The following is a 457595-nucleotide window of genomic DNA, read 5'->3' on the forward strand; positions in this document are numbered from 1 at the left end:
GCCTCTAGGGCGGCCTGCGGGTCGTCCCGCTCGCTGCAGCCGGTGAGCAGAGTCAAAAGTGCCAGGAAAGCCAGGGCAAATCGCCGTATCGGCATGCCGAACTCCTTTTTCATGGTTATGATGCGGGGCAGAGCGGGACCCGGCAGCATAGCGCCCCGAGGACGCGAAGCGCTCTCGTCGACGCCTGGAACGCACCGTACGCATACATTCAGGAGCATGCCATGCAGACTTTGTATCCGGAGATCAAACCCCACGCCCGCCACGAGTTGGCGGTGGACGAGCCGCACGTGCTCTACGTGGACGAGAGCGGCTCGCCGGACGGTCTGCCGGTGGTGTTCATCCACGGCGGTCCCGGCGCCGGTTGTGATGCCATGAGCCGGCGCTTCTTCGATCCCAACCTGTACCGCATCGTCACCTTCGACCAGCGTGGCTGCGGGCGCTCAACGCCCCATGCGAGCCTGGAGAAGAACACCACCTGGGACCTGGTCGCCGACATGGAACGCATCCGCGAGCACCTGGGCATCGACAAGTGGGTGCTGTTCGGCGGCTCCTGGGGCTCGACCCTGGCCCTGGCCTACGCCCAGACCCATCCCGAGCGCGTGCATGCGCTGATCCTGCGCGGCATCTTCCTGTGTCGTCCCCAGGAATTCCACTGGTTCTACCAGGAGGGCGCCAGCCGCCTGTTTCCCGACTACTGGCAGGACTACCTGGCGCCGATTCCGGTCGAGGAGCGTGGCAACCTGATGCAGGCGTTCTACAAGCGCCTGACCGGCTCCGACCAGATCGCCCAGATGCACGCGGCCAAGGCCTGGTCGAGCTGGGAGGGGCGCACCGCCACCCTGCGGCCCAACCCGCAGGTGGTCGAGCGCTTCAGCGAGGCGCACCGCGCCCTGTCGATCGCCCGCATCGAGTGCCACTACTTCGTCAACAACGCCTTCCTCGAGGCCGACCAGTTGATCCGCGACATGCCGAAGATTGCCCACCTGCCGGGGGTCATCGTGCATGGCCGCTACGACGTGATCTGCCCCCTGGACAACGCCTGGGAGCTGCACCAGGCCTGGCCCAACAGCGAGCTGCAGATCATCCGCGACGCCGGCCACTCGGCGGCCGAGGTCGGTATCACCGACGCCCTGGTGCGGGCGGCCAACCAGATTGCCCGGCGCCTGCTCAACCTGTCGCCGGACGAAGCATGAAGGCGCTGATCCAGCGGGTGCGCGGCGCCCGTGTCGAGGTCGCCGGCGAGGTGGTCGGGGCCATCGACCAGGGCTTGCTGGCGCTGGTCGGCGTGGAGCCCCAGGACAACCCCGAAAGCGTCGCCAAGCTGCTGCACAAGCTGCTCAACTACCGGGTGTTCAGCGATGCCGAGGGCAAGATGAACCTGTCCCTCGGCGACGTCGGCGGCGGCCTGCTGCTGGTCTCGCAGTTCACCCTGGCCGCCGATACTAGGAGCGGCCTGCGGCCGAGCTTCTCCAGCGCCGCACCGCCGGCCCAGGGCGCCGCCCTGTTCGAGTTGCTGGTCGAACAGGCTCGTGCCAGGCACCCGCAGGTGGCCACCGGGCGTTTCGGCGCCGAGATGCAGGTGCACCTGGTCAATGATGGGCCGGTGACCTTCCTCCTCGAGGTCTGAGCTCATCGATGGGCGCATGTGCGGCCCGCTCCAGGCCGTTGTCCTGCAGCCACTCCAGTGCCAGCTCGCGAACCTGCTGGGCCTGAAAGGCCAGCCAGGCGTCGCGCACCCGCGGCAGCGCTTCCAGCTGGTAGTCGAAGGTACGCAATGGCTTGCGCCCGGCCAGGGCGTGGCGCAGCAGGGTATGTGCGTGCGGGTCGTGCAGGCCGAACAGGAAGGCTTCGCGCAGGGCCAGGGCCTGGCCGTGGGGCAGGGGCTCGATGGCCAGGTAGCGATCCGGCTGCACGTCGTACTTCTCGTCGGCGCCCGGAGGCGGGTCGCCGGGGATGATGCTCAGCACGCTGCCGGTGGCCAGGTCGAGGTAGTGCTCGAGTTCGGCCTGGCTCAGCAGGGCCTGTTCGATACGTGCTAGGTCGAGGGTCAGGGGGCGCATGGTGGTGTGCTCCGAGTCGGGTCCTGCCCCGACAATAGCCTCGCGAGCGGGGCGCTGTCATGCCGTTCGGCGCCTATTGCCGCCGCCGGGCGGCAATAGGCGCGTGCCGCTGACGGGTCAGCCGCGCGCCAGCGCTTCGGCGACGAAGTCCAGGCGATCCTGGCCGAAGTACAGGGTGTCGCCGACGAAGAAGCTCGGTGCGCCGAACACGCCGCGCTCGACCGCCTCCTCGGTATTGGCCTTGAGCCGCTGCTTGACCGAATCCTCACCGATCAAACGGGCGAACTCGGCGCTGTCGAAACCGGCCGCTTCGAGCACCTCGGCCAGTACCTCGGGCTTGTCGAGGTGCTTCTTCTGCTGCCAGACCGCCTCGAAGATTGCGCTCATGTAGGCGTCGAAGCGGGGCGTGTCGAGATAAGCGACGGCGCCGCGCATCAGCGGCAGGGAGTTGAGCGGAAAGTGCGGGTTGAACACCAGCGGCACCCCGTAACGCGCGGCGAAGCGGTTGAGGTCCTGGAGCATGTAGCGGCCCTTGGTCGGCACACTTATCGGCGGCATGTTGCCGGTGGCCTTGAACACCGCGCCGAGCAGCATGGGCCGCCAATGGATCTGCGCATCGGCCTGTTCGGCAATTCGCGGCAGCTGGGTCCAGGCCAGGTAACTGGCGGGGCTGCCGAAGTCGAAGAAGAACTCAAACGATTTGCTCATGGTGATCCTCGTGGCGTCTTGGGTTGGGGTGGTGGAGGGGCTTTGCTGTGCGGCGCTGGTATCAAGGCGGCTGCCACTAGAAATTTTCCGTCCAGGGGCGCAGGTCCAGTTCGTGGACCCAGCAATCGCGCGGCTGACAGTGGATCTGCCAGTAGGTATCGGCAATGTGCTCGGGTTCGAGGATGCCGTCCTGTTCCTTGCGTTGGTACAGCTCGGGAAAGTTGTCGCGGATGAAGGCTGTGTCGATGGCGCCGTCGATGATCGGATGGGCGACATGGATGCCCTGGGGGCCGAGTTCCCGGGCCATGCTCTGGGCCAGGGCGCGCAGGGCGAACTTGGCGCCGGCGAAGGCGGCGAAGTTGGCGCGGCCGCGCAAGGAGGCGGTGGCACCGGTGAACAGGATGGTCCCGCGAGCCCGCGGCAGCATGACCCTGGCCGCCTCGCGGCCGGTGAGGAAGCCGGCCAGGGCAGCCATCTCCCAGACCTTGCGGTAGACCCGCTCGGTGGTATCGGTGATGGAAAACTGCACGTTGGCGCCGATGTTGAACACCACCACCGTCAGCGGCGCGACCTCGCGCTCGATGGTGGCGAACAGCTCGAGCACCTGCGCCTCCTCCCGGGCATCGCAGGCGAAGGCGCGGGCCTGGCCGCCCTCGGCCTCGATAGCGTCGACCAGCGGCTGCAACTGCTCGCCTTGACGGCGGGCGACGCAGGCGATGTAGCCCTCGCGGGCGAAGCGCCTGGCGATGGCACCGCCTGTGGCGTCGCCGGCGCCCATGACCAGGATTGCCTTGCGTTCGCTCATGCCTGTTCTCCTTGGTTCTTTTTTGGAACTGACAGGCATAGTCAATTCCATTTTGGAACCTGTCAAGCTATGGTGAGCCATTCTTTGCTGGAGACCCGTGCATGCGCTGGGAAGAACTCGATCAACAATCCTGCTCGCTGGCCCGCGCCCTGTCGGTGATTGGCGACCGCTGGACGTTGCTGGTGCTGCGCGAGTGCTTTCTCGGCATACGCCGCTTCGACGGCTTCGAGCAGCGCCTGGGGATTACCCGGCACGTGCTGGCGGACCGCCTGAAGAAGCTGGTGGAGGCGGGGCTGCTGAGCAAGGAGGCCTACCAGCAGCGGCCGTTGCGCGAGGAGTATCGGCTGACCGCCAAGGGCCTGGACCTGTATCCGGTGATGCTGGCGCTGGCCAACTGGGGCGACCGGCATATGAGTGGCACCGAGGGGCCGCCACTACGGCATGTGCACCGCGGCTGCGGTCGGCAGATGCACGGTGTGCTGGTCTGCTCGGAATGCGGCGAGGCCTTGGCGCCGGGCGCTGTGCGCCTGGAGGAGGCGCCGGGGCTGGAGGGCCAGGTGCTGCCGGCGCATTGGCAGCAAGCGCGCGGCGGCGAATCGACCTAGGGCGGCGCGGCCCCCGCGCCGGGCCTTCAGAACAGGCGGGCGAGCAGGGCGCTGACCGCCGTTTCCACGCGCAGGATGCGTTCGCCGAGCTGCACCGGCTGCAAGCCGGCCTGTTGCAGCTTTTCCACCTCGTAGGGAATCCAGCCACCTTCCGGGCCGATGGCCAGGGTCACGGCCTCGCTCACGGCTCGCGGGCAGGCCGGATAGGGCCCGGGGTGGCCGACCAGGCCGAGGCTGCCGGCGGCCAGCTGCGGCAGGCGGTCCTCGACGAAGGGTTTGAAGCGTTTCTCGATGATCACCTCGGGCAGCACGCTGTCGCGTGCCTGCTCCAGGCCGAGGATCAGCTGCTCGCGGATGGCCGCAGGCTCGAGGAAGGGGGTCTGCCAGAAGCTCTTCTCGACCCGGTAGCTGTTCAGCAGGATCAGTCGCGGTACGCCCATGGCGCTGACCGTCTGCAGCACCCGGCGCAGCATCTTCGGTCGCGGCAGGGCCAGCAGCAGGGTCAGGGGCAGCTTGGCCGGCGGAGCCTGATCGAGCTCGACCTGCAGTTCGGCGGCATCGGCGCTGAGGCTGAGCAACTGCCCACGGCCCATCAGGCCGTCCAGGCGACCGACTCGCAGGCTGTCGCCGGCTTCGGCGCGGTGCACCTCATGCAGATGCTTGAGGCGCCGGCCGCTGAGGCGCACGCGATCGGCGGCGACGAAGTCGCCGTCTTCCAGCAGCAGCAGGTTCACGGTTGCGGCGCGGGCGGCTGGTCTTCGGATTTCGCCGCTGCCTCGGCGTTGTCCTCGGTTTCCGCGTCGTGCTCGGCGCGGCGCTTGACCAGGCTGCCGAAGAATACCCCGGCCTCGAACAGCAGCCACATCGGCAGCGCCAGCAGGGTCTGGGAGAAGATGTCCGGCGGGGTCAGCACCATGCCCACGGCGAAGCAGCCGACGATGACGTAGGGGCGGCTCTTGCGCAGGCTGTCGACCTCGACGATGCCGACCCAGATCAGCAGGAAGGTCGCCACTGGGATCTCGAAAGCCACGCCGAAGGCGAAGAACAGGGTCAGGACGAAGTCCAGGTACTGGCCGATATCGGTCATCATCGCCACCCCTTCCGGGGTCACGCTGGCGAAGAAGCCGAACATGATCGGGAACACCACGAAATAGGCGAAGGCCATGCCGCCGTAGAACAGCAGGATGCTGGAAATCAGCAAGGGCACGGCGATGCGCTTCTCGTGCTTGTACAGCCCCGGCGCGATAAAGCCCCAGATCTGATGCAGGATGATCGGCATCGACAGGAACAGGGCGACCATCATGGTCAGCTTGAAGGGGGTCAGGAAGGGCGAGGCGACGCCGGTGGCGATCATCGTCGCGCCTTCCGGCAGGTAGGCCCGCAACGGTGCGGCGACCAGGGCGTAGATGTCCTGGGAGAAATAGAACAGCCCGGCAAAGAGCGCCAGAACGGCGACGACGCTGCGCAGCAGGCGCGTGCGCAGCTCGGTCAGGTGCGAGACCAGGGGCATCTCCTGGTCGCCTTCCGTTAGTCGGCTCATGGTTGTGCGGATTTATCCTGGCTGGGTTCTTTCGGGGCGCTGGCGGCGGGCTCAGCGGTCGCAGCGGGCTGCTCGGCCTTGGCCGGAGCTTCGGAGCCGGCGGGGGCCTCGCTCTTGGTCGCCGCGCCGGGGGAGAGCAGGTCCTGCTTCATCGCCTTCATTTCCCGCTCCAGCTCGAGGATCTGCTCGTTGTGCAGCTGGCGGCGGATCTCGTCGGCGCCGATCTCGCGTTCGACCTCGGCCTTGATCGCGCTGAAGCTGCGCTTGATCCGGCCGATCCACAGGCCGGCCGTGCGCACGGCGCCGGGCAGGCGCTCGGGGCCGAGCACCAGCAGGGCCACCAGGCCAATCAGCAGCAGCTCGCTAAAACCTATGTCGAACATGATGGTCGGCTCTTAGTCTTTCTTCGCCGGCTCTTCGACCTTGCGCGCCTGGGCGTCGATGGTCTGTCCCTTGTGCTCGTCCACCGCCGGCTTGTCTTCCTCGGTGTTGCCCATCGACTTGCGGAAGCCCTTGATCGCGTCGCCGATGTCGGAGCCCATGCCCTTGAGGCGCTTGGTGCCGAACAGCATGACCACGATCAGCAGGATGATCAGGAGTTGCCAAATGCTAATGCCACCGAATCCCATGATGCGTACTCCGTAATAAGTGGGGTGATCAGGTTTGCGGGCGCGCGGCTTTTTCCGCGTGCCCGGACAGGCCGAAGCGCCGGTCCAGTTCGTCCAGCACGGCCTGCGGATGCTGGCCGAGGGCGGCGAGCATGACCAGGGTGTGGAACCACAGGTCGGCGGTCTCGTAGATCAGTTCGCTGCAGTCGCCGCTGGCGGCCGCGTCCTTGGCGGCGAGAATGGTTTCCACCGATTCCTCGCCGACCTTCTCGAGAATCTTGTTCAGGCCCTTGTGGTAGAGGCTGGCGACATAGGACGAGTCGGCCGCGGCGCCCTTGCGCGCCTCCAGCACTTCGGCCAGGCGGCTGAGGGTGTCAGTCATGGCGGTGTCCTGCGCTGTAGATGGCATGCGGGTCTTTGAGCACCGCATCGACGGTTTTCCAGGCGCCGTTGTCGAACACCCGGTAGAAGCAGCTCTCGCGGCCGGTGTGGCAGGCGATGCCGCCCAACTGTTCGACCTTGAGGATGATCACGTCGGCGTCGCAGTCCAGGCGCAGCTCATGCAGCTTCTGCACATGGCCGGACTCTTCGCCCTTGCGCCACAGCTTGCCGCGCGAACGTGACCAGTAGATGGCGCGCTGCTCACTGGCGGTCAGGGCCAGGGCCTCGCGGTTCATCCAGGCCATCATCAGCACGCGGCCGGTCTGGTGGTCCTGGGCGATCGCCGGCACCAGGCCATCGCTGTTCCAGTTGATCTCGTCGAGCCAATCGTTCATCGCTACTTCCGCCCGTTTCGGGCCTGTTGGATAGAGGTCTAGTGTGCCAGTGCGGCTCGGGCCTGGCTATCGGCGCAGTACCAGGAACAGCCCGCCGGCGAGCATGGCCCAGCTCGGCCAGGCCGGCAGGCTGAGCGCCAGGCCCTGGGCGGCGGCGCCGGCCACCAGCAGGGCGCCGAGCAGGCGCGCGGGCCACTGGCGGTGGTCGGGCGCTTCGACCTGGACCAGCGGCTGCTGCTGATTGAGCCGTTCCAGGGTGTCGCGGGCCATCTGTGACAGGTGCGGCACCTGCTCGACCTGCTGTTGCAGGTTGCGCAGTAGATGGCGCGGGCTGATGCGTTCGCGCATCCAGCGCTCGAGGAAGGGCTGGGCGGTGCTCCACAGGTCCAGGTCCGGGTACAGCTGGCGGCCCAGGCCCTCGATGTTGAGCAGGGTCTTCTGCAGCAGCACCAGTTGCGGCTGCACCTCCATGTTGAAGCGTCGCGCGGTCTGGAACAGGCGCAGCAGCAGCTGGCCGAAGGAAATGTCCTTCAGCGGCCGCTCGAAAATCGGCTCGCAGACGGTGCGGATGGCCGCCTCGAAGTCGTTGACCCGGGTGGTGGCCGGCACCCAGCCGGAATCGATGTGCAGCTGGGCGACGCGGCGGTAGTCGCGCTTGAAGAAGGCGATCAGGTTGCGCGCCAGGTAGTCCTGGTCCTCGGGCGTGAGGCTGCCGATGATGCCGCAGTCGATGGCGATGTATTGCGGGTTCCACGGCTGGTGGGTGCTGACGAAGATGTTGCCGGGGTGCATGTCGGCGTGGAAGAAGCTGTCGCGGAACACCTGGGTGAAGAAGATCTCCACGCCGCGCTCGGCCAGCAGCTTCATGTCGGTGCGCTGGTCGGCGAGGCTGGCCAGGTCGGTCACCGGCAGGCCGTAAATGCGCTCCATCACCAGCACCTTGGGCCGGCACAGGTCCCAGTACACCTGGGGCACGTAGAGCAGCGGCGAGCCCTCGAAGTTGCGCCTCAGCTGGCTGGCGTTGGCCGCCTCGCGCAGCAGGTCGAGCTCGTCGTAGATGGTCTTCTCGTAATCGCCGACCACTTCCACCGGGCGCAGGCGGCGGGCATCCGGCGAGGCCTTCTCGGCCAGCTTGGCGAGCAGGAACAGCCAGGCCAGGTCCTGGCGGATCACCGGCTTGAGGCCGGGGCGGATCACCTTGACCACCACTTCCTCGCCGCTCTTGAGCTGCGCCGCATGCACCTGGGCGACCGAGGCGGAGGCCAGCGGCTTGGTGTCGAAGCGGGCGAACACCTCGCCGACCTTGGCCCCCAGCTGGGCCTCGATCAGGGCCAGGGAGTGGGCCGGGTCGAAGGGCGGCACCTGGTCCTGCAGCTTGGCCAGCTCGTCGGCCACGTCCGGGGGCAACAGGTCGCGGCGGGTGGACAGCAGCTGGCCGAACTTGATGAAGATCGGCCCCAGTTCCTCCAGGGCCAGGCGCAGGCGGGCGCCGCGCGACAGCGCATGCACGCGGCGCGGCAGCCAGTGCCAGGGCAGCGCATAGCGCAGGGCACGCAGCCACAGCGGCAACGGCAGGTCGAACAGCAGATCGTCCAGCTGATAGCGGATGATCACGCGCTGAATGCGCAACAGGCGGCGAACGGCGAGCAGCTTCATGGGGTGGGCTTATGGCGTTGGGCGATGCGTTCGATACGCGCATCGAGACGATCGAGGGCGAGCTTGAGGCCGTCCAGCTCGGCGAAGCGCGCATCGGCTTCGCGGCGGCCGACCAGGCTGCGCGACTCCTCGCTGAGGTAGTCGGCGAGGTTCAGGCGCAGGCTGTCGAGGCTCTGTGCGGTCCAGCTGGCGCGGCTGCGCAGGTGGTTGCCGAGCAGCTGGCCGGCGACCGGGCCGAGCCAGCGCGCCAGCTCGTACTCCCAGTCCAGCTCGAGGTCCTGGAGAATGCCGACCAGCTCCAGCAGTGCCGCGCTGTCGCCATCCAGGTCGACCTCGGGGCTGTGCAGAACGGCGCTCTTGTCCGCGCTGGTGGCCAGTCGCAGCAGGCTGGCGGCCGGCCCGCGCAGGCGGCAGTCGGCGTCGCCGGCCCAGTTGGCCGCCAGGCGCAGGCCTTGCTCGTCGGCCAGGATGAACAGCTGCAGGCTGGGTTGCCGGCAGTCGAGTTCGATCACCCGGCCGCGCAGGCGGGCCAGGCGCGGCAGCGCCGTGCCGTCCATGGCCAGTACCCGGTTGAGGCCGTGTTCGACCCCGGCCAGCAGCCCGTCCAGCAGCATCAGGGCTTGATACCGCGGTGCAGGGCGACGATACCGCCGGTCATGTTGTGGTAGGTGACCCGCTCGAAGCCGGCATCGGCCATCATCGCCTTGAGGGTGTCCTGGTCCGGGTGCATGCGGATCGACTCGGCCAGGTAGCGGTAGCTCTCGGCGTCGTTGGTGATCAGCTTGCCCATCAGCGGCATGAAGCTGAACGAGTAGGTGTCATAGACCTTCGACAGCAGCTCGCTGGAGGGCTTGGAGAACTCCAGCACCAGCAGGCGGCCGCCGGGCTTGAGCACGCGCAGCATGGAGCGCAGGGCGTCTTCCTTGTGGGTCACGTTGCGCAGGCCGAAGGCAATGGTCACGCAGTCGAAGTGGTTGTCCGGGAACGGCAGCTTCTCGGCGTCGGCCTGGACGAACTTGACGTTGCCGGCCACGCCGCGGTCGAGCAGGCGGTCACGGCCGACCTTGAGCATCGACTCGTTGATGTCGGCCAGCACCACCTCGCCCTGGGGGCCGACCAGGCGGGCGAACTGCTTGGTCAGGTCGCCGGTGCCGCCGGCGATGTCCAGCACCCGGTTGCCCAGGCGCACGCCCGACAGTTCGATGGTGAAGCGCTTCCACAGGCGGTGCATGCCGCCGGAGAGCAGGTCGTTCATCAGGTCGTATTTGGCGGCCACCGAGTGGAAGACTTCGGCGACCTTCTGCGCCTTCTGGCTTTCCGGAACATCCTGGAAGCCGAAGTGCGTGGTGGGTTCGCTGTCGCTGCGCTTGTCGGTCATGACGCCCTTACCTAAAGAGAGGCTGAATCAAAGTGGCGGCCATTCTAAACCTGCGGCCTACCTTTGTCTTGACGTGCGCGGCGCCGCGCCGCGCGAGGACCGGCCCGGGGCTGATATAGTCGCGCGATCGAAGGTCGCAGTGAGGAGAAAGGCCATGACCAGAATCACCGTGGAACGCCCCCATAGCCTCGGCCGCGAGGCGGCCCGGGCGAAAGCCGAACAGCTGGCCGAGCGCCTGGCCCGCGAGTTCGACGTGAAGTATCGCTGGACTGGCGACACCCTGGAGTTCAAGCGCAGCGGCGCCGATGGGCGTATCGAGGTCGGCGAGGACCGGGTCCACGTGGAGCTCAAGCTCGGCCTGCTGCTGTCGGCCATGGGCGGCAGCATCAAGCGGCAGATCGAAGAGGTGCTGGACAAGAGTCTCAAGGCCTGAGACGAGTTCGTCGCACGATTTTCGGCGGCTAGTATGCGGTTTCTAATTTTCCTCGATACCTTGGTGCCAAGCCTGCATTCCGTGGGCGTTTCCTCAAATCACCGCGCATGAGGTGCACCATGTCGAAAGTCGCAATCAAGAAGAAAGCCGAAGTCGAAGCCGAAGCCAAAGCCGGCGTGCTGGGTGACGTCAAAGTCTACGCCCGCAAGGTCTGGCTGGCCGGTCTCGGAGCCTACGCCAAGGCGGGTCAGGAAGGCGCCGAATACTTCAAGGAACTGGTCAAGGCCGGTGAAGGCGTCGAAGAGCAGGGCAAGAAGCTGGTCGGTGAGCAGGTCGAGGCGGCCAACAGCCAGCTCGACGGCGTGAAGAACCGCGTCAGCAGCGTCAAGGGCAAGGTCGACGTGCAAATCGACAAGATCGAGAAGGCTTTCGACAATCGTGTGGCCGGCGCCCTCAAGCGTATCGGCATCCCGACCAAGCAAGATATCGAAGAGCTCTCTGCTAAGCTGGATGAACTGGGCGCATTGCTCGAGCATGTCGCGCGTAGCAAATAAAGGAGAGCAGGATGGCTGTTAAGAAGAAATCCGAGAAACAGACCAGCTCCTGGATCGGCGAGGTCGAGAAGTACTCGCGCCAGATCTGGTTGGCCGGCTTGGGTGCCTACTCCAAGGTCAGCAAGGACGGCACCAAGCTCTTCGATTCACTGGTTCAGGATGGCGAGAAGGCCGAGAAGCAGGCCAAGAGCGGCGTCGACAAGCAGGTCGATGCGGTGAAGTCCACTGTCGAGTCGAAAGTGGGCTCCGCGCGCTCCAAGGTCGACGAAGTCAAGGACAAGGCCATCGGCAAGTGGGGCGAACTGGAGGAGGCTTTCGACAAGCGCCTGCACAATGCCATCTCGCGTCTCGGCGTACCCAGCCGCAGCGAGGTCAAGGCGCTCAACGACAAGGTCGAGAGCCTGACCAAGCAGATCGAGCAGCTGACCGGCGTCAGCGCCAAGTCGGTCGCGCCTGCCCGCAAGACCGCCACCAAGGCAGCGGCCAAGCCCGCCGCCAAGGCTGCCGCTAAGCCGGCGACCAAGGCCGCGGCCAAGCCTGCGCCGAAAGCCGCCGCGAAACCGGCGGCCAAGGCGGAGCCGGTTGCCGAGGCGGTAGCCAAGGCTGCCAAGCCGGCGGCGGCGAAGAAGCCGGCGGTGAAGAAGACGCCGTTGGCCAAGGTCGTGGCGCCGGCTTCTTCCGAGCCGGCGGTGCCTGCGGCCGCAGTGGCGCCGGCCGATGCGCCAGCAGCAACCACGCCTACCAGCCAGTCCTGAGGCTGAGCGTGTTACCCGCAAACGCCCGACCTCGTGTCGGGCGTTTGCGTTTCCGGGCTCAGGCTTCCAGGTAGCGCCGGGCCAGCTGCTCGGCAGCCTGTCGCGATTCGCTGGTCAGGTGCGGGGCCACCAGCATCATCACCTGATACACCACCAGGCGGCTCTCGCCCTCTTCGCCGAGAATGCGCTGGTAGTCGAGGGAGAACAGCAGGGTCAGGGTGATCTGCTCGACCAGCTGGCCCAGGGCCTGGGTCTCGCTGACCAGCTGATCCTCCGCTTTCAGCCGCGCCAGCAGGGTGGCCAGGGTGCGCTTCAGCACGTTGAGCCACTGGCGGATGCCGCGGGCCAGCTTGGGCAGGCGTCCGGCCAGGTTGGACAGGTCCTGGAACAGGAAGCGGTAATGGGCCAGGCGCTCGACGATCAGGTGCAGGAACAGCCAGTAATCCTCGACATCCAGACGCGCGTCGGCGGGCGGGTCGAGCAGCGGGGCCAGTTCCTCCTTGAAACGCTCGAACAGGCCGAGGATCAGCGGCTCCTTGCCGTGGAAGTGGTAGTACAGGTTGCCCGGGCTGATGCCCAGTTCGTTGGCGATCTCCAGGGTGGAGACATTGGGTTCGCCCTGCTGATTGAACAGCAGCAGGGCGCATTCGAGGATGCGGTCACGAGTTTTCATCGACTGTTCTTATAGGGCCGCGTGAGGGGGGTACAGCCTGCCCGGGCAAATGTCCGGGCAGCGGTTGATCGACTCAGCGCACGTGCACATAGGTGCCAGGCGCCGCTTCCAGGCTCGGGTATTGCGCGCTGCCCAGGGCAGGGTCGGTCTCGCGCTGCTCGCCGGAGCGCTGCTGGATCCATTCCAGCCACTGCGGCCACCAGCTGCCATCGTGTTTGCGGGCGTCGTGGTACCAGGCGCGCGGGTCGCCGGTCAGCTTGGGGCTTTCCAGGAAGGTCGCCTTGGGGTTGCCGGGCGGGTTGAGGATGCTCTGGATATGCCCGCTGTTGGACAGGATGAAGCGCCGCTCACCGCCCAGCAGCAGTGTCGAGCGGTACACCGAATCCCAGGGCGTGATGTGGTCGTTGATCCCGGCCACGCTGAAACTGTCGACGCCGACTTTGCGCAGATCGATCGGGGTGCCGCAGACTTCCAGGCCACCGGCGTGGCTCAGCGGGTTGTACTTGAAGAAGTCGATCAGGTCGCCGTGCAGCGCGGCCGGCAGGCGGGTGCAGTCGTTGTTCCAGTAGAGGATGTCGAAGGCCGGCGGCTGTTTGCCGAGCAGGTAGTTGTTGACCCAGTAATTCCAGATCAGGTCGTTGGGGCGCATCCAGGCGAATACCCGGGCCATGTCGCGGCCGTCCAGCACGCCTTGCTGGTAGGAGCGACGCTTGGCGGCCTCGAGGGTCTGCTCGTCGGCGAAGAGCATGGCCGGGCTGTCCACCTGGCTGTCGAGCAGGCTGACCATATAGGTGGCGCTGGCGACCTTGCGCAGTTGCCGCTTGGCCTGCAGGTGGCCCTGCAGGGCGGCAATGGTCAGGCCGCCGGCACAGGCCCCCAGCAGGTTGACCGATTTGCTGCCGGTGATCGCCCGGCAGGCGTCCATGGCTTCTTCCAGGGCCTGCACATAGGTCGACAGGCCCCACTCGCGGTGGCGGGCATCGGGGTTGCGCCAGCTGATGATGAAGGTCTGCAGGCCGTTCTTCAGGGCGTACTGGACGAAGCTCTTCTCGTTGGACAGGTCGAATATGTAGTACTTGTTGATCTGCGGCGGCACGACCAGCAAGGGCTGCAGGTACTGCTTCTCGCTCATCGGCTTGTACTGGATCAGCTCCAGCAAGTCATTGCGAAACACCACCGCGCCAGGCGTGGCGGCCAGGTTGCGACCGACCTCGAAGGCCTGCTTGCTGACCTGACTGGGCAGCCCATGGTTGTGCAGCAGGTCGTCGAGCAGCTGGCCGAGGCCCTTGATCAGGCTGGTGCCGCCACTGTTGAGCAGTTCCTTGAGTGCCAGCGGGTTGAGCGGGGAGTTGGAGGGCGCCAGGGCATCATTGAGCATGGCCGTGACGAAGCGGGCGCGGGCGCGGTCGTCGGCGGACAGGCTGCTTTCGTCGATCCAGCGATTGAGCTGCTGTTGCCAGGCCAGATAGGCCTGCAGGCCACGGCGGTACAGGGGGTTGAGCTGCCAGGTGGGGTCGGCGAAGCGCGTATCCTGCGGGTTGACCTTGTGTGGCGTGTCGCCGAGCAGCACTCGCCCCAGCTGCCCGCCCAGGGCCAGGGCATGGCGGGCGCTGTGCACCGGCTGCCGGATGCCCTGCAGGGCCAGGGTGCGCAGGGTCGACAGCAGGTCGCGGCCGCGCAGGCCGACCACCGCATTCTGGGCAGTCATGAAGGTGGCAGGGGCTGGTAAGGCGCCGATACGTGGCTTTTCTCGCATGGGGCAACACTCCGTCGTCTATCCGCTGAGATCCGAATACCGCTGCTCGCAGCAAGGCCTGTACCAAGGCGCGCAAATGGCAGCGCGCAGCGCCGCTGCCGGGTTAGTGTTATTAGCCTGAGCCCTCTGTTGGGTCAAGTGGCTGAGTGCCGCACTGCGCTGGTGCGGCAGCCTGCCCGCTCACTGGCCGCGCGCACTGCTCGGATGCGGGTGCATCACGGCGCGCTGCCGTTCTTCTTCGAGAAACTTCATGATGGTCGGCGCCACTGCCTCGGCACGGGTCACCAGGAACAGGTGGCCATCGTCGATCACGTGCAGCTCCGAGTTGGGGATGCGCCAGGCCAGCAAGCGCATGTTGATCAAGGGAATCAACGGGTCGTCGTCCCCCGCCATCACCAGCGTGGGTTGGCGAATCTTGTGCAGCCAGTGGATGCTGGTCCAGCCGAGGCCGGCGAACAGCTGCCAGTAGTAGCCCATCTTGCCGCCCGAGCGCACCTTGCTGGCATGGGCCAGGGCTAGCTTGGGATCGCGGCGGAAGGCGCCTCCATAGATGTCCGGGGCGATCTGCACGCCGTAGGACGGCTGGATGTAGCGCCGCGGGCTGGCCATGCGCCAGAGCACCTTGGGTTTGCCCGGCACCATCACCGCGCCGGCCGAGGTGGCGGCGAGGATCAGCTTCTTGCAGCGTTCCGGGTAGTCGTGGGCAAATTGTTGCGCCAGCGCGCCACCCCAGGACACGCCGATGGCGTTGACCTGGCCGTAGTCGAGGTAATCGAGCATGCGCGCGGCCAGTTTGGCCAAGCCAGGGAAGCGATAGGGCGTGCTGGGGGTGGAGGAGCCGCCCACCCCCGGCACGTCGAAGGCGATCACTTCCAGGTCCGGGTCGAGGGCGCGGACGAAGGGCATGACCAGCTCCAGGTTGGCGCCGATGCCGTTGAAAATCAGCAGGGGCGTCAGCTTGCCGTTGCCCGGGCGAACGGCGGTACGCAGGGTCTGGCCGTCCAGCTCGATGGTGCGAAATACGAAAGGTAGCGACATGCGCAAGGGCCCTATCAATTAAAACGCTGGGTCATACCTTCCAGGTCGTGCCCAGATCCACCAGGGCGAAACCTGGTTCGCCCACCCGGCCATAGTGGTCGGATGGACGAGCGGCACGTCCGGTGCCGCGGGCAGCGCCGCGCAGTGCGCAGGCGATCAACGCTCGTGAACGTAAGTACCCGGAGCCGCTTCGCCGGGGGCGTGTTTCTTGTTGCCCAGGTGGGTGGGCGCTTTCTTCTTCTCGCCCGAGCGCTCGGCCAGCCAGTTCTGCCAGTGCAGCCACCAGGAATCGGTGTGCTTGGTCGAGCTCTCCTGCCAGTCCTTCGGGTCCTGGGGCATTTCCGTGTTGGTCATGTAGCGCGCCTTGGGGTTGCCAGGCGGGTTGAGAATGCTCTGGATATGCCCGCTGTTGGACAGCACGAACTCCACCTTGCCGCCGAACAGGTTGGCCGACTTGTAGCAGGACTCCCAGGGCGTGATGTGGTCGGTGGTGCCGGCGACGCAGTACAGGTCGGCAGTGATCTGCTTGAGGTCGATCGGCGTGCCGCAGACCTCCAGGGCGCCGGGGCGGATCAGCGGGTTGGTCTTGAACATCTCGATGAACTCGCCATGCAGGGCGGCCGGCAGGCGGGTGGTGTCGTTGTTCCAGTAGAGGATGTCGAACACCGGTGGCTCATTGCCGAGCAGGTAGTTGTTGACCCAGTAGTTCCAGATCAGGTCGTTGGGCCGCATCCAGGCGAACACCTTGGCCATGTCGCTGCCTTCCAGCACGCCGGCCTGGTAGGAGCGCCGCTTGGCCGCTTCCAGGCTCTTCTCGTCGGCGAACAGGGCGACGTCGGTCTCCAGGCGGTTGTCCAGCACGCTGACCAGCAGGGTCAGGGCGTTGACCTTGTGCTCGCCGAGGGCGGCGTAGTGGCCCAGCAGGGAGGTGGTGGTCAGGCCGCCGGAGCAGGCGCCGAGCATGTTCACGTCCTTGCTGCCGGTGACGGCCGTGACCACGTCGATGGCTTCCTTGAGCGCCTCGATATAGCTGGTCAGGCCCCATTCGCGGTGGGCCTTGGTCGGGTTGCGCCAGCTGATCACGAAGGTCTGCACGCCGTTGCGCAGGAGGAAGCGGGCCACGCTCTTCTCCGGCGACAGGTCGAACACGTAGAACTTGTTGATCTGCGGCGGCACCACCAGCAGCGGGCGCTCATGCACCTGCTCGGTGATCGGCCTGTACTGGATCAGCTCCAGCACCTCGTTGCGGAAGATCACCGCGCCGTCGGTGGTGGCCAGGTTCTTGCCGACCTCGAAGGCGTTCATGTTGACCTGGCTGGGCATGCCGCCGTTGTTGACGATGTCCTTGGCCAGGTGCGAGAGGCCGTCCAGCAGGCTCTTGCCGCCGGTCTCGAAGAAGCGCTTGACCGCGGCCGGGTTGGCCATGCCGTTGCTCGGGGCCATGGCCTCGGTCATCAGGTTGATGACGAAGTGGCTGCGGCTGGCGTCCTGTTCGGACAGGTCGCTTTCCTCGACCCAGTCGTGCAGTTCCTTGCGCCAGGCCAGGTAGGTCTGCAGGTAGCGCTTGTACAGCGGGTTCTGGCTCCAGGCCGGGTCGGTGAAGCGGCGGTCGCCGGCCTCGGGGGCGAGCTCGGACTGGCCGAACAGCACGTTCTTCAGCTCCAGGCCGAAGTGGGCCACGTGCTTGGCGCTGTGCAGGGGCTGCTTGATGGCTTGGGTGAGCACGGTACGCGCCGAGCTCAACAGATCCTTGCCGCGAATGCCGATTACCGGACTCAGGCCGAGGGTGTTCTCGGAGGCTTGATTCTTCAGGTCATCACTGGGTTTATCTGTCATCAACGACGCTCCATTGTCCTGAGGCGAATACCGGCGTACTGCTGTGCACGGAGACACGAGGCCAAGGGGCCAGGTATTGCTCGGGTTACCTAAGGCGGACTATTCCGCGATTTTGTTGCATTTGCCGGTTCGGCAAATGCAGGGAACCTGCCAGCTCCCTGGTTACCCGAGTTTTTATATTTGCGCAAGCAGGCTGCGATTCGGGCCGAATATGCAGGGAGTATGCCGGGAAGGATTAGAAAATGCGCTCTAACCGGGCGGATAGGTAGGGTGCCGCCGGCAGCGGCGGCGGGTTTGTGCGAGGCGCTATTGAGGCGGGGCGAGCGGGACGTGGGCCCGGCAGGTGCCGGGCCCTGCTGCGTTCTACAGCATCAGTTTGACCACGGACTCGTCCGGGTCGCGGGTCTTGCCAGCGGCGGCCAGGGCGGCCAGGTACTCGGCCCAGAGGGCGTCCTGCTGGGTGGCCAGGCGGTACAGGTAGTCCCAGGTGTACAGGCCGCTGTCATGGCCATCGTCGAAGCACAGTTTCAGGGCGTAATTGCCCGCCGGCTCGAGGCGGCTGAGGCCGACGTGCAGCTTGCCGGTCTGCAGGATCGGCGTGCCGTGACCCTGCACCTCGGCCGAGGGCGAGTGCACGCGCAGGAACTCGGCGGAGAGGGTGTAGCTGTCCTGGCCGTATTTCAGGGTCAGGGTCTTCGAGGCTTTGTGCAGCTCTATGGCGCTGGGGATCTGGGTCATGGTCGTCGACTGCGGCGCCGCCCGGAGAGGCTCCGGGCGGTTTGGGTGGCTGGTCTAGAGAATATAGCGCGACAGGTCTTCGTCCTCGGCCAGTTCGCCGAGGTGACCGTTGACGTAGGCCGCATCGATGATGATCGGCGCGTCCTCTTGCTTGGACGCCAGGTCGCCGGCGCTGAAGGAGACTTCTTCCAGCAGGCGCTCGAGCAGGGTGTGCAGGCGCCGCGCACCGATGTTCTCGGTCTTCTCGTTGACCTGCCAGGCGATCTCGGCGAGGCGCTTGATGCCGTCGGCGGCGAACTCGATGTTCAGCCCTTCGGTATTGAGCAGCGCGGCGTACTGTTCGGTCAGCGAGGCGTGGGGCTCGGTGAGGATGCGCTCGAAGTCCTCGGGGCTGAGGGCCTTGAGTTCCACACGGATCGGCAGGCGGCCCTGCAGTTCGGGCACCAGGTCGCTGGGCTTGCTCAGGTGGAAGGCGCCGGAGGCGATGAACAGGATGTGATCGGTCTTGACCATGCCCAGCTTGGTGTTGACCGTGCAGCCCTCGATCAGCGGCAGCAGGTCGCGCTGCACGCCCTCGCGGGACACGTCGGCGCCACCGGTGTTGCCACGCTTGGCGACCTTGTCGATCTCGTCGATGAAGACGATGCCGTTCTGCTCCACCGCCTCCAGGGCGCGGGCCTTGAGTTCCTCCTCGTTGACGAGGCGCGCGGCTTCCTCGTCGCGCACCAGCTTGAGGGCTTCCTTGACCTTGAGCTTGCGGCTCTTCTTCTTGCCCTTGCCCAGGTTGGAGAAAAGGCTCTGCAGCTGGTTGGTCATCTCCTCCATGCCTGGCGGGGTCATGATCTCGATGCCGGCGGCGGACTCGGCCACCTCGATTTCGATGTCCTTGTCGTCCAGCTGGCCTTCGCGCAGGCGCTTGCGGAACAGCTGGCGGGTGTTGGAGTCGCCGCTCGGCACCGGGTCCTCGTTGAAGCCGGTGCGCGCCGGTGGCAACAGGGCGTCGAGGATGCGCTCCTCGGCGGCGTCTTCGGCTCGGTGGCGGACCTTGGTCATTTCCTGCTCGCGCAGCATCTTCACCGCAGCATCGGCCAGGTCGCGGATGATCGACTCGACGTCGCGGCCGACATAGCCGACCTCGGTGAACTTGGTCGCCTCGACCTTGATGAACGGGGCGTTGGCCAGCTTGGCCAGGCGGCGGGCGATCTCGGTCTTGCCGACCCCGGTCGGGCCGATCATCAGGATGTTCTTCGGGGTGACTTCGGCGCGCAGCTCGGCCGGCAGCTGCATGCGCCGCCAGCGGTTGCGCAGGGCGATGGCCACGGCGCGCTTGGCATCGTCCTGGCCGATGATGTGGCGGCTGAGCTCGTGGACGATCTCGCGAGGGGTCATGGACATGGTACGGCTCCTGAACGGACGGCGGCTCAGATGGCCGAGTCCAGTTCCTCGATGGTCAGATTCTGGTTGGTGAACACGCAAATGGACCCGGCGATGTTCAGCGCGGTCTCGGCGACCTCGCGGGCGCTCATTTCCTCGGTGTGCTGCAGCAGGGCCATGGCCGCGGCCTGGGCATAGCCGCCGCCGGAGCCCATGGCGATCAGGCCGTGCTCGGGCTCGACCACGTCGCCGGTGCCGGTGATGATCAGCGAGGCGTCCTTGTTGGCCACCGCCAGCATGGCCTCCAGGCGGCTGAGCGAGCGGTCGGTGCGCCAGTCCTTGGCCAGCTCGACGGCGGCGCGGATCAGGTGGCCCTGGTGCTTTTCCAGCTTGCCCTCGAAGCGTTCGAACAGGGTGAAGGCGTCCGCGGTGGCACCGGCGAAGCCGGCCAGCACCTGGCCGTGGTAGAGGCGCCGGACTTTCTTGGCGTTGCCTTTCATCACGGTGTTGCCGAGGGAAACCTGGCCGTCGCCGCCCATGACGACTTTGCCGTGGCGGCGCACTGAAACGATGGTGGTCAAGGGGAGAGTCTCCACGCAGCGGGGCGAAAATGCCCAATGCAGACTCAGATGGGGTGGCGTGTGGCGCTTTTCAACCGACGCTGGGCGATTCTCGGCCGAATGGCCGTGGCCCGGCTGTAACAGCGGATTACCGCGGCCCCGTCGCGGGCGAGGCGGGGCCCGCGACGCTCAGCGCACCTGGCGCTGCTGCAGCAGCAGGTTGCTGAAGCCGTTGGCGGCCATGGCCTTCTGCGACTGGGCCAGCTGCTGGCGGTCGGCGAAGGGGCCGATCAGCACCCGGTGCCAGACTTCCTCGCGCACCGTGCCGGATTCCACGCGCACGTTCTGGCCGAGCAGGATGATCTGCGCGCGCAGGCTTTCCGCGTCGTCCTTGCGGCGGAACGAGCCGGCCTGGAGGAAGAACTGGGTGGTCAGTGGGGCCTGGGCGACCACCGGCGGCGGAGGCGGCACCTCGCCGTTGAGCGCCGCCTCGGCGCGCGCGGCGTCGATCTTGGCCGCTTCCTCGGCGCTCACCGGCTTCTGTTCGGCCGCTGGCGCCGGCTGCTCCAGGGCCTGGGGCGGCACTATGACCTCCGACTCGGGCAGCAGGGTATAGAAGTCGTACTTGGGCTTGGCCGGCTCGGCCTTGCCCGGTTTGTCCTGGGCCGGCTTGCCGCCCTGCTTGCCGCTGGCCTGCGCGGCCTTGTCGCGCTTGATCTCGTCGCGGCCGGGCTCGAGGCTGAACAGGAACGTCATGAAGCCGCCGATCGCCAAACCGCAGGCCAGCCAGATCCAGGCCGGCACCGGTTTCTTCGCCGGCGCCTTGTAGCGGCTGGCGCCGCGCTTGGCGGCCGGCTTCTTGCGGGCGGCGGCCACTTACATGCGCTCCAGGGTTTCCAGGCCGAGCAGTTGCAGGCCCTGCTGCAGGGTGCGGCCGGTCAGCGCCGCCAGGCGCAGGCGGCTCTGCTGGGTGGCCTGGTCCGCGGCGGCGAGGATCGGGCAGTTCTCGTAGAAGCTGGAGAACAGACCGGCCAGGTCGTACAGGTAGGTGCACAGCACGTGCGGGGTACCCTTGTCCGCGACGTTGTTCAGCACCTCGCCGAACTGCGCCAGCTTGGCCGCCAGGGCCTGCTCCTGCTCGGCCACCAGGCTGATCTGGCCGCCGATCTCGTCGATGCCCTTGCCCAGCTTGCGGAACACGCTGGCCACCCGGGTGTAGGCGTACAGCAGGTAGGGCGCGGTGTTGCCCTCGAAGCTGAGCATCTGCTCGAAGTTGAAGCTGTAGTCGCTGGTGCGGTGCTTGGACAGGTCGGCGTACTTCACCGCGCCGATACCCACCGAGCGGGCGATCTGCCGCAGTTCGGCCTCGTCCAGTTCCGGGTTCTTGCCCTTGACCAGGGCGTAGGCGCGTTGCTCGGCTTCGTCGAGCAGGTCGATCAGCTTCACCGTGCCGCCGTCGCGGGTCTTGAACGGACGACCGTCGGCGCCGTTCATGGTGCCGAAGCCCATGTGTTCCAGCTCCATGGCCGGATCGACGAAGCCGGCGCGGCGCGCCACCTCGAAGGCCATCTGGAAGTGCAGGGCCTGGCGCTGGTCGACGAAGTACAGGGCGCGGTCGGCCTTCAGCACCTGGCTGCGAAAGCGCATGGCGGCCAGGTCGGTGGTCGAGTAGAGGTAGCCGCCGCCGGCCTTCTGCACGATCACCGGCAGCGGGTTGCCTTCGGCGTTCTTGAACTCCTCGAGGAACACGCACTGGGCGCCGTTGTCCTCGGTCAGCAGGCCCTTGTCGCGCAGGGCCTGGACGATGCCCGGCAGCTCGGCGTTATAGGCGCTCTCGCCCTTGACGTCGGCCTTGCTCAGCTTGACGCCGAGACGGTCGTAGACCTCCTGGGCGTGACCGAGGGACAGGTCGTTGAACTGGTTCCACAGGCGCAGGCATTCGCCGTCGCCGGCCTGCAGCTGGACCACCAGCTGGCGGGCGCGGTCGGCGAACTCGGGCGACTCGTCGAAGCGCTTCTTCGCTGCGCGGTAGAAGGTCTCGAGGTCCGCCAGCTCGGGCGAGCTGAAGCCCTTGGGCTGCTCCATCACATAAGCCAGCAGCATGCCGAACTGGGTGCCCCAGTCGCCGACGTGGTTCTGCCGGATCACCTCGTCGCCGAGGAACTCGAGGACCCGCGCCACGCCGTCGCCGATGATGGTCGAGCGCAGGTGGCCGACGTGCATCTCCTTGGCCAGGTTGGGCGAGGACAGGTCGACCACCACGCGCTGCGCCGAGCCGGCCTTGCGCACGCCGAGGCGCGCGTCGGCCAGCGCCGCCTCCAGGCGCCCGGCCAGGGCGTCGCTGTTCTGGAAGAAGTTGAGGAAGCCCGGGCCGGCGATCTCCACCTTGCTGATCTGCGGGTCGGCCGGCAGCGCGGCGATCAGCTTCTCGGCCAGCTCGCGCGGCTTCATGGCCGCCGGCTTGGCCAGCATCAGGGCGATGTTGCTGGCGAAGTCGCCGTGGCTCTTGTCCTTGGTGTTCTCCACCTGGATCGCCGGGCTCAGGCCTTCGGGCAGCACGCCTTCGGTGGTCAGGCGGGTCAGGGCTTGCTGGATCAGGTGGCGAATGCTGTCTTTCATGGTCTGCTCGTCCGGCCGCGTGGGGCGGCGGCGCCCTGGGGCGCTGGTTGAAAACTGCGCATTATCCGTGGCCCATCCGGGCTTGCCAACCGCTGTCGTCTTTGATCAGAACAGATCGATCGGGTCGACATCCAGCGACCAGCGCACGGCGCGGCCGCTGGGCATCTGCTCCAGCGCCGCCAGCCAGCTGTGCAGCAGGCGGTGCAGCGGTGCCCTGGCGCTGCTCTGCAGCAGCAATTGGGCGCGGTAGCGGCCGGCGCGGCGCTCCATCGGCGCCGGCACCGGGCCGAGCAGTTCGATGCCGTCCAGTTGCAGCTCGTTCACCAGCAGTTCGGCCTCGTGGCACGCCTCGTCGAGGAAGCCCTCGGCCTGCCCCGGCTTGTGCGCCTCGGCGCGCAGCAGGGCCAGGTGGCAGAAGGGCGGCAGGCCGGCGTCGCGGCGCTCGCTCAGCGCCTGCTCGGCGAAGGCGAAGTAACCCTGCTCGGTCAGCTGCACCAATAAAGGGTGGTCGGCCAGGTGGCTCTGGATGATCACCTTGCCCGCTTCCTCGGCGCGGCCGGCGCGACCGGCGACCTGGACGATCAGCTGGGCCATGCGTTCGCTGGCGCGGAAGTCCGCGGAGAACAGGCCGCCGTCGGCATCGAGGATCGCCACCAGGGTGACGCGGGGGAAGTGATGGCCCTTGGCGAGCATCTGGGTGCCGACCAGGATGCACGGCTCGCCGCGCTGGATGGTGTTGAACAGCGTGTTCATGGCCTCCTTGCGCGCCGTGCTGTCGCGGTCCACGCGCAGCACCGGTACCTGGGGGAAGAGGATCGCCAGGCGCTCCTCGGCGCGCTCGGTGCCGGCGCCGACCGGGCGCAGGTCGAGCTTCTGGCATTTCGGGCAGTGACTGGGGCGGCGTTCGACGTGGCCGCAATGGTGGCAGCGCAGTTCGTTGGAGCGCTGGTGCACGGTCATTCGCGCATCGCAGCGCGGGCACTCGGAGAGCCAGCCGCAGTCGTGGCACAGCAGGGTCGGGGCGAAGCCGCGGCGGTTGAGGAACACCAGCACCTGCTGGCCGGCCGCCAGGGTCTGGCGGATGGCCTGCTGCATCGGGCCGGAGATGCCCGAGTCCAGCGGCAGGCTTTTCACATCCAGGCGCAGGAAACGCGGAGGCTGGGCGCCGCCGGCGCGCCGCTCGAGGCGCAGCAGCTGGTAGCGACCGCTGTTGGCATTGTGCAGGCTTTCCAGCGAGGGGGTGGCCGAGCCGAGCAGGATCGGCACGTTCTCCTGGCGGGCGCGCACCAGGGCCAGGTCGCGGGCGTGGTAGCGCAGGCCCTCCTGCTGTTTATAGGAGGCGTCGTGTTCCTCGTCGATGATGATCAGCCCCGGGCGCTGCATCGGCGTGAACAGCGCCGAGCGGGTGCCGATGATGATGTCGGCCTCGCCGTCGCGCGCCGCCAGCCAGGCGTCCAGGCGCTCGCGGTCGTTGACCGCCGAGTGCAGCAGGGCGATGCGTGCATTGAAGCGCCGCTCGAAGCGCGCCAGGGTCTGTGGGCCGAGGTTGATCTCCGGGATCAGCACCAGAGCCTGCTTGCCGGCCTCCAGGGTGGCGCGGATCAGTTGCAGGTAGACCTCGGTCTTGCCGCTGCCGGTCACTCCGGCCAGGAGAAAGGCGCCGAAGCGGCCGAAGCCGGCGCGCACCGCACGCTCGGCGACCTGCTGCTCGGCGTTAAGCGGCAGCTCGGGCTGCGCCAGCCAGCTGGCGTGCCGCTCGCGGGCGGCGTGGCGGCGCACCTCGATGCGCACCAGGCCCTTCTCCCGCAGCAGCTCGAGGCTGTCCTTGTTCAGCTGCAGCTGGCTGAGCAGCTGGTGGGCGACCCCGTGGGGGTGCTGGGCGATGACCTTCAGCGCCTGTCGCTGGCGCGGCGCCCGGACCAGGCGCGGATCGTCCGGCTGGGCGCCTTCGCTGAGCAGCCAGAAGCGCTCCTGGCGGGCCTCGGCGGGCTCGCCCTGGCGCAGCAGCACCGGCAGCGCCCAACTGAGGGTGTCGCCGAGGCTGTGTTGGTAGTACTGCGCCGTCCACAGGCACAGGCGAAACAGCGCCGGTGGCAGCGGCGGTTGGCTGTCGAGCAGCGCCAGGGCCGGCTTGAGCTTGTCCGCCGGCACCTCGCTGTGGTCGCACACCTCGATCAGGATGCCGATCAGCTCGCGGCGGCCGAACGGTACGCGCAGGCGCATGCCCGGTTGCAAGGCTGCGCGCGGCACGCCGGGGGGCGCGCGGTAGTCGAACAGGCGGCGCAGCGGTGACGGCAGGGCGAGGCGCAGAATGGCGTCGGGCACGCAGAGGCTCCAGGCAAGGGTGCGGCGATCTTAGCATGGGCGCGCGCGACGGCCGGCAGGGGCCCTGGCTTGCATCGGGTTGTCGGTCTGGTATCATCCGCGACCTATTTCCGTGCGGTATCCAACAATAGTGTTGGGTGGCGGCACGTCAGCCCCGAGGAATGCACCATGAAAGCCGATATCCACCCGAACTACGAAGCAATCACCGCTACCTGCAGCTGTGGCAACGTGATCGAAACTCGCTCCACCCTGGCCAAGCCGCTGAGCCTGGACGTGTGCAACGAGTGCCACCCGTTCTACACCGGCAAGCAGAAGATGCTGGATACCGGCGGCCGTGTTGACCGCTTCAAGCAGCGCTTCGGCATGTTCGGCGCCAGCAAGTAAGCAGGCGACCCGCGAGGAAGAGCCGCTTGGCTGGTTCCGCGCTACTGAGAAAGGCGTCCCTTGTGGGCGCCTTTTTCGTTTGTGCAGTGTTCCAGGCCCCGGTGCAGGCGTTGTGCCCGCCGGCGGGGCCGTTGCAGGTCGCCGAGGTGCAGCGGGTGGTGGATGGCGACACCCTGCGCCTGCTGGACGGCCGCAGCGTGCGCCTGATCGGCCTGAACAGCCCCGAGTTGGGGCGCCAGGGGCGTTCCGCCGAGGCGTTCGCCGAGACAGCCAGGCGGCGCCTCGTCGAACTGGTGGCGGCCAGCGACGGGCGTGTCGGCCTGCGCCTGGGGCGCGAAGCCCGGGACCGTTATGGGCGCGTACTGGCCCATGCCTACGACGCCCGGGGGCATAATTTAGAGGCGCAGTTGTTGGCCGAGGGGCTCGGTTACCTGGTGGCGATTCCGCCCAATCTGGCGCTGCTGGAGTGCCAGCGTGCCGCCGAGCGTGCCGCGCGCGGCGCCCGTGCCGGATTGTGGCGGCGCGAGCCGCTGCTGTCGCCGCAGCAGCTCGCGCGCAGCGGCTTTGCCCTGGTGCGCGGGCGGGTCGAGCGGGTCGAGCGCAACGGCGGTGGCGTCTGGCTGGAGCTGGACGGCCCCCTGGTGCTGCGCGTGGCGCCCTCGGCCCTGCGCTATTTCGACTCCCAGCGCCTGCAAGGCCTGGTCGGGCAGCGGGTCGAGGCCCGCGGCTGGGTGGTTGACCGCCAACGGCGCGGCGGCGTAAAACCAGGACAGGCCCGTTGGCTCTTGCCGCTGAGCCATGAGGCGATGCTGGAGGTGGTGCGATGAAGCTGCGTTGCGTGCTTGTGCTGCTGGGGCTGCTGCAGCTCGTGGGGTGTGCGGTCAATCCCGCGACCGGGCGCAGTGACTTCGTGATGATGAGCGAGGCTCAGGAGCTGGAACTGGGTCGGCGCTACAATCAGCAGATTCTCAAGCAGTACCCGCGCTACCCCGACGAACAGCTGCAAGCCTACGTCCAGCAGGTCGGCGAGCGTGTCGCCCGGCACAGCCATCGCAGCCAGCTCAACTACCAGTTCACCGTGGTGGACAGCCCCGACATCAATGCCTTCGCCGTGCCGGGCGGCTACATCTATATACACCGTGGGCTGCTGGCCTATCTCAACTCGGAAGCCGAGCTGGCAGCCGTGCTGGGGCATGAGGTGGGGCACGTCACCGCGCGCCACAGCGTGCAGCAGCAGAGTCAGTCGAGCGCCTGGAACATCCTCGGCCAGGCGGTGGCGATCGGCACCGGTATCGGTGCCGCCGGCGACCTGGCCAATGTCCTCGGCGGGGCCTTCGTCCGCGGTTACGGCCGCGACATGGAGCTCGAGGCCGATGGTCTCGGGGCGCAGTATCTGGCGCGCAGCGGCTACGATCCGCAGGCGATGATCGAGGTGGTCAAGGTGCTCAAGGCGCAGGAGGATTTCGCCCGCGATCAGGCCGCCCAACGTGGCCAGTCCAGTCCGCCGAGCGGCTACCACGGGGTGTTCGACACCCATCCGGACAATGACCGGCGCCTGCGGCAGGTGCTGGGCCCGGCCCGGGCGCTGGCAACGGGGCAGCAGGAGGTCAATCGCGAGACTTTTCTCAAGCGCCTCGACGGTCTGCCGTTCGGTGATTCGGCGGCCACTGGGGTGCGCCGGGGGCAGCGTTTCTACCATGGCGAACTGGGCATCACCCTGGGCTTTCCCGATGGCTGGAGCCTCATCAATCGCGCGGATGCGCTGATCGGCCACTCCGTCGACCAGCAGGCATTCATCGCCATGACCCTGGAAGGCAATCCCAGGGGCCTGAGTGCCAGGCAGCTGCTGCGTCAGCGCGTCGGCGGCCAGCCCCTCGCGGCGGAGCGCGAGCTGCGGCAGGCCGGCTTGTCGGGATACAGCGCGATCATTCCCGGCAGCGCCCCGCGGCGCGTCGCGGCACTGCTGCACGGCGAGCGAGCCTACCTGTTCGTCGCCGCCGTGCGCGGGAGTGCCTCGCTGGAAAGCCAGGATGCCCGCTTTCTCGAGGTGATCGGCAGCTTTCGGCCGATCACGGCCGCCGAACGCAGGCTGGCCGAGCCGCTGCGCCTGGATATCGTCACGGTGAAACAAGGACAGACCATGGCCGAGCTGGCCAGGCGCAGCAAGCTGCCGGGGGATGCCGAGGCCAGCCTTCGTTTGCTCAACAACTTCTACCCGGTGGGCGAGCCGCGTCCCGGTGATCGCGTCAAGGTCGTGCATTAGCGCACTGTCGTCAGGCTGACCTGACGGTCTTGTGCCCTTGTATACAAGTTGCGTATCCTCGCACGCCAGCCTGTTCAACAGCCAAAAAGCGGAAATGCCACTATGTCTGATCTGAAAACTGCCGCTCTCGAGTATCACGCCCAACCCCGCCCCGGGAAACTGAGTGTCGAGCTGACCAAGCCCACCGCTACCGCCCGCGACCTGTCGCTGGCCTACAGCCCGGGCGTCGCCGAGCCGGTGCGTGAGATCGCCCGAGATCCCGAGCTTGCCTACCGCTACACCGGCAAGGGCAACCTGGTGGCTGTCATTTCCGACGGTACCGCGATTCTCGGCCTGGGTGACCTCGGCCCGCTGGCGTCCAAGCCGGTCATGGAAGGCAAGGGTGTGCTGTTCAAGCGTTTCGCCGGCATTGACGTGTTCGACATCGAAGTCGATTCGGAAAGCCCGCAGGCCTTCATCGATACCGTCAAGCGCATTTCCATCACTTTCGGCGGCATCAACCTGGAAGACATCAAGGCACCCGAATGCTTCGAGATCGAGCGTGCGTTGATCGAGCAGTGCGATATTCCGGTGTTCCACGATGACCAGCACGGCACCGCGATCGTTACCGCGGCCGGTATGCTCAACGCCCTGGAGATCGCCGGCAAGAATCTGGAAGAGGCGAAGATCGTCTGCCTCGGTGCCGGTGCCGCGGCGGTTTCCTGCATGAAGCTGCTGGTGAGCATGGGCGCCAAGGTCGAGAACATCTACATGATCGACCGCAAGGGCGTGATCCACGCCGGCCGCGACGACCTGAACCAGTACAAGGCCGTATTCGCCACCGAAACCGACAAGCGCACCCTGGCCGATGCCCTGGAGGGTGCCGATGTGTTCGTCGGCCTGTCCGGCGCCAACCTGCTGAGCCAGGACGATCTCAAGCGCATGGCGGCCAACCCCATCGTGTTCGCCTGCTCCAACCCCGATCCGGAGATCAAGCCGGAGCTGGCCCATGAGGCGCGTAACGACGTGATCATGGCCACCGGTCGTTCGGATTACCCGAACCAGGTCAACAACGTGCTGGGCTTCCCCTTCATCTTCCGCGGTGCGCTGGACGTTCGCGCCACGCGCATCAACGAGGAAATGAAGATCGCCGCCGCCCTGGCCCTGCGCGACCTGGCCAAGCTGCCGGTACCGCAGGAAGTCTGTGACGCCTACGGCGGCATTAGCCTGGAGTTCGGTCGCGAGTACATCATTCCGAAGCCGATGGACCCGCGCCTGATCACCCTGGTGTGCGATGCGGTGGCCAAGGCCGCCATCGAGAGCGGTGTGGCGACCCTGCCCTACCCGAAGCACTACCCGCTGCAGTCGGTGGATGACGTGTTCAACGGCTAAGGCCGGCGCAATAAAAAAACCCGCTTCGGCGGGTTTTTTGTTTTCGGCTTCAAGGTGGCGGGCGCTTCGGGCCGAAGCGCACCACCTCCGGGTGTTTAGAACAGGTCCAGCGGCGCCACTTCGTCTGCGGGCAGCGGGCTGCCGGGAATACCCAGCCCCGGATCGAGCTCGCTCATCGGCGGCGGCGAGTCCTCGCTCTTGAAGACCTCGAAGTAGGCATCCGGCGTGCCGGGCAGGGCCGTACGGCCACTGTGTGGATCAATGCGCAGGGTCAGCAGCCCGCTGGGTTCCACCGGCGGGTGGCTGGGCTTGTCCTTGAGAGCTTCGCCCATGTAGCTCATCCAGATCGGCAGGGCGACGGTGCCGCCGTACTCGTGGCGCCCGAGACTTTCCGGCTGGTCGAAGCCGGTCCAGACCGTGGTCACATAGTCGGCGTTGTAACCGGAGAACCAGCTGTCCTTGGACTCGTTGGTGGTGCCGGTCTTGCCGGCCAGGTCGTCGCGGCCCAGGGCCATGGCCCGCCGCCCGGTGCCGCGTCTGATCACATCCTGCAGCATGCTGGTCATGATGTAGGCGGTGCGTTCGTCGATGATCTGCTCGGCGACCACGGGCTCGCTGGGATTGGATGGCGTGGCGTTCGCGTGGGCGGTGGTGATCAGGCCGTCCTCGTTCGGCTTCGCCTCGCCGGCTTGCGCGCTCGGTACGCTCGGCGGGTTGGCGATGAACAGTGGCTGGCCCTGGCGGTCCTCGATGCGCTCGATCAGGTAGGGCTGGATCTTGTAGCCGCCGTTGGCGAAGGCCGTCCAGCCGGTGGCCACCTCGAGGGGCGTCAAATTCGCCGTGCCCAGGGCCAGCGACAGGTTGCGCGGCAAATCCTGCTTGTTGAAACCGAAGCGGCTGACGTAGTCCAGGGCCTGCTCGATGCCGATGGCCTGCAGCAGGCGGATCGACACCAGGTTGCGCGACTTGTACAGGGCCTCGCGCAGGCGAATCGGGCCGAGGAAGGTGTTGTTGTCGTTCTTCGGCCGCCACACCTGATCCAGGTAGTCGTCGACGAACACGATCGGCGCATCGTTGACCAGGCTGGCGGCGGTGTAGCCGCTGTCCAGTGCGGCGCTGTAGATAAACGGCTTGAAGCTCGAGCCCGGTTGGCGCTTGGCCTGCGCCGCGCGGTTGTAGTTGCTTTGCTCGAAGGAGAAGCCGCCGACCAGGGCACGAATGGCGCCGTTGCGCGGGTCGAGCGAGACCAGCGCGCCCTGCGCCGCGGGGAGCTGGACGAAGCGCAGGCTGCCGTTCTCCTGGCGCTGCACGCGCACCAGGTCGCCCACCTGGACCACGTCTGCCGGCTGCTTCGGTCGCGGGCCCAGGCTGTTGGTGTTGAGGAACGGGCGCGCCCATTTCATGCTGTCCCAGGCGACCGCTTCTTCCGCGCCGCTGCGGGTGAGGACGAGGATGCCACTGGCTTCGACCTGGGTGACGATGACCGGCTCGAGGCCGCCCAGGGAGCTCTGCTTGGCCAGTTCCCCCAGCCAGGTCTGCTGGGTCATGCCGGGCAGCCGGCTCTCCGGTCCACGATAGCCATGGCGTTGATCGTAGTCGATCAGGCCCTCGCGCACCGCCCGATTGGCCGTGGCCTGCAGATCGCTCGGCACCGTGGTGGTGACATTGAAACCCTCGGTGTAGGCATCGCTGCCGAAGCGCCCGACCATCTCCGCGCGGGCCATTTCCGCCACGTAGGGGGCGGCGACTTCCGGGGTGGGGACGTGGTGGCTGGCGTCGATCGGCTCGGCCAGCGCCTGTTCATAGCGCTGCTGATCGATCCGGCCGAGCAGGCGCATGCGCCCGAGAATCCAGTCGCGGCGCTCCTGGGCGCGGGTCGGGTTGACCAGCGGATTGAAGCGCGAGGGGGCTTTCGGCAGGCCGGCGATCATCGCCATCTGCGCCAGGCTCAGCTCGCGAATCGATTTGCCGTAGTAGACCTGGGCTGCGGCTTCGATGCCGTATGCCCGATTGCCGAGGTAGATCTTGTTGACGTAGAGCTCGAGGATCTCGTCCTTGCTCAGCTCGCGTTCGATCTGCAGCGCCAGGAGAATCTCGTTGATCTTGCGCGAGAAGCTCCGCTCGCTGGTGAGGAAGAAGTTCTTCGCCACCTGCATGGTGATGGTGCTGCCGCCGGTCTGGATGTGCCCGCTTTTCAATATTTGCGTGGCAGCGCGCAACAGGCTGGTCACGTCGACGCCATAATGATTCGCAAAGTTGTCGTCTTCGGCGGCGAGCAAGGCGTTGGTGAAGTCCGCCGGGATGTCCGCGAAGGCGATGGGCGAGCGGCGCATCTCGCCGAATTCCGCAATCAGCTTGGCATCGCTGCTGTAGACGCGCAGTGGGATCTGCAGCTGAATGCTGCGCAGCGACTCGACGGACGGGAGGCTCGGGCTAAGATAGAGGAACGCGCCGCTCAAACTGAGTAACAGCCCGCAAAAGACGGCGACACAAGACCAGCAGAAAAACTTCAGCAGACGCATCAAGATTCTTGGATTTCCAGATAAAAGAACGAGTTAAGCGGAAGGCGGAGTCAAAAGGGGAAAACTGTTCACATTATAAGCGTTTTTTTTCCTGGGGAGCCATTTGCGCTTCTGTCAAGACTGTTATTTAATGTGAAAAAACATAAATAGTCCGTAAGTCGCGGATGCCAATAGGAAATCGGTCGTGCTAGGGCTCTTCAATAAGAATGCGAATACGCTGCTGGGGATCGATATCAGCTCGACCTCGGTCAAGCTCCTCGAATTGAGTCGCTCCGGAAGCCGCTACAAGGTAGAGGCTTACGCAGTCGAGCCGCTCCCGCCAAATGCTGTGGTCGAGAAGAACATCGCCGAGCTGGAGGGTGTCGGTCAGGCGCTTTCCCGTGTGCTCAGCAAGGCCAAGACCGGCGTGAAGTCGGTGGCCGTTGCGGTGGCCGGCTCGGCGGTGATCACCAAGACCATCGAGATGGAGGCGGGGCTCTCCGACGATGAGCTGGAAAACCAGCTGAAGATCGAGGCTGATCAGTACATCCCTTATCCGCTTGAGGAAGTGGCCATCGACTTCGAGGTGCAGGGCGTTTCGCCAAGAAATCCCGAGCGTGTCGAAGTGCTGCTGGCGGCTTGCCGCAAGGAGAACGTCGAGGTCCGCGAGGCGGCGTTGGCCCTGTCTGGACTGACGGCCAAGGTCGTGGATGTCGAAGCCTATGCGCTGGAGCGGGCTTACGGCTTGCTTGCCGAGCAGCTGGGCAGCGGCCAGGAGGAGTTGACCGTGGCCGTGGTCGATATCGGCGCGACGATGACGACCCTCAGCGTGCTGCACAACGGCCGCACCATCTATACCCGCGAGCAGTTGTTCGGTGGCAAGCAGCTGACCGAGGAGATCCAGCGGCGCTACGGTCTATCCGTGGAGGAGGCGGGGCTCGCGAAGAAGCAGGGCGGCCTGCCAGACGACTATGACAGCGAGGTGTTGCAGCCGTTCAAGGAAGCGGTCGTGCAGCAGGTGTCGCGTTCGTTGCAGTTCTTCTTCGCGGCGGGTCAGTTCAACGATGTCGATTACATCCTGCTTGCGGGTGGCACGGCTTCCATTCCGGATCTGGACCGCCTGATCCAGCAGAAGATCGGCACTCAAACGCTGGTGGCCAACCCGTTCGCCGACATGGCGCTGGGCGGCAGGGTCAATGCCGGGGCGCTGGCCAGTGATGCGCCATCGTTGATGATTGCCTGTGGGCTGGCCATGAGGAGTTTTGACTAATGGCACGGATTAACCTGCTTCCATGGCGCGAGCAATTGCGCGAGGAACGCAAGCAGCGCTTCCTGGTCGCGCTCGGCGGAGTCTTGGCGATTGCGGCCGGTATCGTGTTTCTCGGTGATCAGTATCTGAATGGGGCAATCGAGCAGCAGAATGCGCGTAATGAGTTCGTGCGCAAGGAAATTGCCGTGCTGGATGCCCGCATCAAGGAGATCAGCGAGCTGAAGACCCGACGCGAGCAATTGCTGGAGCGGATGAAGATCATTCAGGACCTGCAAGGTAATCGGCCGATCATTGGGCGAGTGTTCGATCAGCTGGTCAGGACCTTGCCGGATGGCGTGTATTTTACGGGCCTTAAGCTGACTGGAAAAAATATCGCCATTGTCGGGGCTGCGGAGTCAAACAACCGGGTCTCCAACTTGATGCGTAACTTGGATTCTTCCGAATGGCTGGAGTCTCCAAACTTGACGGAGGTCAAGGCGGTCACGGCTGGCGCGATCGATCAGGCTAACGTTTTCAAGCTGACCGTTCAGCAGACTCAGCCCGGACTTGAAGCTGAGGAGACTGTGAAATGAGCCTGAGCGAATCGTTAGAGAGCTTACGCAAAATTGATGTCAGTGATTTAGATTTTAATAATGTCGGCTCTTGGCCAGCGGCAGTAAAGTTCATTGCTGGGGTTATCTTGTTTGTGGCGGTATTGGCGCTGGGCTACAACTTCCATTTGCAGGATTTACAAGTGCAATTGGAGGGGCAGCAGGCTCAGGAGGATGTGCTCAAGCAGCAGTTCGCGACAAAGGCATTCCAGGCGGCCAACCTAGAGGCATATCGGGCGCAAATGGAAGAGATGGAGGTTTCCTTTGGGGCGCTGCTCAAGCAACTTCCAGGAGATACAGAAGTGCCGGGCTTGCTGGAGGATATAACCCGGACCGGCTTGGGCAGTGGCCTGGAGTTTGAGGAGATCAAACTTCTACCAGAGGCCGCGCAGCAATTCTATATTGAGCTGCCCATCCAGATTAAAGTGGTGGGTGCCTATCATGACCTCGCAACCTTTGTCAGTGGTGTGGCCAGTCTTCCGCGCATTGTGACTTTGCACGACTTTGAGCTGACGCCGGCTGAGACTGATAGTACATCGAAGCTACGCATGAGTATCCTTGCCAAGACATATCGTTATAACGACAAGGGGGTGCAGCCATGAAGATTATTCGTTCTGCGCTGCTTCTGCTTGTTTCGTCGTTAGCGGGTTGTGGGGCGGATAACGATTTCGGCGATTTGCAGGCATACATGGACGAGGTCCGTGCTCGGCCCAAGGGTGCAATTGAGCCGCTTCCAAAATTTCAGCCGTATGAAAGTTTTACCTACAGCGCTGCCGCATTGCGAAGTCCGTTTCAGCCGCCAATCAAGATAGATATGGCCAACCGTCAAAAGGGCTCGCAAGAAGTTAAGCCGGATGAGGCGCGGGTCAGGCAGTTTCTTGAAGGCTTCAATATCGAGGTTTTCGAGATGGTCGGTACTCTTGCGAAAGACGAAGCCGTATATGCGTTGGTGAGCGGTGCTGGTGGTGTGCACCGTGTCAAAGTCGGGGATTACCTTGGGCGCAATCACGGTCGTATTCTTGCGATTGACGAATCGAAAGTTGACGTAGTTGAAATCGTTCCAGATGGTGAGGGTGGCTGGTTGGAACGGCCGCGAAGCCTCTCCCTTAAGGAGCGCTCTTGAGGGAGCGAAGTGAGTATGAAGAAAAATAACTGGTCTGCCCAACGGAATACGATAATGAATAGCTCCCTTTCACGTATAGGTATTTCTCTGTCGGCGATGTTGCTATCGCCGGCGCTGTTGGCTGCGGACCTGCAGGCGCTTGATGTGGCGGCCCTGCCGGGTGATAGAGTTGAATTAAAGTTGACGTTCGACGAACCAGTTCTCGCACCGCGCGGGTACACGATCGAGCAGCCAGCGCGTATCGCATTGGATCTGCCCGGGGTGTCCAACAAGCTAGGGGCGAAGAATCGTGAGCTGGGTGTGGGCAATGCGCGCAGCGTTACGGTGGTCGAGGCAAAGGATCGTACGCGTCTAATCATTAATCTGACGAATCTCGCTCCTTATAGTACGCGCGTCGAGGGCTCTAATCTGTACGTGCTGGTGGGGGAGGGAGCCGGTAGAGGTTCCGTTGCTGCACAGTCAATGACTTCGGCGGCGCCTGTTGCTGTGGCTCCTGCAGCCAAGGTGTATGCGCCTCAACGAAAAGCTATTAGTGATATCGATTTTCAGCGCGGCGAGCAAGGCGAGGGTAACGTTGTAATTACCCTGTCAGATGCTTCGGTGAGCCCTGATATCCAAGAGCAGGGTGGCAAGATTCGTTTGGACTTCGCAAAGACGCAATTGCCTGAAGCTTTGCGTGTGCGCTTGGACGTAAAAGATTTTGCAACGCCAGTACAGTTTGTTAGCGCCACAGGCTCTGGCGATAGGGCGAGCATCATCATTGAGCCTAGCGGGCTCTACGATTATCTGGCTTACCAGACAGATAATAAGTTAACGCTGAGTATCAAACCCTTAACCCAAGATGAGGTCGAAAAACGCAAGACAGAGCGTTTTGCGTATACCGGAGAGAAGCTCTCGCTGAATTTTCAGGACATCGATGTGCGCTCGGTGTTGCAGTTGATTGCTGATTTTACGGATTTGAATTTGGTTGCCAGCGATACAGTGCAGGGCAATATTACCTTGCGCTTGCAGAACGTCCCTTGGGACCAGGCTCTGGATTTGGTGCTCAAAACGAAGGGGCTGGATAAACGACAGGTTGGCAACGTGTTATTGGTCGCGCCGGCAGATGAGATAGCTGCTCGTGAACGCCAGGAGCTGGAAGCCCAGAAGCAGATTGCCGAGCTAGCGCCGCTGCGTCGTGAGTTGATTCAGGTTAATTACGCGAAAGCGGCGGATATGGCTAAGTTGTTTCAGTCGGTTACTAGCGTGGAAGGAGCTCCCGATGAGCGAGGTTCTATTACGGTCGATGATAGAACCAACAGTATTATTGCGTATCAGACCCAGGATCGGCTGGATGAGTTGCGTCGAATTGTGTCTCAGCTCGATATTCCGGTTCGGCAGGTGATGATTGAAGCGCGGATTGTCGAGGCCAATGTCGATTACGATAAGGCCCTTGGTGTTGAGTGGCGCGGCGTAAGTCTCGCTGATAACAATTTTATCGTTGGGGGGCGCAACAGTCTGATCAAGGGTTCGGACCCGGTTGACTTCCAGGCGGGTACCTTTGTTGATCTAGGAGCGGCGGGAGCAAATACCGGGCTCAATTTGGGCTTTATCACCAATAATACTTTGCTGGACCTTGAGCTGTCGGCTATGGAGAAAACCGGTAATGGTGAGGTGGTGTCGCAGCCCAAGGTGGTTACCTCGGACAAGGAGACGGCCAAGATTCTGAAGGGTGCCGAAGTGCCCTATCAGGAGGCGAGCTCCAGTGGTGCGACTACTACCTCGTTCAAAGAGGCTGCGCTTTCCCTTGAGGTTACGCCTCAGATTACCCCGGACAACCGGATTATCATGGAGGTCAAAGTTACCAAGGATGCGCCTGATTTTTCTAACGCTGCGGCAAGTGGGGGCGTTCCGGCGATCAATAAGAACGAGGTCAATGCGAAAGTATTGGTGGCGGACGGCGAAACTATTGTTATCGGCGGCGTGTTCTCCAATACTCAGAGTAAGTCGGTCGACAAGGTTCCGTTGCTGGGTGATATTCCTTTCATTGGGCGCGTGTTCCGGCGAGATGTTGTAAAGGATAGTAAGTCGGAGCTGCTGGTCTTTCTCACTCCGCGTATCATGAACAATCAGGCCATATCTGTGAGCCGATAGTTTGTGAGAAATTTGATCCTCATTGGCCCGATGGGTGCCGGCAAAAGCACCATCGGGCGCTTGCTTGCCAAAGAGCTGCGTTTGCCGTTCAAGGATTCGGACAAGGAAATCGAGCAGCGCACGGGGGCCGATATTCCGTGGATTTTCGATGTCGAGGGCGAGCAAGGGTTTCGTGAGCGTGAGCAGGCGGTGATTACCGAGCTGTGCGAGGTCGATGGCATGGTGCTGGCGACCGGGGGCGGGGCGGTGTTGCGTCCGGAAAATCGCGCGGCGCTGAGGCGGGGCGGGCGCGTCGTCTACCTGCATGCCTCGGTTGTTCAGCAACTCGACCGCACTTCGCGTGATCGCAATCGGCCTTTGTTGCGCACCGCAGATCCGGCCAAGGTGCTCAGCGACCTGCTGGCGATACGCGACCCGCTGTATCGGGAAATTGCCGATGTAGTCGTGGAAACCGACGAGCGCCCGCCGCGTATGGTCGTGCAGGAAATACTGGAGCGTCTGGAGGCGTTGCCGCCCCGTTAAAGCGCGGCCTGAACTGCGCTATCCTAGGGCCCTTTTAAACTCGGGGGCTCCATGCAAACTCTTCAGGTCGATCTCGGTGAGCGCAGCTATCCCATCTATATCGGTGCCGATTTGCTGTTGCGCCCCGATTTGCTGGCACCACACATAGTCGGGCGGCAGGTCGCCATCGTCACCAACGAGACGGTGGCGCCGCTCTATCTCAATGCTCTCGAATCCGCCTTGAATGGCTATGCGCTGACCTCCATCGTCCTGCCAGACGGTGAGGCGTACAAGACCTGGGAGACCTTGCAGAAAATCTTCGATGGCCTGCTGACCGCTCGGCATGATCGGCGTACCACGGTGATCGCCCTGGGGGCGGGGTGATTGGCGATATGGCCGGCTTTGCCGCGGCCTGTTATCAGCGAGGGGTCAATTTCATTCAGGTGCCGACCACGCTGTTGTCGCAGGTGGATTCCTCGGTTGGCGGTAAGACGGGCATCAATCATCCGCTTGGCAAGAACATGGTGGGAGCCTTCTATCAGCCTCAGGCGGTGGTGATCGATACGGCCAGCCTAGCCACCCTGCCGGCTCGTGAGCTATCCGCGGGGCTGGCGGAAGTGATCAAGTACGGACTCATTTGCGACGAGCCGTTTCTTTCCTGGCTCGAGGACAATATGGCGGCGCTGAGAGCGTTGGACCAGGTGGCGCTGACCTCGGCCATCGAGCGCTCCTGTGCCGCCAAGGCGCGGGTGGTGGGGGCCGACGAGCGCGAATCGGGCGTGCGTGCCACGCTCAATCTGGGGCATACCTTCGGCCATGCCATCGAGACCCATCAAGGCTATGGCGTCTGGCTGCATGGTGAGGCTGTTGCGGCGGGCACTGTCATGGCCCTGGAGATGTCCATGCGCCTGGGCTGGATTAGCGTCGCGGACCAGAATAGGGCGATTCGGCTGTTTCAGGCCGCCGGGTTGCCGGTGGTTCCGCCGAGTAATATGCAACCCGACGACTTTATCGAGCACATGGCGGTGGACAAGAAGGTCCTCGACGGCCGCCTGCGGTTGGTCCTGCTGCGTCGCCTGGGCGAGGCGGTGGTGACCGCCGATTTTTCGCGCGAGATTTTGCATGCCACCCTCTGCGCGGATTACGCGGCGCTGGTGGATCAGTTAAAAAACCAATGAGTGCCCAATGACCAGTCTGCACGCTGACGAGGCCTTCCTCGATCATTACCAATTCAGCCATGACCCGTTCGCGGCCCGGGTGCCGGGCTTCAAGTTCTTCCCGGCCCAGCGCAAGCCCGTGCTCGGTCAGCTGCATCACCTCGCGCGCTACAGCCAGCTATTGCTGGTGGTGACGGGGCCGCTGGGCAGTGGCAAGACCCTGCTGCGCCAGGCGCTGGTGGCCAGCACCAACAAACAGGCGGTGCACAGCGTCGTGCTTTCTGCCCGTGGGGCGGCGGAGCCGGGGGCGGTGCTGCGTCAGGTTGCCCAGGGTTTGCACATTCAGCAGGCCGATCCCTCGGCAATCCTGGCGCAGGTCGGGCAGTTGGCGCTGACCGGTCAGGAAGTCTATGTGCTGGTCGATGATGCGGAGCAGCTGAGTGACGCGGCTCTGGCCAGTCTGCTGGCGCTGGCCGAGGGCAATGCCGAGGGACGTGCGCATGTCTTTCTGTTCGCCGAGCCGCAATTGGTCGCCAGGCTGGAGGCGCTGGTCGAAGGTGAGGAATGTTTCCATGCGTTGGCGCTGCAACCCTACAGCGAGGACGAGACGCGCGCCTATCTGGCGCAGCGCCTAGAGGGTGCGGGTCAGGGAATCGAGTTGCTGTCGGACCAGCAGGTGGCGCAGATCCATGAGCATTCCGCGGGTTGGCCGGGCGGCATCAACGAGTCCGCGCGGGAGGCGCTGATCGAGGCGATGCTGGCTCAGAAGGGTGCGACGCGACGCGCGGGGGTGGGCTTGAACCTGCCGCGCAAGCACCTGCTGGCACTGGTGGTGGTGGCGGTTGGCGTGCTGGCTGCGTGGCTGATGCAGGGCCAGTCTGGTGGCGACCTGTTGGCGCCGGCGACGGCGCAGTTGCCATTGGGGCAGGGGGCGCAGCCTGCGGTGTCAGCCGATGCGGCACCTGCCGTTGCGCCGGTAGAGGCGCCGGCCATCGAATTTGCTGGTGCCAGTCAGCCGTTACCGCTGCCACTGGTTGGGGAGGCGCAGCCGGTGATTCGTCAGCCGTTGGCGCAGGCCGCAGGGTTGAGCTCGGCCGAGGAAGTGGAGGGGGCGGTGGATGAGATCCTCGTCAGTGTCGAGGCCGATCCGGTTCCGGTGGCGCCAGTTACGCCGAAGCCCCTAGCTGCAGCGCCTGTGGTTGCCGCGGCGCCTGCTGCGCCGGTGGTAAAGCCCGTAGCGCCGCCTGCGCCTGCGCCTGCGCCGGCTCCGGTAGAGCGTAAAGTCGCCGCCGCGGCGCCGGTTCAGGCGCCGGCAGTTGCCGGCTGGTATGCCGCGCAGGCGCCGTCTCGTTACACCTTGCAAGTGCTTGGGGCGCGCGCGGAGAGCAGTGCCCAGGCCTTCGTGCGCGAGCATGGCGGCGAGTACCACTACTTCAAGAAGCTGCATCAGGGACAGCCGCTGTACGTGGTGACCTATGGCAGCTTCGCCACCCGCGAGGCGGCGCAGGCGGCGCTCAGGGGGTTGCCGGCGAAGGTGCAGGCGGGCAAGCCCTGGCCGCGTACGTTCGCCAGTATCAAGCAGGAGATCGCTTCCGCGCGCTAGGGCGGGGCGTTGCCTGGCAGACCGCTCGGTCGTTAGCACGACCGGGCGGTCTATTCCTTCGATTTCGCGACATAAGTTTTCATCGGCCCGTCACGAGGATTTGTGACGAGCCGGGTGGATATGTACAATGACCTCCCTTTTGCCTGCGCAAAGCCGGGGCTCTGCCCTGCGCGTACGGTAAGTGGTTGAATTAGAAAGCAATTGCCTTGCAAAAGGCAGTCTGGTGAGAGTCCCTATGAAAGCAGGTTTGTACCGTCCTGATGAGTTCAAGGATAACTGCGGCTTCGGCCTGATCGCCCATATGCAGGGCGAGGCGAGCCATCACCTGCTGCAGACCGCGATCGAAGCGCTGACATGCATGACCCACCGCGGCGGAATCAACGCCGACGGCAAGACTGGCGATGGTTGCGGCCTGCTGATCCAGAAGCCGGATGCCTTCCTGCGCGCCATGGCCCGGGAGCATTTCGCCGCCGATCTGCCGCAGCAGTATGCCGTCGGCATGGTCTTCTTCAATCAGGACCCGGAGAAGGCCGAGCGAGCGCGGGAGAACATGAACCGCGAAATCCTCGCCGCCGGCCTGAGCCTGGTCGGCTGGCGCAAGGTGCCGGTGGATACCAGCGTGCTCGGCCGCCTGGCCCTGGAGCGCCTGCCGCAGATCGAGCAGGTGTTCATCGGTGGCGAGGGCCTGAGCGACCAGGAGTTCGCCATCAAGCTGTTCAGTGCGCGGCGCCGCTCCTCGGTGAGCAATGCGGCGGACAGCGACCACTACATCTGCAGCTTCTCGCACAAGACCATCATCTACAAAGGCCTGATGATGCCGGCCGACCTGCAGCAGTTCTACCCGGACCTGGGTGACGAGCGCCTGCAGACCGCCATCTGCGTGTTCCACCAGCGCTTCTCCACCAACACCCTGCCGAAGTGGCCGCTGGCGCAACCGTTCCGCTTCCTCGCCCACAACGGCGAGATCAACACCATCACCGGCAACCGCAACTGGGCCCAGGCCCGTCGCACCAAGTTCGCCAACGAGTTGATCGGCGACCTGGATGAGCTGGGCCCGCTGGTCAATCGCGTCGGTTCGGACTCCTCGAGCATGGACAACATGCTCGAGCTGATGGTCACCGGTGGCATCGACCTGTTCCGCGGCGTGCGCATGATCATTCCGCCGGCCTGGCAGAACGTCGAGACCATGGACGCCGACCTGCGCGCGTTCTACGAGTACAACTCGATGCACATGGAGCCGTGGGACGGCCCCGCCGGCGTGGTGCTGACCGACGGTCGCCATGCGGTCTGTCTGCTCGACCGCAACGGCCTGCGCCCGGCGCGCTGGGTCACCACGACCAACGGCTATATCACTCTGGCCTCGGAAATCGGCGTGTGGAACTACGCGCCGGAAGACGTGATCGCCAAGGGCCGCGTCGGCCCGGGGCAGATCCTCGCGGTGGATACCGAGACCGGCCAGGTGCTCGGCACCGACGACATCGACAACCGCCTGAAGTCGCGCCATCCCTACAAGCAGTGGCTGCGCAAGCATGCCCAGCGCATCCAGGCGACCCTGGAAGACCGTGACCACGGTTCGGCCTTCTACGACGTCGACCAGCTCAAGCAGTACATGAAGATGTACCAGGTCACCTTCGAGGAGCGTGACCAGGTGCTGCGCCCGCTCGGCGAGCAGGGCCAGGAAGCGGTCGGCTCCATGGGTGACGACACGCCGATGGCCGTACTGAGCCAGCGCGTGCGTTCGCCGTACGACTATTTCCGCCAGCAGTTCGCCCAGGTCACCAACCCGCCGATCGATCCGCTGCGCGAAGCCATCGTCATGTCCCTGGAAGTCTGCCTGGGCGCCGAGCGCAACATCTTCGCCGAGTCGCCGGAACACGCGGCGCGGGTGATCCTCAGCAGCCCGGTGATCTCGCCGGCCAAATGGCGTGCCTTGATGACCCTGGAGCGCCAGGGCTTCGAGCGCCAGCTGATCGACATGAACTACGACGAGACCCTCGGGCTCGAGGCGGCCGTGCGCAACATGGCCGACCAGGCCGAGGAAGCGGTGCGCGGCGGCAAGGTGCTGCTGGTGCTGACCGACCGGCATATCGCCCCGGGCAAGCTGCCGGCTCACGCGGCGCTGGTCACCGGTGCTGTACACCACCGCCTGGTCGAGAAGGGCCTGCGTTGCGACTGCAACATCCTGGTGGAAACCGCCACCGCCCGCGACCCGCACCACTATGCGGTGCTGCTCGGCTTCGGCGCCTCGGCGGTCTACCCGTTCCTGGCCTACGAAGTGCTCGGCGACCTGATCCGCACCGGCGAGGTGCTGGGCGACCTCTACGAGGTGTTCAAGCACTACCGCAAGGGCATCTCCAAGGGCCTGCTGAAGATCCTGTCGAAGATGGGCATCTCGACCATGGCCTCCTACCGTGGCGCCCAGCTGTTCGAAGCTGTCGGCCTGGCCGACGAGGTCACCGAGCTGTGCTTCCGTGGCGTCGCCAGCCGCATCAAGGGTGCGCGCTTCGTCGACCTCGAGGCCGAGCAGAAGCTGCTGGCGGGCGAAGCCTGGAACAACCGCAAGGCGATCCAGCAGGGCGGCTTGCTCAAGTTCGTCTACGGCGGCGAGTACCACGCCTACAACCCGGATGTGGTCAGCACCCTGCAGGCCGCCGTGCAGCAGGGCAACTACGAGAAGTACAAGGAATACAGCGCCCTGGTCGACACCCGGCCGGTGTCGATGATCCGCGACCTGCTCAAGCCCAAGCTGGCCGAGCAACCGTTGTCGCTCGATCAGGTCGAGCCGCTGGAGGCCATCCTCAAGCGCTTCGACTCCGCCGGTATTTCCCTCGGCGCCCTGTCGCCGGAGGCCCACGAGGCTATCGCCGAGGCGATGAACCGTCTCGGCGCGCGCTCCAACTCCGGTGAGGGTGGCGAAGACCCGGCCCGCTACGGCACCGCCCGCAGCTCGAAGATCAAGCAGGTGGCCACCGGCCGTTTCGGCGTGACCCCGGAGTACCTGGTCAACGCCGAGGTGCTGCAGATCAAGGTGGCCCAGGGCGCCAAGCCCGGCGAGGGCGGCCAGCTGCCGGGTGGCAAGGTCAACGGCCTGATCGCCCGCCTGCGTTACGCGGTGCCCGGTGTGACGCTGATTTCGCCGCCGCCGCACCACGACATCTATTCGATCGAAGACCTGGCGCAGCTGATCTATGACCTCAAGCAGGTCAACCCGGCTGCGCTGGTGTCGGTCAAGCTGGTGGCCGAGGCCGGCGTCGGCACCATCGCCGCCGGCGTGGCCAAGGCCTATGCCGACCTGATCACCATCTCCGGCTACGACGGCGGTACCGGCGCCTCGCCGCTGACCTCCATCCGCTATGCCGGTGCGCCCTGGGAGCTGGGCCTGGCCGAAACCCACCAGACCCTGCGCGGCAACGACCTGCGCGGCAAGGTGCGGGTGCAGACCGACGGCGGCCTGAAGACCGGCCTGGACGTGATCAAGGCGGCCATCCTCGGCGCCGAGAGCTTCGGCTTCGGCACCGCGCCGATGATTGCCCTGGGCTGCAAGTACCTGCGCATCTGCCACCTGAACAACTGCGCCACCGGCGTGGCCACGCAGAACGACAAGCTGCGCAAGGATCACTTCATCGGCACCGTCGAGATGGTGATGAACTTCTTCACCTATGTCGCCGAGGAAACCCGCGAGTGGCTGGCCAAGCTCGGCGTGAGCAGCCTGGAAGAGCTGATCGGCCGTACCGACCTGCTCGAGGTGCTGCCGGGCGAGACCGCCAAGCAGGGCAACCTGGACCTGAGCCCGCTGCTCGGCAGCGAGCACATCCCGGCCGACAAGCCACAGTTCTGCGGGGTCGAGCGCAACCCACCGTTCGACCAGGGCCTGCTGGCCGAGAAGATGGTCGAGCTGGCCAAGCCGGCGATCGATGCGGCCAGTGGTGGCGAGTTCGAGCTGGATATCTGCAACTGCGACCGCTCCATCGGTGCCCGCGTCTCCGGCGAGATCGCCCGCAAGCATGGCAACCAGGGCATGGCCAAGGCGCCGATCACCTTCCGCTTCAAGGGTACCGCGGGGCAGAGCTTCGGCGTGTGGAACGCCGGCGGCCTGAACCTGTACCTGCAGGGTGACGCCAACGACTACGTGGGCAAGGGTATGACCGGCGGCAAGCTGGTGATCACTCCGCCTGCCGGTAGCCCGTTCAAGACCCAGGACAGCGCCATCATCGGCAATACCTGCCTGTACGGCGCCACCGGCGGCAAGCTGTTCGCCGCCGGCACCGCGGGCGAGCGCTTCGCCGTGCGCAACTCCGGCGCCCACACCGTGGTGGAAGGCACCGGTGACCACTGCTGCGAATACATGACCGGCGGTTTCGTCTGCGTGCTGGGCAAGACCGGCTACAACTTCGGCTCCGGCATGACCGGTGGCTTCGCCTACGTGCTCGACCTGGACAACAGCTTCTACGACCGGGTCAACCACGAGCTGGTGGAGATCCAGCGGATCAACAACGAGGCGATGGAGGCTTACCGTAGCCACCTGCAGCGCGTGCTGGCCGAATACGTCGAGGAGACTGCCAGCGAGTGGGGTCGTACCCTGCTGGAGAACCTGGATGACTATCTGCGCAAGTTCTGGTTGGTCAAGCCGAAGGCGGCAAGCCTTAAGTCGCTGCTCACCAGCACCCGTGCCAACCCGCAATGATTTGCGCCTGCAGTAGTTTGATGAGGTTTTGAAATGACTGAACGTCTGAATAACGACTTCCAGTTCATCGAGGTCGGGCGCAAAGACCCGAAGAAGAAGCTGTTGCGTCAGCGCAAGAAGGAGTTCGTCGAGATCTACGACAACTTCAAGCCGGCCCAGGCCGCCGACCAGGCCCATCGTTGCCTGGGCTGCGGCAACCCGTACTGCGAATGGAAGTGCCCGGTGCACAACTTCATTCCCAACTGGCTGAAGCTGGTGTCCGAGGGCAACATCCTGGCGGCGGCGGAACTGTCGCACCAGACCAACACCCTGCCGGAAGTCTGCGGCCGGGTGTGTCCGCAGGATCGCCTGTGCGAGGGTGCCTGCACCCTCAACGACGGCTTCGGCGCGGTGACCATCGGTTCGGTGGAGAAGTACATCACCGACACCGCCTTCGCCATGGGCTGGCGCCCGGATATGTCCAAGGTCAAGCCGACCGGCAAGCGCGTCGCGGTGATCGGCGCCGGTCCGGCCGGCCTCGGCTGCGCCGACGTGCTGGTGCGTAACGGCGTGACCCCGGTGGTGTTCGACAAGAACCCGGAAATCGGCGGCCTGCTGACCTTCGGCATCCCCGAGTTCAAGCTCGAGAAGACCGTGATGAGCAATCGTCGCGAGGTCTTCAGCGGCATGGGCATCGAGTTCCGCCTCAACACCGAGGTGGGCACCGACGTGACCATGGAGCAGTTGCTCGAAGAGTACGATGCCGTGTTCATGGGCATGGGCACCTACACCTACATGAAGGGTGGCTTCCCGGGCGAGGACCTGCCGGGCGTCTACGACGCGCTGGACTTCCTGATCGCCAATGTCAATCGCAACCTCGGTTTCGAGAAGGCCCCGGAAGACTTCATCGACATGAAGGGCAAGCGCATCGTCGTGCTCGGTGGTGGCGACACCGCCATGGACTGCAACCGCACCTCGATCCGCCAGGGCGCCAAGAGCGTGATCTGCGCCTACCGTCGCGACGAAGAGAACATGCCGGGCTCGCGCAAGGAAGTGAAGAACGCCAAGGAAGAGGGCGTTAAGTTCCTGTTCAATCGCCAGCCCATCGCCATCGTCGGCGAGGAGAAGGTGGAGGGCGTCAAGGTGGTCGAGACCCGTCTCGGCGAACCGGATGCCCGCGGCCGGCGCAGCCCCGAGCCGATTCCTGGCTCCGAGGAAGTCATCCCGGCCGAAGCCGTGCTGATCGCCTTCGGTTTCCGCCCCAGCCCGGCGCCCTGGTTCGAGCAGTTCGAGATCCAGACCGACAGCCAGGGCCGCGTGGTGGCGCCGGAGAAGAGCCAGTTCAAGCACCAGACCAGCAACCCGAAGATCTTCGCCGGTGGCGACATGGTCCGGGGTTCCGACCTGGTGGTGACGGCGATCTTCGAGGGGCGTAACGCCGCCGAAGGCATCCTCGACTACCTCGGCGTCTGATGGGTAGGGTGCGCTGTGCGCACCACCTTGACCTAGCCGCTGCGCTCGGCGAGTGCGCGGGCGAGGCAAATCGTCGCAATGGATAAAAGGCACGGCACTCGCCGTGCCTTTTGTTTTCCGGTCTGAGAAAATGCCCGCACTTTTCTACCGGACGCTGCCATGACTGCCCTGAAGAACGACCGCTTCCTTCGCGCCCTGCTCAAGCAACCCGTCGACGTCACCCCGGTGTGGATGATGCGTCAGGCCGGTCGCTACCTGCCCGAGTACCGCGCCAGCCGGGCCAAGGCCGGCGACTTCATGAGCCTGATGATGAACCCGGCGTTCGCCTGCGAGGTCACCCTGCAGCCGCTGGACCGTTACCCGCAACTGGACGCGGCGATTCTGTTCTCCGACATCCTCACCATCCCCCATGCCATGGGCCAGGGCCTGTACTTCGAGACCGGCGAGGGGCCGCGCTTCAAGAAGGTCATATCCACTGCCGCCGACATCGAGGCCCTGCCGATTCCCGACCCGGAGCAGGACCTCGGCTACGTGATGGACGCGGTGCGCACCATCCGCCGCGAGCTGAACGGCCGGGTACCACTGATCGGCTTCTCCGGCAGCCCCTGGACCCTGGCTACCTACATGGTCGAGGGCGGCTCCAGCAAGGACTTCCGCAAGTCCAAGGCGATGCTCTACGACAACCCGGAGGCCATGCACGCCCTGCTCGACAAGCTGGCGCAGTCGGTCACCAGCTACCTCAATGGCCAGATCAAGGCCGGCGCCCAGGCGGTGCAGATCTTCGACACCTGGGGCGGCAACCTGTCGTCGGCGGCCTACCAGGAGTTCTCCCTGGCCTATATGCAGAAGATCGTCGATGGGCTGATCCGCGAGCAGGACGGGCGCAAGGTGCCGGTGATCCTGTTTACCAAGAACGGCGGCCTGTGGCTGGAGTCCATCGCCGCCACCGGCGCCGATGCCCTGGGTCTGGACTGGAGCTGCGACATCGGTGAGGCGCGTCGCCGGGTCGGCGCTCAGGTGGCGTTGCAGGGCAACATGGACCCCACGGTGCTGTACGCCAAGCCGGCGGCCATCCGCGCCGAGGTGGCGCGCATCCTGGCCAGCTACGGTAAGGGCTCCGGCCATGTCTTCAACCTCGGCCACGGCATCACCCCGGAAGTCGACCCGGCCCACGCCGGCGCCTTCCTCGAGGCGGTGCACGAGTTGTCGGCGCAGTACCACGTATAGGCACTGGCCTAGTAGCGAGGCCTTGGGAAGATGCGGCCTCTCTATGGCGCTGCATGTTCAGGGCTGGCTGGGGCCGGGGCTACTCGGGCCCGCGCCTGCCGCTGCTCAAGGGCCAGTTCACTGCATAGGCAGGGTCAGCGGCGAGTACCTGCTGGCCCGTTGTTCGAGCTTGTCAGCTAGCTAGCTAGCGTCGCTCAGCGCACCGTCAACGCAAGCGCCCCTTCTGACGAGGGGGGCTTGCTTTCGGCCCTGCCAGCCGGCCTTAGTTGTACCGGTACTTTTGGTCGACCTTGCGCTTTTCCAGCGTGTACTGGGTGATGTCGATCTGCCCGGTCTGGAGCTTGCTGTCCAGTTCGCCCATCTCGCGCTCTTGCTGGCGATACAGGTGTGCTTTGGTGGCCTCGTAGTTGATTGACTGAGCTGCATCGTAGCCGCTGACCGGGTCCCATAGGATGGAAAGGGGCCAGAACAGCAGGTTCACTACGCCGAAGCCGTACTCGCGCCCATAGAAGGAGCCGCCACCTGGAAGAAGGCCGAGGGCGGCACCCAGGCCGGGTTCCTTCTCCTTCACCGCTTGGCCGCGAGCCTCGAAGTGTTTGAGTTCTGCTTTCTGGTGTGAATTAAGGCCGGTTGCACAACCCGAGCAAAGCACGATGAAGCCGGTGGCGAGCGCCAAGCGTTTGATGTTCATGAAAACTCCTTGCGTTTATCTTCTATCCAGCCGCCGCGATAGGCGGCGGCGAAGATTAGCATGGCTTGATGGCATTTGGCCTTGATCTCACAGACAGGCCACCGTCTGTGATGTCTAAGCGCTCTGGATGGCTGGACAAGAGTCGTGGTCGAAGCATGGCTGTAGGCTTTCGCTTCATGCTCAGTCAGTGGATGACCAAATGGCTCGCCCTTGTCACGCTCTTTGCATAGAATCCAGCCCCACTTAGGGCTCAGGGAGGTGTGCGATGCGGCGTGTGGTGTTCAATCAGAAGGGCGGGGTGGGCAAGTCCAGCATCGCCTGCAATCTGGCGGCGGTGAGCGCGGCGCAAGGCTATCGGACCTTGCTGGTGGACCTGGATGCCCAGGCCAACTCCACCCACTACCTGACCGGCCTGACCGGCGCCGAGATCCCCATGGGGATCGCCGAGTTCTTCAAGCAGACCCTGGCCAGCGGGCCGTTCGCCAAGAAGGGCCGGGTCGATATCTACGAGACGCCGTTCGACAACCTGCACGTGGTCACCGCGACCGCCGAGCTGGCCGATCTGCAGCCCAAGCTCGAGGCCAAACACAAGATCAACAAGCTGCGCAAACTGCTCGACGAGCTGGGCGAGGATTACGACCGGATCTACCTGGATACCCCGCCGGCCCTGAACTTCTACACGGTTTCCGCGCTGATCGCCGCCGATCGTTGCCTGATTCCCTTCGACTGCGACAGTTTCTCGCGCAACGCCCTGTATGGCCTGCTGCAGGAGATCGAGGAGCTGCGCGAGGACCATAACGAGGGATTGGAGGTCGAGGGCATCGTGGTCAACCAGTTTCAGCCGCGGGCCAGCCTGCCGCAGCAGCTGCTCGACGAGCTGATCAGCGAGGGCTTGCCGGTGCTGCCGGTGAACCTGATGAGTTCGGTGAAGATGCGCGAGTCACACCAGGCCTGCACGCCGCTGATCCATCTGGATGCGCGGCACAAGCTGACCCAGCAGTTTGTCGAGCTGCACGACCTGCTCAACGCCGCCGGCCAGTAGTCGTCAGGCAAGCAAAAAGGCGCCGTGAGGCGCCTTTTTGCTATGCGGGTTAACAGGCTGGCGCCCTAGCGGACGACGAAGATGTCGCAGGGGGCGCGGTGCAGGAAGTGTTGCGCCAGGCTGCCGAGCAGCGCCTGGGACAGGGCGCTGCGGCCATGGCTGCCGAGCACCAGCAGTTCGCTGCGGCGCGCCTTCAGCTGCTCCTGCAGGCTGCGCAGGATGCCGCCGTGGAGCACTTCGTGGCTGAGGCGCGGGCCCGGGCTGGGCAGGTTCAGCGCTTCGTCCTGCATCAGCTGGTCGATCAGCGCCTGCTGAATCTGCAACTGCGTCTCGACCTGCTGGGTGGTGCCCTTGTCCGGCTCGAACACGTGCACGGCATGCAGTTCGGCGCTGCTTGGCAGCAGGCGATAGGCCTGGCCCAGGGCGCTGCAGGCGCAGAGGGAAAAGTCGATGGCGGCGATGGCGCGCTGGTAGGGCTGGAAGTCGTTGCGCGCCACCAGCAGCAGCGGTACCGGGCAGCTGCGGGCGATGCGGTCCAGGCTGGTGCCGGAGAAGAAGTCGTGGCGCTGGTGGTGGGCGCCGAGCACCAGCAGGTCGCAGCCGAGCGCCTGCAGCTGCTGCAGCACCACCTCGGCGGGCTTGCCGCTGCACAGGAGCAGTTCGCTGCCGGGCGGTGCGTAGCGGGTCAGGCTGCGATCCAGTGCCTCTCGGGCCTGTTCCTGTTGCGGGCTGCTGTGGCTGGGGTCGAGGACGTGCAGCAGGGTCAGGCGGGCATCGTGCTGCCGGGCCAGTTGGCTGGCCCGGCACAGGGCCAGGTCGGCGGTGTCGCGCAGGTCGTGGGCGACGAGGATGTGGCTGAACATGGCAGAGCAATCTCCGGCCGAAGGGGGCTGCAATTTATTATCCATTCAGGCTTAGCCGGTGAATTGATCTATCGCAAGGTCAGGCGTCAGCGCGGCCGCAATTGACCGCGAGCTTGGCCGCAACGGTTCGCGGTCGCCCCTAGGCTGGCGCGGAGGGTGCGCGGTCCGTGCTGGCCTGTTGCTCAGATACCCTGGCCCTTGAGCCAGGCGAGCAGCTGGGCGAGGGGCAGGGCGCCGCTCTGCCGGGCCACTTCCTCACCGCCCTTGAACAGGATCAGGCTGGGAATCGAGCGGATGCCGAGCTGGCCGGCCAGTTGCCGGTTGGCTTCGCTGTCCAGCTTGCCCAGGCGCGCCTTGCCCTGAAGCTGCCTGGCGGCCTGGGCGAAGGTCGGGGCGAAGGCCTGGCAGGGGCCGCACCAGTCGGCCCAGACATCGACCAGCAGCGGCAGGTCACCCTTGAGCTGGCTGGCGAAGTTGGCCTGGGTCAGCTCCAGCGGCGTGCCCGGCAGCACGGCGCTCTTGCAGCGCCCGCAGACGGGGTGGTCGCCCAGGCGCTGGGCGGGAATGCGGTTGAGGCCATTGCAGGCGGGGCAGGGGATCAGCAGGCTGTCGGTCATGTGCGGCTCCGGATCGGGATAGACCTAATCTGGAGCCGCCGCGGCGAATATCAAGTCAACCGGCGGCCGCCAGGGCCTGATCGAGGTCGGCGAGGATGTCGTCGATATGCTCGATGCCGATCGACAGGCGCACCATGTCCCGCGGCACACCGGCCTTGGCCAGCTCCTCGTCGTTGAGCTGGCGGTGGGTGGTGGAGGCGGGATGGCAGGCCAGCGACTTGGCGTCGCCGATGTTCACCAGGCGCACCACCAGTTGCAGCGCGTCGATAAAGCGCGCCCCTGCCTCCTGGCCGCCCTTGATGCCGAAGGACAGAATCGAGGCCGGCTTGCCCTGCATGTAGCGCTGGGCCAATGCGTGCTCGGGATGGTCGGCCAGGCCGGCATACTGCACCCAGGCCACCTGTGGATGGGCCTTGAGGTGCTCGGCCACCTTCAGGGCGTTCTCGCAGTGCCGCTCCATGCGCAGGGCCAGGGTCTCCAGGCCCTGCAGGATGAGGAAGGCGTTGAACGGCGACAGCGCCGCGCCGGTGTTGCGCAGTGGCACCACCCGGCAGCGGCCGATGAACGCGGCCGGGCCGAAGGCTTCGGTGTAGGTGACGCCGTGGTAGGACGGGTCCGGGGTGTTGAGCAGCGGGAAGCGGTCCTTGTTGTCGGCCCAGGGAAACTTGCCGGAATCGACGACGATGCCGCCGATGCTGGTGCCGTGGCCGCCGATGTACTTGGTCAGCGAATGCACGACGATATCCGCGCCATGGTCGAAGGGGCGGCAGAGGATCGGCGTGGCCACGGTATTGTCGACGATCAGCGGCACGCCGTGACGGTGGGCGGCATCGGCCAGGGCCTGCAGGTCGACGACATTGCCCGCCGGGTTGCCGATGGATTCGCAGAACACCGCCTTGGTCCTGTCGTCGATCAGTGCCTCCAGGGCGGCGATGTCGTCGTGGGCGGCGAAGCGGGTCTGGATGCCAAAGCGCGGCAGGGTGTGGGCCAGCAGGTTGTAGGTGCCGCCGTACAGCTTGGCCACCGAGACGATGTTGTCGCCGGCCTCGGCGACGGTCTGGATGGCGTAGGTGATGGCCGCCATGCCCGAGGCCACGGCCAGGGCGCCGACGCCGCCCTCCAGGGCCGCGATGCGCTGCTCCAGCACGTCGTTGGTCGGGTTCATGATGCGGGTGTAGATGTTGCCGGCGACCTTCAGGTCGAACAGGTCGGCGCCGTGCTGGGTGTCGTCGAAGGCGTAGGAGCTGGTCTGGTAGATCGGTACCGCCACCGCCTTGGTGGTCGGGTCGGGGCTGTAGCCGGCGTGAATAGCCAGGGTTTCCAGTTTCATCGGGCGCTCCTTCAGGTAGATGGCAAGGAGCGCAGCATGGAGACAGTGTCCGGGCCCGGTCAACCTCTGTGGACGGGCCCGGGTATCGCCCGTCAGACCGGCGTCAGCGGCCAGAACAGCGGAATCACCACGGACGCCACGGCCCACAGCAGCAGGTTGAGGGGAATGCCGACCTTCATGAAGTCGGTGAAACGATAGCCGCCGGCGTTGTAGACGAAGGTGTTGGTCTGGTAGCCGATGGGCGTGGCGAAGCTGGCGCTGGCGGCGAACATCACCGCCACCACGAAGGCCCGCGGGTCGACGCCCAGGTGCTGGGCCAGGCCGATGGCGATCGGAGTGACCAGCACGGCCACCGCGTTGTTCGACAGCATCTCGGTGAGGATCGAGGTGAACAGGTAGATGAACGACAGCATCAGCAGCGGCCCGGCCCAGGGCAGCCAGCCCATGACGTTCTCCACCAGCAGCTTGACCAGGCCGACCTTGTCCATGGCGATGCTGATGGCCAGCATGCCGAAGATCAGGCTGAGGATCTTCCAGTCCACCGCCTTGTAGGCGTCCTCGACATCCAGGCAGCGGGTGGCCAGCACGGTCACCGCGCCGATGATCGCCAGGCCCTCGATGGGCATCAGGCCGAAGGCGGCCAGGACCATCACCGCCAGGGTGGCGATGATCGCGATCGGCGCCTTGTCGCGGCGGAAGGCGCGCTCCTGCACGGCGTTGAGGCTGATCAGCTCGCCGTTGTCGGCGAAGCGCTTGATCTGCGCCGGGGTGCCCTCGACCAGCATGACGTCGCCGAACTGCAGCTCGAAGTCATCGAGGTTGCCCTGGATGTTCTCGTCCTGGCGGTGCACGGCGAGCACGGCGATGCCGTAGCGCGCGGTCAGGTCGAGATCGCGCATCGGCCGGTGGCTGTAGCGCGAGTTACGCCCGACTATGGCCTCGGCGAGGATCACGTCGTGGCTGCTGATGGTTTCGAAGGCATCGCCGCGGTTGAACGACAGGTGGCCGCTCTCGCGCAGCTCGACCACGTTCTTCACCTGGCCGTGCAGCAGCAGGCGGTCTCCGCCGGCCAGCAGGGTGCCGTGGTCCGGCTCGGTGAGCTCCTGTTCCTCGCGAAACAGCTTGAGCACCTGCAGGCCACTGCCGCCGTTGAGGTTGGCTTCGGCCAGGGTCTTGCCCACCACCGGCGAGTCGTGCGGCACCAGCAGCTCGGTCATGAAGGTGCGCTCCAGGTCCGGGCGCAGCTGCTTGGACAGGGTCTCGCGCTCCGGCAGCAGGTGGCGGCCGATGGTCAGCAGGTAGAGCATGCCGACGGCGGCGAGGATCAGCCCGGCGCCGGTGATCTCGAAGATGCCGAAGGGCGCCAGGCCGGCCTTGCGCGCCACACCGTCGACCAAGATGTTGGTCGAGGTGCCGATCATCGTCAGGGTGCCGCCGAGGATGGTGGCGTAGGACAGCGGAATCAGCAGCTTGGACGGCAGGGTGCCGGCGCGGCGGGCCAGGGAGATGGCCACCGGGGTGAGGATAGCCACCACCGGGGTGTTGTTCAGGCAGGCGGAGATCACCAGGGCGGTGAGGGTCAGGCCGGTGAGCACGCGGACCGGATTGGTGCCGACCAGGTTGCCCAGCCAGTTGCCGAGGGCGTCGATGCAGCCGGTGCGCTCCAGCGCCGCGGACAGCACGAACATGCAGGCGATGGTCACCGGCGCCGAGTTGGACAGCACGCTGAGCACTTCCTTGGGCTCCAGCAGCTGGGTCACCAGCAGCGCGGCCACGGCAATCGCCGCGACCACGTCCGGGCTCCACTTCTCGCGGATGAAGGCAACCAGCACCCAGACCAGCAGAGCGCCGACGAACAGCAACGGCAGAGAGTCCCAGAACATCTTCGTCCTTAGCGTGCGAATCTCGTATGAGGGGGCAGGCTCACCGATGGGCGGCCGCGCAAGGTCGCCAAGATAGTGGCCTTTGCTTAGATAGTCTAAGAATGTTTGAGAAGGTTTATATGCCTTTTCTGCTGGCCCGATAAGGCTGTACCGCTCACCTGCCAAGTCGCTGTGCCTGTGCCTGTGGCTGGCGGCCGACTAGGCTCGGGGTTTCTGCACAGGGGAGGTGATATGGGGCTTCTAGGCATTCTGGGTGGCATGAGTTGGGAGTCGACGACCAGCTACTACCGCTTGCTCAACCAGGGCGTGCGCGAGCGCCTAGGCGGGCTGCATTCGGCGCCGCTGCTGCTGCACTCGGTGGACTTCGCGGCAATCGCCGCGCTGCAGCAACAGGGCGACTGGGCCGAGGCCGGGCGCCAGCTGGGCGTCGCCGCCCAGGGCCTGGAGCGTGCCGGGGCCGGCGCGCTGCTGCTGGCGACCAACACCATGCACAAGGTGGCGCCGGCCATCCAAGAGGTGCTCGACATCCCGTTGCTGCATATCGGCGATGCCGTCGGCCAGGCCCTGCAGGCGCAGGCGGTGCGCCGCGTGGCCTTGCTCGGCACGCGCTTCACCATGCAGGAGGACTTCTACCGCCAGCGCCTGGCCGAGCGTTTCGCCATCGAGGTGCTGGTGCCCGGCAGCGAGGCTATGGCCGAGATCGATCGGGTGATCTTCGCCGAACTCTGTCGCGGCGAGTTCCGGGCCCCGGCGCGGGCCTTCTACCTGGAATGCCTGGAGCAGCTGCGTGAGCAGGGCGCCGAGGCGGCGATACTCGGTTGCACCGAGATCGGCCTGCTGCTCGAGGGCGTGGCCGCGCCGCTGCCGTTGCTCGACAGTTGCGAGCGGCATGTGGCCATGGGCCTGGAGTGGCTGTTCGCGCAAGCTGACTGAGCCTGGTGCCTGGGCCCAATGCCGCGATAGCGGGATGGCCGGGTCAGAAGTTGGCCGCGTATTCGGCTTCTTCTGCGGGAAGGTACTTCAGGAATATCTTCTCGAGCGTGCCGTCGGCCTTCATGCCATCGATGATGGCCTGCATGTCATCACGGTCCTGCGCCGAAAAATGCACCTTGCTGAGTATCAGGTTGTGCAGGATCGGCGCCGGGTCTGGATCCCAGTCGTTGATCGTGAGGCGGGATGCCAGTCCGTGTTCCTCGAGCTCTTTGTCATAGAAGACCGGCAGGGCGATGATCATGTCGACCCTGTTGCCGGCCTTGAGCATCAGGAACAGGTTGCGAATACTCGGCACTTCGCGCACGCCGCCATGGGCGCGCACGCGCTCGATGATGCCGTCGAAGAACTCGCCGTGCCTGAAGCCCCTGACCACCGCGATTGTCGCGCGGGTGTCGTTCGCCAGGCTGTCGGCGCTTCGATACGCGGGGTTGCTGACCAGCGCCTTGTTGCGCTGCGCCAGGTAGGGAATGAAATAGGCGAACTGATCGCGCTCGGCATTCCTGATCCCGGAGACGCTCATGGGCAGTACGCCGTTCTGCAGGTCTTTCCATATTCTGACGCGCGGCTGCTCGACCAGCTTGAAGCGGTAGCCACCTCGGCGCTGCAGTTCAGTGATCACATCCATATCGATGCCGGCGCCGTTCGAATAGAGGTGCCCGGCCTCATAGAAAGCCACGGTGATGATCTTGTTCCTGAGCCCCGCCTCGTCGGCGTCGGCGGGGGACGCGAGCATGAGCGCCGCGCACGCGAACGCCTTGAGGCAGGCGCTGAAGCAGATTTCGGCTCTCATGCTCGACTGCCTTCCATTGGGTGGGAGGGGGCCTTCGCTGGCCGGTCGATGCAGCGTAGCCGAGATGTGCGTCGAACACGATCCGCCTGGAGTGGTCCAGGGACGTGCGTTCCGCGCCGGGAGTCGACTCACTCGAGGCGGGGTTTATGAGGAGCAGCTGATCGCCAGGTGCTTGCCCCATTCCGGCGGGCGCTCGGCGTAGCGTTCCATGCCGGGCTGTTCGTCGAAGGGCCGGCCGAGTACCGCGTGCAGTTCGCGCACCGGCCCGTAGTCGCCCTGCTCGGCGGCCTCGATGGCCTGCTGGGCCAGGTAGTTGCGCAGGATGTACTTGGGGTTGACCGCGTGCATGCGCGCGCGGCGCTGCTGCTGGTCGTCGCCGTCCCGGGTCGCACGCGCCTGGTAGTCGGCGGCCCAGGCGTCGAAGCCGGCCAGGTCGACGAAGTGCTCGCGCAGGCGCGCCAGGGCCTGTGCTGGCGCGCTGTCGCCCAGCTCGCGGAAGAAGTTGGTGTAGTCCACCGCGCTGCCCTGCATCAGTTGCAGCAGGCGCTGCACCAGGGCCTCGTCGCCTTCCTCGGCGCTGCGCAGGCCGAGGCGGCGGCGCATCAGGTCGAGGTAGTGGGCCTGGTACAGCGGCATGAACAACGCCAGGGCCTCGCGCAGGGCGTCGATTTCGACGAACGACGTCAGGGCCTGGCCGAGGGCGGCGAGGTTCCACTGGGCGATCGGCACCTGGTTGCTGAAGCTGTAGCGGCCGCTGTCGTCGGAGTGGTTGCAGATGTGCTTGGCGTCGAAGTCGTCGAGGAAGGCGTAGGGGCCGTAGTCGAAGGTGATGCCGAGGATCGACATGTTGTCGCTGTTCATCACCCCGTGGCAGAAACCGTAGGCCTGCCAGTGGGCGATCAGCGCGGCATTGCGCTCGACCACCTCGCGGAACATGGCCAGGTAGGGCTCGTCCTCGCTCAGGCAGCCGGGGAAATGGCAGTTCAGCACGTGTTCGCCGAGTTGCTTGAGCTGCTCCGGCTGGCGGCTGTAGTAGAAGTACTCGAAGTGGCCGAAGCGCACATGACTGCGCGCCAGGCGCAGGAGCATCGCGGCGCTTTCCTTCTTCTCGCGCCACACCGGGGTGCTCGAGGCGGTGACGCACAGGGCCCGCGAGGTGGGAATGCCGAGGGCGTGCAGGTGCTCGCTGGCGAGAAACTCGCGAATCGAGCTGCGCAGCACCGCGCGGCCGTCGCCCATGCGCGAGTAGGGCGTCTGGCCGGCGCCCTTGAGGTGCAGGTCCCAGTGCTCGCCGGCGTCGTTGAGCACCTCGCCGAGCAGCAGGCCGCGGCCATCGCCCAGACGTGGGTTGTACGCGCCGAACTGGTGCCCGGAATAGACCATGGCCCGTGGCTCGGCGTCGTTCCACAGTTTGTGCCCGGCGAACAGCTGGGCGAACTCCTCGCGCTCGGCCTCCGCCGGGTCGAGGTCGAGCAGGGCCATGGCCGCCGTGCTGGCCACCACCAGGCGCGGCTCGGCGATGGGCTCGGGCAGCACTTCGGTGGAAAACGCGTCGCCGAGGCGGGCGAAGCGATTATCGAAGGTCAGATCGGTGAGCGACTTCAAAACAACTCTCCAGCGCGGTGGGGTCAGGGGCTTAATTCCTGACCATACACCGCCGATTATTGCGGGTCGACTGCCGGCGCCGCCGGCTGTGGCTGGCCCAGGGGCTGCTGCACCAGGTTGGCCCGGCCGCTGCCGAGGTCGAGTTCCTGGCCCTCCAGGTTCTTCAGTGTCACCTCGACCTGGTTGAAGGCCATCTCCACCTTGTGTTCGCGGAAGCTCAGGGCGATGCGCGTGAGGATCTCGTCGGTGGAGGTGTTGCGGTCGCCCAGCTCGCGCACGTGGAAGCGCAGCTCATAGTCGAAGGTGCTGGCGCTGATGGTCAGGAAGAACAGCTGCGGCTCGGGGTCGCGCAGCACCCGCGGGTTCTCCAGCACGGCCTGCATCATCAGCTTGCGCGCCAGCGGCAGGTCGGTCTCGTAGGCCACGCCGATCTTGATGATCACCCGGGTCACGGTGTCGTTCAGCGACCAGTTGATCAGCTGGTCGGTGACGAAGGTCTTGTTCGGCACGATGATTTCTTTGCGGTCGAAATCGGTGATGGTGGTGGCGCGGATGCGGATGCGGCTGACCGTGCCGGACAGGTTGCCGATGGTCACCACGTCGCCGATGCGCACCGGGCGTTCGAACAGGATGATCAGGCCGGAGATGAAGTTGGCGAAGATCTCCTGCAGGCCGAAGCCCAGGCCCACCGACAGTGCCGCCACCAGCCACTGCAGCTTGTCCCAGCTGACCCCCAGGGTCGACAGGGTGACCACGAAGCCGATCCCCACTATCACGTAGGACAGCAGGGTGGTGGTGGCGTAGGCGCTGCCCTGGGCCAGGCGCATGCGCGACAGCACCAGCACCTCGAGCAGGCCCGGCAGGTTGCGCGCCAGGGCCACGGTGATGGCCACGATGACCAGGGCGCCGAGCAGGTCGCCGAGGCTGATGGGCACCATGCTGGCGTTGTCGCCGCTGCCGCTGGTGTATTCGTACAGGGTGATGTTGTCCAGGTAGGCGAATACCGACAGTAGGTCGGCCCAGACCCAGTAGAGGCCGGCGATGAACAGGCCGAGCAGGCTCAGGCGGATCAGCCGCAACGACTGCTGGTTGACCTGCTCGATGTCCAGGGTCGGTTCCTCGACCACCACTGCCTCGCTGCCATCGGCACCTTCCTTTGGCGGCGCCATGCGCTTGGCCATGGCGCGCTGATAGGCCAGGCGCCGCGCGGCCACCGCCAGGCCGCGGACGAAGGCGGCCTCGACTATGGTCCAGATGATCAGCAGGTACAGGGTGCTGATCAGCCGATCGCTGAGCTTCAGCGCGGTGTAGTAGTAGCCGAAGCCGACCGCGACGATCAGCGCCAGGGGCAGCAGGCTGAACAGCAGGCCGACCAGGGTGCGGAAGTTCGAGGGGTGTTCGCGGGCCGGGCCGCTGAGCAGCAGCTTGTTCAGCAGCCAGGCCATCAGGCCGAAGCAGGCCAGCACCACGGTGATGCCGATGACGTCTTCGGCCAGGCTCGCCGGCTGGTGCTCGGCCACGGCGACCACCGCCACCAGGGCCATCACCACCAGGCCCAGGTAACGCAGCTGCCGGTGCAGGAAGCTCACGTGGCGGCGTGGCCAGTGGAAGTGCAGTTCGGCCACGCCGCCCGGGGTGACGATGCGGTAGACCGTGTAGAACACCAGCCAAGCCAGGGCCATGCCGAACAGCGCCGAGCCCAGGTTGGCATTCTGGCCGCGGGCGTCGAGCTGCAGGGCCAGGCCGCAGAGGGCCAGGAACAGGGTGCCGGGCAGGGCCAGGAGGACGTTGAGGAGGATCGCCATCGGCGTGTGCAGCTGGCTGTCGTGCTTGAAGTGGCCGATGTCCTGGTGCAGCTCGCCGAGCTTGCGGTAGAGGAAGCCGCGCTTCCACAGCAGCAGGCCGATCAGCAGCAGCAGCGGCAGGAACAGCACCGGGCGCTCGATCAGGCCGGCGCCGAGGGCGCGCAGGTTGGCGCCCCAGGGCAGCTCGGCGATCTGCCGCTTGAGCAGGCCCGGGGCGCTGCTGAACCACTCGAGGTTGAGCGGCTTGTTGCTGGGGATCCAGAACATCTGTTCGTCGAGGGTGGCGCGCAGGGCCTGGGCGGTGCTCTGCAGCTGCTTCTGGTTGAGCTGCAGGGTGATCGACTCGTTGAGCAGCGCGTTGAGTTCGCGGTTGAGGCGGTCGAGCAGTTCTCGGCGGGTGTTGATCAGCTCGAGCAGGGCGTTGCGCAGCTCGGGGGTGACTTCATCTGGCGGCTGCTTGGCGAGCTGTTGCTCGACATAGGCGGTCGGATTGCTGAGGCGCTCGCGCTGCTGGTTCAGCTCGAACTGGTAGAGGCGCAGGTCGGCGATCTCGTTGGCCAGGCCGTTGTCCAGCTCGAGGGCGGGCAGTGCCTGTTTCTGCTGGTAGAGGATCTTCGCCAGCAGCAGGCTGCCTTGCAACACGCTGATCTGCTCTTCAAGAGCCTGGTCGCTCTGGTTGAGGCTGTCGAGCTTCTGCTTGGTCTGCAGGTTCAGCTGGGTCAGCTCGTTGAGCCGGTCGGTGGCGTTAAGCAGGTAGTCGGAGAGCTTCAGGTTGCGCGCGCTCTGGCTCGCCAGCAGCTTGTCGGAGCCGGCCTTCTCGGCCTCGCGGGACTGCTCGGCGACGGTCTTCTCCGATTGCGCGCGGCGCTTCTCGTTGACCAGGGTCTGCAGGTCGAGCAGCTCCTGCTCGGCGCGCTTGATGCGCTCTTCGAGCAGGTCGCGCTGGGCGTTGCCGAGGTCCTGCAGCAGGCTGTTGCCGGCCAGTTCCTGGCGGCGCAGCTGGGTCTTGGCGTTGAGCTGGCCCAACTCGACGCTGAGCAGGTCACGGCGCTCGGTGGTCAGCGGCTTGCCGCTTTCCTTGCCGCTTTTCAGTGCGTTGTTGATGTCCTGGGCGCGGGTCTGGTTGCTGCTGATTTCGGCCTGGGCGCGCTCGGGCCGGGTCTGGGCGGTGATGATCAGGCTGTTGGCCTCGCCCAACTGCTTCTGCCACTCGCCGAGTTGGCTGCTGCGCTCGGCCAGCAGCTGCTCGAGCTGCGGCACCGAGGCGCCGGCATGGCGCTGCGCCGCTGGCTGTGGCTGGCTGGCCTTGAGCTGGGCCAGCTCGCGTTGCGCCTCGGCGATCAGGCGCGGAGCCTGCTCGAGCTGCTTTTTGAGCTCATTCAGGCGCTTCTCGCTGTCGACCTGTTCGGTCAGCAGGCTCAGGGTCTTCTCGAACGTCTGCTTGAGCGCCAGTTGCTCGGCTTCCGGCAGCTTGCGTTCGGCGAGGTTGTCCAGGTTGCGCTTGACCTCGGCGATCTTCGACGAATCAGCGGCCTGGAGCAGGGGGGCGCCCAGGCAGAGCCCGAGCAGTGCGGCGGCAAACAGGGTACGGAAAAAGGGCATGGTCGCGATCGTGCGGCTCGAATGAAAGTGCTGAGTTTAGAGGAACAGGCCCGGCCCCGGGCGCGTGCCTTCGGGGAATCTGACGCCGACCTTGCGGATCTTGTTCCCCTCCATGGCGGCGACTGTCCAGGTCAGGCCCTGCCATTCGACCTGGTCGCCGATCACCGGTTCACCGCCGATCTCGTGGGCGATGAAGCGGCCCAGGGGTTGCGCGCCATTGAGGCCGGCCAGCTTCAGGCCGTAGAGCGCCGCCACCGCACTGAGCTCGGCATCGCCTTCCAGCACGAAGTCGCCGAAGAAACGCAGGTCCTGGCCCCGCGTCGGCGCCTGGCTGAACAGCTTGCCGAGGGCCGGCAGGTCGTGCTCGTGGCCGATCACGCAGAGCAGGTCGCCGGCCTCCAGGGTGGTGCTGCCGGACGGGTGGAGCAGCTCCAGGCCGCGAAACAGGGCGGCGATGCGCGTGCCGGGGGGCATCTTCAGTTCGCGCAGGGCGGCGCCGATGCACCATTTCTCGGCGCCGAGACAATAGATGAACAGCTCCCACTGGCTGGTCGGATGCACCTCCAGGCCGGCGCGCGACACCGGCGCCGGCTCCGGCGGCACGGTGACCCGCAGCCACTTGGCGACCCAGGGCAGGCTGGTGCCCTGCAGCAGCAGCGAGACCAGGACGATGAAGAAGGCCAGGTTGAAGAACAGCTGGGCGTTCTCCAGGCCGGCCATCAGCGGGAACACCGCGAGGATGATTGGCACCGCGCCGCGCAGGCCGACCCAGGCGATGAACAGCTTCTCGCGGTCGTGGAAGCCGCGGAACGGCAGCAGGCCGAGGAAGATCGACAGCGGCCGGGCGATCAGGATCATCCATAGCGCCAGGCCTAGGGCTGGCAGGGCGATGGGCAGCAGCTCGTGGGGGGTGACCAGCAGGCCGAGGACCAGGAACATGCCGATCTGGCTGAGCCAGGCCAGGCCGTCGAGCATGTGCAGGATGCCGTGGCGCGAGCGGATCGGCCGGTTGCCCAGCAGCAGGCCGCACAGGTAGATGGCGAGGAAGCCGCTGCCGCCCACGGCGTTGGTGATGGCGAAGATGATCAGCCCGCCGCTGACCACCAGCAGCGGATAGAGGCCATTGGCCAGGTGCATGCGGTTGACCAGGTTGAGCAGCAGCCAGCCGCCGCCCAGGCCCAGCACGCCGCCGAGGCCGAACTGCAGCAGCAGTTGCACGGGCATGTCCCAGCCGAAGCCGGTCTGGCCGCGCACCAGCATGGCGATCAGGGTCACGGTGAGGAACACCGCCATGGGGTCGTTGCTGCCGGACTCGATCTCCAGGGTGGCGCTGACCCGTTCGTTGAGGCCACGGCCGCCGAGCAGGCCGAACACCGCCGCGGCGTCGGTGGAGCCGACGATGGCGCCGATCAGCAGGCCTTCCATCAGGCTCAGGCCGAACAGCCAGGCGGCGGCGACGCCGGTCAGCCCGGCGGTGACCAGCACCCCGGCGGTGGCCAGCGACAAGGACGGCCACAGCGCCACGCGGAAACTCTTGACCCGGGTGCGCATGCCGCCGTCGAGGAGGATCACCGCCAGGGCCAGGTTGCCCACCAGATAGGCCAGGGAATAGTCGGCGAAGTTGATGCCGCCGGGCCCGTCGACCCCGGCGAGCATGCCGACGGCGAGGAAGATCACCAGGATGGGAATGCCGAAACGCGAACCGAAGGCGCTGACCAGGATGCTCATGGCCACCAGCAATGCACCGATCAGGAACAGGTTGTTGATGGCGCTGGCGTCCACGGGGCTGCTCCGGGTTATAAGGAGAGGGCGCCTTATGCATGGCGCGTGCCAGTGATTCTAACCCGCAGCTTCGCCGCGCTGTCAAAAAAACACCCCGCATTCGGCGGGGTGTTGGTAGCTGGCTGGCCTGCGGGCTAGAACCAGGCGTCCTGCATGACCAGTGTGCAGTCGTCGCGGGCCTCGAGCAGCGCCAGTTCGTGCTGGCAGCCGGGGACTTCCCAGGTCAGGAAGTAGCGTGCGGCCTGCAGCTTGCCGCGATAGAAGTCGGCATCGGCGGCATTGCCCCCGCCTTGCTGGAGCAGTGCCAGGCCCTGTTCGGCGCGAATCGCCTGCTCCAGCCAGCGCCAGCCGATCACCGTGTGGCCGAACACCTTGAGGTACAGGGCCGAATTGGCCAGGCCCTGGTTGACCCGGCCGGCCAGCAGGTCGCCGAGCAGGGCCAGGGTCACCCTGGACAGGCCCGCCAGCAACTGCTCCAGCGGCTGGCGCAGGGCGTTCAGGGAGGCGTACTCGGCGGCGCGCTGGCAGCCGTCCTGGATCAGCCTGAACAACTGCTTGAGCGCCGCGCCGTCGTTCATCGCCACCTTGCGCCCGAGCAGGTCGAGGGACTGGATGCCGTGGGTGCCCTCGTGGATCGGGTTGAGGCGGTTGTCGCGGTAGTACTGTTCCACCGGGTATTCGCGGGTGTAGCCGTGGCCGCCGAGGATCTGGATCGCCAGCTCGTTGGCCTTGAGGCAGAACTCCGAGGGCCAGGACTTGACGATCGGGGTGAGCAAGTCGAGCAGCTGCAGGGCGCGCTGGCGTTCTTCCTCGGTGTCCAGGGTCTGGGTGTCGTCGAACAGCCGCGCTGCATACAGGCCGAGGTCGAAGGCGCCCTCGACATAGGCCTTCTGGGTCAGCAGCATGCGCCGCACGTCGGCGTGCTCGATGATCGCCACCTGCGGGCTGGTCGGGTCCTTGCCGTCGGGCTGGCGGCCCTGGGGGCGCTGGCGGGCGTAGTCCAGAGAATACAGGTAGCCGGCGTAGCCGAGCATGGTGGCGCCCATGCCGACGCCGATGCGCGCCTCGTTCATCATCTGGAACATGTACGACAGGCCGTGGTGCGGCTGGCCCAGCAGGTAGCCGACGCACTCGCCGTGGTCGCCGAAGTTCAGCGCGGTGGAGGTGGTGCCGCGCCAGCCCATCTTGTGGAACAGCCCGGCCAGCAGCACGTCGTTGCGCGGGCCCAGGCTGCCGTCATCGGCGACCAGGAACTTCGGCACGATAAACAGGCTGATGCCCTTCACCCCGGGCGGTGCGTCCGGCAGCCGGGCCAGGACCATGTGCACGATGTTCTCGGAGATCGGCTGGTCGCCGCCGGAGATGAAGATCTTGTTGCCGCGGATGCGGTAGCTGCCGTCTGCCGCGGGTTCGGCCTTGGTGCGGATGTCCGACAGCGAGGAGCCGGCATGGGGCTCGGTCAGGGCCATGGTGCCGTAGAAGCGGCCCTCGATCATCGGCGTGAGGAAACGCGCCTTCTGCTCCGCGCTGCCGAAGCTCTCGATCAGATTGGCCGCGCCCATGGTCAGCATCGAATAGGAGCTGGTGGCGATATTGGCCGCCTGGAAGTGGGCGAAGCAGGCCTGGGACAGCAGGTTGGGCAACTGCATGCCGCCGACGTCGAAGTCGCGGGTGGCGTTGAGGAAGCCAGCGTCGATAAAGGCTTGCAGCGCCGGCTTGACTTCAGGGATCAGCTGCGCGGCGCCGTCGACGTACTGCGGTTCCTGTTCGTCGCCCTTGCGGTTGTGCGGGGCGAACAGGCGTTCGGCGATGTTGCGCGCGGTGTCGGTGGCCGCATCGAAGGTCTCGCGGCTGTGTTCGGCGAAGCGCTCGCGCTGGGTCAGGGCTTGGGCATCGAGCACTTCGTAGAGCTCGAAGGCCAGGTTGCGGGCGCTGAGCAGGGTCTCGGACATGGATCGGGCCTCCAATGGATGGGGCCGAGTCTAGGCAGCCGCCAAGCGGCTGCCCAGCACTATCGATGGGCGTGATACAGCCTCACATGGCCAGGCCCGCGGCCAGTTCGCGGGTCAGCTCGGCGGCGCCGATGGGGCGGCAGCCGGCGACGTTCTGCCCAGCCCACAGCGGCGAGAAGTCGCTGCTGCCCTGGGCCTCGGCCGCCGCGCGCAGCGGGGCGATGGCCGCGGTGGCCAGGGGGAAGGCCGGTGCCATGGGACTGAGCGGTCCCTGCTCGCGCATCAGGCGGTTGACGATGCCGCGTGCCGGGCGCCCGCTGAACAGGTTGGTCAGCATCGTGTGGCGCGCCGCCGGGCTCTGCAGGGCGGCGCGGTGCAGCGCGCTGGTGTTGGCCTCGGGGCACAGCAGGTAGGCGCTGCCGACCTGCACGCCGGCCGCGCCGAGGGCCATGGCGGCGGCCACCCCGCGGGCGTCGCCGATGCCGCCGGCGGCGATGACCGGCACCCTCAGCGCATCGACTAGCTGCGGCAGCAGGGCGAAGGTGCCGAGCTGGCGGCTGAGATCAAAGTCGAGGAAGTGACCACGATGGCCGCCGGCCTCCAGACCCTGAGCGATCACCGCATCGACGCCGCGCGCCTGCAGCCACAGCGCCTCGTCCAGGGTGGTGGCGCTGGAGAGGATCTTCGCCCCGCTGCGTCGCACTCGCTCCAGTAAGGACTCCGCCGGCAGACCGAAGTGAAAACTCACCACCGCCGGGCGAAACTCCTCGACCAGTGCCGCCGCCTCGTCGTTGAACGGCAGGCGGCCCGCCCCGCTGACGATGTTCGCCAGGTCGAGGCCCAGTTCCCGGTAGTAAGGCGCCAGGGCTTCGCGCCAGTTCGCCTCGCGTGCGGCATCCGGCTCGGGCGGTACATGGCTGAAGAAGTTCAGGTTGAACGGGCGTGCGCTCGAGGCGCGCATCGCTTCCAGCTCCAGGCGCAGGGCGGCCGGAGCGAGCATGGCGCAGGGGATCGAGCCGAGGCCGCCGGCCTGGCAGACCGCGGCGGCCAGGCGGTGATCCTGGGAGCCGGCCATGGGGGCCTGGATGATCGGGAGTTCGCTGCCGAGCAGTTCTTGCAGGTTCATGGAGGCCTCCTTGGCCAGGGCTGTGTGACCGCGCAAGCTTGCCACAATTGTGTGTCGGTTCGTCGCCGATGGCTGCTGGCGGTTACACTGCGGCCCAGTCCCGAGGGAGCCCCGATGAACTACCGTCACGCCTTTCACGCCGGCAATCACGCCGACGTGCTGAAACACCTGATCCTCTGTCGCCTGGTCGCCTTGCTGTCGCGCAAGGAGGCGCCCTTCGCCTACCTCGACAGCCACGCCGGCGTCGGCCTCTACGACCTGGCCGGCGACCAGGCCAGCCGTACCGGCGAGTGGCAGCAGGGCATCGCCCGCCTGTGGCAGGCCGACGACCTGCCCGACCCGCTGCTCGACTACCTCGAGGTGGTTCGTGCCATGAATCCGGATGGCGTACTGCGTCACTACCCCGGCTCGCCGGAGCTGGTGCGCCTGCTCAGCCGCGAACAGGACCGCCTGCAGCTCAACGAGAAGCACCCCGAAGACGGCCGCCTGCTCAAGGAGAACATGGCCGGCGACCGCCGCGTGGCCGTGCACCTGGGCGAAGGCTGGCATGTGCCGCGCGCCTTGCTGCCGACCCGGGAGAAACGCGCGCTGCTGCTGATCGATCCGCCCTTCGAGAAGGCCGATGAGCTGGAACGCTGCGTGCAGTCGCTGAACGAGGCCATCGGCCGCATGCGCCAGACGGTGGTGGCGATCTGGTACCCGATCAAGGCCCTGGAGCAGCTCAGGCGCTTCTACCGCGACCTGGAGAAGAGCGCGGCGCCCAAGCTGCTACGGGTCGAGCTCTACGTGCAGCCGACTGACGAGGCCCAGCGCCTGAACGGCTCCGGCCTGGTGATCAGCAACCCGCCCTGGGGCCTGGAGGAAGAGCTCAAGCAGCTGCTGCCCTGGCTGGCCGAGCGCCTGGCCCAGGGCCAGGGCGGCTGGCGCCTGGACTGGCTGATCGGGGAGAAGGCGCCGGGCTGAGCCGCGAGCGCCGTCACATCAGGCCGGCAGGCACACCCCGGTGCCGCCGAGGCCGCAGTAGCCGCCGGGGTTCTTCGCCAGGTACTGCTGGTGGTAGGCCTCGGCGTAGTAGAAGGGCGGCGCCTCGGCGATCTCGGTGGTGATGGCGCCGAGCCCGGCCTTGTCCAGCTCGGCCTGGAAGGCGGCCTGGCTGGCCAGGGCGGCGGCCAGCTGCTCGGGGCCATGGCAGTAGATCGCCGAGCGGTACTGGCTGCCGACGTCGTTGCCTTGGCGCATGCCCTGGGTCGGGTTGTGCGCCTCCCAGAACACCTTGAGCAGGGCCTCGAAACTGGTCAGTTGCGGGTCGAACACCACTAGCACCACTTCCGCGTGGCCGGTCAGGCCCGAGCAGGTTTCCTCGTAGGTCGGGTTCGGCGTGTGGCCGCCGGCATAGCCGACCGCGGTGCTCCACACCCCCGGCTGCTGCCAGAAGCGTCGTTCCGCCCCCCAGAAGCAGCCGAGGCCGAAGACCGCCTGCTGCAGGCCGGCGGGAAAGGGCGGCTGCAGCGGGTTGCCGTTGACATAGTGGGCCGGGGGCACCGGCAGCGGCGTGGCGCGGCCGGGCAGGGCCTGCTCGGCGCTGGGCAGCTCGAGTTTGTGGGCGAGTATTTGCGAACGCAGAACCATGGGTCGTGTCCTCGGCGAAGAGTGTGTGTGCAGATAGACCGCGCAGCGGGCGCGGCGTTACAGGTCATTCAGCCCGGCGGGCGGCAGGGGTAGCGCTTCAGGCTGTCGATCAGTTCGCGCCCGGCGATCGGCCGGTCGAACAGGTAGCCCTGGCCGATGTCGCACTGCTGGCGGCGCAGGAAGCCGAGCTGGGCGGCGCTCTCGATGCCTTCGGCGACCACCTTGAGCTTGAGGTTGTGGGCCATGGCGATCACCGCCGAGGTGATCTCCATGTCGTCCTGGTTGTCCGGGATGTCGTTGATGAAGCTGCGATCGATTTTGATCACGTCGATGGGGAATTTCTTCAGGTAGCTCAGCGACGAATAGCCGGTGCCGAAATCGTCCATCGCCAGCGTCAGGCCCAGGCTCTTCAGGTGCCGCAGCTGCTCGCGGGTGTTGTCGGTGGCCTCCAGCAGCAGGCTTTCGGTCAGTTCCAGCTCCAGCAGCGAAGCGGGCAGCTGCTCCTCGTGCAGGATCGCTTCGATCGAGCCGACCAGATCGGGGTCGGAGAACTGCTTGGGCGACAGGTTGATCGCCACCTGCAGGCTGCCGAGGCCGACCGCGGTCATTTCCTTGCTCATGCGGCAGGCCTGGCGCAGCACCCACTTGCCGATGGGGATGATCAGGCCGTTCTCCTCGGCCACGCTGATGAACTGGTCCGGACGGATCATGCCCTTCTCCGGATGGTGCCAGCGCAGCAGGGCCTCCAGGCCGAGCAGCTGGCCGGTCTTCAGGCACAGCTTGGGCTGGTAGAAGACTTCCAGTTCGTTCTGGGTCAGGGCGCGGCGCAGGTTGCTCTCGACGAACAGCTTGTAGTCGGCCTCGGCGTTCAGCGCCTCGGTGAACACCTGGAGCTGGTGCTTGCCGTTGGCCTTGGCCTTGTGCAGGGCCAGGCCGGCGTGCTTCATCAGGGTCTGCGGGTCCTGGCCATGCTGCGGCGCGCAGGCCAGGCCCACCGAGCCGGTGACGCTGATCAGCTGGTTGTCGACGAACAGCGGCTTGTCCATGGTCTGCAGGATCTGCTGGGCGATGCGCTGGCCGTCCTCGAGCGCGTGGTCCTCCAGCAGGATGGCGAACTCGTTGCTGGCGAAGCGCGCCAGCACGCCGCTGGGGTTGAGGCTGTTGCGCAGGCGCCGGGCCAGGCTGCTGAGCAGCTTGTCGCCGGTCTGGTGGCCGAGGCTGTCGTTGATCCGCTTGAAGTTGTCGATGTCCACCAGCAGCAGGTTGATCGGCTTGCCGTCGGCCTTGGCGAAGCGATCCTCCAACGCGCGGATGAAGGCGTAGCGGTTGCCCAGGCCGGTGAGGTTGTCGCTGAAGGCCAGGCGCTCGATGCGCTGCTGCGCGTGCTTGGTTTCGGTGATGTCTTCGTAGATGCCGATGTAGTGGGTCAGGCTGCCGTCGTCGGCGTGCACCTTGGAGATCGACAGCTGGCTCCAGTAGGGCTCGAAGTTCTTGCGTCGGCTCTTGAACTCGCCCTGCCAGCTGTTGTGCTCGGACAGCCCGGTGCCGGCGTCGAACAGCAGGTCGTTGAGGGCTTCCAGGGCCGGCAGCTCGGACAGGCGGCGGCCCTGGACCTCGTCGGCGCTGTACTGGGTGATGGCGGTGAAGCTCGGGTTGACGTACTCCACCAGGCCGTCCCGGTCGAGCAGGATGAAGGCGCTGGCGCTTTGCTCCACCGCGCGCTGGAACAGGTGCAGGGCGCCGGCGGTGCGCCGCCGCTGGTGGCTGCCGATGACCTGGGCGTAGTGCTCGGCGAGTTCACTGGCGAAGGCGACCTCGTCGGCCTGCCAGGCGCGCGGCCCGCCGACATGCTCGAGGCAGAGCACGCCGACTACCTCGCCGTCGACGCGGATGCTGGCATCGAGCATGGCGCCGATGCCCATGGGGCGCAGGTAGTGCTCGGCCATTTCACGGGTGCGCGGGTCGGTCAGGGCGTCCTGGACGTCGATCGCCCGGCCGCTGTGCAGGGCATGCAGGTAGACCGGGTACTGGCCGGCGTCCATGCTGGCGCCCGGCTCGTGCAGGTCGATGTCGCGGCGGTACAGGGTCACCGGCTCGAGGGTCGCGCCCTGCAGGTTCCAGATGCCGGCCCGCGCCACCCCGTAGGCCTCGCAGGCCGCCCGGGTAATCAGCTCAGCGGCTTCGCGCCGAGGATCGCCGGCGCTGTAGCGCTGAAGCGTCAGGTGCTGGAGCAGCGCCTGTTGGGTGCGCGTGCGAACCTGTTCCAGCGCCTCGGCGATCGGCTCCGGCGACAGCCGATGCCGCTCGCGATGTTCCGCTTGCGCCAGGCCGTCGAGATACGGCTGCGGTGTTTCGGCGGGTGTCGGTGGCTCAGCGACCAGCAGGTAGCCGCGCAACAGGTGGCGGTTGCGCTGCCTGAACGGCTCGCCCAGTTCGGTGAGCCTGAGGGCGCCGCGGGGCGTGTGCAGGGTGTAGTGCACCAGGTAGCGCGCGTCCCGCGCGAGCTGCTGCTGGATCGCTTCGTGCTGGCGATGGCGTGCCACGGGCTCCATCAGGCTGGCGTAGGGGGCGTCGATCAGCGAGCACAGCTCGCTGGCGGGAAGGCCGAGCCGCTGCTCGCACTCCGGATCGAGAAAAAGCAGGGTCCAGCTGGCTTCGTTCAGCCGCTCGAAGCGCAGCATGCCGAGCCGCGAAGGCACTGGCAACTGCGTCACAACCTCGGCCGCCAGCTGGCTCGCGGCATCGGGATGGCTTTTCATTGGGAGGCTGGCTTCCAGTATGCTGACCGAGTCGGGGTCTCGGCCCACTTCACTATCGCGTCGGCTAAGGGTGCATGATGCTATTACGACTGACAAGCAAACTAATTCCCGCCGTGCTCCTCGGCGGCTGCCTGCTGGCCGGCCCGCTGTTTGCCGCCGAGTCCGCGGCGACCCTCGGTGGCGCCGAGCAGGCGCGCTACCTGAGCGAACTCAAGCGCCTGTACCTGACCCAGGATGAGCGCCAGGCGCTGCTGGCGCACAGCAATGATCTGCTCAAGACCTATGCCCTCAGCGCGGCCTACCAGATCGGCCAGGCGCAGCGTCAGGACCGTCTCTACCAGCTGCGTCTGGGCGCACCCGGCGAGCTGCTGTTGCGCGAAGAGACCCGCAACGCTCAGGGCACCGATATCGCCGTGCGCAACCAGCGCATCGCGCTGTTCGGCGTCGACCCCTTTATCCGTTACGACTGCCCGCCCAGTGGCATCAGCTGTGTGCTGTTCAGCCCGCTGGACGGCAGTGTGCTGCTGAGCATCGTGCGCGATCACCAGGGCGCCGCGGAGCTGGCCAAGGCCCTGAGCTTCCTGATCCGCAACCTGCAGAAAGGCTAGGCCGGCGGCCAGGCAAAAAAAACCCCGCCGATGAGGCGGGGTTGAGGGTACGAGCGTGGCATGCTCGAAAGTTGAGGCGGTGCCTTACAGCAGCATGGTGCGGATGTCCGCCAGCACATCGCCGAGACGCTTGGTGAAGCGCGCGGCGGCGGCGCCATTGATCACTCGGTGATCGTAGGACAGCGACAGCGGCAGCATCAGCTTGGGCTGGAAGGCCTTGCCATCCCAGACCGGCTGCATGGTCGCCTTGCTCACGCCGAGGATCGCCACTTCCGGCGCATTGACGATCGGCGTGAAGCCGGTGCCGCCAATGTGCCCGAGGCTGGAGATGGTGAAGCAGGCACCCTGCATGTCGTCCGCCGAGAGCTTCTTGGTGCGCGCCTTCTCCGCCAGGGCGGCGGCCTCGGCGGCCAGCTGCAGCAGGCTCTTCTGGTCGACGTTCTTGATCACCGGCACCAGCAGGCCGTCCGGGGTGTCCACGGCGAAGCCGATGTGCACGTACTTCTTGCGGATCACCGCCTTGCCGCTCGGCGCCAGCGAACTGTTGAAGTCCGGCAGCTCCTTGAGCAGGAACGCGCAGGCCTTGAGCAGCAGCGGCAGCACGGTCAGCTTGACCCCGGCTTTCTCGGCGACCGCCTTCTGCGCGACGCGGAAGGCTTCCAGCTCGGTGATGTCGGCCGAGTCGAACTGGGTCACGTGCGGCACGTTGAGCCAGCTGCGGTGCAGGTTGGCGGCGCCGACCTGCATCAGGCGGGTCATCGCCACTTCTTCCACTTCGCCGAACTTGCTGAAGTCCACGACCGGAATCGGCGGGATGCCGGCGCCGCCGGTGGCGCCGGTGGCGCCGGCCGGCGCCTCCTTGGCCTTCTGCATCATCGCCTTGACGTAGGCCTGCACGTCCTCCTTGAGGATCCGGCCCTTCGGACCGCTGCCGTTGATGGCGGCGAGTTCGACGCCGAACTCGCGGGCCAGCTGGCGTACGGCCGGGCCGGCATGCACCTTGGCGCCGTCACGCCTGGGCGCGGGGCTGACGTTGGCTGCGGCCGCCGCCAGCTTGGCGATGGCGCTGACCTCGGCAGCCACTTCCGGCGAGGCGCCGGGCGGCGTGCTGTGCAGCGCCGGGGCGGCGGCCGGCGCCGGAGCCTGGGCGGCTGCAGGGGCGGCGGCTGCGCCGGTGACCTTGAGCTTGAGGATCAGGTCGCCGGTGCCGACTTCGGCGTCCAGCTGGACTTCCACGCTTTCCACGGTGCCAGCGGCCGGAGAGGGAATCTCCATGCTCGCCTTGTCCGACTCCAGGGTGATCAGCGATTGGTCGGCTTCGACCTTGTCGCCGGCCTTGACCAGGACTTCGATGACCTTGACCTTGCCGTCTGTGCCGATATCCGGCACATGGACGTCTTGCACAGATTCGCTGGCCGGCGCAGCCGCGGGCTGTTCGGCCTTCGCGGCAGGCTTCTCCTGCTGGGGCTCGGTCTTGGCTGGTTGTTCGGCCTTGGGCGCGGCTTCGGCCGCACCCTCGACTTCCAGCTCAAGCAGCTCGTCGCCTTCCTTCAGGCGGTCGCCCAGCTTGACCTTCAGGCTCTTGATCACCCCGGCCTTGGGCGCCGGAATTTCCATGCTGGCCTTGTCCGACTCGAGGGTCAGCAGGCTCTGGTCGGCTTCGATACGGTCGCCGACCTTGACCATCAGCTCGATGACTTCGCCTTCGCCACTGCCGATATCGGGTACGCGGATTAGTTCGCTCACAGTGCGTCTCCTTAGCAGTCCAGCGGGTTGCGTTTTTCCGGGTCGATGCCGAACTTGGCGATGGCCTCGGCCACGACCTTGGGTTCGATATCGCCGCGGTCGGCGAGGGCTTCCAGGGCGGCCAGGACCACCCAGTTACGGTCCACTTCGAAGAAGTGGCGCAGTTTCTTGCGGCTGTCGCTGCGGCCGAAGCCGTCGGTGCCCAGCACCTTGTATTCCTTGCTCGGAACCCACTGGCGGATCTGGTCGGCGAACAGCTTCATGTAGTCGGTGCTGGCGATGACCGGGCCCTGACGGCCTTTCAGGCACTGCTCGACGTAGGTCAGCTGCGGCTTCTGCTCCGGGTGCAGGCGGTTGTGACGCTCCACGGCCAGGCCTTCGCGGCGCAGTTCGTTGAAGCTGGTGACGCTCCACACATCGGACGCGACGTTGTACTCGTCGCGCAGGATCTTCGCCGCGGCGCGCACTTCGCGCAGGATGGTGCCGCTGCCCAGCAGTTGTACGTGGTGGGCGGCTTCCTTCTTGTCCTCTTCGAGCAGGTACATGCCCTTGATGATGCCTTCCTCGACACCTTCGGGCATGGCCGGCTGCTGATAGGCCTCGTTCATCACGGTGATGTAGTAGAAGACGTTTTCCTGCTCTTCCATCATCCGCCGCGTGCCTTCGCGAATGATCACCGCCAGCTCGTAGCCGTAGGTCGGATCGTAGGTGCGGCAGTTGGGGATGGTTGCGGCCATCAGGTGGCTGTGGCCGTCCTCGTGCTGCAGGCCTTCGCCGTTGAGCGTGGTGCGCCCGGCGGTACCGCCGATCAGGAAGCCGCGGGTGCGGCTGTCGCCGGCTGCCCAGGCCAAGTCGCCGATGCGCTGGAAACCGAACATCGAGTAGAAGATGTAGAACGGCAGCATCGGCTGGTTGTGGCAGCTGTAGCTGGTGCCCGCGGCGATGAACGAGCTCATGGCGCCGGCTTCGTTGATGCCTTCCTCGAGGATCTGGCCCTTCTTGTCCTCGCGGTAGAACATCACCTGGTCCTTGTCCACCGGCTCATACAGCTGGCCGACCGAGGAGTAGATGCCGAGCTGGCGGAACATGCCTTCCATGCCGAAGGTGCGCGCCTCGTCGGGAATGATCGGCACGATGCGCTCGCCCAGCTCCTTGTCCTTGACCAGCTGCGCGAGGATGCGCACGAAGGCCATGGTGGTGGAGATTTCGCGGTCGCCGGAGCCGTCGAGGATGGCCTTGAGGGTGTCCAGCGGCGGGGTCGGCACGGCGAAGCTGTTGACCCGGCGCTGCGGCACGAAGCCGCCCAGGGCTTCACGCTTCTTGCGCAGGTACTTGCCTTCGGCGCTGTCGGGTGCCGGCTTGAAGAACGGCAGGTTCTCCAGTTCGTCGTCCTTGACCGGGATGTCGAAGCGGTCGCGGAATTTCTTCAGGCTGTCGACATCGACCTTCTTGGTGTTGTGGGCGGTGTTCTTCGCCTCGCCAGCACCGGTGCCATAACCCTTGACGGTCTTGGCCAGGACGACGGTCGGTTGACCCTTGTGGTTGACCGCCTGGTGATAGGCCGCATAGACCTTGTAGGGGTCGTGGCCGCCGCGGTTGAGCTTCCAGATCTCGTCATCGGAGAGGTCCTTGACCATCTCCTTGAGTTCCGGGCTGTTGAAGAAGTGCTCGCGCACGAAGGCGCCGTCTTTGGCCTTGTAGTTCTGGTACTCGCCGTCGATCACTTCGTCCATGCGCCGTTGCAGGATGCCGTCGACGTCTTTGGCCAGCAGCGGGTCCCAGAAACGGCCCCAGACCACCTTGTTGACGTTCCAGCCGCCGCCGCGGAACACGCCTTCGAGTTCCTGGATGATCTTGCCGTTGCCGCGTACCGGGCCGTCTAGGCGCTGCAGGTTGCAGTTGATGACGAAGATCAGGTTGTCCAGTTTCTCGCGGCCGGCCAGGGAAATGGCGCCGAGGGATTCCGGCTCGTCGCACTCGCCGTCACCCATGAAGCACCAGACCTTCTGCTTGCCGGCGGGGATGAAGCCGCGGGCTTCCAGGTACTTCATGAAGCGCGCCTGGTAGATAGCCTGGATCGGGCCGAGGCCCATGGACACGGTGGGGAACTGCCAGAAGTCCGGCATCAGCCAGGGGTGCGGGTAGGACGACAGGCCCTGACCGTCCACTTCCTGGCGGAAATTCTTCAGCTGCTCTTCGCTGATCCGGCCTTCCATGAAGGCGCGGGCATAGATGCCGGGTGAGGCATGGCCCTGATAGAACACCAGGTCGCCGCCGTGTTCTTCGGTCGGGGCCTGGAAGAAGTAGTTGAAGCCGATGTCGTACAGGGTCGCCGAGGAGGCGAAGCTGGAGATGTGACCGCCCAGGTCCGGGTCCTGCAGGTTGGTGCGCATCACCATGGCCAGCGCGTTCCAGCGCACCAGCGAGCGGATGCGGCGTTCCATGAACAGGTCGCCGGGCATGCGGGCTTCGTGGGTGACCGGAATGGTGTTGCGATAGGGCGTGGTGATGGCGTACGGCAACTGGGAACCACTGCGGGTAGCCAGCTCGCCCATGCGGGTCATCAGGTAATGTGCGCGGTCTTCACCCTCATGGTCGAGGACGGACTCAAGCGCGTCCAGCCATTCCTGGGTTTCGACGGGATCGAGGTCTTGCATGGCTTGCTCCAGGGCGGAAAGGCTTCCAGAATCGGAGGCCAGGGGTTCGTGGCCGGCTTCGTGAGCGGGTCACGTAAATTCTTGTTTACCGGGGGTAGGACCGGCTCCGTGTAGTTTTACTACATATCGACGGCGATTTCAGCCCTTGGGATACAATCTTTAGTAGCAAAACTACACTTTATTTTGGCTGTTCGTCGCGTGTCCCGCGGCGAGGTCCGTGGAATACAGCTGTTCCCGGCGCCACCCGCAGCCCGCCGAAAAGGATAGACCATGAGCTTGCCGGTGCTGGTCTCTTTGCCCGCTTCCCTCGACTCCCTTGCCTTGCGCGCCGAGCAGTCCTTGCGCGCGGTTCTGGCCGATCTGGGCACTGCTGCCGAGGCGCGCTTCGACGCCTGGCCGCAGGCCCGTCGTGACGCCTGGCGCCGGGTGTCCGCGGCCAGCGATTTCGTCCTGCAGCAGGCCTTGCGTGATCCGCTGATGCTGCTGGAGCTGGCAGATTCCGGGGAGCTGGAGCGCAGCCTGTCGGCCGGGGAGTTGCGCGCTCAGTTGGTCGTCGCGCTAGACGGCTGTGCCGACGAGGATGAGTTGGGGCAGCGTCTGCGGCGCTTCCGCAACCGCCAGCAGTTGCGCATCATCTGGCGCGACATCGGCCGCCAGGCGGATCTGCAGGAAACCTGCCGCGATCTTTCCGACCTCGCCGACGCCTGCATCGACCTGGCCTACCACTGGCTCTATCCCCACCACTGCGCGCAGTTCGGCACGCCGATCGGGCGGCGCAGTGGCCAGGCCCAGCACATGGTGATCCTCGGCATGGGCAAGCTCGGCGCCCATGAGCTCAACCTGTCTTCGGACATCGACCTGATCTTCGGCTACCCGGAGGGCGGCGAGACCGAAGGGGTGAAGCGTCCCCTGGATAATCAGGAGTTCTTCATCCGCCTGGGCCAGCGGTTAATCAAGGCGTTGGACGCCATCACCGTCGAGGGCTTCGTGTTCCGCACCGACATGCGCCTGCGCCCCTACGGCTCCTCCGGCGCCCTGGTGTTCAGCTTCAATGCGCTGGAGCAGTACTACCAGGACCAAGGCCGCGACTGGGAGCGCTACGCCATGATCAAGGCGCGGGTGGTCGGCGGCGATCCGCTCGCCGGCGAGCAGCTGCTGGAAATGCTGCGCCCCTTCGTCTATCGGCGCTACCTGGACTTCTCCGCCATCGAGGCGCTGCGCAGCATGAAGCTGCTGATCCAGCAGGAAGTGCGGCGCAAGGGCATGGCCGACAACATCAAGCTGGGCGCCGGCGGCATTCGCGAGGTGGAGTTCATCGCCCAGGCCTTCCAGCTGATCCATGGCGGGCGCGACCTCAGCCTGCAGCAGCGGCCTCTGTTGAAGGTGCTGGCCACGCTGGCAGGGCAGGGCTACCTGCCGGACGCGGTGGTCGAGGAATTGCGCGAGGGCTACGAGTTCCTGCGCTACACCGAACATGCCCTGCAGGCGATCGACGACCGGCAGACGCAGATGTTGCCGGACAACCAGCAGGACCGGGCGCGGGTGGCCTTCATGCTCGGCTTCGCCAGCTGGGACGCCTTTCATCAGCAGTTGATGCACTGGCGCGGACGGGTCGACTGGCATTTCCGCCAGGTCATCGCCGATCCGGACGAGGATCAGGATGGCGCGGTCGACGAGGTGATCGGCGGCGAGTGGCTGCCGCTGTGGGAGGACGCCCAGGACGAGGCCGCCGCCTGTCGCCAGCTCAGCGATGCCGGCTTTGTCGACGCCCCGGCGGCTCGGCAGCGCCTGGCCGGCCTGCGCAACGGTAATCAGGTGCGGGCCATGCAGCGGCTCGGCCGCGAGCGCCTGGACGCCTTTATTCCCCGATTGTTGGCGCAGGCGGTGGAGCACGAGGAGCCGGACCTGGTGCTGGAGCGGGTGCTGCCGCTGGTCGAGGCGGTGGCGCGGCGCTCGGCCTATCTGGTCCTGCTGACGGAGAATCCCGGGGCCCTGCAGCGCCTGCTGACCCTGTGCGCGGCCAGTCCGTGGATCGCCGAACAGATCGCCCGCTTCCCGCTGCTGCTCGACGAGCTGCTCAACGAAGGCCGGCTGTTCAAACCGCCCCAGGCGCCCGAGCTGGCCGCCGAGTTGCGCGAGCGGCTGATGCGCATCCCCGAGGACGATCTGGAGCAGCAGATGGAGGCGCTGCGCCACTTCAAGCTGGCCCACCGCTTGCGCGTCGCCGCCTCGGAGATCGCCGGCACCCTGCCGCTGATGAAGGTCAGCGACTACCTGACCTGGCTGGCCGAGGCGATTCTCGACCAGGTGCTGGCCCTGGCCTGGCGCCAGACCGTGGTCAAACACGGCGCGCCGCGCCGCGCCGATGGCAGTCCCTGCGACCCCGATTTCATCATCGTCGGCTATGGCAAGGTCGGTGGCATCGAGCTGGGGCATGGCTCGGACCTGGACCTGGTGTTCATCCATGATGGCGACCCCCAGGCCGAGACCGACGGCGCCAAGCCCATCGATGGCGCGCAGTTCTTCACTCGCCTGGGCCAGCGCATCATTCACCTGTTGACCACCCAGACCAACTCCGGCCAGCTCTACGAGGTGGATATGCGCCTGCGCCCCTCCGGCGCCGCGGGCTTGCTGGTCAGCTCCCTCGGGGCCTTCCAGCGCTACCAGGAAAACGAGGCCTGGACCTGGGAGCATCAGGCGCTGGTGCGCGCCCGGGTGCTGGTCGGCTGTCAGCGGGTGGCCAAGGCCTTCGAGGCGGTACGCGCCGCGGTGCTCGGGGGTGAGCGCGATCTCGACAAGCTGCGCGCGGAAGTCAGCGAGATGCGCGCCAAGATGCGCGACAACCTCGGCAGCAAGGCCACCGCCGCCGGCACCGCGGCCAATGCCTTCGAGGCCTCGGCGCCCTTCGATCTCAAGCAGGATGCCGGAGGTATCGTCGATATCGAATTTATGGTGCAATACGCGGCCCTGGCCTGGTCGCGACAGTACCCGGAGTTGCTCGAGTTCACCGACAACATCCGCATCCTGGAAGGGCTGGAGCGCGTCGGCCTGCTGCCCGGAGAAGATGCCCTGCTGTTGCAGGAGGTCTACAAGGCCTATCGCTCGGCGGCCCACCGGCAGGCGCTGCAGAAGCAGCCCGGGGTGGTGAGTGGCGACCAGTTCCACGCCGAACGACGCAGCGTGCTGCGCATCTGGCAGGCGCTTGGCTTGAACTGAATGAGTGCCGATCGGCAGGCGCAGCGTCCGCCGGTGGCAGTGTACGAAGCGAATTTGAGGAGCAGGCAACTATGTCGATGGCCGATCGTGATGGTGTGATTTGGTATGACGGCAAGCTGGTGCCGTGGCGCGACGCCACCACCCATGTGCTGACCCACACCCTGCACTATGGCATGGGCGTGTTCGAGGGCGTGCGCGCCTACAACACCCCCGATGGCACGGCGATCTTCCGCCTGCAGGCGCACACCGATCGGCTGTTCGATTCGGCCCACATCATGGGCATGAAGATCCCCTTCAGCAAAGACGAGATCAACGAGGCGACCCGCGCCGCGGTGCGCGAGAACAATCTGGAAAGCGCCTATATCCGCCCGATGGTGTTCTACGGATCCGAAGCCATGGGCCTGCGCGCCAGCGGCCTGAAGGTCCAGGTGATCGTGGCAGCGTGGAACTGGGGCGCCTACATGGGCGACGAGGCCCTGCAGGTCGGCATCAAGGTGCGCACCAGCTCCTTCACCCGGCATCACGTCAACATCTCCATGACCCGGGCCAAGGCCAACGGCAACTACATCAACTCGATGCTGGCCCTGCAGGAAGCCATCTCCGGTGGCGCCGACGAGGCCATGCTTCTGGATCCGGAAGGCTACGTGGCCGAGGGTTCGGGGGAGAACATCTTCCTGGTCAAGGATGGCGTGGTGTACACCCCGGAGGTCACCTCCTGCCTCAACGGCATCACCCGCAACACCGTGCTGACCCTGGCCGAGGAGCTGGGCATCAAGGTGATCGAGAAGCGCATCACCCGCGACGAGGTGTACATCGCCGACGAGGCCTTCTTCACCGGCACCGCCGCCGAGGTCACGCCGATCCGCGAAGTGGACGGCCGGCAGATCGGCGCCGGGCGCCGTGGCCCGGTGACCGAAAAGCTGCAGACCGCCTACTTCGACCTGGTGACCGGCAAGACCCGCAACCACGCCGAGTGGCGCACCCTGGTCAAATAAGCTCGCGGGACGGGCAGCCGCCCGTCGATGCGGTGGGTGGTCGCGCACTGAGCGACAAGGCAACTACAACCGGGAGGCGCAAGCCTCCTCGGTCGTTTCTGGGATAGGCATGAGAATACTGATCGTAGGCCCCAGCTGGGTGGGCGACATGGTGATGGCGCAGACGCTGTTCCAGTGCCTGAAGCAGCGCCACGGCGACTGCGATATCGACGTACTGGCGCCGGAATGGAGCCGGCCGATCCTCGAGCGCATGCCCGAGGTGCGGCGAGCCCTGAGTTTTCCCCTTGGCCACGGCGTGCTGCAGCTGGCGACCCGCCGGCGCATCGGCAAGTCCCTGGTCGGTCAGTACGATCAGGCGATCCTGCTGCCCAACTCGCTCAAGTCGGCCCTGGTGCCGTTCTTCGCCGGCATTGCCAAGCGCACCGGCTGGAAGGGCGAGATGCGCTACGGCCTGCTCAACGATGTGCGCAAGCTGGACAAGCAGCGCTACCCGCTGATGATCGAGCGCTTCATGGCGCTGGCCTTCGAACCCGGCGCGCAGCTGCCGCGTCCCTATCCGCGGCCCAGCCTGCAGATCGAGGCGGCCAGTCGCGACGCGGCCCTCGGCCGCTTCGCCCTGAGCCTGGATCGACCGGTGCTGGCGCTCTGTCCCGGCGCCGAGTTCGGCGAGGCCAAGCGCTGGCCCAGCGAACACTACGCCAGGGTCGCCGAGGCCAAGATCCGCGCCGGCTGGCAGGTCTGGCTGTTCGGCTCGAAGAACGATCATCCGGTCGGCGAGGACATTCGCGCGCGGCTGATTCCCGGCTTGCGCGAGGAGGCGGTCAACCTCGCCGGCGAGACCAGCCTGGCCGAGGCCATCGACCTGCTGTCCTGCGCCACGGCGGTGGTGTCCAACGATTCCGGCCTGATGCACGTGGCCGCGGCGCTCAATCGGCCGCTGGTGGCGGTCTACGGCTCGACCTCGCCGCAGTTCACCCCGCCGCTGGCCGAGCAGGTGGAGATCGTCCGGCTGGGCCTGGAGTGCAGCCCCTGCTTCGACCGCACCTGTCGCTTCGGTCACTACAACTGCCTGCGCGAGCTGGCGCCGCAGCCAGTGCTGGAGGCCCTGGATCGCCTGGTCGGCGATCCGATCGAGCCGGTCGAGGTCGATTGATGCGGGTGCTGCTGATCAAGACGTCCTCCCTGGGCGATGTGGTGCACAGCCTGCCGGCGCTCACCGACGCGGCCCGGGCCATCCCCGGGATCCAGTTCGACTGGGTGGTGGAGGAGGGTTTCGCCGAGATTCCGGCCTGGCACCCGGCGGTGGCCCGGGTGATTCCGGTGGCCATCCGCCGCTGGCGCAAGAACCTCTGGCAGACCCTGAGCAATGGCGAGTGGCGCCGCTTCAAGCAGCGCCTGGGCGAGACCCGTTACGACCTGGTGATCGATGCCCAGGGCCTGCTCAAGAGCGCCTGGCTGACCCGCTACGTCAAGGCGCCGGTGGCCGGCCTGGATCGCGACTCGGCACGCGAGCCCATCGCCAGCCGTTTCTATGACCGGACCTATAACGTGCCCCGCGAGCAGCATGCCCTGGAACGCGTGCGCCAGCTGTTCGCCCAGGCGCTGGACTATCCGCTGCCGGCCGGCCTCGGCGATTACGGCTTGAACCGGGCCCAGCTCGCCGGCGCTGCGACGCAGCCCTATGTGCTGTTCCTGCATGGCACCACCTGGCCGAGCAAGCATTGGCCGGAGGCCTACTGGCGCGAGCTGGCCGAGCAGCTCAGCGAGCAGGGCTGGGCGCTTCGCCTGCCCTGGGGCAATGAGCAGGAGCGGGCGCGGGCCGAGCGCATCGCCGCCGGCCTGGACAACGCCGCGGTACTGCCCAGGTTGAACCTGGCCGGAGTGGCCAAGGTGATCGCCGGGGCCCAGGCCTGCGTGGCGGTGGACACCGGTCTGGGCCACCTGGCCGCCGCGCTGGATGTGCCGAGCATCTCCCTCTACGGACCGACCCTGCCGGGGCGCGTCGGCGCCTATGGCCGGGCGCAGATCCACCTGTGCGCCAGCGGGCCCAATGCCGGCCTCGGCGACCGCCACAAACCCTGCCTCGACGAGCTGCGCCCCGAACGGGTGGCCACCGAGTTGCAGGCGTTGTTGCTGGCCGAGGAAATCGTCTGATGCAGCTGGCTTTTATCCTCTACAAGTATTTCCCCTACGGCGGCCTGCAGCGCGACTTCATGCGCATCGCCCTGGAGTGCCAGAAGCGCGGCCACGCCATTCGCGTCTATACGCCGATCTGGGAGGGCGAAGTGCCGGCGGGTTTCGAGGTGGTGGTGGTGCCGGTCAAGGCGCTGTTCAACCACCGGCGCAACGAGAAGCTCACCGCCTGGGTCGAGGCCGACCTGGCCCGGCGCCCGGTCGAGCGAGTGATCGGCTTCAACAAGATGCCCGGGCTGGATGTCTACTACGCCGCCGACGGCTGTTTCGAGGACAAGGCGCAGACCCTGCGCAATCCCTTGTACCGCCGCTGGGGGCGCTACAAGCACTTCGCCGACTACGAGCGGGCGGTGTTCGCCCCCGAGTCTAAGACCGAGATCCTGATGATTTCCGAGGTGCAGCAGCCGCTGTTCGTCAAGCACTACGCCACCCCGGCCGAGCGCTTCCACCTGCTGCCGCCGGGCATCGCCCAGGATCGCCGGGCGCCGGCCAATGCCGCGCAGATCCGCGCCGAGTTCCGCGCCGAGTTCGGCCTGGCGGACGACGAGCTGCTGCTGGTGCAGATCGGCTCCGGCTTCAAGACCAAGGGCCTGGATCGCAGCCTCAAGGCGGTCGCCGCGCTGCCGCGCGAGCTGCGCCAGCGCACCCGGCTGATCGTCATCGGCCAGGACGACCCCAAGCCCTTCCTGCTGCAGATCAAGGCCCTGGGCATCTCCGAGCAGGTGCAGATACTCAAGGGCCGCAGCGACATTCCGCGCTTCCTCCTCGGCGCCGACCTGCTGATCCATCCGGCCTACAACGAGAACACCGGCACCGTGCTGCTGGAGGCCCTGGTCGCCGGCCTGCCGGTGCTGGTCACCGATGTCTGCGGCTATGCCCACTACATCGCCGAGGCCGACGCCGGCCGGGTGCTGAGCAGTCCCTTCGAGCAGCAGCAGCTCAACCGCAACTTGCGCGAGATGCTCGAGGACGATGCCCAGCGCGGCCAGTGGCAGCGCAACGGCCTGGCCTACGCCGACTCGGCTGACCTGTATTCCATGCCGCAGCGGGCGGCCGATGTGATTCTGGCGGAGCGTCCATGAAGTTGTTGTTGAACGAGCCGTTCAAGAGTCTGTGGGCCGGCAAGGACCCCTTCGTCGAGGTCGAGGCCCTGCAGGGCCAGGTCTACCGCGAGCTGGAGGGCCGGCGCACCCTGCGCACCGAGGTGGCCGGGCGTGGCTATTTCGTCAAGATCCACCGCGGCATCGGCTGGGGCGAGATCGCCAAGAACCTGTTCAGCGCCAAGCTCCCGGTGCTCGGCGCCGGCCAGGAATGGCGAGCCCTCGAGCGTCTGCACCAGGCCGGCGTGCCGACCATGACCGCGGTGGCCTACGGCGAGCGCGGTGGCAATCCGGCCAGCCAGCACTCCTTTATCGTCACCGAGGAGCTGGCGCCGACCGTCAGCCTGGAAGACTTCAGCCTCGACTGGCAACGCCAGCCGCCAGAGCCGGCGCTCAAGCGCGCATTGATCGCCGAAGTGGCGAACATGACCGGCACCATGCACCGCGCCGGGGTCAACCACCGCGACTGCTATATCTGCCACTTCCTGTTGCACACCGACCGAGCGGTGGCGGCCGGCGATTTCCGCCTGTCGCTGATCGACCTGCACCGCGCCCAGACCCGCGCCGCGGTGCCGCGCCGCTGGCGCGACAAGGACCTGGCCGGGCTGTACTTCTCCGCCCTGAACATCGGCCTCAGTCGGCGCGACAAGCTGCGCTTCCTCAAGGCCTATTTCCGCCTGCCGCTGCGCCAGGTCCTGCGTGATGAGGCGCGCCTGCTCGCCTGGCTGGAGCGCCGTGCCGACAAGCTCTACGCACGCAAGCAGCGTTATGGGGATGCGCTCTGATGGCTGGCTGGACACTGCAACCCGAATACGCCGGGCGGGCCGCCGAGTTCGGCAGCCTGGAGGCGGTCTTCGCCCTTGAGGGCGAGCGCATCACCAGTGACCCGCTGTCCGAGGTGATCCGCATCGAGCGCGATGGGGTGCGCTACTACGTCAAGCGCTACTGGGGCGCCGGCAAGGGATTGCGCCGCTATATCGGCCGTCCGCGGGTCAAGGCCGAGTGGCAGAACCTCAAGCACTTCGCCAGGTGGGGCATTCCCACCGCGCCCATCGTCGCCTACGGCCTGGAGCGCCAGCTCGGCGCCTTCGTCCGCGGCGCCCTGGTCACCCGCGAGCTGCCGGACACCCTGGACATGAACCACCTGGCGCTGCGCGACCATCCCTGGCTGCGCGATCGCCACTGGGTCGACCGCATCAGCCGCCAGCTGGCCGCGGCGACGCGCGCCCTGCATGGGCACCACTTCACCCATAACGACCTGAAGTGGCGCAACCTGCTGGTCAACGAGCAGGCCGAGCTGTTCTTCATCGACTGCCCGACCGGCGCCTTCTGGTGGGGCCCCCTGCTGCGCTACCGGGTCATCAAGGACCTGGCCTGCCTGGACAAGGTGGCCAAGCGCGCGTTGTCGCGCAGCCAGCGCCTGCGCTTCTACTTGCAGTACCGCGGGCACCGGCGCCTGAGCGCACGGGACAAGCGGCGCATCCGCCAGATCGTCGGGTTTTTCGAGGGCCGCGAATGAGCGACTTTATCGCCGCCGAGGACCGCGCACTGCTCGAGCGCCATGGCCTGGCCAGCTTCTCCGCGCTATGGGCGCTGGAGCTGGAGGCGGTGGACGAGCCGAATACCGAACGCGGCGGTTGGAGCAGCGTCTATCGCCTGGAGCTGGGCGACGCGGCCTTCTACCTCAAGCGCCAGAGCAACCACCTGACCCGCAGCGTGCTGCATCCCCTGGGCGAGCCGACCTTCGCCCGCGAGTTCCGCAACATCCAGCGTTATCGCCGGCTGGGCATCCCGGCCTTGCAGGCCGCCTTCTTCGCCGAGCGCCGTGTGCCGGGAGAACGCCGCGCGGTGCTGCTGACCCGCGCCCTGGACGGCTGGCTGGACCTGGACCACTGGCTGCAGGGCTGGTCCGCCCTCGACGAGCCTCGGCGCCAGGGCATTCTGCGCGCCTGCGGGGCGCTGGCCAGGCGCCTGCACGGGGCGGGGCAGGTGCATGGCTGTTTCTACCCCAAACATATATTCCTGCGCGAGGCGGGCGGCGGCTTCGACGCCCAGTTGATCGACCTGGAGAAGACCCGGCCGCTGCTGTTCGGCGAGCGCGACCGGATCAAGGATCTCGAGCCGCTGCTGCGCCGCGCTGGCGCCTGGGGCGAGGACGAGGTGCGCCAGCTGTTGGCGGCCTACCTGTCATCCGGCGCCGAACTGGAGCGCTGGAGCAGCCGCCTGGGCCGGCGTCGCCAGGACAAGGAGGGGCGCCGATGACCCTGGCCGAGCTGGCGCGCGCCGGCAGGACGCCCACACTGCCTCTGCAGCTGGAGCTGGAAGATGCCGCCGGACCGGCCGTGCTGACCCTGAGCAGCCTGCTGCGCGTGCTGCCGGGCCAGCGCTACGTCGGCCTGGCCGAATGGCGCGGGCGCAAGGTGCTGGCCAAGCTGCTGGTCGGGGCCAGGGCGGCGCGACATTTCCGCCGCGAGCTGGACGGTGCGCGTCTGCTCGCCGGGCAGGGGCTGGCGACGCCGCTGCTGCTGGCCGACGGCCTGCGCGAGGGTGAGGGCGGCTGGCTGCTGTTCGACTACCTGGAGGGCGCCGAAAGCCTGTGGGACGCCTGGCGTCAGGTCGAGCCGCAGCCGTTGCTCAGCGCCGCTCAGCAGGCGGTGCTGGGCGAGGCCCTGGCGACGGTGGCGCAGCTGCATGCCAGGGGGCTGTGGCAGGCCGACCTGCACCTGGACAATCTGCTGCGGCATGGGGGGCGGTTGCTGGTCATCGACGGCGGCGGGGTGCAGGCGCAGGTCCCGGGGCAACCCCTGTCGCGGGAGTTGGTGCTGGAGAATCTCGGGATACTGTTCGCCCAGCTTCCAGTCGAGCTGGAGCCCTTTATCGAAGAGCTGCTGGTGCACTATCTGCTGGTCAACGGCGAGCATGCCCTGCCGCTGGAGGCGCTGCTCGAGGAGACCGCCAAGGTGCGCCGTTGGCGCCTGCGCGACTACCTGCGCAAGGTCGCCCGCGACTGCAGTCTGTTCAGCGCCAAGGTCGGCGCCTTCGGTCTGCGGGTGGTACGCCGGGAGCAGGAAGCGGCGCTGCAGCCGCTGCTGGCCGATCTCGACCGCCTCACCGAGCAGGGCCATGTCTACAAGACCGGCGGCGCCGCCACCGTGGCGCGGGTCGAACTGGACGGCCGCCCGCTGGTGGTCAAGCGCTACAACATCAAGCACTTCGGTCACTGGCTGAAGCGTTTCTGGCGGCCGAGCCGGGCCTGGCACAGCTGGGTCGAGGGCAATCGCCTGGAGCTGCTCGGCATCGCCACGCCGCGCCCGCTGGCGGTGCTGGAGCGGCGCTGGTGCTGGCTGCGCGGTCGTGCCTACCTGATTACCGAATACTGCGGCGGGCAGGATATAATCGCGCGTTTTCGGCCGTACTTGGATACAGAAGGGCGCAGTTCGCCCCCTGAGCACGAACTCCTGGCGCTGGATCGCTTGTTCGCCGCCTTGGTGCGCGAGCGCATCAGCCACGGCGATTTCAAGGGGCACAACCTGTTCTGGGATGGCCAGGAACAGGGCGGCAGATGGGCCTTGATCGACCTCGATGCCATGTGCCAGCACCACAGCATGCGCAGTTTCGCCCGGGCCTATGCCCGCGACCGCGCGCGATTCCTGCGCAACTGGCCGGCCGACTCGGCGCTTCACCAGTTGCTCGACCAACGTTTACCGCAGGTGCCCGGCACCTGCCCTGAATAGAGGCAAAACCAGTGGCACTGACCATTCTCGGCCTTTCCGGCGCCCTCAGTCATGATCCGTCGGCAGCCCTGTATATCGATGGCAAGCTGATCGCGGCCGCTGAAGAAGAACGCTTCGTGCGCGACAAGCACGCCAAGAACCGCATGCCCTACGAGTCGGCCAAGTTCTGCCTGGAGCAGGCCGGGATCAAGCCCGCGGATGTCGACGTGGTGGCGATTCCCTTCGCCCCCATCAGCCTGTTCGGCGAGGCCCGCTGGCATTACGCCAAGCGCTACTGGTACGCCCCGGACCGCGCCCTCGATGCGATCCTGATGGGCAACCGGCGCTACAAGCGCTACCGCAAGAAGATCGTCTGGTGCCTGGAGCAGCTGGGCTTCGATGCGAAGAAGGTCAAGATCGAGCCGGTCGAGCACCACCTGGCCCATGCCTCCAGCGCCTACCACTGCTCGGGTTTCAAGGAGAAGACGGCGATCCTCGGCATCGATGGCAAGGGCGAGTACGCCACCACCTTCTTCGGCTATGGCGAGAACGGCAAGATCCACAAGATCAAGGAATTCTACGATCCAGATTCGCTCGGCGGCCTGTACGGCGCGATCACCGAGTTCCTCGGTTTCGAGATGCTCGACGGCGAGTTCAAGGTCATGGGCATGGCGCCCTACGGCGACGCCAGCAAGTACGACTTCTCCCGTCTGGCGACCTTCGAGAACGGCCAGCTGGTGATCAACACCGACTACGCCAACGTAATCGGCCTGCGCCGCTACAAGGAGAAGGGCAAGGGCTTCTACTTCTCCAAGAAGCTGATCGAGTGGCTGGGGCCCAAGCGCGAAGGCGACATCGCCGACGACCCCTACATCCACTACGCCGCCAGCATGCAGGCGCTGTTCGAGAAGCTGGCGCTGCAGATGATGGACCACTACCTCGGCGACATCATCAAGGAGACCGGCAAGATAGCCTTCGCCGGCGGCTGCGCGCTGAACGTCAAGCTCAACCAGAAGATCATCGCCCGCCCCGAGGTCAAGGAGCTGTTCGTCCAGCCGGCCTCCGGTGACGCCGGCACCGCGGTCGGCGCCGCCGCCTATGTGTCGCACCAGCGCGGCGTGCCGGTGGAGAAGATGGAGCACGTCTACCTCGGCCCGTCCTACTCCAACGAAGACGTCATCGCCGCCTGCGCGCGCCACCCGAGCAAGCCCAGGTTCAAGCAGATCGCCGACATGCCCCAGCGCATCGCCAGGATCATGGTCGACGGCAACCCGGTGGCCTGGTTCCAGGGGCGCATGGAGTTCGGCCCGCGGGCCCTCGGCGGTCGCTCGATCATCGGTTGCCCGAGCATCCCCGGGGTGGCCGACCGGATCAACGAACAGATCAAGTTCCGCGAGCGCTGGCGCCCCTTCTGCCCGTCGATGCTCGACACCGTCGGCCCGCAGATGCTCAAGGTCGACCACCCGAGCCCGTTCATGACCTTCACCTTCGAGGTCAACGAGGAGTGGAAGGCCCGCGTCGGCGAAGTGGTGCACGAGGACGGCACCTCCCGCGCCCAGGTGCTCAAGCGCGAGTACAACCCGCGCTACTACGACATGATGCTGGAGCTGGAGAAGCTCACCGGCAACGGCGTGTCGCTGAACACCTCGCTGAACCGCCGCGGCGAACCGATGATCTGCTCGCCGACCGATGCCCTGAACATGTTCCACGGCTCCGACCTGCAGTACCTGATCATGGAGGACATCCTCGTGGTCAAGGACGGCAAGGACTGGTATGAGCAGGCCTGAGCCGCTGATCAGCGTCATCATCCCGACGTATAACTACGCCCATCTGCTGCCGAGAGCCCTAAACTCGGTATTTCAGCAGATGGCTGAGGACGTCGAGTTGATCGTGGTCAATGATGGTTCTCGGGATAATACCGGCGAAGTTTTGGCCGCATATCAAAGGCAACAAATTCAAGGTTTTCGAGTCGAACACCAAGTGAACGCTGGGGCGGCCGCTGCGCGCAATAGTGGTATTCGCTTGGCTCGTGGGCGCTTTGCATTATTGCTGGACGCGGACGATGAGCTGCTCCCGGGCGCTTTGAGTTGCCTGAGGGAGGTGTTGGCCCACAACCCTGAGGCGGGGCTGGTTCTTGGCGCGCAGGTGTCAGTGTATCCCGACGGTCGTGAGCGGATCCGATTGCCCACGCCGGTTACTAACACTCACTCCCCTTGCGAGTTGACCCGGCGATACTTGCTGGAAAAGAAAATATCGATATCTCACTGCTGTACGCTCTTTCGGCGTGATCTTTTGTTGCAGCGTCCTTACCCCGAAAGTTTGCGTACTGGCGAGGATGTTCCGGTTTTTGCCTATCTCTTGGTCAATGCATTGGTTGTAACAACCGCGCGTCCTCTGGCCAGAATCCACAAGCATTCAGATAGCCTGCGACACAATCGTGAGGATGAAGAGGTCGTCGCGCAAAGGATGGTCCGGGAGGTTTTCGCGGGCCTTCCGCACGAGTGCCAGCAGCTACGCCGCCAATATGAAGCGCAGCGCTACTTGTCCTTGTTTCGCGCAGCCGTGTTAGGGGGGGATCGGGAGGCAGCAAAACGGTTCTATTGGCATGCCTTAGAACTGCACCCTTACCAGGCACTGCGTTGGAGCTATCTGCGCAAGGCGCTTCGGTTGCTAGGAAGGGGAACGCGCAATCGGCGCTAACGGTAATGTATGGAGCGGTAATGCAAGTGTTGATCAGACAGATAGGTATGCTTTCTTCGCCTCATTGGGCTTTTTGGGGCAGTTTGTTGCTCTCTTTTATCGCTGTATTAGGCGTGGCAACGGTCGGAAAAGATGCCGCGTTCTATCTGGACATTGCTCAGCGCTCGGTAGAGCAGGGGCCTCTTGTTGCGTTCAAGGTGTTCAACTGGCCTTGGTTTCCTTTGTTGTTAGCGGGCACTCATGTGCTTACAGGGCTACCGCTTGAGGCCAGTGCTTACCTCTGGTGCGCGTTCTTCTTGGCTGGAACCTGTGCGCTGCTAGTCGACTGCGTGCGGCGGAGCTTTCCTGGGGCGGCGCCATGGGCTTGTCTCGTTGTGCTGTCAGTTCCGGCATTCAACTCCTTTCGTAGCGATATCCTGCGAGAGTATGGGTTCTGGTTTTTTTCGGTATTGGCGCTTTGGCTCGCGCTGCGTTGGTATGAGCGCAGAAGCTGGTTTGGTGCGGTCGCAATTCAGGTGTCGATCGTTATGGCGGCTTTATTTCGGCTGGAAGCTATATTGCTGATCGCGGCGATAAATTTCTGCCTGTTGCCCGATCTGAGTCGGCGTGGTGGTTGGATGGCATTACTTAAGCTTAATGCCTTGCCAATTTTTGTGGCGCTGGTCGGCCTTACGGTGCTGTATCAGCAGGGCGGATTTAGCCAAGGACGGATAGAGTATTTCCTGTCGATGCTCAATCCAGGCCAGGTCCATAGCAAGTTGTTGGTGATGGCGCAGGAGATGTCTGATGCCGTCTTGAACAAGTACTCATCGGATGATGCAATTGTTCTGCTTCTTTCGGGGATGTTAACGGTGATCGCGCTAAGCTTCATCAAGCTGTGTGGCCCTTTCGCCTTGCCGTACCTTAGTCGTCTAGCTTGGGGCTCTGCTCTTCAGTACTGGCGGGCGTACAAGCCATTCGCTTTGGCGATGGCAATATATGTCATAGTGCTGTTGCTCTTCTTTATTCAGGAAAGGTTTATAAATTCGCGCTACACCAGTTACCTCGGCTTGCTTGCCGTGCCTCTTTTGAGCCTGGGGCTGTGGCTGTTCGCGCGTGCTCATTCCCGCATGGCTCGCGTGCTGGTGGCGCTTGCCGTGCTTGTCATGTTGGATAACGTGGTGTCCCTCAGTGCCAAGAAAACCCATTATGTTGAGGCGGGGCACTGGCTGTCCGCGCATGTGGATCCAGGGGAGGGGATCTACTACGACGACTCACGGATCGCCTACTACGCCGGTTGGGGGTATCCGCGCATGGATCTAACCCGTGAGCAGGCCATGAGTGTTAAGAACGCCAGCAAGTTCCGCTATTTTTTAATCGAGGCCGAGGCTGAGGAGCCCTGGCTGGCTGAATGGTTGGATCGGGAGCGCAGACAAATACTCAGTCAGTTCGAAAACCGTAAAGGTGAAACCGTCTTGATCATTGGAGACTGAGGTAGCTGTTCTTCAGCTCATCGTCTCTGCGTGCTGTCGATTTTCGTACTATCGATGATCAGTTTGCTGTTCGACCTATAGGACTGCAGAAAAGGTCCCGACTCTAGCCACTGGCTATCTGCTGGGTCTCGAAACAGGTGTCGGAGATTTCGCAGGCGTTTGCTTTTACCTAAAGCGTGTCGATATTGCCGCAAGTCGGCAATGTCGATCAGGCCCAGCTCACCTTCGGGCGTTAGAACGATATTCCCGAGGTGCAAAGAGCGGAAATAGACGCCTACGTCATGCAAATGAGCGACAAATTTTCCGAGGTCCTCATGCAATTGGTCTGGAGCTTGGCTCTCCCGAAGCTGGCGAAGCGTTTGTCCGGGGAGGGGGGCGTAGTAGACAATGTCGCGCTCGATGTCATGGGCGCGGTAGACTCCGAGAACGGTTGGGCAGCGTATGCCAGCAGCGGCAAGGGCTTTGGCGTTGCGGGCGAAACGCGCGGCGTAGGGCCAGATCAATGCTGATGAGAAAAGACGCTTGCGCCTGAACAGTTTGATGAAATTTCCATCCCGCAGGCGCAGGACCTTATCGCCAAAGCTGTCGGCCTCCAGCACTTCTGCGCCGTAGCGTAGGGTCGCATAGTCAGTTGGGTCGATACGTCGCATGGCCGCTGCTCTGAAAGGGGGGGCTGATGATACTCAGTATTCTCCTCAAGCAAAACGGTACTGATCCTCGAAGGGGCTTGAGAGAGAGTGTGTTTATGAATGAAGCCAAACCGTTGGTCTCGGTGATTATCGCTTGTTACAACCACGCCAAGTACATTGAGCAGTCCATTCGAAGCGTGCTCGCGCAGACCTATCCAAATATAGAGCTGTTGGTCGTTGACGATGGTTCCAGTGACGACAGCCCGCTGATTATCCAGCGGTTGCAGGCGGAGTATGGCTTTGATTTTCGCGTGCAGGCCAATCAAGGCTTGTCTAAGACCTTGAATGAGGCAATTGGCCGTTCCAGTGGGGTGTTTATTGCTCCTTTTGGTTCGGATGATGTGATGTTACCCGAGCGTATAGCAATTCAGGTGGCTTATATGGCGGATAAACCTGAGGTCGGCATATGTGCAGGTGATATCCAGTTGATTGATGGTGAGGGGCGGCAGCTGGCGAAAGGTGCCGGTAAGCGCACAGTGTTTAGGCGCCTAGACTTTGCCGATGTCATCATGGATCGTGTGCCTCTGCCTCCGGCCGCGACCATGCTCCTGCGCAGGGAGGCCTTGCAGGCGGCCGGTGGATTTGACCCAAGTATCCGCTTGGAGGATCTGCAGATTTGGTTGAAGGTGACCCACGCCGGCTTCACGATCGATTGTCTTCCGCAAGTGTTCGCACACTATCGGACTCACGGCGCTAATACCTATAAAAATTATCGTTTTATGGTTGACAATGTGCTGCGGTCTTATGCGCTTTTCGCGGATCATCCGCTCTACGATGAGGCGCGATGGCGCTTTCTCAACGGCATGTTTCTCAAATGTGCGGGCCGCGACAAGGAATTTGCCCGTGAGTTGCTTTCCAAAATTCCCTATTCCGCATGGTCGAAGAAAACCTTGCGAGGTTTGGTGCGTCTCTATTTATTACCTTTGGAGAAGGGATGATGAGGCTTAGGGAAGGTCTGAAGTAGCCCGGTCTCTGCCGCCGACTTCATCCTCCGCTGATTTTAAAAGCGGGCAGTCGATCAAAATTGACTAGATAGCCCACTCATTTCTCCGCTTTTTCGCCGCCGTGAGCACCTCGCGACGGCCATTTCCCACATTACAGGCGCACCTCTCCTGCGGTGGCTAGCAAATGTCGACGTGCCATCCACAGGTTTGACAGTGCGAACAGCGTCATCAGCTGCGCAGTGTTCTTGGCCAGGCCACGGAAGCGCACCTTCACGTAACCGAACTGGCGCTTGATCACTCGGAACGGGTGCTCGACCTTGGCTCGCACCTGCGCCTTGGCCTTTTCGACCTTGCGCTTGGCTTTGTAGAGTGGATTGTTCTTGCCCAGCTTCTTGTAGGTACTACGGCGCGCCGCGACCTGCCAGATCACGTTCCGGCCAGCGTGCTCGGCGCGCTTTTCGACTCCGGTGTAGCCGGCGTCGGCGCAGATGACGTTCTCGTCGCCATGCAGCAGCTTGTCGACCTGGGTGACATCCGCCACGTTTGCCGCCGTGCTGACCACGCTGTGCACCAATCCCGATGCGTCATCGACGCCAATGTGGGCCTTCATGCCGAAGTAGTACTGGTTGCCTTTCTTGGTCTGGTGCATCTCCGGGTCGCGCTTGCCGTCCTTGTTCTTGGTCGAACTGGGCGCATGGATCAACGTGGCGTCGACGATGGTGCCCTGGCGCAGCGACAGACCGCGATCACCGAGATAGCCGTTGATCACCGCCAGTATCCCGGCCGCCAGCTCGTGTTTTTCCAGCAGCCGGCGGAAGTTGAGGATGGTGGTTTCGTCCGGAATGCGCTCTAGGCTCAGCCCGGCAAACTGGCGCAGGATGGTGGTCTCGTACAGCGCCTCTTCCATGGCCGGATCGCTGTAGCCGAACCAGTTCTGCATCAGATGAATACGCAGCATGGCCAGCAGCGGGTAGGCGGGCCGGCCGCCTTCACCCTTCGGGTAGTGCGGCTCAATCAGGGCAATCAGTCCCTTCCACGGCACCACCTGATCCATCTCGATCAGGAACAGTTCCTTGCGAGTTTGCTTGCGCTTGCCGGCGTACTCGGCGTCGGCGAAGGTCATCTGCTTCATGGAATAACTCGGGTGGCGGGTTCGACCTATTTCACCGGATTCAGGAAGTCTTTTTCAGAGTGTCCTTAGGTGGCTCGATCGCATTTTGCAGCGGCGGGCGAAGCGAAGGATCAGCAAGCTACCGGCGTTCTATCGCAGTCAAGCCAAATTTCTGATGCGCTACCCGGCATATAAAATCGGTGTGGGCACGTACGGAATGCCAAATGTTCTGGATTGGGGGGAGGGCAGTACTCTGATCATTGGCGCATATTGCTCTGTTGCCGAGGACGTCGAGATATTGTTGGGCGGTCACCATCGCACCGACTGGGTTAGTACTTATCCGTTTCCAGCGAAGATTCCGCAGGCGGCTGGCATTGAGGGATACGGGAGGAGCCGGGGCGATGTCGTTATCGGCAGTGATGTTTGGCTCTGCACACGTGTAATGATTTTGTCTGGCGTCACTATCGGGCATGGCGCAGTCGTGGCTGCCGGGGCAGTGGTAAGTCGTGATGTGGAGCCATATTCAATCGTGGCGGGCAACCCCGCCAGGCAGATTGGCTGGAGATTTGATGAGAGTACGCGCCAAGCGCTGCTTGAAATAGCCTGGTGGGACTGGCCGGAAAACGAGGTGCGACAAGCCAGTAGCTTGTTGTGTTGCGATGATATTGAGGCGTTTCTGGCCTACGGGCGCAGGAGAAACTCGGCGCAAACGGCATGATATGATGCTCTCCTTTTGACTGTGCCTACTCCATGAGCAATCCTGATCGCCAGCCTGCTTCAAGTTTGAAGATATACCTGCGTTTGCTGGCCTACGTGCGGCCATACATAGGGCTGTTTCTGCTGAGCATTCTAGGGTTCCTGATTTTTGCCTCTACTCAGCCGATGCTTGGCTATATCCTTAAGTACTTCGTCGATGGCCTGTCCAACCCCGACGCCAGCCTGTTTCCCAATGTGCCCTACCTGCAGGATCTGCAGCTGGTCGAGGCGGTGCCGCTGCTGATCGTGCTGATCGCGCTGTGGCAGGGCATCGGCTCCTATCTGGGCAACTACTTTCTCGCCAAGGTTTCCCTGGGCCTGGTGCACGACCTGCGGGTGGCCCTGTTCAACAACCTGCTGGTGCTGCCCAACCGCTACTTCGACAACCACAACTCGGGACACCTGATTTCGCGCATCACCTTCAACGTGACCATGGTCACCGGGGCGGCGACCGACGCGATCAAGGTGGTCATACGCGAAGGCATGACGGTGATATTCCTGTTCGCCACCCTGCTGTGGATGAACTGGAAGCTGACCCTGGTAATGGTCGCCATCCTGCCGCTGATCGGCGTGATGGTCAGCAGCGCCAGCCGCAAGTTTCGCAAGCAGAGCAAGAAGATCCAGGTGGCCATGGGCGATGTCACCCATGTCGCCTCCGAGACCATCCAGGGCTACCGGGTGGTGCGCAGCTTCGGCGGCGAGACCTACGAGCAGGAGCGCTTCCTCAACTCCAGCCTAAGCAACACGGAAAAGCAGCTGCGCATGACCAAGACTGGCGCGGTGTACACGCCCATGTTGCAGCTGGTGATCTACAGCGCCATGGCCGTGCTGATGTTCCTGGTGCTGTTCATGCGCGGCGATGCCTCGGCGGGGGACCTTGTGGCCTACATCACCCTGGCCGGTCTGTTGCCGAAGCCGATCCGCCAGTTGTCGGAAGTGAGTTCGACCATCCAGAAAGGCGTGGCCGGTGCGGAAAGCATCTTCGAGCAACTGGACGAGGCGCCGGAGGTCGATCACGGCACCCAGGAGCGCGAGCGCGTCAGTGGTCGTCTCGAGGTGCGTGACCTGAGCTTCGTCTACCCGGGGGCGGAGAAGCCGGTGTTGAACGACATCTCCTTCAGCGTCGAGCCGGGGCAGATGGTCGCCCTGGTCGGGCGTTCCGGCAGCGGCAAGTCGACCCTGGCCAGCCTGATTCCGCGCTTCTACCACCACGATCAGGGGCAGATCCTCCTCGATGGCGTGGATGTCGAGGAGTACACCCTGCGCAACCTGCGCCGGCACATCGCCCTGGTCACCCAGCACGTCACCCTGTTCAACGATACCGTGGCCAACAACATCGCCTATGGCGACGTCGCTGGCGCGCCGCTGGAACAGGTGCGCAAGGCGGCCGAGGCGGCTTATGCCGACGAGTTCATCAGCGTCATGCCGGAGGGCTATGACACCCTGGTGGGCGAGAACGGCGTGCTGCTGTCCGGGGGACAGCGTCAGCGTCTGGCGATCGCCCGGGCGTTGCTCAAGGACTCGCCGCTGCTGGTGCTCGACGAAGCCACCTCGGCGCTGGACACCGAGTCCGAGCGGCATATCCAGGCCGCCTTGGACGAGGTGATGAAGGGCCGCACCACCCTGGTCATCGCCCATCGTCTGAGCACCATCGAGAAGGCCGACCTGATCCTGGTGATGGACCAGGGCCGTATCGTCGAGCGCGGCACCCACCGCGAGTTGCTGGAACAGAACGGTTATTACGCGCGCCTGCATGCCAAGCAGTTCGAGGTCGGTGGCGAGACCGTGGTGGAGCAGGACGTTTGATGCTGAGTCATCTGCGCCTCTGGCGCGAGCAGGGCTGGACCCCGATCGATGCCGCCACCTATGCCGAGCTCTGGCAGCGTTTCGGCGGCAGCGTGGCCACCCATCCGCAGGTGATCGAGCGCCTGGCCGACCTGGCCGGCATCGCGGTGCGCTATCTGGGCTGGTCGCAGCAGGGTGAGCTGAAGGCGGCTGTGGCGACCTGGGGCCGCCACCTGGCGTTGTCCAAGGATGTGCTCAAGCAGCGCGGGCGGCGTGGGCTGTTCGACCTGGGCAATGCCGAGATCATCCTGCCGCTGGCCCCTGACGCGCGGGTGCAGTTGCGGCACAAGGCGCGCTACGTTTCCGATCTGCACGGCGAACGCATCACCTCGCTGCGCGAGCAGGCCGAGGGCCTAGCCCTGGCGCGTGAGCCGGAGCAGTACAGCAAGAAGTTCCGCTACAACCAGCGCCGCGAGCAGCGTCTGCTGGAAGAGGCGGGCGGGGTGATCCGGCCGATGCTGGAGCTCAGCGCCGCCGAGCAGGCGGCGATCTACGCCGACCTGTTCCAGCGCCGCTGGGGCTTCGAGGCCACCGGCAAGGCGCACCTGGCAGAGGTCTTCGCGCTGATGCGCGAGTTCATGACCGGTTCGCTGATCTACCTCAACGACGAGCCGGTGGCCATCCAGGTGCTCTACCGGGTCGAGGCGCCGCAGTGGATCAGCCTGGAGTACATCAACGGCGGGGTCGACCCGCAGAACCGCGACTTCAGCCCCGGCAGCGTGCTCAGCTTCGTCAATACCCAAGCCGCCTGGGTCGAGGCCCGGGCCCTGGGCAAGCCGCTGCGCTACTCCTTCGGTCGCGCCGACCGCGAGTACAAGGACCGCTGGTGCAATCGCGTGCCGGTCTATCAGGTGTGAGCATGGCCGGCCGCAAGCAACAGCTCCTCAAGCGTCATCGTCGGCACAAGCGCATCGCCCTGCTGGTGGGCATGCTGCTGTTGGCGCTGCTCGGCGTGCTGCTGGCCTGGTGGCTGGTGCCGCTGCTGCTGGTGCTGGGCTGGGTAGGCCACGAGGCCTGGTTCGCCGATCACCTGTTCTACTCGCCGGCCGATGACTACCGCTACGACTTCCCGCCGGGTACGCGGCAGCTGCCGGCGCGCGTGGCCGATGGGATGCTCGAGGTGGAGGGCGACTTCGCCAGCGCCGACACCCTGATCCTGCAGCTGGAGCTCCGGGCCGGCTGGCTGGGGCGCTGGCTCGACCCCCATGTGCTGGTCGGCGAGGATCGCCAGGATTTCGAGCGTGGCGTCAGTGGGCGGCGCTACCTCAACTTGTCCAGCCAGGGCGAGGCCCTTGCCGCCGGCGGCCTGCCGATCCGTGGGCGCTTCTGTCGCCTGGGCGCCAGTGCCACGTTTTACGCCCTGAGTAATCCCGATTACGCCCGCCAGCGGCTGATGGTCATCGCCCCCCATGCCGACGACGCCGAGCTGGCCGCATTCGGCCTGTACAGCCGCGCCGCCGAGGCGAGCATCGTCACCCTGACCCAGGGCGAGATCGAGGCCGATGCCTACCGGCGCCTCGGCCTGGACCAGGCCGCGGCGGCGCGCCTCAAGGGCCGCCTGCGCACCTGGGACAGCCTGGCGGTGCCGCTGTGGGGCGGCGTCACCCCGGAGCGTTGCGTGCAGCTCGGCTACTACTGCCTGCAGCTGCCAGCCATGGCCGAGCAGCCCGCCCAGGCCTTCGGCTCTCGCGAATCCGGGGAGTGCGATACTCGCGGTGCCCGCCGCCACAACCCGCTGCAATTGCCCGGCGATGCCGATGGTGTGCCCAGCTGGCACAACCTGGTGGCGGACCTGGTGGCGCTGCTGGAGCATTACCGCCCCGAGCTGCTGGTCACCCCGCACCCCGAGCTGGACCCGCACAGCGATCATGTCGCCGCGACCCGCGCGCTGCAGGAGGCAATCCAGCGCAGCAGCTGGAAGCCCGCGACCCTGCTGCTCTACGCCAATCACCTGCACGACAACGACCGCTGGCCCATGGGCCCTGCCGGCCAGGGCATCGCCCTGCCGCCGGCCATCGAGCCCTTGCCGGCCGATGGCCTGTGGAGCCCGGGCCTGAGCGCCGAGGTGCAGGTGGACAAGGCCATGGCCCTGGCCATGCAGCACGACCTGCAAGGGCCGCTGCCGACCAAGAAACGCCTGCGCCGGCTGATCCAGCGCCTGCTGGCCGGGCGCCGCTGGCCGGCCAGTGGCGAGGACGAGTTTTTCCGCAAGGCGGTGCGCCGCCACGAGCTGTTCTGGGTGCGTCCTCTGTAGGAGGGCACCGCACCTGGCGCGCGCCTGGCCGGCATCGGCCGATATTCCCGACATGCTATGATCTGCGGCGATTTTGCCGCCCCGGAGTCCCCATGAAGTTGTCCATGCCCCGTTTCGACCAAGCCCCCGTTCTGGTGGTGGGCGATGTCATGCTCGATCGTTACTGGCACGGCGGCACCTCGCGGATCTCCCCGGAGGCGCCGGTGCCGGTGGTCAAGGTCGAGCAGATCGAGGACCGCCCCGGTGGCGCCGCCAACGTCGCGCTGAACATCGCCGCGCTGGGGGCCCCGGCCGTGCTGGTCGGCGTCACCGGCGCCGACGAGGCCGCCGACAGCCTGAGTAACAGCCTGCAGGCGGTGGGGGTCAAGACCCGCTTCCAGCGTATCGCCGACCAGCCGACCATCGTCAAGCTGCGGGTGCTGAGCCGTCACCAGCAACTGCTGCGCATGGACTTCGAGGAAGCCTTCAGCACCGATGCGGACGCCATCGCCCGGGAAGTCGAGGCGCTGCTCGAGGGGGTCAAGGTGCTGGTGCTGTCCGACTACGGCAAGGGCGCGCTGAAGAATCACCAGGTGCTGGTGCAGGCCGCTCGCGCCCGCGGCATCCCGGTGCTGGCCGATCCCAAGGGCAAGGACTTCTCCATCTACCGCGGCGCCAGCCTGATCACCCCCAACCTCAGCGAGTTCGAGACCATAGTCGGGCGCTGCGCCGACGAGGCCGAGCTGGTCGCCAAGGGCGCGGCGCTGATGCGCGAGCTGGACCTCGGCGCGCTGCTGGTGACCCGCGGCGAGCACGGCATGACCCTGCTGCGCCCTGAGCATGCACCGCTGCACCTGCCGGCCCGCGCCCGCGAGGTGTTCGATGTCACCGGTGCCGGCGACACAGTGATCTCCACCCTGGCCGCCAGCCTAGCCGCCGGCGAGGAGTTGCCGCAGGCAGTGGCGCTGGCCAACCTCGCCGCCGGCATCGTGGTCGGCAAGCTCGGCACCGCGGCGATCAGTGCCCCCGAGTTGCGCCGCGCGGTGCAGCGTGAGCAGGGCTCCGAGCGCGGCGTGCTGAGCCTGGACCAGCTGCTGCTGGCCATCGAGGACGCCCGCGCCCATGGCGAGAAGATCGTCTTCACCAACGGTTGCTTCGACATCCTCCACGCCGGTCACGTGACCTACCTGGAGCAGGCTCGTGCCCAGGGCGATCGCCTGGTCCTGGCGGTCAACGACGACGCCTCGGTCAGCCGCCTCAAGGGGCCAGGCCGGCCGATCAACTCGGTGGACCGGCGCATGGCGGTGCTCGCCGGCCTCGGCGCGGTGGACTGGGTGGTGAGCTTCGCCGAGGACACTCCCGAGCGGCTGCTCGAGCAGGTGCGCCCGGACGTGCTGGTCAAGGGCGGCGACTACGGCATCGACCAGGTGGTCGGTGCCGAGATCGTCACGGCCTATGGCGGTGAAGTGCGGGTGCTCGGCCTGGTGGAAAACAGCTCGACCACCGCCATCGTCGAGAAGATCCGCAGCAAATAGTCACCGCGGCGAACCGCTCAGCCTCTCAGCGGCGTCGCTGCGTCCGTCGCGCCGCCGGGGCTGGACGGTTTCAGCCCGTGCAGGCTCAGCCAATCCTTCCAGCGAATGCGTTCGTCGCGCACCAGCCAGCCGTCCTGGGGCGCGAAACTTTCCGCCAGCCACAGGCCGCGCGTGCTGGCCGGGGTCAGCAGGCCGTTTTCCAGGGTCAGCAGTTCCGCGGTCGGCTTGCCGCCCTGTAGCGGGATCAGGTACAGGTCGGGGCGCGAGCGGTCGAGGCGGGCGACCAGCTGGCCGTCCTCCAGGTGCTCGTCGACGTGGAACAGGCTGGGCTGCCTGGCCTCCTTCGGCAGCTCCAGGCACAGGTCGTAGACCAGCTGCAGCGAGGCCGTCGGCAGGTGCACATAGGCGCGCGGGCGCTCCAGCAGGGTCAGGTTGCCGCATTGCACCGGTCGCGCCGCGCCGGATAGCGGGCTCAGGCGAAAGTGCGCGGCCTCGCGGTAATGCAGCGCGCCCTGGTAGGGCGCCGGCAGCCAGGTGTCGCCAAAGCGGCCGTACAGCCAGCCTTCCGGGGTTTCCACCAGGCACTCCTCGGCGACCTCCTGGATTGCGGTGTGCAATGGCAGGTTCAGTTCATGGGTGGGGACGTAGCCGGAGATCAGCTTGAGCACCACGTCGCCGCGATCCAGGCGCCGCTGGCGCACCAGCAGCCAGTATTCGCGGCCCTGCCAGCTCAGGGTCAGGCGTACCGAGACCCCGAGGTTGGCCAGTTCCACGGCGAAGTGCTGGCTGTCGCCGATGGCGATCGCCTGGCGTCGCGCCAGCACCTGGTTGAAGTTCAGTGGCTGGCCGATGCCCTGGTAGCTCAGGCGGTCCGCTCCCGCCTCGACGAACAGCGGCAGGGTCTTGAAGACGCTGGGATTCTTGCGGATCAGCGCGCGCGCCATCTCGGCTCCTTTCGCGGGGTGGCCTGGCCGCGAGCGCGGGCTCAGGCGATGTCCTGGATCACCGCCGCGGCTGTCGCCACGTTGTCGGCCAGGTGCTGCGGGTTGATGGTGCCGATGATCGCGCTGCTCACCGCCGGGTGGCCGAAGATCAGCTCGAAGCTGGCACGCACCGGATCTTCGCCCGGTTGCAGGCAGGCATGGCCGCTGGCCAGGGCCTTCTTCACCAGGATGCCTTTGCCGTGCAGCTCGGCGTAGTCCAGCACCGGCACCTCGCCCTGCTCGTTGAGATTGTAGGTGACCATCGCGCAGTCACCCTGCTCGAGGGCCAGCAGGCCGCCCTCGACGGTCTTGCCGGACAGGCCGAAGGCGCGGATCTTGCCTTCGCGCTTGAGCGCGGCGAGGGTCTCGTAGAGGCCGCTGTCCTGCAGGATGGCGACATCGTTGCCGTCCGAGTGCACCAGCAGCAGGTCGATGAAATCGGTCTCCAGGCGCTTGAGGCTGCGCTCCACGGAGAGGCGCGCGTGGGACGGGGAAAAGTCGAAGCGCGACTGACCGTCCTCGAACTCCTCGCCGACCTTGCTGACGATCACCCACTGCTCGCGCTGGCCGCGCAGCAGCGGGCCGAGGCGCGCCTCACTGGTGCCGTAGGCGGGGGCCGTGTCGATCAGGTTGATGCCCAGCTCGTGAGCCTGGGCCAGCAGCGCGCGCGCCGCCGCGTCATCCGGGATGCGAAAGCCGCTGGGGTACTTCACCCCCTGGTCGCGGCCCAGCTTGACGGTGCCCAGGCCCAGCGGGGAGACCAGCAGTCCGGTCGCGCCGAGCGGGCGGTGGAGGTTGTGCAGGGTGTGCATCAGAACAGTTCCTCCCAGGCGGGATGGGCGATGGCCGGGCGCGGCAGCTCGGGCAGTGGCGGATGGCCGGCGGGCTGGATACCGTCGCGCGCCAGCGTCGCCAGCACGCGGTCGGCGAAGTCCGGGGCCAGGGCAAGTTTAGTCGGCCAGCCGACCAGCAGGCGGCCCTGTTCGGCGAGAAAGGCGTTGTCGGGGCGCACCAGGCCGGATTGCGCCGGTTCGGCGCGCTCGACCCGCAGGGTGGCCCATTGCGCGCTGCCGAAATCGACCCAGGGCAGCAGCTCGCCCAGCTCCTTCTGCGCCGCCCGGACCTGCGCCGCCGGTTCGCGGGCTACTCCATCGGCCTCGGCCAGGTCGCCGCCCAGGTACCAGACCCACTGGCCGTCGGCCGCCGGGTGGCTGGTGACCGTCACCCGCGGCTTGGGGCCGCCGCCCAGGCAGTGGGCGTACAGCGGCTTGAGGGTCGGCCCCTTGACCAGCACCATGTGCAGCGGGCGCAACTGTTGGGCCGGTTGCTGCAGGCCGAGCGCCGCGAGCAGCTCGGCGTTGCCGCGGCCGGCGCTGAGGGCGATGCGCTGGGCGCGGATCTCGCGGCCGTCGACGCGCAGGCCGACCAGCTCGTCCTGCTCGCGCAGCGGTTCGATGCGCTCGGCCGCCAGCAACCCGTCACCGGCCAGTTCGGCGAGGCGGGCGATCAGGCTGGGCACGTCGAGCACCAGTTCGGCCAGGCGGTAGACCTTGCCCTTGAACCTGGGGTGTTGCAGCGCCGGCGGCAGCTGTTCGCCCTTGACCTGGTCGACCCGGCCGCGCACCGCCTTGCTGGCGAAGAAGCTGGTCAGGTTGCCGGCCAGGCTGCCGGGCGACCACAGGTAGTGGGCCTCGGACAGCAGGCGCACGCCGGACAGATCCAGCTCGCCGCTGCCGGCCAGGGCCTCGCGCCAGCGCCGCGGCATGTCGGCGATGGCTTCCGAGGCGCCGCTCAGCGCGCCATGCAGAGCGTACTTGGCGCCGCCGTGGATGATGCCCTGGGACTTGACGCTCTGCCCGCCGCCGAGGCTGGCGTTTTCCACCAGCAGGGTGGCGAAGCCCTGGCGGCGCAGGCGCGCATTGAGCCAGAGGCCGGCGATACCGCCGCCGACGATCAGGACGTCAGTGCTCAGAGCTTGGGACATGGGCGCGCCTCGATAGGAAAACAGGCGCGCAGTATAACCCGCGAGGTCGTGGTGGCTGCCTCGCTCAGTGGCCGACGCTTTGCGAGAACAGCTGGATCACCACCACCCCGGCGACGATCAGGCCCATGCCGAGCAGGGCCGGCAGGTCCAGGCGCTGCTGGTAGAGCACGGCGGCGGCGACGCTCACCAGGACGATGCCCAGGCCGGCCCACACCGCGTAGGCGACGCCGACCGGGATGGTCTTGACCACCAGGCTGAGCATCCAGAACGACAGCACGTAGCCGCCCACCACCAGCAGCAGCGGCAGGGGCCGGTTGAAGCCGTCCAGCGCCTTCATCGAGGCGGTGGCGACGACTTCCGCGGAAATGGCGATGGCGAGGTAGAGATAGCCGGTCATGGTGGAACTCCTGTGGGTGCTGCCGCCATTCTAGGGAGATTCATGATGGGATAAACTTATTACCTATCTGAAATGGAGATGGGTCATGCAGTGGAGCCTCGAGCAGATTCGCCTGTTCATCAGTGTCGCCGAGGGCCGCTCGTTCTCCGCCGTGGCGCGGCAGATGAATCGCGCGCAGTCGGCCGTCAGCACGGCGATTGCCCAGTTGGAGGTCGATCTGGGCGTGCAGTTGTTCGCGCGCAGCAGCGGCCGCCAGCCGCAGCTGACGGAAGCCGGCGCCAGCTTGCTCGAGGAGGCGCGCGAAGTGCTGCGCCAGTGCGAGCGTCTGGAAGGGCGGGCCCTCGGCCTGGCCCGCGGCGAGGAGGCGCGGCTGCGCCTGGCCCAGGACGAGGCGATGCCCTATCCGCCGGTGCTCGATAGCCTGGAGGCGCTGGCCCGGCAGTTTCCGCAGCTCGAGGTGCAGGTCGCCAGCGCCGCCCAGGGCGATGTCGCGCGCAAGCTGCTGGAGCGTCGCGCCGACCTGGGCCTGCTGTTCCACCACGAACAGATGCCCGAGGCCCTGGAGCGCCAGCGCCTCGGCGCCATCGGCATGGTCACGGTGTGCGGCGCCGGCCATCCGCTGGCCGCGCACGATTATGTGGATCGCCGCGAACTGGCCCGGCACCGTCAGCTGCTGATGGCGCCCCAGGACAGCCGCTACCCCGGTGGCGAGCAGATCAGTCCCCAGGTCTGGCGCGCCGACAGTTTCTACGTCATGGCCGAACTGCTGATGCGCAACCTCGGCTGGGCCTGGCTGCCACGCCATGTGGCGCAGTACCCGACCTACCTGGGGCAGCTGGTGGAATTGCGCAGCGACTGGACGCCGCCGCCCCTGGTGGTGGAGCTGGTCTGCCGGCGCGACGAGGCCCTGGGGCCGGCGGCCTTGTGGCTGGCCGACTGCCTGGCCGAGCACCTGCAGGCCATTGGCTGATCGGCGGGCGCGGCTCTGCTAAGCTGCGCGCCCATGAATCGGACCCTCTATACCCTGCTGTTCCATCTCGGCCTGCCCCTGGTCGCCCTGCGCCTGGCCTACCGCGCCTGGCGGGCGCCGGCCTACGCCAGGCGCATCGGCGAGCGCTTCGCCTTCGGCCTGCCGGCGCTCGCCCCTGGCGGCATCTGGGTGCATGCGGTCTCGGTGGGCGAGAGCATTGCCGCCGCACCGCTGATCCGCGAGCTGCTGGCGCGCTACCCGCAGTTGCCGATCACCGTCACCTGCATGACCCCGACCGGCTCGGAGCGCATCCGCGCGCTGTTCGCCGCGCCGGAGTTCGCCGGGCGCGTGCAGCACTGCTACCTGCCCTATGACCTGCCCTGGGCCGCCGCGCGTTTTCTCGAGCGGCTGCGCCCGCGTCTGGCGCTGATCATGGAAACCGAGTTGTGGCCCAACCACATCCACCAGTGCGCCCGCCGCGGCATTCCCGTGGTCCTGGCCAACGCGCGGCTGTCCGAGCGCTCGGCACGCGGTTACGGGCGCTTCGCCAAACTGACCGCGCCGATGCTCGCCGAACTGAGCCTGATCGCCGCGCAGACGGCCGCCGAGGCCGAGCGCTTTCGCACGCTGGGTGCTCGCGGCGAATGCGTCGAGGTGACCGGCTCGATCAAGTACGACCTGCACGTCGACCCGGCCCTGCTCGATCGCGCCACCGAACTGCGGGTGCAGTGGGGCGCCAACGAGCGCCCGCTGTGGATCGCCGCCAGCACCCACGCCGGCGAGGACGAGATCATCCTCATCGCTCATCGCCAGCTGCTGGACCAGTACCCGGACGCACTGCTGATCCTGGTGCCGCGCCATCCGGAACGCTTCTCCGGCGTGTTCGAGTTGTGCCGGCGGCAGGGGTTCGCCACCCGTCGTCGCTCCACCGGCGAGGCGGTGAGCGACGCCGACCAGGTGCTGCTCGGCGATACCATGGGTGAACTGCTGTTTCTCTATGCCCTGGCCGACTGCGCCTTCGTCGGCGGTAGCCTGGTGGCCAATGGCGGCCACAACCTGCTGGAGCCGGCGGCACTGGGCAAGCCGGTGCTCAGCGGCCCGCACCTGTTCAACTTTCTCGAGATCGCCGCGCAACTGCGCGAGGCCGGGGCGTTGGGGGAAGTGGCCGATGCGCAGCAGCTCGCCGCCAGGGTGGCCGAGCTGTGGCAGCAGCCGCAGCAGGCGCAGCGCATGCGTGAGGCCGGCCTGGCGGTGATGAGGGCCAATCAGGGCGCGCTGCAGCGCCTGCTCGCCGGCGTGGGGCGCCTGCTCGGTTAGTCGCCGCGCCGGCTCTGCGGCCTGACCGAACAGCCATGAAAAAGCCGGCCACCTGGGCCGGCTTTTTCATGTTCGTCCTTCAGTAGTCCGGGTTGCCTTGCAGCTGCGCTTCCGCGGCCTTGGCCAGGTCCGGCGGGAGGAAATCCTGGTCCGGGTCGTAGTCCGGCTTGAGGAAGCTGCCCAGGGCCTCCAGATCGGCCGGGCTGAGGGTGCCGGCGGCCTGCTTGAGGCGCAGGTTGTTGAGGATGTAGTCGTAGCGTGCGTCGTTGTAGGTGCGCACCGAGCTGTACAGCTGACGCTGGGCGTTGAGCACGTCGACGATGTTGCGCGTACCGACCTGGTAGCCGATCTCGGTGGCTTCCACGGCGCTCTGGTTGGAGATGATCGACTGCTTGCGCGCCTGCACGGTCTCCACGTCGGTGTTCACCGCGCGGTGCAGGTTGCGGGTGTTCTGCACCACCTGACGGCGCAGGCTCTCGCGCAGCTGCTCGCTCTGGCTCAGGCGCTGGTAGGCCTCGCGCACCTGGGAGCTGGTCAGGCCGCCGCTGTACAGCGGGATGTTCAGCTGCAGGCCGATCGAGCGCTGCTCGACGTCGCCGCTGAAGCGCGCGGCGCTGGCGCCGCTGTTGCTGAAGCCGAGGCTGTCGTTGTCGCCCTTCTGGTAGCTGGCCACCGCATCCAGGCTAGGCGCATGGCCGGACTTGCGCTGGCGCAGGGTTTCCTCGGCGGCGCTGACCGCGTAGTTGCTGGCCAGCAGGTTGAGGTTCTGCGCGGCGGCGGTGTCGACCCAGGCCTTGGCGTCGTTGGGCGTCGGGGCGAGGATCGGCAAGCTGTGGTCGATGCCCTCGAGGGCGCCGTGTTCGCGATTGGTCAGGGTGATCAGGGCCTGGAAGGCGTCTTCCACCTGGCGCTCGGCGATGATCCGGTTGGCCCGCGCGGTGTCGAAGCCGGCCTGGGCCTCGAGCACGTCGGTCTTGTCCGACAGGCCGACGTCGAAGCGCTCGTTGGCCTGGTCGAGCTGGCGCTTGAAGGCGGCTTCCTCGGCCCGGGTCGAGGCCAGGGCGTCCTGGGCGCGTAGCACCGCGAAGTAGGTCTCGGCGCTCTGCAGGATCAGACTCTGCTCGGTGGCGGACAGTTCCAGGGCCGCCTGTTCGCTGCTTGCCTCGGCGGCCTGCAGCTGGAACCAGCGGTCGGCGCGGAACAGCGGCTGGCTGAGGTTGGCCTGGTACACCGTGCCGCTGCGCGTGCTGGTGCTGGCCGGCGAGTCGACCTCGGTGCGGGTGTTGCTCAGGTTGGCGCCCGCCGACAGGTTCGGCAGCAGACCGGCGCGGGCCTGGGGCACCACTTCGCGGCGGGCCTGGTAGTCGGCGCGCGCCGCCGCCAGGTCGGCGTTGTTGCTGGCGGCTTCCTGATAGACGGTGATCAGGTCGGTCTTGGTGGACAGCGGAGCCTGTTCGGCCCAGGCCAATCCGGCGGAGGCGGCGGCCACGGCAAGCGCCAGGGAGAGTCTGCGCAGCATTCGGGGAATCCTAGATTTGGCGGTAATCGGCAAGGCTAAGCGGGTCCGCCGGGAGGGGTCAAGCCGTGCCGAGGGCGCCGAGAGTGTAGTTTGCGACAAGCTATGTTGCCTGCTTGCAACAATCGGCGGCGCCCGTCCTTGGCGTCATTATCCGACGTATGGGTCAGGCGTTTTTGACTCGCCGGTTGGTTTTATCGCCGGCGGTTGATTAGACTGGGCGGGTTCTTGTCGGGGTGCCCCATATGCGGGGCTGAGATTGGCAGCTGCCGGATCCCGTTGAACCTGATCAGGTTAAGGCCTGCGTAGGGAACAAGATGTCCTCGCCCATCCTTCGGCGAGTCCTCTCGGCGCCGTCTCCGGTGCTCCCCGCACACCTCGCCCATCCCAGGTTCGCTCCGACATTCATCCAGGAGAGCACCAGCCGATGAGCGCACAAGAAAAGAAGAACCTGAGCGAGTCCGCCCAGGTCGACCAGCAGTCGATCCAGCCCTTCCCCCGCTCGCAGAAGATCTATGTGCAGGGATCGCGTCCGGACATCCGCGTACCGATGCGCGAGATCAGCCTGGACGTCACCCCGACCGATTTCGGCGGCGAGATCAACGCGCCGGTGCTGGTCTATGACACGTCCGGTCCCTACACCGACCCGAGCGTAACCATCGATGTGCGCCAGGGCCTGGCCGATGTGCGCAGCGCCTGGATCGAAGACCGCGGCGACACCGAGCTGCTCGATGGCCTGAGCTCCCATTTCGGCCAGGAACGCCTGGCCAACCCCGAACTGACCGCCATGCGCTTCGCCCACGTGCGCAACCCGCGCCGCGCCAAGCCCGGCAAGAACGTCAGCCAGATGCACTACGCGCGCCAGGGCATCATCACCCCGGAGATGGAATACGTCGCCATCCGCGAGAACATGAAGCTGCAGGAGGCCCGCGCCGCCGGCCTGCTGGAGCAGCAGCACGCCGGCCACAGCTTCGGTGCCTCGATTCCCAAGGAGATCACCCCGGAGTTCGTCCGCGAGGAGATCGCCCGCGGCCGCGCCATCATCCCGGCCAACATCAACCACGTGGAACTGGAGCCGATGATCATCGGCCGCAACTTCCTGGTGAAGATCAACGGCAACATCGGCAACTCGGCGCTGGGCTCCTCCATCGAGGAGGAAGTGGCCAAGCTGACCTGGGGCATCCGCTGGGGTTCGGACACCGTGATGGACCTGTCCACCGGCAAGCACATCCACGAGACCCGCGAGTGGATCATCCGCAACTCGCCGGTGCCGATCGGCACGGTGCCGATCTACCAGGCCCTGGAGAAGGTCAATGGCGTGGCCGAGGACCTGACCTGGGAGCTGTTCCGCGACACCCTGATCGAGCAGGCCGAGCAGGGCGTGGACTACTTCACCATCCACGCCGGTGTGCTGCTGCGCTACGTGCCGATGACCGCCAAGCGGGTCACCGGCATCGTCTCGCGCGGCGGCTCGATCATGGCCAAGTGGTGCCTGGCGCACCACAAGGAGAATTTCCTCTACACCCACTTCGAGGAAATCTGCGAGATCATGAAGGCCTACGACGTCAGCTTCTCGCTGGGCGACGGCCTGCGTCCCGGCTCGATCGCCGACGCCAACGACGAGGCACAGTTCGGCGAACTGGAGACCCTCGGCGAGCTGACCAAGATCGCCTGGAAGCACGACGTGCAGGTGATGATCGAAGGCCCCGGCCACGTGCCGATGCAGCTGATCAAGGAGAACATGGACAAGCAGCTGGAATGCTGCGACGAGGCGCCGTTCTACACCCTCGGCCCGCTGACCACCGACATCGCCCCCGGCTACGACCACATCACCTCGGGCATCGGCGCGGCGATGATCGGTTGGTTCGGTTGCGCCATGCTCTGCTACGTTACCCCCAAGGAGCACCTGGGGCTGCCGAACAAGGACGACGTGAAGACCGGCATCATCACCTACAAGATCGCCGCCCATGCCGCCGACCTTGCCAAAGGCCATCCGGGAGCGCAGATTCGCGATAATGCCTTGAGCAAGGCGCGCTTCGAGTTCCGCTGGGAAGACCAGTTCAACCTGGGCCTGGACCCGGACACGGCGCGCAGCTACCACGACGAGACCCTGCCCAAGGACTCGGCCAAGGTGGCGCACTTCTGCTCCATGTGCGGGCCGAAGTTCTGCTCGATGAAGATCACCCAGGAGGTGCGGGTCTATGCTGAAGAGCAACGCATCGCCGCCCTGGAGCTGGATCAGGAGGTCGAGCAGGGCATGCAGGCCAAGGCCGAGGAGTTCAAGGCACAAGGCGCGCAGCTCTATCACAAGGTGTGATGGGGGATGCAGCCACCGACGCAGTGCCGCGCCGGTGGCGAGAAGCTGATCTAGGGCGGGCCTTCGGGCCCGTTCCTGTTAACAGGGGGTGCTTATGCAGCGGGACGATGTAGAAATAATCGAGCGGGAGGCCTGCTTTCGCGGCTTCTACCAGCTCGACCGCGTGCGCCTGCGTCATCGCCAGTTCGCCGGGGGCATGGGGCCCGAGCTCAGTCGCGAGCTGTTCGTGCGTCACGATGCGGTCTGCGTGCTGCCCTACGACCCGCAGCGCGACGTCGTGGTGCTGATCGAGCAGTTCCGCGTCGGCGCCCTGGACAAGAGCGCCAATCCCTGGCTGCTGGAGCTGGTCGCCGGACTGATCGACACCGACGAGGAACCGGAGCAGGTGGCTCGCCGCGAGGCGGAGGAGGAGGCCGGTTTGAAGCTCAGCTCGCTGTGGCCGATCACCCAGTACTACCCCTCGCCCGGCGGTTCGGATGAGCGGGTGCACCTGTTCATCGGCCGTTGCGACAGCGATGGCGCCGGTGGTGTGCATGGCCTGGCCGAGGAGGGCGAGGACATTCGCGTGCATGTCTGGCCGCTGGAGGACGCCCTGGATGCGATGAAGGATGGCCGCATCGACAATGCGGCGAGCATCATCGCCCTGCAATGGCTGGCGCTGAACCGCGCCGAGGTCAGGGGGTTGTGGTCGTGAACCTGTTGCGCGAGCGCTACCGGGTCGACCTGGTCGAGCTGCAGGCGGCCTGCGAGGCCAACTACGCCCGGCTGATGCGCCTGCTGCCGGAGATGCGCAGCGAGCAGAAGACTCGCCGGGTCGCCCTCAGTCAGGGCGACCGCGTGCTGGGCGTGCTGGTGCTGGAGGTGCTGGAGGCCTGCCCCTACACCACCACCCTGCTGGTGCGTCAGGAACACAGCCTGCCCTGGTTGCCGGTGCCGCAGTTGCAAGTGCGGGTGTACCACGATGCGCGCATGGCCGAGGTGGTCAGCGCCGAGAATGCCCGGCGCTTCCGCAGCATCTATCCCTACCCGAACGCGGCCATGCACCAGCCGGACGAAAAGAGCCAGCTCAACCTGTTCCTCGGCGAGTGGCTGAGCCACTGCCTGGCTTGCGGCCACGAGCCGGCGCCGGTGTTCTAGGGGGCGCCCGGGGCGTTGTCGCGTTTACGCCCGATTACGACGGTTTTTCTGTGACCCAAGCCCGCTTCGCGGGTTTACCATCGCCGGCGCTAGCTAGCATAATCCAAGCACCCTGCTCGAGGAGACGGCCTTGCCGAGCGTGCCCACTTCCGCTGTTGAGTCTTCGGTGCTGCTGGTGCAGCTATCCGACAGCCATCTGTTCGCCGAGGCGGGCGGCAAGCTGTTGGGCATGGACACCCAGGACAGCCTGCAACGGGTCATCGAGCTCGTGCTTCAGGAGCAGCCACGGATCGACCTGATGCTGGCCAGCGGCGACCTGTCGCAGGACGGCAGCGAGGCGTCCTACGCCCACTTCCGCCAGCTGACCGCGGCCATCCCGGCGCCGGCCCGCTGGTTTCCCGGCAACCACGACGAGCTGCCGGCGATGCACAGCGCCTGCGCCGGCAGCGACCTGCTGGAGCCGGTGGTCGACCTGGGCAACTGGCGCATCATCCTGCTCGACTCCTCGATTCCCGGCGCGGTGCCCGGCTACCTTGCCGACCAGCAGCTGGAGCTGCTCGAGCGCGCACTGAGCGAAGCCCCGGAGCGCCATCACCTGATCTGCCTGCACCACCACCCGGTGTCCATCGGTTGCGCCTGGATGGAGCCGATCGGCGTGCGCAACCCCGAGGCGCTGTTCGCCGTGCTCGAACGCCACAGCCAGGCGCGAGCGCTGCTCTGGGGGCACATCCACCAGGAGTTCGACCAGCAGCGTGGCGACCTGCGCCTGCTGGCCTCGCCCTCGACCTGCGTGCAATTCACCCCGCGCAGCGAGGATTTCCAGGTCGACAGCTGCGCGCCGGGCTACCGCTGGCTGCGCCTGCATGACGACGGCCGCCTGGAAACCGGCGTGTCGCGGGTCACCGGTATCCAGTTCGAGGTGGACTACAGCGTCAAGGGCTATTGATAGCCACGGGCTGGAGGCGGCGGCGGTAAAACTGCTACCGTTCGGCTTCCCGTACCTTGCCGCAAGCCTCGTCACCCATGTCCGCAGTCAGTCCCAGCATCCTCTATATCCACGGCCTCAACAGCTCGCCCGACTCGCTGAAAGCCAGCCTGCTGCGCCGGGCCATGGCGCGGCTGGGCCTGGCCGCGCAGCTGCGCGTGCCGGCCCTGCATCACCATCCGCGCCAGGCCATCGCCCAGCTCGAGGCGCTGATCGCCGAGCTCGGTCGGCCCGTGCTGGTCGGCAGCTCCCTGGGCGGCTACTATGCGACCCACTTGGCCGAACGGCATGGTTTGCGCGCGCTGTTGATCAATCCGGCGGTGCGTCCGCACCTGCTGTTCGATGGCTACCTGGGACCGCAAAAGAACTACTACAGCGATGAAACCTGGGAGCTGACCGCCGAGCACGTGACGGCTCTGGGTGAGCTGCAAGTGCCGCCGCCGCAGGACCCCGCGCGCTATCAGGTGTGGCTGCAGACCGCCGACGAAACCCTCGACTACCGCCAGGCCGAGGCCTACTACCGGGCCTGCGCGCTGCGCATCCAGGCCGGTGGCGACCATGGTTTCCAGGGCTTCGCCGCACGCCTGCCGATGCTTTTTGCTTTTGCCGGTGTGCCCGCCACCCTGTGGCGCGACGCCGACTTCTCCGACCTTTAATACGATTCGAGACCCCATGGCCCAGCAGAACGCCTATAACGCAGACGCCATCGAAGTCCTTTCCGGCCTCGACCCGGTGCGCAAGCGCCCGGGCATGTACACCGACACCAGCCGGCCCAACCACCTGGCCCAGGAAGTGATCGACAACAGCGTCGACGAAGCCCTGGCCGGCCACGCCAAGTCGATCCAGGTGATCCTCCACGAGGACAACTCCCTGGAAGTGCTCGACGACGGGCGTGGCATGCCGGTGGACATCCACCCCGAGGAAGGGGTGCCGGGGGTCGAGCTGATCCTCACCAAGCTGCACGCCGGCGGCAAGTTCTCCAACAAGAACTACCAGTTTTCCGGCGGTCTGCACGGCGTCGGCATCTCGGTGGTCAACGCCCTGTCGACCCGGGTCGAGGTGCGCGTCAAGCGTGACGGCAGCGAATACCGCATGGCCTTCGCCGACGGCTTCAAGGCCAGCGATCTGGAGGTAATGGGCACGGTCGGCAAGCGCAACACTGGCACCAGCGTGCATTTCTGGCCGGACCCCAAGTACTTCGACTCGTACAAGTTCTCGGTCAGCCGCCTCAAGCACGTGCTCAAGGCCAAGGCCGTGCTCTGTCCGGGCCTGGCGGTCAGTTTCGAGGACAAGGCCAGCGGCGAGCGGGTCGAGTGGCTCTACGAGGACGGCCTGCGCTCCTACCTGGTGGATGCGGTCAGCGAGTACCCGCGCCTGCCCGAGGAACCGTTCTGCGGCAGCCTCAGTGGTAACAAGGAAGCGGTGGACTGGGCCTTGCTGTGGCTGCCGGAGGGCGGCGAGGGCGTGCAGGAGAGCTACGTCAACCTGATTCCCACCGCCCAGGGCGGCACCCACGTCAACGGCCTGCGCCAGGGCCTGCTGGACGCCATGCGCGAGTTCTGCGAGTTCCGCAATCTGCTGCCGCGCGGGGTCAAGCTGGCGCCCGAGGACATCTGGGAGCGCATCGCCTTCGTCCTGTCGATGAAGATGCAGGATGCCCAGTTCTCCGGGCAGACCAAGGAGCGCCTGTCCTCGCGCGAGGCCGCGGCCTTCGTCTCTGGTGTGGTCAAGGACGCCTTCAGCCTGTGGCTCAACGCCCACCCCGAGTTCGGCCAGCAGCTCGCCGAGCTGGCGATCAGCAACGCCAACCGGCGCCTCAAGGCCGGCAAGAAGGTCGAACGCAAGCGCATCACCCAGGGCCCGGCACTGCCCGGCAAGCTCGCCGACTGCGCCGGCCAGGAGCCGATGCGCGCGGAGCTGTTCCTGGTCGAGGGCGATTCGGCCGGAGGCAGCGCCAAGCAGGCGCGCGACAAGGAGTTCCAGGCGATCATGCCGCTGCGCGGCAAGATCCTGAATACCTGGGAGGTCGACGGCGGCGAGGTGCTGGCCAGCCAGGAGGTGCATGACATCGCCGTGGCCATCGGCATCGACCCGGGATCCAGCGACCTCTCCCAGCTGCGCTACGGCAAGATCTGCATTCTCGCCGACGCCGACTCCGACGGTCTGCACATCGCCACCCTGCTGTGCGCGCTGTTCGTCCGGCACTTCCGCCCCCTGGTGGATGCCGGCCACGTTTATGTGGCCATGCCGCCGCTGTATCGCATCGACCTGGGCAAGGAGGTGTTCTACGCCCTGGACGACGCCGAGCGCGACGGCATCCTCGACCGCCTGGTGGCCGAGAAGCGCCGCGGCAAGCCCCAGGTCACCCGCTTCAAGGGCCTCGGCGAGATGAACCCGCCGCAGCTGCGCGAGACCACCATGGACCCGAATACCCGGCGCCTGGTGCAACTGACCCTGGACGACTTCGAAGGCACCCGGGAGATCATGGACATGCTGCTGGCGAAGAAGCGCGCCGGCGACCGCAAGTCCTGGCTGGAGTCCAAGGGCAACCTGGCCGAGGTGCTGCTCTGATGCGTGGCCTGGCTGTCGCGCTGTTGCTGGTCTCGGCGGCGGCATCGGCGGATGCGCCGCCCCTCGAGGAGTTGAGCCTGCTCGGCGAGTACCCGGTCGAGGGCCTGGCCGGTGGCAACCTGTCCGGCCTGGCCCAGTGCGAGGACACGCTGTGGGCGGTGTCGGACCGCGAGGATGACCGGCTGTACCGCCTGCAGACCGGCGCCGAGGTCTGGCAGGCCGAGGCCGAGCCCTTCGCGGCCCCGCCGTCACCGCCCATGCCGCTGCCCTGGGGGCTGCGCATGAGCACCTGGGTCGCCGGCCAGGTGCGGGGCGGTGGCCTGGACTTCGAGGGACTGTCCTGCGATCGGCAGGGCAATCGCTACCTGGTCAGCGAGTCGCAGGCCGCCGTGTTGCGCCTTACGCCCCTGGGCGAGGCGCGCTGGCTGGCCCTGCCGGAAGCCGTGGTGCGCCAGGCGCGGGCCAGCGGCATGTTGCTGAAATTCAACGCGTTGCTGGAGGGCGTCGCCGTCGATCCGGCCGGTGAGCGCCTGTGGCTGGCCGCCGAGCGCAATCGTCGCGGTCTGCTGGTGCTGCACGGCAATGGCCTGTCCTGGCGCTGCAGCGGTGGCTGCGTGCTGATCAGCGAAGGCGGCCGCGAGCCGGCGCCGGCGCAACTGGGCGACGAGGCGCGGCCCCGGGACTTCTCCGGCCTGGCCTTCCATCAGGAGAAACTCTTCACCCTGGAACGCCAGGCCCATCGTATCTGCCGCCGCCAGCTGAGCGACGGCGCGGTCGAACGCTGCTGGTCCTTCGCCGCCGAGGCGCTCACCGACGCTCGCCGCTATCCGTCGAGCCAAGGCCAGGCCGAGGCCTTGTGGGTCGATGCCGAAGGCGCCTGGATCGGCCTGGACAATCAGGGCCAGGCCCGCGCCGATGGCGAGCAGCGGCCGATCGTCTGGCGCGTCGCCGCGCCGAAGCACGGCTGGGGCGGCCGCCGGTGAGCGCGCCAGCGCCGGGACGCCGGGCGGGGCGGGTGATGCTGGTGCTCGCCTGGCTCGCCGCGCTGCTGCTGGCCACGCGCTTCTTCGCCGATTGGGAGGAGTCCCAGCGCAACCCCAATCGTCAGCCCGAGTCGCTGCATGGCAGCGATTACGTGGAAGTACGCCTGGCCAGCAGTCGCCAGGGGCATTACCGCGCCACCGGGCAGATCAACGGCGAGCCGGTGACCTTCCTCCTCGACACCGGCGCCACCCAGGTGGCGGTGCCCGTGGAGGCGGCCCGGCGCCTGGGCCTGCGTGCCGGCGCGGCGATCACCATCAGCACCGCCAATGGCCGCGCCACGGCCCATCGCACGCAACTGGCCAGCCTGCGGCTGGGCGACATCGTGCTGCATGACGTCGAGGCGCTGATCGCCCCCGGCATGGATGGCGAGGAAGTGCTGCTGGGCATGAGCGCCCTCAAACAACTCGAATTCACCCAGCGCGACGGCACCCTGATGCTGCGCCAATCAACCTTGCGATGAGACTTTCATGAGCGAATCCCTCGATCTGAGCCTGGATGGCGTTGAGCGCCGCTCGCTTGCCGACTTCACCGAGCAGGCCTATCTCAACTACTCGATGTACGTGATCATGGATCGCGCCCTGCCGCATATCGGCGATGGCCTCAAGCCCGTGCAGCGGCGCATCGTCTATGCCATGAGCGAGCTGGGCCTGGACGCCGACGCCAAGCACAAGAAGTCGGCGCGCACCGTCGGCGACGTGCTCGGCAAGTTCCACCCCCATGGCGACTCGGCCTGCTACGAGGCCATGGTGCTGATGGCCCAGCCGTTCAGCTATCGCTACACCCTGGTCGACGGCCAGGGCAACTGGGGCGCGCCGGACGATCCCAAGTCCTTCGCCGCCATGCGCTACACCGAGGCGCGCCTGTCGCGCTACTCCGAGGTGCTGCTGACCGAACTGGGCCAGGGCACGGTGGACTGGGTGCCGAACTTCGACGGTACCCTCAACGAGCCGGCGACCCTGCCGGCGCGCCTGCCCAACCTGTTGCTCAACGGCACCACCGGCATCGCCGTGGGCATGGCCACCGACGTGCCGCCGCACAACCTGCGCGAGGTCGCCGCCGCCTGCGTGCGCCTGCTCGATCAGCCGGACGCCACGGTCGAGCAGCTCTGCGAGCACGTGCTGGGCCCGGACTTCCCCACCGAGGCCGAGGTGATCACCCCGCGCAGCGATCTGTTGAAGATCTACGAGACCGGCCGCGGTTCGGTGCGCATGCGCGCGGTGTATCGCATCGAGGACGGCGACATCGTGGTCACCGCGCTGCCGCATCAGGTCTCCGGGGCCAAGGTGCTGGAGCAGATCGCCGGGCAGATGCAGGCCAAGAAGCTGCCGATGGTCGCCGACCTGCGCGACGAGTCGGACCACGAGCACCCCTGCCGCATCGTCATCATCCCGCGCTCCAACCGGGTCGATGCCGACGAGCTGATGACCCACCTGTTCGCCACCACAGACCTGGAGTCCAGCTACCGGGTCAACACCAACGTCATCGGCCTGGACGGCAAGCCCCAGGTGAAGAACCTGCGCCAGCTGCTGCGCGAGTGGCTGGAGTACCGGGTGAACACCGTGCGCCGGCGCCTGCAGTTCCGCCTGGACAAGGTGGAGAAGCGCCTGCACCTGTTGGAGGGCCTGCTGGTGGCCTTCCTCAATCTCGACGAGGTGATCCACATCATCCGTACCGAGGACCAACCCAAGCCGGTGCTGATGGCCCGTTTCGGCCTGACCGAGGTGCAGGCCGACTACATCCTCGACACCCGCCTGCGTCAGCTGGCGCGCCTGGAAGAGATGAAGATCCGCGGCGAGCAGGACGAGCTGGCCAAGGAGCGCGCCAAGCTGCTGGCCCTGCTCGGCAGTGAGGTCAAGCTGAAGAAGCTGGTGCGCGACGAGATCATCAAGGACGCCGAGACCTATGGCGACGCGCGGCGCTCGCCGATCGTCGAGCGCGCCGAGGCCCGCGCCCTGTCGGAAACCGAGTTGCTGCCGACCGAGCCGATCACCGTGGTGATGTCCGAGAAGGGCTGGGTGCGCTGCGCCAAGGGCCACGACATCGATGCCACCGGCCTGTCCTACAAGGCCGGCGACGGCTTCAAGGCGGCCGCGCCGGGGCGCTCCAACCAGTTCGCGGTGTTTATCGACTCCACCGGCCGCAGCTACTCGCTGGCGGCGCACTCGTTGCCGTCGGCGCGCGGTCAGGGCGAGCCGCTGACCGGGCGCCTGGCGCCGCCGCCGGGGGCGAGTTTCGAGTGCGTGCTGCTGCCGGACGACAATGCGCTCTACGTGATCGCCTCCGACGCCGGCTACGGTTTCGTGGTCAAGGGCGAGGACCTGCAGGCCAAGAACAAGGCCGGCAAGGCCCTGCTCAGCCTGCCGGCGGGGGCCAAGGTGATCGCGCCCAAGCCCCTGGCCAATCGCGAGGAGGACTGGCTGGCGGCGGTGACCACCGAGGGCCGCCTGTTGCTGTTCAAGGTCGCCGACCTGCCGCAGCTGGGCAAGGGCAAGGGCAACAAGATCATCGGCATTCCCGGCGAGCGGGTCGCCAGTCGCGAGGAATACCTCAGCGACCTGGCGGTGCTGCCGGCCGGTAGCACCCTGGTGCTGCAGGCGGGCAAGCGCACCCTGTCGCTCAAGGCCGATGACCTGGAGCACTACAAGGGCGAGCGCGGGCGCCGCGGCAACAAGCTGCCGCGCGGTTTCCAGCGGGTCGATGGGCTGCTGGTGGAACAGGCCGGATGAGCCGAAGCGGCGCACGAGGCTGGAGTCGTGCGCCGCTTTGGCGGATGATGGTGGGCCGCGGGATGCATCAGGACGGCTGAATGCATTCGCCAACCCAGGTTTGACTGCCGGCAGTGCCTGCCGGCCGGATGAGAGCAATGACTGTAGTGCGCCTTCCCTTGATCCTGCTGCTGACCGGCCTGCTCGGCCTGGTCGGCTGCACGGCCTACCAACCGGTTCCGCTGTATCAGCTCGACGGCGGCAATGCCCCGCTGCCCACCGACAAGGGTGGGGTGGCGGTGCTGCTGGGGCCGGTGTCGATTGCCGATTACCTGCAGCGCGAGGCCCTGCTGCAACGCCAGCCCGATGGCAGCCTGACCGCGGCCCGTGACGGGCGCTGGGCCGGCAGCCTGGCGGCGGACATCGATCGCCAGCTGCTGCGCCAACTGGCGGCGCGGCTGAACAGCCAGCGCCTGGTGATGGCGCCGGCGACGCCCGGCTTCAGCCCCCAGGTCCAGGTGCTGCTGGCCATCAGCCGCCTCGACTCCGGCCCGCAGCGTCCCGCCGTGCTGGAGGCCCACTGGCGCCTGCTGAGCGGCGAGGGGAAGTTGCTCGACGGCCGGCTGGTGCGCCTGGAAGAGACCCATGAGGGCTCCATCGCCGACCAGGTGCGGGCCCAGAGCCTGGTGATGCGCCAACTGGTCGAGCAGGTGGCGCTGGCGGTGCAGGAGTACGGCGATCTGCCGCCGGAGGTGGCCAAGGAGCCGCGCAAGAAGGCCCCGGTCACGCCGGCGGCGAAGCCGGCCAAGCCGAAGATTCCGGTGGCCGAACCGCTCAGGAACGAGGGCGAGGTGTTTCGCTTCTGACGTCAGGGCCAGTCGGGCCGGTGGCTCGAGCACAAAAAAGCCCCGCGCTTGGCGCGGGGCTTTTTTGTGGCTGCTGTTTACTGGACGCCGCCCTGGGGGTCAGTGGCTCTCGTGCATGCGCGCCAGTTGCCGCTCCAGCAGTGACGGGTAAGGCTCCAGCAGCCGCTCCACACAACTGGCGCCGTCCGGGCTGGCGATGGCGCGTATGCGGCTGCGCTGGCGAACCAGCGGGTCTTCGGCGATGCGCCGCTCCAGCAGCAGCAGATTGCGGCTGTGCTGGGACAGGGCCAGGGCGTCCTGGGCGGTTTCGCTGAGCAGCAGGTCGCCCTGGCTGAGGTCGACCAATTCGCTGCCCTGGGTCAGGCCCAGTTGCAGTTGCAGGGTGATGCCGCTGTCGGCGACCTCGATCTGCAGGGCATGGCCGAGTGCGCGCATCAGCTCGCCACAGCAGATGGCGTGGGTCAGGTAGTCGTCGCCGCTGTCCCGGCTGTGGAACAGCATCAGGCTGCTGCCATCGCTGAGGGTGTGCAGTTCGCCCTGGTAGAGCTCGGCCGCCTGGTTCAGGCAGTCGCGGTAACGCTGCAGCAGATCGAGCAGGCGCGCCCGTGGCAGGCGCCGCAGTTGCTCCTGGGCGCCCAGCTGGATGGCCAGCACGGCGCTGGGCTGCGGCGCCGCAGGCGGTGCCGGCGGCTGTTGCGCGGGGACATCGCGCAGATCGGCGAAGGGGTCGAGGTGCTCGTCATCGTCGGCGTCGAGCTCGTCGACGCGCTCGTTGCGCAGGTTGGGTACGGCGAAGCCGGGCTCGTCGTCGAGCCTGTCGTCCAGGTACTGCTCGTCGTCCTCGAACCCCTGGTCTTCATCGTCGAGCCCCTCCACCTCCGGCTTCTCCGGCACCAGGCGGGCCTGCAGCTGGCGCGCCAGGTCGCCGATCTCGTCCTGGCGACCGGCGCCGGGCGCCGGGTCGTCCGGGTCGCGCAGCCAGACCCGCAGTTGCAGCAGCGGCGTGGAGATATGCCGGCCCAGGCGCAGGCTCAGGCTGAGGGTCAGCGCCAGCAGGATCAGGCTGAGGATGCCCATGCTCTGCAGGCTGATGGTCATCGGCTGCTGGAACTGGCGCATGTCGAGGCTGATGCGCAGCTGGCCGGCGATGACCTCCTGGAAGGTGATGGGGGTCGAGTACAGGCCCTCGGTTTCGCCGAGCATGTTCTTGCTGGGGCGGGCGCCGGCTTCGGCGAGGATGCGATTGTCCACGCTGTAGATCGCGGCGTGGGCCACCAGTGGGTTCTTCACCAGGTTGTTCAGCAGCACGTTGAGGCTGAGGATGTCGTTGGACACCAGCAGCTCGGTGGCCGAGGCGGCGGTCTGGGTGATCAGGCTGGTGCCCAGGGCCTCGGCCTGCTGCTGCATGGCCTGCTTGAACTGCATGCCGATGACCCAGGCATAGATCACCAGCGCCAGGGCCACCAGCAGCAGGCTGTGGCTGGCGATGCGCAGGGCCAGCGGCACCCGGCGTTGGCGCAGGGCCTGAAACAGCAGGAGGAAGAAGTTGTCGGGCTTTACGGGGGCGGGCCGGTTCACAGAGCTCGGCTCTCGTCGACTGGAGTTGCCGCGCAGTATAGCGACCGCCCTGCAGCGGGCAAAGCGTCGCGCATGCCCGTACGGCTGCGAAAATGGTTAGAATGTGCGGCTTTTCTCCGGCCTGCTCAGCGTTTGGCTGGTGGTCCATTTTTCAACCGAGCCCTGGGGGTGCGCCGTGCGCGAAATCGTCCTGATCAATATCACTGGCGAGGACCGCCCCGGTCTCACCGCCGCCATCACCGGCGTGCTGGCCCAGGGCGGGGTGAATATCCTCGACATCGGCCAGGCGGTGATCCATGACACCCTGTCGTTCGGCATCCTGGTCGAGATCCCGGATACCGAACAGGCCTCCTCGGTACTCAAGGATGTGCTGTTCACCGCCTACAAGCTGGACCAGCAGGTGCGCTTCACCCCGGTCTCGGAGGCGGACTACCAACAGTGGGTGGGCGGTCAGGGCAAGGCCCGGCACATCGTCACCCTGCTGACCCGCAAGGTCACCGCCGAGCAGCTGCAGCGGGTCAGCGCGATCACCGCCCGCTACGGCCTGAATATCGACCATATCGACCGCCTGTCCGGGCGCATGCCGCTGGACACCCCGGCCGAGCAGAGCAAGGGCTGCATCGAGTTCTCCGTGCGCGGCGAGCCGGCCGATCCGGCTGCGCTGCGTGCCGAGTTCCTCAGTGTCGCTCAGGAGCTGAATGTCGACATCGCCTTCCAGCGCGACTCGCTGTTTCGCCGCAACCGCCGCCTGGCGGTGTTCGACATGGACTCCACGCTGATCGAGGCGGAAGTGATCGACGAGCTGGCCAAGGCCGCCGGGGTCGGCGAGCAGGTGGCGGCGATCACCGAGCGGGCCATGCGCGGCGAGCTGGACTTCGCCGCCAGCTTCAGGGAGCGCATGGCGCTGCTCAAGGGCCTGCCGGAAACCGTGCTGGCCGATATCGGCGCCTCGCTGCGGCTGACCGAGGGGGCGGAGACGCTGTTCGCCGAGCTGCGCCGGCTGGGCTACAAGACCGCCATCCTCTCGGGCGGCTTCAGCTATTTCGCCAAGCAGCTGCAAGCCAAGCTGGGCATCGACTATGTGTTCGCCAACGAACTGCAGATCGTCGATGGCCGGGTCACCGGCGTGGCGGTCGAGCCGATCGTCGATGCCCAGCGCAAGGCCGACCTGTTGCGCCAGCTGGCGGACCAGGAAGGCCTGCGCCTGGAGCAGACCATCGCCGTGGGCGATGGCGCCAACGACCTGCCGATGCTGGCGATAGCCGGGCTGGGCGTGGCGTTTCGCGCCAAGCCTCTGGTCAAGCAGTCGGCCAAGCAGGCCATCTCCACCCTGGGGCTGGACGGCATCCTCTATCTGCTGGGGTTCCGCGACCGCGACGGACTGGCCTGAAATCGACATGAAAAAGCCGCCCACGGGCGGCTTTTTCATTTCGGCGGGCGGTGTCACTCGTCGTCGGAGGAGAAGTCGTAGTTCATCGACTGGCTCGGCGCCTGCAGGTAGTAGCCCTGGATGTAGTTGACCCCGGCCTGCCACAGCGTGGCCAGGACGCTGGCGCTCTCGACGAAGGGCACTATGGTCAGCTTGGCCTGGGCATGCAGGCTGGCCAGCAGGGTCTTCAGGGCTTCCTGGCTGTCCGCCGTGTTGAGGTCCTGGGAGTAGGAGCCGTCGATCTTGATGAAGTCCAGCTGCAGGTGCTTGAGCGTGTTGAACGGGTTCAGGGCGCAGCCGAACTGGCTCAGGGCCACCTTGCAATGCAGCTCGCGCAGGCCATGGGTCAGGGCCTTGGCCTGTTTCAGGTAGGCGATGGCGTCCGGCTCGTTGAGCTGGAAGACCAGCGAGTCCGAAGGCAGGCGCGCGGCCTTCAGGGCGACGCTGAGCCAGGGCAGCAGGGTCTGGTCCTGCAGGCTGGCGCTCGACAGGTGAACGAACAGGCGGGTGTTGTGACCCTTGCTGCGGTGGTCGGCGAGCAGCTTGATCGAATTGAGGATCACCCAGCGGTCGATCTTCTCGCCGAGGCCGGCCTCCTTGGCGGCGTTGAGGAAGTCCGGTGGCGGCACCTCCTGTCCTTGGGGGTTGAGCATGCGCAGGAGCACTTCGTAGTGCTCGTGACTGTCGCCGCGCAGGCTGATGATCGGCTGGAACAGCAGGCGGAAGCTGTTGTTCTCAAGCGCCTGCTGGACCATCGCCACGATGCTGCCGCGGTTGGCGGCGGCGGCCAGCTCGGCGGACGGGTCGAACAGTTTCAGGGCGTTGCCTTCGCTCAGTTCGTCGGCGCAGCGTTGCGCGCGGTTGACCACGTCCTGGGCTTTGGTGGTCTTCTCGCTGAGGCCGGCGACGCCGATCGACAGGGTCGTCTGGGCGGTGCGGCCACTGATGTCGAACAGATGGCTTTCGACTTTCTTCAGCACGGCCGTCAGGCCTTCCCGCGACTGTTCCGGGGTCAGGCCGGGTTGCAGCACGGTGAATACGTCGTCGCCGAAGCGGGCCAGTTGCGCCTCGCCGGCGAAGTGCGCGCGCAGCAGGTTGGCCAGGTCGGTCAGCAGCAGGTCGATGCCGGCCAGGCCGACTTCGGCGAGCAGGCTGGCGTACTGGTCGACGCGGATGTAGGCCAGGCTGGCCGGCTGGCCGATGTTCACCGCGCGCTCGGCGGCAGCGTCCATCAGTTCCAGGAAGTAATTGCGGTTGTACAGGCCGGTGACCAGATCCTGGCTGCTGATTTCCCGCAGCTTTTCCTCCAGTTCGGCGTTGCCGACCTCGCCGCGAATCACCACCTGGATGCACGGCTCGCCGTCATAGCTGGCCGCCGAGAAGCTCATCCGTACCTTGAAGCTGTCGCCGCTGGCCTTGACCCCGGTGCAGCCCAGTTCGGCGTTGCCTTCGGCGCCCTGGTAGCCCTTAAGAAAGTCCTTGAAACCTGCCTGGTCGGCGGCGGCGATCAGGTCGATCATCGGCATGCCCTCCAGCTCCTCGGCGTCCTCGTAGCCGAACAGCTCGAGATAGGAACGGTTGGCATAGATGTGCATGCCGTCGTGGACGTAGGCGATGGCGTCGACCGAGCTCTCGAGCAGCAGTTGGCAGCGCTTCTCCGCTTCGCGCAGGGCCACTTCGGCGGCCCGTCGCGCACGGCGTTCCTCTAGGTTGGCCAGCTCGCGCTGGGCCACCAGGATCAGGCGCTCGTCCTCGCCTTGCGGCAGGGCGTCCTGGGCGCCCAGGGTCAGGGCCTCGGTGATGCTGTCGGAGTCGTTGCCGTCGAGCAGCTGGATGACCGGAATGTCCTTGGCCTGGCGGCGGATGGCGTTGATCGCCTCGCCGGGGGCGAGGTGCTCGCTGCTGGGCGCGGCGATCAGCAGGTCCCAGCTCTGCTGTAGGGCGTCGGCCAGGTCCTCGCTCGAACTCAGGCGGTGCACCCGGGTCGCGCGGCCGGCGTTGCGGAACAGGCTGACGAGGCGCTCGGCCTCATTCTGCGAGTCTTCCAGGATCAGCAGTCGAATAGTCTTTTTTTCGATGGCCATGGTGGGGTCAGGTCTGCGCCGAACGGGCGCGAAAAGGCGACAAAAGGTAGAGAACCGGCAATCTACAGCGACTTCCAGAGCGAGTCAAAGTCTTCCTCCCCGCCTGCGCCGCGGCTTCCCGAGGGTGTGACGGGCTTCCCTGCGGGGGTGTCCGGCTGGTCGAGGCTGCGGTACTCGAACTGACTGAAACTGCCGGTGCTGGTCTGCCGGCGACTGAGCACGGCACGGCGTTCCGTGCCATTGAGGTTGATCATGACCTTGTTGCCTTCCTGAAAAGGCAGCCTGGGCGTGACCAGTGTCGCTGGACGGGAGATGGCACTGATTGCCGGCAGCAGCAAGGCCCGCAGGTACTGGCTGCTCTGGTCGGCCTTGCGCACCAGTTGCAGGCCGCAGGCCTGGGCGTGGGGGGCGATCAGCTCGATGCCCATCTGGGTGCCGCCGCCGCGGACCTGGCGTATCCAGCGCACCACCGCGACGCTCCAGCCCTGTTCGGGGTTGTCCTGCACGCCGAGCAGTTCGCCGGCCTGCAGCTGGCTGGGCACCTCCTTCGGCCAGGACAGGCAGTAGCCGCCTGGGCTGTGGTTGATGATGGGCAGCGCGTAGCTCGGGTAGCTCTCCTTGCTCTCGGCGGCCTGCGGCTGGCCGCCCTGGGCCGTTGGCGATGGGGGCTTGCTGTACTCGATCTCCTCGAACGGCAGGCCCTGCTCCCAGTTGGTCGTTTGCTGGGCGTCGAACGCCTTGGCCCAGACATCGGGAGCACCGCTGCGTGGCTTGAACTCGACCGAATTGCTGACGGGTAGTTGCAGCGTCTTGCTGAAGGCGCGCTGGCTGGACAGGAAGAAATGCAGTGCACTCATGCCGATGCACAGGGTCAGCGAGCCCTGCCCGGGGGTGCGCTGAAAGGTGCGCTCGGCGATGTCCCCCCAGGCCGCGCTGAGATGTTGCAGCATGTCCTGGCTGAGCCCCTCGGGAACCAGCAGGCGCGCGCTGGCGCGGTCTTCGGCTGGCAGCAGCAGGTATTCCTTGATCGCATCGACCAGCGGGCCTGGATCGATGCCGAGGGCATGGTGCAGTTCGCTGGGCTGGAACAGCGAGCTGTAGCGTGGCGGACCGTCCTGTTGCGGCGACACGGCGAACAGGCTGGAGGGGGCGTCGCCCGCCTGCAGGCGCACCAGGGCGCTCCAGGGTTCGAGGACCTCTGCCAGGCGCGCGATGCTGTTCTGGCGCATCTGGTTGCAGCGAGCAGAGCCGAGCATCAGGGCCACCAGGTAGTTCTGCTCGATGCTCAATCCCTGGGTGTGGGTGCCCAGGGGGTCGCGGATCGCCACTTGATGCAGGTTACGTTGCCGGGCGATCTGGTAGAGCTGGTGCAGTTCAAGCCAGAGACCTTCCGGCACCGGGCAATACAGCTGGCTGGTGCGGATCAACGGGGCGCACAGGCTGTGGATCGCGCGCTGCAGGGCGAGGGTCAGGGCTTGGATCTGCTCGCGGCTGGTCTGGGTGGCGAGGCGGACGATGATCAGCTTGTAGCCGACCGCCAGGTGGTTCTGCAGCGCTTGGCACAGGTTGGCGACTTTGCGCGGGCGCTCGTCGAGCACGATGGCCTGGCTGAGGAAGTGCCGCTCCAGGTGCTTGCAGACGAAGTACACCTCGGGACGCAGCAGCTCGAGCAGTTGCAGGCGCATGTCGGAGGGGGTCTGCAGCTGGTTGAGCTCGACCAGGGCCTGATAGAGCTGACGGGCCGTTTCGCCGATGTTGGCCTTGGGCAGGCCGGCAATCCAGTGTTTGAGGTCGCGCGGGTGCGCTTGGCAGAACGACAGGCTCTGCTTGTCCGGTGTGGGGACGCGGAGCAGCAGGTGAGGACTCTGTCTATCCATCTAAATCGGAGACTCCAACGCCAGCGGCCGAGGCGGGTCGATCTAATAATAATGTTGCAGACTCTAGCAGCATCCGCGCGGGGGTGCAGCCATCGCTAGAACCCTTCGTTCACGCTGTGACCGAATGCAGGCCCGCACGCGGGGGAGTGTGAGGGGGCGGCAGTTGGACCGCTGGGCGCCGCCGGCGTTCGGCGCGAGGGGTGAATCACCAAGATTGCTTGCGTTTTGCCGCCAGGGCCAGGGCTGCGCCTGGCCCTGGCGGCAAATGGGTGAGTCTCAGGCCTGGCGGCTGCTGCCGAGTCTTTGGCCCATCCGCACCTGGCTGTCGGCGCCGAGCTGTTCGGCCCACTGCACCTGGTCCGGGCCGAACAGGACGATGGCGGTGGAGCCCAGCTTGAAACGGCCCAGTTCCGCGCCCTTGTCCAGGCTGATAGGTGCGCGCGCCGCCTCGTCATAGCGCACGCTCTTGAGGCTGCGCTTGGGCGGGGTCACCAAGCCGGCCCAGACCGTCTCGATCGAGGCGACGATCATCGCCCCGACCAGCACCACGGCCATCGGCCCGCGCTCGGTGTCGAACAGGCAGACCACCCGCTCGTTGCGGGCAAACAGCTCGGGGACATTCTGCGCCGTGGTCTGGTTGACCGAGAACAGCCGCCCCGGCACGTAGACCATTTCCCGCAACGTGCCGGCCAGGGGCATGTGCACCCGGTGGTAGTCCTTCGGCGACAGGTAGATGGTGGCGAATGCGCCGCCCATGAACGGCGCGGCGCGCTCGGCATCGCCGCCGAGCAGCTCGACCGCGCTGAAGCTGTGGCCCTTGGCCTGGAAGATCCGCCCGTGCTCGATCGGCCCCAACTGGCTGACCGCACCGTCGGCCGGGCAGAGCACCGCGTCCGGGCTGTCGTCCAGCGGGCGGGCGCCATCCTTCAGCGCCCGGGTGAAAAAGGCGTTGAAGTGTTCGAAGGCGCTCGGCTGCTCGCACTGGGCTTCGCTCATGTCGACCTGGTAGCGCTTGATGAACCAGTCGATCAGGCGGTTCTTGAACCAGGGCGCGCGGCACTCTGCGGCATGGCCGATCAGGCGTGACAGCAGGTGGTGGGGCAGCAGGTACTGGCTGAGGATAAATAGACGCTGTTTCATCGGGTTTCCTTAAGGGCCGGCCGAGGCGCGGCGATTCAACGTTCGACCGGGGTGTCCGGGTGGTTGCCCCACTCGCCCCAGGAACCCGCATAGGCCTTGACGCGCGGGTAGCCGAGGGCCTTGGCCACCAGGTAGGTGAGGCCGGAGCGGTGATGGGTCTGGCAGTGGGTGATCACTTCCTTGTCCGGGGTGATGCCCAGGTCGGCGAGCAGCTCGGGCAGGTCCTGGCGCAGGCGCAGGGCTCGGGCCTGATCCATGCAGGCGGTCCACTCCAGGTTTGCCGCGCCGGGAATGTGCCCGGCCTTGGCTGCCAGGGCCTTCTCGCCGCGGTACTCGGCCGGGGAGCGGGCGTCCCAGATCGCCAGGTCATTGGCCCCCAGGCGGCTCTGCAGGTACTCGCGCGTGGCGCTGGGCGCCGTGCTGAAGCTCAGCGACGCTGCGGCGGACAGTGGGGCTGGCTGATCGCCGCTTAGCGGGCGCTCCTCGGCCAGCCAGGCCACCAGGCCGCCGTCAAGGTAGTGGTAGCGGCCGTGGCCGATCACATCCAGCAGCCAGATAAAGCGACCGGCCCAGCCGCCACCCTCGTCGTCGTACACCACGTAGACGGCGTCCGGGTTGTGTCCCAGTTCGCCGAATAGCTGTTGCAGCTGTGCCTGTTCCGGCAGCAGGCCGGGTGCCGGCGGCTGACCCAGCTGGGTGCGTTTCGGGTCGACGAAGCGGGCGCCGGGAATGTGTCCGGCGGCATAGCGCGGTGCGCTGGTCAGATCGACCAGGATCAGCTCGGGGGCGCTCAGGCGGCTGGCCAGATCGGCCGGCTGGATAACCAACGGCAACTCGGCGAAGGCAGTCATGCTGGACCTCTTAGTCGGAGAAGGGGCGAATTGTAGCGGAAAGCCTAGGGCGCGCGTCTGGCAAAGCTGTTCAGGGCCCGCTCGATGCACTGGGCCGTCTTGCCGAAGGCCTGCAGCTGGGTGTCGCTGAAGGCGCCGCCGTTGCGGTCGACGACCAGCAGCAGGGCCACCCGGCCGTTGCAGGCCAGCGAGCGGAGCAGCAGGTGCTCACTGGGAAACAGTGCCTTGAGCGCGCCGGGTAGCAGGGCGGAGAACTGGGCGATATTGCTGGGGCTCAGGCGCAACTGCCCCGGCTCCTTCAGCAGGCGGCGCAGCACCTGGCTGTGCTGGGGGTCGAGCGCCAGTCCGCTGCCTGGCTGCTCCAGGCCGGCGTGCTGCAGTGCGCGCAGGCGGCTGTGGCTGCGGTCGGCCAGCAGCAGCAGCACGCGCGCCAGGCCGCAGGCCTGCAGGGCCTGGCTGGCGCCGCTGGCGAGCTGCTCGAGGTTGTTGAAGGCGCTGGGCTGGGCGAGCAGCTGCGTGCACAGGCGTCGCCATTCATCGACTGCCGTGGCTTTCGCCGGTGCCGGTGCCGGCGCCTCTGGCACGGCGCTGCGCAGGTGGCGGGCGGTGGGCGGCCACAGCAGCGCCTCGGCCGGGTGCCAGAGGCCGCTGGCGGCATGCAGGCGCGCACTCTGGGCGGCCTGCTGGTGAATCTGCTGCTGCACTTCGACCAGCGGAAGCTGCAGGTAGAGTCCGCTCAGGCGCTGCCAGCGCAGGCTGTGCGGGCTGCTCCAGGCCTGGTGGGCCGATAGCGCCAGGCCGTTGGCCAGCACTATGGTGTTGGCCGGCTGGGTCAGCCAGCGGCGCAGCTGGGGATCGGCATCGAGCATCTGCTGCTGGTGCAGCGGGTGCTCGTTATCGCGGGCGATATGCAGCGCCTTGATCAGCAGGCGGCGATCCTGGGTCAGCAGGCGATAGCCCTGCACGATCCACTCCGGCAGGCGCCAGCGTTCGGCCAGGGCCAGGCAGAGCTCGAGCAGGGGCACGCCGAGCAGCTCCTGCTCGACCCGGCTGGCCGGCTCGCCCTTGACCAGGACGCGCTGCTCCCAGGTTTCGAACAGCTCCGGCCGCGCGGCAAGCAGGGTCCAGATCGGCGCGAGAAACAGCAGGCTGCCCCAGTGGATTTCCTGCCAGAGCCGGGCCAGGCGCCCGGCGAACAGGCCGTTGGCCTGCTGGCTGGCATGCTGGCTGACCAGCTGGATCTGCCGCAGTGCCGGGGGAACCTCCTCGGCCGGCAGGGTCGGCTGGCGCTGCACCAGTTCCTCGGTGCGCTGCAGGCCCAGGCGACCGATGGCGCTTTCCAGGCTCTCCGCCGGCTCGCCGAGGCCGCCGCTATGGCGATTGGCCTCGCGCAGTACGCGCAGTGACAGCGCCGGGCTGGCTTGCATCAGCTCGGCGATGTCGCGCAGCGAGCAGCGACTGTCCGCCAGGGCGCGACATACCCGCTGGTGACTGTCGGCAGGCACCGGTATAGGTTGTTTGTCCAGCTGTTTGAGCCAGGCGTCGAGACTGCGGGGTAGGGGCGTCGGCATGGGGGAGCCAAACTGGCTTTTGCACTTAACAGGCTATAGTCTCGCGCATTCCTTCCGATAAATAGAAGGGTTGATTCAACAAACCCCAACTCCTGGTTCCTGCAAGTTTTCTCTATATGGCAAAAATCATCGGCATCATCGTCGTGCTCGCCAGCGTGATCGGCGGCTTTATTCTTTCCGGCGGCAAGTTCATGGCCCTGGTGCACCCCTTCGAGGTGATGATCATCGGCGGTGCGGCCCTGGGCGCCTTCCTCCAGGCCAACCCAGGCAGCACCTTCATGCACGTCTTCAAGAAGTCGCTGAAGATGTTCAGTTCGCGCTTCACCCATACCTTCTACCTGGAGGTGCTGAAGCTGCTCTACGAGATCCTCAACAAGAGCCGGCGCGAGGGCATGATGGCCATCGAGGCCGACCTCGAGGAGCCGGCCGCCAGCCCGATCTTCAGCAAGTACCCGGCGATCCTCAAGGATGAGCGGATGACCGCCTACATCTGCGACTACCTGCGCATCATGTCGTCCGGCAACATGGCGCCCCATGAGCTGGAGGGCCTGTTCGACATGGAGATGGCCAGCCTCAAGGAGGAACTCGAGCATCCCGCCCATGCCGTGGCCAAGGTCGCCGACGGCATGCCGGCGATGGGGATCGTGGCGGCGGTGCTGGGTATCGTGATCACCATGTCGATCCTCGCCGAAGCCGATAACGCGCAGATCGGCGAGAAGGTCGGCACGGCCCTGGTCGGCACCTTCCTCGGCATCCTCGCGTCCTATGGCTTCTTCGGTCCCTTGTCCAATGCCCTGGAGCACGACGCCAAGGAAGAACTCAACGTCTACGAATCGATCAAGGCCGCTCTGGTGGCCTCGGCGTCCGGCATGCCGCCGACGCTGGCCGTCGAGTTCGCGCGCAAGACGCTGTTCCCGGCGCACCGGCCGAGCTTCACCGAGCTGGAACAGGCGATGCGCGGAAACTGATGAGTCATGGAAAATAATCAGCCGATCATCGTCAAACGGGTCAAGAAGACCGCCGGCGGCCACCATGGCGGCGCCTGGAAGATCGCCTTCGCCGACTTCGCCACGGCGATGATGGCGTTCTTCCTGGTGATGTGGCTGATGTCCTCGGCCTCGCCGGAGCAGAAGAAGCTGATCTCCGGCTATTTCAAGGACCCGATCGGTTTCAGCGAGAGCGCCAGCCCCTATGTGATCGATCTCGGTGGCTCGCCCACGCCGTCACCGGACCGCACCCTGAACCCGGAGATCCAGGAACCGGCCGACAGCGAGCGGGTCGATGGCGAGGCGGTCGAGGTCGACCCGGAGCAGGCCGAATCCATGGCCGAAGAGCTGGAGCGCGAGCGTCTGAAGCTGCTGCTACAGGAGCTGCAGAACAGGGTCGAGGAGAATCCGCAGTTGCAGCGCTTCAAGGACCAGATCCTGTTCGAGATCACCCAGGACGGCCTGCGCATCCAGATCGTCGATGCCGAGAACCGGCCGATGTTCGACCTCGGCAGTGCGCGCCTGCAGCCCTATTTCGAAGACATCCTGCTGGCCATGGTCGACACCATCAAGGCGGTGCCGAATAAGATCAGCATCAGCGGCCACACCGATGCCAAGCCCTTCGCCGGGGCTGGCGACTTCGGCAACTGGGAGCTGTCCGCCAATCGCGCCAACGCCGCCCGGCGCGTGCTGGTGGCCGGCGGCTACGACGAGGAACAGCTGGCGCGCGTGGTCGGCTACGCCTCGTCGGCCCTGTTCGATCGAAAGAACCCGCTGAACCCGGTGAACCGGCGCATCGACATCACCGTGCTGACCAAGAAGGCGCAGCGGGCCATCGAGGGCGAGCCGCAGGGCGGCGAGGCGGCGCCGGCGAGCGATGGTGGCTCGGCCGCGTCGTCGCCGGACGAGCCATTGCCGCCGGCCTCGGCGGAGGAGCTGCGCAAGCGCTTGAATATCTTCGAGGACGGGGTGCTGCGGCTCGACCAGCCTGGTCAGTGAGCGGCACCTGCCGGGTCAAGGCCGCGGGTGATCGCGGCCTTGTCGTTTCAGTAGTCCGCTTCCGGCAGGCTGGCGAGGATGTGCCGGTAGCTGGCCATGCGCTGCGGGTGGATGCGCCCGTCCTCCAGGGCCTTGAGCAGGGCGCAGCCGGGCTCGCGGTCGTGCTTGCAGTCGCGGAAGCGACAGTGGCCGAGCAGCTCGTGGAACTCGATGAAGCCCGCCTCGACGTCGTCGCGACTGACGTGCACCAGGCCGAATTCGCGAATGCCGGGGGAGTCGACCAGCTCGCCGCCGCCGGGGAAGTGGAACAGCCGCGCGGTGGTGGTGGTGTGGGTGCCCTTGCCGGTCAGCTCCGACAGCGCACCGACCCGGGTGTCCACGCCCGGTAGCAGGCTGTTGACCAGCGACGACTTGCCCACCCCGGATTGTCCGACGAAGACGCTGACGTGGTCGTCCAGCTGCTGCTTGAGCTTCTCCATGCCGTCGCCCTGGTGGGCCGAGACCTCCAGCAGCGGGTAGCCGAGCTGGCGATAGACCGCGAGCAGGGCTTCGAGCGCCGGGCCGTTCTGCGTGTCGATCAGGTCGGCCTTGTTCAGCAGCAGCAGCGGACGGATGCCGGCATGCTCGGCGGCCACCAGGTAGCGGTCGATCAGGTTGGCGTGGGGCTCGGGCAGCGGCGCGAAGACGATGACGATCAGGTCGACGTTGGCCGCCACCGGCTTCAGCTGGCCGCGGCTGTCCGGGCGGCACAGTTCGCTGTCGCGTGGCAGCTGCGCGACGATCACGCCGATGCCCTGGTTGCCGGCGCGCCACACCACGCGGTCGCCGGTGACCAGGGTCGGCAGGTTGGCGCGCAGGTGGCAGCGGAACACCTGGCCGCGCTGTTCGCCGTCCTGGGCCTCGACCTCGACCTGCACGCCGAAGTGGGCGATCACCAGGCCCACCTGTTCCGGGCCGAGGTCGCCGCCTTCCAAAATCTGCACGGCTTGTGACTCGCGCTTGGCGGCGCGGGCGGCACGCTCGCCCTGGATCTTGTCGATGCGCCAGCTTTGCCGGCGGTTGAGTTGGCGTTTGGCCATGGGGGTCTCGAGGGTTGAGTCGCGGGGAAAACCGGCCGCGAGTTTAGCACGCGCGGGCGGCCGACTCGCTTGCTGCAGCCGGCCGAGGCGCTCGGTACACTGCGGGGCATCTTGGGACGGCTGGACGAGCGCATGGGCGCGAGTGTGATCGGAAACAATCCGGCGTTGCGCGCCTTGCTGGCGCAGCTGCTGGCGACCCTGCTGGTCGGCGGCGGGATCTATCTGGCGGCGCAACTGTCCGACTGGCGCGCGCCCTGGCTGCTGGCCGGATTGCTCCAGGGGCTGCTGGCCGCCAGCCTGGGCAGCTGGCTGGGCCTGGCACGCTGGTGGTGGTGGCTGAACCTGCTGTTCGTCCCCGCAGTGCTGCTCAGCAGTGGCGCGTCGCTACCGTCCTGGGTGTTCTTCCTCGCCTTCCTGCTGGTGCTGCTGCTCAACTGGAACAGCCTGGTCGAGCGCGTGCCGTTGTACCTGAGCGGTGCGCGCTGCCAGGAGCAGCTGGTGGCGCTGCTTGCCACGCGCCCGGCGGACTTTCGTTTCGTCGACCTCGGCTGCGGCCCGGCCGGCACCCTGCTGCACCTGGCCCGGCGCTTTCCCGCTGCGCAATTCGTTGGCGTCGAGACCGCGCCCCTGACCTTTGCCATCGCCTGGCTGCGTTGCCTGCCCCAGCGCAACTGCCGGGTGCGCTACGCCAGCCTCTGGCGCACCGACCTGTCGCGCTTCGAGGTGGTCTACTGCTTCCTCTCGCCAGCGCCCATGGCGGCTCTCTGGGATAAGGCCCGGGCACAGATGAAAGCGGACGCCTGGCTGATCAGCAACAGCTTCGAGGTGCCCGGGGTGGCGGCGGACCGCTCGATCGAACTGCACGACTGGCGTGAGTCGCGCCTGCTGCTGTGGCGCATGGGCGGTGAGCCGGGCGCATCGTCAGGCGAATAATTCGCTAAACTGGCGATCCAAGCCGAGGAGCGCAACATGCAGAACCCACAGAACCTGATCTGGATCGACCTGGAAATGACCGGTCTGGATCCGGAGAAAGACCTCATCATCGAGATGGCCACCATCGTTACCGACAGCGAACTCAACGTGTTGGCCGAGGGGCCGGTGATCGCGGTGCACCAGAGTGATGAGGCGCTCGCCGGCATGGACGAGTGGAACACCCGCACCCATGGCGAGAGTGGCCTGACTCAGCGCGTGCGCGACAGCAAGGTCGGCCCGGCCGAGGCCGAGGCGCAGACCCTGGCCTTCCTCGAGCAGTGGGTGCCCAAGGGCAGCTCGCCGATCTGCGGCAACAGCATCGCTCAGGACCGGCGCTTCCTCTACCGCTACATGCCGGAGCTGGAAGCCTATTTCCACTACCGCTACCTGGATGTCACTACCCTGAAGATCCTCGCCGATCGCTGGGCCCCGCAGCTCAAGGCCGGGTTCCAGAAGAAGGCCAGCCATCAGGCGCTGGACGACATCCGCGAGTCGATCGCCGAGCTCAAGTATTACCGCGAGCACTTCCTCAAGGCCTAAGCGCCTTTTACCGGTGCGCCGCGCTCGGCGTGCCGGGCCAGCGCCCATTCGATATGCTCGCGCACCAGCGCCGAGGGATGCTCGCGGCGCGCCTCCAGCGCCTCGAGCACCGGGATGCTCGAGGGCGCGTTGCCCAGGCCGACCGCCAGGTTGCGCAGCCAGCGCTCATAGCCGGCGCGGCGCAGTGGCGAGCCTTCGGTGCGGCTGAGGAATTCTTCCTCGCTCCAGCGGAACAGTTCGGCCAGCCCGGCGTTGTCCAGGCCGTGGCGGGGCTGGAAGTCGCCCTGCCCGGTGGGGCGGGCGAAGCGATTCCACGGGCAGACCATCTGGCAGTCGTCGCAGCCGAACACGCGGTTGCCGATCGGCGCGCGCAGATCAAGGGGGATAGGCCCCTTCAGCTCGATGGTCAGGTAGGAGATGCAGCGCCGCGCATCCAGCTGGTAGGGACTGACGAAGGCGTCGGTCGGGCAGATGTCCAGGCAAGCCGTGCAGCGCCCGCAGTGCTCGCTGGCGTGGGGCGCATCGACCGGCAGGGGAATGTCGACGAACAGCTCGCCGAGGAAGAAGTAGCTGCCGGCCTTGCGATTGAGCACCAGGGTGTTCTTGCCGATCCAGCCCAGGCCCGCCTGCTCGGCGATAGCCTTCTCCAGCACCGGGGCGCTGTCGACGAAGGCGCGGTAGCCGAACGGGCCGATCGCCTGCTGGATGCGCTCGGCCAGCTGCTGCAGGCGCTTGCGGATCAGCTTGTGGTAGTCGCGGCCCAGGGCGTAGCGCGATACGTAGGCTGTTTCCGGCTGGCCCAGGCGCTCGGCCATGCGGGTGTCGCCGGGCAGGTAGTCCATGCGCAGCGACACCACCCGCAGGGTGCCAGGCACCAGCTGCTCGGGGTGCGAGCGCTTGCTGCCGTGGGCGGCCATATAGTCCATCTCGCCCTGGTAGCCGGCGTCCAGCCAGCGCTGCAGGTGCGCCTCGTGCTCGCCCAGTTCCAGGCCGGCGATACCGACCTGCTGGAAACCCAGCTCGCGGCCCCAGTCCTTGATCGACTGGGCGAGGGTGGCGAGATCGGCGCTGGAGACGGACATGCTGGGCGGGAAACCTGAGTGGAGGTGGGTATAATTCTGCCAGACATCGGAGCCGACGCATGCCGCATTCGCCAGACAATCTTCCCCTTGCCCTTTACAGCGCAGCCCAGGTGCGCGCGCTCGACGCCCGGCTGATCGCCGCCGGCACCTCCGGCTTCGAGCTGATGAGTCGCGCCGCCCATGGCCTGTGGCGGGCCCTGCGCCGTCGCTGGCCGGACGTCGGGGCGGTCACCGTGTTGGCCGGGCGCGGCAACAACGCCGGCGATGGCTATCTGCTCGCCGCCCTGGCCCAGCATGCCGGCTGGCGCGTGCGGGTGCTGGCGCTCGGCGATCCGGGGCAACTGCAGGGCGACGCGGCGCGCGCGCGCGACGAGGCGCAGGGCGCCGGCGTAACGGTGCAGGCCTGGAGCGAGTGCGCGGCGCTGGAGGGGGTGGTGGTCGATGCGCTGCTCGGCACCGGTCTGCGCGGCGCGGTACGCGAGCCCTACGCCCAGGCCATTCGCCAGCTCAATGCCAGTGGCGCGCCGGTTTTGGCGGTGGATATCCCCTCGGGGCTGTGCGCCGACAGCGGCCAGGTGCTGGGCGTGGCGGTGCGCGCCCAGCTGACGGTGACCCTGATCGGCCTGAAGATCGGCCTGTTCACCGGGGCGGCGCTGGACTGGGTCGGCGAGCTGGCCTATGACGACCTGCAGGCCGACCCGCAGCTGGTCGCGAGCCAGGCCAGGGTCGCCCAGCGCCTGGCCCCGGGCAATCTGCCGCGCTTGCCGGCGCGGCCGCGCACGGTGCACAAGGGCCTGCTCGGCCATGTGCTGGTGGTGGGCGGTGAGCGTGGTTATGCCGGGGCGGCCCTGCTGGCGGCGCAGAGCGCCTTGCGCGGCGGCGCCGGGATGGTGTCCCTGGCCAGCCGTGGCGATCACCTGGCGGCGGCGCAGGCGCGTCTGCCCGAGGTGATGAGTGCGGCGGTGGCCTCGGCCAACCAGTTGCTGGCGCTCGGCTCGGCCGCCAGCGTCTGGGTGGTCGGCCCGGGGCTGGGCCAGGGCGCCTGGGGCCGCAGCCTGCTGTCGGCCGCCGCCGCCGCGACGGCGCCCCAGGTGTGGGATGCCGATGCGCTCAACCTGCTGGCCAGCGGCGCGGTCGGCCTGCCGAGCGGCTGCGTGATCACCCCGCATCCCGGCGAGGCGGCGCGCCTGCTCGGCGTCAGCACCGCCGAGGTGCAGGCCGACCGCCCCGCGGCCGCGCTGCAGCTGGCGCGACGTTACCGGGCGGTGTGCGTCTTGAAGGGCGCTGGCACCCTGGTCGCCGACCCGGACGGCAGCCTGCTGCTGTGCGATCGCGGCCATCCGGCGATGGCCGGGGCCGGCCTGGGCGATGTGCTCGCCGGGCTGATCGGCGCCCTGTTGGGGCAGGGGCTGGCGCCGCTGGCGGCGGCCAGCCTGGCGGTCTGGCTGCATGCGCGGGCCGGCGAAATGCTGGCCGATAAGGGGTGTGGGTTGGCGGCGAGCGATTTGTGCGACGCCATTCGTCAGTTGATGCAGGAGCAGTGCGCGTGACCGAAATACAACGCTACGCCGCCGATGAACCGGCCATGTACGCCCTGGGGGCGGCCATCGCCCAGGCCAGCAAGGGGGTGGGTGTGATCTACCTGCACGGCGACCTGGGTGCCGGCAAGACCACCCTGGCGCGCGGCATCATCCGCGGCCTGGGCCATGTCGGCGCGGTGAAAAGCCCGACCTTCACCCTGGTCGAACCCTATGAAATCGATGGGGCGCGGGCCTATCACTTCGACCTGTATCGCCTGGTCGATCCGGAAGAACTGGAGTTTCTCGGCATCCGCGACTACTTCGCCGGGGATGCTTTGTGTCTGGTGGAGTGGCCGCAGCGTGGTGCGGGCATTTTGCCAAAGGCCGACCTGGACATTACCATTAGCCCGCAAGCGGCCGGCCGTTCGCTGCGCCTGCAGGCGCACAGCGCGCGCGGCGAAGCCTGGTGTGCCGCCCTGGCCATCGGAGCATGATTAGAACGTATGGGGTTGGCTATGCGCATAGGCGCGCGTTTCATCGCGGTAGGGGTGGTAATGGCGGCGTTCGCCGCCGAGGTTTTTGCCGCTTCGGATGTACGCAGCGTCCGGCTGTGGCGGGCCCCGGATAACACCCGCCTGGTCTTCGACCTGTCCGGGCCGGTGCAGCACAGCGTATTCACCCTCAGCGCCCCGGAGCGCATCGTCATCGATGTCAGCGGTGCCAAACTGGCCACCCAGTTCGACCAGCTGGCCCTGAGCAATACGCCGATCACCGGCGTGCGCTCGGCCCAGCGCACCGCCGATGACCTGCGCGTGGTGATCGACCTGGCGGCGCCGGTCACGCCGAAGAGCTTCACCCTGGCGCCGAACCAGCAATACGGCCATCGCCTGGTCGTCGACCTGTACGACCAGGAATCCGGCGCAGCGCCCAGCCTGCCCTCGACTGCGACCGCCAGCAGCGCGCCGGTGCCGGTCACGCCGACCCAGGCGCCGCCTAAGCCCACCCCGGTGCCCGGGGGAAAGCGCGACATTGTCATCGCCATCGACGCCGGCCACGGTGGTGAAGATCCGGGCGCCTTGTCGCCGGTCAAGGGCCAGTACGAGAAGCATGTAACCCTGGCCATCGCCAAGGAACTGCAACGGCAGATCAATGCCGAGAAGGGGTTCCGCGCCGAGCTGGTGCGCACCGGCGACTACTTCATCCCCCTGCGCCGGCGCACCGAGATCGCCCGCAAGAAGGGCGCCGACCTGTTCGTCTCCATCCATGCCGATGCGGCTCCGCGGGCCTCGGCTTCGGGCGCGTCGGTGTATGCCCTTTCGGACCGCGGCGCTACTTCGGAGACGGCGCGTTGGCTGGCCGACTCGGAGAACCAGTCGGACCTGATCGGCGGTGCCGGCAACGTCAGCCTCGACGACAAGGACAAGATGCTCGCCAGCGTGCTGCTGGATTTGTCGATGACCGCCTCGCTGTCTTCGAGTCTGAACGTCGGGCAGAAGGTGCTGAGCAACATGGGGCAGATCACCCATCTGCACAAGCGTCGGGTCGAACAGGCCGGCTTCATGGTGCTGAAGTCGCCGGATATTCCGTCGATCCTGGTTGAGACGGGCTTCATCTCCAATCCCGGCGAGGCACGCAAGCTGGCCACCTCGAGCTATCAGCAGGCTATGTCGCGCTCGATCCTCACCGGGGTGCGGCAGTTCTTCCAGCAGAATCCGCCGCCGGGCACCTACATCGCTTGGCTGCGTGACAACGGCAAGATCGCCCAGGGGCCGCGCGAGCACGTGGTCAGCTCCGGCGAGAGCCTGGCCCTGATCGCCCAGCGCTACCAGATCAGCCTGGCCGCCCTGCGCAGTGCCAATGCCCTGCGTTCCGACCTGATCCAGGCCGGGCAGACCCTGCAGATTCCGGCCACCGCGCTGGCGGCCCAGCCATGAGTGGCGCGGCGCGCATCCAGCTGCTCAGTCCGCGGCTGGCCAACCAGATCGCCGCCGGCGAGGTGGTCGAGCGGCCGGCCTCGGTGATCAAGGAGTTGCTGGAGAACAGCCTGGACTCCGGCGCCCGGCGCATCGAGGTGGACGTCGAGCAGGGCGGCATCAAGCTGCTGCGCGTGCGCGACGATGGCAGCGGCATCGCCCCGGACGACCTGCCCCTGGCGCTGGCGCGCCACGCCACCAGCAAGATTCGCGAGCTGGACGATCTCGAGCAGGTCATGAGCCTGGGCTTTCGTGGCGAGGCCCTGGCCTCGATCAGCTCGGTCGCCCGCCTGACCCTGACCTCGCGCACCGCAGGCGCCGAGCAGGCCTGGCAGGTGGAGACCGAGGGGCGCGACATGCAGCCGCGGGTGCAGCCGGCGGCGCATCCGGTCGGCACCACGGTGGAGGTGCGCGACCTGTTCTTCAATACCCCGGCGCGGCGCAAGTTCCTGCGCACCGAGAAGACCGAGTTCGAACACCTGCAGGAGGTCATCAAACGCCTGGCCCTGGCGCGCTTCGACGTGGCCTTCCATCTGCGTCACAACGGCAAGGCGGTGCTGGCGCTGCATGAGGCCAATGACGAAGTGGGTCGCGCGCGCCGGGTCGCCGCCGTCTGCGGGCCGGCCTTTCTCGAGCAGGCGCTGCCGATCGAGATCGAACGCAACGGCCTGCACCTGTGGGGCTGGGTCGGGCTGCCGACCTTCTCGCGCAGCCAGGCCGACCTGCAGTATTTCTATGTCAATGGGCGGATGATCCGCGACAAACTGGTCGCCCACGCGGTGCGTCAGGCCTATCGCGACGTGCTGTTCAATGGTCGGCACCCGACCTTCGTGCTGTTCCTGGACATCGACCCGGCGGTGGTCGACGTCAACGTGCACCCGACCAAGCACGAGGTGCGGTTTCGCGACAGCCGCATGGTTCACGATTTCCTCTACGGCACCCTGCATCGCTCGCTGGGCGAGGTGAGGCCCGAGGATCAGCTGGCGGCGCCGGCGGCGGTCGACGCCGTGGTACGCCCGAGCGGCCAGGCGGCGGGCGAGTTCGGCCCCCAGGGGGAGATCGGCTTGGCCGCCAGCACGCTGGAGCGTCCGCAGGGGGCTTCCGTGTGGCAATCGGCGGGCGCCGGCTACCAGGCGCCGCGGTCCGAGCCGGCATTGCCGGCGGCCGAGGCGCGCGGCGCCTATCGCGAGTATTTCGCGCCACTGCCGTCGGCTTCGGCGCCTGCCGGACTGCCCGAGAGTCAGGGCGAGGTGCCGCCGCTCGGTTATGCGATTGCCCAGCTCAAGGGCGTGTACATCCTCGCCGAGAACGTCCAGGGCCTGGTGCTGGTCGACATGCATGCGGCCCATGAGCGCATCACCTACGAGCGGCTCAAGATCGCCATGGCCAGCGAGGGCTTGCGCAGCCAGCCGCTGCTGGTGCCCGAGTCGCTGGCCGTCAGTCAGCGCGAGGCCGACTGCGCCGAGGAGCACGCGGCCTGGTTCCAGCGCCTGGGCTTCGAGCTGCAGCGCCTCGGCCCGGAGAGTCTGGCGATCCGGCAGATCCCCGCGTTGCTCAAACAGGCCGAGGCGACCCAGCTGGTCCGCGACGTGCTGGCCGACCTGCTCGAATACGGCAGCAGCGACCGGATTCAGGCGCATCTCAACGAGTTGCTCGGCACCATGGCCTGCCATGGTGCGGTGCGTGCCAACCGCCGTCTGAGCCTGCCGGAGATGAATGCGTTGCTGCGCGACATGGAGCACACCGAGCGCAGCGGCCAGTGCAATCACGGCCGGCCGACCTGGACGCAGCTGGGCATGGACGAACTCGACAAGCTGTTCCTGCGTGGTCGCTAGGTGGCCGCGCCACACTGAAAAGGGTTGACCATGTCTGAGCGCCTGCCGCCGGCGATATTCCTGATGGGGCCGACCGCGGCCGGCAAGACCGACCTGGCCCTGGAGCTGGCGCGGGTGTTGCCCTGCGAGCTGATCAGCGTCGACTCGGCGTTGATCTATCGCGGCATGGACATCGGTACCGCCAAGCCAGACAAGGCCGTGCTGGCCGAATTCCCCCACCGTCTGATCGATATCCGCGACCCGGCCGAAAGCTACTCGGCGGCGGAGTTCCGCGACGACGCCCTGGCGGCGATGGCGCAGATCACCGCGCAGGGGCGCATTCCCCTGCTGGTCGGCGGCACCATGATGTACTACAAGACACTGCTCGAAGGCCTGGCCGATATGCCCAGTGCCGATCCGCAGCTGCGCGCCGAGCTGGAGGCGCGCGGCCAGGCCGAGGGGTGGGCGGCGTTGCATCGGGAGCTGCAGGCCGTGGACCCGGAGTCGGCGGCGCGCATCCATCCCAACGATCCGCAACGCCTGACCCGGGCGCTGGAGGTCTATCGCCTGAGCGGTCTGACGATGACCGCCCATCGTCGGCGTCAGGCGGCGCAAATTCCTGGCGGCGGAGGGCCCGCGGCGGGGCAATTCCCCTATACTGTGGCGCAGTTGGCCATCGCGCCGGCAGAGCGACAGGTGCTGCACGCGCGGATCGCGCAACGTTTTCAGTCGATGTTGGAACACGGCTTCGTCGCAGAGGTCGAAGGCCTGCGTCGGCGAAGTGACTTGCACGCCGGGTTGCCGTCTATACGGGCGGTGGGTTATCGCCAGGTCTGGGAATATCTGGATGGCAACCTGAGTGAGGCGCAGATGCGCGAGCGCGGCATCATCGCCACGCGCCAGCTGGCCAAGCGGCAGTTCACCTGGCTGCGCGGCTGGGATGACGTGCACTGGCTGGACAGCCTGGCTTGCGACAATCTGCCGCGCGCCTTGAAATACCTGGCATCGGTCTCCATATTGGCCTGAGACCTTGCCATGGGCGGTCTATCCTTGGGGGGTAGACTGCTTGAAGCCGTTCGTTGGTTTATTAAAAATTATTGTTTTTTGACCTTTATAGGAGTGCGGCACATGTCAAAAGGGCATTCGCTACAAGACCCTTACCTCAATACCCTGCGTAAGGAACGCGTCCCGGTTTCCATCTACCTGGTCAACGGCATCAAGCTGCAGGGTCAGATCGAGTCCTTCGACCAGTTTGTGATTCTGCTGAAGAACACTGTCAGCCAGATGGTCTACAAACATGCCATTTCCACCGTGGTGCCGAGCCGCCCGGTACGTCTGCCGAGTGCTTCAGAGTCCGAGCAGGTTGAAGCCGAGCCTGGCAACGCCTGATTAGGGGGCTGCATTGTTCTTCGAGCGCCATGAAGGTGGTGAACGGGCCATCCTGGTTCATCTGGAAGGCCAAGACTCCGAGGCGCGCGAAGATCCGCAAGAGTTTCAGGAGCTGGCCCTCTCGGCCGGCGCTGATGCGGTGGCTTTTCTTAGCGTCCCGAGCAACAGGCTGACCGCCAAGTACCTGATCGGCAGCGGCAAGGTCGAAGAGTTGCGCGACCTGGTCAAGGCTGCCGAAGCCGATCTGGTGATCTTCAATCACGTCCTCACGCCCAGTCAGGAACGCAACCTCGAGCGCGTCTTCGAGTGTCGGGTGCTCGATCGTACCGGGTTGATTCTCGATATCTTCGCCCAGCGCGCGCGTACCCATGAGGGCAAGCTGCAGGTCGAGCTGGCCCAGCTGGATCACATGAGTACGCGCCTGGTGCGCGGCTGGACGCACCTGGAGCGGCAGAAGGGCGGTATCGGTCTGCGTGGTCCGGGTGAAACCCAGCTGGAGACCGACCGGCGTCTGTTGCGGGTGCGTATTCGCCAGATCAAGCAGAAGCTGGAGAAGGTACGCAGCCAGCGTGAGCAAGCCCGGCGTGGGCGCAAGCGGGCGGACATTCCCTCGGTGTCGCTGGTTGGTTATACCAACGCCGGCAAGTCGACCCTGTTCAATGCCCTGACGACCTCGGAGGTCTACGCCGCCGACCAGTTGTTCGCCACCCTCGATCCGACCTTGCGCCGTCTGGAGCTGGATGACCTCGGCCCGATCGTCCTGGCCGACACGGTGGGCTTCATTCGCCATCTGCCGCACAAACTGGTCGAGGCGTTTCGCGCAACCCTGGAGGAGTCGAGCAATTCCGACCTGCTGTTACATGTGATCGATGCCCATGAGCCTGAGCGCATGGCGCAGATCGAGCAGGTGGTCGCGGTGCTGGGCGAGATTGGCGCCCAGGAACTGCCTATGCTTGAGGTGTATAACAAATTGGATCTGCTCGAAGGCGTCGAGCCGCAGATCCAGCGTGATGCCGATGGGCGGCCGCAGCGGGTCTGGCTGTCGGCTCGCGACGGGCGGGGCCTGCCGTTGCTGGAGCAGGCGATTGCCGAGCTGTTGGGCAATGATCTGTTCGTCGGCACATTGTGCCTGCCCCAGCGTCTGGGCCGCCTGCGCGCCCAGTTCTTCGCGTTGGGGGCGGTGCAGAGCGAGGGACATGCCGAGGATGGCAGCAGCTTGCTGGCGGTGCGACTGCCGCGCGTCGAGCTGAATCGACTGGTCAGTCGGGAGGGCCTGCAGCCGCAGGACTTTCTCGAGCAACACACTTTGCAATAAAGCCTGCACCAGCGGCTTTGCCGCTGATGGTGGGCATTCGGTAGCATTGGCCGACGCGCCGTGGGTGCGTCTTTGCTTTATCAGTATGGAGAGCGCTATGGCTTGGAATGAGCCGGGTGGCAACTCGAACAATCAGGATCCTTGGGGTGGACGCCGTGGTGGCGACCGCAAGGGGCCGCCGGATCTCGATGAGGCCTTCCGCAAGCTGCAGGAGAGCCTGAACGGCTTGTTCGGTGGCGGTAAGCAACGTGGCAGCGGTGATGGCTCCGGCAAGAGTGGCGGCTTCGGCCTGCTGTTCGTCGGCCTCGGTCTGCTGGCGCTGGTCTGGCTGTACAGCGCGATCTACGTGGTCGACGAGCAGGAGCAGGCGGTGGTGCTGCGCTTCGGCAAGTACTACGAGACAGTCGGTCCGGGCCTGAACATCTATTTCCCGCCGATCGATCGCAAGTTCCAGGAGAACGTCACCCGTGAGCGTGCCTACAGCAAGCAGGGGCAGATGCTCACCGAGGACGAGAACATCATCGAGGTGCCGCTGACCGTGCAGTACAAGATCAGCAACCTGCAGGACTTCGTGCTCAATGTCGATCAGCCGGAGATCAGCCTGCAGCATGCGACCGACAGTGCCGTGCGCCATGTGGTTGGCTCCACCGAGATGGACCAGGTGCTGACCGAAGGTCGTGAGTTGCTGGCCAGCGAGGTCAAGGAGCGCCTGCAGCGCTTCCTCGACACCTATCGCACCGGCATCCTGGTGACCCAGGTCAACGTGCAGAGCGCCGCGGCGCCGCGTGAGGTGCAGGAAGCGTTCGACGACGTGATCCGTGCCCGTGAGGACGAGCAGCGCGAGAAGAACCTGGCGGAAACCTATGCCAATGGCGTGGTTCCCGAGGCGCGCGGTCAGGCTCAGCGCATGATCGAGGATGCCAGTGGTTATCGCGACGAGGTGATCTCCCGCGCCCAGGGTGAGGCGGACCGCTTCAGCAAGCTGGTCGCCGAGTATCGCAAGGCGCCCGAGGTGACGCGCGAGCGTCTGTACCTGGACACCATGCAGGAGATGATGGGTAACACCAGCAAGGTCCTGGTCACCGGTGGCGAGGGCCAGAGCAACCTGCTCTACCTGCCGCTGGACAAGATGATCGATGGCCGCAGCAGTGCGGCGCCGAGCGCCATTTCGGGTGCTGGTGTCGGCGACCTGGGGTCGCGCATGAGTACGAGTGGTCAGCGTCAGCCTGAGCTGCGCACGAGGGAGAGCCGCTGATGAGCAATAAATCGCTGATCGCCCTGATCGTCGGCGTCGTGCTGGCGATCGTCGCCTGGAACAGTTTCTATATCGTTGCGCAAACCGAGCGTGCGGTGCTGTTGCAGTTCGGTCGGATCGTCGAGCCGGATGTGAAGCCTGGCCTGCACGTGAAGATTCCGTACGTCAATCAGGTGCGCAAGTTCGATGGCCGCCTGCTGACGCTCGATTCCAGCAGCTCACGCTTCCTGACCCTGGAGAAGAAGGCGCTGATGGTCGATGCGTTCGCCAAGTGGCGGGTGCTCGATGCCGAGGCCTACTACACCGCCACCTCGGGGATGAAGCAGATCGCCGACGAGCGCCTGGCGCGTCGTCTGGAGGCTTCGCTGCGGGACCAGTTCGGTAAGCGGACCCTGCACGAGTCGGTGTCCGGCGAGCGCGATGCGCTGATGGCGGACGTCACGGCTTCGCTGAACCGCGCGGCGCAGAACGAACTGGGTATCGAAGTGGTCGATGTGCGGGTCAAGACCATCGACCTGCCGAAGGAAGTCAACCGCAGCGTGTTCGACCGCATGAGCTCGGAGCGTGAGCGTGAGGCCCGCGAGCACCGCGCCAAGGGTAAGGAGCTGGCCGAGGGTATTCGCGCCGACGCCGACCGCCAGCGCCGGGTGCTGCTGGCTGAAGCCTATCGCGAGGCGGAAGAGCTGCGCGGTGATGGCGATGCCCAGGCAGCGGCCATCTACGCCGAGGCTTATGGTCAGGATCAGGAGTTCTACTCCTTCTACCGCAGTCTGCGGGCCTACCGTGAAAGCTTCGCGGAAAAGAGCGATGTGCTGGTGCTGGACCCGAAGAGCGACTTCTTCCGTTACCTGGAGAAGTCCAAGCCCTGAGGCCGACCCCCGACGGCCGCCAGGCGGTCGTCGGGGTGACCATCGCGCAAAACGTGATATGATGCGGCAGCCGGGAAAATCCCGGCTTTTTTGCGTCTGTGGGAATCATGTGGCAGGAACTGGGCATCGCGATTTGTCTCGTGCTGGTGCTGGAAGGCATCCTGCCCTTCCTCTATCCGCGCCAATGGCGTGGAGCGGTCGCGCAGCTGATACGGCTGTCGGATCGACGACTGCGTCTGATGGGGCTGGCCAGCATGCTGCTGGGAACGGCTCTCCTTTATTTGCTTCACTGATGGCTTGTGCCGCCCGGATCGAGAGGGGAATGGCGAAATGGCAACGGTAGACCGCTGGCTACTGCCAGATGGCATCGAAGAAGTACTGCCGCCGGAAGCGGCGCGCATCGAAGTCGCGCGCCGTCAGGTGCTGGATCTGTTCCAGCGCTGGGGCTATGAATTCGTGGTGACGCCGCATATCGAGTACCTGGAGTCGCTGCTTACCGGCGCCGGCCAGGACCTGGACCTGCGCACCTTCAAGGTGACCGACCCGCTGTCGGGGCGGCAGATGGGCTTTCGCGCCGACATCACGCCGCAGGTGGCGCGCATCGACGCCCATACCCTGCGTCGCGAGGGGCCGAGTCGTCTGTGCTACGCCGGCAGTGTGCTGCATGCCCAGCCGCGTGCGCTGACCACTTCGCGCAGCCCGATCCAGCTCGGCGCCGAGCTGTACGGCGACGCCAGCCCGGCCAGCGACGTCGAGGTCATCAGCCTGCTGGTGGACACCCTCGAGCTGGCCGTGGTGCCGGACGTGCACATGGACCTCGGCCATGTCGGCATCTATCGCGGCCTGGCGCGCGCCGCCGGGTTGTCCGGCGAGATCGAGCAGCAGCTGTTCGATGCGCTGCAGCGCAAGGCCGTGGATGAAATCGCCGCGCTGACCGAGTCGCTGCCGGCGCCTATGGCCAAGATGCTGCGCGCCCTGGCCGAGCTGTGTGGTGGCCGCGAAGTGCTGGACCTGGCGCAGGCCTGTCTGGTCGAGGCTCCGGACGAGGTGCATGCCGCGCTGGACGAGCTGCTGGCGATCGCCGATGCGCTGAGCTTGCGCTATCCGGAATTGCCGCTGTACTTCGACCTGGGCGAGCTGCGCGGCTATCACTATCACACCGGCGTGGTGTTCGCCGCGTTCGTCCCCGGCGTCGGTCAGTCGATCGCCCAGGGCGGCCGGTATGACGATATCGGCGCCGACTTCGGTCGCGCGCGCCCGGCGACCGGTTTCTCCACCGACCTGAAGACCCTGGTCAGCTTGGGGCAGATGCCGCTCGGCGAGCAGCCGGCCGGTATCTGGGCGCCGGACAACCATGATGTATTTCTGTGGCAGGCGGTGCAGCGACTGCGCGGCGAGGGTTCGCGCGTGGTGCAGGCCTTGCCTGGCCAGGAATTGAGCGATGCGCATGAGGCTGGCTGCGATCGCCAGTTGCTGCTGCGCGATGGCCGTTGGCAGGTGGCGCCGCTGGCGCCCTGAATCGTTTCCGCCGGCTGCGGTCGGCATCAAGCTTGCGCGAAGAGGACAAGTGTTATGGGTAAGAATGTCGTAGTCCTGGGCACCCAGTGGGGCGATGAGGGCAAGGGCAAGATCGTCGACCTGCTGACCGAGCAGGCCGCCGCGGTGGTGCGTTATCAGGGCGGGCACAATGCCGGCCATACCCTGGTGATCAACGGGGAGAAGACCGTGCTGCACCTGATCCCCTCGGGGATCCTGCGTGAGGGCGTCGAGTGCCTGATCGGCAACGGCGTGGTGGTCGCGCCCGATGCGCTGATGCGCGAAATCACCAAGCTGGAAGAGAAGGGTGTGCCGGTGCGCGAGCGTCTGCGTATCAGCCCGTCCTGCCCGCTGATCCTGTCCTATCACGTGGCCCTCGACCAGGCGCGCGAGAAGGCCCGTGGCGACGCCAAGATCGGCACCACCGGCCGCGGTATCGGCCCGGCCTACGAGGACAAGGTGGCGCGTCGCGGTCTGCGTGTCGGCGACCTGTTCCATCGCGAGCGTTTCGCCGCCAAGCTCGGCGAGCTGCTGGATTACCACAACTTCGTCCTGCAGAACTTCTACAAGGAGCCGGCCATCGACTTCCAGAAGACTCTGGACGAGTGCATGGAATACGCCGAGCTGCTCAAGCCGATGATGGCCGATGTCACTGCGGTGCTGCATGAGCTGCGCCGTGCGGACAAGGACATCATGTTCGAGGGTGCCCAGGGCTCGCTGCTGGATATCGACCACGGCACCTATCCCTACGTGACCAGCTCGAATACCACCGCTGGTGGCATCGCCACCGGTTCCGGGTTCGGCCCGATGTACCTGGATTACATCCTCGGCATCACCAAGGCCTACACCACTCGGGTCGGTTCGGGTCCGTTCCCCACCGAGCTGTTCGACGACGTCGGCGCCTTCCTCGCCAAGCGTGGTCACGAGTTCGGCGCCACCACTGGTCGCGCCCGTCGCTGCGGTTGGTTCGACGCGGTGATCCTGCGTCGGGCAATCGAGATCAACAGCATCTCCGGTCTGTGCCTGACCAAGCTGGACGTGCTCGACGGCCTGGAGACCATCCGCATCTGCACCGGCTATAAGGATGCCGAGGGCCAGGTGCTGGTCGATGCGCCGACCGATGCCGACAGCTACCTCGGTCTGCAGCCGGTGTACGAGGAGGTGCCGGGCTGGAGCGAGTCGACCCTCGGCGCCAAGAGCCTGGATGAGCTGCCGGCCAATGCGCGCGCTTACATCAAGCGTGTCGAGGAGCTGGTCGGTGCGCCGATCGATATCATCTCCACCGGGCCGGACCGCAACGAGACCATCGTGCTGCGTCATCCATTCGCCTGATAGCGCGCACGCTGTCTGGAAAGGGTCGCCTCGTGCGGCCCTTTGTCGTTTCCGCGAGCCGATATGCTGCGCGGCTGTCCGGATTCAATTATTCCCGTAAGTCGCCGTTACAGTCTGTACGGTCTGAGAAGGAGCCCTGTCCGTGTCTGCCATCGTCTTGTTGCTGCGCAGCCGCCTGCTGCGTCCGGTGTTCCTGGCCTTGGGTGTCGCCTTGTTGGCGCAGGTCGTACTTGCGGTGCTGCTGACGCGATCGACCGTAGGGGCGCTGGTGGATGATCTTGGGGGGCGGCTGGGGTCCGATACCCAGCGTCTGTCGGCCGACCTCGAAGCGGCTGGACGGGAGGTGCAGGGCGGTCTGCAGGGGCTGTCCGTGCGCATGCAAGGCAGCCTCACCGATGGCCTGAAGCAGCGCCTGAGTGCCGAGCAGGATCAGGTGCGCGAGGCTCTGGGGCGTAACCTCAGACAGTCGGCCGATGACCAGGCGCAGCTGCTGGCTGCGGTGTCGCCTAAAGCCATCTGGGATGGCGACGTGCCGGCATTGACCGAGCTGTCGCGCATGGCCCATCGCAATCCAGGTGTGCTGTTTGCGGTCTATCTCGATGCCCAGGGCGAGCGCCTGACCCGGCATGTCAATCGGCAGGACCCGCGGGTCAAGGCGTTGATCGCCAAGGGGCAAGGGCGTGGTGCCCTGGACAAGCTGCTGAATGCCGCCGCCGGCGATGCGGGCGTGTATGTCGCCGAGGCGGCCATCAGCCCCATGGGCGAGGCGATCGGCAAGGTGGTGCTGGGTGTCTCGACCGTCGAGGTCGAGCAGGAGCTGGCGACCCTGGACCAGCGCTTCGCGGCGCTGATCGGCAGCAGTGGCCAGCTGGTGTCTACTGGTCTGAGTCAGGCGGCCGCCGACAGTGGCGCTGCCCTCGCGGCGCGCCTGGGCGGTGCGCAACAGGTGGCGCAGAGCATGAGTCAGAACAGCCGCCAGGCGATCGAGTCGGCCGCCGCCGAACTGCGCTGGAATATCGGTCTCGGGTTGGCCCTGGTCGGGCTGGGCATTCTTCTGGCGCTGGCCTTGGTGCTGGGGCGCCGGGTGGTCAGCAAGCTGCACACCCTGATCGGCGTGCTGAACGACTGGGCGGCGGGCGAAGGCGATTTGACCCGGAGGGTCGAGCTGGACAGTCGTGACGAGATTGGTGACATGGCGGCGGCGGTCAATCGCTTCGTCGCCAAGCTGCAGCCGATCGTGCGCGAGGCAGGAGAGGTGGCGGTGCAGACGAGCAAGGAGATTGCCGGGCTGGCGGCGCGCAGCGTTGCGGCGGAGGCGGCTGCCGGGCGTCAGCGCGATGAAGTGGCCGGCAGCCTGCAGGCCCTGGAGCGGATGGCGGACGAGGCGCAGGCGGAGAGTCAGGCCATGCAGGAGGCGCTGCGGCGCGTCGCGGCGATTCGCCAGGCGGCTGACGAGAACGCGGCCATCGCTACCCGGGTCGGAGGCTCCATCGAGGAGTTGGTGAGCCGGGTCGGTGACGGCGCGGCGGTGATCGAGCGCCTGGCGCGGCAGAGCGAGCAGATCGAGGTGGTGCTGACGGTGATCCATGGCATTGCCGAGCAGACCAATTTGCTGGCGCTGAATGCGGCGATCGAGGCGGCGCGCGCCGGGGAGAGTGGGCGCGGTTTCGCCGTGGTCGCCGACGAGGTGCGGGCCCTGGCGAGCAAGACGCAACAGTCGACCGGGGATATCCAGGCCCATATCGGCGCGCTCCAGGAGGGCGCCCGAGAGGCTGTCGGGGTGATCGCTCAGGCGGGGCAGCAAGCCGACAAGGGGTTGCTGGCGCTGCGCGAGAGTGCCCGCGTGCAACAGGCGGTGCAGGCCGCGGTGGAGGAGGTGCATGGCGCCATCAATGCGGCGACCCAGGCGGCGGCCCATCAGGCCGAGGGGGCGCAGGCGGTGCGCGGGCGAGTCGAGGTGATTCATGCCGAGGCGCAGCGTGCCGCCGAGGCGGTGGCCGCGACCGCGCAGAGCGGGCGAGTGCTGGATGGTCTGGCCGGGCGGCTGCGGGCCAGTCTGGGGCAGTTCCGCGTGTAGCGCGCTGTTCACTGCGCCGCGCTGGTGGCGCAGTGAGCGGGCAGGGGGTAAATGACAGGCATAAAAAAACCGAGCCGTTGGCTCGGTTTTTTGAAATTTGGTGCCCAGGAGAAGACTCGAACTTCCACGATCTTGCGATCACTGATACCTGAAACCAGCGCGTCTACCAATTCCGCCACCTGGGCACTGCTACAATGTTCATCGTCGCCGACACGGATCACTGCGTCCGTTTGTTACTCGCCGAACCTTAAGCTCGGTTTGAAAATGGTGCCCAGGAGAAGACTCGAACTTCCACGATCTTGCGATCACTGATACCTGAAACCAGCGCGTCTACCAATTCCGCCACCTGGGCACTGAAATCGATGATTGCTCATCTACTTCGTGTTACAACGTCTGCTCGACGCTGTGGGCGCGAACTATACGGTCGCTCTTGGGGCTTGTAAACCCCTAGGCGACAAGAAATTTTATTCTGCGCGCCGGGCTGACCCGAACCCTGGTTTCGCGCTTCAATAGACATATGGCAAACCGAAGTTATATAGAAAAGGTGAATCTCCTCTAATGGCCGATTGGCAATCCCTCGATCCCGAGGCCGCTCGTGAAGCGGAAAAATATGAAAACCCCATCCCCAGCCGCGAGCTGATCCTTCAGCATCTCGCCGAGCGCGGCGAGCCGGCTAACCGCGAGCAGCTGCTCGAAGAGTTCGGTCTCGACACCGATGAGCAGATCGAAGCCCTGCGCCGCCGCCTGCGCGCCATGGAGCGCGATGGTCAACTGATTTACACCCGCCGCGGCACCTACGCGCCGGTGGACAAGCTGGACCTGATTCTCGGTCGGGTCAGCGGTCATCGCGATGGTTTCGGCTTCCTCGTGCCGGACGACGGCAGTGATGACCTGTTCCTCAGTCCGGCGCAGATGCGCCTGGTATTCGATGGCGACCGCGCCCTGGCACGCGTCTCCGGCCTCGATCGGCGCGGGCGCCGCGAGGGGGCGATTGTCGAAGTGATCGCCCGCGCCCACGAGACCATCGTCGGGCGTTACTACGAAGAGAGCGGCATCGGCTTCGTGGTCGCCGACAACCCGAAGATCCAGCAGGAAGTGCTGGTCACCCCGGGTCGCAACGCCGGGGCCAAGCAGGGCCAGTTCGTCGAGGTGAAGATCACCCACTGGCCGACGCCGCGCTTCCAGCCCCAGGGCGACGTGCTCGAGGTGGTGGGTAACTACATGGCGCCGGGCATGGAGATCGATGTGGCCCTGCGCAGCTACGACATCCCGCACGTCTGGCCGGAGGCCGTGCTCAAGGAGGCGCGCAAGCTCAAGCCAGAGGTCGAGGAGAAGGACAAGGAGAAGCGCATCGATCTGCGCCACCTGCCGTTCGTCACCATCGATGGCGAGGACGCCCGCGACTTCGACGACGCGGTCTACTGCGAGAAGAGCGGTAGCAACTGGCGCCTGTTCTCTGGCGGCTGGAAGCTCTATGTGGCGATCGCCGACGTCTCCCACTATGTGAAGGTGGATTCGGCCCTGGACGCCGAGGCCCAGGTGCGCGGCAACTCGGTGTACTTCCCCGAGCGGGTGATCCCGATGCTGCCCGAGGAACTGTCCAACGGCCTGTGCTCGCTCAATCCGCAGGTCGACCGCCTGGCGATGGTTTGCGAGATCAGTATCTCCAAGACCGGCAAGATGACCGACTACTGCTTCTACGAAGCGGTCATCCATTCCCACGCACGACTGACCTACAACAAGGTCAGCGCCATGCTCGAGCAGCCCAAGAGCAGCGAAGGCAAGGCCCTACGTAGTGAGTACAAGGAGGTGCTGCCGCATCTCAAGCAGCTCTATTCGCTGTACCAGGTGCTGCTGGCGGCGCGTCATGAGCGCGGCGCCATCGACTTCGAGACCCAGGAAACCCGCATTATCTTCGGCGCCGGGCGCAAGATCGCGGAGATCCGCCCGACCCAGCGCAACGATGCGCACAAGCTGATCGAGGAGTGCATGCTGGCGGCCAACGTGGCCACCGCCGCGTTCATGCAGAAGCATGAGATTCCGGCGCTGTACCGGGTGCACGACGGTCCGCCGCCCGAGCGCCTGGAAAAGCTCAAGGCCTTCCTCACCGAGCTGGGGCTGTCGCTGCATCGTGGCAAGGCCAAGGAGGGGCCGTCGCCAAAGGACTACCAGGCCCTGCTCGAGAACATTCGCGAGCGCCCGGACTACCACCTGATCCAGACCGTGATGTTGCGCTCCCTGAGTCAGGCGGTGTACAGCGCTGATAACCACGGCCACTTCGGCCTGAATTACGACGCCTACGCCCACTTCACTTCGCCGATCCGCCGCTATCCGGATCTGCTGATCCATCGGGCGATCCGCAGCGTGATCCGCTCCAAGCAGGACACCCCCCACGTCAAGCGCGCTGGCGCGGTGAGCATGCCCAAGGCGCGTATCTATCCCTACGACGAGCCGACCCTGGAGCAGCTCGGCGAGCAGTGCTCGATGTCCGAGCGCCGCGCCGACGAGGCGACCCGCGATGTGGTGAACTGGCTCAAGTGCGAGTTCATGAAGGATCGGGTTGGCGAGACCTTCCCTGGGGTGATCACCGCGGTGACCGGCTTCGGCCTGTTCGTCGAGCTGACCGATATCTACGTCGAGGGCCTGGTGCATGTCACCGCGCTGCCCGGCGACTACTACCACTTCGATCCGGTGCACCACCGCCTGGCCGGCGAGCGCAGCGGGCGCAGTTTCCGCCTCGGCGACAGCGTCGCGGTCAAGGTCATGCGAGTCGACCTGGATGAGCGCAAGATCGACTTCGAACTGGTCGTGAGCGCCACTCCGGAGCCGGCCGGGCGCCGGCGTGGTGGCTTCGAGTCGGCCCCGGCCAAGGGTGGCCGCCGTGGCGAGCGCGCGGCGGCGGGCAACACCGACGTCGAGAAAAGTCGTGAGCTGAAGAAGGCCCTGCTGAGCGAATCCAAGTCCGCCAAGGGGCGCGCCGGCAAGGCCGAGGCGGGCAAGGGCGCCAAGCCCAGCAAGCACCGCAAGGGGCCGCCGAAGGCGGAGTCCGGCGGCAATGGAGGCGGGGCGCGCAAGCGTAAGGCGAAATCATGAGTCAGTTGGAAAAGATCTACGGCCTGCATGCCGTGGAGGCGTTGCTGCGTCACCACCCCAAGCGGGTGAAGCAGGTATGGCTGGCCGAAGGGCGCAGCGATCCGCGGGTGCAGGTCCTGGTCGAGCTGGCGGCGCAGGCGCGGGTCAGCGTCGGTCAGTGCGAGCGGCGCGAGATGGATGCCTGGGTTGAGGGCGTCCATCAGGGCGTGGTGGCTGATGTCAGCCCCAGTCAGGTATGGGGCGAGGCGATGCTCGAGGAGCTGCTCGATCGCGCCGAGGGGCCGCCGCTTTTGCTGGTGCTCGATGGCGTGACCGATCCGCACAACCTTGGCGCCTGCCTGCGCACCGCCGATGCCGCTGGCGCCCTGGCGGTGATCGTGCCCAAGGACAAGTCGGCGACGCTCAATGCCACGGTGCGCAAGGTCGCCTGTGGCGCAGCCGAGGTGGTGCCGCTGGTGGCTGTGACCAACCTCGCGCGCAGCCTGGAAAAGCTCCAGCAGCGCGGTCTGTGGGTGGTCGGCACCGCCGGCGAGGCCGAGCAGGAGCTGTACCAGCAGGACCTGACCGGGCCGACCGTGCTGATCATGGGCGCAGAAGGCAAGGGCATGCGCCGCCTGACCCGCGAGCATTGCGATTACCTGGTGCGCCTGCCGATGGCCGGCAGCGTCAGCAGCCTGAATGTCTCGGTCGCCACCGGCGTCTGCCTGTTCGAGGCGCTGCGCCAGCGCAGGGCCAAGGCGCCCAAGGCCTGAGGTCGCACCGCCCTGCTCGCGCGGGGCGGTAGCTATCGCGCTGTTCAAATAATCGCCAGTGCGCCTTGCTTGTGATGGGGGGCTTCTCTAGAATGGCGCCCCTTGTCGCTGCGGCAGGCGCCTTCGTGCCTTCCCGCCGGCAAGACCCACAGAGTCATTCACTCCTTGCCTGACCGCGCCACGTGGCAGGCTACAACCCGTAAGGAGCATTTATGCGTCATTACGAAATCATCTTTCTGGTTCACCCGGACCAGAGCGAGCAAGTCGGCGGCATGGTCGAGCGTTACACCAAGCTGATCGAAGAAGACGGCGGCAAGATCCACCGCCTGGAAGATTGGGGCCGTCGTCAGCTGGCTTACGCCATCAACAACGTCCACAAAGCACACTACGTGATGCTCAACGTCGAGTGCACCGGCAAGGCCCTGGCCGAGCTGGAAGACAACTTCCGTTACAACGATGCCGTGATCCGTAACCTGGTCATCCGTCGCGACGAAGCCGTTACCGGTCAGTCCGAGATGCTCAAGGCCGAAGAAAACCGCAGTGAGCGCCGCGAGCGTCGTGATCGTCCTGAAAACGCTGAGTCCAACGACAGCAGCGATGACAGCGACAGCAACGACAGCGACAACGCTGACGAGTAATCCACGGATCTATTGAGGAGCCAATCACATGGCACGTTTCTTCCGTCGTCGTAAATTCTGCCGTTTCACCGCTGAAGACGTGAAAGAGATCGATTTCAAAGATCTCAACACCCTGAAGGCCTACATCTCGGAAACCGGCAAGATCGTTCCTAGCCGTATCACCGGTACCAAGGCTCGTTATCAGCGTCAGCTGGCCACCGCTATCAAGCGCGCCCGCTTCCTGGCCCTGCTGCCCTACACCGACAGCCACGGCCGCTGAGATCGGACGCTCGACAAGTAGTAAGGGATAGAACGCATGCGCGCCTTGGCTGAATTCATCATGCGCGGCCGCATGCAGGCCACCCTGGTGGTGGTGGGATCTGCGGCGTTGCCGCTGCTGTTCTGGTTGAGTGCTGCCGCGGGAAGCCTGGTGCTTCTGCGGCGCGGTTCGAGTGATGCCCTGGGCATCCTCGCCTGGGCCCTGCTGCCGGCGATTGGCTGGTGGTATTTCGGTGAACCGCGCACCTTGTTGGTGTTGCTCGGTGCGCTGGGGCTGGCGTTGTTGTTGCGCGCCAGCCAGTCCTGGAATCGTGTGCTGCTGTGCAGCGTGGCATTGGGCCTGGTGTACGGGCTGGTCTTGGGGGCGGTGTTCCGCGAACCCATCGAGGCAATGGCGGGGGAGCTGCAGAAGCTCCTGCCGCAGATGCTCGATGGGGTTCACCAACAGATGTCGGTGGACGAGCGAGCGCGCCTGGAGAGCCTGATTGCACCGGTACTGACCGGATTGCTGGCAGCCTTGCTGCAGATCGTCAGCCTGCTGAGCCTGATGCTTGGGCGTTATTGGCAGGCGCTGTTGTACAACCCTGGTGGTTTCGGGCGCGAGTTTCGTGCCCTGCGACTGCCGCCGGCGCCGGCGATGTTGTTGCTGGTTGGCTTGCTGCTCGGCCCCAATCTCGGGCCGCAAATGGCAATGCTGACACCGCTGTGCAGCGTGCCGCTGGCGTTTGCCGGTATCGGCCTGTTGCACGGGCTGGTGGCGCAAGGGCGACTCGCCAAGTTCTGGCTGGTCGGGCTGTACATCACGCTGCTGTTGTTCATGCAGCTGACCTATCCGTTACTGGTGGTTCTGGCCATTGTCGACAGTCTGTTTGATTTTCGTGGTCGCTTTGCGCGCAAGCACGGCGCTGGCCCCACGGACGGTGAAGGTTAAAAGTTAAGAGGTAAGACCCAAATGGAAGTCATCCTGCTGGAAAAAATCGCCAATCTGGGCAACCTGGGCGACAAAGTGAACGTCAAGGCTGGTTACGGCCGTAACTACCTGCTGCCGCAGGGCAAGGCTACTGCCGCCACCGCCGCGAACGTTGCTGCGTTCGAAGCGCGTCGCGCCGAGCTGGAAAAGCTGGCTGCCGAGAAGAAGGCTTCGGCCGAGACTCGCGCCGCCCAGCTGGCCGAGCTGGAAGTCACCATCACCGCCACCGCGGGCGATGAGGGCAAGCTGTTCGGTTCCATCGGCACCCACGACATCGCTGACGCCCTGACCGCCTCCGGCGTGGAAGTGGCCAAGGCTGAAGTGCGTCTGCCGAACGGCACCATTCGCCAGGTTGGCGAATACGACGTGGCTGTGCACCTGCACACCGACGTCGAGGCGACCGTCAAGGTTGTCGTAGTCGCCGCCTAAGGCTTGCGACCAAGCGGTCTTGCGCTCAGGTGCAGGCTCGCTAACATCGGGCACGGCATTGCGTAAGCGATGCCGTGCCCTTTGTTTTTCAACTGCAGAATTTATTCCCAGAGCCTTATGAACGACATCAGCATTTCCGAGCAGTACGACCTGCAAACCTCCGCCCTGAAGGTGCCGCCGCACTCGATCGAGGCCGAGCAGGCCGTGCTCGGTGGCCTGATGCTGGACAACAATGCCTGGGAACGGGTGCTCGATCAGGTGTCCGATGGTGACTTCTATCGCCATGATCACCGGCTGATCTTCCGCGCCATCTACAAGCTGGCCGAGCGCAACCACCCCTTCGACGTGGTCACCCTGTCCGAGCAGCTGGACAAGGAGGGGCAGCTGTCCCAGGTCGGCGGCCTGGCCTACCTCGGCGAGCTGGCCAAGAACACCCCCTCGGTGGCCAACATCAAGGCCTACGCGCAGATCATCCGCGAGCGCGCCACCCTGCGCCAGCTGATCGGCATCAGCAGCGAGATCGCCGACAGCGCCTACACGCCCCAGGGCCGCACCGGCGCGGAGATTCTCGACGAGGCCGAGCGGCTGATCTTCCAGATCGCCGAGGCGCGGCCGAAGACCGGCGGCCCGGTGGGGATCAACGACATCCTGGTCAAGGCCATCGACCGCATCGACACCCTGTTCAACGCGGGCGATGCGATCACCGGCCTGTCCACCGGCTTCACCGACCTGGACAACCTGACCAGCGGCCTGCAGCCGGCCGACATGATCATCGTCGCCGGCCGTCCATCCATGGGTAAGACCACCTTCGCCATGAACCTGGTGGAGAACGCCCTGATGCGCAGCGACAAGGCGGTGCTGGTGTACTCCCTGGAGATGCCCTCGGAATCCATCGTCATCCGTATGCTCGCCTCCCTGGGGCGCATCGATCAGACCAAGGTGCGCGCCGGTCGCCTGGACGACGATGACTGGCCGCGCCTGACCAGCGCGGTCAACCTGCTCAATGACCGCAAGCTGTTCATCGACGATACGGCGGGGATTTCTCCGAGCGAGATGCGCGCGCGCACCCGGCGCCTGGCCCGCGAGCACGGCGAGATCGGCCTGATCATGGTCGACTACCTGCAGCTGATGCAGATTCCCGGTTCCAGCGGTGACAGCCGGGTCAACGAGATTTCCGAAATCTCACGCTCGCTCAAGGCCCTGGCCAAGGAGTTCAACTGCCCGGTGATCGCCCTGTCGCAGCTCAACCGTGGCCTCGAGCAGCGCCCCAACAAGCGCCCGATCAACTCCGACCTGCGTGAATCCGGGGCGATCGAGCAGGACGCCGACATCATCATGTTCGTCTACCGCGACGAGGTCTATCACCCGGAGACCGAGTACAAGGGCGTGGCCGAGATCATCATCGGCAAGCAGCGTAACGGACCCCTGGGCACCGCGCGCCTGGCGTTTCTCGGCAAGTACTCGCGCTTCGAGAACCTGGCGCCGGGCAGCTACCAGTTCGACGACGAGTAAGCGCCCGTCTGATCCGAGCTATTCCGGTCAAGGCAGTTCAGCAGTCGTGCCAAGGAGCTGCTTCAGCCCTGTTGCAGGCACCTGTGAGTTACGGCATAAATGGCGGCTAAACGCCACCACCTTATAGCGTGCCTCAGTCTGGCGTGAACAGCCCTGGCTGCAGCGCAGCCCATTGTCCATCGGAGGCAGCAGCTTGGACACTACCGAGTTCCACGGCTATCGAGTGCACTGGGTGCATGGCCAAAGCTCCCCGCAACTGCGCTCGCAGATTGTCGCCTTCTGGCGTGAGCAGAATGCCCTGAGTGATGCCCACGAAGCTTGGCGGCGAACCTTTGAGGTCGCCTGCATCGCCGTCGATCAGGCCGGGCGAATCGCCGGTGTCAGTTCGGTGTACAGCGCCCAGCATCAGGCCCTGGGGGCGCCCTACTGGTTCTACCGGAACTTCATCGATCCGGAACATCGGGTCAATGGCCTGGCACAGCGGATGGTCAGGCATACGGTCGAGCGACTGGCCGGCGCCTTCGCCGGCGAGGCCGGAGCGCCGCTCGGGGTCATCATCGTCAGCGAAAATGCCAAGCTCGACGCCCCGGCCGGCCAACGCCAGCTCAATCGCCTCGGGTTCGTCCGCCTCGGCGCAGATCAGGCGGGCAGAAGCGTCTGGCAGCGGCGGTTCGCCGTGCCGGCGGACGGCGAGGCGCAAGCCTAAACCCTCCCCCCACTCCTGAGCGACCAGCACCGAGGTTCACGCCAATGCGTCCACTGCATTTCATCTCTGGCCTGCCGCGTTCCGGCTCGACCCTGCTGTCCGCCCTGCTGCGGCAGAACCCCAGGTTCCATGCCGGCATGAGCAGCCCGTTGGCCGGCCTGCTGCACGAGCTGCTCGGCGCCATGAGCAACCGCAACGAGTTTTCCGTGTTCATCAGCGACGAGCAGCGCCAGCGCATCCTGCGCGGGGTGGTCGAGCAGTACTACGGCCCGGAATACCCGGCCGAGGTGATCTTCGATACCAGTCGCGGCTGGTGCGGACGCATGGCCGTGCTGCGCAGCCTGTTCCCGGCCAGCCGGGTGATCGCCTGCGTGCGCGAGGTGCCCTGGATCGTCGACAGCATCGAGCAACTGGTGCAGCGCAATGCCTTCAGCCCCTCGTCGATCTTCAATTTCCAGCCCGGCGGCACCGTGTACAGCCGTGCCGAGGCGGTGGCCAATGGCGAGGGCATGCTCGGCAGCGCCTACAACGCGCTCAAGCAGGCCTTCTACGGCGAGCACAGCGAGCGGCTGATGCTGGTGCGCTACGAAACCCTGGTCAGCGAACCGCAGAAGGTGATGCAGGCGATCTACCAGTTTATCGGCGAGCCGCCCTTCGCCCACGACTTCGAGCGGATCAGCTTCGACGCCGAGGAATTCGACCGCCGCGCCGGCACCCCGGGCCTGCATGAGATACGCCCGCAGGTGGCGCCCCGCGCACGGCGCAGCATCCTGCCGCCGGATGTGTTCCGCCGCTTCGAGCACGACGCCTTCTGGCAGAACCCGCAACTCAACCCCAACGACGTCACCATCGTCTGAACCCGCTTATCCACACAAGGAAAGGTCACCTCGATGAACAAAGGTATTTATCGACTGGTCTGGAACCGCAGCCTGGGCGTCTTGCAGGCCGTCTCCGAAATCGCCCGGGCCTGCCCCGGCGGCAGCCCCCGCGCCCGAAGCGGCTTTCCTCGCCGGCCGGGTCGCGGCCTGCCCTTGGCCGCGCTGGCCCTGGGCATCGCCGCGGCCAACGGCGCCCTGGCCGGCACCTATAACGTGACCACGGGCGCGGACTCGGGACCCGGCTCGCTGCGCCAGGCGATCCTCGATGCCAACGCCGATGGGGCTAGCACCATCAACATCGATGCGGCCGTGACCAGCATTACCTTGTCTGCCCCTCTGCCTGTGTTGACCGTGCCGGTAACAGTGCAGCCCAACAGCGCTGTCGAGATCGTGAGCCAGCCTATCACCGGTGGCGGTAGCTCGTTCACCTTGTCCAGCGGCAACAGTCTCACCTTCGCCGCGGCCGGCACTTTCACCGGTAGCCCGGGGACGGCAGGTGCTGGCGGGACTTCCGGGGCGAATGGCATGTCCGGTATGTATGGCGGCGCCAGCGGTCTACCCGGCTACTCCGGCTACTCCGGAGGCAATGGTGGTGCGGGCGGTGTGGGGGTCGAGGCCGATAATGCCAGCATCATCAACAGCGCCAGTGTCACGGGCGGCGCCGGCGGTACCGGCGGCAACGGCGGCAACGGTGGCAACGGTGGCAGCGGCGGTGCTGGCTACTCATTTGGTTACGGCAGCGGCGGCAATGGCGGCAACGGTGGCAACGGTGGCATTGGCGGTACTGGCGGCAATGGCGCCGTCGGTGGCACCGGCTTCAGTGGCACAGGCTTCACCCTGACCAACACTGGCACCATCCGCGGCGGGGCCGGTGGCAATGGCGGCACCGGCGGCATGGCCGGCACCGGCGGCACCGGCGGAACCGGCGGCGATGGCGGCAAATACACCAGCAACGGCGGCAACGGCGGCAATGGTGGCAACGGCGGCACCGGCGGCACAGGCGGCGCTGGCGCCCAGGGTGGTACCGGTGTCTTCGGCTCGTATTTCGTGCTGCGCAACAGCGGCACCATCACCGGCGGTAACGGAGGTGTGGGCGGCGCCGGTGGTTACTACGGTATTCCCGGCAGTGGCGGTGCCGGCGGCGCCGGCACATACGGTGGAGCCAACGGCTCCGCCGGCAGTATTGGCAATTCCGGCAGCTATGGCGCTAGCGGCAGCTTTGGCGTTGGCGGCGTCGGCGTGATCGCCCTCGGTAGCTCGACGATCTATAACGCCGGCACCATCGAAGGCGGGCTGGCCAATGGCGGCAGCGGCGCGCGGGCCAATGCCATCGAGTTCAGCGGTGGCGGCAACACCCTGGTGCTGGAGGTCGGCTCGATCATCAACGGCAACGTGGTCAGCACCAGCAGCGACACACTGAGCCTCGGTGGTGACACCGGGTCTGATTCGTTTGACTTGGACGAGTTGGGTTTCCTGGGTGGGCCGGCGCAGTATCAGAACTTCGGGCGATACCGAAAGATTGGCAACAGTTCATGGAGCCTGAGCGGCACCGACATTACCGGCAAGGACTGGACGGTGGAGAGTGGCGCCCTGTACCTGACCGATCTCGCCGGCGTGTCCGGCTCCGTAGACGTAAACGTCGGCGCCAGCCTGATTTCCGAGCTCGGTGCTACCTACATCGGCGGTAACTTGATCAACTCCGGCATGGTCCAGCTCAGCAACTTCACCCTGCCCGGCACCCAGCTGAACGTGCGTGACGATTTTATCCAGAACAGCGCCGGCACGCTGTCCATCGGCGCGAACAGCCTGGGCGCATTCGGAAAACTCAACGTTTTGGGGGGGGCGTACCTGGATGGTGCGCTGGAAGTGGATGTCAACAATGGCTTCAACTGGAGCGGGCAAAGTCTGCTCGGGGTGGTCACGGCCAGCTCGGTGAGCGGCACCTTCAGCAGCGTCAGCGATAACAGCCAGCTGTTCGATTTCCAGGCCATCTACAACCCCACCAGTGTCGACCTGAACGCCGTGGCCAGCGCCAGCAGCAGCGTGCTGAGCAGCGTGCGGGCCATGAACAACAGCCCAGCAGTCGGTGCCGCGCGGGCCCTGGACCAGGTCTTCGCCAGCGATCCCAATGGCCAGTTGGCCAGCTACTTTCAGCCATTGAACGGCGATGCGGCGATTTCCGACGCCGCCGGCCAGAGCATGCCGTTGCTCACCAGCGGCTCGGGCCTGGTCCTCGGCTCCACCCTGGGCAGCATCAACCGGGTGATCGGCGCCCGCAGCGACGCGGCCAGCGGCCGCGCCAGCGGCGAGCAGTTCTTCGTCGACCGCCATCTGTGGCTCAAGCCCTTCGGCTCCTGGGCGGACCAGGAAGACCGCGACAACGTCGCCGGCTTCAGTTCCGACCTGGCCGGCCTGGCCCTGGGCGTCGATGGCAGCGTTGGCGAACTCTGGACCCTGGGCTCGGCCTTCGTCTATGCCAACGCCGACTCGCGCAGCCAGTTCGGCGGCGCCCGCCATGGCCTGGACGCCGATGTCTACCAGTTGATCGGCTACGGTTCCTACCGCCTGGCCGGCGATAGTGCCTTGAGCTTCCAACTCGACGTGGGCCAGAGCCGCAACAAGGGTGCGCGCGACATCAGCTTCGCCGGGCTCAAGGCCGAATCGGACTATTCCAGCTGGATGGCCCATGCCGGCGTGGCCCTCGATCGCAGCTTCGAACTGGCACCGGGCACCCGCTTCACGCCCGCGGTGCGCGCCGACTACACCTGGATCAAGGACGAGGCCTATCGGGAGAAGGGCGCTGGTGCCCTCAGCCTCGATGTCGACAGCCAGACCACCGACCAGTTCGTGCTGGGCGTGGATGGCAAGCTGGCGCAGAGCCTGAGCGAGCAGCTGACCCTGAACCTCAACCTGGGCGTCGGTTACGACTTCCTGGCCGAGCGCACCTCGCTGACCTCGACCTTTGCCGGCGCGCCGGGCGTGGCCTTCACCACCAAGGGCATCGACCCCGATCCCTGGCTGGCGCGTGGCGGTGTCGGGCTGTCCTACCAGGCCGACAGTCAGTTGAAACTGTCGCTGCGTTACGATGCCGAGCACCGTCAGGATTTCCTCAACCAGACTGCCTCGCTCGAGGCGCGCTGGGCGTTCTGACCCGTTACCGATAGCGCGATAGAGAAAGGCCACGGATAACCCCGTGGCCTTTTTTCATTTCAACCTTGAGCCGCGCCCGGACAGATGCCTCGACGGGGAGCCGGTCAATGCCGGCCTGCGTGACTCCGGGGCGAACGAGCTGGACGCCGAGCGCCTCTTCGGCAGCAGCGCAGCGGCCCCTGGGTGGCGCGCGGCGCGGCAGGTACGCGCGCCTCCTCGAGTGACCGCGCGTGCGCTGCGATCAGCTTTTGTAAGTCGGGATACTGAGCTCGGCGCGGGCATGGCGGGCGAGATAGTCCTCCAGGCGCTGACCCGCTGCGGGCGTGAAGGCCTCGCCGGTGTCCAGCAGGGTCAGCACCCGGTCGACTCGAAAGTTGCGGAAATCGTTGCGCAGTTCGCACCAGCCGCACAGCGTCCAGGCCTGGCCCCAGAAGAACAGGCCGAGGGGGCGCACGCGTCTTTCGGTGGTTTGCCGAGTTTCGCTGCAGTAGCTGAGTTGCAGCGTGTGCCCGTCACGGATCGCCTGGCGCAACTGACCCAGCAAATGCAAGGGGTAGGGCCGGGTCTCGGGGGCGAATAGCTGGTTGCGGTTGAACTCGTCGCGCAGGGACGCGGGCAGCACGCCGTGAATTTTCGCCAGTGCCGATTCGGCGGCCCGCTGCAATTGCGGATCGGCCCAGGCGTTGACCATGCGCGCGCCGATCAGCAGGGCTTCAAGCTCTTCGCGCTCGAACATCAACGGCGGCAGGTCCATCGGCTGGCGCAGCACATAGCCGAGTCCGGCCTCGCCTTCCAGCGGGACGCCGGAAAGCGAGAGGTCCTGGATATCGCGATAGATGGTGCGTACCGAGACCTGCAGGCGCTCGGCCAGCCACTGCGCAGTGGTCAACCGGCGGCTGCGCAGGAACTGGACGATCTGGAACAGTCGGTCGGCGCGTCTCATCTTCACTCCCTGTAGGCGGCGCTAAGCCCGCTCGGCGGGAGCAGTCTAGAGGTCTTGGTCCGGCCTAGACAGCGCTTCTCCGGGCCCGCCCTTGGCCTTCTCGTCGAATCGATCCGGCGAGAAGGCGAGTCGACTCAGGACCTGCTGTGCAGGCCCACGTGGTTGCCCTCGCTGTCCTCTATCAGGGCGATGAAACCGCTGCAGCCGATATCGGTCTTGGTCTGGAGTATCTTGCCGCCGGCGCCGGGCACGCGGTCCAGGACCGCGTCCAGCTGGCCCTCGGCGTTCAGGTAAACCCGGGTGCCCCCGGTGCCCGGACGCTGGCCCTTTTCGGCGCTCAGGCAGCCGCCGACACCCTGGTCAGCGTCGTAGGGGAGCAAGGCCACCGGCCCACCCATGGCGTCCATCACTTGCAGGGGCGCAGCCAGCGCCTGCTCGTAGAACTTCTGGGCGCGTTGAAAGTCTTCGACGAACAGTTCAAACCAATTGATTGCGTTCATGTTGCCACTCCTTGTAGGGCTATCGGGTCAGCTGGCCGCCGCCGCGCGTGGCGCGTTCCGGACCGCTGAGATCACTCTACGCGGGGGCTGCTGACAGCCTGCTGTCAGTAGACTTTGCGGCGACACCGACGCGCTATGGCGCCCGCTCAGCTCGTCATGCTGAGGTCGTGCTGGTGGGGCGGAGGCGCTGGAAAGGCTCAGAGTCCGCTGCTGACCTTGATCACATCCAGGTGCAGGCGCGCGCTGGCGCTCAGCTCGCCGTCTTCACCGCTGAGCGCCCAGCCCGAGCGGCCGCGGGCCTTGACCTTGTAAAGCGCCTCGTCGGCGGCCTTGAACAGGCCGGCGAACTGCAGGGCATGCTGGGGATAGAGCGCCACGCCGATGCTGATGGTCACGGTGAGCCGCTCCGCGCCGTAGTGCACCGGATGGGCCAGCTCGGCGAGCAGGCGCTCGGCGATATCCCGGGCGTGGGCCTCGGCGTCGGCGCCGCAGATCAGCACGGCGAATTCATCGCCGCCCAGGCGGGCCACGGTGTCGCCGCAGCGCACATGCTGGCGCAGGCGCTTGGCGATCTCCTGCAGCATCAGGTCGCCGGCGTCGTGGCCGAACCTGTCGTTGATCGGCTTGAAATGATCGAGATCGATCAGCATCAGCGCCACGACCTCGTTGTGGCGCTCGGCATTGGCCAGGGCGGAGCCGGTCCGTTCGACCAGGAAACGCCGGTTGGGCAGTTCGGTCAGCGGATCGTGAAAGGCCGCATGCTGCAGTTCCAGCTCGCGCTGCTGCAGGCGGGTGTTGCTGGCGGCCAGCTCGGCGGTGCGTTGGGTCACTGCGCGCTGCAACTCCTCGGCGTTGGCTTGTACCAGGGCCAGCCGCGCGGCCTTCTCGCGGTCCGCTTCGTGTAGCGCCTGCGCTCGCTCGCGCTTGAGCAGCTGGATGCGATAGGCCAGGGCGAAGGAGAACAGAATGGCCTCCGCGGCGACGGCCAGGGGGAACAGGTAGGCGGTCAGTTCGCTGGGTTGCACCACGCCGGCCGCGCGCAGCATCAGGATCACGAAGCTCAGCAGCACGCTGCCGTATCCCAGCAGGTAGAGCAGGGCCGGGGTGAAGCCCTGTTTCCAGCGGATAGCCGCGCAGATCAGCAGGGTCGGTACGCTGAGGATGGGCAGCAGGCCGATCAGCCCGGCGGCTTCGCTGCGGAAGCCGGTCAGGTTGCCGATTAAGGCCAGCAGGTACAGCAGGATGCAGCCGTTCAGCAGTTGATGGGCCCAGCGCAGGCTTTTGCGGGTGTACAGCAGCTCCTGGGTGAAGCGCAGGATGCCGATGCAGACCAGTACCGGCAGGGTGATGCGATTGAGCCAGGCCGGCACTGGCGCGTCAGGCCACAGGTACTGGAAGCCGTGGCCGCTCATGCTGGCGATGAACACCAGGGAGGCGGCCATGCTCAGCACATACCAGAGGTAGGCGCGATCGCGCAGCGCCAGGAGGATGAACAGGTTGTACAGCAGCAGGGCGAAGATCACCCCGTAGATCATGCCCAGGCCGAGGTTTTCCTGGCTGGCGTGGCGCTCGAGGTCGCCCAGCTGCCAGGCGCGCAGGGGGAAGGAGTTGCCGGCGGGGTCGTAGGTGCGCAGGTAGAGAGTCAGCGGTTGCTCGTCGAGCGGCGGCAGCCGGAACAGCGCGCGCCGGTAGGGGGCGTCACGGCCGTCGGCGAAGCTGACTAGCTCGCCGGCCTGCCGCTGCCGCCAGCCGCCCCGATCGTCTGGCAGGAACAGTTGCAGGTCGAGCAGGGTCACCGCGCCGACCTCCAGCCACCACTGGCGGGGGGCGTCCGTGGCGCGGCGCAGTTGTACCTTGATCCACCAGGGGTGACGACTCTGGCCGACGCTGACGCGTCCGTCCGCGGGCTGGAAGCGCGCCTGCACCGCCGGGTCCGCCAGCTCGGCGATGTCCAGGCGAGCACCGACGTCTTCGAGCAGTTCGATTTGCCCGTTCAGCAGCTGGCCGCTGCTCTGCGCCGTCAGCGCCATGGGCGAGGCGCAGGCCCCGACCGCCATGAGCAGCAGGATTATTGTGGTGACGAACTGCTGCACCGCACAGACTCCTTTGACCCAGCTGCCGCGCTTTACCTGATCCGATATCGCTCGGAGTATAGCCGTGCGCGCTAGCGCTGATCAGGAAATATATGGCCTTCTGATATTGCCGTTCGGCCCTGGTTAAACCCAGTACAGCGGTCGGATTTGGTCAAATTTTGTGCTATATTCCGCGGCCGTTTATCCCCATGAAACCTCGGTCATGTCCATGCAAGCAGCCAAGCCGTTATTCGACTATCCCAAATACTGGGCCGAGTGCTTCGGCCCGGCGCCTTTCCTGCCGATGAGCCGGGAAGAGATGGATCAGCTCGGCTGGGACAGCTGCGACATCATCATCGTCACCGGCGATGCCTATGTGGATCACCCCTCGTTCGGCATGGCGATCATCGGCCGCCTGCTCGAGGCCCAGGGCTTTCGCGTGGGCATCATCGCCCAGCCCGACTGGACCAGCAAAGACGACTTCATGAAGCTCGGCGAGCCCAACCTGTTCTTCGGCGTCGCCGCCGGCAACATGGACTCGATGATCAACCGCTACACCGCCGACAAGAAGATCCGCTCCGACGATGCCTACACCCCGGGCGGCCTGGCCGGCAAGCGCCCGGATCGCGCCAGCCTGGTGTACAGCCAGCGCTGCAAGGAGGCCTACAAGCATGTGCCAATCGTGCTCGGCGGCATCGAGGCATCCTTGCGCCGGATCGCCCACTACGACTACTGGCAGGACAAGGTGCGCCACTCGATCCTGATCGACGCCTGCGCCGACATCCTGCTGTACGGCAACGCCGAGCGCGCCGTGGTGGAGATCGCCCAGCGCCTGTCCTACGGGCACAAGATCGAAGAGATCACCGATATCCGCGGCACCGCCTTTATCCGTCGCGACACCCCGCAAGGCTGGCTGGAGATCGACTCCACCCGTATCGACCGTCCGGGCAAGATCGACAAGATCATCAACCCCTACGTCAACACCCAGGACACCCAGGCCTGCGCCATCGAGCAGGAGAAGGGACCGGTCGAGGACCCGAACGAGGCCAAGGTGGTGCAGCTGCTGCCGCACCCGCGCCTGGAGCGCGACAAGACGGTGATCCGCCTGCCGTCCTTCGAGAAGGTGCGCGGCGATGCGGTGCTCTACGCCCACGCCAACCGCGTGCTGCACCTGGAGACCAACCCGGGCAACGCTCGCGCCCTGGTGCAGAAGCACGGCGAGGTGGACGTGTGGTTCAACCCGCCACCGATCCCCATGACCACCGAGGAAATGGACTACGTGTTCGGCATGCCCTACGCGCGGGTGCCGCATCCGGCCTACGGCAAGGAGAAGATCCCGGCGTACGAGATGATCCGCTTCTCGGTCAACATCATGCGCGGCTGTTTCGGCGGCTGCACCTTCTGCTCGATCACCGAGCACGAGGGGCGAATCATCCAGAACCGCTCCCACGAGTCGATCATCCGCGAGATCGAAGAGATCCGCGACAAGGTGCCGGGCTTCACCGGGGTCATCTCCGACCTGGGCGGGCCGACCGCCAACATGTACCGCATAGCCTGCAAGGATCCGGAGATCGAGCGGCACTGCCGCAAGCCGTCCTGCGTGTTCCCCGGCATCTGCGAGAACCTCAACACCGATCACAGCTCGCTGATCCAGCTGTACCGTTCGGCGCGCGAGCTACCGGGGGTGAAGAAGATCCTGATCGCCTCGGGCCTGCGCTACGACCTGGCGGTGGAGTCGCCGGAGTACGTCAAGGAACTGGTCACCCACCACGTCGGCGGCTACCTGAAGATCGCCCCGGAGCACACAGAGGAAGGCCCGCTCAATCAGATGATGAAGCCGGGCATCGGTAGCTACGACAAGTTCAAGCGGATGTTCGAGAAGTACTCCAAGGAAGCGGGCAAGGAGCAGTACCTGATTCCATACTTCATCGCCGCGCACCCGGGCACCACCGACGAGGACATGATGAACCTCGCCCTGTGGCTCAAGCGCAACGACTTCCGCGCCGACCAGGTGCAGGCGTTCTATCCCTCGCCGATGGCCACCGCCACCGCCATGTACCACTCGGGCAAGAACCCGCTGCGCAAGGTGACCTACAAGAGCGACGGCGTGACCATCGTCAAGAGCGAGGCCCAGCGCCGCCTGCACAAGGCCTTCCTGCGCTACCACGACCCCAAGGGCTGGCCGATGCTGCGCGAGGCCCTGGAGCGCATGGGCCGCAGCGACCTGATCGGCAACGGCAAGCAGCAGCTGGTGCCGGCCTATCAGCCCAAGGTCGACGAGTACCACAGCGCGCGACGCAAGAACTCCACCCCGGCCGGCAGCAAGAAGGTCGGTCGGGCCGCGGGCGGCAAGGAATCCACCCGCATCCTGACCCAGCACACCGGCCTGCCGCCGCGCGGCAGCGATGGCAGCAATCCCTGGGACAAGCGCGAGCAGGCCAAGGCCGCGGCGGAAGCCCGGGCCAAGGCCGAGCGCAGCGGCAAGGGCGCGGACAAGAAGGGCGGCAAGAAGCCGGCGAAGCGACCGGTGGCGCCGCGCTGATTCCCCGCGCTAACAAGAACGCCAGCTTCGTGCTGGCGTTTTTGTACCTGCTAAGGAAGGTTGCCGGCCTGCTTCAGCCGTAGCGCTTGTGCGCCTCGATGGCCAGGCCGCTGCCGATGCTGCCGAAGGTATTGCCCTCCACATGGCGGGCGTTTGGCAGCATCGCCGCGACGCTCTGGCGCAGCGCCGGGATGCCGCTGGAGCCGCCGGTGAAGAACACCGTGTCGACCTGCTCGACGCGGATCCCGGCATCGCCGAGCAGTTGCCCGATGCTGGCGCGAATGCGCAGCAGCAGCGGTTCGATCGCGTCCTCGAACAATTCGCGGGTCAGCTCGGCGAGCAGGCCCGCCTCGATGCGCTGCAAATCGATCGGCGCGGCGTCGCGCTCGGTCAGGGCGATCTTGCTGTCTTCCACCTGCATGGCCAGCCAGTGTCCGGCGCGCTGCTCGATCAGCTTGAACAGGCGGTCGATGCCGGTGGGGTCGAGGATGTCGTAGCGCATGCTCTGCAGGGCCCGCTGCGACTGGGCCGAGTAGACCGCATTGATGGTGTGCCAGGTGGCCAGGTTCAGGTGCGCGCTGGTCGGCATGGGCGCATCGCTCTTCATCCGGCTGCCGTAGCCGAACAGCGGCATCACGCCCTGCAGGCTGAGCTGCTTGTCGAAGTCGGTGCCGCCGACATGCACGCCGCCGGTGGCGAGGATGTCGGCCTGGCGATCGGCCACTTGCCGGCGCTCGGGCGACAGGCGCACCAGGGAGAAGTCCGAGGTGCCGCCGCCGATGTCGACGATCAGCACCAGTTCCTCGCGCTCGATACTGCTCTCATAGTCGAAGGCCGCGGCGATCGGCTCGTACTGGAAGGACACCTCCTTGAAGCCGAGCTTGTGTGCCACGGCCACCAGGGTGTTCTGCGCCTCCTGGTCGGCGAGCGGGTCATCGTCGACGAAGAACACCGGGCGGCCCAGCACCACGGCCTCGAAGGGGCGCTCGGCCACCGTCTCGGCGCGCTGCTTGAGCTGGCCGATGAACAGGCCGAGCAGCTCCTTGAACGGCATGGCGCTGCCCAGTACCGTGGTTTCGCTCTTCAGCAGCTTGGAGCCCAGCAGGCTCTTGAGCGAGCGCATCAGGCGGCCTTCATAACCTTCCAGGTACTCGTGCAGGGCCAGGCGGCCATAGACCGGGCGGCGCTCCTCGAAGTTGAAGAACAGCACCGAGGGCAGGGTGATCTTGCCGTCCTCCAGGGCGATCAGGGTGTCGCCGCCGGGGCGCTGCCAGCCGACGGTGGAGTTGGAGGTGCCGAAATCGATGCCGCAGGCGCGGGCCGGAGAAGAGAAAGACATGCTGCGCGCTGTTCCAAAAAAACGGCCGCGCATTCTATGCGAGGCGGCCGCAGAATGCTGCCCCGTTCAGGGTGCGGGCGACGGATGCCGGCGGGCTCAGCCCCAGCCCAGGGTCAGGGCCGCCACCACGGCATAGCGCCCGGTCTTGGCCAGGCCGACGATCAGCAGGAAGCGCCACAGCGGCTCGCGCATGATGCCCGCGGCCAGGGTCAGCGGGTCGCCGATAAAGGGCGCCCAGCTGAGCAGCAGCGACCAGTGGCCGTAGTGGCCATACCAGCCCTGGGCGCGCGTCAGGTTGCGTTCACTGATGGGAAACCAGCGCCGGTGGCGAAAGTGTTCCAGGTAGCGGCCGAGCAGCCAGTTGACCAGGGCGCCGAGCACATTGCCGGCGCTGGCCACCGCCAGCAGCGCCCAGACCGGGTAAGCCTCGCTGAGCAGCAGGGCGACCAGCAGCACTTCCGATTGCACCGGCAGCAGGGTGGCGGCGCCGAGTGCGGTGAAGAACAGCCCGAAGTAGGCGGAAAGGCTCAGCATCAGGGCGGGGTTTGGCGGTGGCGCGTCATGCTCGTAGGCGCGCCAGTCGCTGCGCTCAGGACTGCTGTTCCTGGCCGGCGTGGGTCATGATCTCTTCCAGCTTCAGTCCGGTGAGGCCGTGGATGGTGCGCCACAGGTAGTAGAAGATGGCCATCAGCATGATCATCGAGGGAATGGCGATCATCGGGTAGCTGAGCAGGTTCATCCGCCCCAGTTCGGCGTTGAAGGCTTCGCTGCCGGCCGGGCTGACGACGATCCACTTGGCCAGGACGTAGTTCATCGCCGAGGAGAAGAAGAAGGTGCCGCTGAGCCAGTAGGTCGCGCGCAGCAAACGGGCTTCGAACGCCGCGGTGTGGCCGCCCTGTTCCAGGCGCTGATGGATCTTGTCGACATCCAGCAGCGACTTGTTGAGCAGCATGGTGCGAATCAGCGGGTAGCGGGTGTAGGTCGACACCAGCACGGCGATGCCGATCAGCCCGGGCACCGCGGCCTCCTTGATCGCCAGCCACTGGTTGTCCAGCTTGAGCAGGCCGATGCCACCGGTGAGCAGCACGCTGATCAGGCCGAGCAGGGCAATGAAGTTGAATTTGCGATACTTGATCAGCTCGAACGAACCCCAGCCAAGGGGGAACGCCAGGGCCAGGACCAGGGCGCCGTCGGCGCCTAGGCGCGACTCGCCGCTGAGCTTCATCAGGATCAGCGAGGGAATCAGGATGCTGATCAGCAGGTCGATCAGTGGGCGCGGCTTGTGTGCGGCGCTGGGGCTTGGCGTGGTCTGGGTCATGTCTCGTTCGAAGCGCTGGAAAGAAGGGCGATGATCGCCTGCCTGAGCGGCAGCCGCCAGCCCGATTGTCGGCTGGACTGTGACAAAGTTGTGCGAATGGCCGGCCGCCTGGTGCTCCGAGGCAATGGTCTGAGCGGCCACCGTCGGGATATTGGCTGGCAGTGGTCAGTGTCGAGCTGGCGTCGCTAAGGATATGATACTAATGTGACATCATGCGGTAAGTTGCGGTCGCAGAGGCCGCGGGAGTCCGAACATGCAGTCCCCTCAAGTGGTGCGCTGGGCCTGCCTGCTTTTCGCGCTGGGCGTCTTGCAGTCGGGTCAGGCTTCGGCAAAGGACTGCATCGGCGTGGTGCCCGCCAGCGCCCACGTCTTCTGGCAACAGGTGGAGGCCGGTGCCCGCCGTGCGGGGGTCGACGCCGGTATCGAGCTTTATGTGCGCGGCCCGCGCAAGGAGGGCAGCGTCGCCACCCAGCTGCAACTGATCGACAAGGTCCTGGAGCAGGGCTGCAAGGCGTTGGTGATCGCCCCGGCCGGTGCCGAGATCAATGCCAAGGCCCGTGAACTCGAGGCACGCGGGGTGCTGACCTTCTACATCGACCGGGACGTCGGCGGCGACGATGTACAGGCGCTGATCGCCACCAACAACTACCGGGCAGGCCAGGCGGCCGGGCGCCACGTCGCGCAGCGTCTGGGCAGCGAGGGGCGGGTCGGGCTGATTCGCATGACGCCGGAGATCGCCTCGACCAGTGCCCGCCAGCGCGGCTTCATCCAGGCGGTGGAGGCGGCAGGCCTTACTATCGCCTTCGATCGCCCCCTGGGCGATCCGCCGCAAGCCACCTTCGAAGCCTTGCACGATCAGCTGCCGCGGCTCGACGCGCTGTTCACCCCGAACGGCTCCTCGACCCGGCTAACCTACGCCGCGCTGTTGCGCATGCAGGAGGCCGGGCAGCTGCTGCACATCGGCTTCGACGCCGATCAGGTGCTGCTCGATGCGCTCAGGGCCGGTCAGATCGACGCACTGATGGTGCAGCAGCCCTATGCCATGGGCTATCAGGGTGTGCTGCTGGCCGAGCGCGCCTTGCGCACGGGGCGCGTCGAGCCGCGTATGCGGCGGATCGAGTTGGACGCCGTGCTGGTGACGCGGGACAATCTCGACAGTCCCGGGATCAAGACCCAGCTGCAGCTGCCCAAGCAGCCCTAGGCCGGTCATCGGGTGTCGCTCGCCAGCGCTTGCGCCCTGGCGAGTGCCGGCCCCGGCCGCTCCTCCGTCCAACCTCACCATCGCTTCTGGATGATGCCCCCATGTCGAACCTGCAACGTGCTTCCCACCATGAGCTGCGCAGCGCCTTTCGCGCGCTGCTGAGCGCCGATGCCTGCTACCACACCGCCTCGGTGTTCGATCCGATGTCGGCGCGGATTGCCGCCGACCTCGGCTTCGAGGTGGGCATTCTCGGTGGTTCGGTGGCCTCGCTGCAGGTGCTGGCCGCGCCCGACTTCGCCCTGATCAGCCTCAGCGAGTTCGTCGAGCAGGCCACCCGTATCGGCCGGGTCAGCCGCTTGCCGGTGATCGCCGATGCCGACCACGGCTACGGCAATGCGCTCAACGTGATGCGCACCGTGGTCGAACTGGAGCGCGCCGGGATCGCCGCGCTGACCATCGAAGACACCCTGCTGCCGGCCCAGTTCGGTCGCAAGTCCACCGACCTGATCTCCATCGACGAGGGCGTCGGCAAGATCCGCGCGGCGCTGGAGGCGCGGGTCGACCCGCAGCTGGCGATCATCGCGCGCACCCATGCCGGCGTGCTGGCGACGGACGAGGTGATCCGTCGCACCCAGGCCTACCAGGCGGCCGGCGCCGATGCCATCTGCCTGGTCGGGGTGGAGGACTTCGCCCATCTGGAGCAGATCGCCGGCGCGCTGAGCATCCCGCTGATGCTGGTGACCTACGGCAATCCCCGGCTGCGTGACGACGCGCGCCTGGCCAAGCTCGGCGTGCGCATCGTGGTCAACGGCCACGCCGCCTACTTCGCCGCGATCAAGGCCACCTACGACTGCCTGCGCGAGCAGCGCGGTGGCGAGGCATCCGAACTCAGCGCCTCCGAGTTGGCGCACAAGTACAGCCTGCCCGAGGAGTACATGGTCTGGGCCGAGGACTTCATGAATGTGAAGGAGTAGCCGTGTGCGGCGCAGGCCGATGAACCGCCCTTGCAATAGCGGGCTCAGGCGCGCATATCTAGCGCAGGGCAACGAACGTTTGAGAGGTGTACATGGCCGGTGGTTGGGCGAGTGACGGGGCGGTGCAGGAACAGATCGACAGCAGCATCGAGGACGCCATCGCTCGCGCCCGTAGCCAGCTGCCCAGGGGCGAGAGCCTGCATCACTGCGAGGCGTGCGATGCGGCCATTCCCGAGGCCCGGCGCCAGGCTATCGCGGGGGTGCGCCTGTGCGTCGCCTGCCAGTCCGAACAGGACAAGGCGCAGCAGGCCGGTGGCGGCTACAACCGCCGCGGCAGCAAGGACAGTCAACTCAGATAAGGCGCGGCATGGGCGTCAGGGGGGAAACAGTGGGAAAGCTGTGGCAATGGCTGCGCCTGAATGTGCGGCACGCTTCCCTCGTGTCGTGCCTGGCCCTGCTCGTGGTCCTGCCGGCCCAGGCCGCGCAGCTGGTGTTGCACACTGAGGAAAACCCGCCGATGAACTTCAGTCGCGATGGCGAACTGACGGGGTTCTCCACCGAGGTCGTTCGCGAGTTGGCCGTGCGCACCGGCGACACGGTTCGGCTCGAACTGGGGCCCTGGACCCGCGGCTACGGCAAGGCGATGAGCACCGCCAACGTCGGGGTCTTTACCACGGCACGCATCGCCGAGCGCGAGCAGGCTTTTCAGTGGGTGGGGCCGCTGACGCACACGCGCACCCGTTTCTACACGCACAAGGGCGCGGGCCTGCGAATCGACAGCCTCGAGCAGGCCGCCCATGCCGGTCGCCTGGTCCTGCAGCGCAACTGGTACACCCACGAGTATTTGCTCGCGCGCGGTTTCACCAACCTCTATACGGTGACGGCGCCGGACAAGATGATGCAGGTGTTCAGCAAGCATCGCGCCGACCTGCTGGCGGCTAGCGACTACGCCTTGCCGGAGCTGCTGGCGATGGTCGGGATGAGGCCGGAGCAGGTCGAGGCGCAGTTCGTGTTTCTCGAACACGACACCTACCTGGCGTTCTCCCTCGCCACCGCGCGGAGCATCGTCGAGCGCTGGCAGGTGGCGTTGGATGAGATGAAGCGGGACGGCGAATTTACCGCCATCTACCGGCGCTGGTTCCCCGAACAGCCGCTGCCGGCATGGCTGCTCAGCGGCAGCCGTTAGCTCGCGCCTCGGTCTTCCCTATCCCTCGGCCAGTGCTGAAATGAGCTCAGTGTCATGACAGCGGCCCCGGCCGGCAGTCATCGGGCGGGCGTGGACAGGGTCTTGTAGTAGATGGCGTTCGCCCGGTACTGGCCATCGGGGCCACATGCGTAGTCGGGCAGGCCGCCGATGCAGCGATAGCCTGCGCTGCGGTAGGCGTCCTCGGCCGGGCTGCCAGCCTCGGTGTCCAGGTACAGCAGGCCGCGCTGCCGGCTGCGCGCCTCGTCCTCCAGGCGCTGTAGCAGTGCGCGGGCGATACCGCGCCGGCGCGCACGGCTGTGCACCAGGAGCTTCTGCACCTCGGCACGGTTCAGGCCGTTGCGCTTCTGGCACAGGCTCAGCTGCACGCTGCCGAGCGGCAGGGCATGCCGGCCGGCGACCCACAGCAGGCGCGAGCCGTCCTGCAGGCCCGCCAGCACCTCGTCGTAATAGGCGTTGGCTTCGGCCCCCGAGAGGTCGGCGAGGAAGCCGACCGAAGCGCCGTGGCGCACGCTGTCGAGCAGCAGCTCGACCAGCCCCTGTCTATAGGTTTCGAATTGCTCAGGCCCGACCAGGGTCGGTTGCAGTGGCTGGGTCGTCGGGAGCGCTGGATCCATGGGTATTCCCTTCCGTGGGTAGAATCAGTTGCATAAAGGTCAAATCCAGCCAGCGGTCGAACTTGCGCCCGACCTGGGGCATCTGCCCGGTGGTGACGAAGCCGAGGCGCTCGTGCAGGCGGATCGAGGCGGTGTTTCCACTTTCGATGGCGGCGACCAGCACGTGCAGGCCGGCGCCGCGCGCCCGCTCGATCAGCGCCTGCATTAGCGCGGGCCCCAGGCCGCGGCCGCGTTGGTCGCCGCGCACGTACACCGAGTGTTCCACGGTGTGGCGAAAGCCTTCGATGCTGCGCCAGGTGCCGTAGCTGGCGTAGCCAAGCACTTGCCCCGCGCTATCACGGGCGACCAGGACCGGAAAGCCGGCGGCCCGGCGTTCGGCCAGCCAGGCGCTGCGGTTGTTCAGGTCGACCAGGGTTTCGTTCCAGATCGCCGTGGTGTTCTGCACGGCGTCGTTGTAGATGGCCAGGATGCCGGGCAGGTCGCCGGCGTTGGCGTCGCAGATCGTGTAGCTCATGGCAATCCTTGGCGATGCAGGGGGTACGGTCGCCCGCGAGGCTGAATATAGGTCGGGGCTGCGGCGGGCGTCGAGCGTCTCCTCCGGGGCTGAGGGCGCCCGCTCGACCGGCCGCGCGGCGCCGGCGAATCAGAGCACCAGGTAGTTCTTCACCCCGGTGAAGATGATCTGCGCCGCCAGGGCGCAGACGAACAGGCCCATCAGGCGGCTGACGATCTGCAGGCCCTGGTCGCCGAGCAGGCGCTCGAACTGGTTCGACAGGTACAGCACCACCCCCACGGTGAGGCTGGCCAGGGCGATGCCGAGCACCGCCAGCAGCTTGTCGTCCCAATGCGGCTGGCTGGCGCCCATCAGCAGCAGCGCACCGATGGTGCCGGGGCCGACGGTGAGGGGGATGGTCAGCGGCACGATGGTCACGTCCTGCTGCACGTTGTCGGTCTGCACCGCCGACTTACCCTGGGCCATGCCCAGGGCGGAGATGAACAGCACGCTGCCGGCGCCGATGCGGAACGCGTCGATGGTGATGCCGAACAGGGTGAAGATGTGCTTGCCGAACAGGTACAGCAGTACGCTGGCCACCAGTACGCCGGCGGCGACCTTCCAGGCCAGCCTCTTGCGCTCCTTTACCGTGTAGCCGCGGCTCAGGCCGATAAAGCAGGACAACACGAAGAATGGGCTGTAGAGCACCAGCAACTTGAGATACAGACTGAACAGCTCGGACGCCATGGCGGGACTCGTCTCTTGGCCGGGGGGCGGGGGTAGGCGGTGGGCGCGGCCGTGCCGGCGGTCGCCTCGGAGGGGAATGATCCGGGATTGGTCGCGCGATCTCCAGTGCGCCAGGCAATTTTGTTGCTCGCTGGTGGATGACCGCCTGGCGCCCTGGCGCCAGCCGGCGCGCAAGTTCGACTATACCTGTGGCGTTAGCCGGCACTGGCCGCTGGAGCCGCACGATGGCGCATGTGAGCTTCACCCGCAACCTGCATCGCCACCTGGATGTGGCCGCCTGCGAGGCGGCCGGTGCCACGGTGGGCGAGGTACTGGGCGAGGTGTTCGCCGGCAATCCGCGGCTGCGCAGTTATCTGCTGGATGATCAGGGACGGCTGCGTCAGCACGTGGCGATCTTCGTCGATGGCAGCCAGGTGCGCGACCGCCGCGGCTTGAGTGACCGGGTGGCGAGCGGCAGCGAGATCTTCGTGGTGCAGGCGCTTTCCGGCGGATAAAAGGAGGAGGCGAAGATGGCTGACGTGCTGCATGTGGCCACGCGCAAGGGCTTGCTGACATTTTCCCGCAAGGCGGGCGAGTGGCGCCTCGAGCGCAGCGATTTCCTTGGGGAACCGGTAAGCATGGTGCTGGCCGATCGGCGCGATGGCTATCTCTACGCGGCCCTGCACCTGGGGCATTTCGGTCCCAAGCTGTGGCGTTCGGCAGATGCCGGAGAACACTGGGAAGAAGTCGTCGCGCCGGCGTTCGCCGCCAGCGCTGACGGGCAGGGGCCGTCGGTGTCGATGATCTGGTCGCTGGAGTGTGGCGGCGTCGACCAGCCGCAGACGCTCTGGGCCGGGACCCTTCCCGGCGGCCTGTTCCGCTCCGACGACCGTGGCGCGTCCTGGCGGCTGATCGAAGCGTTGTGGCAGCGCCCGGAGCGCGCCCAGTGGTTCGGCGGCGGCTACGACGAGCCGGGCATTCACTCGATCTGCGTCGATCCGCGCGACAGCGCGCGGCTGCAGGTCGCGGTGTCCTGCGGCGGCGTGTGGTGCAGCGAGGACGCCGGGACCAGCTGGGCCTGCTGTACCCAGGGCATGCGCGCGGCCTACATGCCGCCGGAGCAGGCCGAGATGCCGGAGATCCAGGACCCGCACCGCATGGTGGCCTGTGCGGCGCAGCCGGACACCCTCTGGGTGCAGCACCACAACGGCATCTTCCTGTCCCACGATGGCGCCGGGCATTGGCGCGAGATCGAGGGCGTCGAACCTTCGAGCTTCGGTTTCGCCGTGGTCGTGCACCCGCGCGAGGCACAAACCGCCTGGTTCGTGCCGGCGGTCAAGGACGAGTGTCGGGTGCCGGTGCAGCAACGCCTGGTGGTGACTCGCACACGGGATGGTGGGGAGAGCTTCCAGTGCCTGGGCGCCGGCCTGCCGCAGAAACACTGCTTCGACCTGGTCTACCGGCATGGCTTGGCCATCGACGAACGTGGGCAATGCCTGGCGATGGGCTCGACCACCGGCCATCTGTGGTACTCGGCCGATCAGGGCGACAGCTGGCAGCTGCTGGCCGGCCACCTGCCGCCGATCCATGCGCTGCGCTTCGCCTGATACGGGGGCGCCTGTGCGACGCCGGGTTTGCCGAGGGACGGATCAGTAGGGCAGGGCGGTGCGCTGGCGGCGGACTTCGCGTTCGGCGATCCAGTGCTCGAGCAGGTCGCGCAGTTGCGACAGCTCCACCGGCTTGGACATGTGCCCGTCCATGCCGGCCTGGCGTGCGCGTTCCTTGTGTTCGTTGAGGATATGCGCGGTGAGGGCCACCACCGGGGTGCGGTCGCGCTTCTCCGCCTGCTCCCAGGCGCGCAGCTGCTCGGTGGCGGAGAAGCCGTCGAGCACCGGCATCTCGCAGTCCATCAGGACCAGGTCGTAATGCCGGCTCTTCATGGCCGTGAGCGCTTCCTCGCCGTTGCTGGCGGTATCGGGCTGCAGGTTGAGCTTGCCGAGCATGCCGCGGATCACCTTGGTCGAGATGCTGTTGTCTTCGGCGACCAGGATGCGGAAATCGTTCGGCACGTTCAGTGGCGCGGTCACCGTGGTCGGCACGAACTGCGGCGCGCCGGTGCTGCGCTGGGCCAGTTCGTCGGCCAGGGTGGCCTTGAGGGTGTACCCGGCCACCGGCTTGGCCAGGATGCGCTTGATGCCGGCATTGCGCGCGACGATCTTGCTCGGTGCGTTGCTGATGCCGGTGAGCATGATCAGCAGGATGTCGTGGTTGAGGCTGGGGTCTTCCTTGATCTTGGCCGCCAGCTGCATGCCGGTCATGCCGGGCATGTCCTGGTCGAGCAGCACCACGTCGAAGTACTCGCGCAGGTGCGCCTTGGTCCGCAGCAGGGCCAGGGCCTCCTTGCCGGAGGGCACGGTGCTGACGCTTAGGCCCCAGGCGCTGCACTGCTGCATCAGCACCTTGCGGCAGGTGTCGTTGTCGTCGACCACCAGCAGGCGGGCACCCTGCAGGGGACCGTCGAGGTCGGCGGTGGGCTGCTCGAGGCGCGCGGCGTCGAGCGGCAGGGTCAGCCACAGGGTCGAGCCCTGCTTGCCGCCGCTCTGCACGCCGAACTCGCCGCCCATCAGGCGCACCAGCTGGCGGGCGATAAGCAGGCCCAGGCGGCCGCCGAGCTTGGTGGCGGAGAGGAAGTCGCGGCTTTGCAGCTCGGCATGCAGGAGCGCCTCGCGTTCGCTGGCCAGCAGCGGCTGGCCGCTGTCCTGCACGGCGATGCGCAGGCGCGGCTGGCTCCCGCCATTGTCCAGCGCCACCACCAGCAGCACCTCGCCCTCGGCGGTCTGCTTGAAGGCATTGTCCAGCAGGCTCAGCAGGGTCTGGCGCAGGCGCGTCGGGTCGCCGCTGATCACCCGCGGCACCTGGGGTTGCATGAAGCTGATCAGCTCGACCTTCTGCTGCTCGGCCTTGGCGCGGAAGATGTCCAGGCAGTCCTCGATCAGGGCATTGAGATCGAACTGCACATCGTCCAGTTCGATCTGCCCGGTCTCCAGCTTGGAAATGTCGAGAATCTCGTTGATCAGGGTCAGCAGCTCGTTGCCCGAGCTGTGGATGGTCTGCACGTAGTCGCGCTGCTTGGCCGACAGTGGGGTGCCGAGCAGCAGCTCGGTCATGCCCAGCACGCCGTTCATCGGGGTGCGGATCTCGTGGCTGATCTTGGCCAGGAACTCGGCCTTGGCCTTCAACTCGGCGGAGCTGGCGGCCAGGGCGCGGCTGGTGCTGAACTGATCCTGGACGATGCGGCGCTGGCGTTCGCTCAGCGCCATGCTGGCGATGAAGCCGCTGACCACGGTGATGGCCAGCAGGCCGTAGGCCAACCAGTCGGATTGCACCGCCCAGTAGCCGAAGAGGATCGGCAGGGCGCCGACGAAGGCCGCGCAATACAGCAGCAGCGCCACACTGAACAGGCGCGCCGGGCGGTAGCCGTGGCTCCAGTGGTACAGCGCGACCAGCAGCATGCTCAGGCCGCTGACCGCGGCGAGCAGGTAGACCAGCTGGTTGAACTGCAGGTTGCTGGCGATCAGCAGGGTCAGGCTGACCAGGCCGACCACCAGGATTTCCCCGAGCAGCAGGCGGTTCAGCGGCGTATTGCTGCAGACCCCATGGAAGAAGCTGGCGGTGAAGGCCAGGGCGCAGAGCATGGTTGCCAGCATCGACAGGTTGGCGATCTGCGGTTGCAACGGCTGCCATTCGCCCAGCCAGGGGTTGCTGATGCCCAGCACGCTGATGGCGGTCAGCAGCAGGCCGGCCTGGGTCGCCGCGAGCCACAGGCTGGTGACCGCGCGGCTGTAGGCGAAGCGCACGAGGTTGTAGAACACCAGCATGCCGAGGCCGCCGAGCAGCAGGCCGAGCAGCAGTGGCCGGCTGTCGTCGGCGGCGATGGCGTTGGTGCTCTGCAGGCTGATGGTCGGGCGCAGGGCGTGATCGGAGGCCAGGCGCAGGTAGAGGTCCAGGGGGGCATCGGCCTGGGGCAGTGGCAGCAGGTAGTCACGGCTGGCCAGGGGACGGCTGGAGAACGGCAGGCTGCTGCCGGTGCGGGTGTGATCGAGCAGCTGATCGCCCTGCAGCACGTACAGGTCGAGGTAGGCCAGGTAGGGGGCGAAAATCCGCAGCATGCGCGCCTGCGGGCTCACCGGCAGGCGGTAGTGCAGCCATAGCGCGGCGTCGCCGCCGGGGGTGTAGAGGTCGCCGAGCTCGGTCGGGGCGAAGCGCGAGCTGTGCAGGGGGGTGCGGATGTCGTCGAGTTGCAGGCTCGCGCCATCGTCGTTCAGCGCCGACCATCCGCTCGCCGCCTGGGCCGGCAACTGACACAGCAGCGTCAGCAGCAAGCCGAAAAACAATCCTGTGGCATTCCTCAGCCGGCGCACGGTGAAATCCCTTCGGTAATGGGTGGTCCGATTATAGCCATGCCGGGATCGCCAGGACCATGCAAAGGGCGTCGCCGCCCTTTGCTGGTGCGCTCTCAGCTCTCGCCGCGCTCGCGGGCGATCGCCCGATAGCCGATGTCCTTGCGGTAGAAACAGCCGTTCCAACGGATCTGCTCGGCCAGGCGGTAGGCCTGCTGCTGGGCCTCGGCCACGCTCGGGCCGATGGCCGTGGCGCACAGCACCCGGCCGCCGGCGGTGACGATCTGGCCGTCCTTGAGCGCGGTGCCGGCGTGGAACACCTTGCCGTCCAGCTTGGCGGCGGCGTCCAGGCCGTCGATGACCTCGCCCTTGGCGTAGTCGCCGGGATAGCCGCCGGCGGCCAGTACAACGCCGACGGTGGGGCGCGGGTCCCAGGTCGCCTCGACCTTGTCCAGGGCCCTGGCCAGGGCGGCCTCGATCAGCAGCACCAGGGACGATTCCAGGCGCACCATGATCGGCTGGGTCTCCGGGTCGCCGAAGCGGCAGTTGAACTCGATGACCTTGGGCGCACCGCTCTTGTCGATCATCAGGCCGGCATAGAGGAAGCCGGTGTAGACGTTGCCTTCGGCGGCCATGCCCTTGACGGTCGGCATGATCACCTCGTCCATCACCCGCTGGTGTACCTCGGCGGTCACCACCGGAGCCGGCGAGTAGGCGCCCATGCCGCCGGTGTTCGGGCCGCTGTCGCCGTCGCCGACGCGCTTGTGATCCTGGCTGGTGGCCATCGGCAGGACATTCTCGCCGTCGACCATCACGATGAAGGAAGCCTCTTCACCATCCAGAAACTCTTCAATGACCACCCGCGAGCCGGCCTCGCCGAAGGCATTGCCGGCGAGCATGTCGCGCACCGCGGCCTCGGCCTCGGCCAGGTCCATGGCGACGATCACGCCCTTGCCGGCGGCCAGGCCGTCGGCCTTGATGACGATCGGAGCGCCAACCTGCTGCAGGTAGGCCAGGGCAGGTTCCACTTCGGTGAAGTTCTGGTAGGCCGCGGTCGGAATCTGGTGGCGGGCGAGGAAGTCCTTGGTGAAGGCCTTGGAGCCCTCCAGCTGTGCGGCGCCGGCGCTGGGACCGAAGATGTCCAGGCCGCGGGAGCGGAACAGGTCGACCACGCCCCTCACCAGCGGCGCCTCGGGGCCGACGATGGTCAGCTGCACGTTCTGCTCGGCGAAGTCGGCCAGTTGCTCGAGGGCCAGCACGTCGATGGCGACGTTCTCACACTTGGCCTCGAGGGCGGTGCCGGCATTGCCCGGGGCGACGAAGACCTTGGCCACGCGTGGGTCCTGGGCGACTTTCCAGGCCAGGGCGTGTTCGCGACCGCCGCTGCCGATGATCAATACGTTCATGTTTCTCTCCTGGGGGAGGCGGGCCTGGGGCCCGTTCGGTGGATAGGCAAAGCGCTATCCACCCTGCGAATGTCGAGGTCGCGATCGGGCCGGTAGATGCAGGGCGCCCGGTCCTTCGCCCAGCACTGTTGCCTTCTGGCAATGAGCAGGGGTAAGGGCCGGGCAATGCCGCTGATGCCCGTCCGATCGCGGCCGATCTTAGTGCCTGAAGTGGCGCATGCCGGTGAACACCATGGCAATCCCCGCCTCGTCAGCGGCGGCGATCACCTCGGCGTCACGCATCGAACCGCCGGGCTGGATCACCGCGGTGATGCCGGCCTTGGCGGCGTTGTCGATGCCGTCGCGGAAGGGGAAGAACGCGTCCGAGGCCATCACCGCGCCGGGGACCGGCAGGCCGGCGTGCTCGGCCTTGATCGCGGCGATGCGCGCGGAGTTGACGCGGCTCATCTGGCCGGCGCCGACGCCTATGGTCTGGCGGTTCTTGGCGTAGACGATGGCGTTGGATTTGACGAACTTGGCCACCTTCCAGGCGAAGATCAGGTCATGGATCTCCTGCTCGCTGGGGGCGCGCTGGGTGACGATCTTCAGGTCTTCGGCCTTGATCATGCCGATATCGCGGCTCTGTACCAGCAGGCCACCGTTGACCCGCTTGAAGTCCCAGCCCGGGGCGCGCTCGGCCGGCCACTCGCCGCACTCGAGCAGGCGCACGTTGGCCTTGGCGGCAACCACTTCGCGGGCAGCCTGGGAGATTTTCGGGGCGATGATCACCTCGACGAACTGACGCTCGACGATGGCCTTGGCGGTTTCGCCGTCCAGCTCGCGGTTGAAGGCGATGATGCCGCCGAAGGCCGATTCGCTGTCGGTGGCATAGGCCAGGTCGTAGGCCTTGCGGATGCCGCCTTCGTCTTCGGGGACCACGGCGACGCCGCAGGGATTGGCGTGCTTGACGATCACGCAGGCCGGTTTGACGAAGCTCTTGACGCATTCCAGGGCGGCGTCGGTATCGGCGACGTTGTTGAACGACAGCTCCTTGCCCTGCAGCTGCACGGCGCTGGAGACGCTGGCCTCGCCCTTCTTCGCCTCGACGTAGAAGGCCGCGCTCTGGTGCGGGTTCTCGCCGTAGCGCATCTCCTGGGCCTTGATGAACTGGCTGTTGAAGGTGCGCGGGAAGGCGCCACGGGCCTCGGTGGACAGCGTCTCGCGGCTCTGGTCGATGGTGCCCAGGTAGTTGGCGATCATGCCGTCGTAGGCAGCGGTGTGCTCGAAGGCCTTGAGCGCCAGGTCGAAGCGCTGGGCGTAGCTCAGGCCGCCGGCCTTCAGGGCCTCGACGATGCCGGCGTAGTCGCCGGTGTTGACCACGATGGCGACGTCCTTGTGGTTCTTCGCCGCGCTGCGGACCATGGTCGGGCCGCCGATGTCGATGTTCTCGATGGCATCGGCCAGGTCGCAGTCCGGCTTGGCCACGGTGGCCTCGAAGGGGTAGAGGTTGACCGCGACCAGGTCGATCGGCTTGATCCCGTGCTGCGCCATGACCTCGCCGTCGAGGGCGCGGCGCCCGAGGATGCCGCCATGGATCTTCGGGTGCAGGGTCTTCACCCGGCCGTCCATCATCTCCGGGAAGCCGGTGTAGTCGGCCACTTCCACGGCGGCCACGCCGTTGTCCTTGAGCAGCTTGTAGGTGCCGCCGGTGGAGAGGATCTCGACGCCGAGGGCGGACAGTTCGCGGGCGAAGTCGAGGACGCCGGTCTTGTCGGAGACGCTGATCAGCGCGCGGCGGACGGGGAGGCGGGTGGTCTGGTCGGTCATTTCAGAGTCCATCAGAGCAGGGAAATCAGCAGGCGGGGCGGCTCGTGATCGGGCCGCCCCGCCTGGGGAAAAGGGGTTAGAGCAGGTCGTACTGCTTGAGTTTCTTGCGCAGGGTGCCGCGGTTCAGGCCGAGCAGTTCCGAGGCCTTGGTCTGGTTGCCCTTGACGTAGTTCATCACGGTCTCCAGCAGCGGGGCTTCCACCTCGGTGAGCACCAGGTTGTAGACGTCGGTGACGTCCGCACCTTCCAGGTGGGCGAAATAGTTATGCAGCGCTTTCTCGACACTGCCGCGTAGGGTCTGGCCCTCTTCGCTCGGCGTGGTCAGGTGCTGTTTCAAGCTGGTGCTGTCGCTCACGGGTGCAATTCCACTCACTAAATTCTCGGTCATCAACGTCATGCGGCCACCCCCTTTCCATCGTTTCGCCGCTCGCCGAAAAACAGGCGAATCTCGGCGCACTGCGCGTCCGTACTGTCCAGACGATTGAACTGGGCGCGAAACTCCCTGGCGCCCGGCAGGGTTGCGAGATACCAGCCGACATGCTTGCGGGCGATGCGCACGCCCATCACCTCGCCATAGAAGGCATGCAGTGCGGCCAGATGCTCAAGCAGAATACGTTCCAGTTCGAGCAGGCCCGGCGCCGGGAGTTTTTCCCCGGTGCGCAGGTAGTGCTCGATCTCGCGAAAGATCCACGGCCGCCCCTGGGCCGCCCGGCCAATCAGCAGGGCATCGGCGCCGGTGGCGGCGAGCACGGCCTTGGCCTTTTCCGGTGAATCGATATCGCCGTTGGCAAACACCGGCATCGACACCGCCTGCTTGATCGCGGCGATGGTGTCGTACTCGGCTTCGCCGGTGTAGAGATCGGCGCGGGTGCGCCCGTGCACGGCCAGGGCGGCGATTCCCGCCTGCTCGGCGATCTTCGCCACCTCCACGCCGTTCTTGTTCTGCCGGTCCCAGCCGGTGCGGATCTTCAGGGTGACCGGCACGTCCACAGCGGCGACCACCGCGTGGAGGATCTCGCGCACCAGGTCCTGATCCTTCAGCAGGGCAGAGCCGGCGGCCTTGTTGCAGACCTTCTTGGCCGGGCAGCCCATATTGATGTCGATGATCTGCGCACCCAGTTCGACGTTACGCCGCGCCGCCTCGGCGAGCATCTGCGGATCGCCACCGGCGATCTGCACCGAGCGCGGCTCCGGATCGCCGGCGTGGGGCAGGCGCAGGCTGGACTTGCGCGAACTCCACAGGCGCACATCGCTGGTGACCATTTCCGAGACGACCAAGCCCGCACCCAGGCGCCGGCAGAGCTGGCGGAAGGGCCGGTCGGTGACTCCGGCCATGGGCGCGAGAATCAGCGAGTTGGGCAGTCTGTAGGGGCCGATGCATAACGCCGACATAGGGCTTCCCTGCTCAAGAGACGTGCTGTTGAGACCAGTAGGAGGGTGCGAAAAGGCTGGGAATAATACCCGCTCTGGGTGACCGGATAAAGGCTGTTTTGAACAAATTCTGAACAGCTACGGCCTTATCGCCAAGGGTTAGGTTGCCGGCGGCGGCCCGGCATGGCGCCGCCTGTGGCTCATTCCGGCGAGTGGAAGCTGAGGCTGTAGTTCACCGCCTGGGTGCCCGGGTCGAGGATGTCCAGGGACACGTGGATGGGGGTCTGCGGCGGCATTTCCGCCTGGCCGGCGAGCTCGCCGCCGAGGTATTCGTTGGGTTTGAAGCGGCGGCTGGCGAGCAGTTGGCCGTTGATGTCGGCGAAGCGCATTTCCAGCAGCGGGAAGGGTTGGGCGAACGGCGCGCGGTTGTAGAGGATCGCGTCGACCACCAGGGCGCCGCTGAACTGCGGGTGGCTGCGCACCACCAGGTTGCTGCTCTTGATCTGCTCGATGTCGACCTTGGACGGCAGCAGGCAGCCGATGCTCGGGCACAGCTGCTCGAACCAGGGGCGGTACTCGTCCTGGCGCGCCAGTTCGTCGAAGTGATAGATCACGTACTGAGTGGCCAGGGCGCCGGCGGCGACCAGGTTGAGCAGGCCCCAGGCGAACCAGCGCGCCCAGGGCTTGCGCGGTGGCTGCCAGTCCAGTTGCAGCGGTTCGTCGTCCAGCTCGAACAGGTGTTCGTCGCGCAGTTCGGGCTCGTTGCGGCGGCTCTTTGCGGTCGGCTCGACCGCAGGTTCGTCCAGCTCCGGATCGATCTCCTCGCGTGCCGCGCTCAGGCGCAGTTCGTCCTCCAGCGGCAGTGATTCGACGGTGTCGGCATCGCTCAGGTTGAACCGCGGCTCGCTGCGTGGCGGCTGGACGGCGGGCTCGGTGCGGGCGATGGGCGATGCTGGCGGAGTCGCGGGTAGCGGCGCGGCCGGCGCGTCCTCGGCTGCGTCCGGGCTCAGGCTCAGCGGCCCCTTGGGCGCCTCCTCGCGCAGCAGGGCCTCGGCCCATTGCTCGTCGTCGGGCTCGCGGGCGCTGTCGCTCAGCGGGCGGAAGCCTTCGGTGTAGCGCGGCGGTTGCTCGAGGGCCATGAACTGCTGGGAGAGCTGCTGCTCCTGTTCTTCCAGCTTGGCCAGTTCCTCGTCGAGGTCGAGGCTGTCCAGGTCGAGGTCGTCGTGTATCCACAGGGTATCGTCGGAGGTTTTCCGCTCCGCCGGCGAAGGGGGTTGTTCGTCTGCTCGCGCGGGCGCTGGCGCCGGCTGCGCAGGAGCGGCGATGGGCGCCCTGCCGGGGGCGTCGCCGGCCAACTGATGGCCCTGCTCGCGCAGTTGTTGCGCGGCATTGAACACGTGCAGGCAGGCGCCGCAGCGGACCACGCCATGGGCGGCGCCCAGCTGTGCCTGGTTGACCCGGAAGCTGGTGTGGCAATGGGGGCACTGGGTGATGAAGCTTTCGCTCATGCGTGGGTCCGGCGGCCTGAGGGCAGGTGGAGCGGGGCGATCAGTCTAACGCAAGTGCCCGGCATAGCAGCAGGGCGGCCCATCAGCGGCGCACGCCGCTGATGCGCACCCAGCCTTCCTTGCTGGCGGTCGGCTCCAAGACGAAGGCATCGCTGTAGGCGGCGCGGACCTCATCGGCCTGTTCGGCGAGGATGCCCGACAGCGCCAGGCGGCCGCCCGGCTTGACCAGGCTGGTGATCTGCGGGGCCAGGGCGACCAGCGGTCCGGCGAGAATGTTGGCCACTACCACCTCGGCCGGCTGCGGCGGCAGGTCGGCGGGCAGATAGAGGGCGAAGCGCTCCGGGGCGATGCCATTGCGCCCGGCGTTGTCGCGCGAGGCTTCCAGGGCCTGGGGGTCGATGTCGGTACCCACGGCCTGGGGGGCGCCGAGCAGCAGGGCGGCGATCGCCAGGATGCCGGAGCCGCAGCCGAAGTCCAGCACGTTGCAATCGGTCAGTTCCTGGGCATCCAGCCACTCCAGGCACAGCGCGGTGGTCGGGTGGGTGCCGGTGCCGAAGGCCAGGCCGGGATCGAGCAGCAGGTTGACCGCATCCGGCTCCGGCGCGGCGTGCCAGCTCGGCACTATCCACAGGCGGCGGCCGAAGCGCATCGGCTGGAAGTTGTCCATCCAGCTGCGTTCCCAGTCCTGGTCCTCGATGCGCTCCAACTGGTGCTCGGGCAGTGCGCCGCCGGTCAGCAGTTGCAGGTGGGCGATCAGGCTGTCCGCGTCGGTGTCGGCCTCGAACAGCGCCAGCAGGTGGGTGTGCGACCACAGCGGGGTGGTGCCCAGGTCCGGCTCGAAGATCGGCTGGTCCTCGGCGTCCATGAAGGTCACGGATACGGCGCCCACTTCGAGCAGCGCGTCCTCGTAGGTTTCCGCCTGTTCCGGGGTGATGGCGAGACGGACTTGCAGCCAGGGCATGGGGGAAACCTCTTGCGATACGACGTAATGGAGCGAATTGGATGGTGCGACAGGTGGGCAAGCTTACTTGACGGGCGTTGCGCCTTCCACCGCGGCGGTTTCACCGTGGCCTGAAATGACAAGGGCCGCCCGTGGGCAGCCCTTGTGGTTCGACACGGCAAGCGTCAGTGCTTGTCCATACCCAGTTTCTTTTCCAGGTAATGGATGTTCACGCCGCCTTGGCAGAAGCCCTTGTCGATGACCAGATCGCGGTGCAGTGGCACGTTGGTCTTGATGCCGTCGACCACGATCTCTTCCAGGGCGTTGCGCATGCGCGCCAGCGCCTCGTCACGGCTGGCGCCGTAGGTGATCAGCTTGCCGATCAGCGAGTCGTAGTTCGGCGGCACGGTGTAGCCGCTGTACAGGTGCGAGTCGACCCGCACGCCAAAGCCGCCAGGGGCATGGAAGTGCTTGACCTTGCCCGGGCAGGGCATGAAGTTGTCGGGGTCTTCGGCATTGATCCGGCATTCCAGGGCATGGCCGCGGATCACCACGTCTTCCTGCTTGATCGACAGCTTGTTGCCCGCGGCGATGCTGAGCATCTCCTTGACGATGTCGACGCCGGTGACCATTTCGGTGACCGGGTGTTCGACCTGTACGCGGGTGTTCATCTCGATGAAGTAGAAGTTGCCGTCTTCGTAGAGAAACTCGAAGGTACCGGCGCCGCGATAGCCGATCTCGATGCAGGCGTTGACGCAGCGGTCGAGGACCTGGGCGCGCGCGCGCTCGTCGATGAACGGGGCCGGGGCTTCTTCCAGGACCTTCTGGTGGCGGCGCTGCAGCGAGCAGTCGCGGTCGCCCAGATGGATGGCGTTGCCCTGGCCGTCGGACAGCACCTGGACTTCCACGTGACGCGGATTGCCGAGGAACTTCTCCAGGTAGACCATCGGGTTGCCGAACACCGCACCGGCTTCGCTGCGGGTCAGCTTGGCCGACTTGATCAGGTCTTCTTCCTTGTGCACCACGCGCATGCCGCGACCACCACCGCCACCGGCGGCCTTGATGATCACCGGGTAGCCGACTTCACGGGCGATCGCCAGGGCGGTCTCCTCGTCTTCCGGCAGCGGGCCGTCGGAGCCGGGAACCACCGGTACGCCGGACTTGATCATGGCTTCCTTGGCCGAGACCTTGTCGCCCATCAGGCGGATGGTCTCGGCTTTCGGGCCGATGAAGGCGAAACCGGAGTTTTCCACCTGTTCGGCGAAATCGGCGTTTTCCGCGAGGAAGCCGTAGCCAGGGTGGATGGCGGTGGCGCCGGTTACTTCCGCGGCGCTGATGATCGCCGGGATGTTCAGGTAGGACTGGGCGCCGGCCGCCGGGCCGATGCAGACCGACTCGTCGGCCAGGGCCAGGTGCATCAATTCGCGGTCGGCGGTGGAGTGCACCGCCACGGTCTTGATGCCCAGTTCCTTACAGGCGCGCAGCACGCGCAGGGCAATCTCGCCGCGGTTGGCGATCAGGACTTTTTCCAACATCGCAGGCTCTCCCCGGTTCAAACGATGGTGAACAGGGGCTGATCGTATTCCACCGGCTGGCCGTTCTCGCCCAGGATGGATTCGATCACGCCGCTGGTCTCGGCCTCGATGTGGTTCATCATCTTCATCGCCTCGACGATGCAGAGGATGTCGCCCTTCTTCACGCTCGTACCCACTTCGACGAAGTTGCCCGAGGTTGGCGAGGAGGCGCGGTAGAAGGTGCCGACCATCGGCGAGCGGACCACGGTGCCATTCAGCTTGGGCGCGGCCGGAGCGGCGGCTTCGGCGGCTGCCGGCGCGGCCGGAGCGGCGGCTGGAGCGGCAGGCGCGGCGGCCTGGGCATAGACCGGCTGCTGCATGAAGGCCGGCTGCTTGCTGTGGCGGCTGATGCGCACGGACTCTTCGCCTTCGCGAATCTCCAGCTCGTCGATGCCGGACTCTTCCAGCAGTTCGATCAGTTTCTTGACTTTACGAATATCCATAGTTGCTCCACTCCCAGGTGAGGTCAGGGCCGTTCAAGTTGTTCGAGCGCGGCCTCCAGGGCCAAGCGGTAACCGCTGGCGCCAAGGCCGCAGATCACTCCCACCGCGACGTCGGAAAAGTAGGAGTGATGGCGGAAAGGTTCGCGTTTGTGCACGTTGGACAGGTGCACTTCGATGAATGGGATGCTCACCGCCAGCAATGCGTCACGTAATGCGACGCTGGTGTGGGTAAAAGCGGCGGGATTGATCAGGATAAAGTCGACACCTTCGCCTTTCGCGGCGTGAATGCGCTCGATCAGCTCGTACTCGGCGTTGCTCTGCAGGTACTGCAGGTGGTGGCCGGCCTCGCGGGCGCGGCGCTCCAGGTCGAGGTTGATCTGCTCCAGGGTGGTGGCGCCGTAGACCCCTGGCTCGCGGGTGCCCAGCAGGTTGAGGTTGGGGCCGTGCAGTACCAGCAAGGTGGCCATGAGCGGGTTCCTAAGGTGTCCAATGCTGCGCGCGACTATGCCGCAGAACGCGCAGGACTGTCCAGTTGCCAGCAGTAGCCGGCACGATGTCAGTAGTTTGCGGCAGATATGTGACTGAGAGGCTCAGAGGCGTTCGCGTGCCCGGCTCAGGCGCGTGGCGAAGGTCGGTGCATCCACCTCGCCGACCACGCGCAGGTCGCGCCATTCTTCGCCCTGGCTGTCGAACAGCAGGAGCGCCGGCGGGCCGAACAGCTGGTAGCGGTCGAGCAGGGCGCGTTGCGCCGGGGTGCTGTCGGTCATGTCGAAGCGCACCAGGCGAAAGCCGGCCAGTTGGCTGCCGACCCGCGGCTCGCTCAGCACCTCGCGCTCGATCACCTTGCAGCTGATGCACCAGTCGGCGTACCAGTCGAGCAGCAGCGGCTGGGCGCTGGTTCTCGCCGCGGCGAAGGCGGCCTCCAGGTCGGCGGGGCTGCTGACGGTCTGCCAGCCCTCGACGCCGACCTGACTGGCCGGCGCACCCGCCAGCGCCGCCGGGCGGCCGAGCGGGCGCAGCGGGTCGTCCTGGCCCTGCAGGGCACCGGTCCAGCTGGCCAGGGCATAGGCCAGCAGCGCCAGGCCGGCCAGCTGGGCGAGCTTCTGCCCGTGGGTTTTCGGGCCGAATTCCAGGGCGCCGAGGAACAGCGCGGCGCCGCCGGCGAGCAGGCCCCACAGCGCCAGCGAAAGCGGGCCGGGCAGCACCCGTTCGAGCAGCCACACGGAGACGGCCAGGAGCATGACGCCGAACAGGTTGCGCACGCCGGTCATCCAGGCGCCGCTCTTGGGCAGCAGCGCGCCGCCGCCGGCCCCGATCAGCACCAGGGGCGCGCCCATGCCCAGGCCCAGGGCGAACAGCTGCAGGCCGCCGCCGAGGGCGTCGCCGGTGCTGCTGATATACAGCAACAGGCCGGTCAGCGGTGCGGTAACGCAGGGCGAGACGATCAGGCTGGAGAGCACCCCGAGGGTGGCCGCGCCGGCGACGGTGCCGCCGCGGGTCTGCGCCGCCTGGCGATCGAGGCGCTCGCGGATGAAGGCCGGCAGGCGCAGCTCGAACAGGCCGAACATGGCCAGGGCGAACAGCGCGAAGAAGGTGGCGAAGGGCACCAGTACCCAGGGCGACTGCAGCATGGCCTGCAGGTTCAGGCTGGCGCCGAACACCCCCATCAGCGCGCCGAGCGCCGCATAACAGGCGGCCATCGGCAGCACGTAGGCCAGCGACAGGACCAGGCCGCGGCCGTTGCTCGGGCGTCCGCGCAGCACCACGCCGGAGAGGATCGGCAGCATCGGCAGCACGCAGGGGGTGAAGGTCAGGCCCAGGCCGGCGAGGAAGAACAGCGCCAAATCGCGCCAGTTCCAGCTGGAGTGCGTGCCGCCGGGGAGGGCGACGCCGGCAGCCAGGCCGCCATCGATTGCCAGCACCTCGGTTTCCGGCGGATAGCACAGGCCCTTGTCGGCGCAGCCCTGGTAGGTCACCTGCAGGTCGAACGGGGCTTGGCCGGGGCGGCTGCGGGGCAGCTCCACGTCGAGCACGCCGTAGTACACCTCGACGTCGCCGAAGTAGTCGTCGGTCTTGTGCTTGCCGGCCGGCAGGCGCGCCTCGCCCAGGCCGATATCGGCGGGTTCGCTGGCGAACTTGAAGCGGTGCTTGTAGAGGTAATAGCCCTCGGCGGCGACGAAGCGCAGCTTGATCGCATCGGCCGAGCTGTCGACCAGGCTCAACTTGAACGCCTCGCGCACCGGCAGGAAATCGGCACTGTTGTTCAGTGCCGCGCCCAGTGGCGCCGAGGCGGGGCGGTTGTCGAGCAGGCCGGCGCTGGTGGGCAGGGCGAACAGCAGTAGAAGCAGGCAGAACAGGCGGCGCATGGAAGTCTCGTCTTTGGCTGGTGCCTGCATCATAACCAAGCCGGCGCGGAGGGGGCAGGGTGCAGGCTGTAAGCGGTCGTGTCCAAGGCGCGGATGGTCGGCCGCGCCGCTGGCCGCCTACAGGCGGAACGCCTGCACCGCGGTGTGCAGCTGCTCACCCAGGCGCAGCAGCTGCTCGCCCTGCTGGCGCCCGGTGCCGATGCGCAGCAGGTTGTCGCCGCCGAGCTGGTGAATGCGCTCGCTGTGGCCGCGGATTCCGCTGACCGCGTCGCTCTGCTGGGCGGTGGCGGCGGCGATGCGCTCGGCCATGCTGGCGATGGTGCGGATTGCCGCGACTATATCGTCGAGAGCGCCTTCGGCGGCCTCGGCCTGACTGGCGGTGGTCTCCGCGTGCTCGACCTGGGCGCGCATGGCGTCCACCGACTGGTGTGCGGCCTGCTGCAGGCGCGCGATCAGCTCCTGAATCTCCTGGGTGGCGCTGCTGGTGCGCTGCGACAGCGAGCGCACCTCGTCGGCGACCACGGCGAAGCCGCGCCCGGCATGCCCGGCGCGCGCCGCTTCGATGGCGGCGTTGAGCGCCAGCAAGTTGGTCTGTTCGGCGACGCCGCGGATCACCGTCAGCACATTGCCGATGGTGGCGGTTTCCTCGGCCAGGCGCTCGATGGCCTGGGCGTTGCCCTGAACCTCGCCGACCAGGGCGTGCAGCCCGCTCAGGCTCTGGCCGATGACCTGCTGGCCCTGGCCCAGGGCGAGGTCGGCATCGCGGCTGGCGGCGGCCGCCTGGCTGGCGTCGCCGGCCACCTGCTGGATGGTGCGCTCCAGCTCGCCGAGGGCATCGCGGATCTGCGCGGTGTCGCCGGCCTGACGCTCGGCGCCGGCGTGCAGGCCGCCGCTGAGATCGGCCAGGGTGCGACTGGAGCCGGCCACCTGCTCGGCGTGCAGGCGGATGGTGCCGACCAGTTCGACCAGGTAGGCGCGCAGGCGTTTGAGCGAGGCCTCGATGTCGCACAACTCGGGGGTGCGGGTGTCCAGCTGGATGTCTCCGGCGAAGTCGCCCTCGGCCCAGGCCGACAGCGCCGGCACCAGTTGCTCGAGCAGGCGGGTCAGGCGGCGCTGGAGGCGGTCGATGGTCAGGGCGATGAGCAGGATCAGGCCGATCATCAGCCCCTGGATCAGGCGCACCTCCGCCTGGATGCGGCCGTGTTCGGCGCGCACCAGCGGCTCCAGGGCGCCCAGGGCCTGTTGCACGGCGTCGAGCCGCTGGCGGGTGAGCTGGAGCAGCTGGCCACGCTGTTCGATCAGCGCCTGGGTGCGGCGCAGTTCCGCCGGGTAGCGTGCCACCAGGCTGGCCAGCTCGCGCTTCAGGGCAATGCCGCGGTCCTGCGCCGGTTCGCTGGCGCCGTCGCTGCCCAGGCCGAGCAGGGCGGCGAAGCCATCGCCGGCCGATTCCCGCTCCTCTGCTACGCCGAGCAGAGGCAGGGCGTCGAGGGCTTCGGCCTGGCGTCGCAGCGCAGCCAGCTCGCGCTCGACGTCGGCGGTCAGCTCGCCGCGCCCGCTGCCGACCAGCTTGTTGCGGGCATGGGCCAGGCGTCCGAGGTGCTGGGCGGCATCGAACAGCGGGCGCCGGTAGCCGGCGGCAGGGGCGGCGTTGGCGCTGTCGGCGTACTGGGCGAGCTGCTCGAGGGTGCCAGCCATCTCCCGTTCGGCCTGCAGCAGCAGGCCCTGGGGGTCGCCGGCCAGCTTGCCGGCGGCGAGCAGCTCGCCGGCGGCGAAGTCGCGCAGCGCGGCGAGGCTCGGGCGCAGGTCCTCGGCCAGTTGCCCCGGCAGCGCGGCGACGGCCGGCTCCAGGCTGTCGATGGCCTGCAGCGCGGCGCTGTGGCGCAGGGCGTCGCCACTGTCGAGGTAATCGAGGGTGTTGCGGGCGACCTGCTGCTGGAACTGTTGCGACAGGCTCAGGTAGCGTGCCATCAACTGGTAGGGGCGCTCCAGGGCGTGCTGCGACCACCAGAGCGTGGCGCCGAGGGCGATGCACACGGCAACCAGCAGCAGGGTATTGAGGTTGGTGAGGGACTTCAGGCGCATAGAACTCGACCGGCGATAAGACGGTGGAGGCCACCCCGTCCTGGGGTGACCGCTGAGTCTATGAACGTATTGCGTTTTGATGACACCGGTGTGACAGCGTGGGCGGCTTCACACTTTGCCGGCGCGGCGTCAGTCGCTGAACAGCTCCACCCGGTTGCGGCCGCCGTGCTTGGCGCGGTACAGCGCCTCGTCGGCCTGCTGGGACAGGCGCTTGCTGTCCTGCTCGCCATTCAGCTCGGCGATGCCGGCGCTGAAGGTGCAGGACAGGTCCTGGGGTTGCGCCGGGTAGCGGATTTCGGCGAAGCGTTGGCGGATCTCGTCGAGCACCCGGCGCGCGGCCTGGGCGTCGGTGCCCGGCATGACCACGGCGAACTCCTCGCCGCCGTAGCGGCCGATGTGGTCGCTCTTGCGCAGGCGCTGCTTGAGGAACAGCGCCAGGCTCTTGATCACCCGGTCACCCATGGGGTGGCCGTAGGTGTCGTTGACCTTCTTGAAGAAGTCGATGTCGAGCATGGCGAAGCTCAGCGGCTGGTCGTCGCGCTGGGCGCGGTAGCGTGCATCTTCGAGCAGCTGCAGGGTGTGGGTGTGGTTGTACAGGCCGGTCAGGCTGTCGCGCACCATGCGCGCCTTGAGGTTGCGCGCGCGGGCGGCGCGATTGCGCACGGTGGCGATCAGGTGGCGCGGCTTGATCGGCTTGGTGAGGAAGTCGTCGCCGCCCTCGCTCATGGCGTCGAGCTGCTTGTCCAGGTCGTCCTCGGCGGACAGGTAGATGATCGGCACGCTGACATAGCGGTCGTTGTGGCGGATCACCTTGGCCAGCTCGGTACCGGTGCAGTTCGGCATGTACATGTCGAGGATGATCAGGTCGGGCTGGAATTCGGCCAGCTCGGCCATCGCCTGGATCGGCTCGGTCAGGGTGCGGGTGACGATGCCGGCGCCGTTGAGCACCCGTTCGGTGTGGGTGGCCTGGGCCCGTGAATCGTCGATGATCAGCACCCGGTAGGGGTCGTACTGGGCCACATGGGTGAGCACCTCGATGCGCTCGAGCAGGGTGGAGGCGTCCAGGGTGCCGGTGAAGAACTCCTGGCCGCCGGCGCGCACCGCCGCCAGGCGGGTCGGGGTGTCGGTGTCGTGGTGGCTGTAGAACAGCAGCGGGATCTTCTGTTCCAGGCCCTGCTGCACCGACTCGGCCAGTTGCAAACCGCAGCCGGGGCCGGAGAAATCCACCTCCATGAGGATGGCCGCAGGATGGCGCTCGAGCATCGCCGCGCGGAAGGCGTTGGCGCTGTCCAGCGGTTGCGCGGTCATGCCGAAGAACTCCAGCTGCTGTGCCAGGCGTTCGGCGCGCTCCAGATGTTGCAGGGCCAGGTACACCGGCTTGCGCAGCGGTGGCAGGGCGGTCTGCTCGAAGCTGTCGCCGTGGCGCAGGCCGGTGCGTGACAGGCGCTGCATCAGCTGGTTGAGCTCACTGATCACGGCGCTGCTGAGGCGACCGCGGTTGTCGGCCACGGCCTGCAGGCAGTGGCCGATGCCTTCGGCCAGCTGCAGGTGTTCGGCCTGCTCGAAGCGCTCGGCGTAGCGTTGCAGCAGCAGCGCCGCCTCGCGCAGCTCGTGCATGCTGGCGTCATTCCAGTCGAGGCGCTGCAGGCGCTGCCAGACCTCCAGCACCTGGCGGGCCTGGTTGATCACGCGCTGGGCGAAGTGCTGCTTGAGTCGATCGCGGCTGGGGTCGGTGTGCTCGGTCATGTCCCTGACTCTTCTGGTGGCGCTGAGGCCCGGCTGACTGGTGGCTGCATGCTATCACCGTCGGCTCGGCGCACCAGTGCCGCCGATCTCATTTCGCCGGCCTTCCGTCCCGCCGATTTGGCGCGCATCCACAGACGCATGGCGATCGAGTTTGCCGGTCGGCGCTGCGCAGGGGCCTATGCTTCCCTTATAGTGCAAGACCGCCGCGCAACCTCCTCCGGGGATTGTGGTCGGACAACCGAATGCCGTAGATGAAGGACTTTGCCATGCTGGACTGGAAGAAGGGCGCAGCAGGTGTGCGCGACAGCCTCGAAGACTCGGGCGACAACGCACGCAAGAAATCTGGGGGCGGCTGGATCGGCCGCGGGGTCGGCAGCCTGGTCGGCCTCTACCTGCTGGCGGCGCTGGTAGTCGGCTGGTACTGGAGCCAGGAGCCCGAGCTGTTCCCGGTGCAGGCCCAGGCCCAGGCCGCGGCGCAGAAGGCCCAGCGGCAGATGGTCAATGGCTACACCACGGTGGAGACCCTCAAGCAGGTCGCCAGCACCCTGCTGGACAAGCCCGGTGGCTACCTGGCCAACGACATGGCACCGCCGGGGCTGTGGCTGGACAACATGCCGAGCTGGGAGTACGGCGTGCTGGTGCAGGTGCGCGACCTGTCGCGGGCGCTACGCAAGGACTTCGCCCGCTCGCAGTCGCAGTCCACTGAAGACGTCGACCTGGCCAAGGCCGAGCCGCGCTTCAACTTCGACAACAAGAGTTGGGCGCTGCCGGCCTCCGAGTCCGAGTACCGCGAAGGGATCAGGCTGCTCGACCGCTACCTGGCCCGCCTGGCCGATCCGAGCAAGCCCGGCGCGCAGTTCTTCACCCGTGCCGACAACCTCAACAACTGGCTGGGCGACACCGCGACCCGCCTCGGCTCGCTGTCGCAGCGCCTGTCCGCCAGCGTCGGCCAGGTGCGCCTGAACACCGACCTGCCGGACCCGGCCCTGGCCGAGGAAGGCACCGGCGGCATCGCCGAGGGCATCTACGAGACGCCGTGGATGCAGATCGACAACGTGTTCTACGAGGCCCGTGGCCAGGCCTGGGCGCTGTCTCATCTGCTACGCGCCATCGAGGTGGACTTCGCCGACGTGCTGGCGAAGAAGAACGCCACCATCAGCCTGCGGCAGATCATTCGCGAGCTGGAGGCCGCCCAGGAAACCCTGTGGAGCCCGATGATCCTCAATGGCAGCGGTTACGGCCTGCTGGCCAACCACTCGCTGGTGATGGCCAACTACATTTCGCGGGCCAATGCGGCGATCATCGACCTGCGTACCCTGCTGAGCCAGGGCTAGTGGCGGTGTCGGAAGTCGAGGCGGCCCATCGCGCCGCCTCCGATGCCGAGCTGGTGGCCTGGGTCGACGCAGACGACCGCCCGCTCGGCAGCCTGCCGCGTGCCGAGTTGAGTCGGCGCGGCCTGATCGGCCGCGGTACCTTCATCCTGCTGTTCAACTCCGCCGGTCAGCTGTGCGTGCACCGGCGCACCCTGAGCAAGGCGCTGTACCCCGGCTACTGGGACGTGGCCGCCGGCGGCATGGTGCTGGCCGGCGAAAGCTACGCCGAATCGGCGACCCGCGAGCTGGCCGAGGAACTGGGCATCGCCGGGGTCGAATTGTGCGAGCACGAACGCTTCTTCTTCGACCAGGCCGGCAATCGCCTGTGGTGCGCGGTGTATTCGGCGCAGTCCGATGCGCCGCTGGTGCTGCAGCCGGAGGAGGTCCTGGAAGCGCACTTCATCGCCCCGCAGCAGGCGCTGGCCGAAGCCGCCGAAAAGCCCTACTGCCCGGACTCGCTGGAGGCGCTGCGGCGCTACTTGGCGGGCTGAGACCGTCGATCGACGGCGACTGTGCAACATAGCGCGGCAATGCCGTGCGCTATGTTGGACGGGGTCGCCAATCTGTCGGCTAATGGCGCAAATTTGTACTTAGCAACGGCGGGCTTTGCCTTTACACTGCGCGCCCTCTAAGCCCGAGCCGTCCAGCTCGGCTGCGCTGCCCCTGCCAGAGTGGGGCTTCGCGGCTGATAGCCATCAGCCAGTCGCTATCCTGACCCCTACGAGGACAAGCCGGTGGTCAAGAAAGCCTCGTCATTGTCCGCCCTCGGCGGCCTGGTGTATTCCACCGACAGCGGCCGGCATTGCCCGGACTGCAGCCAGCCGGTGGACGCCTGCATCTGCCACAAGACCCAGATTCCCGCCGGTGACGGCATCGCCCGTGTGCGCCGCGAGACCAAGGGCCGTGGCGGCAAGACGGTGACCACCGTCAGCGGCGTGCCCCTGGCCGAAGAGCCGCTCAAGGAACTGGCCAGCGCGCTGAAGAAGCGCTGCGGTTGCGGCGGCGCGCTGAAAGACGGGGTGATCGAGATCCAGGGCGATCACGTCCAGCTGCTCCTCGACGAACTGCTCAAACGCGGCTTCAAGGCGAAGAAGTCCGGCGGCTAGCCGGGCTCTTTTCCCAAGTCTTCTAAACTTTCTCGGCAAGTCGCGGGTCGACTGCCGGGCTTTGTTCATTTGCTCACTCTAATCTGCTGTTGCCCGGGCTGACCCCCTGGCCTCCATCTCTAGCAAGGGAGAACTCGATGTCTGCACGACGCACACGCAAAGATGACGGTAGCCAGTGGACGGTCGCGGACAGCCGCAGCGTCTACGGCATTCGGCATTGGGGCGCGGGGTATTTCGCGATCAATGAAAGCGGCCGCGTCGAGGTGCGCCCCAACGGCCCTGGCAGCACGCCGATCGACCTGTTCGCCCAGGTCGAGGAGCTGCGCGAGAGCGGCCTGAGCCTGCCGTTGCTGGTGCGTTTTCCGGACATCCTGCAGGACCGCGTGCGCGGCCTGACCGGCGCCTTCGACGCCAACATCGCGCGCCTCGGCTACGAGAACCAGTACACCGCGCTGTACCCGATCAAGGTCAACCAGCAGGAGGCGGTGGTGGAGAACATCATCGCCACGCAGAACGTCTCCATCGGCCTAGAAGCCGGCTCCAAGCCGGAGCTGCTGGCGGTGCTGGCGCTGGCGCCGAAGGGCGGCACCATCGTCTGCAACGGCTACAAGGACCGCGAGTTCATCCGCCTGGCGCTGATCGGCCAGAAGCTCGGCCACAGCGTGTTCATCGTCATCGAGAAGGAATCCGAGGTGCAGCTGGTGATCGAGGAGGCGGCCGAGCTCAAGGTCGCCCCGCAGATCGGCCTGCGCGTGCGCCTGTCGTCGCTGGCCTCGAGCAAGTGGGCCGACACCGGCGGCGAGAAGTCCAAGTTCGGCCTGTCGGCGGCGCAGCTGCTGTCGGTGGTCGAGCGTTTCCGCGCGGCGGGGCTCGACCAGGGCATCCGCCTGCTGCACTTCCACATGGGCTCGCAGATCGCCAACCTGGCCGACTACCAGCACGGCTTCCGCGAGGCCATCCGTTACTACGGCGAGCTGCGTGGCCTCGGCCTGCCGGTCGACCACGTCGACGTCGGCGGCGGCCTGGGGGTCGACTACGACGGTACCCACTCGCGCAACGCCAGCTCGATCAACTACGACATGGACGATTACGCCGGCGTGGTGGTGGGCATGCTCAAGGAGTTCTGCGACGCCCAGGAGCTGCCGCACCCGCGCATCTTCTCGGAGAGCGGCCGCTCGCTGACCGCGCACCACGCGATGCTGATCGTGCAGGTCACCGATGTGGAGAAGCACAACGACGAGGTGCCGGTGATCGAGGACGTCGCCAGCCTGCCGGAGACGGTGCAGCACCTGGTCGAGCTGCTCGGCCCCACCGACATCGAGATGGTCACCGAGACCTACTGGCGCGCCACCCACTACATCAGCGACGTGGCCGCGCAGTACGCCGAGGGCAAGGTCAGCCTGCGCGAAAAGGCCCTGGCCGAGCAGTGCTACTTCGCCGTGTGCCGGCGCCTGTACGACTCGCTGAAGGCGCGCCAGCGCTCGCACCGCCAGGTGCTCGACGAGCTCAACGACAAGCTGGCCGACAAGTACATCTGCAACTTTTCGGTGTTCCAGAGCCTGCCGGACACCTGGGCGATCGATCAGGTGCTGCCGATCCTGCCGCTCAACCGCCTGGACGAGGAGCCGCTGCGCCGCGCCGTGCTGCAGGACCTGACCTGCGACTCGGACGGCAAGATCAAGCAGTACGTCGACGAGCAGAGCATCGAGACCAGCCTGCCGGTGCATGCCCTGCGCGAGGGCGAGGACTACCTGCTGGGGATCTTCCTGGTCGGCGCCTACCAGGAGATCCTCGGCGACATGCACAACCTGTTCGGTGACACCGACTCGGTGAACATCTACCAGAACCAGGACGGCAGTGTGTACCACGCCGGTATCGAGACCCACGACACCATCGAGGACATGCTGCGCTACGTGCACCTGTCGCCGGAGGAGCTGATGACCCACTACCGCGACAAGGTGGCCAGCGCCAAGATCAGCGCCCGCGAGCGTACCCAGTTCCTCGACGCCCTGCGCCTGGGCCTGACCCGCTCCTCCTACCTGGCGTCCTGACGCTTCGCCGCCCAATGAAAACGCCCGGCTCGTGCCGGGCGTTTTCGTTTCCGCCGGCGCTCAGCCGAAGTAGCCGACGCCGCGGGCCATCAGCGCCGCCAGCAGCGGAATCAGCAGCAGCAACAGCAGCTCCAGGCGGATGACCAGGGTCACCCGGCGGGCCTGGCTCGCGCTGACCTCGGGCAGCTGGCCGGCCTTCAGGCTCTTGCGCCAGCCGAGGAATAGCAGGGTCGGCACGATCGACAGCAGGCCGACCAGAACGAACAGGGTGAGCTTGGCGTGGAACAGGCCGTTGTGCAGGTAGTAGTCCAGGCCCTTGGCGAACCACAAGGCCCGCGCCGCGCCGGTGAGCAGCACCAGCACGGCGCTCATGCCATAGGCGGCGTCGAGGCGCACCAGGCTGCGCGCCCGCTGCAGGTCCAGGGGCAGCTTGAACAGCTGGTGCTCCAGGGTCAGCAGGGCGAACAGGACGAAGATCGACAGGTAGTGCAGGTAGGCGGCAATGGCTTCGGCCATGGGAGTTTCCTTACTCGGTGGAACAGTCGGTTGGGCGTGGATGGGTCGGCCCGGGGGCGCCGAACCACGCGTCGCGGCGGGTCAGGCGATACGCATAGCCACCCAGGCTGAGGCTTCGCAGTAGCATGAAGGCAAGGAAGGCCAGCCACAAGCCGTGGTTGCCCAGGGGCTGCAGCAGCCAGCCCAGCGCCAGGCTGGGCAGCAGCGCCAGGAGCATGGCGTCGCGCATCTCCCGCGCCCTGGTGGCACCGATGAACAGGCCGTCGAGCAGGTAGCTCGATACCGCGATCACGGGCAGCAGGGCCAGGTAGGGCAGGTAGTCGAGGGCCGTGGCGCGCACCACCGCGATGTCGGTCTGCAGGGCGATGAACCAGTGGCCGCCGAACCAGAAGAACAGGGCGAAGCCGAGGCTGGCCAGCATCGACCAGCCGGCGGCGACGATCAGGCTGCGGCGCAGGGCCCGGCGGTCGCCGGCGCCGAGGGCGTGGCCGCACAGCGCCTCGACCGCATGGGCCAGGCCATCGAGGGCGTGGGCGGTGAGCAGCAGGCCGTTGAGCAGCAGGGCGTTGGCCGCCACCGTGGCGTCGCCCAGGCGGGTACCCTGCACCGTGACCAGGAAGAACACCGACTGCAGCGCCAGGCTGCGGATAAAGATGTCGCGATTGACCGCCAGCAAGGGGCGCCAGCTGGCCCAGCGGCGCAGCAGCGGCCACTCGATGCCGCCGGCATAGGCGGCCAGGGCGCGCCGGGCCAGGTACAGGCCGAGCAGCGCACCGCTCCATTCGGCCAGCACCGAGGCCCAGGCGGCGCCGGCCACGCCCCACTGCAGGCCGAGCACGAACAGCAGGTCGAGGGCCACGTTGAGCAGGTTGGTGGTCAGCAGGATGGCCAGCGGCCCACGGGCGTTCTGGGTGCCGAGCAGCCAGCCGATCAGCGCATAGCTGGCCAGCGCCGCCGGCAGGCCGAGCAGGCGGATATGCAGGTAGCTGCGGGCCAGCTCGTCGAGGGCCGCCGAGGGCTGCATCAGGCTCAGGGCCAGGCCGCTGAAGGGCAACGCCAGGAGCATCAGCAGCAGCGCCAGGCCGCCGGCCAGCAGCAGGCCCTGGCACAGCACCTGGCGCAGAGCGCCGCCGTCCTCGCGGCCGGCGGCCTGGGCGGCGAAACCGGTGGTGCCCATGCGCAGGAAGCCCACGGTCCAGGCCAGCAGGGTATACAGGCTGGCGCCGACGGCCACGGCGGCGAGCTGATGGGCGTGGGGCAGGTGGCCGACCACCGCGCTGTCGACCAGCGCCACCAGCGGCACGGACAGGTTGGAGAGGATCATCGGCGCCGCCAGGGCCCAGACCCGTTGGTGGGTCGGGCGGTGACGCCAGGCATCGCGTAGCAAGGACATAGGGGCTCCCGGACAGCGCTGCAGTATACGGAAGGCGACGCCGCGCCGATAAGCCGGGTGCCGGCCCGGGTTGTGCACGGCCTGGCAGCTTGCCGGGCGGGCCCTGGGCTATAGTGTCCGGCGTCCGCACCCGCCATGTCTGGAGCCCGCAATGCCGAACAAAGGACTGCTTCTGGCACTTGTCCTGAGCCTGCTCAGCGCCTGTGATTCCTCCACCGAGCCGGCCCAGGTCAGCGCCACGCCGGCGTCGGCACCGGCCAGTAGCGTCCCGCAGGCGCCGCCCCGGGTCGACCGCGAGGCCCTGGCCGCGCGCTATGCCGGTCGCGAGCTGAGTGTGGTGGATGTCTCCGAGGTGCAGCTGGACGGCGCCAGTGCCCTGTCGGTGAGTTTCGCGGTGCCGCTGGAGCCCGAACAGAACTTCGCCGAGCGCCTGCACCTGGTCGACAGCAAGAGCGGCAAGGTCGATGGTGCCTGGGAGCTGGCCGACAGCCTGATGGAGCTGCGCCTGCGCCACCTGGAGCCGCGACGCAAACTGGTACTGACCGTGGATGCCGGCCTGCGCGCGGTCAACGGCGCCGAGCTGGCCGATGAACATATCAGCCGCGTGCAGACCCGCGACCTGCAGCCCAGCGTTGGTTTCGCCAGCCGCGGCTCGCTGCTGCCGACCCGGCTGGCCGAAGGCCTGCCGGTGATCGCCCTGAACGTCGACCGGGTCAACGTCGAATTCTTCCGCATCAAGCCCCAGGCGCTGCCGCGCTTTCTGGCCCAGTGGGGGCGCAGCAGCAACCTGGAAACCTGGGAGGCGCAGCAGCTGCTGCCGATGGCCGAGCTGGTGTATGGAGGTCGCTTCGACCTCAACCCGGCGCGCAACACCCGCGAGACCCTGCTGCTGCCGCTCGCCGGCCTGCCACCGTTCCAGCAGCCAGGGGTGTACCTGGCGGTGATGCGCGAGGCCGGCAGCTACGGCTACTCGCAGCCGGCCACGTTGTTCAGCCTCAGCGACATCGGCCTGTCCGCCCACCGCTACGGCCAGCGCCTGGACGTGTTCACCCAGGCCCTGGCGGGTGGTCAGGCATTGGCCGAGGTCGAGCTGGAGCTGCTCGATAACAAGGGCCGGGTGCTGGCCGCGGGCAAGACCGACGACGCCGGCCACGCCGAACTGCCGTTGCCGGCCAAGGCCGACCTGCTGCTGGCGCGCCAGGGCGAGCAGACCAGCCTGCTGCGCCTCGCCGGGCCGGCCCTGGACCTGGCCGAGTTCGATATCGCCGGGCCCAAGGCGCAGCCGTTGCAGTTCTTCGTGTTCGGCCCGCGGGATCTCTATCGCCCGGGCGAGACCGTGCTGCTCAATGCCCTGCTGCGCGACGCCGACGGCCGCGCGGTGCCGGCCCAGCCGGTCAGCGTCGAGGTGCGCCGGCCGGACGAGCAGGTCAGTCGCAAGTTCGTCTGGCAGGCCGATGACGCCGGCCTCTACCAGTACCAGCTGCAGCTGGCCGAGGAGGCGCCGACCGGGCGCTGGCAGTTGCTGCTCGATCTTGGCGACGGCCAGCCGCAGCTCTACGAGTTCGCCGTCGAGGACTTCCTCCCCGAGCGCCTGGCCCTGGAACTCGAGGGCCGCGACAGCCCCTTTGCCCCGGCCGAGCAGGCCGAGTTCGCGGTGAGCGGGCGCTACCTCTATGGCGCCCCGGCCGCGGGCAACCGCCTCAGTGGCCAGCTCTACGTGCGACCGCTGCGCGAGGCGGTGGCCGGCCTGCTGGGCTATCAGTTCGGCTCGGTCACCGAGCCGGAGCTGAGCCAGGATATCGAGCTGGAGGAAACCAGCCTGGACGAGCAGGGCCGGACCCGGCTGGAGATCGACAGCCGCTGGCGCGACGCCAGGTCGCCGTTGCAACTGATCCTCCAGGCCAGCCTGCAGGAGTCCGGTGGCCGCCCCATCACCCGCCGCCTGGTGCAGCCGGTGTGGCCGGCCGAGCGCCTGCCGGGGCTGCGCGGCCTGTTCGACGGCGAGCAGGTCGACGCCGACAGCCTGGCCGAGTTCGAGGTGCTGGTGGCCGACGCCGCCGGGCGCAAGCTGGCCGCCGAGCAGCTGACGGTGCGCCTGGTGCGCGAGCGCCGCGATTACTACTGGAACTTCTCGGCGAGCGATGGCTGGAGCCACCACTACAACGAGAAGTACCTGACCCTCAGCGAGCAGCCGCTCAGTGTCGCGGCCGGCGCCACGGCGAAGGTCAGCTTCCCGGTGGAGTGGGGCCCGTACCGGGTCGAGGTGATCGACGGCCAGACCGGCCTGCTCAGCAGCCTGCGCTTCTGGGCCGGCTACCGCTGGCAGGACAACGCCGGCGGCGGTGCGGTGCGCCCGGATCAGGTCAAGCTGGCCCTGGACCAGCCGGCCTATGTCGAGGGCGACACCGCCCAGGTCACGGTCACCCCGCCGGCCGCCGGCAACGGCTACCTGCTGGTCGAATCCAGCGACGGCCCGCTGTGGTGGCAGGAGATCGAGGTGCCGGCCGAGGGCAAGCGCTTCGAGATTCCCATCGCCAAGGCCTGGGCGCGCCACGACCTGTACGTCAGCGCCCTGGTGATCCGCCCCGGCGAACGGCAGGGCAACGCCACGCCCAAGCGCGCGGTCGGCCTGCTGCACCTGCCGCTCGAGCGCGCGCCGCGCAAGCTGGCGCTGCGCCTCGAGGCCACGGAGAAGATGCGCCCCAGCCAGCCGCTGAAGATCAGGGTGCAGGCGCGCAACGCCGATGGCAGCGTGCCCCGGCGCGCCCGGGTGCTGGTCGCCGCGGTGGATGCCGGCATCCTCAACATCACCGGCTACCCCACCCCCGACCCCTTCGCCGCGCTGTTCGGGCGCAAGGCCTACGGCGCCGACCAGCTGGATGTCTACGGCCAGCTGATCGAGGCCGGCCAGGGCCGGGTGGCCAAGCTGGCCTTCGGCGGCGATGCGGCCCTGGCCGCCGGCGGCAAGCGCCCGGACACCAGCGTGCTGATCGTCGCCCTGCAGAGCCAGCCGCTGTGGCTGGACGAGCAGGGCGAGGGCGAAGTCAGCCTGGACATCCCGGACTTCAACGGCGAACTGCGCCTGATGGCCCAGGCCTGGACCGACGAGCGCTACGGCATGGCCGAGGCCAAGACCCTGGTGGCCGCGCCGCTGATCGCCGAACTGTCGGCGCCGCGCTTTCTCGCCGGCGGCGACGAAACCCGCCTGGCGCTGGACCTGCACAACCTGTCCGGCCGGGCCCAGCAGCTGCAGGTGCAGCTCGCCGTCGAGGGCCAGCTGCAACTGGCAGACGCGGCAGAGGCGGTGCACGGCATTCGCCTGGACGCGGGCGAGCGGCGCATTCTGCGCCTGCCGGTGCGGGCCCTCGGCGGCTACGGCCAGGGGCGCATCGGCGTCGAGGTGCAGGGCCTGACATTGCCCGGCGAGTCGCTGCCGCCCTTCGCGCGCCAGTGGACCCTGGGCGTGCGCCCGGCCTACCCGGCGCAGCTGCGGCAGTTCCGCGCGGTGCTCGAGGACCAGCCCTGGCGCCTGCCGGACGACGCCCTGCAAGCCTTCGAGCCGGCCGGACTGGAGGCGCGCCTGCAGCTGTCCAGCCGCCCGCCGCTCAACCTCGGCGAGCACATCCGCGCGCTCAAGGCCTACCCCTATGGTTGCCTGGAGCAGACCACCAGCGGCCTGTATCCGTCGCTCTATGCCGACGCGGCGAGCCTCCAGCGCCTCGGCATCGCGGCCGAGCCCGAGCCCCAGCGGCGGAGGGCCATCGAACTGGGCATCGAGCGCCTGCTGGGCATGCAGCGGCACAACGGCAGCTTCGGCCTGTGGGGCGCCGACGGCAGCGAGGAATTCTGGCTGACGGCCTACGTCACCGACTTCCTCCTGCGCGCCCGCGAGCAGGGCTTCGGCGTGCCGGCCGAGGCACTGAAAAAGGCCAGCGAGCGCCTGCTGCGCTACCTGCAGGAACGCAACCTGATCGAGGTCGACTACAGCCAGGACGGCAACCACAGCCGCTTCGCCGTGCAGGCCTACGCCGGCTACGTCCTGGCGCGCAGCCAGCAGGCGCCGCTGGGCGCCCTGCGCAGCCTGTTCGAGCGGCGCGGCGACGCCCAGTCCGGCCTGCCGCTGGTGCACCTGGCCGTGGCCCTGCAGAAGATGGGCGATGCGCCGCGCGCCGAGCAGGCCCTGGCCGCCGGCCTGGCGCGCGGCCGCGACAGCCAGCGCTGGCTGGCCGACTACGGCAGCGCGCTGCGCGACCAGGCGCTGATCCTGGCCCTGCTGGAGGAGCACGAACTGGCCGCCGGCAGCCGCGAGCAACGGCTGTTCGCCCTGGCCGACGAAGTCGCCAGCCAGCGCTGGCTGTCGACCCAGGAGCGCAACGCCCTGTTCCTGGCCGGGCGCACCCTGCTCGGCAAGCCCGAGGCGGCCTGGACGGCCCAGCTGCAGAGCGGGGCCTTCGCGTTCAGCCTGAGTGACGCCCAGCCGGGCCTCAAGCTCGAGGGCGAGCAACTGGCCGCGCCGCTGACCATCAGTCACGCCGGCGCGGCGCCGCTGTACCAGCAGCTGACCCTGTCCGGCTACCCGCGCGAAGCGCCGGCGGCCGGCGGCGAGAACCTCAGCATCTTCCGCGAGTACCTGGGCATGGACGGCCGCCCGTTGGACCTGGGAGCGCTGAACAGCGGCGAGCTGGTGCTGGTGCACCTGACGGTGGCGGCCAAGCAGCGGGTGCCCGATGCCCTGGTGGTCGACCTGCTGCCGGCCGGCCTGGAGCTGGAAAACCAGAACCTGGCGCAGAGCGCCGCCAGCCTGGCCGATGCCGGCAGTGCGGTGCAGGAGTGGCAGCGTTCGATGCAGAGCGCGCGGCTCAAGCATCAGGAGTTCCGCGGCGATCGCTACGTCGCCGCCCTGGACCTCTATGGCCACGGCACCACCCACCTGCTGTACCTGGCGCGCGCCGTGACCCCGGGCAGCTACCGGGTGCCGCCGCCCCAGGTCGAATCCATGTACCGGCCGAACTGGCAGGCCCTGGGCGAGTCGCCGGGGCGCCTGGTGGTCAGGGAGCGGTGATAGAAGGCTTCCCGGATTGCATCCGGGCTACAAAGCATGCCTGCGTGCTCGTGGTAGCCCGGATGAAATCCGGGACGAGACTCAGGCAGGGAGGTCTGCAGCATGGTGCTCTACCGCCGGGCCCGCGTGCCCGGCGCCTGTTACTTCCTCCCCCTGGCGCTGCAGGACAGGCGCGCGGATACCCTGCTGCTGCACCGTGCAGCCCTGGGCGATGCCTTGCGTCGGGGGCGCCGGCAACAGCCCTTTGCGCTGCCCGCTATCGTCCTGCTGCCGGACCACCTGCATATGCTGATGCCGTTACCCCGGCGCGATGCCGATTTTTCATCGCGCTTCCGCCTGCTCAAGTCGATGTTCGTCGCCGCGCTGCGCGCCCAGCCGGACCACACCATCAGGCTCAATGCCAGGGGGGAGGCCAATCTCTGGCAGCGGCGCTTCTGGGAACACCTGATCCGCGATGAACGGGGCCTGGCCGCCCATGTGGATTACATCCACATCAACCCGCAGAAGCATGGCCTGGTCGAGCGGGTGTGCGACTGGCCGCACTCCAGCTTCCACCGCTATGTGCAGCGCGGCCTGTTGCCGCGCGATTGGGCTGGAGGAGACGAGCGGGCGGTCAGCCGTGCGGGGGCGTAAGCGCTCCCGGATTGCATCCGGCTACGCCTCTCCCGTAGCCCGGATGCAATCCGGGGCAGCACCCATTCAACGCCTAGTGAATCAGGCCGCTGAGCAGCCACAGGCCGAGGAACAGCCACACCAGTCCGGCGATGATCGAGCGGCGCAGGAAGGCGCGCAGTGCGGCGTAGAGCAGCAGCAGGCCGATCACCAGCACGGCGATGCCGAGCAGCGACGGGGTGATGCCGAGGGCCTGGGACAGGCCCGAGATGAAGCCGGCGACCGCGCTGCCCATCAACTCGAAAAAGCCGCCCAGGGCCTCGACGACAAAGCGGATCAACTCGCCAAAGGCTCGGCCCAGCCACTCGAAAAAACTTTCCACCTGCATTCGACAAATCCTTTCCGCCCTGCGGCGCAGTGGGTGATCGCCGGCGAGCGCCGGCGGCAAAGGCGCCTAGTGTGCCATCGGCAGAGCAGATCCGCAGGCTTGGCGGACTGCTGCCAGGCGGCGGTTCTGCCTGGCGCGTGGATCAGTCCCGCGTTGCTGGAAGTGCCAGCAGTAGCACGGATGCAATCCGTGGCAACGTCTTGCACTGCGTATGGGAGTGTCGTCCGGCGTGGCAGGAGCAGGTCTAGGTCTGGAGGGCTTCGGCTCGGAGTGCAGCAGGCAAAGCTGGGGGATGGCAGGGGCGCGACAGAAGGGGGCGGGTTGTATTTCGAGGAGTGGCGGACTTCATTCGGGCTACTGCTGGGGGCTCGGAGCTTTTTCGGAGTGAACAACCCGGGGGACGGACGACCCCGGGCTGCTCCATTTCTGCGTACTGTTACTTCTTGAACTCGAACTTCACCACCGGCGAGGTGGCGCCGCTGTTGTACTGCATGTACAGCACGCGACACTTGCTCGCATAGTCCTTGGGCGTCTTCCAGTTGAACTGCCAATAGCCGTCGCCGTTGTACTGCAGGCCGCTGCTGCCGGAAGTGGTTTCCTCGACGGCATCGGTCGGTTGGCCCCCGACGCAGAGGTTTTCCGAGGAGAACATGCCACTGAAACTCGAGCCATAGGCAATTGGCACGTTGTTGGCGTCGGTCAGGCGCCACTTGATCGGTATCGTTTGCCCGGCCTTCGCGACGTTAACCAGGCCATTGTCCACCGGGCTGAAGAACCCGTCGAACTTGTAGGTCACCAGGAAACTCTGGCACAGCGGCTCTCCGGTATTGCCGGCAGAGTCCGTACCTCGGACACAGACTTCATGGTTGCCGACGGACGTCGCGTCGAAGCTGACCTCGACATCCTCCGCCACCCCATCAAAGGCACCGTCCTTCGCACTCATGGGCAGCCAGGCGCCATTGTCGACACTGTATTCGGCATCGGCGATCAGGCTGCCGCCAGTGCTGCTGTCGTCGACCGTCGCGCTGACGGTTGCAGTGCCGTTCAGATATATGGGATCCGGCAGAACGGCTACGTCCGACGTGATGGGGCCGGCCTCGTCGGCTGGCAGCACTACCACGTCCGGTACCTCCAGGTGGCCAATGCTGATCGTGACATTGCTGGACGCCCCTCCGCCAAAACTTCCAGATAAGGCAAGTGCACCGCTGAGCGTGAAGCCGGCGGCCATGTCGACCCCCGTCACGCTCCAGCACGTGGGGCCACTAGTGCCAACTGGTTTTGTAAAACTGCCCAGAGACTCACCTCCGAGTGACACGTTATTTAGACTGATGGAGGTAGGCGTCTGGTTCTTGGTGATAGTGATCTGCAGGTAGTTTAATGGGCCCAGATTGGATAGGTTGCGTGTAATAGGCTGACCCAAGCTTTCCACGGCGGTGCTCAAGTTGCCGACACCGTTATAGGTGAACATTACGGCCTTGCCTGTCTCCCATGTGACGTCGCCTGTCGCCGCTGGGGCGATCACCGGCAATTCGCTTATCGATATTTCTTTCCCGCCGCCGCCGCTGCTGAGGTTGAAATAACTGACCGACCCTTTCAGCGTCAGCGTTTCACCTTGGCCTAATACGCAGCCCTGGGTCACTGTCGGCGCGGCCTGTGCGGTCACCGACGGCAGGGAGAGGGCCAGTGCCAGGGTCGCAAGGCCGGCCAGTCGGGCTGAGCCCCAACAAGCGCCGGAATCAGGCGTTTGGCCTGTCGGCATGGAATGGCTCACGTCTGTCACCCTGTTGAGTTTTTTGGCGATGTGCGGCGAACGCTCAAAATAGTTGCTATCCATGGTTACTGCCCTGCCTTGAGTTGATAAGCGTCTACGTCCAAGTGAGGCGAATCAGTTCGAGAGTCATCCCGTCAGCCAGGCAGCAGCGAGCGCCGGCTCCGTGCATGCCTGGCTAAGCGCTTGAGTCTGATGTCGTCTTTTTCGGGGGCCGGAAACTTGTTTTGAGTGCGTCACTAATTCAGATGATCGGCCCCGGTCACCTGATATCAGTGTGATATGGGTTTAGGCAGGCGCGGATACTCTGTAAAGCCGCGAATCGATGGAAAATGTGCTTTGTGACAGTATTCCGACGATCGGTATGTTTCGAGTGGTTGGGTTGTTCGCTGGCGTCATTTTTACGACTTTTCGAGTGCTGGCTAATTGCAATCAATCAGTCAATAAGTCGTTAAATTTAAAGGAGTTAGCGCTTTGATCTGGTGGTCGCAGTGGCGGCAGGTTGTCAGGCTCGGCAGGGCGCGTCGTCGAGCCTGGCTGATGGCAGCATTGCTGCTGGTGCCAGCATCGCTGTGGCTGGCCGACCGGCTGTGTCCGCTGCCGCTGCCGCACGACGACCTGGCCCGGGTGGTGCTGGCCGAGGACGGCACGCCGCTGTGGCGCTTCGCCGATGCCAAGGGGGTGTGGCGCTACCCGGTGAGCCTGCAGCAGGTCTCGCCCTACTACCTGCAGGCGCTGCTGACCTACGAGGATCGCTGGTTCTACCGGCATCCCGGGGTCAACCCCCTGGCCCTGGTGCGCGCCACCTGGCAGAACCTGCGCGGCGGGCGAGTGGTGTCCGGTGGCAGCACCCTGTCGATGCAGGTGGCGCGCCTGCTCGATCCCCACGACCGCTCTCTGGCCGGCAAGCTCAAGCAGCTGGCGCGCACCCTGCAGCTGGAGTGGCACCTGTCCAAGGACGAGATTCTCGGCCTGTATCTCAACCGCGCGCCTTTCGGCGGCACCCTGCAGGGCGTGGCGGCGGCCAGCTGGAGCTACCTGGGCAAGTCGCCGGCCAGCCTGACCCGCGCCGAGGCGGCCCTGCTCGCGGTGCTGCCCCAGGCTCCCAGCCGCCTGCGCCCGGACCGTCACCCACAGCGCGCCCAGGCGGCGCGCGACAAGGTGCTGGCGCGTCTGGCCGGCTTTGGCGTGTGGCCGCAGGCGCTGGTCGAGGACGCCCTGGAGGAGGCGGTGCTGCTGGCGCCGCGCCGGCAGCCGTCGCTGGCGCCGCTGCTGGCGCGGCGGCTGAATGTACCCGGCAGCCCGCCGCTGATCCGCACCACCCTCGATGCCGCGCTGCAGCGCCGCCTGGAGGACCTGCTGCTGGGCTGGCGCGCGCGCCTGCCGGAGCGTACCTCGGCGGCGATCCTGGTGGTCGAGCAGCCAAGCATGGCGGTGCGTGCCTACCTGGGCTCGGTGGATATCGGCGATGCCGCGCGCTTCGGCCATGTCGACATGATCAGTGCCGTGCGCTCGCCCGGTTCGACCCTCAAGCCCTTCCTCTACGGCATGGCCCTGGATGCCGGGCTGATCCATTCCGAATCCCTGCTGCAGGACGTGCCGCGGCGCTACGGCGACTACCGCCCCGGCAACTTCGCCGCCGATTTCAGCGGCGCGGTATCGGCCAGCCAGGCCCTGGCCAGCTCCCTCAACCTGCCCGCGGTGCAATTGCTGGAGGCCTACGGCTCCAAGCGTTTCGCCGGCGAACTGCGCCATGCCGGCGTGCCCCTGGCCCTGCCGCCGCTGGCCGAACCGAACCTGGCGCTGATCCTCGGCGGCGCCGGCAGCCGCCTGGAAGAGCTGGTCAGCGGCTACAGCGCCTTCGCCCGTGGTGGGCGCGCCGCGCGCCTGCGCCTGCAGCCCGGCGACGCCCTGCATGAGCGGCGCCTGCTGTCCCCCGGCGCCGCCTGGATCGTGCGGCGCATCCTCAGCGGCCAGGCGCGGCCCGACCGCGACCCGCGGGCGCAACTGGTGCAGCGCCCGAGCCTGGCCTGGAAGACCGGCACCAGCTACGGCTTTCGCGATGCCTGGGCGATCGGCGTGGCGCCGCGCCATGTGATTGGCGTGTGGATCGGTCGCCCGGATGGCACCCCGGTGCCCGGTCAGTTCGGCCTGGCCTCGGCTGCGCCGCTGCTGCTGCAGGTGCACGACCTGCTGAGCAACCGCGACAGCCAGCGCGGCATTGCGTTGCCCGCAGACCCGCAGCCCGCCGAGGTCGGTGTGGCGGCGATCTGCTGGCCCCTGGGCCAGCCGTTGGAGCGGGGCGACCCCAACTGCCGGCGCCAGCGCTTCGCCTGGACCCTGGCCGGCACCACGCCGCCGACCCTGCAGGCGCTGGACCAGCCCCTCGGCCTGGGCCTGCGGGAGACCATCTGGCTCAATGCCGAGGGCCTGCGTGTCGATGCCGGCTGTGCCGGCGCCGAGGCTCGCGACATCGCCCTGTGGCCGGCGCCGCTGGAGCCCTGGCTGCCGCGCCGCGAGCGGCGCAGCGCGCGCCTGCCGGCGGTCGACCCGCGCTGCCCGCCAAGCCAGCCAGCGGCCGCCGCGCCCCTGTCGATCGTCGGCGTCAGCGACGGCGACCGCCTGCGCCGACCCGCCACCAGCGCCACACCGCTGCGCCTGAGCCTCTCTGCCCTGGGCGGCGGCGGCCGGCGCTGGTGGTTCCTCGACGGCCAGCCGATCGGCGAGAGCGCCGCCGAGGCGGTACTCGAGCAAACCTTCGCGCGCAGCGGTCACTATCGGCTCAGCGTGCTGGACGAAAGCGGGCAAACCGCGCGGCTGGGGTTTCGCGTGGATGACTAGAACTGTGAGGGGTGTCACGAAGCTTTAGCGGTGATGGCCGGATGCCATGTGGTTAAATGCGCGCCGGATTTTTTTGCCGCTCAAGGGATTGAAAGCATGGCGCTTCGTAGTACGCCGCTGGCCGCCTGGCTGATCGTTACCCTCGCCCCTGTTGCCCTGGCCGCGCAGACCCCGGGCGATCGAGAGCTGATTCGTGAGCGCCAGGAACGCCTGCTGCAGGAGCAGCAGCAGCGCCTGGAAGAACTGCGCCAGCTGCCCGGCGCGACGCCGCAGCTGCCGTCCGAGCCGGCTGGCGACAGCGAACGCTGTTTCGACATCCAGCAGATCGAGCTGAGCGGCGCCAGCCTGCTCGGCGAGGCCGAACAGGCCAGCTTGCTGGCGCCCTTCGTCGGCCAGTGCCTGGCCGCCGGCCAGCTCAACCAGCTGCTCAAGGTCATCACCAATCACTACCTCGGCCGTGGCTACGTCACCACCCGCGCCTACCTGCCGCCGCAGGAGCTGGCCGATGGCACGCTCAAGGTCATCGTGGTCGAAGGGCGGCTCGAGGGGCTGGACAGCTCCGAGCTGGCCAGCGAGCGCGAGCTGGCCATGAGCTTTCCCGGACGCACCGCTGAGGTGCTCAACCTGCGTGAGCTGGAGCAGCTGGTCGAGCAGCTCAACCGCCTGCCCTCGCGCCAGGCGCAGCTGGAGCTGCTGCCCGGCGAGCAGGTCGGTGGCAGCCGCGTGCAGCTCAAGGGCCAGCGCAGCAAGCCCTGGCGCGCCAGCCTGACGCGCCACAACGACGGCCAGCCAAGCACCGGCGAGCAGCAGTGGGGCCTGGGCCTGGGCCTGGACTGGGACAGCCCGCTGGGCCTGGCCGACCAGTTGAGCCTGCGCGCCGGTGGCGATGCGGTCAGCGACAGCTATCGCCACTCGCACAACCAGAGCCTCCGCTATTCGCGAGCTCGAGGATGCCGATTACGGCCGTAGCGAGCCAGGCTCGCGAAGATCTTACTCTGGGCATTGAAAAGGTTGGCGGCGCAATGTTCGATGTGTCACGCTAGGCGCGCTTATCACCTACCGGATTCTTAGCTGCTCGGGCTTCGTGAGAAAGCTGTGGGTTGACAGTCTGCCATCCTGCCGAAAATACGGACATACTCAACTCAAGCAACTGCCGGGAGTTCTTTAGGTTCTGCAATTACCGCAGCAGTGCTTAAGTTGGTTCTGCCTCGTAATTCTCGCTCCTGCGAATGATCTAGATGTGTGAGTTGGAGGGCTTCTTTGAGCCGTTGTGCCTTGTGGAACTACTTGCGCTCCCTGAAATGGCGGCGCTTGTGGAGTAGGCGGCCAAGGTGACTTTCCCGGGCTCCGACAGTCTGGAGAAGGTAGCCTATTTCTATCAGGTACAGTGCATGCCTTGGGTGATGAAACAGATATAGGAGGAGACCGTTTAGCTTGGCCAGACTCAGCTGTTCGGAGCATTTTACGAGTGCATTATGGAGGGGCTTTCATTCGGTTAGCCAACGGTTATGTCGACGATCAAGGCGCGCCCTGTATACACTTCCCAAGTATGATGAAATACGTCGATCCCGCCTCCCGAGTTCTTCCTTAGAGCAGATGACCTTCGCCAAAGCCGAGTATGCCGGCAAGCGGAAGCAGACCCGTAAGGAGGCGCGCCTGATCGAGAGGGGGCAGGTGGTGCCGTGGAGGGGACTGATTGCTCTGATCGAGCCGTACTACCCCAGGGCGAAACCGGCCGACCGGCGTACGCGTTGCTGGCGATGCTGCGCATTCATCTGATGTAGAACTGGTTTGGCTACAGGGATCCGGCGATGAAAGAAGCACTGTACGAGGCCACCATCTTGCGCCGTTTTGCCGGGCTGAGACTGGAGCGCATCCCGGACGAAACTACCGCCCTCAATTTTACGCGCCTGCTGGCGAAACACGAGATGGCGGTCGGGGTGCTTGGTTATTTGGGTGGTCGTGGTCTGTCGCGACGCCTGGGCACCATCGTCGATGCCACGTTTATCCAGCGTCCAGTTCGACCAAGAACAAGAGCGGCAAGCGCGATCCAAAGAAGGATCAGACCAAGAGGGGCAGCCAGTCTAACTTCGGCATGAAGGCGCACATCGGCGTCGATGACGAATCGGGCCTGGTGCACGGCCTGGTGGGTACAGTGGACAATGTGGTGGATGTCGACCCAGGTCGACCAGCTGCTTGGCGAGAACGAGGTCTGTGCGGATGCCGGTACACTGGCGTCGAGCAACGACCCGAGCATGAAGGCCGCGCAGTCATTTGGCTGATCGCAGCTCGTCGTAGTAACTATAAGAAACTCGATAGGCGCAGTGCCCTGTACAAAACCAAGCGCAAGACCGGGAAGGCCAAAGCGCAGATGCGCGCAAAGGTCGAGCATCCGTTTAGGGTGGCCAAGCGTCAGTTCGGTTGTGTGATAGCGCGCTTCCGTGGCCTGGTGAAGAGCACAGCGCAACTGGTGACGCTGTTTGCATTGTCGGACCTGTGGATGACGCGTCGACGTTTGCTGGCGAGCGCAGGAGAGGTTCGCCCGAAATGTAGGAGATGGCTGCCGCGAGGGGCGCGCGCCTGCCAAAAAATGCAAATAATGTGGCGGCGGGGCTGGTCGATTTTGATCGATCCCCTTGCTTTCAAATGGGCGATGGCTGAAGTGGCTCGGAAATACCGGGCTACTTCAGAGCATCCCTAGGGTTACGAGTCGTAATAACCTCAAAATATCTATGAGAGACGTATGAGATGGACGCATTGGCTAGCCTGCTAAAGCATCGACACATTCTTTACGCCACTGTGGTTCACGGGCTGAGGAAGCGCACCAGTGGCAATGTGCTTGGGGCATTGTGGATGCTGCTTTATCCGTTGCTGTTTCTGAGCATGTACGGCTTGGTCTTCGTGCAGATCCTGCAGGTTCGCATTCCAGGGCTGGACACCATAGGGTACATTCTAGTGGTGTTTTCCGGTCTGGTTCCCTTCCTGGCGTTCTCCGAGGCATTCGGCACTGGCACCATCAGTATCGTCGCCAACCGCGATCTGCTGATGAATACCCTTTTCCCCATCGAGTTAGTTGTTGCCCGCGAGGTACTTATTGGCCATGCCACTATGGGCATGGGAATGTTGCTGCTCTGGGGCGCGGTCCTTCATTTTCATGGTGCCCAGTGGACGCACCTGCTGGTGCCGCTGATCTATCTTCTGCAGATCATTATGGTGATAGGTCTGGTGTGGATCACCGCTACCCTGACGGTGTTTTTTCGTGATCTGCAGCAGGCTATCCCAATCCTTGTACTATTTCTGATGATGGTCTCGCCAATCGGCTACACGGCAGATATGGTTCCAGAAGGACTCAAGGCGCTACTGCTGTTCAACCCCTTGGCCTGGCTGATGGAACTCTATCGGGCCTGTCTGGTGCGTGGCGAGGCGCCGCTGGAACAGCTTGGTCTGTTTGCGCTTTTTGCCTGCGTGCTCTTCACCGTAGGTGGAGCGCTCATCCTGCGACTTAAACCGTTGTTTGCTGATCATGTCTGATTTTGCGATTTCTCTTACTGGCGTCAGCAAGACGTTTCGCCGCTTCCAGCACCCCGTCTGGAGGGCACTTGATGCTTTGGGCTGGCCTGTGTCGAAGTGTCGCTATGACATCTTCCAGGCTCTGACGGATATTAATCTAAACATCTCTAGGGGCGAGAAGGTGGCCCTAATCGGACGCAATGGCGCCGGTAAAAGCACACTGTTGCGTCTGATCTCTGGACTGATGCGTGCGGACTGTGGGCAGATTCGCGTGAATGGACAAGTGCAGGCGCTGATGACGCTAGGCACGGGATTTCATCCGGATTTCAGCGGTATCGATAACATTCGCTCGGCCCTTGCCTACCAGGGCGTCCCCCCGTCACGAGTGGAAGATTGTATTGAGGAAATAGCTGAGTTCACTGAGCTGGATACCTTTCTGCAGCGCCCGGTAAAGGAGTATTCGGCTGGAATGTATGCACGACTGGCGTTTGCTGTGGCCACATCCACCAGCCCCGAAGTGCTAATTATCGACGAGATTCTGGGCGCCGGCGATGCCTACTTCCTAGGAAAGTGCATTCACCGTATGAAGACGTTGACTAATCAGGGCGCGACAATACTGTTCGTCTCCCATGATATCAGCTCAGTGCAGGTGCTTTGTGATCGCGGCATCTGGCTAGAGGGAGGGCATATTCGCCAGGACGGCCCCTTACTTCCAGTTAGCAAGGCGTACTTGGCTAGTATTCGCGATGAAGAAGAGCGGCGCGTGCGGGCCAAGAGCATGTCGTTGACTCGTGGGCAGGTGTCGGCCTTAACCACCACTGGCGGGCAGACCAGCTTGCTGCGATTGGTCGGTCTCGATGGTACTCCGCCTAGGCAGCCACTGCTGCTGCGTGCTGTCGAATATGGCGATGTCAGTGGGCAGTTGGGCAGCATTGATATGGCTGGCGTGCACACCGGCGGCTCTTGCCTGATCGTCGACCCTCAATTCATGAATTGGCAGCGTGTCGCTTCTTCCGCGGACTCTGGCTGTTGGGCGTTTGGCGACTTCGGTGGGCGTTATCAGCATTCCCCGCTGCAGCTTGCCTGGCCGAACGGTATTCCTGTCGGTGCCTGGGTGCAGTTGCAGTTGCGCCAAAGCTCCAGTCACCCGGTGCTGCTCGAGCAGTACGATCCGGAGCAGGGCGTGTATTGCAAGCTGATAGAAATTGCCGCGGGCAGCGGTGAGGTGTGGACCACCGTGCGCGTGCCGCTGCACACAGAATTCGCTCTGGGTCGTAACCGGCGAGACGAACTGCTCGCGGATCTGCAGGAACTCAGCAGTGACGACCGATACGGCAGCGGAGAAGTGCGTATTACCGGCTTTGGCTTTTTCGACGCTGAAGGTGTCCGCCGACACACGCTGATTACGGGCGAGCCGGCTTTTGCGGTGATAGCTTTCGATGCCAGTGAGGCGGTGCTTGATCCTGTCCCGGTGGTTGCCATCTACCGCCCCGACGGAACCTGCGCGATGCAGGTCATTGCGAGTCTGAGCGGTCAGCGCTTTTCTCAGTTGGATGGCAGCGGAGGTATTCGAGTGGACTTTTCGCCTTTGCTGCTGGGGCCTGGGGATTATCTGGTGTCGGTGGCTTTGTTCCGCGAGCTGAACCTAGCTTCGGCGGTGGAACCGTCCTCTTACGATCTGCATGACCGTTGCCATGCTCTTAAGGTGCTGCCGCCGTCTGGCGTTCATGTGCAGATCGGCTTGGTCAATCAGCCTGCCCAGTGGGAGTTACTAAAGTGATCGAAAATAGGCGCTTATGGCGCTTATATGACAAGGCCCAAGTTTGGGATCAGCCGTTGCAGATCGGACAATTCAACCTGCTGCAGGCTATTCGGGACTTCTGGCCGACCGGGATCGCCTCGGTGCTGGATGTCGGTTGCGGGGACGGGAAGCTGACTTCTCGATTGAGAGCGCCTGGGGCGCCGACCATTGTTGGGCTTGATAGCAGTGGAGAGGCACTCGCGCGCCTTCAGCTCGATGGGGTGCTGGGTAAGGCGCAGGCATTGCCGTTTCCCAGCGCCGCCTTCGACCTGGTGATGAGTACCGACACCCTGGAACATATGCCCGACGCCGAGGAAGTCTCCGCCTGGGACGAGCTGTTTCGCGTAGCCGCCAAAGCGGTAATGGTCGCGGTTCCTTTTCGTGAGGAGCTGCTGGACGCCACCACCCGTTGTGCAGAGTGCGGCCATTGCTACCACGTCAATTGGCACCAGCGCAGCTACGACATCGTAGACCTTCATCAGCGTGCCCCGGTCGGGTGGACGGTTCGTGCCACTGTGCTAGCTGGCGAGCCCTGGAATGCCACGTTGCCGCCGGAAACTATACTGCGGCGAACGGCCCTGAACGAGTGGGCGGGGTGGGAGCTGGCAATCTGTCCCTGCTGCGGTAGCGGCGGCCAGGCCGCGACTGCTGAGCAACCATTGCAATCTTTGCTGGCGCAGGCGCTGGCCAAGCACCTTTATCCGGCACTTGCCGAACAGCGTTACTGTCGCAGCCACAGCGAAGTTCTGGTGATATTCCAGCGTAATGGGGTGGCGTTCGACCTTCCGCAACCGTTACTGGCGGAAACTCATGCCCAGCCGGCATCCCAGATAGATTTTTTAGAGCAGTTACCGGCTGCCGATCTGCAGCCGTTCTGCCAAGTGGCCCAGCATGTGGCCTGTGCGGGCGGCCGTTGGCGCCTACAGTTCCCACTCTACGAAGCATCACCCACGCTGGAAGTCTGCCGCCAGCCAGGTAGCCAGGGCGCGCTGCACCTAGTGCTGGAGGATGAGGTCGGCTGCCTGTTCAACGGCTGCGTGCTGGATGACGGGCAGGAGCGCAGCGTTCACCGTTTGCCACGCCCGCCGCAGGCAGGTTACTACGGCGTGCTGGGGTCCTGCTCAAGTGCTGAGCCGTTCGCTTCGTTGCAGTTGGGGCAGGGTCCGTCGGTGCTCTGGGCTGTGGCCGCCGATAGTGGGAAATGCCGTTATCTGCACCTTAACGGCGAAGAGAACCCGCTATTCGTTCAGGTATCGCAGCCACTCTGGTTTGACCCACAAACGCTGAGCCCGCGGTCGCCAGCGGCGAGGGCTGCACCGTGGCAGGTGTTGTACAGTCTGCAGGATTGTTTCGAGCGCGCCCTGCAAGCCAGCAATGCTGTCTCATCCATTGAGGCTCAGATTACCGAGCAAAATCAGCTGCGGGTGCATATCCAGAACCTTAGTGCAGAGCGTGATGCCTTGCTGCAGCGTGCTATTGAAGCTGATCAGTTGGCGGTGCAGTTGCAGAACCTTAGTGCAGAGCGTGATGCCTTGCTGCAGCGCGCTATTGAGGCTGATCAGTTGGCGGTGCGGGTGCAGAATCTGAGTGCAGATCGTGATGTCTTGCTGCAGCGCGCTATTGAGGCTGATCAGTTGGCGGTGCGGGTGCAGAATCTGAGTGCAGAGCGTGATGTCTTGCTGCAGCGCGCTATTGAGGCTGATCAGTTGGCGGTGCAGGTGCAGAATCTGAGTGCAGAGCGCGATGCCTTGCTGCAGCGCACTATTGAGGCTGATCAGTTAGCAGTGCAGTTGCAGAGCCTGAGCACTGAGCGTGATACCCTGTTGCAACGCGCTATTGAAGCTGATCAGTTGGCGGTGCAGTTGCAGAACCTGAGCACTGAGCGTGATGTCTTGCTGCAGCGCGCTATGGAGGCCGACCAATTGGCGGTACAGGTGCAAAACCTGAGGGCAGAGCGTAATGCCTTGCTGCAATGCGACGATGATGCTAGACAGTCTCGCGGTGCGCCTGCAGAACCTAAGCGATGAGCGCAGTGAGCGCTCGTGGTAGCCGAAAGCCCGGATCGAGCAGCTGCAATAGTAAGCAGCAAGAGTTTCAGCATCGCTCCTTAGAAGGGCATGCTCATTTACAAGGGAATCCAGTGTGCCTTGACAAGCAAGATGTGCACAGTAGGACCTGCAAGAGCAACTGCTAGCCAACCAAGCCCGGGTGACGCAGCTCAGTCAACAATAGAAGCCGGTTGGGCATCGCCGTCAGAGGCGCGCTGGCGAGTCCGACTAAAAATCGTAGGGGGGGCGTGCATGGCCCACATTCTAATGCTGTGCCACGATCAGAGCCTGGATCGTCGGGTGGTGGCGCAGGCTGCTACCTTAATAGGGCAGGGTCATTCTGTGCACCTTCTCGCATTGTCATTCGACGGTGAGACCACTAATGAGCTGATGCCTGAAGGCATCCAGCTGACACGAATCGGCTTGAATCATATCGTTCCTGAAAATTCGATTTACAAAGCATATGTGATACGCCAGCATCGATTAAGTGATCTGTTCACCCGTGCTGCCAATCGTTACTCCCGCAGGGTAGGGGGCTTTCAACGTATATTTAACTGCGCGAGCCGGCTGAACTGGAATCTCTACAAGACACTGTTATTGGCGCGATATCACAACGTTGCCCTGCATGATCCGCTGCCGTTTCGGCAGGCATTTGTTAGTCACGGTCTGGCACATCCGAGCGATCTCGTGCAAGTACATGACTTGCCAGCACTCGAGGCTGGGGCTGAGTTGGCTGGGGCCTGGAATGTGCCACTGGTATATGATGCTCACGAGCTGTATCCAGAGCAAAAGTCGTTCTCTTGGGCGCAGCGTCGAATCTGCTCGCAAGCAGAAGCGCGCCTGATCAAGAAGGCGAATCTGGTGTTTGCCGTCAATGAGTCTATCGGCGATGAAATGGCCCGCCGTTATCGGATACCCAAACCGGTGACATTGTTAAATGCACTCGACCCTCCTGTAGAGTTCGACCCTGAAGCGCGCTATGACTTGTTGCGTGAGAAGCTCAGTCTGCCTGTGCAGAGGCGTATTCTGCTGTTTCAAGGAGGCTTTGCGCCACATCGCAATCTGGAGGCTCTCGTGGAGGCCATGGCTTATGTGCGGGCCTCAGATGTTGATCTGGTCATGATGGGGTTCGGTACGTTCGGCGATCTGCTCAAGGCGAAGGCTGCACGGCTCAAGCTTCTGGGCTCGCGAGTTCATTTTCTGCCGGCAGTAGCGCAGAGTGAGCTTCTACAGCACAGCGCGTCGGCGGATATTGGCATTATTCCCTATCCGCATGTGGATTTAAACTCTTACTACTGTACTCCAAACAAGTTGTTCGAATTTATTCAGGCTGGGCTGCCGATACTTGCTAATGACTCGCCGGAGCTTAATCGCTTTGTTCGGGTTAATAAATTTGGCAGCTCGGCCAAGATGACTAATCCGAGGAAAATCGCTCTGGCGATTGATTCTGCTTTCTCAAGCGGGGATTTTTCGGAGTGGCGCAGCAACATCAAGTGCGGTCGAAGCAAATTTGCATGGCGTGGGCAGGGGGATATCTATATTTCATCAGTTTCCCGGGTGCTTGGAACGTTCCGCTGAGCCTGTGTTGGAGTTTAATTTTTTGGAGGCGTTAAGAGGTTATGCATGTGGTAATCCGAGGTAACTTAATGCTTTGGGGCGTGCCTGCTCCGGCAGTCAGATAAGTTATCTATTGCTGCATTCTTATCGGCTTTTGCTTGGTGTTGTGAAGTGTCGCTGGCATGCGGTTTGATTTTTTCAATTTTCTGAGTATTCGATGAAGAATTCCTGGGGTGCGGTGGCGATCCGTATGGGCATCGCGCAGTGTCAATGCGGTACACTTGGCTTTTGTTCCTAGGTGTGTGGGTTTTTATATGTGATGGCTATGCTTAACACTTCCAGTGTCTTTGGAAGGGGCGTTAATGGATCCTTCCAGAGCGTCCGGGCAATGATACTTGCTTTAAGCGGGGGTGCAGATGTTCTTGGGTGGATATATGTTTTTCGTATGTAATGGTCTGGCAAGGCTACGTAGAGCATGCGTGTGTGTTTTAATGGTTGTGTTGGGGGTGAGTGATGGTTGGGAATCAATTAGTGTTTGCTGTGTGTGGGGTTGTCTTTAGATGCATGTCGGCAGTGATTTCTTAGTCATGCTATTTCGGCGCAGTGTGTTGGGGCGGTGCGGGATTTTTGTTTTTTTGTTTCTGGCTCTTATTGGAGTGGTGGTAGGCGTTGTTCATGCTTATCTTGGATACCGGAGCCACACTGTATTTAATTTGCTGGGGGCTGTGGAGTTTTATTCTTGTGACGACTCAAACTACTACTCGGGGCACGGTGTTGATGCGTTAGATACTGCTAATTTAGATGACTACGTTGCGGCAGTGAGCGCGCAGGGTTCTAGTTTTTGTTTTAGTACAAATGAGGCTTCCCAGCTTGCTGGCTTGAAGCTCGTCTGGTATTCGCTGGCTGAAGCACCTAAGTCTATTGAGGTGTTAGGGCTTGCGGGGGGGCGAGGGACGACCGAGATTGAGGTGCTCTGGGCGAAGGATAATCCTCTTGTTGTCAAGTCTTTGTCCGGGTTTTTCTATTCCGAACTTAGTATTGAATCGCTCTCAAAGTTTTCTAGGTTTCGTGTGAACTATGTAGCGGGTGCTGGGCAGGATAGGTTGCTGCTTAGGGCGGTCGCTCCGTTTTTTAGAACGCGCGTTGGCAGTGATCTTGCTCCAGTTTTGCGTGACATTCATCGTGTATCACTGACTGCGCCTTATGGTATGGGGGTGACCGAAACAGATTCAAGAGATATTGATGCGTTAGCTTCAAGCTTGAAAACTGCAAGCTCTCTGCATTGTGGGAACTATAACTATATTTTTGCATATGAGATAAGTGGTAGATATGGATGGAGTGCTTTGGGTTTAGTTTCCAATTTGCAGGCCCAGCATGCTGTCGTCGAGATTGATTACTTTGGTGAGGAATACACTGCTGATCCAACCTTAGGTGCGTTGTATTTGTGTTCTAATTCGGCTATGCGGGCAGGAGGGTGTGATTTTTCCACAGCGCTTTACACTGATACATATAATCCGGTGTTGTGGCGATATAAGGGGGCGGATTTTCATTTGGGTGCAAAGGTTAAAAGTAGGTATTCAGGTATTCAAGAATATTTTGATGCGTATCGAAAGCTGGATGTTAAATGATTTGGAGTTTGCATGTGTGGTTTGGCAGGTGTTCTGTCTGGAGTTGGTCATCAGCAGAAGGTTGTTGATGATGTAAGGAGTATGCTGGCAGTCATCCGACACCGCGGTCCTGATGGAGAAGGGGTCTGGTTGGATGAGCGTCGACCGGTTGGGTTCGGCCATGTGCGACTGGCGATTATCGATCCGGAACACGGAAAGCAGCCGATGGTGACCGAGGATGGTCGCTTTGTCGTGGTATTTAACGGTGCTATTTACAATTATCTGGAGTTACGCCGCGAGCTTATTGCTAAGGGCCATCCGCTTCACAGCTTCTCGGATACCGAGGTGCTGCTGTACGCCTATCGTGAGTGGGGTGAACCTTTTGTAGACCGGCTGTTGGGGATGTTTGCGTTTGCGATCTGGGACAAATATGAGCAGCGGCTGTTCTGTGCCCGCGATCGAGTTGGTATCAAGCCTTTATATTACCACTTTGATGGCCGTCGTTTGTTGTTCGCCTCGGAAATCAAGGCAATCGTGGCCGACGATAAGGTTAAAGCTCAGGTTGATCCCGAGGGGTTGCAGGACTATCTGACGTTCCAGTTCTGCTTAGATCAAAAAACTTTATTCAAAGGGATCGACAAGCTTGAGCCGGGCTATTGCCTGTCCGCTTGGTATGAGGGCGATTCGCTCAAAGTGCAGACACGCCAGTATTGGGATCTGCGCTACAACATTGATGAAGAGCACGATGAGCGTTACTTCATCGACACGCTGTCAGGGCTGATCGACGACTCTATTCGCCTCCATATGCGTTCTGATGTGCCGCTGGGTGCACATTTGTCTGGCGGGCTGGACTCCAGTGCCATCGTGTGTTTGGCCTCGCGCATGTTGGGAGGCGAAAAGATGCATACCTTTACAGGTGCGTTCAATGAGGGGCCGCAGTTTGACGAGACGGCTTACGCCAAGGCAGTATCGGCGTTCGCCGGCACAACCTATAACGAGATCTACATCCCAGCCGGAAATGAGCTTGCGGAGACGCTTCCGCGCCTGATGTATTGTATGGATGAGCCGCTGGCTGGACCAGGGGTTATTCCTCAGTACTACGTGTCGCAGTTGGCCAGCCAGCACGTGAAGGTGGTGATGGGGGGGCAGGGCGGTGATGAACTGTTTATCGGCTATGCTCGTTACATGGCGTTGTATCTGGAGAAGTGCCTGTCGGGTGCTATTTACCAGACAGCCAACCAAAACCGCTATGCGGTCTCGCTGGAGTCGATCGTCCCTAACCTGCCTCTACTGGCTACCTACCAGCCAATGTTGCAGCAGCTTTGGAAGAACGGGTTGTTTGCGTCCCATGACCAGCGTTATTTTAGCTTGTTGGATCGCAGAGAAGGTATGGCGCAGCTGTTCAATCAGGATGCTTTACGAACCAGTAGTGGCTACTCCTCATTTGAGTCGTTCCAGCGAATTTTTAATAGAGCGGGACTACACTCACTAGTCAACCAAATGACGTATTTCGACCTTAAGGGTTCACTGCCGGCGCTGCTCCATGTTGAGGACCGTACAAGTATGGCCGCATCCATCGAGTCCCGTGTGCCACTGCTTGACCACCGCATTTTAGAGTTCATGGCTACCGTTCCGCCGAATATCAAGTTTGCCGAAGGGCGCATGAAGCATCTATTCAAAGAGTCGGTGCGCAGCGCTATTCCGCCGAGCATTATTGAACGAAAAGATAAGATGGGCTTCCCGACCCCGCTCAATCAGTGGACCAAGGGCGTTGCGCGTGATTTTGTCCGCGACATGCTGCTTTCCGATCGCGCGCGTCAGCGCGGCCTGTATGACGTGGCGGCGGTGGAGAGGACCTTGGGTAACGAGCGCGAGTTCGGACGTGTCGTTTGGGGGCTGTTGTGTCTAGAGTTGTGGCAGCGAATTTTTATTGACGGAGACATGAAACCTAGTGTTATCTGATTCATTGCAGGCCACTCGACAGGTACTGATGCTCTGTAATGACCGGCAGATTGATAGACGGATTCTTCTCCAAGCAGACAGTTTGGAGGAGGACGGTTGGCAGGTCACTATTCTGGCGATGCCGCTGGACGAGTCAGTAGCATTGGACGATCCGCGCGTTGTAAGAATCGGTGCACTGACCAATCCATTCGCGCATCGGGAAAATCGCGTGCTTGAGATATATCGACTGGCCAGTCAATATCTACCGATGAATGGCCCATTGATGCGGTTGTTGAAGTCTATTGCCTGGCGATTATTGGTCGATAAGGAGCGCTTTTATCTAAACCTTTTTCTTGCCAATGGTCGCCAGCATGTGGCTAATGTCGTGGTGGCGCACGATTTGCCGATGCTTGCCGTCGGCCGGGCGTTGGCCAATGAGTTTAGGGCCTATTTGATCTATGACAGCCACGAACTGTATACCGAGCAAGAGTTCTCACGCCAGCAGCAGGCGAGCTGGGCGAAGATTGAGCACCGGCATATTAAAACCTGTGATCAGGTGATTACTGTTAATCCGTCGATTGCCCGTGAGCTTGAGGCGCGCTATGGGCTGGCAGGGGTGGCAGTCATTCATAATGCTGAACGCATCAGTCCGCTCGGTCCGCGTTCTTGGTATTTGCATGAGCGCTTCGGCATTCCTCGTGAAGGTCGCATTCTGTTATTTCAGGGCGGCTTTTCAGCGGGACGCAACTTAGTTGAGTTGGTTAAGGCTATGGTGTTGCTGCGTGACTCGAGGGTTTATCTCGTGTTGTTGGGCGACGGTCAGCTTGTCAATGCTCTGCAGCGCCTGGTTGAGCGTAAGGGGTTGCAGTCGCGGGTGTATTTGCATCCGGCCGTTGCCCAAGCTCGTTTGCTTGAGGTGACGGCGGCAGCAGATGCTGGTGTGATCCCTTATCAGTCTATATGTCTGAACAACTACTACTGCACGCCTAACAAGTTATTTGAGTTCATTGCTGCAGGGTTGCCCATTCTGGCAAGCGACTTGCCGGAGTTGCGGCGCTTGGTTGAGGGTAATCAAATCGGTTGTGTCGGCGACCTCTCCACGCCGTCGGCCATGGCAAAGATGATTGAGGCATTTTTTGCCGATGAACTGCGCCTACAACGCTGGCGTGAGCGACTTGCTGCCGTTCGCGAAGAGCTCAGCTGGCAGAAAGAAGGTGAGAGTTTCAAGCAGCTCTATCGAGCGTTTAAATGAAAATAGCGGTGGTTTACCAATACTATCAGGGACACTCCTCGCCCGGGCACTCGTTGGTGTATGAGCTTACTCAGCATCTCGCTGCAAATGGCCATGAGGTTACTGTAGTCTCTGGCGAAACTGGCTACATGCGCCGCGATAAGCCGGTTTTGCCTTGGTACAGGCGCCTCTTGCGCTGGGAGCAGGACGGTGCCGTGCAGATCATCCGCACCTACACCTACAGTGAGCTTCATTGCAGTTACCTAGGGCGTTTGTTCAGCTTCATATCATTTTCGTTGACGGCTCCGTTCGGTCTATTGAAAGTCAGTAGGCCGGATGTCGTGCTGGCATCCTCCCCGCCAATTTTTCCAATGTTATCCGTCTGGTTGGTCTGCAAGATGCGCGGTATTCCGATGGTTTTCGAGGTGCGTGACCTGTGGCCGGAGTCTGCCGTTCAGATGGGCATTCTGCGGAACCGCCCTCTTATCGCAGTCATGTCATGGATGGAACGGTTGCTCTACAATAAGGCGGAGCGAATTGTAACACTCACCCATGGCATTCGCGACGATATCCATGCGCGTGGCTGGCCTGCAGAAAAGCTGGAAGTTATTACCTGCGGTATCGATACTCAGATGCTTTATCCGGATGTTGAAGCGGGGGCTGAGATTCGTCGTATGTATGGCTGGGAAGGGCGAAATATCGTATTGTACTTTGGGGCAATGGGTGAGGCCAATAATCTGGATGTGATTATTGATGCCGCTATGTGTTGTCAGGATCGGAGAACCCTTTTTTTGTTGGTGGGCGATGGAATGAGGCGGTCACATGTTGAAAGTCGTATTGCAGCGCTAAATATTAATAATATTCAGTTGTTGGCTCCGGTTTCCAAAGATATGGCGCGTGGGTTCATTAATGCGGCGGATTTGTGTCTAGTAACTTTGCAGGATATTCCTTTGTTCAAAGGCGCTATTCCTACAAAATTGCTGGATTACATGGCCTGCGGTCGTCCTGTGCTATGCGGTATTGGGGGGGAGGCTGCTGAGATCGTTCAGGCTGCTCATGCTGGAGTTATTTTCTCTCCAGGCAGCGGTCAGCAGCTTTCAGCTCTTGTCTTTGAGTTGATGAGCGATGAGGCTCGCCGGCTCGATATGGGCAACAGAGCGGTACGGTATGTTCAAGACAATTTTGATGCGGTTTCTAGTCGAGCTGCGATGACTGTGTTATTGCAGAAGGTTGTCGGGGCTGACTGAGGCCTGAGCGCGGCCAGGACGGTAGTTTCGTCCGGGGGCGTTCCAGGCTCAGCCCGGCAAACCGGGAAACCGGCACAGGATAGTGGTCTCGTACAGCGCTTCTTTCATCGCCGGATCCCTGTGGCCAAACCAGTTCTGCATCAGATGAATGCGCGGCATCGCCAGCAGCGCGTCCGCCGGTCGGCCGATTTCGCCCTTGGTGTAGTACGGCTCGATCAGAGCAATCAGTCCCCTCCACGGCACCATCTGACCCATCTCGATCAGACGCAATTCCTTGCGGGTCTGCTTGCGCTTGCCGGCATACTCGGCTTTGGCAGAAGGTCATCTGCTTTATGGAAGAGCTCGGGTGGCGGGAGCGACGTATTTCAACGGGTTTGGGAAGTGTTTTTCATAGTGTCGCTCGGCGTGATCTCTCAGTAGGTTGTTCATCCGTGGCATTCCCGGCGTTCTGGATGTGCGCCCAGCAAAGCCTTCTAGGAGCCCCAGATTAACCTGCATATACATGCCCTTCTTACCCCTCGCAGTCTAGCCCTTTTAGTTCAGCGCATTCACCCTGGCCTGCGGGGCGAGGAGTGGGCTGGGAGTTCGTCAATGTGGCCATCGACGATGCTAGTCGTATCGCTTTCAGCAGTTTGCATCCTGAAGAGCGGGGCCGCAGTGCGTGTCAGGTCTTGATTCAAGCGCTGCGTTAGTACCGCTGCCCGGGCATTCACTTCCCCCGCATCATGACCGACAACGGAAGCCGCAATGGCTCACGCAAATTCCGCCGTTTGGTTAGGCGCTTGGGGTTGCGTCACCTGCGCACCAAGCCGTATACGCCAAGGACCAGCTGCAAGGCTGAGCGCTTCATCCAGACCAGCCTGCACGGGAGGGCCTATGCCCGTAGTTACGAAAGCTCAGCGCAGCGAGCACAGCACCTGCTGCTGTGTCTGAGTCGCTACAACTGGCACCGGTCGGACTCCTGTCTCGGTTATCGCCCGCCATCAGCGGCGCGCCACTTTCACTGGAAACGTGCTGGGTTCACACAGCCAGGCGTCAAAGTGGAGATTTCCTGCTGGTGGAGGTCGGCGGATGTGTCCCTAGGCTATTGCCGGCTCAACCGACAGACTTACACTATCGTTTTCTTTCTTTCTTTCTTTCTTTCTTTCTTTCTTTCTGTCCGGCTGGTTTGCTGCCAGGCCGGCGGCGATTCGGTCTGGCGGCAGTTGGCGCTCTGCGCTATTGCGCGGCCAGTTGTTGCTTCATGGCCAGGGGCGCGCGCGGGCCGGGGAGGATGCCGTCCCGGCGGGAGACGGTCAGCAGGCGGTGGCTGGCGATGCCGGCGACTTCGTGGCCGCGGTCACTCAGGGTGTTGATGATCTGGTTGACCGCGGCGGTGATCAGCATGCCGACCAGGCCGCCGCCGCTGTTGTTCTGGTTCTCCGCGGTGCTGGCGCGGGCGCTGCCTTCCCACAGCAACTGGCCGTTGCGCAGGTCGACCAGCTTGGCGTTGGCGGTCACCGCGACCTCGCTGCTCACCAGCTTGTAGCTGCTGCCGTATTCGCTGACCTCGATGTACAGGGCGGCATCGGCGCCGAAGATCTCCTGCAGCTTGGCCGGCGGCGCCATGTGCATTTCGGCGGCGTTCATCAGGCCGTTCTGCTTGAAGGTTTCGTCCACCAGCGCCACCGGCAGCACGTAGTAGCCGGCCTCGGCGAGCGGCAGGGTGACGTGGGACAGCACGCTGTAGCTGGCCTTGATGTCCGGCGAGCTGTTGATTGGCGGCAGCACCAGGATGGAGGCGGGGTTGCTCTGCTTGAACGCGGTGTAGTCGTAGGGCGTGGGGGTGGCGCAGCCGCCGAGCAGGCCGGTCAACAGCAGCAGGGCCAGGGCTTTGCAGGGGTTGAAACGGATCATGGCGGGTTATCTCTCGGCGTTACGCAGCAGGAAGTCCATGTAGGCGGCGGACTCGGGGAACAGGCTCTTCTCGGTTTCGAACTGCTGGCGCACCTGGTCGGCCTTGCCGACCTGGGCGTAGAGCATGCCGAGGTGGGCGTGCAGGCCCGGTGGCGGCACGGCGTTGCGCGCGCGGGCTTCCTGCAGGCCGGCTTCCAGGGCGGCGATCTGCTGCTCCGGGCCGCTGCCGTCGTTCTTGAAGTGTGCGTAGACCTGTTCCTGGTAGCCGGCCCAGTGGTACAGCGGCTGGGGCTGGCTGACGCAGCCGCCCAGCAGGGTGGCCGAAGCCAGGGCGAGCAGCGTGGCGTACTTGTGCATCTGCATGTGGATTCCTTTCCTTGGGGTTATTGCGCCGGGCGCCAGGCGCCGCTGTCGACACCGCCGACCAGGTTGTTGACCGCTTCGCGGATGGCCAGGTCGAGGACCTTGCCGTTGAGGGTCGAGTCGTAGCTGGCGGTGCCGCCGAAGCCGATCACTTCGCGATTGGACAGGCTGTACTCGCCGGCGCCCTGGGCCGAGTAGACCACCTCGGAGGTGCGCACGTTGACGATGTTGAGGTTGACCTTGGCGTAGGCGATCTGCGATTTGCCGCGGCCGAGGATGCCGAACAGCTGGTGGTCGCCGACTTCCTTGCGGCCGAACTCGGTGACGTCGCCGGTCACCACGTAATCGGCTCCGCGCAACTGCTGGCTCTTCTGGGCGATCTGGCTTTCCTGCTGGATTTCCGCGAGGTTGTCGCGGTCGAGCACGTTGAAGCGATTGGACTGCTGCAGGTGGGTGATCAGGATGGTCTTGGCCTGGCCGCCGAGGCGGTCGACGCCGTCGGAGAACAGCCCGCGCATGTAGCTGGAGCGGTTGTCGAACTTGCCCACTGCGATCGGGTTGCGGGGGCCCTGGTAGACGCTATGGGCCGAGGCGACCTTGGCGACCTCGAGGGTGCGCGATTGCTCGGTGGCGCAGCCGCTCAGCAGGCCGAGCAGGCTGACGGCAATTAGGGTTCTTCTCATCTAGGCGTTCTCGTCGGGGGATTGATCCGGGGGGAGCTGGATGGCATGCGCGAGCCGCCGGCTGCGGGCAGGCGGTAGAAGGCGAGCTGGGGCAACAGCTGCGGGTGCGTCCATGACCATCGAGTCCTTGATCGGCGCACCCGCTGGGCGGTGGCCGGGCGTTGCTGGGGGGGCTGGGCGGTGGCGACAGCGTGGCTGCGACTGGGACCAGGCCCTGTTGTATCGGCCGCGGAGTCTACAAAAGCCCAGGGGTGCTGGCCAGTAGCCATTTGCTCGGCGGCGGCGCTGGCTGTGAGCGAGTTCACGCCTGGGGCGGTTATGGGCGGCGAGGAGCCGAAGGGGGCGTGGATTGTTGCCGATCGGGCGGCGTAGGCGGGCGGTCAGGTCATTCAAGCCGCCTGACGCCACGGCGCAGCGTCAGGCGGCACGACTGGTGCAACAACGTGCCCGCTCGCGGACTAGGCGGCCTTCGCATGCCTGACCCGTTCCACCGTCACCGGCACCGGGCGGCATACGGTGTTGCAGACCGGCGAGTGTTCCTTGGCGAACGTGAGCAGGTCGTCCAGCTCCGCGTCGCTGCAGTCCGCCTCGATGTCCATCTTGATGCGGATCTGCTCGTAGCCGACCGGCACGGCAGCATTCAGGTCGAGCAGGCCCTGCACGTCGATGCTGCCTTGCAGTTCGGTGGATAGCCTGCGGATCTGGATACCGCGCGCGGCGGCGTGCAGCACGGTGGTGGTGGTCACGCAGCCGGCCAGGGCGTGCAGCAGGAACTCGACGGGATTGGCGCCCTCGTTGCCGCCGAGCAGCACCGGCGGTTCGCCATTGATGAACTCGAATGAAACGCTGCGCGAGGTGTCCTCGGCCCCGGCGCCATAGAAGTCCTTGATGGTCGAGCGGTTCTCGCCGCCGTCGATCCATTGGTTGCGAGCGCGGAACTCGAAACGTGCCAGGCTTGGATCGTTCTTGATGGCCTCCACGGTCTGCGTCATCTGCTGTACGTTCAGGCCGTTGCGCGTTTGGCTTTTTAGGGTTGTCATGGTGTCCTCCGGCGCCGCTTGCTTTTGTCGCGGCGCATCTACGATAGGCGCGTAAGTACCCGGCAGTAAGATGGCTTTTGGCCAAAACAGGGGCGATCGTGCCACTGAATGAGGAGGCCGCCTTGAACCGTTCAGAAACGGGGCCGGTGGACGTCCTGATCGTCGCGGTCGCCGAGACCGCCGGCTCGTCCCTCTACGGCATGGTGGATGTGCTGCTGGCCGCGGGGCACGTGTGGCAGAGCCTGGTGAGCGGGGAACCGGGCCGCGCGCTGTTCCGGGTGCGCATCGTCTCGCCCGGCAGGGCGCCCTTCACCTGCGGCAATGGCATTCCCGTGGTGCCCGCCTGTGCGGTCGCCGACGAGCCCAGGGCGGGCATCCTGATCCTGCCCGAACTCTGGCTGCGACCCGATGAAGGCCTGCACGGCCGCTACCCCGAGCTGATGGCGTGGATCCGCCGCCAGTATGCCGAGGGGGCCACCCTCTACTCCGCCTGTTCCGGCGCGGTCATGCTGGCCGAGAGCGGCCTGCTCGATGGCTGCGAGGCCACCTCCCATTGGGGCTATCGGGAGCTGTTCAGCAAGCACTATCCCAAGGTGTGCTTCCGCCCGGAGCCGAACCTGGTGTTCGCCAACAGTTCGGGGCGTATCGTCACCGCGGGGGGCACGACCTCCTGGCACGACCTGGCGATCCATATCATTGCCCGCCACGGCAGCCCGGGGGAGGCGCTGCGGGTGGCCAAGGTCTACCTGCTCAAGTGGCACGATGAGGGCCAGCTGCCCTATGAATCCCTGGTCCGCCGGACCTTGCACGGGGATACCGTGGTGCGCGCCTGCGAGGCGTGGCTGGCCGAGCACTTCCGGGCGAGCGGGGTGATCCATGGCGTGGTCGAGCAGGCGCAGGTGCCCGCGCGCACCCTGAAGCGACGCTTCAAGGCGGCTACCGGCAGCTCGCTGATCGAGTACCTGCAGAACCTGCGGATCGAGGAGGCGAAGCGCCTGCTGGAGTCCGGCTCGCTGCCGGTGGACGAGATCAGCGCCGCCGTCAGCTACGACGACCCGTCATTCTTTCGCCGCTTGTTCAAACGCTGCACGGGCCTCACCCCGAGCCAGTATCGCCGCCTTTTCCACCCGGTGTTGAAGGCCACGGGCCACGGCCCCGAAGGCTGAACGCCGAGCGGGGGCCAGGCGGGTCATGGTGTCGGGCGGGGTCGGTTTTGGCCGGCGGACTGCCAGTGCGGATCGGCCCAGTGTTCCAGCAGGAAGTCGATGAAGCAGCGCACCTTGGGCGCCAGCAGGCGGCCGCTGGGGTAGACCGCCCAGATGCTCGATTGCGCCTCGAGCGGGTAGTTGGGCAGCACCGGCACCAGGCGGCCGTCGGCCAGCTCCTGATGGATGCTCCACAGCGACTGAATGCTGATGCCCTGGCCGTTGAGGGCGGCGTCGCGCAGGCTCTCGCCGTGGTTGCTGCGTAGCGGGCCGCTGACCCGCACCACGGACTTCTCGCCAGTGGCGTGGCGCAGGGTCCAGCTGTGCTGTTCGTGCAGCACCAGGCACTGGTGCCGGGCCAGGTCGGCGGGCACTCGCGGCGTGCCCTGGCGTGCGAGGTAGGCCGGCGCGGCGCAGAGGATGCGCGTGCTGTCGGCCAGCCTGCGCGCGACCAGGCCCGGGTCGACCTGCGGGGCGATGCGGATGCCGAGGTCGAGGCCGTCCTGCACCAGGTCGACGACCCGGTCGGACAGCTGCAGGTCGACCTTGAGCGTCGGGTAGCGCTCCAGGAAGCGCGCCAGCGCCGGGCCGAGGTGCAGCCGGCCGAAGGAGGCCGAGCAGGTGATGCGCAGGGTGCCGCTCGGCTGCTGCGCCGGGGCGCTCAGGGCGGCCCGCGCCTCGGCCATGGTGTCGACCAGGCGTTGCGCGTAGTCGGCGAACACCCGGCCGTCCTCGCTGAGGCTGAGGGCCCGGGTGCTGCGGTGAAACAGGCGCGCGCCCAGGCGTTTCTCCAGCTGGGCCAGGCGGTGGCTGACCACCGCCGGTGACAGGTGCGCCTCGCGGGCGGCGGCGCTGAGGTTGCCGAGGGCGGCGATGCGCAGGAACAGCTGGAGGTCGTCTTCGTTCATTTTCAAAAAATATCGAACAGAGCTGGCACTGGTTGCCTGATTATCGCTGCTTGTTGCCGCTAATACACTGTCGCCATCCATACAGGAGAGGCGACCATGAAAGCGCAGGTACTCTATCGACCGGGCGAGCCCGAGCAGTTCAGCTATCAGGAGTGGCCCAAGCCCGAGCCGGGGCCGGGCGAGGTGCTGGTGCGACTGCACGCCACCAGCGTCAATCCGGCCGACTGCAAGATGCGCCGCAGCGGTTCGGCGCTGGCCCCGGATTTACCGGCGGTGCTCGGCGCCGACCTGGCCGGCGAGGTGGTGGCGCTGGGCGCGGGCGTCAGCGGGTTCGCCCTAGGGGACGCAGTGTTCGGCTGCGCCGGCGGGGTGCGCGGCATGCATGGCAGCTACGCCGAATACATCGCCGCCGATGCACGCCTGCTGGCCCCGTGCCCGCGCCGTCTGAGCCCGCGTCAGGCGGCGGCGCTGCCGCTGGCCGGCATCACCGCCTATGAAGGGTTGATCGATCGCGCGCGGCTGGCGCCGGGGCAGCGCGTGCTGGTCTACGGCGCGAGTGGCGGCGTCGGCCATCTCGCCGTGCAGATCGCCAAGGCGTGCGGGGCCCACGTGACGGCGGCGATATCGACGCCGAGCAAGGCCTCCCTGGTCCTGTCCCTGGGCGCCGATGAGGTGGTGCTGTACCGCGAGGAGAGTCCCGAGCAGGCCGCGCAGCGCCTCACCGACGGGCTGGGTTTCGACCTGGTGTTCGATACGTTGGGTGGCGACAACCTCAACGTCGCCATCCAGGCCGCACGTCCGCAGGGACAGGTGGTGACCCTGGTGGCGCGGCAGAGCTACGACCTCGGCGGCGCCTTCGCCAAGGGCCTGAGCATCCATATCCTGTTCATGCTGATTCCGATGCTGCACGACCTGGGTCGCGCCCGCCACGGCGAGATCCTCGGCGAGTTGGCGCGGTTGGCCGATGACGGCCTGATCACGCCGCTAGTGGATCCGCAGCGCTTCGCCCTGGCGGAGCTGGCGGCGGCCCATCGCCATTTGGAAAGCGGTGCGGCGCTCGGCAAGGTGGTGGTGGATATCCTCGATGCCGAGGCGCGTCCGCAGTCCTAGTCCCAGCGGCTCAGGCATAGGCCTGGAGCAGCCAGAGCGCCGCCATGCCCACCGCCAGGGTCAGCAGCACCTGACGGGTGCGCCAGGCGACGAATGCCGCCAGGGCGCCGGCCAGCAGGCGCTCATTGCCCAGGGACAGGTCGACGGCGCCGTCGACGTTGACCAGGGCCGGCAGCACCAGGGCCGCCATCACCGCGGCCGGGACGAAACGCAGGGCGCGCTGCAGGTAGGGCGGTGGGCTGCGGCGGCCGAGCATCTCGATGAACGACAGGCGCAGGGCGTAGGTGCCGACGCCGATGGTGAGAATGATCAGCCAGGCCGTGGTGTTGCTGGTCATGGGGCGTCCTTCGCGGGCGGTCGGGTGTCGATGGGCGGCGGGGCGGGTGGCTGCAGCTGTTCCACCAGCAGGCCGGCGGTGATACCGCTGGCCGCCGCCAGAAACAGCCCCAGGTTGTACGGCAGGCGCGCGGCCAGCACCGCGACCACGCCGCCGGTCAGGGCCGCGGCCAGGGTCGCGCGGTCGACAATCGAGGGGATCAGCAGCACCAGGAAGGACAGCGGAATGGTGAACTCCAGGGACCAGCTCGCCGGCACCCCGGCGCCGAGAAAGATGCCGGCGGCGCAGGAGGCCACCCAGACCAGCCACAGCGGCAGCCCCGCGCCCAGGTAATAGAGGTGCTTGGCCGGGGCCTTCGGCTCGAGGGTGTAGCGGGTGATGCTCAGCGCATAGGCCTGATCGGTGAGCAGGTAGGCCAGGGGCCAGCGCCAGCGCCCGCTCAGGCCCTGGAAGTGCGGGGCGATCGAGGCGCTGTACATGGTGAAGCGCGCGTTGATGACCAGCGCCGTGAGGATGATCACCAGCGGCAGGGTGCCGAGGTCCATCAGTTGCGCGGCCACCAGTTGCGCCGTCCCGGCGAAGATCACGAACGACATGGCCAGGGCGGCGCTGGGCGACAGTCCGGCGTCGATGGCGGCGATGCCGGCGATCATGCCGAACGGAATCAGCCCGGGAAGCAGCGGGGCGACTGCCTTGGCGCCGGCGGTGAAGGCCGGGTGTGCTGAGAGGGCCATGCTGTCTCCTGACGCTGCCTGTCTGTGGGTGCCTGCCGGCGCATGCGGTGGTGGGGAGACGCCTTGCCGGCACGACACGGCACAAGCTTAGGGCGCCGGGCGCGGGCCCGGTGTTCCATTCACGACGCCCGATTGCCCTCGGCCAGGCCGGCCGGTGTTTCGTAGCGGCCGCGCTCGGCAACCGTGCGTCGGCCCGGGTCGCGCTGCGCTCAACTCTGTTTCTCGGTAGTCGATAACCCGGCAAGGCTGTCATCAGGCGGCTATTTGTGCACAATGCTGTATCCAAAGTAGCCGTCAATCGACAATAACAACGGGAGACCTTCCATGCGCCTCTGGCAACGCAGCATTCAGTGGCAGTTGATCCTCAGCATGGGTGCGGCCCTGCTCGCCAGCATCCTCATCGTGGTGGGCATCTACACGGCGGTGGTCAATCGCCTGGCCGAGCGCTACCTGGTCGAGGAGGCGCTGCCGGCGAGCATCCTGGCCATTCGCAACGACCTCGAGCGGGTCCTGGCCGAACCCCTCACCGCGGCGCGCGGCATCGCCCAGAACAGCCTGGTGGCGGACTGGCTGGGCAGCGGCGAGGATTCCGCCCAGCGCGACGCCTTCGCCCGCTACCTGGCCGGCGTGCAGGCGCAGCAGAAGGCCCTGGTGACCTTTATCGTGGCCCTGGACAGCGGCAACTACTTCACCGGCCAGGGGCTCAAGCGCACCCTGACCCGCGGCCCGGCGGACAACGGCTGGTTCTACGGCTTCGTCGACAGCGGCAAGGAGCGCTCGCTGGATATCGACATCGACCAGAGCACCCGCCAACCGACCCTGTTCATCAACCAGCGGGTCGCGGTCGGCGGCAAGACCCTGGGGGTGGCCGGCCTCGGCTTCAGCCTCAGCGCCATGTCGGAGATGATCCGCGACTTCCGCTTCGGCGAGGCCGGGCGGGTCTACCTGGTCAGCGCCGATGGACGGGTCAAGGTGCACCCGCAGTCGGAGCTCAACGACAGCCGCGAACTGGCGCAACTGGTCGGCGCCGAGGCGGCTGGCGGCCTGCTCGGCAAGCGTCGCGAGGCCCTGCGCTTCCAGCGTGATGGTGAAGCCTACCTGGCCATCGCCCAGCCCTTGCAGGCCCTGGACTGGTTGCTGGTCAGCGAGATTCCCGAGGCGGAAATCTACGCCGAGGCGCGCCAGGCCCTGTGGACCAGCAGTTTGATCGGCATAGCCGTGGCCCTGCTGTTCCTCGGCCTGGTGGTGTTGCTGGCCCGGGGCCTGGTGCGGCCGATTCGCCAGGTCACCGCCGCCCTGGTGGAGATCGGTGGCGGCGGCGGCGACCTGACCCGCCGCCTGGACGAGTCGCGGGCCGACGAGCTGGGCGACCTGGCCCGTGGCTTCAACCGCTTCATCGGCAGCCAACGCAGCCTGATCGGCGACGTGCTGACCACCAGCGAGCGCCTGCGCAGCGCGGTCGGCCAAGTCGCCCAGGTGGTGGAGAACACCGCCGACCGTGCCGGCCGCCAGCAGGAAATGACCGACATGGTGGCCACCGCGGTGCATGAGATGGGCCTCACCGTGCAGGAGATCGCGCGCAATGCCAGCAGCGCCGCGCAGGCCTCCCACAGCGCCCGCGACGAGGCGCAGCAGGCGCGCCAGGTGGTCGGCGAGTCGATCACCCATATCGAGAAAATGTCCAGCGAGATCGGCGGTGCGGCCGAGGCGGTCGGCGAACTGGCCAACCAGGTGGCGTCGATCGACCAGGTGCTGGCGGTCATTCGCGGCATCTCCGAGCAGACCAACCTGCTGGCGCTCAACGCCGCCATCGAGGCGGCGCGCGCCGGCGAGATGGGCCGTGGCTTCGCCGTGGTCGCCGACGAGGTGCGTACCCTGGCCAGCCGCACCCAGAGCTCCACCGACGAGATCCAGGACATGATCCAGCGCCTCAAGCAGGGCGCCGACACCGCGGTCAGCTCGATGCACGCCGGGCAGGCCGCCACCGGCACCGGCGTGCAGGCCAGCCAGCGCACCGGCCAGTCGCTCGGCGCGATCACCGAGCAGGTGGAGAAGATCAGCGACATGAACACCCAGGTGGCCGCGGCCACCGAGGAGCAGTCGTCGGTCACCGAGGAGATCAATCGCAACGTCCAGGGCATCGCCGACCTGGCCCACGCCACCGCCGGCGAGGTGTTGGGCTGCCGCGAGGATTGCCGCAGCCTCAGCGCCCTGGCCGAGGACCTGGCCAAGCAGATGGGCAGCTTCCGCCTCTAGCCCGCTATCGGCTGCCTGGCCTGTCTTCGCTCAGGCCAGGGCCAGGCGGTTGCGCCCGGCGTCCTTGGCCAGGTAGAGGGCGTCGTCGACGCGCTTGAAGAAGGCCTCGGCGCTGGCGTCGCGCTCCGGCGCGAAGCAGCCGACACCGAGGCTGGCGGTCAGCGGCAGGGTGTTGCCCTGAACGTCGAAACCCTTATCTTCCAACTCCTGGCGAAAGCTCTCCGCCAGGTGCTGGGCCTGGCCGAGCGGGGTGTTGGGCATCAGCACGCCGAATTCCTCGCCGCCCAGGCGCAGCAGGGCGTCGCTGTCACGCCGGAACACCTGGCGCATGCGCTCGGCGAAGGCGCTGAGGCAGGCGTCGCCGCAGGCATGGCCGTGCTCGTCGTTGATCCGCTTGAAGAAGTCGATGTCCAGCAGCACCAGGGACAGCGGCTCGCCCTGGCGGTGGGCGTTGGCCACCATCACCGGGAACAGGCTGTTGAACTGATAGCGATTGCCCAGCTGGGTCAGGCTGTCGGTGCGGCTGAGCTCTTCGAGGTCGCGTTGCTGCTCGAGCAGCTTGAGCTCCAGGTTCAGATGGTTGTGATAGACCTGACGGTTGCGGCTGAGGGCCATTACCAGGTAGCTGAGGTAGACGATCAGGGCGATGAAATGGCCCCGTTGCGCCTGCCAGTCCAGGGCCAGGACCAGCAGGCCGGGCAGGTAGAACAGCGGCAGGAGCAGCAGGGACAGGTGTTTGCGCATGGCCAGGTGGTACACGCTGGCGGTGCTGAAGGCGATGGTGGCCATCATCGCGACGACCCGCGAACCCTCGAACGCCGCGCTGTACAGCGTCCAGCCCAGCGCCAGGCCCCAGCCCAGGGCGCTCAGCAGGATCAGCGCCCAGTGTCGACTGAGCCAGCGCTGCAGCAGGTGCTGGGCGTTCTGCGCCGGCAGGCGATGGCCCAGGCGCAGGAGCAGCAGCAGGCCGAAGTAGGCGATGCCGGCCAGGCCGAGGGGCCATTGCTCGCTCGGCTGGTTGCTCAACAGCCACACCAGCAACCAGGCCACCAGGTAATAGAAGCCGGCGAGGAAGGAGCGTGCGCGTATGTCCTGTGCTTGGCGCCAGAGGGCGAAAGCGGCAGGCTCATGGGGTAATTCGCTATAGGTCATTGCAGGAGATCACTAGAGCAGCCGAGTTAGAGCATAGCGCTTCTGTGGCGGCAGCAGTGTCGAACGGCCTTTTGGCGGTCCTGCGGCCGAACCCGGGTGGTTCGGCCTGGCCGAGGCGATAGAGGAGGGGCGGGACCTAGCGCAGGATCAGCAGCGGGCCATTGCTGGAGCGCAGCAGGTGGCTGGTGGTGCTGCCGACCAGGAACTGGCGGATCCGCGAGTGGCCGTAGGCGCCCATCACCAGCAGGTCGATGCCATGCTCGGCTTGGTAGGCGTGCAGGGTCGGTTCGACTTCGCCGGCACGGATCGCCAGGTGCACCTCGGCGGCCGAGCCCTGCAAGGCGCGCTCGGCGGCCTTGAGCTGTTCCCTGGCCTCAACGGTGTCGGCGCCGACCATCACCAGGTGGCAGGGCAGGCCCTTGAGCAGCGGGCTGGCGGCGATCAGCTCGATGCCCTTGCGCGCGGTGGCGCTGCCGTCGAAGGCGAACAGGTAGCTCCGGGGCGCCTGGAATTCACCGCAGCTGACCAGGATCGGCCGCTGCAGGGTGCGGATGGCGTTCTCCAGGTGGCTGCCGACCTGTTCGGTCTGGCTGGCGCTGGCCTCGCCCTGGCGGCCGATCACCAGCAGGCGGATGTCCTGCTGCAGCTCGCCGAGGCTGTCGACCAGGTCGCCGTGGCGCTGGCGCAACTGGATGTCGCCGATACCGGCGGCGGTGGCGCGGGCCTTGGCCGCCTCGAGCATCAGGTGGCCCTGCTCCAGGGCCAGCTTGCTGCGCTTCTCGTCCAGTTCGGCCAGCTCCTCGAGCAGGTGTTCGCGGCTGCCCAGGCCGATGGCGCCGGACAGGTCCTGGCGCTGCGGGTACTGCACCTGGTCCAGCACGTGGAGGAAGCTCAGCGGCGCCTGCAGGCGCTGGCTGGCCCAGGCGGCGTAGTCGCACACTGCGGGGGCGGCCGGCGAACCGTCGATACATGCCATTACGTGGCTCATGCTGTTGCTCCTTAGTGGCCCATCAGGTTGTCGACGGCGTCGGGCTTGTCGTGCACGCCGAAGCGGTCGACGATGGTGGCGCTGGCCTGATTGAGGCCGAGCACCTCGACTTCGGTGCCTTCGCGGCGCAGCTTGAGCACCACCTTGTCCAGCGCGGCGACCGCGGTGATGTCCCAGAAGTGCGCGCGCGACAGGTCGATGCTGACCTTATCAAGGGCTTCCTTGAAGTCAAAGGCGTTGCCGAACTTGTCGGCGGAGGCGAAGAACACCTGGCCGACCACCTTGTAGCTGCGCTGCTTGCCGTTCGCGTCGATTTCGGAGTCGATATACAGGAAGTGGCCGATCTTGTTGGCGAAGAACAGCGCCGCCAGCAGCACGCCGACGAACACGCCGTAGGCCAGGTTGTGGGTGTAGACGGTGACCGCCACGGTGGCCAGCATCACCAGGTTGGTCGACAGCGGGAAGCTCTTGAGGTTGCGGATCGAGTCCCAGCTGAAGGTGCCGATCGACACCATGATCATCACCGCCACCAGGGCGGCCATGGGGATCTGGCTGACCCAGTCGGAGAGGAACACCACCATCAGCAGCAGCACCGCACCGGCCACCAGGGTCGACAGGCGTCCGCGACCGCCGGATTTCACGTTGATCACCGACTGGCCGATCATCGCGCAGCCGGCCATGCCGCCGAGCAGGCCGCTGGCGATGTTGGCCACGCCCTGGCCCTTGCACTCGCGGTTCTTGTCGCTGCCGGTGTCGGTCAGGTCGTCGATGATGGTGGCGGTCATCATCGACTCCAGCAGGCCGACCACGGCCAGGGCGGCGGCGTAGGGGAAGATGATCGCCAGGGTCTCGAAGGTCAGCGGCACCTCGGGCCAGAGGAAGACCGGCAGGGTGTCCGGCAGCTCGCCCATGTCGCCGACGGTGCGGATGTCCAGGCCCATGAGCATGGCCACGGCGGTCATCGACAGGATGCACACCAGCGGCGAGGGAATCACCTTGCCGACCTTGGGCACGTAGGGGAACAGGTAGATGATGCCCAGGCCGGCGGCGGTCATGGCGTACACATGCCAAGTCACATCCGTGAGCTCGGGTAATTGGGCCATAAAGATCAGAATCGCCAGGGCGTTGACGAAGCCGGTGACCACCGAGCGCGAGACGAAGCGCATCAGGCTGCCGAGCTTGAGGTAACCGGCGCCGATCTGCAGCACCCCGGTGAGCAGGGTCGCGGCCAGCAGGTACTGCAGGCCGTGGTCCTTGACCAGGGTCACCATGACCAGGGCCATGGCCCCGGTGGCGGCGCTGATCATCCCCGGACGGCCGCCGACGAAGGCGATCACCACGGCGATGCAGAAGGAGGCGTAGAGGCCGACCTTGGGATCGACCCCGGCGATGATCGAGAAGGCGATGGCCTCGGGGATCAGCGCCAGGGCGACCACCAGGCCGGCGAGCACGTCGCCGCGGATGTTGAATAACCAGGTTTGTTTCAGGCTGTGCAGCATCGGCTGTTCCAAGGGCTGTGCTCCGCCGGCGTGAACAGGCAGCGGGTGGAGCGGGTGAGCGACAGAAGGTATCAGGGGGCAGCGCCCGGCTCGGGCATGAGTGCGGGCCGAACCAGGCGCGCACCCGGCGCGCGGGGACGAACAACATAGGCGCGCATCGGCGGCTGGCGTGACGCTCGGAGCCGCGCGATTGGCCAGGCTACGTTCCCGGCGGGCCAAAAAGGGCGCATACCCTACCACAGCGGGGCCTGCGCCGCACCCGCAGGGCCGGCGCGATTGGGACTGGTCGTGGTGGATCGGCCGGATGCCGGTGATGGTCAGTTGCAAGCCGACGAGCCTGCACGGAGCGCCATGCGCGCAATGGCCAGCACTACGCCGGCGTCCTGCTTAGCCGAGGCTTTTCTCCATCTGCACCAGGGCCACCCGGCGGCCCGCAAAATCCTGGCGTTCGACGATGTCGCGGGCGCGGTAACCGAGGCGGGCGTAGAGCAGCAGGCCGGCGGCGTTGTCGTTGTGGCAGGACGCGCGCATGCAGGCGGCATTGAAGTCCTCTAGGGCCTGGCGCTCCATCTCGCCGATCAGGTAGTGGGCGACGCCCTGGCCGCGGGCCCAGGGGGCGATCATCAGGTTGCCGAGGGCGCAGAACTCGTTCGGCTGCGCCTGGTAGAAATTGGCGAAGCCGGCGACCCGGCCGTCCAGCAGCGCCACCGTGCTGTTGCTGCGCTCGGCCATGGCCGTCGCCAGCTGCGCGACGCTCAGCGGCCAGCTGGCCCTGGGGTAGCTGAAGAACAGCTCCTGGGCGTTCTGCGGGAACTCGACCACGCTCGCCAGATCGGCGGGGCTGGCGGGGCGGTGGCTGGGTCGGGCGGGGTGATTCATGGAGGCTCCTGCTGGCCGGTGCAATGAAGGGTTTACTGATAGCAGCGCCGCACGCGTGGCACAACTTGGGCTAGTGCGGCGGATACTGGCCGAGCACCTTGGCCACCGTCTGGCGAATCGCCGTGTCGCGCTCGCGCGGGTCGCGGTAGTCGCCGCGCAGGCTTTGCGCCGCGCTGCCGCGCCACACCAGCTGGTTGTCTTGGCCGTCGAACAGGTCGATCTGCAGGGTGCCGACCTGATAGTCGAGGGTGCGCGTCTCGACATAGGCCGGGCCGCCCCAGACGCCGCCCCAATGTCCGCTCCAACCGCCGCCGTAGCTGGTGCTGACCTGCTGCTGGCGCTCGTCGACGATCAGCCAGGCCTGCACCCGCAGGTCGCCACTGGTGCCGGGCGGCGCGGCGCGCAGTCCGCGTTGTTCCAGCTGCTCGGTGATGGCCGCGCGCAGGCGCTGCTCGGTCAGGCCGCTGTTGAGCCTGGGGTCGTCGGGCCTGTACTGCACGGCCGGCTCCTGCCAGCTCCAGCTCTGGTAGCGGGCGAAGTCGCGCTGCGGGTCGAAGTCGCGGCTGAGGCGGGTGGTCTGGCAAGCCGTCGTCAGCAGCAGGGTGGCGATCAGTAGCAGGGGCAGGCGCATGCTCGGGTCTCCTCATCGCCGCGGTCCGGGACGAGCCCGCGCGGCGTTGCTCGGGTTGGCTCAGGCCGGTGGATAGTCTTGCAGGGCACGCTTGCAGGCGGCGCGCAGGGCGTCGGCGCGCTCGGCCTGGCTGCCGCCGCTGGGCAGCTCGGCGAGGCCTTGCCAGACCGGCTGGCCGTCACGGCGGTCGAACAGCTCGATGCTGACCACCAGGACCTCCACCTCGTAGGCGCGCTCCACCGGAATGCGGCCCCAGTAGCCCGGGTAGTCGGCGTAGTAGCCGCGATCGTGATAGCCGTCATAGTGATCGACCACCTGGCGGATGCGCCGCTCCAGGCGCAGCTCGCTGCGCACCCCGAGGTCGGCCACTGCCCCGCCCTGGGCCGGGCGCAGGCCGCGCTGATCGAGGGCGTTGCTCAGGGCCTCCTGCACCAGCTCGGCGCTGGCCCAGGCGCTGCCGGCCGGCGGCTGATCGTTGTGCCAGGTCCAGTTGCGGTAGCGCCTGTAATCACGCGGTGCCGCCGGGTAGGCGCTGCGATCCAGCTGGGTGGCCGCCTGGGCCGGTGCCGGCGGCAGGGGCATGGATTGCGCGGTATAGGGGTTGGGGCCCTGGCAGGCGGCCAGGGACAGGCACAGCAACAACAGGGCAAAGCGGGTCATCTTCCCTCCGGGTCAGCGCGGCCGGCAGATCCAGTGCAGATAGCGGCCCAGGCCGGCGAAGCTCGGGTGGCGGCGGTAGGCCAGCTCCATTTCCAGCAGGTCGATCGGTTCGGCCTTGGCCTGGAACTCCTGGCTCATGTAGTCGTGGAAAACCCGCACGCCACTCTGGCTTTCGACCCGCCAGTACTCGTCGAGTTGCACCGCCAGCTCGCGCGGGTCCAATGGCCGTTGCGGCGTCAGGCTGCTTTTCTCGCCGGCGAACTCGGCCTTGCGCAGCTTGCGGAAGTGGCCCTTGAGCAGGTTGCGGTAGATCAGCGCATCCTTGTTGTAGAAGGCCAGCGACAGCCAGCCGCCCGGCGCCGTGAGCTGGTGCAGCACCGGCAGGATGGCCTGGGGTTCGGCCAACCATTCCAGCACCGCATGGCAGACCACCAGGTCGTAGGGCTGGTTGAGCTGGCCGAGCAGGTCCTGCCAGGGGGCCTGGATGAAGGTGGCCGGTTGGCCAGCGCCGGCGAAGCGCGCGCGAGCGCCCTCGAGCATCGGCGCGGCGGGTTCGGCGAGGGTCACCAGGTGGCCACGGCCGGCCAGCCACAGGGCCATGTGGCCGAGGCCGGCGCCGATGTCGAGCACCCGCAGCGGCCGGTCGGGCAGCGCCTCGGCCAGGTCGGCCTGGAGCACCGCCAGGCGGATCGCGCCCTTGGCGCCGCCGTAGATCTTCTCGGCGAAACGGGTGGCCAGCTCGTCGAAATGACGGTCCTTCATCGGGCGAAACGCCGTTCGCTGTCGGCCAGCTTGGCGCGCACCGCCTGCTCCAGGTCGATGCCCAGCTCGCTGCACAGCAGCAACAGGTAGAGCACGATATCGCCGACTTCCTGGCCGGCGTGCGCCAGCTGCTCGGGAGCGAGCTGGCGCGACTGTTCCTCGCTGAGCCACTGGAAGATCTCCACCAGCTCGGCCATCTCCACGCTGGCAGCCATGGCCAGGTTCTTCGGGCTGTGGAATTGGCGCCAGTCGTTGCGGTCGCGGATGGCGTGCAGGCGGGCGGTGAGTTCGGCGAGGTCCATGGGGCTCCGGCGTGAGTGATCGGCTGAGGGCGCATTGTTTCATGGGGTCGGAGTGCCGGCCAGCGCCCGAGCGGGCGCCCATGGACTAGCCTGAGCCTCATGCCAGTGCCGCACCCCGAGGAACCCGCCATGAATTCGCTGCGCCGCGTCGCCATCGTCGGTGGCAACCGCATTCCCTTCGCCCGCGCCAACGGCGCCTATGCCACGGCAAGCAACCAGGACATGCTCGGCAGTGCCCTGGACGGTCTGGTGGAGCGCTTCAACCTGCACGGCGAGCGTCTCGGCGAGGTGGTGGCCGGGGCGGTGCTCAAGCATGCGCGCGACTTCAACCTGACCCGCGAGTGCGTGCTGGGCTCGCGCCTGGCGCCCGAGACGCCGGCCTACGACCTGCAGCAGGCCTGCGGCACCGGCCTGGAGGCGGCGCTGCTGGTGGCCAACAAGATCGCCCTCGGGCAGATCGACTGCGGCATCGCCGGTGGCGTCGACACCACCTCCGACGCGCCGATCGCGGTCAGCGAGGGCCTGCGCAAGATTCTCCTGGAGGCCAATCGCGGCAGGCGCACCGTCGACAAGCTCAAGAGCCTGCTCAAGCTGCGTCCGCGCCACCTGGCGCCGTCCCTGCCGCGCAATAGCGAGCCGCGTACCGGGCTGTCCATGGGCGAGCACTGCGAGCGGATGGCGCAGACCTGGGGCATCCCGCGCGACGAGCAGGATCGCCTGGCCGTGGCCAGTCATCAGAATCTCGCCGCGGCCTATGCCGAGGGCTGGCAGGACGACCTGCTCACCCCCTTCCGCGGCCTGACCCGCGACCAGAACCTGCGCCCGGACATCGACCTCGACCGGCTCGCCGACCTTTCGCCGGTGTTCGACCGCGGGCTGAACGGCACCCTGACCGCGGCCAATTCGACCCCGCTGACCGACGGCGCCTCGCTGGTGCTGCTGGCCAGCGAGGACTGGGCCAAGGCCCGCGGCCTGCCGGTGCTGGCCTATTTCAAGGACGGCGAGGCGGCGGCGGTGGATTTCGTCGGCGGCCAGGAGGGCCTGTTGATGGCTCCGGTGTACGCCGTGCCGCGGTTGCTGGCACGCAACGGCCTGCGCCTGCAGGACTTCGACTACTACGAGATCCACGAAGCCTTCGCCGCCCAGGTGTTGTGCACCCTCAGGGCCTGGGAGGACGCCGACTACTGCAAGCGCCGCCTGGGCCTGGCGCAACCGCTGGGCGCCATCGACCGCCAGCGGATGAACGTCAAGGGCAGTTCCCTGGCCGCCGGCCACCCGTTCGCTGCCACCGGCGGGCGCATCGTCGCCAACCTGGCCAAGCTGCTGGCGGTGGCCGGGCAGGGGCGCGGTCTGATCTCGATTTGCGCGGCGGGCGGCCAGGGTGTGACCGCGATCCTGGAAAGGTAATCCAATAGCCGTGGCCGCTCGTCATCGCGGCCACGCGATGTACGCAACTCCATGATTGAGGGCGGTCCCGCCGGTTGGGGCCGCCTTTTTTTTGTGCCTGAACCGAGCCCGCCTGGCCGCGACGTCGGCGTTCAGCCGCCTTACTGCCGCTGCCAGGCCTGCCAGCGCTCGGCGATGGCCTCGCCGTGCTTGCTCCAGTATTTGAAATCCAGGGTCACCTGGCTGTCGCTGTGGGCGCTGGGCAGGTTGTCCGCCAGCACCGCCGGCACCTTGCCCTGGCTCTCCAGGTTGACCGGGGCATAGCCACTGAGGATGGCGAAGTCGGCCTGGGCTTGGGGACTGCTGGCGAAACCGAGGAAGCGCTTGGCCGCTGCGGCGTTCTTGCTGCCGCGCGGGATCACCAGGAAGTCGCCGCTGACCAGGTTCTGCTGCCAGCCGATCCCCACCGGCGCCCCGCTTTGCTGCAGGGCATTGACCCGGCCGTTCCAGAACATGCCCAGGCTGGCCTCGCCCGAGGTCAACAGGCGCTGGGACTCCTCGCCGCCGTCCCACCAGAGAATGTCCGCCTTGATCTGCTCGAGCTTGGCGAAGGCGCGATCCAGGTCCAGCGGGTAGAGGCGTTGTGGATCGACGCCGTCGGCCAGCAAGGCCATCTCCAGCACGCCGGGGCTCGGCCATTTGTACAGCGCGCGCTTGCCGGGGAAGTTGTCGGTGTCGAACAGCGCCGCCCAGTTCCGCGGTTGAGCGGGCAGGCGCTCGCTGTTGTAACCGAGGACGAAGGAGAAGTAGAAGGAACCCACGGCGTAGAGGGTGACGAAGCGCGGGTCGATCTGCGGCTGGGCGATCAGCTTGAAGTCCATGGGTTCGAGCAGGCCTTCGCGGCCGGCACGCAGGGCGAAGTCGGGCTCGACGTCGACCACGTCCCAGGTCACCTCGCCGCTCTCGACCATGGCCTTGAACGCGGCGTAGTCGGTGGGGCCGGCCTGTTTCACGGCGATGCCGGTCGCCCGGGTGAAGGGCTCCGCCCAGGCTTTTTGTTGGGCGGACTGGGTCGAACCGCCCCAACTGACGAAGGTCAGGCTCTCTTGCGCCTCAGCGACTTGGCAGCCCATCCACAAGGCGCCCAACAGGACGAAAACCGGTCTTGCCAACCCCATAACCAACCCCCACTCGTGCGGCGAATCCATCCAGTGATCGATCGCGATCTAATTGTGGGATTCGGTATACCAGTATGCCGTGATACATGCCTAGACCGGCCGCACATTTATACGATCTGGTTATTAGCGTCGTGCCGCGGATGCGCATCTTCGCGGCTGAACGAAAAAAGCCGGATCATTGCTGATCCGGCTTTGCTGTGTGGCTCAGGTGGGGCTCAGCGGAACGCCGGCACCACGTGCTTGATGAACAGCTCCAGGGACTTCTTCTTTTCCTCGTGGGACAGGCCGTTGTCGGCCCAGAAGCTGAACTCGTCGACGCCAAGCTCCTGGTAGTGGCGGATGCGGGCGATGATCTGCTCGGGGGTGCCGATCATGGTGTTCTTGTGGATGTTCTCCAGTTCGAACTCCGGGCGTTCCTTGAACTTCTCCTCCGGGCTCGGCGGCAGCAGGCCGTTGACCGGGGTCTGCTTGTTGCCGAACCAGGCGTCGAAGGTGCGGTAGAAGCGCGAGATGGCCTTGGCGCCGACCATCCAGCCCTCGGGGTCGTCGCTGCTGTGCACGTGGGTATGGCGCAGCACCATCAGTTGCGGGCGTGGCACCTCGGGGTTGTTGGCCAGGGCGGTCTCGAACTTGTTCATCAGGTCGACCACTTCCTCGTCGCCCTTCATCAGCGGGGTGACCATCACGTTGCAGCCGTTCTTCACCGCGAAGTTATGCGAGTCGGGGTCGCGGGCGGCGATCCACACGGGCGGGCCGGGCTGCTGCACCGGCTTGGGCGAGGAGGTGGAGCTGGGGAACTTCCAGAGCTCGCCGTCGTGGGCGTAGTCGCCCTGCCACAGGGCCTTGACCACCGGGACCATCTCGCGCAGGTGCTGGCCACCCGAGGAGGCCGGCATGCCACCGGCCATGCGGTCGAATTCGTACTGGTAGGCGCCGCGGGCCAGGCCCACTTCCATGCGACCGTTGCTGATCACGTCGAGCAGGGCGCACTCGCCGGCCACGCGGATGGGGTGCCAGAACGGCGCGATGATGGTGCCGGCGCCCAGGCGAATGGTCGTGGTCTTGCCTGCCAGGTAGGACAGCAGCGGCATCGGGCTCGGCGAGATGGTGTATTCCATCGCGTGGTGCTCGCCGATCCAGACGGTGCTGAAGCCGCCGGCCTCGGCCATCAGGGTCAACTCGGTGAGATTCTCGAACAGTTGACGATGGCTGACTTGCTCGTCGTAGCGCTCCATATGCACGAACAAAGAAAACTTCATGGCATTTACCTCGAACCTGTTGCTGAGCGGCCGTAGCCCGGTGGTCGGCCGAAAGGGTGAAGAGCGCGCGGCGCTGCATCGCGGTTGATTCCGCTGCGTCGGGTAGACGGCCAGTAAATGGCTGAGCGGAACGTTGTGTGTTGGTATACCATAATACGCAGTATCCACAAAATTTTTCTGCCCAACGCACCGTACCCAAGGAGAGAGGATGAACATCAAGCAGAAGTTAACCCTGGCGTTCGCGGTGATTGCCTGCGTGCCGGTCATCCTGGTCGCGCTGCTGATCATCCTGAATCTGCGCAGTGAAGCACGCACGGCGTTCCTCGACAGCAGCGCCCGGGAGATCCGCCAGGTCGACAATGCCATGCAGCTGTTCTTCGAGAGCATCCGCCAGAACGTCGATTTTCTCGCCAGTCAGCCGCAGCTCACGGCGATCGACGGCGACCTCAAGCGCTATCTCGCCGCCGACGCCGCGCGGGTCGAGATGGGCGCGCAGGACCAGCGGGTATTCGAGCTGTTCGCCGCCCTGGCCGCCAGTCATCCGGCCTACGCCTACCTGTCCCTGGGCACCCGCGAGGGCGGCTATGTGTTCTGGCCGGGCGATCCGAACCTGAGCAACTACGACCCGCGCACGCGCCCCTGGTACCAGGCCGCCATGGCCGAGCCGGGCAAGACCCGGCGCACCGCGGCCTACTACTGGGCGGCGGACGATGTGGTGCTGGTCAGCACGGTGCGCAGCTTCGCCAATCGGCTGGGCAGCCCGGGTGGGGTGGTGAATATCGATGTGTCGCTCAAGCAGCTGACCGATCTGGTCAAGCAGATCAAGCTGGGTGACAGTGGCTATCTGCTGCTGATGGAAGACAACGGTACCGTGCTGGTGGACCCGAGCGAGCCGGCGCACAACTTCAAGCGCCTCGCGGACCTGGGTGGCGGCTACAGCGAGCTGGCCCGGGCCGAGCAGGGCCTGGTGGAAGTGCAGATCGATGGCCAGCGCTATATGGCCAATGTGTGGCCGTCCGAACAGCTGGGCTGGCGCTTCGTTGGCCTGATTCGCCAGGACGAGGTATTCGGTTCCGCCACTCGCCTGGCCTGGCTGATCGCCGCCATCGCCCTGGCCCTGGCCGTGCTGTTCGCCTTCGTCGGCGCCTGGTTCGCCGGTCTGATCGTGCGGCCGATCCGCTCGGTGGCGGGTGGCCTGGAGGGCATCGCCCAGGGCGACGGCGACCTGACCGGCAGCCTGGCGGTGCGCGGTGCGGATGAAACCGCGCAGCTGGCCGGCTGGTTCAACCAGTTCCTCGGCAGCATCCGCCAGCTGATCCAGCGCATCGGCCAGGCGGCGGGGCAGATTCACAGCAGTTCCGGCAGCTCCAGCGAGGTGGCCGGGGAGATGGCCGAGGTGGCGGCGCGCCAGCGTGAGGCGGTGGACATGGTGTCCACCGCCTTCCATGAGATGGTCATGACCGCCAATGAGGTCGCGCGTTCCTGCACCCAGGCCGCCGAGTCCGCCGACAGCGGACAGCGTCAGGCCCATGCCGGGCAGCGGCAGATCGACGAGGCGGTCGAGCGGGTCAACCGTCTGAGCGGCGAGATTCAGCAGTCGGCCGGCGCCATGCGCCAACTGGAGCAGGACAGCCAGGATATCCAGTCGATTCTCGGCACCATCCGCTCGATCGCCGAGCAGACCAACCTGCTGGCGCTCAATGCGGCCATCGAAGCTGCCCGCGCCGGCGAGCAGGGCCGCGGTTTCGCGGTGGTCGCCGATGAGGTTCGCGCCCTGGCCAAGCGCACTGCCGACTCCACCGAGGAGATCGATGGCCTGCTCGGTGGCCTGGCGCGGCGCACCCAGCAGATGGGCACGCAGATGCAGGGCAGCCTCGAGGTGTCGCAGCTGACGGTGGCCTCGATCAGCCAGGCGAGTGCCAGTTTCGAGCGGATTCGCGATGCGGTGGATGTGATTCGCGACATGAACACCCAGATCGCCACGGCCGCCGAGGAGCAGCATCAGGTGGCCGAGGACATCAACCGGCACATCAGCCAGATCCACGCCGATGCCCGCCTGGTGGCGGACCTGGCGGGAACCACCAGCGTGGATGCCAAGACCCTGGCGGGCCTGTCCGAGGAACTGAGCGCGTTGATCCGGCGCTTCAAGACCTGAGGTGTGTCGCGCCCGGGGCCGGCTCGCTCCGGCCCCGGGCGGCTATCGGGGGGATAGCTCAGGCAAAGGCGGGCAGGGCGCCCATCTTGCCGCGGCAGTAGACCATGGGCGCGACCGCCTGCTCCGGCACGATCAGGTTCTTCACCGCGCCGACCAGGATGGCGTGGTCGCCGCCCTCGTACTCGCGCCACAGCTCGCACTCGATGATCGCGGTGGCGTTGCGCAGGATCGGATTGCCCAGTTCGCTGAGGCTCCACTCGATGCCGTTGGCCTTGTCGCTGCCCTTGCGGGCGAAGGCGTAGGCCTCGCCCTGCTGCTCGGCGGACAGCAGGTGGATGGCGAAGCGCCGGCTCTTGATCAGCGCCGGGTAGGAGTCGGAGCTGTAGTTGGGGCAGAACAGCACCAGGGCCGGGTCCATGGACAGGGAGCTGAAGGCGCTGGCGGTGAGGCCGACGATGCCGCCGTTTTCGTCCAGGGTGGTGATCACGGTGACGCCGGAGGGGAAGGAGCCCATGACGTGTTTGTAGGCAGTTGCGTCGATCATCTCGAGTACCTCGGCAGAGCGTGGCTGCGACCGGCAGCCATGGTGGGGCTGGCACCGCCGGCTTGTTCCGGCGATTCGATTTGAATGATGGTATACCGTAATACGGTGTTCGCAAGAATTATTTGTGGCCGGCGGCGAACGGTCGTCCGCTGCCGATCGGCTCGGCCAGGGCCGGTTGGCTGGGGGCGGGAGTGGGGTCGACGCCAGGCGCTTGCATCGGGGCCGGAAACACACAGCCCCTTGGCCTGGGCGGCAGGCGCAAGGGGCTGCGGGTGTTGGCCGGCGCGGTGGTGCGCCGGCTGGGAGTCGACTGCCGCGGTGCGTCAGCCGCCGAACGTCAGGGTTTCCACCACTTCCAGGTCGTAGCCGGTCAGGCCGGCGTACTTCAACGGCGCGCCGAGGTGGCGCAGCTTGCCGACGCCGATGTCCTGGAGGATCTGCGCGCCGGTGCCGACTTCCGAATAGATGCGCGACTGCGAGCGGTTGAACTGCTGGCGCGGCTGGGTCAGTTGCGGCACGCGTTCCAGCAGGGCCTGGGACGACTCGTTGTTGGCCAGCACCACCACCACGCCGCGGCCTTCCTCGGCGACCTTCTGCAGCGCCGCCCACAGTGTCCAGTTCTGCGGGCCGGTGTACTCGGCGCCGACCAGGTCGCGCAGCGGGTCGATCACGTGCACGCGCACCAGGGTGGGCTCCTCGCGCCGGATCTCGCCCATCACCATGGCCATGTGCACGCCGCCTTCGATGCGGTCCTCGTAGGTGATCAGGCGGAAGTCGCCGTGCACGGTGGGCAGCTCGCGCTCGCCGATCCGGGTCACCGTGTGCTCGGTGCTCAGGCGGTAGTGGATCAGGTCGGCGATGGTGCCGATCTTGATGCCGTGCTGGGCGGCGAACTTCTCCAGGTCGGGACGACGGGCCATGCTGCCGTCCTCGTTCATCACCTCGACGATCACCGACGCCGGGCTGAAGCCGGCCAGGCGCGCCAGGTCGCAGCCGGCCTCGGTGTGCCCGGCGCGGTTGAGCACGCCGCCGTCGCGGGCGCGCAGGGGGAAGATGTGCCCGGGTTGCACCAGGTCTTCGGCCTTGGCGTCCGGCGCCACGGCGGCCAGCACGGTGCGCGCGCGGTCGGCGGCGGAGATGCCGGTGGTGACGCCGGTGGCGGCCTCGATGGAAATGGTGAAGGCGGTGGAGAAGGCACTGCCGTTGGCCGGCACCATCTGCTCCAGGCCGAGGCGCTGGCAGTGCTCGTCGGTTAGGGTCAGGCAGATCAGGCCGCGCGCCTCGCGGGCCATGAAGTTGATCGCCGCCGGCGTACACATTTCCGCCGCCAGCAGCAGGTCGCCCTCGTTCTCGCGGTCCTCGTCGTCCACCAGCAGGACCATCTTGCCCTGGCGGTAGTCCTCGATGATTTCTTCGATGCTGTTGAATGCCATGCCAGTGTTCTCACGGTTTGCGATGGGTGACGGTTGTTCGATCGGCTGTATGGTATACCATATTACGAAATTCTGACGAACACCCGAGGTAAAGATGAAGGCGTACTGGATTGCCCATGTCGATGTGACCGACCCCGCGCAGTACAGCGAATACACCCGCCGGGCACCGGCGGCGATCGCCCAGCACGGCGGCCGGATCCTGGCCCGGGGCGGGCGCTCCGAGGCGCTGGAGGGGCGGGCGACGCCGCAGCGCAGCGTGGTGATCGAGTTCGCGACCTACGAGCAGGCGTTGGCCTGCTACCGTTCGGCCGAGTACCAGGACGCCTGCAGCCAGCGCCAGGGTGCGGCCCTTGCCGAGGTGATCATAGTCGAGGGCGTTGCGCCCTGAGCCGACGTGAGGCTGGTGGGCTGGGTGGCTCGCTTTAGCGGATAAAGTGCACTTTGCCGGTGTCGTCGTTGCCGACGTAGATGCCGTAGACCCCGGCCTGGCGCTCCTCGATATAACGCTCGAGAATCTGCCGGATCGCCGGGTAGTAGATGCTCTCCCAGGGGATCTCTTCCGGGGCGAAGAAGCGGTAGTCGAGGGTCTCGGGGCCGAACTGGCCGGTCACTTCCAGCGCCACGGCGCGGAAGATGATGTACACCTCGCTGATCTTCGGCACGCTGAAGATCGAATAGGGGCAGAGGATCTCGGCGCGTACGCCGCTTTCCTCCCAGACCTCGCGCAGGGCCGCCTCCTCGGTGGTCTCGCCGCTTTCCATGAAGCCGGCCGGCAGGGTCCAGGTGCCGGGGCGCGGGGCGATGGCACGCTGGCACAGCAGGTACTTGCCGTCCTGCTCGATGATGCAGCCGGCGATGATCTTCGGATTCTCGTAGTGGATATAGCCGCAGCCCGCGCACATCAGGCGCTCATGGGTGTCGCCTGGCGGCTGCCGCCGGCTCAGGCGGTCGGCGCCGCAGCCGGGGCAGAAGCGCGGAGTGGGCATGGGCTCAGCGTCCTATGCGCGGGTCTTTGAGGGCGATCGGCGCGGCGATGTCACGTACCTTGGCCGGTTCTTCCTGCTTGGACTTGAGGTAGTCCAGGGCCACCTTGGCGGCGGCGCGCACGTGGTCCACCGAGGCCTGGTGCGCGGCCAGCGGGTCGCCGCTCTTGATCGCCTCGACGATGCGTTCCATCTCCTGGTTGCTGCTGCCGCGGCGGTTGGCCTGCGACACCGAGGTGGCGCGCAGGTAGCTGATGCGCGCCTGCAGCTGGCGCAGCTGGGTCGCCGCGATGTGGTTGCCGGAGCCCTCCAGCAGCACGTCGTAGAAGCCCTGCACCGACTCCAGCACCTGCTGCAGTTCGCCTTCCTCGAGGACCTTACGGTTGGCCTCCAGGGCGCGCTCCAGGGCGCGGATGTCCTTGGCCTTGGCATTGAGGGTGAACAGCTGGACGATCAGGCCCTCGAGCACGCAGCGCAGCTCGTAGATGTCGCGGGCGTCCTCCAGGGTGATGATCGCCACGCGCGGGCCCTTGGCGTCGGCGAACTCCACCAGACCTTCGGATTCGAGGTGGCGCAGGGCCTCGCGTACCGAGGTGCGGCTGACGCCGAGGCGGTCGCACAGGTCGCGCTCGACCAGGCGGTCGCCGGGCAGCAGCTGGAAGTTCATGATGGCGCTGCGCAGTTTTTCCAGCACGATTTCGCGCAGGGTAACGGGGTTGCGATTGACCTTGAAGCTATCGTCGAGAGGCAAGCGTTTCATGGGTTCCGCTCTGGTTGAGACTGTCCTTAAAAAGCAAAAAGCACCCAGATCGCTGGATCGAGGGTGCTCCGGATGCTTCCTTCAAGCCAGTTGTTACGATTGGCTTTCAGCATCGGCCTCGGCAAAGGCTTCGCGGGCGATGCGGAAACTGTCCACGGCTGCAGGTACGCCGCAGTATATGCCGACCTGTAGCAGGATCTCGCGGATCTGCTCACGGCTGAGGCCGTTGCGCAGGGCTCCACGGATATGCAGCTTCAGCTCGTGCGGGCGATTGAGTGCCGAAATCATCGCCAAGTTTATCATGCTGCGTTCGGCCAGGGATAAGCCCTCGCGGCCCCAGACGTGGCCCCAGCAGTACTCGGTGACCAGTTCCTGCAGGGGGCGGTTGAAGTCGTCGGCGTTGTCGATCGACTTGTTGACGTAGGCCTCGCCCAGCACCTGGGTGCGGATCGCCAGGCCCTTCTCGTACTTGTCGTTGCTCATGTTGCGCTCCTTCGGGGGCGGGCCGTCACAGGCCGCCCATCAGGGTGTATTTGATCTCGAGGTAGTCCTCGATGCCGTACTTGGAGCCTTCGCGGCCCAGACCGGAGGCTTTGACGCCGCCGAAAGGCGCGACCTCGGTGGAGATCAGCCCCTCGTTGATGCCGACCATGCCATATTCCAGCGCCTCGCTCATGCGCCAGGCGCGGCCCAGGTCGCGGGTGTAGCAGTAGGCGGCCAGGCCGTACTCGGTGTCGTTGGCCAGGTGCACGGCTTCGGCTTCACTGCCGAAGCGGAATACCGCGGCCAGCGGGCCGAAGGTTTCCTCGCGGGCGACCTTCATCTCCAGGCTCAGGTCGGCGAGCACGGTCGGCTGGAAGAAACCGTTGCCCAGCGCGTGGCGTTCGCCGCCACAGAGCAGGCGCGCGCCCTTGCCGAGGGCGTCCTGCACATGGTCCTCGACCTTGGCCACGGCGCGCTCGTTGATCAGCGGGCCCTGGGTGACGCCGGACTCGAAACCGTCGCCGACCTTGAACTCGCGGACGCGCTCGGCCAGGCGCGCGACGAACGCCTCGTAGATGCCATCCTGCACCAGGAAGCGGTTGACGCACACGCAGGTCTGCCCGGCGTTGCGGAACTTGGCGATCAGCGCGCCCTCGACCGCGCGCTCCAGGTCGGCGTCGTCGAAGACGATGAACGGCGCGTTGCCGCCCAGCTCCAGCGAGACCTTCTTCAGGGTGTCGGCGCACTGGGCCATGAGCAGCTTGCCGATGGCCGTGGAGCCGGTGAACGACAGCTTGCGCACCGCCGGGCTGCCGGTCAGCTCGGCGCCGATGGCCACCGCGTCGCCGGTGATCACGTTGAAGATGCCGGCCGGGATGCCGGCCTGCTCGGCCAGGGCGGCCATGGCCAGGGCGGAGAACGGGGTTTCCGGGGCCGGCTTGACGATGCACGGGCAGCCGGCGGCCAGCGCCGGGCCGGCCTTGCGGGTGATCATCGCGGCCGGGAAGTTCCACGGGGTGATGGCCGCGACGACGCCGATCGGTTCCTTGCTCACGACGATGCGTGCATCGCCCTTGTGGCTGGGAATGGTGTCGCCGTAGATGCGCTTGGCCTCCTCGGCGAACCACTCGATGAAGCTGGCGGCGTAGAGAATCTCGCCCTTGGCTTCGGCCAGCGGCTTGCCTTGCTCCAAGGTGAGGATCTCGGCCAGGGCATCGGCATGCTCCAGCATCAGCGCGTGCCAGCGCTTGAGGATGCTGCTGCGTTCCTTGGCGGTGCGCGCGCGCCAGGCGGGCCAGGCGGCATTGGCGGCGGCGATGGCGCGCTGGGCTTCGGCGCTGCCCATGTTCGGCACCTGGCCGATCACCGCGCCGTTGGCCGGGTTGTGGATTTGCTGGTGTGTGCCGTCCTGGGCATCACACCATTGACCGTCGATGAAGGCCTGCTGGCGGAACAGGTGTGCGGCTGCTGGGGTCATGTCGGCTCCGGGAATAAAAAAGGGTCGCCTGCGCAATACGTGGAGGCAGACGACCCAAAAAAACTGTCAGGTGATGGCGTTCAGGCGATGGCGGGCAGGGCGCCCAGCTTGCCGCGGTGATAGACCATCGGGGTCAGCTCGACCTCGGGGATGATCAGGTTCTGCACCGCGCCGACCATGATGGCGTGGTCGCCGCCTTCATATTCGCGCCACAGCTCGCACTCGATGATTGCGGTGGCCTTGCTCAGCAGCGGGTTGCCCAGCGCGCTGAGCTGCCAGTCGATGCCCTTGGCCTTGTCCTTGCCTTTGCCGGCGAAGGCATAGGCCTCGGCCTGCTGCTCGGCGGACAGCAGGTGGATGGCGAAGCGCTTGTTGGCGCGCAGCACCGGGTAGGAATCGGAGGCGTAGTTGGGGCAGAACAGCACCAGCGCCGGGTCGATCGACAGGGCGCTGAAGGCGCTGGCGGTGATGCCGACTATGCCGCCGTCCTCGTCGAGGCAGGTGATCACGGTGACGCCCGAGGGAAACGAGCCCATCACCTCTTTGTAAATGCCTGGTTCGATCATCTTTGACTACCTATGGGTTGCGGTTCGTGGCGGCTCAGCGCATCACGAAGGGGTCTGGCATCGGCGCTTGCGAGAGGTTGATCCACACCGTCTTCTGCTCGGTGTAGGCGAGCACCGAGTCGATGCCGCTCTCGCGGCCATAGCCGCTGTTCTTGAAGCCGCCGATCGGCGCCATGGCCGAGACCGCGCGGTAGGTGTTGACCCAGATGATCCCCGAGCGCACGTCGCGGGCCAGGCGGTGGGCGCGGCCGAGGTCGCGGGTCCAGATACCGGCGGCCAGGCCGAACTGCGAGTCGTTGGCGATGGCCAGGGCCTCGGCCTCGTCCTTGAAGCGGATCACCGAGGCGACGGGGCCGAAGACCTCTTCCTGCATGATCTTCATCGAGTTGCTATCGCACTCGAACAGGGTCGGCTCGTAGTACCAGCCGTTGCCCTCGACCTGCGGGCGCTTGCCGCCCAGGCGCAGGGTCGCGCCCTCGGCCAGGGCGTCGGCGACCAGGCCTTCGACCACAGCCAGCTGCTGCGCGGTGGCCATGGGGCCCATCTCGCTCTGCTCGTCCTGCGGGTTGCCGATGCGGATGCGCCGGGCGCGTTCGATCAGGCGGGCGACGAACTCGTCGTAGATCTCGTCCTGCACCAGCAGGCGCGAGCCGGACACGCAGCTCTGCCCCGAGGCGGCATAGATGCCGGCGACGGCGCCGTTGATGGCGCTGTCCAGGTCGGCGTCGGCGAAGATGATGTTCGGCGACTTGCCGCCCAGCTCCAGCGACAGCTTGGCGAAGTTCTCCGCGCTGCTGCGCACCACGTGGCGGGCGGTGGCGGCGCCGCCGGTGAAGGCGATCTTGCGCACCAGCGGGTGGCGGGTCAGCGCCGCGCCGGTGCTCGGGCCGTAGCCGGTGACCACGTTGACCACGCCCGGCGGAATGCCGGCTTCCAGGGCCAGGCGGGCCAGCTCGAGGATGGTCGCCGAGGCGTGCTCGGAGGGCTTGAGCACCACGGTGTTGCCGGCGGCCAGGGCCGGTGCCAGCTTGATCGCGGTGAGGTACAGCGGGCTGTTCCAGGGGATGATCCCGGCGACCACGCCCAGCGGCTCATGCACGGTGTAGGCGAACAGGTCGCTCTTGTCCAAGGGCAGGGTGCCGCCCTCGAGCTTGTCGGCGAGGCCGGCGGTGTAGTGGAAGAACTCCGGCAGGTAGCCGACCTGGCCGCGGGTCTCGCGGATCAGCTTGCCGTTGTCGCGGCTTTCCAGCTGGGCCAGGTGCTCCTTGTTCTCGGCGATCAGGTCACCCAGGCGGCGCAGCAGCTTGCCCCGGGCGGTGGCGGTCAGGCCGCGCCAGGCCGCACTTTCGAAGGCCTTCTGCGCCGCCTGAACGGCGCGCTCGACGTCGGCTTCGTCGGCGTCGGGCAGTTCGGCCCAGGGCTCGGCGAGGGCCGGGTTGAGGCTCTGGAAGGTCTTGCCGGACAGGGCGTCGAGCCACTGGCCGTCGATGCACATGCGAAAGCGTTCGAGGCTCATGCGACGATCTCCTTTACTGGGGGCGCTGCGTGCTGGGTATTGCCGAGGAAGTCGAGCAGCAGCTGGTTGACCAGGCGCGGCGACTCTACCGGCATCATGTGCCGCTGTTCTTCGAGTATGGCGGCCTGGGCACCGGGAATCCGCGCGGCCAGTTGCCGGGCCATCTCGGGCGTGGAGCCGGGGTCCAGTTCGCCGGTGGCGATCAGGGTCGGCGCCTGGATGCTCGAAAGCTCGTCGGCACCATACATGTCCTGGGTGGCGAACAACGAGTAGGTGGTCAGGTAGCCCTGGGGATCGTTGCCCGCCAGGACCTGGCGGATCGCCGCGATCTGCGCCGGGTTGGCCGCCTGGTATTCGCGGCTGAACCAGCGCGCCAGGGCCGCCTCGGCGTTGGCCGCCGGACCGAACTCGGCGACCTGGGCGGTGCGCTCGATCACCCCTGCGCGCTGCTCGGGGCTGCGATTGAACACGCTGTTGAGCACCACCAGGGCACTCAGGCGGGCCGGCTGCTGCAGGGCAAACGCCCGCGCCACCAGGCCGCCCATGGAGAAGCCGACCACCGCGACCCGGGGCAGGTCGAGGTGCTCGAGCAACTCGCGCAACTGTTCGGCATAGTCCGGCAGTCCGGCGTCTGCCGGCGGCAGGGCGCTGGCGCCATGGCCGAGCATGTCGTAGGCGATCACGCGGAAGTGCGGGGCCAGGCCGACGATCTGCCCGCCCCACATTTCCTTGTTCAGGCCGACCCCGTGGATCAGCACCACGGGGTGGCCTTGGCCGGTCGCCAGGTAGCTGGTGCCGGCCGGGGTCTGTTCAGCGGTGAGCCGAATCATGGGTTGCTCCTGCGCGCGCCTGGCAATTACTGGGCTTGCTCGGCGGCCAGTTCTTCCAGGTCGATGTAGCGGTTGCCGATACGCGGGTGCAGGCGGCCGCCGTCGGAAGCGCCCAGGACGACGACGATCTCGTCGGCGCGCGGGGCGTCTTCGATCTGCATCTCCAGGGTGACATAGTGCGAGCGCGCGCCTTCGTCGTCCTTGTGCATCATCGGAATCTGGATCGAGGTGCCCGGGCCGCCGCGCTTGTTGGTGAAGCTCAGGTAGCTCTTGGCGTTCACCGCCTGGCGGTAGTGGTTGCCGAAACGCAGGTTGTGGATCACCGCGGAGGCATGTTCGATCTCGCCGTCGGCGCCGACGACGGCGGCCTTACCATAGGCCTCGATCTTCTCGGCGCCACCGATGGCGTCGACCAGGCGCTTGACCATCAGCGCGCCCAGCTCGGAGCAATTGGCCTTGATTTCCGAGCGCAGGTCTTCGACGAAGCCACGGCCGGACCAGGGGTTCTTCATTACCACAGCTAGGCCGACCATGGTCACCGGCTTGTCGGTGGCCTTGCCACCTTCGATAAGGGTTTCTTCCACGTAGCTGACGATCTTGCGGATTTCAAAGCTCATGAGGCTCTCCTGGGCTGCGGATGGGGCGTAATCGCCGTAGTCGTATTATGGTATACCATAAGACCATTATGGCAAGTCAAGTGATCCGGTGGCCCTGCGCCGCCGGTGGCTTGGCTGGAAGCGGGAGCGATCAATGAGCGCTGATTTTTCTCAGGCCAAGTGCTTTGCTTCTGTATTCCGGTCTATGGTATACCATATGACAAGCGAATGTTGCTGCATCCACTGCGGTCGCATTCGGGCGCTGCCGGAGTGACCGAGGACGACTGCCATCGTCTGAGGAAACTCATCGCCCGAGCGATTGCTGGCGACATTGGCGACAAACACTTCGGTGTGTCCCATACAAAAATAAGGAGGAGGCGCGCTCGTGAGCGAACATCCTATGCAAGGCTCTCAACGTCTGTTCGCAGGCGTAAATCCGACGATGGCCATTTCATCCCTGGTGATGGTGCTGGTCTTCGTGCTGTTCACCGTGACCTACAGCGAGCTGGCCAACAGTCTCTACACCGGCGCCAAGCAGTGGATCGAAGGGTCCCTGGGCTGGTACTACGTGGCGGTGGTCAGTGCGGTGCTGTTCTTCACCTTCTGGGTCGGCCTCAGCCGTTTCGGCAACCTGCGTCTGGGCCGCGACGACGAGCGTCCCGAGTTCAGCAACTTCTCCTGGTTCGCCATGCTGTTCAGCGCCGCGGTCGGTACCGGCCTGCTGTTCTGGAGCATCGCCGAGCCGCTGATGCACATGCAGGGCAATCCCTTCATGGACATGGCCGGCGTCGCCGCCAATACCCCGGAAGCGGCGCAGATCGCCCTGCGCGTGACCATGTTCCATTGGGGCCTGCACGGCTGGAGCATCTACATCATCGTCGGCCTGATCCTGGCCTACTTCACCTATCGGCATAACCTGCCGCTGACCGTGCGTTCGGCGCTGTATCCGCTGATCGGTGAGCGCATCTATGGCCCGATCGGTCATGCGGTCGACCTGCTGGCGATCTTCAGCACCCTGTTCGGCACCGCCACCACCCTCGGCCTGGGCGTGTCGCAGATGAACGCCGGCCTGAACTACATGTTCGGCATCGAGATCTCCACCACCAACCAGCTGATCCTGATCTCCGCCACCGCGGTGGTCGCCACCCTGTCGGCCGTGTCCGGGGTGCGCAAGGGCATCCTCTGGCTCAGCGAGTGGAACATCCGCCTGAGCAGCATTCTGTTCCTGTTCCTGCTGCTGGCCGGGCCGACCGTGTTCCTGCTGGGCCTCTACGCCACCAGCCTGGGCGACTACCTGGCCACCTTCATCCCCATGGGCATGTGGACCGACTCCAACCCCGAGCGTCAGTGGCAGGGCTGGTGGACCATCTTCTACTGGGGCTGGTGGCTGTCCTGGGGCCCGTTCGTCGGCATGTTCATCGCCCGCATCTCCCGTGGCCGCACCGTGCGCCAGGTGGTGCTCGGCGGCATGCTCGCCTCGACCCTGGGCGCCTTCCTGTGGATCGTGATCATGGGCGGTACCGGCGTGTCGCTGCAGCTGTCCGGCGCCATCGACCTGAATGCCGTGGCCAACTCCGACGTGACCATGGTGCTGTACAAGACCATCGAGGGCCTGAACGTGTCCTGGGCGACCATGGCCATGGCCGGCCTGGCCACCCTGATGATCGTCAGCTGGTTCGTCACCTCGGCCGACTCGGCCACTCTGGTGATCTGCACCATCCTGTCCATGGGCAACCAGAACCCGCCGCAGCGCTTCCGCATCATCTGGGGCCTGGGTCTGGGCGCGCTGGCCGGCGTGTTGCTGCTGGCCGGCGGCCTCAAGGGGCTGCAGGCGGCCACCATCGCCGCGGCGCTGCCGTTCTCCGTGGTGCTGCTGGTGATCTGCTACAGCCTGGTGCGTGCACTGCACCAGGAAGAGCGCGAGTCGCTCTGCGTGCGGGAGGCCCAGGGCGCCTAAGTCCCGGAGTCTGTCGCGGTCGGCGCTAGGCTGACACTGGCGGCGCACGGCGTCACCGATCCTCGATCGATGGCACCGTGCGCCGCTTCGTTTGTGCGCCGTCCATGCTGCTGCGGCGCACACGTCTGAAAGAGGTAGGCCGGTGATTGCGATGCGCCCGCTCCGAGAATGCCAGCCAGCTAATCCTGCGACTCCGACGAGGACGCCGGCATGAGCCTGCAGCTCCACCTGCTGTTTCTTCTCTGCGTGGCCCTGGCCACCTTCGCCCAGTGCCTGACCGGCTTCGCCTTCGGCCTGATTCTCATCGGCCTGGTGGCGATCCTGGAGCTGATACCCCTCGGCGAAGTCGCGGTGGTGATCAGCATCCTCACCCTGGGCAATGCCCTGGTCACGGTGGCGGGGCCCAAGCCGCAGCTGGACCGCTCGATACTCGCCCCCCTGTTGATCAGCAGCCTGCTTGGCGTGTGCCTGGGCATCTGGAGCCTCGGTGCCCTGGATGGCCGGCAGATCGCCTGGCTGCGCCTGCTGCTGGGCGGCGTGATCATCCTCGCCAGCCTGATGCTGGTGGTGCAGAGCGAACCGCGCGCGCAGGTCTCTTCATCGTCGGCGTTCTGGCTGGCCGGAGGTCTCTGCGGGCTGCTCAACGGCCTGTTCTCCAGTGGCGGGCCGCCGATCGTCTATCACCTGTATCGCCAGCCCCTGGGCTACGAGTTGATCCGCAATACCCTGATCACCGTATTCGCCTGCAACGCGGCCATGCGCCTGGGCCTGGTGGCGGTGCAGGGGCAACTGACGCTGGATATCCTGTGGCTCAGCGCTGAAGCACTGCCATTGGTCATGCTGCTCAGCTGGCTGGTGCGTCGCTACCCGCCGAAGCTCTCGCTGCGCACGGTGCGCTGGCTGGTGTTCGTCCTGCTGCTGCTGGCCGGGACCAGCCTGATCGCCGAAGCTGTGCCGCAGCTGCTGGCCCTGTATCGGGGCTGAGCGCCGCTCAGTCCTCCCCGCGTTCGCGGCTCAGCAGCGCCGCCTTGCGTTCCACGCCCCAGCGGTAGCCGCCCAAGGCGCCGTTGGCGCTCACCACTCGGTGGCACGGCACCAGCAGGCCCAGGGGGTTGCTGGCGCAGGCCCGGGCCACGGCGCGCGGGTGGCTGCCGAGGGCGGCAGCCAGTTCGCCATAGCCACGGGTCTGGCCGGGGGGATCTGCCGCAGTGCGCGCCAGACCCGTTGCTGGTAGGCGGTGCCGCGCAGGTCCAGGGGCAGCTGGGCGGCGCGTTCGGGTTCATCGATCTGCCGCAGCACCTGTTGCAGCCAGTCGCCCAGGCCGGCGTCGTCGCGCTGCAGGCAGGCGGTGGCGAAGCGTTGGCGCAGTTCGTCCTCCAGCTGCGCCGACTCGTCGCCGAGCAGCACGGCGCAGACCCCCTTGGCGCTGCTGGCCAGCAGCAACTGGCCGAGCGGGCAGGGCGCGGTGGTGAAGCGCAGGGTTTCGCCGGCGCCGCCGCGGCGGCGTTGCGTCGGGCTCAGTCCATCGTCCTGTTCGTACAGCGCGCGGGTGCCGGAGTAGCCAGCGCTCAGGGCCGCCTGCAGCACCGAGTCGGCCGCGGGCAGGTGCGCCTCCAGCGCGGCGCGGCGGCGGGCCTGAAGCCAGGCCTTGGGCGTCAGCCCGGTGCGCGCCTTGAACGCGCGCACCAGGTGCGAGGAGGACAGGCCGATGCGTGCGGCGAGCTGTGCCAGGGTCGGCGTCGGTTCCAGCTCATCGAGCAGGCGACAGGCCGATGCCACCAATGCGTCGAGCTGCTCGGCCGGGCTGGCACCCTGGGGCGCGCAGCGCCGACAGGCACGGTAGCCGGCGGCCTCGGCGCTGGCCGGGTCGGCATGGTAGCTGACGTTGTCGCGTCGCGGCCGCCGCGCCGGGCAGCTCGGCCGGCAGTAGATGCCGGTGGAGCGCACGGCGAAGACGAACCGGCCGTCATAGGCGCCATCGCGGGTGCAGACGGCTTGCCAGCAGAGGTCAGGGTCGAGCATGGCGCGGCTCCGTGGGGTGATGCCTCGATTGTCGGCCCTTGGGCGCGCGCCGCCAATCCGAATCGCGCTTTCAAATCGCCTGCGGGTCGCTCACTGCCAGTCGAGCGTCAGCGCCTCCTGCCAGGCGAAGCGTTCGAAGTGGCTGGCCACCACGTGCTGGAGCTTGGCCAGCTGCTCCTGTTCCTCGGCGTGCACGCTCAGGCGCAGGCCATCGTCTTCGGCGGCGAGCAGCGCCAAGCCGAAGGCGAACTCGATACGACCCTGCTGTTGGTCGAAGCTGACCGGGATCTTGTGGGCGAAGTGCTTGCACAGGCGGCTGATATAGCGGGCCGGCGTGGCGGTGACGACATGGGTGGTGGCGGTCAGGGTCATGGGGTCTCCAGGTGTGGGCGGGACAGGCGCGCGGGGCCGCGCCTGTCGGGAAGTCAGTAGCCGACGGTAAAGCGTTGGCGGATGTGCTGTGGCTGTTCCAGTTCGTCGATGATGGCCACGGCCAGGTCGGCCACGCTGATGCTCGCCGGCGCCTCGCCGTTCATCAGCAACTGGTCGCCGCCGATGCGGAACTGGCCGCTGCGCGCGCCCGGTTGCAGCAGCGCTGGCGGCGAGATGAAGCTCCAGTCCAGCGCAGTTTCCGCCCGGATCAGCTCGAGGGCCTGGCGCGCGCCCTCGGCGCCTTCCTTGTATTCGGCGGGGAAGTCCGGGGTGTCGATCAGCTGCAGGCCCGGTGCGACATACAGGCTGCCAGCGCCGCCGACCACCAGCAGGCGCTGGATGTCGGCTTGCTGGGTCGCCGCATAGATCGCCCGGGTGCCCTGGACGAACCGTTCGCGAATGTTCGCCTGGCCCCAACCGGGGTTGAAGGCATGGACCACTGCATCATGGCCGCGCAGGGCCGCGGCCAGCGCCTCGGTGTCATAGGCATCGGCAGCCACGGCATTCAGCGCCGGGTGCGCGGGCAGATTCTGCGGCTGGCGGACCAGGCCGGTGACCAGGTGGCCCCGGTTCAGGGCTTCCCGCAGAACGGCGGCGCCGACGAAGCCGCTGGCGCCGATCAGGGCGATATTCATGGCTGTTTCCTCGGGTGATTTTCGTCGAGGGAGATAATCGCAGCTGGATAAAGGTCGGAAAAATCGGTTAAAAGCGCTTTAACTATTAAGCAGGGCTAATTAATGGAGCAGCTCAAACGTATGGCGATCTTCGCCACGGTGGTCGAGCGCGGTTCCATGGTCGCCGCCGCCGAGGTGCTCGGCATGACCCCCTCGGCGGTCAGCCAGCAGATCCGCAAGCTGGAGGACGGCACCCAGGTCAGCCTGCTGCACCGCACCACCCGCAAGCTGACCCTGACCGAGGCCGGCGCCGCCTTCTACCAGAGTTGTGCCCAGGTGCTGGCCCTGGCTCAGGAGGCCGAGCAGCGCCTGGCCGAGCTGCGTGATGCGCCGGTCGGCGAGCTGCGCATCGCCGCCCCGGTGGGCTTCGCCGGCGCCCCGATCTGCGCGGCCCTGGCGCCGCTGTTGCAGGCACACAGCGGGTTGAGCCTGCAGCTGTTCTTTCACGATGAGCCGATCGACCTGGTCGAACAGCGCATCGACCTGGCGATCCGCGCCGGCAGTCAGCCGGACTCCAGCCTGGTGGCGCGGCATATCGGCGACTCGCGCATGCTGCTGTGCGCGGCGCCGAGCTACCTGGCGCGGCGGGCGCCCATAAGCCTGCCCGCCGAGCTGATCGGCCTCGACTGGCTGACCTTGAACACCGACGCTCGCTTCAACACCCTCAGCCTGCAGGGGCCGGCGGGCGAGCAGGAGAAGTTGCGCATCGAAAGCCGGGTCGGCTGCAACAACATCCTGGCCGTACGCCAGTTCACCCTGGCCGGGATGGGCGTGTCGCTGCAGCCGGCACACGAGGTGCGCGAGGAGCTGGCGGCAGGTAGGCTGCGCGATGTGCTGCCGGGCTGGCGTTTGCCGCCCCTGGGGATCTACCTGGTCACCCCGCGCCGCGATGCCCAGCCGGCCAAGGTGCGCTATGCCCTCGAGGCACTGCGCCAGCATCTGTTGCGAGATTGAGCATGCGCGGCCGGGTAATGGTCGCCCCAGGGTGGGTTATGGACGCCGATTGCCGTATAACGGGCGGCACACGCGAATTGGGCAACACAGGACCCGCGATCAAAGCCGATGAAGACACCAAAACGTATTGAACCCCTGGTCGAGGATGGTCTGGTCGACGAGGTCATACGCCCGCTGATGAGCGGCAAGGAGGCCGCGGTGTTCGTGGTGCGCTGTGGCGAGGAGCTGCGTTGCGCCAAGGTCTACAAGGAGGCCAACAAGCGTGGCTTTCGCCAGTCCGTGGAGTACCAGGAAGGGCGCAAGGTGCGTAACAGCCGCGACGCCCGCGCCATGGCCCGGGGCTCGAAGTACGGCCGCAAGGGCCAGGAGGACGCCTGGCAGAACGCCGAGGTGGCGGCGCTGTTCCGCCTGGCCAACGCCGGGGTGCGGGTGCCCAAGCCCTATGACTTCCTCGAGGGTGTGCTGCTGATGGAGCTGGTCGACGACGGCGAGGGCGGCGTGGCGCCACGGCTCAACGACGTCGACCTGCACCCGGAGGACGCCCGCGAGTTCCACGCCTTCATGATCCAGGAAGTGGTGAAGATGCTCTGCGCCGGCCTGGTGCATGGCGACCTGTCCGAGTTCAACGTGCTGCTCGGTCCCGAGGGGCCGGTGATCATCGACCTGCCCCAGGCGGTGGATGCGGCCGGCAACAACCACGCGTTCAAGATGCTCGAGCGCGACGTCGGCAACATGGCCGCCTACTTCGGCCAGTTCGCCCCGGAGTTGAAGTACACCAAGTACGCCAAGGAGATGTGGGCGCTGTACGAGGAGGGCAAGCTGACTCCGGAGAGCCAGCTGACCGGCGAGTTCGCCGACCCGGAGGACGCCGCCGATGTCGACGCGGTGATGCGCGAGATCAAGGCCGCCCTGGCCGAGGAAGCGCGCCGCCAGGCCCTGCTCAATGCCGAGGATGCGCCGCGCGGCGAGGAACCGCCGCCGCCCTGGATGCAGTAATCCCCACCCCGCGCCCCGATGTCCGTCGGGGCGCGCTTTGCCTTGCTCAGCCGGTTGCCGCCAGGGCCTCGAGAAAACTCTCCAGCACCAGGTGTGGCCGGCGGCCCTTGCGCGTCACCGCCGCCAGGCTGAGGTCGTAGTAGCGCGTGCCGGCCTTCAGCGCGCGCAGGCGACCCTGCTGCACCCAGGCCGCGGCGTAGTGATCGGGCAGGTAGCCGATGTAGCGCCCGGTGAGGATCAGGAAGGCCATGCCCTCGCGGTCCGAGGCGCTGGCCGTGCAGTTGAGCTGCTGATACTGGCCCTGGACCTCCGGCGGCAGGCGGAAGGTCGGCGCGATGGCGTCCTGGGCGTCCAGGCGCGCGTCGGCCAGTTGCTGATCGTCGACATAGAACAGCGGGTGACCCACCGCGCAGTACAGCAGCGAGCGTTCGTCGTACAGGCTCTGGTACTCCAGCCCGGACAGCGCGCCGGCCTGGGGCACCACGCCGATGTGCAGGCGACCGTCCAGCACCCCCTGCTCGACCTCGCTGGGTGGCGTCATGCGGATATGGATGCGCACGTCCGGGCCGCGCTCCTTGAGCCGCGCCAGGGCGTTGGTGATGCGCATGTGCGGCACCGTCACCAGGTTGTCGGTGAGGCCGATGTTCAGCTCGCCGCGCAGGTTCTGGTGCAGGCCGTTGACCTCGGTGCGAAAGCTCTCCAGCGCCGCCAGCAGTTGCTGGGTCGACTGGTACACCTCGCGGCCTTCCTCGGTCAGGGCGAAGCCGGCGCGGCCGCGCTGGCACAGGCGCAGGCCCAGGCGCTGCTCCAGGTCGCTCATCTGCTGGCTGATGGCCGAGCGGCCGATGCCCAGCACGCTTTCCGCGGCGGAGAAGCCGCCGCACTCCACCACGCTGCGAAACAGCTTGAGCAGGCGGATTTCGAAGTCGCTGACCTGGGCCAGGGGTTCGGCGCGGCGTGTGCTCATTGTTTAGTTATCCATTAACTAAAGATAAGTAAAGTCGTGTTTTTGTGAATCTATCCCCGTGGCACCTTTACTGGCAACTGCTTATCCAAGCTAGAACCCGCCCTGCCACGCGAGGCCGCCCCCATGAACATGCAGCAGACCGCCCCCCTGCCAGTGGCCAGCCAGCTCAAGCTGGACGCTCACTGGATGCCGTTTTCCGCCAACCGCAACTTCCAGCGCGACCCGCGTCTGATCGTTGCCGCCGAAGGCAGCTGGCTCACCGATGATCGGGGCCGCAAGATCTACGACGGCCTGTCCGGCCTGTGGACTTGCGGCGCCGGCCATTCGCGCAAGGAAATCCAGGAGGCGGTGGCCAAGCAGCTCGGCACCCTCGACTATTCGCCGGGCTTCCAGTACGGCCACCCGCTGTCGTTCCAGCTGGCCGAGCAGATCGCCGACCTGATGCCGGGCGAGCTCAACCATGTGTTCTTCACCAGCTCCGGCTCCGAGTGCGCCGACACCTCGGTGAAGATGGCCAAGGCCTACTGGCGCCTGAAGGGCCAGCCGGCCAAGACCAAGTTCATCGGCCGCGCCCGTGGCTACCACGGCGTCAATATCGCCGGCACCAGCCTCGGCGGCATCGGCGGCAACCGCAAGATGTACGGCCAGTTCATGGACGTCGACCACCTGCCGCACACCCTGCAGCCGCACCTGGCCTACACCCCGGGCATGGCCGAGACCGGCGGCGTCGAGCTGGCCAACGAGCTGCTCAAGCTGATCGAACTGCACGACGCCTCGAACATCGCCGCGGTGATCGTCGAGCCGATGTCCGGTTCGGCCGGGGTGCTGGTGCCGCCGGTCGGCTACCTGCAGCGCCTGCGCGAGATCTGCGACCAGCACAACATCCTGCTGATCTTCGACGAGGTGATCACCGCCTTCGGCCGCATGGGCAAGTGGAGCGGTGCCGAGTACTTCGGCGTCACCCCGGACATCATGAACACCGCCAAGCAGATCACCAACGGCGCCGTGCCCCTGGGCGCGGTGATCGCCAGCCGCGAGATCTACCAGACCTTCATGAACCAGCCGTCGCCCGAGCACATGATCGAGTTCACCCACGGCTATACCTATTCGGCCCACCCGGTGGCCTGTGCCGCCGGCCTGGCTTCGCTGGAGCTGCTCAAGCGCGACAACCTGGTGCAGCAGGCCGCCGAGCTGGCGCCGCAGTTCGAGAAGGCCCTGCATGGCCTGAAAGGCGCCAAGCACATCCTCGACATCCGCAACTGCGGCCTGGCCGGCGCCCTGCAGATCGCCCCGCGCGACGGCGATCCGGTGATCCGCCCGTTCGAGGCCGGCATGGCCCTGTGGAAGGCCGGCTTCTACGTGCGCTTCGGCGGCGACACCCTGCAGTTCGGGCCGACCTTCAACGCCCGGATCGACGACCTCGAGCGAATGTTCGACGCCGTCGGCGAAACCCTCAACCAGCTCGACTGACCCGCTGGGTGGCCTGCGCCATCGCCCCCCATATCCCAGGTGGATGAGCTTCGCGCCATCCACCCTACGAATTCGATTGACGGAGAGATCCCATGACCAGCATCCCGCACCTGATCAACGGCGAGCGCATCAAGGGCCAAGGCCGCAGCGCCGACGTCTTCAACCCGGCCACCGGCGAGGTGACCAAGCAGGTCGCCCTGGCCGACCGCGACGTCATCCAGCAGGCCATCGACGCCGCCAAGGCCGCCTTCCCGGCCTGGCGCAAGACCCCGGCGGCCAAGCGCGCCCAGGTTATGTTCCGCTTCAAGCAGTTGCTCGAGCAGCACGAGGCAGAGATTGCCAAGCTGATCAGCGAGGAGCACGGCAAGACCCTGGAAGACGCCGCCGGCGAGCTCAAGCGTGGCATAGAGAACGTCGAGTTCGCCTGTGGCGCGCCGCAGATCCTCAAGGGTGAGTACAGCCGCAACGTCGGCCCGGACATCGACGCCTGGAGCGACCTGCAGCCGGTCGGCGTGGTTGCCGGCATCACCCCGTTCAACTTCCCGGCCATGGTGCCGTTGTGGATGTACCCGCTGGCCATCGTCTGCGGCAACTGCTTCATCCTCAAGCCCTCCGAGCGCGACCCCAGCTCCACCCTGTACATCGCCGAACTGCTGCACGAGGCCGGCCTGCCCAAGGGCGTGCTGAACGTGGTGCACGGCGACAAGGAAGCGGTCGATGCGCTGATCGAGGCGCCCCAGGTCAAGGCCCTGAGCTTCGTCGGCTCGACCCCGATCGCCGAGTACATCTACAGCGAAGGCACCAAGCGCGGCAAGCGCGTGCAGGCTCTGGGCGGGGCGAAGAACCACGCCGTGCTGATGCCCGACGCCGACCTCAACAACGCCGTCAGCGCGCTGATGGGCGCGGCCTACGGCTCCTGCGGCGAGCGCTGCATGGCCATCTCGGTGGCGGTGTGCGTAGGTGACCAGATCGCCGATGCCCTGGTGCAGAAGATCACCCCGCAGATCCAGGAACTGAAGATCGGCGCCGGCACCAGCTGTGGCCTGGACATGGGCCCGCTGGTTACCGCCGCCGCCAAGGAGCGGGTCACCGGCTACATCGACGCGGGCGTGGCCGCCGGTGCCGAACTGGTGGTCGACGGCCGTGGCCTGCAGGTGGCCGGCTGTGACAATGGCTATTTCGTCGGCGGCACCCTGTTCGACAAGGTCACGCCCGAGATGAGCATCTACAGCGACGAGATCTTCGGCCCGGTGCTGTGCATCGTGCGGGTCGACAGCCTGGAAGAGGCCATGCAGCTGATCAACGACCACGAGTACGGCAACGGCACCTGCATCTTCACCCGCGACGGTGAAGCGGCGCGCCTGTTCGTCGACGAGATCGAGGTGGGCATGGTCGGGGTCAACGTACCGCTGCCGGTGCCGGTGAGCTACCACAGCTTCGGCGGCTGGAAGCGCTCGCTGTTCGGTGACCTGCACGCCTACGGCCCGGACGGCGTGCGCTTCTACACCCGCAAGAAGGCCGTCACCCAGCGCTGGCCGCAGCGCGCCAGCCACGAGGCGGCGCAGTTCGCCTTCCCCAGCAATGGCTGAGCTTTGCTAGGGCGGTAACGAAAAAGGCCAGTCGTGAGACTGGCCTTTTTGTTTGCGGGCCGTGCTGGTCGTGGTCAGCGGGTAGGGTGGAGAACTGCGCAGCGTTTCCACCGCGTGTACCCGTGCGACTTGCCTCTCCTGGGCATCGCGTTTCGCTTTTGCGGCGAGTACCTTTTGCACTGCCCGGGTGAGCCTCCTTTAGGCTCGCCAGCGAAGGGCTTCGCGAAGCGAGGGCCCGTCGCAAGGGCGAATAACGATACGTCAAGGCAAGGTTAGTTTCGCGAGGTCGATGGTGGACAAGCTTCGCGTTGTCCACCCTACGGATACCCAGGCTACTTGCTCAGTCCTTGAACGGTACGTGTCCCGAACATACTGCGGATGCTGTCACGGCGCCATATGGAGCCTGTGGTTGCGGCGATCGATCGGCGGAATCTGCACTTTGCTTGATCTGTGTCGGGGTTTGCCCTGGCGCGGGGGCCTATAGTCCGGCGCTTAAATTTCAGCCCGGTATCAACGAGAAAAGGACTTCCCTCATGCGTGCGCTCGCCCTCGTACTGTTCTGTTGCCTCGCCGGCCTGGCCAAGGCCAGCAACGAGGCAATGCAGCGCTTCACCCAGCTCAATGCCGACCCGGTGCTGCGCCAGCAGGCCTACGAGGCCGGCCACGAACGCATCCGTTTCTGCGGCAATTGCCACGGCGAGAACGGCAACAGCCGGCGCCCGCACATCCCCAATCTGGCCCAGCAGAACCCGGTGTATCTGTTCAATGCCTTCGAGAAGTTCGCCAGCGGCGAGCGCAGCGACTATGTGATGTCCAAGCTGGCGCCAAACCTGAGCCTCGAGGATAGGGTCAACGTGGCCATCTATTTCGGCCAGCAGCAGTTGCAAGGGCATGAGGCGGCGGTCGACCCGGCGCTGCGCCAGGACGGCGAGGCGACCTTCAAGACGCTATGCACGGGCTGCCACGGGATGAACGCCGAAGGCCGCGACAATACCCCGCGCCTAGCCGGCCAGCCGGCCGAGTACCTGCGCCGTGCCCTGACCCGTTTTCGCGACAAGGATCCGCGCCGTGCCGGCTCGGTGATGATGAGCATCGCCGACGGCTTCAGCGACCGGCGCATCGCCGCGCTGGCCGCCTATCTGCAGCAGTTGCAGCCCCAGGCCGAGCTCAGCCTGGGGGAAGTACGCCGATAGCGCGCAGGCCCCGTTCGATCAGCAGGTGACAGCCGGCGGGATTTTCCAGCGGCAGCAGGTGGCCGTGCTGCAGATCTTCCAGGAACCGGGTCTGCGGGCAGCGCCGTTGCCATTCCTGCCACAGCTGCTCGCTGAAGAACACCGAGGGCTTGCCGCGGATCGCCACGCAGGGCATCGCCAGCTGTTGCAACTGCGCCATCACGTTCGGCGGCTGGGTGTAGTTGTGCGCCTCCCAGTGCTTGGGGAAGGCCAGTTGCAGCTGGCCGTCGGCGCCCTCCACCACGGCGTGCCGGGCCAGCGCCTGCAGGGCTTCGGCGCCGAAGCGCTTGTAGCCGCGGGCGTTCTGGCACTGCCGCAGGAATGCCTCACGGCTGGGCCAGCGGTCGGCCTTGCGCAGGGTGCTTCGGGCCGGGTCGGTGCGGTTCATCAGCGCCTTGGGCAGCCAGCGCACCAGCCGCGCCAGTGTCGGGGAGACCATGGCCGGCTCGATCAGCACCAGGGCCTTGAACAGCTCCGGACGTTTGGCGGCGGCGAGGATGGTGCAGGTGGCGCCCAGGGAGTGGCCGATGCCGACGATCGGCTGCTGGTATTCCTGCTCGATGAAGGCGATCAGGTCGTCGGCATACAGCTGCCAGTCGCGCCGACGCGGCGGCGGGCCAATGTCCGGCCAGGTCGCGCGGCAGGCCAGGCCACTGAGTGCCAGGCTGCCGCTCAGGCGCTCGAGCAGGGGCTCGTAGACCCGCAGCGGGAAACCGTTGGCGTGGTAGAAGTGCGCCGGCACGCCCTGGTCGCTGCAGTGCAGCCATTGCGCGTTGGCCGGCAGGCGCGCGGTAGTGCGGGTGCGCGTCATGATCTTCCTCATGGTCTGGCGAATCGTCCGGATTACAGTAGGGATTGGCCGAGGCCGAGGCAAAGGGCGATCGCGCCACAATGCAGGGGCAACTGCCCGGGCGCGGCGATTCGGCGGCCGGTCTGCGCCGGTGCCTTCGATTGGGTACAATTCGCCGCTCTTTTTTATCCGCGCCACGCCCGGCGCGCCGCACACCGAGGTTGTCCATGTCCCTCCTTGAACTCATCGCCGCCACCCTCGGGGTGATCGCCGTCTGGCTGACGGTCAGGCAGAACATCTGGTGCTGGCCCATCGGCCTGGTAATGGTGTCGATGTACAGCTGGATCTTCTTCGAGGTGAAGCTGTATTCGGACATGCTCCTGCAGCTGGTCTACGCCGTGCTGCAGCTGTATGGCTGGTGGCAGTGGAAGCGCGGCGGCGAGCGCCATCAGGGCCGCGAGGTCACGCGCCTGAGCGCCTATGGCCTGGCCCTGAGCCTGGCCATAGGCGGCGCCGGCAGCCTCGGCCTGGGCTATGCGATGGCCACCTACACCGACGCCGCGGCGCCCTGGCTGGATGCCGCCCTGACCGGCTTCAGCCTGGTGGCCCAGGTGTGGATGGCGCAGAAGCGCCTGGAATGCTGGCCGCTGTGGTTCACCCTGGACGTGCTGTTCGTCGGCCTGTTCGTGCACAAGGAGCTGTACCTCACCGCCGGCCTCTACGGCCTGTTCTGCCTGCTGGCGCTGCACGGCTGGCAGAGCTGGCGCCGCGCCCCGGAACTGGCCCGCGCATGAAGGTGCTGGTGCTGACCGGCCCGGAGTCGAGCGGCAAGAGCCGCCTGGCCGAGGCCCTTCAGGCGCGCTTCGGCGGCCTGCTGGTCGGTGAGTACGTGCGTCACTTCATCGAGCAGCAGGGCCGCGACACCTGCTACGCCGACATCGAGGCGATCGCCCGCGGCCAGCTGCAGTGGGAGGATGCGGCCCGCGCGGCGGCGCCGCCGCTGCTGATCCTCGACACCCACCTGCTGAGCAACCTGCTGTGGAGCCGGACGTTGTTCGGCGACTGCCCGGCCTGGATCGAGCAGGCCCTGCTGGCGCGCCGCTACGACCTGCACCTGCTGCTCGACCCGCACGGCGTGCCCTGGGTCGACGATGGCCAGCGCTGTCAGCCGCAGCTGGACGAGCGTCTGCGTTTTCACCAGGCCTGCCGCGATTGGCTGCAGACCCACCAGCAGCCGCTGCGTCAGCTGGGCGGCGACTGGGCGCAGCGCGAGCGGTGGGCCCTGGAATATATTGCTGAGTGGCTGACTGAGCCCCCGCATCGCGACCGTTGATCGATGCCTGGGTTGCCTGCTGCCGATAAGCGAATCGAGAAAGGCCAGTCCTGCGACTGGCCTTTTCGTTGAATGCACCGCCAGGCTTCCATCTGACCTGCGGGGTGTGCACGGGCAGAGGCGCTGAGGGCAGCGTCCGGTCTGGTGAGCGCTGCCGCTCGGCCTATTTGCCCGCCTTGCGATTGCGCACATACAGCGCCTCGCCGCCGGTGGCACTGCTGCCGCGCACCTGCAGTTCGAAACGCTTGGCCTGGCCCTTGATCAGCTCGCTGAGCTTCTTGAAACCATAGAGGCGGGCGTCGAAGGCCGGGCGCAGCTTGCTGATGTTCTGCCCGAGCACACCGAGTTCGACCCAGCCGTCCTCGTCGTCGATGTCGTCGATCAGCTTGGCGATAAAGTCCACCGGCACCTTCTGCGGCTTCTTCCTGGCCGTTGCCTTGGCCGGCTCGGCGGGGGGGCTGTCGCCGGCGGCGGCCTTGTTCTTGTCGCCGTTGCCGGGCTGCTCGTCCGTCGCGTCTGCCGCGTCGGCACGGAGGATCTCGGTGTAGATGAACTTGTCGCAGGCCGAGACGAAGGGCGAGGGCGTCTTCTCCTCGCCGAAGCCGTACACGGTCAGGCCTTCCTCGCGCAGGCGCGCGGCCAGGCGGGTGAAGTCGCTGTCGCTGGAGACCAGGCAGAAGCCGTCGAAACGCCGGGTGTAGAGCAGGTCCATGGCGTCGATGATCAGCGCGCTGTCGGTGGCGTTCTTGCCGCGGGTGTAGGCGAATTGCTGGATCGGCTGGATGCTGTGGTCGAGCAGCACCTGTTTCCATTTGCCCAGGTTGGGCTGGGTCCAGTCGCCGTAGATGCGCTTGACGCTGGCCACGCCGAACTTGGCGATCTCCTCGAACAGCCCCTCGACGATGGCGGCCGAGGCGTTGTCGGCGTCGATCAGTACGGCGAGCAGCTTCTGTTGCCGGGTTGAGCTGGGTTTAGTGGCCATGGCTCGTCCTTGATCTGAAGGTGCCTCGACCATACTGCGGATGCCACCTCGGCGCCAGGGCCGGGCGGGCGTGCACCTGGTCGGCTGGCGTGGCGAACAGTGGAACGGCCCGGCTGGCGGGGCTTGCGCCCTTTCCGGGTTGATGGCTAACTGCTTGCAATGTCGGCTTTCGTCCGCGTCCTGCGGCAGCGGCGCGTCTCGATGGGCCCCTGACAACCGAACTGCTGTCCGCGATGGATTTCCGATAGCCAATGCTGCGCCGGCATCGAGGCGAGATCCGAACCTGTGGCGATATAGCCGAGACACCCCGATGACCGTCGACAAAGCCACTGGCGTGCCTGCGCGAACCTCCCTGCGAACCCAGATCATCGTGCGCGGCGCCCTGCGCAGCCTGGTGATCGCCGCGCTGTTGTGCCTGGCCAGCTACTACCATGTGGCGGGCATGCTCGAGGACGGCGTGGTCGAGCAGCTCGAGCAGTTCATCGCCGAACGTGGCCGGCGCGATTCGGAGCCGTTCCTGCAGACCGAACGCCACCATCGGGCCGTCGAGCAGGCCTTGCTCGAACAGCTGCAGTCGGTGCCGCTGGCGACCGGTGCGGCATTGTTCGATGACTATTTCGAGCCCTGGCCCGACGGTACCTGGCGCACCCGGACCGGCTGGTACGAGGGGCAACTGTTCAAGGATGGTCTGCAGCACCGCGGCTTCACCGGCTTCATCGGCCGCGACGTCGAACTGACGCCCCAGTTGCGCCACCGCGCGGCGCTGATCGCGGCGCTGCTGGACTGGTATGGCAGCGCCTGGACGTCCACGGGCCAGTACATCAACTACTTCGTCTCGGCGCCGGAAAACCTGCTGGTCGGCGAATTCATCGGCGTCCCCTATCTGCACCAGGTACCGGCCGACACCTATTTCCCCGATGAAATCTTCGTCGCCCGCGCCAACGAAGCGCAGAACCCCGAGCGGCAAGCGGTCTGGACCCATTTCTATTTCGACGCCACCGCCAAGATGTGGATGCTCAGCAGCCTCAAACCGGTCTATCTGCAGGACCGCCTGGTGGCCACGCTGGGCCAGGACATCCTGCTCGACGACTTCATGCAGCGCACCCTCAAGGATGCCCTGGACGGCACCGAGAACATCGCCTTCAGTGCCGACGGCAGCCTGATCGCCTACGAGCCGTTGTTGGCGCAGATCCAGGCCGCTGGCGGCACGCTGAAAATCGACGGCGACCAGCCGCAGTTGCAGGGCATCTTCGCTGCCGTCACCGGGCAGCAGCGCCGCAGCGGCGTGACCGAGACCGACGAGGCCTTTCTTGCCTACACCCGCATCGACGGCCCGGACTGGTACCTGGTCAACATCTACCCCAAGCAGTTGCTGCAGAACAAGGCCATGGCAGCCGCCACGATCATCCTCGGCATCGCCCTGCTTGGCCTGCTGTCGGAGTTCGCCGTGCTCTGGCTGCTGATCGAGCAGTATGTGCTGGCGCCGCTGCGGCGCTTCATCCGGGTCACCGAAAAGGTCGGCGAGGAAGGCCTGAGCGCGCTGCAGGGCAGCGAGCTGCCGCGCCGGCGCGACGAGTTCGGCCGGCTGGCCAGCCGCTTTCGCGAGACGGCGAGCGAGCTCGAGGCCTCGCGCCAGGCATTGCTGGCGGCCAACCGCGACCTCGATGCCCAGGTGGCGGCGCGCACCGAGGCGCTGACCCAGGCCAACCAGCGCCTGGCCACCCTGGCGATCACCGACGAGCTCTCGGGGCTGCACAACCGCCGGCAATTCCAGTTGGTGGTGCCGCAGGAGCTGGCGCGCCTCGCCCGCCTGCAGTCGACGCCGCTGTGGGCGACTCTGGCGGTTCTCGATATCGATCATTTCAAGCAGATCAACGACCGTTATGGCCATGCGGTCGGCGATCAGGCGATTCGCCAGCTCGGCGCGTGCCTTTCTGCGCTGCATCGGCGCGCCGGGGATCATTGCTTTCGCCTGGGCGGCGAGGAGTTCGCCCTGTTCGCCAGCGCCGAGCAGGTCGACGGCGGCAAGCTGCAGGCCTTCGCCGCTCACCTGCTCGAGGCGGTGCGCAGCCTGGCCATCGAGGTTTCGCAGCCGGAGCAGACGGGGCGCCTGACCGTGTCGGTCGGCATCGCCTGCGTCCAGGCCGGCGCCGCGCTGAGCCTGGAAAGCCTGTACAAGCTGGCCGACGACGCGCTCTACCTCGCCAAGCAGAGTGGCCGCGACCAGGCCAGGATAGTCCTGCTCAGCGGCAGCGGCGAGCAGGCGACAACGCTCGAGCTGAGCGTGCACTGAGCGACAACAGGCGTCTACGCTCGGACTGCGGTCGATAGAGGTGGCGCCTTCAACTTTGCGGCGGCTGCCCCCAGCGCTGATAGATCGCCTCCAGCCTGCCGAGGCGCTGCAGGAGGTGCAGCGCCGCGGCGAAGCGTGCCGCGCGCTCCTGGTCGTTCTTGGCGAAGGCGACGAAGCGCGGCATGTGCGCCAGTGGCCGCGGCAGGATGCGGACCTTATCTTCGGCCCCGAGCTCGCGGGCGTAATGCAGCAATTGAACCCGGTCGCCGACGATCAGGTCGACGCGTCCGGCCAGCAGCATGGACACCAGCTGCCGCGGGCTCTGCGCGCTGCTGTCGCGCTTCAGCGGGGCCTGGTCGTAGTCCGTGTCGTAGGCGTAGCCCTTCACCTGGCCGATTACGTAGGGCTCCAGATCGCTGAGTTGCTGCCAGTCGCCCAGTGCGCTCTTGTGGGCTGCCATGAACACGGTGGAGCCGGTGCGGATCGGGCCGACCAGCAGGTATTGGGCGTGGCGTTCGGCGGTGCCGGCGAACTGGAAGGCCATGTCGACGCCGCCCTGTTCGAGCATGCGCTTGACCCGCTGCCAGGGGTACAGGCGCAGCTCGTAGTCGATCCCGGCGGCCTGCAGCACCGTGCTGACCAGTTCGACATCCAGACCCTGGGGCGTGGCATCGTGGCTCGCGGCGAAACTGTAGGGGGCGAACTGTTCGTCGCCGACCACCTTCCATGGCTCGGCCATTGTTGCCGGGCCGAGGGTCAGGAGCAGGCATAGCAGCAGATAGCGCATGGGGTGTTCCGTTTGAGCTTGGAGTGCAGCATGGCACCTGGAGGGTGACTAGGCAAACGCCGGAACGGGGGCTCGATGGGCGGTAGCGATGGGCTCGAAACCTAGTCCCTTGCCGCCTGCCGAGGCTCAGCCGCTGCTCGGTCGCGCGCCGCCGGCACGCTGCTGGATTGGGCAGGCCTGGCGATCGAGCTTCTCGACATAGGGATTGCCATGGCCCATGACGCAGCCGACCTGCTGGTTGCGCCAGCGCTCCCACTGGCTGACCGGGTACTGGCGGTGCCAGGCCTCGTAGGTGCGGCGATCCTGACGCGACAGGCGCAGCCGATAATGATCGGCCATGTACAGGTAGATGCGCGCCGCGGCGCCACGCGCCTGCTCAGGCGGCATGGCGGTCCTGGCCTTGAAATCGACGCGCATCGGGCAGGCTCCATACTGTGCGGGCGCGGCGGGGAGCATGCCGAGGGCGTAGTTGGAGCGGTCGCCATTGAGCTCGCCGATGCTCGGCACCAGGTTGTGCAGGTCGGCTTCGGCGGCGCGGAACACCGGGTCGTTGCGGCTGCAGTTCTTGCGCCCGCCGTGCTGCCAGCACTGGCGCTGATGGCCGATCACCCAGGCCGGCACCACATGCTCCCACTCCAAACGTTGCGCACGACGCAGCTGCTTGCGCGGCTTGTAGCCGCAACTGGCCAGATCCACCTGCTTGCCCTGGTAGGCACAGCCGCAATAGAAGGTGGTCTGCCGCTGGGCATAGAGCTTCCAGGCGACCTTCTTGGCGGCGGCAAAGGACTGCGGGGCGTCGGCGTGGGCGGGCAGGGCGAATAGCAGGCACAGCAGGGCAAGCAGGCGGGACATGGGCGGCTCGGGCAAAAAGCCGCGCATGATAGCCGTTTTGGAGGGCCTGAGGGTGCGCCTATTGCGCAATTTTTACTTATGGTTCAATGGCTTGCGCGGACGACCAGGAAAAGCCAGGAGCCCGGCTGGATCAGACCTTCCTGACGAACTCGGACTTGAGCTTCATCGCGCCGATGCCATCGATCCTGCAATCGATGTCGTGGTCGCCGTCGACCAGGCGGATGCCCTTGACCTTGGTGCCGACCTTGACCACCAGCGACGAACCCTTGACCTTGAGGTCCTTGATCACGCTGACGCTGTCGCCGTCTTGCAGGGTGTTGCCTACCGCATCCTTGATCACCTTGGCCTCGTCGCCGGCGCCGGGCGCCTCGGCGTTGGCGGACCATTCATGGGCGCATTCCGGGCAGACCAGCAGCTGGCCGTCCTGGTAACTGTATGGGGAATGACATTGGGGACAGGGTGGCAGGGTGCTCACTGAGGCTCCTCGGCGACGTTCGGGCGAAAGGCCGCGCAGTGTATAGGGATTGCCGCCCGTGCGGGCACGCCTCGGTCGGGCGCGCCCGCGCTGGCGGCTACCAGCGCGGCTCGTAATGGCCGTGATGGTGATGGCGGCGGTAGTGCTTGTGATGGCGATGCTTGTAGTGGTGCGGGCGATGGAAATGGTGCGGCACCAGCACCGGCTGATACGGCCGGTAGTAAACCGGCGGTGGCGAGTAGTAGCGCGAATGGGGCTGCTGGTAGTAGATGACGCGCGGCGGTGGCGGACCGATCTCGACATACAGCGGTGCATGCTCGTAGCGGCTGTTGGCGACGATCGCGCCGCCGATCACCGCGCCGACCAGCACCCCGGCGATCGCGGCATCACGCCGGGAGCCGTCTGCCGAGGCGGCGCCGCTCAGCATCAGGCTGGCGATCAGCGCGCTCAATAGAGTAATGCGGCCAAGCATGGTCAACCTCCTTCCGCGGAACGCTCGGGTCTGGTTATTTTTTGACCATGCCTGGCGCCGGATATCCGCGGCACCGAGGTAAAACTTGTGTAAAGGCGCCGCTGTTTACTGGCCGGCGGCTCAGTCGTACTCCGCCTCCTGGTGTTCGCCCAGCAGGCGCCGCTGGCGCGGGGTGCAGGCGGCCAGCACGGCGGGATTGAAGCGCCAGGCCAGGTAGGGCGAGAACTTCTGCGCGACCATGCGCCGGCCGTAGTGCACCTGCAGCAGGTAGCGGCAGCGATCGTTGCTGCGGTTGCGGCTGCCGGCGTGCCACAGCTCGCTGCGAAACATCAGCACATCGCCGGCCTGGCACAGCACCGGCTGCGCGGGCCGGCCCTGCCAGCTGCGCTCGCCCGCTCGCGGCGCGCGTCCGGCGCGGTGGCTGCCGGGCACCACCAGGGTGGGGCAGAGGTCGGCGTCGACGTCGTCGAGGTAGAGGTGGGCGGTGCAGATCTGCATGGGCAGCTCGAACGCCGGGTCGGCCAGCAGCGAGCTCGGCAGCGGCATCACCAGATAGTCCAGATGCAGCTCGGCGCCGACGAAGCCGGGGTGGCAGCGCCAGGCGGTCTGGCCGATGACATGGCAGTCGCTGCCGAGGGCCGCCTCGGCCAGCTCGATCACCCCTGGCGGGTCGAGGTAGGGCAGCCACAGCGGGTCGCGGTTGAACACGCACTTGTACTGGTCGAGCAGGCCGCTGTAGTCCCAGTGCTGCGCTTGCAGGCGGTCGATGGCTTCGCGCAGCTCGGCGACCTGCGGCGGCGCCAGCACGCCGGGCAGCAGGACGAAGCCGTGCTCGTGCAGCGCGCGCAGCTGCACGGCCGTGATGGCGGGATCGACTCGGTGTTGCGGCATGCGGGCGATCCTCGGGTTGCGCCGTTTGCCGTCCGCCTCAATGGCGGCGGGTCAGGTCATGGAGCCCCAGGGACGACTGGCCGCGCTCGGGGTTGGGGTCCACCGCGCTGTGCAGGCGCGCGCTCAACTGGTCGGCGCCGCCGATGTACTGGCCGTCCAGCCAGATCTGCGGCACGGTGATCGGCGTGCTCGGTCCCACCAGCGGTTTGACCCGGGCCAGCATCTCGTAGAGAGCACGGGCGTCCTTGACCACATCGTGATAGCGGAAGTCGATGCCGGCGTGCCCGAGGTAGTCCTTGGCGCGCTGGCAATGGGGGCAGCTGGCCTTGCCGAACAGGTGGTTGCCGCTGACCGGACTGCGCCCGGCGTGGTGGGCGATCACCGCTTCGGTCAGCACCCCGCGGTTGAGCGCGTTGCCCTGACTGATCACCCGCCCCTCGACCATGACGATGGGGGCGTGCCAGCCGCCCTTGAGCAGCGGCTGCCACCACTGGCTCAGCCAGTCGCGTAGCTGCAGCTCCACGGGGATGCCCGCCAGCTCGTTGGCCAGGGTGTCCTCGATCACATCGCGGGTCAGGGCGCACTCGCCGCAGGGGATCTTGATCCTCAGCGGGCCGAAGCGGCCGGCCCAGCGGTAGAGGGTGATACGAACCACGGCCGTGCTCATGGGCCTCCTGATAACTCGGGGTAGGGCTTGTCCTTGAGCATAGTAAAGCCGCTGCCGCGACCGCCCCGTGCGTCGACGGCCTGGAAGAAGGTGGCGGACGGCTATTCTCAACAAGGCGATGACGGCCCGGGCCGTGATCCGCGACCCTACCCGCAGCACAGGCGCCGAGCATGGAACTGGACAAGCTTACCGACGACATCCTCGAAACCCTGTGGCGCTGGGCGACCACGCCCTGGCTGCAGATCGGCGAGACCGACCTGCACCTGGCGCGCCTGATCGGCCTGGGGCTGATCCTGTTCTTCGCCTGGTGGTTCTCCTCCCTGCTCGAGCACGGCCTGCACAACGTGGCGGCGCGCGGCAAGGGCACCCATATGAACTCCTCGGGGATGTATGCCCTGACCCGCATCATCCGTTATGCGGTGTGGATCATCGGCACCCTGGTGGGGCTGCGCTACCTGGGCCTGGATCTGACCAACATCGCCCTGGTCGGTGGCGCCATCGGCGTGGGCATCGGCCTGGGCCTGCAGAACATCTTCAGCAATTTCATCTCCGGGCTGATCCTGCTGCTGGAGAAGACCCTCAAGGTCGGCGATTTCGTCGACCTGCAGTCCGGGGTGATGGGCCGGGTCACCGAGATCGGCATGCGCTACACGCGCATCACCACCAACGACCTGGTCGACATCATCGTGCCCAACTCCGAGTTCGTGAACGGCCGGGTGACCAATTGGAGCTTCGACGAGAAGTACCGGCGCATCCACGTGCCCTTCGGCGTGGCCTACGGCAGCGACAAGCACAAGGTCAAGGCAGCGGTACTCAAATCGGTGGAGGCCGTGCCGGGGTGCATCACCAGCCTGCCCGGGCGCCAGCCGGACGTATGGTTGACCCGCTTCGGCGACAGCAGCCTGGAGTTCGAGCTGGTGGTGTGGGTCGAGCACGACCTGATGGTCTCCCCCGGTGCCACCCAGGCGCGCTTCATGTGGGCCATCGAGGACCAGCTGCGCCTGGCCGAGGTGGAGATTCCCTTTCCCCAGCGCGACCTGCACCTGCGTTCTGGCAGCCTGCGCCTGGATCTGGGCGAGGACCCGCGCCTGGCGGTGGGCGAGCCCCGCCCGCGGCAACCCGACCCCGAGGGCTAATTGCGCTGGCGGGGCCGGTTTCGCCCGAGGGCTGGCGCGTGCTAATGCGGCGAACGGGTCAGCACGTTATGGCCGTCCAGCCTTGAGGGCGAGGATGCGCCCAGTTGCGCCGCAAGGCGCCTGCACCTGTCGGCGCTGCGCTTGATTCGCCGATGGAGCCGGGCGGCTGCTGGCCCAATCAGGGGCGCGCCCTGCAGATGTACGGCATTACTTATTTGCTATAAGGGCCGCGGTGTATTTCTTATGTTTTTTAAATTCGCTTAATTTCAATGGCTTACTGGTGGAAGAGGCCATTGTCTGCCGATTGTCGGAGTCTTGACGTTCGCCGGTGGCGCAACTAAACCAATAAAACGGTAGGGGTGTTGGCAGCTGTGCTTGCGTCCACCGTTGGCGGAGAAGAAGCGGCATCGGCTGGGAAGCCTGAGCATGAGAGTGGTCGCCTTGTCGGCGATCCGATGGTTCTCACGACAGGGCGGGACGAGTGATGGACAGCAAGAGCAGTACCGGGATGCCGGCAGGCTATCCACGATCGTCACGGGCGATGCCCAGTCGCTATCCGGGGGACGATGCTACGCACTGGTGCGATGCCGATGCGCCGGTGATTGCCGCGAACTACCTGGCCCGCCTGCTGCAGTCCCAGGGCAATTCCGGCAAGGCCCCGCTCGACAGGGGAACGGGCCGCGGCGCTCGGCATTGGTCATCCGGTCTGGCCGCTTACCGCATTTCCTTATCGGCGAAACTGCGCTGCGCTTGGCTCGCGCTCAAGCGCCACGCTTCCGGCTCCACCCGCCACCTGTTCCCATCCTGGGGCAGCGTTGCGCCCCTCAAGCGCCCGAGCGTCGGGCCGAGCAGACGCGGCCCCAGGCCGCGCTGAGGCAGCGGGTCGAAAGACCAACACGTGGGTGCGGGGTCGCGGAACCTGCAGTCGGTGTCTCCAAAGCAGGGTGGCCTTCAGCGTGCGGTCGAGGGTTCCGGCCAGTTCAGCACGCCTTGATCCTTGAAACGCATGGTTCCGAACAGTCCTCCCGCCAGCTTGCCACTCAGCTCATAGGGCAGGCCCTGGCCGGGCCGGTAGCCGGCGGCGCCCCAGGCCTGACGAATTGCCGAAAAGGCGGAAATACTCACCGGCACGTTGAGCAGCGCCTCGCCGAAGCGCGGCACCTGACCGCGCTGATCACTCACCCCGCTGGCCAGTGGCTGGCCATTGACCTCCAGCTCCAGGGCCACGCCGTTATAGTCGAACGGGGCGTCGTTCGGGTTCTGCACACGCAGCTTCAGCGCAAAACGCATTTCTAGCTCCTGGCCGGGTAGCGGCTCCAGGCCGACCAGGTCGATACGCAATGGGTCGCGCAGGCTGGCGCACGCGGCGAGTCCGCAGGCCAGCAGGAGGACGGACAGCGGGCGCAGAAGCAGGCGTGAACGCGAAGGCATGGTTCGATATTCCGTGGCGGACTCCAGGTAGAGGATAGAAGACCAGCGGGCGATGACCTCTAGCGTCCGTGCTGCCTGGCGCCCAGCACCAGGGCAATGCCACCGAGCACGGCCGCCGCGCTCAGCGCCAGGCGCAGGCTCAATGCTTCATCGAGCAGCAGGCTGCCGGCCAGGGCGGCGAGGATCGGCACGCTGAGCTGCACCGTGGCCGCCTGGAAGGATTGAAGGCCGCGCAAGGCGGTGTACCAGATGGCATAGCCGATACCGGAGGTGAGCGCGCCGGACAGCACGGCATAGATCAGCCCCGGCAGGTCCCAGCTGGCCTGGCCCAGCAGCACTGCGCTGATCAGCAACGCCAGGGGCGTGGCGCGCAGGAAGTTGCCGGTGGTGGCCGCCAGCGGATCGGTGACGCCGCGACCGAGCAGGGAATAGGCGCCCCAGGCGGCGCCTGCCAGTAACATCAGCAAGGCTCCGCCCAGCGGTGGCGCGCTGGCGCCCGGCAACAGCAGCGCCAGCAGGCCGCCGATCGCCAGCAGCAGGCCGGCGCTGGCCTTGCGGCCGAAGCGCTCGCCGCGCCACAGGCCCCAGCCGATCATGCTCAGCTGCACCGCACCGAACAGCAGCAACGCGCCGACCCCGGCATCCAGGCTCAGGTAGGCGAAGGAAAACGCGGCGGCATAGACCAGCAGCGCCACGGCGGCGAACCAGTTGCCGGTCGCAGCGGCGTTGGTCGGACGCAGGCGCAGCAGCAGCCACAAGGTCAGGGCGCCGGAGAAGAGACGCAGACTGGTGAAACTGGCGGCGTCGATCTCCGTCTCGCGCAGCGCCAGGCGGCAGAGCAACGAATTACCGGCGAAGGCGAGCATGGCCAGGGCGGTCAGCAGCAGGGTTCGAGTGGTCATGGTCTATCCGCAGCGGTGGGCAGTGGCCAGTCTAGGCGCGGCTGGGCGGCAACTCACTATGTCCGGCGCGGCGGGCCGTGCGCCGATGCCCGAACAGTGCCCGGAAAAGGGGACTGTGCGCGGGAAAGCGCTTTGCTCCACGCCATTCAGGTCGATGGCATTGCTTGACCAGCTCGTCGGCGGTTTCGGTATTCCAAGAATTACCAGTGAATGAGCTGGAGTACTGCTTGGAATACCAAACTGCGTAGATATCGACTGCAGCATCGTGGGCGCCGGTGGCGCTGAAAGTCCCGTACTTACTGGATTTCAGGCACAAAAAAAGACGTCCGAGGACGTCTTTAGATGTTTGTTTGGGGGCCGGGGGGATTTGAACCCGTCACATGCTCTCTGCAAAACATGGCAATTTTCAGCTTTTGTATATAAAACAACAATTTGTCGAGCAGGCTACCACGCAATGTTCTGCTAGTCACAGCAATGCTTGTGACACTAAATTGGCATTCCTACATCTTTAAGCTCTTTGCTTCTTTGGTGAAGTGATCGCCTACCCTTACTTCTGGATTGTTTAAGTCTGGATGGATGGTTTTTGTGGCAATAATTATTTGGTGCTCCGCCTGCTCTTCTGCGAAGTAATTTTTTATGCTCATTTGAAAATTTTGTGAGCGCTGGTCTTCTAATCCAAAGTTTTCAATGCCGTCTAATATGAGAAGCCTTGGGAAACGAGCATAGTCCTTGGCTAGAGATAGTTTTAGTAGGGCAAGGTGGAAGGCGTTGTTTAAGTATGAGATAGAGCTTTCTGAGAAGTATGTCTTTCCGTTTACAGAGACTCTGCTGGCGGCAAAGTCATACTCTATCTCGCTTGCTTCTTGGAACTCCTTTTCACTCCCTGAGTCGGACTTTAAGAATGATACGACGCATTCGGATATTATCTTGTGGACTTCGCCGGGGCGAATTCTGGCAAGACTTTCTTTTAGTTCTATTGAATTTTTAAGTGCAGAGACTTTGTCTTGGATTTCTTGTCGCCTTGTAGATAAGGCGTTTATTGCATTCCTTAACTCTTCTGTGCGCTCGAGGTCGGCTATCTTTTGTTCTAATTCGCCAGTTTTTGTGTAAAGTGCAAAGAGCTCCTTTTCCCTCTGGCTGTTCTGTACGGCCACGGTTGCTACTGTTTTAGTTATGCTCTTTCTAAGCTCTGTTTCGAGCTCTTTCTTTTTCTTTCCGATATCGTCTAGTGTTTGTGACTTTCTTTCGTAAATCTTATGTGATTCTTTTAGTTGTATGCTTATCTCGTTTTTCATTCTAAGCATGTTGGTGTTTCTACGTTCTAGATAGTCGCTGCTGCCGCAGAGCGAGCATGCACCTTCAGTCGACTCAGGTAGCTCGGAAAAGCAGCAGGGGCAAACTTTAAATGCTATGGATGATAGGGCGTTTCCAGCATCCATAGAATCATTAATTTCTTGTAGCTTTTGATTTAATTCGCTTAGGAAGAGCCGGATGTCTTCTACTTCAAATTCAAGGTCACGTTGTGTTACTTCAGTGTCGTAGAGGGATTCTTTGATCTTAGTGATATCGTTGGCGGATTGGTTTGTTGCCTGTTTTTCTTCTTTGTAGGTTGCTCGATTTTCTTCCTGTTTAGCCATTATCTCAGCTTTTATGGACTTAATTTCATCGAGATATGAGTTTCGAAGTTGGTCGGTGGTGAATAGCTCTGAGGATATTTCGGTCTTCCCTAGTATGTTTGTAATTGCTCTTATTTCGGTGATTATTTTGTCTAGGGATTTTTCACTAGTGCTGAGTTCTATTTTTTCGTTGTAGAGATCGTTGTCATAGAGGCCGCACAGATATTTTCCTATTGCCTCTCTTTTGAAGGCAGAGTCAAATGCTTCTATGTTAAATATGCTCGAAGGTGGGTTTGCTTGGTTGCTATATATGAGCCTTAACAGTTGATGCATTGTTAAGTTCTCACTTGCGTCGAGCTTTACCTCTGGTATTCCTAATATTTCAAATAGCTTTTGTGAGAAGCTTTCTTTAGTGCCGGTGTTGTAAGGGTACGAGAACCATTCGCCTCGGCCGGCCTTTAGCCCTGCATCTAGGTTGCCATAATAGAGTTGCATGCTAGCTCTTTGAGTTTGCAGTGCACGATTCAGCGTCACGCTTTGTCCGTTTAATGAGCATTCAACGAATACCTCGTCACAAGAGCCTGCCTCTTCCTTCCAGTTTTGGACTTCATATCCAAGCCCATAGACAAGCAGCTGTATAACGGATGTTTTTCCCCCGCCATTGCAGCCGGAAAGAATGTTTAGACCTGTGTGAAACCTTTCGTCATATACAAGGTTGCCTGACTTTGCCGCAAGGAGGCGGTTAATCTTAATTGTCGGCTTGCGGATAATCATATTTATAATCCATTAGTTTACTTGCCGCTTTGAGTCCTGTTTTTCCAAGTATAGGCATCTTTGAAAGATGACCTATTTCAAAGTCTAAGGCTTCCCTGGATATGCTGCTGACTTCGGCGCGTGTGATGGAGTTTAGCTCAGTGGGGATGAGTTCTTTGTTTAGTTGAATCGTGCCATTGTCTTGTACATGTAAGAATCCAATATTTTCTGCCATTTGAAGCGAGGCAAAAAATGTTGGATTCATTCTGTTGAATAATGTGTACGGTTCAAAGTTGTTGTAAGGGGATCGATACTTCTTGAACTTGTTCTTTGCTTGCAGTAGCTCTCGAGGCAAGGGCATGTCCGCAATGTGGGCAGGAAAGGCAAGCAGAAAATTGAAAATTTGCAGTCGCTCTAATTCTATCTGATCGGTACGGCTGTTTTGGCAAATTGCTGCCAGTCGGAGTATGGTGTGGATTGGATCAAATGCCTTGTTATATAAGAGCATTACTTCCACTCCAAATGGCAGTTTCCAGTTAAGAAAAAAAGCATTCCTTTTATCTGTCGATTATAAATTTCTAGTACGTTTTCACCCAGGTGCTTGCGTACTTCTGTTTCTAGATGCTGTGAAATTAGCTGCTCTGCTGCTGCTCTTGTTATGTCGCAGGTTATATGTGGCTTGATTTTGCTATTGAAGATGCTTGCCACTTCGTCCAGTAATAGAGTAATAATTTTCTGTGCTGATTTGTAGTTTTGATTTTTTAAAATCAGCATTGATATTAGCTGTTTGAGCTCTTCGGCGTCTTTTATTAGTTCTTCTAGATTTACTTCGGTCAGCTTTGTCTCTAGATTTCTGATTTCGTATTTTTTGCTGTTGTAGTGCATAAGCTCGTCGATTAGGCTTTGCACTTCTTTCCCGTTTTTGACCTCGTCTTTATATACGTCGATCAGCAAGTCCATTTGTGTGGGTTTGGGTAGGATGTTTTGATTGATAATATCTCGGCCTGCATATGGGCCAAAGAAATTAGCGTTCCGTATCTTGTTTAGAATCCATCCCACGGTTATCCCTCCCCGCATACGGCCCATGAATGGTGACATTCTTAAGGTTGTTCTTAGTGCCACCTTTATAGTTTATAGCTATTTTTACCCCTAGTCCGGCTATTGCGAGTGCTCCTAAAGCAATAAGCCCATAAATGGCAAGATCATTCATTTTAATTTCCTATGGCGAGTGAAACTATTCATCCTTGTTTCGGGCATACCAGCGCCTAGTTGCTTCCTGAGTGATCGCTATCCCGCGTTGGGTTGGCTCAAGTTTCGGTTGGCCTCGTCGTAGGCCGGGCTGGTTTGGCCGATCTCCGGTGCGATCTGGCCGCTAGCCAGCCATAGGGCGTACTGAGGGTAAATTTTCACCAGCACGTCTATTTCCTCAGCGCCTACTCGTACAGCGCCTTTGCTGACGTTTCTCCAGCGTTCGTAAGCACCGCCTTCTTCGCTTGCTCTCTTTGGACCCACCAGCTTGATCAATGTGCGTGCTCTATCAGCAGTGCTTGCCATATAGAAAATATTTCCTGAGTAGTAATTGCTCCATTGTGGGGAATGGGTAACAATCACTCCATGGGTATCTATTACCCATTCTGTTGGTTGGTAATCACTGCTGAACATAGTGGATTAAAGCTTATGGATACGGAAGGTCTCGACCCGCAAAAGCTGCACGGCGCCCCGCCCTTGATGCCGTGGCAGAAGTTCGCCGAGTGGATCGGCATGGGTAATGAACCCATCGTGGTTCGCACTTGGGTGGAACGGAACTACCTGCCTTCGCAGAAGGTGGGCAAACGCACCATGGTCAACGTTGCCCTGCTGACCCAGCAGCTGCTTGAGCAGGAGTGGACGCTGTGAGCCGAACTGACCCGCAATTCAAGCTGCGCGTGCCGCCCAAGCTGCGCTCCAAGATCGAACAGTCCGCCTTCGCGGCCCGCCGTTCGATGAATTCGGAAGTCGTCATTCGCCTGGAAGCGAGCTATGCCCAGGAGAAAACTGCCAAGGAGGGCAACCAATGAGCACCACTGACGAAAGCCTGGACCTCTGTAGCGTCATCACCTTCGCCGAGATGAGCGGCATATCGGTTGAAGAGGCCATCGACTGGGTGGACAACGGCACCATTCCCAGCCTGCGCTTGGCGGACTTTCGCATGGTCAATCTCGCTCGCCTGCGCGCGGACCTGGAGAAGGGCAAGACCGAGTTCAAGGAAGGAGATTACGCCCATGTCTAGCCTGGCTCCCTCGTTCGATCCGATCACCGCTATCAGCTACATCGGCCGAACTGTCCTCGTCGAACTGTGCTGGGACGACGACAACGAAATGCTCTGGCGCTGCTACCACGTGATTGGCGTCGTATTACCGGTGCCGGGCGTATTTGAAGACGGCTACTTCCTCACCGTGCCCTTCGGCGGTAGCGACGACTTCCCGGTCGAAATCTACTTCGACAGCATCAATACCATCCGGGCCATTCGCGACCGTAGCGCAGCCAGCAAGGTGCTGGGCAGCCTGCCACTGCCTCATCTGATCCAGAGCCAAGTCGGACCCAAGGAAGGAGAGCGCCGCCATGCGTAAGCCTCGTATCGCAATCGATGCCGCCAAGGCCCTGAGCTATGTCGGCCAGACCGTCTTGATCGAAATGGCCTGGGATGCTGAGCCGGAGTCCTTCTGGCAATGCACGCACATCGTTGGCGTTCTCCTGCCCACGGCGGACATGAAAGGCTCGCCGTATTTCTTGGGCGTGGAGCTCAGTTCCAGCACGCGCACTCCCAACGAAATCTACTTCGACGATATTTGCACTATCAGGGCTATGCGGTACCGCGACCGGCAGGGTTCCGGCAACGTACTGGGCCGCATGACTCTGACCCATTCGGAAGGGTCAGGGGCCGCGCTCCCGGCTCATCGTGACGGCTGTTTTGTCGCGATGAACGGAAGCACGGGCGAAGCGCACCCTTGACCCCGCGCCATGATGAGCAGCCTGACCGCGGGAGAGTGGGGCAGCTTCACCGCCCCGCGCTCCCGAGCCCTCGGCGGCAAGAGCGGGATGACAAGGGCAGAGCCCTTGGTGTGCATAGCTTCTGCCCACCACCCGCGCCAAGCCACTGCTTGCCTTGCTGATCCTTCCCGCCTGCTGCATCTGCCGGTCGTGCCGGATGCTCGTCCAGTCCTGCTCGGGCTCCTTCTGCTACTGACCCTCGCCGCGCCCTGGAGTGAACCAGTGGCCAGCCATAAACCGGAAAAACCTCAATTGAGTGGTTGGCCCTACGACGCGGCGGCCTGCGCACGCGAAAGCGCGGCTCGGTTCAGAGCGCCCTCGCGCGCGCAGGCCGCCGCGCGACGTCCCTGTAACACGTCAGATAAAAGCCAAGAAACTTCCGCATTAATCGGCAATAGGTGAAGAAATGACAAAAGCAATTGACCATATGCGTTTGGATGCTTTGACCGCAGTGGAAGACAAACGCGGTCGCTTGTTTGTCGATCCGGGTAACTACACGTTCACCGACCTGTCGAAGGTCCGCCTGCTGCGCTGTGGCGTCGATACGGTGCGTCAGCTGTACCGGGGCATGATCCGCCCGGAAGTGATGGCGCTGTTCGAGACTCCGGGCGTCATGGTCGACTTCGCCGGCCAGCGCTGGCACTCGGGACGAGTAGGGCGCGACTCGGGCTACCAGTACAAGCTGCAAAACGCTGACTTGGGCCTGATTCTGCTCATCAAGAACTTCAACGCCAAGATCGACAGCATCGGCCCGCACCTGAAAATCGAGGTGTCACCGCATGCCATCGACGCGCTGTCGCCGGAGCGGCTGCAAGAGCACCTGGATCACTACGCCGACGCCGTGTTGACCCACCTGGAAATCAACCAGTGTGCGGTCCATCTGGCGTTGGACCTGCAAGGCTGGACGCCTCCCAGCGACCTGGTGGCGCGCATGCACTGCAAGGCCCGTACACACCGGGATATTTCCGGCATCAATGAGATTTCCTGGGCGAGCAAGTCCAGTGTCTACGGCCGGGGCGAAACCTCGATGTTCGGTTCGGCTGCTGGCGTACAGCTGGCCATCTACAACAAGACCGAACAGGCCCGCGCCACCGACAAGCTCGACTACTGGGAAAGCGTCTGGAAACGGCGCGATAGCTTCGACGCAGCGGACTCGGACAACTACGACCCGACGCAAGACGTGTGGCGGGTGGAGCTGCGCTATCACCACTCGATAATCCAGCAGTTCGCTAGCGGCTCAATTGACGTGAAGACGGGTGAGGCCATCGACACCCGGTCGTTTGCCGCATTCTCGGGCCATCTGGACGGCCTGTGGCGTTATGGCCTGGGTCAATTCAAGCTGCTAGTCCGTCCCGGTCATTTTGAGCCTATCTGGACCCTGATTCGTGAAGATGTGCGGGTCGATCTGCCGGTGGACTCCCTGCTGGATCAGACCGAATACAAGCGCTACTACAAGACCTCGCGGGGCTTCTCGGGCAAGAACGTGGAGCTGTTCCTGGGAAACTTCGTAAGCCTGCTGGCAAGGGAGCGGGTGGGCGCAAAAAAGGCGTTCTCCACCCTAAAACAATGGGACTGTTGGCCCGTTATACGGGATCACTACGCGGCCAAGGAAAAGACTGAGCGGGACATCTACCGGCACATCAAAGACCTGTTGGAAGAACGGCAGGTCAGGTGGGGCAGGGCGGTATGACAGTAAAGAAGCGCCCTGATGGCCGTTGGCTTGCAGATGTTCAGCCAATCCGTGGTCAGCGTTTCCGTAAGCTGTTCTCGACCAAGGCGGAAGCCCTGCGCTACGAACAGTACATCATCACCAACAAGGCGGCCGACCCTGCCTGGAACCCCAAGGCCAAGGATCGGCGTCGACTTTCGGAGCTGGTTGGGCTCTGGTTCGACCTGCATGGTCACATGCTCAAGGATGGCGAGCGAAGAAAGGCCAAGCTCGACGCCCTGTGCGTGCGCCTGCGTGACCCCATCGCGATGAAGCTCGACCCGGCCAGCTATGCCCATGACCGCCGCTTGCGCGCTGAGTCAGGCATCACGCCCAAGACGTTGAACAACGAACTGGGCTACATCCGTGCCGTGTTCAATGAGCTGCGAGGCTTGGGTCAGATCGACTATGCCAACCCGCTGGAGCTGATGAAGCTCTACAGGATTGAGGAACGGGAACTGTCCTGGCTGACCCAGGAACAGATAGCCCATCTGCTGACTGCCATTCGTGAAGGCTGCGACAACCCGCACGTCGAACCTATAGTGCTGCTCTGTCTGGCCACTGGTGCTCGATGGTCGGAAGCGGAAGGACTCATGCCGGCGCGATTGCGGAACGGCGCTGTCACGTACAGCAAAACCAAGTCGAGCAAGGTTAGGACGGTGCCAATTTCGGCAGAGCTGGAAACGTTGATCCGCAACCACTGGAAGCAGCATGGCCCCTTCACTGGGGCGATAACGTCATTCCGGCGTGCATTGAAGCGGTCAGGCATCGAGCTGCCCAAAGGGCAGGCCAGCCACGCGCTGCGCCACACCTTCGCCAGCCACTTCATGCAGAAGGGCGGCAACATCCTCACGTTGCAGAAAATTCTGGGGCACTCGAGCTTGGCCATGACGATGCGCTATGCACACCTTGCGCCCGAGCATCTGGTCGAGGCGGTCAAGCTGAGCCCGTTGGCAGGTGTGACACTTTCGGGACAGTTGATGCCCCTAGAAAGCAAAAACCCTTGAAAATCTCTAGGATTATCAAGGGTTTAGGCTGTTTTCATTTGGTGGAGCCGGGGGATTTGAACCCCCGTCCGCCAGTTCTCCGCTATCGGTTCTACATGCTTAGCCATCTCTATTGAGTTAACTCATCGCGGCCCGAGTGGCAGGGCGCTTTGAGCGAGCTGTATGAGTTTTAGCCGTTACGTCTACAGCGAACTTGGCGGCGATCCTGTTCTATATGACTGACCAAATCTTCGGGTTTACAGGCATCCCCTAGGGTCAGCTAGCGGCACTTAGGCGGCTAGAGCGTAGTTGTCGTCGTTGGCAACTATAAGTTTGCAGCAGCGAATTTACGAGTTCTGCTACCAGCTCGGCATGCCCCTCAAGTTTTGCTACCGGCGTCGAATCCTAATCGGCCCCAAAACTGTCATGGGTGAAGCTAGGCCGAAGTGTACGGCATCGGCTGCCTGGCGTCGACCTTGCAATCTCGGCGCGGACGCCGGGCGCGGAGTGCGGCTATGATTAGACACCTGAGCTGCAGTCATGTCTTTGGGACGAGACCTTTTCTATGTCGCGCACGTCGCGTTACCCCCTGCGTCAGTGGATCTGGCGCGCCTTTGTACAGAGTGCGTTGATTCCGCTGATTCTCGTCGAGTCGGTGCTGATTACCGTCTACCTGCTGAGTAACGCGGCGATTCGCGATGCGCAGATCGGCTATCTGCAGCGCAGCGCGCTGGGCGATTTGTCGGCGGCGGTGGCTCGTGAGGGGCAGGTGATCGACAGCCGCCTGCGTGCCGTCGAGGCGCAGGTGCAGATTTTCCGCGACGCGACGCTGCAGGCACTGCAGAACACCGAGTTCCAGCCCGATCAGCTGGAGCGCCAGCGCCATGCCGCCACCCCCAGCGGGGTGTACTACACGCGCAGCGACGATGGTCGCGCGGCATCCTTCTACGCCAACAGCACGCCGCCCGAGCGTCAGGACCGTGCCAAGGCGCTGCGTCTGTCGCAGGTCGATCCGCTGATGCGTTCGATCCGCGCGGCCAATCCGCTGGTAGCGGCGGTCTACTTCAACAGCTGGGACAGCTACAACCGCATCTACCCGTTCTTCATGACTCCCGAGCAGTATCCCCACGACATGGTGATACCCGATTACAACTTCTATTACCTGGCCGACGCCAAGCACAACCCGCAGCGCAAGGTGGCCTGGACCGATGTCTACCTGGATCCGGCCGGGCTCGGCTGGATGATGTCTGCCGTCGCCCCGGTGTACCGCGATGACTTCCTCGAGGGCGTTGTCGGCCTGGATATCACCGTCGGCCAGATGCTCACGGAGATCGGTGAGCTGGATGTACCCTGGCAGGGCTATGCCATGCTGGTCAGCCGCGACCACAACATCATGGCCCTGCCGCAGGCCGGCGAGCGCGATTTCGGCCTGCGCGAGCTGACCGAGTACTCCTATGCCGAGGCGGTGCGCCGCGAGGTGCTCAAGCCGGAAGATTTCCGCCTGGACAAGTACGCCGATATGCAGCCCCTGCTGCAGGCCATGGCGGCCGGGCAGGGCAATGTGCAGGAGGTCCAGCTGGGCGGGCGCAATCGCCTGGTGGCCTGGAGCGAGATTCCACAAACCGGCTGGCGTCTGCTGCTGGTGGTGGACGAGGAGCAGATCTTCAGCGAAACCAATCGTCTGGCCGAACGCTACCTGCAGATCGGCTACCTGCTGATCGCCGGTCTGGCGCTGTTCTATCTGCTGTTCTTCGCCTGGATGTGGATGCGCTCGCGGCAGCTGAGCGACCAGCTGGCGCAACCCATCGCCGGTATCGGCGGCATGATGCGGCGGATCGGTCAGGGGGATTTCCATCCCAGCGCGCCGACCAGCCAGATCGCCGAGCTGACCTCCATGGCGCAGGCGGTGCAGCACACCGGCGAGCAGTTGCAGGCGAGCGAGACCGAGCGCCGCGAGGCCCAGCGGATTCTCGACCTGGTGCTGGAGAGCACCACGGAGAGCCTGTGGGAGGTGGACTCGCCGAATGCCACCATCAAGCTCAGTGGCCGCTTCCTCAAACGCTTCGGCCTGGCCCGGGAGTGCATGAGCCTGAGCGAGTTCAACCAGCGCATGCACCCCAATGATCTGGAGCGCATTCGCCACCTGCGCGAACAGTTCGTCACCAGCGGCGAGGACCAGTTCGAGGCCGAGTACCGCTATGCCGACGCGCGCGGCGAGTACGCCTGGCTGCTCAGCCGCGGCAAGGTGCTCGAGCGCGATGCGGCCGGCCGCGTGCTGCGCATCGCCGGCACCCATGTCGATATCACCCGGCTCAAACAGGCCCAGGAGGAGCTGCGCCGCGCCAGTCTGGAGGCCCAGGCGGCCAGCCAGGCGAAGAGCCGTTTCCTCTCGAGCATGAGCCACGAGCTGCGTACGCCGCTGAACGCGATCTATGGCTTCGGCCAGTTGATCGAGATGGAGGCGCAGGACAAGCCCGACGCCCAGCAGGAGGCGGACTACGCGCGGGAGATCGTCAACGCCAGTCGTCACCTGACTTCCCTGGTCGACGATATCCTCGACCTGTCGAGTATCGAGAGTCGCCGTCAGCAGCTGCAGCTGCAACCGGTCGCGATCGGCGAGCTGCTCGCCAGCTGTGCCGAGCTGGTGCAGCCGGAAGTGCAGCAGCGGCACCTGCAGCTGGAGGTGCAGGCGGAGCTCGAGGCGCCGCTCTATGTGCAGGCGGACCTGCGCCGTGTACGCCAGGTGATGCTCAACCTGCTGTCCAACGCCATCAAGTACAACAGCCCCCGGGGCGTCATCCGCATGGGCTATGAGCTGCTCCCTGGCGGCGTGCGCCTGTGGGTCGAGGACAATGGTTCGGGGCTGACCGAGGAGCAGCAGGCCCAGCTGTTCCAGCCGTTCCAGCGTCTCGGTCGGGAGAACTCCAGTACCCCCGGCACCGGCATCGGCCTGGTGCTGTGCCGCGAGCTGGCCAGCCTGATGGGCGGCGAAATGGGCTTCGAGAGCCGCGCCGGGCATGGCAGTCGATTCTGGATCGACCTGCCCAGCGCCGCTGCGCCCCAGACGACAGTTCAGCCCGCCGCTAGCGAGGATTGAGCGGCACCTGAGGGCCGTTCACGGCTCGCCAGGGCACATCGCCCTGGCGAGCAGGCTGTTACTCGCTGGCTTCGAGCAGTTGCAGCGCCTCGCCGAGGACCTGCACGGATTGGCCGTGGTCGCCGCTCTTGTGCAGAGCCTCGCCCTCGGCACGGAGCTTCTGTACCTGCGCCAGCACCGCCGCATCGCTGGGCGGGTTGCTGGCCAGCATGGCATCTATCTTGGCCATGTCCGCCGGGCAGTGTGCGGCCCAGAGCGGGACGCTGAGCAGGGCGGCGGCGAGGAAAACGGCTAGGCGGCGCATGGCATCGCTCCTTCAGGGGGGGATTTTTCAGTATAGAAAGCAGCGGGCGGGGCCAATGGCCGCCGGTCCGCTTTCTGCCGGCAGAGGTGTGAGCCGGCGCGGGCTTGAGCCCGCGCCAGCTGCCCGCTGCGGCCGCGGGCAGTGCGTCAGACTCTAGGCCGGGAGACCCGATCGACCAGGTAGACCAGGCCGTGGTAGTCGATGCCGGCATGCTGGCTCAGGCCGATCTCGCAGGTGCGGCTGGTGGACAGCCCCTCGCTGCAGTGCTGCACCGCATCCTGCAGCGTGCGCAGCGCATGGGCGTTGAGCTCCGGGGTGGTGAAGCCCTTGTCGCCGGCGAAGCCGCAGCAGTGGATGCCCTCGGGGACAATCACCTCGCGGGCGCAGCGGCGGGCGATGTCGATCAGTCCCTGGGCCTCGCCCAGGTGCTGGGTGCTGCAGGTCACGTGTACCGCCACGGGCTGCTGCTGCGGGGTGATCTGCAATCTATCCAGGAGTTTCTCGCGGATGAACTTCACCGGGTCGAACAGCTTGAGCCGTGGGTCCAGGCCGTCCTGTAGCAGGCGCAGGGTGCAGGGGCTGGTGTCGCAGTAGACCGGGTCCAGGCCGCCGCGGCTGGCCTCGAGCAGCGTGTCGAGCAGTTCCTGGCGCTTGCGTTCGGCCTGTTCGGCATAGCCCTTGGAGGCGAAGGGCTGGCCGCAGCACAGGTTGTCCTGGCCCTCCGGAAAGACGACCTGGAAGCCGGCCTTTTCCAGCAGGGCGCGGGTCTTGTCGATCAGCGGCATCTGCTCCCGGTCGGCGAATGCCGGGCCCATGACCCGTGAGACGCAGGCGGCCAGGTAGACCACCCGCGGTCGCGCGTCGTCGGTCGCCGCGCCGATGCGGATCTGCTGCACGGCCTGGGGCATGGCGCTGCTCCACTGCGGTAGGCGCTGGCCCGAGGCCGTGTGCAGGCCGCTCGAGACTTTCGTCAGCAGCGGCGCGCCGAGCAGCCGGCGGGCGCCGTCGGCGGCGCGCAGAGTCAGGCGCGCGGCGCTGAGGGTGGCGGCGAAATGCGTGGCCAGCCAGTTGGCGCGCCTCTGTTGGCTGGCGTCGCGACCGCGCAGCTTGCGCACCAGGTCGCCGGTGTTGATGCCCACCGGGCAGCGCTGGGCGCACAGGCCGGTGGCGGCGCAGGTGTCGAGGCCCTGGTACTGGTAGCGGCGCTCGAGCTCGCGGGTGTCTTCGCCGCGCCGCTGCCTGGCCTGGATGTCGCGCCAGATGACGATGCGCTGGCGCGGGCTCAGGGTCAGCTCCTTGGACGGGCAGACCGGCTCGCAGAAGCCGCACTCGATGCACTTGTCGACCAGCTCGTCGGCGGCCGGCAGCGGCTTGAGGTGTTTCAGGTGGATCTGCGGGTCTTCGCTGAGCACCACGTCCGGGTTGAGGATGCCCAGGGGGTCGAGCAGGCGCTTGATCCGCCACATCAGCTGGTAGGCGTCCGTGCCCCACTCCAGCTCGACGAAGGGCGCCATGTTGCGTCCGGTGCCGTGCTCGGCCTTGAGCGAGCCGCCGAACTCCACCGCCACCAGCTGCGCCACCTCGTCCATGAAGGCCTGGTAGCGCGCCACCTGCTCGGGGCTGTCGAAACCCTGGGTGAAGACGAAGTGCAGGTTGCCCTCCAGGGCATGGCCGAAGATGATCGCCTCGTCGTAGCCGTGCTTGTCGAACAGCGCCAGCAGGCGGTTGACGCCCTCGGCCAGTTGCTCGACCGGGAAGGTGACGTCCTCGATGATCACCGTGGTGCCGGTCTCGCGCACCGCGCCGACGGCGGGGAAGGTGTCCTTGCGGATCTTCCACAGCTGGTTGTAGACCGCCGGGTCCTCGCTGAAGTCGACCCGCTTCTCCAGCGTAAAGTCGGCGAGCGAGTCCATGATCTGCGCCAGCTGTTCGTGCAGCAGGCTCTGGCTGGCCGCCCGCGCCTCGATCAGCAGGGCGCAGGCGCCGGCCGACAGGCCCCTGACCCATTCGGGCATGCCCGGCTTGTTCTCGACCGAGCGCAGGCTGCGGCGGTCCAGCAGTTCCACCGCCGACACCGGCTGGCTTTTCAGCACGCTGACCGCGCGACAGCAACTGTCCACGTCGGGGAATACCAGCAGGGCGCTGGCCTTGTGCGGATGGTCCGGCACGGTGTGGTAGGTCACCGAGCTGATGAAGCCCAGGGTGCCCTCGGAGCCGACCAGCAGGTGGCTGAGGATGTCCAGCGGCTGGTCGAAGTCGACCAGGGCGTTGAGCGACAGCCCGGTGGTGTTCTTCAAGCGGTACTTGTGGCGAATGCGCGCGGCCAGCTCGGAGTCGGCGCGGGTCTGCCGGCCGAGGCGGGCGAGCTGCTCGAGCAGCTCGCCATGACGGGCCTGGAAGGCGGCGACGCTGGCGGCGTCCTCGGTGTCCAGCACGCTGCCGTCGGCCAGCACCAGGCGCATGCCGGCCAGGGTGTGGTAGCTGTTCTGCGCGGTGCCGCAGCACATGCCACTGGCGTTGTTGGCGACGATGCCGCCGATCTTGCAAGCGTTGATCGAGGCCGGGTCCGGGCCGATCTTGCGCTGCCAGGGCGCCAGCGCGACGTTGGCCTGGGCGCCGATGACCCCCGGTTGCAGGCGGATCTGCGCGCCCTGGTTGCGCACCTCGCGGCCGTTCCAGTTGTCACCCAGGACGATCAGCAACGAGTCGCTGATGGCCTGGCCGGACAGGCTGGTGCCGGCGGCGCGGAAGGTCACCGGCACGCGCTCGGCGCTGGCCAGCTGGAGCAGCTGCACCACTTCCTCCTCGGACTCGACGCGCACGACCAGCTTTGGGATAAGGCGGTAGAAGCTGGCGTCGGTGCCGAAGGCCAGGGTCGACAGCGGGTCGTCGAAGCGCCGCTGGCGCGGGATCAGGCGTTCGACCTGCTGGAGAAAAGTCGCCGGCAGACTCATGCATCCTCCAGGATCAGTACGATCAGATCCTTCGGGCCGTGGGCGCCATAGGCCAGCACCTGTTCGATGTCGGCGGTCTTCGACGGCCCGGACACCAGCAGGGCGTTGGTCGGCATGCCGGTGGCCCAGCCCATTTCCCGCTGCACCTGGTAGAGGTTGTCCCGCACCTGGCTGGCCTTGAGCAGGGCGATGTGCAGCGGCGGTACCAGGCTCATTAGGCGCGGTTCCTCGCGGCTTGGCCAGAGGATCAGGCTGCCGGTGGAGGCGATGGCGCCGAGGGTGCCGGTCAGGCTGGCCGGGGTGTCGTCGAACAGCTCGGCCTTCCACTGCTCGATGGGCCGGTCGTAGGCCTTGAGCGCGAGTGGGCTGCCACTCTGCTGGCAGTGCTCGGCGAGCTGCTGGCCATGCACGGTGCCCGGGGCGATCAGCAGGCTGGCGATGCCGCGCTCGGCCAGCAGGCGCTCGACCAGCGCCGGCCACTCGGCCTGGCGGCACAGGTGGGTCTCGGTATGCACCGCCTCCATCAGCTGGCGCAGGCGCGGGATGCGCTGTTCGGCCGGGTAGCTCCAGGGCTGGGTCACCAGCGCCTCGTCGAAGTCGTCGGCGAGCGGCGTGGTGCCTTCCAGGCTGCGCTTGAGCTTGGCGAGGATATTGGCTTTGGCGCTCATGCTGATGCTCCCGTATATGCAGCAACGGTAGGGTGCGCCGAGCGCACCTCGGGCGTTCCGGTGATGGTGCGCGTGGCGCACCCTCCGGTGATTCGAGCACTCATCATTTGCCCTCCAGGTGCTGACGGGCCAGTTCATGCAGCGAGCGCTTGGCCGGAACCGGTGCGCTGTGGTGCTCGGTCCAGGGGCCGAGCTTGCTCGGCGTCAGGCCGCCCAGGCGGGTGGCCAGGAAGCTGAACAGGCGGTACAGCAGCGGCGTGGTGTAGAGCGTGCGCCAGGTTTTCCAGGCCAGGCGTTCGCCCGCCGAGTACTTGCTGCCCTGGCCGCGCATGACCCGCTGCGGGTCGTCGGGTTTTTTCACGTTCTCTTCGCGCAGGCGCCGCAGCAGCGAGGGGATGGGGATCTTCACAGGGCAGACCTCGCCGCAGGCGCCGCACAGCGACGAGGCGCTGGGGTGCTCGGGGACCTTGTTCAGGCCGACCAGGTGGGGGGTGATGATCTTGCCGATCGGCCCAGGATAGACCTCGCCGTAGGCGTGGCCGCCAATGCGCGTGTACACCGGGCAATGGTTCATGCAGGCGCCGCAGCGGATGCAGTTCAGGGTCTGGCGCAGTTCGCTGTCGGCGAAGGCCTGGCTGCGGCCGTTGTCCAGCAGCACCAGGTGGACTTCCTCGGGGCCGTCCAATTCGTCGGCCTGGCGCGGAGCGGAGATCATGTTGACGTAGGTGGTGATCGGCTGGCCCAGGGCCGAGCGGGTCAGCAGCGACAGCAGCGGCACGGTGTCGCGCAGGTTCTCCACCACCTTCTCGATACCGGTCACGGCGATGTGCACCCGGGGCACGGTGGTGCTCATGCGGCCGTTGCCTTCGTTCTCCACCAGCAGCAGGGTGCCGGTCTCGGCTACCGCGAAGTTGACCCCGGACACGCCGATGTCGGCCTCGAAGAACTTCCGGCGCAGGGTGCGCCGGCCGATCTGAATGAGTTGGTCGACGTCCTTGGTGTATTCCACGCCAAGTTTGTCGTGGAACAAGGACGCGACCTGACCGGCATTCTTGTGGATCGCCGGCATAATGATATGAGAAGGCTTCTCGTGGTCGAGCTGGACGATGTACTCGCCCATGTCCGATTCCAGGCATTCAATGCCCTGGCCTTCGAGGAAATGGTTCATCTCCATTTCCTCGCTGACCATCGATTTGCCCTTGATCACTTGTCGCGCCTCGTGAGCGCGGGCGATCTGCAGGACGATGGCGTTGGCCTCGTCCACCGTTTCCGCCCAGTGCACCTTCACACCGTTGCGAATCAGGTTCCGTTCCAGTTGCTCGAGCAGCTCGGGCAGCTTGGATAGTGCGCGGGCGCGAATCTGGTTGCCCAGGGCGCGCAGCCGCTCGCGTTCGTCGGCATCGCTGAAGGCGCTGGCGCGCTTGGCCATCAGCGAATCCATGGCGGTGCGGAAGTTCTTGCGCAGCTGGGCATCGCCCAGCGCGTCATGGGCGCGCTGTTTGAAGCCCGGTGCGACGGATTCGTCACCCAATTGCACGCTGGGAATGCGTTGCTCGCCGTTCATCGCTCGCTCCTCGTGCGCTGCCAGAGGAAACTGGCCAGGTGCTGGCCGCGCAGGGCGGCGCGCTGCTTCTCCAGGGCACCGTTGATGTTCATCAGGCAGCCGCAGTCGGCGCTGACCACCTGGGCGGCACCGGAGTCCTGCAGGGCGCGGGTCTTGTCCGCGACCATCGCCCCGGAGATGTCCGGCATGCGCACGCTGAAGGTGCCGCCGAAGCCGCAGCACTCGCTCTCGTGGTCGTGCTCGACGCGCTCCACCTGGCTCAGTTGCGCCAGCAGGGCGCGGCCGTGCAGGTGGGTGTTCATCTCCCGGCGCGCGCTGCAGGAGGTGTGCAGGGCCACCTTGGTCGGCGTGCCCTGGTCCTGCAGCTGCACCTTGCATACATGGAGGAGAAACTCGGCCAGTTCATAGGTGCGCTCGGCCAGGGCCTGGAGACGGGCGTGCAGGTCGGGCTCGTCCTTGAACAGCTCGGCATAGTGCTCGCGCAGCATGCCGGCGCAGGAGCCGGACGGCACCACCACCGGCCAGTCCTCGCGGAACAGCTGCAGCTGCCGGCGCGCCACCTCGCGCGCCTCCGCGGTGTAGCCGGAGGTATAGGCCGGCTGGCCGCAGCAGCCCTGGTCCTGGGGGAAGTGCACGCGGATGCCCTCGCGCTCCAGCAGGTGGATCGCGTCCATCCCCGCTTCCGGGAAGAACAGGTCGACCACGCAGGTGCCGAACAGGTAGACCTGCTCGGGCTTGTGCGGCGGATACTGGCGCGGTTGCGGCAGGGGCGGCGCGACGCGGGTGGCGTTGGGCGCGGCGTTGTGGAACAGCTGGCTCATGGTTGTGCGCTCCGGGTGGGCCCGGTGGTCCGCAGAACCCGGCGGCGATATCGGCGCCGGGTTCTGCGGGTTGTGGATACGGCCGCGCCGCGGGTCAGCGGGGCGCGGATTCAAGCGTGCTTCAGCGGGCCACCAGCGGGTCGCTGATGCCCAGCAGGTAGATCGCGATGAGGGCGATCAGCCCGGTGAACAGCACGTAGTACAGGGTAGGCCAGACGGTCTTGCGCAGGGTGCTGCCCTCGCGGCCGAGCAGGCCGACCGTGGCCGAGGCGGCGACCACGTTGTGGATCGCCACCATGTTGCCGGCTGCCGCGCCGATGGCCTGCACCGCGACGATCAGCGCCCCGGAGATCCCCAGGCTGTGCGCGACGCCGTACTGGAACTGGCTGAGCATCATGTTGCTGACGGTATTGGAGCCGGCGATGAAGGCACCCAGGGCGCCGACGCTGGGCGCCAGCAGCGGGTAGACACCGCCGACGCTGTCGGCCACGTAGCGGGCCATGGCGATCGGCATGCTCGGAAGGTCGGCGGCGTTGACCCCGGAGTTGATCAGGATGCGCACCATGGGCACGGTGAACAGCAGGACGAAGCCGGCGCCGAGCAGGACCTTACTCGATTCGCCGATCGCGGCGGTCAGTTCGCGCAGCTTCATGCGGTGCAGGAAGAAGGTCGCCAGCACCACCGTCACCAGGATGCCGCCGGGCAGGTACAGCGGCATGAAGTCGGCCTTGATGCCGCTCTCGCCGAGGATGTCGGGGAATACCAGTAGCACCGACTTCAGCGCCGCGCTGACGTCCGGGAAGACCCGGCTGATGACCAGCAGGGCGCCGACCAGCACGTAGGGGAACCAGGCGCGCAGGCTGCTCATCGGCTTGGCGCTCAGCGCGTCCAGCTTCATCTCCACGCTGCCCAGCCACTCGCTCGGCCAGTCCTGCGCCGGGGCGAAGTCCCAGGTCTTCTTGGGCACCAGGAAGCCCACGCGGGCGGCACAGGTGACGATGGCCAGGCCGATCAGGCCGCCCGCCAGGGACGGGAACTCGGGGCCGAGGAATACGCCGGTAGCCATGTAGGGCAGGGTGAAGGCCAGGCCGGCGAAGAGGGCGAACGGCAGCACCTCGAAGCCGGCCTTCCAGCTTTTCTGCTGGCCGAAGAAGCGCGTCAGCATCAGCACCATGATCAGCGGCATCAGGGTGCCGACCAGGGCGTGGATGATCGCCACGTTGCTGGTTATCAGCTGCAGGAAAATCTCCCAGCTGGAGCCCTGGGCGCTCAGTTGCGCACCCAGGGCGGCGCTGTCCAGGCCGCTGTTGATGCCGATGATGATCGGCGTGCCGACCGCACCGAAGGACACCGGCGTGCTCTGCACCAGCATGCCGAGCATCACCGCGGCCATGGCCGGGAAGCCGATGGCTACCAGCAGGGGCGCGGCGATCGCCGCCGGCGTGCCGAAGCCCGAGGCGCCCTCAATGAAGCAGCCGAACAACCAGGCAATGATGATCGCCTGGATGCGACGGTCCGGGCTGATGGTGGCGAATCCGGCGCGGATCTTGGTGATCCCGCCGGAATGCTTGAGGGTGTTGAGCAGCAGAATCGCGCCGAAGATGATCCACAGCACGCCGGCGGTGATTACCAGGCCTTGCACGGTGGAGGCGAGTACGCGGTTGAGGCTCATGTCCCAGGCGTACAGGGCGATGCCCGCCGTGAGCAGGTAGACCAGCGGCATGGCGCGTTTGGCGGGCCAGCGCAGGCCGATCAGCAGGATGGCGGCGAGCAGGATGGGGGAGAAGGCGAGTAGTGCGAGCAGACCGGATGACATGGCGGGACCTCCGGTCAGTGGCGCGCGGGACGCGATGGATTCGGCAGATGGAATGCAGCAAGCGGCGTGATGGACATGACCGACATGGGAAGACCTCGGCGTGGCTATTTTTGGAATTGTTGTTTGTTGTCGGGCTGTATTGGTAAGACCAATTTACAAGGCGACCGTGTCAGGTTAAAAGCCTGCGGCCGTTGCTGTCAAATTCCGGTGCTGCGACTTTGGTAGGAGGGGGCGGCCTTGTGTGCCTATGCGGTGCGCTATAGGCTTGCTGGAAAGCTGGTAAAACCAATGGAGAGTGGGGAATGGAAGTAGATCAGGTGCGCCAGCGGCGCTTGTCGGACACCATCGTCGAGCAGCTGGAAACCATGATTCTCGAGGGCTCGCTGAAGGCAGGCGAGCGCCTGCCGGCCGAGCGGGTGCTGTCCGAGCGCTTCGGCGTATCGCGGCCATCGCTGCGTGAGGCGATTCAGAAGCTGGTGGCCAAGGGGCTGCTGGTCAGTCGCCAGGGCGGCGGCAACTATGTCGCCGAGTCGCTGGGTTCGACCTTCAGCGATCCGCTGCTGGAACTGCTGGAAAACAACCCCGAGGCGCAGCGCGATCTACTGGAGTTCCGCCACACCCTGGAGGGTTCCTGCGCCTACTACGCTGCATTGCGCGCCACCGAACTGGACCGCGAGCGCCTGAGCGAGGCCTTCGCCGCGCTGCAGGACTGCTACAGCCGCAGCGGCAAGGTCACCCGCGCCGAGGAGGGGGCGGCCGATGCGCGATTTCATCTGGCCATCGCCGAGGCCAGCCACAACGCGGTGCTGCTGCACACCATTCGCGGCCTGTTCGACCTGCTCAAGCGCAACGTGGTGACCAATATCGGCGGCATGTACGCCCAGCGCAGCGAGACCCGGGACATGCTGATCACTCAGCACCGGGCCTTGTTCGAGGCGATCATGGAGGGGCGTGCCGAAGAGGCGCGGGAGCTGTCGAACCAGCATATCGACTATGTCCGGGAGGTGCTTTCCGAGGTGCAGCAGGAGGTGCAGCGGGTGGCGCGGGCGCAGCGGCGCAGTCTGCGCTAGTAGAGGCCAGCAGCGGGGCGGGAGCGCTTGGCTCCCGAGCTCACTCGTCCTTGCCTTTGCTGCGCATGGCGCGCTGCACTTCGCGGTCGGCGTCGCGCTCTTTCTCGGTGTGACGCTTGTCGAAGTCCTTCTTGCCCTTGGCCAGGGCGATCTCGCACTTGACCAGGTGCTGCTTCCAGTAGAGCGACAGGGCCACGCAGGTGTAGCCCTTCTGCTGCACCGAGCCGAACAGCTTGTCCAGCTCGCGCTTGTTCAGCAGCAGCTTGCGCGTGCGGGTCGGGTCGGCGATCACGTGGGTGCTGGCGGTCTTCAACGGGGTGATGTGGCAGCCCATCAGCCAGGCCTCGTCGTCCTTGAGCAGCACGTAGCTGTCGACCAACTGGGCCTTGCCGGCGCGCAGGCTCTTCACTTCCCAGCCGGCCAGGGCCAGGCCCGCCTCGAACTTCTGGTCGACGAAATAATCGTGCAGCGCCTTCTTGTTCTGCGCGATGGTGCCTTGAGGGTGTTTCTTTTGTTTAGCCATAGGGCGCGCATTATAGGGAGTCGCCTGCGCGGACGCCATGCGCTGCGCAGGGCAAAATCACGGATATTCACCGGCCCGCGGCGGCTGCGCTTGAGCCGATTCGGTGAATCCCCGACAATGCCCGATCTTTTTTCCAATCAGAACGGGCGAGTCGCACATGGCGAACGACAAGGTCTCGATTCACGGCGCCTGGGCCAGCCGCTGGGTCTTCATTCTCGCGGCGACCGGCTCGGCCGTGGGGCTGGGCAATATCTGGAAGTTCCCCTACATGACCGGCGTCTACGGCGGCGGTGCCTTCGTCGCCATGTACCTGATCTGCATCGCCTTGGTCGGGGTGCCGATCATGCTGGCGGAAACCCTGATCGGCCGTCGCGGCCGGCAGAGCCCGGTCAACGCCATGAAGAACCTGGCCATCGAAGCGGGGAAGTCCCGCGGCTGGTCGCTGGCCGCGGTGATGGGGATGATCGCCGCGCTGCTGATCCTGTCCTTCTATAGCGTGGTCGCCGGTTGGTCCCTGGACTATATCCTCGGCATGGCCGGCGGCGACTTCGTCGGGATCAGCGGCGAGGGGGCCGGCGCCGCATTCGGCGGGCTGACCAGCGACCCCTGGCGCCTGACCCTGTGGCATACGCTGTTCATGTTCCTCACCGCGCTGGTCATCGCCCGCGGCGTGGTCGCCGGCCTGGAACGCAGCCTGCGCATCATGATGCCGCTGCTGTTCGTCCTGCTGCTGGTGCTGCTCGGCTACAGCCTGACCACCGGGCACTTCATGCAGGGTTTCGACTTCCTCTTCCATTTCGACCCGAGCAAGGTGCGCGAGGGCATCCTCGCCGCCATGGGCCACGCCTTCTTCACCCTCAGCGTGGGTGTCGGCTCGATCATGGTCTACGGTGCCTATATGCCGAAGAATTCGTCCATCGGCGCGACGGTGATCGCGGTCGGGCTGCTCGATACCCTGGTCGCCCTGACCGCCGGCCTGGCGTTGTTCCCGATCGTGTTCGCCGCCGGCCTGGAGCCGGGCGCCGGTCCCGGGCTGATGTTCGTCACCCTGCCGATCGCCTTCGGCAATATCGCCTTCGGCCAGTTGATGGGCCTGGTGTTCTTCGTGCTGGTGGCGGTGGCGGCCTGGAGTTCGTCGATCTCCATGCTGGAGCCGGCGGTGGCCTATTTCGTCGAGCGCAGTGGGCGCAGCCGGACCACGGTCACCGCGCTGCTGGCGCTGCTGTGCTGGGTGATCGGCATGGGTACGGTGTTGTCGTTCAATGTCGGTGCCGAGGCCAAGTTCTTCGTCTTCGCCGAGGATGGCTTCCATCTGTTCCAGTGGGGCGCCGAGGGCGGCAAGACCTTCTTCGACAGCATCGACTACCTGACCAGCCGCATTCTCCTGCCGCTCGGTGGCCTGGCCTTCGCCTTGTTCGCCGGCTGGGTGCTGAGCCGCGAAGCGGTGCGCGAGGAGCTGGCGATCAAGAGTCCGCTGCTGTTCAATCTGGCTTACTGGCTGATTCGCGTGGTGGCCCCTGTCGGCGTGCTGGTGGTGTTCGTCGCCGAGTTGAGCAAATGAGGGCACGCAAGCTGATGAGTGAAGTCGCCGGTCTATGAGTACGCATATCCACCGCTCGGCCCTGTTGCCCTATCCGGCGCAGGCGCTGTACGACCTGGTCAACGACGTGGCCAGCTACCCGCAGTTCCTGCCCTGGTGCTCGGCCAGCGAAGTGCTGGAGCTGAGCGAGACCCACATGCGCGCCAGCCTCGGCGTGGCCAAGGGTGCGCTGCGCCAGCGCTTCGTTACCTGCAACACGCTGGTTGCAGGGCAGTCCATCGAGCTGAACCTGGAAGAGGGGCCGTTCACCCAGCTGCAGGGTCGCTGGGAGTTCAAGGTGCTGGGGGAGAAGGCCTGCAAGATCAGCCTGGATCTGACCTTCGACTACGCCGGACCGCTGGTGCGTGCGACCCTAGGGCCGTTGTTCAACCAGGCTGCCAACACCCTGGTGGATGCCTTCTGCCAGAGGGCCAAGGAGTTGTATGGATAGCAGAACCATAGTGGTCGAGGTGGTCTATGCCTTGGCCGACAAGCAGAAGCTGCTGCGTCTGAGCCTGCCTTATGGCACCACGGTGCGGCAGGCGGCGTTGCAGTCCGGAATGGATGTGCACTTCCCGGACCTGGACCTGGCGAGCAGCCCGCTGGGAATCTTCGGCAAGGCGGTGGCCAAGCCCGATGAGCGTGTGCTGGAAGATGGAGAGCGCGTGGAGATCTATCGTCCGCTGATTGCCGATCCGAAGGAGGTGCGCAAGCAGCGGGCCGCCCGAGCGGCCAAGGCCAAGGCCGACGAGCAGGGCGTTTGATGTCTAAGCGCCGACCACAAAAAAAGCCCGGAGATCTTCCGGGCTTTTTTGTTTCTAACGGCTACTGCGGCGAGCTTTCCAGGGGCTCGGGAACCGGCACTGGTACGGTTCTGACTTCGTCGACCTCGCGCTGGATCTGCTCGAGCAGCGAGCCCGGAGCCGGCGCGGCGTCCTCGATCTGCGGCTCAGCGCTGACCGGCGTGGTCGGATCGCCGTCCTCGCCGAGGATCGCCTGGTCGCGGCTGACGCCCGGCATGAAGTCCCCGGACAGGCCGGCCAGTTGGTCGTTGCCATCGAAGACCAGGCTGACGCGCTCCTGCAGGCGCTGACCGCCCCCCGGCTGGATGCTGTAGAGGTAGTCCCAGCGGTTGCTGTGGAAGGTGTCGGTGAGCAGCGGGTTGCCCATGATAAACCGCACTTGGCGGCGGGTCATTCCAGGGCGCAACTGGTCTATCATGTCCTGCGTCACGACATTGCCCTGTTGGATGTCGATTTTGTAAACCCCGGGGAATGAGCAACCGGCGAGTGCGAAGAGCCCCGTTAAGGTGAGGCTGGTCAGCAGGATCTTGGCATTTTGCATCGGTGGGTGACTTCCACTATCTTGGCTGGGCAACGTAAACCCGGATCATACCCGTAATAAGGGAAGCTGCAAAACCGCTTCCACGAGAAAGCAGACCATGGTTGAAAATAGCGAACTACGCAAGGCTGGCCTGAAAGTGACCCTGCCGAGGGTCAAGATATTGCAGATGCTCGATTCCGCCGAGCAGCGCCACATGAGCGCAGAGGATGTTTACAAGGCGCTGATGGAGGCGGGCGAGGATGTCGGTCTGGCCACGGTGTATCGCGTGTTGACCCAGTTCGAGGCGGCTGGTCTGGTGGTGCGGCACAATTTCGATGGCGGCCATGCGGTGTTCGAGCTGGCCGACAGCGGCCATCACGATCACATGGTCTGTGTCGAATCCGGCGAGGTGATCGAGTTCTTCGACCCGGAAATCGAGAAGCGGCAGAAGGAGATCGTCCGCGAGCACGGCTTCGAGCTGGTCGATCACAACCTGGTGCTCTACGTGCGCAAGAAGAAGTAGGCGCACTGGCGCGGCATGAGAAAGGCGACCCTGGGGGTCGCCTTTTTTGTTGCTTGGCGCCGCTACTCGCTCAGGCCTGGGCGCTGGCGACCATCTGCCGGGCGTGGGCCAGGGACTCCTCGGTGAGGTCGACGCCGCCGAGCATGCGGGCGATCTCCTCGACCCGCTGGTGACGCTCGAGCTTGCTCACCGCGGTGCGGGTCGCGTCGCTTTCCCGCACCTTGTGCACGAACAGGTGCTGGTGCCCTTGTGCCGCCACCTGCGGCAGGTGGGTGACGGTCAGGACCTGGCCGCGCTCGCCGAGGCGGCGCAGCAGCTGGCCGACCACCTCGGCGGTCGGCCCGCCAATGCCGACGTCGACTTCGTCGAAGACCAGGGTCGGCACCCGTGAGGTCTGGGCGGTGATCACCTGGATGGCCAGGCTGATACGCGACAGCTCGCCGCCGGAGGCGACTTTGGCCAGGGCCTTGAGCGGCTGCCCGGGGTTGGCGCTGACCAGGAACTCGACCTGCTCCAAACCGTTGGCCTGCGGCTCGTCGCTGCTGTTGCCGCGCAGCTGGATAGTGAAGCGCCCGCCAGGCATGCCCAGGCTGTGCATCTCCGTCTCCACGGCCGTGGCGAGGCGGTTGGCGGCCTCGTTGCGCAGGGCGCTCAGCTCCGCGGCCTTTTCCTGGTAGTGGCGGGCATAGGCGTCGAGCTCTTCGCCGAGGCGCTCGACGGCCTGGTCGTCGGCGTTGAGGCTTTCCAGTTCCTCGAACAGCTGCTGCTGCAGCGCGGCCATCTCGCTGGGCTGGATGCGGTGCTTGCGCGCCAGGGTGTAGATGATGTCGAGGCGCTCCTCGAGCATCTGCAGGCGCTCGGGGTCGGCGTCGAAGTGGTCGAGAAAGCGATTCAGCTCGCCGACCGCCTCTTCCACCTGGATCTGCGCACTGGCCAGCAGGTTGATCGCCTCGTTGAGGGCGCCGGGTTGGCCCTGGAAGCCGCTGAGGCGGTTGAGGCTGCCGGTCAATGCCGACAGCACGTTGCCGGCATCATTCTCGCTGCATTGCTCGATCACCAGGCGGCAGGCGCTGAGCAGGCTTTCGGCGTTGGTCAGGGTCTTGTGCTCCTGCTCGAGCTGTTCCAGCTCCTGTTCGCCGAGGGCCAGGTTGTCCAGTTCCTCGAGCTGATAGCTGAGCAGCTGATGGCGGGCGCGCTGCTCGTCGCCGAGGCCGGAGAGGCGTTCCAGTTCGCTCTTGGTCTGCTTCCAGCGTTGCGCGGCCAGCTGTACCTGGCGCGCCAGTTCCTGGCTGCCGGCGTACTCGTCGAGCAGGCGGCGATGGGTGTCGGCCTTGAGCAGGGACTGGTGTTCGTGCTGGCTGTGGATGTCGATCAGCAGCTCGCCGAGGGCCTTGAGGTCGCCTTGCGGGCAGGGCGAGCCGTTGATATAGCCGCGCGAGCGGCCTTCGGCAGTGATCACCCGACGCAGGATGCACGGGCCGTCGTGCTCCAGGTCGTGCTCGGCTAGCCAGGCCCGCGCTTCGGGAATGTCGCTGAGGTCGAAGCTGGCGAGGATGTCCGCCTTGTCCGCGCCGGGGCGCACCACGCCGCTGTCCGCACGGTCGCCCAGGCAGAGGCCGAGGGCGTCGAGCATGATCGACTTGCCGGCGCCGGTTTCGCCGCTGATCACGCTCATCCCGCTGTCCAGCTCCAGGTCGAGATGTTCAACGATGGCGTAGTTGTGTACGGACAGGTGCACCAGCATGGCGAGGCCTCTCGAGGTTGAAGTCTGGTTATTTATACAGTGTTTGTTTTGCCGCTGACAATCCTCCCGCCGCCCTTGAAGCGTGAAATTTAGGCCCCATATAGGCGGCAGGTGCGCAGGTTCCGACCTGTGCCGAATTATCAGAGGAGAGTTGCATGGCAGACGAACAGACCCAAGATAACCAGCTTCCTGAGGTTTCCGCCGAGGTCGAGGCGGCGGGCGGCGAGTTGGATGCCCGTATCCAGGTTCTCGAGGAGGAGTTGGCTGCCGCTCAGGACAAGGCCCTGCGCATGGCCGCCGACCTGCAGAACGTGCGTCGCCGCGCCGAGCAGGATGTCGAGAAGGCGCACAAGTTCGCCCTGGAAAAGTTCGCCAGCGACCTGCTGCCGGTGGTCGACAGCCTGGAGCGCGGGCTCGAGCTGTCGAGCCCGAACGACGAGGCGATCAAGGCGGTGCGCGAAGGCATGGAGCTGACCCTCAAGCTGTTCCAGGACACCCTCAAGCGTCACCAGCTGGAGGCGGTCGACCCGGAAGGCGCACCGTTCGACCCGGAGCAGCACCAGGCGATGGCCATGCAGGAGAGCACCCAGGTGGAGCCCAATAGCGTGCTCAAGGTGTTCCAGAAGGGCTATCTGCTCAACGGTCGGCTGTTGCGCCCGGCCATGGTGGTGGTCAGCAAGGCCCCGGCCGAAGCGCCGCCGTCCATCGACGAGCAGGCTTGAAATTCGCCGGCGAGCCCCCATTTGTTGAATCAAGCGTTTTAGTGCTACCGCGGCCGGTCAAGCAAGGCGGCGGGGAAATCGAAATTTCGGGAGAGTGAATATGGGCAAAATCATCGGTATCGACCTGGGGACTACCAACTCCTGCGTCTCCATTCTGGAAAACGGCAGCGTCAAGGTGCTGGAGAACGCCGAAGGCGCTCGCACCACGCCGTCGATCATCGCCTACAGCAACGACGGCGAGATCCTCGTCGGTCAGTCGGCCAAGCGTCAGGCGGTGACCAACCCGCACAACACCCTGTACGCGGTGAAGCGCCTGATCGGCCGTCGCTTCGAAGAAAACGTGGTGCAAAAAGACATCCAGATGGTCCCGTACAAGATCGTCAAGGCTGACAACGGCGACGCCTGGGTGCAGGTCAAGGACCAGAAGATGGCGCCGCCGCAGATCTCCGCGGAAGTGCTGAAGAAGATGAAGAAAACCGCCGAAGACTACCTCGGCGAGCCTGTGACCGAGGCGGTGATCACCGTACCGGCCTACTTCAACGACAGCCAGCGTCAGGCCACCAAGGACGCCGGCCGCATCGCCGGTCTGGACGTCAAGCGCATCATCAACGAGCCGACCGCCGCGGCCCTGGCCTATGGCATGGACAAGGCCAAGGGCGATCACACCGTGATCGTCTATGACCTGGGTGGCGGTACCTTCGATATTTCGGTGATCGAGATCGCCGAAGTCGATGGTGAGCACCAGTTCGAAGTGTTGGCCACCAACGGCGACACCTTCCTCGGTGGTGAGGACTTCGACCTGCGCCTGATCGACTACCTGGTGGAAGAGTTCAAGAAAGAAACCGGCATGAACCTCAAGGGCGACCCGCTGGCCATGCAGCGCCTGAAAGAGGCGGCGGAGAAGGCCAAGATCGAGCTGTCCTCGAGCCAGCAGACCGACGTCAACCTGCCGTACATCACCGCCGACGCCAGCGGTCCCAAGCACCTCAACGTGAAGATCTCCCGCTCCAAGCTGGAGTCGCTGGTCGAGGACCTGGTGCAGCGCACCATCGAGCCGTGCCGCATCGCCTTGAAGGATGCCGGTATCGACGTCGGTTCGATCCATGACGTGATCCTGGTCGGTGGCCAGACCCGCATGCCGCTGGTGCAGAAGACCGTTGCCGAGTTCTTCGGCAAGGAAGCGCGCAAGGACGTCAATCCGGACGAAGCCGTGGCCATGGGCGCCGCCATTCAGGGCGCGGTACTGGCCGGCGACGTCAAGGACGTGCTGCTGCTGGACGTCTCTCCGCTGACCCTGGGTATCGAGACCATGGGCGGGGTGATGACCGCACTGATCGAGAAGAACACCACCATCCCGACCAAGAAGTCCCAGGTGTTCTCCACCGCCGACGACAACCAGAGCGCCGTGACCATCCACGTGCTGCAGGGCGAGCGCAAGCAGGCCGCGCAGAACAAGTCGCTGGGCAAGTTCGACCTGGCCGAGATTCCGCCGGCTCCGCGTGGCGTGCCGCAGATCGAGGTGACCTTCGACATCGACGCCAACGGCATCCTGCATGTCGGCGCGAAGGACAAGGCCACCGGCAAGCAGCAGTCCATCGTGATCAAGGCCAACTCCGGCCTGTCCGAGGAGGAAATCGAGCAGATGGTCCGCGACGCCGAGGCCAATGCCGAGGAAGACCGCAAGTTCGAGGAACTGGCGACCGCGCGCAACCAGGGTGACCAGCTGGTGCATGCCACCCGCAAGATGCTCACCGAGGCTGGCGACAAGGCTACCGAGGATGAGAAGGCGGCGATCGAGAAGGCCCTGGGCGAGCTGGAAGTGGCAGTGAAGGGTGACGATAAGGCGGCCATCGAGGCCAAGATGAATGCCCTGTCCGAGGCGACCACGCCGCTGGCGCAGAAGATGTACGCCGAGCAGCCGCAGGCGGGTGCCGCAGCGGACGCCGGTGATCAGGCCAAGAACGCTGGCGACGACGTGGTCGACGCCGAGTTCGAAGAGGTCAAGGACAACAAGTAAGCGCAGGCTTGCTGCTGCTCCATCCGCTCGTGGCGCGCGTCACGGGCGGGATGAATCGCCGCGCGGGGGCTTGCTCCCGCGTTGGCGTGTCTGGAGGAGGCGATTTGAGGGTGTTGAGGATCTATGTCTAAACGTGACTATTACGAGGTGCTGGGTGTCGAGCGCGGCGCCAGCGAGGCGGAGCTGAAGAAGGCTTACCGGCGCCTGGCGATGAAGCACCACCCGGACCGCAATCCCGACGACAAAGCGTCGGAAGAGAAGTTCAAGGAGGCCAACGAGGCCTACGAGGTGCTGTCCGACGCCAGCAAGCGGGCCGCCTATGACCAGTACGGCCACGCCGGCGTCGACCCGAGCATGGGTGGCGGCGGTGGCGCCGGCTTCGGCGGCGCGAACTTCTCCGATATCTTCGGCGACGTGTTCAGCGACTTCTTCGGCGGAGGTCGTGGTGGTCAGCGCGGTGGCGCCCAGCGGGGCAGCGACCTGCGCTACACCCTGGAGCTGGACCTGGAAGAGGCGGTGCGCGGCACCACGGTGACCATTCGCGTGCCGACCCTGGTCAACTGCAAGAGCTGCGATGGCTCGGGCGCCAAGAAGGGCACCAGCCCGGTGACCTGTACCACCTGTGGTGGTATCGGCCAGGTGCGCATGCAGCAGGGCTTCTTCTCGGTGCAGCAGACCTGTCCACGCTGTCATGGCAACGGCAAGATGATCACCGACCCCTGTGGCAGCTGCCACGGCCACGGCCGGGTCGAGGAGCACAAGACCCTGTCGGTCAAGGTGCCGGCCGGCGTCGACACCGGCGATCGCATTCGCCTGTCCGGCGAGGGCGAGGCGGGTGCCATGGGTGGCCCGGCGGGCGACCTTTACGTGGTGGTCAATGTGCGCGAGCACTCGATCTTCCAGCGTGACGGCAAGCACCTGTATTGCGAGGTGCCGATCAGCTTCGCCGACGCCGCCCTGGGCGGCGAGCTGGAAGTGCCGACCCTGGATGGCCGGGTCAAGCTGAAGATTCCGGAAGGCACCCAGACCGGCAAGCTGTTCCGCCTGCGCGGCAAGGGCGTGGCGCCGGTGCGCGGCGGTGGTGCTGGCGACCTTATGTGCCGGGTCGCGGTGGAGACTCCGGTCAATCTGGATCGGCGTCAGCGCGAGCTGCTCGAGGAGTTCCGTCAGTCCCTGGCTGGCGACAGTTCCCACTCGCCCAAGGCCAGTGGCTGGTTCGAGGGCGTCAAGCGCTTCTTTGGCGATTTGTAACGAGTCGGCCGGCCGGGCGCTCGGGCTGATGATGGTATGAGTCAGCCCTCTATACCCGGCGGCGGACCTGCAGCTTGGAGTTTCTAGATATGCAACGAATTGCCGTGATGGGCGCCGCGGGGCGCATGGGCAAGACCCTGATCGAGGCGGTGCAGCAGGCCGAAGGCGCCAGCCTGAGTGCCGCGGTCGATCGCCCGGACAGCAGCCTGGTCGGTGCCGATGCCGGCGAGCTGACCGGGCTGGGCAAGCTGGGTGTGCCGTTGTCCGGCGACCTGGCTGCCGTGCTGGACCAGTTCGATGTGCTGATCGATTTCACTCACCCCTCGGTGACCCTGAAGAACCTGGAGGTCTGCCGTCAGGCGGGCAAGGCCATGGTCATCGGCACCACGGGCTTCAGTGTCGCGGAGAAGCAGCTGCTGGCCGAGGCGGGCAAGCAGATCCCGATCGTCTTCGCCGCCAACTTCAGCGTCGGCGTCAACCTCTGCCTGAAGCTGCTGGATACCGCGGCGCGGGTGCTGGGCGACGAGGTGGATATCGAGATCATCGAGGCCCACCACCGGCACAAGGTCGATGCGCCCTCCGGGACTGCTTTGCGCATGGGCGAAGTGGTGGCCAATGCCCTGGGGCGTGATCTGCAGAAGGTCGCGGTCTACGGCCGCGAAGGCCAGACCGGCGCTCGCGCCCGCGAGACCATCGGCTTTGCCACCGTGCGCGCCGGCGACGTGGTCGGCGACCATACCGTGCTGTTTGCCGCCGACGGCGAGCGGGTGGAGATCACCCACAAGGCCTCCAGCCGCATGACCTTCGCCAAGGGGGCGGTGCGCTCCGCCCTGTGGCTGCAGGGGCGGGATGCCGGGTTGTATGACATGCAGGACGTTCTGGGGCTCAACTGAGCCCCGCGCAACTGGGCGGAGGCTTATCTGGATGTGGACCAAAAAGTCACTTTCCTGTAAGCTTCCCGCTTTAGTGTGTCCACTAAAAGTTACGCAGAATGAATCAGATAAAAAAGCGGGGTGACGGTCGATACGTCATCCCGCTTTTTTACAACCTGCGTTTGCTTCAAGCCTTGATCGACGGGAGGTCTTCTTGACTAAGCCAGCCATACTCGCCCTTGCTGACGGCAGCATTTTTCGCGGCGAGGCCATCGGTGCCGATGGCCATACTATTGGAGAGGTGGTGTTCAATACCGCCATGACCGGCTATCAGGAAATCCTTACCGATCCCTCCTATGCCCAGCAAATCGTTACCCTGACCTATCCGCATATCGGCAACACCGGCACCACCCCGGAGGACGCCGAGTCCAATCGGGTCTGGGCTGCCGGCCTGATCATTCGTGACCTGCCGCTGACCGCCAGCAACTGGCGCAACAAGCAGTCGTTGCCCGACTACCTGAAGGAAAACGGCACCGTTGCCATCGCCGGCATCGACACTCGCCGCCTGACCCGCATCCTGCGCGAGAAGGGTTCGCAGAACGGCTGCATCCTCGCCGGCGCAGACGCCACCGAGGAAAAAGCCCTGGAACTGGCGCGCAGCTTCCCCGGCCTCAAGGGCATGGACCTGGCCAAGGTGGTCAGCTGCTCCGAGCCCTACGAGTGGCGCGAAAGCACCTGGAACCTGAAGGACGACAGCCACCCGCAGATCCCGGCCGGCGAGCTGCCCTATCACGTGGTGGCCTACGACTACGGGGTCAAGCTGAACATCCTGCGCATGCTGGTGGCGCGCGGCTGCCGCCTGACCGTGGTGCCGGCACAGACCCCGGCCAGCGAAGTGCTGGCGCTGAATCCCGATGGCGTGTTCCTGTCCAACGGCCCGGGCGACCCCGAGCCGTGCGATTACGCGATCCAGGCCATCAAGGACGTGCTGGAAACCGATATCCCGGTGTTCGGCATCTGCCTTGGCCACCAGCTGCTGGCCCTGGCGTCCGGCGCCAAGACCCTGAAGATGGGCCACGGCCACCACGGCGCCAACCACCCGGTGCAGGACCTCGATTCCGGCGTGGTGATGATCACCAGCCAGAACCACGGCTTCGCCGTGGACGAGGGCAGCCTGCCGGGCAACGTCCGGGCCATCCACAAGTCGCTGTTCGACGGCACCCTGCAGGGCATCGAGCGGACCGACAAGGTCGCCTTCAGCTTCCAGGGTCACCCCGAGGCGAGCCCCGGCCCGCACGACGTCGCGCCGCTGTTCGACCGCTTCATCGAAGCCATGGCCAAGCGCCGCTAAGCCACGCCGACTGACCCAAGGATTCGAGTAAGAGACATGCCAAAACGTACAGATATCAAAAGCATCCTGATCCTCGGCGCCGGCCCGATCGTCATCGGCCAGGCCTGCGAGTTCGACTACTCCGGCGCCCAGGCCTGCAAGGCCCTGAAGGAAGAGGGTTTCCGCGTCATCCTGGTGAACTCCAACCCGGCCACCATCATGACCGACCCGTCGATGGCCGACGCCACCTACATCGAGCCGATCAAGTGGCAGACCGTGGCCAAGATCATCGAGAAGGAGCGCCCCGACGCCCTGCTGCCGACCATGGGTGGCCAGACCGCACTGAACTGCGCCCTGGACCTGGAGCGCCACGGCGTGCTGGAGAAATTCGGCGTCGAGATGATCGGTGCCAACGCCGACACCATCGACAAGGCCGAGGACCGCTCGCGCTTCGACAAGGCGATGAAGGACATCGGCCTGGCCTGTCCGGTTTCCGGCATCGCCCACAGCATGGAAGAAGCCTACGGCGTGCTGGAGAAGGTCGGCTTCCCCTGCATCATCCGGCCGTCCTTCACCATGGGCGGCACCGGCGGCGGCATCGCCTACAACCGTGAAGAGTTCGAGGAAATCTGCGCCCGCGGTCTCGACCTGTCGCCGACCAGCGAGCTGCTGATCGACGAGTCGCTGATCGGCTGGAAGGAATACGAGATGGAGGTGGTCCGCGACAAGAAGGACAACTGCATCATCGTCTGCGCCATCGAGAACTTCGACCCGATGGGCGTGCACACCGGCGACTCCATCACCGTCGCCCCGGCGCAGACCCTGACCGACAAGGAATACCAGATCCTGCGCAACGCCTCCCTGGCGGTGCTGCGCGAGATCGGCGTGGAAACCGGCGGCTCCAACGTGCAGTTCGGCATCTGCCCGAACACCGGGCGCATGGTGGTGATCGAGATGAACCCGCGCGTGTCGCGCTCCTCGGCCCTGGCTTCCAAGGCTACCGGCTTCCCGATCGCCAAGATCGCCGCCAAGCTGGCCGTGGGTTACACCCTCGATGAGTTGTCCAACGACATCACCGGTGGCCGCACCCCGGCCTCGTTCGAGCCGGCCATCGACTACGTGGTGACCAAGATCCCGCGTTTCGCCTTCGAGAAGTTCCCCAAGGCCGACGCCCGCCTGACCACCCAGATGAAGTCCGTGGGTGAAGTCATGGCCATCGGCCGCACCTTCCAGGAGTCCCTGCAGAAAGCCCTGCGCGGCCTGGAAGTCGGCGTCGCCGGTTTCGACGAAAAACTCGACCTGAACGATCCGGAAGCCGAAAGCACCCTGCGCCGCGAGCTGACCGTGCCGAGCGCCGACCGTATCTGGTACGTGGCGGACGCCTTCCGTGCGGGCAAGACCATCGAAGAAGTCTTCGAGCTGACCCGTATCGACGAGTGGTTCCTGGTGCAGATCGAAGACCTGATCAAGGACGAAGAGCGCATCAAGACCCAGGCGCTGTCGGCCATCGATCGTGACCTGATGTACAAGCTCAAGCGCAAGGGGTTCTCCGATATCCGCCTGGCCAAGCTGCTGGGTGTGACCGAGAAGACCCTGCGCAGCCATCGCCACAAGCTCAAGGTGCTGCCGGTCTACAAGCGTGTGGATACCTGCGCGGCCGAGTTCGCCACCGACACCGCGTACATGTACTCGACCTACGAGGAAGAGTGCGAGGCCAATCCGTCGAGCCGCGAGAAGATCATGATCCTCGGCGGCGGCCCCAACCGCATCGGCCAGGGCATCGAGTTCGACTACTGCTGCGTACACGCGGCGCTGGCCATGCGTGAAGATGGTTACGAGACCATCATGGTCAACTGCAACCCGGAAACCGTCTCCACCGACTACGACACCTCGGACCGCCTGTACTTCGAGCCGGTGACCCTGGAAGACGTGCTGGAAATCGTCCGCGTCGAGCAGCCCAAGGGCGTGATCGTGCAGTACGGTGGCCAGACCCCGCTGAAGATCTGTCGCGCCCTGGAAGAAGCCGGCGTGCCGATCATCGGTACCAGTCCGGATGCCATCGATCGCGCCGAAGACCGCGAGCGTTTCCAGCAGATGGTCCAGCGTCTCGGCCTGCGCCAGCCGGCCAACGCCACCGCGCGCAGCGAAGACGAGGCCCTGGCTCACTCCAAGACCATCGGTTATCCGCTGGTGGTGCGTCCGTCCTACGTGCTGGGCGGCCGGGCCATGGAGATCGTCTACCAGGAAGACGAACTCAAGCGCTACATGCGCGAGGCGGTGAAGGTCTCCAACGACAGCCCGGTGCTGCTGGATCACTTCCTCAACTGCGCCATCGAAGTCGATGTCGACGCGGTGTGCGACGGCGAAACCGTGGTGATCGGCGCGATCATGCAGCACATCGAGCAGGCCGGCGTGCACTCCGGTGACTCGGCCTGTTCGCTGCCGCCTTACTCGCTGCCCAAGCACATCCAGGACGAGATCCGCGACCAGGTCAAGAAGATGGCCCTGGAGCTCGGCGTGGTCGGCCTGATGAACGTGCAGATGGCCGTGCAGGGCGAGGATATCTTCGTGATCGAAGTGAACCCGCGCGCTTCGCGTACCGTGCCGTTCGTCTCCAAGTGCGTCGGCGAGTCGCTGGCCAAGGTGGCGGCCCGCGTCATGGCGGGCAAGTCGCTGGCCGAGGCCGGCTACAGCGAGGAGATCATCCCGCCGTTCTTCAGCGTCAAGGAAGCGGTGTTCCCGTTCGCCAAATTCCCCGGCGTCGACCCCATCCTCGGCCCGGAGATGAAGTCCACCGGCGAGGTGATGGGCGTGGGCGACACCTTCGGCGAGGCCTTCGCCAAGGCGCAGATGGGCGCCAGCGAAGTGCTGCCGAACAGCGGCTGTGCCTTCATCAGCGTGCGCGACGACGACAAGCCCCTGGTGGCCGAGGTCGCTCGCGACCTGATCGGCCTGGGCTTCGAGGTGGTCGCGACCGCCGGTACCGCCAAGCTGATCGAGGCCGCCGGACTGCCCGTGCGCCGGGTCAACAAGGTTACCGAAGGCCGTCCGCACGTGGTCGACATGATCAAGAATGATGAGGTCACCCTCATCATCAACACCACCGAGGGGCGTCAGTCGATCGCTGACTCCTACTCGATCCGTCGTAACGCCCTGCAGCACAAGATCTACTGCACCACCACCATCGCGGCGGGTCAGGCGATCTGTGAGGCGCTCAAGTTCGGTCCCGAGAAGACCGTGCGCCGCTTGCAGGATCTCCATGCAGGAATCAAGGCATGATCAAATACCCCATGACCGTCCAGGGCGCGCGCGCCCTGGAAGAAGAGCTGGCCCACCTGACCAAGGTCGTGCGTCCGAAGCTCAGTCAGGATATCGGTACCGCCCGTGAGCTGGGCGACCTCAAGGAGAACGCCGAATACCATGCCGCCCGCGAGCAGCAGGGCATGGTCGAGGCGCGTATCCGTGACATCGAGGGACGTCTGCAGAATGCGGTGGTCATCGATGTGACCACCATCGCCCATACCGGCAAGGTGATCTTCGGCACCACGGTGGAGATCGCCAACGTCGAAACCGACGAGAGCGTGACCTACAAGATCGTCGGTGAGGACGAGGCGGACATCAAGCAGCGCAAGCTGTCGGTCAGCTCGCCGATCGCCCGTGCCCTGGTGGGCAAGGAGGAGGGTGATGTGGTGGCGGTAAAAACCCCGAGCGGCGTGGTCGAGTACGAGATCGTCGAGGTTCGCCATATCTAAGCAACCGACCCTGAGTGCCGGGGCGATCAGCTGGCTGCTGGCCCAGACCCTGTGGGTCGGCGGCCTCTGGCTCCTGCAGTTTCTGGTGCTGCCGGCCCTGGTCAAGCTGGGGCTGGCGCCATTGCTGCTCGCAGAAATCGACGCGCTGCTGGGTTCGCTGCTGATAGGCCTCACGGCCTGCTGTGCGCTGCTGCAGATTGTCGTGCTGGTGCGTTTCGAGCGGCTGGCCAGTCTGTGGCGGGATCTGCGCGGTCAGCTGCTGCTGACCGTGCTGCTGATCGCCGGCAGCTACTTGCTGGTGCGCCAGTGGTGGCCGGAGGCCCAGGGCTGGCTGCTGTTCAGCTATCTGGTCCTGGCGTTTTGCGGGCTGTTGCTGGTATTGCAGCCGGTGCCGGCTCGTCGCGCCTGAGCGGCGAGGCAAGCCGACAGTCTGGCGGCGGTCGGCTGGTGCCGGCTCAGCCCTGGTAGCGGCTGATGTTGGAGAGGTTCTTGTTCGGCTTGGGGTTCTTGCGGTAAATCAGCGCCATCTTGCCGATGACCTGCACCAGTTCGCCCTTGGCCGCCTTGCACAGTTCGTCGATCGCGGCGAGGCGATCCTCGCGTTCGGTGATGCGTAGTTGCACCTTGATCAGTTCGTGATCGTTCAGTGCGCGTTCCAGTTCGGCCAGAACGCCCTCGGTCAAACCATTGTCTGCCACGATCAATACCGGTTTCAGGTGGTGGCCGATAGATTTGTATTGTTTCTTCTGCTCCTGAGTGAGCGGCATAATCTGACCCCTGCGTCTGATCTGGTAAAAAGCGGCGGCTAGTTTACCCGAGCGCCTTCGGACCCGCCCAGTTATTCACGACTTGTAAAATCGAGGTGCCGTGTGGCTCGCTCCAAGACCAGCCCCCGTTGGCTGAAAGAACACTTCGACGATCCCTACGTCAAAATGGCGCAGAAGGACGGCTACCGTTCGCGCGCCAGCTACAAGCTGCTGGAGATCCAGGAGAAGGACCGCATCCTGCGCCCGGGCATGACCGTGGTCGATCTCGGCGCCGCGCCGGGCGGCTGGTCGCAGGTGACCAGTCGACTGATCGGCGACAAGGGCACGCTGATCGCCTCCGATATCCTGGAGATGGACAGCATCCCGGACGTCACCTTCATTCAGGGTGACTTCACCGAGGATGCGGTGTTCAGCCAGATCCTCGAGGCGATTGGCGGCAACCCGGTGGACCTTGTGATTTCCGACATGGCCCCCAATATGAGTGGAGTAAGGGCGGCCGACCAGCCGCGCGCCATGTACCTGTGCGAATTGGCCCTGGATCTGGCGGGGCGCGTGCTGCGTCCGGGTGGTGATTTCCTGATCAAGATCTTCCAGGGCGAGGGCTTCGACCAGTACCACAAGCAGGTGCGCGAGATGTTCGACAAGGTGCAGATGCGCAAGCCGCTGTCCTCCCGCGATCGTTCCCGCGAACAGTACCTGTTGGCCCGCGGTTATCGCGGCGCCTAGGTCGATGCAACCAAGGGCGGGCTTGTCAGTCCAAAGGGCTGCATGCATTGTGCGTTCTCGTCGGCTCCGGCGACGCAAATAAAGGGTTACAGACCGCGTCTGCCAGCTGCAGGCGTTGTGTAGTAAGTTAGATCGGTACATAACTGGTCGTCATGCGAAGCACGCTTGCGCACGGGGCCTGCTTCAGAGGGTAGTTAATTGAACGACATGGCAAAGAATCTGATCCTGTGGCTGATCATCGCTGCTGTTCTGGTCACGGTGATGAACAATTTCTCCAGCCCGAGCGAGACGAACAAGCTCAACTACTCGGACTTCATCGAGCAGGTTCAGGATGGTCGGGTTCAGCGGGTTACCGTTGACGGCTACATCATCAATGGTGAGCGGATCGACGGCACGCGCTTCGAGACCGTGCGTCCCGCCATTCAGGACAACGGCCTGATCAAGGACCTGATCGACAACAATGTCGAGATCGTCGGCAAGCAGCCGGAACAGCAGAGCATCTGGACCCAGTTGCTGGTCGCCAGCTTCCCCATTCTGGTGATCATCGCGGTGTTCATGTTCTTCATGCGCCAGATGCAGGGCGGCGCCGGCGGCAAGGGCGGGCCCATGAGCTTCGGCAAGAGCAAGGCGCGCCTGTTGTCCGAGGATCAGGTCAAGACCACCTTCGCCGATGTCGCCGGTTGCGACGAGGCCAAGGAAGAGGTCAGCGAACTGGTCGAGTTCCTCCGCGATCCCGGCAAGTTCCAGCGCCTCGGCGGGCGCATTCCGCGCGGCGTGCTGATGGTCGGCTCGCCGGGTACCGGTAAGACCCTGCTGGCCAAGGCAGTCGCCGGTGAGGCCAAGGTGCCGTTCTTCACCATTTCCGGCTCCGACTTCGTCGAGATGTTCGTCGGTGTCGGCGCCTCCCGCGTGCGCGACATGTTCGAGCAGGCCAAGAAGCACGCGCCGTGCATCATCTTCATCGATGAAATCGACGCCGTCGGCCGTCACCGTGGCGCCGGCATGGGCGGCGGGCATGACGAGCGCGAGCAGACCCTCAACCAGTTGCTGGTGGAGATGGATGGCTTCGAGATGAACGACGGCGTGATCGTCATCGCTGCCACCAACCGTCCCGACGTGCTCGACCCGGCGCTGCTGCGTCCGGGGCGTTTCGACCGTCAGGTGGTGGTCGGTCTGCCGGATATCCGCGGTCGCGAGCAGATCCTCAAGGTGCACATGCGCAAGGTGCCGATGGGCGAAGATGTGCAGCCTGCGCTCATCGCCCGGGGAACCCCAGGCTTCTCCGGCGCCGACCTGGCCAACCTGGTGAACGAGGCGTCGCTGTTTGCCGCCCGAGCCGGCAAGCGTCTGGTCGAGATGAAGGAGTTCGAGCTGGCCAAGGACAAGATCATGATGGGCGCCGAGCGCAAGACCATGGTCATGTCCGAGAAGGAGCGCCTCAATACAGCGTTCCACGAGGCCGGCCACGCCATCGTCGGTCGCCTGGTGCCGGAGCATGACCCGGTCTACAAGGTGTCGATCATCCCGCGTGGTCGTGCCCTGGGTGTGACCATGTTCCTGCCTGAAGAAGACCGCTACAGCCTGAGCAAGCGCGCGCTGGTCAGTCAGATTTGCTCCCTCTTTGGCGGCCGTATCGCCGAAGAGATGACCCTGGGCTTCGAGGGGGTCACCACCGGTGCGTCCAACGACATCATGCGAGCGACCCAGTTGGCGCGGAACATGGTCACCAAGTGGGGCCTGTCCGAGAAGCTCGGTCCGCTGATGTACGCCGAGGAAGAGGGGGAAGTGTTCCTTGGTCGCAGCATGGGCAGCCAGCACACCAACGTCTCGGCCGACACGGCGAAGATGATCGACCTGGAGGTGCGCAGCATCATCGACCAGTGCTATGGCACCGCCAAGCGTCTGCTCGAGGAGAACCGCGACAAGCTCGATGCCATGGCCGAGGCGCTGATGAAGTACGAGACCATCGACGCCGAGCAGATCGACGACATCATGAATGGTCGTGCGCCGCGTGAGCCGAAGGGCTGGGGCGATGACGGCGGAGCGGGCAAGCCATCGGCCAAGACCGACCAGGCCGATAGTCCCGAGAAGCCAATCGGTGGCCCCGCCGCCGAGCATTAAGGTTGCCAATGCCTCTCTCGCTTGAACAGAACCGGCTGCCCTGTGGCAGCCGGTTTCTTGATTTGGCCCGTCCGCAGGTGATGGGCATTCTCAACGTAACCCCCGACTCGTTCTCCGACGGTGGCCGCTATCGCCAGCGTGATGCAGCGCTGCGCCATGCGGCCGAGATGGTGTGCGCCGGTGCAACGCTGATCGACGTCGGCGGCGAGTCGACCCGGCCCGGTGCGCAAGTGGTCTCGCCCGCTGAGGAACTGGAGCGGGTCGCTCCGGTGGTCGAAGCCATAGCCGCCGAGCTCGACGTGATCATTTCCGTGGATACCTCGACGCCGGCGGTCATGCGCGAGGCTGCGCGACTGGGCGCCGGGCTGATCAATGACGTGCGCTCGTTGCAGCGAGAAGGGGCGCTTGAGGCCGCTGCGGCCAGTGGGCTGCCGGTGTGCCTAATGCATATGCGCGGCGAACCGAGCACCATGCAGCAAGACCCTCATTACGCCGATATCCTGAATGAGGTGCGCGGCTTCCTCTCGGAGCGACTGGACGCCTGCGCGCGCGCCGGAATTGCCGCCGAGCGGGTGATGCTCGATCCGGGCTTCGGTTTCGCCAAGACCTTGGAGCACAATCTGAGGCTGTTCAAGCACTTGGAGTCGCTGCATGCCTTCGGGCGGCCGTTGCTGGTCGGTGTTTCGCGCAAGAGTATGATCGGCCGGGTGCTTGGTCACGAGGTCGGTGGGCGTCTCTATGGCAGCCTGGGGCTTGCGGCTCTCGCGGTGACCAAGGGTGCGCACATTCTCAGGGTTCACGACGTGGCCGAGACAGTTGATGTGGTACGCATGATTGCCGCAGTCGAAGCGGCCGAATAAGTCAGAAGGAAGCGTGGTTATGGTTAGAAAATATTTTGGTACTGATGGTATTCGCGGGCGCGTTGGTGAGTTTCCCATCACCCCGGATTTCATGCTCAAGCTCGGCTGGGCCGCCGGCATGGCATTTCGCAAGCAGGGTAAGTGCCGCATCCTTATTGGGAAAGACACACGAATATCCGGCTATATGTTCGAGTCGGCCCTCGAGGCCGGCTTGCTAGCAGCTGGCGCCGATGTAATGTTGCTGGGCCCCATGCCGACCCCGGCGATCGCCTATCTGACGCGCACTTTTCATGCCGAGGCGGGCATCGTCATCAGCGCCTCGCACAATCCTCACCATGACAACGGCATCAAGTTTTTCTCCGGACAGGGCACAAAGCTCCCGGACGAAGTCGAGCTGATGATCGAGGAGCTGCTCGATGCGCCGATGACGGTGGTCGAGTCGGAGCGGCTCGGCAAAGTGTCGCGTGTGCATGATGCGGCTGGCCGCTACATCGAATTCTGCAAGAGCAGCGTGCCGACCAGCACCGATTTCGCCGGTTTGAAGATGGTGATCGATTGCGCCCATGGCGCCGCCTACAAGGTGGCGCCCAGCGTGTTCCGCGAGCTCGGTGCCCAGGTGTCGGTGCTCTCGGCGCAGCCCAACGGGCTGAATATCAACGATGCCTGCGGCTCCACCCATATGGAGGCGCTGCAGGCCGAGGTGGTTGCCCAGCAGGCCGATCTGGGCATCGCCTTCGATGGCGACGCCGATCGGGTGCTGATGGTCGATCATACCGGCGCCTTGGTCGATGGCGACGAACTGTTGTTCATCATCGCCCGTGATCTGCAGGAGCGCGGCAAGCTGCAGGGGGGCGTAGTCGGGACCCTGATGAGCAATCTCGGACTGGAACTGGCGTGCGCCGACCTGGGGATACCCTTCGTCCGCGCCAAGGTCGGCGACCGTTACGTGATCGCCGAATTGCTTGCGCGCAACTGGCAGCTTGGTGGGGAGAACTCGGGCCATCTGGTGTGCTTCCAGCACACCACTACCGGAGATGCGGTCATCGCTGCATTGCAGGTCCTGCTGGCGCTCAAGCGGCGCGGGCAGAGCCTGGCCGAGACGCGCCAGGGCATGCAAAAGTGCCCCCAGGTACTGGTGAATGTGCGCTTTTCCGGCGGCGAAGACCCCCTCGAACACCCGGCCGTGCAGGACGCCAGCGCGCGTGTCACCGAGCGCATGGCGGGGCGTGGACGTGTGCTGTTGCGCAAGTCCGGCACCGAGCCGCTGGTCCGCGTAATGGTCGAAGGCGACGACGAAGCCCAGGTTCGTGGCTATGCCGATGAATTGGCTAAAGTTGTTGCCGAAGTATGTCCTTGATTCGGCTTGCCAGGCTAACGGCTGTTGGGTAATATCTGCGCCCTCTTTGACCGACGAGGTAAAGCATGCGTCGCCCAATGGTTGCTGGTAACTGGAAGATGCACGGTACCCGCGCCAGCGTCGCAGAGCTGATCGAAGGTGTTCGGCGACAGGCGTTGCCTGTCGATGTGGAGGTTGCGGTATTCCCGTCTTGTCTGCATGTGGCCCAGGTCGTGGAGGGTTTGAGCGGCCTGCCGGTGATGGTTGGCGGGCAGGACTGCGCGGTCGAGGCATCGCAGGGTGCGCTGACCGGCGAGGTGGCTGCCAGCCAGTTGCGGGATGCCGGTTGTGCCCTGGTGCTGGTAGGTCATTCTGAGCGTCGCCTGCTGCTGGCGGAGTCCGACGAGTGGGTGGTGCGCAAGTTCGCTGCGGCTCAGTCGTGCGGCTTGGTGCCGGTGCTCTGTGTGGGGGAGACCCTGGCGCAGCGTGAAGCGGGCGAGACCCTCGAGGTAGTGGGTCGCCAGCTGGCTGCTGTGATAGACGCCTGCGGCGTCGCAGCCTTCGGTCGGGCGGTGGTGGCTTACGAGCCGGTCTGGGCGATTGGTAGTGGGTTGACCGCTTCGCCGGATCAGGCGCAGGAAGTGCATGCTGCCATTCGGGCGCAGCTGGCGGCAGCAGATGCCGAAGTGGCGCAAGGGGTAAGAATTCTGTACGGCGGCAGTGTCAAGGCCGTCAACGCGGCCGAGTTGTTTGGCATGCCGGATATCGATGGGGGGCTTGTGGGTGGAGCCTCTCTGAATGCGGATGAGTTCGGTGCGATCTGTCGCGCCGCGGGAAGCTGAAAAGATGCTGGAAACAGTCGTAGTAGTTCTTCATCTGCTGGGTGCGATCGGCGTGGTTGCGCTGGTTTTGTTGCAGCAGGGTAAGGGTGCCGATGCGGGCGCGTCTTTTGGTTCGGGTGCTTCTGCTACCGTGTTCGGTAGTCAAGGTTCCTCTACCTTTTTGAGTCGCGTTACTGCTATACTCGCCACCGCATTTTTCTTAACCAGCCTGGGCTTAGCGTTCTTTGCTAATGAAAAGGCTGATGCGCTGAGTCAGGTAGGTTTGCCGGCTCCGGCGGTCGAGGAAGTGCAGCAAGAAAAGCCGGCGGCAGAAGATGTGCCGGTGCTCGAAGAGCAAAAGTCAGCGGTGAATACAGCTGACGTACCTCAGGCTCCAGAGCAGCAGTAACAGCGGTAAAAGTTTCAAGCGTTTTTGCCGAGGTGGTGGAATTGGTAGACACGCTACCTTGAGGTGGTAGTGGCCATAGGCTGTAGGGGTTCGAGTCCCCTCCTCGGTACCAATTTACAAGAAGGCCCGCTACATGCGGGTCTTGTTGTTGCTGGAGCTTCGGTTGACCCTTTCGGGTGTTCGGCCGTATACTTCGGCCCCAGCTTTGACGCGGGGTGGAGCAGTCTGGTAGCTCGTCGGGCTCATAACCCGAAGGTCGTTGGTTCAAATCCAGCCCCCGCAACCAGTAGTAGCGGAGCCCCTTTCAAGGGGCTTTTTGCTAGCTGGGAGACAGGTTTTTCGGCCTCTTGAGCCGAATCGAAGGGATGGGCGTTTCGCCCATTTTTTATTTGCACAGCATGCGCGAGGGGTTCAGGTGTCGAGCAAGCTAGAACAGTTGCAGGCCTTGGTGGCCCCGGTAGTCGAAGCACTCGGCTATCAATGCTGGGGTATCGAGTTCCTGTCGCAAGGGCGGCATTCGTTGCTGCGTATTTATATCGATCATGCCAACGGCGTTCTGATTGACGATTGCGAGAAAGTCAGTCGGCAGGTCAGTGGTGTCCTCGATGTCGAGGATCCGATCAGTGCGGAGTACACCCTGGAGGTGTCGTCGCCGGGCATGGATCGGCCGCTGTTCACGCTGGAGCAATTTGCCAGCTATGTCGGTGAGCAGGTGAAAATCAAGCTGCGCACGCCTTTCGAAGGGCGCCGCAACTTTCAGGGTCTTCTCCGAGGTGTGGAGGAGCAGGACGTGGTGGTGCAGGTGGATGACCACGAGTTCCTGTTGCCGATCGATTCGATCGACAAGGCCAATGTCATCCCCCGGTTTGATTGAGACGCGGATCCCGCGGATCCAATGGATTGCGAAAGGCGAGGCGTACGATGAGCAAAGAAGTACTGCTGGTTGTTGAGTCGGTGTCCAACGAAAAGGGCGTGCCGGCCAGCGTGATTTTCGAGGCGCTGGAGTTGGCCCTGGCCACGGCGACCAAGAAGCGATTTGAAGACGAAGTCGAGTTGCGAGTGGCGATCAATCGCCTCACCGGCAACTACGAGACCTTCCGCTGCTGGACAGTGGTGGAAGAGGAAGATTTTGAGGACCCTGCGCATCAGTTGACCCTGGATCTGGCCCAGGCGCGCAAAGCCGATGCGAAGATCGGCGATGTACTCGAGGAGAAGATCGAATCCATCGAGTTTGGCCGCATTGCCGCCCAGACTGCCAAGCAGGTCATCGTGCAGAAAGTGCGCGAGGCCGAGCGTGCCCAAGTGGTCGAGGCCTATCGTGGGCGTCTGGGCGAGATCATTTCCGGTACGGTCAAGAAGGTTACCCGCGACAGCGTCATCGTCGACCTGGGTAACAATGCCGAAGCGCTGCTGGCCCGCGAAGACATCATCTCCCGCGAGACCTTCCGGGTCGGTGCCCGCCTGCGTGCGCTGCTCAAGGAAATCCGCACCGAAAACCGCGGCCCGCAACTGATCCTGTCGCGCACTGCCCCGGAGATGCTGATCGAGCTGTTCCGCATCGAAGTGCCGGAAATCGCCGAAGAGCTGATCGAAGTCATGGCTGCCTCCCGGGATCCGGGTTCGCGGGCCAAGATCGCGGTGCGCTCCAAGGACAAGCGTATCGATCCGCAGGGTGCCTGTATCGGCATGCGCGGTTCACGTGTGCAGGCCGTTTCCGGCGAGCTGGGTGGCGAGCGGGTGGATATCGTCCTGTGGGACGAGAATCCGGCGCAGTTCGTCATCAATGCCATGTCCCCGGCGGAAGTGGCAGCAATCATCGTTGATGAGGATGCCCACGCGATGGACATCGCCGTCGGCGAAGACAACCTGGCCCAGGCCATCGGCCGTGGCGGTCAGAACGTTCGCCTGGCCAGCCAGCTTACCGGCTGGACGCTGAACGTGATGACCGAGGCGGACATCCAGGCCAAGCAACAGGCCGAAACCGGCGATATTCTGCAGCGCTTCATCGACGAGCTGGAAGTCGACGAGGAGCTGGCCCAGGTGCTGGTGGAAGAAGGTTTCACCAGCCTGGAAGAGATCGCCTATGTGCCGATGGAAGAGATGCTCAGCATCGACGGTTTCGATGAAGAAATCGTCAGCGAGCTGCGTGCGCGGGCAAAAGATCGCCTGCTGACCAAAGCCATCGCCACAGAAGAAAAGCTGGCAGACGCCCACCCGGCCGAAGACCTGCTCTCGCTCGAGGGTATGGAGAAGGGCCTGGCGCAGGAACTGGCAGTGCGCGGTGTGATTACCCGCGAAGACCTGGCCGAGCAGTCGATTGATGACTTGCTCGACATAGACGGCATCGACGAAGAGCGTGCCGGCAAGCTGATCATGGCCGCCCGAGCCCATTGGTTCGAGTAAGTTTTACGGCCTGAGGAGAGAAATGCATGTCGCAAGTCACGGTGAAAGAACTGGCCCAAGTGGTCGACACACCGGTAGAGCGCCTGCTGCAGCAGATGCGTGAGGCGGGTTTGCCGCACAGCAGTGCCGAGCAAGTTGTCACCGATAACGAGAAGCAAGCCCTGCTCGCCCATCTCAAGAGCAGCCACGGCGATAAAGTAGAAGAGCCGCGCAAGATTACCCTGCAGCGCAAGACCACCAGCACCCTGCGTGTTGCTGGCAGCAAGACCATCAGCGTTGAAGTGCGCAAGAAGAAGACCTTCGTCAAGCGTAGCGCCGAAGAGATCGAGGCCGAGAAGCAGCGCGAGCTCGCCGAGCAGCGTGCCGCTGCCGAAGCAGCACGCTTGAAGGCCGAAGAAGAGGCCAAGCGCCGCGCCGAGGAAGAAGCCAAGCTCAAGGCCGTCAGTGCCAAGACCGAAGAAAGCGCGCCTGCGCCGGCTTCGGCGACCGTGGTCGAACTGCCGGTCGCCGCGCCGGTGGTCGAGGAGCGCAAGAAGGACGAGCCGCGTCGCCCCGACAAGGTGCGCAGTGACGACGACCGTCGCGGCGAGCGCAAGACCACCCAGCACCGCCCGACCGTCAAGGAAAAGGCTCCGGCGCCGCGCGTCGCGCCGCGCACTGTCGACGAAGAAAGCGATGGTTTCCGTCGCGGTGGTCGTGGCAAGTCCAAGCTGAAGAAGCGCAACCAGCACGGCTTCCAGAGCCCGAGCGGGCCTATCGTCCGCGAAGTGGCGATCGGCGAGACCATCACCGTCGGCGAGCTGGCTCAGCAGATGACGGTGAAAGCCGCCGAAGTGATCAAGTTCATGTTCAAGATGGGCACCCCGGTGACCATCAACCAGGTGCTCGATCAGGAAACCGCACAGCTGATCGCCGAAGAGCTCGGCCACAAGGTCAAGCTGGTCAGCGATAACGCGCTCGAGGAGCAGCTGGCTGCGTCCCTCAAGTTCGAAGGTGAGGCGATTTCCCGTGCGCCGGTGGTGACCGTGATGGGTCACGTCGACCACGGCAAGACTTCGCTGCTCGACTACATCCGTCGCGCCAAGGTGGCGGCGGGCGAAGCCGGTGGCATCACCCAGCACATCGGTGCCTACCACGTGGAAACCGACCGCGGCATGGTCACCTTCCTCGATACTCCAGGCCACGCCGCCTTTACCCAGATGCGTGCCCGTGGTGCCAAGGCCACCGATATCGTCATCCTGGTGGTGGCAGCCGACGACGGCGTCATGCCGCAGACCCAGGAAGCCGTGCAGCACGCGAAAGCGGCTGGCGTGCCGATCGTGGTCGCGGTGAACAAGATCGACAAGCCCGACGCCAACCCGGACAACATCAAGAACGGCCTGGCCGCGCTGGATGTGATCCCCGAAGAGTGGGGTGGTGATGCGCCCTACGTGCATGTTTCCGCCAAGCTCGGTACCGGCGTCGACGAACTGCTCGAGGCCGTACTGCTGCAAGCCGAAGTCCTCGAGCTCAAGGCCACGCCTTCGGCACCTGGCCGTGGCGTGGTGGTCGAGTCGCGTCTGGACAAGGGCCGTGGCCCGGTGGCAACCCTGCTGGTCCAGGACGGTACCCTGCGCCAGGGCGACATGGTGCTGGTCGGTTCCAACTACGGCCGCATCCGCGCCATGCTCGACGAGAACGGCAAGCCGGTTAAAGAAGCCGGTCCGTCGATTCCGGTCGAGATCCTCGGCCTGGACGGCACGCCGGAAGCCGGTGACGAGATGACCGTGGTGGCCGACGAGAAGAAGGCCCGCGAAGTGGCCCTGTTCCGTCAGGGCAAGTTCCGCGAGGTCAAGCTGGCCCGTGCGCATGCCGGCAAGCTGGAAAACATCTTCGAGAACATGGGCCAGGACGAGAAGAAGACCCTCAACATCGTCCTCAAGTCCGACGTTCGCGGCTCGCTGGAGGCCCTGCAGGGCTCGCTCGGCAGCCTGGGTAACGACGAAGTGCAGGTGCGTGTGGTCGGTGGCGGCGTCGGTGGTATCACCGAGTCCGATGCCAACCTGGCGCTGGCCTCCAACGCCGTGCTGTTCGGCTTCAACGTGCGTGCCGATGCCGGCGCCCGGAAGATCGTCGAGCAGGAAGGTCTGGACATGCGTTACTACAACGTCATCTACGACATCATCGAAGACGTCAAGAAGGCCCTCACCGGCATGCTCGGCAGCGACGTCCGGGAGAACATCCTGGGTATCGCCGAGGTGCGTGACGTGTTCCGCTCGCCGAAGTTCGGCGCGGTGGCCGGTTGCATGGTCGTCGAAGGCGTGGTGCACCGTAACCGTCCGATCCGCGTGCTGCGCGACGACGTGGTGATCTTCGAGGGCGAACTGGAATCCCTGCGCCGCTTCAAGGACGACATGTCCGAAGTGCGGGCCGGCATGGAGTGCGGTATCGCGGTGAAGAGCTACAACGACGTCAAGGTCGGCGACAAGATCGAAGTGTTCGAGAAAGTCCAGGTGGCTCGCAGCCTGTAAGGCAGCGAGTTGCAACATGCAACGCCCGGCCCCGCTTTTCGCGCGGCCGGGCGTTTGCCGCTTTTGAGCCCGATGCCTTCCAAGCGTCGCGGCGAGTGAAAGGTAGTAGAGATGGCAAAAGACTATAGCCGGACCCAGCGTATCGGCGACCAGATGCAGCGCGAGCTGGCGCAATTGATCCGCCGTGAGGTCAAGGACCCACGTCTGGGCCTGGTGACCATCACCGCCGTTGAAGTCAGCCGCGACGTCGGTCATGCGAAGATCTTCATCACCGTGATGACCGCCGACAATGGCGTCGATCATGTCACCCAGAGTCTCAAGGTGCTCAACGACGCCAGTGGCTTCCTGCGCATGCAGCTGGGCAAGGCGATGAAGCTGCGCAGCGTGCCGCAGTTGCGCTTCCACTACGACGAGAGCGTCAGTCGTGGCGCCCACCTGTCGGCGCTGATCGATCGTGCGGTGGCCGAAGACAGCCAGCACGACGCCGGCAAGACCGAGGAGTAAGCCCGTGGCCCAGGTAAAGCGTGTGCGTCGCCAGGTCAACGGCATCATCCTGCTGGATAAGCCGCGTGGTTTCAGTTCCAACGCGGCCCTGCAGAAGGTGCGCTGGCTGCTCAATGCCGAGAAGGCCGGTCATACCGGCAGCCTCGATCCGCTGGCCACCGGGGTACTGCCGCTGTGCTTCGGTGAGGCGACCAAGTTCTCCCAGTACCTGCTGGATGCCGACAAGGGCTATGAAACCCTGATGCAGCTGGGAGTTACCACCAGCACCGGGGATGCCGAAGGCGAGGTGCTCGAGCAGCGTCCAGTGACCGTTGGTCGCGCCGAGATCGAGGCCCTGTTGCCGCGTTTTCGCGGTGAAATCAGTCAGATACCGCCGATGCACTCGGCCCTCAAGCGCGACGGGCAGCCGCTGTACAAGCTGGCCCGTGCCGGCGAAGTAGTGGAGCGCGAGCCGCGTTCTGTTACTATTGCGCGCCTGGAATTGCTGGCCTGCGAGGCAGAGCAGGCGCGCCTGGCGGTGGATTGCAGCAAGGGCACCTATATTCGCACCCTGGTTGAAGACCTCGGTCAGCTGCTTGGCTGTGGCGCCCATGTCGCCGAGCTGCGCAGAACCAAGGCCGGTCCTTTTGAACTGGCCCAGACGGTCAGCCTGGAAGAGCTGGAGCAGGCCCACGCCGAGGGCGGCAACGAGGCCCTCGACCGCTTCCTGCTGCCGGTGGACAGTGGCCTGCTGCACTGGCCGCTGTTGCAGTTCTCCGAGCACAGTGCGTTCTATTGGCTGCAGGGGCAGCCGGTGCGCGCGCCGGAGGCGCCGAAGTTCGGCATGGTGCGGGTGCAAGATCACACCGGTCGCTTTATCGGTATCGGTGAAGTGAGCGAAGACGGGCGCATCGCGCCGCGTCGTTTGATTCGGTCGGCATGACCGTAGCGCGGGACCGGGGTTTCGGCTCCGACCCGCGTGTATCGAGGGTGGCTGTTAATAGGCACGGTCATACCTCACTTTAAAACACGGGAAGCGATTCCCGGCCTATTGAAACTGTTGTTCTGCAGCAGTTTCCTAACTGAGAGGATGCCCACATGGCACTCAGCGTTGAAGAAAAAGCCCAGATCGTAAACGAGTACAAGCAAGCTGAAGGCGACACCGGTAGCCCGGAAGTGCAGGTTGCACTGCTGTCCGCCAACATCAACAAGCTGCAAGGCCACTTCAAGGCCAACGGTAAGGACCACCACTCGCGTCGTGGCCTGATCCGTATGGTTAACCAGCGTCGTAAGCTGCTGGACTACCTGAAGGGCAAGGACACCACTCGTTACAGCGCCCTGATCGGTCGCCTGGGTCTGCGTCGCTAAGCAATGCTGGCGCGCAGCTGAATGCCGAAGCTGGAAGTGGGGCTGGTCCCCGCTTCCAGCTTTTGCGTTTCAGCCTGCTGCATTTTGGACAGGCGCGGGTCCGACTCCCGTAGCTGCCCACGAATTTTGCTACATCCAGATTTCCCCAAAGGCAACAGAGAGAAGGAAAACACCGTGAACCCGGTAATCAAGAAATTCCAGTTCGGTCAGTCGACCGTTACCCTCGAGACCGGCCGTATGGCCCGTCAGGCCTCCGGCTCCGTGCTGGTCACCGTCGACGACGACGTCGCCGTGCTGGTCGCCGTGACCGGTGCCAAGACCGCGGACCCGAGCAAGGGCTTCTTCCCGCTGTCGGTGCACTACCAGGAAAAGACCTACGCAGCCGGCAAGATCCCCGGCGGTTTCTTCAAGCGTGAAGCGCGTCCTTCCGAGAAAGAGACCCTGACCTCGCGCCTGATCGACCGTCCGATCCGCCCGCTGTTCCCGGAAGGTTTCCAGAACGAAGTGCAGGTCATCTGCACCGTGGTCTCCACCAGCAAGAAGACCGATCCGGACATCGCGGCGATGATCGGTACCTCTGCTGCCCTGGCGATCTCCGGCATTCCGTTCAACGGTCCGATCGGCGCCGCGCGCGTGGCCTTCCACCCGGAAACCGGCTACCTGCTGAACCCGACCTACGAGCAGCTCAAGGCCTCCAGCCTGGACATGGTCGTGGCCGGTACCAAGGACGCCGTGCTGATGGTCGAGTCGGAAGCTAAGGAGCTGACCGAAGACCAGATGCTGGGCGCCGTACTGTTCGCCCACGACGAATTCCAGGCCGTGATCCAGGCCGTCACCGAGCTGGCTGCCGAAGCCGGCAAGCCGACCTGGGACTGGCAGCCGAAGGCGGAAAACACCGCTCTGCTCGCGGCCATTCGCAGCGAATTCGGCGAGGCGATTTCCCAGGCCTACACCATCACTATCAAGCAGGATCGCTACGCGCGCCTGGGCGAGCTGCGTGATCAGGTCGTGGCCAAGTTCTCCGGCGAAGAAGGTCAGCCTTCTGCCGGTGAAGTGAAAGAGGCTTTCGGCGAAATCGAATACCGCACCGTGCGCGAGAACATCGTCAACGGCAAACCGCGTATCGACGGTCGCGACACCCGTACCGTGCGCGGGCTGAACATCGAAGTCGGCGTGCTGGCCAAGACCCACGGTTCGGCGCTGTTCACCCGTGGCGAGACCCAGGCCCTGGTAGTTGCGACCCTGGGCACCGCCCGCGATGCGCAGCTGCTCGACACCCTGGAAGGCGAGAAGAAAGACCCCTTCATGCTGCACTACAACTTCCCGCCGTACTCGGTGGGCGAGTGTGGCCGCATGGGCGCCACCGGTCGCCGCGAAATCGGCCACGGCCGCCTGGCCCGTCGCTCCGTTGCCGCCATGCTGCCGAGCCCCGACGAGTTCCCGTACACCATCCGCGTGGTGTCGGAAATCACCGAGTCCAACGGCTCCAGCTCCATGGCCTCGGTCTGCGGTGCCTCCCTGGCGCTGATGGATGCCGGCGTGCCGATGAAGGCGCCGGTGGCCGGTATCGCCATGGGCCTGGTCAAGGAAGGCGAGAAGTTCGCCGTGCTGACCGACATCCTCGGTGACGAAGACCACCTGGGCGACATGGACTTCAAGGTTGCCGGTACCGCCAAGGGCGTGACCGCGCTGCAGATGGACATCAAGATCCAGGGCATCACCGAAGAGATCATGGAAATCGCTCTGGGCCAGGCCCTGGAAGCGCGCCTGAACATCCTCGGCCAGATGAACCAGGTGATCGCCGAGTCGCGCAGCGAACTGTCGGCCAACGCGCCGACCATGATCGCGATGAAGATCGACCAGGACAAGATCCGCGACGTGATCGGCAAGGGTGGCGCGACCATCCGCGGCATCTGCGAGGAAACCAAGGCTTCGATCGACATCGAAGACGACGGCACCATCAAGATCTTCGGCGAAACCAAGGAAGCTGCCGAGGCCGCGCGTCAGCGTGTACTGGGCATCACCGCCGAGGCCGAGATCGGCAAGATCTACGTCGGCAAGGTCGAGCGCATCGTCGACTTCGGCGCCTTCGTCAACATCCTGCCGGGCAAGGACGGTCTGGTGCACATCTCGATGCTGAGCGATCAGCGTGTCGAGAAGGTCACCGACGTACTGAAGGAAGGCCAGGAAGTGAAGGTACTGGTACTGGACGTGGACAACCGCGGCCGTATCAAGCTGTCGATCAAGGACGTCGCGGCTGCCGAAGCCTCGGGTGTCTGATAGCGGGCAACAGCCACGCTGAAACGGAGGGCCGCATTGCGGCCCTCTTTTTTTGTCTGGACAATAGTGGCCGCGCGCCAGCCATCCGAGCGGATCGGTCGGTGGCCGCAGCCAGCCGTGCGCCCACCCGCCGGCTTTCGTCAGCCGTTCCAGGATTCTTCGCTTATGGACAAGACCCTCTGCCGCTACCATCCCGCCCAGCCCGCCACCTGGCAATGCCAGCCCTGTCAGCGGGCCTATGGCGACTGTTGCATCCCGTTGAATGCCGATGCCCCCGACGATACGCCGGCTTGCCCGCTGTGCGCCGGGCCGTTGCAGTTTCTCGGCGCGGCGAACAGCGCCCAGCCGTTCTGGGAGCGTATCCCCGGCTTCTTCACCTACGCCCTGCAGGCGGGCCCCCTGGCGTTCGCCGCCTTGCTGGCGCTGGCGAGCCTGTTCATGCCGCGCTGGATCGTCCTGTGGATCGTCCTGTTCAGCGTGGCGACCAAGTACTTCCACAGCGTGATCGAGGCCAGCAGCCAGGCCGACCGACAGGCGCCGAGCCTGGCTAGCGCCTTCAGCGGCGAAGGCTTCAGCCTGTTCTGCAAGCAGCTGGCGGTATTTCTGATCGCCTTCGCCGCGCTCTGGCTGGCCAGCGACTTCGACAGCGAGGCGCTGTACTGGACGGTGAATATCGGCCTGCTCCTGGTATTGCCGGCCAGCATCATCCGCCTGGCGCTGGACAAGGAGCTGGGCGCGGCGCTGAGCCCGGAGCAGGTTGGCCAGGTGATAGGCGCCATGGGCTGGAGATACCTGATCCTGTGCGCCTTCCTGTTCATCCTCTGGCAGTCGCCGGGCTGGGTCACCTACATGCTCTCCAGCGGCCTGCCGCGGGTGGTGCTGATGCCTGTCGCGGCCTTCCTGTTCGGGTACTTCGGCGTGGTGATGTGCGCGATGATGGGCTATGCGGTGTTTCAGTATCAGGGCGCCCTGGGCTACGTGATCGCCGACGATGAGGGCGCGGCGGCCTACCCGGCGCCGGAATACCTGCGGCGGCGCGCCTTGGCCGAGGCGCAGATACGCCTCAAGGAAGGGCAGAGCGCGCAAGCCCTGGACACCCTGAGCAAGGCCCTGCAGCGTGATGGCGACGACCTCGGGCTCAACGAGCGTTATCACCAGCTGCTCTTCGGCCTGAATGACCGGGTGCGCTGCCAGCGCCATCTGGCCCATTACCTGCCATTGGCCGCCCGTTTGAACCCCTCGCTGGCGGCCAGTGCCCTGCTCAACGCGCGGCAGCTCGGCGTCGACTACCTGCCCGATGACGCCCTGGTCTGCGAGCGAGTGGCCGAATCGCTGTTGCAGCGCCACAAGACCCGCGAAGCGCTGGCACTGTTGCGCAACCTGCACCAGCGCTTCCCGGACTACCCGCACATTCCCCGCGCCTATCTGCTGGCCAGCCGTGGCTTCGCCGAGGGGCTCGGGCAGATCGAGCCGGCCCGCAAGCTGCTGGCCTTTATCCGCCTGCGCTACCCGCAGTCGCCCCTGTTGGGCGAAGTGGCGAGCCTGGAGGCGACCCTGGACCGACTGGCCAGTCTCGCCTGAGGCTCGTTCAAGGGCTGTCTGCAGTCCGCCCAGGAGCGTGATGCCCGGCAGGCCAGCACCTGCCGGGGTGGGCTGTCAGCGGGCCAGATGTTGCCGGAGCAGGCCCAGTTGGGCGGTCTGCTCGGCTTGCGGGTAACGCTGTTCGAGGAACTGGGCGAGCTCGGCCAGGCCGCCCATGTCCTGTCGGCGCCCCAGCTGCTTGGCCAGGCGCAGGGTCAGCGCCGGCAGCTCGGCCGGCTGTTTGGCGGCTCGGCTGAGTCGGCGCCAGGCGGCCAGGGCCAGGGCGTGCTGGTCGGTCTGCAGCAGGCGTTGGAGCAGGTGCAACTGCACGGCCGGGAGCTGCAGCAGCGGCTGCGCGGGGGCGGCACTGTCCTCGGCCAGGCGCAGCAACAGCGGCAGCTGGGAGGGCTGCGCCGGCAGGCCGAACAGCTGCCGCAGCACGCCGCCGAGCAGGGCCTTGTCCTGGCGGGTGCGGGCCAGCGGGTAGAGGCGCTCGAGCAGCTCCAGGCGCCCAGGGTAGCGTTCGAGCAGCTCCAGGCCGCGGCTGGCGGCCTGGTCGAGGGCGAAGCCGCCGATCGCGCGATCCAGGCCATCCAGCTCGCGCTTGAACGGCGCGTCCGGGTCTTCCTTGTGCAGGTAGGCCTGGTCGACCCGCAGCCTGCCGCCCAGGCGCGGCAGCCACACGGCGAGGAAGCCGGCGCCCAGGCCGCCGAGGTGGGCGTAGTAGTTGACGTTGTCGTCGGCCAGCAGCAGGCCGTAGAGCTCCTTGCCCATCCACACCGGCAGTATCCACAGCGCCGGCGCCCGGAAGTAACCGAACAGCGGCCCGAGCCAGTAGAAGAAGTTGATGCGGCGCAGGCCGTAGACCCCCAGGTACATGCCCATCAGCCCGGAGATCGCCCCGGAGGCGCCGACTCCGGTGATCCAGACCGGGTCCATGATCCACCACAGCAGGTGCGAGGCCACGCCGCTGAGCAGGTAGAGACCGAGGTACAGCCAGCGGCCCAGGGCGATTTCCAGGGCGAAGCCGAAGATGAACAGGAACAGCATGTTGCCGGCCAGGTGGCCGAAGTCGCCGTGCAGGAACATGGCGCCGAACAGCCCCTCGACACTGAAGCGGGCGGGGATGAAGCCGAAGCGCATGCTGCTGATGCGATCGCGCGCCGCCTCGGCCCGCTGGCGTGCCGCCTGCCAGGACGGGTCGGCCAGGTAGTCGGGATTGTGCCGCAGGCGGCTCTCGAACTGCAGGTCGTAGAGCACCAGGCGGGCCAGGTCACTGCGACGCATGCTGTCGACGTAGCGGCGCTGTTCGGCGTCCAGCTCGCGGCGCTCGCTGAAGGCCTCGAGAAACAGCGCGCGCTCGCGGTTGAGCAGGCCGCCATCGAGGTAGGTCTGCACGGCCTGGGCTTCGCGCGCCTGGTCGCCGCCCTGGTAGCCGAAATAGATCAGTACGTTGAGCAGGATCAGCAGCAGGGTGGCGACCGGCGGTTTCTTCCAGTCCAGCGGGTGTTCGGCGGGGAGGATGAGCATGTGCTGGTGATCCTGCCGGCGTCAGTTGCCGCGCTTGCTGTCGATGCGCAGCAGGCGCCCGCCCTGGAAGGTCAGGTAGTAGTACATGCCGCTGCGCGGGCCATAGACCCACTCTTCGATCGGCAACTCCTGATCGCCGTTGGCGTTCTGGGTGTAGCCGACCAGGGCGCGGCTGGCGGCTTCGCCACATTTGGCCTGGACCTCGACGCTGCGGTCGCCCTTGCTGGCGATGCCGTTGTCACAGCGCAGCGAGGCCTCGGCGCAGGTGACGCTCAGCAGCAGGGCGATGGACAGAGAGAGTTTGCGCATGATGGAGCTTCCTTGTTCCAGGTAGAGAAGAAGCGGCGAGACTAGCAGCCGCCTGAAAAATTGTCAGTTGCCACGTTCGCTGTCGATGCGGTCCAGGCGATTGCCCTCGAAACGCAGGAAGTGATACATGCCATTGCGTGGCCCGTAGGTCCATTCCTCGACGCTCACCTCGTGGCGAAAACCGTAGTAGTCCAGCACCTCGCGGTAGCCGAGGAAGTCGCGGCTGACCGGCTCGCCGCATTTGTCGAGGACCTCGGCGGTGCTGTCGTCGCGGCTGACCAGTGCGCTGCCGCAGCGCAGGGTCGAGGCGGCGTCGACGGCGCTCGCCAGGCTCAGGGCTGCGAGCAGGATGGGGATTCTCATCGTGTACCTGGGCAGTGTCATGGAGCCCCCAGCCTATACCCTGGGCGCGTGAACGTCAGCGCTGGCGGCGCCTTTCGATGCGGGTCAGGCGGTTGCCTTCGAAGGTGAGGATGCTCAGCGCGCCATTGCTCGGCCCGTAGACCCACTCCTCGATCTTGAACTCGCGCCGGTCATAGGGGCCCAGGGTGTAGCCGACCAGGTCACGGAAGGCCGGCTCGCCGCACTTCTGCTGCACCTCGAAGCTGCGATCGCCGAGGCTGACCAGCTGGCTGCCGCAGCGCAGGGTGTCGGCCTGGGCCCAGGCGGCGCAGCCCATAAGCAGGGCCAGGCTGATGGTTTTCATGCTCATCACCGCTTCAGCTTATTCGCTATCCAGGTGCAGCGGGGTGGCCACTCGTCCGTCGGCGCCGGGTTCGCCCAGGCCGACGTCGAGCAGGTAGATGCGCTCCTGGGCCAGGCTGGTCTTGTCGACCAGGTAGTCCTTGATGCGGGCGGCGCGTTCCTGGGCCAGCTGGCGCAGCAGCAGCTTGCTCTGCGCCCAGGACTGCAGCACGGCCTCGCGCAGCAGGTCGGCGCGCTGTGGCCCGTCCAGTTCGGCCCACTCGCCTGGTGGTGGCTGTTTCAGGCGGCTGCGGTAGATGTCCTCGAGCAAGGCGCTCTTCTCGTCTTCGGGCACCTGCAGCTGCGCCGGGTCGTTCGGCACGGCTTCGCCACGGCCCTGCAGGAGCTTCTGGTAGCTGGCCTGGTAGGCGCGCTGCAGGCGCTGTTCGGCCAGCGGCGGACCGTCGCTGCTTGGCGCGCTCAGGCCCTCGATCTCCAGGCGCAGCGCCGGGCGCTTCTGCAGGGCCCCGGCGAGGGTGTCCAGGCTGCTCTGGGCGGCGACGTCGAGCTCGGCGCTGCCCGGGGCGAAGGGCACATGGCCGAGGTCCATCTGCGTGCCGCCGCTGACCAGTCCGCCGAGCAGCTTGAAGGGCGCCTTTACGGCGCGCAGCACCAGGCCGCGCAGGGTCTTCCAGACGATCGGCATGACATCGAAGTCGGGATTGTTGAGGTTGCCCTGCACCGGCAGCTGGATGGCGATCTTGCCGTTGGCGTCCTTGAGCAGGGCGACGGCCAGGCGCACCGGCAGATCCACGGCGCTGGGGCTGTCGACCTGCTGGCCGAGCTGCAGCTGTTCGACCACCACGTTGTTCTCGGCCTGCAGCTGGCCCTTGTTGATGCGGTAGTGCAGGTCCAGGTTGAGCCGGCCCTTGCGGATACGGTAGCCGGCGAACTTGCCGGAGTAGGGGGTCAGGGTGGTCAGTTCGACCTGCTTGAACTGGCTGGTGAGGTCCAGGCTGTCCAGCGGGTTGAAGGGGTTGAGGCTGCCCTTGATGCTGACCGGGGCATAGCGATCGACCTTGCCGCTGATGGCCACGCTGGCCGGCGCGCCGCTGCGGCTGTCCAGGGTGCCGATACGGCCATTGAGCTGCTGGATGGCGGTGGCGAAGTTGGGGGTCAGGCTGAAGTCGGCGAAGTTGGCCGAGCCCTCGGCGATGGTGATCTCGCCGATACGGATCGCCAGCGGTTCGCCGGCGCGCGCGCCCGTTTCGGCCGGGGCCTCGGGCGCCGCCGCTTGGCTGATGATCAGGTCGTTGAGGTTGGTGCTCAGGTCCTCATTGACGATGAAGCGCCCATAGGGTTGCTGCAGCCTTACCTTGTCGATGCTCAGGGCCTCGCCATGCTGGTAGTTCAGGCCGTCCAGGTCGAGTTGCTCCCAGCGCACGAAGTCGCGCTCCTTGAGGGTGTCCAGGCTGTGCAGGCGATTGACCTGGGCGCTGCCGGTGATGCCGAACGCCAGCGGTGTTGTGCCGCTGAGGTTGAGCTTGAGGTCGCTGGCCAGCTGGCCGCTGCGCAGCTCCAGGCGAAGCAGTGGAGTGAGGTAGGCCTGGGCCAGGCGCAGGTCGATGTCCTGGCTGCTGATCTGCAGAGTGGCCGTGGTGGGGCTCAGCTGCGCCTGGCCCTCGGCCTTGAGCCGGCCCTTGGCGCCCAGGCCGGTGTCCAATTTGAGGCGGAAGGGCGTGGTGCCGCGGCTGTCGAAGTCCTGCAGGTCGAGATCCAGCGGGCCCAGCTGCAGTTCGACCGCCTGTTGAGGGACGCGGTCGGCCAGGTGGATGCGGTAATCGCGCAGCTGCGCATCGGCCAGCAGCACCTGCCAGGCCTTGGTCGGCGCGGCCTGGGTGGGTGCCGGCTTGGTTGGTGAGTCGGCTTTGCTCGCCAGCAGCTTCAGCCAGTCCAGCTGGCCGTCGGCCTCGCGCGCCGCCCAGGTTTCCAGTTGCTGGCTGCGTAGCGTGCCGATGCGCACCTGGCGCTTGCCCAGGTCCACGCGGGTGTCGGCGATCTCCAGGCTTGCCAGCTTGAGCAGCGGGCGGCCATCGGGCGCCTTGAGGGCAAAAGGTGCGAGGCGCGCCCGGGCCTTGTCCAGTTGCAGGCGCAGGCCGTCGGCCAGCTGCAGCTGGTAGTCGCCGGACAGGTCGATAAGGCCGTCTTCCAGTACCAGCGGCAGGACGTCGCGGACATAGGGCCAGACGCTCCTCAGGTGCGCCTTGCGCAGCTGCAGGTGGCCGCTGGAGCTGAGCGGCGCCAGGCTCAGCTGTCCGCGCCAGTCGACGCGCGCCCCTTGCGCGTCGCTGGCTTTCAGGGTCAGCGTGGCGCTGTCGCCCGCCAGGGTGCTGAGGTCGCGCAGCTCGAGGTTGAGGTCGTCATAGTGCAGCTCGACCGGCTCGCTTGGGCGCAGGTCCTGAAACCTGAGGTTGCCGCCGTTCAGCGTCAGCTGATCGATACGCAGGGCCATCGGCTCGCGGGTCTCCTCGCTGGGCTGTGCAGGCTCCGGCAGCCTGAACAGCTGGACGAGGTTGAGCTGGCCCTGGCGATCGAAACGCACCTCGGCGCGGGGGTGCTCCAGTTCGATGCGCGCCAGGTGCACGGCGCCGCGCCACAGGCTGTCGATCTCCAGGTCGGCGCTGAGCCGGCCCAGCGCCAGCTGCTCCTGCTCGGCTGCGCCGACCCGCAGGCCCCACAGGCTGAGCTCCAGGCTCAAGGGGTTGAACTGCAGGCGCTCCAGGCTGGCGGGCTGGTTGCTGTACTGCGCCAGTTGCTGGTTGGCGACGCGCAGGGCGACCCCGGGCAGGATCAGAAAACCCAGCAGGCCGTAGAACAGCGTGGCGATCAACAGGGCGCCGGCGGCGCGTTTCAATCCTTTGTGCATGGTGAGGCGACAACTTTCCCGAGGAGAAGTGCCTTGGAGTATGGCATGCGTCGCTGGTTCCAAAATGCCAGCTGTGGCGGCTTTTGCGTCGTCCGAACGGCTATTCAGAAGCTCAGGATCAGGGTCTTCAGCGGTGACTGGCCGTCCTGCGAGGGGAAGTCGGCGGCCGGCGTCAGCACCTGGCAGTCGCGTACCGGGCGGCCGAGCTTGGCGGCGCAGCGCAGCACCTGCTCACGCCAGTCGGCAAGGGCGACCTTCGCCAGGTTGTTGCAGCAGACCAGTACGCCGTCGGCGGCGGTGGCGAGAATCGCCGGCTTGAGCAGGCTCTGGTAGTCGCGCAGCAGATCGACGGTGCCGAAGGCGCTCTTGGCCCAGGCCGGCGGGTCGAGGAATACCAGGTCGAACTGCCGCGCGTCCAGGCGCGGGTAGCTGGGCAGCTTGTGGCCGCGGCGCTGGGCCACCGGCAGGCCGGCCAGCTGACGGATCGCCGGGAAATAGTCCGACTGGATGAACTGCATGGGCGGCAGTTGCGGGTTGAGTGCGCCGTTCTCGCGGCCGACCGCCAGGTTGCCTTCGGCGAAATCCAGGTTGAGCGACTCGCGGGCGCCGCCGGCGCTGGCGGCGAGGCCGACGCCGCAGGTGTAGGCGAACAGGTTGAGCACGGACTTGCCGGCGCTGTGCGCCTTGATCCAGCCGCGGGCATTGCGCAGGTCGAGAAACAGCAGCGGGTCCTGACCGGGATGGCGGCCACGTACCCGATACGTGAGGCCCCATTCGTGGCCGAGCAGATCGTCCAGGGCAGCGTCCTCGGCGCGGTAGACCGGGTCCTGCCGGTCGACTCGCGAGTTGCCCTGGGAGCGGTCGTTGTAGACCAGCAGCAGGGGTTCGTTGAGGTGCTCGCGGCACTGCTCGGCCAGGCGCAGCAGTTGAGCGCGCTCGAGGCTCTGGTGAAAACTCTGTACCAGCAGTTGCGGGCCGTAGCGGTCGAGGGTCAGGCCGCCGGCGCCCTCCTGGCTGCCGTGGAACAGGCGATAGCAGTCGGTGCCCTGCTGGTGCAGCTCGGCGAGCAGTGCCTGGCGGTTGTCGAGGGCGGCGCGCAGCGCCTGATCGAGAGAGGTCATGCGCGGCGACTCGGAAAAAGGAGGCGCGCAGTCTAGCAAGAAAAACGCCGGCGCCTGCTTGCGAAGCGGCGCCGGCGTTCAGTCGCGCGGTGGCAGGGCCTAGCGTTCGATGGCCAGGGCCACGCCCTGGCCGCCGCCGATGCACAGGGTGGCCAGGCCCTTCTTGGCGTCGCGTTTGATCATCTCGTGCAACAGGGTCACCAGCACCCGGCAGCCCGAGCCGCCGATCGGGTGGCCCAGGGCGATGGCGCCGCCGTTGACGTTGACCTTGTCGGCATCCCAGCCCAGCTCCTTGCCGACCGCCAGGGCCTGGGCGGCGAAGGCCTCGTTGGCCTCGATCAGGTCGAGTTGCTCCAGGCTCCAGCCGGCCTTGTCCAGGCAGCGACGGGTGGCCGAGACCGGGGCGATGCCCATGATCGCCGGATCGACCCCGGCATTGGCGTAGGCGGCGATGCGCGCCAGCACCGGCAGGCCGAGGGCCTCGGCCTTGGCCGCGCTCATCAGCAACACCGCGGCGGCGCCGTCGTTGAGGCTGGAGGCATTGCCGGAGGTGACGCTGCCGTCCTTCTTGAATGCCGGCTTGAGCGCGGCCAGGGACTCCGGGGTGGTGCCGGCGCGCGGCTGTTCGTCGGTGACGAAGGCCTTCGGCTCGCCCTTGCGCTGGGGGATCAGGATCGGGGTGATCTCCTCCGCGAAGCGGCCGGACTCGATGGCCGCGGCGGCCTTGCGCTGCGAGGCGGCGGCGAAGGCGTCCTGCTCCGCGCGGCTGATGCCGTACTTCTCCACCAGATTCTCGGCGGTGATGCCCATGTGGTAGTCGTTGAAGGCATCCCACAGGCCGTCATGGATCATCGTGTCGATCAGCTTGCCGTGGCCCATGCGCAGGCCGCTGCGCATGTTGGGCACGACGTGGGGCGCCAGGCTCATGTTCTCCATGCCGCCGGCGATGATCACCTCAGCGTCGCCGCAGCGAATCGCCTGGGCGCCCAGGTGCAGGGCCTTGAGGCCGGAGCCGCAGACCTTGTTGAGGGTCAGCGCCGGCACCGCGTGGGGCAGGCCGGCATGGATCGCCGCCTGGCGCGCTGGGTTCTGCCCGGCACCGGCGGTGAGCACCTGACCGAGGATCACCTCGTCGACCTCGGCGCCGTTCAGGCCGGTCTGTTCGAGCAGGCGGCGGATCACCGCGGCGCCCAGCTCGACGGCCGGAATGCCGGCCAGCGAGCCCTGGAAGCTGCCGATGGCGGTGCGGGTGGCGGCGACGATGACGACTTCTTGCATGAAACTATCCTCACAAAGGCGAAAACGCAGTCAGTGGATGATCCGAATGGCGGCCATGGTCGCACAGCGGGGGGCTGGCTAACAGTCTGCGGCCGGATGCGCTGGCGCCGGTCGCCGGCTTGCCGCGGCAAGCGACCGCGGTCGCTGTCCGGGGCGGCAGTGCCGCCGTCGGCGCGCCTAGTGGAGAACTGCCGGCTCGGGGCGAGACGGCAGTGCGCCGAGAGGCCTCAGGCCAGCTCGGCGTGCAGCGTCTTGAACTGCTTTTCCAGATTGCGCGTGAGGCGCGGGGTGTCGAACAGCGCGCCCTGCTCGCGGGTGTGCTGCAGATGAGCGCGCAGGCGCTGGCATTCGCGGGTCGAATTGGCCAGTGCCACGGCCTTTTCCTCGTAGCTGGCCAGGTCGTAGGTGATGAGCTCGTCCAGGCCAGCGGCTGTGAGCAGGGCGCCGGCCATGCGCGAGGCAAAGGTCTGGCCGCTACGCGTCAGTACCGGCAGGCCCATCCACAGGGCGTCGTTGGCGGTGGTGCCGCCGTTGAACGGGTAGCAGTCGAGGAACAGGTCGGCCACCCCATAGCGTGCCAGGTACTGCTCCGGGAGGGTGCGCGAGGCGAAGATCAGCCGTTGCTCATCGATGCCGCAGGCCAGCGCCTCCTGCCTGAGGTTGGCCTCGGCCCAGGGGTTGTCGGCCAGCAGCCAGAGCACGCTGCCCGGTACGCGGCCGAGGATTCTCATCCAGGTGCGGAACATTTCCGGGGTGTATTTGTAGTTGTTGTTGAACGAGCAGAACACGAAGGCATCAGGCGGCAGGCCACAGCTTTCCCGTGACGGCACCGGCGCGCTCTGGCGCTGGCGGTCGCTCACCTGATAGACGTCCGGCAAGTACAGCGGCTTCTCCGAATAGAACGCCACGGCCGATTCCGGAATCAGGAAGCGATCGGCGATCACGTAGTCGATCGACGGTAGGCCGGTGGTGGCCGGCAGGCCCAGATAGGTGATCTGAATCGGCGCGGGGCGATACGCCAGCATGCCGGCGCGGGCGCCCAGGGTCTGGCCCTGCAGGTCGATGAGGATGTCGATCTCATGCTGGCGGATCAGCTGGGCGGCGGCCTCGTCGCTCAAGGCATGGATGTGCTCGAAGTGGTCCATGGCCTTGATGACGCGCTGGCGCAGCGCCGAGCCGTCTTCGCGGCTCCAGTCGAAACCGTAGATCTCGAACTGGTCGCGGTCGTGCAGCTCGAAGAGCTCGACGGTCAGCATGGCCACCGGGTGCAGGCAGAAATCCGACGAACAATAGCCGATGCGCAGCTTGCGGTGACCATAGCCATGCTTTGGCGCGAGCCGGGGTACCTGGGACTGGACCTTGCGGCTGACGTACTGCCGGGCTGCCTCGAGCTGTGCCTGTGGGTCTTCCGAGAGGCTGATCATCGCCAGGGCCGAGGTCGACTGCTGGAACATCTGTTCACTGATGCCGTCGATGCTCTGGTACACCGGCCAACAGCATTGTTTGGCGCGCAGAAAGACCCAGTGGTGAATGACATCCGGCTGGTTCGGTTCGATCCTCAGGCTCTTGGTCAGGGCCGAGAGGGCCTCGGCATAGCGACTCTTTTCTTCGTAATGGCGTCCGAGGTTATTCAGCGCCAGCAGCAGCAGGGGGCGCTGCTCGCTGTCGGTCGGGTTGGCATGTGCCTCGATCCACAGCCATTGAGCGGTCGCGGCATCATGCTGGCCCTGGCGCTCATAGACCAGGCCCAGATTGAAGCGCGGCTGGAGGAACTGCGGTGCCAACCCCAGGGCATGGCTGTAGGCCTCCTTTGCCCCTGCTAGGTCGCCCTCGCTGAACAGGATGACGCCCAGGTTGAAGTAGGCCAGGTGGTTGTGGGTCGTTTGATTGCGCTTGAGCCAGGTCTGGTAGAGCACCGCAGCCAGGGCGTTGCGGCCCTCGGCGGAAAACTGCCCGGCGATCTCGAGCAGTTGCAGCAGGTTCAGCCGGCCTTCCCAGGCCTGCTGAGTGGCCTGGGTGAAGTCGAGGCCGGCAGGCGCGTTCTGATTCTTCTTGGGCATGGTTTCTCGCCATCTGATCGGTTAGACCCACGAGCGCGCGAGCGCCCCACCGAGGGCGAGTCTACTCGAGGTCCGGCTCCGCTGGAGTAGGGGCGGAGCCGGACAAACCCGTGGGTATTCTCGATGGCCAGGAAGACCTGGCCATTGAGGCTTAGGCGAATACGGTGTCGTAATCCGTCTGGCCCAAGTGCGCGAGCAGTGCCTCCTTCTGTTCGCCCGACATGTTGGTCTTGACATCGTTCATCGCCTGCAGCTGGGCCACCGAGAAGGCCGTGACCTGGCTGAGGGTGAACTCGCTGAGATTGCTTGCCGAAATCGCGCCCAGCTGGCCGTTGCTCATGTTGCCCAGCTGAGCATTGCCGAACGACCTGATCTGCGAAGCGGTCAGGCTGCCGAACTGGCTGTTATCCAGTTTAGTGACGTCGAGGGCGGCAATCTGGCTGTTCTGCAGGGCGGCGATATTGCCCCCGATGTCCTTGAGGGTATCGGCGGTGGCCATGGCGGACAGTTGGGTCGCATCCAGGGCGCGCAGTTGTTGGGCGGTGAGGGCACCGACCTGGCTGCCGGTCAGCTTGTCGATGTCGCCGGCCAGGCCGCTGATCTGGGCGACCGAGAGCTGATCGACCTTGCTGCCCAGGACCTCGAGCAACGACTTGGTTTCGGCGGAGAGGTCCGTGGTCAGCTGAGCGCTGTTAAGCGCGCCCAGCTGGACGCTGCTCAGGCCGCCTACCTGATTGCTGGTCAGAGCTGCGATCGAGGTAGTGCTCAGGCTGCCGACCTGGCTGGTGGAAAGCTCCTGCATGTCGCTGGCCGCGAGCTTGGGCAGGATGGCCGCCACTTGCGGATTGCCCAGCGCCTGCATCTGGTCGGAGCTCAGCGCCTTGACCTGGTTGCTGGTCAGGCCTCCCAGCACGCCCGTGCTCAGGCTCGCCACCTGGGCGGTGGTCAGGGCGCTGATGTCGCTGGCATACAGGTCCTTGAGCACTGCAAGCTGGTCGGTATTCAGCGCGCGCATCTGGCCGGTGGTCAGCTTGGAAATCTGCTCGTTGGTCAGGCTTTGCAGCTGGCCGGCACTCAGGTTAGCGACTTGGTCGGTGCTCAGGGCCTGGATCTGCGAGGTGGACAGGTTGCTCAGCACTGCGCCCAACTGTGTGTTGTCCAGGGCTTTGACCTGAGTGCCGCTCAGGCTCTGCACCTGGGACGACGACAGGAACTGCAACTGGCCGGCGCTCAAGGCGGCCAATTGGTTGGTCTGCAGGGCCTGCAGGTCCTCGGTTTCGATTCTACCGATCTGGTTGCCGGTGAAGGCCTGCAGCTGGCTGGTGCTCAGAGAGCGGACTTGGGCGGTGCTCAGCGCCTCGACCTGCTGGTAGGTCATGGCGGCGATCTGGCTGGCCTTGAACGCGCGCACCTGGGTAGTGCTCAGTGCACCGATACCCGCGGAGGTGGCGGCGAGCTGGCGGACCTGATCGTCGCTGAGGGCCTGAATCTGATCGGTTTGCAGGTTGCCCTTGAGCTTGCCCAGGTCGTATGCCTCAAGGGCTTTGACCTGGTCGGTGCTCAGCGACTGGGTCTGGGTGGCGCTGAGGCTATCGATCTGAGCGTCGCTCAGTGCACGCAATTGCTCGGTCCCCAGTGCCTTGACCTGATCGGTACGCAGCGCGGCGATGGCGCCGGTGCTGCCAGTCGTCAGCGCCGCGATGGCGTCTGTGCTCAAGGCGCGAAGCTGGCCGGTGGTCAGGGCGCGAACTTGTGCGGTGCTCAAGGCTCCGGCCTGGCTGGCGCTCAGGGCCGCCACCTGGGTGGTGTCCAGGGACTGGACTTGCGCGGTGGTCAGCGCCGCGATTTGGGCCGTGGCGAGCGACTGAACCTGCTCGGTGCTCAATGAGCCGATCTGGCTCGCCTGGATCTTGCTGGCCAGGGCGACCAGGTCCTGTTGCTCGAGTGCCTTCAACTGACCTGCATCGAGCGCACGCACTGCTGTTGCGCTTAGGCCGGCGGCCTGGGAGTCGGTGAGGCTGCGGATCTGCTCGGTGCTGAGAGCGCGCACCTGTTCGGTTTTCAGTCCGGCGATTGCAGAAGTTTTTAGCGCGGCAATCTGCTCATTGCTCAATGCCTTGATCTGTCCGGTCACGCCGTCGCTGCTCAATGCACGCACTTGCGTGGAGCTCAACGCCGCAATCTGATCGGTTTTCAGCGCGGCGATCTGCTCGCTGCTCAGGGCGGCGATCTGCCCGGTGGACAGAGCGCCGATCTGCGCGGTACTGAAGGATTGCACCTGGTCGGTGCTCAAGGCCGCGATCTGGTTGGCTTGCAGGGTCGGCGCCAGTGCCTGTACCGCGCTGTAGGCCATGGCCTTCAGCTGGTTGCCATCGAGCTGGCGGACCGCCGTGGAACTGAGCTTCTGGATCTGCCCGTCGGTCAGGGCCTGCACCTGGTCGGTGCGCAGGGCCTGAATCTGCGTGCCGGTCAGCGAGCGAATTGCCGCAGTGGAGAGTGCCGCGACCTGGTCGTTGGTCAGGTTCTGCAACTGGTCCGAGCTCAAAGCACGCACTTGAGACGAGGTGAGGGCGCCGGCCTGGCCGGAGCTGAGACTGCCAAGCTGAGAGGTTGACAGTTGCTGGACCTGGGCGGTGGTCAGGGCCGCCACGGCGGAGGTCGAAAGCGCCGCCAGTTGGCTGCTGCTCAGTGCCTTGATCTGCCCGGTCACGGCGTCGGCTGTTAGGACTCGCACCTGGGCGGAGGTCAGTGCCTTGACCTGATCGCTGCTCAGGCTCTTGAGCTGGTCGCTGCTCAGCTGCTGTACCTGGGCGGTGGTCAGCGCGGCGATCGCCTCGGTCTTGAGGGTGGCGATCTGGTCGGTGCTCAGGGCACCAAGCTGGTCGGTTTTCAACGAGCTGACCTGGCCGGCCAGCAGCGAACCGACCTGAACGTCGGACATCTGGCCGATCTGGCTCGCCGACAGCGCGCGGATCTGGGTGGTATTCAGCACGCTGATCGAGTCGGTGCTGAGTGCACCTATCTGTTCGCTGGTCAGTGCGCCGATCTGGGCGGTGGTGAGGGACCTGGCCTGGTTGGCGCTCAGGCTCTTGATCTGGGTGTCGGACAGCGCCTGAATCTGCGTGGTGGTCAGCGCCTTGAACTGCGAGCCGGTCACCGCGGCCAGCTGGCTGGTTTCGAGTGACTGCAGTTGGTCTGCGTTCAAGCTGGCAATCTGCGCGGTCGTCAGGGAGCTGATCTTGCTGCCGAGAACGTCGATGGCGTCGAACTGGCTACCCTTGAGCGCCTGCACCTGGGTCGAGGTCAGTGCGTTGATCTGGTCGCTGCTCAGGCCGCGCAACTGATCCGCCGAAAGCAGTTGCACCTGCTTGGTGGTCAAGGCCTGGATCTGCTTGGTGCTCAGCTCCTGCACGGCATCCAGCTGGCCTACGGTAAGTGCCTGGATCTGGGCGTTGCTGAGTTGGTCGCCGGCGCCATCTTCCAGGGCTCGGATCTGCTCGGCGGAGAAGGCCTTGAGCTGGTTGGCCGAGAGGCTGCCAATCTGCGCTGTGTTGATGGCGTCGACCTGCTGATAGGTCATCACGGCCAGCTGCGCGGTGGTCAGTGCCTTGAGCTGAGTCGCGCCGAAAGCGCTGATCTGATCTTCCTTGAGACCGTACTGCACCTGATAGGGGTTGAGCGCGGCCAGTTGAGTGCCGCTCAGCGCGACGATGACATCGGGCTTGTAGTTCCCCGAGTCGTCCAAGCCGATGGCGGAGATCTGATCGGGTGACAGGGCCTGGATATGCGACGCCGTCAGCGTCTTGATTGCGCTGGCGTCAGCGGACCTGATCTGGTCGGTCGTCAGCGATGAGATCTGGTCGACGGTATAGCTCTTGAAGGATGAGATGATGGTCATTTGCCCTAGTCCTCTGCCCGGAATTTGCTGGTTATTCCCGTCGCCGGATGCCGCACAGATCCACGTCTGACGCGATCTGCCAGTGCCTCAAAATGCGCAGGATGGTACCAGGGGGCCACATGGTCGTGGCCGAAATCGGACTGGTGGCGTTGTGCCACGTCTCAGTGGCGCTACATCTCGCTTCCCAGAGCTGCCTACTGCGTCAAGAATGCTCGCACTCTGGCTCGTCGAGACCGGCAGATGGTTGGGTATCCCTGCCTTGGACGTTCCTTGTGGGCATTACCTGCCGGCTCGCTTTTTCCTGGTTCCGACAAATGTGTCGTCGCGGCAAGAGAAAGCTTTAGGTCCTCGCGCAAGTATTTTTCGCGGTCAGTCGTGCGGGCTGATGGGGGCGGTCGCGAACGGCCCTTGCCTGGGCGGTTGCCGGCGCCAACACGGCGCTGGGCGCGCAGTGTTGGCGGCTTTCGGTTGGGCGGGGCTGAGCGTGCTCAGCGATTGAGGCGTTGGTCGATCAGGCCGTCGACCACACTCGGGTCGGCCAGGGTCGAGGTGTCGCCGAGGGTGTCCAGCTCGTTGCAGGCGATCTTGCGCAGGATGCGTCGCATGATCTTGCCGGAGCGGGTCTTGGGTAGGCCGGGGGCCCATTGCAGCAGTTCGGGTTTGGCGAAGCTGCCGATTTCCTTGCCGACCAGGGCCAGCAGTTCCTTCTTCAGCGCGTCGCTTGGTTCCACCCCGTTCATCGGCGTGACAAAGGCGTAGATGCCCTGGCCCTTGACGTCATGGGGGTAGCCGACCACTGCCGCTTCGGCCACGGCATCGTGCAGCACCAGGGCGCTTTCCACTTCGGCGGTGCCGATGCGGTGGCCGGAGACGTTGATCACGTCGTCGACCCGCCCGGTGATCCAGTAGTAGCCGTCCTCGTCGCGGCGCGCGCCGTCGCCGCTGAAGTAGTAGCCGGGGTAGGGCTTGAAGTAGGTGTCGATCAGTCGCTGGTGATCGCCATAGACGCTGCGGATCTGGCTCGGCCAGCTGGCCTTGATCGCCAATACACCGCTGGCCGGGCCGTCGATTTCCTTGCCCTGCTCATCCAGGAGGACCGGTTGCACGCCGAAGAATGGCAGGGTCGCCGAGCCTGGCTTGAGGTCGGTGGCGCCGGGCAGCGGGGCGATCATGATGGCGCCGGTTTCGGTCTGCCACCAGGTGTCGACGATCGGGCAGCGCTGGTCGCCGACCACGTTGTAGTACCACTCCCAGGCTTCCGGGTTGATCGGCTCGCCGACCGAGCCGAGCAGGCGCAGGCTCGTCCGTGAGCTGCTCTTGACCGGGCCCTCGCCTTCGCGCATCAGCGCGCGGATGGCGGTCGGCGCGGTGTAGAAGATGTTCACCTGGTGCTTGTCGATCACCTGCCAGAAGCGCGAGGCGTCCGGATAGTTCGGCACGCCCTCGAAGACCAGGCTGGTGGCGCCGTTGGCCAGCGGGCCGTAGACGATGTAGCTGTGCCCGGTGACCCAGCCGACATCGGCGGTGCACCAGTAGATGTCGCCGTCGTGGTAATCGAACACGTACTTGTGGGTCATCGCCGCCATCAGCAGGTAGCCGCCGGTGGTGTGCAACACACCCTTGGGCTTGCCGGTGGAGCCGGAGGTGTAGAGGATGAACAGCGGGTCCTCGGCCTCCATCGGCTCGGGCGCGCAGTCGTCGCCGGCGCCGCGCAGCGCGTCGTGATACCAGATGTCGCGTTCGGCGTGCCAGTCGATCTCGCCCTGGGTGCGTTGCACCACCAGTACGGTGGAGACGTCCGGGCAGCTCTGCAGCGCCTTGTCGACGTTGGCCTTGAGCGGCACGTACTTGCCGCCGCGCACGCCTTCGTCGGCGGTGATCACGGTGCGGCAGTCGGCATCCAGGATGCGGTCGCGCAGGGCATCGGGGGAGAAGCCGCCGAACACCACCGAGTGCACCGCGCCGATGCGCGTGCAGGCGAGCATGGCATAGGCGGCTTCCGGAATCATCGGCATGTAGATGCACACCCGGTCGCCCTTCTGCACGCCGCGGCTCTTCAGGGCGTTGGCCAGGCGGCAGACCTGCTGGTGCAGCTTGCTGTAGGTGATGTTGGCCGATTCGCTGGGGTCGTCGCCCTCCCAGATCAGCGCCACCTGGTCGCCACGCTGCGCCAGGTGGCGGTCGATGCAGTTGTAGCTGACGTTGAGCTGGGCACCCTTGAACCAGGTCGCCTGGCCCTTGTACATGTCGACGTGGTGCACGCTGAGCCAGGGCTTGAACCAGTCGAGAAAGGCCTTGGCCTGTTCGGCCCAGAAGGTCTCCGGTTGCTCGATCGACTGCTGATAGAGGCGCTGGTAGTCGGCGCTGTCGAGGTGCGCGCGCTGGCGCACGGCGTCAGCCACGGGGTGGCGGGTGATCTCAAACATGGCGGGTCCTTTTGTCTGGTTGTGTCCGCGATGTCGGTAAGGTTAGCACCCCCGCGGCGCCCCGGATCAAGCGCCGCAACCCCGTGCCTGCGCCCCGACCTGAGCCAGGGCGCGGCTGGGCTCAACCGCGATGGCGGGCGCGGAAGAAGTCGATCAGGCCCTGGGTGGAGGGGTCCTCGGCCGGCCCCGGCTCGGTGCTGAGCAGGCGCGAGTAGACGTTCTTGCCCAGCTCCTTGCCCAGCTCGACGCCCCACTGGTCGAAGGCGTTGATGCCCCAGATGGCGCTCTGGGCGAACACCTTGTGCTCGTACAGCGCGACCAGAGCGCCCAGGCGGCGCGGGCTGACCCGTTCCATCACCAGGGTGTTGCTCGGGCGGTTGCCGGGGATCACCTTGTGCGGCGCCAGGCGCTGCACCTCGTCCTCGTCCAGGCCCTTGGCGCGCAGCTCCGCCTCGGCTTCGGCCTGGGTCTTGCCGAGCATCAGCGCCTGGCTCTGCGACAGGCAGTTGGCATAGAGCCACTGGTGATGGTCGGCCACCGGGTTGTAGCTGACCACCGGCACGATGAAGTCGGCCGGGATCAGCGCGGTGCCCTGGTGCAGCAGCTGGTGATAGGCGTGCTGGCCGTTGCAGCCGACCCCGCCCCAGATCACCGGGCCGGTGGCGCAGGGCACGGGGCGGCCGTCCTGCAGCACGCGCTTGCCGTTGGACTCCATGTCCAGCTGCTGCAGGTGCTTGGTGATGTTACGCAGGTAATGGTCGTAGGGCAGGATCGCCTGGGTCTGGGCGCCCCAGAAGTTGCCGTACCAGATGCCCAGCAGGGCCATGAGCACCGGCATGTTCTGCTCGAACGGGGCGTTCTGGAAGTGCTCGTCCATGCTGTAGGCGCCGGACAGCAGCTCCTTGAAGTTGGACATGCCGATGGACATGGCGATCGGCAGGCCGATGGCCGACCACAGCGAGTAGCGCCCGCCGACCCAGTCCCACATCGGCAGGATGTTCTCCTCGTGGATGCCGAAGGCCACCGCCGCCTCGCGGTTGCTCGACACGGCGATGAAGTGGCGGTGCAGTTCGCCCTCGGTGCCGCCCTGGGCCAGGTACCAGCTGCGCGCGGCCTGGGCGTTCTTCAGGGTTTCCAGGGTGCTGAAGGTCTTCGAGGAGACGATGAACAGGGTGGTTTCGGCGCGCAGCTTGGCCGCCAGCTCGTGGAACGAGCTGCCGTCGATATTGGCCAGGTAGTGACAGCGCACGCCGCGCTGGGCGAACGGCAGCAGCGCCTCGGAGACCAGCTGCGGGCCGAGGAAGGAGCCGCCAATGCCGATGTTGACCACGTCGGTGATGGGCTTCTCGCTGTAGCCGCGCCACAGGCCGTCGTGCACCTTGCCGACCAGTTCGGTCATCTGGTGCAGCACCCGGTGCACCTCGGGCATCACGTCGACGCCATCGACCAGCACCTTGTCGCCGATCGGCCGGCGCAGCGCGGTGTGCAGGGCCGGGCGGCCCTCCGAGGCGTTGAGCCGTGCGCCGTCGAACAGCGCGCCAATCGCCTGCCGCAGGCCACACTCTTCGGCCAGACGCACCAGCAGGTCGCGGGTCTTGTAGGTGATCAGGTTCTTCGAGTAATCGAGAAACAGGCCACAGCTGCTCAATGACAGCTGATCGAAACGCTGCGAATCCGCTTTGAACGCCTCGCGCATGCTGAAGTCCTGCAAGCCGGCTCTATGGCTTTGCAGTGCCTGCCAGGCGGGCAGGGCGGTGACATCGAGCGGGTGCTGGTAGTACGCCATTGCGGGGCTTCCTTCTGCTTGTGCGTTCTCTGGATATCGATAGGGGCAATAAAAAGCCCGGAGCACTGTCTGTGTCCGGGCTTTGAGTGTAACCGGCGGGGCGCCGCCTCAGGCCACCTGCAACGGAATGGCGTTGCTGGTGTGGCTCAGTTCGTTGCCCGGCGCCATGTACAGCATGCGCGGCTTGAAGCTGGCCAGCTCGGCCTCGCTGTATTGGGCATAGGCACAGATAATGACCCGGTCGCCGACCTTGGCCTTGTGCGCCGCCGCGCCGTTCACCGAGATCATCCGCGAGCCGGCTTCGCCGCGAATCGCGTAGGTGGTGAAGCGCTCGCCGTTGTCGATGTTGTAGATCTGAATTTGCTCGTACTCATGGATGCCGGCCAGGTCCAGCCACTCACCGTCGATGGCGCAGGAGCCCTCGTAGTCGAGCACGGCGTGGGTGACTTCGGCGCGGTGCAGTTTGGCCTTGAGCATGATCGCGTGCATGGCGTTCTCCTAAGCGGTTGCAGTGGCTGTGCGAGCCGGTGCGCAGCAGCCCAGGGCGCCGGCGCACGAGCCCGCTGGCGGGTTACGGGGTGGCGTCGAGGTCGAGCGCCAGGTTGTCGATCAGCCGGGTGTTGCCGATGAAGGCGGCGACCAGGATCACCAGCTGGCGATCCTGAGCCGTGGCCGGGCGCAGGCTGTTGGCTTCGCGAACTTCCAGATAGTCCGGGCGGAAGCCGGCGGTGAGCTGCTGCTGCTGGGCGGCGGCGATCAGCTTGGCGAAGTCGCGGTCACCCCCGCGCAGCGCCGCGGCGATCTGCTGCAGGCTGCGATACAGGGTGGGCGCCACGACACGCTGTTCAGGGGTCAGGTAGCCGTTGCGCGACGACAGCGCCAGTCCGTCCTCGGCGCGCACGGTGGGCTCGCCGATGATCTGGATCGGCATGTTCAGGTCGCGGACCAGGGCGCGGATCACCGCCAGCTGCTGGAAATCCTTCTGGCCGAATACCGCGAGATCCGGCTGCACCATGTTGAGCAGCTTGGTCACCACGGTGGCGACGCCCTCGAAGTGCCCCGGGCGGCTGGCGCCGCACAGGCCTTCGGAGACCCGCGGCACGCTGACCCGGGTCTGGTCGTTCATGCCGTCCGGGTACATCTCCTCGACGCCGGGGGCGAACAGCAGGTGGCAACCGGCTTCGAGCAGCTTGTCCTGGTCTTCGGCGAGGGTACGCGGGTACTTGTCGAGGTCTTCGCTCGGGCCAAATTGCAGCGGGTTGACGAAGATGCTCGCCACCACGAAGTCGGCGCGCTGGGCCGCCTTGGTCACCAGCGCGGCATGGCCGGCATGCAGGTTGCCCATGGTCGGCACGAAGCCGATCTGCTTGCCTTCGGCGCGCGCCTGGGCCACGGCGGCCCGCAGGTCGCGAATGGTCTTGACCGTGTTCATAGGGAGAATCCGTGTTCGGCGGCGGGGAAGGTCTGCGCCTTGACCGCCTGGACGTAGGCGCCGAGCGCCGCCTGAATGTTGTTCTGACCGGCCATGAAGTCCTTGACGAACTTCGGCGTGCGGCCGCTCAGGGACAGGCCGAGCATGTCGTGCAGGACCAGCACCTGGCCGTCGGTGGCGCTGCCGGCGCCGATGCCGATCACCGGGATCTTCACCGCCTGGCTGATCTCCGCGGCCAGTTCACTGGGCACGCACTCGAGCAGCAGCATGGCCGCGCCGGCCTGCTCCAGGGCCATGGCGTCGGCGCGCATCTGGCGTGCCTGGGCCTCCTGGCGGCCCTGGACCTTGTAGCCGCCGAGCAGATTGACCGCCTGCGGCGTCAGCCCCAGGTGCACACAGGTCGGCACGCCGCGCTCGGCGAGCAGGCGGACCGGTTCGGCGAGCCAGCCGGCGCCTTCCAGCTTGACCATGTGGGCGCCGGCCTGCATCAGGGTGGCGCAGTTGGCCAGGGTCTGTTCGGGGGTGGCGTAGGCCATGAACGGCAGGTCGACGAGGATCAGCGCACCCTGGTTGCCGCGCTTGACGCTGGCGGTGTGGTAGGCCATGTCGGCGACACTGACCGGCAGGGTGCTGTCGTGCCCCTGCAGGACCATGCCGAGGGAGTCGCCGACCAGCAGCACCTCGACCCCCGCCTGGCTGGCGACCTGGGCGAAGGTGGCGTCGTAGCAGGTCAGCATGGCGATTTTCTCGCCGCTCTGCTTGAGGCTCTGCAGGGTGGTCAGGGTAACGTCAGGCATGAGAATCGTCCTCAATCAGGCGTCGAGCCAGCAGCCGTGCTGCTTCAAGTTGGCCTGCATTGGCCTCGGTTTTCACCGGTGCGGGGCAACGGGACGCATATAGTCCTGATGGGGCGGCTTGAAGTCAATTGCGGGTGTTACCGGCACGTTACTGGCGTTACCGTGCGGCGCCGGCGTGCGGGGCGCGGACGCAGCATCCGTGGTGCCGTCGCGGCGCGCCCGGGCGCTTGGCGACGGAGCGACGAGAGGCTCTAGGCCAGGCGCTCCAGTCCCTGGAAGGGGCAGGCGTCGAGCAACTGCTGCAGCGCGCGACCGTCCGGCAGCACCAGGTCCGGGGCCAGTTCGGCCAGGGGATAGAGGACGAAGGGGCGGGCATGCATGTGGTAATGCGGCACCGTCAGGCGCGGCTCATCGAGGCGGCGCTGGCCGAACAGCAGGATGTCCAGGTCGAGGGTGCGCGGCCCCCAGCGTTCGGCCTTGCGCGTGCGGCCCTGGTTCAGCTCGATGGCCTGCAAGGCGTCGAGCAGGGCCAGGGGGGCGAGCGCGGTATCGAGGGCAGCCACGGCATTGACGTAGCGCGGCTGGTCCGCCGGGCCGAGCGGGTCGCTGGCATAGAAGGACGAGGTGGCGCTGAGCTGCGACTGCGGCAGCTCGGCCAGCGCGGCGAGGGCGCCATGCAGTTGCTGCAGGGGCTCGGCCAGGTTGCTGCCGAGGCCGATATAGACCCGTTCCATCAGTCGTTGCTCGGCTTTGCCGCGCCTTCGCCGCTGCGCTTGCGCCGGCCGCCGCTGCGCTTGCGCTTGCGCGGGGCGCCGGGGCCGTCGTCCTTGCTGCTGAGCTCGCGGATCATCGCTCGTCGCTCGCTGTCGCTGGCATCCTGATAGGTGGTCCACCAGGCGCCAAGGCCGCCGGTCTGCTCGCCCGCGCTCTCGCGCAGCAGGAGGAAGTCATAGCCGGCGCGGAAGCGCGGATTCTCCAGCAGCAGGTCGGCACGCTTGCCGCTGCGCCGCGGCAGGCGCTCCTGCATGTCCCAGATCTCGCGGATGGGCAGGGTGAAGCGCTTGGGCACGGCAATGCGCTGGCACTGCTCGCTGATCAGTTCGTGGGCGGCTTCCTGCATGGCTGGGATCGGCGGCATGCCACGTTCCTGCAGCTTCAGCACGCGGGCGGGCAGCGCCGGCCAGAGCAGCGCGGCGAAGAGGAACGCCGGGGTCACCGTCTTGCCCTGCTGGATGCGCAGGTCGGTGTTGGCCAGGGCGTTGTGGATCAGGGTGTCGGTGTAGTCCGGGTTCTGCTTGAGCGCCGCGGCGCTGGCCGGGAACAGTTCGCCGAACAGGCCGTAGTCGACCAGCAACTCGTAGGTGTAGACCGCGTAGCCGGCGAGAAACAGCTTGAGCACTTCCTCGAACAGGCGCGCCGAGGGGATCTCGCGCAGCATCGGCGCCAGCTTGTAGATGGGCGCGGCGCTGTGTTTCTCGATTTCGAAGTCCAGCTTGGCGGCGAAGCGCACGGCCCGCAGCATGCGCACCGGGTCTTCCTGGTAGCGCTGGGTCGGATCGCCGATCAGGCGGATCAGGTGGTTGCGGATGTCGTGCACGCCATTGGCGTAGTCGAGGATGCGCTCGCTGCTCGGGTCGTAGTACAGCGCATTGATGGTGAAGTCGCGGCGCTGGGCGTCGTCCTCCAGGCTGCCGTAGACGTTGTCGCGCAGGATGCGTCCGCTCTCGTTGCGCGAGGCCAGGTTGCTGTTCTCTTCCTCATCGCCCTGGGGATGGTTGGCGCGGAAGGTCGCGACCTCGATGATCTCGCGGCCGAAGTGCACATGGGCCAGCTTGAAGCGCCGGCCGATCACCCGCGCGTTGCGGAACTCGGCGCGCACCTGTTCGGGGGTGGCGCTGGTGGCGACGTCGAAATCCTTGGGGTCGATGTCCAGCAGCAGGTCGCGGACGCAGCCACCGACCAGGTACGCCTGGTAGCCGGCGTTCTGCAGGCGCTCCACCACGCTGGTGGCGTAGCGGCTGATTTCCCCGCGCTGGATCGGGTGCTGGCTGTTGTTCAGCACCTCGGGGGTGCTGTGCGAATGCTTGGCGCGGCGAAGGGGAGAGCGTAAAGACTTGAACAGCTTTTTCAGCATGGGATGCACTGTTTGACGGAATGACTGGCCAGAATACGTGATGGCCGCAGGATTGGCGCGGATTCTAGCATCGAGTCGGGAGATGGTGTAGGAAGCGGCGGGAGATAGTCAGGCTGGCCGGGGCTGAAGCTACTGGGGGAGCCTAGGCTCCCCCTCAAGTAGGTGCGTGCTTTGTTTTTATTGTTATGGCGAGCTTGTTGTTGTTTTCGTCTTGCTCGTTCCGCCGAGTCAATGACCCGTGGAAAACCTCCCAGTGTGGGAGCCAATAGCAAACGGATTACTTTGGATGCTGACGCTGCCATGGTCCTTGCGTGACCCAACCAGTACAGGAGCTGCCTCGTGGCAGTTTTATTGTTCTCGGCCTGGCTGTGGGGCGAACCCCAAAGGCAATTCCTTTCCAAAATGATCAGTTAGCTGCGCCTCCGTCTTGTTGTTCTTGTTGTTCTGGAGTCGTTACGTCTTGTTTTTATTGTCGTGGGTGCTGCTTGTTATTGTTGTTGTGCCAGCGATAAAGCAGATGCCGTGCCAGTTTTGAGAATGTCTTTTAAAACAAGGGCTTGAGGATTTCTTGTGGTGCGAGACGGGGACAAAAAAGCCGGGCTGTCGTTACCGATAGACCCGGCTTCTGTTACGCGAGACTGATTGGGTAACAGCTCGGGGAACCTTTGCTCGGCGCACCTGTCGCGCCCTGAGCACTCAGGTCCCGGTCGCCGCCCCCGACTTGCGCCGCGGAATGCCCAGGCGCTGGCGCCGTTCCCACAGGCACTTGCGGCTGATACCGAGCTTGCGCGCCAGTTCGGTCTCGGTCATGTGGTCCTGGTGTTCCAGTACGAAGTGCTGGAAATAGTCTTCCAGTGACAGGTCTTCGGTGGGCTCCAGGCTGCTGTTGCTGGCCTGGGGCGCACCGCTGGAAGGGCCGTCGTCGTCTTCGTCGAGGTCGTCCAGCTCGATGTCGATGCCCAGCAGCTCGGCCGTGATGCTGCTGTTCTCGCAGAGGATCACCGCGCGCTCGATGGCGTTCTCCAGCTCGCGCACGTTGCCCGGCCAGGAGTAGTGACGGATCGCCTGCTCGGCGTCCTGGGCGAACTGCAGGTCGTCGCGGCCCATTCGGGTGCACTGGCGCAGCAGGAAGGCGCGGGCGATCTCCAGCACATCGTTGCCGCGTTCGCGCAGGGCGGGCAGCTTCAGGGCGATCACGTGCAGCCGGTAATAGAGGTCCTCGCGGAACTGGCCGATCTTGGCCAGGCCCTTCAGGTCGCGGTGGGTGGCGGCGATCAGGCGCACGTCGACCTTCTGCGACTGCACCGAGCCGACCCGGCGGATCTCGCCCTCCTGCAGCACCCGCAGCAGGCGGGCCTGGGCCTCGAGCGGCAACTCGCCGATCTCGTCGAGGAACAGGGTGCCGCCATCTGCCGCCTCGACCAGGCCGGCCCGGCTGGCGCTGGCGCCGGTGAACGCGCCTTTTTCATGGCCGAACAGCTCCGACTCGATCAGGGTTTCCGGGATGGCCGCGCAGTTGACCGAGATCAGTGGCGCCTTGGCGCGCTTGGACAGGTTGTGCAGGGCGCGGGCGACCAGCTCCTTGCCGGTGCCGGACTCGCCCTGGATCAGCACATTGGAGTCGGTCGGCGCGACCTTGCGGATCTTGTTGTACAGCTCCTGCATCGGCGCGCAGGAGCCGATGATGCCGATCTCGCCGTTGCCGCTGTCCTTGTCGCTGGCGGCCCGGCCGCTGCTGGCGGCGGGCTCGCCCGGGGCGCTCTTGGCCGTCTGTCGGTCGCGCAGGATGCGCGCCACGGCCTGGAGCATCTCGTCGTGGTCGAAGGGCTTGGCGATATAGTCGACCGCGCCCATCTTCATCGAGTCGACGGCCGAGCGCAGGCTGGCGTAGCTGGTCATGATCAGCACCGGGGTGCCCTCGGCCAGCTTGATCATCTCGGTACCCGGCGCGCCCGGCAGGCGCAGGTCGCTGACGATCAGGTCGAAGCCGGGGATGCTGTAGCGTTCCTGGGCTTCCTGTACCGAGCCGGCTTCGCTGACCTGGTACTGGTTGCGCTCGAGCAGGCGGCGCAGGGCAGAGCGGATAATGGTTTCGTCTTCGACGATCAAAATATGGGGCATTAATCTGTTCTCTCGACGGTCTCAGGTCGCAGGTTCAATTCGCTTTGGACGTCGCCTCGACATGCCGTGGCAAGGTCACCCGGATGCGGGTGCCGCGTTGGTGCTCGGGATCGGCCGGGCTGTCGATTGTTATCTGTCCATAATGCTCTTCCACGATGGAATAGACCAGCGCGAGGCCGAGCCCCGTGCCCTTGCCGACCTCCTTGGTGGTGAAGAAGGGCTCGAACAGGCGGTCCATGATCGCCTTGGGAATGCCGCTGCCCTCGTCTTCGACGATCAGGTCGACGGTGTGTTCGCTGGCCTCGCTCTTGACCCGGATGGCCGCGCCCTGGGGCGAGGCATCGCGCGCGTTGGACAGCAGGTTGATCAGCACCTGGGCGAGGCGCTGGGGGTCACCCTCGGCCCAGTGCTCCGGGTCGCACAGGTTGAAGAACTGCACCTCGGTGCCGAGCCGGTTGAGCGCCAGCAGGCCGATGGCGTCCTGCGCCACCTGGGCCAGGGACACCGGTTCGTCGGCCTGCTGGTGGCTGCCGGAGTGGGCGAAGCTCATCAGTGACTGGACGATGCGCGAGACCCGCTTGGTCTGTTCGAGGATCTGCCCGCTCAGCTCGACCATCTCCTCGTCCTGCTCGCGGTCCTCGCGCAGGTTCTGCGCCAGGCAGGCGATGCCGGTGATCGGGTTGCCGATCTCGTGGGCCACCCCGGCGGCCAGGCGACCGATGCTGGCCAGGCGCTCGGAGTGGACCAGCTTGTCTTCCAGCATCTGGGTTTCGGTGAGGTCCTCGACCAGCAGCACCAGGCCGCTGTTGCCCGGCGCCAGCGGCTCGTCGATCGCCGCCTTGTGCAGGTTGAGCCAGCGGGTCTCGCCATCCAGGTCCAGCTGCTGCTTGTGCAGGTGCTGGTCGGGCAGCTCGATGAAACCGCTGAGCAGGCCGTGCCAGGGCTCGCCGAGGGTCGCCAGGCGTGAGCCGACCACGCGCTGCGCGGGGATCTCGGTGAGTTCCTCCATGGCCTTGTTCCACATCAGGATTTCCTGGTCCTTGGCCAGCGAGCAGACGCCCATGGGCAGTTCCTGCAGGGTCTGGCGGTGGTAGCGGCGCAGGGTGTCGAGTTCGGCGGCCAGGCCGGTGAGGCGCGAGTGGTAGTCCTCCAGGCGGCTCTCGATGAAGTGGATGTCCTCGGTGACATAGGTTTCGCTGCCGGCCTTATAGGGCAGGAAGGTCTCGACGATGTCCTGGGCCACGCTTGGCCCCATCAGGCCGGACAGGTTGGCCTCGATGCGGTCGCGCAGGCGGCGCAGGGCATAGGGGCGGCCCTCGTCGAACGGCAGGTGCAGGTCGCGCAGGGCCTGCTCGACCTCGCGCTGGGCGGTCTTGGCACCCAGCGGCTTGGCCAGCTGGGCGGCGAATTCCTGGGGCGACAGGGCCAGCAGCTCGCGGCGTTGCGGGCGGCGCACGTTGTCCACCGCGCAGGCCTCGGCGGCGCTCTTCTCCTCGTCGCTGGCCTCGGTGAACAGCGAGACCAGGGTGAACACCAGCACGTTGGCCGCCAGCGAGCCGATCGCGGCGAAGTGCCAGCTGCTGTCGTCCAGCACGTAGACCAGGTTGAACATCGGCAGGTAGAAGCCCTGCAGGTTGCCGAGCATCGGCAGCAGCATGCCCACCACCCAGACGCCGATGCCGGCCAGCAGGCCGGCGATGAAGCCGCGGCGGTTGGCGGTCGGCCAGTACAGCACCGAGAGCACCCCGGGGAGGAACTGCAGGGTGGCGACGAAGGCGACGATGCCCAGGTTGGCCAGGTCCTGCTCGGCGCCGAGCAGGTGATAGAAACCGAAGCCGGCCATGATCACGGCGAAGATCAGCACCCGCCGGGTCCACTTCAGCCAGCGGTAGATGTTGCCTTCGGTCGGCGGCTGGTACAGCGGCAGCACCACATGGTTGAGGAGCATGCCGGACAGCGCCAGGGTGGTGACGATGATCAGCCCGCTGGAGGCCGACAGGCCGCCGACGTAGGCGATCAGCGCCAGGGTCTGGCTGTTCACCGCAATGCCCAGGCCGAGGGTGAAGTACTCCGGGTTGGTGGTGGCGCCCACGCGCAGGCCGGCCCAGAGGATCAGCGGCACCGCCAGGCTCATCAGCAGCAGGAACAGCGGCAGGCCCCAGCTGGCGCTGACCATGGCCCGCGGGTTGAGGTTCTCGGTGAAGGTCATGTGGTACATGTGCGGCATGACGATGGCCGAGGCGAAGAACACCAGCAGCAGGGTGCGCCAGGGGCCTTCCTGCAGCGGCGTGTGCAGGCTGGTCAGGGCGGCCTGGTTCTGCACCAGCCAGGTCTCCAGGGCCTGCGGCCCGTCGAACACCCCGTACAGGGCGTACAGGCCGATGATGGCCAGGGCGCCGAGCTTGACCACCGACTCGAAGGCGATGGCGAACACCAGCCCCTCGTGCTTCTCGCGGGTGGCGATATGGCGGGCGCCGAACAGGGTGGTGAAGAGGATGATCAGGCCGCAGAAGGCCAGGGCCACGCGGTCCTTCACCGGCTCCTGGGTGAGGATGCCGATCGAGTCGGCCACCGCCTGGATCTGCAGCGCCAGCAGTGGCAGCACGCCGATCAGCATGAACACCGTGCTCAGCGCGCCGGCCCAGGTGCTGCGAAAGCGGAAGGCGAACAGGTCGGCCAATGACGACAGCTGGTAGGTGCGGGTGATGCGCAGGATCGGGTAGAGCAGCACCGGCGCCAGGAGGAAGGCGCCGGACACCCCCAGGTAGCTGGCGAGAAAGCCGTAGCCGTACTGGTAGGCCAGGCCGACGGTGCCGTAGAAGGCCCAGGCGCTGGCATACACGCCGAGCGACAGGGTGTAGGTCAGGGGGTGGCGGATGATCCAGCGCGGGATCAGGCCGTGCTCGCTGACCCAGGCGACGCCGAACAGCACCAGCAGGTAGGCGGCGCTGATCAGGATCAGCTGGCTCAGGCTAAAACTCATCAGCATCGGTTCGGCTCGGCGAATAAGGAGTAAAGGGCGGTCGCTGCAGTTCGCCGCTGCGCATCAGAGCTCATCGGTGTCTCGCTGGCTCTGCAGGATGAAGGTCACCACGATCAGGATCAGCCACAACAGGTACGGCCGGTACCAGGCGCCGTTGGGGTCGGTCCACCAGTCCATGATGGCCGGGGAAAACAGGTAGATCCCCACAACCAGGATCAGAACCAATCGATAGATATACATGCGCAGCTCTTCTGGGATGTGGCGCGATGGTAACGGATGCGCGACGGCCTGCGTAGGGCGCCAGGGCGCACGGCCGGCCCGGGCTGCACGGAGATTGTGCAGCGTTGCCGGTCGCCTGGTGCTGCGCGCTGCCGGGTGGGAGGGGCTAGAGTCTCTATAGCAGAGCACTGGCACAAGACTTGCGCGGGATGCGTATCGCCCAGGCTCGCAGGAGGTTTACCGTGTCGATCCATATCGCCTTGCACCACGTCAGCCACTACCGCTACGACCGCGACGTCCAGCTCGGGCCGCAGATCGTGCGCCTGCGTCCGGCGCCCCACAGTCGCACTCGGGTGCTGTCCTACGGCCTGAAGGTCGAGCCGGGCGGGCACTTCATCAACTGGCAGCAGGACCCCCAGGGCAACTACCTGGCGCGCCTGGTGTTCCCGGAGAAGACCCGCGAGCTGAAGGTGGAGGTCGACCTGGTCGCCGAGATGGCGGTGTTCAACCCCTTCGACTTCTTCCTCGAACCCTATGCCGAACAGATCCCCTTCGCCTACACCGAGGGCGAGCGGCGCGAGCTGGCGCCCTATCTGGTGCAGCTGCCGGCGACGCCGCTGTTCGCCGAGTACCTGGCCGGCATCGACCTGACGCCGACGGCCAGCGTCGACTTCCTGGTGGCGATCAATCAGCGCCTGTCCTGCGACATCGCCTATTTGATCCGCCTGGAGCCGGGGGTGCAGACGCCCGAGGAAACCCTGGAGAACGGCTCGGGCTCCTGTCGCGACTCGGCCTGGCTGCTGGTGCAGCTGCTGCGTCACCTGGGCCTGGCCGCGCGTTTCGTCTCCGGCTACCTGATCCAGCTCACCGCCGACGTCAAGGCGCTGGACGGCCCGTCGGGCACCGAGGTGGACTTCACCGACCTGCACGCCTGGTGCGAGGTCTACCTGCCCGGCGCCGGCTGGATCGGCCTGGACCCGACCAGCGGCCTGTTCGCCGGCGAGGGCCACATTCCCCTGGCCTGCAGCCCGGAACCGTCGTCGGCGGCGCCGATCAGTGGCGGGGTGGACGAGAGCGAGTGCGAGTTCTCCCATGAGATGCGCATCGAACGCATCTGGGAGGCGCCGCGGGTCACCCGGCCCTACAGCGAGGCGCAATGGCTGGCGATCGACGCCCTCGGACGGCGCGTCGACGAGGACCTGCAGCGCGACGACGTGCGCCTGACCATGGGCGGCGAGCCGACCTTCGTCGCCCTCGACTACCCGGACGAGGAGGAGTGGAACACCGCCGCCCTTGGCCCGCACAAGCGGCGCCTGGCCGCCGAGCTGTTCCATCGCCTGCGTGCCCACTACGCGCCGAAGGGGCTGGTGCACTTCGGCCAGGGTAAGTGGTACCCGGGCGAGCAACTGCCGCGCTGGTCGCTGAACTGCTACTGGCGCCGCGATGGCGAGCCGCTGTGGCACGAGCCGCTGCTGTATGCCGACGAGCAGAGCGACTACGGCGCCGACGCCGACCTGGCCGCGCGCTTTCTCGCCGCGCTGGCGCCGCGCCTGGGGCTGAGCGGCGAGCACTGCTTCGCCGCCTACGAGGACTTCCTCTATTACCTGTGGCGCGAACGCAAGCTGCCGAGCAACGTCAGCCCGGAGGATTCGCGGCTGAGCGACCCGCTGGAGCGCGAGCGCCTGTGCAAGGTGTTCGAGCAGGGCCTGGGCAAGGTGGTCGGGCATATCCTGCCGCTGGCCCGCAGCGCCAGCGAAGACGCCTGGCAGAGCAGCGCCTGGTTCCTGCGCGACGAGCGCTGCCGGCTGCTGCCGGGCGACTCGCCGCTGGGCTACCGCCTGCCGCTGGAGTCGCAGCCCTGGGTCAGGGAGGCCGATTATCCCTATGTCAACCCGGTGGATCCGTCCCAGCTGCTGGCGCCACTCCCGCCGGCAGGGCAGATCGCCCGCCAGTTGCGCGGCGGCATGCCGGCGAGCCCGAACACGACGAGCGAGCGCCCGCGCCGCGGGCAGTCGGCCGACCGCGTGGTGCGCACCGCGCTGTGCGCCGAGCCGCGGGAAGGGCGCCTGTATCTGTTCATGCCGCCGCTGAGTCGCCTGGAAGACTACCTGGAGCTGGTCGCGGCCATCGAGGCCACCGCAGTCGAGCTGGACTGCCCGGTGCTGCTCGAAGGCTACGAGCCGCCCCAGGACCCGCGCCTGCAGTTTTTCCGGGTCACCCCGGACCCGGGGGTGATCGAGGTGAACATCCACCCGGCCGCCAGTTGGCCGGAGCTGGTCGAGCGCACCGAGTTCCTCTACGCGGCGGCGCGCCAGTCACGCCTGTCCAGCGAGAAGTTCATGATCGATGGCCGTCACACCGGCACCGGCGGCGGCAACCATTTCGTCCTCGGCGGCGCGACCCCGGCCGACTCGCCCTTCCTGCGCCGCCCCGATCTGTTGCGCAGCCTGATCAGCTACTGGCACAACCACCCGTCGCTGTCCTACCTGTTCTCCGGCCTGTTCATCGGCCCGACCTCCCAGGCGCCGCGGGTCGACGAGGCGCGCAACGATTCGCTCTACGAGCTGGAGATCGCCTTCGCGCAGATCCCCGAGCCGGGGCAGCCTTGCCAGCCGTGGCTGATCGACCGCCTGCTGCGCCACCTGCTGGTGGACGTGACCGGCAACACCCACCGGGCCGAGTTCTGCATCGACAAGCTGTATTCGCCGGACTCGGCCACCGGCCGCCTCGGTCTGCTCGAGCTGCGCGCCTTCGAGATGCCGCCCCACGGGGAAATGAGCCTGGCCCAGCAGTTGCTGCTGCGCGCCCTGATCGCGCGCTTCTGGCAGCAGCCCTACGCACCGGCGCGGCTGGTGCGCTGGGGTACCGAGCTGCACGACCGCTACCTGCTGCCGCATTTCGTCGAGCAGGACTTCGCCGATGTGATGCAGGAGCTCTATGCCTTCGGCTATCCGCTGCGGGCCGAGTGGTTCGCCCCGCACTTCGAGTTCCGCTTTCCCAAGGTCGGTGACTTCAACGTCAAGGGCATCGAGCTGGAGCTGCGCCAGGCCCTGGAGCCCTGGCACGTGCTGGGCGAGGAGGGTGCCACCGGCGGCACCGTGCGTTACGTCGACTCGTCCCTGGAGCGCCTGCAGGTCAAGGTCGACGGCATGCCGGCCGACCGCTATGTGCTGACCTGCAATGGCGTGCCGGTGCCGCTGCAGCCCACCGGTACGGTCGGCGAGTTCGTCGGTGGCGTGCGCTTCCGTGCCTGGCAGCCGGCCTCCTGCCTGCAGCCGAATATCGGCGTGCATGCGCCCCTGGTGTTCGACCTGATCGACAGCTGGATGAACCGTTCCCTGGGCGGTTGCCAGTATCATGTCGCCCATCCCGGCGGGCGCAACTACGAAAGCCTGCCGGTCAATGCCTACGAGGCGGAGAGTCGGCGCCTGGCGCGCTTCTTCCGGCTCGGTCACAGCCCAGGCCTGCGTGAGGTGGGCCCACTGCAGATTAACCCCGAGCTGCCGATGACCCTGGACCTGCGTCGTCATTAGACGGCCACCTTTTCTCGAGTGACTCATGCCCGACCTGCTAGCCGACTACCCGCTGAGCGATGCGGCCTACCACGAACTGGTGGATGCCAAGGGGCGGGTGCGGCCGCACTGGCGCCGCCTGTTCGAGCGCCTGCAGGGCGCCAGCCCCGAGCAGTTGGCCCAGCGCCAGGCCCTGGTGGCCCGGCAGATCCAGGAAAACGGCGTGACCTACAACGTCTACGCCGACCCCGAAGGCGCCGACCGGCCCTGGGAGCTGGACCTGCTGCCGAACCTGATTCCCGCCGATGAGTGGCGCCAGATCGCCGCCGGCGTGGCCCAGCGGGCGAAGCTGCTCGACGCCGTGCTGGCCGATATCTACGGGCCGCAGCAGCTGATCGCCGATGGCCTGCTGCCGGCCGAGCTGGTATTCGGTCATAACAACTTCCTCTGGCCGTGCCAGGGCGTGAGGCCGGCGGGCGACACCTTCCTGCACCTGTATGCGGTGGACCTGGCCCGCGCGCCGGATGGCCGCTGGTGGGTCACCGACGACCGCACCCAGGCGCCGTCCGGTGCCGGCTACGCCCTTGAGAACCGGCAGATCGTCTCGCGCACCTTGCCCGAGCTGTACCGCGAGCTGAACGTGCAGTACCTCGGCGGCTTCTTCCGCACCCTGCAGGAGACCCTGGCGCGCCAGGCCCCGGCCGACGGCGAGACGCCCCTGGTGGTGCTGCTGACGTCCGGGCGCTTCAACGAGAGCTACTTCGAACACCTGTATCTGGCCCGCCAGCTCGGCTACCCGCTGGTCGAGGGCAGCGACCTGACGGTGCGCGACGCCACCCTGTACCTGAAAACCCTGGCCGGCCTGCGCCGCGTGCACGCGGTACTGCGCCGGATGGACGACGACTTCTGCGACCCGCTGGAGCTGCGCGCCGATTCCGCCCTCGGGGTGCCCGGCCTGCTCGAGGCGGTGCGTCGCGGCCGGGTGCTGATCGCCAATGCACTGGGCAGCGGGGTGCTGGAGTCGCCGGGGCTGCCCGGTTTTCTCCCGGCCATCGCCGAGAAAGTGCTCGGCGAGAAGCTGCTGCTGCCGAGCATCGCCAGCTGGTGGTGCGGCGAGGCGCCCGTGCTCCAACAGGCCCTGAAGAAACTGCCGGAGCTGCTGGTGCGCCCCAGCTTCCCCTCGCAGAGCTTTCCCCCGGTATTGGCCCGCGACCTCGACGAGGCCCAGCGCTCGGCGCTGGCCGAGCGCCTGCGGGCGCGGCCCTATGCCTATGTCGCCCAGGCCCGCCCGCAACTGTCCCAGGCGCCGGTATGGCTGGGCGAGGCGGATGGCTTGCAGTCCCGGGCCATCGGCATGCGGGTGTTCGCCGTGGCCAGCGCCGAGGGCTACCGGGTGATGCCCGGCGGTCTGACCCGGGTGGCCGCCGCGGCCGATGCCGAAGCGGTGTCGATGCAGAGCGGCGGGGCGAGCAAGGACACCTGGGTGCTCGGCGAGCGTCATCCCGGCGGCGAGCCCTGGCAGTGGTGGCGCGCCCTCGGCGTGGCCGACCTGGTGCGCAGCGACCCCTTCCTGCCGTCGCGGGTGGTGGAGAACCTGTTCTGGTTCGGCCGCTACAGCTCGCGCTGCGAGGATGGCGCGCGCCTGCTGCGCATCATGCTGGCGCGCTATGTCGACGATGACGACGATCCCCAGGCCCTGGAGAGCGCCCTGGCCCTGGGCGAAAGCCTCGGCCTGCTGCCGGAGGCGGCCAGCGGCGAGCTGGAGCAGCGTCTGCTGCAGGCGCTGCTCGGCGCCGACTGGCCGGCCAGCCTGCGGACCAACCTGCAGCGCCTGCAATGGACCGCCGGCAGCGTGCGCGGCAAGCTGTCCCAGGGCAACTGGCAACTGCTGCTGGAGCTGCAGCGCGAGGCCCATCGGCTGGATGCCGAGGCCGCGGACTTCGGCGAACTGCTGGATTACCTCGACGGCCTGCTGATCTCCCTGGCGGCGCTGTCCGGCTTCGCCCTGGACGACATGACCCGCGACGATGGCTGGCGTTTCCTGCTGGTCGGGCGCAGCATCGAGCGCCTGCACTTCATGGCCGAGAGTGTCGCCGCCTTCCTGCGCAGCGATGCGGTCGGCGACTCGTCGGCCCTGGCCTGGCTGCTGGAGCTGGGCAACAGCAGCATCACCTACCGCACCCGCTACCTGGCCTCGGCGCAACTCATCCCGGTGCTCGACCTGCTGCTGCTGGATGAGCAGAATCCCCATGCCGTGCTGTTCCAGCTGCGCACCCTGCTGCGCGCGCTGGGCCGTCTCGGCGAACGCTACGAGCTGCCGGACGAGGTGCCCTTGCGCCAGCTGGAGCAGCAGCTCAGCGACTTCAGCCTGGCCAGCCTGGAGAACCCGCTGTTCGGCCCGAGCAGCGTCAAGGCGGTGCTGCTGGGCCTGGCCGATCTGCTGGAGCGCATCGCCGGGGCCGGCGAAGATGCCTCCGAACACCTCGGTCTACGCTTCTTCGTGCACGTCGACCCCAGCCAGCGGACCCAGTCGACATGAACAGCGCGGCCTATCAGATCATCCACGACACCCACTACCGCTACTCGGCGCCGGTCTCCCTGGCCCAGCAGCTGGCGCACCTGTGGCCGCGGCCCTGCGCCTGGCAGCGCTGCGACGAGCGCGAGCTGCAGGTCAGCCCGCGGCCCTGCCAGCGCCGCGACGAACTGGACGTGTTCGGCAACCCGCTGACCCGACTGGTGTTCGAGCGCCCCCATGATGCCCTGGTGGTCGGCGCGCGCCTGCGCATCGAGGTATTGGCCCGGCCAGCGCTGGCGCTGACGGACTCGCCGCCCTGGGAGAGCATCAGCGGCGCGCTCAGCTACAGCGGTCGTGCGCTCTCGCCGGCCTTGCTGGATGCCGCCCGCTACCGCTTCGAGTCGCCCTATGTGCGCCTCAAGCAGGCCTTCGTCGATTACGCCGACGACTGTTTTCCGGCCCGCCGGCCGCTGCTCCTGGCGGTGCAGGCGCTGATGGGCAAGATCTTCGAGGAGTTCACCTTCGATGCCGTGGCCACCCAGGTGGCCACGCCGCTGCTGCAGGTGCTGGAGGAACGCCGCGGCGTGTGCCAGGACTTCGCCCACCTGATGCTCGCCTGCCTGCGCTCCCGTGGCCTGGCCGCGCGCTACGTCAGCGGCTACCTGCTGACCCAGCCGCCGCCCGGCCAGCCACGGCTGATCGGCGCCGACGCCTCGCACGCCTGGATCTCGGTGTATTGCCCGCGCCAGGGCTGGGTGGACTTCGATCCGACCAACAATATCCGGCCGGCGCTGGAGCACATCACCCTGGCCTGGGGCCGCGACTTCGCCGACGTCTCGCCGCTGCGCGGGGTGATCCTCGGCGGCGGCAGCCACGACCCCGAGGTGCAGGTCACCGTGCTGCCGGTGGCCGAGGCGGTGGCGCCGAGCTGAGGCTACTCAGTCGGGCTTGCGATCGACCCACTTCGGCGCCGCATTCGGCTGCCACTGGCGCAGCGCCTGCAGCAGTTCACTGGGAGACTCGCCGAGCTGCAACATGGCGCGGTGCTGGGAGCGGACGAAGCGCTCGGTCACCAGGTGGTCGAGAAAGTCGCCGAGCTTGGTGTAGAAACCTGCGACGTCCAGCAGGCCCAGGGGCTTGCTGTGGTAGCCGAGCTGGCCCCAGGTCCACACTTCGAACAGCTCCTCCAGGGTGCCGAGGCCGCCGGGCAGGGCGATGAAGGCGTCGCTGAGCTCGGCCATCCGCGCCTTGCGCGCGTGCATGCCGTCCACCACCTCCAGGCGGGTCAGGCCCTGGTGGCCAATCTCCGCGCGCTCCAGGCTCTGCGGAATGATGCCGACGACTTCGCCGCCGGCGGCCATCGCCGCGTCCGCCACTACCCCCATCAGACCGACCGCGCCGCCGCCATAGACCAGGCGCAGGCCCTGTTCGGCCAGGTGCCGGCCGAGGTGCTCCGCCGCCTGGCGATAGATCGGCTGGGCACCGGGGCTGGCACCGCAGAATACGCAGATTGAGCGCAAGGTCATGCTCGACTCCTTAGGGCAATGATGCCTTCAGGGTAACGAGTCAGGCCGGCACGACCAAGGGCGGTTTGGCGCTATTCGTGGCTGCTGCCGCTGGCGCCCGAGGCGTAGGCGGCGAGCAGGCTGTGGATCAGGTCGTTGAGTGGCATGGGCGTTCTCCTTGAGGGCTGCGGATGAGGCTAGGCCAAGACGCTGCCAGCGGCTGGTTGATTGTCTCGATCAGGGCAATAGGCGGTCGCGGACAGTTGCCCACAGAGCCTGTGGATCAGCCTGTGGGTAAGCTGGTGGCAGAGTTGCCAAGGCCTCGATGCACGGCCCTTGCGGGGAATTGCATGTTTTTTGAGCTGCGGAGTTTTTCCAGTAAATACAGCGACTTGGGCTTGACGAGAGTGGATGGAAGCGGTGCGGATAAGTTGTCCACCACTGCTGTGGGTAGCCCTGTTGATAACTGTCGGGTAAGTGAGGCCGGGCCAGGCAGTGCATGGCCTGGCGGCCGTTGTGCGTTTTATGATCAGGCGTCGGGCGGGCGTGGGGGAGGCGCTTGTCCGCCCTGTAGTCAAGCAAAAAATCTAAATTTATCAGCAGGTTGTAAAAGGCTTATGGAACTTATCCAGTCTGCCTGTGGAACGAGCTGTGGATAAGCTGCGGGTGATTGGCGCCAGCCCCGATAGCGCTAGGCGGGGCCGGCGCTGGCTGTTTTTTGAGCGGCTGACGCGGCTAGTCGCTCAGCGAGCTGATCCGGGTCGAGCGGCCGAGCAGCTGCAGGGCGCGTTCCGGATGGTCGGTGATCAGCCCCCGGGCACCGAGGTCGAGCAGCCGGCGCATCGCCGGCTGTTCGTTGATGGTCCACAGCAGCACGTCGAGGCCGCAGTCGCGGGCGGTCCGCAGCAGGCTGGCACTGGCGATCGGTACGCCGCTGTGGCGCTCGGGGATCTGCAGCGCCTGGTAGGAGGGCGACAGCAGGCCGCCCAGGCCCAGCCAGTCGAGCGTCACCAGCAGCCGTACCGAGCCGGGGCCGGCGGAGGTGGCGACGCCTGGGCACTGCTCACGGAACAGTTGCAGGCTGCGCTCGTGGAAACTGCCGACCAGCACCCGCTCGCGCTGACCGCTGGCCTCCAGCAGCTGGCACAGACGGGCCTCGAGACCAACGTCCGGCGCCTTGATCTCGATCACCTTGGGCATGTCCGGCAGGCGCTCGAGCACCTCGGCGAGGCTCGGAATGCGAATGCCCTGGCCGCGGTAGGGGTAGCTCTGGCCGCCGTCGGCAGTCCAGTGGTAGCCGGCATCCAGGGCCTGCAGCTGCTCCAGGCTGCGTGCCGCCACCGGCCCCTGGCCGTCGGTGGTGCGCTCTAGGCGGCTGTCGTGGATCACCACCGGTTCGCCGTCGCTGGACAGGTGCAGGTCCATCTCCAGCATGTCCACGCCCAGGGCGCTGGCGCGTTCGAAGGCGAACAGGCTGTTCTCCGGCCACAGGCCCATGCCGCCGCGGTGGGCGATCACCAGCGGGCGCTCACCGAAGGTGGCCAGCACCGCCGGCGGCGAAGCCGGGCGACTGGTCTGGGCCAGCGCCAGCAGGGCGATGGCGGTCAGCAGCAAGGGGGCGAGGAGAAAGCGGGCGAGGCGCGGCATGGACCCTTCCGGTGCAGTCGATTGAGGCAGCAGAGCTGCGACTATGGCAAAGCTGGCGCAGATCGGCGAGGGCTCGATTGCGACCACCGGCACAGTCCGGGCATTGGCCGCCCAGGTGCCAGCGTGGTGGCCTGGCGCGCCCGGATTGACCCGCCCCGCCAGCTGTACTCTTACTGCTCAGACGAGCCGCCTTGGCCGCGCCGCTCAGTAGCCGCCGCCTCCGCCGCCGATCCCGTAGGGGGCGCGAGCTCGGGCGCGGGCGTTGCTTTCCATCTGTTCGCAGGTGGTGAAGCCCTTGCCGTCGACCCGCTCGGCCGAGTCGAGGCTGATGTGGTAGGCCTGGGGCTGGCCGTCGCGGGTGAGGATGTAGTCGAGACAGCTGCCCGGGCTGACGCTGCGCGGCATCTCGCCGGATGGCGGGCCGCCGATCTCCAGGACCTGCTGCTTGGTCATGTCGAGTTCGACCTTGGCCACCAGGGGTTCGTCGCGATAGCTCAGGTAGGCGGTGGGACTGCCCAGCGAACCGGCGCAGCCGGCCAGTGTGCACAGGAGCAGGCTGGCGCCCAGCGTGTGCTTGTTCATGGATACCTCCGTGAGGACGCCAGAAGCGGGGCGCCGGAGCGCCCCGCTGTGTTGCCGCTGGTCAGTGACTGCGCGCGTGGTGATGGCGCCTATGGATTTATCTTAGTTGATCGGGCGATTGCGCCGATCACTGCGCTATTACTGCCGGGCGCCGCCCTGCGTTCAGCCCTGGCCGTGCTGCTCCAGCAGACGCTCGGCGCCGCCTTCGGCCAGGCGCAGTCCCTGCTGTCCGGGGGTGCGTTCGGCACCGCCTTCGGCGACGTGGCGGTCCTGCGGGCGCACGTTTTGTTGGCTGTCCTTGAGCTCGCCGAGCAACGGCTGGGGGATCTGGCTCGGCAGGGCCAGGGCGTTGGTGGCGAACAGGCCGAGGGCCAGGGCAAGGATCGATGGGTAGTTCATGATGGCTCCTCCGGTTGGAGAACAAGGGTTACGGAGGGCCATGCTAGGGGCTTGCCGACGCCGGCAGAAGTTGAGCGCTTCGATAGTGTCCATCGATGTTGGTGATGCGCTGGATTGTCGGTTTTGTCGGCGCTATTCGCCGATTTTGCCTGATATTTCTCGACTTTTTTCGGCGCCTTGGCAGACGTGGTCGGCCGCGTAGCCACCTCCGCACGGTGATCACAGAGCGCCCAGCAGGCGCGCGATCCGGGCAAGTTGGCATTGTGAAATCTTCGGCTAGGCTGACGGGATAACAACTATTTCGTAGAGAACTGCATGCCAAGGGCCATACGGGTTTTCGTGCGCGGGGTGGATGCGATGAACCGGGTCATAGGCCGGTTCGCCATGTACCTGATATTCGCCATGCTGGCGGTGCTGCTCTACTCCTCGGTCAGCAAGACCTTCGCCGATCCGGCGATCTGGACCCTGGAAACCGCGCAATTCCTGATGGTCGCCTACTTCCTCCTCGGCGGCGGCTATTCCATGCAACTGGATGCCCATGTGCGCATGGACCTGTTCTACAGTCGCTGGTCGCCACGCACCAGCGCGATCATGGATGCACTCACCGTCGGCTTCCTGATCTTCTACCTGATCTTCCTGCTCTACGGCGGCATCTCCTCGACCCAGTACGCCCTGCAGTACGGCGAGACCAGCTACTCGGCCTGGTCGCCGCCCATGGCGCCGATCAAGATCATCATGACCCTCGGGGTGGCGCTGATGCTGCTGCAGAGCATCGCCACCTTCTTCAAGGATGTCGCCACGGCGCGTGGGGAGACGCTCTAAATGAGTTACGAGCTCATCGCCCTGTTGATGTTCTCCTCGATGATGTTGCTGTTGCTCACCGGCAAGCGGGTGTTCGGCGCCATCGGTTTCGTCGCGGTCGGCGCCGCCCTGCTGCTGTGGGGCGACGGCGGCTCGGAAATCGCCTTCAGCGCCGCCATGAAGCTGATGAAGTGGTATCCGCTGCTGACCCTGCCGATGTTCGTCTACATGGGCTACATGCTCTCCGAGTCCGGCCTGGCCGAAGACCTCTACCGCATGTTCCACGTGTGGATGGGGCCACTGCACGGCGGCCTAGCGATCGGCACCATCGGCCTGATGGTGGCGATCTCGGCGATGAACGGGCTGAGCGTCGCCGGCATGGCCATCGGCGCCAGTATCGCCCTGCCGGAATTGCTGCGCCGCGGCTACGACAAGATCATGGTCACCGGGGTGATCCAGGCCGGCAGCTCCCTGGGCATCCTGATTCCGCCCAGCGTGGTGCTGGTGCTGTACGGCATGATCGCCCGTCAGCCGGTCGGCCAGCTGTGGCTGGCCGGGGTCTTTCCGGGGCTGATGATGGCCGGGCTGTTCATCCTCTATATCGTCATCCGCTGTCGCCTGCAGCCCAACCTGGGGCCGGCCCTGGCCGAGGAGGAGCGCGAGCAGATCGGCTGGGGCGAGAAGCTGCGCCTGCTCAAGGCCGGCATCGCCCCGCTGTTCATCTTCTTCTGCATGACCGGGCTGTTCCTGATGGGCGTCACCAGCCTGGTGGAGAGCTCGGCGGTGGGCGCCGCGGCCGCCACCTTCACGGCCCTGGTCAAGGGCCGGCTGAACGCCAAGGTGATGGAGGAAACCCTGCGCAAGACCCTCGGCATCAGCTGCATGTTCATGTGGATCATCCTCGCCGCCCTGTGCTTCGGCGCGGTGTTCGACGGCCTCGGCGCGGTCAATGCGATCGAGGCCTTCTTCGTCGACCGCCTGAACCTGGGGCCCTGGGAGATCCTCATCATGATGCAGCTGTCGTTCATCCTGATGGGCATGTTCCTCGACGACACCGCCATGCTGGTGATCGTCGCGCCGCTCTACGTGCCCCTGGTCGGCGCCCTGGGCTTCGACCTGATCTGGTACGGCGTGCTCTACACCATCACCTGCCAGATCGCCTACATGACCCCGCCCTTCGGCTACAACCTGTTCCTCATGCGCGCCATGGCGCCGCCGGAGGTGACCCTGCGCGACATCTACGTCTCGGTCACGCCCTTCGTGCTGATCATGGTCCTGGCCCTGGTGCTGGTGATGGTCTTTCCACAGATCGCCCTGTGGCTGCCGCAGTGGCACTACGCGCGATGAACCATGTAATTCAGGAGCGGCCGGTCGACCTCGACAGAGGGCCGGCGCAGGCGCCATGAGGGGGATTGAGCCTACCTGAACACGCTGCACCGACCTTGCCGGGTCGCAGTGGTGCTATGCGGTTGTATGACATCTGGATCGACACTATTGGAGATAACAGCATGAGTACGAGACGCAAGTTCCTCAAGACCGCCGCGGTCACCACCGGCGCGGTGGGCGCTTCGGCCCTGGGCTCGGCGCACATCTACGCCGCCGAGCCGAAGAAGATCACCTGGCGCCTGCAGACATACGCCGGCCCGGCCCTTGCCGAGCACGTGATCAAGCCGTCCATCGACGCCTTCAACCTGGCTGCCAACGGGCAGATGGAAATCCAGCTGTACTACGCCGACCAGCTGGTGCCCACCGGCGAGCTGTTCCGCGCCATGCAGCGCGGCACCATCGACGCGGTGCAGAGCGACGACGACTCGATCGCCGCACCGGTGGACGTCTCGGTGTTCGGCGGCTATTTCCCCTTCGCCACCCGCTACAGCCTGGACGTGCCGGTGCTGTTCGAGAAGTACGGCCTGCGGCAGATATGGGAGGAGGCCTACGGCGAGGTCGAGGGCGTCACCTGGCTCGGCGCCGGGGCCTGGGACCCCTGCCATTTCGCCACGGTCGAACCGATCCGCAGCCTGGCCGACCTCAAGGGCAAGCGCATCTTCACCTTCCCCACCGCCGGCAAGTTCCTCTCGCGCTTCGGCGTGATCCCGGTGACGCTGCCCTGGGAGGATGTCGAGGTGGCGGTGCAGACCGGCGAGCTGGACGGCATCACCTGGTCGGGCATCACCGAGGACTACACCGTCGGCTGGGCCGACGTTACCAAGTACTTCCTCACCAACAACATCTCCGGCGCCTGGATCGGCTCCTATTTCGCCAACTCGGAGAAGTGGGCCGAGGTGCCCGAGCACCTCAAGACCCTGTTCAAGCTGTGTATGGACAGCTCCCACTACTACCGCCAGCACTGGTACTGGGGCGGCGAGGCGCAGCTGCGGGTGGAGGGCGGCAAGCTGCAGCTGACCACCATTCCCGATGCCGAGTGGAAGACCGTCGAGGAGGAGGCGCACAAGTTCTGGGACGAGATCGCCAAGACCAGCCCGCGCAGCGCCAAGGTGGTGGAGATCTTCAAGAAGTACAACGCCCTGATGGCCAAGGCTGGGCCACCCTACCGTTACTGACACTGACTGCCTGCGCTGCCGGGCGCAGGCCGGTGCCCGTGCCCGGTTGCGTCTGCGCCGGCGCGGGCGCCGTGCGTTTTGCGGCCGGTCGCTGGCAGCGAAGCAGAACCACCGACAGGGGACGTCGGCCATAACAACAGACAGGGGGCGAGTATGCTCAAACCGCGAGAAGTGAAGACCATTGAGGACGCCAAGCGTATCGTCGAGGAGCGCGGGCTCAGCCATATCAAAGTAGGGGTGTTCGATAACGATGGGGTGATGCGCGGCAAGTACCTGAGCCGCAGCAAGTTTTTCTCGGCGCTGGACTCGGGCTTCGCCTTTTGCGACGTGGTCCTGGGCTGGGACGTCAAGGACCAGCTGTACGACAACGCCAGCTACACCGGCTGGCACACCGGCTACCCGGACGCGCCGGTGCGGGTGCTGCCGCACACCTGCCGGGACATTCCCTTCGAGAACGGCATGCTGCTGTTCATCTGCGAGTTCGACCAGCAGGCCGAGGCCGTCTGTCCGCGCGGCACCCTGCGCCGGGTGGTCAAGCGCTGCCAGGAAATGGGCTTCGACCCCTTCGCGGCGCTGGAGTACGAATTCTTCATGTTCGACGAGACCCCGGAGTCGGCGCGGGAGAAGGGCTTTCGCAACCTCAAGCCGTTCACCCCGGACTGGTTCGGCTACTCGACCATCCGCAACTCGGTGCATGCCGAGCTGTACCACGAGATCCTCGAACTGGCCGAGCAGATGGACTTTCCCATCGAAGGCCTGCACACCGAGACCGGCCCCGGCGTGCTCGAGGCGGCCATCGCCTATGACCATGCCGAGGCCGCGGCCGACAAGGGCGCGCTGTTCAAGACCTTCATGAAGGTGCTGGCCCAGCGCAACGGCCTGATGGCCACCTTCATGGCCAAGTGGTCGGGCAAGTACCCGGGGCAGAGCGGGCATATCCACGTCTCCCTGCGCGACCGCAGCAGCGGCAAGTCGGCGTTCCACGACCCCAGCCAGCCGCACAACATGAGCGCGCTGCAGCGTCACTTCCTCGCCGGCCAGCAGCGCCTGATGCCGGAGTTCCTGTGCATGGTGGCGCCGACGCTGAACAGCTACCGGCGCCTGATCCCCGGTTTCTGGGCGCCGACCGATGCCACCTGGGGCGTGGAGAACCGCACGGCGGCGCTGCGCGTGATCCCCGGCAGCGACAAGTCGCAACGCCAGGAATATCGCCTGGGCGCGGCGGACGGCAATCCCTTCCTGGCGCTGTCGGTGGCCATCGGCTCGGGGCTGTACGGGGTGATGCAGCAGTGGCAGCCGACCGAGCCGGTGTCCGGCAACGCCTATGCGCAGAAACATCCGCCGGAGCTGGCGCTGCCGCGCACCCTGTGGGACGCGGCGCAGCGCCTGCGCGCCTCCACCGCCGCGCGCGAGCTGTTCGGCGACCCGTTCGTCGAGCATTTCGCCGCCAGCCGCGAATGGGAGGAACGTGAATACCGTCGGCATGTCAGCGATTGGGAGCTCGATCGCTACTTCGAAATCATCTGATTGCCGGGGGCGGCACGCTGTCGCCGCGCCCCTGTCCCGTTCTGGAGTGTCGCAATGAGCAAGTTGCAGTGCATATCACCGATCGACGGCTCGCTGTACGTCGAGCGTGAACTGGCTTCGCCCGAGCAGATCGCCGTGGCCCTGGCCAAGGCCGAGCAGGCCCAGCGGATGTGGAAAGACACCCCCCTGAGCGAGCGGGTCGCCATCGGCCGCAAGGCCATCGCCGCCTTCGCCGCCAAGGAAACCCAGCTGGCTGAGGAGCTGTGCTGGATGATGGGCCGGCCGATTCGCTACACCGCCGGGGAGATCCGCGGTTTCGTCGAGCGCGCCAGCCATATGGCGGACATCGCCGAGAGCGCCCTGGCCGACATCCGCCTACCGGACAAGCCCGGCTTCACCCGCTTTATCCGTCGCGAGCCGCTGGGCGTGGCGCTGGTCATCGCGCCGTGGAACTACCCCTACCTGACCGCGGTGAACGCGGTGATGCCGGCGCTGCTGGCCGGCAACGCGGTGCTGCTCAAACACTCGGCGCAGACCCCGCTGTGTGCCGAGCGCATGGTCGCGGCCTTCGCCGAGGCCGGGCTGCCGGACGGGGTGTTCCAGTACCTGCACCTCAGTCACGCCGATACCGAGCAGCTGATCAAGGCACCGGCGGTGCGCTACGTGGCCTTCACCGGCTCGGTGCCGGGCGGCGCCATGGTCGAGCAGGCGGCCGCCGGGCGCTTCATCGGCACCGGACTGGAGCTGGGCGGCAAGGACCCGGCCTACGTGCGCGCCGATGCCGACCTGGCCCACGCGGTGGAGACCAGCATCGACGGTGCCTTCTTCAACTCCGGGCAATCGTGTTGCGGCATCGAGCGCATCTACGTGCACGAGTCGCTGTACGACGCCTTCGTCGAGCAGGCGGTGGCGCTGGTGCGCCAGTACAGGCTGGGCCGCTCCGACGACCCCGAGACCACTCTCGGCCCGCTGGTGCGCGCCGAGGCCGCCGACTTCGTCCGGGGCCAGATCGACGAGGCGGTGGCCCAGGGCGCGACCGCCCATATTGACCCGGCCGACTTTCCCCAGGACCTGCGCGGCACGCCCTACCTGGCGCCCCAGGTGCTCACCGGCGTGCACCACGGCATGCGGGTGATGACCGAGGAGTCCTTCGGTCCGGTGGTCGGCATCCAGAAGGTCAGCGGCGATGACGAGGCGCTGGTGCTGATGAACGACAGCGAGTTCGGCCTCACCGCCGCCATCTTCAGCCGCGACGTCGAGGCCGCCCAGGCCCTGGCCGAGCGGGTCGAGGCCGGCACCGTGTTCCTCAACCGCTGCGACTACCTCGACCCGGCGCTGGCCTGGACCGGGGTCAAGCACTCCGGCCGCGGCTGCACCCTGTCGAGCATCGGTTACGAGCAGCTGACCCGGCCGAAATCCTTCCACTTCAAGACTCAGCTGTGAGGCGCCCCATGGACCTGAAGCAATACCGGATGAACTGGAACTACCCCACCGCGGTGCGCGTCGGCGCCGGGCGCATCACCGAGTTGCCGGCGGCCTGTCGTGAGCTGGGCATGCAGGCACCGCTGCTGGTCACCGACCCCGGCCTGGCGGCGCTGTCGGTGATCGACGACGCCCTGCTGCAGTGCCGCGACGACGGCCTCAAGGCCGGGCTGTTCTCGGCGATCAAGGGCAACCCCACCGGCCAGAACGTGATGGACGGCGTGGCGGCCTTCAAGGCCGGCGGGCATGACGGCGTGGTCGCCTTCGGCGGCGGCTCGGCGCTGGACGCCGGCAAGGCCATCGCCCTGATGGTCGGCCAGGATCGCCCCTTGTGGGACTTCGAGGACGTCGGCGACAACTACCTGCGGGTCAATGTCGCCGACATGGCGCCGGTGGTGGCGGTGCCGACCACCGCCGGCACTGGCTCGGAAGTCGGCCGCGCCTCGGTGATCACCGATGAGGCGGCGCAGATCAAGCGCATCATCTTCCACGCGCGCATGCTCCCGGCCCTGGTCATCCTCGACCCGCAACTGACCATCGGCCTGCCGGCCAAGGTCACCGCCGCCACCGGCATGGACGCCCTGTCGCATAACCTGGAGGCCTACTGCTCGCCGCTGTTCCACCCGATGGCCGAGGGCATCGCCCTGGAGGGCATGCGCCTGATCCAGCACTTCCTGCCGCGGGCCGTGGCCCACGGCGCGGACGTCGAGGCGCGGTTGCAGATGCTGGTGGCCTCCAGCATGGGCGCCACCGCCTTCCAGCGCGGCCTGGGCGCCATGCATGCCCTGGCCCATCCGCTCGGCGCGCTGTACGACGCCCACCACGGCCTGCTCAACGCGGTGCTGATGCCCTACGTGCTGCAGGCCAACCAGGAGCGCATCGGTCCGCAGATGTACCGCCTGGCGCGCTACCTCAACCTGGCCAAGCCGGGGTTCGATGGCGTGCTCGACTGGGTGCTGGAGCTGCGCAGCGAGGTGGGCATCCCCCACAGCCTCGGCGAGATCGGCATCGACGACAACCGCATCGAGCAGGTCGGGAAGATGGCCGAGGTCGATCCGTCGGCGGGCACCAACCCGATCGCCTTCAGCGCGGCGCAATACAGCCAGCTGTTCGAGAAGGCGCTGCGCGGGACGTTGTAGCGCGTCGGGGGAGTGTGTCCAGGCGGGGCATCGTGCTGCGCCTGGCGCGTCGAAGGTTGGCTCAAGCGCCACATCGCGCTGCGTTTGGTTCGTCGAGCAGGGCGTGCGCAGCGCCATCCCTGTGCCTGGTCTGGCTGCACGGACGATAGGCTCGTCATGCTGATAGAGCCCGGGACTGGGCGGATATACGAATGCCACTGCGCGGAGATCAGGCTCGAGAAACGATCACGCACTATAGGTAAGAACAGCCCATGTCGATTGCTGACCCACCTACTGGGAGATAAGAGAAAGTAGGCTTTCTTGCAGGGAGCCGGCATGTTCCGTGCCTGACTCATCAGTGAGCGAGAAAGCAACAAAACGCCCCCCAATCGGTGTGACGCCATCAATTGCGCTGCATAGGGTTAAAAGGGCGTCAGTTGACGCGATGCGTGCAAAAGATAAAAGTATTTCTTGCTGGTGCGGCTTAAGTTCACGAGCCAAACCAATGATGGCTTGCCACTCTTCGTTCCTCACGGAGGCCAAATCTTGGGTAGTGAGCATGCTTCTGTAGAACGATAGATTGTCTTCACATGCCTCTTTCACGAGGGCTTTGCACAGGCTCGATGTTTTCATGGCTTAGCTCTGGCACTAGGTTAAAGGTGTGGCCGCGATACTTGGACATCCAAGTGAGCGAAATCAACGAATTGAACCGCGAGTTAGGCGCAGCTAAGACAATACGGTAGTTGCAGCAACGGGAAAGCGAAAGACCGACGCTGCTGAAGCAACGAATCTATTGGGTAGGCTATTTGTCGTGGTACCGGGCGTGGGTTCACCCCCCTTCGCAGGCGCGAGTGACGGCAGTTACTAACAGGCGCCCGGTGAATGTTCAGTCATCCTTGTGGTCCGTTGGTGAACAGAGTGACTTTCCCATGAACACACTCAGTGGATGTTCCGGATAGGCGCCGAACGCCCCCCGTCGCATGTAGCCGTGTCTCCCGTAGAACCGCAGCGCCTCTGGCTGATACGGGCCCGTTTCAAGCATGAGCTCTCGGCAGCCTGACTTGTAGGCACCCGCTTCCAGGGCGGCGATGACGTGCCGCGCCACGCCCATATTCCGCGCTTCCGGCCGCACATACATGCGCTTGACCTCGCCGTAGAGGTCGTTAAGCACAACAGCGCCGCACCCGAGGGCTGCGCGCTGTTCATTCCGGGCTACGACAAACAGTACATTGGGCTTGGATAGCGACGTGAGGTCGAGCGCATACCGCGCTTCCGCCGGGTACAAAGAGTCCTGATAGGCATCGAGCTCTGCGATGAGCGCGATGACATCTGTTTGATTGGGCGATTCTTGTTCTACACGCATGATCGACTTCCGATGCCTGGCGTTAGATTAAGGGGCGGGCTTTGGCCCGATCCGAGTGAGTGAAGCGAAGGATCTGAACGCCGGAGCGGGCACATCTCGCGCCACGCTTCTATCACCCACAGCGGTGCTGGTTGAGCTGGCCAAGTCCATGTACCGAGTCGCCGAGAGTTTCCGTGTCGGAGGGGGCAGCGTAAGACCAGATGCTCTGGTTATGGACTGAATACATCAGAGCCCGGATTCAGCCATCAGCCTTATTTTTGTGGCTTTCTCGAAGTGATCCAGTTTGTGGGTTTGTATCCACCATGTTGCAGCCTCCATGAGTCGTTCTGGATCGTCATTTTTATTGGCAAAGAACGCATAAAAAGAAACGCCAACCGAGTCGCCCTTGGCAAGTATTTTCTTGGTGCACACGCTGACTATTTTTTCTCTTAGGTCCTGCCGCATTAATCTGCACTCTCCGTTGTCTGGCGTTTAGGTTGAGAGGCAGGCGTTAGCCTGCTCCTGTGGGTGAGACGAGCGATCTCCGTCGTGTTGACTGTTTTGTTTCATATCCACACATCATTCGTGGCGGTGCGATCGCTGGCTGCATGGCCAGTGTTGAGTACCCCGCGGGGCTCGATTAGTAGAACCTTTGCTTCATCTTTCGCGAAAGGTTTGTGCTCCTTGCCCTTCGGTACGACGTACATCTCGCCTTTCGACAGGTTTACATGTCCATCACGAAAATCAATTCGTAGTTTTCCGTCTAGTACAATAAAGGTTTCGTCTGTGTCCTTGTGTTCGTGCCAGACAAAGTCACCTTTGATTTTAACTAATTTGAACTGGTAGTCATTCATCTCTGCGATGACTTTGGGTGCCCATTGCTCGTCAAAGAGAGCAAGTTTTCTTTCAAGGTTTAGTGCCTCATATTCCATTGAGTGCTTCCTCTAGGTAACCGCTTGGTTAAAGTCCTTTCTTCGCCCGTCCTGTGTAAGCGCAGCGTGCGGCCTGCGCGGCTTGTTAGACCTCATTGCCCTGGCCGCGCCGGCAGTGAGTGAGTACCGCCTGTATGAAGGGTGCTTTGGCCGCTGTGTACGCTTCGCGGTCAGTGCGATGCTGAACGGCAAGCTGTAGTTTCAAGGCGGCGTACTGCGCAGCGAGCTTAGGGTTTGAGCGCAAGGTGTCGCGGAAGGCCAGTCGATCAAGCCACGTCGGGCTGTTATATACCAAGATATGCAGGTGATGCGTCCGTAAGTCAGGGGAGGGTTTGCAGAACCAGTGCATGTCCTCGGGCTTATACGGGTAATGCTGATAGGCCAGATGGCGCAATGCTTCAATGGCTCCGCGGGACTCTGCCAGCGACCTGACAGGCGCAGCAATGTCGATGATCGGTTTGGCAACCAAGCCAGGCACTGAAGTGCTGCCGACGTGCTCGATGGGGCCAACAAGCCACGGCTCAAGAACCTCGGCCAGTAACGCCTGCTCCTCTGCGAAAATTCGCGGCCAAGCAGGGTCGTATACGCGTATTTCTATCGGGGCGTCTTCAGTTGCAGCGAAGGTTCGCATGGCTTCTTCTGTGGTCCGTACCTGGATTAAAGGTTTAGCTCTGGCCGGCCCCTCCGGAGTGAGGCCCTCACCTGCACTACAGGCCGAATATACGAATACAACCGCGCAGACGACGCGCCACTCTTCTATCGACAGAGTGCGGCTGACTGTGCGCAGGGAGAGTGCTGAAGAAACGCATAGCAGTTGATCTGGTCAAGTCCGTTTACCAAGTTGCCGAGCGTGTCCGTGTCGGCGGGGTGAGTCAGCGTAGGCGGCTGAGTCGTGGGGTGCTCGGGCGATGTATACAGGAGCGAGCCGAGCCGGTCGAGTGGCTAATGGGGACCTGCGCTACGGCAAACTATTGAGGGGGTGGGGGCACCGGGTGAAGCGGCTGCATGCGTACCCTGTGCGGGACTGCCGGCGGGGCAACCAGGCCGAGCGCAGCGAATGCGAGGCCGACCTCGAGGCCGGCGTTGCCAGGGTTTCCTCCGATGCCGGTCACAAGCCTGGTACGTCTTATCGCCGTGGAATGGCCAACTGTTGCGGGTAGCTCGGCGGAGCGCAGGCTACTCGGCCTGCGCCGCCTTGCACGCCTCATAGGCCGGCGCGGCATAGATGCCCACTTCCACCGCCAGTTCCATCACCCGTGGCAGGTCGGTGCTGTACACCAGCACGGCCTGCAATTCGTCATCCAGCGGTTCGCTGAAGTCGAGCAGGACGTAGCCCCGGGTCTCCGGTGACAGGCTGGAGAGCTGCACCTGGATGCGGTTGAGCGCCTTGAGCGGTTCGACTTTCTGCAGCTGCTTGGGCTTGAGCACGAAGTTCACGCTGGGGCCGAAGGAGTCGGTGATCTGCTGGAACAGCTGGTCGTAGCTGTCGGCCTGGAACAGCACGGTGTCCGGCAGGCTGCCGACCACCACCCATTCGCCGAGCGGGATGGGGAAGTCGTCGTCGTAGTTGATGTCCGGGTTGGCGGCGAGGAAGGCCTGCGGGTCGGCATAGGCCTGGGCGGCCTCGGCGGCGATGCGGGCGATGTCCTCGGCCAGCATGCAGCCCGAGCTTATCTTGCCGATCAGTTCTTCGAGTTGCGCTTGCATGCTGTGGGTCCTGGGGCGATGGAGAAGGGCGCCAAGGATAGCCGAATTCGACCTGGCCGCGGCGCCAGCGGCGCTGCTTCAGGCCGTTGGCGACGGCGGTTGCGCGCTGCCCTCGGTTGCGGCCGCCGCTGCTGCGTCGGGCTCGTCGTCGTTCGGCATCGACTCCATCAGCACCGAGCCCACCGCTAGGGGCGCCTGCATCTGGAAGTGGGTGGGCGTCTCGCTGGTGGCGGGGAAGGGGTCGGTGATGCGCTTGTAGACGGCGTGGGTGACCATCAGGCCGGCCATCACCGCCAGGCTCCAGAAGAAGCTGGCCGGGCCCCATTGCTCCATGGTCAGGGAGACCATGAACGGGCCGATGCTGGCGCCGACGCTGCCCAGCAGCAACAGGGTGCTGCTGGCACCGGTGGCCTGGTCGGCCTCCAGCTGGTCGTTGGTCAGTGCCAGGTACAGGGCCAGCAGGGGGAAGCAGCTGCCGCCGAACAGCAAGGCCAGCAGCAGGTGGCTGTGGTTGGCGGCGAAGCCGACCAGGGCGCTGGCCGCGGCGAACAGCACGGCGGCCGCGGCGGCCGCGGCGATCACCGTGCGCCGGTCCATGCTGTCGGACAACCGGCCCAGCGGCCACTGCAGCAACATGCCGCCGACCACCAGCAGGGCCATGAACAGCGAGATGTCGCTGACCTGCATGCCCAGCCGGCTGGCGTACACCGAGCCCATGCCGAGGACCATGGCGTAGCAGGCGTTGATCAGGAAGGAGCCGACCAGGCCGGTCGGCGCCAGGCGATACAGGGTGGCGATGCTCACCGGGCGGGCGGCGGCGAACGAGGGCATCGGCGTGGCGGTGATCAGGATCGGAATCGCCGCCAGGCTGATGAGGATGGAGATCAGGGTGAACAGCTCGAAGCTGGCCGGGTCGGAGATGTTCAGCAGGAACTGCCCGCCCGACAGGCCGGCGAGCATGGTGATCATGTACAGCGACAGCAGCTGGCCACGGGTGCGGTTGTCGGCGGCCTGGTTCAGCCAGCTCTCGGCGACCACATAGATGGCCGACACCGAGAAGCCGGTGAGCAGGCGCATGACGCCCCAGACCCAGGGGTCGACCCACAGCGAATGGATCAGGATGGTCATGGAGGCCAGGGCGGTCAGCGCGGCGAAGGCGCGCACGTGGCCGACCCGCTGGATGATCGCCGGGGCGCGCAGCGAGCCGAGCAGGAAGCCGGCGTAGTAGCCGGACATCAGCAGGCCGGTGACGCGGGTGTCGAAGCCTTCCAGCTCGGCGCGAATGCCCAGCAGGGTGTTCTGCGCGCCGATGCACAGGCCGATGATGCCCAAGCCGAAGAACAAGGGCCAGACGGCCCGCACTGTCTGCTGAAACATGCTCACCACCGTGTTCGCGCAGCCGCGTCTTGCGACCCGGGCCGGCACCGGCAAAACGTGGCCAGGCCGTGAAGAATGGCTGGCCGAGGGCAGCGCGCCGCGCCTCGGCCCAGAAATGCAAAAGCGGGCGGGACAGCCAAACTGTCCCGCCCGCCGGTCTGATGCCTGAGTTTAGCTAGGCAGGAACTCCTTGGCCCAGCCCAGGCTGGCGATGTTGCGCTCGATCATCGATTCGATCTCGCTCGAGCTGTAGCCGGCATCGGCCAGCACTTCGCGGGTCGAGTGGCCCCAGCGCTCCGGCAGGCTGACCGCCCTGATGCTGGCCTCGCTCGGGCGGATCGCCAGGTGGTCGATCTGGGTCAGGCAGTGGCCGCTCGGGTGGTTGCGGTGGATCGAGAAGGCGAAGCTGCCCTTGTCGATGCCCACGGTGCCATCGCCTTCGCGGCTGTACTGCTCGCGCAGCGACTCGATCGACTGCGGAACCGCGGCGGCGATATCGGCTGCCTGCAGCTTCTCCGCCCAGTAGGCGGCTGGTGCGGCCTGCAGAGCGCTCTTCAGGAACGCGCCGACGTCGGCCGCGGCGCTGATGCCGGCCAGGCCCTCGACTTGCTCCAGCTTCGGCAGTTCGGCTTGCTTGGAGTCGAGGTAGATCCAGCCCTCGGAGGTCTTGTAGAAGTGCGACAGGGCGTGGTGGCCCAGCACTTCGCGACCGGACGGCTCGTTGAAGGGCGCGCGCCCCTCGTAATCGAAGGCGAAGGTGATCTGCGCCAGGTTGGTGACCGCCGACAGCGAGGTGCGCGAGCGGCTCGGCTGGCCGGTCTTTAGCTTGTGGTAGATCGACACCGCCATGCCCAGGCCGGCGGCGAAGCCGCAGTTGACGTCCAGGGTGCCGAGGTGTGCGTGCTCCTCCGGGGTCTCCGGGCCACCGAAGCGGCTCATGATGCCGCTGTGCGCCTGGATGATGTCGTCGTAGCCGATGTAGTTGGTCTTCGGACCCGGCAGCGGGCCGCCGAGGCAGTCGAGGCGGCAGAACAGCACGCCCGGCTTGACCGCCTGCAGGCTGTCGTGGTCCAGGCCCAGGGGCTTGAGCTGACGCTCGGGGGCGTTGATCACCACCATGTCCACCGAGCGCACCAGGCGGTTGAACACCTCGCGGCCTTCCTCGCTCATGATGTCGACCAGGGCGCTCTGCTTGCCCATGCTGGTCTGGAAGCTGAACAGGGTGCCGATCAGCGGATCGTACAGCGGCTTGACCGGGTCGAGCTTGATCACCTCGGCGCCGAAGCGGGCGAGGAAGGCGGTGGAGTGCGGGCCGGCGATCACGTTGGTCAGGTCGAGGATGCGCAGGCCGTCGAGCCAGCCGGCGTTGGAGGCGGGGGCGATGGCGGCGCCGACCGGACGGGTCACCACCTCGGCGGCGGCCACTTCGCTCAGCTCGGCCAGGGCCTGCTCGAAGCTGACATTCTTGCGTGGCCGCGGGCTGACCATCTGCCCGGCGCACTCTTCCAGCCAGGCGAACGGGCCGGGCTGCTTCATCAGGCCGTACTCGGGGTCGTTGACCTCGACGATCAGCCCGGCGGCGTTGGTGTGCTCGTGGTTGACCCACTCCTGGGTGGTGCGGTGCGGCGCGCCGGGGATCTGGCCTTCGCCGAAGATCTTCGCCCACTCCTCGGAGGTCCTGGTCAGGAAGGCCTTCTTCATCTTCGCCGAGATGTGGTCGGCCCATTTCTTCGGCAGCGGGTAGACGCCGATGGAGGTCTCGCCGTCCCACTCGCTGATCGGCGCGTGCAGGTCGTTGACTTCCGGCAGGCCTTCGGCGACCAGCTCGTCGTAGATGCCCAGCACGGTCAGGGCGCGCTTGGCGTGGTTGCGGTGCGACGGGCAGACGCAATAGAACATGCGGCCGTCGGCGCACTTGTAGGTGCGGTAGAAGGGGTCCAGGTATTCCTGCAGGTCGTCGTAGCTCAGGTCCATCGCGATGTTGTTGGCCTTGCGGTACTCGATCTCCTTCTCGCGCATGGTCTTGTAGCGCTCGGGCAGGCCTTCGATGACGTAGGAGTTGTACGACAGGCCTTCCATCAGCGCGGAGATCACCGGCACTTCGATGGCGTCGCCACGGCCGGTGCGCTCACGGGCCTGCAGGGCCAGGGCGACGGAGGCGGCAGCCAGGGCGGTGGCGTAGGCGGAGCCCAGCGGCAGCGGCGAGAAGCTCGGGTTCAGGCCCAGCAGCACGCGGTTGAAGCCCATGTCGGTGAAGGCGCCAGCGGTCGCCGCGACCACGGCCTCGGTGGCCTTCCACTCGCGGCGCAGTTCGTCGTTGCTGGCGAAGCCGGGGATGGACAGGGTGATCAGCTCCGGACGGGCTTCACGCAGCTTGGCGAAGTCGATGCCCAGCTCCTGCATGACGCCGGGACGGAAGCTCTCGATGACGATGTCGGCCTTGTCGATCAGGGCCATGGCCTGGGCGCGTCCGGCATCGGACTTGAGGTCCAGGCGCAGGCAGCTCTTGTTGCGGTTCAGCACGGCATTGGCCGGGTGGTCCCACTGCGGGCCCTGCGGCGGATCGATGTGCACCACGGTGGCGCCCAGGTCGGCGAGGGTCATGGCCACGGCCGGGCCGGCGATCTGCTGGCCGAAGTCGAGGACGCGGACACCGTTTAAAGGCAATTGATTGTTGTTGTTCATTTCAATTTATCCCTCGAGGAGCGATCCAGCCTGCTGGTGCAAATCAGGCAAGTTGGGTTGTTTTATTAATAAGTTGGCGAACTGCCACCAAGCTTTGCGGTTTGTCATCGAGCACGAGAGACTCGTTTTCGATGCGCTGTGGTTCGAGCGAGGCCGGCAATAACCTGGGCATCAATATCGATGGGCAGTTGTGCCCGTTATTGCCGCACCGCTCAGTTCCCGAACCGGCCTGTTCTGCTTGTCGCCTCTATCGCTGGCGGCAATAGGTGCGTTCGGCAGGTGCTTGGTCTGCTTCGGTGAGGCGGATATTAGGAATGAAGAATTGCGCTAACCAGCAATAAAAAATGGACCTAAGGCGGGGTTTTGCTTATGGGTGCATAAGTGCGTGACCTGGCGGTCACTCGAGCGCCCGAGGTGCTGTCAATGCGACCTATGTCGTCGGCCGCCGCTGCCGTCCATGAGGTAGTTTGCTAATGGATCCATAAAAAAAAGCGGCTCATAGGCCGCTATTTTTTTGCTTTTCAGCGCTTTTTATCTTCATAACAATAGATTTCGTATCGATATCGCGGGTTCGCCAGGCCGGGATCGACCGCTGAGGGCCGCTCCCCGTGAGCGTCTGAGCGAGGGGGAAAGGCAGGGCAGTGGCGAAGTTTGAGAGTGCCGGGCGTTGCGTTATCAGCGCCGGCAGTTCCGCCGCGGATAGATAAGCAAGTCGCCTTTCGCCTGTTGGAATAGTGACGGTGCTTTATTACCAGTGGCGTGATGGCACTTTAGCAAGTACGGCGAGATTGGCCCGCATCGACAGTTTATTTGCGTCACCCGCGTCGGCTTAGCCAAGCGGTCGACATCGACAGAACAATAACGCCTGGGACTATTCAGTCCGAGTTTCCAGGCCCAGTTACTCGGAAATAATGGAGTCGTCATGGCTACTCAAGTGATCCTTCCCCGCATCATGCAGATTGGCGAGAACGCCAGTCAGGATATTCCGCTGGTGATGACCAACCTGGGCTGCAAGCGGCCGCTGATCATCACCGACAAGATGATGGTCAAGCTGGGTTACGCCGCCACCATCCAGGAGCGCCTGGCGGCCCACGACATCACCGCCGAAGTGTTCGACGAGACGGTGCCGGAGCCGACCGTGGCGTCGATCCAGGCCGGCGTGGAGAAGGCGCGCAACGGCGACTACGACTGCATCATCGCCCTCGGCGGCGGCAGCCCGATCGACAGCGCCAAGGCCATCGCCATCCTCGCCAAGCATGGCGGCGAGATGCGCGACTACAAGTTCCCGCGCATCGTCGTCGAGTCCGGCCTGCCGATCATCGCCGTGCCGACCACCGCCGGCACTGGCTCGGAAGTCACCCGGGTGACCATCATCTCCGACGAGAAGACCGACGAGAAAATGCTCTGCGTGGGCATCGGCTTCATGCCGGTGGCGGCGCTGATCGACTTCAGCCTGACCCTCAGCCTGCCGTCGCGCATCACCGCCGACACCGGCATCGACGCCCTGACCCACGCCATGGAGGCCTACGTCAGCAAGAAGGCCAGCCTGTACAGCGACAGCCAGGCCCTGGAGGCCATGCGCCTGATCGCGCCGAACCTGCGCCGCGCCTACCACGACGGCGCGGACAAGGCCGCCCGCGAGGCCATGATGCTCGGCTCGACCCTGGCCGGCGTGGCGTTCTCCAACGCCTCGGTGGCGCTGGTGCACGGCATGAGCCGACCGATCGGCGCACACTTCCATGTGCCCCACGGCCTGTCCAACGCCATGCTGCTGCCGACCGTCACCGAGTTCTCCATCCCGGCCGCCGCCGCGCGTTACGCCGACTGCGCCCGCGCCATGGGCGTGGCCAGTGCCCAGGACAGCGACGAGGTGGCCAACGACAAGCTGCTCGCCGAGCTGCGCGCCCTCAACGACGAGCTGCAGGTGCCCACGCCCGAGCAGTTCGGCATCGATCGCCAGCACTTCTTCGACCAGCTGCAGGTCATGGCCGAGCAGGCCCTGGCCTCCGGCTCGCCGAACAACAACCCGCGCGTGCCGAGCGCCGAAGAGATCATCGAGCTCTACAAGAAGCTCTGGTAAGCCCACGTCTATCAGCCATTAGCGGTGGCGAGCCAGCCGCCTCAACCCCTTATCGAGGAACAGTTGCGATGAACACAGTAGGACACCTGATCAACGGCCAAGTCATCAGCGACGCCGCGCGCCTGCAGGACGTTTACAACCCCTCCACCGGCGAGGTCAGCAAGCAGGTTGCCCTGGCGTCCAAGGCCACCGTCGAGCAGGCCATCGCCGCCGCCGAGGCGGCCTTCCCGGAATGGCGCAATACCCCGCCGATCAAGCGTGCGCGGGTGATGTTCCGCTTCAAGGAGCTGCTCGAGCAGAACGCCGAGCGCATCGCCCAGATGATCGGCGAGGAGCACGGCAAGATCGCCCATGACGCCCTCGGCGAGCTGCAGCGCGGCATCGAGAACGTCGAATATGCCTGTGGCGCCCCCGAGCTGCTCAAGGGCGAGCACAGCAAGAACGTCGGCCCGAACATCGACTCCTGGAGCGAGTTCCAGCCCCTGGGCGTGGTCGCCGGCATCACCCCGTTCAACTTCCCGGCGATGGTGCCGCTGTGGATGTTCCCCATGGCCATCGTCTGCGGCAACTGCTTCATCCTCAAGCCGTCCGAGCGCGACCCCAGCTCCACCCTGTTCATCGCCCAGCTGCTGCAGGAAGCCGGCTTGCCGGATGGCGTGATGAACGTGGTCAACGGCGACAAGGAAGCGGTCGACGTGCTGCTCTGCGACGAACGCATCCAGGCCGTCAGCTTCGTCGGCTCGACGCCGATCGCCGAGTACATCTACAAGACCGCCAACGCCAACGGCAAGCGCTGCCAGGCTTTAGGTGGCGCGAAGAACCACGCCATCGTGATGCCCGACGCGGACATGGACAACGCCGTCAACCAATTGCTCGGCGCGGCCTTCGGCTCCTCCGGCGAGCGCTGCATGGCGCTGTCGGTGGCCGTGGCGGTGGGCGATGCGGCCGCCGATGCGCTGGTCGAGAAGATGCAGGCCGCCATGCAGTCGCTGAAGGTCGGCGCCTACTCGGACAAGAGCAACGACTTCGGTCCGGTGATCACCAAGGCCCATCAGCAGAAGGTGGTCGGCTACATCGACAGCGCCGAAGAGCAGGGCGCCAAGGTGGTGGTCGACGGCCGCAATCCGCAGGTCGAAGGTCACGAGAACGGCTTCTTCGTCGGCGGCACGCTGATCGACAACGTCAACCCGGAGATGCTCAGCTACAAGGAAGAGATCTTCGGCCCGGTGCTGCAGGTGGTGCGCGTCAACAGCATGCAGGAGGCGATGGACCTGATCGATGCCCACGAGTACGGCAACGGCACCTGCATCTTCACCCGTGACGGCGAGGCGGCGCGCTACTTCTCCGACAACATCAAGGTCGGCATGGTCGGCATCAACGTGCCGCTGCCGGTGCCGGTGGCCTACCACAGCTTCGGCGGCTGGAAGCGCTCGCTGTTCGGTGACCTGCATGCCTACGGCCCGGACGCCGTGCGCTTCTACACCAAGCGCAAGACCATCACCCAGCGCTGGCCGTCGGCCGGGGTGCGCGAGGGTGTGTCCTTCTCCATGCCGACCATGAAGTAAGCGGCCGCCAGCTCGGGGCAGCCTGCGCCTTGCGCAGGCCGGAGGCCACGCCCACGCAAGGGGGGCGTGGCCTCCGTCGTTTATGCCCGGGGATTGCCCGCTGTACAGGGGGAAATGAACGAATGACTACGACGACGCGCGAGAAAGGCTCCTCGATCAGCCGGGTGCTGGAGATCATCGAGGCGGTCTCCAGGGCCGAGCGGCCGATGTCCCCGGCCGACCTCGCCTACCAGCTGGATATCCCCAAGCCGAGTATCCATCGCCTGCTCAGCCAGCTCGAAGGCGACGGCTACCTGCAGATCAACATGCGCGGGCTCATCGTGCCCGGCGACCGCATGCACGACATCGCCCTCGGCGTGTTGCATAGCGGGCGCTTCAAGGCGCCGCGCCAGGCCATCCTCAAGCGCCTGACCGCGGAGATCGGCGAGACCTGCGGCATCGCCATTCCCAACGGCACCGAGATGATCTACTACGACCGGGTGCAGACCGACCGGCCGCTGCAGGTGTACCTGCCGGTGGGCAGCCATACGCCGATCTGGTGCACCGCCAGTGGCAAGCTGTACCTCAGCTCGCTGCCCCGGGAGCGGCGCCAGCGCATCATCAACAACCTGCCGCTGCAGCGCTTCGCCCGCAACACCCTGACCAGCGCCGCGGCGCTGGAAGCCGCCTTGCTCAAGACCCGGGATGAGGAGCTGGGCACCGATGACGAGGAGTTCGTCGATGGCCTGGCGGCCTGCGCAGTGCCGATCCGCGGTCGCGATGGTCGCTTGTTCGCCTGTCTGTTCGCCCATGCGCCGCTTATACGCAAGAGCCTGGGCGAGCTGCTGACATATACTCCGTTGTTACGCGAGGCGGCCGGGGAGTTGGGTCAGCTGATCAATGACACGGAGGTTGTCAGGGACTGAATTCGAGCGTGAGCGATGAAGAAGAGGCTTCCCCCACTGAACTGGCTGCGGTCGTTCGAGGCGTCCGCCCGCCACCTGAACTTCACCCAGGCGGCCACCGAGCTGAACCTGACCCAGGCGGCGATCAGCCAGCAGGTCAAGGGCCTGGAGTCGCAGCTCGGCGTCAGCCTGTTCAAGCGCCTGCCACGCGGCCTGGAGCTGACCGAGGCGGGCCAGGCCTACATGCCGGTGGTGCACGAGGCGGTCGAACGCCTGGCCGCGGCCACCGACGAACTGTTCGGCCAGGGGCGCAAGCGCCTGCTCACCGTGCGGGTCAACCTGGTGTTCTTCACCACCTGGCTGGCCCCGCGGCTGGCGCGCTTTCGTGAGCGCCACCCGGATGTCGGCCTGCGCTTCACCAGCAATATCTGGCTGGACGAGCGGGAGAAGGAGGCGGACATGGAGATCCGCTACGGCCAGGGCGTCTGGGCGGGCTACAAGTCCAGCCGGCTGACCTGGGACGAGCTGTTTCCGGTGTGCAGCCCGCAGCTCAACAACGGCGAGGCGCCGCCCGCGTCCCCCGAGGCCCTGGCCGATCACACCCTGCTGCATGTGATCGGCTACGAGGAGGGCTGGGGCTACTGGCTCAACCAGACCGGCTTCCTTCACGTCGATCCGTCCCAGGGCATGCAGTTCGATACCCTGATCACCGCCCTGGAGATGGCCACGCTCGGCCATGGCCTGGCGCTGGGGCGCACCTCCCTGGTGGCGGGGATGATCGAAAGCGGGCGTCTGCTGGCGCCGTTCGAGCAGCGGATTGCCACCTCCGAGGCGTTCTACCTGGCCTGCCCGGCGCACCAGTACATGTCGCCCCAGGCCGAGGCCTTCTGGTCATGGCTGGAGGAGGAGGCGGAGCTCGCCCGCGACCCACTGCGCCACTGAGCCGCCGGGCACCGTCTAGCGCAACTGCGCCTCGGCCAGGGTGCGGCTGCGGGGAATGCGCCCGGCGTCCCAGTGCCGCGCGGCCCATTCCAGCAACTGCGCCGGGCGCGCCTCGGCGAGTTCGCCGGGGACCTTTTGCCCCAGGGCATGCAGGGCGCGCAGCAGCAGCGGCGCGGCTTGGTCGGCGGGCAGCGGCGGCGAGCGGTAGGACTTGCCCAGCTTGTGGCCGTCGGGCTGGATGATCAGCGGCACGTGTAGGTAACGCGGCTGGGCCGCGCCGAGCAGCTCCTGCAGATAGAGCTGGCGCGGGGTGGAGTCGAGCAGGTCGGCGCCGCGCACTACGTCGGTGACCCCCTGCCAGGCGTCGTCGAGCACCACCGCCAGCTGGTAGGCGTACAGGCCGTCGCGGCGGCGAATGACGAAGTCGCCCACCTCGCGGCCCAGGTGCTGGCGATACTCGCCCTGCACGCGGTCGCTGAAGCCGTAGCTCAGCTGCGGCACGCGCAGGCGGATCGCCGCGTTATCGGGCGCGTGGCCGGCGTCGCGGCAGAACCCCGGATAGACCCCGTGATAACCCTCCAGCTGCTTGCGCGAGCAGGTGCAGGCATAGGCCAGGCCGCTGTCCAGCAGGCGCTCGATCAGGGCCTGATACTCGGCATGCCGCGCGCTCTGGCGCACCAGCTCGCCGTCCCAGTACAGGCCGTAGCTCTCCAGGGTGCGCAGGATCGCGTCCTGGGCGCCGGGCACCTCGCGCGGTGGGTCGAGGTCCTCCATGCGCAGCAGCCAGCGACCGCCGACGGCGCGCGCATCCAGGTAGGACGCCAGGGCGGCGACCAGGGAACCGAAGTGCAGATAGCCACTGGGGGTGGGGGCGAATCGACCGATGTAGCGGGGAGCGTTCATGCGGGCGGGCTGCAGGGTTGGGCGCGGGAGAGCGTGGGGCGGGGTGTGCGGGCGCGGGGCAGAAACAACGCGGGGCGCCTCAGCGCCCCGTGATCAGATCAGGAACCGATCTGCTTTTCCTTGATTTCCGCCAGGGTCTTGCAGTCGATGCACAGGGTGGCGGTGGGGCGGGCTTCCAGGCGACGGATGCCGATCTCGACACCGCAGGAATCGCACCAGCCGTACTCGTTCTCTTCGATCAGCTCGAGGGTCTCGTCGATCTTCTTGATCAGCTTGCGCTCGCGGTCGCGGGCACGCAGTTCCAGGCTGAACTCTTCTTCCTGGCTGGCGCGGTCGGCCGGATCGGGGAAGTTGGCCGCTTCGTCCTGCATGTGATGCACGGTACGATCGACTTCCTGCATCAGTTCCAGCTTCCACTTGTTGAGGATGCCGGTAAAGTGGGCGCGCATCGGCTCGCTCATGTACTCCTCACCCTTGCTCTCTTGGTAGGGTTCGAAGCCACGAATCAGTTGGCTGCTCTTTGCTTTTGCTTTGATGGGCATGGATGACCGCCTCTCACTCTCTCTAATCCACTGCGCAGGAGTGGTGTCCCTTTGCCGATTTCGCATCGGCCCTGCGGCTGCAAGCGGGCGAACTTACCAGAACGATTGAAGCCGCGCCACTCCCGGTTGTCGAGGTTGCTGCCGTTTCGCCGGGCGCTTGGTTAGAATCCGCCTTTCAACCTCTTTCAAGGCAGGTCCATGGCCCAGTCATACAGTGCGCGCAGCCGTGCCATCGAACCCTTCCACGTCATGGCCTTGCTCGCCCGCGCCAATCAGTTGCAGGCCGATGGCCACGACGTGATCCATCTGGAGATCGGCGAGCCGGATTTCACCACCGCCGCGCCCGTCGTCGCCGCCGGCCAGGCCGCGCTGGCTGCCGGGCATACCCGCTACACCGCGGCGCGGGGTATCCCGGCGCTGCGCGAGGCGATTGCCGGTTTCTACGCACAACGCTACCGGTTGAGCATAGACCCTGAGCGGATTTTGATTACCCCGGGCGGTTCCGGCGCCCTGCTGCTGGCCAGCAGCCTGCTGGTCGACCCGGGCAAGCACTGGCTGCTGGCCGACCCGGGCTACCCCTGCAACCGCCACTTCCTGCGTCTGATCGAAGGCGCCGCGCAACTGGTGCCGGTAGGCCCCGAGGTGCGCTACCAGCTGACGCCCGAGCTGGTCGACCGTCACTGGGATCGCGACAGCGTCGGCGCCCTGGTCGCCTCGCCGGCCAATCCAACCGGCACCCTGCTGCCGCGCGAGGAGCTGGCCGCGCTGTCCCAGGCGCTGAAGGCGCATGGCGGCCATCTGGTGGTCGACGAGATTTACCACGGCCTGACCTACGGTGTGGACGCGGCCAGCGTGCTGGAAGTGGACGACGAGGCCTTCGTGCTCAACAGCTTCTCCAAGTATTTCGGCATGACCGGCTGGCGCCTGGGCTGGCTGGTGGCGCCGCCGGCGGCGGTGCCGGAGCTGGAAAAACTGGCGCAGAACCTCTATATCAGCGCGCCGAGCATGGCCCAGCACGCCGCCCTGGCCTGTTTCGAGCCGCAGACCCTGGAGATCTGCGAGCAGCGTCGCCACGAGTTCCAGCGGCGCCGCGACTTCCTCCTGCCGGCGCTGCGCGAGCTGGGCTTCAGGATCGCCGTGGAGCCGGAAGGCGCCTTCTATCTATATGCCGACATCAGCGCCTTCGGCGGCGACGCCTTCGCCTTCTGCCAGCACTTCCTGGAGACCGAGCATGTGGCCTTTACCCCGGGGCTGGACTTCGGCCGTCATCTGGCCGGCCAGCATGTGCGCTTCGCCTATACCCAGAACCTGCCGCGGCTGCAGCAGGCGGTCGAGCGCATCGCCCGCGGCCTGAAGAGCTGGCGCCCCGATGCGCTTTGAACCGCCGCTGCAGCAGGGCCGCCTGCTGCGCCGCTACAAGCGCTTTCTCGCCGATATCGAGACGGCGAGCGGCGAGCAGCTGTGCATCCACTGCCCCAATACCGGCTCGATGCTCAACTGCATGAGCGAGGGCGCGCGGGTCTGGTTCAGTCGCTCGAGCGACCCCAAGCGCAAGCTGCCGGGCACCTGGGAAATCGGCGAGACGCCCCATGGACGCCTGGCGGTGATCAATACGGCGCGGGCCAACGCCCTGGTGGAGGAGGCGCTGCGGGCCGGACTGATCGCCGAGCTGGCCGGCTTCACCGAACTCAAGCGCGAGGTGCCCTATGGCCAGGAGCGCAGCCGCATCGATTTTCGCCTGGACTACCCGGGCGGGCCGGCGTTCGTCGAGGTCAAGAGCGTGACCCTGGGCTTCGCCGATTCGGCCGTGGCGGCCTTCCCCGATGCGCGCACCGAACGCGGCGCCAAGCACCTGCGCGAGCTGGCCGCGCTGGCCCGCGATGGCGTGCGCGCGGTGCAGCTGTATTGCGTCAACCTGAGCGGGATCGAGGCGGTGCGCCCGGCCGAGGAGATCGACCCGGCCTATGCCGCGGCCCTGCGTGAGGCCATCGCCGCTGGCGTCGAGGTGCTGGCCTATGGCGCCGACATCGGCCCCGAGGAAATTCGCCTGGTGCGCAGGCTCGAGGTGCAAGGCTAGGGTGCGCCCTGCCCACCGCTGGATAGGCACCATGGCGACGAGCGCCGGTGCGCACGGCGCACCCTACGTGGCATGGACATCCCAACCGATGGACTACGCTGGGCCCTGATTAGTAGGGTGCGCCATGCGCACCGATAGATGGACGCCATGGCCTCGAGCGTCGGTGCGCGCGGCGCACCCTACGCGGCGTGGGGCTAGGACTGGAGCCAGATTCCCTCGGCGTCTTCCACGCAGGTGAGCGCCTCGAGCGCCTGTCCGGCGCAGGGGCCGGCGACGCACTCGCCCGACTCGATGAGAAACAGCGCGCCATGGGTGGCGCACTGGATCAGGCTGGCGCTGGCGTCGAGGAACTGGTCGGGCAGCCATTCCAGGGGAATGCCGCGGTGCGGGCAGCGGTTGGCGTAGACGAACACCTGGCCAGCCTTGCGCACGGCCAGCAGCTTGCGCCCCGCAACTTCAAAGCCCCGGCTCTGGCCCTCGGCCAGCTCGTGCGGGGCGCATAAACGCGTCATCGGATTCTCCACGGCAGGCGGCCATTATGCCGCGCCGTGCCCGCTTGCCAAGCGCCGGGCGACGGAGCCGCCGTGATCGGGCTGGCGGCCAGCTCCCCAGCCTTTTATCCTGCCAGCCAACTTCCGGCCGCCAGGTCCGTCCACGCCATGCATCCTGTCATTCCACCGCGCGCGCTGTTTCTCGCGCTGGGCCTGCTGCTGTTGCTCGCCCTCTGGCTGTCCCTGGCCCTGGGGCCGGTCAGTCTGCCGCTGCAGGACACGCTGCAGGCGGCCCTGCGCCTGGTCGGCCTGCCGCTGGGCGGTGCCGAGCTGCAGCAGGCCGAACTGATCCTCGGCCAGATCCGCCTGCCGCGCACCCTGCTGGGGCTGGCGGTGGGCGCGGTGCTGGCGCTGACCGGGGTGGCCATGCAGGGGCTGTTCCGCAACCCACTGGCCGATCCGGGGCTGATCGGCGTGTCCGGCGGCGCCGCGCTGGGGGCGGCTGTCGCCATTGTCGGCGGGGCGGCGTTCGGTGGCCTGCCCGCCGGACTCGAGCCCTATCTGCTGTCGGCCTGCGCCTTCGGCGGCGGACTGATGGTGACCAGCCTGGTCTATCGCCTGGGCCGCCGCGACGGCCAGACCGACGTGGCGACCATGCTGCTCGCCGGCATCGCCCTGACCGCCCTGGCCGGTGCGGCGATCGGCCTGTTCACCTACCTGGCCGACGACGCCACCCTGCGCAGCCTGACCTTCTGGAACCTCGGCAGCCTCAACGGCGCCAGTTATTCGCGGCTGTGGCCGCTGCTGCTGATCACCCTCGGCGTAGCGCTGTGGCTGCCGCGCCGGGCGCGGGCGCTGAACGCCCTGCTGCTCGGCGAGTCGGAGGCGCGCCACCTGGGCTTCGATGTCGAACGGCTGAAGCGCGAGCTGGTGCTGTGCACTGCCCTGGGGGTGGGCGCGGCCGTGGCGGCGGCGGGCATGATCGGCTTCGTCGGCCTGGTGGTGCCGCATCTGGTGCGCCTGCTCACCGGCCCGGATCACCGCCTGTTGCTGCCGGCCGCGATGCTCGCTGGCGCCGCCTTGTTGCTGCTCGCCGACCTGGCCGCACGGCTGCTGCTGGCACCCGCCGAACTGCCCATCGGCATCGTCACGGCGCTGCTCGGTGCGCCCTTCTTCCTCTATTTGCTGGTACGGGGGCGAGCCTGATGCTGCAGGCGCAAGAGCTGGCCGTTCGCCGTGGCCACAACACCGTGTTGGCGGACATCGACCTGCAGCTGCGCCCGGGCGAGCTGCTCGGCGTGCTCGGGCCCAACGGGGCGGGCAAGAGCACCCTGCTCGGCGCCCTGGCCGGCGAGCTACCGGCGGCCCACGGTCGGGTGCTGCTGGACGGGCGCCCGCTCGCCGACTGGCCCGGGCCGGAGCGGGCGCGGCGCCTGGCGGTGCTGCCGCAGAGCTCGACGCTGAACTTCGCCTTTCGCGTCGAGGAGGTGGTGGCCATGGGCCGGCTGCCCCATGCCAGTGGCCGGCGGCGCGATGCCGAAATAGTCGCCGAGGCTCTGCACGCCGCCGATGCCGCCCACCTGGGCGGGCGTAGCTACCTGCAACTGTCCGGCGGCGAACGCCAGCGCGTGCACCTGGCGCGGGTGCTGGCCCAGCTGTGGCCGGGCGGGGCGGGGCAGAGCCTGCTGCTGGACGAGCCGACATCGATGCTCGACCCGCTGCACCAGCACATCACCCTGCAGGCCACCCGGCGCTTCGCCGAGCAGGGCGCCGCGGTGCTGGTGGTCCTGCATGATCTCAACCTGGCGGCGCGCTACTGCGATCGACTGCTGCTGCTCGCGGACGGCCGCCCCCATGTGCTGGGCACGCCCGACCAGGTGCTGCGTGCCGAGCCGCTGCGCGCGGTGTTCGGCCTGGAGGTGCTGGTGCAGCGCCACCCCGAGCGCGGCCACCCCCTGATAGTCGCCCGCTGAGGAGTCGCGCATGCGCCTGCTACTTATCGCCTTGGTGCTGTTGCTTGCCGGCTGCCAGGCCGCCTTGCCGCCGCTGCCGGCCTGGCAGAGCCCCGAGGGGCGCCAGCACGCGCAACTGGGGCAGATCGTCGAGCTGGCCAGCGGCCGGCGCCTGAGCCCGACGCAGCTGGTCGAGCGCCTGGCCGCGGCGCCACGGGTGCTGATCGGCGAGCGGCACGACAACCCGGATCATCACGCCCTGCAGCTGTGGCTGCTCGAGGCCCTGGCGGCGCGGCGCGTCCAGGGCAGCCTGCTGCTGGAGATGCTCGGCCCGGACCAGCTGGAGCGGGTCGAGGCGACGCGCCGGCGCCTGGCCGGCGGCCAGGCGGTGACCGACCTGCCCGCCGCCCTGGCCTGGCAGCCGGGCTGGGACTGGGCGCTGTACGGACCGATCATGCGCCATGCCCTGACCCAGCCTTATCCGACGTTGCCGGCCAACCTGGGGCGTGACGAGGTCATGCAGGTCTATCGCCAGCCGCCGCCGCTGGCCGGCAAGGCCTCTACCGCGCCGAAGGTGCGCACGGCGCTGCTGGCGCAGATCCGCGCTGCCCATTGCGACCAGCTGCCGCAGAGCCAGCTGCCGGCCATGCTCGCCGTGCAGCAGCAGCGCGACCGGCGCATGGCCGAGGCGCTGTTGGCATCGCCGCAGCCGAGCCTGCTGCTGGCCGGCGCCTATCACGTGCGCCGCGACCTGGGCGTGCCCCTGCACCTGGCCGACCTGGGCGCTACGCCGGACACCGGCGTGCTGCTGCTGGCCGAGGTCGGCACTCGGGTCGAGGCAGGGCAGGCCGACTACGTCTGGTACACCCCGGCGCAAGTGGAGCAGGACCACTGCGCGCGCATTCGTCAGGCGGCGGATCGCTGAGATTCGTCCACACTAGTCTCAGGAGGTGTGGACCATGGCCGATCAGACCCGGCGGACCCAGCGGCTGGTGGCGCTCTTTGCGCTTGGCTGGCTGCTGTTCAGTTACCCGCTGCTCGCGCTGTTCAACGTCGACGGCACGCTGCTGGGCATTCCGTTGCTCTATGCCTACCTGTTTCTGGCCTGGGCCGCGCTGATCGGGCTGATGATCCTGGTCATCGAACGCTCGGGCTGAGAGGGGGCACGGCCGATGCTGCATGGCGGCGTGATCCTGCTGGCCTCCTGCGCCTACCTGGGGATTCTCTTCGCCATCGCCTACTGGGGCGACAAGCGTGCCGACGCCGGCCGCTCGATCATCGCCAACCCCTATATCTACGCCCTGTCGATGGCGGTCTACGCCACTTCCTGGACCTTCTATGGCAGCGTCGGTCGCGCCGCGGCCAGCGGCGTCGGCTTCCTGCCCATCTACCTCGGGCCGACCCTGATGGCGGCGCTGTTCTGGCTGGTGCTGCGCAAGATGATCCGCATCAGCAAGGCCAACCGCATCACCTCGATCGCCGACTTCATCGCCGCGCGCTACGGCAAGAGCGCCCTGCTCGGTGGCCTGGTGACGCTGATCGCGGTGGTCGGGGTGATTCCCTATATCGCCCTGCAGCTGAAGGCGGTGTCGACCAGCTTTCTTATCCTCCTGCAGTACCCGCAGATCGTCATGCCAGCGCAGCAGGCCAGCGCCGGCCTGCTGCAGGACACCGCGCTCTATGCGGCGCTGCTGCTGGCGGCCTTCACCATCGTCTTCGGTACCCGTCACCTCGATGCCACCGAGCGTCACGAGGGCATGGTGGCGGCGATCGCCTTCGAGTCGCTGGTCAAGCTGCTGGCCTTTCTCGCCGTGGGCATCTTCGTCACCTTCGGCCTCTACCACGGCTTCGCCGACCTGTTCGAGCAGGCGCGGCGCCTGCCGCAGGTGAGCGGCCTGCTGACCCTCGGCGGTGCGGCCGGCAGCTACGGCTCCTGGGCCTCGCTGATCCTGCTGTCGATGCTGTCGATCCTGTTCCTGCCGCGGCAGTTCCAGATCGGCGTGGTGGAGAACGTCAACGAGCAGCACCTGGCCAAGGCGATCTGGCTGTTCCCCCTGTACCTGCTGGCGATCAATGTCTTCGTCCTGCCGATCACCTTCGCCGGCCTGATGCACTTCGCCCCGGGCCAGGTCGACGCCGACACCTTCGTCCTCACCCTGCCCATGGCCCTGGGCCATGAGGCCTTGGCCCTGCTGGTGTTTATCGGCGGCCTGTCGGCGGCCACCGGCATGGTCATAGTCGAGAGCATCGCCCTGTCGACCATGATCTGTAACGACCTGGTGATGCCGCTCCTGCTGCGCTGGCGGGCTCTGGGCCTGGCGCGGCGCAACGACCTGTCCGGCTTGCTGCTGGGCATCCGCCGCGGCGCCATCGTGCTGCTGCTGTTGCTCGGCTACGTCTACTACCGCGCCGCCGGCGAGGCCTACGCGCTGGTGTCGATCGGCCTGGTGTCCTTCGCCGCGGTGGCCCAGTTCGCCCCGGCGATGCTCGGCGGCATGTACTGGAAGCAGGGTACCCGCGCCGGCGCCCTCTGCGGCCTGCTGCTGGGCTTCGCGCTGTGGCTCTATACCCTGCTGCTGCCGGCGTTCGCCAAGTCCGGCTGGCTGCCGCTGTCGTTCATCGAGCAGGGGCCGCTGGCCATCGCCTGGCTCAAGCCACTGGCGCTGTTCGGCCTGAGCGGCCTGGACGAGATCAGCCACGCGCTGTTCTGGAGCCTCACCGCCAACCTCGGCGGCTATGTCGCGGTGTCGCTGCTGGGCCGGCAGAGCGCCCGTGAACACGCCCAGGCGCTGCTGTTCGTCGACGCCTTCAAGGTCGCCGGACGCGGCTCCAGCCTGTGGCGCGGCAAGGCCTCGGTGGCGGAGATCAGCGCCCTGGTCGGCCGCTTCCTCGGCCCGCAGCGCGCCGCCGCAGCCTTCGCTGGGCACGCGGCACGGCGCGGGCTGCGCTCCAGCGAGGAGCTCGAGGCGGACGCCGAGCTGGTGCATTTCGCCGAGCAGCAGCTGGCCGGCGCCATAGGCGCCGCTTCGGCGCGGGTGATGCTGGCCTCGGTGGTGGAGGAGGAGCCGCTGGGCATGGACGAGGTGCTCGGCATCCTCGATGAAGCCTCCCAGGTGCTCGCCTACAGCCGCCGCCTGGAGCAGCAGTCCCGCGAGCTGGAGGCCGCCACCGGCGAGCTGCGCGCGGCCAATGCCCGGCTGCAGGAGCTCGACCGCCTGAAGGATGACTTCATCTCCACCGTGACACACGAGTTGCGCACGCCGCTGACTTCCATTCGCGCCTTCTCCGAGATACTCAACGACAATCCTGAGCTGGAGGCGCAGCAGCGCGCCCGCTTCATCGCCATCATCGTCAAGGAGAGCGAGCGCCTGACCCGGATGATCAACCAGGTGCTGGACCTGGCCAAGCTGGAGTCGGGCCGGGCCGAGTGGCACGCGAGCGCCGTCGACCTCCGGCAGGTGATCGAGGACGCCGTGGCCACCACCAGCCAGCTGCTCAGCGACAAGGGGATCAGCCTCGGCCTCGACCTGCCGGCGCAGGTCGCGCCGGTGCAGGCCGACCGCGACCGCCTGCTGCAGGTGTTGCTCAACCTGATCTCCAACGCGGTCAAGTTCTGCGCCGCCGAGGACGGGCGCATCGACATCGTCCTGCGCGAGCTGCCCGAGGCGCTGCGGGTGGAGGTGCGCGACAACGGTGCCGGCATCGACCCGGGCGATCAGGAGGCGATCTTCGAGAAATTCCGCCAGGCCGGCGACCACCTCACCGAGAAACCCCAGGGCACCGGCCTCGGCCTGCCGATCAGCCGGCAGATCATCGAGCACTTCGGCGGCCGCCTGTGGGTGGACAGCGCGCGTGGGCAGGGCGCCTGCTTTTCTTTTACCCTTCCCTTAGGGGGCGACGCCGAGACGCCGGCCCCTGGCCGCAAGACGGAGGAACAGGCATGAGCCGTACCGTGTTGATCGCCGACGACGAGCCGAACATCGTCATCTCCCTGGAGTTTCTCCTGCAGCAGGAGGGCTATCGGGTGCAGGTGGCGCACGACGGCCAGGAGGCCTGGGAGGCGATCCAGCGTCAGCCGCCGGACCTGGTGCTGCTCGATGTGATGATGCCGCGCCTGAGCGGCTTCGATGTCTGCCAGAAGATCCGCGAGAACCCGGCCTGGCAGCAGCTGCCCATCGTCATGCTGACCGCCAAGGGCCGCGAGGTGGAGGTCAGCAAGGGCCTGGCACTGGGCGCCGACGCCTATATCAGCAAGCCGTTTTCCACCCAGGAACTGCTGGCCCAGGTGCGCGCGCTGCTCGGGGACGCCTAGGTCATGCGCCCGCGCCTCAGGTTCGTCGCCTGGCTGGCCGGGCTGGGGCTGCTGCTGGGCGCCTTGCTCGGCCTGGCCGGCGCGGCGCTGTGGCTCGACCTGGACGCGGCGGAGCGGGCCGCGCTGCTGGCGTTGCCCGAAGGGCGCGGCGCCTTGCTGGTGGTGCTTGGCGGCCTGCTGCTGGTGCCCTTCGCCGTGCTCCTGCGAATCGGCCTGGCGGGTTATCCGGAGGCGGCGGCGCGCCTGGTCGAGGAAGTCGACATCATCCGCCGGGTCAACAGCGGCCATCGTCTCAAGCCAGTGGGAGCCCGGCCGATGCGTCGCCTGGCCCGCGCGCTGAATGCCTTCGCCGAGGCCCATGGCGCCCTGCAGCAGGAGGTGAAGCAGCGCATCGACGAGGCCAACGCCCATCTGGAGCAGGAGAAGAATCGCCTGGCCGCGCTGATGTCGGAGCTCGCCCAGAGCGTGCTGGTGTGCAACCGCGAGGGGCGCATCCTGCTCTACAACAGCAGCGCCAGCCTGCTCCTGGAGCCGGGCGCCGCGGAGGCGGTCGGTACGCCGGTCGGCCTGGGGCGCTCGATCTTCGCCATCCTCGACCAGCGGCTGATCGTCCACGCCCTGGAACGCCTGCGTCAGCGCCTGGCGCAGCACAGCCCGCGGCCGGTGGCCAATTTCGTCACGGCGCGCGGCGCCCATCTGCTGCGCGCGCAGATGGTGCCGCTGCAGGATGCCCTGGGCGAGCTGATCGGCTTCGTGCTGATCCTCGAGGACATCACCCGCTCGGTGGAGCTCAACAGCCGTCGTGACGCCCTGCTGCTGCAGCTCACCGAGGGCAGCCGCGCCGCCCTGGGCAATATCCGCGCCGCCGCCGAGACGGTGCAGCAGTACCCGCAGATGGACGCCGAGCAACGCCAGCGTTTCGGCGCGGTGATTCTGGATGAGGCGCAGCGCCTGTCCCAGCAGTTGCAGCAGACCCTGGCCCGGCATGCCGACATCCTCAGGCCGCAGTGGCCGCTGGAGGACATGCTGGCCAGCGACCTGCTGCTGGCGCTGCAACGCAACTTCGCCACGGTACTGGGGGTCACCGCGCACTACGGCGGCGATGATCGACCGCTGTGGCTGAGCCTGGACAGCTATTCCCTGGTGCAGGCCATGACCCAGCTGATGGGCGCGCTGGCGAACGCCTGCGGGGTGCGTGAGGTCGAGCTGGAACTGGCCGGCGAGGGCGGTTTCGCCCGCCTGGGGCTGCGCTGGAACGGCGCCGGTCTGGAGCCGGAAGTGCTGCACGAGTGGGAAGAGCGGCCGTTCAGCCTGGGCGGCGACGACCCCGGCGCCTCGACCCTGCGCGAGGTGCTGGAGCGCCACGGCGGCGAGCTCTGGTGCCAGACCGACCACGCCGCCGGCGTCGGCCGCCTGTGCCTGCAGTTGCCGATCATCGAGCCTCAGCCGCAGCCGGCGCAGTCGTCGCCAGCCCACGGCCGCCCGGTGTACTACGACTTCGACCTGTTCAGCCAGCCGGGGCAGACGCCGGAGCTGGATGAGCGGCCCCTGAGCGAACTGGCCTACACCGTGTTCGACACCGAGACCACTGGCCTGGCGCCGTCCGAGGGCGACGAGATCATCTCCATCGGCGCGGTGCGCATGGTCAATGGTCGGCTGCTCAAGCAGGAATGTTTCGAGCAGTTGATCGACCCCCATCGCTCGATCCCGCGGGAATCGCAGCAGGTGCATGGCCTGACCCCGGAGCTGCTGGCCGGCCAGCCTGGCATCGCCCAGGTGCTGCCGCTGTTTCAGCGCTTTGCCGAGGACACGGTGCTGGTCGCGCACAACGCCGCGTTCGACATGCGTTTCCTGCAGCTCAAGGAGGAGCAGACGGGCGTGCGCTTCATCCAGCCGGTGCTCGACACCTTGCTGCTGTCGGCCCTGGTCCATCCCGGGCACAACCCCGATGAGCACCGCCTCGAGCAGATCGCTGCGCGCCTCGGTGTGCAGGTGATCGGCCGGCATACCGCCCTGGGCGATGCCATGGTCACCGGCGAGGTGTTCCTGCGCCTGCTGCCGTTGCTCGCCGAGCGCGGCATCCACACCCTGCGCCAGGCCCGCGAGGCTTCGCAGAAGACCTTCTATGCCAAGCTCGAGTATTGATCTTCGGCGTACGCCGAAAACAGCCGGGCAAAAAAAAGACCCGGCATGCGCCGGGTCAATAACCGTGATTAGCCTGATGAGGAGATAATCTGAAGAGTCCGACTGCCGGGCCCTAGAGCTTATCGGCTGATCTCGCGACCAGTTGAGTGAATAATAACAATTCTCATTTCGATGTCAACGCTCTTTCGCGAGAAATTCTGCGCGGCTGTGTGTGTTGGCGCGGGGCGCCAGTTTCTAGAGCGCGATCGGCGGCAGGCGCAGCTGGGTGATTTCCTTGTTCATCAGGTCGATGCGCCTGGCCATGCTTTCGATCAGGCTATGGGCGATCCGCGGGTTGCTCTGCATCAGGCTGAGGAACTGGTCCTTGGGAATCACCATCACCGTGCAGGGCTCGGTTGCCAGCACGGTGGCGCTGCGCTTTTCCCGGGTGAACACGGCCATGGCGCCGAAGATCTCGTCCTTCTGCACGTCACCAACCTTGTGCCCGTCGACGAAGGCCTCGGCATGGCCCTCGATGATGATGAACACGTGATCGGCGGCGTCGCCCTGGTGAATCAGTTCTTCGCCGGCGGCGAAGTGCTGGAAACCGGTCGAGGTGCGCAGCTCCGGCTGCTTGAGGCGCGCCAGGGCATCGGAGAGCAGGGCGGTATGACCGATCAGGTACTGGATGAGCAGTTCCTGGCGCTGCTCGCTGGCGTAGATGTGCTTGAACACTTCATTGCGCGAATAGGGCAGCAGGCTGAGGGGCTCCTCGCTGCGGTAGCGGCAGCTGGGCAGGTCGATGCCCTGGCGCAGGCCGACCAGGTCGCCCTCCTGCAGGTAGAACAGCGGGCGCCCATCGACCAGGGCATGCAGCAGGCCATCCTCGATGATGAACAGCTGGTTGCTCGGCAGCTCCGGCGCCAGGTCGTCCACCTGTTCCAGCAGCAGCGCCGGACCACAGGGTTGCAGTCCGTCCAGCAGCTGGGCGGGGATGCTCTGCAGTCGGCTGATCAGCTGGTCGGCGTAAGCCGGTTGCTCCCCGAGTAGATACATGGGCGTAATTCCTTGAACGGACTGGACTGACGAAGCGCACGGATGGCCCTGACACAATAGGTGGCGCCCGGCTTCTGGTAAATCCCCGTAAGCAGAGGTTGTGAGCTAGCTCTTGTTGTGTGCCACGCAGGCTTCGAGCTGGCCGTTCAGCTCCGCCTTGTGGGCGGGCGGCAGCTCGTTCCAGTGCACGTTCAGCAACGCGCCCTCGATGGCGTAGAGCAGCACCTTGGAGGCGCGAAAACCCCGGGCCCGCACGGCCTGGTAAGCGCTCACCGCGCCCAGCCGGCGCAGGTCGTTGGCGCTGTGGATGCCGGCGGCATGTAGCCAAAGGGCCGAAGTCTTGCCGAGGTTCTTCAGGTGTTGCAGTTCGTCGTTCATCAAGCCTCCTTGCGTCGCGAATGGGCGAAGCTGAATAACGAATGGAAGGCGATCAGCGTGCAATGCCTGCCAGTAAGTGTAGCGGCCAGCGAATCGGGCGTGGCTGGTCGGGATCCCCCCAGGCCTGCTGCAGTGCCGGCTTCAGCGCGCCGACCGGGTCGCGGCCGTGCTTGCGCTGCCAGCGCTGCACCGCCGACCAGGTACCCAGATAGCCGGTCAGCTGGCCGAGGTTCCAGGTCGCTTCGAGGGCCAGTTCGGGCGCTTCGAGGCGGGGAAAGGGAAGCGGGATGTCGCGGTAGCCGGCATCGACACTGGCGCGACCGTCCAGCCAGTAGCCGGCCAGGGTGTTGCCGTAGAAATCCTCGATCAGTGCGTCCAGGCGACTGTCGACCTGCATCAGGCCGTAGCACCAGGCGCAGAACAGGCCGTCGGGCCTGAGCAGCCGGCCGACTTCGGCGAAGAATGCCGGGCCGGCGAACCAGTGCAGGGCCTGGGCGACCACGATCAGATCGAGGCTGGCGGATGGCAGGGGCAGCGCTTCGGCGCTGGCGGCGAACAGCTGGATGCCCTGCCAGTCGCGACCGGCTCGCAGCTGCTCGAGGCTGGCATCGCAGGCCAGTACCTGGGCGAAGTGCCGAAGCAGGGGGCGGCTCGCCTGGCCGTTGCCGCAGGCGATGTCCAGGGCGCGTTGGCGTTGCGGGCTGTGCTCGGCCAGCCAGTCGAACAGGGCGTCCGGGTACTGCGGGCGATAGCTGGCGTAGGCCGCTGCGCCCGTTCCGAACAGCTCGGCCACCTCGCTCATGCTCAGCGGGTCCGGTAGCGCAGGCGCGTGCCGAAATTGACCGACATCAAGAGTTCGTCGGCGGACAGGTCGGCGGGGAAGTAGGCGCCGGAAATCTGCGCGTGAGCCAGGCTGGCGCCCTCGAGGAGGGCCTCGCGCAGGTCCAGGCCGCGCAGGTCGGTGCCACGGAAATAGGCGTCGCGGAAGTTGATGCCCTGGGCGTCGAGGGCGCGCAGATCGAGGCCGCGGAAGTCGCCGCCGCTGAGATCGACTTCGACATCCCGGGGACGCTGGGCATTGAAGCCAGCGATGTTCTCCTCACGCAACAGGCGGTAGAGCGGGCTATCGAGTTGGCGTGGCTGGCTCATGGGGGAAACCTTCCTGGGTGGCGTCCCCCGCCAGTATAGAAGCCGCGGCGCGATCTGCCCGATCGTGCTGCGACAGCCCTTACAGCCCCGGCAGGCGCTGACGGATCTGCTTCACCAAGTTGTCCAGGCTGGCACTGTCGTGGGTCTCGACGCGGCGGCTGTTGGCCTGTTCTTCCTCGCTGAGCGGCTCGCGGCTGGCCTGCTGGGCCTGGATCACTTCGAGGGTGGCGTCGGACGGGTCGACGCCGGCGGCCTGGCGCTGGCCCAGCCAGCTGGCGATGACGTCCTCGGGGGCGTGGCAGTCGAGGATCAGGAAGGGTACGGCGCTGGCTTCGGCGATCTGCCAGGCGCCCTGGCGCTGCTCCCGCTTGAGGTAGGTGGCGTCGATCACCACCGGAAAACCGGCATGCAGGGCGAGTTCGGCCAGGCGATGCAGGCGCTGGTAGGTGGCGAGGCTGGCATCCTCGCTGTAGATGCCGGCGCTCAGCTGGCCCTGGTCGGCATTCGACTGCTCACCGAACAGGCGCTTGCGTTCGACGTCCGAGCGCAGGCGCACGGCGCCCAGGGCTTCGACCAGACGCATCGCCACGGAACTCTTGCCGACGGCCGAAACCCCATGGGTGACGGCCAGAAAGGGCGTGGGAATGGCGCTGTAGCTTTCCGCCAGGGCGGCGTAACGGCGGTACTGGCGCAGGATCACCGCACGCTGCACCGCGTCCTCTTCCTGGCCGAGGCGGAACAGCGCGACCTTGCCGCGGACCATGGCGCGATAGGCCTTGTAGAAGTTCAGCAGCTCCAGCGCGGCGTAGTCGCCGGTGTATTCCAGCCAGGTGCTGACGAAGCGCCGCGACAGGCACTTGAGCCCGCGGTCTTCCAGGTCCATGGCGAGGAAGGCGGCATCGGAGATGATGTCGATCAGGCGGAACGGCTCGTTGAACTCGATGCAGTCGAACAGCACCACCTGGCCGTCGAGCAGGGTCACGTTGCCCAGGTGGATATCGCCATGGCATTCGCGAATGAAACCCTCGGCCTTGCGCTGGCCGAGCAGCGGCATGAGGCGTGCGTAGCTGCTCTCGGCCCAGGCCTGCAGGGCGTCGAGTTGTTGCATGTCGGCCGAGTCGGACAGCAGTGGACGGATCTGCTCGAAATTCTGCAGCACCGGCGCCATGACCGCCTCGGCGCTGCCGAGCTCATGCGCCTGCGGCACTTGTGGGGCCTTGAGGTGGAACTCGGCAATCTGTCGGGCCAGGGCCTCGATATGGCCCTCGCTCAGCTCACCGCGCCCCTGTACCTCGCCGAGCAGATGCTCCTGGGGGAACTGGCGCATCTTCAGCGCGTACTCGATGACCGGGCCGTCGCCGGACAGCTGTGGCGCCTCGGCACTGCCGCTGATCGGCAGGACTTCCAGGTACAGGCCCTGGGTCAGGCGCTGGTTGAGGCGCAACTCCTCGTTGCAGAAGTGCTCGCGCGCCGCCAGTTCGGTGAAGTCGAGGAAGCCGAAATTCACCGGTTTCTTGATCTTGTAGGCGTAGGGGCCGGTCAACAGGACCCAGGAGATATGCGTCTCGATGACCTGGAACCCGTCCACCGGGTGGGGGTAGAGGGCCGGGTTCTGCAGGGCGGCGATCAGGGCTTGGCTCACAGGCGATCCTTGGCGTTCGGGCAATAGAAGAGGCCGGCATTATGGCCGCTGTGAGCCGCTCTGCAAACCGCCTGGCAGCGCCTGCCCGTGCCAGGCAAAGTGCGTATAATGCCGCGCCATGACTCGTACCCGATCCCCCCGTTCCCGCTCCAAACGTCGCTCGCGCGGCCTGCGTCCCTGGCTTGGCTGGGCTTTCAAGCTCGGCCTGGTTGGCTTGGTCATCCTAGCCGGCTTTGCCGTGTACCTCGACGCCGTGGTCCAGGAGAAGTTCTCCGGCAAGCGCTGGACCGTGCCCGCCAAGGTCTATGCCAGGCCCCTCGAGCTGTTCGTCGGCCAGAAGCTGGCCAAGGACGACTTTCTCAAGGAGCTGGACGCCCTCGGCTATCGCCGCGAGAGCGCCGCCAATGGCCCAGGCGCCGTGGCGGTGGCCGGCAACAGTATCGAGCTGCACACCCGTGGCTTCCAGTTCTACGAGAGCAGCGAGCCGGCGCAGCGCGTGCGCGTGCGCTTCTCCGGCGATTACGTCGCCGGCCTCAACCAGGGCAATGGTGCCAACCTGGCGGTGGCGCGTCTGGAGCCGATGCTGATCGGTGGCCTGTATCCGGCGCATCAGGAAGACCGCGTGCTGATCAAGCTGGAGCAGGTGCCGCCCTATCTGGTGGAAACCCTGGTGGCGGTCGAGGATCGCGAATTCTTCAACCACTTCGGCGTGTCTCCCAAGGGCATCGCCCGCGCGGTGTGGATCAATGCCACGGCCGGCCAGTTGCGCCAGGGCGGCAGCACCCTGACCCAGCAGTTGGTGAAGAACTTCTACCTGACCAACGAGCGCAGCCTGACTCGCAAGGCCACCGAAGCGATGATGGCGGTGCTGCTGGAGCTGCATTACGAGAAGAAGGACATTCTCGAGGCCTACCTCAATGAGGTCTTCCTCGGCCAGGACGGCCAGCGCGCGGTGCACGGTTTCGGCCTGGCCAGCCAGTACTTCTTCAGCCAGCCGCTGTCGGAGCTTAAGCTCGAGCAGGTGGCGCTGCTGGTGGGCATGGTCAAGGGGCCGACCTACTACAACCCGCGGCGCAATCCCGAGCGCGCCCTCGAGCGGCGCAACCTGGTGCTCGACGTGCTCGTCGAGCAGGGCGTGGTGAGCGCCGAGCAGGCCGAGGCGGCCAAGCGCAAGCCGCTCGGCGTGACCCCGCGCGGCAGCCTAGCCGACAGCTCTTTCCCGGCCTTCCTCGACCTGGTCAAGCGTCAGCTGCGCCAGGACTATCGCGAGGCGGACCTGACCGAAGAAGGGCTGCGCATCTTCACCAGTTTCGACCCGATCCTCCAGCTCAAGGCCGAAACCGCCCTGGCCGACTCCCTGAAACGCCTGTCCGGGCGCAAGGGCGTGGACCAGGTGGAGGCCGGGATGGTGGTGACCAATCCGGAAACCGGCGAGATCCAGGCGCTGATCGGCAGCCGTCAGCCGCGCTTCGCCGGCTTCAACCGGGCGCTGGATGCGCTGCGGCCGATCGGCTCGCTGATCAAGCCGGCGGTCTACCTGACGGCCCTGGAGCGCCCCAGCCAGTTCACCCTGACCAGCCTGCTGCAGGATCAGCCCTTCTCCATCAAGGGCCAGGACGGCCAGGTCTGGAGCCCGCAGAACTACGATCGCAAGGCTCATGGCACGATCTACCTCTATCAGGGCCTGGCCAACTCCTACAACCTGTCCACCGCCAAGCTCGGCCTGGAACTGGGCGTACCGAATGTGCTCAAAACTCTTGAGCGTCTCGGTGTCGAGCGCAAGTGGCCGGCCTATCCCTCGATGTTGCTGGGGGCCGGTGCGCTGACGCCGATGGAGGTGGCGGACATGTACCAGACCCTGGCCAATGGTGGCTTCAACACCCCGTTGCGCGGCATTCGCAGCGTGCTGACCGCCGAGGGCGAGCCGCTCAAGCGCTACCCCTACCAGATCCAGCAGCGCTTCGATGCCGGCGCCATCTACCTGCTGCAGAACGCCATGCAGCGCACCATGAGCGAAGGCACCGGCCGTTCGGTGTACAGCCAGTTGCCCCGCTCCTTGAATTTGGCGGGTAAGACCGGCACCAGCAACGATTCGCGCGACAGCTGGTTCGCCGGCTTCAGCCAGGATCTGCTGGCGGTGGTGTGGCTCGGTCGGGACGACAACGGCCCGACGCCGCTGACCGGGGCCACTGGCGCCTTGCAGGTGTGGACCGATTTCATGCGCAAGGCCGATCCGCTGCCGCTGGACATGCCGCTGCCGGACAACGTGGTGCAGGCCTGGGTCGACGCCAATAGCGGCCAGGGCTCGGATCCCAGCTGCCCGAATGCCGTGCAGATGCCGTATATTCGCGGCAGTGAGCCGGCGCCGGGACCAGGCTGTGGCATACAGGCCCCGGTCGATTCGGTGATGGACTGGGTACGTGGCTGGTTGAATTAAGTGAGAGGGTGTGAAGTGATTAAGTGGTGGATTCCTGCTCTGACAGCCTCGATGGTGCTGGGTGGCTGTGCCAGCGTCCCGCGCGGTTCGATCCCGGTGGTCGACTCCAGCGGATCGGTCTATGACCAGCAGGAGGCGGGTGGTGGCAGCTATGGTCAGCCGGCCATCCAGCCTCAGCCCCAGGCCGTTCCGCAGGATTCCGGGGTGGTGGTGATGGTGCCCCAGGGCGCCGGCAGCTCTGCGCCCATCCAGACCTTCCCGGCGCCGAGCGCGCCGATAGGCGGTGCCAGCGACAGTTCACCGCAGGTCATCGGCGAGCCGCAGGGCGGTTACAGCGCGCCAGCGCCCTCGATGCCCAGTGGGATTCCCAGCAGTGGCGGGCTGGCTGCCGATGAGCAGTTGGATGGTCCGGTACTGGCGCTGTTGACCACGGCGCAGCAGCAGCAGGGCAGTGGAGACCTGAACGGTGCGGCCTCCAGCCTCGAGCGCGCCCAGCGCATCGCCCCGCGCGAGCCGCAGGTGCTCTATCGTCTGGCCGAAGTTCGCCTGGCCCAGGGCGATGCGGCGCAGGCCGAGCAATTCGCCCGTCGCGGTCTGAGCTATGCAAGTGGTCGGCCGGCCTTGCAGGCCAGCCTGTGGAATCTGATCGCCCAGGCACGTGAGCGTCAGGGTGACCCTGCCGGCGCCGCCCAGGCGCGCGAGCGGGCGCGGGTCAGCCTGTGATGGATGCGCGAGTGCCGGCTATTGCGGAGCAGTTGCTACTGATCGAGCGCGAACTGCGCGGGCAGGGCTGGTGGAGCGAGCAGCCGCCCAGTGCCCAGGCGTTGGCCAGCCAGCAGCCATTCTGTGTCGACAGCATGGCGTTCGAGCAGTGGCTGCAATGGATATTCCTGCCGCGGATGAAACAGATGCTGGAGGCCGGGGCGGCGCTGCCCAGTGTCTCGGGTATCCAGCCGATGGCGGAACAGGTCTACAGCGACCGCAGTGCCCAGGCTACGGAGCTGATTCGCCTGCTGGGCGAATTCGATCGGTTGATCGGCGGCGCGGCCTGACGCCGCGCCGATTTTGCCGCCTTACTTGCAGTTGTCGGCAATCGCCTTCTGCGCCGCGCCGATACGCTCCTGACGTTCCTTTTCGCTGAGACGGCGCACTTCGCCACCTTCCTCGACGCGCACGCGCGGATTGTTCTGCAGTTGCGCCAGGTTGGTGCGCATGTTTTCGCAGTATTTCCTGCGCTCGGCTTCCTTGGCAGCGACCTGCTGCTTGACCTTCTCGTCGATGGCGGCCTGCTCTGGGTCGGCAATGCTCTCGAAGGTCGGCGCGGCTTTCACCGGTTCGGCAGGCTTGGGCGGCGGTGCGGCGGTATTGATGGTGGTGGCCTGCGCACCTTGCGGCGGCTGCGCGCCGAAGTGGGTGACGCCTTGGGCGTCGACCCACTTGTACACCTGGCTGGCCATGGCGGTTGCGCTCAGGGCGAGCAGCAAGCTGCTGATGAGGATTGTGCGGCGCATGCTGTTTCCTTTTGATGTGCTGCGAAGGCTGAGGGCTACTATAACCAAATCGGCTGAATCTTCATCCTGCGCCACGTCACAGCAGAAGATTGCGCAAAGCGTCACGCGCCGCTTGACTTGCCTTCGCCGAATCCGAACAATCCAACGTTCGCTGTAGTGGAGTCCGCCGCAAGTGTCCTCCAGCTCAGCAACAAGAGGCGCTACCCGTGCCGAACCGTGTTACCCGCAACGCGTTACCTCGCGCTGGGAGGGCCAGTCCCGCAAGACCATGGGCTGTTCCGTTACTCGTCATGCCGATGTCCAGAGTTCACGATCACAGTCGTGCAAGTCAGCTGACCAGTAAGACCTACTAAGAGTCACTCGTTGTCGGGTGGCATTCTGGCGTTCAAGAGGTGAACAACGTGGAGCTTTTATCCGGCGCTGAAATGGTCGTCCGCTTTTTGCGTGACGAAGGCGTTAAGAACATCTATGGGTACCCGGGCGGTGCTCTGCTGCATATCTACGATGCCCTGTTCAAGGAACCGGAAGTCAATCACATCCTGGTTCGCCACGAGCAAGCGGCAACCCATATGGCTGACGGCTACGCCCGCGCCACCGGCAAGGCCGGTGTGGTGTTGGTGACTTCCGGCCCGGGCGCGACCAATGCCATCACCGGTATCGCCACCGCCTACATGGATTCAATTCCGATGGTGGTGCTGTCCGGTCAGGTGCCGAGCAACATGGTCGGTACCGACGCCTTCCAGGAAACCGACATGATCGGCATCTCCCGGCCGATCGTGAAACACAGCTTCATGATCAAGCACGCCTCGGAGATTCCCGAGGTGATGAAGAAGGCGTTCTATATCGCCCAGTCCGGCCGTCCAGGTCCGGTGGTCGTGGACATTCCCAAGGACATGACCAATCCGGCGGAGAAGTTCGAATACGTCTACCCGAAGAAGGCCAAGCTGCGCTCCTACAGCCCGGCCCTGCGTGGCCATTCCGGGCAGATCCGCAAGGCGGCCGAACTGCTCCTGAGCGCCAAGCGCCCGGTGGTCTACTCCGGTGGCGGGGTGATCATGGGCGGCGCCGCGGCGCCCCTGACCGAGCTCGCGCAGATGCTCAATCTGCCGGTGACCAATACCCTGATGGGGTTGGGCGGTTATCCCGGCGGTGATCGCCAGTTCCTCGGCATGCTCGGCATGCACGGCAGCTACACCGCCAACCTGGCGATGCACCATGCCGACGTGATCCTGGCGGTCGGCGCGCGTTTCGACGACCGCGTGATCAATGGCGCCGGCAAGTTCTGCCCGAATGCCAAGATCATCCATATCGACATCGATCCGGCGTCGATCTCCAAGACCATCAAGGCCGACATCCCGATCGTCGGTCCGGTCGACAGCGTGCTGGTCGAGATGGTCGCGATCCTCAAGGAGATCGGCCAGGCTCCGAGCAAGGAAGCGCTGTCCAGCTGGTGGAAACAGATCGACGAGTGGCGCGGCAGTCGCGGCATGTTCCCTTACGACAAGGGTGACGGCAGCATCATCAAGCCACAGACCGTGATCGAGACCCTCTGCGAGGTCACCCAGGGCGACGCCTTCGTCACCTCCGACGTCGGTCAGCACCAGATGTTCGCGGCGCAGTACTACCGCTTCAACAAGCCCAATCGCTGGATCAACTCCGGCGGCCTCGGCACCATGGGCTTCGGCCTGCCGGCCGCGATGGGCGTCAAGCTGAGCTTCCCGGATGATCACGTGGCCTGCGTGACTGGCGAAGGCAGCATCCAGATGAACATCCAGGAGCTGTCGACCTGCCTGCAGTACGACCTGCCGGTGAAGATCGTCAACCTGAACAATGGTGCCCTCGGCATGGTCCGCCAGTGGCAGGACATGATGTACAGCAGCCGTCACTCGCACTCCTACATGGAGTCGTTGCCGGACTTCGTCAAACTGGCCGAGGCCTATGGCCATGTCGGCATGCGCATTACCGAGCTGAAAGACCTCAAGCCGATGATGGAGCAGGCCTTCGCGATGAAGGATCGCCTGGTGTTCCTCGATATCCAGGTCGACACCAGCGAGCACGTCTACCCGATGCAGATCAAGGACGGGGCGATGCGCGATATGTGGTTGAGCAAGACGGAGCGGACCTAACCATGCGACACATTATTTCCCTGCTGCTGGAAAACGAGCCAGGCGCATTGTCCCGTGTGGTTGGGCTGTTCTCGCAGCGCAACTACAACATCGAAAGCCTGACCGTGGCGCCGACCGAAGACCCGACCCTGTCGCGTCTGACGCTCACGACTGTGGGACATGATGAAGTGATCGAGCAGATCACCAAGAACCTCAACAAGCTGATCGAGGTGGTGAAGCTGGTCGACCTGTCGGAAAGCGCTCACATCGAGCGTGAGCTGATGCTGGTCAAGGTCAAGGCCACCGGTGCCCAGCGCGCCGAGGTCAAGCGCACCACCGACATCTTCCGTGGGCAGATCGTCGACGTGAATACCAGCGTGTACACCATTCAGCTGGCCGGCACGAGCGACAAGCTGGACAGCTTCATCCAGGCCATCGGCACCGCGTCGATCCTGGAAACCGTACGCAGTGGTGTCACCGGCATCGCCCGGGGCGACAAGGTGCTGAGTATCTGACAGCCATGCTGAAGAAAGCCCCGCCCAGTGCGGGGCTTTTTTTCGCCCCAGGTTATTGCTGGCGATTCCAGAAGGCCGCGATCAGTGGGTCCTTGAGGCGCTTTTGCAGCGCGAACAGGCCTATATCGTAGGCGGTCAACGGCGGCTGAATGTCGTAGATGCGAATGCGTGCGGTCAGCGGGCTGTTGTCGAGCACGATCTGCGGCACCACGCCTATACCGAACCCCAGACTCACCATGCTCACGATAGCTTCGTTGCCGCTCACCTGGGCGTAGATGCGCGGTTTGATGTTGTGGCTCTTCAGCCACCGGTCGGTGCGGGTTCTGGCCAGGCCCTCTTCCGATAGGATCATCGGCACATCTTTCCAGCTTTCCGCGTCGGGGTGGATCAGCTGGTCTTCGGTCAGTAGCTGCGGCGACTGCGGGCCGATGAAGCGCAGCTCGGAGCGAGTGATCGACTGAAAATCGATGCCGGCGGGTAAGTGGTCGGGGCGGGCGCCGATGGCAAGATCTTCCAGTCCCTGCTGCACGCGTTCCACGGCTCTTGCCGGGTCGCCGGTGTGCAGCTTCATTTCAATGCGCGGGTAGTCTTGCCGAAAGCTGCTGAGGATGTCGTAGAGGAAGCTGTAGCTGGCCGTGACGGAGCAGTACAGGGAGAGTTCGCCGTGCAGAACCAGCTGGTCCTGCCGGAACGCCTGGCGAATGGCCTGCCAGCCATTCATGACCTCGCTGGCGTATTCGCGGAACTGCTGCCCCTCGCGGGTCAGCCGGACCGAGCGATTGTCGCGCAGGAACAGCGGTGCGCCCAGTTCATCTTCCAGCTGCTTGATGCAGCGACTGAGTGCGGAGGGGCTGACGTGCTGCTCGTGGCTGGTTTTGCCGAAGTGCAGGTTGTCTGCCAGGGCAAGAAAAAGCTTGAGGGCGTGGCTGTCCATTTGTATTTCGTATTTCGGCATGTTGTGTTGCAAATATATCATTTTACGCAACGGTGAGGATCACTTAAGGTGCCTCTTGTCACGGCGCCTCTGCGCCCCACTCCTTTCGATTCAAAAGAGCCAAGAACATGAAAGTTTATTACGACAAAGACTGCGACCTCTCCATCATCCAGGGCAAGAAAGTCGCCATCATCGGTTACGGTTCCCAGGGCCATGCCCAGGCATGCAACCTGAAGGACTCCGGTGTCGACGTCACCATCGGTCTGCGCAAGGGCTCGGCTACTGTCGCCAAGGCCGAGGCCCACGGCCTGAAGGTCACCGACGTCGCCTCCGCTGTCGCGGCTGCCGACCTGGTGATGATCCTCACTCCGGACGAGTTCCAGGGCCAGCTGTACAAGAACGAGATCGAGCCGAACATCAAGCAGGGTGCAACCCTGGCTTTCTCCCACGGTTTCGCCATCCACTACAATCAGGTCGTCCCGCGTGCCGACCTCGACGTGATCATGATCGCGCCCAAGGCCCCGGGCCACACCGTGCGTTCCGAGTTCGTCAAGGGCGGTGGTATCCCTGATCTGATCGCGATCTACCAGGACGCCTCCGGCAACGCCAAGAACGTCGCCCTGTCCTACGCCTCCGGTGTCGGCGGCGGTCGTACCGGCATCATCGAAACCACCTTCAAGGACGAAACCGAAACCGACCTGTTCGGTGAGCAGGCCGTTCTCTGTGGCGGTTGCGTCGAGCTGGTCAAGGCTGGCTTCGAAACCCTTGTCGAAGCCGGCTATGCCCCGGAAATGGCCTACTTCGAGTGCCTGCACGAGCTGAAGCTGATTGTCGACCTGATGTACGAAGGCGGCATCGCCAACATGAACTACTCGATCTCCAACAACGCCGAGTACGGCGAGTACGTGACCGGTCCGGAAGTGATCAACGAGGAGTCGCGCAAGGCCATGCGCAACGCCCTGAAGCGCATCCAGGACGGTGAGTACGCGAAGATGTTCATCAGCGAAGGTGCTACCAACTATCCGTCGATGACCGCCAAGCGCCGCAACAACGCGGCCCATGGCATCGAGATCATCGGTGAGCAGCTGCGTTCGATGATGCCGTGGATCTCCGCCAACAAGATCGTCGACAAGAGCAAGAACTAAGCCCTGTCGGTGTGAGAAAGAACGCGGCCCTGGCCGCGTTTTTTCGTTCTACCGCAAGGCTTCTGGTATAAAGCCTGATTGCTGAGCCTGGGCAGTGGCGAGTTGGCACTGCTGCTGTCTGGCGAAATTCTCCCTATACGTTGCAAGGTGTTGTTCATGAGCGAGCGTCCAGAAGCGCCCAACGCGGCCCCCGACGAAGAGAGCCTGCTACCGATCGATGAGCATGTCGAGGAAGGCCATGATGATGAGGGGCGAAAGGTTCGTCATCGTGGGGTCTACCTGCTGCCCAACCTGTTCACCACGGCGAACCTGTTTGCCGGCTTCTACGCCATCATCAATGCCATGAACGGTAATTTCTATGTGGCCGCGGCCGCAGTGTTCGTGGCCATGGTGCTGGATAGTCTCGATGGTCGAGTGGCACGCCTGACTAATACGCAGAGCGCCTTTGGCGCCGAATACGACTCTCTGTCCGACATGGTCGCCTTCGGTGTGGCGCCTGCGCTGTTGGCGTTCGAGTGGGCCCTGGGCAGCATGGGCAAGGTGGGCTGGATGGTGGCGTTCATATACGTCGCCGGAGCGGCGCTGCGCCTCGCGCGCTTCAATACCCAGATCGGTACGACCGACAAACGCTTCTTCATCGGCTTGGCCAGTCCTGCGGCGGCCGGTGTGGTCGCGGGTACGGTCTGGGCTTTCAGTGACTTCGGCATCAAGGGGTCCAACATGGCCTTTGGTGTGGCGGTGCTGGTGGCGGCCGCCGGCATGCTGATGGTCAGCAATATCAAGTACTACAGCTTCAAGGATCTGGACCTGAAGGGGCGCGTGCCCTTTGTTGCGATCCTTGCCGTTGTGCTGCTCTTTGCGGTGGTGTTCAGTGATCCGCCGCGCATACTGCTGATCATCTTCCTGGCCTATGCCGCGTCCGGTCCTTTGCAGTACCTCCTGCAACTGCGTCGGCGCAAGTCGGTAAAGTGATCTAGCGTCCGGCCGACGCCGCGACCCGCAGTGCGGCGTCGGCGGGCAGGAGCTAGTCCTGCCCATTCCTTTCGTGGTTCCTCTCTCTGCCCTCTGGGCTGTCAGTCTTCGTGCTAGTGCGCATTGGGTTTCCCCTCGCTAGGCTTCGTTGGGCTCCTGTCTGTTTCGCTCGTCAGGGCTGCCATGCATGGTGCTTGGTTGTGGATATCTTCAGTGCCGCTATTGGATTGCTGCTTGGTATGGGGCTACGAATGCTGCAGCCCGGGCGGCTTGGGCTGTGGTTGAGTCGCCGGGCTTCCGGCGCGCGGGTGACGTCAGTGTCTTCGCGTTCGGGTGAGAGGGGTTGGCGGGGTGGAGTAGGGCCTTCGCTCTGTGTATTGGAAAGAACTCGATAAAGCGTTGACCTGCTGCGCTTGATGCCTATAATGCGCGCCTTCTCCGGCGTAAGTCCCCTATAAAACGCTTTGCAAAACAAAGAGTTAAGTTTGAGTTAGGGGTTGCAACACGGCGAAAGCTGCGTAGAATGCGCCGGGCTGACGGGGTGGCAAGTTGATCCTGTCGGTGCTTCGGTCCAAGGTGGTCGAAAGTGGTAGAAGAGGCAGTTGACAGCGGTTTGAAACGCTGTAGAATTCGCCTCCCGCTGACGAGAAGCTTGAGGCTGATCGAAGGTGCAAGTGGTTGAAGTAGAAAAGAAATTTTCGAAACTGCTTGACGGAAGATGAGGCTGCTGTAGAATGCGCGCCTCGGTTGAGACGAAAGACTTAACCAACTGTTCTTTAACAACTGAATCAAGCAATTCGTGTGGGTGCTTGTGAGGTAAGACTGATAGTCAACTGATTATCAGCATCACAAAGCAACACTCGTTAATTCGAGAGTTAACTCTTTTAAGTAAGAGATTTGCGATTGCTGAGCCAAGTTTAGGGTTTTCTCAAAACCCAAGCAGTATTGAACTGAAGAGTTTGATCATGGCTCAGATTGAACGCTGGCGGCAGGCCTAACACATGCAAGTCGAGCGGATGAGGGTAGCTTGCTACCTGATTCAGCGGCGGACGGGTGAGTAATGCCTAGGAATCTGCCTGGTAGTGGGGGACAACGTTTCGAAAGGAACGCTAATACCGCATACGTCCTACGGGAGAAAGTGGGGGATCTTCGGACCTCACGCTATCAGATGAGCCTAGGTCGGATTAGCTAGTTGGTGAGGTAATGGCTCACCAAGGCGACGATCCGTAACTGGTCTGAGAGGATGATCAGTCACACTGGAACTGAGACACGGTCCAGACTCCTACGGGAGGCAGCAGTGGGGAATATTGGACAATGGGCGAAAGCCTGATCCAGCCATGCCGCGTGTGTGAAGAAGGTCTTCGGATTGTAAAGCACTTTAAGTTGGGAGGAAGGGTTGTAACCTAATACGTTGCAATTTTGACGTTACCGACAGAATAAGCACCGGCTAACTCTGTGCCAGCAGCCGCGGTAATACAGAGGGTGCAAGCGTTAATCGGAATTACTGGGCGTAAAGCGCGCGTAGGTGGTTTGTTAAGTTGGATGTGAAAGCCCCGGGCTCAACCTGGGAACTGCATCCAAAACTGGCAAGCTAGAGTACGGTAGAGGGTGGTGGAATTTCCTGTGTAGCGGTGAAATGCGTAGATATAGGAAGGAACACCAGTGGCGAAGGCGACCACCTGGACTGATACTGACACTGAGGTGCGAAAGCGTGGGGAGCAAACAGGATTAGATACCCTGGTAGTCCACGCCGTAAACGATGTCAACTAGCCGTTGGAATCCTTGAGATTTTAGTGGCGCAGCTAACGCATTAAGTTGACCGCCTGGGGAGTACGGCCGCAAGGTTAAAACTCAAATGAATTGACGGGGGCCCGCACAAGCGGTGGAGCATGTGGTTTAATTCGAAGCAACGCGAAGAACCTTACCTGGCCTTGACATGCTGAGAACTTTCCAGAGATGGATTGGTGCCTTCGGGAACTCAGACACAGGTGCTGCATGGCTGTCGTCAGCTCGTGTCGTGAGATGTTGGGTTAAGTCCCGTAACGAGCGCAACCCTTGTCCTTAGTTACCAGCACGTTATGGTGGGAACTCTAAGGAGACTGCCGGTGACAAACCGGAGGAAGGTGGGGATGACGTCAAGTCATCATGGCCCTTACGGCCAGGGCTACACACGTGCTACAATGGTCGGTACAAAGGGTTGCCAAGCCGCGAGGTGGAGCTAATCCCATAAAACCGATCGTAGTCCGGATCGCAGTCTGCAACTCGACTGCGTGAAGTCGGAATCGCTAGTAATCGTGAATCAGAATGTCACGGTGAATACGTTCCCGGGCCTTGTACACACCGCCCGTCACACCATGGGAGTGGGTTGCACCAGAAGTAGCTAGTCTAACCGCAAGGGGGACGGTTACCACGGTGTGATTCATGACTGGGGTGAAGTCGTAACAAGGTAGCCGTAGGGGAACCTGCGGCTGGATCACCTCCTTAATCGACGACATCAGCTTCCTTATAAGCTCCCACACGAATTGCTTGATTCATTGCGAAAGACGATTGGGTCTGTAGCTCAGTTGGTTAGAGCGCACCCCTGATAAGGGTGAGGTCGGCAGTTCGAATCTGCCCAGACCCACCAATTGTTGTGGGGTTTGGCCTTGTACGAATATGGGGCCATAGCTCAGCTGGGAGAGCGCCTGCCTTGCACGCAGGAGGTCAGCGGTTCGATCCCGCTTGGCTCCACCACTTACAGCACCGGTATGTAGAGTTCAGAAATGAACATTCCTGAGACTGTCAGTTGAATGTTGATTTCTGGTCTTTGACCAGTACGAAAATCGTTCTTTAAAAATTTGGGTATGTGATAGAAGTGACTGATTAATTACTTTCACTGGTAATTAGTTTGGTCAAGGTAAAATTTGCGTTGTTCTCAAGTGCAAATTTTCGGCGAATGTCGTCTTCACGTTATAGACAATAACCAGATTGCTTGGGGTTATATGGTCAAGTGAAGAAGCGCATACGGTGGATGCCTTGGCAGTCAGAGGCGATGAAAGACGTGGTAGCCTGCGATAAGCTTCGGGGAGTCGGCAAACAGACTTTGATCCGGAGATCTCTGAATGGGGGAACCCACCCAGCATAAGCTGGGTATCACACACTGAATACATAGGTGTGTGAGGCGAACCAGGGGAACTGAAACATCTAAGTACCCTGAGGAATAGAAATCAACCGAGATTCCCTTAGTAGTGGCGAGCGAACGGGGACTAGCCCTTAAGCTTCTTTGATTTTAGCGGAACGCTCTGGAAAGTGCGGCCATAGTGGGTGATAGCCCTGTACGCGAAAGGATCTTAGAAGTGAAATCGAGTAGGACGGAGCACGAGAAACTTTGTCTGAATATGGGGGGACCATCCTCCAAGGCTAAATACTACTGACTGACCGATAGTGAACCAGTACCGTGAGGGAAAGGCGAAAAGAACCCCGGAGAGGGGAGTGAAATAGAACCTGAAACCGTATGCGTACAAGCAGTGGGAGCCCACTTTGTTGGGTGACTGCGTACCTTTTGTATAATGGGTCAGCGACTTATATTCAGTGGCGAGCTTAACCGAATAGGGGAGGCGTAGCGAAAGCGAGTCTTAATAGGGCGTTTAGTCGCTGGGTATAGACCCGAAACCGGGCGATCTATCCATGGGCAGGTTGAAGGTTAGGTAACACTGACTGGAGGACCGAACCGACTACCGTTGAAAAGTTAGCGGATGACCTGTGGATCGGAGTGAAAGGCTAATCAAGCTCGGAGATAGCTGGTTCTCCTCGAAAGCTATTTAGGTAGCGCCTCGTGTATCACTGCTGGGGGTAGAGCACTGTTTCGGCTAGGGGGTCATCCCGACTTACCAAACCGATGCAAACTCCGAATACCAGCAAGTGTCAGCACGGGAGACACACGGCGGGTGCTAACGTCCGTCGTGAAAAGGGAAACAACCCAGACCGTCAGCTAAGGTCCCAAAGTTATGGTTAAGTGGGAAACGATGTGGGAAGGCTTAGACAGCTAGGAGGTTGGCTTAGAAGCAGCCACCCTTTAAAGAAAGCGTAATAGCTCACTAGTCGAGTCGGCCTGCGCGGAAGATGTAACGGGGCTCAAACCATACACCGAAGCTACGGGTTCATCTTAGGATGAGCGGTAGAGGAGCGTTCTGTAAGCCTGTGAAGGTGAGTTGAGAAGCTTGCTGGAGGTATCAGAAGTGCGAATGCTGACATGAGTAACGACAATGCGAGTGAAAAACTCGCACGCCGAAAGACCAAGGTTTCCTGCGCAACGTTAATCGACGCAGGGTGAGTCGGCCCCTAAGGCGAGGCAGAAATGCGTAGTCGATGGGAAACGGGTTAATATTCCCGTACTTCTAGTTACTGCGATGGAGGGACGGAGAAGGCTAGGCCAGCACGGCGTTGGTTGTCCGTGTTTAAGGTGGTAGGCAGAGTGCTTAGGTAAATCCGGGCGCTTAATGCCGAGAGCTGATGACGAGCGTTCTTTTAGAATGCGAAGTGGTTGATGCCATGCTTCCAGGAAAAGCTTCTAAGCTTCAGGTAACTAGGAACCGTACCCCAAACCGACACAGGTGGTTAGGTAGAGAATACCAAGGCGCTTGAGAGAACTCGGGTGAAGGAACTAGGCAAAATGGCACCGTAACTTCGGGAGAAGGTGCGCCGGTGAGGGTGAAGCATTTACTGCGTAAGCTCATGCCGGTCGAAGATACCAGGCCGCTGCGACTGTTTATTAAAAACACAGCACTCTGCAAACACGAAAGTGGACGTATAGGGTGTGACGCCTGCCCGGTGCCGGAAGGTTAATTGATGGGGTTAGCGAAAGCGAAGCTCTTGATCGAAGCCCCGGTAAACGGCGGCCGTAACTATAACGGTCCTAAGGTAGCGAAATTCCTTGTCGGGTAAGTTCCGACCTGCACGAATGGCGTAACGATGGCGGCGCTGTCTCCACCCGAGACTCAGTGAAATTGAAATCGCTGTGAAGATGCAGTGTATCCGCGGCTAGACGGAAAGACCCCGTGAACCTTTACTATAGCTTTGCACTGGACTTTGAGTTTACTTGTGTAGGATAGGTGGGAGGCTTTGAAGCGTGGACGCCAGTTCGCGTGGAGCCATCCTTGAAATACCACCCTGGTAACCTTGAGGTTCTAACTCTGGTCCGTTATCCGGATCGAGGACAGTGTATGGTGGGTAGTTTGACTGGGGCGGTCTCCTCCTAAAGAGTAACGGAGGAGTACGAAGGTGCGCTCAGACCGGTCGGAAATCGGTCGTAGAGTATAAAGGCAAAAGCGCGCTTGACTGCGAGACAGACACGTCGAGCAGGTACGAAAGTAGGTCTTAGTGATCCGGTGGTTCTGTATGGAAGGGCCATCGCTCAACGGATAAAAGGTACTCCGGGGATAACAGGCTGATACCGCCCAAGAGTTCATATCGACGGCGGTGTTTGGCACCTCGATGTCGGCTCATCACATCCTGGGGCTGAAGCCGGTCCCAAGGGTATGGCTGTTCGCCATTTAAAGTGGTACGCGAGCTGGGTTTAGAACGTCGTGAGACAGTTCGGTCCCTATCTGCCGTGGACGTTTGAGATTTGAGAGGGGCTGCTCCTAGTACGAGAGGACCGGAGTGGACGAACCTCTGGTGTTCCGGTTGTCACGCCAGTGGCATTGCCGGGTAGCTATGTTCGGAAAAGATAACCGCTGAAAGCATCTAAGCGGGAAACTTGCCTCAAGATGAGATCTCACTGGAGCCTCGAGCTCCCTAAAGGGCCGTCGAAGACTACGACGTTGATAGGTGGGGTGTGTAAGCGCTGTGAGGCGTTGAGCTAACCCATACTAATTGCCCGTGAGGCTTGACCATATAACACCCAAACAATTTGCTGTTTGTGTGCCAGACGGTTGAAGTCGACAACAAACCGAAAATTTGCCAGAACACGCAATACCAGACATCACATACCCAATTCGGGGAAGCGCCTTAACCGCGAATCCCCAGCTGAATTGCTTGACGACCATAGAGCGTTGGAACCACCTGATCCCATCCCGAACTCAGTAGTGAAACGATGCATCGCCGATGGTAGTGTGGGGTTTCCCCATGTGAGAGTAGGTCATCGTCAAGCACCTATCCCAAACCCCCGACACGCGAAAGCGGGTCGGGGGTTTGTCTTTTAGTGAAAGCCTAAGATTTGTACTTGGGCGTGAAGCTGAATGCTGGCGAAAGCCGCTAAGTTTCACCAAGTGGTTGAAGTAGAAAAGAAATTTTCGAAACTGCTTGACGGAAGATGAGGCTGCTGTAGAATGCGCGCCTCGGTTGAGACGAAAGACTTAACCAACTGTTCTTTAACAACTGAATCAAGCAATTCGTGTGGGTGCTTGTGAGGTAAGACTGATAGTCAACTGATTATCAGCATCACAAAGCAACACTCGTTAATTCGAGAGTTAACTCTTTTAAGTAAGAGATTTGCGATTGCTGAGCCAAGTTTAGGGTTTTCTCAAAACCCAAGCAGTATTGAACTGAAGAGTTTGATCATGGCTCAGATTGAACGCTGGCGGCAGGCCTAACACATGCAAGTCGAGCGGATGAGGGTAGCTTGCTACCTGATTCAGCGGCGGACGGGTGAGTAATGCCTAGGAATCTGCCTGGTAGTGGGGGACAACGTTTCGAAAGGAACGCTAATACCGCATACGTCCTACGGGAGAAAGTGGGGGATCTTCGGACCTCACGCTATCAGATGAGCCTAGGTCGGATTAGCTAGTTGGTGAGGTAATGGCTCACCAAGGCGACGATCCGTAACTGGTCTGAGAGGATGATCAGTCACACTGGAACTGAGACACGGTCCAGACTCCTACGGGAGGCAGCAGTGGGGAATATTGGACAATGGGCGAAAGCCTGATCCAGCCATGCCGCGTGTGTGAAGAAGGTCTTCGGATTGTAAAGCACTTTAAGTTGGGAGGAAGGGTTGTAACCTAATACGTTGCAATTTTGACGTTACCGACAGAATAAGCACCGGCTAACTCTGTGCCAGCAGCCGCGGTAATACAGAGGGTGCAAGCGTTAATCGGAATTACTGGGCGTAAAGCGCGCGTAGGTGGTTTGTTAAGTTGGATGTGAAAGCCCCGGGCTCAACCTGGGAACTGCATCCAAAACTGGCAAGCTAGAGTACGGTAGAGGGTGGTGGAATTTCCTGTGTAGCGGTGAAATGCGTAGATATAGGAAGGAACACCAGTGGCGAAGGCGACCACCTGGACTGATACTGACACTGAGGTGCGAAAGCGTGGGGAGCAAACAGGATTAGATACCCTGGTAGTCCACGCCGTAAACGATGTCAACTAGCCGTTGGAATCCTTGAGATTTTAGTGGCGCAGCTAACGCATTAAGTTGACCGCCTGGGGAGTACGGCCGCAAGGTTAAAACTCAAATGAATTGACGGGGGCCCGCACAAGCGGTGGAGCATGTGGTTTAATTCGAAGCAACGCGAAGAACCTTACCTGGCCTTGACATGCTGAGAACTTTCCAGAGATGGATTGGTGCCTTCGGGAACTCAGACACAGGTGCTGCATGGCTGTCGTCAGCTCGTGTCGTGAGATGTTGGGTTAAGTCCCGTAACGAGCGCAACCCTTGTCCTTAGTTACCAGCACGTTATGGTGGGAACTCTAAGGAGACTGCCGGTGACAAACCGGAGGAAGGTGGGGATGACGTCAAGTCATCATGGCCCTTACGGCCAGGGCTACACACGTGCTACAATGGTCGGTACAAAGGGTTGCCAAGCCGCGAGGTGGAGCTAATCCCATAAAACCGATCGTAGTCCGGATCGCAGTCTGCAACTCGACTGCGTGAAGTCGGAATCGCTAGTAATCGTGAATCAGAATGTCACGGTGAATACGTTCCCGGGCCTTGTACACACCGCCCGTCACACCATGGGAGTGGGTTGCACCAGAAGTAGCTAGTCTAACCGCAAGGGGGACGGTTACCACGGTGTGATTCATGACTGGGGTGAAGTCGTAACAAGGTAGCCGTAGGGGAACCTGCGGCTGGATCACCTCCTTAATCGACGACATCAGCTTCCTTATAAGCTCCCACACGAATTGCTTGATTCATTGCGAAAGACGATTGGGTCTGTAGCTCAGTTGGTTAGAGCGCACCCCTGATAAGGGTGAGGTCGGCAGTTCGAATCTGCCCAGACCCACCAATTGTTGTGGGGTTTGGCCTTGTACGAATATGGGGCCATAGCTCAGCTGGGAGAGCGCCTGCCTTGCACGCAGGAGGTCAGCGGTTCGATCCCGCTTGGCTCCACCACTTACAGCACCGGTATGTAGAGTTCAGAAATGAACATTCCTGAGACTGTCAGTTGAATGTTGATTTCTGGTCTTTGACCAGTACGAAAATCGTTCTTTAAAAATTTGGGTATGTGATAGAAGTGACTGATTAATTACTTTCACTGGTAATTAGTTTGGTCAAGGTAAAATTTGCGTTGTTCTCAAGTGCAAATTTTCGGCGAATGTCGTCTTCACGTTATAGACAATAACCAGATTGCTTGGGGTTATATGGTCAAGTGAAGAAGCGCATACGGTGGATGCCTTGGCAGTCAGAGGCGATGAAAGACGTGGTAGCCTGCGATAAGCTTCGGGGAGTCGGCAAACAGACTTTGATCCGGAGATCTCTGAATGGGGGAACCCACCCAGCATAAGCTGGGTATCACACACTGAATACATAGGTGTGTGAGGCGAACCAGGGGAACTGAAACATCTAAGTACCCTGAGGAATAGAAATCAACCGAGATTCCCTTAGTAGTGGCGAGCGAACGGGGACTAGCCCTTAAGCTTCTTTGATTTTAGCGGAACGCTCTGGAAAGTGCGGCCATAGTGGGTGATAGCCCTGTACGCGAAAGGATCTTAGAAGTGAAATCGAGTAGGACGGAGCACGAGAAACTTTGTCTGAATATGGGGGGACCATCCTCCAAGGCTAAATACTACTGACTGACCGATAGTGAACCAGTACCGTGAGGGAAAGGCGAAAAGAACCCCGGAGAGGGGAGTGAAATAGAACCTGAAACCGTATGCGTACAAGCAGTGGGAGCCCACTTTGTTGGGTGACTGCGTACCTTTTGTATAATGGGTCAGCGACTTATATTCAGTGGCGAGCTTAACCGAATAGGGGAGGCGTAGCGAAAGCGAGTCTTAATAGGGCGTTTAGTCGCTGGGTATAGACCCGAAACCGGGCGATCTATCCATGGGCAGGTTGAAGGTTAGGTAACACTGACTGGAGGACCGAACCGACTACCGTTGAAAAGTTAGCGGATGACCTGTGGATCGGAGTGAAAGGCTAATCAAGCTCGGAGATAGCTGGTTCTCCTCGAAAGCTATTTAGGTAGCGCCTCGTGTATCACTGCTGGGGGTAGAGCACTGTTTCGGCTAGGGGGTCATCCCGACTTACCAAACCGATGCAAACTCCGAATACCAGCAAGTGTCAGCACGGGAGACACACGGCGGGTGCTAACGTCCGTCGTGAAAAGGGAAACAACCCAGACCGTCAGCTAAGGTCCCAAAGTTATGGTTAAGTGGGAAACGATGTGGGAAGGCTTAGACAGCTAGGAGGTTGGCTTAGAAGCAGCCACCCTTTAAAGAAAGCGTAATAGCTCACTAGTCGAGTCGGCCTGCGCGGAAGATGTAACGGGGCTCAAACCATACACCGAAGCTACGGGTTCATCTTAGGATGAGCGGTAGAGGAGCGTTCTGTAAGCCTGTGAAGGTGAGTTGAGAAGCTTGCTGGAGGTATCAGAAGTGCGAATGCTGACATGAGTAACGACAATGCGAGTGAAAAACTCGCACGCCGAAAGACCAAGGTTTCCTGCGCAACGTTAATCGACGCAGGGTGAGTCGGCCCCTAAGGCGAGGCAGAAATGCGTAGTCGATGGGAAACGGGTTAATATTCCCGTACTTCTAGTTACTGCGATGGAGGGACGGAGAAGGCTAGGCCAGCACGGCGTTGGTTGTCCGTGTTTAAGGTGGTAGGCAGAGTGCTTAGGTAAATCCGGGCGCTTAATGCCGAGAGCTGATGACGAGCGTTCTTTTAGAATGCGAAGTGGTTGATGCCATGCTTCCAGGAAAAGCTTCTAAGCTTCAGGTAACTAGGAACCGTACCCCAAACCGACACAGGTGGTTAGGTAGAGAATACCAAGGCGCTTGAGAGAACTCGGGTGAAGGAACTAGGCAAAATGGCACCGTAACTTCGGGAGAAGGTGCGCCGGTGAGGGTGAAGCATTTACTGCGTAAGCTCATGCCGGTCGAAGATACCAGGCCGCTGCGACTGTTTATTAAAAACACAGCACTCTGCAAACACGAAAGTGGACGTATAGGGTGTGACGCCTGCCCGGTGCCGGAAGGTTAATTGATGGGGTTAGCGAAAGCGAAGCTCTTGATCGAAGCCCCGGTAAACGGCGGCCGTAACTATAACGGTCCTAAGGTAGCGAAATTCCTTGTCGGGTAAGTTCCGACCTGCACGAATGGCGTAACGATGGCGGCGCTGTCTCCACCCGAGACTCAGTGAAATTGAAATCGCTGTGAAGATGCAGTGTATCCGCGGCTAGACGGAAAGACCCCGTGAACCTTTACTATAGCTTTGCACTGGACTTTGAGTTTACTTGTGTAGGATAGGTGGGAGGCTTTGAAGCGTGGACGCCAGTTCGCGTGGAGCCATCCTTGAAATACCACCCTGGTAACCTTGAGGTTCTAACTCTGGTCCGTTATCCGGATCGAGGACAGTGTATGGTGGGTAGTTTGACTGGGGCGGTCTCCTCCTAAAGAGTAACGGAGGAGTACGAAGGTGCGCTCAGACCGGTCGGAAATCGGTCGTAGAGTATAAAGGCAAAAGCGCGCTTGACTGCGAGACAGACACGTCGAGCAGGTACGAAAGTAGGTCTTAGTGATCCGGTGGTTCTGTATGGAAGGGCCATCGCTCAACGGATAAAAGGTACTCCGGGGATAACAGGCTGATACCGCCCAAGAGTTCATATCGACGGCGGTGTTTGGCACCTCGATGTCGGCTCATCACATCCTGGGGCTGAAGCCGGTCCCAAGGGTATGGCTGTTCGCCATTTAAAGTGGTACGCGAGCTGGGTTTAGAACGTCGTGAGACAGTTCGGTCCCTATCTGCCGTGGACGTTTGAGATTTGAGAGGGGCTGCTCCTAGTACGAGAGGACCGGAGTGGACGAACCTCTGGTGTTCCGGTTGTCACGCCAGTGGCATTGCCGGGTAGCTATGTTCGGAAAAGATAACCGCTGAAAGCATCTAAGCGGGAAACTTGCCTCAAGATGAGATCTCACTGGAGCCTCGAGCTCCCTAAAGGGCCGTCGAAGACTACGACGTTGATAGGTGGGGTGTGTAAGCGCTGTGAGGCGTTGAGCTAACCCATACTAATTGCCCGTGAGGCTTGACCATATAACACCCAAACAATTTGCTGTTTGTGTGCCAGACGGTTGAAGTCGACAACAAACCGAAAATTTGCCAGAACACGCAATACCAGACATCACATACCCAATTCGGGGAAGCGCCTTAACCGCGAATCCCCAGCTGAATTGCTTGACGACCATAGAGCGTTGGAACCACCTGATCCCATCCCGAACTCAGTAGTGAAACGATGCATCGCCGATGGTAGTGTGGGGTTTCCCCATGTGAGAGTAGGTCATCGTCAAGCACCTATCCCGAACCCCCGACCCGCGAAAGCAGGTCGGGGGTTTGTCTTTGCGCGCTGGAAAAATTTGCCGGGCTTCACTGGAAATCGCGGCTGCGTACCGCCAGCCCGGCCAGCAGCGGGGTCAGGTCCAGCAGGCGGCCGGCGATCACATGGCGGACGTTTGAGGCCTCTTCCAGATGGCCATCGACCTGCAGCAACTGCGCTTCCAGCAGCACGCGGCGCTGACGTTCTGCCAGATCGCGCCAGACCACCACATTGATCATGCCGTGTTCGTCCTCCAGGGTGACAAAGGTCACGCCGGCGGCGGTTTGCGGGCGCTGGCGACCGACCACCAGGCCGGCGACGCTGAGGGTGCGGCCATGGGCGATAGCCCGTAGCTCTCGCGAGCTGCGACAGCGCCTGCGCTCCAGCTCGCCGCGCAACAGCGACAGCGGATGGGGCCCCAGGGTGGTACCCAGCGTGGCGTAGTCGGCCTGCAGGTTTTCCCCCTGCGTGGGCTGAGGCAGGAGTACTGGCGCCTCGGCTTGAGCGGGCAGGTGGGCGAACAGGGGCGTCTGCTCCCCGATACCGGCGACTGACCAGCGAGCCCGGTGACGGTCGCCGGCCAGTCCCTGCAGGCAGCCGGCGTCGGCCAACTGGGCGAGGGCGCGGGAGTCGAGCACGGCGCGCCTGGCCAGGTCGTACGCATCCTCAAAGGGCGCTGCTGTTCTGGCCGCTTCGATACGCCGGCCAGCGGATTCGCGCAGGCCGCGTACCATGCGCAAGCCGAGGCGGATGGCCGCTTGGCCAGTGTCGGTCTCCAGGGTGCAATCCCAGTCGCTGCAACACACGTCCGCGGGGCGCGTCTCGATCCCGTGGCGGCGGGCATCCTGCAGCAGCTGGTCGGGGCTGTAGAAGCCCATCGGCCAGCTGTTGATCAGGGCGCAGGTGAAGGCCGCCGGTTCGTGGCACTTGAGCCAGCAACTGGCGTAGGTCAGCAGGGCGAAGCTGGCGGCATGGGACTCGGGGAAACCATAGCTGCCGAAGCCCTTGATCTGCTCGAAGATGCGCGCGGCGAATTCGCCGCTATAGCCGCGCGCGAGCATGCCCTGGGTCAGACGCTGGCGATGGGGCTCGAGGCCGCCATGGCGTTTCCAGGCGGCCATGGCGCGACGCAGCTGGTCAGCCTCGCCCGGACTGTAGCCGGCCGCGACTATTGCCAGCTCCATGACCTGTTCCTGGAACAGCGGCACGCCGAGGGTGCGCTCGAACACCTTGCGCAGTTCCTCCGAGGGATAGCTGACCGCCTCCTCGCCATTGCGCCGGCGCAGGTAGGGGTGGACCATGTCGCCCTGGATCGGCCCCGGGCGGACGATGGCGACTTCGATGACCAGATCGTAGAAGCACCTGGGCTTGAGTCGCGGCAACATGGCCATCTGCGCCCGCGACTCGATCTGGAACACGCCGATGGTGTCGGCGCGGCTGATCATCGCGTAGGTCTGCGGGTCTTCGGCCGGGATGCTGGCCAGGCTCAGGTCGCGGCCACGATAGCGGCGCAGCAGATCGAAGGTGCGGCGCAGGGCGCTGAGCATGCCCAGGGCGAGGATGTCGACCTTGAGCAGGCCGAGCATGTCCAGGTCATCCTTGTCCCACTGGATGATGGTGCGCTCGGCCATGGCTGCGTTCTCCACCGGTACCAGGCCATGCAGGGGCTGCTCGGAGATGACGAAACCGCCCGGATGCTGGGACAGGTGGCGGGGGAAGCCGATCAGCTCGGCACTGAGGGTCAGCACCCGGCGCAGCAGCGGACTGTCGGGATCGAAGCCGCCCTCCAGCAGCTGCTCGGCCGGCGGCAGTCGGTCGCTCCAGCGTCCGCAGCAGGCGGCCAGGGCGTTGAGCTGGTCAGGTGGCAGGCCGAGGGCCTTGCCGACATCGCGCACGGCGCCGGCTCCATGGTAGGTGCTGACCACGGCGGTGAGCGCGGCACGCTCGCGGCCATAGCGCTGGAACACATACTGCAGCATGCAGCACTTCTTCGCGGCGCTCGTGTTCGAAGTCGACGTCGATGTCCGGCGGCTCGTTGCGCTCCCGGGAGATGAAACGCTCGAACAGCATGTTCATCCGCGCCGGATCCAGCTCGGTGATGCCCAGGGCGTAGCACACCGCCGAGTTGGCCGCCGAACCGCGGCCCTGGCAGAGGATGTTCTGGCTGCGGGCGAAGCGCACGATGTCGTGCACCGTGAGGAAGTAGCTCTCGTAGCCCAGCTCGGCGATCAGCGCCAGTTCGCGCTCGATCAGCTGCCGGGCCTTCGGCGGAGCGCCCTGGGGCCAGCGCCAGGCCATGCCCTGCTCGGTTAGTTGGCGCAGCCAGGTGCTCGGCGTCTGGCCCTGGGGGACCAGTTCGCGCGGGTATTGGTAGTGCAGTTCGCTGAGGTCGAACCGACAGCGCCGGGCAATGCGCAGGGTCTCTTCCAGCAGTTGCGGGGGATAGAGCTCGGCCAGCGCCTGCGGGGCGCGCAGGTGGCGTTCGCCATTGGCGAACAGCCGCAAGCCGGCTTCGCCGACCGGCAGGTGCAGGCGGATCGCCGTCATGCAGTCCTGCAGGGCGCGGCGGCCACGGGCGTGCATGTGCACGTCGCCACTGGCGACCAGCGGCAATTCCAGCTCGGTGGCCAGGGCCTGCAGGTCAGCCAGGCGCTGGCTGTCGTCCGCGCCACGGTGCAGCTCCACCGCCAGCCACAGGCGCTCGGCGAATATGCCGCGCAGCCAATGGCCCTCGCTGGCATCGCCAGGCGAACCGGGCAACCAGAGCGCCAGCAGGCCCTCGGTTGGCTCGGCGAAGTCGTCGCGGAGCAGGCGGTAGTGACCCTTGGGCGCGCGCCGCCGGGCCTTGCTGATCAGCCGGCACAGGTGCTGGTAGCCGCCGAGGTTTTCCACCAGCAGGACAAACTTGGGCCCCTCCTCGATGCACAGTTCGCTGCCGACGATCAGCGGCACGCCGCTGTCCTTGGCCGCCTGCCAGGCGCGTACGATGCCGGCAAGGCTGCATTCGTCGGTGATGGCCAGGGCCCGGTAGCCCAGACGGGCGGCGCGGCTGAAGAGTTCGCCGGCACTGGAGGCGCCGCGCTGGAAGCTGAAGTTGGACAGGCAGTGCAGCTCGGCGTAGTCGACGCTCATGCGAACCACCCGTGCAGCCACAGCGGCCCCGCCGAGCCGACCGGGCGGAAGGCCCAGGCGCGCTGGCCCGAGCTGGTCTCGATCAGGTAATAGTCGCGGCGCTGGTCGTTGCCGTCCCACCAGCCGGACTCGATGCGTTCCGGGCCGGCGAGCAGGCGCGGGGCCGCGTCGTCCAGGGCCAGTGGCTCTGCGAGCAGCCAGCCGGGCCTGGGACCGGTCGCGCCGGGGACAGTCGTCGCGGCTGCGCTGTATGGCCGCCAGGCCTGTTCGGGGCGGTGATCGGCGTGCACGCCGAGGCCCTGCACCGCCGCGTCGCCCAGGCGCGCGCGCAGGCGTTCGCGCAGCTGCTCCCAGGCCAGCGTCTGTTGCGCACGTTCGTCGAACAGGTTGGCGTGCGCCGGGACGAAGTCCGGCAGGTCCCGGGCCTGCAGGCGCAGCGCCTCGACCGGGGCGGGTAGCTGCAGGCGCTCCAGGCGTTCGCGGGTCAGCTCGAACAACAGGGTTGCGTCGCGCTCGGCGCCGAGCAGTCCGACCGCCACCAGGCTGTCGGCGCGGGCCCGGTGTTCCAGGTGCAGGACGAAGCGCTGCACGCCGCTGTCGCGGCCGGCCAGGTAGGCGGCCAGATCGTGGATCAGGCGGCGCAGGGGAAACAGCAGGGCCTGGTGGGATTCGACATCGAAGTTCAGCTCGATACGCTCATCGAAGTGGTCCGGCGGGCTGTAGCAGTCCAATGCCAAGGGGCGCAGACCGAGCAGGGTGTCGAGGTGGCGCAGCATCTCGGCGGGGAAACGCCGGGCCAGGCCGTCGCGGGGCAGGTCCAGGACCTGGCGCAGGGTGCGCAGGCCCATGCGGGCCAGGGCGCTGGCTACCTCGCGGGGCAGGCCGAGGCGCTCGATCGGCAGTTGTTCCAGCTGCTGGCGCAACGCGGCCGCATCGGCGATTGCCAGGCCGTCATGGGCATTGGCCAGCACCCTGGCCGCGGCCGGGTTCGGCGCCAGGGTGATGCGGTGGCGAAAGCCCAGAGCCTGCAGTTCGGCGCGCAGGCGTGCCTCGAAGCGCGGCCAGGGGCCGAACAGGGCGAGGCTGGATTCGACCTCCATGAGCAGCGCGCGCGGGTAGTGCAGGCTGACCTGGGAGCTGAAGCGATAGGCCCAGGCCGCCAGGAAGCGCTGACAGCGCTCGATCTGCTGCGTGTCGTACTCGGCCGTGGCGAAGTCGCGGCTCAGGGCCTGGGCTGCGTTCAGCGACTGGCCGGGACGCAGGCCGAGGGCGCGAGCGGCCGGATTGACCGCCTGCAGCACGCGTCGCTGCGCCGGCCCGCTGAGCAGCACCAGAGGCGCGGCGGGATCGGCGCAGCGCCGCAGCACCGCATCCAGTGCCAGCTGCGGCAGCACTATGCAGGCCCAGCGCATGGCGGCTCACGCCCCGACGGCGAAGCACAGCGGCGCCGCCGGGGCCAGGCCGCCGCGACACTTGAGCACCCGGACCTGGCCCCGCCGGCCGTCCAGGGCCAGGCGCAGGGCGGCCGGCGACGGGTTGTGCGCCTCGCGCAGCGGGCGATAGGCGAACGCCAGGCTCTGGCCGCCTTCGGCGGCGACCTGCAGGCGCCGCAGGGCGCGGTCGTCGGCGCGCTCAGGCCAGCACAGCAGTGCCGCGCAACTGCCCGAGCGCAGGCATTGTTCGGCCGCCCACAGGGCATCGCGGCCGCTCGCCTGGATCACCTCGAGGCGGCGCAGGTCGAGTCCGGCGGCCTGCCAGGCCGGGGCGTAGGGCACGAAGGGCGGTGCGACCAGGATCACCCGTTCGGCTGCCCGGGTCAGGCGCGCCAGGGTCGGCCACAGCAGGTGCAGTTCGCCGAGGCCAGGTCCGGGCATGAGGATCTCGGAGAGCGCCGACTCCGGCCAGCCACCTGTGGGCAGGGCGGCATCCAGCGCGGCATGGCCGCTCGGCTGTCGGCCGGCCGTCCGCGCCGTCGGCCGGCCACGCCAGACCCGACGCTCGTCGAGCAAGCTGTCGAGGCTGATCACGGCGCTCATTGGCGTGGGCCTCGGCCGGCCCGGGTGAGGGCGCTGGAACAGGCTCGCGGTTCAATGACTGGTGTGTGGCGGGTAATGAGGCGCATGGGGAGGACTGCCGGAGGAGTTGTTGCCCCGGAGTGGGGCTTGCCGGTTAACTGTATATAAATACAGTAGTCTATCGGCGGGGTGACCGGCAAGCGCCCGGGCCTGGCAGCAGACGGGTGGACCAGGCCCGCTCGTCCTGGGCAACGCGCCCGCGACCGTCGCTTCGCTCTTCACCTGCTGGCGGTCGCGCTCGGCTAGAATAGGCGCACTTTTGCGAGAACCCGTTTATGTCCGATTCGGCCGACCTTCAGCCTTTGCCGGCGCTTGCCGTCGAGCAATTGATCGCCTGCCACGAATGCGACCTGCTGATGCGCAAGCCGGATACCGGCTATGACGAGCGGGTCGAGTGCCCGCGCTGCGGCTTCGAGTTGTATACCCATCGGCATCAGGTGGTGCGCCGCAGCCTGGCGCTGGTGATCACCGCCTTGTTGCTCTATGTGCCGGCCAACTTCCTCCCGATCATGCACCTCAACCTGCTTGGGCAGAGCAGCGAGGACACGGTGTGGAGCGGGGTGCTCGGGCTGTACGAGAGCGGCATGCAGGGTATCGCCGCGGTGGTGTTCCTCTGCAGCATGGCGGTGCCGCTGCTCAAGCTGCTGTGCCAGCTGGCGGTGCTGCTGAGCATCCGCCTGGACCTGGGGCGCAGCTACGGCCTGCTGCTGTACCGCATCTATCACCACCTGCGCGAGTGGGGCATGCTCGAGGTGTACCTGATGGGCATCCTGGTGGCCATGGTCAAGCTGGCCGACCTGGCCGAACTCAGCCTCGGCGTCGGGCTGTTCTGTTTCGTCGCGCTGCTGCTGATCCAGGCCTGGCTCGAGGTGAGCATGGCGCCGCACCAGATCTGGCAGGCGCTGTCGGGGGAGGACCTGCATGCGGGCGATTGATGCGGGGCTGCTGGTCTGCCACGAGTGCCACCTGCTCAACCCCGTGCAGGCCGGAGTCGCCCACCAGCACTGCGAGCGCTGCGGCGGCCTGCTGCACGCGCGGCGGCCGAACAGCCTGGCGCGCACCTGGGCGCTGCTGCTGACCGCGGCGATCCTCTATATCCCGGCCAACCTGCTGCCGATCATGACGGTCAACTCGCTGGGCAAGGGCCAGTCGGACACCATCATGTCCGGGGTGATCGAACTGGTCCATCTGGGCATGCTGCCGATCGCCGCGGTGGTGTTCATCGCCAGCATCCTGGTGCCGACCTTCAAACTGGTCGGCATCGCCCTGCTGCTGTATTCGGTGCAGCGCCATCAGCCCATGTCGCCGCGCCAGCGCATCTTCATGTTCCGCTTCATCGAGTGGATCGGCCGCTGGTCGATGCTCGACATCTTCGTCATCGCCATCCTGGTGGCGCTGGTCCGGTTCGGCAACCTGGCCAGCATCGAGCCGGGGATGGGCGCGGTGGCCTTCGCCAGCGTGGTGATCCTGACCATGCTCGCCGCCCTGACCTTTGACCCACGCCTGATCTGGGATAACACGGAGTCGCAACACGACCATGAATGATCTGCCTCTGGCCAAAACCCGCCCGGCCTCCAACTGGTCGGCCATCTGGGTGCTGCCCATCCTCGCCCTGCTGATCGGCGGCTGGCTGGGCTGGCGCGCCTACAGCCAGGCGGGGATCGAGATCGAGGTGTTCTTCGACAGTGGCGCCGGCATCCAGGCCGGCAAGACCGAGGTCATCTACAAGGGCATGCCGATCGGCAAGGTCAAGGCCCTGGCCCTGGACGACAGTGGCGAGCAGCGCGGGGTGATCGCCAGCATCGAAATGAACCAGGAACTGGACGAGCAGCTGCGCGAAAACACCCGCTTCTGGCTGGTCAAGCCCAGCGTCAGCCTGGCCGGGATCACCGGCCTGGAAACCCTGGTGTCGGGCAACTACATCGCCGTAAGCCCGGGCGACGGGGAGCCGGCGAGGAAATTCCAGGCGCTGCCCGAGGCGCCGCCCTTGGCGGATGACCAGCCCGGCCTGCATCTGACCCTGAAGGCCGAGCGCCTGGGTTCCCTGAGCCGTGACAGCCCGGTGTTCTACAAGCAGATCCAGGTCGGCCGGGTGAAGAGCTACGAACTGGCCAGCGACCAGAGCACCATCGAGGTGAAGATCTTCATCGAGCCGACCTACGCCAGCCTGGTGCGCAAGCACACGCGTTTCTGGAACGCCAGCGGCATCAGCATCAACGCGGGGTTGTCGGGCTTCAAGCTGCGCAGCGAGTCCCTGGCCAGCATCGTCGCCGGCGGTATCGCCTTCGCCACGCCGGAGCACCGCAAGGACAGCCCGCCGACCGACCCGGTCTTCCCCTTCCGCCTCTACGAGGACTTCGACGCGGCCCAGGCCGGCATCCGGGTGCAGGTCAAGTTCAGCGACTTCGAAGGCCTGGAGGCCGGGCGCACGCCGGTGCTGTACAACGGCATCCAGGCCGGCAGCCTGAAGAGCCTCAAGGTCAGCGACGACCTGGCCTCGGCCACTGCCGAGCTGACCCTCGATCCGCGCACCGAGGACTATCTGGTCGAGGGGGCCGAGTTCTGGGTGGTCAAGCCGTCCATCTCGCTGGCCGGCATCACCGGCCTGGAAGCCCTGGTCAAGGGCAACTACATCGCCGTGCGCCCCGGCGAGAAGGGCGCCCCGGCCAAGCGCGAGTTCGAGGCACGGCCCAAGGCGCCGCCGCTGGACCTGGCCGCGCCGGGCCTGCATCTGGTGCTGCTGAGCGACAGTCGCGGCTCCCTGGAGGTCGGTAATCCGATCCTCTATCGCCAGGTCAAGGTCGGCTCGGTGCAGAGCGTGCAGCTGGCCCGCAACGACCAAAAGGTGGCCTTCGGCGTGCACATCGAGCCGGAGTACGCCCACCTGGTCAACAGCAGCACGCGCTTCTGGAACGCCAGCGGTATCACCCTAAAGGGCGGCTTGTCCGGTATCGAGGTCAAGAGCGAGTCGCTGCAGACCCTGCTGGCCGGCGGCATCGCCTTCGAGACCCGCGACCCGCAGGCGCCGGTGGTGACCAAGCGGGTGCAGCGCTTCGCCCTGTACGACAGTCGCGACAGCGCGCTGCAGAACGGCGTGGCGATCAGCGTCCGCCTGGAACGTGGCGACGGCCTGGGGCCGGGCACGGCCATTCGCTACCGTGGCCTGGACGTCGGCAAGGTCGAGCGCATCGAGCTCAGTGACGACCTGCAGAGCGTCATGTTGCATGGGCGGATCACCCTGGCGGCCGAGCGCATCGCCCGCGCCGGCTCGCAGTTCTGGGTGGTCAAGCCGGAGCTGAGCCTGAGCCGGGTGACCAACCTCGACACCCTGGTCGGTGGCCAGTACCTGGAGGTGCTGCCGGCCGAGCGCGCTGGGCCCCAGCAGACCGCGTTCGTCGCCCTGGCGGCGCCGCCGAACCAGGCGCTGCGCGAAGCCGGGCTGCACCTGGTGCTCAGCGCCGCCAGCCGCAACTCGCTGAAGCCCGGCGAGCCGGTGACCTACCGCGAGGTGCCGGTGGGCAAGATAACCGGCGTCGAGCTGAGCCCCAGCGCCAACCGGGTGCTGGTCCACGTGCTGATCGAGCCGCGTTATGCGGTCCTGGTCCACGGCGGCAGCCGCTTCTGGGTCAGCAGCGGCATCGGCGTCGAGGCGAGCCTGTTCAAGGGGCTGAAGGTGCGCACCGAGTCCCTGGAGACCATCATCGCCGGTGGGGTGGCCTTCGCCACGCCGGAGGGCGAGGAGATGGGCGTGCGGGCCCTGCCGGGACAGACTTTCGCCCTGTTCGAGGAGGCCGAGGAGCACTGGCTGCGCTGGGCGCCGAAGATCGACCTGGCGCCGCAGTGAGGCGATGAAAAAGGGCCGCATCTGCGGCCCTTTTCATTGAGGCGGAAGGATCAGGCCGGTTCGGCACTGGCTTCTTCGTGGACGGCCTCGGTCTTGGCCGGTTCACGGGGGCGGATAAATTTCCAGTCGGCCTCGTCGATGTAGATGCCGGCCGGGCCGCTGCCGCCCTCCAGGTCGATGGCCACGTGGGCCGAGACCTGCGGTTTGACCGAGGCGAGGATGGGCACGAAGCCCAGCTGCAGGCTGGTCTCGATCAGCGCCTGCTGGTTGCGCTCGTCGATATCGGCCGCCTCGTCCAGGTAGTAGGGCAGGCGCACGCGTCCGGCCTGCTCGCGGTCCATCAGGTGCAGCAGCAGGTACATGTTGGTCAGCGCCTTGATGGTCATGGTGGTGCCGTTGGACGCCGCCCCGTCGATGTCGGTGTGGATCACCGGTTGGCCGCCGACCTTGGTGATCTCGAACGCCAGCTCGAACAGGTCTTTGAGGCCCAGCTGGTTCTGGTTGGCCGCCACCAGGCGCGCCAGGTACTCCTTGGCCTGCTCGTTCCTGGCGTCCTGCTCGCTGCTCTGCTGCAGGTCGAACACCGACAGGGTCTCGCCTTCCTCGTACTGGCCGGCGCTGTGGATGATCTGGTCGATGTGCTTGAGCGCCTCCTTGTTCGGCGCCAGGACGATGCGGAAGCTCGCCAGGTTGGAGACCTGGCGCTTGTTGATCTCGCGGTTGAACAGCGCCAGCTGGTGTTCCAGGTTGTCGTAGTCGCTGCGGATATTGCGCAGGGTGCGGGCGATATCGGTGACCGCGGCGCGGCGGGCCTTGGCCAGGGTCAGGGCCTCGTCCTGGCGATGGGCGTAGGCGTTGACCAGCAGCTGCAGGCGGCGCTCGACATCGTCCTCGCTGTCGAACTTGGCCACGCCCTTGAGGCGCACCTGGGCATACAGCGCCTCGATCTGCCCGTCCACGCGCTGCAGGCCCTGCCAGGCGTCCTGGTAGTCGTTGAGCAGCGGCAGCAGGTTGTCCAGGCTGTCGTCCACCGGGTCGGTGAAGGGCGTGCCGAACGGCAGGTCGGCCGGCAGCAGCTGGCGGCGGCGCAGGGCGTCGTCCAGGGTGCGCTGCATGGCTTCCAGGTCGGCCAGCTGGCGGCCGACCAGCTGCAACTTGGCCGACAGCTGCTGCACGCGCTCGGCGAAGGCGTCGCTGGTACGGCGCAGTTCGTCCTGGGCGGCCTCCAGCTGCGCCAGTTGCTCCAGCTTGCCGGCTTCTTCGACGGCCAGGGTCTGGCTGCGGCGGTAATCCTCCAGGGCCTTCTGCGCATCCAGCACGGCCTGGTACAGCGCCTCGGCCTGGGTCTTGCTCGCGGCGCGGTCGGCGGCCACCGCCTGCTGGGTCTTGAGCTGCTTGAGCTCTCGCTCCAGGCGGTCCTTCTGGTCGCGCAGGGCGGCGCGGTCGGCCAACGCCTGCAGGGCCGGCGGCTCGATATGGGACAGGTCGATGGACAGGCCCGGGGCCTCGAAGCGCTCGCCCTTGAAGCCATCGAGCACCGCTTCCAGGGATTTGACCCAGGCCTCGCCGTCGTCCAGGGCGATGCCCTTCTCGCCCAGCGGCAGGCTGAACAGCTGGCCGTTGAACAGGCGCATCAGGCGATCGACGTCGGCCTGGCTGAACTCCTCGCGCAGCCTGGCGTAGCTGTTGTTGTCGGCGTGGTCGAGCTGCTGCCTGACCGACTTGAGGCGCTTTTCCAGGTCGCGCAGGCGCTCGTCGAGGTCTTCACTGGAGAACTGCCGCGACTGCGCCAAGGCGCCGGCCAGCTCGTCGTGGGCGTCCTTGGCCGCCAGCAGCTGGGCCTCCAGCACCTGGGCATTGTCGATCAGGGCGAAACGGTTCTTCAGCACGGACAGCTCGCCGAGCCAGCGCTGGATCTCGCTGATCGCCCGCTCCAGGCGCATCAGCTCGGCGGTGCCGCCACGCTGTTCCTGCTGCAGGCCATCCTGCTCGCGCTGGTAGTGCTCGGCCTGGATCACCAGTTCCTCGCGGCGGGCGCCGGCATAGTCCTGCCAGGTGCCGAGCAGCGAGTCGAGCAGCGGCGACAGGCGGTGCAGCTTGCCGCGCAGCTGCTCGCGCTGGGCCACGCCGGCGGCCAGGGCCTCGATCAGCGGGCCGGCGCCGACCAGGGCCTGGTAGTCCTGCTCCATGCGCCGCACGTCGCGGAAGGCCTCCTCGGTGGCGGCGATGTAGTCGACGCTGCCCGAGCGCAGGCTGTGCTCGAAGGCGTCGAGGAACAGCTGCTTGAGCTTGGCCGCGGTAATTTCCCGCATATGCAGCAGGTTGATAAACAGCGCGCGGAAGGTCTTCAGGCTCTGCTCGCTGGTCGAGCGCAGCGGGATCAGGGTCAGGTCCAGGGGGATCGAGGTGTGGCCGCCGACCAGCAGGCGGCGCAGTTCGTCCGGCTTGAGCTCGAAGGCCTTGATGCCGGCCCGCTCGAGGTTGTTGAACAGTTCGCGCTGGCGCAGGCAGGTGCCGTTGTTCTGGTAGTGCTCCAGGTCCAGCTCGCCCTGGTAGGCGAAGAACTGGTGGCCGAAGCCGCCGCCGGGGCCGCGCCCGGCCACGCCGATGACGTGGGGTCCGTGGGGCAGGGCGACCTCGACGAGGATGTAGCTGGTGTCGCTGGCGAAGTAGAACCTGCGCGACTGCTCCAGGCTGTACTTGCCGAAGCTCATGTCCGACATGCGCGCCAGGATCGGGAACTGCAGGGCGTTGATCGAGGCGGACTTGCCCAGGTTGTTGGCGCCATACACCGACAGCGGGTTCTCCAGGGGGAACAGGCCGAGGCTGTAGCCGGCGGTATTCAGCAGGGCGAAGCGGCGAATGCCGTAGCGTTCCTGGCTCATGCGAGGGTCTCCTGCAGGGCGCGTTCTTCGGCCAGGGCGCGGGCCAGGGCCTGTTCTTCGGATTCGTCGGATTCATCGGCGCCGTCGTCGAGGGCGATCAGCGCCTCGCCGCTGTCGTCGTCGATCAGCACCGGCGCCGGCAGGGGCAGGTCGTTGCTGTGCAGGCTGGCGGCCAGGTCGCGGTCGTGCTGTACCGCCAGGCAGACATCGAGGAAGCGGTGCATCGGCGCGAGGAAGCGGTACACGCCGTTGCTGTCCGCGGCGAAACCGAGCTGGGTCAGGCGGCGGATGACCTTGTCCTCCAGCTCATCCTGGGTGGTGACCTCGGCCTGGAGGAACAGGTCGCGGTACTTGTCCAGCAGCGCCGGCAGCTCGTCGCGGCCGATGCTGCCGCCGTCCAGCACGCTGAGCGGGTCGCGGCCCTGGTCGGCCAGGTGCTCGACCAGGATGAAGGTGAACAGCGCCAGGCGCTGGGCGGTCTTGTTGACCTGGGCGCCCATCTGCTCGGGGACGAAGTAGTAGAAACCGCGCGGGTCGCATACCAGCTCGAAGCCGAGGGCCTTGAACAGCGCGCGGTACTGGTCCTGCTGGCTGGACAGCTGGGCGTAGCACTCCGGCTCGCTGCGCGACAGGTGGTAGCCCTTGAACAGCTCGCGGAAGATCGGCGCCAGCTGGGTGAGTTCTTTCAGGTCGATATTCATAGGTGATGCTCACAGGCAATCGTAGGGTGCGCCGTGCGCACCTTGTCGTCGGTGGCGGTGCGCACGGCGCACCCTACGGGCAGTTTAGGCATTGGGGCGGCCCACCAGTGCGTAGGAGCTCAGGCTCAGCTGATGCTCGTGGGTCAGGTAGTCGCGGCGCTCCAGGCGTTCGCGCTGGAAGCGGGCGTCGCGGGACAGGCGCGAGAACCAGTAGAGCAGCTCGTCGGTGGCGCCTTCGGGCTCCTGGTCGAGCAGCCAGAGCATCAGGTCCGGCAGCGGCAGGGCCTGCTCGCAGCGTTCGAGCATCTCGCGGGCGGTGCGCGGCGCCTTGGGGCCGACCTGCTTGCGCGTGCCGCTGGCCTTGGGGAAGTGGCTGGGCTTGGGCTCGAAGCGGGCCAGGGCATAGACATAGGCCTCGACCTGGGACGCGCTGCCGAGGAAGGTGCTCTGCGGCCGGCTGAACAGCGGCAGGGCGGCCTGGGGCACGGCGTCCAGGCCCTTCTTGCGGATCACCGACAGGGCCAGGGCGGCGCCACGGGTCACCGCGTTGTGCCGGCGTGCCTCCTCGCGCAGCGGCAGCAGCAGTTCGCGGGCGCGGCGCAGGGTCAGCTGGGCGGTGGTCTGCATTTCCAGGATGCGCGCGTGGGTGCGCAGCAGCAGGTCGTCGTCGACCAGCTGGCCGAGGCGCTGCTGCTCACCGAGCAGGCGCAGCAGCACGTGCTCGACGCGGTACACGCCCTGCTCGAAGGCACCGTCGGCGGCGACCAGCTGGATCATCGGCTCGACGTACTCGTCCCAGGTGGCCAGCACCTCGGCGTAGCGTTGGCGCAGCGGAATCTGCCGGTCGCTGGTCTTGGCCCGCTCGGCCACGGCGACCAGCGCCTGTTCGTCGTTGGCCAGCTTCTTCAGTACGTCGCGCACGCGCATGTCGAGCAGGCGCAGCTGGCGCGCCAGGTCGGCGGCGTCGCGCACCTCGAAGGCATCCTTGATATAGCCGGCCAGGCGCTCGAGGTGGCGCAGGTAGGCCTCGATCTCCAGGCACAAACCCAAACGGTGTTCACGCCGCAGGTAGGCGAGGAAGTCGTGGATCTGCGCGTTGAGCTCGAAGCGATTGGGGCTCTTGGCCACCGGCACCAGGATGTCCAGGCGGATCCACTGGTCGAGCAGGGCGGTGATGTCCACCGGCGTGCTGTCCGGAAGTTGCGCATTGAGCTGGTTGCGCAGCTCGACCAGGCTCAGAGTGCCGGCATCGAAGCGCTCGCACAGCGGTTCGAGCAGGGTCCAGTGTTCGGCGAGGGCGCGCAGTACGCGCTTGGGGTCGATCATCGCAGGGCCGGTCGCTCAGTCGGAAAAAACGCCGATTGTACTGCATCGCATGGCCCGTGCCGGAACCCCTGCCGATCGGAGGCGTTGCTCCGCGCGCAAAGGCGGAGCCAGGCCATCGAGGCGGCGATTGCCGAGCATCTGCTCGGCCTGTATGACCCTTGCTGAGCATGGCCCGCGCCATCGGTCGTGAGCGCCAGCACGCGGCTTATCGATAGCTGGGCTGACCGCATAGCCGTTGCAGGCTTTCCGTGAGCCCGGTTTCACGCCACAATTCCTCAATTGGGTGCCGCCACCAGCGGGCACTATCTGCCTGAGTCCCGCCGCATCCAAGGCCGGGCCACGAGGAGTCGAGCATGAGCAGCAGCGATCGCGTCATTATTTTCGATACCACCCTGCGCGACGGCGAGCAGAGCCCCGGTGCGTCCATGACCGGCGAAGAAAAGCTGCGCATCGCCAAGGCCCTGGAGCGCCTGCGGGTCGACGTGATCGAGGCCGGCTTCGCCATCGCCAGCCCGGGTGACTTCGCCGCGGTCAAGGCGATTGCCGACAGCATCAAGGACAGCACCGTGTGCAGCCTCTCCAGGGCCGTGGACGCCGATATCGACCGCGCCGCCGAGGCGCTGAAGAACGCCAACTCCGGGCGCATCCACACCTTTATTGCCACCAGCCCGATCCACATGCAGTACAAGCTGCGCATGCAGCCGGATCAGGTGGTCGAGCAGGCGGTGCACGCGGTCAAGCGCGCGCGCAACCTGTGCAGCGATGTGGAGTTCTCCTGCGAGGATGCCGGGCGTTCGGAGATCGACTTCCTCTGCCGCATCATCGAGGCGGCCATCGACGCCGGCGCGCGCACCATCAATATCCCCGACACCGTCGGCTACGCCATTCCGCACCAGTACGCCGAGACCATCCGCCAGCTGCTGCAGCGCATCCCCAATGCCGACAAGGCGGTGTTCTCGGTGCACTGCCACAACGACCTGGGCCTGGCCGTGGCCAACTCCCTGGCCGCGGTGGTGGCCGGCGCGCGGCAGGTGGAATGCACCATCAACGGTCTCGGCGAGCGGGCCGGCAACGCCGCCCTGGAAGAGATCGTCATGGCGATCAAGACCCGCGCGGACCTGCTCGGCGTGCACACCAACATCGACACCCCGCACATCCTCAGCACCTCGCGCATGGTCTCCGGCATCACCGGCTTCCCGGTGCAGCCGAACAAGGCCATCGTCGGCGCCAACGCCTTCGCCCACGAGTCGGGTATCCACCAGGACGGCATCCTCAAGCACCGCGAGACCTACGAGATCATGTCGGCGCAGTCGGTCGGCTGGCACACCAACAAGCTGTCCCTGGGCAAGTTGAGCGGGCGCAACGCCTTCCGCTCGCGTCTGGACGAGCTGGGCATCGCCCTGTCCAGCGAGGCCGAGCTGAACGCGGCATTTGCCCGCTTCAAGGAGCTGGCCGACAAGAAGCACGAGATCTTCGACGAGGACCTGCAGGCGCTGGTCTCCGACACCCTGGGCGAGGAAGCGCCGGAGCACTTCAAGCTGATCAGCCTGGAAGTTGCCAGCAAGACCGGCAGCGTGCCCCAGGCCAAGCTGGTGCTCAGCGTCGATGGCACCGAGCATGCGGCCCAGGCCCAGGGCTCGGGGCCGGTGGACGCGACCTTCAAGGCCATCGAGTCGGTCGCCGCGTCCACGGCCAACCTGCAGCTGTACTCGGTCAACGCCATCACCCAGGGCACCGATTCCCAGGGCGAGGTCACGGTGCGCCTGGAGAGGGCTGGGCGCATCGTCAACGGCAATGGCGCCGACACCGACATCCTGGTGGCCTCGGCCAAGGCCTATATCAATGCCCTGAACCTGATGCAGGCCGGGCAGAAGGCCCATCCGCAGGTGGCTGACGTTTGATCGCAGAACTGCGCCGCCGTGCCTATCTGAGCGCCATGCAGGTGGCCAGCTGGCTGCCGCGGGTGGAGCTGCCGTTCGCCGCGCCGTCGCGGCCGGAGCTGCTGGCGCCGCCCGAGCCTGCGCAACCGGCCGACGAGGCGCCGGCCATGCAGGCGCTGCGCGAGAGCGTGGCACCGACTCCCGTCGTCCCACCCAGCGAGCGGCCGAAGGTCGAGGTGCCGCGCCCCGCGGCTACTGGCCGCGGCGCCAAGCCCGAGGCGGATGAATCGGCGGCCGAAGCGCCCGCGGCGGCCAGGCCTGTGGCCGTGGCGCCGCCGCGCTTTGCCCTGCAACTGCTGCGCGCCGGCGACTGCGCCCTGCTGGTCGAGTTGCCCACCGGCGAGCCGCTGCAGGGGCGTGATCCTGCTTATTTGCTGCTCAAGGACCTGCTGCGCGCCGCCGGATTGCCGGACAGCCCGCAGCTGGTCGGTGAGCCGGTGCGCTGGCCGCTGCTGGTGCGCGGCAATATGGACCAGGGGCCGCAGGCGGCGCTGGAGTTCGTGCAGAGCTTCGTCGGCGCCCGCCTCGAGGAGCAGGCGCCCTGTGCCTGCCTGTGGCTGGTCGGCCTGCCGGCCGTGCGTTTTGCCGGCGAGGCCGACGCCGAGTCCTATAACCGCGAGTTGCAGATCGAGGGACTGGGCGCGGCCTGGGCCTTGCCGGGCCTGGAGCTGCTGATGGAGGAGCCGCAGCGCAAGCGCGAACTGTGGCAGGCGATGCGGCGGGTACGCCAACGCTGGATGAGTCAGGCGCAATGAGTGATGCAATAAGCTTCCGCCCGATGACCGAGGCGGATCTCGAGGCCGTGCTGAAAATCGAGTACGCCGCCTTCAGCCATCCCTGGACCCGCGGCATCTTCACCGACAGTATCAAGTCCTACGACTGCTGGGTGATGTTCGAGGGTAGCCAGCAGGTCGGCCATGGGGTGATCAACGTGATCATCGACGAGGCCCACCTGCTCAACATCACAGTCAAGCCGCAAAGCCAGGGGCGCGGCCTGGGCCTGCGTCTGCTCGAGTTCCTCATGCAGCGGGCCATGCAGCTCAAGGCCGGCGAATGCTTCCTCGAGGTGCGCGCCAGCAACCAGGCGGCTTACCGTCTGTACGAGCGTTACGGATTCAACGAAATCGGCCGGCGGCGCGATTACTACCCGGCAGTCGGGGGGCGCGAGGATGCCCTGGTGATGGCCTGCACCCTGATCGACTGAGCGCCTAGCGATCTTCCTTGGGCGTGGCGCCTCGAGGTGCCCGTTCGTCATCCTTCAGGCTGAAGTCGAGGTCATCCTCGTCGATGATGCTCAGTTCATGGTCTGCCGGCTGGTCGCCACCTTCCTCGTAGGGCGAGCGGGCGCCGTCTTCGTGGATCAGGTCCTCCAGGTCCGCATCGTCCTTGTCGGGGCCATGGCCCGGCGGGGCATCGTCGCTCAGGCCGGCTTCGCGGCGCTGGATGTGCTCGAACTCTTCGATCAGCTCATGCTCATCCTCGAGTTCATCGAGCAGCGGCTCTTCGACGTCGTCCAGAACCGGATCCTCTCGCGGCTTCTTGGTCGAACCGGACCCGCTCGCGGGTGGGGTGACAGGCATCAGTCCTTCTCCTCTGCAGCGGTTACCTAGGGTTTACGCTAGCAGTGGCGCAAGCGTGCGCGGCCGCTGCCTGACCGGCGGCCCCGCCGCAGAGGCCCGACCGTGGCTCGCAGGCAACTACCGGTGATGGCCGGCAACCCGACCTGTGACTGCGTGAGGCGGTAACCTGTCAAAAGCCACGAACGCTCCGTATGGTGAGCATCGGCAATTTACGGAGCAAAAGGCATGAGCGATCTACAGCACCTTTTCGACAACAACGCCCGCTGGGCCGAGGCGATCAACCAGGAAGACCCGGAGTTCTTCGCCAAGCTGGCCCGCCAGCAGGTGCCGGAGTACCTGTGGATCGGCTGCTCGGACGCGCGGGTGCCGGCCAACGAGATCGTCGGTCTGCTGCCGGGCGACCTGTTCGTCCACCGCAACGTCGCCAACGTGGTGCTGCACACCGACCTCAACTGCCTGTCGGTGATCCAGTACGCGGTCGACGTGCTCAAGGTCAAACATATCCTGGTCACCGGCCACTACGGCTGCGGCGGTGTGCGCGCCTCGATGCAGGACACCCAGTACGGCCTGATCGATGGCTGGCTGCGTTCGATCCGCGATCTCTACTACGAGCATCACGAGGACCTGGCACAGCTGCCCGACGAAGAAACGCGGGTCGATCGCATGTGCGAGTTGAACGTGATCCAGCAGGTGGCCAACGTCAGCCATACCACCATCGTGCAGAACGCCTGGCATCGCGGCCAGGCGCTGTCGGTGCACGGCTGCATCTACGGCATCAAGGACGGACGCTGGAAGAACCTCGACGTCACCGTCAGCGGTATCGAGCAGTTGCCGGCGCAATACCGCCTGCGTCCGCTGCGTCAGGTCTGAAGCCAATGACCAGTTCACGCGGCATGGCCACGCTGGGCCTGCTGCTGGCCGTGCTCTGCTGGTCGGGCAACGCCCTGGTGGCGCGGGCCTTCGTCAGCGAGATCCCGCCCTTCGCCCTGTCGTTCTGGCGCTGGAGCCTGGCCCTGGCGCTGCTGCTGCCCTTCGTCGCCGCGCCGTTGTGGCGCCACCGCGCGGCCTTGCGCGACGCCGGCTGGCGCCTGCTGGTGCTCGGCGGCCTGGGCATCGCCGCCTACAACTCGCTGTTGTACAGCGCGGCGCAGACCACCGTGGCGATCAACATCACCCTGGTCAACACCTGCCTGCCGCTGATGACCTTTATCGGCGCCGGCCTGTTGCTCGGCGAGTGGCCACAGCCGCGCGCCTGGTGGGGCATGGGTCTGGCGGCCATCGGCCTGCTGGTGCTGATCGGCCAGGGCAGCCTGGCGGCGCTGATGGCGCTGTCGTTCAACCCGGGCGACCTGATCATGCTTCTGGCCGTGGCCGATTGGGCGCTGTATTCGTTGCTGTTGCGGCGCTGGGCCAGCTACCTGCTGCCGATCCCGCCGCTGGCCTTGCTCGGCGCATTCATGCTGCTGGGCCTGCCGCTGATCCTGCCGTTTTACCTGGTCGAGCTGGCCCGTGGCGCGCACTTCGTGGTCACCCCGGGCACCCTTGGCGCTATCGGCTACACGGCGGTATTCGCCTCGCTGCTGGCCTACCTGGCCTGGAATCATGGCGTGCGGGTGCTCGGCGCGGCCAAGGCGGCGCTGGCCAACTACCTGATGCCGGTGTTCACTGCCGTGCTCGGCTGGCTGCTGCTGGGCGAGGGGCTGCAGCCCTTCCACTGGTTCGGCGGTGGCCTGATCTTCGCCGGCCTGTTGCTCGGCACGCAGCGCTCGGTCAGGGGCTAACGCGGTAGCGGCCGCAACCTGCGGTTCCATACGGCGCCTGGCGGGCTAAATTGCCGTTACTGCTGAGCAGGGCCGGCCATAGGAAAACTCCGTCTAGGAAAAAGCCGCCTGACGTCGCGGATTGGGCGCTCAGGCGCGCCGGTTGGTCTCTACTTCTTGAGTGAGTTCGCGCCTGTTCGACAGCGGCAGTCGTGCCGCCAGGGACCGCTCTGGCAAATCCAGGGCGCGAGGTGCGGCCTGGGTGATAGCGAGGCCGTTGAGGCATCGCTGGGCTGATGCGACAGCCAAGGGCACAGCCAGCAGGGTGAGGCAGCATGAGAACCAAAGGCATTCGGCCACTTCTTAGGACCTCGATCATCCTGTGCGGATGGGCTGCTGCAGCGCTGGTATCTGCCGCCCAGGAACTGACCGAGCGCTCCTATGCCGGGGCCGGCTCGTCCATGGGCGTGATCCTGCTGGGAGTGGGCTGGGGCCGGGCGTGGGGCTATTGTGGGTTCGAGAATGTGCAACTGCGCAGCCTTGGCTTCGACCGCATGCCGGTGCGCAAACTCGGCGACCAGGCGGCCGCCGATATCGAGCTCGAGGGGCCCGGGCTGCTGGCCAAGCCGGTGTCGCAAGACTATGCGCTGCTGGTGGAGCCGGGTGAGTACGCCCTCACCGCGTTCCATATCAAGGCCGCCAGGTCGGTCAACGACGTCGGCGCCTTTCAGGCGCGGCGCACTCAGCTGCTGGACGGCGGCACGCCTCTGGCGGGCAGCTTCAGCGTGGCCGCCAATGAGGTGGTCTATGTCGGCCACTTCGGCCCCGAATGTCTGCAGGCCGGGCAGCCGATGATCTGGCGTTACTACTTGAGCGACGCGCCAGCCTTCATGGACTACCTGGCGAAGGTCAAGCGCCGCTACCCATATCTGGAGGTGGACGCGGCACAGTTCCGGCTGTTCCAGACGAGCACCATCGGTGAGGCGTTCCAGTTGCCTTGAGTGCGAGGCTCAGCTGGGCGTCTCTTGGCTGCCGCCTTGCAGGGCAGTAGCCGGGCGTATGCGGCAGCGCCTTGGCATGCCGCCTCAGCAGGACATCACCCAATGAAGATGCTGCTTTCGGTTGAGTTCCCCCATGAACCCTTCAACGCGCTGGTTCGCAACGGCACCTGTGGTGAGGTCATCGGCCGAATCCTGGATACCATCAAGCCCGAGGCCGCCTACTTCACGGAGGAGGGCGGCAGGCGCGCGGGCGTCTTCGTGATCGAGGTGAAGGAACCCTCCTCGGTGCCGGCGATTGCGGAGCCTTTCTTCCTCAACTTTCAGGCCGACTGCCGGTTCCGCATCCTGATGAGTCCGCAGGACTTGCAGCATGCCGGGCTCGACGCACTCGGCAAACAGTGGGGCTGAGTAACGGGGAGGACGCCGACCCTGGGCGGCCAACCTCCCAGTTAAACGGATGGCCAGGGGATAGTCAGCCTGATGGCCAGGTGTGTGGGCTTATTGGCCGACATTCCCTCCGGACGGGGCGTAGGCTGGCTCTGCGAAACCCGGCGAGTGGCGCGTTATCGCCTAGGTTTCGGACTGTCTGCATATAGAGCCATACAAGGCGAACATTCACGGATACAACGAGGAGGCGTCATGGCCGTTACCAACCATCAGTCCGGCACCAATGTGCATGAGGTGGCCGACGGCATCTACCGCATCAACACGCCGCTGGTCATCCCCGGTGCCGGTGGTTTCTCGTTCAACCAGTACCTGATCGTCGACGACGAGCCCCTGCTGTTCCACACCGGCCCGCGCAAGCTGTTTCCCCTGGTGCGCGAGGCGGTCGCCAGCATCCTGCCGGTCGAGCGCCTGCGCTATATCGCCTTCTCCCATGTGGAGTCGGACGAGTGCGGTTCGCTCAACGAGTGGCTGGCTGCCGCGCCGAACTCCGTGCCGCTATGCGGGGTGATCGCCGCCATGGTCTCCATCGAGGACCTGGCCGACCGCAGTCCGCGAGCCATGGCCGACGGTGAGCGCCTCTCGCTGGGTTCGCGGGTCGTGCGCTGGTTCGACGCACCGCACCTGCCCCACGCCTGGGAATGCGGCTTTCTCGCGGAAGAGCGGACCGGCACCCTGTTCTGCGGCGACCTGTTCACCCAGGGTGGTAGCGACCTGCCGCCCATCACCGAGTCGGACATCCTCGGGCCCAGCGAAGCCTACCGGCATGAACTGGACTACTTCTCCCACACGAAAAATACCCGTTCGTTGCTCGAGCACCTGGCGAGCGCCAAGCCCACCACCCTGGCCTGTATGCATGGCAGCGCCTGGAAAGGCGATGGCGCGGCGCTGCTGCGGGCCCTGGCAGACTCGCTGAGCCGGTAGCGCTGCGCTATCAAGCCTCGGCAGCCGGGTCACGGGCGCGATGTCGGCGCGGGAACAGAATGCAAGACGCCCCCGAACGGCTTGGCGTTCGAGGGCGTCAGGGGCCAGGCCGATGTTCAGCCTGGCGAAGGAATCAGCGTGGCTTATCCCGCTGCCAGTGCCGGGTTGCGAATGACCGGGGCAAGTGCGAGATCGCCTTGCTCTTCGCGGGCTTCACGCTTCATCGCCCACTGGGTGAGCAGCACCATCGCGGCGAAACCACCGACGATCATCACCGGATAGGCAGCGAGAATCTCGGTCAGCGAATACTTCCAGGACAGCGGGCGGCCGATGCCCAGCATCGCCGCATAGAACCAGGACACGCCCGACAGCGCACCGGCGAACAGGGCGAACATGCGCATGCTGAAGTTCAGCTTGAGCAGCGAGCCGGCCTTCTGCAGGGCGGGCAACACCAGGCCATGCAGGAGCATGCC

The 457595-nt window shown here is 65.5% G+C and carries 378 protein-coding genes, 8 tRNA genes, 6 rRNA genes, 1 other RNA gene, 12 pseudogenes and 1 riboswitch (2 of these 406 only partly in view); of the genes and pseudogenes, 216 read left to right on the forward strand and 189 right to left on the reverse strand.

The genetic code is table 11. The features are described from left to right. Window positions 1–95, reverse strand: the beginning of a protein-coding gene (locus LPB260_RS22250) for a hypothetical protein (RefSeq protein ID WP_208708033.1). It extends 340 nt beyond the left edge of the window; 95 of the gene's 435 nt are visible here — the first part of the coding sequence; its start codon is at window positions 93–95; the stop codon falls past the left edge of the window. 126 nt (window positions 96–221) lie between these two features. Between LPB260_RS22250 and pip the strand changes: the two genes are divergently transcribed. Then, window positions 222–1193, forward strand: coding sequence for a prolyl aminopeptidase (pip, locus tag LPB260_RS22255; RefSeq protein ID WP_208708034.1), 972 nt, complete (start codon window positions 222–224; stop codon window positions 1191–1193). After that, window positions 1190–1627, forward strand: a complete 438-nt coding sequence (dtd, locus tag LPB260_RS22260) for a D-aminoacyl-tRNA deacylase (RefSeq protein ID WP_208708035.1) — start codon at window positions 1190–1192, stop codon at window positions 1625–1627. Before pip ends, dtd begins: the two co-directional genes overlap by 4 nt. Here the strand turns inward: dtd and LPB260_RS22265 are convergent. From LPB260_RS22265 to LPB260_RS22275, 3 genes are all read right to left on the reverse strand, one after another. Beyond that, on the reverse strand, window positions 1590–2060 hold the full coding sequence (locus tag LPB260_RS22265; protein ID WP_208708036.1) for a UPF0158 family protein: 471 nt from the start codon (window positions 2058–2060) through the stop codon (window positions 1590–1592). The genes dtd and LPB260_RS22265 overlap by 38 nt on opposite strands. Before the next feature lie 117 nt (window positions 2061–2177). Beyond that, window positions 2178–2768, reverse strand: a complete 591-nt coding sequence (locus LPB260_RS22270) for a 2-hydroxychromene-2-carboxylate isomerase (RefSeq protein ID WP_208708037.1) — start codon at window positions 2766–2768, stop codon at window positions 2178–2180. A 76-nt stretch (window positions 2769–2844) separates the two neighbouring features. After that, window positions 2845–3573, reverse strand: coding sequence for an SDR family oxidoreductase (locus LPB260_RS22275; RefSeq protein ID WP_208708038.1), 729 nt, complete (start codon window positions 3571–3573; stop codon window positions 2845–2847). Window positions 3574–3674: 101 nt separating this feature from the next. Here LPB260_RS22275 and LPB260_RS22280 point away from each other — a divergent pair, with 101 nt between their 5' ends. After that, a complete protein-coding gene (locus LPB260_RS22280; protein WP_208708039.1) occupies window positions 3675–4178 on the forward strand; it encodes a helix-turn-helix domain-containing protein in 504 nt (167 codons plus the stop codon). Between the two features lie 26 nt (window positions 4179–4204). Here the strand turns inward: LPB260_RS22280 and LPB260_RS22285 are convergent, their stop codons facing one another. The 9 genes from LPB260_RS22285 to ubiE form a co-directional block, all read right to left on the reverse strand. After that, window positions 4205–4912, reverse strand: a complete 708-nt coding sequence (locus tag LPB260_RS22285) for a 16S rRNA (uracil(1498)-N(3))-methyltransferase (protein ID WP_208708040.1) — start codon at window positions 4910–4912, stop codon at window positions 4205–4207. Beyond that, window positions 4909–5718, reverse strand: a complete 810-nt coding sequence (tatC, locus tag LPB260_RS22290) for a twin-arginine translocase subunit TatC (RefSeq protein WP_208708041.1) — start codon at window positions 5716–5718, stop codon at window positions 4909–4911. The genes LPB260_RS22285 and tatC overlap by 4 nt, the downstream gene beginning before the upstream one ends. Then, the gene (tatB, locus tag LPB260_RS22295) at window positions 5715–6101 is read right to left on the reverse strand and encodes a Sec-independent protein translocase protein TatB (protein WP_208708042.1); all 387 of its coding nucleotides are present in this window, start codon (window positions 6099–6101) and stop codon (window positions 5715–5717) included. The genes tatC and tatB overlap by 4 nt, the downstream gene beginning before the upstream one ends. A 12-nt stretch (window positions 6102–6113) precedes the next feature. Further along, window positions 6114–6347 carry a twin-arginine translocase TatA/TatE family subunit gene (gene tatA / locus LPB260_RS22300; protein ID WP_208708043.1) on the reverse strand — a complete coding sequence of 78 codons (234 nt, stop codon included), beginning with the start codon at window positions 6345–6347 and terminating at the stop codon, window positions 6114–6116. 28 nt (window positions 6348–6375) lie between these two features. Beyond that, window positions 6376–6708 carry a phosphoribosyl-ATP diphosphatase gene (locus LPB260_RS22305; protein WP_208708044.1) on the reverse strand — a complete coding sequence of 111 codons (333 nt, stop codon included), beginning with the start codon at window positions 6706–6708 and terminating at the stop codon, window positions 6376–6378. Further along, the gene (gene hisI / locus LPB260_RS22310) at window positions 6701–7102 is read right to left on the reverse strand and encodes a phosphoribosyl-AMP cyclohydrolase (protein WP_208708045.1); all 402 of its coding nucleotides are present in this window, start codon (window positions 7100–7102) and stop codon (window positions 6701–6703) included. Before hisI ends, LPB260_RS22305 begins: the two co-directional genes overlap by 8 nt. Window positions 7103–7168: 66 nt before the next feature. Further along, on the reverse strand, window positions 7169–8758 hold the full coding sequence (gene ubiB, locus LPB260_RS22315) for a ubiquinone biosynthesis regulatory protein kinase UbiB (RefSeq protein ID WP_208708046.1): 1590 nt from the start codon (window positions 8756–8758) through the stop codon (window positions 7169–7171). Beyond that, window positions 8755–9372, reverse strand: coding sequence for an SCP2 domain-containing protein (locus LPB260_RS22320; protein ID WP_208708047.1), 618 nt, complete (start codon window positions 9370–9372; stop codon window positions 8755–8757). The genes ubiB and LPB260_RS22320 overlap by 4 nt, the downstream gene beginning before the upstream one ends. Further along, the gene (gene ubiE / locus LPB260_RS22325; RefSeq protein WP_208708048.1) at window positions 9372–10136 is read right to left on the reverse strand and encodes a bifunctional demethylmenaquinone methyltransferase/2-methoxy-6-polyprenyl-1,4-benzoquinol methylase UbiE; all 765 of its coding nucleotides are present in this window, start codon (window positions 10134–10136) and stop codon (window positions 9372–9374) included. Before ubiE ends, LPB260_RS22320 begins: the two co-directional genes overlap by 1 nt. Before the next feature lie 154 nt (window positions 10137–10290). Here ubiE and LPB260_RS22330 point away from each other — a divergent pair, with 154 nt between their 5' ends. The 3 genes from LPB260_RS22330 (at window position 10291) to LPB260_RS22340 (ending at window position 11878) form a co-directional block, all read left to right on the forward strand. Continuing rightward, complete coding sequence (locus tag LPB260_RS22330) at window positions 10291–10569, forward strand: polyhydroxyalkanoic acid system family protein (RefSeq protein ID WP_208708049.1); 279 nt, start codon at window positions 10291–10293, stop codon at window positions 10567–10569. Between the two features lie 119 nt (window positions 10570–10688). Continuing rightward, window positions 10689–11123, forward strand: a complete 435-nt coding sequence (locus LPB260_RS22335; RefSeq protein ID WP_208708050.1) for a phasin family protein — start codon at window positions 10689–10691, stop codon at window positions 11121–11123. A gap of 11 nt (window positions 11124–11134) precedes the next feature. After that, window positions 11135–11878 carry a phasin family protein gene (locus tag LPB260_RS22340; RefSeq protein WP_208708051.1) on the forward strand — a complete coding sequence of 248 codons (744 nt, stop codon included), beginning with the start codon at window positions 11135–11137 and terminating at the stop codon, window positions 11876–11878. A gap of 58 nt (window positions 11879–11936) precedes the next feature. On the opposite strand, the gene LPB260_RS22345 is transcribed toward LPB260_RS22340, so the two are convergent. The 10 genes from LPB260_RS22345 to LPB260_RS22390 form a co-directional block, all read right to left on the reverse strand. Further along, on the reverse strand, window positions 11937–12551 hold the full coding sequence (locus LPB260_RS22345) for a TetR/AcrR family transcriptional regulator (protein WP_208708052.1): 615 nt from the start codon (window positions 12549–12551) through the stop codon (window positions 11937–11939). A gap of 73 nt (window positions 12552–12624) precedes the next feature. After that, the gene (phaC, locus tag LPB260_RS22350; RefSeq protein ID WP_208708053.1) at window positions 12625–14307 is read right to left on the reverse strand and encodes a class II poly(R)-hydroxyalkanoic acid synthase; all 1683 of its coding nucleotides are present in this window, start codon (window positions 14305–14307) and stop codon (window positions 12625–12627) included. Between the two features lie 180 nt (window positions 14308–14487). Further along, window positions 14488–15345 (reverse strand): poly(3-hydroxyalkanoate) depolymerase, encoded by an 858-nt coding sequence (gene phaZ, locus LPB260_RS22355; RefSeq protein ID WP_208708054.1) that lies wholly within the window; start codon window positions 15343–15345, stop codon window positions 14488–14490. A 156-nt stretch (window positions 15346–15501) separates the two neighbouring features. Further along, window positions 15502–17181, reverse strand: a complete 1680-nt coding sequence (phaC, locus tag LPB260_RS22360; protein WP_208708055.1) for a class II poly(R)-hydroxyalkanoic acid synthase — start codon at window positions 17179–17181, stop codon at window positions 15502–15504. A gap of 363 nt (window positions 17182–17544) precedes the next feature. Then, window positions 17545–17919, reverse strand: a complete 375-nt coding sequence (locus LPB260_RS22365; protein ID WP_208708056.1) for a gamma-butyrobetaine hydroxylase-like domain-containing protein — start codon at window positions 17917–17919, stop codon at window positions 17545–17547. A 54-nt stretch (window positions 17920–17973) separates the two neighbouring features. Then, entirely contained in the window at window positions 17974–19314 is a 1341-nt protein-coding gene (gene hslU / locus LPB260_RS22370) for an HslU--HslV peptidase ATPase subunit (RefSeq protein WP_208708057.1), read from the reverse strand. 26 nt (window positions 19315–19340) lie between these two features. Then, complete coding sequence (gene hslV, locus LPB260_RS22375) at window positions 19341–19874, reverse strand: ATP-dependent protease subunit HslV (RefSeq protein WP_208708058.1); 534 nt, start codon at window positions 19872–19874, stop codon at window positions 19341–19343. A gap of 168 nt (window positions 19875–20042) precedes the next feature. Continuing rightward, window positions 20043–20729 carry an SPOR domain-containing protein gene (locus LPB260_RS22380; protein ID WP_208708059.1) on the reverse strand — a complete coding sequence of 229 codons (687 nt, stop codon included), beginning with the start codon at window positions 20727–20729 and terminating at the stop codon, window positions 20043–20045. After that, window positions 20730–22472 carry an arginine--tRNA ligase gene (argS, locus tag LPB260_RS22385; protein ID WP_208708060.1) on the reverse strand — a complete coding sequence of 581 codons (1743 nt, stop codon included), beginning with the start codon at window positions 22470–22472 and terminating at the stop codon, window positions 20730–20732. 105 nt (window positions 22473–22577) lie between these two features. Further along, window positions 22578–24797 (reverse strand): primosomal protein N', encoded by a 2220-nt coding sequence (locus LPB260_RS22390; RefSeq protein WP_208708061.1) that lies wholly within the window; start codon window positions 24795–24797, stop codon window positions 22578–22580. Between the two features lie 168 nt (window positions 24798–24965). Between LPB260_RS22390 and rpmE the strand changes: the two genes are divergently transcribed. From rpmE to LPB260_RS22410, 4 genes are all read left to right on the forward strand, one after another. After that, entirely contained in the window at window positions 24966–25181 is a 216-nt protein-coding gene (gene rpmE, locus LPB260_RS22395; protein WP_208708062.1) for a 50S ribosomal protein L31, read from the forward strand. Window positions 25182–25243: 62 nt separating this feature from the next. Continuing rightward, window positions 25244–26008 carry a thermonuclease family protein gene (locus LPB260_RS22400; protein ID WP_371926117.1) on the forward strand — a complete coding sequence of 255 codons (765 nt, stop codon included), beginning with the start codon at window positions 25244–25246 and terminating at the stop codon, window positions 26006–26008. Further along, window positions 26005–27444 (forward strand): M48 family metalloprotease, encoded by a 1440-nt coding sequence (locus tag LPB260_RS22405; protein ID WP_208708064.1) that lies wholly within the window; start codon window positions 26005–26007, stop codon window positions 27442–27444. Before LPB260_RS22400 ends, LPB260_RS22405 begins: the two co-directional genes overlap by 4 nt. 102 nt (window positions 27445–27546) lie before the next feature. Next, window positions 27547–28815 (forward strand): malic enzyme-like NAD(P)-binding protein, encoded by a 1269-nt coding sequence (locus tag LPB260_RS22410; RefSeq protein WP_208708065.1) that lies wholly within the window; start codon window positions 27547–27549, stop codon window positions 28813–28815. 95 nt (window positions 28816–28910) lie between these two features. Here the strand turns inward: LPB260_RS22410 and LPB260_RS22415 are convergent, their stop codons facing one another. After that, window positions 28911–31337: a penicillin-binding protein 1A gene (locus LPB260_RS22415; RefSeq protein WP_371926118.1), complete on the reverse strand. Its 2427-nt coding sequence runs from the start codon at window positions 31335–31337 to the stop codon at window positions 28911–28913. 184 nt (window positions 31338–31521) lie between these two features. Here LPB260_RS22415 and LPB260_RS22420 point away from each other — a divergent pair, with 184 nt between their 5' ends. The 11 genes and pseudogenes from LPB260_RS22420 (at window position 31522) to hemE (ending at window position 47056) form a co-directional block, all read left to right on the forward strand. Next, window positions 31522–32586, forward strand: coding sequence for a pilus assembly protein PilM (locus LPB260_RS22420; RefSeq protein ID WP_208708067.1), 1065 nt, complete (start codon window positions 31522–31524; stop codon window positions 32584–32586). After that, window positions 32586–33158 carry a PilN domain-containing protein gene (pilN, locus tag LPB260_RS22425; protein ID WP_208708068.1) on the forward strand — a complete coding sequence of 191 codons (573 nt, stop codon included), beginning with the start codon at window positions 32586–32588 and terminating at the stop codon, window positions 33156–33158. The genes LPB260_RS22420 and pilN overlap by 1 nt, the downstream gene beginning before the upstream one ends. Then, entirely contained in the window at window positions 33155–33778 is a 624-nt protein-coding gene (pilO, locus tag LPB260_RS22430) for a type 4a pilus biogenesis protein PilO (protein WP_208708069.1), read from the forward strand. The genes pilN and pilO overlap by 4 nt, the downstream gene beginning before the upstream one ends. After that, window positions 33775–34299, forward strand: coding sequence for a type 4a pilus biogenesis lipoprotein PilP (gene pilP / locus LPB260_RS22435; protein ID WP_371926119.1), 525 nt, complete (start codon window positions 33775–33777; stop codon window positions 34297–34299). Before pilO ends, pilP begins: the two co-directional genes overlap by 4 nt. Window positions 34300–34353: 54 nt before the next feature. Continuing rightward, window positions 34354–36432, forward strand: coding sequence for a type IV pilus secretin PilQ (gene pilQ / locus LPB260_RS22440; protein WP_208708070.1), 2079 nt, complete (start codon window positions 34354–34356; stop codon window positions 36430–36432). Window positions 36433–36435: 3 nt separating this feature from the next. Further along, the gene (gene aroK / locus LPB260_RS22445; protein WP_208708071.1) at window positions 36436–36954 is read left to right on the forward strand and encodes a shikimate kinase AroK; all 519 of its coding nucleotides are present in this window, start codon (window positions 36436–36438) and stop codon (window positions 36952–36954) included. A 51-nt stretch (window positions 36955–37005) separates the two neighbouring features. After that, window positions 37006–38111: pseudogene (gene aroB / locus LPB260_RS22450) on the forward strand (3-dehydroquinate synthase). 7 nt (window positions 38112–38118) lie between these two features. Beyond that, window positions 38119–39693 (forward strand): SPOR domain-containing protein, encoded by a 1575-nt coding sequence (locus LPB260_RS22455; RefSeq protein WP_208708072.1) that lies wholly within the window; start codon window positions 38119–38121, stop codon window positions 39691–39693. A gap of 235 nt (window positions 39694–39928) precedes the next feature. Continuing rightward, the gene (gene gltB / locus LPB260_RS22460; RefSeq protein WP_208708073.1) at window positions 39929–44377 is read left to right on the forward strand and encodes a glutamate synthase large subunit; all 4449 of its coding nucleotides are present in this window, start codon (window positions 39929–39931) and stop codon (window positions 44375–44377) included. Window positions 44378–44410: 33 nt separating this feature from the next. Further along, the gene (locus LPB260_RS22465; RefSeq protein WP_208708074.1) at window positions 44411–45829 is read left to right on the forward strand and encodes an FAD-dependent oxidoreductase; all 1419 of its coding nucleotides are present in this window, start codon (window positions 44411–44413) and stop codon (window positions 45827–45829) included. Between the two features lie 159 nt (window positions 45830–45988). Next, window positions 45989–47056, forward strand: a complete 1068-nt coding sequence (gene hemE, locus LPB260_RS22470) for a uroporphyrinogen decarboxylase (protein WP_208708075.1) — start codon at window positions 45989–45991, stop codon at window positions 47054–47056. Window positions 47057–47318: 262 nt separating this feature from the next. On the opposite strand, the gene LPB260_RS22475 is transcribed toward hemE, so the two are convergent. After that, window positions 47319–47747, reverse strand: a complete 429-nt coding sequence (locus LPB260_RS22475) for a hypothetical protein (protein ID WP_208708076.1) — start codon at window positions 47745–47747, stop codon at window positions 47319–47321. 265 nt (window positions 47748–48012) lie between these two features. On the opposite strand from LPB260_RS22475, the gene LPB260_RS22480 reads away from it, so the two are divergent. Beyond that, window positions 48013–48789 (forward strand): ParA family protein, encoded by a 777-nt coding sequence (locus LPB260_RS22480; RefSeq protein ID WP_208708077.1) that lies wholly within the window; start codon window positions 48013–48015, stop codon window positions 48787–48789. Window positions 48790–48854: 65 nt separating this feature from the next. Here LPB260_RS22480 and LPB260_RS22485 read toward each other — a convergent pair whose 3' ends face one another. From LPB260_RS22485 to LPB260_RS22500, 4 genes are all read right to left on the reverse strand, one after another. Then, entirely contained in the window at window positions 48855–49652 is a 798-nt protein-coding gene (locus LPB260_RS22485) for a universal stress protein (RefSeq protein ID WP_208708078.1), read from the reverse strand. A gap of 182 nt (window positions 49653–49834) precedes the next feature. Beyond that, window positions 49835–50269 (reverse strand): thioredoxin TrxC, encoded by a 435-nt coding sequence (gene trxC, locus LPB260_RS22490; RefSeq protein ID WP_208708079.1) that lies wholly within the window; start codon window positions 50267–50269, stop codon window positions 49835–49837. A gap of 55 nt (window positions 50270–50324) precedes the next feature. Then, on the reverse strand, window positions 50325–51599 hold the full coding sequence (locus LPB260_RS22495; protein ID WP_208708080.1) for a bifunctional O-acetylhomoserine aminocarboxypropyltransferase/cysteine synthase: 1275 nt from the start codon (window positions 51597–51599) through the stop codon (window positions 50325–50327). Between the two features lie 92 nt (window positions 51600–51691). Beyond that, a complete protein-coding gene (locus LPB260_RS22500; protein ID WP_208708081.1) occupies window positions 51692–53482 on the reverse strand; it encodes an SLC13 family permease in 1791 nt (596 codons plus the stop codon). 231 nt (window positions 53483–53713) lie between these two features. Here LPB260_RS22500 and LPB260_RS22505 point away from each other — a divergent pair, with 231 nt between their 5' ends. Beyond that, window positions 53714–54415, forward strand: a complete 702-nt coding sequence (locus tag LPB260_RS22505; protein ID WP_208708082.1) for an aspartate/glutamate racemase family protein — start codon at window positions 53714–53716, stop codon at window positions 54413–54415. A gap of 43 nt (window positions 54416–54458) precedes the next feature. On the opposite strand, the gene LPB260_RS22510 is transcribed toward LPB260_RS22505, so the two are convergent. The 6 genes from LPB260_RS22510 to LPB260_RS22535 all read right to left on the reverse strand — a co-directional run bounded on the left by LPB260_RS22510 (window position 54459) and on the right by LPB260_RS22535 (window position 65137). Then, the gene (locus LPB260_RS22510) at window positions 54459–55265 is read right to left on the reverse strand and encodes an ABC transporter substrate-binding protein (RefSeq protein WP_208708083.1); all 807 of its coding nucleotides are present in this window, start codon (window positions 55263–55265) and stop codon (window positions 54459–54461) included. A gap of 144 nt (window positions 55266–55409) precedes the next feature. Further along, on the reverse strand, window positions 55410–56870 hold the full coding sequence (gene selO / locus LPB260_RS22515) for a protein adenylyltransferase SelO (protein ID WP_208708084.1): 1461 nt from the start codon (window positions 56868–56870) through the stop codon (window positions 55410–55412). A 56-nt stretch (window positions 56871–56926) separates the two neighbouring features. Next, window positions 56927–60277: a mechanosensitive channel MscK gene (mscK, locus tag LPB260_RS22520; protein WP_208708085.1), complete on the reverse strand. Its 3351-nt coding sequence runs from the start codon at window positions 60275–60277 to the stop codon at window positions 56927–56929. Window positions 60278–60313: 36 nt separating this feature from the next. Further along, complete coding sequence (locus LPB260_RS22525; RefSeq protein WP_208708086.1) at window positions 60314–62059, reverse strand: potassium/proton antiporter; 1746 nt, start codon at window positions 62057–62059, stop codon at window positions 60314–60316. A 134-nt stretch (window positions 62060–62193) separates the two neighbouring features. Continuing rightward, window positions 62194–64011 carry an acyl-CoA dehydrogenase gene (locus LPB260_RS22530; protein ID WP_208708087.1) on the reverse strand — a complete coding sequence of 606 codons (1818 nt, stop codon included), beginning with the start codon at window positions 64009–64011 and terminating at the stop codon, window positions 62194–62196. 82 nt (window positions 64012–64093) lie between these two features. Next, window positions 64094–65137, reverse strand: a complete 1044-nt coding sequence (locus LPB260_RS22535; protein WP_208708088.1) for a nitronate monooxygenase family protein — start codon at window positions 65135–65137, stop codon at window positions 64094–64096. A gap of 114 nt (window positions 65138–65251) precedes the next feature. On the opposite strand from LPB260_RS22535, the gene LPB260_RS22540 reads away from it, so the two are divergent. Beyond that, entirely contained in the window at window positions 65252–66100 is an 849-nt protein-coding gene (locus tag LPB260_RS22540) for a 23S rRNA (adenine(2030)-N(6))-methyltransferase RlmJ (protein ID WP_208708089.1), read from the forward strand. Window positions 66101–66118: 18 nt separating this feature from the next. On the opposite strand, the gene msrA is transcribed toward LPB260_RS22540, so the two are convergent. Beyond that, complete coding sequence (gene msrA, locus LPB260_RS22545; RefSeq protein ID WP_208708090.1) at window positions 66119–66766, reverse strand: peptide-methionine (S)-S-oxide reductase MsrA; 648 nt, start codon at window positions 66764–66766, stop codon at window positions 66119–66121. A gap of 68 nt (window positions 66767–66834) precedes the next feature. Next, a pseudogene (locus tag LPB260_RS22550) lies at window positions 66835–69021 on the reverse strand (putative bifunctional diguanylate cyclase/phosphodiesterase); the annotation flags it as partial. A 581-nt stretch (window positions 69022–69602) separates the two neighbouring features. On the opposite strand from LPB260_RS22550, the gene LPB260_RS22555 reads away from it, so the two are divergent. Further along, complete coding sequence (locus LPB260_RS22555) at window positions 69603–70133, forward strand: hypothetical protein (protein ID WP_208710117.1); 531 nt, start codon at window positions 69603–69605, stop codon at window positions 70131–70133. 84 nt (window positions 70134–70217) lie between these two features. Here the strand turns inward: LPB260_RS22555 and aceF are convergent, their stop codons facing one another. Both aceF and aceE read right to left on the reverse strand, forming a co-directional pair. Continuing rightward, entirely contained in the window at window positions 70218–71879 is a 1662-nt protein-coding gene (gene aceF, locus LPB260_RS22560; protein ID WP_208708092.1) for a dihydrolipoyllysine-residue acetyltransferase, read from the reverse strand. Between the two features lie 11 nt (window positions 71880–71890). Beyond that, entirely contained in the window at window positions 71891–74536 is a 2646-nt protein-coding gene (gene aceE, locus LPB260_RS22565) for a pyruvate dehydrogenase (acetyl-transferring), homodimeric type (protein ID WP_208708093.1), read from the reverse strand. 270 nt (window positions 74537–74806) lie between these two features. On the opposite strand from aceE, the gene glnE reads away from it, so the two are divergent. From glnE to LPB260_RS22625, 12 genes are all read left to right on the forward strand, one after another. Continuing rightward, window positions 74807–77752, forward strand: a complete 2946-nt coding sequence (gene glnE, locus LPB260_RS22570; RefSeq protein WP_208708094.1) for a bifunctional [glutamate--ammonia ligase]-adenylyl-L-tyrosine phosphorylase/[glutamate--ammonia-ligase] adenylyltransferase — start codon at window positions 74807–74809, stop codon at window positions 77750–77752. A gap of 71 nt (window positions 77753–77823) precedes the next feature. Then, on the forward strand, window positions 77824–78747 hold the full coding sequence (locus tag LPB260_RS22575; protein ID WP_208708095.1) for a branched-chain amino acid transaminase: 924 nt from the start codon (window positions 77824–77826) through the stop codon (window positions 78745–78747). Between the two features lie 109 nt (window positions 78748–78856). Continuing rightward, window positions 78857–79900, forward strand: a complete 1044-nt coding sequence (waaF, locus tag LPB260_RS22580) for a lipopolysaccharide heptosyltransferase II (protein ID WP_208708096.1) — start codon at window positions 78857–78859, stop codon at window positions 79898–79900. Beyond that, window positions 79900–80901 (forward strand): lipopolysaccharide heptosyltransferase I, encoded by a 1002-nt coding sequence (gene waaC, locus LPB260_RS22585; protein ID WP_208708097.1) that lies wholly within the window; start codon window positions 79900–79902, stop codon window positions 80899–80901. The genes waaF and waaC overlap by 1 nt, the downstream gene beginning before the upstream one ends. Then, window positions 80901–82022, forward strand: coding sequence for a glycosyltransferase family 4 protein (locus tag LPB260_RS22590; RefSeq protein ID WP_208708098.1), 1122 nt, complete (start codon window positions 80901–80903; stop codon window positions 82020–82022). Before waaC ends, LPB260_RS22590 begins: the two co-directional genes overlap by 1 nt. Then, window positions 82019–82825 carry a lipopolysaccharide core heptose(I) kinase RfaP gene (rfaP, locus tag LPB260_RS22595; RefSeq protein WP_208708099.1) on the forward strand — a complete coding sequence of 269 codons (807 nt, stop codon included), beginning with the start codon at window positions 82019–82021 and terminating at the stop codon, window positions 82823–82825. The genes LPB260_RS22590 and rfaP overlap by 4 nt, the downstream gene beginning before the upstream one ends. Then, window positions 82825–83559: a lipopolysaccharide kinase InaA family protein gene (locus LPB260_RS22600; protein ID WP_208708100.1), complete on the forward strand. Its 735-nt coding sequence runs from the start codon at window positions 82825–82827 to the stop codon at window positions 83557–83559. Before rfaP ends, LPB260_RS22600 begins: the two co-directional genes overlap by 1 nt. Next, a complete protein-coding gene (locus LPB260_RS22605) occupies window positions 83556–84302 on the forward strand; it encodes a lipopolysaccharide kinase InaA family protein (protein ID WP_208708101.1) in 747 nt (248 codons plus the stop codon). The genes LPB260_RS22600 and LPB260_RS22605 overlap by 4 nt, the downstream gene beginning before the upstream one ends. Next, window positions 84299–85774: a lipopolysaccharide kinase InaA family protein gene (locus LPB260_RS22610; RefSeq protein WP_208708102.1), complete on the forward strand. Its 1476-nt coding sequence runs from the start codon at window positions 84299–84301 to the stop codon at window positions 85772–85774. Before LPB260_RS22605 ends, LPB260_RS22610 begins: the two co-directional genes overlap by 4 nt. Window positions 85775–85785: 11 nt before the next feature. Then, window positions 85786–87540, forward strand: coding sequence for a carbamoyltransferase (locus tag LPB260_RS22615; protein ID WP_208708103.1), 1755 nt, complete (start codon window positions 85786–85788; stop codon window positions 87538–87540). Then, window positions 87527–88453, forward strand: coding sequence for a glycosyltransferase family A protein (locus LPB260_RS22620; protein ID WP_208708104.1), 927 nt, complete (start codon window positions 87527–87529; stop codon window positions 88451–88453). The genes LPB260_RS22615 and LPB260_RS22620 overlap by 14 nt, the downstream gene beginning before the upstream one ends. A 20-nt stretch (window positions 88454–88473) precedes the next feature. Further along, window positions 88474–89925: a hypothetical protein gene (locus LPB260_RS22625; protein ID WP_256625544.1), complete on the forward strand. Its 1452-nt coding sequence runs from the start codon at window positions 88474–88476 to the stop codon at window positions 89923–89925. 17 nt (window positions 89926–89942) lie between these two features. Here the strand turns inward: LPB260_RS22625 and LPB260_RS22630 are convergent, their stop codons facing one another. Then, window positions 89943–90575 carry a phosphotransferase gene (locus tag LPB260_RS22630; protein ID WP_208708105.1) on the reverse strand — a complete coding sequence of 211 codons (633 nt, stop codon included), beginning with the start codon at window positions 90573–90575 and terminating at the stop codon, window positions 89943–89945. Between the two features lie 95 nt (window positions 90576–90670). Between LPB260_RS22630 and LPB260_RS22635 the strand changes: the two genes are divergently transcribed. Continuing rightward, on the forward strand, window positions 90671–91552 hold the full coding sequence (locus LPB260_RS22635) for a glycosyltransferase (protein WP_208708106.1): 882 nt from the start codon (window positions 90671–90673) through the stop codon (window positions 91550–91552). Between the two features lie 157 nt (window positions 91553–91709). On the opposite strand, the gene LPB260_RS22640 is transcribed toward LPB260_RS22635, so the two are convergent. After that, window positions 91710–92690: an IS5 family transposase gene (locus LPB260_RS22640; protein WP_208708107.1), complete on the reverse strand. Its 981-nt coding sequence runs from the start codon at window positions 92688–92690 to the stop codon at window positions 91710–91712. Window positions 92691–92844: 154 nt separating this feature from the next. Between LPB260_RS22640 and LPB260_RS22645 the strand changes: the two genes are divergently transcribed. From LPB260_RS22645 to hldE, 5 genes are all read left to right on the forward strand, one after another. Beyond that, window positions 92845–93387 (forward strand): CatB-related O-acetyltransferase, encoded by a 543-nt coding sequence (locus LPB260_RS22645; RefSeq protein ID WP_208708108.1) that lies wholly within the window; start codon window positions 92845–92847, stop codon window positions 93385–93387. Between the two features lie 32 nt (window positions 93388–93419). Further along, a complete protein-coding gene (gene msbA, locus LPB260_RS22650; protein ID WP_208708109.1) occupies window positions 93420–95231 on the forward strand; it encodes a lipid A export permease/ATP-binding protein MsbA in 1812 nt (603 codons plus the stop codon). Then, entirely contained in the window at window positions 95231–96127 is an 897-nt protein-coding gene (locus LPB260_RS22655; protein ID WP_208708110.1) for a GNAT family N-acetyltransferase, read from the forward strand. Before msbA ends, LPB260_RS22655 begins: the two co-directional genes overlap by 1 nt. 2 nt (window positions 96128–96129) lie before the next feature. Next, on the forward strand, window positions 96130–97524 hold the full coding sequence (locus LPB260_RS22660) for a PIG-L deacetylase family protein (RefSeq protein ID WP_208708111.1): 1395 nt from the start codon (window positions 96130–96132) through the stop codon (window positions 97522–97524). A gap of 92 nt (window positions 97525–97616) precedes the next feature. After that, window positions 97617–99038, forward strand: coding sequence for a bifunctional D-glycero-beta-D-manno-heptose-7-phosphate kinase/D-glycero-beta-D-manno-heptose 1-phosphate adenylyltransferase HldE (gene hldE / locus LPB260_RS22665; protein ID WP_208708112.1), 1422 nt, complete (start codon window positions 97617–97619; stop codon window positions 99036–99038). 17 nt (window positions 99039–99055) lie between these two features. Here hldE and LPB260_RS22670 read toward each other — a convergent pair whose 3' ends face one another. The 4 genes from LPB260_RS22670 to LPB260_RS22685 all read right to left on the reverse strand — a co-directional run bounded on the left by LPB260_RS22670 (window position 99056) and on the right by LPB260_RS22685 (window position 102402). Continuing rightward, the gene (locus tag LPB260_RS22670) at window positions 99056–99982 is read right to left on the reverse strand and encodes a metal ABC transporter ATPase (protein ID WP_208708113.1); all 927 of its coding nucleotides are present in this window, start codon (window positions 99980–99982) and stop codon (window positions 99056–99058) included. 41 nt (window positions 99983–100023) lie between these two features. Beyond that, the gene (locus LPB260_RS22675; protein ID WP_208708114.1) at window positions 100024–100833 is read right to left on the reverse strand and encodes an aldo/keto reductase; all 810 of its coding nucleotides are present in this window, start codon (window positions 100831–100833) and stop codon (window positions 100024–100026) included. Continuing rightward, window positions 100833–102005 carry an FAD-binding oxidoreductase gene (locus tag LPB260_RS22680; RefSeq protein WP_208708115.1) on the reverse strand — a complete coding sequence of 391 codons (1173 nt, stop codon included), beginning with the start codon at window positions 102003–102005 and terminating at the stop codon, window positions 100833–100835. Before LPB260_RS22680 ends, LPB260_RS22675 begins: the two co-directional genes overlap by 1 nt. A 64-nt stretch (window positions 102006–102069) precedes the next feature. Next, window positions 102070–102402: a multidrug efflux SMR transporter gene (locus LPB260_RS22685; RefSeq protein WP_208708116.1), complete on the reverse strand. Its 333-nt coding sequence runs from the start codon at window positions 102400–102402 to the stop codon at window positions 102070–102072. 85 nt (window positions 102403–102487) lie between these two features. Here LPB260_RS22685 and LPB260_RS22690 point away from each other — a divergent pair, with 85 nt between their 5' ends. Then, the gene (locus tag LPB260_RS22690) at window positions 102488–103372 is read left to right on the forward strand and encodes a LysR family transcriptional regulator (protein WP_208708117.1); all 885 of its coding nucleotides are present in this window, start codon (window positions 102488–102490) and stop codon (window positions 103370–103372) included. A 33-nt stretch (window positions 103373–103405) separates the two neighbouring features. Beyond that, window positions 103406–104689, forward strand: coding sequence for a lipid IV(A) 3-deoxy-D-manno-octulosonic acid transferase (gene waaA / locus LPB260_RS22695; RefSeq protein ID WP_208708118.1), 1284 nt, complete (start codon window positions 103406–103408; stop codon window positions 104687–104689). A gap of 79 nt (window positions 104690–104768) precedes the next feature. Here the strand turns inward: waaA and LPB260_RS22700 are convergent, their stop codons facing one another. Next, on the reverse strand, window positions 104769–106208 hold the full coding sequence (locus tag LPB260_RS22700) for a TolC family outer membrane protein (protein WP_208708119.1): 1440 nt from the start codon (window positions 106206–106208) through the stop codon (window positions 104769–104771). Window positions 106209–106427: 219 nt separating this feature from the next. Continuing rightward, a riboswitch (TPP riboswitch) is annotated at window positions 106428–106534 on the forward strand. A gap of 98 nt (window positions 106535–106632) precedes the next feature. Between LPB260_RS22700 and thiC the strand changes: the two genes are divergently transcribed. The 10 genes from thiC to LPB260_RS22750 all read left to right on the forward strand — a co-directional run bounded on the left by thiC (window position 106633) and on the right by LPB260_RS22750 (window position 117830). Next, entirely contained in the window at window positions 106633–108522 is a 1890-nt protein-coding gene (gene thiC, locus LPB260_RS22705; protein WP_208708120.1) for a phosphomethylpyrimidine synthase ThiC, read from the forward strand. Between the two features lie 94 nt (window positions 108523–108616). Further along, on the forward strand, window positions 108617–109216 hold the full coding sequence (nudF, locus tag LPB260_RS22710) for an ADP-ribose diphosphatase (protein WP_208708121.1): 600 nt from the start codon (window positions 108617–108619) through the stop codon (window positions 109214–109216). Next, on the forward strand, window positions 109207–109659 hold the full coding sequence (locus LPB260_RS22715; RefSeq protein WP_208708122.1) for a DUF1249 domain-containing protein: 453 nt from the start codon (window positions 109207–109209) through the stop codon (window positions 109657–109659). Before nudF ends, LPB260_RS22715 begins: the two co-directional genes overlap by 10 nt. Window positions 109660–109789: 130 nt before the next feature. Beyond that, complete coding sequence (gene cpdA / locus LPB260_RS22720; RefSeq protein ID WP_208708123.1) at window positions 109790–110605, forward strand: 3',5'-cyclic-AMP phosphodiesterase; 816 nt, start codon at window positions 109790–109792, stop codon at window positions 110603–110605. A 77-nt stretch (window positions 110606–110682) separates the two neighbouring features. Next, a complete protein-coding gene (locus LPB260_RS22725) occupies window positions 110683–111300 on the forward strand; it encodes a YqiA/YcfP family alpha/beta fold hydrolase (RefSeq protein ID WP_208708124.1) in 618 nt (205 codons plus the stop codon). A 16-nt stretch (window positions 111301–111316) separates the two neighbouring features. Next, the gene (parE, locus tag LPB260_RS22730; protein WP_208708125.1) at window positions 111317–113215 is read left to right on the forward strand and encodes a DNA topoisomerase IV subunit B; all 1899 of its coding nucleotides are present in this window, start codon (window positions 111317–111319) and stop codon (window positions 113213–113215) included. Next, complete coding sequence (locus tag LPB260_RS22735) at window positions 113215–114198, forward strand: esterase-like activity of phytase family protein (RefSeq protein ID WP_208708126.1); 984 nt, start codon at window positions 113215–113217, stop codon at window positions 114196–114198. Before parE ends, LPB260_RS22735 begins: the two co-directional genes overlap by 1 nt. Before the next feature lie 35 nt (window positions 114199–114233). Further along, complete coding sequence (locus tag LPB260_RS22740) at window positions 114234–114719, forward strand: TIGR02281 family clan AA aspartic protease (protein ID WP_371926165.1); 486 nt, start codon at window positions 114234–114236, stop codon at window positions 114717–114719. A gap of 7 nt (window positions 114720–114726) precedes the next feature. Then, window positions 114727–116985: a DNA topoisomerase IV subunit A gene (parC, locus tag LPB260_RS22745; RefSeq protein WP_208708128.1), complete on the forward strand. Its 2259-nt coding sequence runs from the start codon at window positions 114727–114729 to the stop codon at window positions 116983–116985. A gap of 137 nt (window positions 116986–117122) precedes the next feature. Further along, window positions 117123–117830, forward strand: a complete 708-nt coding sequence (locus LPB260_RS22750; protein ID WP_208708129.1) for a membrane integrity-associated transporter subunit PqiC — start codon at window positions 117123–117125, stop codon at window positions 117828–117830. A gap of 99 nt (window positions 117831–117929) precedes the next feature. On the opposite strand, the gene LPB260_RS22755 is transcribed toward LPB260_RS22750, so the two are convergent. Continuing rightward, a complete protein-coding gene (locus LPB260_RS22755; protein WP_208708130.1) occupies window positions 117930–119408 on the reverse strand; it encodes an AhpA/YtjB family protein in 1479 nt (492 codons plus the stop codon). A gap of 175 nt (window positions 119409–119583) precedes the next feature. On the opposite strand from LPB260_RS22755, the gene serB reads away from it, so the two are divergent. Further along, window positions 119584–120798, forward strand: a complete 1215-nt coding sequence (gene serB, locus LPB260_RS22760) for a phosphoserine phosphatase SerB (protein WP_208708131.1) — start codon at window positions 119584–119586, stop codon at window positions 120796–120798. Between the two features lie 53 nt (window positions 120799–120851). Here serB and LPB260_RS22765 read toward each other — a convergent pair whose 3' ends face one another. The 5 genes from LPB260_RS22765 to LPB260_RS22785 form a co-directional block, all read right to left on the reverse strand. Continuing rightward, complete coding sequence (locus tag LPB260_RS22765) at window positions 120852–122921, reverse strand: EAL domain-containing protein (protein WP_208708132.1); 2070 nt, start codon at window positions 122919–122921, stop codon at window positions 120852–120854. 62 nt (window positions 122922–122983) lie between these two features. Beyond that, window positions 122984–124798, reverse strand: coding sequence for a molecular chaperone (locus LPB260_RS22770; RefSeq protein WP_208708133.1), 1815 nt, complete (start codon window positions 124796–124798; stop codon window positions 122984–122986). A 276-nt stretch (window positions 124799–125074) separates the two neighbouring features. Then, entirely contained in the window at window positions 125075–125938 is an 864-nt protein-coding gene (gene asd / locus LPB260_RS22775; protein WP_208708134.1) for an archaetidylserine decarboxylase, read from the reverse strand. A gap of 35 nt (window positions 125939–125973) precedes the next feature. Next, the gene (locus LPB260_RS22780) at window positions 125974–126789 is read right to left on the reverse strand and encodes a rhodanese-like domain-containing protein (protein ID WP_208708135.1); all 816 of its coding nucleotides are present in this window, start codon (window positions 126787–126789) and stop codon (window positions 125974–125976) included. A gap of 44 nt (window positions 126790–126833) precedes the next feature. Continuing rightward, entirely contained in the window at window positions 126834–128360 is a 1527-nt protein-coding gene (locus LPB260_RS22785; protein WP_208708136.1) for an HDOD domain-containing protein, read from the reverse strand. Window positions 128361–128476: 116 nt separating this feature from the next. On the opposite strand from LPB260_RS22785, the gene motA reads away from it, so the two are divergent. Together motA and motB are read left to right on the forward strand one after the other, a co-directional pair. After that, the gene (gene motA, locus LPB260_RS22790; RefSeq protein WP_208708137.1) at window positions 128477–129328 is read left to right on the forward strand and encodes a flagellar motor stator protein MotA; all 852 of its coding nucleotides are present in this window, start codon (window positions 128477–128479) and stop codon (window positions 129326–129328) included. Window positions 129329–129334: 6 nt separating this feature from the next. Beyond that, the gene (gene motB / locus LPB260_RS22795) at window positions 129335–130345 is read left to right on the forward strand and encodes a flagellar motor protein MotB (protein WP_208708138.1); all 1011 of its coding nucleotides are present in this window, start codon (window positions 129335–129337) and stop codon (window positions 130343–130345) included. 47 nt (window positions 130346–130392) lie between these two features. Here motB and rsgA read toward each other — a convergent pair whose 3' ends face one another. After that, window positions 130393–131424, reverse strand: a complete 1032-nt coding sequence (gene rsgA / locus LPB260_RS22800) for a small ribosomal subunit biogenesis GTPase RsgA (protein WP_208708139.1) — start codon at window positions 131422–131424, stop codon at window positions 130393–130395. A 132-nt stretch (window positions 131425–131556) separates the two neighbouring features. Between rsgA and LPB260_RS22805 the strand changes: the two genes are divergently transcribed. Both LPB260_RS22805 and orn read left to right on the forward strand, forming a co-directional pair. Continuing rightward, a complete protein-coding gene (locus LPB260_RS22805; RefSeq protein WP_208708140.1) occupies window positions 131557–132357 on the forward strand; it encodes a class I SAM-dependent methyltransferase in 801 nt (266 codons plus the stop codon). A gap of 36 nt (window positions 132358–132393) precedes the next feature. Next, a complete protein-coding gene (gene orn, locus LPB260_RS22810) occupies window positions 132394–132936 on the forward strand; it encodes an oligoribonuclease (protein WP_208708141.1) in 543 nt (180 codons plus the stop codon). Here orn and queG read toward each other — a convergent pair. Further along, a complete protein-coding gene (gene queG, locus LPB260_RS22815) occupies window positions 132933–134018 on the reverse strand; it encodes a tRNA epoxyqueuosine(34) reductase QueG (RefSeq protein WP_208708142.1) in 1086 nt (361 codons plus the stop codon). The genes orn and queG overlap by 4 nt on opposite strands. 59 nt (window positions 134019–134077) lie before the next feature. On the opposite strand from queG, the gene LPB260_RS22820 reads away from it, so the two are divergent. From LPB260_RS22820 to LPB260_RS22880, 13 genes are all read left to right on the forward strand, one after another. Further along, complete coding sequence (locus LPB260_RS22820; protein WP_208708143.1) at window positions 134078–135568, forward strand: NAD(P)H-hydrate dehydratase; 1491 nt, start codon at window positions 134078–134080, stop codon at window positions 135566–135568. Beyond that, window positions 135565–136032, forward strand: a complete 468-nt coding sequence (tsaE, locus tag LPB260_RS22825; RefSeq protein WP_208708144.1) for a tRNA (adenosine(37)-N6)-threonylcarbamoyltransferase complex ATPase subunit type 1 TsaE — start codon at window positions 135565–135567, stop codon at window positions 136030–136032. Before LPB260_RS22820 ends, tsaE begins: the two co-directional genes overlap by 4 nt. Window positions 136033–136041: 9 nt before the next feature. Continuing rightward, window positions 136042–137472: an N-acetylmuramoyl-L-alanine amidase gene (locus LPB260_RS22830; RefSeq protein WP_371926122.1), complete on the forward strand. Its 1431-nt coding sequence runs from the start codon at window positions 136042–136044 to the stop codon at window positions 137470–137472. Next, window positions 137469–139346, forward strand: coding sequence for a DNA mismatch repair endonuclease MutL (mutL, locus tag LPB260_RS22835; RefSeq protein ID WP_208708146.1), 1878 nt, complete (start codon window positions 137469–137471; stop codon window positions 139344–139346). Before LPB260_RS22830 ends, mutL begins: the two co-directional genes overlap by 4 nt. Window positions 139347–139376: 30 nt before the next feature. Further along, window positions 139377–140351, forward strand: a complete 975-nt coding sequence (gene miaA, locus LPB260_RS22840; RefSeq protein ID WP_208708147.1) for a tRNA (adenosine(37)-N6)-dimethylallyltransferase MiaA — start codon at window positions 139377–139379, stop codon at window positions 140349–140351. A gap of 102 nt (window positions 140352–140453) precedes the next feature. Next, entirely contained in the window at window positions 140454–140714 is a 261-nt protein-coding gene (hfq, locus tag LPB260_RS22845; protein ID WP_208708148.1) for an RNA chaperone Hfq, read from the forward strand. A 13-nt stretch (window positions 140715–140727) separates the two neighbouring features. Next, on the forward strand, window positions 140728–142029 hold the full coding sequence (hflX, locus tag LPB260_RS22850) for a ribosome rescue GTPase HflX (protein ID WP_208708149.1): 1302 nt from the start codon (window positions 140728–140730) through the stop codon (window positions 142027–142029). Window positions 142030–142126: 97 nt separating this feature from the next. Continuing rightward, window positions 142127–143284, forward strand: a complete 1158-nt coding sequence (gene hflK, locus LPB260_RS22855; RefSeq protein WP_208708150.1) for an FtsH protease activity modulator HflK — start codon at window positions 142127–142129, stop codon at window positions 143282–143284. Then, window positions 143284–144153, forward strand: a complete 870-nt coding sequence (gene hflC, locus LPB260_RS22860) for a protease modulator HflC (protein ID WP_208708151.1) — start codon at window positions 143284–143286, stop codon at window positions 144151–144153. The genes hflK and hflC overlap by 1 nt, the downstream gene beginning before the upstream one ends. A 107-nt stretch (window positions 144154–144260) precedes the next feature. Next, a complete protein-coding gene (locus LPB260_RS22865) occupies window positions 144261–144446 on the forward strand; it encodes a DUF2065 family protein (RefSeq protein WP_208708152.1) in 186 nt (61 codons plus the stop codon). A 37-nt stretch (window positions 144447–144483) separates the two neighbouring features. Then, window positions 144484–145671 (forward strand): ATP phosphoribosyltransferase regulatory subunit, encoded by a 1188-nt coding sequence (locus tag LPB260_RS22870; RefSeq protein WP_208708153.1) that lies wholly within the window; start codon window positions 144484–144486, stop codon window positions 145669–145671. A 54-nt stretch (window positions 145672–145725) separates the two neighbouring features. After that, a complete protein-coding gene (locus LPB260_RS22875; RefSeq protein WP_208708154.1) occupies window positions 145726–147021 on the forward strand; it encodes an adenylosuccinate synthase in 1296 nt (431 codons plus the stop codon). Between the two features lie 142 nt (window positions 147022–147163). Next, a complete protein-coding gene (locus tag LPB260_RS22880) occupies window positions 147164–149098 on the forward strand; it encodes a methyl-accepting chemotaxis protein (RefSeq protein WP_208708155.1) in 1935 nt (644 codons plus the stop codon). 98 nt (window positions 149099–149196) lie between these two features. Here LPB260_RS22880 and LPB260_RS22885 read toward each other — a convergent pair. Both LPB260_RS22885 and LPB260_RS22890 read right to left on the reverse strand, forming a co-directional pair. Continuing rightward, a tRNA-Leu gene (locus LPB260_RS22885) sits at window positions 149197–149283 on the reverse strand. 80 nt (window positions 149284–149363) lie between these two features. After that, window positions 149364–149450 (reverse strand) — tRNA-Leu (locus LPB260_RS22890). A gap of 206 nt (window positions 149451–149656) precedes the next feature. On the opposite strand from LPB260_RS22890, the gene rnr reads away from it, so the two are divergent. The 10 genes from rnr (at window position 149657) to LPB260_RS22940 (ending at window position 161484) form a co-directional block, all read left to right on the forward strand. Then, window positions 149657–152191, forward strand: coding sequence for a ribonuclease R (rnr, locus tag LPB260_RS22895; protein ID WP_208708156.1), 2535 nt, complete (start codon window positions 149657–149659; stop codon window positions 152189–152191). Beyond that, the gene (rlmB, locus tag LPB260_RS22900; protein ID WP_208708157.1) at window positions 152188–152943 is read left to right on the forward strand and encodes a 23S rRNA (guanosine(2251)-2'-O)-methyltransferase RlmB; all 756 of its coding nucleotides are present in this window, start codon (window positions 152188–152190) and stop codon (window positions 152941–152943) included. The genes rnr and rlmB overlap by 4 nt, the downstream gene beginning before the upstream one ends. 212 nt (window positions 152944–153155) lie before the next feature. Then, window positions 153156–153581, forward strand: coding sequence for a 30S ribosomal protein S6 (gene rpsF, locus LPB260_RS22905; protein ID WP_208708158.1), 426 nt, complete (start codon window positions 153156–153158; stop codon window positions 153579–153581). Between the two features lie 28 nt (window positions 153582–153609). Beyond that, the gene (gene rpsR / locus LPB260_RS22910; protein ID WP_003246847.1) at window positions 153610–153840 is read left to right on the forward strand and encodes a 30S ribosomal protein S18; all 231 of its coding nucleotides are present in this window, start codon (window positions 153610–153612) and stop codon (window positions 153838–153840) included. 36 nt (window positions 153841–153876) lie between these two features. Beyond that, complete coding sequence (locus LPB260_RS22915; protein ID WP_208708159.1) at window positions 153877–154770, forward strand: hypothetical protein; 894 nt, start codon at window positions 153877–153879, stop codon at window positions 154768–154770. A gap of 21 nt (window positions 154771–154791) precedes the next feature. Next, the gene (rplI, locus tag LPB260_RS22920) at window positions 154792–155238 is read left to right on the forward strand and encodes a 50S ribosomal protein L9 (protein WP_208708160.1); all 447 of its coding nucleotides are present in this window, start codon (window positions 154792–154794) and stop codon (window positions 155236–155238) included. Window positions 155239–155355: 117 nt separating this feature from the next. After that, complete coding sequence (gene dnaB / locus LPB260_RS22925; RefSeq protein WP_208708161.1) at window positions 155356–156750, forward strand: replicative DNA helicase; 1395 nt, start codon at window positions 155356–155358, stop codon at window positions 156748–156750. A gap of 193 nt (window positions 156751–156943) precedes the next feature. Beyond that, the gene (locus LPB260_RS22930) at window positions 156944–157456 is read left to right on the forward strand and encodes a GNAT family N-acetyltransferase (RefSeq protein WP_208708162.1); all 513 of its coding nucleotides are present in this window, start codon (window positions 156944–156946) and stop codon (window positions 157454–157456) included. A 44-nt stretch (window positions 157457–157500) separates the two neighbouring features. Continuing rightward, window positions 157501–158313: a sulfotransferase gene (locus LPB260_RS22935; protein WP_208708163.1), complete on the forward strand. Its 813-nt coding sequence runs from the start codon at window positions 157501–157503 to the stop codon at window positions 158311–158313. A gap of 33 nt (window positions 158314–158346) precedes the next feature. After that, window positions 158347–161484, forward strand: coding sequence for an autotransporter domain-containing protein (locus LPB260_RS22940; RefSeq protein WP_208708164.1), 3138 nt, complete (start codon window positions 158347–158349; stop codon window positions 161482–161484). Window positions 161485–161725: 241 nt separating this feature from the next. Here LPB260_RS22940 and LPB260_RS22945 read toward each other — a convergent pair whose 3' ends face one another. From LPB260_RS22945 to LPB260_RS22955, 3 genes are all read right to left on the reverse strand, one after another. Further along, a complete protein-coding gene (locus LPB260_RS22945; RefSeq protein WP_208708165.1) occupies window positions 161726–162427 on the reverse strand; it encodes a YafY family protein in 702 nt (233 codons plus the stop codon). 134 nt (window positions 162428–162561) lie between these two features. Further along, entirely contained in the window at window positions 162562–162927 is a 366-nt protein-coding gene (locus tag LPB260_RS22950) for a VOC family protein (RefSeq protein WP_208708166.1), read from the reverse strand. Between the two features lie 197 nt (window positions 162928–163124). After that, window positions 163125–164984: a diguanylate cyclase gene (locus LPB260_RS22955; protein ID WP_208710122.1), complete on the reverse strand. Its 1860-nt coding sequence runs from the start codon at window positions 164982–164984 to the stop codon at window positions 163125–163127. Window positions 164985–165228: 244 nt separating this feature from the next. On the opposite strand from LPB260_RS22955, the gene LPB260_RS22960 reads away from it, so the two are divergent. After that, on the forward strand, window positions 165229–167541 hold the full coding sequence (locus LPB260_RS22960) for a YgiQ family radical SAM protein (RefSeq protein ID WP_208710124.1): 2313 nt from the start codon (window positions 165229–165231) through the stop codon (window positions 167539–167541). A 73-nt stretch (window positions 167542–167614) separates the two neighbouring features. On the opposite strand, the gene LPB260_RS22965 is transcribed toward LPB260_RS22960, so the two are convergent. From LPB260_RS22965 to LPB260_RS22975, 3 genes are all read right to left on the reverse strand, one after another. Next, window positions 167615–168880 (reverse strand): Hsp70 family protein, encoded by a 1266-nt coding sequence (locus LPB260_RS22965; protein WP_208708167.1) that lies wholly within the window; start codon window positions 168878–168880, stop codon window positions 167615–167617. A 96-nt stretch (window positions 168881–168976) separates the two neighbouring features. After that, entirely contained in the window at window positions 168977–169414 is a 438-nt protein-coding gene (locus LPB260_RS22970) for a YqaA family protein (RefSeq protein WP_208708168.1), read from the reverse strand. Between the two features lie 55 nt (window positions 169415–169469). Next, a complete protein-coding gene (locus LPB260_RS22975; protein WP_208708169.1) occupies window positions 169470–170198 on the reverse strand; it encodes a VC0807 family protein in 729 nt (242 codons plus the stop codon). Window positions 170199–170451: 253 nt separating this feature from the next. Here LPB260_RS22975 and LPB260_RS22980 point away from each other — a divergent pair, with 253 nt between their 5' ends. The 4 genes from LPB260_RS22980 (at window position 170452) to LPB260_RS22995 (ending at window position 173559) form a co-directional block, all read left to right on the forward strand. Beyond that, a complete protein-coding gene (locus LPB260_RS22980; protein ID WP_208708170.1) occupies window positions 170452–171399 on the forward strand; it encodes a substrate-binding domain-containing protein in 948 nt (315 codons plus the stop codon). A gap of 110 nt (window positions 171400–171509) precedes the next feature. Then, window positions 171510–172373, forward strand: coding sequence for an oxaloacetate decarboxylase (locus LPB260_RS22985; RefSeq protein WP_208710127.1), 864 nt, complete (start codon window positions 171510–171512; stop codon window positions 172371–172373). A gap of 92 nt (window positions 172374–172465) precedes the next feature. Then, window positions 172466–172732: a DksA/TraR family C4-type zinc finger protein gene (locus tag LPB260_RS22990; RefSeq protein WP_208708171.1), complete on the forward strand. Its 267-nt coding sequence runs from the start codon at window positions 172466–172468 to the stop codon at window positions 172730–172732. 29 nt (window positions 172733–172761) lie between these two features. Further along, entirely contained in the window at window positions 172762–173559 is a 798-nt protein-coding gene (locus LPB260_RS22995) for an ABC transporter substrate-binding protein (RefSeq protein ID WP_208708172.1), read from the forward strand. A gap of 77 nt (window positions 173560–173636) precedes the next feature. Here the strand turns inward: LPB260_RS22995 and LPB260_RS23000 are convergent, their stop codons facing one another. The 3 genes from LPB260_RS23000 to LPB260_RS23010 form a co-directional block, all read right to left on the reverse strand. Further along, window positions 173637–174194 carry a GNAT family N-acetyltransferase gene (locus LPB260_RS23000; RefSeq protein ID WP_208708173.1) on the reverse strand — a complete coding sequence of 186 codons (558 nt, stop codon included), beginning with the start codon at window positions 174192–174194 and terminating at the stop codon, window positions 173637–173639. Beyond that, entirely contained in the window at window positions 174139–174708 is a 570-nt protein-coding gene (locus LPB260_RS23005; protein ID WP_208708174.1) for a GNAT family N-acetyltransferase, read from the reverse strand. The genes LPB260_RS23000 and LPB260_RS23005 overlap by 56 nt, the downstream gene beginning before the upstream one ends. A 129-nt stretch (window positions 174709–174837) precedes the next feature. After that, the gene (locus LPB260_RS23010) at window positions 174838–175434 is read right to left on the reverse strand and encodes a MarC family protein (RefSeq protein ID WP_208708175.1); all 597 of its coding nucleotides are present in this window, start codon (window positions 175432–175434) and stop codon (window positions 174838–174840) included. Window positions 175435–175658: 224 nt separating this feature from the next. Here LPB260_RS23010 and LPB260_RS23015 point away from each other — a divergent pair, with 224 nt between their 5' ends. Together LPB260_RS23015 and LPB260_RS23020 are read left to right on the forward strand one after the other, a co-directional pair. Then, window positions 175659–175928 carry a MoaD/ThiS family protein gene (locus LPB260_RS23015; RefSeq protein WP_208708176.1) on the forward strand — a complete coding sequence of 90 codons (270 nt, stop codon included), beginning with the start codon at window positions 175659–175661 and terminating at the stop codon, window positions 175926–175928. Window positions 175929–175943: 15 nt separating this feature from the next. Next, window positions 175944–177020 (forward strand): exo-alpha-sialidase, encoded by a 1077-nt coding sequence (locus LPB260_RS23020; protein ID WP_208708177.1) that lies wholly within the window; start codon window positions 175944–175946, stop codon window positions 177018–177020. Window positions 177021–177062: 42 nt separating this feature from the next. Here the strand turns inward: LPB260_RS23020 and LPB260_RS23025 are convergent, their stop codons facing one another. The 13 genes and pseudogenes from LPB260_RS23025 to LPB260_RS23085 all read right to left on the reverse strand — a co-directional run bounded on the left by LPB260_RS23025 (window position 177063) and on the right by LPB260_RS23085 (window position 195055). Continuing rightward, window positions 177063–179834, reverse strand: coding sequence for a hybrid sensor histidine kinase/response regulator (locus LPB260_RS23025; RefSeq protein WP_208708178.1), 2772 nt, complete (start codon window positions 179832–179834; stop codon window positions 177063–177065). 95 nt (window positions 179835–179929) lie between these two features. Further along, window positions 179930–181219 carry a phosphoribosylamine--glycine ligase gene (gene purD / locus LPB260_RS23030; protein ID WP_208708179.1) on the reverse strand — a complete coding sequence of 430 codons (1290 nt, stop codon included), beginning with the start codon at window positions 181217–181219 and terminating at the stop codon, window positions 179930–179932. A 198-nt stretch (window positions 181220–181417) separates the two neighbouring features. Continuing rightward, window positions 181418–183025 (reverse strand): bifunctional phosphoribosylaminoimidazolecarboxamide formyltransferase/IMP cyclohydrolase, encoded by a 1608-nt coding sequence (gene purH / locus LPB260_RS23035; RefSeq protein WP_208708180.1) that lies wholly within the window; start codon window positions 183023–183025, stop codon window positions 181418–181420. Between the two features lie 76 nt (window positions 183026–183101). Then, the gene (gene fis / locus LPB260_RS23040; RefSeq protein WP_208708181.1) at window positions 183102–183422 is read right to left on the reverse strand and encodes a DNA-binding transcriptional regulator Fis; all 321 of its coding nucleotides are present in this window, start codon (window positions 183420–183422) and stop codon (window positions 183102–183104) included. After that, entirely contained in the window at window positions 183419–184417 is a 999-nt protein-coding gene (gene dusB, locus LPB260_RS23045) for a tRNA dihydrouridine synthase DusB (protein WP_208708182.1), read from the reverse strand. Before dusB ends, fis begins: the two co-directional genes overlap by 4 nt. Window positions 184418–184596: 179 nt before the next feature. Continuing rightward, on the reverse strand, window positions 184597–185904 hold the full coding sequence (locus tag LPB260_RS23050) for a DUF3426 domain-containing protein (protein ID WP_208708183.1): 1308 nt from the start codon (window positions 185902–185904) through the stop codon (window positions 184597–184599). An 82-nt stretch (window positions 185905–185986) separates the two neighbouring features. After that, window positions 185987–186865 carry a 50S ribosomal protein L11 methyltransferase gene (gene prmA, locus LPB260_RS23055; RefSeq protein ID WP_208708184.1) on the reverse strand — a complete coding sequence of 293 codons (879 nt, stop codon included), beginning with the start codon at window positions 186863–186865 and terminating at the stop codon, window positions 185987–185989. 164 nt (window positions 186866–187029) lie between these two features. Further along, a complete protein-coding gene (gene accC / locus LPB260_RS23060) occupies window positions 187030–188379 on the reverse strand; it encodes an acetyl-CoA carboxylase biotin carboxylase subunit (protein ID WP_208708185.1) in 1350 nt (449 codons plus the stop codon). 17 nt (window positions 188380–188396) lie between these two features. Continuing rightward, the gene (gene accB / locus LPB260_RS23065) at window positions 188397–188861 is read right to left on the reverse strand and encodes an acetyl-CoA carboxylase biotin carboxyl carrier protein (RefSeq protein WP_208708186.1); all 465 of its coding nucleotides are present in this window, start codon (window positions 188859–188861) and stop codon (window positions 188397–188399) included. A gap of 23 nt (window positions 188862–188884) precedes the next feature. Further along, window positions 188885–189328, reverse strand: coding sequence for a type II 3-dehydroquinate dehydratase (aroQ, locus tag LPB260_RS23070; protein WP_208708187.1), 444 nt, complete (start codon window positions 189326–189328; stop codon window positions 188885–188887). 123 nt (window positions 189329–189451) lie between these two features. Continuing rightward, window positions 189452–191227 carry a protein-disulfide reductase DsbD gene (locus LPB260_RS23075; protein ID WP_208708188.1) on the reverse strand — a complete coding sequence of 592 codons (1776 nt, stop codon included), beginning with the start codon at window positions 191225–191227 and terminating at the stop codon, window positions 189452–189454. Window positions 191228–191344: 117 nt separating this feature from the next. Further along, a pseudogene (locus LPB260_RS29475) lies at window positions 191345–191854 on the reverse strand (methyl-accepting chemotaxis protein); the annotation flags it as partial. 1584 nt (window positions 191855–193438) lie between these two features. Then, entirely contained in the window at window positions 193439–195055 is a 1617-nt protein-coding gene (locus LPB260_RS23085; RefSeq protein ID WP_208708190.1) for a PleD family two-component system response regulator, read from the reverse strand. Window positions 195056–195321: 266 nt separating this feature from the next. Between LPB260_RS23085 and LPB260_RS23090 the strand changes: the two genes are divergently transcribed. The 4 genes from LPB260_RS23090 (at window position 195322) to speA (ending at window position 199585) form a co-directional block, all read left to right on the forward strand. Then, window positions 195322–196389, forward strand: a complete 1068-nt coding sequence (locus tag LPB260_RS23090; RefSeq protein WP_208708191.1) for a DUF2333 family protein — start codon at window positions 195322–195324, stop codon at window positions 196387–196389. Further along, window positions 196389–196919, forward strand: a complete 531-nt coding sequence (locus LPB260_RS23095; RefSeq protein ID WP_208708192.1) for an NUDIX hydrolase — start codon at window positions 196389–196391, stop codon at window positions 196917–196919. The genes LPB260_RS23090 and LPB260_RS23095 overlap by 1 nt, the downstream gene beginning before the upstream one ends. 243 nt (window positions 196920–197162) lie before the next feature. Next, window positions 197163–197534: a translation initiation factor Sui1 gene (locus LPB260_RS23100; RefSeq protein ID WP_208708193.1), complete on the forward strand. Its 372-nt coding sequence runs from the start codon at window positions 197163–197165 to the stop codon at window positions 197532–197534. Between the two features lie 137 nt (window positions 197535–197671). Beyond that, complete coding sequence (gene speA / locus LPB260_RS23105; protein ID WP_208708194.1) at window positions 197672–199585, forward strand: arginine decarboxylase; 1914 nt, start codon at window positions 197672–197674, stop codon at window positions 199583–199585. 60 nt (window positions 199586–199645) lie between these two features. On the opposite strand, the gene LPB260_RS23110 is transcribed toward speA, so the two are convergent. Next, the gene (locus LPB260_RS23110; RefSeq protein WP_208708195.1) at window positions 199646–200101 is read right to left on the reverse strand and encodes a DUF2214 family protein; all 456 of its coding nucleotides are present in this window, start codon (window positions 200099–200101) and stop codon (window positions 199646–199648) included. Between the two features lie 10 nt (window positions 200102–200111). Next, a complete protein-coding gene (locus LPB260_RS23115) occupies window positions 200112–201494 on the reverse strand; it encodes an MATE family efflux transporter (RefSeq protein ID WP_208708196.1) in 1383 nt (460 codons plus the stop codon). A 151-nt stretch (window positions 201495–201645) separates the two neighbouring features. Between LPB260_RS23115 and LPB260_RS23120 the strand changes: the two genes are divergently transcribed. Together LPB260_RS23120 and LPB260_RS23125 are read left to right on the forward strand one after the other, a co-directional pair. Continuing rightward, window positions 201646–206556, forward strand: coding sequence for an alpha-2-macroglobulin (locus LPB260_RS23120; RefSeq protein ID WP_208708197.1), 4911 nt, complete (start codon window positions 201646–201648; stop codon window positions 206554–206556). A 102-nt stretch (window positions 206557–206658) separates the two neighbouring features. Next, window positions 206659–207189 (forward strand): transposase, encoded by a 531-nt coding sequence (locus LPB260_RS23125; RefSeq protein WP_208708198.1) that lies wholly within the window; start codon window positions 206659–206661, stop codon window positions 207187–207189. A 73-nt stretch (window positions 207190–207262) separates the two neighbouring features. On the opposite strand, the gene LPB260_RS23130 is transcribed toward LPB260_RS23125, so the two are convergent. Beyond that, window positions 207263–207556 (reverse strand): hypothetical protein, encoded by a 294-nt coding sequence (locus tag LPB260_RS23130; RefSeq protein ID WP_208708199.1) that lies wholly within the window; start codon window positions 207554–207556, stop codon window positions 207263–207265. Window positions 207557–207992: 436 nt separating this feature from the next. Beyond that, window positions 207993–209390 carry a PxKF domain-containing protein gene (locus LPB260_RS23135; RefSeq protein ID WP_208708200.1) on the reverse strand — a complete coding sequence of 466 codons (1398 nt, stop codon included), beginning with the start codon at window positions 209388–209390 and terminating at the stop codon, window positions 207993–207995. 411 nt (window positions 209391–209801) lie between these two features. Between LPB260_RS23135 and pbpC the strand changes: the two genes are divergently transcribed. The 12 genes and pseudogenes from pbpC (at window position 209802) to LPB260_RS23190 (ending at window position 227107) form a co-directional block, all read left to right on the forward strand. Then, window positions 209802–212165: a peptidoglycan glycosyltransferase PbpC gene (gene pbpC, locus LPB260_RS23140; RefSeq protein ID WP_371926166.1), complete on the forward strand. Its 2364-nt coding sequence runs from the start codon at window positions 209802–209804 to the stop codon at window positions 212163–212165. 96 nt (window positions 212166–212261) lie between these two features. Further along, window positions 212262–213104, forward strand: a pseudogene (locus LPB260_RS23145) (ShlB/FhaC/HecB family hemolysin secretion/activation protein); the annotation flags it as partial. Between the two features lie 872 nt (window positions 213105–213976). Next, the gene (locus LPB260_RS29480; protein WP_371926123.1) at window positions 213977–214264 is read left to right on the forward strand and encodes a hypothetical protein; all 288 of its coding nucleotides are present in this window, start codon (window positions 213977–213979) and stop codon (window positions 214262–214264) included. Next, entirely contained in the window at window positions 214261–214866 is a 606-nt protein-coding gene (locus tag LPB260_RS29485) for a transposase (protein WP_371926124.1), read from the forward strand. The genes LPB260_RS29480 and LPB260_RS29485 overlap by 4 nt, the downstream gene beginning before the upstream one ends. A 47-nt stretch (window positions 214867–214913) precedes the next feature. Next, on the forward strand, window positions 214914–215696 hold the full coding sequence (locus LPB260_RS23155) for an ABC transporter permease (protein ID WP_208708203.1): 783 nt from the start codon (window positions 214914–214916) through the stop codon (window positions 215694–215696). Next, entirely contained in the window at window positions 215689–217455 is a 1767-nt protein-coding gene (locus tag LPB260_RS23160) for an ABC transporter ATP-binding protein (RefSeq protein ID WP_208708204.1), read from the forward strand. The genes LPB260_RS23155 and LPB260_RS23160 overlap by 8 nt, the downstream gene beginning before the upstream one ends. Window positions 217456–217511: 56 nt before the next feature. After that, window positions 217512–219503 carry a methyltransferase domain-containing protein gene (locus tag LPB260_RS23165; RefSeq protein ID WP_208708205.1) on the forward strand — a complete coding sequence of 664 codons (1992 nt, stop codon included), beginning with the start codon at window positions 217512–217514 and terminating at the stop codon, window positions 219501–219503. A gap of 273 nt (window positions 219504–219776) precedes the next feature. Continuing rightward, entirely contained in the window at window positions 219777–221102 is a 1326-nt protein-coding gene (locus LPB260_RS23170) for a glycosyltransferase (protein ID WP_208708206.1), read from the forward strand. Window positions 221103–221641: 539 nt separating this feature from the next. After that, the gene (locus tag LPB260_RS23175; protein WP_208708207.1) at window positions 221642–222709 is read left to right on the forward strand and encodes a hypothetical protein; all 1068 of its coding nucleotides are present in this window, start codon (window positions 221642–221644) and stop codon (window positions 222707–222709) included. Between the two features lie 12 nt (window positions 222710–222721). Further along, complete coding sequence (asnB, locus tag LPB260_RS23180; RefSeq protein ID WP_208708208.1) at window positions 222722–224650, forward strand: asparagine synthase (glutamine-hydrolyzing); 1929 nt, start codon at window positions 222722–222724, stop codon at window positions 224648–224650. Between the two features lie 28 nt (window positions 224651–224678). Further along, on the forward strand, window positions 224679–225881 hold the full coding sequence (locus LPB260_RS23185; protein ID WP_208708209.1) for a glycosyltransferase: 1203 nt from the start codon (window positions 224679–224681) through the stop codon (window positions 225879–225881). Beyond that, window positions 225878–227107, forward strand: a complete 1230-nt coding sequence (locus LPB260_RS23190; protein WP_208708210.1) for a glycosyltransferase family 4 protein — start codon at window positions 225878–225880, stop codon at window positions 227105–227107. Before LPB260_RS23185 ends, LPB260_RS23190 begins: the two co-directional genes overlap by 4 nt. Before the next feature lie 14 nt (window positions 227108–227121). Here LPB260_RS23190 and LPB260_RS23195 read toward each other — a convergent pair. Next, window positions 227122–227441 (reverse strand): annotated as a pseudogene (locus tag LPB260_RS23195) (transposase); the annotation flags it as partial. Between the two features lie 391 nt (window positions 227442–227832). Here LPB260_RS23195 and LPB260_RS29490 point away from each other — a divergent pair. Beyond that, window positions 227833–228030 (forward strand): annotated as a pseudogene (locus LPB260_RS29490) (IS481 family transposase); the annotation flags it as partial. Window positions 228031–228325: 295 nt separating this feature from the next. Here the strand turns inward: LPB260_RS29490 and LPB260_RS23200 are convergent. The 4 genes from LPB260_RS23200 to LPB260_RS23215 form a co-directional block, all read right to left on the reverse strand. Further along, on the reverse strand, window positions 228326–229003 hold the full coding sequence (locus tag LPB260_RS23200; RefSeq protein WP_208708211.1) for a DUF799 domain-containing protein: 678 nt from the start codon (window positions 229001–229003) through the stop codon (window positions 228326–228328). A 6-nt stretch (window positions 229004–229009) separates the two neighbouring features. Then, window positions 229010–229360 (reverse strand): DUF4810 domain-containing protein, encoded by a 351-nt coding sequence (locus LPB260_RS23205; RefSeq protein ID WP_208710129.1) that lies wholly within the window; start codon window positions 229358–229360, stop codon window positions 229010–229012. A 26-nt stretch (window positions 229361–229386) separates the two neighbouring features. Continuing rightward, complete coding sequence (locus LPB260_RS23210) at window positions 229387–230049, reverse strand: CsgG/HfaB family protein (RefSeq protein ID WP_208708212.1); 663 nt, start codon at window positions 230047–230049, stop codon at window positions 229387–229389. Window positions 230050–230507: 458 nt separating this feature from the next. Next, the gene (locus LPB260_RS23215) at window positions 230508–231089 is read right to left on the reverse strand and encodes an OsmC family protein (protein WP_208708213.1); all 582 of its coding nucleotides are present in this window, start codon (window positions 231087–231089) and stop codon (window positions 230508–230510) included. A 122-nt stretch (window positions 231090–231211) separates the two neighbouring features. Between LPB260_RS23215 and LPB260_RS23220 the strand changes: the two genes are divergently transcribed. Then, window positions 231212–232255, forward strand: a complete 1044-nt coding sequence (locus LPB260_RS23220) for a GlxA family transcriptional regulator (RefSeq protein WP_208708214.1) — start codon at window positions 231212–231214, stop codon at window positions 232253–232255. A gap of 23 nt (window positions 232256–232278) precedes the next feature. On the opposite strand, the gene LPB260_RS23225 is transcribed toward LPB260_RS23220, so the two are convergent. Then, window positions 232279–233202: a LysR family transcriptional regulator gene (locus LPB260_RS23225; protein WP_218281510.1), complete on the reverse strand. Its 924-nt coding sequence runs from the start codon at window positions 233200–233202 to the stop codon at window positions 232279–232281. 96 nt (window positions 233203–233298) lie between these two features. Between LPB260_RS23225 and LPB260_RS23230 the strand changes: the two genes are divergently transcribed. Then, window positions 233299–234312 (forward strand): zinc-dependent alcohol dehydrogenase family protein, encoded by a 1014-nt coding sequence (locus tag LPB260_RS23230; RefSeq protein WP_208708216.1) that lies wholly within the window; start codon window positions 233299–233301, stop codon window positions 234310–234312. Between the two features lie 10 nt (window positions 234313–234322). Here LPB260_RS23230 and LPB260_RS23235 read toward each other — a convergent pair whose 3' ends face one another. Together LPB260_RS23235 and LPB260_RS23240 are read right to left on the reverse strand one after the other, a co-directional pair. Then, window positions 234323–234649, reverse strand: a complete 327-nt coding sequence (locus LPB260_RS23235) for an AzlD domain-containing protein (RefSeq protein ID WP_208708217.1) — start codon at window positions 234647–234649, stop codon at window positions 234323–234325. Then, complete coding sequence (locus LPB260_RS23240) at window positions 234646–235383, reverse strand: AzlC family ABC transporter permease (protein ID WP_208708218.1); 738 nt, start codon at window positions 235381–235383, stop codon at window positions 234646–234648. The genes LPB260_RS23235 and LPB260_RS23240 overlap by 4 nt, the downstream gene beginning before the upstream one ends. 369 nt (window positions 235384–235752) lie before the next feature. Between LPB260_RS23240 and LPB260_RS29495 the strand changes: the two are divergent. Both LPB260_RS29495 and LPB260_RS29500 read left to right on the forward strand, forming a co-directional pair. Then, window positions 235753–236772, forward strand: a pseudogene (locus LPB260_RS29495) (cache domain-containing protein); the annotation flags it as partial. A 138-nt stretch (window positions 236773–236910) separates the two neighbouring features. Further along, complete coding sequence (locus tag LPB260_RS29500) at window positions 236911–237639, forward strand: methyl-accepting chemotaxis protein (protein ID WP_371926167.1); 729 nt, start codon at window positions 236911–236913, stop codon at window positions 237637–237639. Window positions 237640–237669: 30 nt separating this feature from the next. On the opposite strand, the gene LPB260_RS23250 is transcribed toward LPB260_RS29500, so the two are convergent. The 8 genes from LPB260_RS23250 to LPB260_RS23285 form a co-directional block, all read right to left on the reverse strand. Continuing rightward, the gene (locus tag LPB260_RS23250; RefSeq protein WP_208708220.1) at window positions 237670–238791 is read right to left on the reverse strand and encodes a GGDEF domain-containing protein; all 1122 of its coding nucleotides are present in this window, start codon (window positions 238789–238791) and stop codon (window positions 237670–237672) included. A gap of 136 nt (window positions 238792–238927) precedes the next feature. Further along, window positions 238928–239779 carry a universal stress protein gene (locus tag LPB260_RS23255; protein ID WP_208708221.1) on the reverse strand — a complete coding sequence of 284 codons (852 nt, stop codon included), beginning with the start codon at window positions 239777–239779 and terminating at the stop codon, window positions 238928–238930. A gap of 11 nt (window positions 239780–239790) precedes the next feature. Further along, a complete protein-coding gene (locus LPB260_RS23260; RefSeq protein WP_208710131.1) occupies window positions 239791–241278 on the reverse strand; it encodes a SulP family inorganic anion transporter in 1488 nt (495 codons plus the stop codon). A 387-nt stretch (window positions 241279–241665) separates the two neighbouring features. Further along, window positions 241666–242157 carry a GNAT family N-acetyltransferase gene (locus LPB260_RS23265; RefSeq protein WP_208708222.1) on the reverse strand — a complete coding sequence of 164 codons (492 nt, stop codon included), beginning with the start codon at window positions 242155–242157 and terminating at the stop codon, window positions 241666–241668. A gap of 70 nt (window positions 242158–242227) precedes the next feature. Beyond that, entirely contained in the window at window positions 242228–242788 is a 561-nt protein-coding gene (locus LPB260_RS23270; RefSeq protein ID WP_208708223.1) for a DUF4136 domain-containing protein, read from the reverse strand. A 60-nt stretch (window positions 242789–242848) separates the two neighbouring features. Then, entirely contained in the window at window positions 242849–243448 is a 600-nt protein-coding gene (locus LPB260_RS23275; protein WP_208708224.1) for a DUF4136 domain-containing protein, read from the reverse strand. A 12-nt stretch (window positions 243449–243460) separates the two neighbouring features. Beyond that, complete coding sequence (locus LPB260_RS23280) at window positions 243461–244210, reverse strand: methyltransferase domain-containing protein (RefSeq protein WP_208708225.1); 750 nt, start codon at window positions 244208–244210, stop codon at window positions 243461–243463. After that, the gene (locus LPB260_RS23285; protein WP_208708226.1) at window positions 244207–244512 is read right to left on the reverse strand and encodes a nucleotide pyrophosphohydrolase; all 306 of its coding nucleotides are present in this window, start codon (window positions 244510–244512) and stop codon (window positions 244207–244209) included. The genes LPB260_RS23280 and LPB260_RS23285 overlap by 4 nt, the downstream gene beginning before the upstream one ends. A gap of 129 nt (window positions 244513–244641) precedes the next feature. Here LPB260_RS23285 and LPB260_RS23290 point away from each other — a divergent pair, with 129 nt between their 5' ends. Further along, entirely contained in the window at window positions 244642–245919 is a 1278-nt protein-coding gene (locus LPB260_RS23290; protein ID WP_208708227.1) for an acetyl-CoA C-acetyltransferase, read from the forward strand. A gap of 140 nt (window positions 245920–246059) precedes the next feature. Here the strand turns inward: LPB260_RS23290 and LPB260_RS23295 are convergent, their stop codons facing one another. Both LPB260_RS23295 and LPB260_RS23300 read right to left on the reverse strand, forming a co-directional pair. Continuing rightward, complete coding sequence (locus LPB260_RS23295) at window positions 246060–247076, reverse strand: ABC transporter substrate-binding protein (RefSeq protein WP_208708228.1); 1017 nt, start codon at window positions 247074–247076, stop codon at window positions 246060–246062. 215 nt (window positions 247077–247291) lie between these two features. Continuing rightward, on the reverse strand, window positions 247292–248335 hold the full coding sequence (locus LPB260_RS23300; protein ID WP_208708229.1) for an LLM class flavin-dependent oxidoreductase: 1044 nt from the start codon (window positions 248333–248335) through the stop codon (window positions 247292–247294). A 364-nt stretch (window positions 248336–248699) separates the two neighbouring features. Between LPB260_RS23300 and LPB260_RS29505 the strand changes: the two are divergent. Together LPB260_RS29505 and LPB260_RS29510 are read left to right on the forward strand one after the other, a co-directional pair. Beyond that, window positions 248700–249635: pseudogene (locus LPB260_RS29505) on the forward strand (cache and HAMP domain-containing protein); the annotation flags it as partial. Between the two features lie 126 nt (window positions 249636–249761). Continuing rightward, window positions 249762–250490 carry a methyl-accepting chemotaxis protein gene (locus tag LPB260_RS29510; protein WP_371926169.1) on the forward strand — a complete coding sequence of 243 codons (729 nt, stop codon included), beginning with the start codon at window positions 249762–249764 and terminating at the stop codon, window positions 250488–250490. 58 nt (window positions 250491–250548) lie between these two features. On the opposite strand, the gene LPB260_RS23310 is transcribed toward LPB260_RS29510, so the two are convergent. After that, on the reverse strand, window positions 250549–251034 hold the full coding sequence (locus LPB260_RS23310) for a flavin reductase family protein (RefSeq protein WP_208708231.1): 486 nt from the start codon (window positions 251032–251034) through the stop codon (window positions 250549–250551). A 323-nt stretch (window positions 251035–251357) separates the two neighbouring features. After that, window positions 251358–252467, reverse strand: coding sequence for a bifunctional 3,4-dihydroxy-2-butanone-4-phosphate synthase/GTP cyclohydrolase II (gene ribBA, locus LPB260_RS23315; protein WP_208708232.1), 1110 nt, complete (start codon window positions 252465–252467; stop codon window positions 251358–251360). Window positions 252468–252561: 94 nt separating this feature from the next. Here ribBA and LPB260_RS23320 point away from each other — a divergent pair, with 94 nt between their 5' ends. Further along, window positions 252562–252855 (forward strand): DUF1330 domain-containing protein, encoded by a 294-nt coding sequence (locus LPB260_RS23320; RefSeq protein ID WP_208708233.1) that lies wholly within the window; start codon window positions 252562–252564, stop codon window positions 252853–252855. 34 nt (window positions 252856–252889) lie between these two features. On the opposite strand, the gene LPB260_RS23325 is transcribed toward LPB260_RS23320, so the two are convergent. The 8 genes from LPB260_RS23325 to LPB260_RS23360 all read right to left on the reverse strand — a co-directional run bounded on the left by LPB260_RS23325 (window position 252890) and on the right by LPB260_RS23360 (window position 259699). After that, window positions 252890–253453 (reverse strand): NUDIX hydrolase, encoded by a 564-nt coding sequence (locus LPB260_RS23325; RefSeq protein WP_208708234.1) that lies wholly within the window; start codon window positions 253451–253453, stop codon window positions 252890–252892. A 4-nt stretch (window positions 253454–253457) separates the two neighbouring features. Further along, window positions 253458–254210 (reverse strand): GntR family transcriptional regulator, encoded by a 753-nt coding sequence (locus LPB260_RS23330; RefSeq protein WP_208708235.1) that lies wholly within the window; start codon window positions 254208–254210, stop codon window positions 253458–253460. 93 nt (window positions 254211–254303) lie between these two features. Continuing rightward, window positions 254304–254693: a carboxymuconolactone decarboxylase family protein gene (locus LPB260_RS23335; RefSeq protein WP_208708236.1), complete on the reverse strand. Its 390-nt coding sequence runs from the start codon at window positions 254691–254693 to the stop codon at window positions 254304–254306. 25 nt (window positions 254694–254718) lie between these two features. Further along, window positions 254719–256170, reverse strand: coding sequence for an NAD-dependent succinate-semialdehyde dehydrogenase (locus LPB260_RS23340; protein WP_208708237.1), 1452 nt, complete (start codon window positions 256168–256170; stop codon window positions 254719–254721). An 80-nt stretch (window positions 256171–256250) separates the two neighbouring features. Further along, window positions 256251–256736 carry a flavin reductase family protein gene (locus tag LPB260_RS23345; protein ID WP_208708238.1) on the reverse strand — a complete coding sequence of 162 codons (486 nt, stop codon included), beginning with the start codon at window positions 256734–256736 and terminating at the stop codon, window positions 256251–256253. Window positions 256737–256770: 34 nt separating this feature from the next. Beyond that, window positions 256771–258252, reverse strand: a complete 1482-nt coding sequence (locus LPB260_RS23350) for an aldehyde dehydrogenase (RefSeq protein WP_208708239.1) — start codon at window positions 258250–258252, stop codon at window positions 256771–256773. Next, complete coding sequence (locus LPB260_RS23355; protein ID WP_208708240.1) at window positions 258249–259082, reverse strand: alpha/beta fold hydrolase; 834 nt, start codon at window positions 259080–259082, stop codon at window positions 258249–258251. Before LPB260_RS23355 ends, LPB260_RS23350 begins: the two co-directional genes overlap by 4 nt. 26 nt (window positions 259083–259108) lie before the next feature. Then, a complete protein-coding gene (locus tag LPB260_RS23360) occupies window positions 259109–259699 on the reverse strand; it encodes an amino acid synthesis family protein (RefSeq protein ID WP_208708241.1) in 591 nt (196 codons plus the stop codon). 421 nt (window positions 259700–260120) lie between these two features. Here LPB260_RS23360 and LPB260_RS23365 point away from each other — a divergent pair, with 421 nt between their 5' ends. Together LPB260_RS23365 and LPB260_RS23370 are read left to right on the forward strand one after the other, a co-directional pair. Then, window positions 260121–261635, forward strand: coding sequence for a BCCT family transporter (locus LPB260_RS23365; RefSeq protein WP_256625550.1), 1515 nt, complete (start codon window positions 260121–260123; stop codon window positions 261633–261635). Between the two features lie 210 nt (window positions 261636–261845). Further along, window positions 261846–262619, forward strand: a complete 774-nt coding sequence (locus LPB260_RS23370) for a TSUP family transporter (protein WP_208708242.1) — start codon at window positions 261846–261848, stop codon at window positions 262617–262619. A gap of 7 nt (window positions 262620–262626) precedes the next feature. Here LPB260_RS23370 and ada read toward each other — a convergent pair. From ada to LPB260_RS23385, 3 genes and pseudogenes are all read right to left on the reverse strand, one after another. Beyond that, a pseudogene (ada, locus tag LPB260_RS23375) lies at window positions 262627–263657 on the reverse strand (bifunctional DNA-binding transcriptional regulator/O6-methylguanine-DNA methyltransferase Ada). Between the two features lie 90 nt (window positions 263658–263747). Next, window positions 263748–264029, reverse strand: a complete 282-nt coding sequence (locus LPB260_RS23380) for a DUF2218 domain-containing protein (RefSeq protein WP_208708243.1) — start codon at window positions 264027–264029, stop codon at window positions 263748–263750. Window positions 264030–264082: 53 nt separating this feature from the next. After that, window positions 264083–264724, reverse strand: a complete 642-nt coding sequence (locus LPB260_RS23385; RefSeq protein ID WP_208708244.1) for an NAD(P)-dependent oxidoreductase — start codon at window positions 264722–264724, stop codon at window positions 264083–264085. A 102-nt stretch (window positions 264725–264826) separates the two neighbouring features. On the opposite strand from LPB260_RS23385, the gene LPB260_RS23390 reads away from it, so the two are divergent. Then, entirely contained in the window at window positions 264827–265717 is an 891-nt protein-coding gene (locus LPB260_RS23390) for a LysR family transcriptional regulator (RefSeq protein WP_208708245.1), read from the forward strand. 108 nt (window positions 265718–265825) lie between these two features. Next, the gene (locus LPB260_RS23395) at window positions 265826–266713 is read left to right on the forward strand and encodes a PA4780 family RIO1-like protein kinase (protein ID WP_208708246.1); all 888 of its coding nucleotides are present in this window, start codon (window positions 265826–265828) and stop codon (window positions 266711–266713) included. A 46-nt stretch (window positions 266714–266759) separates the two neighbouring features. On the opposite strand, the gene LPB260_RS23400 is transcribed toward LPB260_RS23395, so the two are convergent. Beyond that, window positions 266760–267680: a LysR family transcriptional regulator gene (locus LPB260_RS23400; RefSeq protein WP_208708247.1), complete on the reverse strand. Its 921-nt coding sequence runs from the start codon at window positions 267678–267680 to the stop codon at window positions 266760–266762. A gap of 123 nt (window positions 267681–267803) precedes the next feature. Here LPB260_RS23400 and LPB260_RS23405 point away from each other — a divergent pair, with 123 nt between their 5' ends. From LPB260_RS23405 to LPB260_RS23415, 3 genes are all read left to right on the forward strand, one after another. After that, complete coding sequence (locus LPB260_RS23405) at window positions 267804–269150, forward strand: aspartate aminotransferase family protein (protein WP_208708248.1); 1347 nt, start codon at window positions 267804–267806, stop codon at window positions 269148–269150. A 92-nt stretch (window positions 269151–269242) separates the two neighbouring features. Continuing rightward, window positions 269243–270739 (forward strand): CoA-acylating methylmalonate-semialdehyde dehydrogenase, encoded by a 1497-nt coding sequence (locus tag LPB260_RS23410; RefSeq protein ID WP_208708249.1) that lies wholly within the window; start codon window positions 269243–269245, stop codon window positions 270737–270739. Between the two features lie 533 nt (window positions 270740–271272). Next, on the forward strand, window positions 271273–271932 hold the full coding sequence (locus LPB260_RS23415; RefSeq protein ID WP_208708250.1) for a c-type cytochrome: 660 nt from the start codon (window positions 271273–271275) through the stop codon (window positions 271930–271932). Here the strand turns inward: LPB260_RS23415 and LPB260_RS23420 are convergent. Beyond that, the gene (locus LPB260_RS23420; RefSeq protein WP_208708251.1) at window positions 271907–272782 is read right to left on the reverse strand and encodes an alpha/beta fold hydrolase; all 876 of its coding nucleotides are present in this window, start codon (window positions 272780–272782) and stop codon (window positions 271907–271909) included. The two genes, LPB260_RS23415 and LPB260_RS23420, sit on opposite strands and share 26 nt — an antisense overlap. A 206-nt stretch (window positions 272783–272988) precedes the next feature. On the opposite strand from LPB260_RS23420, the gene pnuC reads away from it, so the two are divergent. Then, window positions 272989–273555: a nicotinamide riboside transporter PnuC gene (gene pnuC / locus LPB260_RS23425; protein ID WP_208708252.1), complete on the forward strand. Its 567-nt coding sequence runs from the start codon at window positions 272989–272991 to the stop codon at window positions 273553–273555. Beyond that, a complete protein-coding gene (locus LPB260_RS23430) occupies window positions 273552–274094 on the forward strand; it encodes an AAA family ATPase (protein ID WP_208708253.1) in 543 nt (180 codons plus the stop codon). Before pnuC ends, LPB260_RS23430 begins: the two co-directional genes overlap by 4 nt. A 163-nt stretch (window positions 274095–274257) precedes the next feature. Here the strand turns inward: LPB260_RS23430 and LPB260_RS23435 are convergent, their stop codons facing one another. After that, on the reverse strand, window positions 274258–275076 hold the full coding sequence (locus tag LPB260_RS23435) for an NYN domain-containing protein (RefSeq protein ID WP_208708254.1): 819 nt from the start codon (window positions 275074–275076) through the stop codon (window positions 274258–274260). Window positions 275077–275386: 310 nt separating this feature from the next. Between LPB260_RS23435 and LPB260_RS23440 the strand changes: the two genes are divergently transcribed. Continuing rightward, window positions 275387–277369, forward strand: coding sequence for a diguanylate cyclase (locus LPB260_RS23440; protein WP_208708255.1), 1983 nt, complete (start codon window positions 275387–275389; stop codon window positions 277367–277369). A 49-nt stretch (window positions 277370–277418) separates the two neighbouring features. Here LPB260_RS23440 and LPB260_RS23445 read toward each other — a convergent pair whose 3' ends face one another. From LPB260_RS23445 to LPB260_RS23470, 6 genes are all read right to left on the reverse strand, one after another. After that, entirely contained in the window at window positions 277419–278156 is a 738-nt protein-coding gene (locus LPB260_RS23445) for an ABC transporter substrate-binding protein (RefSeq protein WP_208708256.1), read from the reverse strand. A gap of 126 nt (window positions 278157–278282) precedes the next feature. After that, window positions 278283–279008, reverse strand: a complete 726-nt coding sequence (locus LPB260_RS23450) for an endonuclease (protein WP_208708257.1) — start codon at window positions 279006–279008, stop codon at window positions 278283–278285. 130 nt (window positions 279009–279138) lie between these two features. Further along, on the reverse strand, window positions 279139–279483 hold the full coding sequence (locus tag LPB260_RS23455; RefSeq protein ID WP_208708258.1) for a zinc ribbon domain-containing protein YjdM: 345 nt from the start codon (window positions 279481–279483) through the stop codon (window positions 279139–279141). Window positions 279484–279580: 97 nt separating this feature from the next. Further along, the gene (locus tag LPB260_RS23460; RefSeq protein ID WP_208708259.1) at window positions 279581–279955 is read right to left on the reverse strand and encodes a hypothetical protein; all 375 of its coding nucleotides are present in this window, start codon (window positions 279953–279955) and stop codon (window positions 279581–279583) included. Window positions 279956–280075: 120 nt separating this feature from the next. Then, a complete protein-coding gene (locus LPB260_RS23465; protein WP_208708260.1) occupies window positions 280076–280846 on the reverse strand; it encodes a phytanoyl-CoA dioxygenase family protein in 771 nt (256 codons plus the stop codon). Between the two features lie 37 nt (window positions 280847–280883). Continuing rightward, window positions 280884–281513 (reverse strand): glutaredoxin, encoded by a 630-nt coding sequence (locus LPB260_RS23470; RefSeq protein WP_208708261.1) that lies wholly within the window; start codon window positions 281511–281513, stop codon window positions 280884–280886. Between the two features lie 170 nt (window positions 281514–281683). On the opposite strand from LPB260_RS23470, the gene LPB260_RS23475 reads away from it, so the two are divergent. After that, the gene (locus LPB260_RS23475; RefSeq protein ID WP_218281511.1) at window positions 281684–282649 is read left to right on the forward strand and encodes a mechanosensitive ion channel family protein; all 966 of its coding nucleotides are present in this window, start codon (window positions 281684–281686) and stop codon (window positions 282647–282649) included. Between the two features lie 951 nt (window positions 282650–283600). Here the strand turns inward: LPB260_RS23475 and LPB260_RS23480 are convergent. From LPB260_RS23480 to LPB260_RS23510, 7 genes are all read right to left on the reverse strand, one after another. Further along, complete coding sequence (locus LPB260_RS23480; RefSeq protein ID WP_208708262.1) at window positions 283601–284080, reverse strand: LEA type 2 family protein; 480 nt, start codon at window positions 284078–284080, stop codon at window positions 283601–283603. A 59-nt stretch (window positions 284081–284139) separates the two neighbouring features. Next, window positions 284140–284982 (reverse strand): DMT family transporter, encoded by an 843-nt coding sequence (locus LPB260_RS23485; protein WP_208708263.1) that lies wholly within the window; start codon window positions 284980–284982, stop codon window positions 284140–284142. Window positions 284983–285482: 500 nt separating this feature from the next. Next, window positions 285483–287372: an AAA family ATPase gene (locus LPB260_RS23490; protein ID WP_208708264.1), complete on the reverse strand. Its 1890-nt coding sequence runs from the start codon at window positions 287370–287372 to the stop codon at window positions 285483–285485. Next, complete coding sequence (locus tag LPB260_RS23495) at window positions 287347–287859, reverse strand: ABC-three component system middle component 5 (RefSeq protein WP_208708265.1); 513 nt, start codon at window positions 287857–287859, stop codon at window positions 287347–287349. The genes LPB260_RS23490 and LPB260_RS23495 overlap by 26 nt, the downstream gene beginning before the upstream one ends. Then, window positions 287859–288410: an ABC-three component system protein gene (locus LPB260_RS23500; RefSeq protein WP_208708266.1), complete on the reverse strand. Its 552-nt coding sequence runs from the start codon at window positions 288408–288410 to the stop codon at window positions 287859–287861. The genes LPB260_RS23495 and LPB260_RS23500 overlap by 1 nt, the downstream gene beginning before the upstream one ends. Then, window positions 288376–288561 (reverse strand): hypothetical protein, encoded by a 186-nt coding sequence (locus tag LPB260_RS23505; protein ID WP_208708267.1) that lies wholly within the window; start codon window positions 288559–288561, stop codon window positions 288376–288378. The genes LPB260_RS23500 and LPB260_RS23505 overlap by 35 nt, the downstream gene beginning before the upstream one ends. Window positions 288562–288638: 77 nt before the next feature. Then, a complete protein-coding gene (locus LPB260_RS23510; protein WP_371926126.1) occupies window positions 288639–289013 on the reverse strand; it encodes a DNA-binding protein in 375 nt (124 codons plus the stop codon). 15 nt (window positions 289014–289028) lie between these two features. On the opposite strand from LPB260_RS23510, the gene LPB260_RS23515 reads away from it, so the two are divergent. From LPB260_RS23515 to LPB260_RS23545, 7 genes are all read left to right on the forward strand, one after another. Then, window positions 289029–289247, forward strand: a complete 219-nt coding sequence (locus tag LPB260_RS23515; protein WP_208708268.1) for a DNA-binding protein — start codon at window positions 289029–289031, stop codon at window positions 289245–289247. Then, a complete protein-coding gene (locus LPB260_RS23520) occupies window positions 289244–289408 on the forward strand; it encodes an Arc family DNA-binding protein (protein ID WP_208708269.1) in 165 nt (54 codons plus the stop codon). Before LPB260_RS23515 ends, LPB260_RS23520 begins: the two co-directional genes overlap by 4 nt. Beyond that, complete coding sequence (locus LPB260_RS23525; RefSeq protein ID WP_208708270.1) at window positions 289405–289620, forward strand: hypothetical protein; 216 nt, start codon at window positions 289405–289407, stop codon at window positions 289618–289620. The genes LPB260_RS23520 and LPB260_RS23525 overlap by 4 nt, the downstream gene beginning before the upstream one ends. Continuing rightward, a complete protein-coding gene (locus tag LPB260_RS23530) occupies window positions 289613–289960 on the forward strand; it encodes a hypothetical protein (protein WP_208708271.1) in 348 nt (115 codons plus the stop codon). The genes LPB260_RS23525 and LPB260_RS23530 overlap by 8 nt, the downstream gene beginning before the upstream one ends. After that, complete coding sequence (locus LPB260_RS23535; RefSeq protein WP_208708272.1) at window positions 289953–290342, forward strand: hypothetical protein; 390 nt, start codon at window positions 289953–289955, stop codon at window positions 290340–290342. The genes LPB260_RS23530 and LPB260_RS23535 overlap by 8 nt, the downstream gene beginning before the upstream one ends. Before the next feature lie 445 nt (window positions 290343–290787). Further along, window positions 290788–292071 (forward strand): hypothetical protein, encoded by a 1284-nt coding sequence (locus LPB260_RS23540; RefSeq protein WP_208708273.1) that lies wholly within the window; start codon window positions 290788–290790, stop codon window positions 292069–292071. Beyond that, complete coding sequence (locus tag LPB260_RS23545; protein WP_208708274.1) at window positions 292068–293096, forward strand: tyrosine-type recombinase/integrase; 1029 nt, start codon at window positions 292068–292070, stop codon at window positions 293094–293096. Before LPB260_RS23540 ends, LPB260_RS23545 begins: the two co-directional genes overlap by 4 nt. 39 nt (window positions 293097–293135) lie before the next feature. Here LPB260_RS23545 and ssrA read toward each other — a convergent pair. Then, window positions 293136–293492: a transfer-messenger RNA gene (gene ssrA, locus LPB260_RS23550) on the reverse strand. Window positions 293493–293640: 148 nt separating this feature from the next. Between ssrA and LPB260_RS23555 the strand changes: the two genes are divergently transcribed. Next, window positions 293641–296172: an ATP-binding protein gene (locus tag LPB260_RS23555; RefSeq protein WP_208708275.1), complete on the forward strand. Its 2532-nt coding sequence runs from the start codon at window positions 293641–293643 to the stop codon at window positions 296170–296172. Window positions 296173–296230: 58 nt separating this feature from the next. Here LPB260_RS23555 and LPB260_RS23560 read toward each other — a convergent pair whose 3' ends face one another. The 6 genes from LPB260_RS23560 to LPB260_RS23585 all read right to left on the reverse strand — a co-directional run bounded on the left by LPB260_RS23560 (window position 296231) and on the right by LPB260_RS23585 (window position 304299). Then, entirely contained in the window at window positions 296231–296476 is a 246-nt protein-coding gene (locus tag LPB260_RS23560; protein ID WP_208708276.1) for a hypothetical protein, read from the reverse strand. Between the two features lie 146 nt (window positions 296477–296622). Continuing rightward, window positions 296623–299430 (reverse strand): FAD-binding and (Fe-S)-binding domain-containing protein, encoded by a 2808-nt coding sequence (locus LPB260_RS23565; protein WP_208708277.1) that lies wholly within the window; start codon window positions 299428–299430, stop codon window positions 296623–296625. Beyond that, a complete protein-coding gene (locus LPB260_RS23570; RefSeq protein ID WP_208708278.1) occupies window positions 299427–300098 on the reverse strand; it encodes a lactate utilization protein C in 672 nt (223 codons plus the stop codon). The genes LPB260_RS23565 and LPB260_RS23570 overlap by 4 nt, the downstream gene beginning before the upstream one ends. A gap of 103 nt (window positions 300099–300201) precedes the next feature. Continuing rightward, entirely contained in the window at window positions 300202–301662 is a 1461-nt protein-coding gene (locus LPB260_RS23575; protein ID WP_208708279.1) for a LutB/LldF family L-lactate oxidation iron-sulfur protein, read from the reverse strand. Beyond that, a complete protein-coding gene (locus LPB260_RS23580) occupies window positions 301659–302483 on the reverse strand; it encodes a (Fe-S)-binding protein (RefSeq protein ID WP_208708280.1) in 825 nt (274 codons plus the stop codon). Before LPB260_RS23580 ends, LPB260_RS23575 begins: the two co-directional genes overlap by 4 nt. Before the next feature lie 121 nt (window positions 302484–302604). After that, window positions 302605–304299 (reverse strand): L-lactate permease, encoded by a 1695-nt coding sequence (locus LPB260_RS23585; protein ID WP_208708281.1) that lies wholly within the window; start codon window positions 304297–304299, stop codon window positions 302605–302607. 302 nt (window positions 304300–304601) lie between these two features. Between LPB260_RS23585 and LPB260_RS23590 the strand changes: the two genes are divergently transcribed. Continuing rightward, on the forward strand, window positions 304602–305369 hold the full coding sequence (locus LPB260_RS23590) for an FCD domain-containing protein (RefSeq protein WP_208708282.1): 768 nt from the start codon (window positions 304602–304604) through the stop codon (window positions 305367–305369). A 40-nt stretch (window positions 305370–305409) separates the two neighbouring features. On the opposite strand, the gene smpB is transcribed toward LPB260_RS23590, so the two are convergent. After that, window positions 305410–305892: an SsrA-binding protein SmpB gene (smpB, locus tag LPB260_RS23595; RefSeq protein ID WP_208708283.1), complete on the reverse strand. Its 483-nt coding sequence runs from the start codon at window positions 305890–305892 to the stop codon at window positions 305410–305412. Window positions 305893–306049: 157 nt separating this feature from the next. Between smpB and LPB260_RS23600 the strand changes: the two genes are divergently transcribed. From LPB260_RS23600 to LPB260_RS23610, 3 genes are read left to right on the forward strand one after another with little or no spacing between them, the layout of a single operon-like run. Continuing rightward, window positions 306050–307453: a sodium-dependent transporter gene (locus LPB260_RS23600; protein WP_208708284.1), complete on the forward strand. Its 1404-nt coding sequence runs from the start codon at window positions 306050–306052 to the stop codon at window positions 307451–307453. 34 nt (window positions 307454–307487) lie between these two features. After that, window positions 307488–307922, forward strand: coding sequence for a type II toxin-antitoxin system RatA family toxin (locus LPB260_RS23605; protein WP_208708285.1), 435 nt, complete (start codon window positions 307488–307490; stop codon window positions 307920–307922). After that, window positions 307915–308235 (forward strand): RnfH family protein, encoded by a 321-nt coding sequence (locus LPB260_RS23610; RefSeq protein ID WP_208708286.1) that lies wholly within the window; start codon window positions 307915–307917, stop codon window positions 308233–308235. Before LPB260_RS23605 ends, LPB260_RS23610 begins: the two co-directional genes overlap by 8 nt. Before the next feature lie 61 nt (window positions 308236–308296). On the opposite strand, the gene LPB260_RS23615 is transcribed toward LPB260_RS23610, so the two are convergent. Continuing rightward, window positions 308297–308815 carry an outer membrane protein assembly factor BamE gene (locus LPB260_RS23615; RefSeq protein WP_208708287.1) on the reverse strand — a complete coding sequence of 173 codons (519 nt, stop codon included), beginning with the start codon at window positions 308813–308815 and terminating at the stop codon, window positions 308297–308299. Between the two features lie 97 nt (window positions 308816–308912). Here LPB260_RS23615 and fur point away from each other — a divergent pair, with 97 nt between their 5' ends. Further along, a complete protein-coding gene (fur, locus tag LPB260_RS23620; RefSeq protein ID WP_208708288.1) occupies window positions 308913–309317 on the forward strand; it encodes a ferric iron uptake transcriptional regulator in 405 nt (134 codons plus the stop codon). Between the two features lie 70 nt (window positions 309318–309387). Here the strand turns inward: fur and recN are convergent, their stop codons facing one another. Beyond that, on the reverse strand, window positions 309388–311061 hold the full coding sequence (recN, locus tag LPB260_RS23625; protein WP_208708289.1) for a DNA repair protein RecN: 1674 nt from the start codon (window positions 311059–311061) through the stop codon (window positions 309388–309390). 152 nt (window positions 311062–311213) lie between these two features. On the opposite strand from recN, the pseudogene grpE reads away from it, so the two are divergent. The 8 genes and pseudogenes from grpE to LPB260_RS23665 all read left to right on the forward strand — a co-directional run. After that, window positions 311214–311783 (forward strand): annotated as a pseudogene (gene grpE, locus LPB260_RS23630) (nucleotide exchange factor GrpE); the annotation flags it as partial. A 100-nt stretch (window positions 311784–311883) separates the two neighbouring features. Next, window positions 311884–313800, forward strand: coding sequence for a molecular chaperone DnaK (gene dnaK, locus LPB260_RS23635; RefSeq protein WP_208708291.1), 1917 nt, complete (start codon window positions 311884–311886; stop codon window positions 313798–313800). 123 nt (window positions 313801–313923) lie between these two features. Continuing rightward, window positions 313924–315051 (forward strand): molecular chaperone DnaJ, encoded by a 1128-nt coding sequence (dnaJ, locus tag LPB260_RS23640; RefSeq protein WP_208708292.1) that lies wholly within the window; start codon window positions 313924–313926, stop codon window positions 315049–315051. Between the two features lie 89 nt (window positions 315052–315140). Further along, window positions 315141–315944 carry a 4-hydroxy-tetrahydrodipicolinate reductase gene (gene dapB / locus LPB260_RS23645; RefSeq protein WP_208708293.1) on the forward strand — a complete coding sequence of 268 codons (804 nt, stop codon included), beginning with the start codon at window positions 315141–315143 and terminating at the stop codon, window positions 315942–315944. A 193-nt stretch (window positions 315945–316137) separates the two neighbouring features. Beyond that, the gene (gene carA / locus LPB260_RS23650) at window positions 316138–317274 is read left to right on the forward strand and encodes a glutamine-hydrolyzing carbamoyl-phosphate synthase small subunit (RefSeq protein ID WP_208708294.1); all 1137 of its coding nucleotides are present in this window, start codon (window positions 316138–316140) and stop codon (window positions 317272–317274) included. Window positions 317275–317310: 36 nt separating this feature from the next. Next, the gene (gene carB, locus LPB260_RS23655) at window positions 317311–320532 is read left to right on the forward strand and encodes a carbamoyl-phosphate synthase large subunit (RefSeq protein WP_208708295.1); all 3222 of its coding nucleotides are present in this window, start codon (window positions 317311–317313) and stop codon (window positions 320530–320532) included. After that, complete coding sequence (greA, locus tag LPB260_RS23660; protein WP_208708296.1) at window positions 320529–321005, forward strand: transcription elongation factor GreA; 477 nt, start codon at window positions 320529–320531, stop codon at window positions 321003–321005. Before carB ends, greA begins: the two co-directional genes overlap by 4 nt. A gap of 10 nt (window positions 321006–321015) precedes the next feature. Then, window positions 321016–321414 carry a DUF4149 domain-containing protein gene (locus LPB260_RS23665; protein ID WP_208710141.1) on the forward strand — a complete coding sequence of 133 codons (399 nt, stop codon included), beginning with the start codon at window positions 321016–321018 and terminating at the stop codon, window positions 321412–321414. Between the two features lie 46 nt (window positions 321415–321460). Here the strand turns inward: LPB260_RS23665 and yhbY are convergent, their stop codons facing one another. Next, window positions 321461–321772 carry a ribosome assembly RNA-binding protein YhbY gene (gene yhbY, locus LPB260_RS23670; protein ID WP_208708297.1) on the reverse strand — a complete coding sequence of 104 codons (312 nt, stop codon included), beginning with the start codon at window positions 321770–321772 and terminating at the stop codon, window positions 321461–321463. 102 nt (window positions 321773–321874) lie between these two features. Here yhbY and rlmE point away from each other — a divergent pair, with 102 nt between their 5' ends. The 16 genes from rlmE to LPB260_RS23750 all read left to right on the forward strand — a co-directional run bounded on the left by rlmE (window position 321875) and on the right by LPB260_RS23750 (window position 338670). Then, a complete protein-coding gene (gene rlmE / locus LPB260_RS23675; RefSeq protein ID WP_208708298.1) occupies window positions 321875–322498 on the forward strand; it encodes a 23S rRNA (uridine(2552)-2'-O)-methyltransferase RlmE in 624 nt (207 codons plus the stop codon). A 207-nt stretch (window positions 322499–322705) separates the two neighbouring features. Next, complete coding sequence (gene ftsH / locus LPB260_RS23680) at window positions 322706–324619, forward strand: ATP-dependent zinc metalloprotease FtsH (RefSeq protein WP_208708299.1); 1914 nt, start codon at window positions 322706–322708, stop codon at window positions 324617–324619. Window positions 324620–324627: 8 nt separating this feature from the next. Then, window positions 324628–325479 (forward strand): dihydropteroate synthase, encoded by an 852-nt coding sequence (folP, locus tag LPB260_RS23685; RefSeq protein WP_208708300.1) that lies wholly within the window; start codon window positions 324628–324630, stop codon window positions 325477–325479. A 19-nt stretch (window positions 325480–325498) separates the two neighbouring features. Continuing rightward, entirely contained in the window at window positions 325499–326836 is a 1338-nt protein-coding gene (gene glmM, locus LPB260_RS23690) for a phosphoglucosamine mutase (RefSeq protein WP_208708301.1), read from the forward strand. Window positions 326837–326901: 65 nt separating this feature from the next. Further along, the gene (tpiA, locus tag LPB260_RS23695) at window positions 326902–327657 is read left to right on the forward strand and encodes a triose-phosphate isomerase (protein ID WP_208708302.1); all 756 of its coding nucleotides are present in this window, start codon (window positions 326902–326904) and stop codon (window positions 327655–327657) included. A gap of 4 nt (window positions 327658–327661) precedes the next feature. Then, window positions 327662–328045 carry a preprotein translocase subunit SecG gene (gene secG / locus LPB260_RS23700; protein ID WP_208708303.1) on the forward strand — a complete coding sequence of 128 codons (384 nt, stop codon included), beginning with the start codon at window positions 327662–327664 and terminating at the stop codon, window positions 328043–328045. A gap of 26 nt (window positions 328046–328071) precedes the next feature. After that, window positions 328072–328157, forward strand: a tRNA-Leu gene (locus LPB260_RS23705). A 97-nt stretch (window positions 328158–328254) separates the two neighbouring features. Next, window positions 328255–328331: transfer RNA gene (locus LPB260_RS23710), tRNA-Met, on the forward strand. Window positions 328332–328460: 129 nt separating this feature from the next. Further along, window positions 328461–328919: a ribosome maturation factor RimP gene (gene rimP / locus LPB260_RS23715; RefSeq protein WP_208708304.1), complete on the forward strand. Its 459-nt coding sequence runs from the start codon at window positions 328461–328463 to the stop codon at window positions 328917–328919. A 47-nt stretch (window positions 328920–328966) separates the two neighbouring features. Continuing rightward, window positions 328967–330448 (forward strand): transcription termination factor NusA, encoded by a 1482-nt coding sequence (gene nusA, locus LPB260_RS23720; RefSeq protein WP_208708305.1) that lies wholly within the window; start codon window positions 328967–328969, stop codon window positions 330446–330448. A gap of 26 nt (window positions 330449–330474) precedes the next feature. After that, the gene (gene infB / locus LPB260_RS23725; protein ID WP_208708306.1) at window positions 330475–332958 is read left to right on the forward strand and encodes a translation initiation factor IF-2; all 2484 of its coding nucleotides are present in this window, start codon (window positions 330475–330477) and stop codon (window positions 332956–332958) included. Window positions 332959–333069: 111 nt separating this feature from the next. Then, window positions 333070–333462, forward strand: a complete 393-nt coding sequence (gene rbfA / locus LPB260_RS23730; protein WP_208708307.1) for a 30S ribosome-binding factor RbfA — start codon at window positions 333070–333072, stop codon at window positions 333460–333462. Window positions 333463–333466: 4 nt separating this feature from the next. Then, a complete protein-coding gene (truB, locus tag LPB260_RS23735; RefSeq protein WP_208708308.1) occupies window positions 333467–334384 on the forward strand; it encodes a tRNA pseudouridine(55) synthase TruB in 918 nt (305 codons plus the stop codon). 155 nt (window positions 334385–334539) lie between these two features. Next, entirely contained in the window at window positions 334540–334809 is a 270-nt protein-coding gene (gene rpsO, locus LPB260_RS23740; protein WP_208708309.1) for a 30S ribosomal protein S15, read from the forward strand. Between the two features lie 174 nt (window positions 334810–334983). Beyond that, a complete protein-coding gene (pnp, locus tag LPB260_RS23745) occupies window positions 334984–337089 on the forward strand; it encodes a polyribonucleotide nucleotidyltransferase (RefSeq protein ID WP_208708310.1) in 2106 nt (701 codons plus the stop codon). A 165-nt stretch (window positions 337090–337254) separates the two neighbouring features. Next, window positions 337255–338670 (forward strand): hypothetical protein, encoded by a 1416-nt coding sequence (locus LPB260_RS23750; RefSeq protein ID WP_208708311.1) that lies wholly within the window; start codon window positions 337255–337257, stop codon window positions 338668–338670. 75 nt (window positions 338671–338745) lie between these two features. On the opposite strand, the gene LPB260_RS23755 is transcribed toward LPB260_RS23750, so the two are convergent. The 19 genes from LPB260_RS23755 to LPB260_RS23845 all read right to left on the reverse strand — a co-directional run bounded on the left by LPB260_RS23755 (window position 338746) and on the right by LPB260_RS23845 (window position 366395). After that, a complete protein-coding gene (locus LPB260_RS23755; RefSeq protein ID WP_208708312.1) occupies window positions 338746–340200 on the reverse strand; it encodes a rhomboid family intramembrane serine protease in 1455 nt (484 codons plus the stop codon). Between the two features lie 21 nt (window positions 340201–340221). Then, window positions 340222–340509, reverse strand: a complete 288-nt coding sequence (locus LPB260_RS23760; protein WP_208708313.1) for a DUF2845 domain-containing protein — start codon at window positions 340507–340509, stop codon at window positions 340222–340224. A 63-nt stretch (window positions 340510–340572) separates the two neighbouring features. Continuing rightward, complete coding sequence (locus LPB260_RS23765) at window positions 340573–340872, reverse strand: DUF2845 domain-containing protein (RefSeq protein ID WP_208708314.1); 300 nt, start codon at window positions 340870–340872, stop codon at window positions 340573–340575. A 55-nt stretch (window positions 340873–340927) separates the two neighbouring features. Then, entirely contained in the window at window positions 340928–341215 is a 288-nt protein-coding gene (locus LPB260_RS23770) for a DUF2845 domain-containing protein (protein ID WP_371926127.1), read from the reverse strand. Window positions 341216–341233: 18 nt separating this feature from the next. Beyond that, window positions 341234–344119 carry a DUF748 domain-containing protein gene (locus LPB260_RS23775; RefSeq protein ID WP_208708316.1) on the reverse strand — a complete coding sequence of 962 codons (2886 nt, stop codon included), beginning with the start codon at window positions 344117–344119 and terminating at the stop codon, window positions 341234–341236. 104 nt (window positions 344120–344223) lie between these two features. After that, a complete protein-coding gene (locus tag LPB260_RS23780; RefSeq protein WP_208708317.1) occupies window positions 344224–345240 on the reverse strand; it encodes a class I SAM-dependent rRNA methyltransferase in 1017 nt (338 codons plus the stop codon). A gap of 99 nt (window positions 345241–345339) precedes the next feature. Then, window positions 345340–346518 carry an acetyl-CoA C-acetyltransferase gene (locus LPB260_RS23785; protein WP_208708318.1) on the reverse strand — a complete coding sequence of 393 codons (1179 nt, stop codon included), beginning with the start codon at window positions 346516–346518 and terminating at the stop codon, window positions 345340–345342. A gap of 227 nt (window positions 346519–346745) precedes the next feature. Further along, the gene (locus LPB260_RS23790; RefSeq protein WP_208708319.1) at window positions 346746–348578 is read right to left on the reverse strand and encodes a tetratricopeptide repeat protein; all 1833 of its coding nucleotides are present in this window, start codon (window positions 348576–348578) and stop codon (window positions 346746–346748) included. Between the two features lie 151 nt (window positions 348579–348729). After that, entirely contained in the window at window positions 348730–352476 is a 3747-nt protein-coding gene (locus LPB260_RS23795) for a hypothetical protein (RefSeq protein ID WP_208708320.1), read from the reverse strand. A gap of 488 nt (window positions 352477–352964) precedes the next feature. Further along, the gene (acs, locus tag LPB260_RS23800) at window positions 352965–354902 is read right to left on the reverse strand and encodes an acetate--CoA ligase (protein ID WP_208708321.1); all 1938 of its coding nucleotides are present in this window, start codon (window positions 354900–354902) and stop codon (window positions 352965–352967) included. 121 nt (window positions 354903–355023) lie between these two features. Further along, the gene (pgi, locus tag LPB260_RS23805; protein WP_208708322.1) at window positions 355024–356688 is read right to left on the reverse strand and encodes a glucose-6-phosphate isomerase; all 1665 of its coding nucleotides are present in this window, start codon (window positions 356686–356688) and stop codon (window positions 355024–355026) included. A 108-nt stretch (window positions 356689–356796) separates the two neighbouring features. Next, entirely contained in the window at window positions 356797–357177 is a 381-nt protein-coding gene (gene panD, locus LPB260_RS23810) for an aspartate 1-decarboxylase (RefSeq protein WP_208708323.1), read from the reverse strand. 82 nt (window positions 357178–357259) lie between these two features. Beyond that, window positions 357260–358120: a pantoate--beta-alanine ligase gene (gene panC / locus LPB260_RS23815; RefSeq protein WP_208708324.1), complete on the reverse strand. Its 861-nt coding sequence runs from the start codon at window positions 358118–358120 to the stop codon at window positions 357260–357262. Next, window positions 358117–358917: a 3-methyl-2-oxobutanoate hydroxymethyltransferase gene (gene panB / locus LPB260_RS23820; RefSeq protein WP_208708325.1), complete on the reverse strand. Its 801-nt coding sequence runs from the start codon at window positions 358915–358917 to the stop codon at window positions 358117–358119. The genes panC and panB overlap by 4 nt, the downstream gene beginning before the upstream one ends. 251 nt (window positions 358918–359168) lie before the next feature. Next, complete coding sequence (folK, locus tag LPB260_RS23825) at window positions 359169–359651, reverse strand: 2-amino-4-hydroxy-6-hydroxymethyldihydropteridine diphosphokinase (protein WP_208708326.1); 483 nt, start codon at window positions 359649–359651, stop codon at window positions 359169–359171. Beyond that, on the reverse strand, window positions 359651–361051 hold the full coding sequence (locus LPB260_RS23830; RefSeq protein ID WP_208708327.1) for a polynucleotide adenylyltransferase PcnB: 1401 nt from the start codon (window positions 361049–361051) through the stop codon (window positions 359651–359653). The genes folK and LPB260_RS23830 overlap by 1 nt, the downstream gene beginning before the upstream one ends. Window positions 361052–361747: 696 nt before the next feature. After that, on the reverse strand, window positions 361748–363172 hold the full coding sequence (locus LPB260_RS23835) for a sigma-54 dependent transcriptional regulator (RefSeq protein WP_208708328.1): 1425 nt from the start codon (window positions 363170–363172) through the stop codon (window positions 361748–361750). Window positions 363173–363206: 34 nt separating this feature from the next. Continuing rightward, window positions 363207–366161 carry a sensor histidine kinase gene (locus LPB260_RS23840; RefSeq protein WP_208708329.1) on the reverse strand — a complete coding sequence of 985 codons (2955 nt, stop codon included), beginning with the start codon at window positions 366159–366161 and terminating at the stop codon, window positions 363207–363209. 57 nt (window positions 366162–366218) lie between these two features. Continuing rightward, window positions 366219–366395 (reverse strand): hypothetical protein, encoded by a 177-nt coding sequence (locus LPB260_RS23845; RefSeq protein WP_208708330.1) that lies wholly within the window; start codon window positions 366393–366395, stop codon window positions 366219–366221. Between the two features lie 221 nt (window positions 366396–366616). Here LPB260_RS23845 and LPB260_RS23850 point away from each other — a divergent pair, with 221 nt between their 5' ends. Genes LPB260_RS23850 through LPB260_RS23860 form a run of 3 tightly spaced genes read left to right on the forward strand, consistent with a single transcriptional unit; the run spans window position 366617 to window position 373333 of the window. Beyond that, on the forward strand, window positions 366617–369907 hold the full coding sequence (locus LPB260_RS23850; RefSeq protein ID WP_208708331.1) for a DUF2126 domain-containing protein: 3291 nt from the start codon (window positions 366617–366619) through the stop codon (window positions 369905–369907). Between the two features lie 25 nt (window positions 369908–369932). After that, on the forward strand, window positions 369933–372425 hold the full coding sequence (locus LPB260_RS23855) for a circularly permuted type 2 ATP-grasp protein (protein WP_208708332.1): 2493 nt from the start codon (window positions 369933–369935) through the stop codon (window positions 372423–372425). Beyond that, a complete protein-coding gene (locus LPB260_RS23860) occupies window positions 372422–373333 on the forward strand; it encodes a transglutaminase family protein (protein WP_208708333.1) in 912 nt (303 codons plus the stop codon). The genes LPB260_RS23855 and LPB260_RS23860 overlap by 4 nt, the downstream gene beginning before the upstream one ends. A gap of 6 nt (window positions 373334–373339) precedes the next feature. Here the strand turns inward: LPB260_RS23860 and LPB260_RS23865 are convergent, their stop codons facing one another. From LPB260_RS23865 to LPB260_RS23880, 4 genes are all read right to left on the reverse strand, one after another. Then, window positions 373340–373927 carry a TIGR00730 family Rossman fold protein gene (locus LPB260_RS23865; RefSeq protein ID WP_208708334.1) on the reverse strand — a complete coding sequence of 196 codons (588 nt, stop codon included), beginning with the start codon at window positions 373925–373927 and terminating at the stop codon, window positions 373340–373342. 714 nt (window positions 373928–374641) lie between these two features. Then, the gene (locus LPB260_RS23870) at window positions 374642–375553 is read right to left on the reverse strand and encodes a glycerophosphodiester phosphodiesterase (RefSeq protein WP_208708335.1); all 912 of its coding nucleotides are present in this window, start codon (window positions 375551–375553) and stop codon (window positions 374642–374644) included. 204 nt (window positions 375554–375757) lie between these two features. Continuing rightward, entirely contained in the window at window positions 375758–376135 is a 378-nt protein-coding gene (gene osmE / locus LPB260_RS23875) for an osmotically-inducible lipoprotein OsmE (RefSeq protein ID WP_208708336.1), read from the reverse strand. Between the two features lie 162 nt (window positions 376136–376297). Further along, window positions 376298–376534, reverse strand: coding sequence for a hypothetical protein (locus tag LPB260_RS23880; protein ID WP_208708337.1), 237 nt, complete (start codon window positions 376532–376534; stop codon window positions 376298–376300). A 315-nt stretch (window positions 376535–376849) separates the two neighbouring features. On the opposite strand from LPB260_RS23880, the gene LPB260_RS23885 reads away from it, so the two are divergent. The 6 genes from LPB260_RS23885 (at window position 376850) to LPB260_RS23910 (ending at window position 384044) form a co-directional block, all read left to right on the forward strand. Next, complete coding sequence (locus LPB260_RS23885; protein ID WP_208708338.1) at window positions 376850–377356, forward strand: TRAP transporter small permease subunit; 507 nt, start codon at window positions 376850–376852, stop codon at window positions 377354–377356. Continuing rightward, complete coding sequence (locus LPB260_RS23890; protein ID WP_208708339.1) at window positions 377357–378682, forward strand: TRAP transporter large permease subunit; 1326 nt, start codon at window positions 377357–377359, stop codon at window positions 378680–378682. 161 nt (window positions 378683–378843) lie between these two features. Beyond that, window positions 378844–379896 (forward strand): TRAP transporter substrate-binding protein, encoded by a 1053-nt coding sequence (locus LPB260_RS23895; RefSeq protein ID WP_208708340.1) that lies wholly within the window; start codon window positions 378844–378846, stop codon window positions 379894–379896. 153 nt (window positions 379897–380049) lie between these two features. Further along, window positions 380050–381423, forward strand: a complete 1374-nt coding sequence (locus tag LPB260_RS23900) for a glutamine synthetase family protein (RefSeq protein ID WP_208708341.1) — start codon at window positions 380050–380052, stop codon at window positions 381421–381423. Window positions 381424–381477: 54 nt separating this feature from the next. Then, window positions 381478–382866: an aldehyde dehydrogenase family protein gene (locus LPB260_RS23905; RefSeq protein ID WP_208708342.1), complete on the forward strand. Its 1389-nt coding sequence runs from the start codon at window positions 381478–381480 to the stop codon at window positions 382864–382866. 8 nt (window positions 382867–382874) lie between these two features. Then, window positions 382875–384044 (forward strand): iron-containing alcohol dehydrogenase, encoded by a 1170-nt coding sequence (locus tag LPB260_RS23910; RefSeq protein WP_208708343.1) that lies wholly within the window; start codon window positions 382875–382877, stop codon window positions 384042–384044. A gap of 270 nt (window positions 384045–384314) precedes the next feature. Here the strand turns inward: LPB260_RS23910 and LPB260_RS23915 are convergent, their stop codons facing one another. The 5 genes from LPB260_RS23915 to LPB260_RS23935 form a co-directional block, all read right to left on the reverse strand. Continuing rightward, entirely contained in the window at window positions 384315–384656 is a 342-nt protein-coding gene (locus tag LPB260_RS23915) for a hypothetical protein (RefSeq protein WP_208708344.1), read from the reverse strand. 253 nt (window positions 384657–384909) lie between these two features. Further along, window positions 384910–385386, reverse strand: a complete 477-nt coding sequence (locus tag LPB260_RS23920; RefSeq protein ID WP_208708345.1) for a GNAT family N-acetyltransferase — start codon at window positions 385384–385386, stop codon at window positions 384910–384912. A 225-nt stretch (window positions 385387–385611) separates the two neighbouring features. Further along, on the reverse strand, window positions 385612–385830 hold the full coding sequence (locus LPB260_RS23925) for a DUF6500 family protein (protein WP_208708346.1): 219 nt from the start codon (window positions 385828–385830) through the stop codon (window positions 385612–385614). 101 nt (window positions 385831–385931) lie between these two features. After that, a complete protein-coding gene (locus tag LPB260_RS23930) occupies window positions 385932–386297 on the reverse strand; it encodes a cupin domain-containing protein (protein ID WP_208708347.1) in 366 nt (121 codons plus the stop codon). A gap of 85 nt (window positions 386298–386382) precedes the next feature. Then, window positions 386383–386928: a GrpB family protein gene (locus tag LPB260_RS23935; protein WP_208708348.1), complete on the reverse strand. Its 546-nt coding sequence runs from the start codon at window positions 386926–386928 to the stop codon at window positions 386383–386385. A gap of 164 nt (window positions 386929–387092) precedes the next feature. Here LPB260_RS23935 and LPB260_RS29120 point away from each other — a divergent pair. Next, window positions 387093–387376 (forward strand): annotated as a pseudogene (locus tag LPB260_RS29120) (IS110 family transposase); the annotation flags it as partial. 97 nt (window positions 387377–387473) lie between these two features. On the opposite strand, the gene LPB260_RS23940 reads toward LPB260_RS29120, so the two are convergent. The 3 genes from LPB260_RS23940 to LPB260_RS23950 all read right to left on the reverse strand — a co-directional run bounded on the left by LPB260_RS23940 (window position 387474) and on the right by LPB260_RS23950 (window position 392066). Continuing rightward, window positions 387474–388004: a hypothetical protein gene (locus tag LPB260_RS23940; RefSeq protein WP_208708349.1), complete on the reverse strand. Its 531-nt coding sequence runs from the start codon at window positions 388002–388004 to the stop codon at window positions 387474–387476. A 78-nt stretch (window positions 388005–388082) separates the two neighbouring features. Next, window positions 388083–389381, reverse strand: a complete 1299-nt coding sequence (locus LPB260_RS23945) for an MFS transporter (protein ID WP_208708350.1) — start codon at window positions 389379–389381, stop codon at window positions 388083–388085. Between the two features lie 171 nt (window positions 389382–389552). Continuing rightward, window positions 389553–392066, reverse strand: coding sequence for a CoA transferase (locus LPB260_RS23950; RefSeq protein ID WP_208708351.1), 2514 nt, complete (start codon window positions 392064–392066; stop codon window positions 389553–389555). Between the two features lie 922 nt (window positions 392067–392988). On the opposite strand from LPB260_RS23950, the gene LPB260_RS23955 reads away from it, so the two are divergent. The 4 genes from LPB260_RS23955 (at window position 392989) to gcvA (ending at window position 397537) form a co-directional block, all read left to right on the forward strand. Next, window positions 392989–394146 (forward strand): iron-containing alcohol dehydrogenase, encoded by a 1158-nt coding sequence (locus LPB260_RS23955; RefSeq protein WP_208708352.1) that lies wholly within the window; start codon window positions 392989–392991, stop codon window positions 394144–394146. Between the two features lie 68 nt (window positions 394147–394214). Beyond that, the gene (locus LPB260_RS23960; RefSeq protein WP_208708353.1) at window positions 394215–395711 is read left to right on the forward strand and encodes a CoA-acylating methylmalonate-semialdehyde dehydrogenase; all 1497 of its coding nucleotides are present in this window, start codon (window positions 394215–394217) and stop codon (window positions 395709–395711) included. A 122-nt stretch (window positions 395712–395833) separates the two neighbouring features. Then, window positions 395834–396616: an IclR family transcriptional regulator gene (locus LPB260_RS23965; protein ID WP_208708354.1), complete on the forward strand. Its 783-nt coding sequence runs from the start codon at window positions 395834–395836 to the stop codon at window positions 396614–396616. A 15-nt stretch (window positions 396617–396631) separates the two neighbouring features. Next, window positions 396632–397537, forward strand: coding sequence for a transcriptional regulator GcvA (gene gcvA / locus LPB260_RS23970; RefSeq protein ID WP_208708355.1), 906 nt, complete (start codon window positions 396632–396634; stop codon window positions 397535–397537). A 15-nt stretch (window positions 397538–397552) separates the two neighbouring features. Here gcvA and gluQRS read toward each other — a convergent pair whose 3' ends face one another. After that, window positions 397553–398440, reverse strand: a complete 888-nt coding sequence (gene gluQRS / locus LPB260_RS23975; RefSeq protein WP_208708356.1) for a tRNA glutamyl-Q(34) synthetase GluQRS — start codon at window positions 398438–398440, stop codon at window positions 397553–397555. A 98-nt stretch (window positions 398441–398538) separates the two neighbouring features. Further along, window positions 398539–398982, reverse strand: coding sequence for an RNA polymerase-binding protein DksA (dksA, locus tag LPB260_RS23980; protein ID WP_208708357.1), 444 nt, complete (start codon window positions 398980–398982; stop codon window positions 398539–398541). Window positions 398983–399180: 198 nt separating this feature from the next. On the opposite strand from dksA, the gene LPB260_RS23985 reads away from it, so the two are divergent. Continuing rightward, window positions 399181–400362 carry a pyridoxal phosphate-dependent aminotransferase gene (locus LPB260_RS23985; RefSeq protein ID WP_208708358.1) on the forward strand — a complete coding sequence of 394 codons (1182 nt, stop codon included), beginning with the start codon at window positions 399181–399183 and terminating at the stop codon, window positions 400360–400362. Continuing rightward, window positions 400352–401059: a DNA/RNA nuclease SfsA gene (gene sfsA / locus LPB260_RS23990; protein ID WP_208708359.1), complete on the forward strand. Its 708-nt coding sequence runs from the start codon at window positions 400352–400354 to the stop codon at window positions 401057–401059. The genes LPB260_RS23985 and sfsA overlap by 11 nt, the downstream gene beginning before the upstream one ends. 194 nt (window positions 401060–401253) lie before the next feature. On the opposite strand, the gene LPB260_RS23995 is transcribed toward sfsA, so the two are convergent. Further along, window positions 401254–401571 (reverse strand): Rieske 2Fe-2S domain-containing protein, encoded by a 318-nt coding sequence (locus LPB260_RS23995; RefSeq protein WP_208708360.1) that lies wholly within the window; start codon window positions 401569–401571, stop codon window positions 401254–401256. A gap of 201 nt (window positions 401572–401772) precedes the next feature. Between LPB260_RS23995 and LPB260_RS24000 the strand changes: the two genes are divergently transcribed. The 7 genes from LPB260_RS24000 to LPB260_RS24030 are packed head-to-tail and all read left to right on the forward strand — an operon-like array spanning window position 401773 to window position 409959. After that, window positions 401773–402756, forward strand: coding sequence for an iron ABC transporter permease (locus LPB260_RS24000; RefSeq protein ID WP_208710143.1), 984 nt, complete (start codon window positions 401773–401775; stop codon window positions 402754–402756). After that, the gene (locus tag LPB260_RS24005; protein ID WP_208708361.1) at window positions 402756–403523 is read left to right on the forward strand and encodes a heme ABC transporter ATP-binding protein; all 768 of its coding nucleotides are present in this window, start codon (window positions 402756–402758) and stop codon (window positions 403521–403523) included. The genes LPB260_RS24000 and LPB260_RS24005 overlap by 1 nt, the downstream gene beginning before the upstream one ends. Window positions 403524–403533: 10 nt before the next feature. After that, window positions 403534–404427 carry a ChaN family lipoprotein gene (locus tag LPB260_RS24010; protein ID WP_208708362.1) on the forward strand — a complete coding sequence of 298 codons (894 nt, stop codon included), beginning with the start codon at window positions 403534–403536 and terminating at the stop codon, window positions 404425–404427. Window positions 404428–404461: 34 nt separating this feature from the next. Continuing rightward, entirely contained in the window at window positions 404462–404659 is a 198-nt protein-coding gene (locus LPB260_RS24015) for a hypothetical protein (RefSeq protein WP_208708363.1), read from the forward strand. Between the two features lie 15 nt (window positions 404660–404674). After that, window positions 404675–407446 carry a sensor histidine kinase gene (locus LPB260_RS24020; RefSeq protein WP_208708364.1) on the forward strand — a complete coding sequence of 924 codons (2772 nt, stop codon included), beginning with the start codon at window positions 404675–404677 and terminating at the stop codon, window positions 407444–407446. Further along, entirely contained in the window at window positions 407443–407814 is a 372-nt protein-coding gene (locus tag LPB260_RS24025; RefSeq protein ID WP_208708365.1) for a response regulator transcription factor, read from the forward strand. Before LPB260_RS24020 ends, LPB260_RS24025 begins: the two co-directional genes overlap by 4 nt. Before the next feature lie 3 nt (window positions 407815–407817). Continuing rightward, window positions 407818–409959 (forward strand): exonuclease domain-containing protein, encoded by a 2142-nt coding sequence (locus LPB260_RS24030; protein ID WP_208708366.1) that lies wholly within the window; start codon window positions 407818–407820, stop codon window positions 409957–409959. Window positions 409960–410193: 234 nt separating this feature from the next. On the opposite strand, the gene LPB260_RS24035 is transcribed toward LPB260_RS24030, so the two are convergent. From LPB260_RS24035 to LPB260_RS24055, 5 genes are all read right to left on the reverse strand, one after another. After that, window positions 410194–410994 carry a Crp/Fnr family transcriptional regulator gene (locus LPB260_RS24035; RefSeq protein WP_208708367.1) on the reverse strand — a complete coding sequence of 267 codons (801 nt, stop codon included), beginning with the start codon at window positions 410992–410994 and terminating at the stop codon, window positions 410194–410196. A gap of 105 nt (window positions 410995–411099) precedes the next feature. Then, a complete protein-coding gene (locus LPB260_RS24040; RefSeq protein WP_208708368.1) occupies window positions 411100–411372 on the reverse strand; it encodes a TfoX/Sxy family protein in 273 nt (90 codons plus the stop codon). Between the two features lie 52 nt (window positions 411373–411424). Further along, on the reverse strand, window positions 411425–412174 hold the full coding sequence (locus tag LPB260_RS24045; protein WP_208708369.1) for a class I SAM-dependent methyltransferase: 750 nt from the start codon (window positions 412172–412174) through the stop codon (window positions 411425–411427). Between the two features lie 2 nt (window positions 412175–412176). Beyond that, window positions 412177–412521, reverse strand: a complete 345-nt coding sequence (locus tag LPB260_RS24050; protein WP_208708370.1) for a pentapeptide repeat-containing protein — start codon at window positions 412519–412521, stop codon at window positions 412177–412179. 79 nt (window positions 412522–412600) lie between these two features. Beyond that, window positions 412601–414163 carry a bifunctional aminoglycoside phosphotransferase/ATP-binding protein gene (locus tag LPB260_RS24055; protein ID WP_208708371.1) on the reverse strand — a complete coding sequence of 521 codons (1563 nt, stop codon included), beginning with the start codon at window positions 414161–414163 and terminating at the stop codon, window positions 412601–412603. Between the two features lie 118 nt (window positions 414164–414281). Here LPB260_RS24055 and mrcB point away from each other — a divergent pair, with 118 nt between their 5' ends. From mrcB to LPB260_RS24070, 3 genes are read left to right on the forward strand one after another with little or no spacing between them, the layout of a single operon-like run. Beyond that, the gene (gene mrcB / locus LPB260_RS24060; RefSeq protein WP_208708372.1) at window positions 414282–416600 is read left to right on the forward strand and encodes a penicillin-binding protein 1B; all 2319 of its coding nucleotides are present in this window, start codon (window positions 414282–414284) and stop codon (window positions 416598–416600) included. A gap of 15 nt (window positions 416601–416615) precedes the next feature. Then, a complete protein-coding gene (locus tag LPB260_RS24065; protein ID WP_208708373.1) occupies window positions 416616–417323 on the forward strand; it encodes a tetratricopeptide repeat protein in 708 nt (235 codons plus the stop codon). Next, a complete protein-coding gene (locus LPB260_RS24070; protein ID WP_208708374.1) occupies window positions 417323–417652 on the forward strand; it encodes a YqcC family protein in 330 nt (109 codons plus the stop codon). Before LPB260_RS24065 ends, LPB260_RS24070 begins: the two co-directional genes overlap by 1 nt. A 21-nt stretch (window positions 417653–417673) precedes the next feature. On the opposite strand, the gene LPB260_RS24075 is transcribed toward LPB260_RS24070, so the two are convergent. Further along, window positions 417674–418111: a DUF4124 domain-containing protein gene (locus LPB260_RS24075; protein WP_208708375.1), complete on the reverse strand. Its 438-nt coding sequence runs from the start codon at window positions 418109–418111 to the stop codon at window positions 417674–417676. Window positions 418112–418512: 401 nt separating this feature from the next. On the opposite strand from LPB260_RS24075, the gene LPB260_RS24080 reads away from it, so the two are divergent. Beyond that, the gene (locus LPB260_RS24080; protein WP_208708376.1) at window positions 418513–420237 is read left to right on the forward strand and encodes an acetolactate synthase 3 large subunit; all 1725 of its coding nucleotides are present in this window, start codon (window positions 418513–418515) and stop codon (window positions 420235–420237) included. Between the two features lie 2 nt (window positions 420238–420239). After that, a complete protein-coding gene (gene ilvN, locus LPB260_RS24085; protein WP_090448329.1) occupies window positions 420240–420731 on the forward strand; it encodes an acetolactate synthase small subunit in 492 nt (163 codons plus the stop codon). A 52-nt stretch (window positions 420732–420783) separates the two neighbouring features. Here the strand turns inward: ilvN and ilvY are convergent, their stop codons facing one another. Further along, the gene (gene ilvY / locus LPB260_RS24090; RefSeq protein ID WP_208708377.1) at window positions 420784–421665 is read right to left on the reverse strand and encodes an HTH-type transcriptional activator IlvY; all 882 of its coding nucleotides are present in this window, start codon (window positions 421663–421665) and stop codon (window positions 420784–420786) included. Window positions 421666–421793: 128 nt separating this feature from the next. Between ilvY and ilvC the strand changes: the two genes are divergently transcribed. From ilvC to rrf (LPB260_RS24150), 12 genes are all read left to right on the forward strand, one after another. Beyond that, window positions 421794–422810: a ketol-acid reductoisomerase gene (gene ilvC, locus LPB260_RS24095; protein ID WP_208708378.1), complete on the forward strand. Its 1017-nt coding sequence runs from the start codon at window positions 421794–421796 to the stop codon at window positions 422808–422810. A 156-nt stretch (window positions 422811–422966) separates the two neighbouring features. Further along, the gene (gene pssA, locus LPB260_RS24100; RefSeq protein WP_208708379.1) at window positions 422967–423782 is read left to right on the forward strand and encodes a CDP-diacylglycerol--serine O-phosphatidyltransferase; all 816 of its coding nucleotides are present in this window, start codon (window positions 422967–422969) and stop codon (window positions 423780–423782) included. A gap of 947 nt (window positions 423783–424729) precedes the next feature. After that, window positions 424730–426266: ribosomal RNA gene (locus LPB260_RS24105) — 16S ribosomal RNA — on the forward strand. Between the two features lie 65 nt (window positions 426267–426331). Next, a tRNA-Ile gene (locus tag LPB260_RS24110) sits at window positions 426332–426408 on the forward strand. Between the two features lie 31 nt (window positions 426409–426439). Further along, window positions 426440–426515, forward strand: a tRNA-Ala gene (locus tag LPB260_RS24115). Window positions 426516–426765: 250 nt separating this feature from the next. Further along, a 23S ribosomal RNA gene (locus LPB260_RS24120) occupies window positions 426766–429656 on the forward strand. A 140-nt stretch (window positions 429657–429796) separates the two neighbouring features. After that, a 5S ribosomal RNA gene (rrf, locus tag LPB260_RS24125) occupies window positions 429797–429912 on the forward strand. A gap of 391 nt (window positions 429913–430303) precedes the next feature. Then, window positions 430304–431840, forward strand: a 16S ribosomal RNA gene (locus LPB260_RS24130). 65 nt (window positions 431841–431905) lie between these two features. Next, window positions 431906–431982 (forward strand) — tRNA-Ile (locus LPB260_RS24135). A gap of 31 nt (window positions 431983–432013) precedes the next feature. Then, window positions 432014–432089 (forward strand) — tRNA-Ala (locus LPB260_RS24140). Between the two features lie 250 nt (window positions 432090–432339). Next, window positions 432340–435230: ribosomal RNA gene (locus tag LPB260_RS24145) — 23S ribosomal RNA — on the forward strand. Window positions 435231–435370: 140 nt separating this feature from the next. Continuing rightward, window positions 435371–435486: ribosomal RNA gene (rrf, locus tag LPB260_RS24150) — 5S ribosomal RNA — on the forward strand. Together the 16S, 23S and 5S rRNA genes with 4 tRNA genes alongside form the textbook arrangement of a ribosomal RNA operon. 74 nt (window positions 435487–435560) lie before the next feature. Here the strand turns inward: rrf (LPB260_RS24150) and LPB260_RS24155 are convergent. The 3 genes and pseudogenes from LPB260_RS24155 to imuA all read right to left on the reverse strand — a co-directional run bounded on the left by LPB260_RS24155 (window position 435561) and on the right by imuA (window position 440678). Then, window positions 435561–438663: pseudogene (locus tag LPB260_RS24155) on the reverse strand (error-prone DNA polymerase). Beyond that, the gene (locus tag LPB260_RS24160) at window positions 438639–440054 is read right to left on the reverse strand and encodes a DNA polymerase Y family protein (RefSeq protein WP_208708380.1); all 1416 of its coding nucleotides are present in this window, start codon (window positions 440052–440054) and stop codon (window positions 438639–438641) included. The pseudogene LPB260_RS24155 and the gene LPB260_RS24160 overlap by 25 nt, the downstream one beginning before the upstream one ends. Window positions 440055–440060: 6 nt before the next feature. Continuing rightward, window positions 440061–440678, reverse strand: coding sequence for a translesion DNA synthesis-associated protein ImuA (gene imuA / locus LPB260_RS24165; protein WP_208708381.1), 618 nt, complete (start codon window positions 440676–440678; stop codon window positions 440061–440063). A gap of 314 nt (window positions 440679–440992) precedes the next feature. Between imuA and LPB260_RS24170 the strand changes: the two genes are divergently transcribed. From LPB260_RS24170 to LPB260_RS24180, 3 genes are read left to right on the forward strand one after another with little or no spacing between them, the layout of a single operon-like run. Next, complete coding sequence (locus LPB260_RS24170; RefSeq protein ID WP_208708382.1) at window positions 440993–441652, forward strand: paraquat-inducible protein A; 660 nt, start codon at window positions 440993–440995, stop codon at window positions 441650–441652. Then, complete coding sequence (locus LPB260_RS24175; protein ID WP_208708383.1) at window positions 441639–442262, forward strand: paraquat-inducible protein A; 624 nt, start codon at window positions 441639–441641, stop codon at window positions 442260–442262. The genes LPB260_RS24170 and LPB260_RS24175 overlap by 14 nt, the downstream gene beginning before the upstream one ends. Further along, window positions 442255–444561 carry a PqiB family protein gene (locus LPB260_RS24180; RefSeq protein ID WP_208708384.1) on the forward strand — a complete coding sequence of 769 codons (2307 nt, stop codon included), beginning with the start codon at window positions 442255–442257 and terminating at the stop codon, window positions 444559–444561. Before LPB260_RS24175 ends, LPB260_RS24180 begins: the two co-directional genes overlap by 8 nt. Before the next feature lie 50 nt (window positions 444562–444611). On the opposite strand, the gene mksF is transcribed toward LPB260_RS24180, so the two are convergent. The 3 genes from mksF to mksB form a co-directional block, all read right to left on the reverse strand. Next, window positions 444612–447446: an Mks condensin complex protein MksF gene (mksF, locus tag LPB260_RS24185; RefSeq protein ID WP_208708385.1), complete on the reverse strand. Its 2835-nt coding sequence runs from the start codon at window positions 447444–447446 to the stop codon at window positions 444612–444614. Then, window positions 447443–448147, reverse strand: a complete 705-nt coding sequence (gene mksE, locus LPB260_RS24190; protein ID WP_208708386.1) for an Mks condensin complex protein MksE — start codon at window positions 448145–448147, stop codon at window positions 447443–447445. The genes mksF and mksE overlap by 4 nt, the downstream gene beginning before the upstream one ends. A gap of 84 nt (window positions 448148–448231) precedes the next feature. Beyond that, on the reverse strand, window positions 448232–449473 hold the full coding sequence (gene mksB / locus LPB260_RS24195; protein ID WP_208708387.1) for an Mks condensin complex protein MksB: 1242 nt from the start codon (window positions 449471–449473) through the stop codon (window positions 448232–448234). A gap of 353 nt (window positions 449474–449826) precedes the next feature. On the opposite strand from mksB, the gene LPB260_RS24200 reads away from it, so the two are divergent. The 3 genes from LPB260_RS24200 to rimI are packed head-to-tail and all read left to right on the forward strand — an operon-like array spanning window position 449827 to window position 452617. Beyond that, window positions 449827–451374, forward strand: coding sequence for a 2-isopropylmalate synthase (locus LPB260_RS24200; protein ID WP_208708388.1), 1548 nt, complete (start codon window positions 449827–449829; stop codon window positions 451372–451374). After that, entirely contained in the window at window positions 451371–452168 is a 798-nt protein-coding gene (locus tag LPB260_RS24205; protein WP_208708389.1) for an energy transducer TonB, read from the forward strand. The genes LPB260_RS24200 and LPB260_RS24205 overlap by 4 nt, the downstream gene beginning before the upstream one ends. Then, window positions 452165–452617 (forward strand): ribosomal protein S18-alanine N-acetyltransferase, encoded by a 453-nt coding sequence (gene rimI / locus LPB260_RS24210; RefSeq protein WP_208708390.1) that lies wholly within the window; start codon window positions 452165–452167, stop codon window positions 452615–452617. The genes LPB260_RS24205 and rimI overlap by 4 nt, the downstream gene beginning before the upstream one ends. Before the next feature lie 4 nt (window positions 452618–452621). Here rimI and LPB260_RS24215 read toward each other — a convergent pair whose 3' ends face one another. Continuing rightward, entirely contained in the window at window positions 452622–452993 is a 372-nt protein-coding gene (locus tag LPB260_RS24215; protein ID WP_208708391.1) for a serine kinase/phosphatase, read from the reverse strand. A gap of 225 nt (window positions 452994–453218) precedes the next feature. On the opposite strand from LPB260_RS24215, the gene can reads away from it, so the two are divergent. From can to LPB260_RS24240, 5 genes are all read left to right on the forward strand, one after another. Next, a complete protein-coding gene (gene can / locus LPB260_RS24220; RefSeq protein ID WP_208708392.1) occupies window positions 453219–453863 on the forward strand; it encodes a carbonate dehydratase in 645 nt (214 codons plus the stop codon). Window positions 453864–453868: 5 nt separating this feature from the next. Next, window positions 453869–454774, forward strand: a complete 906-nt coding sequence (locus LPB260_RS24225) for a DMT family transporter (protein WP_208708393.1) — start codon at window positions 453869–453871, stop codon at window positions 454772–454774. A gap of 314 nt (window positions 454775–455088) precedes the next feature. Beyond that, window positions 455089–455754 (forward strand): hypothetical protein, encoded by a 666-nt coding sequence (locus tag LPB260_RS24230; protein WP_208708394.1) that lies wholly within the window; start codon window positions 455089–455091, stop codon window positions 455752–455754. Window positions 455755–455856: 102 nt separating this feature from the next. Further along, complete coding sequence (locus LPB260_RS24235) at window positions 455857–456162, forward strand: panthothenate synthetase (RefSeq protein ID WP_208708395.1); 306 nt, start codon at window positions 455857–455859, stop codon at window positions 456160–456162. A 231-nt stretch (window positions 456163–456393) separates the two neighbouring features. Next, window positions 456394–457122, forward strand: a complete 729-nt coding sequence (locus LPB260_RS24240; RefSeq protein WP_208708396.1) for an MBL fold metallo-hydrolase — start codon at window positions 456394–456396, stop codon at window positions 457120–457122. 143 nt (window positions 457123–457265) lie between these two features. Here LPB260_RS24240 and LPB260_RS24245 read toward each other — a convergent pair whose 3' ends face one another. After that, window positions 457266–457595, reverse strand: partial view of a hypothetical protein gene (locus LPB260_RS24245; RefSeq protein WP_208708397.1) — the 3' end only. The gene runs 345 nt beyond the window's last position; the window shows 330 of its 675 coding nt (coding positions 346–675); the start codon falls outside the window, past its right edge — the gene reads right to left on this strand; the stop codon is at window positions 457266–457268.

This window comes from Pseudomonas sp. LPB0260, assembly GCF_013388395.1.

Excerpts from the sequence above, each read along its gene's own strand:
- LPB260_RS23560 (WP_208708276.1), bottom strand. The coding sequence starts at position 296,476 with ATGCGCCGCCTAGCCGTTTTCCTCGCCGCCGCCCTGCTCAGCGTCCCG.
- LPB260_RS23275 (WP_208708224.1), bottom strand. The coding sequence starts at position 243,448 with ATGACCCGCTTTGCCCTGTTGTTGCTGTGCCTGTCCCTGGCCGCCTGC.
- LPB260_RS22875 (WP_208708154.1), top strand. The coding sequence starts at position 145,726 with ATGGGTAAGAATGTCGTAGTCCTGGGCACCCAGTGGGGCGATGAGGGC.
- LPB260_RS22670 (WP_208708113.1), bottom strand. The coding sequence starts at position 99,982 with ATGGCGCGCGCGCTGATCCGCAAGAATCCCAGCGTCTTCAAGACCCTG.
- LPB260_RS23835 (WP_208708328.1), bottom strand. The coding sequence starts at position 363,172 with ATGCCCCATATTTTGATCGTCGAAGACGAAACCATTATCCGCTCTGCC.
- LPB260_RS23760 (WP_208708313.1), bottom strand. The coding sequence starts at position 340,509 with ATGCGCAAACTCTCTCTGTCCATCGCCCTGCTGCTGAGCGTCACCTGC.
- LPB260_RS23515 (WP_208708268.1), top strand. The coding sequence starts at position 289,029 with ATGGATACGGAAGGTCTCGACCCGCAAAAGCTGCACGGCGCCCCGCCC.
- LPB260_RS23910 (WP_208708343.1), top strand. The coding sequence starts at position 382,875 with ATGGACCTGAAGCAATACCGGATGAACTGGAACTACCCCACCGCGGTG.
- LPB260_RS24230 (WP_208708394.1), top strand. The coding sequence starts at position 455,089 with ATGAGAACCAAAGGCATTCGGCCACTTCTTAGGACCTCGATCATCCTG.
- tatC (WP_208708041.1), bottom strand. The coding sequence starts at position 5,718 with ATGAGCCGACTAACGGAAGGCGACCAGGAGATGCCCCTGGTCTCGCAC.
- thiC (WP_208708120.1), top strand. The coding sequence starts at position 106,633 with ATGAGCGCACAAGAAAAGAAGAACCTGAGCGAGTCCGCCCAGGTCGAC.
- LPB260_RS23555 (WP_208708275.1), top strand. The coding sequence starts at position 293,641 with ATGTCGCGCACGTCGCGTTACCCCCTGCGTCAGTGGATCTGGCGCGCC.
- LPB260_RS23075 (WP_208708188.1), bottom strand. The coding sequence starts at position 191,227 with ATGCGCCGCCTGTTCTGCCTGCTTCTACTGCTGTTCGCCCTGCCCACC.
- waaA (WP_208708118.1), top strand. The coding sequence starts at position 103,406 with ATGAATCGGACCCTCTATACCCTGCTGTTCCATCTCGGCCTGCCCCTG.
- gltB (WP_208708073.1), top strand. The coding sequence starts at position 39,929 with ATGAAAGCAGGTTTGTACCGTCCTGATGAGTTCAAGGATAACTGCGGC.
- LPB260_RS23415 (WP_208708250.1), top strand. The coding sequence starts at position 271,273 with ATGCGTGCGCTCGCCCTCGTACTGTTCTGTTGCCTCGCCGGCCTGGCC.
- infB (WP_208708306.1), top strand. The coding sequence starts at position 330,475 with ATGTCGCAAGTCACGGTGAAAGAACTGGCCCAAGTGGTCGACACACCG.
- argS (WP_208708060.1), bottom strand. The coding sequence starts at position 22,472 with ATGAAAGACAGCATTCGCCACCTGATCCAGCAAGCCCTGACCCGCCTG.
- msbA (WP_208708109.1), top strand. The coding sequence starts at position 93,420 with ATGAGCAATCCTGATCGCCAGCCTGCTTCAAGTTTGAAGATATACCTG.
- LPB260_RS23265 (WP_208708222.1), bottom strand. The coding sequence starts at position 242,157 with ATGAATCACCCCGCCCGACCCAGCCACCGCCCCGCCAGCCCCGCCGAT.
- LPB260_RS23380 (WP_208708243.1), bottom strand. The coding sequence starts at position 264,029 with ATGACCCTGACCGCCACCACCCATGTCGTCACCGCCACGCCGGCCCGC.
- LPB260_RS23185 (WP_208708209.1), top strand. The coding sequence starts at position 224,679 with ATGCTCTGTAATGACCGGCAGATTGATAGACGGATTCTTCTCCAAGCA.
- LPB260_RS23530 (WP_208708271.1), top strand. The coding sequence starts at position 289,613 with ATGTCTAGCCTGGCTCCCTCGTTCGATCCGATCACCGCTATCAGCTAC.
- LPB260_RS24160 (WP_208708380.1), bottom strand. The coding sequence starts at position 440,054 with ATGCGCTGGGCCTGCATAGTGCTGCCGCAGCTGGCACTGGATGCGGTG.
- phaC (WP_208708055.1), bottom strand. The coding sequence starts at position 17,181 with ATGACAGATAAACCCAGTGATGACCTGAAGAATCAAGCCTCCGAGAAC.
- LPB260_RS23405 (WP_208708248.1), top strand. The coding sequence starts at position 267,804 with ATGAACATGCAGCAGACCGCCCCCCTGCCAGTGGCCAGCCAGCTCAAG.
- LPB260_RS29485 (WP_371926124.1), top strand. The coding sequence starts at position 214,261 with ATGAAGGCGCACATCGGCGTCGATGACGAATCGGGCCTGGTGCACGGC.
- LPB260_RS23110 (WP_208708195.1), bottom strand. The coding sequence starts at position 200,101 with ATGGCCGAAGCCATTGCCGCCTACCTGCACTACCTGTCGATCTTCGTC.
- LPB260_RS23860 (WP_208708333.1), top strand. The coding sequence starts at position 372,422 with ATGAACAGCGCGGCCTATCAGATCATCCACGACACCCACTACCGCTAC.
- ilvC (WP_208708378.1), top strand. The coding sequence starts at position 421,794 with ATGAAAGTTTATTACGACAAAGACTGCGACCTCTCCATCATCCAGGGC.
- LPB260_RS22530 (WP_208708087.1), bottom strand. The coding sequence starts at position 64,011 with ATGTCCGAGACCCTGCTCAGCGCCCGCAACCTGGCCTTCGAGCTCTAC.
- LPB260_RS24170 (WP_208708382.1), top strand. The coding sequence starts at position 440,993 with ATGTCCGATTCGGCCGACCTTCAGCCTTTGCCGGCGCTTGCCGTCGAG.
- motB (WP_208708138.1), top strand. The coding sequence starts at position 129,335 with ATGGAAAATAATCAGCCGATCATCGTCAAACGGGTCAAGAAGACCGCC.
- LPB260_RS24020 (WP_208708364.1), top strand. The coding sequence starts at position 404,675 with ATGCTGCATGGCGGCGTGATCCTGCTGGCCTCCTGCGCCTACCTGGGG.
- LPB260_RS24025 (WP_208708365.1), top strand. The coding sequence starts at position 407,443 with ATGAGCCGTACCGTGTTGATCGCCGACGACGAGCCGAACATCGTCATC.
- greA (WP_208708296.1), top strand. The coding sequence starts at position 320,529 with ATGATCAAATACCCCATGACCGTCCAGGGCGCGCGCGCCCTGGAAGAA.
- LPB260_RS23350 (WP_208708239.1), bottom strand. The coding sequence starts at position 258,252 with ATGAGCCTCGAACGCTTTCGCATGTGCATCGACGGCCAGTGGCTCGAC.
- LPB260_RS22870 (WP_208708153.1), top strand. The coding sequence starts at position 144,484 with ATGGCAACGGTAGACCGCTGGCTACTGCCAGATGGCATCGAAGAAGTA.
- LPB260_RS23930 (WP_208708347.1), bottom strand. The coding sequence starts at position 386,297 with ATGGAATATGAGGCACTAAACCTTGAAAGAAAACTTGCTCTCTTTGAC.
- asd (WP_208708134.1), bottom strand. The coding sequence starts at position 125,938 with ATGAAACAGCGTCTATTTATCCTCAGCCAGTACCTGCTGCCCCACCAC.
- LPB260_RS22770 (WP_208708133.1), bottom strand. The coding sequence starts at position 124,798 with ATGGATAGACAGAGTCCTCACCTGCTGCTCCGCGTCCCCACACCGGAC.
- osmE (WP_208708336.1), bottom strand. The coding sequence starts at position 376,135 with ATGAACAAGCACACGCTGGGCGCCAGCCTGCTCCTGTGCACACTGGCC.
- LPB260_RS22725 (WP_208708124.1), top strand. The coding sequence starts at position 110,683 with ATGTCCGCAGTCAGTCCCAGCATCCTCTATATCCACGGCCTCAACAGC.
- accB (WP_208708186.1), bottom strand. The coding sequence starts at position 188,861 with ATGGATATTCGTAAAGTCAAGAAACTGATCGAACTGCTGGAAGAGTCC.
- LPB260_RS23345 (WP_208708238.1), bottom strand. The coding sequence starts at position 256,736 with ATGATCGAACCAGGCATTTACAAAGAGGTGATGGGCTCGTTTCCCTCG.
- rpsO (WP_208708309.1), top strand. The coding sequence starts at position 334,540 with ATGGCACTCAGCGTTGAAGAAAAAGCCCAGATCGTAAACGAGTACAAG.
- LPB260_RS23120 (WP_208708197.1), top strand. The coding sequence starts at position 201,646 with ATGCCGAACAAAGGACTGCTTCTGGCACTTGTCCTGAGCCTGCTCAGC.
- LPB260_RS23130 (WP_208708199.1), bottom strand. The coding sequence starts at position 207,556 with ATGCAGGTGGAAAGTTTTTTCGAGTGGCTGGGCCGAGCCTTTGGCGAG.
- LPB260_RS22625 (WP_256625544.1), top strand. The coding sequence starts at position 88,474 with ATGCAAGTGTTGATCAGACAGATAGGTATGCTTTCTTCGCCTCATTGG.
- dusB (WP_208708182.1), bottom strand. The coding sequence starts at position 184,417 with ATGTCGGCGTTATGCATCGGCCCCTACAGACTGCCCAACTCGCTGATT.
- LPB260_RS23205 (WP_208710129.1), bottom strand. The coding sequence starts at position 229,360 with ATGCACAAGTACGCCACGCTGCTCGCCCTGGCTTCGGCCACCCTGCTG.
- LPB260_RS23280 (WP_208708225.1), bottom strand. The coding sequence starts at position 244,210 with ATGAAGGACCGTCATTTCGACGAGCTGGCCACCCGTTTCGCCGAGAAG.
- LPB260_RS23395 (WP_208708246.1), top strand. The coding sequence starts at position 265,826 with ATGAAGACACCAAAACGTATTGAACCCCTGGTCGAGGATGGTCTGGTC.
- LPB260_RS24005 (WP_208708361.1), top strand. The coding sequence starts at position 402,756 with ATGCTGCAGGCGCAAGAGCTGGCCGTTCGCCGTGGCCACAACACCGTG.
- LPB260_RS22915 (WP_208708159.1), top strand. The coding sequence starts at position 153,877 with ATGCGCGCCTTGGCTGAATTCATCATGCGCGGCCGCATGCAGGCCACC.
- prmA (WP_208708184.1), bottom strand. The coding sequence starts at position 186,865 with ATGCCCTGGCTGCAAGTCCGTCTCGCCATCACCCCGGAACAGGCGGAA.
- LPB260_RS22740 (WP_371926165.1), top strand. The coding sequence starts at position 114,234 with ATGCTGGTGCTCGCCTGGCTCGCCGCGCTGCTGCTGGCCACGCGCTTC.
- LPB260_RS23925 (WP_208708346.1), bottom strand. The coding sequence starts at position 385,830 with ATGCGGCAGGACCTAAGAGAAAAAATAGTCAGCGTGTGCACCAAGAAA.
- ilvY (WP_208708377.1), bottom strand. The coding sequence starts at position 421,665 with ATGGACAGCCACGCCCTCAAGCTTTTTCTTGCCCTGGCAGACAACCTG.
- LPB260_RS23005 (WP_208708174.1), bottom strand. The coding sequence starts at position 174,708 with ATGAGCTACACGATCTGCGACGCCAACGCCGGCGACCTGCCCGGCATC.
- LPB260_RS22700 (WP_208708119.1), bottom strand. The coding sequence starts at position 106,208 with ATGCTGCGCAGACTCTCCCTGGCGCTTGCCGTGGCCGCCGCCTCCGCC.
- rpmE (WP_208708062.1), top strand. The coding sequence starts at position 24,966 with ATGAAAGCCGATATCCACCCGAACTACGAAGCAATCACCGCTACCTGC.
- tatB (WP_208708042.1), bottom strand. The coding sequence starts at position 6,101 with ATGTTCGACATAGGTTTTAGCGAGCTGCTGCTGATTGGCCTGGTGGCC.
- LPB260_RS23795 (WP_208708320.1), bottom strand. The coding sequence starts at position 352,476 with ATGACCATCATCTCATCCTTCAAGAGCTATACCGTCGACCAGATCTCA.
- LPB260_RS23950 (WP_208708351.1), bottom strand. The coding sequence starts at position 392,066 with ATGAACAACAACAATCAATTGCCTTTAAACGGTGTCCGCGTCCTCGAC.
- LPB260_RS22685 (WP_208708116.1), bottom strand. The coding sequence starts at position 102,402 with ATGACCGGCTATCTCTACCTCGCCATCGCCATTTCCGCGGAAGTCGTC.
- LPB260_RS23775 (WP_208708316.1), bottom strand. The coding sequence starts at position 344,119 with ATGCACAAAGGATTGAAACGCGCCGCCGGCGCCCTGTTGATCGCCACG.
- LPB260_RS23050 (WP_208708183.1), bottom strand. The coding sequence starts at position 185,904 with ATGAGCGAAAGCTTCATCACCCAGTGCCCCCATTGCCACACCAGCTTC.
- pip (WP_208708034.1), top strand. The coding sequence starts at position 222 with ATGCAGACTTTGTATCCGGAGATCAAACCCCACGCCCGCCACGAGTTG.
- panB (WP_208708325.1), bottom strand. The coding sequence starts at position 358,917 with ATGCCTGACGTTACCCTGACCACCCTGCAGAGCCTCAAGCAGAGCGGC.
- LPB260_RS23600 (WP_208708284.1), top strand. The coding sequence starts at position 306,050 with ATGGCGAACGACAAGGTCTCGATTCACGGCGCCTGGGCCAGCCGCTGG.
- LPB260_RS23225 (WP_218281510.1), bottom strand. The coding sequence starts at position 233,202 with ATGAACGAAGACGACCTCCAGCTGTTCCTGCGCATCGCCGCCCTCGGC.
- LPB260_RS24225 (WP_208708393.1), top strand. The coding sequence starts at position 453,869 with ATGACCAGTTCACGCGGCATGGCCACGCTGGGCCTGCTGCTGGCCGTG.
- rsgA (WP_208708139.1), bottom strand. The coding sequence starts at position 131,424 with ATGGCCAAACGCCAACTCAACCGCCGGCAAAGCTGGCGCATCGACAAG.
- pnuC (WP_208708252.1), top strand. The coding sequence starts at position 272,989 with ATGTCCCTCCTTGAACTCATCGCCGCCACCCTCGGGGTGATCGCCGTC.
- LPB260_RS23190 (WP_208708210.1), top strand. The coding sequence starts at position 225,878 with ATGAAAATAGCGGTGGTTTACCAATACTATCAGGGACACTCCTCGCCC.
- LPB260_RS23170 (WP_208708206.1), top strand. The coding sequence starts at position 219,777 with ATGGCCCACATTCTAATGCTGTGCCACGATCAGAGCCTGGATCGTCGG.
- LPB260_RS23175 (WP_208708207.1), top strand. The coding sequence starts at position 221,642 with ATGCATGTCGGCAGTGATTTCTTAGTCATGCTATTTCGGCGCAGTGTG.
- LPB260_RS23365 (WP_256625550.1), top strand. The coding sequence starts at position 260,121 with ATGGCCATTTCATCCCTGGTGATGGTGCTGGTCTTCGTGCTGTTCACC.
- LPB260_RS24240 (WP_208708396.1), top strand. The coding sequence starts at position 456,394 with ATGGCCGTTACCAACCATCAGTCCGGCACCAATGTGCATGAGGTGGCC.
- hldE (WP_208708112.1), top strand. The coding sequence starts at position 97,617 with ATGAAGTTGTCCATGCCCCGTTTCGACCAAGCCCCCGTTCTGGTGGTG.
- nusA (WP_208708305.1), top strand. The coding sequence starts at position 328,967 with ATGAGCAAAGAAGTACTGCTGGTTGTTGAGTCGGTGTCCAACGAAAAG.
- LPB260_RS22345 (WP_208708052.1), bottom strand. The coding sequence starts at position 12,551 with ATGAAAACTCGTGACCGCATCCTCGAATGCGCCCTGCTGCTGTTCAAT.
- dnaJ (WP_208708292.1), top strand. The coding sequence starts at position 313,924 with ATGTCTAAACGTGACTATTACGAGGTGCTGGGTGTCGAGCGCGGCGCC.
- LPB260_RS23085 (WP_208708190.1), bottom strand. The coding sequence starts at position 195,055 with ATGACCGAGCACACCGACCCCAGCCGCGATCGACTCAAGCAGCACTTC.
- aroQ (WP_208708187.1), bottom strand. The coding sequence starts at position 189,328 with ATGGCCACCTTGCTGGTACTGCACGGCCCCAACCTCAACCTGCTGGGC.
- LPB260_RS23325 (WP_208708234.1), bottom strand. The coding sequence starts at position 253,453 with ATGCCCACTCCGCGCTTCTGCCCCGGCTGCGGCGCCGACCGCCTGAGC.
- LPB260_RS23460 (WP_208708259.1), bottom strand. The coding sequence starts at position 279,955 with ATGCTTGGCCGCATTACTCTATTGAGCGCGCTGATCGCCAGCCTGATG.
- LPB260_RS23940 (WP_208708349.1), bottom strand. The coding sequence starts at position 388,004 with ATGCAAGCGCAACTCGAAGAACTGATCGGCAAGATAAGCTCGGGCTGC.
- rpsR (WP_003246847.1), top strand. The coding sequence starts at position 153,610 with ATGGCACGTTTCTTCCGTCGTCGTAAATTCTGCCGTTTCACCGCTGAA.
- LPB260_RS22540 (WP_208708089.1), top strand. The coding sequence starts at position 65,252 with ATGAACTACCGTCACGCCTTTCACGCCGGCAATCACGCCGACGTGCTG.
- rimI (WP_208708390.1), top strand. The coding sequence starts at position 452,165 with ATGAGTGATGCAATAAGCTTCCGCCCGATGACCGAGGCGGATCTCGAG.
- LPB260_RS22675 (WP_208708114.1), bottom strand. The coding sequence starts at position 100,833 with ATGCACACCCTGCACAACCTCCACCGCCCGCTCGGCGCGACCGGACTG.
- mrcB (WP_208708372.1), top strand. The coding sequence starts at position 414,282 with ATGACTCGTACCCGATCCCCCCGTTCCCGCTCCAAACGTCGCTCGCGC.
- LPB260_RS22690 (WP_208708117.1), top strand. The coding sequence starts at position 102,488 with ATGCAGTGGAGCCTCGAGCAGATTCGCCTGTTCATCAGTGTCGCCGAG.
- LPB260_RS22305 (WP_208708044.1), bottom strand. The coding sequence starts at position 6,708 with ATGACTGACACCCTCAGCCGCCTGGCCGAAGTGCTGGAGGCGCGCAAG.
- LPB260_RS23400 (WP_208708247.1), bottom strand. The coding sequence starts at position 267,680 with ATGAGCACACGCCGCGCCGAACCCCTGGCCCAGGTCAGCGACTTCGAA.
- imuA (WP_208708381.1), bottom strand. The coding sequence starts at position 440,678 with ATGAGCGCCGTGATCAGCCTCGACAGCTTGCTCGACGAGCGTCGGGTC.
- LPB260_RS22265 (WP_208708036.1), bottom strand. The coding sequence starts at position 2,060 with ATGCGCCCCCTGACCCTCGACCTAGCACGTATCGAACAGGCCCTGCTG.
- LPB260_RS23935 (WP_208708348.1), bottom strand. The coding sequence starts at position 386,928 with ATGCGAACCTTCGCTGCAACTGAAGACGCCCCGATAGAAATACGCGTA.
- LPB260_RS24075 (WP_208708375.1), bottom strand. The coding sequence starts at position 418,111 with ATGCGCCGCACAATCCTCATCAGCAGCTTGCTGCTCGCCCTGAGCGCA.
- LPB260_RS22535 (WP_208708088.1), bottom strand. The coding sequence starts at position 65,137 with ATGAACCTGCAAGAACTGCTCGGCAGCGAACTCCCGATCATCCAGGCC.
- LPB260_RS22785 (WP_208708136.1), bottom strand. The coding sequence starts at position 128,360 with ATGCCGACGCCCCTACCCCGCAGTCTCGACGCCTGGCTCAAACAGCTG.
- LPB260_RS22735 (WP_208708126.1), top strand. The coding sequence starts at position 113,215 with ATGCGTGGCCTGGCTGTCGCGCTGTTGCTGGTCTCGGCGGCGGCATCG.
- orn (WP_208708141.1), top strand. The coding sequence starts at position 132,394 with ATGCAGAACCCACAGAACCTGATCTGGATCGACCTGGAAATGACCGGT.
- gcvA (WP_208708355.1), top strand. The coding sequence starts at position 396,632 with ATGAAGAAGAGGCTTCCCCCACTGAACTGGCTGCGGTCGTTCGAGGCG.
- LPB260_RS23605 (WP_208708285.1), top strand. The coding sequence starts at position 307,488 with ATGAGTACGCATATCCACCGCTCGGCCCTGTTGCCCTATCCGGCGCAG.
- LPB260_RS23235 (WP_208708217.1), bottom strand. The coding sequence starts at position 234,649 with ATGACCAGCAACACCACGGCCTGGCTGATCATTCTCACCATCGGCGTC.
- LPB260_RS22510 (WP_208708083.1), bottom strand. The coding sequence starts at position 55,265 with ATGAGAGCCGAAATCTGCTTCAGCGCCTGCCTCAAGGCGTTCGCGTGC.
- LPB260_RS23010 (WP_208708175.1), bottom strand. The coding sequence starts at position 175,434 with ATGGCGTCCGAGCTGTTCAGTCTGTATCTCAAGTTGCTGGTGCTCTAC.
- LPB260_RS22505 (WP_208708082.1), top strand. The coding sequence starts at position 53,714 with ATGGGGCTTCTAGGCATTCTGGGTGGCATGAGTTGGGAGTCGACGACC.
- LPB260_RS22590 (WP_208708098.1), top strand. The coding sequence starts at position 80,901 with ATGCAGCTGGCTTTTATCCTCTACAAGTATTTCCCCTACGGCGGCCTG.
- LPB260_RS23295 (WP_208708228.1), bottom strand. The coding sequence starts at position 247,076 with ATGGGGTTGGCAAGACCGGTTTTCGTCCTGTTGGGCGCCTTGTGGATG.
- LPB260_RS24035 (WP_208708367.1), bottom strand. The coding sequence starts at position 410,994 with ATGTATCTACTCGGGGAGCAACCGGCTTACGCCGACCAGCTGATCAGC.
- LPB260_RS24030 (WP_208708366.1), top strand. The coding sequence starts at position 407,818 with ATGCGCCCGCGCCTCAGGTTCGTCGCCTGGCTGGCCGGGCTGGGGCTG.
- LPB260_RS23430 (WP_208708253.1), top strand. The coding sequence starts at position 273,552 with ATGAAGGTGCTGGTGCTGACCGGCCCGGAGTCGAGCGGCAAGAGCCGC.
- LPB260_RS23845 (WP_208708330.1), bottom strand. The coding sequence starts at position 366,395 with ATGTATATCTATCGATTGGTTCTGATCCTGGTTGTGGGGATCTACCTG.
- purD (WP_208708179.1), bottom strand. The coding sequence starts at position 181,219 with ATGAACGTATTGATCATCGGCAGCGGCGGTCGCGAACACGCCCTGGCC.
- LPB260_RS23570 (WP_208708278.1), bottom strand. The coding sequence starts at position 300,098 with ATGAGCGCCAAAGCCAATATCCTCGCCAAGCTCAAGCGCAGCCTGGAA.
- LPB260_RS23580 (WP_208708280.1), bottom strand. The coding sequence starts at position 302,483 with ATGAGCCAGCTGTTCCACAACGCCGCGCCCAACGCCACCCGCGTCGCG.
- pilN (WP_208708068.1), top strand. The coding sequence starts at position 32,586 with ATGGCACGGATTAACCTGCTTCCATGGCGCGAGCAATTGCGCGAGGAA.
- LPB260_RS23905 (WP_208708342.1), top strand. The coding sequence starts at position 381,478 with ATGAGCAAGTTGCAGTGCATATCACCGATCGACGGCTCGCTGTACGTC.
- LPB260_RS22990 (WP_208708171.1), top strand. The coding sequence starts at position 172,466 with ATGGCCGGTGGTTGGGCGAGTGACGGGGCGGTGCAGGAACAGATCGAC.
- LPB260_RS23115 (WP_208708196.1), bottom strand. The coding sequence starts at position 201,494 with ATGTCCTTGCTACGCGATGCCTGGCGTCACCGCCCGACCCACCAACGG.
- LPB260_RS22935 (WP_208708163.1), top strand. The coding sequence starts at position 157,501 with ATGCGTCCACTGCATTTCATCTCTGGCCTGCCGCGTTCCGGCTCGACC.
- LPB260_RS23865 (WP_208708334.1), bottom strand. The coding sequence starts at position 373,927 with ATGACCTTGCGCTCAATCTGCGTATTCTGCGGTGCCAGCCCCGGTGCC.
- LPB260_RS23155 (WP_208708203.1), top strand. The coding sequence starts at position 214,914 with ATGGACGCATTGGCTAGCCTGCTAAAGCATCGACACATTCTTTACGCC.
- LPB260_RS22495 (WP_208708080.1), bottom strand. The coding sequence starts at position 51,599 with ATGAAACTGGAAACCCTGGCTATTCACGCCGGCTACAGCCCCGACCCG.
- LPB260_RS23135 (WP_208708200.1), bottom strand. The coding sequence starts at position 209,390 with ATGGATAGCAACTATTTTGAGCGTTCGCCGCACATCGCCAAAAAACTC.
- LPB260_RS23750 (WP_208708311.1), top strand. The coding sequence starts at position 337,255 with ATGGACAAGACCCTCTGCCGCTACCATCCCGCCCAGCCCGCCACCTGG.
- LPB260_RS23355 (WP_208708240.1), bottom strand. The coding sequence starts at position 259,082 with ATGATTCGGCTCACCGCTGAACAGACCCCGGCCGGCACCAGCTACCTG.
- LPB260_RS29510 (WP_371926169.1), top strand. The coding sequence starts at position 249,762 with ATGGTGTCCACCGCCTTCCATGAGATGGTCATGACCGCCAATGAGGTC.
- smpB (WP_208708283.1), bottom strand. The coding sequence starts at position 305,892 with ATGGCTAAACAAAAGAAACACCCTCAAGGCACCATCGCGCAGAACAAG.
- LPB260_RS23300 (WP_208708229.1), bottom strand. The coding sequence starts at position 248,335 with ATGAAGTTTTCTTTGTTCGTGCATATGGAGCGCTACGACGAGCAAGTC.
- LPB260_RS23855 (WP_208708332.1), top strand. The coding sequence starts at position 369,933 with ATGCCCGACCTGCTAGCCGACTACCCGCTGAGCGATGCGGCCTACCAC.
- LPB260_RS23255 (WP_208708221.1), bottom strand. The coding sequence starts at position 239,779 with ATGAGCCACGTAATGGCATGTATCGACGGTTCGCCGGCCGCCCCCGCA.
- dapB (WP_208708293.1), top strand. The coding sequence starts at position 315,141 with ATGCAACGAATTGCCGTGATGGGCGCCGCGGGGCGCATGGGCAAGACC.
- msrA (WP_208708090.1), bottom strand. The coding sequence starts at position 66,766 with ATGGTTCTGCGTTCGCAAATACTCGCCCACAAACTCGAGCTGCCCAGC.
- LPB260_RS23885 (WP_208708338.1), top strand. The coding sequence starts at position 376,850 with ATGCCAAGGGCCATACGGGTTTTCGTGCGCGGGGTGGATGCGATGAAC.
- hflK (WP_208708150.1), top strand. The coding sequence starts at position 142,127 with ATGGCTTGGAATGAGCCGGGTGGCAACTCGAACAATCAGGATCCTTGG.
- LPB260_RS23125 (WP_208708198.1), top strand. The coding sequence starts at position 206,659 with ATGGTGCTCTACCGCCGGGCCCGCGTGCCCGGCGCCTGTTACTTCCTC.
- LPB260_RS23490 (WP_208708264.1), bottom strand. The coding sequence starts at position 287,372 with ATGATTATCCGCAAGCCGACAATTAAGATTAACCGCCTCCTTGCGGCA.
- LPB260_RS23020 (WP_208708177.1), top strand. The coding sequence starts at position 175,944 with ATGGCTGACGTGCTGCATGTGGCCACGCGCAAGGGCTTGCTGACATTT.
- LPB260_RS23995 (WP_208708360.1), bottom strand. The coding sequence starts at position 401,571 with ATGACGCGTTTATGCGCCCCGCACGAGCTGGCCGAGGGCCAGAGCCGG.
- ftsH (WP_208708299.1), top strand. The coding sequence starts at position 322,706 with ATGGCAAAGAATCTGATCCTGTGGCTGATCATCGCTGCTGTTCTGGTC.
- LPB260_RS22365 (WP_208708056.1), bottom strand. The coding sequence starts at position 17,919 with ATGACCCAGATCCCCAGCGCCATAGAGCTGCACAAAGCCTCGAAGACC.
- LPB260_RS22960 (WP_208710124.1), top strand. The coding sequence starts at position 165,229 with ATGCAAGCAGCCAAGCCGTTATTCGACTATCCCAAATACTGGGCCGAG.
- LPB260_RS22805 (WP_208708140.1), top strand. The coding sequence starts at position 131,557 with ATGGGCGCGAGTGTGATCGGAAACAATCCGGCGTTGCGCGCCTTGCTG.
- pilP (WP_371926119.1), top strand. The coding sequence starts at position 33,775 with ATGAAGATTATTCGTTCTGCGCTGCTTCTGCTTGTTTCGTCGTTAGCG.
- LPB260_RS23830 (WP_208708327.1), bottom strand. The coding sequence starts at position 361,051 with ATGCTGAAAAAGCTGTTCAAGTCTTTACGCTCTCCCCTTCGCCGCGCC.
- LPB260_RS23320 (WP_208708233.1), top strand. The coding sequence starts at position 252,562 with ATGAAGGCGTACTGGATTGCCCATGTCGATGTGACCGACCCCGCGCAG.
- LPB260_RS23240 (WP_208708218.1), bottom strand. The coding sequence starts at position 235,383 with ATGGCCCTCTCAGCACACCCGGCCTTCACCGCCGGCGCCAAGGCAGTC.
- trxC (WP_208708079.1), bottom strand. The coding sequence starts at position 50,269 with ATGACCGACAGCCTGCTGATCCCCTGCCCCGCCTGCAATGGCCTCAAC.
- sfsA (WP_208708359.1), top strand. The coding sequence starts at position 400,352 with ATGCGCTTTGAACCGCCGCTGCAGCAGGGCCGCCTGCTGCGCCGCTAC.
- LPB260_RS23420 (WP_208708251.1), bottom strand. The coding sequence starts at position 272,782 with ATGACGCGCACCCGCACTACCGCGCGCCTGCCGGCCAACGCGCAATGG.
- dtd (WP_208708035.1), top strand. The coding sequence starts at position 1,190 with ATGAAGGCGCTGATCCAGCGGGTGCGCGGCGCCCGTGTCGAGGTCGCC.
- glnE (WP_208708094.1), top strand. The coding sequence starts at position 74,807 with ATGAGCTTGCCGGTGCTGGTCTCTTTGCCCGCTTCCCTCGACTCCCTT.
- LPB260_RS23945 (WP_208708350.1), bottom strand. The coding sequence starts at position 389,381 with ATGTTTCAGCAGACAGTGCGGGCCGTCTGGCCCTTGTTCTTCGGCTTG.
- LPB260_RS22465 (WP_208708074.1), top strand. The coding sequence starts at position 44,411 with ATGACTGAACGTCTGAATAACGACTTCCAGTTCATCGAGGTCGGGCGC.
- LPB260_RS24045 (WP_208708369.1), bottom strand. The coding sequence starts at position 412,174 with ATGAGCGAGGTGGCCGAGCTGTTCGGAACGGGCGCAGCGGCCTACGCC.
- queG (WP_208708142.1), bottom strand. The coding sequence starts at position 134,018 with ATGTCCGTCTCCAGCGCCGATCTCGCCACCCTCGCCCAGTCGATCAAG.
- LPB260_RS22275 (WP_208708038.1), bottom strand. The coding sequence starts at position 3,573 with ATGAGCGAACGCAAGGCAATCCTGGTCATGGGCGCCGGCGACGCCACA.
- LPB260_RS23770 (WP_371926127.1), bottom strand. The coding sequence starts at position 341,215 with ATGAAAACCATCAGCCTGGCCCTGCTTATGGGCTGCGCCGCCTGGGCC.
- LPB260_RS22655 (WP_208708110.1), top strand. The coding sequence starts at position 95,231 with ATGCTGAGTCATCTGCGCCTCTGGCGCGAGCAGGGCTGGACCCCGATC.
- LPB260_RS22765 (WP_208708132.1), bottom strand. The coding sequence starts at position 122,921 with ATGGCCATCGAAAAAAAGACTATTCGACTGCTGATCCTGGAAGACTCG.
- LPB260_RS23840 (WP_208708329.1), bottom strand. The coding sequence starts at position 366,161 with ATGCTGATGAGTTTTAGCCTGAGCCAGCTGATCCTGATCAGCGCCGCC.
- mksE (WP_208708386.1), bottom strand. The coding sequence starts at position 448,147 with ATGAATATCGACCTGAAAGAACTCACCCAGCTGGCGCCGATCTTCCGC.
- LPB260_RS23895 (WP_208708340.1), top strand. The coding sequence starts at position 378,844 with ATGAGTACGAGACGCAAGTTCCTCAAGACCGCCGCGGTCACCACCGGC.
- LPB260_RS24175 (WP_208708383.1), top strand. The coding sequence starts at position 441,639 with ATGCGGGCGATTGATGCGGGGCTGCTGGTCTGCCACGAGTGCCACCTG.
- pgi (WP_208708322.1), bottom strand. The coding sequence starts at position 356,688 with ATGGCGTACTACCAGCACCCGCTCGATGTCACCGCCCTGCCCGCCTGG.
- LPB260_RS22500 (WP_208708081.1), bottom strand. The coding sequence starts at position 53,482 with ATGTTCTGGGACTCTCTGCCGTTGCTGTTCGTCGGCGCTCTGCTGGTC.
- LPB260_RS23260 (WP_208710131.1), bottom strand. The coding sequence starts at position 241,278 with ATGCTGCACAGCCTGAAACAAACCTGGTTATTCAACATCCGCGGCGAC.
- LPB260_RS23285 (WP_208708226.1), bottom strand. The coding sequence starts at position 244,512 with ATGGACCTCGCCGAACTCACCGCCCGCCTGCACGCCATCCGCGACCGC.
- LPB260_RS23585 (WP_208708281.1), bottom strand. The coding sequence starts at position 304,299 with ATGTCATCCGGTCTGCTCGCACTACTCGCCTTCTCCCCCATCCTGCTC.
- LPB260_RS22970 (WP_208708168.1), bottom strand. The coding sequence starts at position 169,414 with ATGCTGAGCCTTTCCGCCTACTTCGGGCTGTTCTTCACCGCACTCGGC.
- LPB260_RS23575 (WP_208708279.1), bottom strand. The coding sequence starts at position 301,662 with ATGAACGGCGAGCAACGCATTCCCAGCGTGCAATTGGGTGACGAATCC.
- LPB260_RS23160 (WP_208708204.1), top strand. The coding sequence starts at position 215,689 with ATGTCTGATTTTGCGATTTCTCTTACTGGCGTCAGCAAGACGTTTCGC.
- LPB260_RS23335 (WP_208708236.1), bottom strand. The coding sequence starts at position 254,693 with ATGAGCAACGACAAGTACGAGAAGGGCCTGGCGATCCGCACCCAGGTG.
- LPB260_RS23780 (WP_208708317.1), bottom strand. The coding sequence starts at position 345,240 with ATGACCTCTCTCGATCAGGCGCTGCGCGCCGCCCTCGACAACCGCCAG.
- waaF (WP_208708096.1), top strand. The coding sequence starts at position 78,857 with ATGAGAATACTGATCGTAGGCCCCAGCTGGGTGGGCGACATGGTGATG.
- folK (WP_208708326.1), bottom strand. The coding sequence starts at position 359,651 with ATGGAACGGGTCTATATCGGCCTCGGCAGCAACCTGGCCGAGCCCCTG.
- LPB260_RS23230 (WP_208708216.1), top strand. The coding sequence starts at position 233,299 with ATGAAAGCGCAGGTACTCTATCGACCGGGCGAGCCCGAGCAGTTCAGC.
- LPB260_RS23870 (WP_208708335.1), bottom strand. The coding sequence starts at position 375,553 with ATGCCGCGCCTCGCCCGCTTTCTCCTCGCCCCCTTGCTGCTGACCGCC.
- miaA (WP_208708147.1), top strand. The coding sequence starts at position 139,377 with ATGTCTGAGCGCCTGCCGCCGGCGATATTCCTGATGGGGCCGACCGCG.
- LPB260_RS22455 (WP_208708072.1), top strand. The coding sequence starts at position 38,119 with ATGACCAGTCTGCACGCTGACGAGGCCTTCCTCGATCATTACCAATTC.
- LPB260_RS22865 (WP_208708152.1), top strand. The coding sequence starts at position 144,261 with ATGTGGCAGGAACTGGGCATCGCGATTTGTCTCGTGCTGGTGCTGGAA.
- LPB260_RS22405 (WP_208708064.1), top strand. The coding sequence starts at position 26,005 with ATGAAGCTGCGTTGCGTGCTTGTGCTGCTGGGGCTGCTGCAGCTCGTG.
- LPB260_RS22620 (WP_208708104.1), top strand. The coding sequence starts at position 87,527 with ATGAGCAGGCCTGAGCCGCTGATCAGCGTCATCATCCCGACGTATAAC.
- LPB260_RS23535 (WP_208708272.1), top strand. The coding sequence starts at position 289,953 with ATGCGTAAGCCTCGTATCGCAATCGATGCCGCCAAGGCCCTGAGCTAT.
- hfq (WP_208708148.1), top strand. The coding sequence starts at position 140,454 with ATGTCAAAAGGGCATTCGCTACAAGACCCTTACCTCAATACCCTGCGT.
- LPB260_RS29480 (WP_371926123.1), top strand. The coding sequence starts at position 213,977 with ATGAAAGAAGCACTGTACGAGGCCACCATCTTGCGCCGTTTTGCCGGG.
- hisI (WP_208708045.1), bottom strand. The coding sequence starts at position 7,102 with ATGAACGATTGGCTCGACGAGATCAACTGGAACAGCGATGGCCTGGTG.
- LPB260_RS22975 (WP_208708169.1), bottom strand. The coding sequence starts at position 170,198 with ATGACCCAGACCACGCCAAGCCCCAGCGCCGCACACAAGCCGCGCCCA.
- LPB260_RS22575 (WP_208708095.1), top strand. The coding sequence starts at position 77,824 with ATGTCGATGGCCGATCGTGATGGTGTGATTTGGTATGACGGCAAGCTG.
- LPB260_RS22475 (WP_208708076.1), bottom strand. The coding sequence starts at position 47,747 with ATGAACATCAAACGCTTGGCGCTCGCCACCGGCTTCATCGTGCTTTGC.
- LPB260_RS23330 (WP_208708235.1), bottom strand. The coding sequence starts at position 254,210 with ATGAAACGCTTGCCTCTCGACGATAGCTTCAAGGTCAATCGCAACCCC.
- LPB260_RS23445 (WP_208708256.1), bottom strand. The coding sequence starts at position 278,156 with ATGCGCTATCTGCTGCTATGCCTGCTCCTGACCCTCGGCCCGGCAACA.
- LPB260_RS23090 (WP_208708191.1), top strand. The coding sequence starts at position 195,322 with ATGCTGGACTGGAAGAAGGGCGCAGCAGGTGTGCGCGACAGCCTCGAA.
- ilvN (WP_090448329.1), top strand. The coding sequence starts at position 420,240 with ATGCGACACATTATTTCCCTGCTGCTGGAAAACGAGCCAGGCGCATTG.
- LPB260_RS23385 (WP_208708244.1), bottom strand. The coding sequence starts at position 264,724 with ATGAATATCGCCCTGATCGGCGCCAGCGGCTTCGTCGGCGCCGCCGTT.
- LPB260_RS22780 (WP_208708135.1), bottom strand. The coding sequence starts at position 126,789 with ATGACTGCCTTCGCCGAGTTGCCGTTGGTTATCCAGCCGGCCGATCTG.
- LPB260_RS23450 (WP_208708257.1), bottom strand. The coding sequence starts at position 279,008 with ATGTCCCGCCTGCTTGCCCTGCTGTGCCTGCTATTCGCCCTGCCCGCC.
- LPB260_RS24015 (WP_208708363.1), top strand. The coding sequence starts at position 404,462 with ATGGCCGATCAGACCCGGCGGACCCAGCGGCTGGTGGCGCTCTTTGCG.
- LPB260_RS23000 (WP_208708173.1), bottom strand. The coding sequence starts at position 174,194 with ATGGATCCAGCGCTCCCGACGACCCAGCCACTGCAACCGACCCTGGTC.
- dnaB (WP_208708161.1), top strand. The coding sequence starts at position 155,356 with ATGAACGACATCAGCATTTCCGAGCAGTACGACCTGCAAACCTCCGCC.
- LPB260_RS22660 (WP_208708111.1), top strand. The coding sequence starts at position 96,130 with ATGGCCGGCCGCAAGCAACAGCTCCTCAAGCGTCATCGTCGGCACAAG.
- nudF (WP_208708121.1), top strand. The coding sequence starts at position 108,617 with ATGCAGCGGGACGATGTAGAAATAATCGAGCGGGAGGCCTGCTTTCGC.
- yhbY (WP_208708297.1), bottom strand. The coding sequence starts at position 321,772 with ATGCCGCTCACTCAGGAGCAGAAGAAACAATACAAATCTATCGGCCAC.
- asnB (WP_208708208.1), top strand. The coding sequence starts at position 222,722 with ATGTGTGGTTTGGCAGGTGTTCTGTCTGGAGTTGGTCATCAGCAGAAG.
- panD (WP_208708323.1), bottom strand. The coding sequence starts at position 357,177 with ATGCACGCGATCATGCTCAAGGCCAAACTGCACCGCGCCGAAGTCACC.
- LPB260_RS23590 (WP_208708282.1), top strand. The coding sequence starts at position 304,602 with ATGGAAGTAGATCAGGTGCGCCAGCGGCGCTTGTCGGACACCATCGTC.
- LPB260_RS23200 (WP_208708211.1), bottom strand. The coding sequence starts at position 229,003 with ATGATCCGTTTCAACCCCTGCAAAGCCCTGGCCCTGCTGCTGTTGACC.
- rbfA (WP_208708307.1), top strand. The coding sequence starts at position 333,070 with ATGGCAAAAGACTATAGCCGGACCCAGCGTATCGGCGACCAGATGCAG.
- LPB260_RS23900 (WP_208708341.1), top strand. The coding sequence starts at position 380,050 with ATGCTCAAACCGCGAGAAGTGAAGACCATTGAGGACGCCAAGCGTATC.
- LPB260_RS23310 (WP_208708231.1), bottom strand. The coding sequence starts at position 251,034 with ATGATCGACGCAACTGCCTACAAACACGTCATGGGCTCCTTCCCCTCC.
- phaC (WP_208708053.1), bottom strand. The coding sequence starts at position 14,307 with ATGCGAGAAAAGCCACGTATCGGCGCCTTACCAGCCCCTGCCACCTTC.
- LPB260_RS24050 (WP_208708370.1), bottom strand. The coding sequence starts at position 412,521 with ATGAGCCAGCCACGCCAACTCGATAGCCCGCTCTACCGCCTGTTGCGT.
- LPB260_RS24180 (WP_208708384.1), top strand. The coding sequence starts at position 442,255 with ATGAATGATCTGCCTCTGGCCAAAACCCGCCCGGCCTCCAACTGGTCG.
- LPB260_RS22270 (WP_208708037.1), bottom strand. The coding sequence starts at position 2,768 with ATGAGCAAATCGTTTGAGTTCTTCTTCGACTTCGGCAGCCCCGCCAGT.
- folP (WP_208708300.1), top strand. The coding sequence starts at position 324,628 with ATGCCTCTCTCGCTTGAACAGAACCGGCTGCCCTGTGGCAGCCGGTTT.
- LPB260_RS23440 (WP_208708255.1), top strand. The coding sequence starts at position 275,387 with ATGACCGTCGACAAAGCCACTGGCGTGCCTGCGCGAACCTCCCTGCGA.
- LPB260_RS23475 (WP_218281511.1), top strand. The coding sequence starts at position 281,684 with ATGGAACTGGACAAGCTTACCGACGACATCCTCGAAACCCTGTGGCGC.
- LPB260_RS23370 (WP_208708242.1), top strand. The coding sequence starts at position 261,846 with ATGAGCCTGCAGCTCCACCTGCTGTTTCTTCTCTGCGTGGCCCTGGCC.
- acs (WP_208708321.1), bottom strand. The coding sequence starts at position 354,902 with ATGTTTGAGATCACCCGCCACCCCGTGGCTGACGCCGTGCGCCAGCGC.
- LPB260_RS23270 (WP_208708223.1), bottom strand. The coding sequence starts at position 242,788 with ATGCGCCTGCCCCTGCTACTGATCGCCACCCTGCTGCTGACGACGGCT.
- LPB260_RS23015 (WP_208708176.1), top strand. The coding sequence starts at position 175,659 with ATGGCGCATGTGAGCTTCACCCGCAACCTGCATCGCCACCTGGATGTG.
- recN (WP_208708289.1), bottom strand. The coding sequence starts at position 311,061 with ATGCTGGTGCACCTGTCCGTACACAACTACGCCATCGTTGAACATCTC.
- LPB260_RS23915 (WP_208708344.1), bottom strand. The coding sequence starts at position 384,656 with ATGAAAACATCGAGCCTGTGCAAAGCCCTCGTGAAAGAGGCATGTGAA.
- hflC (WP_208708151.1), top strand. The coding sequence starts at position 143,284 with ATGAGCAATAAATCGCTGATCGCCCTGATCGTCGGCGTCGTGCTGGCG.
- LPB260_RS23540 (WP_208708273.1), top strand. The coding sequence starts at position 290,788 with ATGACAAAAGCAATTGACCATATGCGTTTGGATGCTTTGACCGCAGTG.
- LPB260_RS22640 (WP_208708107.1), bottom strand. The coding sequence starts at position 92,690 with ATGAAGCAGATGACCTTCGCCGACGCCGAGTACGCCGGCAAGCGCAAG.
- LPB260_RS23960 (WP_208708353.1), top strand. The coding sequence starts at position 394,215 with ATGAACACAGTAGGACACCTGATCAACGGCCAAGTCATCAGCGACGCC.
- LPB260_RS22965 (WP_208708167.1), bottom strand. The coding sequence starts at position 168,880 with ATGTCTTTCTCTTCTCCGGCCCGCGCCTGCGGCATCGATTTCGGCACC.
- glmM (WP_208708301.1), top strand. The coding sequence starts at position 325,499 with ATGGTTAGAAAATATTTTGGTACTGATGGTATTCGCGGGCGCGTTGGT.
- LPB260_RS23610 (WP_208708286.1), top strand. The coding sequence starts at position 307,915 with ATGGATAGCAGAACCATAGTGGTCGAGGTGGTCTATGCCTTGGCCGAC.
- LPB260_RS23480 (WP_208708262.1), bottom strand. The coding sequence starts at position 284,080 with ATGCCTTCGCGTTCACGCCTGCTTCTGCGCCCGCTGTCCGTCCTCCTG.
- gluQRS (WP_208708356.1), bottom strand. The coding sequence starts at position 398,440 with ATGAACGCTCCCCGCTACATCGGTCGATTCGCCCCCACCCCCAGTGGC.
- carB (WP_208708295.1), top strand. The coding sequence starts at position 317,311 with ATGCCAAAACGTACAGATATCAAAAGCATCCTGATCCTCGGCGCCGGC.
- LPB260_RS23525 (WP_208708270.1), top strand. The coding sequence starts at position 289,405 with ATGAGCACCACTGACGAAAGCCTGGACCTCTGTAGCGTCATCACCTTC.
- LPB260_RS22750 (WP_208708129.1), top strand. The coding sequence starts at position 117,123 with ATGACTGTAGTGCGCCTTCCCTTGATCCTGCTGCTGACCGGCCTGCTC.
- LPB260_RS23985 (WP_208708358.1), top strand. The coding sequence starts at position 399,181 with ATGGCCCAGTCATACAGTGCGCGCAGCCGTGCCATCGAACCCTTCCAC.
- LPB260_RS23790 (WP_208708319.1), bottom strand. The coding sequence starts at position 348,578 with ATGCCCAAGAAGAATCAGAACGCGCCTGCCGGCCTCGACTTCACCCAG.
- waaC (WP_208708097.1), top strand. The coding sequence starts at position 79,900 with ATGCGGGTGCTGCTGATCAAGACGTCCTCCCTGGGCGATGTGGTGCAC.
- LPB260_RS23785 (WP_208708318.1), bottom strand. The coding sequence starts at position 346,518 with ATGCAAGAAGTCGTCATCGTCGCCGCCACCCGCACCGCCATCGGCAGC.
- LPB260_RS22955 (WP_208710122.1), bottom strand. The coding sequence starts at position 164,984 with ATGGCGGTCGGGGCCTGCGCCTCGCCCATGGCGCTGACGGCGCAGAGC.
- rnr (WP_208708156.1), top strand. The coding sequence starts at position 149,657 with ATGGCCGATTGGCAATCCCTCGATCCCGAGGCCGCTCGTGAAGCGGAA.
- LPB260_RS23890 (WP_208708339.1), top strand. The coding sequence starts at position 377,357 with ATGAGTTACGAGCTCATCGCCCTGTTGATGTTCTCCTCGATGATGTTG.
- LPB260_RS23615 (WP_208708287.1), bottom strand. The coding sequence starts at position 308,815 with ATGCAAAATGCCAAGATCCTGCTGACCAGCCTCACCTTAACGGGGCTC.
- ubiE (WP_208708048.1), bottom strand. The coding sequence starts at position 10,136 with ATGACCGACAAGCGCAGCGACAGCGAACCCACCACGCACTTCGGCTTC.
- LPB260_RS23465 (WP_208708260.1), bottom strand. The coding sequence starts at position 280,846 with ATGCCGCAACACCGAGTCGATCCCGCCATCACGGCCGTGCAGCTGCGC.
- LPB260_RS22415 (WP_371926118.1), bottom strand. The coding sequence starts at position 31,337 with ATGCGTCTGCTGAAGTTTTTCTGCTGGTCTTGTGTCGCCGTCTTTTGC.
- LPB260_RS24070 (WP_208708374.1), top strand. The coding sequence starts at position 417,323 with ATGGATGCGCGAGTGCCGGCTATTGCGGAGCAGTTGCTACTGATCGAG.
- LPB260_RS24040 (WP_208708368.1), bottom strand. The coding sequence starts at position 411,372 with ATGAACGACGAACTGCAACACCTGAAGAACCTCGGCAAGACTTCGGCC.
- LPB260_RS23755 (WP_208708312.1), bottom strand. The coding sequence starts at position 340,200 with ATGCTCATCCTCCCCGCCGAACACCCGCTGGACTGGAAGAAACCGCCG.
- LPB260_RS23955 (WP_208708352.1), top strand. The coding sequence starts at position 392,989 with ATGGCTACTCAAGTGATCCTTCCCCGCATCATGCAGATTGGCGAGAAC.
- hslU (WP_208708057.1), bottom strand. The coding sequence starts at position 19,314 with ATGTCCATGACCCCTCGCGAGATCGTCCACGAGCTCAGCCGCCACATC.
- secG (WP_208708303.1), top strand. The coding sequence starts at position 327,662 with ATGCTGGAAACAGTCGTAGTAGTTCTTCATCTGCTGGGTGCGATCGGC.
- aceE (WP_208708093.1), bottom strand. The coding sequence starts at position 74,536 with ATGCAAGACCTCGATCCCGTCGAAACCCAGGAATGGCTGGACGCGCTT.
- accC (WP_208708185.1), bottom strand. The coding sequence starts at position 188,379 with ATGTTGGAAAAAGTCCTGATCGCCAACCGCGGCGAGATTGCCCTGCGC.
- LPB260_RS23565 (WP_208708277.1), bottom strand. The coding sequence starts at position 299,430 with ATGAGTCTGCCGGCGACTTTTCTCCAGCAGGTCGAACGCCTGATCCCG.
- purH (WP_208708180.1), bottom strand. The coding sequence starts at position 183,025 with ATGACCGACCAGACCACCCGCCTCCCCGTCCGCCGCGCGCTGATCAGC.
- LPB260_RS23250 (WP_208708220.1), bottom strand. The coding sequence starts at position 238,791 with ATGACCTATAGCGAATTACCCCATGAGCCTGCCGCTTTCGCCCTCTGG.
- LPB260_RS23765 (WP_208708314.1), bottom strand. The coding sequence starts at position 340,872 with ATGAGAATCCCCATCCTGCTCGCAGCCCTGAGCCTGGCGAGCGCCGTC.
- LPB260_RS24010 (WP_208708362.1), top strand. The coding sequence starts at position 403,534 with ATGCGCCTGCTACTTATCGCCTTGGTGCTGTTGCTTGCCGGCTGCCAG.
- LPB260_RS22330 (WP_208708049.1), top strand. The coding sequence starts at position 10,291 with ATGACCAGAATCACCGTGGAACGCCCCCATAGCCTCGGCCGCGAGGCG.
- LPB260_RS22820 (WP_208708143.1), top strand. The coding sequence starts at position 134,078 with ATGCCGCATTCGCCAGACAATCTTCCCCTTGCCCTTTACAGCGCAGCC.
- hemE (WP_208708075.1), top strand. The coding sequence starts at position 45,989 with ATGACTGCCCTGAAGAACGACCGCTTCCTTCGCGCCCTGCTCAAGCAA.
- mksF (WP_208708385.1), bottom strand. The coding sequence starts at position 447,446 with ATGAGCCAGGAACGCTACGGCATTCGCCGCTTCGCCCTGCTGAATACC.
- LPB260_RS22335 (WP_208708050.1), top strand. The coding sequence starts at position 10,689 with ATGTCGAAAGTCGCAATCAAGAAGAAAGCCGAAGTCGAAGCCGAAGCC.
- LPB260_RS23510 (WP_371926126.1), bottom strand. The coding sequence starts at position 289,013 with ATGTTCAGCAGTGATTACCAACCAACAGAATGGGTAATAGATACCCAT.
- LPB260_RS29500 (WP_371926167.1), top strand. The coding sequence starts at position 236,911 with ATGGTGGCCACCGCGGTGCATGAGATGGGCCTCACCGTGCAGGAGATC.
- ribBA (WP_208708232.1), bottom strand. The coding sequence starts at position 252,467 with ATGGCATTCAACAGCATCGAAGAAATCATCGAGGACTACCGCCAGGGC.
- LPB260_RS23210 (WP_208708212.1), bottom strand. The coding sequence starts at position 230,049 with ATGAGAAGAACCCTAATTGCCGTCAGCCTGCTCGGCCTGCTGAGCGGC.
- LPB260_RS24235 (WP_208708395.1), top strand. The coding sequence starts at position 455,857 with ATGAAGATGCTGCTTTCGGTTGAGTTCCCCCATGAACCCTTCAACGCG.
- pilO (WP_208708069.1), top strand. The coding sequence starts at position 33,155 with ATGAGCCTGAGCGAATCGTTAGAGAGCTTACGCAAAATTGATGTCAGT.
- motA (WP_208708137.1), top strand. The coding sequence starts at position 128,477 with ATGGCAAAAATCATCGGCATCATCGTCGTGCTCGCCAGCGTGATCGGC.
- tatA (WP_208708043.1), bottom strand. The coding sequence starts at position 6,347 with ATGGGATTCGGTGGCATTAGCATTTGGCAACTCCTGATCATCCTGCTG.
- LPB260_RS22630 (WP_208708105.1), bottom strand. The coding sequence starts at position 90,575 with ATGCGACGTATCGACCCAACTGACTATGCGACCCTACGCTACGGCGCA.
- LPB260_RS23340 (WP_208708237.1), bottom strand. The coding sequence starts at position 256,170 with ATGACCCCAGCAGCCGCACACCTGTTCCGCCAGCAGGCCTTCATCGAC.
- LPB260_RS22280 (WP_208708039.1), top strand. The coding sequence starts at position 3,675 with ATGCGCTGGGAAGAACTCGATCAACAATCCTGCTCGCTGGCCCGCGCC.
- LPB260_RS22610 (WP_208708102.1), top strand. The coding sequence starts at position 84,299 with ATGACCCTGGCCGAGCTGGCGCGCGCCGGCAGGACGCCCACACTGCCT.
- LPB260_RS23505 (WP_208708267.1), bottom strand. The coding sequence starts at position 288,561 with ATGAATGATCTTGCCATTTATGGGCTTATTGCTTTAGGAGCACTCGCA.
- LPB260_RS23965 (WP_208708354.1), top strand. The coding sequence starts at position 395,834 with ATGACTACGACGACGCGCGAGAAAGGCTCCTCGATCAGCCGGGTGCTG.
- can (WP_208708392.1), top strand. The coding sequence starts at position 453,219 with ATGAGCGATCTACAGCACCTTTTCGACAACAACGCCCGCTGGGCCGAG.
- LPB260_RS23390 (WP_208708245.1), top strand. The coding sequence starts at position 264,827 with ATGGAGCAGCTCAAACGTATGGCGATCTTCGCCACGGTGGTCGAGCGC.
- LPB260_RS23880 (WP_208708337.1), bottom strand. The coding sequence starts at position 376,534 with ATGAACTACCCATCGATCCTTGCCCTGGCCCTCGGCCTGTTCGCCACC.
- LPB260_RS22645 (WP_208708108.1), top strand. The coding sequence starts at position 92,845 with ATGCGCTACCCGGCATATAAAATCGGTGTGGGCACGTACGGAATGCCA.
- LPB260_RS23360 (WP_208708241.1), bottom strand. The coding sequence starts at position 259,699 with ATGAGCTTTGAAATCCGCAAGATCGTCAGCTACGTGGAAGAAACCCTT.
- LPB260_RS22485 (WP_208708078.1), bottom strand. The coding sequence starts at position 49,652 with ATGTTCAGCCACATCCTCGTCGCCCACGACCTGCGCGACACCGCCGAC.
- LPB260_RS22480 (WP_208708077.1), top strand. The coding sequence starts at position 48,013 with ATGCGGCGTGTGGTGTTCAATCAGAAGGGCGGGGTGGGCAAGTCCAGC.
- LPB260_RS22605 (WP_208708101.1), top strand. The coding sequence starts at position 83,556 with ATGAGCGACTTTATCGCCGCCGAGGACCGCGCACTGCTCGAGCGCCAT.
- LPB260_RS24215 (WP_208708391.1), bottom strand. The coding sequence starts at position 452,993 with ATGCCTGTCACCCCACCCGCGAGCGGGTCCGGTTCGACCAAGAAGCCG.
- LPB260_RS22680 (WP_208708115.1), bottom strand. The coding sequence starts at position 102,005 with ATGTCCCAAGCTCTGAGCACTGACGTCCTGATCGTCGGCGGCGGTATC.
- LPB260_RS24200 (WP_208708388.1), top strand. The coding sequence starts at position 449,827 with ATGAGCAGCAGCGATCGCGTCATTATTTTCGATACCACCCTGCGCGAC.
- LPB260_RS23495 (WP_208708265.1), bottom strand. The coding sequence starts at position 287,859 with ATGCTCTTATATAACAAGGCATTTGATCCAATCCACACCATACTCCGA.
- LPB260_RS22555 (WP_208710117.1), top strand. The coding sequence starts at position 69,603 with ATGCTATTACGACTGACAAGCAAACTAATTCCCGCCGTGCTCCTCGGC.
- LPB260_RS22945 (WP_208708165.1), bottom strand. The coding sequence starts at position 162,427 with ATGAGACGCGCCGACCGACTGTTCCAGATCGTCCAGTTCCTGCGCAGC.
- LPB260_RS23920 (WP_208708345.1), bottom strand. The coding sequence starts at position 385,386 with ATGCGTGTAGAACAAGAATCGCCCAATCAAACAGATGTCATCGCGCTC.
- LPB260_RS23410 (WP_208708249.1), top strand. The coding sequence starts at position 269,243 with ATGACCAGCATCCCGCACCTGATCAACGGCGAGCGCATCAAGGGCCAA.
- ubiB (WP_208708046.1), bottom strand. The coding sequence starts at position 8,758 with ATGAAGCTGCTCGCCGTTCGCCGCCTGTTGCGCATTCAGCGCGTGATC.
- fur (WP_208708288.1), top strand. The coding sequence starts at position 308,913 with ATGGTTGAAAATAGCGAACTACGCAAGGCTGGCCTGAAAGTGACCCTG.
- LPB260_RS22320 (WP_208708047.1), bottom strand. The coding sequence starts at position 9,372 with ATGCTGCTGGACGGGCTGCTGGCCGGGGTCGAACACGGCCTCAACCGG.
- pssA (WP_208708379.1), top strand. The coding sequence starts at position 422,967 with ATGAGCGAGCGTCCAGAAGCGCCCAACGCGGCCCCCGACGAAGAGAGC.
- rfaP (WP_208708099.1), top strand. The coding sequence starts at position 82,019 with ATGAAGTTGTTGTTGAACGAGCCGTTCAAGAGTCTGTGGGCCGGCAAG.
- tpiA (WP_208708302.1), top strand. The coding sequence starts at position 326,902 with ATGCGTCGCCCAATGGTTGCTGGTAACTGGAAGATGCACGGTACCCGC.
- LPB260_RS23290 (WP_208708227.1), top strand. The coding sequence starts at position 244,642 with ATGAATTCGCTGCGCCGCGTCGCCATCGTCGGTGGCAACCGCATTCCC.
- dksA (WP_208708357.1), bottom strand. The coding sequence starts at position 398,982 with ATGCCCATCAAAGCAAAAGCAAAGAGCAGCCAACTGATTCGTGGCTTC.
- LPB260_RS23470 (WP_208708261.1), bottom strand. The coding sequence starts at position 281,513 with ATGAGCACGGCCGTGGTTCGTATCACCCTCTACCGCTGGGCCGGCCGC.
- LPB260_RS23545 (WP_208708274.1), top strand. The coding sequence starts at position 292,068 with ATGACAGTAAAGAAGCGCCCTGATGGCCGTTGGCTTGCAGATGTTCAG.
- LPB260_RS22940 (WP_208708164.1), top strand. The coding sequence starts at position 158,347 with ATGAACAAAGGTATTTATCGACTGGTCTGGAACCGCAGCCTGGGCGTC.
- LPB260_RS22410 (WP_208708065.1), top strand. The coding sequence starts at position 27,547 with ATGTCTGATCTGAAAACTGCCGCTCTCGAGTATCACGCCCAACCCCGC.
- parC (WP_208708128.1), top strand. The coding sequence starts at position 114,727 with ATGAGCGAATCCCTCGATCTGAGCCTGGATGGCGTTGAGCGCCGCTCG.
- LPB260_RS22980 (WP_208708170.1), top strand. The coding sequence starts at position 170,452 with ATGCAGTCCCCTCAAGTGGTGCGCTGGGCCTGCCTGCTTTTCGCGCTG.
- LPB260_RS22635 (WP_208708106.1), top strand. The coding sequence starts at position 90,671 with ATGAATGAAGCCAAACCGTTGGTCTCGGTGATTATCGCTTGTTACAAC.
- rpsF (WP_208708158.1), top strand. The coding sequence starts at position 153,156 with ATGCGTCATTACGAAATCATCTTTCTGGTTCACCCGGACCAGAGCGAG.
- mutL (WP_208708146.1), top strand. The coding sequence starts at position 137,469 with ATGAGTGGCGCGGCGCGCATCCAGCTGCTCAGTCCGCGGCTGGCCAAC.
- LPB260_RS22950 (WP_208708166.1), bottom strand. The coding sequence starts at position 162,927 with ATGAACGCAATCAATTGGTTTGAACTGTTCGTCGAAGACTTTCAACGC.
- dnaK (WP_208708291.1), top strand. The coding sequence starts at position 311,884 with ATGGGCAAAATCATCGGTATCGACCTGGGGACTACCAACTCCTGCGTC.
- mksB (WP_208708387.1), bottom strand. The coding sequence starts at position 449,473 with ATGATCGACCCCAAGCGCGTACTGCGCGCCCTCGCCGAACACTGGACC.
- LPB260_RS23485 (WP_208708263.1), bottom strand. The coding sequence starts at position 284,982 with ATGACCACTCGAACCCTGCTGCTGACCGCCCTGGCCATGCTCGCCTTC.
- LPB260_RS23215 (WP_208708213.1), bottom strand. The coding sequence starts at position 231,089 with ATGACAACCCTAAAAAGCCAAACGCGCAACGGCCTGAACGTACAGCAG.
- pilQ (WP_208708070.1), top strand. The coding sequence starts at position 34,354 with ATGAATAGCTCCCTTTCACGTATAGGTATTTCTCTGTCGGCGATGTTG.
- LPB260_RS22600 (WP_208708100.1), top strand. The coding sequence starts at position 82,825 with ATGGCTGGCTGGACACTGCAACCCGAATACGCCGGGCGGGCCGCCGAG.
- LPB260_RS23435 (WP_208708254.1), bottom strand. The coding sequence starts at position 275,076 with ATGGCCACTAAACCCAGCTCAACCCGGCAACAGAAGCTGCTCGCCGTA.
- phaZ (WP_208708054.1), bottom strand. The coding sequence starts at position 15,345 with ATGTCGCTACCTTTCGTATTTCGCACCATCGAGCTGGACGGCCAGACC.
- LPB260_RS22830 (WP_371926122.1), top strand. The coding sequence starts at position 136,042 with ATGGGGTTGGCTATGCGCATAGGCGCGCGTTTCATCGCGGTAGGGGTG.
- speA (WP_208708194.1), top strand. The coding sequence starts at position 197,672 with ATGTCTGCACGACGCACACGCAAAGATGACGGTAGCCAGTGGACGGTC.
- rlmB (WP_208708157.1), top strand. The coding sequence starts at position 152,188 with ATGAGTCAGTTGGAAAAGATCTACGGCCTGCATGCCGTGGAGGCGTTG.
- rplI (WP_208708160.1), top strand. The coding sequence starts at position 154,792 with ATGGAAGTCATCCTGCTGGAAAAAATCGCCAATCTGGGCAACCTGGGC.
- parE (WP_208708125.1), top strand. The coding sequence starts at position 111,317 with ATGGCCCAGCAGAACGCCTATAACGCAGACGCCATCGAAGTCCTTTCC.
- panC (WP_208708324.1), bottom strand. The coding sequence starts at position 358,120 with ATGAACACGGTCAAGACCATTCGCGACCTGCGGGCCGCCGTGGCCCAG.
- fis (WP_208708181.1), bottom strand. The coding sequence starts at position 183,422 with ATGACGTTGATGACCGAGAATTTAGTGAGTGGAATTGCACCCGTGAGC.
- mscK (WP_208708085.1), bottom strand. The coding sequence starts at position 60,277 with ATGCCCTTTTTCCGTACCCTGTTTGCCGCCGCACTGCTCGGGCTCTGC.
- LPB260_RS22340 (WP_208708051.1), top strand. The coding sequence starts at position 11,135 with ATGGCTGTTAAGAAGAAATCCGAGAAACAGACCAGCTCCTGGATCGGC.